The 461,373-nt window shown below is 43.1% G+C and carries 443 protein-coding genes, 27 tRNA genes, 6 rRNA genes, 2 other RNA genes, 1 pseudogene, 3 riboswitches and 4 other annotated features (2 of these 486 cut by a window edge); of the genes and pseudogenes, 413 read left to right on the top strand and 66 right to left on the bottom strand.

What is annotated here, in order from left to right; genetic code table 11:
- The 26 genes from mfd to NYR25_07645 all read left to right on the top strand — a co-directional run.
- On the top strand, window positions 1–2,509 hold the 3' portion of the coding sequence (mfd, locus tag NYR25_07770) for a transcription-repair coupling factor (GenBank protein ID UWF33472.1). 989 nt of this gene lie to the left of the window's left edge; only the last 2,509 of its 3,498 coding nucleotides appear in the window; its start codon lies off the left edge, out of view; it ends in the stop codon at window positions 2,507–2,509.
- Window positions 2,510–2,518: 9 nt separating this feature from the next.
- Complete coding sequence (locus tag NYR25_07765) at window positions 2,519–4,102, top strand: polysaccharide biosynthesis protein (protein ID UWF33471.1); 1,584 nt, start codon at window positions 2,519–2,521, stop codon at window positions 4,100–4,102.
- Window positions 4,099–4,368, top strand: a complete 270-nt coding sequence (locus NYR25_07760) for an RNA-binding S4 domain-containing protein (GenBank protein ID UWF33470.1) — start codon at window positions 4,099–4,101, stop codon at window positions 4,366–4,368. Before NYR25_07765 ends, NYR25_07760 begins: the two co-directional genes overlap by 4 nt.
- Window positions 4,369–4,444: 76 nt before the next feature.
- The gene (locus NYR25_07755) at window positions 4,445–4,813 is read left to right on the top strand and encodes a septum formation initiator family protein (protein UWF33469.1); all 369 of its coding nucleotides are present in this window, start codon (window positions 4,445–4,447) and stop codon (window positions 4,811–4,813) included.
- A 259-nt stretch (window positions 4,814–5,072) separates the two neighbouring features.
- On the top strand, window positions 5,073–5,528 hold the full coding sequence (locus NYR25_07750) for a S1 domain-containing RNA-binding protein (protein UWF33468.1): 456 nt from the start codon (window positions 5,073–5,075) through the stop codon (window positions 5,526–5,528).
- A complete protein-coding gene (gene tilS / locus NYR25_07745) occupies window positions 5,528–6,901 on the top strand; it encodes a tRNA lysidine(34) synthetase TilS (protein ID UWF33467.1) in 1,374 nt (457 codons plus the stop codon). The genes NYR25_07750 and tilS overlap by 1 nt, the downstream gene beginning before the upstream one ends.
- Window positions 6,891–7,427 (top strand): hypoxanthine phosphoribosyltransferase, encoded by a 537-nt coding sequence (gene hpt / locus NYR25_07740; GenBank protein ID UWF33466.1) that lies wholly within the window; start codon window positions 6,891–6,893, stop codon window positions 7,425–7,427. Before tilS ends, hpt begins: the two co-directional genes overlap by 11 nt.
- A 93-nt stretch (window positions 7,428–7,520) precedes the next feature.
- Window positions 7,521–9,611: an ATP-dependent zinc metalloprotease FtsH gene (gene ftsH / locus NYR25_07735; GenBank protein UWF33465.1), complete on the top strand. Its 2,091-nt coding sequence runs from the start codon at window positions 7,521–7,523 to the stop codon at window positions 9,609–9,611.
- Between the two features lie 62 nt (window positions 9,612–9,673).
- The gene (hslO, locus tag NYR25_07730) at window positions 9,674–10,552 is read left to right on the top strand and encodes an Hsp33 family molecular chaperone HslO (protein UWF33464.1); all 879 of its coding nucleotides are present in this window, start codon (window positions 9,674–9,676) and stop codon (window positions 10,550–10,552) included.
- Between the two features lie 103 nt (window positions 10,553–10,655).
- Entirely contained in the window at window positions 10,656–11,654 is a 999-nt protein-coding gene (gene dusB / locus NYR25_07725) for a tRNA dihydrouridine synthase DusB (GenBank protein UWF33463.1), read from the top strand.
- Between the two features lie 65 nt (window positions 11,655–11,719).
- Window positions 11,720–13,216 (top strand): lysine--tRNA ligase, encoded by a 1,497-nt coding sequence (gene lysS / locus NYR25_07720; protein ID UWF33462.1) that lies wholly within the window; start codon window positions 11,720–11,722, stop codon window positions 13,214–13,216.
- A gap of 537 nt (window positions 13,217–13,753) precedes the next feature.
- Window positions 13,754–15,330, top strand: a 16S ribosomal RNA gene (locus NYR25_07715).
- Window positions 15,331–15,410: 80 nt separating this feature from the next.
- Window positions 15,411–15,484 (top strand) — tRNA-Ile (locus NYR25_07710).
- Window positions 15,485–15,489: 5 nt separating this feature from the next.
- Window positions 15,490–15,562: transfer RNA gene (locus tag NYR25_07705), tRNA-Ala, on the top strand.
- Between the two features lie 178 nt (window positions 15,563–15,740).
- Window positions 15,741–18,663, top strand: a 23S ribosomal RNA gene (locus NYR25_07700).
- Window positions 18,664–18,759: 96 nt separating this feature from the next.
- A 5S ribosomal RNA gene (gene rrf / locus NYR25_07695) occupies window positions 18,760–18,876 on the top strand.
- Together the 16S, 23S and 5S rRNA genes with 4 tRNA genes alongside form the textbook arrangement of a ribosomal RNA operon.
- Before the next feature lie 6 nt (window positions 18,877–18,882).
- Window positions 18,883–18,955 (top strand) — tRNA-Asn (locus NYR25_07690).
- Window positions 18,956–19,016: 61 nt separating this feature from the next.
- Window positions 19,017–19,089, top strand: a tRNA-Thr gene (locus NYR25_07685).
- 111 nt (window positions 19,090–19,200) lie between these two features.
- Entirely contained in the window at window positions 19,201–20,667 is a 1,467-nt protein-coding gene (locus NYR25_07680) for a peptide MFS transporter (protein ID UWF33461.1), read from the top strand.
- Window positions 20,668–20,767: 100 nt separating this feature from the next.
- Window positions 20,768–21,568 carry a metallophosphoesterase gene (locus tag NYR25_07675; protein ID UWF34727.1) on the top strand — a complete coding sequence of 267 codons (801 nt, stop codon included), beginning with the start codon at window positions 20,768–20,770 and terminating at the stop codon, window positions 21,566–21,568.
- Window positions 21,569–21,656: 88 nt separating this feature from the next.
- Window positions 21,657–21,742: transfer RNA gene (locus tag NYR25_07670), tRNA-Tyr, on the top strand.
- A gap of 3 nt (window positions 21,743–21,745) precedes the next feature.
- Window positions 21,746–21,817, top strand: a tRNA-Gln gene (locus NYR25_07665).
- A gap of 231 nt (window positions 21,818–22,048) precedes the next feature.
- Window positions 22,049–23,065, top strand: coding sequence for an alcohol dehydrogenase AdhP (gene adhP / locus NYR25_07660; GenBank protein UWF33460.1), 1,017 nt, complete (start codon window positions 22,049–22,051; stop codon window positions 23,063–23,065).
- 168 nt (window positions 23,066–23,233) lie between these two features.
- Window positions 23,234–24,022 (top strand): pyrroline-5-carboxylate reductase, encoded by a 789-nt coding sequence (gene proC / locus NYR25_07655; protein UWF33459.1) that lies wholly within the window; start codon window positions 23,234–23,236, stop codon window positions 24,020–24,022.
- Window positions 24,023–24,089: 67 nt separating this feature from the next.
- Window positions 24,090–25,232 carry an N-acetylglucosamine-6-phosphate deacetylase gene (gene nagA, locus NYR25_07650; protein UWF33458.1) on the top strand — a complete coding sequence of 381 codons (1,143 nt, stop codon included), beginning with the start codon at window positions 24,090–24,092 and terminating at the stop codon, window positions 25,230–25,232.
- Window positions 25,233–25,259: 27 nt separating this feature from the next.
- Window positions 25,260–25,961, top strand: a complete 702-nt coding sequence (locus NYR25_07645; protein UWF33457.1) for a GntR family transcriptional regulator — start codon at window positions 25,260–25,262, stop codon at window positions 25,959–25,961.
- 101 nt (window positions 25,962–26,062) lie between these two features.
- On the opposite strand, the gene NYR25_07640 is transcribed toward NYR25_07645, so the two are convergent.
- Window positions 26,063–26,785 (bottom strand): WecB/TagA/CpsF family glycosyltransferase, encoded by a 723-nt coding sequence (locus NYR25_07640; GenBank protein ID UWF33456.1) that lies wholly within the window; start codon window positions 26,783–26,785, stop codon window positions 26,063–26,065.
- A gap of 125 nt (window positions 26,786–26,910) precedes the next feature.
- On the opposite strand from NYR25_07640, the gene NYR25_07635 reads away from it, so the two are divergent.
- The 13 genes from NYR25_07635 (at window position 26,911) to NYR25_07575 (ending at window position 43,364) form a co-directional block, all read left to right on the top strand.
- Window positions 26,911–28,374, top strand: coding sequence for a nicotinate phosphoribosyltransferase (locus NYR25_07635; GenBank protein UWF33455.1), 1,464 nt, complete (start codon window positions 26,911–26,913; stop codon window positions 28,372–28,374).
- A gap of 20 nt (window positions 28,375–28,394) precedes the next feature.
- On the top strand, window positions 28,395–29,213 hold the full coding sequence (gene nadE / locus NYR25_07630) for an ammonia-dependent NAD(+) synthetase (GenBank protein ID UWF33454.1): 819 nt from the start codon (window positions 28,395–28,397) through the stop codon (window positions 29,211–29,213).
- A gap of 224 nt (window positions 29,214–29,437) precedes the next feature.
- Window positions 29,438–32,107 (top strand): cation-translocating P-type ATPase, encoded by a 2,670-nt coding sequence (locus tag NYR25_07625; protein ID UWF33453.1) that lies wholly within the window; start codon window positions 29,438–29,440, stop codon window positions 32,105–32,107.
- A gap of 1 nt (window position 32,108) precedes the next feature.
- A complete protein-coding gene (locus NYR25_07620; GenBank protein UWF33452.1) occupies window positions 32,109–32,519 on the top strand; it encodes a hypothetical protein in 411 nt (136 codons plus the stop codon).
- Window positions 32,520–32,623: 104 nt separating this feature from the next.
- Window positions 32,624–34,798, top strand: coding sequence for an RNA-binding transcriptional accessory protein (locus NYR25_07615; protein UWF33451.1), 2,175 nt, complete (start codon window positions 32,624–32,626; stop codon window positions 34,796–34,798).
- Entirely contained in the window at window positions 34,795–35,247 is a 453-nt protein-coding gene (locus NYR25_07610; GenBank protein ID UWF33450.1) for a SprT family protein, read from the top strand. The genes NYR25_07615 and NYR25_07610 overlap by 4 nt, the downstream gene beginning before the upstream one ends.
- A gap of 71 nt (window positions 35,248–35,318) precedes the next feature.
- Window positions 35,319–35,404, top strand: a tRNA-Leu gene (locus NYR25_07605).
- A 468-nt stretch (window positions 35,405–35,872) separates the two neighbouring features.
- On the top strand, window positions 35,873–36,853 hold the full coding sequence (locus NYR25_07600) for a mannose/fructose/sorbose PTS transporter subunit IIA (GenBank protein ID UWF33449.1): 981 nt from the start codon (window positions 35,873–35,875) through the stop codon (window positions 36,851–36,853).
- A 21-nt stretch (window positions 36,854–36,874) separates the two neighbouring features.
- Entirely contained in the window at window positions 36,875–37,681 is an 807-nt protein-coding gene (locus tag NYR25_07595) for a PTS mannose/fructose/sorbose transporter subunit IIC (GenBank protein ID UWF33448.1), read from the top strand.
- Window positions 37,682–37,698: 17 nt separating this feature from the next.
- The gene (locus NYR25_07590) at window positions 37,699–38,610 is read left to right on the top strand and encodes a PTS system mannose/fructose/sorbose family transporter subunit IID (GenBank protein UWF33447.1); all 912 of its coding nucleotides are present in this window, start codon (window positions 37,699–37,701) and stop codon (window positions 38,608–38,610) included.
- Window positions 38,611–38,729: 119 nt separating this feature from the next.
- Complete coding sequence (locus NYR25_07585; GenBank protein UWF33446.1) at window positions 38,730–39,110, top strand: DUF956 family protein; 381 nt, start codon at window positions 38,730–38,732, stop codon at window positions 39,108–39,110.
- A gap of 802 nt (window positions 39,111–39,912) precedes the next feature.
- Window positions 39,913–42,843, top strand: coding sequence for a sigma 54-interacting transcriptional regulator (locus NYR25_07580; protein UWF33445.1), 2,931 nt, complete (start codon window positions 39,913–39,915; stop codon window positions 42,841–42,843).
- Between the two features lie 20 nt (window positions 42,844–42,863).
- Window positions 42,864–43,364: a PTS sugar transporter subunit IIB gene (locus tag NYR25_07575; protein ID UWF33444.1), complete on the top strand. Its 501-nt coding sequence runs from the start codon at window positions 42,864–42,866 to the stop codon at window positions 43,362–43,364.
- A gap of 231 nt (window positions 43,365–43,595) precedes the next feature.
- Here NYR25_07575 and NYR25_07570 read toward each other — a convergent pair whose 3' ends face one another.
- Window positions 43,596–44,057 carry a hypothetical protein gene (locus tag NYR25_07570; GenBank protein ID UWF33443.1) on the bottom strand — a complete coding sequence of 154 codons (462 nt, stop codon included), beginning with the start codon at window positions 44,055–44,057 and terminating at the stop codon, window positions 43,596–43,598.
- A 228-nt stretch (window positions 44,058–44,285) separates the two neighbouring features.
- Between NYR25_07570 and NYR25_07565 the strand changes: the two genes are divergently transcribed.
- Genes NYR25_07565 through NYR25_07540 form a run of 6 tightly spaced genes read left to right on the top strand, consistent with a single transcriptional unit; the run spans window position 44,286 to window position 49,187 of the window.
- Window positions 44,286–45,254 (top strand): ketoacyl-ACP synthase III, encoded by a 969-nt coding sequence (locus tag NYR25_07565; protein UWF33442.1) that lies wholly within the window; start codon window positions 44,286–44,288, stop codon window positions 45,252–45,254.
- A 9-nt stretch (window positions 45,255–45,263) separates the two neighbouring features.
- Complete coding sequence (locus tag NYR25_07560; GenBank protein ID UWF33441.1) at window positions 45,264–45,641, top strand: acetyl-CoA carboxylase biotin carboxyl carrier protein subunit; 378 nt, start codon at window positions 45,264–45,266, stop codon at window positions 45,639–45,641.
- Between the two features lies 1 nt (window position 45,642).
- Entirely contained in the window at window positions 45,643–46,938 is a 1,296-nt protein-coding gene (locus NYR25_07555; protein UWF33440.1) for an ATP-grasp domain-containing protein, read from the top strand.
- 2 nt (window positions 46,939–46,940) lie between these two features.
- Window positions 46,941–47,723, top strand: coding sequence for an acetyl-CoA carboxyl transferase (locus NYR25_07550; protein UWF33439.1), 783 nt, complete (start codon window positions 46,941–46,943; stop codon window positions 47,721–47,723).
- Between the two features lies 1 nt (window position 47,724).
- Window positions 47,725–48,492, top strand: coding sequence for a carboxyltransferase (locus NYR25_07545; GenBank protein UWF33438.1), 768 nt, complete (start codon window positions 47,725–47,727; stop codon window positions 48,490–48,492).
- Window positions 48,493–48,515: 23 nt separating this feature from the next.
- Window positions 48,516–49,187, top strand: coding sequence for a 2,3-diphosphoglycerate-dependent phosphoglycerate mutase (locus NYR25_07540; GenBank protein UWF33437.1), 672 nt, complete (start codon window positions 48,516–48,518; stop codon window positions 49,185–49,187).
- A 212-nt stretch (window positions 49,188–49,399) separates the two neighbouring features.
- Here NYR25_07540 and NYR25_07535 read toward each other — a convergent pair whose 3' ends face one another.
- Genes NYR25_07535 through NYR25_07525 form a run of 3 tightly spaced genes read right to left on the bottom strand, consistent with a single transcriptional unit; the run spans window position 49,400 to window position 51,812 of the window.
- The gene (locus NYR25_07535) at window positions 49,400–50,746 is read right to left on the bottom strand and encodes a C1 family peptidase (protein ID UWF33436.1); all 1,347 of its coding nucleotides are present in this window, start codon (window positions 50,744–50,746) and stop codon (window positions 49,400–49,402) included.
- Window positions 50,747–50,791: 45 nt separating this feature from the next.
- Entirely contained in the window at window positions 50,792–51,478 is a 687-nt protein-coding gene (gene rpiA, locus NYR25_07530; protein UWF33435.1) for a ribose-5-phosphate isomerase RpiA, read from the bottom strand.
- A 10-nt stretch (window positions 51,479–51,488) separates the two neighbouring features.
- The gene (locus NYR25_07525) at window positions 51,489–51,812 is read right to left on the bottom strand and encodes an N-acetyltransferase (GenBank protein ID UWF33434.1); all 324 of its coding nucleotides are present in this window, start codon (window positions 51,810–51,812) and stop codon (window positions 51,489–51,491) included.
- Between the two features lie 128 nt (window positions 51,813–51,940).
- Between NYR25_07525 and NYR25_07520 the strand changes: the two genes are divergently transcribed.
- The 17 genes from NYR25_07520 to NYR25_07440 all read left to right on the top strand — a co-directional run bounded on the left by NYR25_07520 (window position 51,941) and on the right by NYR25_07440 (window position 65,869).
- Complete coding sequence (locus NYR25_07520; GenBank protein UWF33433.1) at window positions 51,941–52,477, top strand: dUTP diphosphatase; 537 nt, start codon at window positions 51,941–51,943, stop codon at window positions 52,475–52,477.
- Between the two features lie 93 nt (window positions 52,478–52,570).
- Window positions 52,571–53,941, top strand: coding sequence for a DNA repair protein RadA (gene radA / locus NYR25_07515; protein UWF33432.1), 1,371 nt, complete (start codon window positions 52,571–52,573; stop codon window positions 53,939–53,941).
- 114 nt (window positions 53,942–54,055) lie between these two features.
- Window positions 54,056–55,204 (top strand): PIN/TRAM domain-containing protein, encoded by a 1,149-nt coding sequence (locus NYR25_07510; protein ID UWF33431.1) that lies wholly within the window; start codon window positions 54,056–54,058, stop codon window positions 55,202–55,204.
- A 125-nt stretch (window positions 55,205–55,329) separates the two neighbouring features.
- A complete protein-coding gene (gltX, locus tag NYR25_07505; GenBank protein UWF33430.1) occupies window positions 55,330–56,817 on the top strand; it encodes a glutamate--tRNA ligase in 1,488 nt (495 codons plus the stop codon).
- A gap of 147 nt (window positions 56,818–56,964) precedes the next feature.
- The gene (gene cysS / locus NYR25_07500) at window positions 56,965–58,383 is read left to right on the top strand and encodes a cysteine--tRNA ligase (protein ID UWF33429.1); all 1,419 of its coding nucleotides are present in this window, start codon (window positions 56,965–56,967) and stop codon (window positions 58,381–58,383) included.
- On the top strand, window positions 58,376–58,789 hold the full coding sequence (locus NYR25_07495; GenBank protein ID UWF33428.1) for a Mini-ribonuclease 3: 414 nt from the start codon (window positions 58,376–58,378) through the stop codon (window positions 58,787–58,789). Before cysS ends, NYR25_07495 begins: the two co-directional genes overlap by 8 nt.
- Entirely contained in the window at window positions 58,782–59,537 is a 756-nt protein-coding gene (gene rlmB, locus NYR25_07490; protein UWF33427.1) for a 23S rRNA (guanosine(2251)-2'-O)-methyltransferase RlmB, read from the top strand. Before NYR25_07495 ends, rlmB begins: the two co-directional genes overlap by 8 nt.
- A 136-nt stretch (window positions 59,538–59,673) precedes the next feature.
- Window positions 59,674–60,255 carry a sigma-70 family RNA polymerase sigma factor gene (locus NYR25_07485; protein ID UWF33426.1) on the top strand — a complete coding sequence of 194 codons (582 nt, stop codon included), beginning with the start codon at window positions 59,674–59,676 and terminating at the stop codon, window positions 60,253–60,255.
- 54 nt (window positions 60,256–60,309) lie between these two features.
- A complete protein-coding gene (rpmG, locus tag NYR25_07480; protein ID UWF33425.1) occupies window positions 60,310–60,459 on the top strand; it encodes a 50S ribosomal protein L33 in 150 nt (49 codons plus the stop codon).
- A gap of 12 nt (window positions 60,460–60,471) precedes the next feature.
- A complete protein-coding gene (secE, locus tag NYR25_07475) occupies window positions 60,472–60,642 on the top strand; it encodes a preprotein translocase subunit SecE (GenBank protein UWF33424.1) in 171 nt (56 codons plus the stop codon).
- Between the two features lie 91 nt (window positions 60,643–60,733).
- Window positions 60,734–61,282 carry a transcription termination/antitermination protein NusG gene (gene nusG, locus NYR25_07470; protein UWF34726.1) on the top strand — a complete coding sequence of 183 codons (549 nt, stop codon included), beginning with the start codon at window positions 60,734–60,736 and terminating at the stop codon, window positions 61,280–61,282.
- Between the two features lie 128 nt (window positions 61,283–61,410).
- Window positions 61,411–61,836: a 50S ribosomal protein L11 gene (gene rplK, locus NYR25_07465; protein UWF33423.1), complete on the top strand. Its 426-nt coding sequence runs from the start codon at window positions 61,411–61,413 to the stop codon at window positions 61,834–61,836.
- A gap of 91 nt (window positions 61,837–61,927) precedes the next feature.
- Entirely contained in the window at window positions 61,928–62,617 is a 690-nt protein-coding gene (rplA, locus tag NYR25_07460; GenBank protein UWF33422.1) for a 50S ribosomal protein L1, read from the top strand.
- 47 nt (window positions 62,618–62,664) lie between these two features.
- Window positions 62,665–62,790, top strand: a sequence feature (ribosomal protein L10 leader region).
- Between the two features lie 26 nt (window positions 62,791–62,816).
- Entirely contained in the window at window positions 62,817–63,323 is a 507-nt protein-coding gene (gene rplJ / locus NYR25_07455) for a 50S ribosomal protein L10 (protein ID UWF33421.1), read from the top strand.
- A gap of 45 nt (window positions 63,324–63,368) precedes the next feature.
- On the top strand, window positions 63,369–63,734 hold the full coding sequence (gene rplL / locus NYR25_07450; protein ID UWF33420.1) for a 50S ribosomal protein L7/L12: 366 nt from the start codon (window positions 63,369–63,371) through the stop codon (window positions 63,732–63,734).
- Window positions 63,735–64,220: 486 nt separating this feature from the next.
- Window positions 64,221–65,099, top strand: a complete 879-nt coding sequence (locus NYR25_07445; protein ID UWF33419.1) for an ABC transporter ATP-binding protein — start codon at window positions 64,221–64,223, stop codon at window positions 65,097–65,099.
- Window positions 65,100–65,113: 14 nt separating this feature from the next.
- Window positions 65,114–65,869 carry an ABC transporter permease gene (locus NYR25_07440; GenBank protein UWF33418.1) on the top strand — a complete coding sequence of 252 codons (756 nt, stop codon included), beginning with the start codon at window positions 65,114–65,116 and terminating at the stop codon, window positions 65,867–65,869.
- Between the two features lie 168 nt (window positions 65,870–66,037).
- Here the strand turns inward: NYR25_07440 and nrdF are convergent, their stop codons facing one another.
- The 3 genes from nrdF to nrdH form a co-directional block, all read right to left on the bottom strand.
- Entirely contained in the window at window positions 66,038–66,991 is a 954-nt protein-coding gene (gene nrdF, locus NYR25_07435; GenBank protein UWF33417.1) for a class 1b ribonucleoside-diphosphate reductase subunit beta, read from the bottom strand.
- Between the two features lie 18 nt (window positions 66,992–67,009).
- Window positions 67,010–69,175, bottom strand: a complete 2,166-nt coding sequence (gene nrdE / locus NYR25_07430; GenBank protein UWF33416.1) for a class 1b ribonucleoside-diphosphate reductase subunit alpha — start codon at window positions 69,173–69,175, stop codon at window positions 67,010–67,012.
- Between the two features lie 92 nt (window positions 69,176–69,267).
- Complete coding sequence (gene nrdH / locus NYR25_07425; protein ID UWF33415.1) at window positions 69,268–69,498, bottom strand: glutaredoxin-like protein NrdH; 231 nt, start codon at window positions 69,496–69,498, stop codon at window positions 69,268–69,270.
- 221 nt (window positions 69,499–69,719) lie between these two features.
- Between nrdH and NYR25_07420 the strand changes: the two genes are divergently transcribed.
- The 18 genes from NYR25_07420 (at window position 69,720) to NYR25_07335 (ending at window position 83,246) form a co-directional block, all read left to right on the top strand.
- The gene (locus NYR25_07420; GenBank protein ID UWF33414.1) at window positions 69,720–70,325 is read left to right on the top strand and encodes a class I SAM-dependent methyltransferase; all 606 of its coding nucleotides are present in this window, start codon (window positions 69,720–69,722) and stop codon (window positions 70,323–70,325) included.
- The gene (gene tadA, locus NYR25_07415; protein ID UWF33413.1) at window positions 70,318–70,803 is read left to right on the top strand and encodes a tRNA adenosine(34) deaminase TadA; all 486 of its coding nucleotides are present in this window, start codon (window positions 70,318–70,320) and stop codon (window positions 70,801–70,803) included. Before NYR25_07420 ends, tadA begins: the two co-directional genes overlap by 8 nt.
- Before the next feature lie 49 nt (window positions 70,804–70,852).
- Window positions 70,853–70,939, top strand: an RNA gene (gene ffs, locus NYR25_07410) — signal recognition particle sRNA small type.
- A 78-nt stretch (window positions 70,940–71,017) separates the two neighbouring features.
- Window positions 71,018–72,757 (top strand): DNA polymerase III subunit gamma/tau, encoded by a 1,740-nt coding sequence (gene dnaX, locus NYR25_07405; GenBank protein UWF33412.1) that lies wholly within the window; start codon window positions 71,018–71,020, stop codon window positions 72,755–72,757.
- A gap of 15 nt (window positions 72,758–72,772) precedes the next feature.
- Window positions 72,773–73,087, top strand: a complete 315-nt coding sequence (locus NYR25_07400) for a YbaB/EbfC family nucleoid-associated protein (GenBank protein ID UWF33411.1) — start codon at window positions 72,773–72,775, stop codon at window positions 73,085–73,087.
- A 23-nt stretch (window positions 73,088–73,110) separates the two neighbouring features.
- Window positions 73,111–73,710, top strand: coding sequence for a recombination mediator RecR (recR, locus tag NYR25_07395; GenBank protein UWF33410.1), 600 nt, complete (start codon window positions 73,111–73,113; stop codon window positions 73,708–73,710).
- Between the two features lie 361 nt (window positions 73,711–74,071).
- A complete protein-coding gene (gene tmk / locus NYR25_07390) occupies window positions 74,072–74,701 on the top strand; it encodes a dTMP kinase (protein ID UWF33409.1) in 630 nt (209 codons plus the stop codon).
- 15 nt (window positions 74,702–74,716) lie between these two features.
- Window positions 74,717–75,052: a cyclic-di-AMP receptor gene (locus tag NYR25_07385; GenBank protein UWF33408.1), complete on the top strand. Its 336-nt coding sequence runs from the start codon at window positions 74,717–74,719 to the stop codon at window positions 75,050–75,052.
- 6 nt (window positions 75,053–75,058) lie between these two features.
- A complete protein-coding gene (gene holB / locus NYR25_07380; protein UWF33407.1) occupies window positions 75,059–76,069 on the top strand; it encodes a DNA polymerase III subunit delta' in 1,011 nt (336 codons plus the stop codon).
- 4 nt (window positions 76,070–76,073) lie between these two features.
- Window positions 76,074–76,421, top strand: a complete 348-nt coding sequence (locus NYR25_07375; GenBank protein UWF33406.1) for a DNA replication initiation control protein YabA — start codon at window positions 76,074–76,076, stop codon at window positions 76,419–76,421.
- A 1-nt stretch (window position 76,422) separates the two neighbouring features.
- Entirely contained in the window at window positions 76,423–77,295 is an 873-nt protein-coding gene (rsmI, locus tag NYR25_07370; GenBank protein UWF33405.1) for a 16S rRNA (cytidine(1402)-2'-O)-methyltransferase, read from the top strand.
- 33 nt (window positions 77,296–77,328) lie between these two features.
- Window positions 77,329–78,066 carry a thioesterase gene (locus NYR25_07365; protein ID UWF33404.1) on the top strand — a complete coding sequence of 246 codons (738 nt, stop codon included), beginning with the start codon at window positions 77,329–77,331 and terminating at the stop codon, window positions 78,064–78,066.
- Between the two features lie 44 nt (window positions 78,067–78,110).
- Window positions 78,111–79,103, top strand: a complete 993-nt coding sequence (galE, locus tag NYR25_07360) for a UDP-glucose 4-epimerase GalE (protein UWF33403.1) — start codon at window positions 78,111–78,113, stop codon at window positions 79,101–79,103.
- 162 nt (window positions 79,104–79,265) lie between these two features.
- Complete coding sequence (gene tsaB / locus NYR25_07355; GenBank protein ID UWF33402.1) at window positions 79,266–79,994, top strand: tRNA (adenosine(37)-N6)-threonylcarbamoyltransferase complex dimerization subunit type 1 TsaB; 729 nt, start codon at window positions 79,266–79,268, stop codon at window positions 79,992–79,994.
- Complete coding sequence (gene rimI, locus NYR25_07350) at window positions 79,975–80,571, top strand: ribosomal protein S18-alanine N-acetyltransferase (protein ID UWF33401.1); 597 nt, start codon at window positions 79,975–79,977, stop codon at window positions 80,569–80,571. The genes tsaB and rimI overlap by 20 nt, the downstream gene beginning before the upstream one ends.
- On the top strand, window positions 80,558–81,595 hold the full coding sequence (tsaD, locus tag NYR25_07345; GenBank protein ID UWF33400.1) for a tRNA (adenosine(37)-N6)-threonylcarbamoyltransferase complex transferase subunit TsaD: 1,038 nt from the start codon (window positions 80,558–80,560) through the stop codon (window positions 81,593–81,595). Before rimI ends, tsaD begins: the two co-directional genes overlap by 14 nt.
- A gap of 15 nt (window positions 81,596–81,610) precedes the next feature.
- The gene (locus tag NYR25_07340; protein ID UWF33399.1) at window positions 81,611–82,588 is read left to right on the top strand and encodes a beta-lactamase family protein; all 978 of its coding nucleotides are present in this window, start codon (window positions 81,611–81,613) and stop codon (window positions 82,586–82,588) included.
- Between the two features lie 13 nt (window positions 82,589–82,601).
- Window positions 82,602–83,246, top strand: coding sequence for a redox-sensing transcriptional repressor Rex (locus NYR25_07335; GenBank protein UWF33398.1), 645 nt, complete (start codon window positions 82,602–82,604; stop codon window positions 83,244–83,246).
- A gap of 158 nt (window positions 83,247–83,404) precedes the next feature.
- Here the strand turns inward: NYR25_07335 and NYR25_07330 are convergent, their stop codons facing one another.
- Complete coding sequence (locus NYR25_07330; protein ID UWF33397.1) at window positions 83,405–84,601, bottom strand: hypothetical protein; 1,197 nt, start codon at window positions 84,599–84,601, stop codon at window positions 83,405–83,407.
- Between the two features lie 15 nt (window positions 84,602–84,616).
- On the bottom strand, window positions 84,617–85,069 hold the full coding sequence (locus NYR25_07325) for a hypothetical protein (GenBank protein ID UWF33396.1): 453 nt from the start codon (window positions 85,067–85,069) through the stop codon (window positions 84,617–84,619).
- Window positions 85,070–85,746: 677 nt separating this feature from the next.
- Here NYR25_07325 and NYR25_07320 point away from each other — a divergent pair.
- The 4 genes from NYR25_07320 (at window position 85,747) to NYR25_07305 (ending at window position 91,309) form a co-directional block, all read left to right on the top strand.
- Entirely contained in the window at window positions 85,747–87,759 is a 2,013-nt protein-coding gene (locus NYR25_07320; GenBank protein UWF33395.1) for a BspA family leucine-rich repeat surface protein, read from the top strand.
- Window positions 87,760–88,609: 850 nt separating this feature from the next.
- Window positions 88,610–88,960, top strand: a complete 351-nt coding sequence (locus NYR25_07315) for a helix-turn-helix domain-containing protein (protein UWF33394.1) — start codon at window positions 88,610–88,612, stop codon at window positions 88,958–88,960.
- Between the two features lie 223 nt (window positions 88,961–89,183).
- The gene (locus NYR25_07310; GenBank protein ID UWF33393.1) at window positions 89,184–90,080 is read left to right on the top strand and encodes an ABC transporter ATP-binding protein; all 897 of its coding nucleotides are present in this window, start codon (window positions 89,184–89,186) and stop codon (window positions 90,078–90,080) included.
- Entirely contained in the window at window positions 90,077–91,309 is a 1,233-nt protein-coding gene (locus NYR25_07305) for an ABC transporter permease (GenBank protein UWF33392.1), read from the top strand. The genes NYR25_07310 and NYR25_07305 overlap by 4 nt, the downstream gene beginning before the upstream one ends.
- A 173-nt stretch (window positions 91,310–91,482) precedes the next feature.
- On the opposite strand, the gene NYR25_07300 is transcribed toward NYR25_07305, so the two are convergent.
- Window positions 91,483–92,889 carry a C69 family dipeptidase gene (locus tag NYR25_07300; GenBank protein UWF33391.1) on the bottom strand — a complete coding sequence of 469 codons (1,407 nt, stop codon included), beginning with the start codon at window positions 92,887–92,889 and terminating at the stop codon, window positions 91,483–91,485.
- A gap of 199 nt (window positions 92,890–93,088) precedes the next feature.
- Between NYR25_07300 and NYR25_07295 the strand changes: the two genes are divergently transcribed.
- On the top strand, window positions 93,089–94,417 hold the full coding sequence (locus NYR25_07295; protein UWF33390.1) for a purine permease: 1,329 nt from the start codon (window positions 93,089–93,091) through the stop codon (window positions 94,415–94,417).
- Window positions 94,418–94,577: 160 nt separating this feature from the next.
- On the opposite strand, the gene NYR25_07290 is transcribed toward NYR25_07295, so the two are convergent.
- Complete coding sequence (locus NYR25_07290) at window positions 94,578–94,724, bottom strand: hypothetical protein (protein ID UWF33389.1); 147 nt, start codon at window positions 94,722–94,724, stop codon at window positions 94,578–94,580.
- Window positions 94,725–94,796: 72 nt separating this feature from the next.
- Window positions 94,797–95,351 carry a folate family ECF transporter S component gene (locus NYR25_07285; protein UWF33388.1) on the bottom strand — a complete coding sequence of 185 codons (555 nt, stop codon included), beginning with the start codon at window positions 95,349–95,351 and terminating at the stop codon, window positions 94,797–94,799.
- Window positions 95,352–95,417: 66 nt separating this feature from the next.
- A riboswitch (THF riboswitch) is annotated at window positions 95,418–95,513 on the bottom strand.
- Between the two features lie 127 nt (window positions 95,514–95,640).
- Between NYR25_07285 and NYR25_07280 the strand changes: the two genes are divergently transcribed.
- The 9 genes from NYR25_07280 (at window position 95,641) to NYR25_07240 (ending at window position 102,876) form a co-directional block, all read left to right on the top strand.
- Window positions 95,641–96,519: an RluA family pseudouridine synthase gene (locus NYR25_07280; protein ID UWF33387.1), complete on the top strand. Its 879-nt coding sequence runs from the start codon at window positions 95,641–95,643 to the stop codon at window positions 96,517–96,519.
- A 59-nt stretch (window positions 96,520–96,578) separates the two neighbouring features.
- The gene (locus NYR25_07275) at window positions 96,579–96,992 is read left to right on the top strand and encodes a hypothetical protein (GenBank protein ID UWF33386.1); all 414 of its coding nucleotides are present in this window, start codon (window positions 96,579–96,581) and stop codon (window positions 96,990–96,992) included.
- A gap of 143 nt (window positions 96,993–97,135) precedes the next feature.
- Window positions 97,136–98,698 carry a ribonuclease Y gene (gene rny / locus NYR25_07270; GenBank protein ID UWF33385.1) on the top strand — a complete coding sequence of 521 codons (1,563 nt, stop codon included), beginning with the start codon at window positions 97,136–97,138 and terminating at the stop codon, window positions 98,696–98,698.
- On the top strand, window positions 98,695–99,354 hold the full coding sequence (locus tag NYR25_07265) for an HD domain-containing protein (protein UWF33384.1): 660 nt from the start codon (window positions 98,695–98,697) through the stop codon (window positions 99,352–99,354). The genes rny (NYR25_07270) and NYR25_07265 overlap by 4 nt, the downstream gene beginning before the upstream one ends.
- A 12-nt stretch (window positions 99,355–99,366) precedes the next feature.
- Window positions 99,367–100,050: a phosphatase PAP2 family protein gene (locus NYR25_07260; GenBank protein ID UWF33383.1), complete on the top strand. Its 684-nt coding sequence runs from the start codon at window positions 99,367–99,369 to the stop codon at window positions 100,048–100,050.
- A gap of 149 nt (window positions 100,051–100,199) precedes the next feature.
- Window positions 100,200–101,102: a cation diffusion facilitator family transporter gene (locus tag NYR25_07255; GenBank protein UWF33382.1), complete on the top strand. Its 903-nt coding sequence runs from the start codon at window positions 100,200–100,202 to the stop codon at window positions 101,100–101,102.
- A 209-nt stretch (window positions 101,103–101,311) separates the two neighbouring features.
- On the top strand, window positions 101,312–101,512 hold the full coding sequence (locus tag NYR25_07250; GenBank protein ID UWF33381.1) for a cold-shock protein: 201 nt from the start codon (window positions 101,312–101,314) through the stop codon (window positions 101,510–101,512).
- Window positions 101,513–101,660: 148 nt separating this feature from the next.
- A complete protein-coding gene (locus tag NYR25_07245; GenBank protein ID UWF33380.1) occupies window positions 101,661–102,404 on the top strand; it encodes a threonine/serine exporter family protein in 744 nt (247 codons plus the stop codon).
- A gap of 13 nt (window positions 102,405–102,417) precedes the next feature.
- Window positions 102,418–102,876: a threonine/serine exporter family protein gene (locus NYR25_07240; GenBank protein UWF33379.1), complete on the top strand. Its 459-nt coding sequence runs from the start codon at window positions 102,418–102,420 to the stop codon at window positions 102,874–102,876.
- Window positions 102,877–102,961: 85 nt separating this feature from the next.
- On the opposite strand, the gene NYR25_07235 is transcribed toward NYR25_07240, so the two are convergent.
- Both NYR25_07235 and NYR25_07230 read right to left on the bottom strand, forming a co-directional pair.
- Window positions 102,962–104,209 (bottom strand): LCP family protein, encoded by a 1,248-nt coding sequence (locus tag NYR25_07235; protein UWF33378.1) that lies wholly within the window; start codon window positions 104,207–104,209, stop codon window positions 102,962–102,964.
- A gap of 165 nt (window positions 104,210–104,374) precedes the next feature.
- On the bottom strand, window positions 104,375–105,169 hold the full coding sequence (locus NYR25_07230; GenBank protein ID UWF33377.1) for an alpha/beta hydrolase: 795 nt from the start codon (window positions 105,167–105,169) through the stop codon (window positions 104,375–104,377).
- 99 nt (window positions 105,170–105,268) lie between these two features.
- On the opposite strand from NYR25_07230, the gene NYR25_07225 reads away from it, so the two are divergent.
- From NYR25_07225 to rpoC, 16 genes are all read left to right on the top strand, one after another.
- Window positions 105,269–105,775: a GNAT family N-acetyltransferase gene (locus NYR25_07225; protein ID UWF33376.1), complete on the top strand. Its 507-nt coding sequence runs from the start codon at window positions 105,269–105,271 to the stop codon at window positions 105,773–105,775.
- Between the two features lie 29 nt (window positions 105,776–105,804).
- A riboswitch (Lysine riboswitch) is annotated at window positions 105,805–105,982 on the top strand.
- Window positions 105,983–106,092: 110 nt separating this feature from the next.
- The gene (locus tag NYR25_07220) at window positions 106,093–107,556 is read left to right on the top strand and encodes an amino acid permease (GenBank protein UWF33375.1); all 1,464 of its coding nucleotides are present in this window, start codon (window positions 106,093–106,095) and stop codon (window positions 107,554–107,556) included.
- A gap of 76 nt (window positions 107,557–107,632) precedes the next feature.
- Window positions 107,633–108,265, top strand: coding sequence for a deoxynucleoside kinase (locus NYR25_07215; GenBank protein UWF33374.1), 633 nt, complete (start codon window positions 107,633–107,635; stop codon window positions 108,263–108,265).
- A gap of 282 nt (window positions 108,266–108,547) precedes the next feature.
- Window positions 108,548–109,828: a serine--tRNA ligase gene (gene serS, locus NYR25_07210; GenBank protein ID UWF33373.1), complete on the top strand. Its 1,281-nt coding sequence runs from the start codon at window positions 108,548–108,550 to the stop codon at window positions 109,826–109,828.
- 237 nt (window positions 109,829–110,065) lie between these two features.
- A tRNA-Val gene (locus tag NYR25_07205) sits at window positions 110,066–110,138 on the top strand.
- A gap of 35 nt (window positions 110,139–110,173) precedes the next feature.
- Window positions 110,174–110,255 (top strand) — tRNA-Leu (locus NYR25_07200).
- Window positions 110,256–110,266: 11 nt separating this feature from the next.
- Window positions 110,267–110,339, top strand: a tRNA-Thr gene (locus NYR25_07195).
- Between the two features lie 4 nt (window positions 110,340–110,343).
- Window positions 110,344–110,415, top strand: a tRNA-Gly gene (locus NYR25_07190).
- 15 nt (window positions 110,416–110,430) lie between these two features.
- Window positions 110,431–110,504: transfer RNA gene (locus NYR25_07185), tRNA-Arg, on the top strand.
- 184 nt (window positions 110,505–110,688) lie between these two features.
- Window positions 110,689–110,762 (top strand) — tRNA-Arg (locus NYR25_07180).
- 67 nt (window positions 110,763–110,829) lie between these two features.
- Window positions 110,830–110,903, top strand: a tRNA-Pro gene (locus NYR25_07175).
- Between the two features lie 281 nt (window positions 110,904–111,184).
- On the top strand, window positions 111,185–112,990 hold the full coding sequence (gene spxB, locus NYR25_07170) for a pyruvate oxidase (GenBank protein UWF33372.1): 1,806 nt from the start codon (window positions 111,185–111,187) through the stop codon (window positions 112,988–112,990).
- Between the two features lie 236 nt (window positions 112,991–113,226).
- Window positions 113,227–113,691 carry a CtsR family transcriptional regulator gene (locus tag NYR25_07165; GenBank protein ID UWF33371.1) on the top strand — a complete coding sequence of 155 codons (465 nt, stop codon included), beginning with the start codon at window positions 113,227–113,229 and terminating at the stop codon, window positions 113,689–113,691.
- 26 nt (window positions 113,692–113,717) lie between these two features.
- Complete coding sequence (locus NYR25_07160; protein ID UWF33370.1) at window positions 113,718–116,186, top strand: ATP-dependent Clp protease ATP-binding subunit; 2,469 nt, start codon at window positions 113,718–113,720, stop codon at window positions 116,184–116,186.
- 228 nt (window positions 116,187–116,414) lie between these two features.
- On the top strand, window positions 116,415–120,014 hold the full coding sequence (locus NYR25_07155) for a DNA-directed RNA polymerase subunit beta (GenBank protein ID UWF33369.1): 3,600 nt from the start codon (window positions 116,415–116,417) through the stop codon (window positions 120,012–120,014).
- Window positions 120,015–120,044: 30 nt separating this feature from the next.
- Window positions 120,045–123,686: a DNA-directed RNA polymerase subunit beta' gene (rpoC, locus tag NYR25_07150; protein ID UWF33368.1), complete on the top strand. Its 3,642-nt coding sequence runs from the start codon at window positions 120,045–120,047 to the stop codon at window positions 123,684–123,686.
- Window positions 123,687–123,761: 75 nt separating this feature from the next.
- On the opposite strand, the gene NYR25_07145 is transcribed toward rpoC, so the two are convergent.
- From NYR25_07145 to NYR25_07135, 3 genes and pseudogenes are all read right to left on the bottom strand, one after another.
- Window positions 123,762–124,709 carry a nucleoside hydrolase gene (locus tag NYR25_07145; GenBank protein ID UWF33367.1) on the bottom strand — a complete coding sequence of 316 codons (948 nt, stop codon included), beginning with the start codon at window positions 124,707–124,709 and terminating at the stop codon, window positions 123,762–123,764.
- 28 nt (window positions 124,710–124,737) lie between these two features.
- On the bottom strand, window positions 124,738–125,223 hold the full coding sequence (locus NYR25_07140; protein UWF34743.1) for a hypothetical protein: 486 nt from the start codon (window positions 125,221–125,223) through the stop codon (window positions 124,738–124,740).
- A gap of 12 nt (window positions 125,224–125,235) precedes the next feature.
- Window positions 125,236–125,388, bottom strand: a pseudogene (locus NYR25_07135) (prepilin peptidase).
- Between the two features lie 339 nt (window positions 125,389–125,727).
- Between NYR25_07135 and rpsL the strand changes: the two are divergent.
- From rpsL to NYR25_06930, 41 genes are all read left to right on the top strand, one after another.
- Window positions 125,728–126,141: a 30S ribosomal protein S12 gene (gene rpsL, locus NYR25_07130; protein ID UWF33366.1), complete on the top strand. Its 414-nt coding sequence runs from the start codon at window positions 125,728–125,730 to the stop codon at window positions 126,139–126,141.
- Window positions 126,142–126,156: 15 nt separating this feature from the next.
- Window positions 126,157–126,627 carry a 30S ribosomal protein S7 gene (gene rpsG, locus NYR25_07125; GenBank protein ID UWF33365.1) on the top strand — a complete coding sequence of 157 codons (471 nt, stop codon included), beginning with the start codon at window positions 126,157–126,159 and terminating at the stop codon, window positions 126,625–126,627.
- Between the two features lie 118 nt (window positions 126,628–126,745).
- On the top strand, window positions 126,746–128,839 hold the full coding sequence (gene fusA / locus NYR25_07120) for an elongation factor G (protein UWF33364.1): 2,094 nt from the start codon (window positions 126,746–126,748) through the stop codon (window positions 128,837–128,839).
- A gap of 283 nt (window positions 128,840–129,122) precedes the next feature.
- On the top strand, window positions 129,123–129,431 hold the full coding sequence (rpsJ, locus tag NYR25_07115) for a 30S ribosomal protein S10 (protein ID UWF33363.1): 309 nt from the start codon (window positions 129,123–129,125) through the stop codon (window positions 129,429–129,431).
- Window positions 129,432–129,458: 27 nt separating this feature from the next.
- Window positions 129,459–130,097, top strand: coding sequence for a 50S ribosomal protein L3 (rplC, locus tag NYR25_07110; GenBank protein ID UWF33362.1), 639 nt, complete (start codon window positions 129,459–129,461; stop codon window positions 130,095–130,097).
- A gap of 17 nt (window positions 130,098–130,114) precedes the next feature.
- Window positions 130,115–130,738, top strand: coding sequence for a 50S ribosomal protein L4 (gene rplD, locus NYR25_07105; GenBank protein UWF33361.1), 624 nt, complete (start codon window positions 130,115–130,117; stop codon window positions 130,736–130,738).
- A complete protein-coding gene (rplW, locus tag NYR25_07100) occupies window positions 130,738–131,025 on the top strand; it encodes a 50S ribosomal protein L23 (GenBank protein ID UWF33360.1) in 288 nt (95 codons plus the stop codon). The genes rplD and rplW overlap by 1 nt, the downstream gene beginning before the upstream one ends.
- 19 nt (window positions 131,026–131,044) lie before the next feature.
- Window positions 131,045–131,893: a 50S ribosomal protein L2 gene (rplB, locus tag NYR25_07095; protein UWF33359.1), complete on the top strand. Its 849-nt coding sequence runs from the start codon at window positions 131,045–131,047 to the stop codon at window positions 131,891–131,893.
- 26 nt (window positions 131,894–131,919) lie between these two features.
- Entirely contained in the window at window positions 131,920–132,201 is a 282-nt protein-coding gene (gene rpsS, locus NYR25_07090) for a 30S ribosomal protein S19 (protein ID UWF33358.1), read from the top strand.
- A 12-nt stretch (window positions 132,202–132,213) separates the two neighbouring features.
- Window positions 132,214–132,561, top strand: coding sequence for a 50S ribosomal protein L22 (gene rplV, locus NYR25_07085; GenBank protein ID UWF33357.1), 348 nt, complete (start codon window positions 132,214–132,216; stop codon window positions 132,559–132,561).
- Window positions 132,562–132,573: 12 nt separating this feature from the next.
- A complete protein-coding gene (rpsC, locus tag NYR25_07080) occupies window positions 132,574–133,245 on the top strand; it encodes a 30S ribosomal protein S3 (GenBank protein ID UWF33356.1) in 672 nt (223 codons plus the stop codon).
- Window positions 133,246–133,247: 2 nt separating this feature from the next.
- The gene (gene rplP / locus NYR25_07075; protein ID UWF33355.1) at window positions 133,248–133,682 is read left to right on the top strand and encodes a 50S ribosomal protein L16; all 435 of its coding nucleotides are present in this window, start codon (window positions 133,248–133,250) and stop codon (window positions 133,680–133,682) included.
- Complete coding sequence (rpmC, locus tag NYR25_07070) at window positions 133,672–133,866, top strand: 50S ribosomal protein L29 (GenBank protein UWF33354.1); 195 nt, start codon at window positions 133,672–133,674, stop codon at window positions 133,864–133,866. The genes rplP and rpmC overlap by 11 nt, the downstream gene beginning before the upstream one ends.
- A gap of 26 nt (window positions 133,867–133,892) precedes the next feature.
- Complete coding sequence (gene rpsQ, locus NYR25_07065) at window positions 133,893–134,159, top strand: 30S ribosomal protein S17 (GenBank protein UWF33353.1); 267 nt, start codon at window positions 133,893–133,895, stop codon at window positions 134,157–134,159.
- Window positions 134,160–134,205: 46 nt separating this feature from the next.
- Complete coding sequence (rplN, locus tag NYR25_07060) at window positions 134,206–134,574, top strand: 50S ribosomal protein L14 (GenBank protein UWF33352.1); 369 nt, start codon at window positions 134,206–134,208, stop codon at window positions 134,572–134,574.
- 33 nt (window positions 134,575–134,607) lie between these two features.
- Window positions 134,608–134,919 carry a 50S ribosomal protein L24 gene (rplX, locus tag NYR25_07055; protein ID UWF33351.1) on the top strand — a complete coding sequence of 104 codons (312 nt, stop codon included), beginning with the start codon at window positions 134,608–134,610 and terminating at the stop codon, window positions 134,917–134,919.
- Between the two features lie 27 nt (window positions 134,920–134,946).
- Complete coding sequence (gene rplE / locus NYR25_07050) at window positions 134,947–135,489, top strand: 50S ribosomal protein L5 (GenBank protein ID UWF33350.1); 543 nt, start codon at window positions 134,947–134,949, stop codon at window positions 135,487–135,489.
- 18 nt (window positions 135,490–135,507) lie between these two features.
- On the top strand, window positions 135,508–135,693 hold the full coding sequence (locus NYR25_07045; protein ID UWF33349.1) for a type Z 30S ribosomal protein S14: 186 nt from the start codon (window positions 135,508–135,510) through the stop codon (window positions 135,691–135,693).
- Between the two features lie 33 nt (window positions 135,694–135,726).
- Window positions 135,727–136,125, top strand: coding sequence for a 30S ribosomal protein S8 (gene rpsH / locus NYR25_07040; GenBank protein UWF33348.1), 399 nt, complete (start codon window positions 135,727–135,729; stop codon window positions 136,123–136,125).
- A gap of 26 nt (window positions 136,126–136,151) precedes the next feature.
- Window positions 136,152–136,688 carry a 50S ribosomal protein L6 gene (gene rplF / locus NYR25_07035; GenBank protein ID UWF33347.1) on the top strand — a complete coding sequence of 179 codons (537 nt, stop codon included), beginning with the start codon at window positions 136,152–136,154 and terminating at the stop codon, window positions 136,686–136,688.
- 52 nt (window positions 136,689–136,740) lie between these two features.
- Complete coding sequence (gene rplR, locus NYR25_07030; GenBank protein UWF33346.1) at window positions 136,741–137,097, top strand: 50S ribosomal protein L18; 357 nt, start codon at window positions 136,741–136,743, stop codon at window positions 137,095–137,097.
- A gap of 21 nt (window positions 137,098–137,118) precedes the next feature.
- Complete coding sequence (gene rpsE, locus NYR25_07025) at window positions 137,119–137,622, top strand: 30S ribosomal protein S5 (protein UWF33345.1); 504 nt, start codon at window positions 137,119–137,121, stop codon at window positions 137,620–137,622.
- Between the two features lie 13 nt (window positions 137,623–137,635).
- Window positions 137,636–137,818, top strand: a complete 183-nt coding sequence (rpmD, locus tag NYR25_07020) for a 50S ribosomal protein L30 (protein UWF33344.1) — start codon at window positions 137,636–137,638, stop codon at window positions 137,816–137,818.
- 26 nt (window positions 137,819–137,844) lie between these two features.
- A complete protein-coding gene (rplO, locus tag NYR25_07015; protein UWF33343.1) occupies window positions 137,845–138,279 on the top strand; it encodes a 50S ribosomal protein L15 in 435 nt (144 codons plus the stop codon).
- A complete protein-coding gene (secY, locus tag NYR25_07010; GenBank protein UWF33342.1) occupies window positions 138,279–139,577 on the top strand; it encodes a preprotein translocase subunit SecY in 1,299 nt (432 codons plus the stop codon). The genes rplO and secY overlap by 1 nt, the downstream gene beginning before the upstream one ends.
- Window positions 139,578–139,608: 31 nt before the next feature.
- Complete coding sequence (locus NYR25_07005) at window positions 139,609–140,268, top strand: adenylate kinase (protein ID UWF33341.1); 660 nt, start codon at window positions 139,609–139,611, stop codon at window positions 140,266–140,268.
- Between the two features lie 152 nt (window positions 140,269–140,420).
- Complete coding sequence (gene infA / locus NYR25_07000) at window positions 140,421–140,639, top strand: translation initiation factor IF-1 (protein UWF33340.1); 219 nt, start codon at window positions 140,421–140,423, stop codon at window positions 140,637–140,639.
- Window positions 140,640–140,666: 27 nt separating this feature from the next.
- Window positions 140,667–140,786, top strand: a complete 120-nt coding sequence (gene rpmJ, locus NYR25_06995) for a 50S ribosomal protein L36 (GenBank protein UWF33339.1) — start codon at window positions 140,667–140,669, stop codon at window positions 140,784–140,786.
- 25 nt (window positions 140,787–140,811) lie between these two features.
- Complete coding sequence (gene rpsM / locus NYR25_06990) at window positions 140,812–141,177, top strand: 30S ribosomal protein S13 (protein UWF33338.1); 366 nt, start codon at window positions 140,812–140,814, stop codon at window positions 141,175–141,177.
- Between the two features lie 20 nt (window positions 141,178–141,197).
- On the top strand, window positions 141,198–141,587 hold the full coding sequence (gene rpsK / locus NYR25_06985) for a 30S ribosomal protein S11 (GenBank protein ID UWF33337.1): 390 nt from the start codon (window positions 141,198–141,200) through the stop codon (window positions 141,585–141,587).
- Window positions 141,588–141,670: 83 nt separating this feature from the next.
- A complete protein-coding gene (locus NYR25_06980; protein ID UWF33336.1) occupies window positions 141,671–142,615 on the top strand; it encodes a DNA-directed RNA polymerase subunit alpha in 945 nt (314 codons plus the stop codon).
- A gap of 21 nt (window positions 142,616–142,636) precedes the next feature.
- Entirely contained in the window at window positions 142,637–143,020 is a 384-nt protein-coding gene (gene rplQ / locus NYR25_06975; protein UWF33335.1) for a 50S ribosomal protein L17, read from the top strand.
- 179 nt (window positions 143,021–143,199) lie between these two features.
- Complete coding sequence (locus NYR25_06970; GenBank protein UWF33334.1) at window positions 143,200–144,042, top strand: energy-coupling factor transporter ATPase; 843 nt, start codon at window positions 143,200–143,202, stop codon at window positions 144,040–144,042.
- Window positions 144,018–144,881, top strand: coding sequence for an energy-coupling factor ABC transporter ATP-binding protein (locus tag NYR25_06965; protein UWF33333.1), 864 nt, complete (start codon window positions 144,018–144,020; stop codon window positions 144,879–144,881). The genes NYR25_06970 and NYR25_06965 overlap by 25 nt, the downstream gene beginning before the upstream one ends.
- Window positions 144,874–145,668: an energy-coupling factor transporter transmembrane protein EcfT gene (locus NYR25_06960; GenBank protein ID UWF33332.1), complete on the top strand. Its 795-nt coding sequence runs from the start codon at window positions 144,874–144,876 to the stop codon at window positions 145,666–145,668. The genes NYR25_06965 and NYR25_06960 overlap by 8 nt, the downstream gene beginning before the upstream one ends.
- A gap of 7 nt (window positions 145,669–145,675) precedes the next feature.
- Complete coding sequence (gene truA / locus NYR25_06955) at window positions 145,676–146,422, top strand: tRNA pseudouridine(38-40) synthase TruA (GenBank protein ID UWF33331.1); 747 nt, start codon at window positions 145,676–145,678, stop codon at window positions 146,420–146,422.
- 125 nt (window positions 146,423–146,547) lie between these two features.
- Complete coding sequence (rplM, locus tag NYR25_06950) at window positions 146,548–146,991, top strand: 50S ribosomal protein L13 (protein UWF33330.1); 444 nt, start codon at window positions 146,548–146,550, stop codon at window positions 146,989–146,991.
- A gap of 14 nt (window positions 146,992–147,005) precedes the next feature.
- Window positions 147,006–147,398, top strand: a complete 393-nt coding sequence (rpsI, locus tag NYR25_06945) for a 30S ribosomal protein S9 (protein UWF33329.1) — start codon at window positions 147,006–147,008, stop codon at window positions 147,396–147,398.
- 290 nt (window positions 147,399–147,688) lie between these two features.
- Window positions 147,689–147,907, top strand: coding sequence for a PspC domain-containing protein (locus tag NYR25_06940; protein ID UWF33328.1), 219 nt, complete (start codon window positions 147,689–147,691; stop codon window positions 147,905–147,907).
- Between the two features lie 327 nt (window positions 147,908–148,234).
- Window positions 148,235–149,335 carry an alanine dehydrogenase gene (gene ald, locus NYR25_06935; protein ID UWF33327.1) on the top strand — a complete coding sequence of 367 codons (1,101 nt, stop codon included), beginning with the start codon at window positions 148,235–148,237 and terminating at the stop codon, window positions 149,333–149,335.
- Between the two features lie 12 nt (window positions 149,336–149,347).
- Window positions 149,348–150,724: an amino acid permease gene (locus tag NYR25_06930; protein UWF33326.1), complete on the top strand. Its 1,377-nt coding sequence runs from the start codon at window positions 149,348–149,350 to the stop codon at window positions 150,722–150,724.
- Window positions 150,725–150,911: 187 nt separating this feature from the next.
- Here NYR25_06930 and NYR25_06925 read toward each other — a convergent pair whose 3' ends face one another.
- Together NYR25_06925 and NYR25_06920 are read right to left on the bottom strand one after the other, a co-directional pair.
- The gene (locus NYR25_06925) at window positions 150,912–151,766 is read right to left on the bottom strand and encodes a hypothetical protein (GenBank protein ID UWF33325.1); all 855 of its coding nucleotides are present in this window, start codon (window positions 151,764–151,766) and stop codon (window positions 150,912–150,914) included.
- 85 nt (window positions 151,767–151,851) lie between these two features.
- On the bottom strand, window positions 151,852–152,403 hold the full coding sequence (locus NYR25_06920) for a hypothetical protein (GenBank protein UWF33324.1): 552 nt from the start codon (window positions 152,401–152,403) through the stop codon (window positions 151,852–151,854).
- Between the two features lie 409 nt (window positions 152,404–152,812).
- Here NYR25_06920 and NYR25_06915 point away from each other — a divergent pair, with 409 nt between their 5' ends.
- Together NYR25_06915 and NYR25_06910 are read left to right on the top strand one after the other, a co-directional pair.
- Window positions 152,813–154,114, top strand: coding sequence for a Y-family DNA polymerase (locus tag NYR25_06915; GenBank protein UWF33323.1), 1,302 nt, complete (start codon window positions 152,813–152,815; stop codon window positions 154,112–154,114).
- 25 nt (window positions 154,115–154,139) lie between these two features.
- Entirely contained in the window at window positions 154,140–154,337 is a 198-nt protein-coding gene (locus NYR25_06910) for a hypothetical protein (GenBank protein UWF33322.1), read from the top strand.
- Window positions 154,338–154,898: 561 nt separating this feature from the next.
- On the opposite strand, the gene NYR25_06905 is transcribed toward NYR25_06910, so the two are convergent.
- Window positions 154,899–155,117 (bottom strand): helix-turn-helix domain-containing protein, encoded by a 219-nt coding sequence (locus NYR25_06905; GenBank protein ID UWF34725.1) that lies wholly within the window; start codon window positions 155,115–155,117, stop codon window positions 154,899–154,901.
- A 146-nt stretch (window positions 155,118–155,263) separates the two neighbouring features.
- Between NYR25_06905 and NYR25_06900 the strand changes: the two genes are divergently transcribed.
- Entirely contained in the window at window positions 155,264–155,521 is a 258-nt protein-coding gene (locus NYR25_06900) for a helix-turn-helix domain-containing protein (protein ID UWF33321.1), read from the top strand.
- A 94-nt stretch (window positions 155,522–155,615) separates the two neighbouring features.
- Here the strand turns inward: NYR25_06900 and NYR25_06895 are convergent, their stop codons facing one another.
- The gene (locus NYR25_06895; protein ID UWF33320.1) at window positions 155,616–156,734 is read right to left on the bottom strand and encodes a DUF4767 domain-containing protein; all 1,119 of its coding nucleotides are present in this window, start codon (window positions 156,732–156,734) and stop codon (window positions 155,616–155,618) included.
- A 46-nt stretch (window positions 156,735–156,780) separates the two neighbouring features.
- A complete protein-coding gene (locus NYR25_06890; GenBank protein UWF33319.1) occupies window positions 156,781–159,627 on the bottom strand; it encodes a DEAD/DEAH box helicase in 2,847 nt (948 codons plus the stop codon).
- 408 nt (window positions 159,628–160,035) lie between these two features.
- Here NYR25_06890 and NYR25_06885 point away from each other — a divergent pair, with 408 nt between their 5' ends.
- The 12 genes from NYR25_06885 to NYR25_06830 all read left to right on the top strand — a co-directional run bounded on the left by NYR25_06885 (window position 160,036) and on the right by NYR25_06830 (window position 173,679).
- On the top strand, window positions 160,036–160,644 hold the full coding sequence (locus NYR25_06885) for an ECF transporter S component (GenBank protein UWF33318.1): 609 nt from the start codon (window positions 160,036–160,038) through the stop codon (window positions 160,642–160,644).
- 101 nt (window positions 160,645–160,745) lie between these two features.
- A complete protein-coding gene (locus NYR25_06880; protein ID UWF33317.1) occupies window positions 160,746–161,387 on the top strand; it encodes a glycoside hydrolase family 73 protein in 642 nt (213 codons plus the stop codon).
- Between the two features lie 20 nt (window positions 161,388–161,407).
- Window positions 161,408–161,980: a xanthine phosphoribosyltransferase gene (locus tag NYR25_06875; GenBank protein UWF33316.1), complete on the top strand. Its 573-nt coding sequence runs from the start codon at window positions 161,408–161,410 to the stop codon at window positions 161,978–161,980.
- A gap of 33 nt (window positions 161,981–162,013) precedes the next feature.
- Window positions 162,014–163,153 (top strand): ATP-grasp domain-containing protein, encoded by a 1,140-nt coding sequence (locus NYR25_06870; protein UWF33315.1) that lies wholly within the window; start codon window positions 162,014–162,016, stop codon window positions 163,151–163,153.
- Window positions 163,154–163,244: 91 nt separating this feature from the next.
- Window positions 163,245–165,518 carry a DNA helicase PcrA gene (pcrA, locus tag NYR25_06865; GenBank protein UWF33314.1) on the top strand — a complete coding sequence of 758 codons (2,274 nt, stop codon included), beginning with the start codon at window positions 163,245–163,247 and terminating at the stop codon, window positions 165,516–165,518.
- A gap of 69 nt (window positions 165,519–165,587) precedes the next feature.
- A complete protein-coding gene (locus NYR25_06860) occupies window positions 165,588–166,745 on the top strand; it encodes a CamS family sex pheromone protein (GenBank protein UWF33313.1) in 1,158 nt (385 codons plus the stop codon).
- Window positions 166,746–166,764: 19 nt separating this feature from the next.
- Window positions 166,765–167,079, top strand: a complete 315-nt coding sequence (gene gatC / locus NYR25_06855) for an Asp-tRNA(Asn)/Glu-tRNA(Gln) amidotransferase subunit GatC (protein UWF33312.1) — start codon at window positions 166,765–166,767, stop codon at window positions 167,077–167,079.
- Complete coding sequence (gene gatA, locus NYR25_06850; GenBank protein ID UWF33311.1) at window positions 167,079–168,539, top strand: Asp-tRNA(Asn)/Glu-tRNA(Gln) amidotransferase subunit GatA; 1,461 nt, start codon at window positions 167,079–167,081, stop codon at window positions 168,537–168,539. Before gatC ends, gatA begins: the two co-directional genes overlap by 1 nt.
- The gene (gatB, locus tag NYR25_06845) at window positions 168,539–169,966 is read left to right on the top strand and encodes an Asp-tRNA(Asn)/Glu-tRNA(Gln) amidotransferase subunit GatB (protein UWF33310.1); all 1,428 of its coding nucleotides are present in this window, start codon (window positions 168,539–168,541) and stop codon (window positions 169,964–169,966) included. The genes gatA and gatB overlap by 1 nt, the downstream gene beginning before the upstream one ends.
- A 27-nt stretch (window positions 169,967–169,993) precedes the next feature.
- Window positions 169,994–170,992, top strand: a complete 999-nt coding sequence (locus NYR25_06840) for a diacylglycerol kinase (protein ID UWF33309.1) — start codon at window positions 169,994–169,996, stop codon at window positions 170,990–170,992.
- A 256-nt stretch (window positions 170,993–171,248) separates the two neighbouring features.
- Window positions 171,249–172,616, top strand: coding sequence for a 23S rRNA (uracil(1939)-C(5))-methyltransferase RlmD (rlmD, locus tag NYR25_06835; GenBank protein ID UWF33308.1), 1,368 nt, complete (start codon window positions 171,249–171,251; stop codon window positions 172,614–172,616).
- Between the two features lie 568 nt (window positions 172,617–173,184).
- Window positions 173,185–173,679 (top strand): hypothetical protein, encoded by a 495-nt coding sequence (locus NYR25_06830; protein UWF33307.1) that lies wholly within the window; start codon window positions 173,185–173,187, stop codon window positions 173,677–173,679.
- 220 nt (window positions 173,680–173,899) lie between these two features.
- Here the strand turns inward: NYR25_06830 and NYR25_06825 are convergent, their stop codons facing one another.
- Entirely contained in the window at window positions 173,900–174,220 is a 321-nt protein-coding gene (locus NYR25_06825) for a multidrug efflux SMR transporter (protein ID UWF33306.1), read from the bottom strand.
- 220 nt (window positions 174,221–174,440) lie between these two features.
- Between NYR25_06825 and NYR25_06820 the strand changes: the two genes are divergently transcribed.
- The 3 genes from NYR25_06820 to NYR25_06810 all read left to right on the top strand — a co-directional run bounded on the left by NYR25_06820 (window position 174,441) and on the right by NYR25_06810 (window position 176,789).
- The gene (locus tag NYR25_06820; protein UWF33305.1) at window positions 174,441–175,328 is read left to right on the top strand and encodes an Mrr restriction system protein; all 888 of its coding nucleotides are present in this window, start codon (window positions 174,441–174,443) and stop codon (window positions 175,326–175,328) included.
- A 21-nt stretch (window positions 175,329–175,349) separates the two neighbouring features.
- Window positions 175,350–175,952, top strand: a complete 603-nt coding sequence (locus tag NYR25_06815; protein UWF33304.1) for a DUF3841 domain-containing protein — start codon at window positions 175,350–175,352, stop codon at window positions 175,950–175,952.
- Between the two features lie 210 nt (window positions 175,953–176,162).
- On the top strand, window positions 176,163–176,789 hold the full coding sequence (locus NYR25_06810; GenBank protein ID UWF33303.1) for an N-acetyltransferase: 627 nt from the start codon (window positions 176,163–176,165) through the stop codon (window positions 176,787–176,789).
- Window positions 176,790–176,989: 200 nt separating this feature from the next.
- Here NYR25_06810 and NYR25_06805 read toward each other — a convergent pair whose 3' ends face one another.
- A complete protein-coding gene (locus tag NYR25_06805) occupies window positions 176,990–177,448 on the bottom strand; it encodes a flavodoxin (GenBank protein UWF33302.1) in 459 nt (152 codons plus the stop codon).
- A 52-nt stretch (window positions 177,449–177,500) separates the two neighbouring features.
- Between NYR25_06805 and recX the strand changes: the two genes are divergently transcribed.
- From recX to NYR25_06715, 18 genes are all read left to right on the top strand, one after another.
- Entirely contained in the window at window positions 177,501–178,316 is an 816-nt protein-coding gene (recX, locus tag NYR25_06800; GenBank protein UWF33301.1) for a recombination regulator RecX, read from the top strand.
- 92 nt (window positions 178,317–178,408) lie between these two features.
- Window positions 178,409–178,963, top strand: coding sequence for a DUF402 domain-containing protein (locus NYR25_06795; GenBank protein UWF33300.1), 555 nt, complete (start codon window positions 178,409–178,411; stop codon window positions 178,961–178,963).
- A 79-nt stretch (window positions 178,964–179,042) separates the two neighbouring features.
- A complete protein-coding gene (locus tag NYR25_06790; protein ID UWF33299.1) occupies window positions 179,043–180,173 on the top strand; it encodes an AI-2E family transporter in 1,131 nt (376 codons plus the stop codon).
- Between the two features lie 75 nt (window positions 180,174–180,248).
- The gene (tagD, locus tag NYR25_06785; protein UWF33298.1) at window positions 180,249–180,653 is read left to right on the top strand and encodes a glycerol-3-phosphate cytidylyltransferase; all 405 of its coding nucleotides are present in this window, start codon (window positions 180,249–180,251) and stop codon (window positions 180,651–180,653) included.
- Window positions 180,654–180,719: 66 nt separating this feature from the next.
- Window positions 180,720–182,288 carry a peptide chain release factor 3 gene (locus NYR25_06780; protein UWF33297.1) on the top strand — a complete coding sequence of 523 codons (1,569 nt, stop codon included), beginning with the start codon at window positions 180,720–180,722 and terminating at the stop codon, window positions 182,286–182,288.
- 103 nt (window positions 182,289–182,391) lie between these two features.
- On the top strand, window positions 182,392–184,560 hold the full coding sequence (locus NYR25_06775) for an LTA synthase family protein (GenBank protein ID UWF33296.1): 2,169 nt from the start codon (window positions 182,392–182,394) through the stop codon (window positions 184,558–184,560).
- Between the two features lie 165 nt (window positions 184,561–184,725).
- Complete coding sequence (locus NYR25_06770; GenBank protein ID UWF33295.1) at window positions 184,726–185,571, top strand: sulfite exporter TauE/SafE family protein; 846 nt, start codon at window positions 184,726–184,728, stop codon at window positions 185,569–185,571.
- Entirely contained in the window at window positions 185,572–185,934 is a 363-nt protein-coding gene (locus NYR25_06765; GenBank protein UWF33294.1) for a DUF1634 domain-containing protein, read from the top strand.
- Window positions 185,935–186,098: 164 nt separating this feature from the next.
- Complete coding sequence (locus NYR25_06760; protein ID UWF33293.1) at window positions 186,099–186,746, top strand: zinc ribbon domain-containing protein; 648 nt, start codon at window positions 186,099–186,101, stop codon at window positions 186,744–186,746.
- A 249-nt stretch (window positions 186,747–186,995) separates the two neighbouring features.
- Window positions 186,996–187,730: a hypothetical protein gene (locus NYR25_06755; GenBank protein UWF33292.1), complete on the top strand. Its 735-nt coding sequence runs from the start codon at window positions 186,996–186,998 to the stop codon at window positions 187,728–187,730.
- 879 nt (window positions 187,731–188,609) lie between these two features.
- On the top strand, window positions 188,610–190,979 hold the full coding sequence (gene secA2, locus NYR25_06750; protein UWF33291.1) for an accessory Sec system translocase SecA2: 2,370 nt from the start codon (window positions 188,610–188,612) through the stop codon (window positions 190,977–190,979).
- The gene (locus NYR25_06745) at window positions 190,976–192,211 is read left to right on the top strand and encodes a preprotein translocase subunit SecY (protein ID UWF33290.1); all 1,236 of its coding nucleotides are present in this window, start codon (window positions 190,976–190,978) and stop codon (window positions 192,209–192,211) included. The genes secA2 and NYR25_06745 overlap by 4 nt, the downstream gene beginning before the upstream one ends.
- Before the next feature lie 18 nt (window positions 192,212–192,229).
- A complete protein-coding gene (asp1, locus tag NYR25_06740) occupies window positions 192,230–193,900 on the top strand; it encodes an accessory Sec system glycosyltransferase Asp1 (protein UWF33289.1) in 1,671 nt (556 codons plus the stop codon).
- Window positions 193,884–195,485 (top strand): accessory Sec system protein Asp2, encoded by a 1,602-nt coding sequence (asp2, locus tag NYR25_06735; protein ID UWF33288.1) that lies wholly within the window; start codon window positions 193,884–193,886, stop codon window positions 195,483–195,485. The genes asp1 and asp2 overlap by 17 nt, the downstream gene beginning before the upstream one ends.
- On the top strand, window positions 195,475–196,287 hold the full coding sequence (gene asp3 / locus NYR25_06730) for an accessory Sec system protein Asp3 (GenBank protein ID UWF33287.1): 813 nt from the start codon (window positions 195,475–195,477) through the stop codon (window positions 196,285–196,287). Before asp2 ends, asp3 begins: the two co-directional genes overlap by 11 nt.
- Before the next feature lie 42 nt (window positions 196,288–196,329).
- Window positions 196,330–197,775: a glycosyltransferase gene (locus NYR25_06725; protein UWF33286.1), complete on the top strand. Its 1,446-nt coding sequence runs from the start codon at window positions 196,330–196,332 to the stop codon at window positions 197,773–197,775.
- Window positions 197,765–198,613 carry a hypothetical protein gene (locus NYR25_06720; protein UWF33285.1) on the top strand — a complete coding sequence of 283 codons (849 nt, stop codon included), beginning with the start codon at window positions 197,765–197,767 and terminating at the stop codon, window positions 198,611–198,613. The genes NYR25_06725 and NYR25_06720 overlap by 11 nt, the downstream gene beginning before the upstream one ends.
- A gap of 124 nt (window positions 198,614–198,737) precedes the next feature.
- Window positions 198,738–198,974: a hypothetical protein gene (locus NYR25_06715; GenBank protein ID UWF33284.1), complete on the top strand. Its 237-nt coding sequence runs from the start codon at window positions 198,738–198,740 to the stop codon at window positions 198,972–198,974.
- A gap of 66 nt (window positions 198,975–199,040) precedes the next feature.
- Here NYR25_06715 and NYR25_06710 read toward each other — a convergent pair whose 3' ends face one another.
- Window positions 199,041–199,883, bottom strand: a complete 843-nt coding sequence (locus NYR25_06710) for a MurR/RpiR family transcriptional regulator (protein UWF33283.1) — start codon at window positions 199,881–199,883, stop codon at window positions 199,041–199,043.
- A 154-nt stretch (window positions 199,884–200,037) separates the two neighbouring features.
- Between NYR25_06710 and gnd the strand changes: the two genes are divergently transcribed.
- The 9 genes from gnd (at window position 200,038) to NYR25_06665 (ending at window position 209,852) form a co-directional block, all read left to right on the top strand.
- Window positions 200,038–200,940: a decarboxylating 6-phosphogluconate dehydrogenase gene (gnd, locus tag NYR25_06705; protein ID UWF33282.1), complete on the top strand. Its 903-nt coding sequence runs from the start codon at window positions 200,038–200,040 to the stop codon at window positions 200,938–200,940.
- Between the two features lie 3 nt (window positions 200,941–200,943).
- Window positions 200,944–202,515, top strand: a complete 1,572-nt coding sequence (gene gntK, locus NYR25_06700; protein UWF33281.1) for a gluconokinase — start codon at window positions 200,944–200,946, stop codon at window positions 202,513–202,515.
- Window positions 202,516–202,686: 171 nt separating this feature from the next.
- A complete protein-coding gene (locus tag NYR25_06695; GenBank protein UWF33280.1) occupies window positions 202,687–204,039 on the top strand; it encodes a gluconate:H+ symporter in 1,353 nt (450 codons plus the stop codon).
- A gap of 447 nt (window positions 204,040–204,486) precedes the next feature.
- Window positions 204,487–204,846, top strand: a complete 360-nt coding sequence (locus NYR25_06690; GenBank protein UWF33279.1) for a hypothetical protein — start codon at window positions 204,487–204,489, stop codon at window positions 204,844–204,846.
- A complete protein-coding gene (locus NYR25_06685; GenBank protein ID UWF33278.1) occupies window positions 204,822–205,475 on the top strand; it encodes an alpha/beta hydrolase in 654 nt (217 codons plus the stop codon). Before NYR25_06690 ends, NYR25_06685 begins: the two co-directional genes overlap by 25 nt.
- A 462-nt stretch (window positions 205,476–205,937) precedes the next feature.
- Complete coding sequence (locus NYR25_06680; protein ID UWF33277.1) at window positions 205,938–206,582, top strand: LysM peptidoglycan-binding domain-containing protein; 645 nt, start codon at window positions 205,938–205,940, stop codon at window positions 206,580–206,582.
- 238 nt (window positions 206,583–206,820) lie between these two features.
- Entirely contained in the window at window positions 206,821–207,495 is a 675-nt protein-coding gene (locus tag NYR25_06675; GenBank protein ID UWF33276.1) for a LysM peptidoglycan-binding domain-containing protein, read from the top strand.
- Between the two features lie 188 nt (window positions 207,496–207,683).
- Window positions 207,684–208,406, top strand: coding sequence for a response regulator transcription factor (locus NYR25_06670; protein ID UWF33275.1), 723 nt, complete (start codon window positions 207,684–207,686; stop codon window positions 208,404–208,406).
- Between the two features lie 3 nt (window positions 208,407–208,409).
- Entirely contained in the window at window positions 208,410–209,852 is a 1,443-nt protein-coding gene (locus tag NYR25_06665) for a HAMP domain-containing histidine kinase (GenBank protein ID UWF33274.1), read from the top strand.
- A 147-nt stretch (window positions 209,853–209,999) separates the two neighbouring features.
- On the opposite strand, the gene fba is transcribed toward NYR25_06665, so the two are convergent.
- Window positions 210,000–210,863 carry a class II fructose-1,6-bisphosphate aldolase gene (gene fba / locus NYR25_06660; GenBank protein ID UWF33273.1) on the bottom strand — a complete coding sequence of 288 codons (864 nt, stop codon included), beginning with the start codon at window positions 210,861–210,863 and terminating at the stop codon, window positions 210,000–210,002.
- A gap of 285 nt (window positions 210,864–211,148) precedes the next feature.
- Between fba and NYR25_06655 the strand changes: the two genes are divergently transcribed.
- On the top strand, window positions 211,149–212,018 hold the full coding sequence (locus tag NYR25_06655; protein UWF33272.1) for a GRP family sugar transporter: 870 nt from the start codon (window positions 211,149–211,151) through the stop codon (window positions 212,016–212,018).
- Between the two features lie 269 nt (window positions 212,019–212,287).
- Window positions 212,288–213,640, top strand: a complete 1,353-nt coding sequence (locus NYR25_06650; protein UWF33271.1) for a glucose-6-phosphate isomerase — start codon at window positions 212,288–212,290, stop codon at window positions 213,638–213,640.
- 392 nt (window positions 213,641–214,032) lie between these two features.
- Here NYR25_06650 and NYR25_06645 read toward each other — a convergent pair whose 3' ends face one another.
- Window positions 214,033–215,139, bottom strand: coding sequence for a hypothetical protein (locus tag NYR25_06645; GenBank protein UWF33270.1), 1,107 nt, complete (start codon window positions 215,137–215,139; stop codon window positions 214,033–214,035).
- A gap of 156 nt (window positions 215,140–215,295) precedes the next feature.
- On the opposite strand from NYR25_06645, the gene NYR25_06640 reads away from it, so the two are divergent.
- Complete coding sequence (locus NYR25_06640) at window positions 215,296–216,405, top strand: glycosyltransferase (protein ID UWF33269.1); 1,110 nt, start codon at window positions 215,296–215,298, stop codon at window positions 216,403–216,405.
- Between the two features lie 194 nt (window positions 216,406–216,599).
- Here NYR25_06640 and thiW read toward each other — a convergent pair whose 3' ends face one another.
- Complete coding sequence (thiW, locus tag NYR25_06635) at window positions 216,600–217,115, bottom strand: energy coupling factor transporter S component ThiW (GenBank protein UWF33268.1); 516 nt, start codon at window positions 217,113–217,115, stop codon at window positions 216,600–216,602.
- 126 nt (window positions 217,116–217,241) lie between these two features.
- Window positions 217,242–217,331: riboswitch (TPP riboswitch) on the bottom strand.
- Window positions 217,332–217,502: 171 nt separating this feature from the next.
- Here thiW and NYR25_06630 point away from each other — a divergent pair.
- The 3 genes from NYR25_06630 to NYR25_06620 are packed head-to-tail and all read left to right on the top strand — an operon-like array spanning window position 217,503 to window position 219,709.
- A complete protein-coding gene (locus NYR25_06630) occupies window positions 217,503–218,141 on the top strand; it encodes an NAD(P)H-dependent oxidoreductase (GenBank protein UWF33267.1) in 639 nt (212 codons plus the stop codon).
- Entirely contained in the window at window positions 218,138–218,689 is a 552-nt protein-coding gene (locus NYR25_06625) for an NAD(P)H-dependent oxidoreductase (GenBank protein ID UWF33266.1), read from the top strand. Before NYR25_06630 ends, NYR25_06625 begins: the two co-directional genes overlap by 4 nt.
- Before the next feature lie 54 nt (window positions 218,690–218,743).
- On the top strand, window positions 218,744–219,709 hold the full coding sequence (locus NYR25_06620) for a hypothetical protein (protein ID UWF33265.1): 966 nt from the start codon (window positions 218,744–218,746) through the stop codon (window positions 219,707–219,709).
- A gap of 117 nt (window positions 219,710–219,826) precedes the next feature.
- Here NYR25_06620 and NYR25_06615 read toward each other — a convergent pair.
- From NYR25_06615 to NYR25_06600, 4 genes are all read right to left on the bottom strand, one after another.
- Window positions 219,827–219,899 (bottom strand) — tRNA-Gln (locus tag NYR25_06615).
- 6 nt (window positions 219,900–219,905) lie between these two features.
- A tRNA-Glu gene (locus NYR25_06610) sits at window positions 219,906–219,978 on the bottom strand.
- Window positions 219,979–220,028: 50 nt separating this feature from the next.
- Entirely contained in the window at window positions 220,029–220,493 is a 465-nt protein-coding gene (gene greA, locus NYR25_06605) for a transcription elongation factor GreA (GenBank protein UWF33264.1), read from the bottom strand.
- Window positions 220,494–220,506: 13 nt separating this feature from the next.
- Window positions 220,507–220,848, bottom strand: coding sequence for a hypothetical protein (locus NYR25_06600; GenBank protein ID UWF33263.1), 342 nt, complete (start codon window positions 220,846–220,848; stop codon window positions 220,507–220,509).
- A gap of 110 nt (window positions 220,849–220,958) precedes the next feature.
- On the opposite strand from NYR25_06600, the gene NYR25_06595 reads away from it, so the two are divergent.
- From NYR25_06595 to manA, 5 genes are all read left to right on the top strand, one after another.
- Window positions 220,959–221,615 (top strand): TetR/AcrR family transcriptional regulator, encoded by a 657-nt coding sequence (locus tag NYR25_06595; GenBank protein UWF33262.1) that lies wholly within the window; start codon window positions 220,959–220,961, stop codon window positions 221,613–221,615.
- Window positions 221,616–221,618: 3 nt separating this feature from the next.
- Entirely contained in the window at window positions 221,619–223,358 is a 1,740-nt protein-coding gene (locus NYR25_06590) for an ABC transporter ATP-binding protein/permease (GenBank protein UWF33261.1), read from the top strand.
- Window positions 223,351–225,222, top strand: coding sequence for an ABC transporter ATP-binding protein/permease (locus NYR25_06585; protein ID UWF33260.1), 1,872 nt, complete (start codon window positions 223,351–223,353; stop codon window positions 225,220–225,222). Before NYR25_06590 ends, NYR25_06585 begins: the two co-directional genes overlap by 8 nt.
- Window positions 225,223–225,450: 228 nt before the next feature.
- On the top strand, window positions 225,451–226,455 hold the full coding sequence (locus NYR25_06580; protein UWF33259.1) for a beta-lactamase family protein: 1,005 nt from the start codon (window positions 225,451–225,453) through the stop codon (window positions 226,453–226,455).
- A 67-nt stretch (window positions 226,456–226,522) separates the two neighbouring features.
- Entirely contained in the window at window positions 226,523–227,491 is a 969-nt protein-coding gene (gene manA, locus NYR25_06575) for a mannose-6-phosphate isomerase, class I (protein UWF33258.1), read from the top strand.
- Window positions 227,492–227,575: 84 nt separating this feature from the next.
- On the opposite strand, the gene NYR25_06570 is transcribed toward manA, so the two are convergent.
- Both NYR25_06570 and NYR25_06565 read right to left on the bottom strand, forming a co-directional pair.
- Window positions 227,576–228,280: a glutamine amidotransferase gene (locus NYR25_06570; GenBank protein UWF33257.1), complete on the bottom strand. Its 705-nt coding sequence runs from the start codon at window positions 228,278–228,280 to the stop codon at window positions 227,576–227,578.
- Between the two features lie 2 nt (window positions 228,281–228,282).
- On the bottom strand, window positions 228,283–229,629 hold the full coding sequence (locus NYR25_06565; GenBank protein ID UWF33256.1) for a Mur ligase family protein: 1,347 nt from the start codon (window positions 229,627–229,629) through the stop codon (window positions 228,283–228,285).
- Between the two features lie 315 nt (window positions 229,630–229,944).
- Between NYR25_06565 and NYR25_06560 the strand changes: the two genes are divergently transcribed.
- The 27 genes from NYR25_06560 (at window position 229,945) to NYR25_06430 (ending at window position 253,828) form a co-directional block, all read left to right on the top strand.
- Window positions 229,945–230,529 carry a thymidine kinase gene (locus NYR25_06560; GenBank protein ID UWF33255.1) on the top strand — a complete coding sequence of 195 codons (585 nt, stop codon included), beginning with the start codon at window positions 229,945–229,947 and terminating at the stop codon, window positions 230,527–230,529.
- Between the two features lie 3 nt (window positions 230,530–230,532).
- Entirely contained in the window at window positions 230,533–231,612 is a 1,080-nt protein-coding gene (prfA, locus tag NYR25_06555) for a peptide chain release factor 1 (protein ID UWF33254.1), read from the top strand.
- Complete coding sequence (prmC, locus tag NYR25_06550; protein ID UWF33253.1) at window positions 231,605–232,462, top strand: peptide chain release factor N(5)-glutamine methyltransferase; 858 nt, start codon at window positions 231,605–231,607, stop codon at window positions 232,460–232,462. The genes prfA and prmC overlap by 8 nt, the downstream gene beginning before the upstream one ends.
- A complete protein-coding gene (locus NYR25_06545) occupies window positions 232,463–233,485 on the top strand; it encodes an L-threonylcarbamoyladenylate synthase (protein UWF33252.1) in 1,023 nt (340 codons plus the stop codon).
- 12 nt (window positions 233,486–233,497) lie between these two features.
- Window positions 233,498–234,730, top strand: a complete 1,233-nt coding sequence (locus NYR25_06540) for a serine hydroxymethyltransferase (GenBank protein ID UWF33251.1) — start codon at window positions 233,498–233,500, stop codon at window positions 234,728–234,730.
- A 69-nt stretch (window positions 234,731–234,799) separates the two neighbouring features.
- Window positions 234,800–235,429, top strand: coding sequence for a uracil phosphoribosyltransferase (gene upp / locus NYR25_06535; protein ID UWF33250.1), 630 nt, complete (start codon window positions 234,800–234,802; stop codon window positions 235,427–235,429).
- A 163-nt stretch (window positions 235,430–235,592) separates the two neighbouring features.
- Window positions 235,593–236,294: an ABC transporter ATP-binding protein gene (locus NYR25_06530; GenBank protein UWF33249.1), complete on the top strand. Its 702-nt coding sequence runs from the start codon at window positions 235,593–235,595 to the stop codon at window positions 236,292–236,294.
- A 9-nt stretch (window positions 236,295–236,303) separates the two neighbouring features.
- Window positions 236,304–238,907: an ABC transporter permease gene (locus tag NYR25_06525; GenBank protein ID UWF33248.1), complete on the top strand. Its 2,604-nt coding sequence runs from the start codon at window positions 236,304–236,306 to the stop codon at window positions 238,905–238,907.
- A 239-nt stretch (window positions 238,908–239,146) separates the two neighbouring features.
- Window positions 239,147–239,863 (top strand): F0F1 ATP synthase subunit A, encoded by a 717-nt coding sequence (gene atpB, locus NYR25_06520; GenBank protein ID UWF33247.1) that lies wholly within the window; start codon window positions 239,147–239,149, stop codon window positions 239,861–239,863.
- Window positions 239,864–239,895: 32 nt separating this feature from the next.
- Window positions 239,896–240,108, top strand: a complete 213-nt coding sequence (atpE, locus tag NYR25_06515; protein ID UWF33246.1) for a F0F1 ATP synthase subunit C — start codon at window positions 239,896–239,898, stop codon at window positions 240,106–240,108.
- Window positions 240,109–240,153: 45 nt separating this feature from the next.
- Window positions 240,154–240,675 carry a F0F1 ATP synthase subunit B gene (gene atpF / locus NYR25_06510; GenBank protein ID UWF33245.1) on the top strand — a complete coding sequence of 174 codons (522 nt, stop codon included), beginning with the start codon at window positions 240,154–240,156 and terminating at the stop codon, window positions 240,673–240,675.
- Window positions 240,672–241,214 carry an ATP synthase F1 subunit delta gene (gene atpH / locus NYR25_06505; GenBank protein UWF33244.1) on the top strand — a complete coding sequence of 181 codons (543 nt, stop codon included), beginning with the start codon at window positions 240,672–240,674 and terminating at the stop codon, window positions 241,212–241,214. Before atpF ends, atpH begins: the two co-directional genes overlap by 4 nt.
- Before the next feature lie 29 nt (window positions 241,215–241,243).
- Window positions 241,244–242,761, top strand: coding sequence for a F0F1 ATP synthase subunit alpha (gene atpA / locus NYR25_06500; GenBank protein ID UWF33243.1), 1,518 nt, complete (start codon window positions 241,244–241,246; stop codon window positions 242,759–242,761).
- Between the two features lie 37 nt (window positions 242,762–242,798).
- Window positions 242,799–243,722: a F0F1 ATP synthase subunit gamma gene (locus NYR25_06495; GenBank protein UWF33242.1), complete on the top strand. Its 924-nt coding sequence runs from the start codon at window positions 242,799–242,801 to the stop codon at window positions 243,720–243,722.
- A 23-nt stretch (window positions 243,723–243,745) separates the two neighbouring features.
- Window positions 243,746–245,155 carry a F0F1 ATP synthase subunit beta gene (gene atpD / locus NYR25_06490; GenBank protein ID UWF33241.1) on the top strand — a complete coding sequence of 470 codons (1,410 nt, stop codon included), beginning with the start codon at window positions 243,746–243,748 and terminating at the stop codon, window positions 245,153–245,155.
- 11 nt (window positions 245,156–245,166) lie between these two features.
- Window positions 245,167–245,586 carry a F0F1 ATP synthase subunit epsilon gene (locus NYR25_06485; protein ID UWF33240.1) on the top strand — a complete coding sequence of 140 codons (420 nt, stop codon included), beginning with the start codon at window positions 245,167–245,169 and terminating at the stop codon, window positions 245,584–245,586.
- Window positions 245,587–245,793: 207 nt separating this feature from the next.
- Complete coding sequence (locus tag NYR25_06480; protein ID UWF33239.1) at window positions 245,794–246,015, top strand: DUF1146 family protein; 222 nt, start codon at window positions 245,794–245,796, stop codon at window positions 246,013–246,015.
- A gap of 13 nt (window positions 246,016–246,028) precedes the next feature.
- Window positions 246,029–246,286, top strand: a complete 258-nt coding sequence (gene yidD / locus NYR25_06475) for a membrane protein insertion efficiency factor YidD (protein ID UWF33238.1) — start codon at window positions 246,029–246,031, stop codon at window positions 246,284–246,286.
- Between the two features lie 8 nt (window positions 246,287–246,294).
- Complete coding sequence (locus NYR25_06470) at window positions 246,295–246,516, top strand: DUF2969 domain-containing protein (protein UWF33237.1); 222 nt, start codon at window positions 246,295–246,297, stop codon at window positions 246,514–246,516.
- Between the two features lie 15 nt (window positions 246,517–246,531).
- Window positions 246,532–247,746, top strand: coding sequence for a rod shape-determining protein RodA (locus NYR25_06465; protein ID UWF33236.1), 1,215 nt, complete (start codon window positions 246,532–246,534; stop codon window positions 247,744–247,746).
- A gap of 422 nt (window positions 247,747–248,168) precedes the next feature.
- Complete coding sequence (locus NYR25_06460; protein UWF33235.1) at window positions 248,169–249,206, top strand: methionine ABC transporter ATP-binding protein; 1,038 nt, start codon at window positions 248,169–248,171, stop codon at window positions 249,204–249,206.
- Entirely contained in the window at window positions 249,196–249,876 is a 681-nt protein-coding gene (locus NYR25_06455; protein UWF33234.1) for an ABC transporter permease, read from the top strand. Before NYR25_06460 ends, NYR25_06455 begins: the two co-directional genes overlap by 11 nt.
- Window positions 249,877–249,887: 11 nt before the next feature.
- Entirely contained in the window at window positions 249,888–250,703 is an 816-nt protein-coding gene (locus tag NYR25_06450) for a MetQ/NlpA family ABC transporter substrate-binding protein (GenBank protein UWF33233.1), read from the top strand.
- Between the two features lie 337 nt (window positions 250,704–251,040).
- Window positions 251,041–251,412 carry a GntR family transcriptional regulator gene (locus NYR25_06445; protein ID UWF33232.1) on the top strand — a complete coding sequence of 124 codons (372 nt, stop codon included), beginning with the start codon at window positions 251,041–251,043 and terminating at the stop codon, window positions 251,410–251,412.
- Window positions 251,409–252,275 carry an ABC transporter ATP-binding protein gene (locus NYR25_06440; GenBank protein ID UWF33231.1) on the top strand — a complete coding sequence of 289 codons (867 nt, stop codon included), beginning with the start codon at window positions 251,409–251,411 and terminating at the stop codon, window positions 252,273–252,275. Before NYR25_06445 ends, NYR25_06440 begins: the two co-directional genes overlap by 4 nt.
- Window positions 252,268–253,056, top strand: coding sequence for an ABC transporter (locus tag NYR25_06435; protein UWF33230.1), 789 nt, complete (start codon window positions 252,268–252,270; stop codon window positions 253,054–253,056). Before NYR25_06440 ends, NYR25_06435 begins: the two co-directional genes overlap by 8 nt.
- Window positions 253,057–253,063: 7 nt before the next feature.
- On the top strand, window positions 253,064–253,828 hold the full coding sequence (locus tag NYR25_06430; protein ID UWF33229.1) for a DUF975 family protein: 765 nt from the start codon (window positions 253,064–253,066) through the stop codon (window positions 253,826–253,828).
- 214 nt (window positions 253,829–254,042) lie between these two features.
- Here the strand turns inward: NYR25_06430 and NYR25_06425 are convergent, their stop codons facing one another.
- A complete protein-coding gene (locus NYR25_06425) occupies window positions 254,043–255,467 on the bottom strand; it encodes an amino acid permease (protein ID UWF33228.1) in 1,425 nt (474 codons plus the stop codon).
- A gap of 178 nt (window positions 255,468–255,645) precedes the next feature.
- Here NYR25_06425 and NYR25_06420 point away from each other — a divergent pair, with 178 nt between their 5' ends.
- The 3 genes from NYR25_06420 (at window position 255,646) to NYR25_06410 (ending at window position 258,417) form a co-directional block, all read left to right on the top strand.
- Window positions 255,646–256,620: a DUF2785 domain-containing protein gene (locus NYR25_06420; protein ID UWF33227.1), complete on the top strand. Its 975-nt coding sequence runs from the start codon at window positions 255,646–255,648 to the stop codon at window positions 256,618–256,620.
- A 127-nt stretch (window positions 256,621–256,747) separates the two neighbouring features.
- Complete coding sequence (locus NYR25_06415; protein UWF33226.1) at window positions 256,748–257,803, top strand: D-alanine--D-alanine ligase; 1,056 nt, start codon at window positions 256,748–256,750, stop codon at window positions 257,801–257,803.
- A gap of 47 nt (window positions 257,804–257,850) precedes the next feature.
- Window positions 257,851–258,417 (top strand): DNA-3-methyladenine glycosylase I, encoded by a 567-nt coding sequence (locus NYR25_06410; GenBank protein ID UWF33225.1) that lies wholly within the window; start codon window positions 257,851–257,853, stop codon window positions 258,415–258,417.
- 54 nt (window positions 258,418–258,471) lie between these two features.
- Here the strand turns inward: NYR25_06410 and NYR25_06405 are convergent, their stop codons facing one another.
- From NYR25_06405 to NYR25_06380, 6 genes are all read right to left on the bottom strand, one after another.
- Complete coding sequence (locus NYR25_06405) at window positions 258,472–258,927, bottom strand: universal stress protein (GenBank protein ID UWF33224.1); 456 nt, start codon at window positions 258,925–258,927, stop codon at window positions 258,472–258,474.
- Between the two features lie 66 nt (window positions 258,928–258,993).
- Window positions 258,994–259,272, bottom strand: a complete 279-nt coding sequence (locus tag NYR25_06400; protein ID UWF33223.1) for a hypothetical protein — start codon at window positions 259,270–259,272, stop codon at window positions 258,994–258,996.
- 47 nt (window positions 259,273–259,319) lie between these two features.
- Window positions 259,320–259,499: non-coding RNA, 6S RNA (gene ssrS, locus NYR25_06395), on the bottom strand.
- Between the two features lie 39 nt (window positions 259,500–259,538).
- Complete coding sequence (locus NYR25_06390; protein ID UWF33222.1) at window positions 259,539–260,816, bottom strand: replication-associated recombination protein A; 1,278 nt, start codon at window positions 260,814–260,816, stop codon at window positions 259,539–259,541.
- A 57-nt stretch (window positions 260,817–260,873) separates the two neighbouring features.
- Window positions 260,874–261,482: a 30S ribosomal protein S4 gene (rpsD, locus tag NYR25_06385; protein ID UWF33221.1), complete on the bottom strand. Its 609-nt coding sequence runs from the start codon at window positions 261,480–261,482 to the stop codon at window positions 260,874–260,876.
- A gap of 181 nt (window positions 261,483–261,663) precedes the next feature.
- Window positions 261,664–262,149, bottom strand: coding sequence for a GAF domain-containing protein (locus NYR25_06380; protein ID UWF33220.1), 486 nt, complete (start codon window positions 262,147–262,149; stop codon window positions 261,664–261,666).
- A gap of 163 nt (window positions 262,150–262,312) precedes the next feature.
- On the opposite strand from NYR25_06380, the gene ezrA reads away from it, so the two are divergent.
- The 41 genes from ezrA (at window position 262,313) to NYR25_06175 (ending at window position 313,594) form a co-directional block, all read left to right on the top strand.
- A complete protein-coding gene (ezrA, locus tag NYR25_06375) occupies window positions 262,313–264,022 on the top strand; it encodes a septation ring formation regulator EzrA (protein UWF33219.1) in 1,710 nt (569 codons plus the stop codon).
- A gap of 240 nt (window positions 264,023–264,262) precedes the next feature.
- Window positions 264,263–265,417 carry a cysteine desulfurase gene (locus tag NYR25_06370; protein ID UWF33218.1) on the top strand — a complete coding sequence of 385 codons (1,155 nt, stop codon included), beginning with the start codon at window positions 264,263–264,265 and terminating at the stop codon, window positions 265,415–265,417.
- Window positions 265,418–265,429: 12 nt separating this feature from the next.
- Window positions 265,430–266,647 carry a tRNA 4-thiouridine(8) synthase ThiI gene (gene thiI, locus NYR25_06365; GenBank protein ID UWF33217.1) on the top strand — a complete coding sequence of 406 codons (1,218 nt, stop codon included), beginning with the start codon at window positions 265,430–265,432 and terminating at the stop codon, window positions 266,645–266,647.
- A 168-nt stretch (window positions 266,648–266,815) separates the two neighbouring features.
- The gene (tpx, locus tag NYR25_06360; GenBank protein ID UWF33216.1) at window positions 266,816–267,307 is read left to right on the top strand and encodes a thiol peroxidase; all 492 of its coding nucleotides are present in this window, start codon (window positions 266,816–266,818) and stop codon (window positions 267,305–267,307) included.
- Window positions 267,308–267,349: 42 nt separating this feature from the next.
- Window positions 267,350–267,559 (top strand) — a binding site (T-box leader).
- A 46-nt stretch (window positions 267,560–267,605) separates the two neighbouring features.
- Window positions 267,606–270,269: a valine--tRNA ligase gene (locus tag NYR25_06355; GenBank protein ID UWF33215.1), complete on the top strand. Its 2,664-nt coding sequence runs from the start codon at window positions 267,606–267,608 to the stop codon at window positions 270,267–270,269.
- A gap of 165 nt (window positions 270,270–270,434) precedes the next feature.
- Window positions 270,435–271,709: a bifunctional folylpolyglutamate synthase/dihydrofolate synthase gene (locus NYR25_06350; GenBank protein ID UWF33214.1), complete on the top strand. Its 1,275-nt coding sequence runs from the start codon at window positions 270,435–270,437 to the stop codon at window positions 271,707–271,709.
- Window positions 271,710–271,751: 42 nt separating this feature from the next.
- Window positions 271,752–272,420, top strand: coding sequence for a DNA repair protein RadC (gene radC / locus NYR25_06345; protein ID UWF33213.1), 669 nt, complete (start codon window positions 271,752–271,754; stop codon window positions 272,418–272,420).
- Window positions 272,421–272,508: 88 nt separating this feature from the next.
- A complete protein-coding gene (gene mreC / locus NYR25_06340; protein ID UWF33212.1) occupies window positions 272,509–273,354 on the top strand; it encodes a rod shape-determining protein MreC in 846 nt (281 codons plus the stop codon).
- 9 nt (window positions 273,355–273,363) lie between these two features.
- Window positions 273,364–273,909 carry a rod shape-determining protein MreD gene (gene mreD, locus NYR25_06335; protein UWF33211.1) on the top strand — a complete coding sequence of 182 codons (546 nt, stop codon included), beginning with the start codon at window positions 273,364–273,366 and terminating at the stop codon, window positions 273,907–273,909.
- 43 nt (window positions 273,910–273,952) lie between these two features.
- Window positions 273,953–274,181, top strand: a binding site (T-box leader).
- A gap of 223 nt (window positions 274,182–274,404) precedes the next feature.
- On the top strand, window positions 274,405–275,055 hold the full coding sequence (locus NYR25_06330; GenBank protein UWF33210.1) for an amino acid ABC transporter permease: 651 nt from the start codon (window positions 274,405–274,407) through the stop codon (window positions 275,053–275,055).
- A gap of 17 nt (window positions 275,056–275,072) precedes the next feature.
- Window positions 275,073–275,708, top strand: a complete 636-nt coding sequence (locus tag NYR25_06325; GenBank protein UWF33209.1) for an ATP-binding cassette domain-containing protein — start codon at window positions 275,073–275,075, stop codon at window positions 275,706–275,708.
- Complete coding sequence (locus NYR25_06320; GenBank protein ID UWF33208.1) at window positions 275,709–276,527, top strand: amino acid ABC transporter substrate-binding protein; 819 nt, start codon at window positions 275,709–275,711, stop codon at window positions 276,525–276,527.
- A gap of 82 nt (window positions 276,528–276,609) precedes the next feature.
- Window positions 276,610–278,037 (top strand): cardiolipin synthase, encoded by a 1,428-nt coding sequence (gene cls, locus NYR25_06315; protein ID UWF33207.1) that lies wholly within the window; start codon window positions 276,610–276,612, stop codon window positions 278,035–278,037.
- Between the two features lie 158 nt (window positions 278,038–278,195).
- Entirely contained in the window at window positions 278,196–279,455 is a 1,260-nt protein-coding gene (locus NYR25_06310) for an insulinase family protein (GenBank protein UWF33206.1), read from the top strand.
- Window positions 279,455–280,747 (top strand): insulinase family protein, encoded by a 1,293-nt coding sequence (locus tag NYR25_06305; protein ID UWF33205.1) that lies wholly within the window; start codon window positions 279,455–279,457, stop codon window positions 280,745–280,747. The genes NYR25_06310 and NYR25_06305 overlap by 1 nt, the downstream gene beginning before the upstream one ends.
- A gap of 16 nt (window positions 280,748–280,763) precedes the next feature.
- The gene (locus NYR25_06300; GenBank protein ID UWF33204.1) at window positions 280,764–281,489 is read left to right on the top strand and encodes an SDR family oxidoreductase; all 726 of its coding nucleotides are present in this window, start codon (window positions 280,764–280,766) and stop codon (window positions 281,487–281,489) included.
- 44 nt (window positions 281,490–281,533) lie between these two features.
- The gene (locus NYR25_06295) at window positions 281,534–282,415 is read left to right on the top strand and encodes a helix-turn-helix domain-containing protein (protein UWF33203.1); all 882 of its coding nucleotides are present in this window, start codon (window positions 281,534–281,536) and stop codon (window positions 282,413–282,415) included.
- A gap of 12 nt (window positions 282,416–282,427) precedes the next feature.
- A complete protein-coding gene (gene pgsA, locus NYR25_06290; GenBank protein ID UWF33202.1) occupies window positions 282,428–283,009 on the top strand; it encodes a CDP-diacylglycerol--glycerol-3-phosphate 3-phosphatidyltransferase in 582 nt (193 codons plus the stop codon).
- A gap of 137 nt (window positions 283,010–283,146) precedes the next feature.
- Entirely contained in the window at window positions 283,147–284,388 is a 1,242-nt protein-coding gene (locus NYR25_06285; protein UWF33201.1) for a competence/damage-inducible protein A, read from the top strand.
- Between the two features lie 171 nt (window positions 284,389–284,559).
- Window positions 284,560–285,615: a recombinase RecA gene (gene recA, locus NYR25_06280; GenBank protein ID UWF33200.1), complete on the top strand. Its 1,056-nt coding sequence runs from the start codon at window positions 284,560–284,562 to the stop codon at window positions 285,613–285,615.
- A 275-nt stretch (window positions 285,616–285,890) separates the two neighbouring features.
- Window positions 285,891–287,450 (top strand): ribonuclease Y, encoded by a 1,560-nt coding sequence (rny, locus tag NYR25_06275; GenBank protein UWF33199.1) that lies wholly within the window; start codon window positions 285,891–285,893, stop codon window positions 287,448–287,450.
- Window positions 287,451–287,574: 124 nt separating this feature from the next.
- The gene (gene mutS / locus NYR25_06270) at window positions 287,575–290,259 is read left to right on the top strand and encodes a DNA mismatch repair protein MutS (protein ID UWF33198.1); all 2,685 of its coding nucleotides are present in this window, start codon (window positions 287,575–287,577) and stop codon (window positions 290,257–290,259) included.
- Between the two features lie 11 nt (window positions 290,260–290,270).
- Complete coding sequence (mutL, locus tag NYR25_06265; GenBank protein ID UWF33197.1) at window positions 290,271–292,190, top strand: DNA mismatch repair endonuclease MutL; 1,920 nt, start codon at window positions 290,271–290,273, stop codon at window positions 292,188–292,190.
- A 45-nt stretch (window positions 292,191–292,235) separates the two neighbouring features.
- Window positions 292,236–292,823, top strand: coding sequence for a Holliday junction branch migration protein RuvA (gene ruvA / locus NYR25_06260; GenBank protein UWF33196.1), 588 nt, complete (start codon window positions 292,236–292,238; stop codon window positions 292,821–292,823).
- Window positions 292,824–292,831: 8 nt separating this feature from the next.
- Window positions 292,832–293,845, top strand: a complete 1,014-nt coding sequence (ruvB, locus tag NYR25_06255) for a Holliday junction branch migration DNA helicase RuvB (protein ID UWF33195.1) — start codon at window positions 292,832–292,834, stop codon at window positions 293,843–293,845.
- Window positions 293,846–293,857: 12 nt separating this feature from the next.
- Entirely contained in the window at window positions 293,858–294,892 is a 1,035-nt protein-coding gene (queA, locus tag NYR25_06250; GenBank protein UWF33194.1) for a tRNA preQ1(34) S-adenosylmethionine ribosyltransferase-isomerase QueA, read from the top strand.
- Window positions 294,893–294,911: 19 nt separating this feature from the next.
- Entirely contained in the window at window positions 294,912–296,054 is a 1,143-nt protein-coding gene (tgt, locus tag NYR25_06245; GenBank protein UWF33193.1) for a tRNA guanosine(34) transglycosylase Tgt, read from the top strand.
- Between the two features lie 64 nt (window positions 296,055–296,118).
- Window positions 296,119–296,511 (top strand): preprotein translocase subunit YajC, encoded by a 393-nt coding sequence (gene yajC / locus NYR25_06240; GenBank protein ID UWF33192.1) that lies wholly within the window; start codon window positions 296,119–296,121, stop codon window positions 296,509–296,511.
- A gap of 243 nt (window positions 296,512–296,754) precedes the next feature.
- Window positions 296,755–298,242 carry a glucose-6-phosphate dehydrogenase gene (gene zwf / locus NYR25_06235; protein UWF33191.1) on the top strand — a complete coding sequence of 496 codons (1,488 nt, stop codon included), beginning with the start codon at window positions 296,755–296,757 and terminating at the stop codon, window positions 298,240–298,242.
- 20 nt (window positions 298,243–298,262) lie between these two features.
- The gene (gene dinB, locus NYR25_06230; GenBank protein UWF33190.1) at window positions 298,263–299,387 is read left to right on the top strand and encodes a DNA polymerase IV; all 1,125 of its coding nucleotides are present in this window, start codon (window positions 298,263–298,265) and stop codon (window positions 299,385–299,387) included.
- Window positions 299,388–299,466: 79 nt separating this feature from the next.
- A complete protein-coding gene (locus tag NYR25_06225) occupies window positions 299,467–300,402 on the top strand; it encodes a bifunctional oligoribonuclease/PAP phosphatase NrnA (protein UWF33189.1) in 936 nt (311 codons plus the stop codon).
- A gap of 255 nt (window positions 300,403–300,657) precedes the next feature.
- Entirely contained in the window at window positions 300,658–302,019 is a 1,362-nt protein-coding gene (locus tag NYR25_06220) for a DEAD/DEAH box helicase (protein ID UWF33188.1), read from the top strand.
- Between the two features lie 271 nt (window positions 302,020–302,290).
- Complete coding sequence (gene alaS, locus NYR25_06215; GenBank protein UWF33187.1) at window positions 302,291–304,936, top strand: alanine--tRNA ligase; 2,646 nt, start codon at window positions 302,291–302,293, stop codon at window positions 304,934–304,936.
- A gap of 313 nt (window positions 304,937–305,249) precedes the next feature.
- A complete protein-coding gene (locus NYR25_06210; GenBank protein ID UWF33186.1) occupies window positions 305,250–305,531 on the top strand; it encodes an IreB family regulatory phosphoprotein in 282 nt (93 codons plus the stop codon).
- Complete coding sequence (ruvX, locus tag NYR25_06205; GenBank protein UWF33185.1) at window positions 305,531–305,971, top strand: Holliday junction resolvase RuvX; 441 nt, start codon at window positions 305,531–305,533, stop codon at window positions 305,969–305,971. Before NYR25_06210 ends, ruvX begins: the two co-directional genes overlap by 1 nt.
- A gap of 9 nt (window positions 305,972–305,980) precedes the next feature.
- On the top strand, window positions 305,981–306,262 hold the full coding sequence (locus NYR25_06200; protein UWF33184.1) for a DUF1292 domain-containing protein: 282 nt from the start codon (window positions 305,981–305,983) through the stop codon (window positions 306,260–306,262).
- Between the two features lie 96 nt (window positions 306,263–306,358).
- Window positions 306,359–308,716, top strand: coding sequence for an endonuclease MutS2 (locus NYR25_06195; GenBank protein ID UWF33183.1), 2,358 nt, complete (start codon window positions 306,359–306,361; stop codon window positions 308,714–308,716).
- 98 nt (window positions 308,717–308,814) lie between these two features.
- Entirely contained in the window at window positions 308,815–309,126 is a 312-nt protein-coding gene (gene trxA / locus NYR25_06190) for a thioredoxin (GenBank protein ID UWF33182.1), read from the top strand.
- 398 nt (window positions 309,127–309,524) lie between these two features.
- Entirely contained in the window at window positions 309,525–311,924 is a 2,400-nt protein-coding gene (ppsA, locus tag NYR25_06185) for a phosphoenolpyruvate synthase (protein ID UWF33181.1), read from the top strand.
- A 269-nt stretch (window positions 311,925–312,193) separates the two neighbouring features.
- Window positions 312,194–312,991, top strand: a complete 798-nt coding sequence (gene murI / locus NYR25_06180) for a glutamate racemase (GenBank protein ID UWF33180.1) — start codon at window positions 312,194–312,196, stop codon at window positions 312,989–312,991.
- 9 nt (window positions 312,992–313,000) lie between these two features.
- Window positions 313,001–313,594: an XTP/dITP diphosphatase gene (locus tag NYR25_06175; protein ID UWF33179.1), complete on the top strand. Its 594-nt coding sequence runs from the start codon at window positions 313,001–313,003 to the stop codon at window positions 313,592–313,594.
- A gap of 150 nt (window positions 313,595–313,744) precedes the next feature.
- On the opposite strand, the gene NYR25_06170 is transcribed toward NYR25_06175, so the two are convergent.
- Window positions 313,745–314,590, bottom strand: a complete 846-nt coding sequence (locus NYR25_06170; protein UWF33178.1) for a mechanosensitive ion channel family protein — start codon at window positions 314,588–314,590, stop codon at window positions 313,745–313,747.
- A 124-nt stretch (window positions 314,591–314,714) separates the two neighbouring features.
- Here NYR25_06170 and NYR25_06165 point away from each other — a divergent pair, with 124 nt between their 5' ends.
- Window positions 314,715–315,125 carry a DUF948 domain-containing protein gene (locus tag NYR25_06165; protein UWF33177.1) on the top strand — a complete coding sequence of 137 codons (411 nt, stop codon included), beginning with the start codon at window positions 314,715–314,717 and terminating at the stop codon, window positions 315,123–315,125.
- Between the two features lie 12 nt (window positions 315,126–315,137).
- Window positions 315,138–315,488: a hypothetical protein gene (locus tag NYR25_06160; GenBank protein ID UWF33176.1), complete on the top strand. Its 351-nt coding sequence runs from the start codon at window positions 315,138–315,140 to the stop codon at window positions 315,486–315,488.
- A gap of 97 nt (window positions 315,489–315,585) precedes the next feature.
- Here NYR25_06160 and NYR25_06155 read toward each other — a convergent pair whose 3' ends face one another.
- Window positions 315,586–316,680 (bottom strand): Xaa-Pro peptidase family protein, encoded by a 1,095-nt coding sequence (locus tag NYR25_06155; GenBank protein ID UWF33175.1) that lies wholly within the window; start codon window positions 316,678–316,680, stop codon window positions 315,586–315,588.
- Window positions 316,681–316,844: 164 nt separating this feature from the next.
- Here NYR25_06155 and ccpA point away from each other — a divergent pair, with 164 nt between their 5' ends.
- Window positions 316,845–317,846 (top strand): catabolite control protein A, encoded by a 1,002-nt coding sequence (gene ccpA, locus NYR25_06150; GenBank protein ID UWF33174.1) that lies wholly within the window; start codon window positions 316,845–316,847, stop codon window positions 317,844–317,846.
- Between the two features lie 162 nt (window positions 317,847–318,008).
- Here the strand turns inward: ccpA and NYR25_06145 are convergent, their stop codons facing one another.
- Complete coding sequence (locus NYR25_06145; GenBank protein UWF33173.1) at window positions 318,009–318,740, bottom strand: aquaporin family protein; 732 nt, start codon at window positions 318,738–318,740, stop codon at window positions 318,009–318,011.
- 285 nt (window positions 318,741–319,025) lie between these two features.
- Here NYR25_06145 and NYR25_06140 point away from each other — a divergent pair, with 285 nt between their 5' ends.
- Complete coding sequence (locus NYR25_06140; GenBank protein UWF33172.1) at window positions 319,026–319,865, top strand: hypothetical protein; 840 nt, start codon at window positions 319,026–319,028, stop codon at window positions 319,863–319,865.
- Between the two features lie 92 nt (window positions 319,866–319,957).
- On the opposite strand, the gene NYR25_06135 is transcribed toward NYR25_06140, so the two are convergent.
- Window positions 319,958–320,329 (bottom strand): helix-turn-helix transcriptional regulator, encoded by a 372-nt coding sequence (locus NYR25_06135; protein ID UWF33171.1) that lies wholly within the window; start codon window positions 320,327–320,329, stop codon window positions 319,958–319,960.
- Window positions 320,330–320,458: 129 nt separating this feature from the next.
- On the opposite strand from NYR25_06135, the gene NYR25_06130 reads away from it, so the two are divergent.
- Together NYR25_06130 and NYR25_06125 are read left to right on the top strand one after the other, a co-directional pair.
- Window positions 320,459–321,298 (top strand): aldo/keto reductase, encoded by an 840-nt coding sequence (locus NYR25_06130; protein UWF33170.1) that lies wholly within the window; start codon window positions 320,459–320,461, stop codon window positions 321,296–321,298.
- 24 nt (window positions 321,299–321,322) lie between these two features.
- Window positions 321,323–322,117: an SDR family oxidoreductase gene (locus tag NYR25_06125; GenBank protein UWF33169.1), complete on the top strand. Its 795-nt coding sequence runs from the start codon at window positions 321,323–321,325 to the stop codon at window positions 322,115–322,117.
- Between the two features lie 82 nt (window positions 322,118–322,199).
- On the opposite strand, the gene NYR25_06120 is transcribed toward NYR25_06125, so the two are convergent.
- The gene (locus NYR25_06120) at window positions 322,200–323,492 is read right to left on the bottom strand and encodes an adenylosuccinate synthase (GenBank protein UWF33168.1); all 1,293 of its coding nucleotides are present in this window, start codon (window positions 323,490–323,492) and stop codon (window positions 322,200–322,202) included.
- Window positions 323,493–323,675: 183 nt separating this feature from the next.
- Between NYR25_06120 and purB the strand changes: the two genes are divergently transcribed.
- From purB to NYR25_06030, 18 genes are all read left to right on the top strand, one after another.
- Complete coding sequence (purB, locus tag NYR25_06115; protein UWF33167.1) at window positions 323,676–324,977, top strand: adenylosuccinate lyase; 1,302 nt, start codon at window positions 323,676–323,678, stop codon at window positions 324,975–324,977.
- Between the two features lie 32 nt (window positions 324,978–325,009).
- Window positions 325,010–325,564 (top strand): cysteine hydrolase, encoded by a 555-nt coding sequence (locus NYR25_06110; GenBank protein UWF33166.1) that lies wholly within the window; start codon window positions 325,010–325,012, stop codon window positions 325,562–325,564.
- A gap of 285 nt (window positions 325,565–325,849) precedes the next feature.
- Window positions 325,850–326,407: an elongation factor P gene (gene efp / locus NYR25_06105; protein ID UWF33165.1), complete on the top strand. Its 558-nt coding sequence runs from the start codon at window positions 325,850–325,852 to the stop codon at window positions 326,405–326,407.
- Between the two features lie 413 nt (window positions 326,408–326,820).
- On the top strand, window positions 326,821–328,254 hold the full coding sequence (locus NYR25_06100; protein ID UWF33164.1) for a multicopper oxidase domain-containing protein: 1,434 nt from the start codon (window positions 326,821–326,823) through the stop codon (window positions 328,252–328,254).
- A 216-nt stretch (window positions 328,255–328,470) separates the two neighbouring features.
- The gene (locus NYR25_06095; GenBank protein ID UWF33163.1) at window positions 328,471–329,208 is read left to right on the top strand and encodes a YebC/PmpR family DNA-binding transcriptional regulator; all 738 of its coding nucleotides are present in this window, start codon (window positions 328,471–328,473) and stop codon (window positions 329,206–329,208) included.
- A 143-nt stretch (window positions 329,209–329,351) separates the two neighbouring features.
- Window positions 329,352–330,266 carry a ribokinase gene (gene rbsK / locus NYR25_06090; protein ID UWF33162.1) on the top strand — a complete coding sequence of 305 codons (915 nt, stop codon included), beginning with the start codon at window positions 329,352–329,354 and terminating at the stop codon, window positions 330,264–330,266.
- Window positions 330,267–330,578: 312 nt separating this feature from the next.
- Window positions 330,579–331,541, top strand: a complete 963-nt coding sequence (gene comGA, locus NYR25_06085) for a competence type IV pilus ATPase ComGA (GenBank protein UWF33161.1) — start codon at window positions 330,579–330,581, stop codon at window positions 331,539–331,541.
- The gene (gene comGB / locus NYR25_06080; GenBank protein ID UWF33160.1) at window positions 331,510–332,526 is read left to right on the top strand and encodes a competence type IV pilus assembly protein ComGB; all 1,017 of its coding nucleotides are present in this window, start codon (window positions 331,510–331,512) and stop codon (window positions 332,524–332,526) included. The genes comGA and comGB overlap by 32 nt, the downstream gene beginning before the upstream one ends.
- Window positions 332,526–332,834 carry a competence type IV pilus major pilin ComGC gene (comGC, locus tag NYR25_06075; GenBank protein UWF33159.1) on the top strand — a complete coding sequence of 103 codons (309 nt, stop codon included), beginning with the start codon at window positions 332,526–332,528 and terminating at the stop codon, window positions 332,832–332,834. The genes comGB and comGC overlap by 1 nt, the downstream gene beginning before the upstream one ends.
- Window positions 332,803–333,264 carry a type II secretion system GspH family protein gene (locus NYR25_06070; protein ID UWF33158.1) on the top strand — a complete coding sequence of 154 codons (462 nt, stop codon included), beginning with the start codon at window positions 332,803–332,805 and terminating at the stop codon, window positions 333,262–333,264. The genes comGC and NYR25_06070 overlap by 32 nt, the downstream gene beginning before the upstream one ends.
- Complete coding sequence (locus tag NYR25_06065) at window positions 333,245–333,433, top strand: hypothetical protein (protein ID UWF33157.1); 189 nt, start codon at window positions 333,245–333,247, stop codon at window positions 333,431–333,433. The genes NYR25_06070 and NYR25_06065 overlap by 20 nt, the downstream gene beginning before the upstream one ends.
- Entirely contained in the window at window positions 333,411–333,845 is a 435-nt protein-coding gene (locus NYR25_06060) for a ComGF family competence protein (protein ID UWF33156.1), read from the top strand. The genes NYR25_06065 and NYR25_06060 overlap by 23 nt, the downstream gene beginning before the upstream one ends.
- Window positions 333,805–334,128 carry a conjugative coupling factor TraD, SXT/TOL subfamily, traD gene (locus NYR25_06055; protein ID UWF33155.1) on the top strand — a complete coding sequence of 108 codons (324 nt, stop codon included), beginning with the start codon at window positions 333,805–333,807 and terminating at the stop codon, window positions 334,126–334,128. Before NYR25_06060 ends, NYR25_06055 begins: the two co-directional genes overlap by 41 nt.
- Before the next feature lie 16 nt (window positions 334,129–334,144).
- Window positions 334,145–335,149, top strand: a complete 1,005-nt coding sequence (locus tag NYR25_06050) for a class I SAM-dependent methyltransferase (protein UWF33154.1) — start codon at window positions 334,145–334,147, stop codon at window positions 335,147–335,149.
- A gap of 201 nt (window positions 335,150–335,350) precedes the next feature.
- Window positions 335,351–335,959, top strand: coding sequence for a metallophosphoesterase (locus tag NYR25_06045; GenBank protein ID UWF33153.1), 609 nt, complete (start codon window positions 335,351–335,353; stop codon window positions 335,957–335,959).
- A 98-nt stretch (window positions 335,960–336,057) separates the two neighbouring features.
- A complete protein-coding gene (locus tag NYR25_06040; GenBank protein ID UWF33152.1) occupies window positions 336,058–336,591 on the top strand; it encodes a YutD family protein in 534 nt (177 codons plus the stop codon).
- A complete protein-coding gene (locus NYR25_06035) occupies window positions 336,591–337,364 on the top strand; it encodes a TIGR01457 family HAD-type hydrolase (GenBank protein ID UWF33151.1) in 774 nt (257 codons plus the stop codon). Before NYR25_06040 ends, NYR25_06035 begins: the two co-directional genes overlap by 1 nt.
- A 14-nt stretch (window positions 337,365–337,378) precedes the next feature.
- Window positions 337,379–337,993, top strand: a complete 615-nt coding sequence (locus NYR25_06030; protein ID UWF33150.1) for a TIGR01906 family membrane protein — start codon at window positions 337,379–337,381, stop codon at window positions 337,991–337,993.
- A gap of 12 nt (window positions 337,994–338,005) precedes the next feature.
- On the opposite strand, the gene NYR25_06025 is transcribed toward NYR25_06030, so the two are convergent.
- Complete coding sequence (locus NYR25_06025; GenBank protein ID UWF33149.1) at window positions 338,006–338,653, bottom strand: VTT domain-containing protein; 648 nt, start codon at window positions 338,651–338,653, stop codon at window positions 338,006–338,008.
- Window positions 338,654–338,830: 177 nt separating this feature from the next.
- On the opposite strand from NYR25_06025, the gene NYR25_06020 reads away from it, so the two are divergent.
- From NYR25_06020 to NYR25_05955, 14 genes are all read left to right on the top strand, one after another.
- Window positions 338,831–339,205 carry a S1 RNA-binding domain-containing protein gene (locus tag NYR25_06020; protein ID UWF33148.1) on the top strand — a complete coding sequence of 125 codons (375 nt, stop codon included), beginning with the start codon at window positions 338,831–338,833 and terminating at the stop codon, window positions 339,203–339,205.
- A 324-nt stretch (window positions 339,206–339,529) separates the two neighbouring features.
- Window positions 339,530–341,106, top strand: a 16S ribosomal RNA gene (locus NYR25_06015).
- Between the two features lie 213 nt (window positions 341,107–341,319).
- Window positions 341,320–344,242: ribosomal RNA gene (locus NYR25_06010) — 23S ribosomal RNA — on the top strand.
- A 96-nt stretch (window positions 344,243–344,338) separates the two neighbouring features.
- A 5S ribosomal RNA gene (gene rrf, locus NYR25_06005) occupies window positions 344,339–344,455 on the top strand.
- Window positions 344,456–344,461: 6 nt separating this feature from the next.
- Window positions 344,462–344,534: transfer RNA gene (locus NYR25_06000), tRNA-Asn, on the top strand.
- A gap of 12 nt (window positions 344,535–344,546) precedes the next feature.
- Window positions 344,547–344,638 (top strand) — tRNA-Ser (locus NYR25_05995).
- A gap of 13 nt (window positions 344,639–344,651) precedes the next feature.
- Window positions 344,652–344,723 (top strand) — tRNA-Glu (locus NYR25_05990).
- 4 nt (window positions 344,724–344,727) lie between these two features.
- Window positions 344,728–344,800: transfer RNA gene (locus NYR25_05985), tRNA-Val, on the top strand.
- 15 nt (window positions 344,801–344,815) lie between these two features.
- Window positions 344,816–344,889, top strand: a tRNA-Asp gene (locus tag NYR25_05980).
- A gap of 26 nt (window positions 344,890–344,915) precedes the next feature.
- Window positions 344,916–344,988: transfer RNA gene (locus NYR25_05975), tRNA-Phe, on the top strand.
- Between the two features lie 50 nt (window positions 344,989–345,038).
- Window positions 345,039–345,112, top strand: a tRNA-Trp gene (locus NYR25_05970).
- A 5-nt stretch (window positions 345,113–345,117) separates the two neighbouring features.
- Window positions 345,118–345,190: transfer RNA gene (locus NYR25_05965), tRNA-His, on the top strand.
- Between the two features lie 44 nt (window positions 345,191–345,234).
- Window positions 345,235–345,318, top strand: a tRNA-Leu gene (locus tag NYR25_05960).
- Between the two features lie 76 nt (window positions 345,319–345,394).
- Window positions 345,395–345,465: transfer RNA gene (locus tag NYR25_05955), tRNA-Cys, on the top strand.
- A gap of 423 nt (window positions 345,466–345,888) precedes the next feature.
- Here NYR25_05955 and NYR25_05950 read toward each other — a convergent pair.
- Complete coding sequence (locus NYR25_05950) at window positions 345,889–346,344, bottom strand: monooxygenase (GenBank protein ID UWF33147.1); 456 nt, start codon at window positions 346,342–346,344, stop codon at window positions 345,889–345,891.
- A gap of 122 nt (window positions 346,345–346,466) precedes the next feature.
- Between NYR25_05950 and NYR25_05945 the strand changes: the two genes are divergently transcribed.
- The 4 genes from NYR25_05945 (at window position 346,467) to NYR25_05930 (ending at window position 350,047) form a co-directional block, all read left to right on the top strand.
- The gene (locus tag NYR25_05945; GenBank protein UWF33146.1) at window positions 346,467–347,204 is read left to right on the top strand and encodes an MBL fold metallo-hydrolase; all 738 of its coding nucleotides are present in this window, start codon (window positions 346,467–346,469) and stop codon (window positions 347,202–347,204) included.
- Between the two features lie 253 nt (window positions 347,205–347,457).
- Window positions 347,458–347,856, top strand: coding sequence for a transcriptional regulator SpxA (gene spxA, locus NYR25_05940; GenBank protein ID UWF33145.1), 399 nt, complete (start codon window positions 347,458–347,460; stop codon window positions 347,854–347,856).
- Between the two features lie 236 nt (window positions 347,857–348,092).
- Entirely contained in the window at window positions 348,093–348,815 is a 723-nt protein-coding gene (locus NYR25_05935; GenBank protein UWF33144.1) for an adaptor protein MecA, read from the top strand.
- Window positions 348,816–348,955: 140 nt separating this feature from the next.
- On the top strand, window positions 348,956–350,047 hold the full coding sequence (locus NYR25_05930; protein UWF33143.1) for a competence protein CoiA family protein: 1,092 nt from the start codon (window positions 348,956–348,958) through the stop codon (window positions 350,045–350,047).
- A 127-nt stretch (window positions 350,048–350,174) separates the two neighbouring features.
- Here NYR25_05930 and NYR25_05925 read toward each other — a convergent pair whose 3' ends face one another.
- Window positions 350,175–350,765: a DsbA family protein gene (locus NYR25_05925; GenBank protein ID UWF33142.1), complete on the bottom strand. Its 591-nt coding sequence runs from the start codon at window positions 350,763–350,765 to the stop codon at window positions 350,175–350,177.
- Between the two features lie 165 nt (window positions 350,766–350,930).
- Here NYR25_05925 and NYR25_05920 point away from each other — a divergent pair, with 165 nt between their 5' ends.
- From NYR25_05920 to mgtE, 4 genes are read left to right on the top strand one after another with little or no spacing between them, the layout of a single operon-like run.
- Entirely contained in the window at window positions 350,931–351,545 is a 615-nt protein-coding gene (locus NYR25_05920; protein ID UWF33141.1) for a GTP pyrophosphokinase family protein, read from the top strand.
- Window positions 351,538–352,356: an NAD kinase gene (locus tag NYR25_05915; protein ID UWF33140.1), complete on the top strand. Its 819-nt coding sequence runs from the start codon at window positions 351,538–351,540 to the stop codon at window positions 352,354–352,356. The genes NYR25_05920 and NYR25_05915 overlap by 8 nt, the downstream gene beginning before the upstream one ends.
- A complete protein-coding gene (locus NYR25_05910; protein UWF33139.1) occupies window positions 352,346–353,251 on the top strand; it encodes an RluA family pseudouridine synthase in 906 nt (301 codons plus the stop codon). The genes NYR25_05915 and NYR25_05910 overlap by 11 nt, the downstream gene beginning before the upstream one ends.
- A complete protein-coding gene (gene mgtE / locus NYR25_05905; protein ID UWF33138.1) occupies window positions 353,251–354,600 on the top strand; it encodes a magnesium transporter in 1,350 nt (449 codons plus the stop codon). Before NYR25_05910 ends, mgtE begins: the two co-directional genes overlap by 1 nt.
- 91 nt (window positions 354,601–354,691) lie before the next feature.
- Here mgtE and NYR25_05900 read toward each other — a convergent pair whose 3' ends face one another.
- Together NYR25_05900 and NYR25_05895 are read right to left on the bottom strand one after the other, a co-directional pair.
- Window positions 354,692–355,321, bottom strand: a complete 630-nt coding sequence (locus NYR25_05900) for a copper homeostasis protein CutC (GenBank protein ID UWF33137.1) — start codon at window positions 355,319–355,321, stop codon at window positions 354,692–354,694.
- Window positions 355,322–355,336: 15 nt separating this feature from the next.
- Window positions 355,337–356,350: a lactonase family protein gene (locus tag NYR25_05895; protein UWF33136.1), complete on the bottom strand. Its 1,014-nt coding sequence runs from the start codon at window positions 356,348–356,350 to the stop codon at window positions 355,337–355,339.
- Between the two features lie 131 nt (window positions 356,351–356,481).
- Between NYR25_05895 and NYR25_05890 the strand changes: the two genes are divergently transcribed.
- The 4 genes from NYR25_05890 (at window position 356,482) to NYR25_05875 (ending at window position 361,046) form a co-directional block, all read left to right on the top strand.
- On the top strand, window positions 356,482–356,838 hold the full coding sequence (locus NYR25_05890; GenBank protein ID UWF33135.1) for a PTS glucitol/sorbitol transporter subunit IIA: 357 nt from the start codon (window positions 356,482–356,484) through the stop codon (window positions 356,836–356,838).
- A 17-nt stretch (window positions 356,839–356,855) separates the two neighbouring features.
- Window positions 356,856–358,001: an AI-2E family transporter gene (locus NYR25_05885; protein UWF33134.1), complete on the top strand. Its 1,146-nt coding sequence runs from the start codon at window positions 356,856–356,858 to the stop codon at window positions 357,999–358,001.
- Between the two features lie 169 nt (window positions 358,002–358,170).
- On the top strand, window positions 358,171–358,689 hold the full coding sequence (locus tag NYR25_05880; GenBank protein UWF33133.1) for a tRNA (cytidine(34)-2'-O)-methyltransferase: 519 nt from the start codon (window positions 358,171–358,173) through the stop codon (window positions 358,687–358,689).
- Window positions 358,690–358,697: 8 nt separating this feature from the next.
- Complete coding sequence (locus NYR25_05875; GenBank protein UWF33132.1) at window positions 358,698–361,046, top strand: DNA translocase FtsK; 2,349 nt, start codon at window positions 358,698–358,700, stop codon at window positions 361,044–361,046.
- 85 nt (window positions 361,047–361,131) lie between these two features.
- Here the strand turns inward: NYR25_05875 and NYR25_05870 are convergent, their stop codons facing one another.
- The gene (locus NYR25_05870; GenBank protein ID UWF33131.1) at window positions 361,132–361,260 is read right to left on the bottom strand and encodes a DUF4044 domain-containing protein; all 129 of its coding nucleotides are present in this window, start codon (window positions 361,258–361,260) and stop codon (window positions 361,132–361,134) included.
- Between the two features lie 244 nt (window positions 361,261–361,504).
- Between NYR25_05870 and mraZ the strand changes: the two genes are divergently transcribed.
- From mraZ to NYR25_05720, 30 genes are all read left to right on the top strand, one after another.
- The gene (gene mraZ / locus NYR25_05865) at window positions 361,505–361,936 is read left to right on the top strand and encodes a division/cell wall cluster transcriptional repressor MraZ (GenBank protein UWF33130.1); all 432 of its coding nucleotides are present in this window, start codon (window positions 361,505–361,507) and stop codon (window positions 361,934–361,936) included.
- Window positions 361,937–361,941: 5 nt separating this feature from the next.
- Window positions 361,942–362,895, top strand: a complete 954-nt coding sequence (rsmH, locus tag NYR25_05860; protein ID UWF33129.1) for a 16S rRNA (cytosine(1402)-N(4))-methyltransferase RsmH — start codon at window positions 361,942–361,944, stop codon at window positions 362,893–362,895.
- A gap of 6 nt (window positions 362,896–362,901) precedes the next feature.
- Entirely contained in the window at window positions 362,902–363,291 is a 390-nt protein-coding gene (gene ftsL, locus NYR25_05855; GenBank protein ID UWF33128.1) for a cell division protein FtsL, read from the top strand.
- Window positions 363,288–365,453: a penicillin-binding protein gene (locus NYR25_05850; GenBank protein UWF33127.1), complete on the top strand. Its 2,166-nt coding sequence runs from the start codon at window positions 363,288–363,290 to the stop codon at window positions 365,451–365,453. Before ftsL ends, NYR25_05850 begins: the two co-directional genes overlap by 4 nt.
- A 15-nt stretch (window positions 365,454–365,468) precedes the next feature.
- Window positions 365,469–366,425: a phospho-N-acetylmuramoyl-pentapeptide-transferase gene (gene mraY / locus NYR25_05845; GenBank protein UWF33126.1), complete on the top strand. Its 957-nt coding sequence runs from the start codon at window positions 365,469–365,471 to the stop codon at window positions 366,423–366,425.
- 12 nt (window positions 366,426–366,437) lie between these two features.
- Window positions 366,438–367,832, top strand: a complete 1,395-nt coding sequence (murD, locus tag NYR25_05840) for a UDP-N-acetylmuramoyl-L-alanine--D-glutamate ligase (GenBank protein UWF33125.1) — start codon at window positions 366,438–366,440, stop codon at window positions 367,830–367,832.
- Window positions 367,829–368,920 (top strand): undecaprenyldiphospho-muramoylpentapeptide beta-N-acetylglucosaminyltransferase, encoded by a 1,092-nt coding sequence (murG, locus tag NYR25_05835; GenBank protein UWF33124.1) that lies wholly within the window; start codon window positions 367,829–367,831, stop codon window positions 368,918–368,920. The genes murD and murG overlap by 4 nt, the downstream gene beginning before the upstream one ends.
- A 12-nt stretch (window positions 368,921–368,932) precedes the next feature.
- Window positions 368,933–370,033, top strand: coding sequence for a cell division protein FtsQ/DivIB (locus tag NYR25_05830; GenBank protein ID UWF33123.1), 1,101 nt, complete (start codon window positions 368,933–368,935; stop codon window positions 370,031–370,033).
- 156 nt (window positions 370,034–370,189) lie between these two features.
- Complete coding sequence (gene ftsA, locus NYR25_05825; GenBank protein UWF33122.1) at window positions 370,190–371,545, top strand: cell division protein FtsA; 1,356 nt, start codon at window positions 370,190–370,192, stop codon at window positions 371,543–371,545.
- Between the two features lie 23 nt (window positions 371,546–371,568).
- Entirely contained in the window at window positions 371,569–372,891 is a 1,323-nt protein-coding gene (gene ftsZ, locus NYR25_05820; GenBank protein UWF33121.1) for a cell division protein FtsZ, read from the top strand.
- A 75-nt stretch (window positions 372,892–372,966) separates the two neighbouring features.
- On the top strand, window positions 372,967–373,248 hold the full coding sequence (locus NYR25_05815; GenBank protein UWF33120.1) for a YggT family protein: 282 nt from the start codon (window positions 372,967–372,969) through the stop codon (window positions 373,246–373,248).
- Complete coding sequence (locus tag NYR25_05810; GenBank protein UWF33119.1) at window positions 373,241–374,026, top strand: YlmH/Sll1252 family protein; 786 nt, start codon at window positions 373,241–373,243, stop codon at window positions 374,024–374,026. Before NYR25_05815 ends, NYR25_05810 begins: the two co-directional genes overlap by 8 nt.
- Before the next feature lie 23 nt (window positions 374,027–374,049).
- Window positions 374,050–374,778: a DivIVA domain-containing protein gene (locus NYR25_05805; GenBank protein ID UWF33118.1), complete on the top strand. Its 729-nt coding sequence runs from the start codon at window positions 374,050–374,052 to the stop codon at window positions 374,776–374,778.
- Window positions 374,774–374,989: a binding site (T-box leader), on the top strand. Its footprint overlaps the gene before it by 5 nt.
- A 65-nt stretch (window positions 374,990–375,054) precedes the next feature.
- Window positions 375,055–377,856, top strand: a complete 2,802-nt coding sequence (gene ileS, locus NYR25_05800) for an isoleucine--tRNA ligase (GenBank protein UWF33117.1) — start codon at window positions 375,055–375,057, stop codon at window positions 377,854–377,856.
- Window positions 377,857–378,003: 147 nt separating this feature from the next.
- Entirely contained in the window at window positions 378,004–378,225 is a 222-nt protein-coding gene (locus NYR25_05795; protein ID UWF33116.1) for a cold shock domain-containing protein, read from the top strand.
- Window positions 378,225–378,764: an NUDIX hydrolase gene (locus NYR25_05790; protein ID UWF33115.1), complete on the top strand. Its 540-nt coding sequence runs from the start codon at window positions 378,225–378,227 to the stop codon at window positions 378,762–378,764. Before NYR25_05795 ends, NYR25_05790 begins: the two co-directional genes overlap by 1 nt.
- An 8-nt stretch (window positions 378,765–378,772) precedes the next feature.
- Complete coding sequence (locus tag NYR25_05785) at window positions 378,773–379,024, top strand: hypothetical protein (protein UWF33114.1); 252 nt, start codon at window positions 378,773–378,775, stop codon at window positions 379,022–379,024.
- A 12-nt stretch (window positions 379,025–379,036) separates the two neighbouring features.
- A complete protein-coding gene (locus NYR25_05780; GenBank protein ID UWF33113.1) occupies window positions 379,037–379,741 on the top strand; it encodes a 5'-methylthioadenosine/adenosylhomocysteine nucleosidase in 705 nt (234 codons plus the stop codon).
- Window positions 379,738–380,898, top strand: coding sequence for a cysteine desulfurase (locus tag NYR25_05775; protein ID UWF33112.1), 1,161 nt, complete (start codon window positions 379,738–379,740; stop codon window positions 380,896–380,898). Before NYR25_05780 ends, NYR25_05775 begins: the two co-directional genes overlap by 4 nt.
- Window positions 380,899–380,910: 12 nt before the next feature.
- The gene (locus tag NYR25_05770) at window positions 380,911–381,252 is read left to right on the top strand and encodes a DUF1831 domain-containing protein (GenBank protein ID UWF33111.1); all 342 of its coding nucleotides are present in this window, start codon (window positions 380,911–380,913) and stop codon (window positions 381,250–381,252) included.
- A 126-nt stretch (window positions 381,253–381,378) separates the two neighbouring features.
- Complete coding sequence (gene mnmA / locus NYR25_05765) at window positions 381,379–382,512, top strand: tRNA 2-thiouridine(34) synthase MnmA (protein UWF33110.1); 1,134 nt, start codon at window positions 381,379–381,381, stop codon at window positions 382,510–382,512.
- A 222-nt stretch (window positions 382,513–382,734) separates the two neighbouring features.
- The gene (locus NYR25_05760) at window positions 382,735–383,409 is read left to right on the top strand and encodes a histidine phosphatase family protein (GenBank protein UWF33109.1); all 675 of its coding nucleotides are present in this window, start codon (window positions 382,735–382,737) and stop codon (window positions 383,407–383,409) included.
- 9 nt (window positions 383,410–383,418) lie between these two features.
- Window positions 383,419–384,069, top strand: a complete 651-nt coding sequence (locus NYR25_05755) for a tetratricopeptide repeat protein (protein ID UWF33108.1) — start codon at window positions 383,419–383,421, stop codon at window positions 384,067–384,069.
- A complete protein-coding gene (locus NYR25_05750; protein ID UWF33107.1) occupies window positions 384,069–386,576 on the top strand; it encodes an ATP-dependent RecD-like DNA helicase in 2,508 nt (835 codons plus the stop codon). The genes NYR25_05755 and NYR25_05750 overlap by 1 nt, the downstream gene beginning before the upstream one ends.
- A 90-nt stretch (window positions 386,577–386,666) precedes the next feature.
- Window positions 386,667–387,617, top strand: coding sequence for a ribose-phosphate diphosphokinase (locus NYR25_05745; GenBank protein ID UWF34724.1), 951 nt, complete (start codon window positions 386,667–386,669; stop codon window positions 387,615–387,617).
- Between the two features lie 97 nt (window positions 387,618–387,714).
- On the top strand, window positions 387,715–388,767 hold the full coding sequence (locus tag NYR25_05740; GenBank protein ID UWF33106.1) for an AI-2E family transporter: 1,053 nt from the start codon (window positions 387,715–387,717) through the stop codon (window positions 388,765–388,767).
- A 359-nt stretch (window positions 388,768–389,126) separates the two neighbouring features.
- Entirely contained in the window at window positions 389,127–389,876 is a 750-nt protein-coding gene (locus NYR25_05735) for a DeoR/GlpR family DNA-binding transcription regulator (protein UWF33105.1), read from the top strand.
- Entirely contained in the window at window positions 389,873–390,784 is a 912-nt protein-coding gene (gene pfkB / locus NYR25_05730; GenBank protein UWF33104.1) for a 1-phosphofructokinase, read from the top strand. The genes NYR25_05735 and pfkB overlap by 4 nt, the downstream gene beginning before the upstream one ends.
- Before the next feature lie 10 nt (window positions 390,785–390,794).
- Window positions 390,795–392,738 carry a fructose-specific PTS transporter subunit EIIC gene (locus NYR25_05725; protein ID UWF33103.1) on the top strand — a complete coding sequence of 648 codons (1,944 nt, stop codon included), beginning with the start codon at window positions 390,795–390,797 and terminating at the stop codon, window positions 392,736–392,738.
- Between the two features lie 362 nt (window positions 392,739–393,100).
- Window positions 393,101–394,471, top strand: a complete 1,371-nt coding sequence (locus NYR25_05720; protein ID UWF33102.1) for a LysM peptidoglycan-binding domain-containing protein — start codon at window positions 393,101–393,103, stop codon at window positions 394,469–394,471.
- A 225-nt stretch (window positions 394,472–394,696) separates the two neighbouring features.
- Here NYR25_05720 and NYR25_05715 read toward each other — a convergent pair whose 3' ends face one another.
- Both NYR25_05715 and NYR25_05710 read right to left on the bottom strand, forming a co-directional pair.
- Window positions 394,697–396,373 (bottom strand): ribonuclease J, encoded by a 1,677-nt coding sequence (locus NYR25_05715; protein ID UWF33101.1) that lies wholly within the window; start codon window positions 396,371–396,373, stop codon window positions 394,697–394,699.
- Window positions 396,374–396,376: 3 nt separating this feature from the next.
- Complete coding sequence (locus NYR25_05710; protein UWF33100.1) at window positions 396,377–396,592, bottom strand: DNA-directed RNA polymerase subunit epsilon; 216 nt, start codon at window positions 396,590–396,592, stop codon at window positions 396,377–396,379.
- 153 nt (window positions 396,593–396,745) lie between these two features.
- Between NYR25_05710 and NYR25_05705 the strand changes: the two genes are divergently transcribed.
- Window positions 396,746–397,204: a hypothetical protein gene (locus NYR25_05705; protein ID UWF33099.1), complete on the top strand. Its 459-nt coding sequence runs from the start codon at window positions 396,746–396,748 to the stop codon at window positions 397,202–397,204.
- An 85-nt stretch (window positions 397,205–397,289) separates the two neighbouring features.
- On the opposite strand, the gene def is transcribed toward NYR25_05705, so the two are convergent.
- A complete protein-coding gene (gene def / locus NYR25_05700; protein UWF33098.1) occupies window positions 397,290–397,844 on the bottom strand; it encodes a peptide deformylase in 555 nt (184 codons plus the stop codon).
- Window positions 397,845–397,926: 82 nt separating this feature from the next.
- Between def and NYR25_05695 the strand changes: the two genes are divergently transcribed.
- The 11 genes from NYR25_05695 (at window position 397,927) to holA (ending at window position 408,118) form a co-directional block, all read left to right on the top strand.
- Entirely contained in the window at window positions 397,927–398,223 is a 297-nt protein-coding gene (locus tag NYR25_05695; protein ID UWF33097.1) for a UPF0223 family protein, read from the top strand.
- Complete coding sequence (locus NYR25_05690; protein UWF33096.1) at window positions 398,210–398,992, top strand: inositol monophosphatase family protein; 783 nt, start codon at window positions 398,210–398,212, stop codon at window positions 398,990–398,992. The genes NYR25_05695 and NYR25_05690 overlap by 14 nt, the downstream gene beginning before the upstream one ends.
- Before the next feature lie 77 nt (window positions 398,993–399,069).
- On the top strand, window positions 399,070–400,914 hold the full coding sequence (typA, locus tag NYR25_05685) for a translational GTPase TypA (GenBank protein UWF33095.1): 1,845 nt from the start codon (window positions 399,070–399,072) through the stop codon (window positions 400,912–400,914).
- A gap of 154 nt (window positions 400,915–401,068) precedes the next feature.
- Entirely contained in the window at window positions 401,069–402,274 is a 1,206-nt protein-coding gene (locus NYR25_05680; GenBank protein UWF33094.1) for an FtsW/RodA/SpoVE family cell cycle protein, read from the top strand.
- Entirely contained in the window at window positions 402,275–402,535 is a 261-nt protein-coding gene (locus NYR25_05675; GenBank protein ID UWF33093.1) for a YlbG family protein, read from the top strand.
- Window positions 402,535–403,089, top strand: a complete 555-nt coding sequence (gene rsmD, locus NYR25_05670) for a 16S rRNA (guanine(966)-N(2))-methyltransferase RsmD (GenBank protein ID UWF33092.1) — start codon at window positions 402,535–402,537, stop codon at window positions 403,087–403,089. Before NYR25_05675 ends, rsmD begins: the two co-directional genes overlap by 1 nt.
- Window positions 403,090–403,120: 31 nt before the next feature.
- On the top strand, window positions 403,121–403,603 hold the full coding sequence (coaD, locus tag NYR25_05665; GenBank protein ID UWF33091.1) for a pantetheine-phosphate adenylyltransferase: 483 nt from the start codon (window positions 403,121–403,123) through the stop codon (window positions 403,601–403,603).
- A 59-nt stretch (window positions 403,604–403,662) separates the two neighbouring features.
- Window positions 403,663–404,355: a helix-hairpin-helix domain-containing protein gene (locus NYR25_05660; GenBank protein UWF33090.1), complete on the top strand. Its 693-nt coding sequence runs from the start codon at window positions 403,663–403,665 to the stop codon at window positions 404,353–404,355.
- Between the two features lie 16 nt (window positions 404,356–404,371).
- Window positions 404,372–404,854, top strand: a complete 483-nt coding sequence (locus NYR25_05655) for a ComE operon protein 2 (GenBank protein UWF33089.1) — start codon at window positions 404,372–404,374, stop codon at window positions 404,852–404,854.
- A gap of 112 nt (window positions 404,855–404,966) precedes the next feature.
- Complete coding sequence (locus NYR25_05650) at window positions 404,967–407,102, top strand: DNA internalization-related competence protein ComEC/Rec2 (protein UWF33088.1); 2,136 nt, start codon at window positions 404,967–404,969, stop codon at window positions 407,100–407,102.
- Window positions 407,099–408,118 carry a DNA polymerase III subunit delta gene (gene holA, locus NYR25_05645; protein ID UWF33087.1) on the top strand — a complete coding sequence of 340 codons (1,020 nt, stop codon included), beginning with the start codon at window positions 407,099–407,101 and terminating at the stop codon, window positions 408,116–408,118. Before NYR25_05650 ends, holA begins: the two co-directional genes overlap by 4 nt.
- Before the next feature lie 26 nt (window positions 408,119–408,144).
- On the opposite strand, the gene rpsT is transcribed toward holA, so the two are convergent.
- Window positions 408,145–408,399, bottom strand: coding sequence for a 30S ribosomal protein S20 (gene rpsT / locus NYR25_05640; GenBank protein UWF33086.1), 255 nt, complete (start codon window positions 408,397–408,399; stop codon window positions 408,145–408,147).
- 203 nt (window positions 408,400–408,602) lie between these two features.
- Between rpsT and rpsO the strand changes: the two genes are divergently transcribed.
- The 8 genes from rpsO (at window position 408,603) to NYR25_05600 (ending at window position 417,236) form a co-directional block, all read left to right on the top strand.
- Window positions 408,603–408,872: a 30S ribosomal protein S15 gene (rpsO, locus tag NYR25_05635; protein ID UWF33085.1), complete on the top strand. Its 270-nt coding sequence runs from the start codon at window positions 408,603–408,605 to the stop codon at window positions 408,870–408,872.
- 514 nt (window positions 408,873–409,386) lie between these two features.
- The gene (locus tag NYR25_05630) at window positions 409,387–411,090 is read left to right on the top strand and encodes a ribonuclease J (protein ID UWF33084.1); all 1,704 of its coding nucleotides are present in this window, start codon (window positions 409,387–409,389) and stop codon (window positions 411,088–411,090) included.
- Window positions 411,090–411,956 (top strand): hypothetical protein, encoded by an 867-nt coding sequence (locus NYR25_05625; protein UWF33083.1) that lies wholly within the window; start codon window positions 411,090–411,092, stop codon window positions 411,954–411,956. The genes NYR25_05630 and NYR25_05625 overlap by 1 nt, the downstream gene beginning before the upstream one ends.
- A 182-nt stretch (window positions 411,957–412,138) precedes the next feature.
- A complete protein-coding gene (gene tuf / locus NYR25_05620) occupies window positions 412,139–413,326 on the top strand; it encodes an elongation factor Tu (GenBank protein ID UWF33082.1) in 1,188 nt (395 codons plus the stop codon).
- Between the two features lie 145 nt (window positions 413,327–413,471).
- Complete coding sequence (gene tig, locus NYR25_05615) at window positions 413,472–414,788, top strand: trigger factor (protein ID UWF33081.1); 1,317 nt, start codon at window positions 413,472–413,474, stop codon at window positions 414,786–414,788.
- A 216-nt stretch (window positions 414,789–415,004) separates the two neighbouring features.
- Window positions 415,005–416,261 (top strand): ATP-dependent Clp protease ATP-binding subunit ClpX, encoded by a 1,257-nt coding sequence (gene clpX, locus NYR25_05610; protein ID UWF33080.1) that lies wholly within the window; start codon window positions 415,005–415,007, stop codon window positions 416,259–416,261.
- Window positions 416,262–416,355: 94 nt separating this feature from the next.
- Entirely contained in the window at window positions 416,356–416,943 is a 588-nt protein-coding gene (gene yihA / locus NYR25_05605) for a ribosome biogenesis GTP-binding protein YihA/YsxC (protein ID UWF33079.1), read from the top strand.
- Window positions 416,944–416,945: 2 nt separating this feature from the next.
- A complete protein-coding gene (locus tag NYR25_05600; GenBank protein UWF33078.1) occupies window positions 416,946–417,236 on the top strand; it encodes a nucleoside triphosphate pyrophosphohydrolase family protein in 291 nt (96 codons plus the stop codon).
- 58 nt (window positions 417,237–417,294) lie between these two features.
- Here NYR25_05600 and NYR25_05595 read toward each other — a convergent pair whose 3' ends face one another.
- On the bottom strand, window positions 417,295–417,441 hold the full coding sequence (locus NYR25_05595; protein UWF33077.1) for an SPJ_0845 family protein: 147 nt from the start codon (window positions 417,439–417,441) through the stop codon (window positions 417,295–417,297).
- Window positions 417,442–417,600: 159 nt separating this feature from the next.
- Between NYR25_05595 and NYR25_05590 the strand changes: the two genes are divergently transcribed.
- The 4 genes from NYR25_05590 (at window position 417,601) to obgE (ending at window position 423,127) form a co-directional block, all read left to right on the top strand.
- On the top strand, window positions 417,601–419,088 hold the full coding sequence (locus NYR25_05590; protein ID UWF34723.1) for an ABC transporter substrate-binding protein/permease: 1,488 nt from the start codon (window positions 417,601–417,603) through the stop codon (window positions 419,086–419,088).
- An 11-nt stretch (window positions 419,089–419,099) separates the two neighbouring features.
- On the top strand, window positions 419,100–419,831 hold the full coding sequence (locus NYR25_05585) for an amino acid ABC transporter ATP-binding protein (protein UWF34722.1): 732 nt from the start codon (window positions 419,100–419,102) through the stop codon (window positions 419,829–419,831).
- Window positions 419,832–420,007: 176 nt separating this feature from the next.
- A complete protein-coding gene (uvrC, locus tag NYR25_05580; protein ID UWF33076.1) occupies window positions 420,008–421,792 on the top strand; it encodes an excinuclease ABC subunit UvrC in 1,785 nt (594 codons plus the stop codon).
- Between the two features lie 39 nt (window positions 421,793–421,831).
- The gene (gene obgE, locus NYR25_05575) at window positions 421,832–423,127 is read left to right on the top strand and encodes a GTPase ObgE (protein ID UWF33075.1); all 1,296 of its coding nucleotides are present in this window, start codon (window positions 421,832–421,834) and stop codon (window positions 423,125–423,127) included.
- 68 nt (window positions 423,128–423,195) lie between these two features.
- Here obgE and NYR25_05570 read toward each other — a convergent pair whose 3' ends face one another.
- Complete coding sequence (locus NYR25_05570) at window positions 423,196–423,495, bottom strand: hypothetical protein (GenBank protein UWF33074.1); 300 nt, start codon at window positions 423,493–423,495, stop codon at window positions 423,196–423,198.
- Window positions 423,496–423,625: 130 nt separating this feature from the next.
- On the opposite strand from NYR25_05570, the gene rnz reads away from it, so the two are divergent.
- The 10 genes from rnz (at window position 423,626) to NYR25_05520 (ending at window position 435,165) form a co-directional block, all read left to right on the top strand.
- A complete protein-coding gene (gene rnz, locus NYR25_05565; protein ID UWF33073.1) occupies window positions 423,626–424,552 on the top strand; it encodes a ribonuclease Z in 927 nt (308 codons plus the stop codon).
- 57 nt (window positions 424,553–424,609) lie between these two features.
- Window positions 424,610–425,395 carry an SDR family NAD(P)-dependent oxidoreductase gene (locus NYR25_05560; GenBank protein UWF33072.1) on the top strand — a complete coding sequence of 262 codons (786 nt, stop codon included), beginning with the start codon at window positions 424,610–424,612 and terminating at the stop codon, window positions 425,393–425,395.
- A gap of 17 nt (window positions 425,396–425,412) precedes the next feature.
- Window positions 425,413–427,734: a single-stranded-DNA-specific exonuclease RecJ gene (recJ, locus tag NYR25_05555; protein UWF33071.1), complete on the top strand. Its 2,322-nt coding sequence runs from the start codon at window positions 425,413–425,415 to the stop codon at window positions 427,732–427,734.
- Window positions 427,735–428,253 (top strand): adenine phosphoribosyltransferase, encoded by a 519-nt coding sequence (locus NYR25_05550; GenBank protein ID UWF33070.1) that lies wholly within the window; start codon window positions 427,735–427,737, stop codon window positions 428,251–428,253.
- A gap of 207 nt (window positions 428,254–428,460) precedes the next feature.
- Window positions 428,461–428,655, top strand: coding sequence for a hypothetical protein (locus NYR25_05545; protein UWF33069.1), 195 nt, complete (start codon window positions 428,461–428,463; stop codon window positions 428,653–428,655).
- Window position 428,656: 1 nt separating this feature from the next.
- On the top strand, window positions 428,657–429,538 hold the full coding sequence (locus NYR25_05540; protein UWF33068.1) for an ABC transporter ATP-binding protein: 882 nt from the start codon (window positions 428,657–428,659) through the stop codon (window positions 429,536–429,538).
- Window positions 429,539–429,549: 11 nt separating this feature from the next.
- Window positions 429,550–430,326, top strand: a complete 777-nt coding sequence (locus NYR25_05535) for an ABC transporter (GenBank protein UWF33067.1) — start codon at window positions 429,550–429,552, stop codon at window positions 430,324–430,326.
- Window positions 430,327–430,650: 324 nt separating this feature from the next.
- Window positions 430,651–432,111, top strand: coding sequence for a catalase (locus NYR25_05530; GenBank protein ID UWF33066.1), 1,461 nt, complete (start codon window positions 430,651–430,653; stop codon window positions 432,109–432,111).
- A gap of 273 nt (window positions 432,112–432,384) precedes the next feature.
- Complete coding sequence (locus tag NYR25_05525) at window positions 432,385–433,563, top strand: ArgE/DapE family deacylase (protein UWF33065.1); 1,179 nt, start codon at window positions 432,385–432,387, stop codon at window positions 433,561–433,563.
- A 276-nt stretch (window positions 433,564–433,839) separates the two neighbouring features.
- A complete protein-coding gene (locus NYR25_05520; protein UWF33064.1) occupies window positions 433,840–435,165 on the top strand; it encodes a Na+/H+ antiporter NhaC family protein in 1,326 nt (441 codons plus the stop codon).
- A 149-nt stretch (window positions 435,166–435,314) separates the two neighbouring features.
- Here NYR25_05520 and NYR25_05515 read toward each other — a convergent pair whose 3' ends face one another.
- Window positions 435,315–435,911: a TMEM175 family protein gene (locus NYR25_05515; GenBank protein ID UWF33063.1), complete on the bottom strand. Its 597-nt coding sequence runs from the start codon at window positions 435,909–435,911 to the stop codon at window positions 435,315–435,317.
- A 222-nt stretch (window positions 435,912–436,133) separates the two neighbouring features.
- Between NYR25_05515 and NYR25_05510 the strand changes: the two genes are divergently transcribed.
- Window positions 436,134–436,382 carry a GlsB/YeaQ/YmgE family stress response membrane protein gene (locus tag NYR25_05510; protein ID UWF33062.1) on the top strand — a complete coding sequence of 83 codons (249 nt, stop codon included), beginning with the start codon at window positions 436,134–436,136 and terminating at the stop codon, window positions 436,380–436,382.
- Window positions 436,383–436,577: 195 nt separating this feature from the next.
- The gene (locus tag NYR25_05505) at window positions 436,578–436,961 is read left to right on the top strand and encodes a YxeA family protein (GenBank protein ID UWF33061.1); all 384 of its coding nucleotides are present in this window, start codon (window positions 436,578–436,580) and stop codon (window positions 436,959–436,961) included.
- A 110-nt stretch (window positions 436,962–437,071) separates the two neighbouring features.
- Here NYR25_05505 and NYR25_05500 read toward each other — a convergent pair whose 3' ends face one another.
- Entirely contained in the window at window positions 437,072–438,520 is a 1,449-nt protein-coding gene (locus NYR25_05500) for a hypothetical protein (protein ID UWF33060.1), read from the bottom strand.
- A gap of 384 nt (window positions 438,521–438,904) precedes the next feature.
- Here NYR25_05500 and NYR25_05495 point away from each other — a divergent pair.
- The 3 genes from NYR25_05495 to NYR25_05485 all read left to right on the top strand — a co-directional run bounded on the left by NYR25_05495 (window position 438,905) and on the right by NYR25_05485 (window position 441,496).
- Window positions 438,905–438,992 (top strand) — tRNA-Ser (locus NYR25_05495).
- Window positions 438,993–439,349: 357 nt separating this feature from the next.
- Complete coding sequence (locus tag NYR25_05490) at window positions 439,350–440,459, top strand: lactate oxidase (GenBank protein UWF33059.1); 1,110 nt, start codon at window positions 439,350–439,352, stop codon at window positions 440,457–440,459.
- Window positions 440,460–440,857: 398 nt separating this feature from the next.
- On the top strand, window positions 440,858–441,496 hold the full coding sequence (locus tag NYR25_05485; protein UWF33058.1) for a carbonic anhydrase family protein: 639 nt from the start codon (window positions 440,858–440,860) through the stop codon (window positions 441,494–441,496).
- A gap of 701 nt (window positions 441,497–442,197) precedes the next feature.
- On the opposite strand, the gene NYR25_05480 is transcribed toward NYR25_05485, so the two are convergent.
- From NYR25_05480 to NYR25_05470, 3 genes are all read right to left on the bottom strand, one after another.
- Entirely contained in the window at window positions 442,198–442,611 is a 414-nt protein-coding gene (locus tag NYR25_05480) for a hypothetical protein (GenBank protein UWF33057.1), read from the bottom strand.
- A 465-nt stretch (window positions 442,612–443,076) separates the two neighbouring features.
- On the bottom strand, window positions 443,077–443,343 hold the full coding sequence (locus tag NYR25_05475) for an SWEET family sugar transporter (GenBank protein UWF33056.1): 267 nt from the start codon (window positions 443,341–443,343) through the stop codon (window positions 443,077–443,079).
- 119 nt (window positions 443,344–443,462) lie between these two features.
- On the bottom strand, window positions 443,463–443,972 hold the full coding sequence (locus NYR25_05470) for a DUF308 domain-containing protein (GenBank protein UWF33055.1): 510 nt from the start codon (window positions 443,970–443,972) through the stop codon (window positions 443,463–443,465).
- A 589-nt stretch (window positions 443,973–444,561) separates the two neighbouring features.
- Here NYR25_05470 and NYR25_05465 point away from each other — a divergent pair.
- The 6 genes from NYR25_05465 (at window position 444,562) to rfbB (ending at window position 450,258) form a co-directional block, all read left to right on the top strand.
- Window positions 444,562–444,939: a general stress protein gene (locus tag NYR25_05465; GenBank protein UWF33054.1), complete on the top strand. Its 378-nt coding sequence runs from the start codon at window positions 444,562–444,564 to the stop codon at window positions 444,937–444,939.
- A gap of 204 nt (window positions 444,940–445,143) precedes the next feature.
- Window positions 445,144–445,881, top strand: coding sequence for an NADPH-dependent oxidoreductase (locus tag NYR25_05460; GenBank protein UWF33053.1), 738 nt, complete (start codon window positions 445,144–445,146; stop codon window positions 445,879–445,881).
- A gap of 193 nt (window positions 445,882–446,074) precedes the next feature.
- Window positions 446,075–447,712 carry an ABC transporter ATP-binding protein/permease gene (locus tag NYR25_05455; GenBank protein ID UWF33052.1) on the top strand — a complete coding sequence of 546 codons (1,638 nt, stop codon included), beginning with the start codon at window positions 446,075–446,077 and terminating at the stop codon, window positions 447,710–447,712.
- Window positions 447,713–447,813: 101 nt separating this feature from the next.
- The gene (locus NYR25_05450) at window positions 447,814–448,263 is read left to right on the top strand and encodes a GNAT family N-acetyltransferase (protein ID UWF33051.1); all 450 of its coding nucleotides are present in this window, start codon (window positions 447,814–447,816) and stop codon (window positions 448,261–448,263) included.
- 100 nt (window positions 448,264–448,363) lie between these two features.
- Window positions 448,364–448,822 (top strand): NAD(P)H-dependent oxidoreductase, encoded by a 459-nt coding sequence (locus NYR25_05445; protein ID UWF33050.1) that lies wholly within the window; start codon window positions 448,364–448,366, stop codon window positions 448,820–448,822.
- 443 nt (window positions 448,823–449,265) lie between these two features.
- The gene (rfbB, locus tag NYR25_05440; GenBank protein UWF33049.1) at window positions 449,266–450,258 is read left to right on the top strand and encodes a dTDP-glucose 4,6-dehydratase; all 993 of its coding nucleotides are present in this window, start codon (window positions 449,266–449,268) and stop codon (window positions 450,256–450,258) included.
- A gap of 61 nt (window positions 450,259–450,319) precedes the next feature.
- Here rfbB and NYR25_05435 read toward each other — a convergent pair whose 3' ends face one another.
- Complete coding sequence (locus NYR25_05435) at window positions 450,320–451,504, bottom strand: aminotransferase class I/II-fold pyridoxal phosphate-dependent enzyme (protein UWF33048.1); 1,185 nt, start codon at window positions 451,502–451,504, stop codon at window positions 450,320–450,322.
- 537 nt (window positions 451,505–452,041) lie between these two features.
- Here NYR25_05435 and NYR25_05430 point away from each other — a divergent pair.
- The 10 genes from NYR25_05430 to NYR25_05385 all read left to right on the top strand — a co-directional run bounded on the left by NYR25_05430 (window position 452,042) and on the right by NYR25_05385 (window position 460,637).
- Window positions 452,042–452,242: a helix-turn-helix transcriptional regulator gene (locus tag NYR25_05430; protein UWF33047.1), complete on the top strand. Its 201-nt coding sequence runs from the start codon at window positions 452,042–452,044 to the stop codon at window positions 452,240–452,242.
- A complete protein-coding gene (locus NYR25_05425; GenBank protein ID UWF33046.1) occupies window positions 452,239–452,703 on the top strand; it encodes a hypothetical protein in 465 nt (154 codons plus the stop codon). The genes NYR25_05430 and NYR25_05425 overlap by 4 nt, the downstream gene beginning before the upstream one ends.
- A 282-nt stretch (window positions 452,704–452,985) precedes the next feature.
- Complete coding sequence (locus NYR25_05420) at window positions 452,986–453,285, top strand: hypothetical protein (GenBank protein ID UWF34721.1); 300 nt, start codon at window positions 452,986–452,988, stop codon at window positions 453,283–453,285.
- 222 nt (window positions 453,286–453,507) lie between these two features.
- Entirely contained in the window at window positions 453,508–454,800 is a 1,293-nt protein-coding gene (locus NYR25_05415; GenBank protein ID UWF33045.1) for an NCS2 family nucleobase:cation symporter, read from the top strand.
- A gap of 289 nt (window positions 454,801–455,089) precedes the next feature.
- The gene (gene prmA, locus NYR25_05410; GenBank protein UWF33044.1) at window positions 455,090–456,037 is read left to right on the top strand and encodes a 50S ribosomal protein L11 methyltransferase; all 948 of its coding nucleotides are present in this window, start codon (window positions 455,090–455,092) and stop codon (window positions 456,035–456,037) included.
- 9 nt (window positions 456,038–456,046) lie between these two features.
- Window positions 456,047–456,784: a 16S rRNA (uracil(1498)-N(3))-methyltransferase gene (locus NYR25_05405; protein ID UWF33043.1), complete on the top strand. Its 738-nt coding sequence runs from the start codon at window positions 456,047–456,049 to the stop codon at window positions 456,782–456,784.
- A 14-nt stretch (window positions 456,785–456,798) separates the two neighbouring features.
- Entirely contained in the window at window positions 456,799–457,128 is a 330-nt protein-coding gene (locus NYR25_05400; protein UWF33042.1) for a hypothetical protein, read from the top strand.
- 107 nt (window positions 457,129–457,235) lie between these two features.
- Window positions 457,236–459,467, top strand: a complete 2,232-nt coding sequence (locus NYR25_05395) for a bifunctional (p)ppGpp synthetase/guanosine-3',5'-bis(diphosphate) 3'-pyrophosphohydrolase (protein ID UWF33041.1) — start codon at window positions 457,236–457,238, stop codon at window positions 459,465–459,467.
- Between the two features lie 9 nt (window positions 459,468–459,476).
- Window positions 459,477–459,926, top strand: a complete 450-nt coding sequence (dtd, locus tag NYR25_05390; protein UWF33040.1) for a D-aminoacyl-tRNA deacylase — start codon at window positions 459,477–459,479, stop codon at window positions 459,924–459,926.
- 87 nt (window positions 459,927–460,013) lie between these two features.
- A complete protein-coding gene (locus tag NYR25_05385; GenBank protein ID UWF33039.1) occupies window positions 460,014–460,637 on the top strand; it encodes an HAD-IA family hydrolase in 624 nt (207 codons plus the stop codon).
- Here the strand turns inward: NYR25_05385 and NYR25_05380 are convergent.
- On the bottom strand, window positions 460,622–461,373 hold the 3' portion of the coding sequence (locus tag NYR25_05380) for an N-acetylmuramoyl-L-alanine amidase (protein ID UWF33038.1). Its footprint extends 118 nt past the window's final position; the window shows 752 of its 870 coding nt (coding positions 119–870); the start codon falls outside the window, past its right edge; it ends in the stop codon at window positions 460,622–460,624. The genes NYR25_05385 and NYR25_05380 overlap by 16 nt on opposite strands.

The raw sequence follows: 461,373 nt of genomic DNA, 5'->3' as shown, positions 1-461,373 counted from the left end.
GAAAAATAACGTTTTGCTAGATAACGACCCGTTTGGCTTAGAAATTCGGCAATTGATTCGGCAAAAAAAGCAATCCCAAGTCTTTTTGTCAATGTTCCAAAAGGGAATGGGGCGGCTTAAGTTTGACCAACTCACGGAAATCACCACTAGGGCGGTGCAGGAGTTCTTTGGTCAAATGCCGGTCTTAAAAGGCGAAGTAGAACGGTGGATGAGTCGGCACGCCACCGTCTTGATTTTTGCAAATTCTAAGGAGCGCCAAAGTAAAATTGCCAGCACGTTGCACGACTTTGAAATTGCTTCACAAACTGTGCAAGCAGACCGGGTAATTATCGGGGCGGTCAACATCATTGGTCAATCTTTCTCGCAAGGGTTTGAAATGCCGGATGCCAAACTGGTGGTGCTTACGGAAAAAGAACTGTTTGCCAAGGTACGCAAAAAACGTCCACGGCAACAGCACATTGAAAACGCAGAACGGCTAAAAAGCTATACCGAGCTAAAGCCTGGGGATTTTGTGGTGCACGTTAATCACGGGATTGGTAAATATTTGGGAATGACCACCATGGAAGTTGACGGGGTACACCAAGATTACCTCACTATCCAATACCAAGGTAGTGGACAGCTTTTCATTCCGGTAACCCAACTTAATTTAGTTCAAAAATATGTCGCGGCAGAAGGCAAGCGGCCTAAAATTAATCGACTGGGCGGATCCGACTGGGCAAAAACTAAGCAGCACGTTGCTTCAAAAATTGAAGACATTGCGGACGACTTAATTGAGCTATATGCTAAGCGAGAAGCTGAAAAAGGATTTGCTTTTCCGCCGGATGACGACTTGCAATTGCAATTTGAAAATGATTTTCCTTATACCGAAACTCCCGACCAACTCCGGTCGATCAAGGAAGTTAAGGAGGATATGGAAAAGCCACGGCCGATGGATCGTTTGCTAGTGGGAGACGTGGGTTACGGGAAAACTGAGGTAGCCCTCCGAGCTGCTTTTAAAGCCATCGAAGGCGGCAAGCAGGTGGCAATTCTCGTTCCCACCACGATTTTGGCACAACAACACTTTGATACGATGAACGATCGTTTTGAAGATTATCCAGTCACAACCGCGATGCTATCCCGGTTTCAAACTAACGCACAGATCAAGGAAGCGTTGGAGGGGTTGGCTGACGGAACCATTGACATTGTGGTGGGAACCCACCGGTTATTGTCAAAGGACGTGCAGTTTAAGGATTTAGGATTGCTAGTAATCGACGAAGAGCAGCGTTTTGGGGTGAAGCACAAGGAACGGATTAAGGCATTGCGTTCCCAAGTGGATGTCTTGACCCTTACGGCTACCCCGATTCCGCGAACCCTAAACATGTCGATGATTGGGGTGCGGGATCTTTCGGTAATTGAAACACCGCCAACTAACCGGTACCCGATTCAAACCTACGTGGTCGAGGAGAACGCTGGCATTATTCGTGAAGGAATTATGCGAGAAATCCGTCGAGATGGCCAGGTGTTTTTCTTGCATAACCGGGTGCAAGATATTGAAAAAGTGGTCGCCCAAATCGAGGCGTTGGTACCCGAGGCCCGGGTTGCCTACATTCACGGGCAGATGACTGAAAAACAACTTGAAGACATTTTGTTTGACTTCATCGAAGGTGAATATGACGTACTAGTAACGACTACGATTATCGAAACCGGAATCGACATTCCTAACGCCAATACTTTATTTGTGGAAAACGCCGATCACATGGGGCTTTCCCAGCTGTACCAGCTGCGGGGGCGGATTGGACGTTCTTCCCGGGTGGCGTACGCGTACTTCCTATATCAAAGGGACCGGGTGTTAACTGAATTAGGTGAAAAACGGTTGGAAGCCATTAAAGACTTCACGGAGCTGGGGTCCGGCTTTAAAATCGCTATGCGAGACCTTTCCATCCGGGGCGCGGGCAATTTGCTTGGAAAGCAACAACACGGGTTTATTGATTCGGTTGGTTACGATTTATACACGCAAATGCTGGCTGACGCAGTTAAGCAAAAACAGGGTAAGCAAGTTCCAAAACGGTCCGATAGTGAGATCGACTTGGAAATTGAAGCTTTTCTACCAAGTACGTATATCGAAGACCCACAACAAAAAATCGAATTCTACAAACGTCTTCGTCAGGTAGACTCTACCGAAGGCTTGATGGACGTGGTGGATGACTTGATTGACCGGTTTGGCGAATATCCGACCGAAGTAGCAAACTTAATTAAAGTTACCGAGCTAAAATTACACGCGGATGCTGCTCAGGTAGAAAAAATTGAACGTAAAAACGGTAATTTATTTATTACTTTAACGCCGGCAGCAAGTCAAAGAATTAGTGGGGAAAACGTCTTTGCTGCGTTATCAGTTACCAAACTACGAGCGACAGTGGCGGAATCAAATGATAAAATGCATATAAAGTTAGTTATTCAACCGCAAATGCAACAATCGGATTGGTTTGAACAACTAATGAGTTACGTTAAAAAATTAGCTGAATATTTGTGAGGAAGCGATTTGAAAAAAATAACCGAGCAAAAAGTAATGCAAGGAGCATTTATCCTGTCGGTTGCCGCAATTATCGCTAAGATTTTAAGCGCCGTATACCGCATTCCACTGCAAAATTTGGTGGGCAACACTGGATTTTACGTATACCAGCAAATCTATCCGATTTACGGAATTGGGATGACCTTTGCGCTTAACGGCTACCCCAACTTTATTTCTAAAATCATTGCTGAGGAGCCTGATCAAAGAAAAAAGTTGGTGCTTAGCCAATATTCTTTGATGATCTTAGCAGTACTTTCCGTCACGATATTTTTGGTATTAGTCGGGGGCGCCCATCCCATTGCCCAGGCAATGGGGGATCCCCAATTAGCACCGATGCTGCGGGTGGTGGCGACCATGTTTTTACTAATGCCGCTTTTAGCGACTGGCCGAGGATATTACCAGGGCATCTACGACGTCCTTCCTACGGCTAAGTCGCAAGTGGTCGAGCAAGTCGTTCGAGTGAGCATTATCATTCTCGTGGCGATTTTGACGGTTCGTCAGGACTGGTCCGTTTATAAAATGGGAGCGTATGCGATGGCTAGTTCCACCGTGGCGGCCGTGGCGGCAAGTTGGTTTTTTATCCCGGTGATCGGCAAAATTGTGCGCGAAGGCAATCACCATTTTAAATGGTCCGTTTTTAGACAGCTGGGGAAACGTTTTATTGTGGAAGGTGGGTTGATTTGCCTGCTTTCGGCGATGATTATTTTATTGCAACTAGTAGATTCCTTTACGGTGAAAAATAGCTTAGTAGCATCAGGAATGTTACCAGACGCTGCAAAGGCTTTAAAAGGGGTCTATGATCGTGCGCAACCATTGGTCCAAGTTGGAACGGTAATTGCGACTGCGTTTGCAACCACGTTATTACCATCGTTAACCGAAGCGCTCCAAAAGCGTGATACTGGTGGATTTTACCGGTCGGCAACTTCTTTGATACGGGTGGCCGTGGCAATTTCATCGGCAGCTAGTGTGGGAATGATTGCTTTAATGCCGTTCATTAACCGGCTGTTGTTCGGTAGCTCAACTGGCTCGGGCGCCTTAGCAATCTACAATCTCAGCATAATATTGGCTGCAATGATATTTGTTAATAACAGCGTTCTTCAAAGTATGGGACGCTTAAAAATGACTTTTTGGGCAATTTTCGCGGGACTCTGCGTCAAGGTGCTTTGCAACGGCTGGGCAGTGCGGCATTGGTCAATTGATGGCGCAAGCTGGGTGACCGTACTTAGTTTGGCTATCATTGCTTTTGCGATGAGTTGGGCTTTACCGGCGCGATTATTAAAGCGGGTTTACCTAGAAAATCACTTTTTACTGAAACTGCTAGTGGGAAACGCGATAATGTTCGTCGTCGTTCAGCTGATGGCTGGTTTTCTACACTTGATGATTGCGGGAACCGGTCGGGGCGCTGCCTTGATAATTACGGCAGTGGCTACGCTAATGGGTGCGTTAACTTGGCTAAGCTTTGTGCTCATTAATCGCGTATTCACCCTGCGAGAATGGCTGACGATTCCTTTTGGTAAAAAAATAATAAGAACAATACAGAGGATGGTTAAATGAGACTAGATAAATTTTTAAAAGTTTCGCGGATTATTAAACGACGGGCGTTGGCAAAAGAAGTTGCCGATCAGGGACGGATTTTGATTAATGATAAAGTAGCTAAGTCCTCGTCAAACGTAATGCCAAACGACCAAGTCGAAATTCGTTTTGGAAATAAAACTTTGGTGATCCGGGTAGAACAGTTGCTAGATACGACTAAAAAAGACGATGCAGAACGCATGTATACGATTATTTCTGAAAATTATCAACAGGATTTTAGAAAATAATTTAAAACTTGGTAAATATGCGTGGACAGGCTAGGTAAGCGTTGTTATAATCAAAAGTGATTAAGGGGATATAACAATGACAAATAATCAACACCATCAAAAAAAAGACCACAGCAAAATGAATTACCGGACGGCAACCGGAGCACCTAATCCGTATGCACGAGCACGTAAAAAACGGGCTTTGTTTATTTTAGGCGTCTTTGCGGCCGTGGCAGCGGTCTTCCTTTTTCAAATCATCCACGCAAAAGTGTCTCAGAACAACGTGAACGCTAAGTTAGCGGTGGAATCTGCGCGTTATACAAAAATGAAGGATGAAAACACGCAGCTAAAAGACAAGGTTAAGCAAATGAATGATGAAGATTATTTGGAAAAATTGATCCGGGCAAAATACTTTTACACTAAAAAAGGCGAAACGGTTTATAATCTGCCTGATGATGCTAAGTAGTGTAAGCCGAGCGTGGATGGGTTAAGCGCAATTAAATAGTTAATATTATGAAAGTGAAAAGCAAGACTTCAAAAAGTTGCTTTTCACTTTTTTCTTTATTCGCTATTCAACACCAACTAATTTCATAAATTTTTTCAAACCCACGCAAGTCTTTTCACGGGTCATTGAAAATAAATTTTTCCGGGTCGACAACTCGCAAGCAGCTGGTAAGAAATGGTATAATTAGACATTAAATTTTTTAGGAGGAACATACGGATTTATGTCAATTGAAGTTGGAACTAAGGTAGATGGGAAAGTTTCTGGAATCACTAATTTTGGAGCTTTTGTAGATTTAGGGGAGCATCGGTCTGGCTTAGTTCATATCAGTGAAGTTTCTGATAGTTTTGTTAAGGATATTCACAGCGTACTTAAGGTGGGCGATTCGGTCACGGTGAAGGTGCTTTCGATTGCTGATGATGGCAAAATTGCTTTATCAATTCGTAAGGCGGTGGAACGTCCAGCTCAGACAGCACCGAAGAAATCTCATGAATACCACCATTCACGGGACGACCGGCAATTCAGTCATCAAGCTAATCACCAAGCAAAACAACACCATTCAAACGAATCGTTTGACCAAATGCTATCGGGCTTTTTAAAGGACAGTGAATCCCGACTTTCCATGCTTAAGAAAAATACGGATGGCAAGCGCGGTGGCCGCGGGGGACGGCGTAACTAATGATGAATTTAAAGGCGCTGGGTGAAAAAATTGTTAACCAATATCAATTGAATCAAGCGCCGGTGGTGGTGGCCGTTTCTACGGGAGTGGATTCTACGGTATTAGTGAACGCCCTTTTAGCGGCGCCCCACCTTGCCAAAGAGCAGCTAATTATCGCTCACGTCAACCATCAACTCCGTCCCCAAAGCATGCAAGAAGAGGAATTTTTGCGGCAATGGTGCGCAAATCGGCAGCTGAAATTGGAAACTACGAAGTGGCCCCAAGACCAGCATCCGGATACGGGAGTAGAAGCGGCGGCTCGGCGGTTTCGGTATGACTTTTTTGCAAAAGTAATGTACCAGTATCACGCCAGCACGCTTTTGACGGCGCACAATGCTACCGAACAGGCGGAAAGTTTTGTGATGCAGGTGATTCGGGGCGGCTGGTTAAGCCAGTTGCGTGGAATCCCTGAAGAACGAAATTTTGCGTCCGGGCGGTTAGTGCGGCCATTTTTAAAGATTAGTAAACCAACGCTAGTGGCGCTCGCCCAACAAAATCACCTGACTTGGTTTGAAGATGAAACTAATCAACAAAATGATTTTTTGCGAAATCGGGTGCGCAATCAAATTTTGCCGGCTTTACAAGCAGAAAATCCACGGGTGATCGAACACATTGGCCAGTATCAAAGCGAAATTGCGGAAGAAACCCAGTTAATTGCAGAAATTAGTCACCAAAAATTGGAACAACTTCGCCAAGGTAATCAGTATCGGCTGTCAGAATTCAAGGCGCAAACGCGGTCATGGCAAAAGCAGCTAATTAAGCAGTTGACCAATGAGGTTTGTCCGGAAGTTGCCATTGGGCAAAATAAGCTGGATGAAGTTTTAGAATTTATTAATCAAACCAATTTAGCACAGGGAGCGATTGATCTCGGCAACGGCTACATACTGGAAATCACGTACGATTTGTTACAAATAATCAAAAAAAAGACCGTAAAAAGTGAACAAGCTAAAAAGCGTATGGTAACATTGAACAAGTGGTTAACTTTGGATGAACGCACTCAATTTCGCCTTAGCGACCAGCCCGTCACTGAGCCGGCTGCTGGAGCAATGATATTGAGTAGCAATCAACTTAAGCAACCGCTTTTTGTTCGTCAAGCAACCCCGGAAGATCGGTTGCGCCTAAAAAACGGAAAGTACAAAAGCGTCCGGCGGGAGTTAATCGACCAAAAAATCCCCCGCGAGTTACGCGCAGACTTTTGGGCAGTTGTGGATGGCGATCAACGGGTTTTGTGGGTCCTAGGTCTAAGACAGGCGTGGTTAGCAGAACCCTATTTAGCAACGCAAACACAATATATTTTGGAATATAGAACTGGAGGACGTCCCCATGGACAATGATATCGCCAAAGTTTTGTACAGTGAGGCGGATATAAAAGAAGCTTGCCAACGTTTAGGTAAGCAGTTGACGAAGGATTATGCTGGTAAACGCCCGTTGATTTTAAGCGTATTGACGGGTGCAATGTTTTTTACAACGGACGTGGTCCGCGAATTTGATGGTTACGCACAAATCGATTTTATTGATGTTTCTAGTTATAACGGGGGCACTAAGTCAAGCGGGAAAGTTGAATTAATTACTGATATTTCCGAAGATGTTAGTGACCGTGACGTATTAATCATCGAAGATATTGTGGATACTGGCCGGACTTTACGATACGTAATGGATTTACTATATTCCCGTAACGCAAAGAGCGTGAAAATTTGTACCTTCTTGGATAAGCCTGCCGGTCGCGATGTGGAAGCTACGGCTGACTACGTGGGCTTTACGGTTCCAAACGAATTTGTGGTCGGATATGGGCTAGATTACCAAGGTTATTACCGCAATTTACCGTACGTAGGTGTTTTAAAGCCGGAAATTTATAAGTAAAAACATTGGTCAAAGTTAGTCAAATGTGATATTATATCGACAACAGTCAAGATTAAAATTAATGCGTCTTGATGCCTTACAAGGAGGAACTACATGAAAAATAACAGAAATGGGCTGTTTAAAAATAGTCTTTTCTATATCGTAGTTTTTTTGAGTATTATGGGAATTATCGCTGCGGTAGTGGGCAAGGGTGGCAATAACCAAACCTCCACCATTTCGTCAAGCGAGTTTATTTCACAGCTTAAAAAAGACAACGTGAAAAGTTTTGATATTCAGCCATCAAATGGTGTGTATAAAATCACTGGTAAATATCGTTCTGCGCAAGAGGATGATACTGCCACAGGGTTATTCCCCGGAACAGTTTCATCTAGTAAGGTAACCGGGTTCCAAACTTCGGTCTTACAGAACGACTCGACGGTCTCCCAAATTACCAAAACTGCATCAGCAGATGGAGTTAAGGTAAGCACTAAGGAGGAGGAATCGAGTAGCTTCTGGGTTCAACTCCTCGTAACGGGATTGCCATTAATCTTCTTTATTTTCATCTTCTACATGATGATGGGACAAGCCGGCCAAGGCGGTGCTGGCAAAGGAGTAATGAACTTTGGTAAATCGAAGGTTAAACCCGCAGATAAAAGTGCAAATAAAGTTCGTTTCTCTGATGTAGCTGGAGAAGAAGAAGAAAAGCAAGAATTAGTTGAAGTTGTTGAATTCTTAAAAGATCCCCGGAAGTTTGTACAACTGGGGGCGCGGATTCCAGCCGGAGTCCTGCTTGAGGGACCTCCCGGGACTGGTAAAACCTTATTGGCTAAGGCGGTAGCTGGTGAAGCTGGGGTTCCGTTCTACTCAATTTCTGGTTCAGACTTCGTAGAAATGTTCGTCGGGGTCGGTGCCAGCCGGGTTCGGGACTTATTTGACCAAGCGAAAAAGAACGCACCATCGATCATCTTTATTGATGAAATTGATGCGGTTGGTCGGCGCCGGGGCAACGGTACTGGCGGCGGTCACGATGAACGTGAACAAACCTTGAACCAATTGCTGGTTGAAATGGACGGATTTACCGGTAATGAAGGAGTAATCGTTATGGCGGCTACTAACCGTTCCGACGTATTGGACCCTGCGTTACTTCGTCCAGGCCGTTTTGACCGGAAGATTTTGGTTGGTCGTCCAGACGTTAACGGACGGGAAGCCATCCTGCACGTCCACGCGAAAAACAAGCCAATTGCTAGCGACGTGGATTTAGCTGAGATTGCCAAACAAACTCCTGGTTTTGTAGGGGCGGATTTGGAAAACTTGCTTAACGAAGCGGCATTGTTGGCTGCCCGGCGTAACAAGAAGGTTATCGACGCGGCGGACTTAGACGAAGCTGAAGACCGGGTAATTGCTGGACCAGCGAAGAAGAACGCGGTGGTCAGCAAGAAGGAACGTCAAACGGTGGCTTACCACGAAGCTGGGCATACCATTGTTGGGTTAGTCTTGAACGACGCCCGGGTTGTGCATAAAGTTACCATCGTTCCCCGGGGTCGCGCAGGCGGTTACGCGATTATGCTACCGCGTGAAGACCAGATGTTAATGTCTAAGAAGGACGCGATGGAACAAATTGCTGGTTTAATGGGTGGTCGTGCTGCTGAAGAAATTATCTTCAATCAACAATCTTCAGGGGCATCTAATGACTTTGAACAAGCTACCCAAATTGCCCGCTCAATGGTTATGCAGTACGGGATGAGTGATAAGATCGGTCAAGTAGAATTAGCTGCACCTGGCCAATCCTACTATGGCGAAAGTGGACCGGCATACTCTGAAAAGACTGCTGCAACCATCGACGAAGAAATTCGGCGCTTTACTACCGAAGGTTACGAACAAGCTCGCAAGATTATCCAAGAGCATCGTGAACAACATAAGATTATTGCGGAAGCGTTGCTTAAGTATGAAACTTTGGATGAAAAACAAATTCTCAGCTTATTCAAGACTGGTAAGATGCCGGAAAAGAAATCGGATACCGAATTTCCAAGTGAGAAAGCCGCAACTTTCGAAGAGGCTAAGCGTGAATTAGAACGCAAGGAAGCCGAACGTCATGAACAAGCAGCTAACTCGGTTAAGGATAAGGAATCCAACGATAAAGACAATCAAGACACAACCGTTTACTATCCAAATGACGAGGATCACGACGACGGTTCAACAAATTAATAGCTTAAGAATCGTGGGTTGCCCAATGCACTCACGATTTTTTTGCGGAAGGAGCATACTCAATGAGCGATTATTTAATAAAAAGTATTATCAATGACGGAATGTTTCGGGCGTACGCGGTCAACACTACTAACTTGGTTCGAGAGGCTCAACAACGCCACGATTCATGGAGCGCAGCCACGGCAGCGCTAGGTCGTTCGTTAACGGCGACCCTATTGCTATCTTCTTCAGTTTTAAAGGGTGAAGAAAAGCTTACGGTAAAAATTAACGGTGGCGGTCCGGTGGGCACCATCGTGGTGGACGGTAATGCCAAAGGAACCGTTAAAGGTTATCTTCAACACCCGCACGTATCCTTGCCGTTGAAAAAAGATCACCATATTGACGTGGGTCAAGCAGTTGGCAACCAAGGAGTCATGGCAGTTACTAAGGATATGGGTCTTGGCGATCCGTTTACCGGGCAAGTTGGATTAGTTTCTGGCGAAATTGGCGACGACTTTACTTACTACCTTGCACAATCTGAACAGATTCCTTCGGCGGTAGGAGTATCGGTTTTTGTGAACCCGGATGAAACGGTTGGCGTAGCGGGCGGTTTCTTGATTCAAGTTATGCCGGATGCTACGGATGATGCAATCGATCGGTTGCAACAACGGCTTAAAGAAATCCCGTTAATTTCGGAAATGTTGCGTGATGGGAAGACTCCGGAAGAAATTTTAAATGACATTTTTAAGGACGATCAGGTTAAAATCCTAGATAAAATGGATGTTAAATTTGAATGTGACTGTTCTAAAGAACGGTTTGCCCAATCATTAGCTTCACTTCCCACGGAGGAACTGCAAGAAATGATTGATAAAGACCAGGGAGCGCAAGCGGTTTGTCGGTTCTGTGGCAATCAATACCAATTTTCGGAAGCTGATCTGCAAAAAATCATTGATGAAAAATAATTAGCTACAATTTATGTAAGGAGTCCACTTAGTGCTCCTCCACAATCACAATTTTGTGTGCTATCATATTCTGCATGCATAAAAAGTTTGATGAGGTGAAAAAATGGAATGGAAAATTGGGGACATAACGATCCCAAATCAATTAGTTGTTGCACCGATGGCTGGAGTAACGAACACGGCCTTTCGAGTAATTTGCAAGCAGTTTGGTGCCGGACTGGTAGTTTGCGAAATGATTTCGGACCGGGGCATCATTTACGGTAATAAAAAAACGTTAAGTATGATGCAAGTCGACCCCAACGAACATCCAATGAGTATCCAGATTTTCGGTGGGACGAAGGAAACTTTGGTGGAAGCCGCTAAATTTGTGGACCAAAACACCGACGCAGACATTATTGACATCAACATGGGCTGCCCAGTTAATAAAGTTGTTAACACGGATGCGGGAGCACGTTGGCTATTAGATCCTAATAAGGTTTATGAGATGGTTTCTTACGTTACTGACGCCGTTAAAAAGCCTGTAACCGTAAAAATGCGGACTGGTTGGGATGATAAGCACATCTATGCGGTGGAAAATGCCCTAGCCGCGGAACGAGCTGGTGCGGCTGCCTTAGCGATGCACGGTCGGACCCGGAAACAAATGTACACTGGACATGCCGATTGGGATATCTTAAAGGAAGTTGCCAGCCAATTGCACATCCCGTTCATGGGTAACGGGGATGTTAAGACGCCGCAAGATGCTAAACGGATGTTAGATGAAGTTGGTGCTGATGCGGTAATGATTGGTCGGGCCGTTTTAGGCAATCCGTGGGAATTACAAAAAGTGGCAGCATACCTTAATGACGGGACCATCATTGATGAACCTACTCCAGCAGAAAAGATTAAGATTGCTAAGGAACATTTGCATGGTTTAGTCGAATTAAAGGGCGATAACGTCGGCCCACGTGAATTCCGGGGTCAAGCTGCCTACTACTTGAAGGGAGTACCACATTCTGCCCGGACGAAGGTAGCTTTAAACGCTGCAGAAACTGAGCAAGAAATGATTGATATTTTCGACCGGTTTATCGAAAAGTTAGAATCCCGGATGAGCCGAGTTGCGAAATAAGGTTGCAATTTACCGTTTTGGTAAGTAATAATTATATTTGAAAAACTAAAGAGGGGGATCACATAGTGGGCGAGAAGCAACAACCAAGCATGAATGACCAACTACGGGTGCGTCGTGAAAAGATGCAAGAATTACGCGACAAAGGAATCGATCCGTTTGGTCATCGTTTTGAAAGAACACATTTAGCCGCACAACTACACGAAAAGTACGGTGATATGTCAAAAGAAGAAATCGAAGAACAGGGCGTTGTCGCAACCGTTGCGGGGCGGATGGTTTCGAAGCGTGGTAAAGGAAAGGTCGGCTTTGCTGACTTAAAGGACCGTTCTGGAAAGATCCAACTTTACGTACGGAAAGATGAATTAGGCGAAGACGTCTACAAGATTTTTAAGCGTGCTGATTTAGGTGATTTCCTAGGAGTGACTGGGGACGTAATGAAGACGGATATGGGAGAATTAACCATTAAAGCTACTTCATTGACCTTCTTAAGCAAGGCTTTACGCCCATTGCCCGACAAGTTTCATGGTTTACAAAACGTTGAGCAAATTTACCGCCAACGTTATTTAGATTTGATTGCAAATGATGAAAGCATGGAACGGTTCCGCAAACGGACCAAGATTGTTTCCGCAATTCGGCGCTACTTGGACGACCACGGTTTTGCCGAAGTAGAAACACCAGTTCTCCACACTCAAGCTGGGGGAGCAAGTGCGCGACCATTCATTACCCATCACAATGCGTTGGATATTGATTTGTACTTACGAATTGCTTTGGAACTACATTTGAAGCGTTTGATCGTGGGTGGCATGGAACGCGTTTATGAAATTGGTCGAGTTTTCCGGAACGAAGGGATCGACACCCGGCATAATCCAGAATTCACCATGCTAGAAACTTACGTAGCTTACTACGACTTCCACGACGTAATGGACGAAACGGAAGGAATTTTAAAAGCGGCGGTTAACGCAGTTTCAGATGATGGTAAGATTACGTACCAAGGCACGGAACTTGACTTGAATCAAGACTTCGAACGGTTGCACATGGTAGATGCGATTAAGAAGTATGCGGGCGTAGATTTCTGGCCAAAGATGTCTGTAGAAGAAGCTCGTAAATTAGCTGACGAACACGGTGTTAAATATGAATCATGGTGGACGGTTGGTCACATTATCAACGAGTTCTTTGAAGATAAGGTGCAAGACCAATTGAAGCAACCCGTCTTCATCTACGGTCACCCGGTTGAAATTTCACCATTGGCTAAGAAAAACGCTGATGATCCGCGGTTTACCGATCGTTTTGAATTGTACATTTTGGGTAACGAATACGGAAATGCGTTTACCGAATTGAATGACCCAATTGACCAACGGCAACGTTTTGAAGCTCAAGTAGCAGAGCGGGAAGCTGGTAACGAAGAAGCAGAAGGAATCGATGAAGATTATATCGAAGCTTTGGAATACGGGATGCCACCAACTGGCGGTTTAGGAATTGGAATTGACCGTTTAGTAATGTTGCTAACCGATGCTCCTTCAATTCGTGACGTACTTCTATTCCCAACGATGCGTCCAATTGATTAATATATAAATATGCAAAAGCCACGCTTTTTAGCGTGGCTTTTTATTGTGTAAAACTAAAACCGGTACGTAAGCAAACTTAAACCAAAATATTATGTGAAATGTGATGGCAAAAGTGCGGAGTAGAAATGTCGTGCATGAATTTTTTTGAATGCAAGCGTTACCGAATCGCGCAGTGTGGCCTTTTGGTGTGAAAGAATTATTTTTTATAATGGTTTTCTTAAAATTGCTATTGACGAGGAGTGGTCAAACTTGGTAATATATTTGAGTGCCAATGATACGCTATTTCGAAACGAGAAATAATGAGATATTCATTAAAAAAAGTGTTGACAATCATTTTTCTCAATGATATAGTTAAATAGTTGTCAAAAGCGTTATAAACGTTGACCTGACAACGATGGTAGACCTTTGAAAACTGAACAAAATTTTGACAAACGATCGTGTGAGGACTCGCAAATCAATATGATTTAGTGAGAACAAACATGCGAAGTCAATTCGCAAAAACAAACAATTAATGAGCTTGAAAAAGACTCATCATTTTAATATGAGAGTTTGATCTTGGCTCAGGATGAACGCTGGCGGCGTGCCTAATACATGCAAGTCGAACGAACTTCCGTTAATTGATCAGGACGTGCTTGCACTGAATGAGATTTTAACACGAAGTGAGTGGCGGACGGGTGAGTAACACGTGGGTAACCTGCCCAGAAGCAGGGGATAACACCTGGAAACAGATGCTAATACCGTATAACAGAGAAAACCGCCTGGTTTTCTTTTAAAAGATGGCTCTGCTATCACTTCTGGATGGACCCGCGGCGCATTAGCTAGTTGGTGAGGTAACGGCTCACCAAGGCGATGATGCGTAGCCGACCTGAGAGGGTAATCGGCCACATTGGGACTGAGACACGGCCCAGACTCCTACGGGAGGCAGCAGTAGGGAATCTTCCACAATGGACGCAAGTCTGATGGAGCAACGCCGCGTGAGTGAAGAAGGGTTTCGGCTCGTAAAGCTCTGTTGTTAAAGAAGAACGTGGGTGAGAGTAACTGTTCACCCAGTGACGGTATTTAACCAGAAAGCCACGGCTAACTACGTGCCAGCAGCCGCGGTAATACGTAGGTGGCAAGCGTTATCCGGATTTATTGGGCGTAAAGCGAGCGCAGGCGGTCTTTTAAGTCTAATGTGAAAGCCTTCGGCTCAACCGAAGAAGTGCATTGGAAACTGGGAGACTTGAGTGCAGAAGAGGACAGTGGAACTCCATGTGTAGCGGTGAAATGCGTAGATATATGGAAGAACACCAGTGGCGAAGGCGGCTGTCTGGTCTGTAACTGACGCTGAGGCTCGAAAGCATGGGTAGCGAACAGGATTAGATACCCTGGTAGTCCATGCCGTAAACGATGATTACTAAGTGTTGGAGGGTTTCCGCCCTTCAGTGCTGCAGCTAACGCATTAAGTAATCCGCCTGGGGAGTACGACCGCAAGGTTGAAACTCAAAAGAATTGACGGGGGCCCGCACAAGCGGTGGAGCATGTGGTTTAATTCGAAGCTACGCGAAGAACCTTACCAGGTCTTGACATCTTCTGCCAACCTAAGAGATTAGGCGTTCCCTTCGGGGACAGAATGACAGGTGGTGCATGGTTGTCGTCAGCTCGTGTCGTGAGATGTTGGGTTAAGTCCCGCAACGAGCGCAACCCTTATTACTAGTTGCCAGCATTCAGTTGGGCACTCTAGTGAGACTGCCGGTGACAAACCGGAGGAAGGTGGGGACGACGTCAAATCATCATGCCCCTTATGACCTGGGCTACACACGTGCTACAATGGATGGTACAACGAGTCGCGAAACCGCGAGGTTTAGCTAATCTCTTAAAACCATTCTCAGTTCGGACTGTAGGCTGCAACTCGCCTACACGAAGTCGGAATCGCTAGTAATCGCGGATCAGCATGCCGCGGTGAATACGTTCCCGGGCCTTGTACACACCGCCCGTCACACCATGAGAGTTTGTAACACCCGAAGCCGGTGGGGTAACCTTTTAGGAGCTAGCCGTCTAAGGTGGGACAGATGATTAGGGTGAAGTCGTAACAAGGTAGCCGTAGGAGAACCTGCGGCTGGATCACCTCCTTTCTAAGGAATAATACGGAACCGCACACGAGTCAAAGTTTTGTTTAGTTTTGAGAGGTCTACTCTCAAAACACATGCGTATCGGGCCTATAGCTCAGCTGGTTAGAGCGCACGCCTGATAAGCGTGAGGTCGATGGTTCGAGTCCATTTAGGCCCATACATGGGGAATTAGCTCAGCTGGGAGAGCGCCTGCCTTGCACGCAGGAGGTCAGCGGTTCGATCCCGCTATTCTCCATTGAACAACGTTTGTTGTTCTGCTTTTGTTCTTTGAAAACTGAATAATATCTATAATTTTCTAATTTTAATTAATCATAATTAAACCGAGAGAAAACCGCGTAATTTTAAAGAGTTAAACAAGATTAGTTCAAAATAATCGCAATACTCAATTAATCGCTTTACCGTAGGTAAAGTTAGGTTAAGTTAGGAAGGGCGCATGGTGGATGCCTTGGTACTAGGAGCCGATGAAGGACGGGACTAACACCGATATGCCTCGGGGAGCTGTAAGTAAGCTTTGATCCGGGGATTTCCGAATGGGGCAACCCAATAGTTTTAATCGACTATTATCCGCATCTGAATTCATAGGATGTGTGAAGGTAAACGTGGGGAACTGAAACATCTCAGTACCCACAGGAACAGAAAGAAAATTCGATTCCCTGAGTAGCGGCGAGCGAAACGGGAACAGCCCAAACCAAGAAGCTTGCTTCTTGGGGTTGTAGGACTGAACATTTGAGTTACCAAAGAGCTTGATAGCTGAAGGGCCTGGGAAGGCCAGCCAGAGAGGGTGATAGCCCCGTAAGTTAAATCAAACTCCCTCAGTTCAGGATCCTGAGTACGGCGGAGCACGTGAAATTCCGTCGGAATCCGGGAGGACCATCTCCCAAGGCTAAATACTACCTAGTGACCGATAGTGAACCAGTACCGTGAGGGAAAGGTGAAAAGCACCCCGGAAGGGGAGTGAAATAGTTCTTGAAACCATGTGCCTACAAGAAGTCAGAGCCCGTTAATGGGTGATGGCGTGCCTTTTGTAGAATGAACCGGCGAGTTACGTTCGTATGCCAGGTTAAGTTGAAGAGACGGAGCCGAAGCGAAAGCGAGTCTGAAGAGGGCGAATTAGTATGCGGATGTAGACCCGAAACCAAGTGACCTACCCATGTCCAGGTTGAAGGTGCGGTAAAACGCACTGGAGGACCGAACTCGTGTACGTTGAAAAGTGCTGAGATGAGGTGTGGGTAGCGGTGAAATTCCAAACGAACTTGGAGATAGCTGGTTCTCTCCGAAATAGCTTTAGGGCTAGCCTCGGAATTAGGATCGTGGAGGTAGAGCCACTGTTTGGACTAGGGGCCCGTCATGGGTTACCGAATTCAGATAAACTCCGAATGCCATCGATTTATGTCCGGGAGTCAGACGGTGAGTGATAAGATCCATCGTCGAAAGGGGAACAGCCCAGACCACCAGTTAAGGTCCCTAAATATATGTTAAGTGGAAAAGGATGTGGAGTTGCATAGACAACTAGGATGTTGGCTCAGAAGCAGCCACCATTTAAAGAGTGCGTAATAGCTCACTAGTCGAGTGATCCTGCGCCGAAAATGTACCGGGGCTTAAACATATTACCGAGACTGTGGATGCCACCATTAGGTGGCGTGATAGGAGAGCGTTCTAAGGGCGACGAAGGCAGACCGTGAGGACTGTTGGAGCGCTTAGAAGTGAGAATGCCGGTATGAGTAGCGAAAGATAGGTGAGAATCCTATCCACCGTATGACTAAGGTTTCCTGGGGAAGGCTCGTCCTCCCAGGGTTAGTCGGGACCTAAGCCGAGGCCGAGAGGCGTAGGCGATGGATAACAGGTTGAGATTCCTGTACTAGTTAAACTTGTTTGAACAATGGAGGGACGCAGGAGGCTAAGGAATGCACCCGATTGGAAGTGGGTGTCCAAGCCGTGAGTCTGAAGTCGAGTCAAATGCTTGATTTCTTAAGGACAAGCGGTGATGGGGAGTGAAATTTAAGTAACGAAGTTCCTGACGTCACGCTGCCGAGAAAAGCTTCTAGTTAGAGTTTAACTACCCGTACCGCAAACCGACACAGGTAGTCGAGGAGAGTATCCTAAGGTGAGCGAGAGAACTCTCGTTAAGGAACTCGGCAAAATGACCCCGTAACTTCGGGAGAAGGGGTGCTGATCGCAAGATCAGCCGCAGTGAAAAGGCCCAGGCGACTGTTTATCAAAAACACAGGTTTCTGCAAAATCGTAAGATGACGTATAGGGGCTGACGCCTGCCCGGTGCTGGAAGGTTAAGGGGATAAGTTAGCGTAAGCGAAGCTTTGAACTGAAGCCCCAGTAAACGGCGGCCGTAACTATAACGGTCCTAAGGTAGCGAAATTCCTTGTCGGGTAAGTTCCGACCCGCACGAAAGGCGTAACGATCTGGGCACTGTCTCAACGAGAGACTCGGTGAAATTATAATACCCGTGAAGATGCGGGTTACCCGCGACAGGACGGAAAGACCCCATGGAGCTTTACTGTAACTTGATATTGAGTGTTTGTACAGCTTGTACAGGATAGGTAGGAGCCGTAGAATCCGGAACGCTAGTTTCGGAGGAGGCGCAAGTGGGATACTACCCTCGTTGTATGAACCCTCTAACCCGCGCCACTAATCGTGGCGGGAGACAGTGTCTGGTGGGCAGTTTGACTGGGGCGGTCGCCTCCTAAAAGGTAACGGAGGCGCCCAAAGGTTCCCTCAGAATGGTTGGAAATCATTCGCAGAGTGTAAAGGCAGAAGGGAGCTTGACTGCGAGACAGACAGGTCGAGCAGGGACGAAAGTCGGGCTTAGTGATCCGGTGGTTCCGTATGGAAGGGCCATCGCTCAACGGATAAAAGCTACCCTGGGGATAACAGGCTTATCTCCCCCAAGAGTTCACATCGACGGGGAGGTTTGGCACCTCGATGTCGGCTCATCGCATCCTGGGGCTGTAGTCGGTCCCAAGGGTTGGGCTGTTCGCCCATTAAAGCGGTACGCGAGCTGGGTTCAGAACGTCGTGAGACAGTTCGGTCCCTATCCGTCGCGGGCGTAGGAAATTTGAGAGGAGCTGTCCTTAGTACGAGAGGACCGGGATGGACACACCGCTGGTGTACCAGTTGTTCCGCCAGGAGCATCGCTGGGTAGCTATGTGTGGATGAGATAAACGCTGAAAGCATCTAAGTGTGAAACTCGCCTCAAGATGAGATTTCCCATTGCCTTCGGGCAAGTAAGACCCCTGAGAGATGATCAGGTAGATAGGCTAGAAGTGGAAGTGTAGCGATACATGGAGCGGACTAGTACTAATCGGTCGAGGACTTAACCAAGTAGAACGTGGCAAGTAACTCGAAAGAAAATGTAGATATTATTCAGTTTTGAGAGGACAAAAGTTTTCTCAAGTGATAACGCAAGTTAGCACAGAGTGTGGTGACGATAGTGAGAAGGATATACCTGTTCCCATGTCGAACACAGAAGTCAAGCTTCTTAACGCCAAGAGTAGTTGGGGGATCGCCCCCTGCGAGGGTAGGACGTTGCCATGCGATTATTCCGGCATAGCTCAGTTGGTAGAGCATCTGACTGTTAATCAGGGTGTCGACGGTTCGAGTCCGCCTGCCGGAGTTAGCTTTAAGGATGTTAACCGAGTTGTTAGCATCCTTTTATGCTATAAAGCCAAGCCAATGCCGGCTTAGCTCAGTTGGTAGAGCGGCGGTATCGTAAACCGTAGGTCAGGTGTTCGACTCACCTAGCCGGCATTATGGAATACGCCTTAATGTTAAAGATAAGGCGTTTTTTTCATATATAGTCCCAAGTTTATAGCCTTAAGTATTATTTTGATTGGGCAAGAATCATGGAGGAAATGAAAATTGAATACACAAGAAAAAGATAAAGCTTTTCTTGGTCAACCGCGTGGTTTGATGACGTTGTTCTTCACAGAAATGTGGGAACGGTTCAGTTACTACGGAATGCGTGCAATTTTAATTTATTACATGTATTACGCAGTCACGCAAGGTGGGCTAGGTTTTAGCCAAGCTACTGCTGCTTCAGTTATGGCCATTTATGGTTCATTAGTTTATTTAGCTAGTGTCGCTGGTGGATTTATCAGTGATCGGATTTTGGGTAGTCGGAAGACCGTTTTTTACGGTGGTGTTTTAATTATGTTCGGGCACATTGCCCTTTCATTGCCATTCGGTAGCGCGGCATTACTTGTGTCAATTGCGCTAATCGTTATCGGTACAGGAATGTTGAAGCCTAACGTTTCTGAGATGGTCGGCTCACTTTACTCTGTAGAAGATACCAGACGAGATGCCGGATTTAGTATTTTTGTCTTTGGTATTAATTTGGGCGCGTTGCTGGCTCCGTTAATTGTTTCGTGGGTTGGTTTTCAAATCAGTTTCCATGCTGGCTTCTCGTTAGCCGCAATTGGAATGTTCTTCGGACTGGTACAATATTATCTTGATGGTAAAAAATACTTAAATAAGGATAGTTTATATCCTTCAGATCCAATTCAACCAGAAGAAGTTAAGAAGTTTAGCCTACGCGTACTTGTGGGTGTAGTAGTACTTGCATTAATTTTATTGGTAATGTTCATTGCTAACGTACTTACGATTGATAACGTAGTCTTGTTAATCAGTATTGTAGCTATTATTACGCCAGTGGTTTACTTCATCTTAATGTTCACCAGCAACAAGGTTTCTAAAGGTGAACGTTCCCGTTTATGGGCATACGTACCACTTTTCATTGCCGCAACTTTATTCTGGGCAATCGAAGAACAAGGTTCAGTTGTGTTGGCATTGTTCGCTGCGGATCGGACCCAACTTCATTATGGTTGGATCAACATCACGCCAGCTAACTTCCAATCGTTGAACCCGTTGTTTATCATGTTATACACCCCGATTTTTGCTTGGTTGTGGACTAAGCTAGGTAAAAAACAACCTTCGTCTCCGAAGAAATTTACCTACGGGTTGGTATTTACCGGGATTTCATACCTCTTTATTGCACTACCAGGCTTGATGTTTGGTACTGATGGAAAGGTAAACGCCCTTTGGCTAGTTGGTAGCTGGGCAATCGTTGAAATTGGTGAAATGTTGATTTCCCCAATTGGATTATCCGTAACTACTAAATTAGCTCCCGCAGCGTTTGCATCACAGATGATGAGTATGTGGTTCTTAGCGGATGCGGCTGGACAAGCGATTAACGCGCAACTAGTTAAACTCTATCCTGGTCACGAAGTTGGCTACTTCATTTGGACCGGAATCATTACGATTATCTTTGCGCTCGTTCTATGGTTACTTTCACCATGGATCAGTAAAAAGATGCAAGGAATTCGTTAATAAAATTTGAATTTATAAGATGAACTAGGTTATGCTTAGTTCATCTTTTTTATTTGGGGATAAGTTAAGTAAAGTAGGGGCGAACGTTTTGAGAGTAGCAATGACTAGTGATAATCACTTTGACATTAATAAGGTGGATATTGAACAAACGCTGGTGGAGCAAGCACAGTACCTTAAGGAAAATCACGTGGCAATTTACTTAATTGCGGGGGACTTATTTAATAAGTTCGACCGGAGTAAGGCATACGTGGAAAAATTGCAGAAACAATTACCGGAGACTAAAGTATTTTTCATTGCTGGTAACCACGATATGCTAAATGATATTGATTACGCTGGCTTAGAAAATCTAAAACATCCCCAGTATTTACACAACCAATTCTATGACGTTCCGGGAACCGACTGGCGTATTATTGGCAACAACGGCTGGTATGACTACAGTTTTGCAGATAATGTGGACAAAACACCCGAACAATTTTGGCGGTGGAAAAAGACATTTTGGGTAGATACCGCCATTGATCAGCCGATCTCCGATCTGGAACGGATGGATCGTGTTTTACAGCAAACGGAACGGCAACTGCAAGCGGCTCAACCTAAGTCGGTACTTTTTATGACTCATTTTGCGGTGCGGCATGAATACATTCGGTATACGGATGACTATCGGTTTTGGAACATGGCTAACGGGATGATGGGCAGTCGCCGAATGGAACAATTACTGGCAAAATACCAACCAAAAATTATTTTATCTGGACACCTACATTTTCACTATAAACCTCTTGCAACAGCTGGCGGGATATATTATAATAATTCAGTCGGATATCATAAGAGACGAATCAACGAGTGGAATTCGGATAATTTTATTACTGAATGGGCTCAGCGATTACTTATAATTGATCTTGAATAAATTTAAAAAAAGTTTCAAAAAAAGCTTGCAAAATTCTTCGAGATTAGTTATTATAATTAAGTCGGATAGATAAGACGACAACTTATATGGAAGGGTAGCGAAGTCTGGCTAAACGCGGCGGACTGTAAATCCGCTCCTTCGGGTTCGGTGGTTCGAATCCACTCCCTTCCACCATATTGGGCTATAGCCAAGTGGTAAGGCAACGGGTTTTGATCCCGTGATGCGCTGGTTCGAACCCAGCTAGCCCAATCAGTTAAACTCCATGTCGATGACGTGGAGTTTTTTTGTGCGCTCTTTTATTGCAGTTTTGATCTCAAAAGTGGTTATTTGAACGATAAGCTTTGCATAATCAAACAATTAAGTAGTTATAGAAAAAGTTATTTCATGATCCTTTTTAGAAAACGCTTTCACAAAGTACGGTATCGTATTATAATAAAGGTAGTGAAAATAAATCTTTAGCTTGGTTGGGAGGTAGTTGAAATGCGTGCAGCAGTTGTTAGAGACCAAAGTGATGGGTACGTTGATATTGTTGAAAAGCAATTGCGTCCGATCAGAGACAATGAGGCTTTAGTTGACGTTGAATACTGTGGGGTTTGTCATACGGACCTGCACGTGGCGAACGGTGACTTTGGTGAACAACCTGGTCGGGTGATTGGTCACGAAGGAATTGGCATTGTGCGGGAAATCGGTGCGGACGTCCGTAGTTTAAAAGTGGGAGATCGGGTTTCCATTGCCTGGTTCTTTGAAGGCTGTGGGCATTGTGAATACTGTACCACCGGGCGAGAAACTTTCTGCCGGGAAGTTAAAAATGCTGGATACACAGTTGATGGTGCCATGGCGGATCAAGTGATCGTAACTGCGGATTACGCAGTAAAGGTGCCGGACAATTTGGATCCGGTGGCGGCCAGTTCGATTACATGTGCGGGCGTAACCACCTATAAAGCAATTAAGGAATCTAAAATCCGTCCTGGCGAATGGCTAGCAGTTTTTGGGGCTGGTGGATTAGGTAATCTGGCGATCCAATACGCAAAGAATGTATTTAACGCGAAGTTAGCGGTTGTTGATATCAACGATGAGAAGTTAGACCTAGCTAAAAAATTAGGTGCAGATTTAGTAATTAATTCTGCCAAGGACGATCCTGCCAAGGTCATCCAAGAGCGGTGCGGCGGCGCGCAAGCAGCGGTAGTAACGGCGGTAGCCAAGGTAGCCTTTAACGCCGCAGTAGATTGTCTGAAGGCTGGTGGAGTGCTGGTTGCCGTAGCTTTACCAGTAGACACAATGGACCTATCAATTCCCCGGGTCGTCCTAGATGGTATTGAAGTGGTAGGTTCCTTAGTAGGCACCCGTAATGACTTAAAAGAAGCCTTCCAGTTTGCGGCGGACGGACAAGTAAAGCCGATTGTTCAAACTCGTCGGTTAGACGAAGTTAACGATATTATTGATGAAATGCGTGCTGGACAAATTGAAGGACGGATGGTCGTTGACATGCATAAATAGTTGATACAAATCAATTGAATTTTAACGAGGTCGTAGAATGCGACCTCGTTTTTATATTTAAGGAAACCTCAGCAATTAGAGAAGTGTTAAACCTTCATAAATATTGCTTAACTAGCGCCGATTTAATGATAAAATTAAAATAATTAACGAAAAAGCGGGGGAATACAAATGAAACTTGGATTTATTGGCGTTGGAAACATGGCCAAAGCAATTATTGGTGGATTAGTAAAAAAAGATGTCGCTGGTAAGGATATTTTGGTCCACAGCGCGCACCCACAAAATTACGAAACTTTTGCAAAGCAACATGGATTAACCGCGTTGTCAGATAACACGGCGGTAGCCCAACAAGCAGACGTAATCGTTTTGGCGGTGAAGCCAACGGTGATTAAGCGCGTTGCTGAAGAAATTCAGCCGGCACTAACTGAAGACAAATTAGTAGTTTCAATTGCTTCTGGAGTTAGCTTAGCGGACTTACAAGCAGTTTTAGGTACTACCCAACCAATTTTACGGGTAATGCCGAACGTGAACGTTGAAATTGCGCAAGGAATGACAGCGGTCAAAGCCACGGGCGACCTTAACGCTGCTCCGTACCAAGCGGGGGTTGAGTTATTTGCTCGGATTGGAAAAACCATGGAAGTTGCCGAAAATGATTTTCCAATCTTTGCAGCACTTGCAGGAAGCGCACCAGCCTACGCCTACCTATTTATTGACGCACTTTCCCGGGCGGGAGTTAAATATGGGTTAACTAAGGCTGATGCTACTAAAATTGCTGCGCAAATGGTTCAAGGCAGCGCGCAAATGGTGCTTAATAGCGATGAGGTGCCATACGCATTGATCGATAAGGTTTCTTCGCCGGGCGGAACCACCGTGGCAGGTTTGCTGGCAATGGAAGAAGCTGGGTTTAGTCCCGCCGTAGTAAAGGGAATCGACGCAACCGTGGCAAAAGAAAACGGTTAAGGTAATCTTGTTTTTTGGTCTATACCGATATATAATGAAGCTAGATTAACTTAGAGGAGGAAAATTCATGAGTACAGTTTTACGACATGCGACAATTTATACGGGCCTCGAAAAGATTGATGACGGCTACATTCGATTTGGTAAGACCATCGAAGCAGTTGGCCCAATGAGCGAGTATAAGGCACAGGGTGACGATGAAGTTTATTACGCAGGGGGCAAAATTATTGTTCCAGGCTTCATTGACGTGCACACTCACGGTGGTTACGGATTTGATGCGATGGACGGCGATCCAGAACAAATCAACGAAATGGTAAACCAAGCGGTAGTCAACGAAGGGGTTACCAGTTTCTTCTGTACCACAATGACCCAATCCAACGAAAACATTGAGAAATCAATGCGGGGCGTGGCAAAGGCCGCGGAAGAGAATCCCGTTATCCAAGGAGTTCACTTGGAAGGTCCCTTCATTTCGGCGAAATACAAGGGTGCTCAACCAGAAGAATACATTAAGGATCCGGATGCAGCACTGCTTGGTAAATGGAACGAGCTTTCAGGCGGCCGGGTGAAATTAATTACGATTGCACCTGAACACGCGGGCTCCGACGCATTTGAAGCATACTGCTTGGATCATGGAATTGTTCCTTCAGTCGGACATTCCAACGCTACTCGCGCACAGTTGCTAAATAGTACGGTTACTCACGCCACCCACTTATACAATGCCCAACGTGAATTTAAGCATCGTGAACCAGGGGTTACGGGACACGTAATGTTGGAAGACAACATCTACGCGGAATTAATCTGTGATGGTTTCCACATCGTTCCCGACATGTTAAAACTGGCTTATGAAGTTAAGGGTCCGGAACGGATCGAATTGGTTACCGATTCAATGCGTGCTAAAGGGATTGCCGAAGGAGAAAGCGAACTTGGTGGACAAAAGGTTTACGTAAAGGACAAGCAAGCTCGCTTAGCCGATGGTACGTTGGCCGGATCAGTGCTATCCTTTGACGATGCCTTCCGGAACGCCATGAAGTTCTTTGGTTGTGGAATTGCCGAAGCTGTTCAAATGAGTTCGGTAAACCAAGCGCGTGAATTTGGCTTAGATTCTAAAGGAACCCTAGAAGTCGGTAAAGACGCCGATTTAAACGTCTTCGACGGCGACCTTAACAAGTTAGAAACTTACAGCTACGGTAAAAAGTTTGCTAAGGAAGATTAATAGTTAAAAACAAGTAGGAGTACAATCATGAATTCACCGGTATATATTCAGATTCATAATGAAATCAAGAAGGCAATTGAAGCAGGAAAATGGAAAGTTGGGGAGCGGATTCCCGCCGAACGGGAACTGTCAAACCATTTTAAAGTTAGCCGAATGACTTTACGCCAAGCGATTTCAACTTTGGTTGATGAAGGGATTTTAGAACGTAAGGTGGGTTCGGGAACGTACGTTGCCAGCCAGAAAGTTCAGGAAAAAGTTTCTGGAGTGACCAGCTTTACGGAACTAACGGAAGCCCAAGGTAAGAAGCCGTCAAGTAAGACGATTTCTTACCATACTAGTGAGCCATCGTTAAGTGAGATTGAAAAATTAAAGTTAGCGGATGGAGATTTAGTACTCCGAATGGAACGGATCCGGTATGCGGATGGGGTACCGATTTGTTACGAAACGGCGACCATTCCCGAAAAATTAGTTACTAATTTTAGTAAATCTGAAGTAACCAAGTCGTTGTACAATACTTTGGAAGAACGCGCAGGGTTGGTGATCGGCCGTGCTGAGCAAACCGTGTCGGCGATGTTAGCTTCTGAAAAGGTTGCAGAATACCTTGACGTTAAACGGGGAGCAGCAATTTTACGGCTCCATCAGGTGTCGTACGCCCAAGATGGGACGCCATTTGAATACGTGCGAACTCAGTACGTAGGTGAACGGTTCGAATTTTATTTAAATCGTTAAAGATGAGTGGTAAGGAATTGGGACAGTTGATTCCCAAGCCACAAAAAACGAGGGTTAGGTTCTTTTTAAGAACTCTAATCCTCGTTTTTTTGTGTGGATAGTTACTTCCGGTTGGCCCACCACGCCTTAATCATGAAGACGGGGAGCACGATTTGCCGTTTGATCCGTCGTGGATCGGTGATTAAACGGTACAACCACTCTAAGTTGTGGTTTTGCCAAAATTGCGGTGCCCGCTTGACCGCCCCGGCAAAGACGTCGAAGCTGCCCCCGATGCCCATCCAAATTGCCGGTGCCAGATGGCGGGATTTTTGAATGAACTCTTCTTGCTTCGGAAATCCGGTAGCCACGAATACCATTGCGGGTTGGGTGCGTTGAATTTCAGTTTGAATGGGGGCGAAATCAGCAAAATAACCATCGTGAAAACCAGCCACCTCAACATGAGGATACTGGCGGTTAACTTTGGCAATTACTTGGGTAATCACGTCCGGTTTGCTTCCTAGGAAGTAAATTCGCGAGTGGTGGGCGTTCCCCCAACGTAAAAGCTCTTCGAAAAGCTCGTATCCAGTCACACGTTCAGGTAAAGGAACGGCAGTGTGTTGGGTTGCTTTCACGACGCCAATGCCGTCGGCGACCAAGTAATCTGCTTGGTGAAGAATCTGGGCATAGGCGGGATGCTTTTTAGCGTACATAATAATTTCGGGGTTAGCGGTGACCACGAAACGGTTCTGGTGGGCCGCTAAATCAGTATGTAATTGTTCTAAAAATTGGGCTTGGGTTGTTTGTAAAAAATTAAACCCCAAGACGTTGGCGGTTGGAAATTTCATAATTAACGGTTCTCCTCACGATAAAATTGCGATTTGGCGCATAAATGATAAAATTAAAACAATGTATTTTATGTCCACCGGTAAATTTAATACTTTAAAAAATAAAGAGTAGGAGCATAATCATCATGGTACAAGAATTTCCAGATGACACATTAACTTTACACACAGACGCTTATCAAATCAATATGATTCAAACTTATTGGGAAAAGGGAATCCATAACCAAAAGGCAATTTTTGAAGTTTTCTTTCGAAAGATGCCCTTTGACAATGGATACGCAGTTTTTGCTGGGCTAGAACGGGTGATTGACTATATTGAAAATCTCCATTTCTCAGCAAGTGATATTGAATATCTTCGGGAAGTGGGTGGCTACCCGGATGACTTTCTAGAATTTTTAAAGAACTTTCATTTTCGAGGAACCATCCGCTCGGCAGTAGAAGGCGACCTAGTTTTTAATAACGAACCGATTTTACAAGTTGAAGGGCCGCTGGCCGACTGCCAACTGGTGGAAACGGCAATCTTAAACGTAGTTAATTACCAAACCTTGATTGCAACCAAGGCGGCACGGATTAAGTCCGTAGTTGGTTCAGATAAATTATTAGAATTTGGTACGCGCCGTGCCCAAGAATTTGACGCGGCAATTTGGGGAACCCGAGCTGCTTACATCGGGGGCTTCGATGCTACTAGCAACGTTCGGGCCGGAAAGAAATTTGGGATTCCAATTAGTGGAACCCACGCTCACGCAATGGTGCAATATTACATGAACGACTACGATGCGTTCAAGGCTTATGCAACGACCCACCATGATTGCGTCTTTTTGGTCGACACCTTCGACACCCTCAAAAGTGGGGTACCTAACGCCATTCGGGTGGCTAAAGAAATGGGCGACCGGATTAATTTCCTTGGAGTACGGATCGACAGTGGTGACATGGCTTACCTATCTAAACGAGTTCGCGAACAATTGGATGAAGCGGGTTATCCAAACGCTAAAATCTACGCTTCCAACGATTTGGATGAAAAGACCATTCAAAACTTAAAGATGCAGGGAGCCAAGATTGAAGTTTGGGGCGTGGGTACCAAATTAATTACCGCTTACGACCAACCCGCGTTAGGGGCCGTTTATAAGATGGTTTCCATCGAACGGGACGGAAAAATGGTCGACACCATCAAATTGTCTAACAATGCTGAAAAAGTTTCTACACCAGGCAAAAAGCAGGTTTGGCGAATTTCTCGGCGGGCGGATGGTAAATCAGAAGGGGATTACATTACGCTTTGGGATGAAGATCCTCGCGAAAAGGATTCGCTATACATGTTCCACCCGAACTATACGTACATTAATAAGACGGTGACTGACTTTGAAGCCCGTCCGTTACTACAAACCATCTTCAAGGACGGCGAGTTAGTCTATGACCGACCATCCTTAGCAGAAATCAAAGAATTCTCTCGGCAAAGTTTAGATTCCTTATGGGATGAATACAAACGTGATTTGAATCCACAAGATTATCCGGTGGATCTTTCACAAGAGTGTTACGACCACAAGGTTTCCATTATTAAACGCGTTCGAGATTACGTAAATCAACTTAAATTTTAAATATATGGGGGGCGTAAAAAATGCGCAAAATGCAACAAGAAATTATTGAAGCTTTACGGGTTCAACCAACAATTGACCCAGAAAAGGAGATCCGACGCAGCGTTGATTTTATGAAACGCTACCTAAAAAGCGTTCCTAGCCTACGTTCGCTAGTATTGGGAATTTCTGGCGGGCAGGATTCCACCTTGGCCGGAGCGTTAGCACAAATGGCAATTCGGGAGCTCCGGAAAGAAACCGGCAATGCCGATTACCAATTTATCGCGGTGCGCCTACCTTACGGAGTGCAAGCTGATGAATCGGACGCTATGAAAGCAATTGAATTCATGCAGGCGGACCGGGTGGTACGAATTGACATCAAACCGGCTGCAGACGCAATGGTAGCCGCTATTGAGGCAACTGGAGTTCAGGTATCTGATTTTAACAAGGGAAACATCAAGGCTCGGCAACGGATGATTGCCCAATACGGTATCGCCGGGGAAACCGCGGGAATCGTGGTGGGAACCGACCACGCGGCCGAATCGGTGACCGGATTTTATACCAAATTTGGGGATGGCGGTGCGGACATCGTTCCGCTATGGCGCTTGAATAAGCGACAGGGCAAGGCGATGCTTAAAGCGTTAAACGCGCCCGTTGAGCTTTACGAAAAGGTGCCCACGGCGGACTTAGAAGATGAACGTCCAGCATTACCGGATGAAGTCGCGTTAGGCGTAACTTACCAAGACATTGATGATTATCTAGAAGGTAAGGAAGTTAGCGACGCAGCGGCTGAAAAAATTGAAGGTTGGTACCAACGGACCGCCCATAAACGTGCTTTGCCGTATACCGTTTTTGATAAATAAATCGTTAAGTTCAAGGCCCGTCACTTGTAAAGGGAAAATAATTTCCGGTATAATGTGGATAACATGAGGGAGTAACTTGCAGCTTAGCTGTGGTAATGTCATCAGCAAGAAAAAATCTGGTATTACCTTAAATTAGTGAGACTCATGTGTGTCGAGAAGTGTTTTTCGACGCACATGGGTCTTTTTTTAAACTTTAATATCCCAAGTTAAATGGAGGAAAGAGAATGAAGGCAAGTAAGTTAAAGGATTGGCAACGGACCGTTGAGGATACCGTGGTTGAGCAAGACGCTCGGTTATCCGGACTCACGGCCGCCGAAGCGCAACGACGGTTGGAAAAATACGGTAGTAACGAATTAGCTACTAAGAGTAAAACGACTTTGCTACAAAAGTTTTTGGCCCAGTTTAAAGATTTAATGATCATTGTGTTACTCGTGGCCGCCTTAATCTCAGTATTTGTGGGCGAAGGAGTCGACGCTTTGATTATCTTGCTGGTAGTGGTGTTAAACGCAATCTTTGGCGTTTTTCAGGAATCTAAGGCAGAAGAGGCTATTGATGCGTTAAAAAGTTTGGCTGCTCCGCAAGCCAAGGTTGAACGGGATGGCCAAATCCAGCAAATTCAGAGTACCGATTTGGTTCCGGGAGACGTGGTCATTTTAGAAGCTGGGGACGTGGTGCCGGCCGACCTACGCCTAATAGAATCAGCTTCCATGCAGATTGAAGAATCGGCGCTAACGGGAGAATCGGTCCCGGTAAATAAGCAAACGGCGGCCCTAGATGACGAACAGCTTCCCCTAGGCGACCGCACCAACCTCGCCTTTATGAATAGTAACGTTACTTTCGGACGCGGAAAGGGAATTGTGATTCATACCGGCATGGCAACCGAAGTGGGTAAAATTGCCCGGTTAATTAACGATGCTGATGAAACCATTACTCCTTTACAACGCAACCTGACTAAGTTAAGCAAGACGTTAACGTGGTTGATCTTGGCCATTGCGGTGGTGGTGTTTGCGGTCGGTATGCTACGGGGCCAAGAAAGCTTAATTGACATGTTGCTAACCGCAATTTCGCTTGCGGTAGCGGCCATCCCTGAAGGCTTACCAGCAATCGTTACAATCACTTTAGCTTTGGGTACCCAACGGATGGTTAAACGGCATGCAATCATTCGAAAACTCCCGGCAGTGGAAACTTTAGGTAGTACGCAGATCATTGCTTCGGATAAAACGGGAACCCTCACCCAGAATAAAATGACGGTTGAAAAACTTTTTGTGGACAACCAGCTAATGGATGCCACAGCGGTGGCTCCTGATTTCCAATCCAAGTTGTTTGACCTAATGATTTTAAACAACGACACGAAAAAAATTGACGAGGATTTGGTGGGGGACCCTACTGAAACGGCCTTGATTGCGTTCAATGACCAGCGGGGGTACTCTAGTGCCGCGGTAATTGACCAGTACCAGCGGGTCGCTGAAGTACCGTTCGATTCAGAACGAAAGCTGATGTCCACAATCAATGCGTTGCCGGACGGTAAGTATCTGATTACCGTTAAGGGAGCGCCGGATGAACTTTTGAAACGGACCACCAAGTATGCAATGCCGGGTGCTGAATTGCCAATGGATGAAAATGAAGAGCGCCGAATTCAAGCCGTAAACCATGATTTAGCGTTGCAAGCAATCCGGGTACTGGGCTTTGCGTACCGGATTGTTGACGCGGTTCCCGAAGAATTAACCAGTGCGGTAGTGGAAAACGAGTTAGTTTTTGCGGGATTAGTGGGGATGATTGACCCAGAACGTCCCGAAGTGGCACAAGCTATTCAAGAAGCCCACGCCGCGGGAATCCAAACCCTAATGATTACTGGGGATCACCGTGATACCGCAGGTGCAATTGCTAAACGGTTAGGGATGATCACCGATGCTGAAGTGGACACGGCGGTGGTTACTGGCGCAGAACTCGATCAGCAAACCGACGAACAACTAGCAGATCACGTAGCAAATTACCGGGTTTACGCCCGGGTGGCTCCCGAACACAAGGTCCGGATTGTGGATGCTTGGCAAAAGAAGGGCAAAGTGGTGGCGATGACCGGGGACGGCGTAAACGACGCCCCATCCTTAAAACAAGCGGATATCGGGGTGGCAATGGGAATTACCGGAACCGAAGTTTCCAAAGGTGCTAGTGACATGGTGTTGGCCGACGACAACTTTGCTACCATCGTAGTGGCGGTTGAAGAAGGGCGTAAAGTATTTGCTAATATTCAAAAGGCGATTCAATACCTCTTATCAGCTAACCTTGGGGAAGTTTTGACCCTGTTCGTAATGACGATGATGGGTTGGCAAATTTTAGCACCAGTGCACATTCTGTGGATAAACTTGGTGACCGACACTTTGCCTGCCATTGCTCTAGGACTTGAGCCCGCAGAAAAAAACGTGATGCAGCAACCGCCACGCGATAAAAGATCTAGTTTCTTATCGGGTGGGGTGGCCGGAAACGTGATTTATCAAGGGATTCTGGAAGGAGCCATCACCCTATTTGTTTACGCAATGGCGTTGGCTTTCCCAGACCATTCTGGTAGTGCACAGATCCATGCCGATGCCTTGACCATGGCGTTTGCAACGTTAGGCTTGATCCAGCTTTTCCACGCCTTTAACTCGAAGTCGATTCACGGCTCAATTTTCCAAGCAACCACTTGGAAAAATAAATTCTTTAACTGGGCGATCCTCATCGCGTTTGCTTTGTTAGCAATTACGATTGTGGTACCAGGCTTCAACGACCTTTTCCACGTTAGTCACCTAAACTTACACCAGTGGTTGATTGTAATTGGGGCATCTTTATCAATGATTGTGATTGTGGAAGTGGTAAAATTAGTTCAACGAACTTTAAAGAAAACACGGGGAAATTAAGATGAAGGTAAGTATTCAAGCATACGCAAACACCATTTCAAAGTTAACGGAGAAGTTAGAAGAGGTCGGTTCCAACGTGGATCCGTTCTTTCAAGAACTAAAGAAAGCTGGTCAGCTAGGAACGGTGGAGGAAATTAAGCAACAATTTCAAGTGGCAACCGAGCAGTACCAAGCGTTAGAAAAAATGATTAGAAACGCTAAAGTGCCTGCAAAATTAATCGGCAAACATCAACTATTGAAACGCCACCTAAAAGAATATGTTGAACAATGTCAAAAAATGGTTGATGCGGTAGATGCTCAGGCTAAAAAGTTGGACGAAGAAGCATTTCAAGCGTCTGAGCGTGCTCAGGAAGCTGCAATGGAACAAATGACTAAAACATTAACCAAATTTATGAGTAGCTTAATGGGCTAGGACAAGCCTAGGTTAGTTAGTAAAAAATTAGTTTAAGGAGGAGGCTGGAAATTTTTCCAGCCTCTTAGCTTGTGTTAAAAGTATTAACGAAGTGGGGTTTAAATTTGGAAGCAGATATTTTAAGTTTGGTAGAAAAGCAGTTGCCTGCTTACCGTCCGCAACAAATTCGGGCAACGTTGGAGATGTTGGACGAAGGAAATACGGTGCCGTTCATCGCACGTTATCGTAAAGAGCGGACCCATAGTCTTGATGAAGTACAAATTCGCGAAATCCAGGCGGCTTACCACCAAACGGAAACGTTGGAAAAGCGGAAAGCCGAAGTTTTAAAGCAGATTGAAGAACAGGGAAAATTAACTGCAAGTTTAAAACAACAAATTAAGCAAGCCACAACCTTAACTACGGTAGAAGATTTGTATTTACCGTACAAGCAAAAGCGGCGGACTAAAGCGACAATTGCTAAGGAAGCTGGTCTGGAGCCTTTAGCAGCGTGGGTATTAACTTTTCCCCAACGGGGTTTACAAGAGCGGTTTGCGGCTGCGGTTAACTCGTCGACGGGATTAAGCTCCGTAGAAGATGTGGAAGCAGGAATTCACGAAATTTTAGCCGAAGCCTTTGGCGAACAGGCGGAAATGCGGGCGTGGATTCGTAAATATACCCAACATAACGGTACGTTAGTCAGCAAAGTTAAGCGTCAGGGAAAAGAAATGGATGAAAACGGCGTTTACGCGATTTACTACGATTTTCAAGCGGCGCTTACTCAATTAGCTCCCCACCAAGTGTTAGCAATTAACCGTGGGGAAAAGGAAAAGATTCTGCGGGTCAAAGTCGCGGTGGAAGAAGCGGCAATCGAACGCTACCTAAACTTTCGCTTAGTGCAAAAGCACCGGGGCCCGGCAGTGGCAGTGGTCCAAGCTGCTTATCGGGACGCTTACAAACGGTTCATTGGTCCGGCAATTGAACGAGAAATGCGTGCGGAACTGACGGCAATGGCCGAACAACGGGCGATTAAAGTTTTTGGGGAAAACTTGTACCACTTGCTAATGCAAGCGCCACTCAAGGGCAAGGTGGTGCTCGGGTTTGACCCTGCTTACCGTACTGGTTGTAAATTAGCGGTAATTGATGAAAACGGGAAGTTCTTAGATAAGTTAGTGATCTACCCACACCGCCCGGCTCCCCAGGCTAAACGGGCTGCTGCGGCTGATCAACTGAAGGACTTCATTGAAAAATACCATGTGGAAATGATTGCGATTGGAAACGGGACAGCTAGCCGGGAATCTGAAGAATTCGTGGCTCAAGTCATCAAAACGATTGCGCGTCCGGTTTATTACGTAATCGTCAACGAAGCCGGAGCTTCCGTATACTCAGCTAGTCCGGCTGCTCGTGCAGCGTTTCCTGATTTACAAGTGGAAGAACGTAGTGCAATTAGCATTGGCCGGCGTTTACAAGATCCGTTAGCAGAGTTGATTAAAATCGATCCCCAAGCGGTAGGAGTCGGCCAATACCAACACGACGTAGCCCAAAAAGATTTACGCGAACAACTAGACCACGTGGTAGAGACCGCGGTTAACCAGGTGGGGGTCAACTTAAATACCGCCAGTCCAGAGTTATTGACCCACATTTCGGGGTTAACTAAAACGACGGCGCAAAACATCGTTAAGTTTCGGGAAACCAACGGCAGTTACCGAACCCGACAAGAAATTAAATCAGTTCCACGATTGGGACCTAAAGCATACGAACAGTCAATTGGTTTTTTGCGGATTGTTGATGGGGACGATGAGCTCGATAATACGGGAATTCATCCAGAAAGTTACCCGGTGGTTAAGGCCCTGATGAAGGAACTGGGATTAAACCTGCATGATTTAGGGACTCCGGCTTTTAACCAAACGTTGCAACAGGTTAAGGTCGCACAATTGGCAGCCCAGCTGCAGGTGGGGGAAGAAACGCTTCACGACATCCTCGAAGAACTACAAAAACCGGGGCGGGATTTACGGGACGAAATGCCCGCACCGCTATTACGCTCCGACGTATTAACCTTAGAAGATCTTCAACCAGGGATGCAGCTGCAAGGCACCGTCCGCAACGTTATCGACTTTGGCGCGTTTGTGGATATTGGCGTTAAACAGGACGGATTGGTACACATTTCTAAGCTTAAAAAGGGCTTTGTTAAGCACCCTAGTGATGTGGTGGCGGTCGGAGACATCGTCACCGTTTGGGTAGAAAGCGTGGATACTAAACGAAACCGGATCCAACTCACCATGGTCCCGGATGAAGAACAATGACTGATCTAGAGTTAACTCAATTAACGCGCCAACTGGCTAAACAATTTTTTGATCAGGAGTTCCCTTATGAAGCGCGGTTTAACCGCCGTTTAAGGACGACGGGCGGTCGCTACTTTTTGCGTGATCACCACATTGAAATTAATCCCCTCATGTTAAGTGAGTTTGATGAAGCGACTTTGGTGGGCGTAATTAAGCACGAGTTGGTGCACTATTGGCTACACGTACACCATGAAAAGCCGGACCACCGCAACCCACATTTTAAGGAGTTGCTGCAACGGACCGGGGGATTACGCTACGCTCCAGTGACGTCTAAGCGCCGGACTGCTGCAACGGGGCGATTAGTATACCAGTGTGAAAATTGTGGTCAACTTTATCATCGCCAACGCCGAATCAACGTGCGACGCTACGTTTGTGGGCGTTGCGGGGGCCGGTTAAGGTTAAAACACTAATAAAAATATTTTTATAAAAAACACTTGCTAGCTAATGGTGGTTTTGCTATTATTATCTAGTAAGGTTTTTTGCGGCCATGGCGGAATTGGCAGACGCGCAGGATTAAGGATCCTGTCCGAATTTACTCGGGTGGAGGTTCGAACCCTCTTGGCCGCATTACTCTTCGGTTAAAGAGCTGTGATTCAACTTAACTTGGATCACAGCTCTTTTTTTGTCAAAAAATGACCAGATTTTCGGGGGAGTTAATAACACACTTGATACACTAAGTGATACAGAATAGTGTATTAAAATAGTGTATTATTAAAAAGGCTTGTATTCGCTTACGTTAAGCCTAGTGTATTTTGGCACGGTATTTGCTTATATAGTTAATGGAAGCTAAACATACTGTGTTAGCGGTATGTTGGTCCTACTGATTACCATTCGGTGGCGGTAGATCGACAGCTGGCCACAATTTTATTGCAAATTTAATTTTTTCTGGGACGTTGTGAAAACGTTTTTGGGATTGGTTAATTAATTTTAAAATTGGAAAGGCTGTCAAGAATTTATTCTAACTAGTTGCAGGTTTAGAACTTATTTTTTATTTTTTCAACTGTAACAAACAAAAAATGGGAGGTATACAGACAGATGGTAGGAATTATCATTGCTAGTCATGGTGAATTTGCCAAAGGCATTTTACAATCCGGTTCAATGATCTTCGGTGAACAAGAAGACGTTAAGGCCGTAACCTTAATGCCTAGCGAAGGCCCTGACGATCTCAGAGCAAAACTTCAAGAAGCAATTGCTTCTTTTAGTAACCAAGACCAAGTATTATTCTTAGTCGACCTATGGGGAGGCACTCCATTCAACCAAGTTAATAACTTGTTTGAAGAACACAAGGACAAATGGGCAATCGTTGCCGGTTTGAACTTGCCAATGTTAATTGAAGCATACGCTTCTCGTCTATCAATGGAATCAGCGCAAGAAATTGCTGCACACATCATTGATACAGCAAAAGAAGGGGTTAAGGTTCGTCCTGAAGAACTCCAACCTAAGGAAGCTCCAAAGGCTGCTAAGGCTGCTGCACCAGTTAACACTGGTAAGCCAGGCCACTTTGATTACGTGTTAGCACGGATCGATACTCGTTTACTTCATGGTCAAGTTGCTACTTCATGGACGAAGACTACTAACCCAGACCGGATCATTGTTGTTTCTGACAACGTTGCTAAAGACAAGTTGCGTTCATCAATGATCAAACAAGCTGCCCCAGCAGGCGTTAAGGCCCACGTTGTTCCAATCGAACAAATGATTAAGTTGGCTAAAGACGACAAACACTTTGGTGGCACCCGGGCAATGCTTTTGTTTGAAACCCCTCAAGATGCTTTGAAGGCTATCGAAGGCGGTGTTCCAATTAAGACTTTGAACGTTGGTTCGATGGCTCATTCAGCTGGAAAAGTTCAACCAAATACCGTATTGGCGTTTGACCAAAATGATATTGACACTTACAAGAAGCTGGAAGACATGGGCGTTGAAATGGACGTTCGGAAAGTTCCTTCCGATTCAAAGGATAATTTAGACGCAATTATGAAGAAGGCTCAAGATGAGCTTAATAAACAAAAAAATAACTAATAAAACGGAGGATTAATAATCATGGCATTGAATGCAATTCAAATGATTTTAGTCGTTATCGTGTCATTCTTAGCTGGTATGGAAGGTATTTTGGACCAATTCCATTTCCATCAACCAGTAATTGCATGTACGTTAATCGGCTTAGTAACTGGTAATTTAGTACCTTGCCTTATTTTAGGTGGTTCACTACAAATGATCGCTTTAGGTTGGTCTAACGTTGGGGCTGCGGTTGCTCCTGACGCTGCTTTAGCTTCTGTAGCTTCTGCTATTATTTTAGTTTTAGGTGGTCAAGGTAAAGCAGGTGTTTCATCAGCGATTGCCCTTGCAATTCCGCTAGCTGTAGCTGGTCTTTTGCTTACCATCATTGCTCGTACATTGGCAACCTTGATTGTTCACATCATGGACGCGGCTGCTAAAGAAGGTAGCTTTGCTAAATTGGAAATGTGGCACTACATTGCGATCATCATGCAAGGTTTGCGGATTGCGATCCCTGCAGCATTGATCTTGGCAATCGGTGCTGGTCCTGTACGTGGTTTACTTTCTGCTATGCCAGCTTGGTTGACCGATGGTCTATCAATCGGTGGTGGAATGGTTGTTGCCGTAGGTTACGCAATGGTTATCAACATGATGGCTACTAAAGAAGTTTGGCCATTCTTCGCACTTGGCTTTGTTTTAGCAACTGTTCAAGATTTAACATTGATCGCTTTAGGTACAATCGGTATCTCACTTGCGTTGATTTACTTAACCCTTTCTAAGATGGGTGGTTCAAGCAACGGTGGTAATTCAGGTACTGGTGATCCACTCGGCGACATTATCGACAAATACTAGAAGGAGGCCAACATAAAATGCAAGAAAAAGTTCAATTAACTAAAAAAGATCGTATTCACGTTTGGTTACGTTCCACATTCCTGCAAGGTTCATGGAACTACGAACGGATGCAAAATGGTGGTTGGGCATACACATTGATCCCAGCCCTCAAGAAGTTATACAAGACTAAAGAAGACCGTGCCGCAGCTTTGACTCGTCACTTGGAATTCTTTAACACTCACCCATATTTAGCTGCTCCAATCCTTGGGGTTACAATGTCACTTGAAGAAGAACGTGCTAATGGTGCACCAATTGATGACGTTGCTATCCAAGGTGTTAAAGTTGGTATGATGGGACCCCTCGCTGGGGTTGGTGACCCGGTATTCTGGTTCACCGTTAAGCCAATTTTAGGTGCTTTGGCTGCTTCACTAGCAATGGGTGGCAGTATCTTAGGACCAATCCTTTACTTCGTATTGTGGAACGCAATTCGGATGGGCTTCACTTGGTATACTCAAGAATTCGGCTACAAAGCTGGTTCAAAGATTACTGAAGATATGTCTGGTGGTTTACTCCAAGACGTTACTAAGGGTGCTTCCATCCTCGGTATGTTTATCTTAGGTTCATTGATTAACCGTTGGGTTGTGGTTAAGTTCACACCGGTTGTTTCAACTGTAAAGCAAAGTAAGGGTGCTTACATTGACTGGGCAAACTTGCCAAGTGGTGCAAAGGGTATCCAAAAAGCCCTTATCGAACAATCGAATGGTTTGTCACTCACTCGTGAAAAGGTTACTACTTTGCAAGACAACTTGGATCAATTAATTCCAGGTTTAGCAGGATTACTGCTTACATTACTTTGCATGTGGTTGCTTAAGAAGGGTGTTTCACCAATCATCGTTATCTTTGGTCTATTCATTCTTGGTGTTGTACTTCACTTACTACACGTTATGTAATGCAATGATTCCAATAAAGTCTGGGCAATGGCCTGGGCTTTTTTTGTTAAGAGTTTTTGCGGTTAACTCGACCGCGCATTATAATGGAAACAGCAAATATAAAGAATGGAGCAAATTGAATGGTACAATCGATTAACACCAAGGTGGACCAAGTTACGGACGCAACCTCATTTCTTGGAATGGGGGATTACGGCAAAATAATGATTGGCGACCGTGGTTTTGAATTTTTTGATAACCGCAACGTAAAAAACTACATTCAAATTCCGTGGAAGGAAGTCGACAAGGTAATTGCGTCGTTAATGTTTGGGGGAAGGTGGATTCCCCGGTTCGCAATTAAAACCAAGCATAGTGGAACTTTCAGCTTTGCGGCAAGGCAGCCCCACGAATTGTTGAGAGGAATTCGCAAATACGTGGATGAGGAAAGAATGGTCCGCTCACTAGGAGTAGTAGACGTAGTAAAGCGCGGATTAAAAGAAGTGTGGAGAAGGATACGAAAATAGAGAGCGGAAGCCCCTTGGGCAGCTTGTGAGGATTAACGGAATATAAGGACTAACCGCGGGCTGGGCGGTTGGTCCTTATATTTGGTTAACCGGAAGAAGCTAGGGGCTGGAGCTCATTTCGACATGGCGGCAGTAGGAGAGCAGAATATTAATTGAATCCCCCATTAATCGCGGTTTAGGCGATTGATGGGGGATTTGATTAACCGGAAAGAGCTGGGGTACGGAGCCCGTTTCGACACGGCAGCAGTAGGACGGCAGGATTAACGGAATATAAGGACTAACCGCGGGCTAGGCGGTTGGTCCTTATATTTGGTTAACCGGAAGAAGCTAGGGGCTGGAGCTCATTTCGACATGGCGGCAGTAGGAGAGCAGAATATTAATTGGATCCCCCATTAATCGCGATTTAGGCGATTGGTGGGGGATTTGATTAACCGGAAAGAGCTGGGTTTCGGAGCCCATTTTGACACGGCAGCAGTAGGACGGCAAGATTAACGGAATATAAGGACTAACCGCGGGCTAGGCGGTTGGTCCTTATATTTGGTTAACCGGAAGAAGCTAAGGGCTGGAGCTTGTTTCAGCATGACGATAGTAGAGTATCCTTTCCCCAGAACCACCGCACCAGAATAGAATGTCCAAGTTAAGGCCCCGACCGTAATAAACTGGTCAGGGCCTTAACTTGTCACCCGAGAAATCAAACCCGTTCCCTAGAAAATCCAACTTGAAAACGCTTTGGGAAAAGTGTGTTAAACTGTAGTGTATCAATAACAGACAGTGTTTAATACAGTTAACGTGGTGAGGCTAAATGAAACGACAAGAAAGAATATATCAATACGTTTTGGAACATACGGAGCCTGCTTCAACGGACGAAGCAAACCGGCAAAACGGCTTAACAACTTCGACGATTGCGGACGCGTTAAAGATTGCACGTAGCAACGTTAGTAAGGAATTAAATGATTTAGTTCGGCAACGAAAACTATTTAAAATTTCTGGACGTCCGGTCCGCTATTGTCAACTAGCACTAAATGAAAACGATCCGCTGGCGCAAGACCCTTCGGAATACCACATTGAAGATGGGATTAGCGGGATGGAGCTAGGGAAGAAAAAGTTGGCGGGAAAATTAGATGACCCTTCCCCTGCTAAACACCCTAATTCCCATAAAGACATTTTTGACCGAATGATTGGGAAAGATCAAAGTATGAAAAACCAAATCGAGCAGGCAAAGGCGGCCATGTTGTACCCACCGCGCGGGTTGAATACGTTAATCATCGGTCCCACGGGGTCAGGAAAGACATACTTTGCTAACGCGATGTTTGATTTCGCGCAAGCCCGCAATTTACTCAGTAAGGACCAACAACTGGTAACCTTTAACTGTGCGGATTACGCCCATAACCCAGAATTGCTGATGTCCCATTTGTTTGGTTACGTGAAGGGAGCCTTTACCGGAGCAGATGACGAACAAGACGGCTTGATCCAAGAAGCGGACGGCGGAATGCTGTTTCTCGATGAAGTACACCGCCTTCCGCCAGAAGGTCAAGAGATGATCTTTTATTTTATGGATCACGGGACCTACAGTCGGTTAGGGGAAACTGCTAAAACCCACCATGCCAACGTTCGGTTAGTGTGTGCGACAACTGAAGATCCGGAAAGCACGCTATTGCAAACTTTTGTACGACGGATTCCAATTACGATTCAGCTCCCACCATTCAATAAACGGAGTCCGGAAGAACGAATTGAACTGCTGCGTTCGTTAGTTACCATTGAAGCTAACCGGACGAACAAGGAAATCACGTTAACCGAAGACGTGGTGCAAGCTTTGCTTGGTAGCGTTACTTACGGAAACGTTGGTCAGTTGAAGTCCAACATCCAACTGGTGTGTGCGAAAGGGTTCCTTAACAACATTGGTAATGAAGGAAAAATCATGATTACTTCCGATGATTTACCTAGCAACATCAAGGACGGATTGTTAAATTTGGCGTCTAACCGACAGGAACTCGGGGCAATTTCCAAACTTTTGGAACCTTACATGGTGGTTAAGCCCGGAGCTAGTTACGCCACTCCGGTTACCCGCAAAGATAGTTACGAGCTCCCCTACAACTTGTACGAAATCATTGGGGATAAAGCGATGATGCTTCGCGAAGAGGGGCTCGACCAAGAAAATATTAATAACTTCATTACTACCGATATTAATCTCCATTTAAAATCGTTTTATAAAAACGACCTAGACACGGTGAACGCGGAAAGTAAGTTGGCTGAAATCGTGGACAAGGGGATCATTAATTTCACCAAGCAAATTCAGCCTAAGGTGGAAAACCGGCTTAACTATCACTTTAAGGACAACTTTATTTACGCGATGAGTTTGCACATTAGTTCCTTCATCAAACGAATCCAATCGGGAAAGCCGATGCGGTTAATGGGCAACGACTTAGTGGCAATGGTTAAGGATTATCCAGAAGAGCTCGAAGTCGCTAAATCAATCAAAGAGTCGCTAGAACAACATTACGGGTTGCCAATCCCAGAATCGGAAAGCTACTACCTGGCCGTACTCCTAATTTCACTTAAAACGGTGCCTACCAGTACCGGTAAGGTTGGTATTGTAGTGGCCGCACATGGCAGCAATACGGCTAGTTCAATGGCGCAAGTGGTTTCGCAACTATTATCGGATAATTCAATTCAAGCCTTTGACATGCCGTTGGATATGAATCCACAGGTGGCCTATAAGGGAATTGTTGACCGGGTTCGGGCCGCCAACCAAGGCGAAGGGGTGCTGCTCCTTGTAGACATGGGCTCCTTAAGTACTTTTGGACCAAAAATAACCGAAGAAACCCAGATTCCGGTCAAGGTGATCGACATGGTGACCACCGCGATGGTTTTGGAAGCTACCCGAAAGGCGTCCTTTATCGATAGTAATTTAGATGAGATTTATGCGGAACTTCGTGAATTTCACGGATACTCCCGAGTAGCAATTACCGACGAAAGCCAATCGGTGGAAGATAATCAGGCCGTGGCGATGCTTTCGGGTAAGCCCAAGGCGGTAATTGCAATTTGTTCTACAGGCGAAGGCACTGCCCAAAAGATTAAGGGGATTCTTGACCAACTCCTCTTGCAGAACTTAATTGAAGATATTAAAGTGTTCCCAATTTCAATTGTGGATATGCATCAAGCAATTGAAGAAATTGGACAGAAATATACCATTGTTGCCGCCACTGGGGTGGTGGATCCGGAAGTAGGGGTTCCCTTCATGCCGTTACAATCCTTATTGCAGGGCGGTGGCGAAAAGTTTGTCCGCCAGTTAGCGGAAAGAAGTGAACTTTCATGGGTTTTTGACGAAAAGGATGCTAAATTAACCCGCAGTGTTTGTCGGCAGTACTTGTCGAAGTACTTTGTGTTCTTGAATGCCGATAAATTTGCCGATATCTTATGGAATTATGTCGATTACCTTGCACAAAGCCAACGGGTAGAGTTTAGCGAGTCTTTTAGGATTAACCTAATTATGCACGTGGCGGGTGCGGTAGAGCGTCAATTGACCAACCACCCCATGCAAGTCAACGCAGCCGAGTTAGCAGAAGTTCAAGAACAGCCGTGGTTCAAAGCGGTTCAAGCGGCAGACGACCAGTTCCTTCAACGAATCCAAATCAAAATGACGTTAGGTGAAGAATTTTATATTTACAAATTGTTAGAAACCTGGCAAGAAAAAAATGATACAATCCTAAATGAGATGGAGAAGAATCAATAATTTTTGGAGGAAATTAGGATATGACAATGGAAATATTGCTCGCACGGGTAGACAGTCGGCTTTTGCATGGGCAAGTTGCCACCGCGTGGGCTAAGAAGGTAAAGCCCAACCGGATTTTGGTGGTTTCTGATAGCGTGGCCGAAGATACGTTACGAAAAACGCTGATTACCCAGGCTGCTCCTCCGGGAGTGTTTGTGAACGTGATTACGGTCGATAAAATGATTAAGATCTATCACGATCCGCAATTTGATTCGTTTAAGGTGTTGTTGCTAACGGAAACGATTCAAGATATGCTGAAACTAGTCGAAGGCGGCATCGACATCAGTAATTTAGGAGTTGACGTGGGGAGTCTGGCCTATGCGGTAGATATGACGATGTTAACGGATGCCATTGCGGTTGGTAAGGATGAAATTGCGGCAATTAGGGCTCTGGCTGCGCATGGTTTAACGGTATACGCTCAGAAAATCCCGAACGATAATCGCAAAGATTTAATTAAAATGCTTGATAAGAACGGATTATAAATTTTAGCTAAAATAGACCGGGGAAGACTAGAAAAATCCTTTTGGCGATTTGCCTTTAATGGGGTAAAAACGTGCGCCAAAAGGCAGTATGCCTTGTTTAACCCAAACAAAAATCGACTATTATGCCTGTATCTGGCATAATAGTCGATTTTCAGTTAATGACTATAAACTAACCAACCTTTGTTCCACGTTTTTTCAGTTAAAGGATACTTCATTGGTAAAACGAAGCGGTTATAGTTCTTCGAGAACTTGGTTGTCCTTAATTTGTGGTTCTGGCTTGGTTTGCCGATTTTTTATTTCTTGGGCAATCTGAACGAGAACGTCCTTGTGGAAAGCAACTGCGTCAAAATTGACGGTGCCCTGAGTGGTATTCAATACTAAGCGGGCTTTAAAACCTGCGCCTCCTAGGATGATCCCGATTACAATCGCCAAAATCCCTAAACCAACTCCGTCATTCATTGCGCTTAAAATCCCTAAAACAATTAAAACGATGCCCAACAAGAGGGGGAAGGCTTGGGTCTTCCCCTTAACCTCGGTAGCCTTAATATCGGCTAAGTTAACGTCCTTGGCAACCATCCCGTATGGGAAAATCCAAATTAATAACCGCGGGATCCGGCTGCGAACGGATTGATTGTCAACTTCTACCCGGCCCTTCATCCAAAAGATTAACCAACTAATTGAAAAATTAAACATTCAGCATACCTCCATTAAAATACGGTGCTTGTTAACTTTAAGGATAAATATTAATTCCCTAAAAGGCAAGTAGTCGATTTCTTAAGAGAAAAATAAGAATTAGCCTTTGAGAAGCTTTTGGCGGATAAATCAATTAAAGTGGTTAGATGGACTAGTGAGATAGTTTTCATAACCAATTATTTACTGATAAAATAAAATGATAAATTAAAGTAAGGAAGAGTTGGCGAAATGAGTTTAGAAATTTTAGCTACCGCCCATTACGTTCCCGAACGGGTGGTAGATAATGATGAATTAGCACAAATTATGGATACGAGCGACGAATGGATTCAATCTCATACAGGGATTAAAACTCGCCACTATGCGTTAGGTGCGGAAAACACCTCGGATCTAGCAGCAACGGTGGGCCAACAACTGTTGGAAAAGAGTGGCTTAACGGCTGACCAAATCGATTTAATTATTTTATCAACCATCACCCCTGACTCCCTGACTCCGGCAACTGCGGCCCTAGTGCAGGATAAAATTGGTGCCCGTAACGCTTTTGCTTTTGACATTTCGGCGGCTTGCGCAGGCTTTGTGTTTGGACTAAGTACTGCTGAAAAGTTTTTGCGCTCCGGGCGTTACCAAAATGCCATGGTGATTAGTGCGGAAACTAATTCCAAAATGATGGACTTTCAAGACCGCACCTCGGCCGTCTTTTTTGGTGATGGAGCAGGCGGAGTAATCTTAAGTCAATCGACGAAGACCGACGACTTTTTCGTTGATGAAGAGTTAGCTACCTTAGCTGAAAAAAATGGGTACATCCATAGTGGACGAATTCCAGCCATTAGCGAGGTAAAAGCAAGTAATTATCCGCAAATTGACGCATTTTACCAAAGTGGACGGGACGTGTTTAGCTTTGCGACAGGGGCGGTACCCCCACAAATGCAAACGATTTTGGACCGTAATGGGCTGCATGACGACATTGATTACGTAATTTGTCACCAAGCTAATTTGCGAATCATTGAAAAGATTGCGGAAGAAACGCAAATTCCGTTTGAAAAATTTGTTACCAACGTCCAAGATTACGGCAACACGTCTTCTGCCGGAATTCCGATGGCGTTGGATCAGTTGCAAAGTCGGGATCCCAGTGCTAAAACAGTCTTGTTGACTGGTTTTGGCGCCGGTTTAGATTATGGTAGTTTAATTATTAAATTGTAGGTATAAAAGATGAAAATTGACAAAGTCTATGATATTTTAAATCGCCTAAAAGATTACCCGTACCAAGAAATTGACGTCGAGGTGGATGGGTTAAAGCTACACGTGAAAAAGGCGGATGCTTCCCAAACAACGTCACAGACCACAACACCAGTTCCGGAGCCATCCGGGGTTATGGTGAAGAGCCCGATGGTGGGAATCGTACACTTTAATCAGGAACTCGCCGCGGGACAAGTGGTGGAAAAGGGACAGGTAATTGCGCAAATTGAAAGCATGAAGCTGTTTAATGACATTAAAGCTCCCCAAGCTGGTACGGTTCAGCGACTTTTGGTAGTCGACGGTGAAGGGGTCGCTTACGACCAACCGCTCGTGGAATTGGTGGGGAAATAAAATGTTTAAGAAGGTTTTGATTGCTAACCGCGGCGAAATTGCCGTGCGGATTATTACGGCTTGTCGCCAGTTAGCGATTCCAACGGTCGTGGTGTATTCAACCGGTGATGAGCAGGCCCAATTCGTTCAAATGGCCGACGAAGCAATTTGTGTGGGTCCAGCGAGCGCGCAGGAATCTTACCTGAATCGGGAAGCAATTTTAATGGCGGCCCAGATCACCGGTAGCGACGCGATCCATCCGGGATACGGATTTTTATCGGAGGACCCGTTGTTTGCGACCATGGTTGCCGAATGCGGGCTAACTTGGATCGGTCCGAGTCCGGAACAAATCCAGCGTTACGCAGACAAAGAACGCTCCCGGGAATTGGCTCAACAGCGCGGGGTTGCCACTATTCCGGGAAGTGGGTTAATTACTGACGACCGCCAAATTAAATCAGCAGCCGAAAAAATTGGCTATCCAGTTTTATTAAAGGCTAGTTTTGGGGGCGGAGGCAAGGGTATTCGGGTTGCCCGCGACGAACGAGAATTAGCCCAAATTATTGCGGTAGTTCGCCAAGAATCCGGAGCTTCCTTTGGAAGTTCACCGCTGTATCTGGAACGGGACCTCCAAAACGCCCGGCACATTGAAGTGCAAGTATTGGGGCTTAACGATCAAATTGTCATTTTAGGCGACCGGAACTGTAGTATTCAGTTGCACCGCCAAAAAGTGGTGGAAGAAAGTCCCGCTAACTTGACGATTGAACAACGTGAGCGGTTGTATCAAGCGGTTCACCGTTTGTTGGATCAAAGCGGCTATGAAAGTTTGGGAACCGTGGAATTTTTGCAAGTGGGGGAAGAATTTTATTTTTTAGAAATGAACACTCGCTTGCAAGTTGAACACGGGGTGACCGAAGAAACTACCGGGATTGACATTGTGCAGACCCAAATCGTAGTGGCAGCCGGACAACCGGAGCTGGTAAAGGTGGGGGATGCCCAAATTCACGCAATTGAGGCGCGAATCAACGCCACTGCGCCTGGAAAAATTATGAAATTAGAGTGGCCCGAGGCTCGTATTGAGACCGGATATGCTGCGGGCAACCAAATTGCACCGTATTACGATGCGTTGGTAGGAAAAATTATTGTTACGGCTTCTACGCGAGCACAAGCGGTACAAAAATTACGACAAGCTTTAAAACAAACTAAAATTACCGGAGTGCCAACAAACTTGGCCGCGGTAGAACAATTAGTCGCAAGTCCCGCATTTATTCAAGGAACTTATGACATTCGGACTTATCAAAATCTTTTGGATGGGTGTTAGTGATGCAAAAGCAAAATCGTTGGTCAAAGTGCCCAAAATGTGGCAAACACGTACATGAATTACAATGGGGAACGTTTCGGCGTTGCCCTTTTTGTCGTTGTCCGCAACGCTTAACGGTGGAAGAACGAATTGCAATTACTTTCGACGAAGGTACGTTTAATCAATTCGCCGTACCGGTAGCGACGCAAAATCGTTTAAAATTCCCTAATTACGATCAAAAATTAGCTAAAAGTAAGCAGCAAAGCGGACATACCGAGGCAATCACCATTGGGTGGGGAACCATCGCGGGCGTTCCGGTAGCTGCGGGAATTATGGATAACCGATTTATGATGGGGACCTTAAGTACGGTAACTGGGACGGCGTTGCGGCAAATTATGCGTTGGGCGCGGCACCAAGGTTACCCGCTGATTTTGTTTACGGCTTCCGGCGGGGCTCGGATGCAAGAAGGAATCTATGCGTTACTTCAAATGAATACGATTCTAGCTGAGCAACGCCGGTTGCGGGAAGCTGATGTTTTAAGCATTAACGTGTTGACCGACCCGACGATGGGTGGGGTGTCGGCCAGCTTTGCCTTTAAAAGTGATTACGTAATTGCGGAAGATCACGCCCAGATTGGCTTTTCAGGAAAACGGGTGATTCAGCAGGCAACTGGCGAAGCCTTGCCCACTGATTTCCAAACGGCAGAATACTTACTGCAGCATGGTCAATTAGATGCCGTGGTGCAACGTGAAGAGCTCCGTGATTATTTACGACAATTATTAAAATTACACGGGTATGGTGGTTAGTATGGATAAAGAATTAAGCGCACGACTAAACAAGGTTCGCGCCGCCCAGCGGATTACGGGCCAACAAATTATTCGACAACTGCTTACGGAAATTGTGGAAATTCACGGGGACCGGATGAATAGCGATGACCCGGCGGTTTGGACGGGAATTGGTCTTTTTGAAGAACAACCGGTGACTTTTTTAAGCGTGGATCGGGGGCAGGACCTTACCGAGCGGTTAGCGAAAAATGGTGGTGCAGTCCGGGCGGGCGGTTACCGCAAAGCGTTACGAAACGTGGAATTAGCTCAACGTTTTGGGCGCCCGGTGATTAGTTTACTGAACATGCCCGGAGCCGATGCCAGCGTAGACTCCGAAAATGAAGGTCAGAGTTTAATGATTGCCAACCTGATGGAAGCCATGGGCGCGCTCCGGGTGCCTAACTTGGCAATTATCGTTGGTGAAGGTCATAGTGGAGGCGCCCTAGCTTTTGCGAATGCTAACCAATTATGGATGTTAGAGAATGGTTTATTTTCCGTTGCGGCTCCAGAAGCCATGGCGGCAATTTTACGTGACGACCACGCATTAGCCCGGGTGCCGATGACTGCTAACCAATTACAGCAAATCGGAGTTGCGGACCAAGTTTTCAAAGAGGTTCCCCAATTAACTGAAAATTTACGGGAAGCTTTGCGGCAATGGCTTGCAACGAGCCGGAAAATGGATGAAAATGAATTAGTGATGCAACGTGAGCAAAAATTTCAGCAAATTTTACGGAATTGGTTTGCCGATTAACTGCTGAAATAGGGGAGAAAGTAATGGCTAAATTAGTTTTGATTCGACATGGTGAAAGTACTGCCAACCGGGATAACGTTTATACAGGCTGGTCCGACGTCCCACTGACGGAACGGGGGATTCAACAAGCCCACGAAGCGGGGAAGTTATTGGCAAACGCGGGGATTAATTTTACTGCGGTGCATACTTCGATGTTGCAACGGGCCATCGTGACCGCCAATATTGTGGTTGATGAGCTCGGTCAAAGTTGGTTACCAATTGCCAAAACGTGGCGGTTGAATGAACGACACTATGGAGCACTGCGGGGGCAGAATAAGGACGCGACCCGTCAAATTTATGGTAAACATCAGGTGGCGTTATGGCGCCGAAGTTTCGATGCGGTTCCGCCCTTATTAAAACACGCCGACCACGACCGACGTTACCGAATGTACGGAATTCTCCACGAACCGTTGGGAGAAAGCTTACACATGGCCTACGACCGGCTGCTGCCTTACTGGGTTGACCAGATCGCACCGCGATTAATTCAAGGAGAAAATCAACTAGTGGTCGCCCACGGCAGCTCGCTGCGAGCCTTGATTAAGTATCTCGAACAGATTTCGGATCGGGGAATTGATGGGGTCGAAGTGGAAAACGGCGAGCCGATCATTTATGAAATGGATCACCGGCTAAACATTGTGGAAAAAACTAAAATGTAAATTTTTAATACTAAAAAAGCTGAGACAAGGACGTTAATCCTAATCTCAGCTTTTTTTAGATGGTGGTAGAGCGGCTTTTCACTGCAATGTAATCGAAACGAGCTTCAGCCACCAAGCTTTTCCGGTTAACCAAATTTATGGTTTAATCGCCTAACCACAATTAAACCCTAAATTCTGTTAGTCCTCATAAGCTACCCAGGGACTTCTGCGCTCTAATCCTTGTACGCCAACGATCCCATCGGATCCCATGGCTTCAACACGGTTGGTTCTTCTGCTTGAGCCTTGCGTTGGGCTTCCGTCAAGTATTGTTTTTCCACAACAACTTGGTAGCAGTATTCGTCCATCCACGCGTCTGACATTACCAAGTAGCCCTTTTCGCCGACTTTCTTTCCCCAACTATTTTCGACTTTCCACTTCGTTGGTTGACCATCGACGAGGTCGACCCCGGTTAATACCATCGCATGGGTCATCAAGCTTTCCTTGTAGTCCAAACGTTCAGCCTTGGTCATGGAAAGGTCAATATCAAATAGTTCATCTTCCGCAAAGGCGTCAAGGTCAAGCAGTCCCTTTTCACGAGCTTCCGAATGTTGGTTAACGTCGCAGCCAAACCAAACCGATTTACCAGCTTTTAATTGGTTGATTGCTGCTTGCTTGAAGTCCTTCATGGTGAGGTTCAAGTGTTTAACAGGACGACCATTGACCACGTTACCTAACATTTCAATTGTGTACGTCTTGTTAAATGGCTTGTCCGCAGTTGGTGCGTTAATGATTGAAACGTAGTCATCAAGGTTCCAGCCCACGTACTTGTCATAAAATTCTTTAGGGGTGATTCCGGCTTCCCGATGGTAAACTTGATCGCTATCCCGGAATTCCCAATCAAATTTAACCGGTGGTTCACCAAAGCTATAAGCGGCCATCCGGTAAACTTCGCTAAGCATCTTTTCCTTCCGGCTTTGGATTTCATCGTCACTAGCTTGGTCCCGGACCATCTTACGGAGGGTGATCGCATCTTTACGAAGTTTTTCGTTTAATAGGGTGTCAAATTCGCGAGATTTAGAACTATTGTATGTTTCTGGGTAAACGGATTGTGGTACCACGCCGTATTTTTCAATTAGGGCGCACAACATGTCCCATTGACCACCGTCGCCTTGGGGTTCGTTAAGTAGAAAGGCCACTTTGCGGTCGTCTGGTTCAAGTTCTGCGGTTTTAATGATGTTTTCGTAGAACCAGTTTGATTTTTCGAATTTGTCCCAGAAGAAGGTGTAGTTTTGGGAGAGTTCGAAATTGCCGGGCACTTTAAACCGGTTTTTCATGTCGTGACGCATGGTGTTTAGAGCGGCAAACATCCAGCAACGCCCACTTTGTTTTTGGTTAGCTACGTCACCAGTGTCTAAATCAATGGAGAAAACCGGGGTGCTTTGCACGTCAGCAGCTAAGTTGCGGCTTGCGTTTAAAATTCCGTTTTTAGTGACCGTACGTTCCAAAACCTTGGCTTCTTTGCGGTCGTGATATTCTTGATTAAATTGGTTAATCAATTCGTTAGAAATTTCTTTACTCAAATAAATCAGCTCCAATTCTTTTAAAAAACTTTGCTTATTAAATAATTAAGGACGTGCTTGAAGAACTTCGGGACCGTCTTGCCGACCCACGATAACCGTGTTGACCATATCTAAGAAGAGACCTTGTTCGACAATTCCAACCTGTTTGATTAGGTAATCTGCCAATGCATGTGGATCGTCAATTTCGTGTAAATGCAAATCGATTACGTAATTTTTAGAGTCGGTTAAGACGTGGTTGCCATTTTCGTCCATGCGGAACTCAGGATTGAATCCCTTAGCTTCTAACTTCTTGAAGACTTGCTTGCTACCGTAAGGAATTACTTCAAGCGGAAGTGGGAAAGCGCCTAACTTGTCGACCATTTTGGATTCGTCAACAATCCACATGTTTTTAGTGGAATTGGTGGCCACAATTTTTTCGAAGAGGTGGGCTGCCCCGCCGCCCTTAATGCCTTGGAAATCGCTACTGATTTCGTCGGCACCGTCAATGGTCAAGTCAATGTGGTCAACTTCGTCAACGGACTTAACGGTAATCCCTAAATCGCGAGCTTGTTTAGCAGTGCGGTCGGAAGTCGGAACTCCCACAATGTTTAAATTTTCTTCCTTGACGCGCTTACCCAGGGCGTCAACCATAAATTTAACCGTCGAGCCGGTTCCTAAGCCAACGGTCATGCCGTCTTCAATAAATTTAACGGCTTCGTTACCTACCAGTTTTTTTAGTTCATTTTGATCCATAATTATCTACTCACTTTCGGTTGGTTAGATTTTTAACTTTTTCAGCAGTGATTTGCTCGTGCATATTCATGCCGGCAAGTTCGGGATGGTTTTGAAAGTACTTGAGGGCAAACGGGCAAAGCGGATAAATTTTTTGCTGCCGTTCTTTAGCAAATTCCACAAAATCAGTCATGATTTTGCCCCCAATTCCACGCCCGCGAAACTGAGGGTTTACTAGAACTTCTTCGCAGATCAAGGTCGCTTGATCCGGCATTGGAGAATACAAAATTTGTCCGACCTGGTCGTTAGCGTCGTTTGTCCAAAAAAGGCGATTTTCATCAAGGTTACGCTCCATTTTCCAAGCCTCCTTACCCTACTAATTGTCGTAAAGAAAGCGGATAAAGTCAATTGATTACCGAGATTTACGTTTACAAATTTTTGGATACAACGGATAATGAAATAAACATCATTGGGAGGAACGATATGAAACGAGGATTTGAGATTGTAAGCAGTTACGAAGGACAAGGATTGCATTTGCCACAACGGCAGACCAAGGCAGCCGCGGGGTATGATTTTGAAGCTGCCCGTGATTTTACGTTGCCAAGTATTTGGAAGATGGACTTCATTAAAGTGTTGTGGGCAGTTCGCCACCAAGAAGAAGTTTCTCCCGCGCAGCAACAATTGGCCCAAGCGGCTTTAAAACCTTACTTAGTGCCAACGGGAATTAAGGCTTACATGGCAGATGATGAATATTTAATGCTAGCCAACCGTTCCAGCAACCCGCTAAAACGAGGGTTGATTTTACCTAACGGGGTGGGGATTGTTGACGCTGATTACTACAATAATTCCGGAAATGAAGGAGAAATTTTCTTCCAATTAATTAACTACGGCATTACGGACATCACCATTAAAAAGGGTGAACGGATTGGTCAAGGAATTTTCATGAACTACCTGACTGCGGACGGTGAAACCGGCAATCTGCAAACGCGGACGGGTGGCTTTGGTTCAACCAAACGATAATTAAAAATCAATAAAGGTCAAACAAATCACTAATAAATCTAGGTGATCCATGCTATTCTATAAGGTGATCACACGGATTGAGAGGACGGGAGAATGGCAAAAGTTAAGACCCAGTTTGTATGTAATAATTGCGGATACGCCTCCCCTAAATTTTTAGGACGCTGTCCCAATTGTGGTAAGTGGAACACTTTAGTTGAAGAACGGATGAGCGATCCCAAGACCGAACGGAAGAGTCGGGTAAGCTTTGATGGTAAACACACGCGGCCGCAGTTGATTTCGGACGTCGCGATGCACGAAGAACCCCGGGTGAAAACCGGGATGGAAGAACTTAACCGCGTACTTGGCGGCGGGGTGGTTGATGGCTCCCTAGTCTTGATTGGTGGGGATCCTGGAATCGGAAAATCGACCTTGTTGTTACAGCTATCAGGACAGTTGGCAGAGACGCAACGCAAAGTGCTTTACGTATCGGGTGAAGAAAGTGCTTCCCAGATTAAGATGCGTGCCGAACGATTGAAAGTCAATAGTGAACGCTTCTACTTGTATCCGGAAACGGATATGTCTAGCGTACGTGCCGTAATTGAGGAGTTGCACCCCGAATACGTGATTATTGATTCGGTTCAAACCATGCAGGAGCCCGATATTGAATCGGCAGTTGGTAGTGTTTCCCAGATTCGTGAGATTACCGCGGAATTGATGCAAATCGCGAAAACTAATAACATCACCATCTTCATCGTTGGTCACGTGACCAAGGGCGGCGCAATTGCCGGGCCAAAGATTTTGGAACACATGGTGGATACGGTGCTTTACTTTGAAGGTGACCTGCACCACACTTACCGGATCTTGCGAGCGGTGAAGAACCGGTTTGGTTCCACGAACGAATTAGGAATTTTTGAAATGCGTGAAGAAGGGTTGCGCGAGGTAGCTAACCCGTCGGAGATTTTTCTAGAAGAGCGGCTAAAAGATGCGTCGGGTTCGGCAATTGTGGTCTCAATGGAAGGAACTCGACCGATTTTAGTTGAAATTCAAGCCTTGATTACGCCGACCATTTTTGGAAATGCGCAACGGACGGCTAGTGGCTTGGACCGCAACCGGGTTTCGCTGATCATGGCGGTACTTGAAAAGCGCGCGAAGCTTACCTTGCAAAACCAAGATGCCTATTTGAAGGCGGCGGGCGGCGTTAAGCTCGACGAACCCGCAATTGACTTAGCGTTGGCAATCAGTATCGTTTCAAGCTTTAAAAATCAGGGAACCCGGCCGACCGATAGTTTTGTTGGTGAAATTGGCTTAACTGGTGAAATCCGCCGAGTTAACCGGATTGAACAACGGGTCGCTGAAGCACAAAAGCTTGGTTTCAAGCGAATTTTAATTCCGAAGAATAATTTGAAGGGTTGGCAACCCCCCGAAGGAATTGAAGTTGTGGGCGTAGCAACGATTGCTGATGCAATTCGCCGGGCGTTTAATTAACAGCGTTGGCCATTAAGTAAGGGCATTAAAAAGATAATTGATTGTTTAATGTACGAGTGAAGTTGGAAGGGCAACTTTTCGACTTGAATTTATTTAACACGAGGGGGAAAGAGAATGAAAGACATCAAAAAACGAATCGTCCAAGCGGTTTTCGCTTTGGCCGGTGGGGCGCTTGGGATGGCGTACCTGCCGTTGATTTGGTTGGTCTTTAAGATCAACACGATTGTTTTACTAAATAACCGGGTGACTAACTTTTTGATTGGGGCGGTTATTTTTTGGATTCTTTCCATTTTCTTGACGAGTTACGTTTTGAAAATGATGAAACGAATCGAAAAGGCACTGATTGACACGTCGCCACTCTATTTAATTACCGGTAGCATTGGAACGGTTTTGGGGCTAGTAATTGCAATTTTAATTTCGACCTTATTCTATCGGTCCCACGTTTTCTTTGTAAATACGGTGATTCCACTAATTTTAATGTTAATGCTGGGATATTTAGGGTACCGGTTAGGAACGACTCGCTTTAACGAGTGGAAAAAGTTGTTCCAAACCCGGAAGCGCGACGTGAATAACCAGGTGCTTGACCGCCGGGCTGGTGAAAATTACCACCATTATAAAATTTTGGATACCAACATTTTGATTGATGGTCGGATTTACGACTTGGTGAAAACGGGATTGTTAGAAGGTACGCTGCTAGTTCCGAACTTCGTATTGTACGAACTACAATACATTGCGGATTCCGCGGATAGTATCAAACGGGTACGTGGTCGGCGTGGACTTGATTTCTTAAACAAGTTGCAAAACGAAAAAATCATGCCAATTGAGATGTACGAAGGCGATTACGAAGAGATCGAAGAAGTTGATAGTAAACTGATCCAGTTGGCCAAGGATAAGGACGCGGTAATCGTCACTAACGACTACAACTTAAACAAGGTGAGCCAGTTCCAAAACGTTCAGGTGCTCAACATTAACGAATTGGCTAACGCCTTGAAGCCCCGGGTAATTCCGGGTGAATCAATGAGCGTTCACGTAGTTAAGAATGGTACGGAACGGCAACAAGGGGTTGCTTACCTAGATGACGGAACGATGGTCGTGGTCGAAGATGGGAAGTTCTACATCGGAAAGACGATTGAAGTTATCGTTACGAGTGCAATCCAAACCGATGCGGGCCGGATGATTTTCGCTAAACCAATGCATTCCACGAAGGAAATCACTCACGATAAGCCGGACGAAAAGGAAGGCAAAAAGCCAGGATCTAAGTAACGAATTGCTCAAGCTTAAAGATTCAGAAGCACGGAAGAAAAGTTTTTCCATGGCTCACTTTATTTCTGTAGTAGATAAATGTAGAATAGAGACATTGTGACATAATTTTGGGAGAGGTGTTAATTTTGGCAAAGCAAGAAATTCGCGTGCGGTATGCGCCAAGTCCAACGGGACATTTGCATATCGGTAACGCCCGGACAGCTTTATTTAATTATTTATTTGCTCGTCACTACAAGGGAAAGTTTATCTTAAGAATTGAAGATACCGACCAGAGTCGGAACATCGCCGATGGTGAACAAAGCCAAATCGATAACTTGAAGTGGTTAGGTATGGATTGGGACGAAGGTCCTGATAAACCCGGCGATTACGGTCCTTACCGGCAATCTGAACGAAAAGAGATTTACCAACCCCTGATCGACCAGTTGGTAGCGGAAGGCAAAGCTTACGAGTCATACATGACGGAAGAAGAATTAGCTGCTCAACGCGAAGAACAACGGGCAAATGGTGAAATGCCGCATTACGTTGACGAATACGCTGGATTATCACCTGAAGAAAAGGCCCAAAAGATTGCTGACGCAAAGGCTGCGGGAATTCAACCCGTAATTCGGTTTAAGGTACCCGAACACAAGAAGTACGAATGGGATGACATCGTTAAGGGCCACGTTGCCTTTGATTCTGAAACCATCGGAGGCGACTTTGTTATCCAAAAACGGGACGGCATGCCGACCTATAACTTCGCGGTGGTAGTTGACGACCACATGATGAAGATCAGCCACGTTTTCCGTGGGGATGATCACGTTGCCAACACACCAAAACAATTGATGATTTACGAAGCTTTGGGCTGGGAAGCACCTAAATTCGGTCACATGAGCTTGATCATCAATAGTGAAACTGGTAAGAAGCTCAGTAAGCGGGACGAAACGATCCTTCAATTTATTGAACAATACCGGAGCCTAGGTTACTTACCAGAAGCAATGCTAAACTTCATCGTATTACTCGGTTGGTCTCCAGTGGGCGAAAGTGAAATCTTCACCCAACGTGAATTTATCAAGATGTACGATGAAAAACGTTTGAGTAAGTCACCCGCAGCGTTTGACGCGAAGAAGCTAGAATGGATCAACAACCAGTACGTGAAGGCTGCTGATGAAGATCGCATTATGCACTCCGCGTTACACCAATTGATCAAGGCGGGCAAGATTGAATCCGATCCTGCCCCAATGAAGATCGAATGGGCTCGTAAGTTGATTAACTTGTTTAAGCGGCAAATGAGTTATACCGCGCAAATTGTTGACTTTGCTGAACTATTCTTTAACGGTCCAGAAGACATTGACGAAGAAGCCAAGGCAGAAATGGCAAAAGACGATGCTTTACCAGTTTTGAAGGCTTTGGAAAAGAAGTTTGCTGACTTAGAAGTCTTTGATACGGTAAACATCTTGGCGGCTATTAAGGCGGTTCAAAAAGAAACCGGCGTTAAGGGACGTAAATTATGGATGCCAATTCGGATTGCGATTACTCACGAAATGCACGGACCAGAATTACCAGAAAGTTTGGAATTACTCGGTCACGAATTGTCAATGAAGCATTTGCGGGCAATGATTGAAGAATTAAGCTAAATTAAAAATATTTAATAAATGATTAAAAGGGGCTGGAAAAGTAATTTCCTGAGGGAGATTGCTTTTTGGGCCCCTTTTCTTCTTTGCGTTAGCTTTTGTTTTCAATTATGATTAGAAGAGATAAAAATCCCCCTAGGGAGTGAAAAAATGATTAAACTATACAACACGATGACTCGTTCAAAAGAAGTTTTTAAACCTTTAGTTGATCATCAGGTTTCTATGTACGTATGTGGCCCGACCGTGTACAACTATATCCATATTGGAAATGCTCGTAGCGTAATTGCGTTTGACACCATTCGTCGCTACTTGGAATACCGGGGATATCAAGTTCGGTTCGTGTCTAACTTTACTGACGTGGACGATAAAATGATTAAGGCTGCCCAAGCCGAAAATATAACGGTCCCGGAATTGGCAGATCGGTACATTGCCGCATTTAAGGAAGACGTTCAGGCATTGAACGTAGAGCCGGCAACCGTAAATCCACGGGCAACTGAAAACATTGCGGACATCATTGCCTTCGTGGCGGACCTTATTGAAAAAGACTACGCCTACGTTGTGGAAGGCAACGTGTATTACCGGGCCCGCCGCTTTAAAGACTACGGCGCACTTTCCCACCAAAATATCGATGAATTAGAACAGGGTGCTAGCCAACACATCAATGATGAAGAAACGGCGCAAAAAGAAGATCCGATTGACTTTGCGTTGTGGAAGGCCGCTAAACCTGGCGAGATCGCTTGGGAAGCTCCGTGGGGAAAAGGGCGTCCCGGTTGGCATATCGAATGCTCGGTCATGTCAACTAAGTATCTAGGTGATACTTTTGACATCCACGGGGGCGGCGAAGATTTACAATTCCCGCACCACGAAAATGAAATCGCCCAAAGTGAAGCCCGGACCGGTGTGCAATTTGCCCGGTACTGGATGCACAATGGGTTTGTGACCGTGGGCGACGATAACGAAAAGATGAGTAAGTCTCTCGGTAACTTTGTCACGGTGCACGACTTAATTAAGCAAGTTAACCCACAAGTTTTGCGGTTCTTGATGTCGACCACCCAGTACCGCAAGCCAATTCAATATACCGAAGCTAGCCTGCAAGACGCGAAAAACAACTTGGAAAAGTTGCAAAATGCGTACGTTAACTTAAACTATCGCCGGCAAACTGCGGACGGGGCTGCTGATCCAGCAGTTGATCAACAAGCCGCAGCGTTGCAAGCTGACTTTGTGGCGGCCATGGATGACGATTTCAACGCCCAAAACGGCATTACGGTAGTTTACGAATTTGCCCGCTTAATTAACGTTTATAGTGAACAAGCAACGGTAAACCACGAACAAATTGACCGGTTAGCGAAACAATTTGCTGATATGGCTGCAATTTTCGGTATTGAATTAGCAACCGCAACTGAAGCACCAGCTGACGAAAAAATTGAAGCGCTCGTTAAGCAACGTGACGCGGCCCGGGCTGCGCGCGATTTTGAAACTAGCGACCGGTTGCGGGATCAATTAAAAGAAATGGGGATTATTCTAGAAGATACCCCCCAAGGAACGCGTTGGAGAAAAAAAGATGAGTAAAGAGATTAATTATCAAGCAATTAACGGAATCGCCCTTGCTTATTTAGGGGATGCGGAATACGAAGTTTACATTAGAAGACATTTGATTGAAGAGGGCATGACTAAACCGAATCGGCTACACCACGTGGCGACCCGCTACGTGTCAGCAAAGGCTCAAGCAGCGTTAATTGACGCAATGCAAGAAAATGATTTTCTCACGGAAGCGGAGTGGGAAGCCTTTAAGAAGGGGCGTAACGCTAAAAGTCACACTTCGGCTAAAAACACTTCTGTTTTAACGTATCGAATTTCGACTGGATTTGAAGCAATCGTTGGTTATTTATCCTTGACCAACCAAACTGAACGCCTAGACGAATTTGCACAGTGGTGCATTGATAAAGTAGAGGAAGGAAAATTACGTATTGAATAACGAAAACAAACAACAACCGGACTTCGTAATCGGCCGGCATCCGGCGATGGCTAGCCTAAAAAGCGGCCATTCGATCAATAAGGTTTTCATCCAAGAAGGCTTAAAATCAGAAAGCATCGGCCAAATTATCTCGAAGGCTAAGAAGCAGGGGCTGGTGATTCAACGGGTTTCTAAATCTAAATTGGATACGCTAGCTAACGGGCAAAATCATCAAGGAGTAGTTTTGGCGGTAGCATCCTTTGAGTATGCTTCCTTAGAGCAAGTTTTTGAATTAGCGGAGTCTCGTAACGAAGCACCGTTTGTGGTGATTTTAGATGGAATCGAAGATCCGCATAACCTCGGTTCGATTTTACGGACGGCAGATGCTGCCGGGGTCCATGGAGTAATCATCCCGAAACGGCGGGCGGTAGGGTTGACCAGCACGGTTGCCAAAACCTCGGCCGGGGCCATCGAACGGGTACCCGTAGTGCAAGTTAATAACTTGGTGAACACTTTGAAAGAATTGAAGGACCGCGGTTTATGGATCTTTGGTACTGATATGGCAGGCACCGACTACCGGCGCTGGGATGCCACCGGCCCAGTTGGCCTAATCATCGGTAACGAAGGTAAGGGAATGGCGCGGCTTACCAAAGAAAATGTTGATGAGATGTTAACCATCCCGATGGTCGGCGACATCCAAAGCTTGAATGCCAGTGTGGCTGCAGGGTTACTGATTTATCAGGGATACAACTCGCGACACCCGCTATAAAACTAATTAACGAATAATTGACTAAAAAGTCGGTTATTCGTTTTTTTAATCCAAAAAACCGGGTTGGTAGTTCAAAAAAGGCTTGGTAGCATAACTTTCCGTAAAAAGTAAGCGATTACAAAAAGGAGAGGTTAAAATGCAACAAGTTGATTTGGATGAGGCCAAAATTATTGCGGAGGTCAAGGCAGATGACACGCACAATTTTGAACGATTGTTTAACAAGTACCACCCGATTATCAAAAAGATGCGCCAAAAGTACACCATTCGAAGTTTTGATTGGGATGATTGGATGCAAGAAGGCCGGATCGTCTTTTTTAACTCGGTGGTTAATTACGACGCGGATTTAAAAATTACGTTGGGAGCTTTTTTCAAAAATAACTTTCGCAACCGTATTTTTAGTATTTTACGCTTTGAAATGGCGTATAAACGAAAGGCGGGCTTTGCCGCACAGTCGTTAGAAGAGTTGGAAGAAGAAGCCGAGGTCTTAGGACAACAGGTTTCCCAGATTACTCCGCAAAATCAGCTGATGGTCAAGGAAACGTATGCGGAGTACGAAACGTTACTATCGCCATTTGAAAAGGAAGTTTCGGTGTTGCTTTTTCAGGGGCTACGGCCGGACCAAATTGCGGAACGGTTGGGATATGACGTTGCTAAAATTCAAAATGCGTTGCTTCGGTGTAAGCAAAAGTTAAGTCGCCAATTATACGGACAACGCTAATTGACATTCAGAAAAGACCATGCTAAAGTTGAGTGACGACAAGGAGGGGTTTTTATGTCCCAGAAAAAGATTGCTTTAGCATGTACAGTTTGTGGATCGCGAAATTACACGATTGTTGCAAACCCACAACGTACGGAACGTTTAGAAGTGAAAAAATATTGCAAACGTTGCAATAAGCACACCCTTCACAGTGAAACCAGATAGGAGGCGGGACATATGTTTCGGTTTTTAAAAAGCATTGGACAAGAAATGAAGGAAGTTGACTGGCCTAATTTTCGACAGTTAAGACATGATTCGGCAACGGTAGTTTCCACGTCATTGTTCTTTGTGGCCTTCTTGGCACTGGTAGACTGGTTGATTCAATTATTCTTAAAGTTGTTTATCTAAAATGGCTTTATAGAGATAATTTTGTTATAATTTGATTGTTGGTAAAAACTTCGTGTCTACGGAGTTTTTTTATTTTGGAAAAGGAGCGCTAATTTTGGAATCTGAAGAAAAGAAATGGTACGTTTTACATACTTACTCTGGTTACGAAAATAAAGTTAAAAATAACTTAGATTCTCGGGCAAAGTCCATGGGAATGGAAGACTACATTTTTCGGGTAGTCGTACCGGAAGAAGAAGAGATTGAAACCAAGAACGGTAAGGAAAAAACGGTTAAGAAAAACGAATTTCCGGGCTACGTATTGGTGGAAATGGTGATGACGGATGATTCCTGGTACGTGGTACGGAATACACCGGGCGTAACCGGGTTCATCGGTTCTCATGGTTCCGGAAGTAAGCCAACGCCGCTACTACCTGAAGAAGTTGACCGGGTGCTTCGCCGTTTAGGAATGACGGCTCGCCACGCGGACATCGACGTGGAAGTTGGCGAACTAGTTACGATCGTTGACGGAGCGTTTGAAGGCTTGACTGGTAAAATTACCGAAATCGACCACAATAACATGAAACTTAAAGTTAATATCGACATGTTTGGCCGGGAAACCAGCACTGAATTAGATATTGACCAAATCGATAAGATTGATTAAATTCTAGTTTGATAATTTTTTTGGTCTATGGTAATATATCGTAGTATGCCTTGCATACTTAATGTGGGAGAAGAAATATAAATCTTCATCGTGACCACACACGGACTTATTTTAAGGAGGTACGTCTCGTGGCAAAGAAAGTAGCAAATATTGTTAAATTGCAAATTCCTGCAGGAAAAGCAACTCCAGCTCCACCAGTTGGACCAGCTCTTGGACAAGCAGGTATTAACATCATGGGATTCACAAAGGACTTCAACGCACGTACAGCTGACCAAGCTGGTATGTTGATTCCAGTTGTGATTACCGTTTATGAAGATCGTTCATTTGACTTCATTACAAAGACACCACCTGCTTCAGTTCTATTAAAGAAGGCTGCTGGTGTAGAACATGGTTCCGGCGAACCTAACACAAAGAAAGTAGCTAAGGTTACTTCTGCACAAGTTAAGGAAATCGCTGAAACAAAAATGCAAGATCTAAACGCTGCAGATGTTGAAGCTGCTATGCGCATGATCGAAGGTACAGCTCGTAGCATGGGCTTCGAAGTCGAAGGCTAATACGAAACTGTCGGATACTCTACTAAAGTAGATGTATCAAAGTGGGAGGAAAATCCGCTATAACCACATTTGCTAGGAGGAAAACACACAGATGGCTAAAAAAGGTAAAAAGTTTCAAGAAGCTGCAAAGCAAGTAGATTCGCTTAAAGCATACGCACCAAAAGAAGCTCTTGAATTAGTTAAGAAAATTGATTTTGCAAAGTTCGACGCTACTGTTGAAGTAGTTTACAAGTTGAACGTTGACACAAAGCAAGCTGACCAACAATTACGTGGTGCCGTTGTTTTACCAAACGGTACTGGTAAAGAACAAACCGTAGTTGTATTTGCTAAGGGTGCTAAGGCTGAAGCAGCTAAAGCAGCTGGTGCAGATGTCGTTGGTGACGATGACTTAGTTCAACGCATCCAAGACGGTTGGTTAGACTTCGACGTTGCCATTGCAACTCCAGACATGATGGGCCAAGTAGGTCGCTTAGGACGGATCTTAGGACCTAAGAACTTAATGCCTAACCCTAAGACTGGTACAGTTACAATGGACGTTGAAAAAGCAGTTGCTGATTCTAAGTCTGGTAAGGTTACATACCGTACCGACCGTGACGGTAACGTTCACATGCCAATTGGTAAGGTTTCATTCGAAGCTGACCAATTACTTGGTAACTTACAAACAATCAACGATACAATTGTTCGTTTACGCCCAGCATCTGTTAAGGGTGCTTACATCCAAAACGTTTCAGTTGCATCAACGTTTGGACCAGGAGTTAAGGTTGACTTTACTCAATTCTAAATTCTCTTGATTAGTTCTTCGGTTTGTGATATACTATCAAGAGTGAATTATAACTGAATAATTTACCTAAGACTCAGGTGGCCTTGCTTTGGCCTTAATATATTGCCTGCCGAGGAACGTATGAATTAATTCGTGTCTCAGAGTCTTTGAGTCACGAATTTTTTTATAGTTCAAACAAATCTCCAGGAGGTGAAACACATTGAGTAAAGAAGCTATCGCAAAGAAAGCTGCAATCGTTGATGAAGTTGCAGAAGAAATGAAGAACGCTGTTTCCGCAATCGTTGTTGATTCACGTGGTTTAACAGTTGCTGAAGTAACTGACTTACGTAAACAACTTCGTGATTCTGGAATCAAGTTCCGCGTGATCAAGAACAAGATTTTGACTCGCGCTGCTGAACAAGCAGGTTTTGAAGGTATGGATGATATTTTCGTTGGTCCTTCAGCCGTTGCATTTTCTGCTGAAGATGCCGTTGCCCCTGCTAAAATTTTGAAGCAATTTGCTGACAGCAACGACAACCTTTCCATCAAGGGTGGGGTTATCGAAGGTAAAGTGGCTGATATTGATACAATCAATACCTTCGCTACAATGCCTAGTCGTGAAGACTTGCTTGCAATGCTTGCTAATGAATTTATGTCACCAGTACGTGACGTTGCATATGCTCTTAAGGCTGTTGCTGATAAGAAGTCTGAAGAAGACGCTGCATAATCATTACATTACATTTAATTACAATTAATATTGGAGGAAACAAAAATGGCATTAGATAAAGACCAATTTATTGAAGACTTAAAAGGTGCTTCAATTTCTGACTTAAACGATCTTGTTAAAGCAATCGAAGACGAATTCGGTGTTTCAGCTGCTGCTCCAGTTGCTGCTGCAGGTGCTGCTGGCGGTGCTGCAGAAGCTAAGACATCATTCAACGTTGAACTTACTGGCGCTGGCTCAGCTAAGATCAAGGTTATCAAGGCAGTTCGTGAAATCACAGGTGCTGGCTTGAAGGACGCTAAGGACATGGTTGATAACGCTCCTACAGTTATCAAGGAAGACCTTTCCGAAGACGAAGCAAACGACATGAAGGCTAAGCTTGAAGAAGCTGGTGCTACAGTAGAAGTTAAATAAGTTTAATTTCTACAAAAACCACCTTATCCCGGTTATACCGGAATATAGGTGGTTTTTTTGTGCTTTCAGAAGTGGGATAAACGGGATAAGTAGGATACTTAGGTGGTACAAATGTGGTACATTTTAAATTTTTGTACCACCAAGATAGTTTTAATAAAGTATTTTGTGGTAAGAAAATATCCAATTAAATGAAATTGTAGAGTTAGATATTTGTATAATCCCTAAAAATGAAAGCGTTTACTTAAATATTTGTGTATGGTATTATTTTTACACCGGGTAAAAAGTTGAACCTGATTTTTTGCTAGGTTAAAAATATATAGATGTATTTTTTATGTGAACAATGGGACTGCAGGATTATTATTGGCACTTAGTGACATTGAAAAGAAAAAATGGTGGTCATGGATGCCGTTAATTAATGACGAAATTTTTAGAGGATAGATTATGAAAGGTCAAAGCTAAGTTCTAGTAGCTAGGGGAGTAATAATAATGGAAATTGCAGAATTAACTAACGTGAAGAAAAAATTTGGTAAAAAATTGGCATTAGATAGTATCAATATTAAAATTCCACGAGGTAAAATTGTTGGATTAGTAGGTCCCAATGGTGCTGGTAAAACTACTTTAATGAAAATAATACTGGGCATTACCCCACCTGACCAAGGTGTGGTTGAAGTTCACGGTAAAACGGTGAAATCGCATGACCATTCTATGTTGGAGGATGTGGGGGCTTTAATTGAGTATCCAGATTTGTATCCTTTTTTAACCGGTTATGAACATTTAAAAATGTATAGTAAAAATAATAGATTTAATGATATTATTCAACAACTTGAGATGGAAAGTTATATCCATAAGACATCAAAAAACTATTCTTTAGGTATGAAACAAAAATTAGGTATTGCGATTGCGTTGGTTAAGCATCCGGATTTTTTAATTTTAGATGAACCTATGAATGGTTTGGATCCTATCGCTACAAGAGAGTTGAGGCAATTAATAAAAAAACTTAATCAGACGGGAGTAACTTTGCTGATTTCAAGCCATGTTTTGAGCGAATTAGAAAAAATTATTGACCGAATGATTCTACTTAAGAACGGGAGAGTTATGTTAGATGAATCGATGGATACTTTGCAAAGAAAACTAAAAAAAGGATATAAAGTGTGCGTAGATCAAGTGAGGGTTGCTACAACAATTTTGGCAAAATCGAACATAAATTTTGACGTAGAAAAAAATAATATTATTTTTTATCCCAAAGATGAGTTAGAGTTTAATTTAATATTGAAAAAAATTTTTTCTATGGATCTTATTGTTTATGATATAACAGCAATACAAAAAGATTTAGAAAATCTGGTGATTAGTGAAATTAGTGACTAAGGTGGTGAAGGTTTATGAGTGGAATTATATCAGAAGAACTTTTTAAGCTAAGGCATAGAAAAATTACGTGGATTCTACCATTAATTTTGATTGTCTTGATGATTATTTTATCTTTTAGAGAAAAAGAAAAATTTTTTTTCGTGGCAGGATATGGTGCATTTGAATGGATAATGATTAGCATGATATCAATTGTAGCTATTACAACGTCAATGGAGTTTCAGTATGGGACAATTAAGAGAATGATTGTAGACACAAATGGTAGAAATATTATTTATTTTGCAAAATATTTAGTAATGCTTATGTACAGTATTTTTTTACATATAATTGCGATATTTGTAACGTTAATAATTAATTACATGCCCTGGGGTTCTAATTTTGCATTAAATACTACATACCAGCATTCCCAAACTCTAATACAAGCATTTTTAATTGGAAATGCACTAGATATCTTTTCTTTTTTTATTATTATAAGTGCTGTCTTTTTAATAGCAATTTGTTCGACAACTAGCTCAATTGCTGTACTAGCGGGAGTAGCAATTTGTTTTATGGGACAAGGGTTTTCAAAATTATTAATATTTAATATCGGCAAAACAGTATCTTTTATTAAATGGAACCCATTTAATATGATGAATTTTATTGACGAACTGAATAATCATCATTATTTTGATGATACTGGTCTAACGGTTGTTCAATTATTTTGGGGAAATATTGTATATTCAATAATATTTATTTTGCTCGGTTTATATTTTTTTGACAGAAAAAAGATTTAGAAAAATATATGAATAATGGTACAGAAATTGTAATGCTGAGGATAACTCGTTAAATATTATATTTAAATTGGAACCGATTCCAATAACCAAACAAAAACAGCGCCCAGGATCTTCATCCTGAGCGCTGTTAATTTTTAGGGATTATTCGAATGTTAGTAAATTAGTTGACTAAATTTCGTAGTCTTCGTCACTCATTGGTTCTACGTTACCTAGACGGTAGCCATTACCAACTTGAGAGAAGAAGTCGTGGTTAGACGTTCCGGTAGAAATTCCGTTCATGACGATTGGGTTAACGTCCGCTTCCGTATCGGGGAAGAGCGGATCTTGACCCAAGTTCATCAACGCCTTGTTAGCATTGTAACGGGTGAAGGTTAACACTTCTTCCGTCCAACCAACTTGATCGTAAACTTTATGAACGTATTTTTCTTCGTTAGCGTAAAGGTCATATAAGAAGTTATACATCCAATCCTTAAGTTCTTGTTGTTCGTTTTCGCCAAGGTCTTTCATGCCTAATTGGAACTTGTAACCAATGTAAGTTCCGTGCACAGATTCGTCACGAAGGATTAATTTAATGATTTCGGCAACGTTGTTTAGCTTGTTATGACCCAGGTAATAGAGTGGGGTGAAGAAGCCAGAGTAGAACAAGAACGTTTCGAGGAACACGCTTGAAATCTTCTTTTTCAATGGGTGCCCATCATCATGATATAAGTCATAAATAAACTTAGTTTTGTTTTGGAGGAACTCTTCAGAGTCACTCCATTCAAAAATTTCATCAATTTCTGTAGGAGTGTTCAACGTTTCAAAGATTGATGAATAACTTTTAGCATGGACAGATTCCATAAACTGGATGTTATTCAAAACGGCCGTTTCATGTGGCGTCCGGACGTCCTTACGTAAGGCTGCCATCCCGTCTTGGGATTGAAGTGTATCGAGGAGAGTCAAGCCCCCAAAAACGTGTCCTACCACCCATTGATGGTCCTCATCAAGTTCACGCCAATCACTAAGATCGTTAGAAATTGGAATCCGCGTATCCAACCAAAATTGTTCGGTTAGCTTCTCCCAAGTTGCTTTATCAATCTGATCTGAAATTGCGTTCCAGTTGATTGCTTCATAATTTGCCATTATACAAATCCTCCATCGTTAAATTGAGCAGCTTTCACATTGGTTAACACCGACTTCGCCATCATTATCCGTGAAGGTCCGAATGTAGTAAATCGACTTGATTCCTTCATGGTGTGCGTAATTGCGTAGGATGTTTAAATCGCGAGTCGTCATTTTGTTTGTTCGACCATTCTTCCAGTCGTAAATTCCGTCTGGAATGGTTGAGCGCATGAAGAAGGTCATGCTCATTCCTTGATCCACGTGTTGTTGCGCAGCGGCGTAAATATCAACCACTTTGCGCATGTCAATATCATAGGCCGACTGATAATATTTTAACGTATCATTGGACAAATATGGGGCTGGATAGTAAATTTTTCCAATTTTCTTTTCTTGCCGTTCTTCGACCCGGTTAACGATCGGCTGTAAACTAGCCGTTGCGTCGTTAATGTAAGAAATTGAACCGGTTGGGGCAACTGCCATTCGGTTTTGATGATAAAGGCCGTCTTGCATAACGGCTTGCTTTAGGTCTGCCCAGTCTGCAGTAGTTGGAATGTCGATTCCTTGGAAGAGTTCCTTTACCCGTGCTGACTTAGGTCCAAAGTCTTGAGCTAGGTATTTATCGAAGTATGAACCATCCGCGTACTTGCTCTTTTCAAAGTTGTGGAAAACTTGTCCGCGTTCTTTAGCAATCTTGTTAGAAGCCCGGAGCGTCCAGTAGTTAAGCAACATGAAGTAAACACTGGTAAATTCAACGGAATCAGGTTCGCCATAGTAGAGGTGGTTCTTTGCTAAGTAACCGTGTAAGCCCATTGCGCCGAGCCCAATCGTGTGGGCAAGGGCGTTTCCGTGTTGGATGGATGGCACTACGTCAATGTCGGAGTGGTCGGTTACGAAGGTCAACGCCCGAACCATGGTTTCTACCGATTTACCAAAGTGCGGAGTTGCCATCATGTTAACGATGTTTGTGGAACCTAAGTTACAACTAATGTCGGTTCCTAACTCCGTGTAGTTTTGCTTGTTGTCAATTACGGAAGGAGTTTGAACCTGCATAATCTCTGAACAGAGGTTACTCATTACAATCTTGCCGTAAATTGGGTTTTCCCGGTTAGCAGTATCCACGTTGACTATGTAAGGATAGCCAGATTCTTGTTGCAATTTCGAAATTTCATTTTCGATATTGCGCGCCTTAACTTTGTACTTCTTGATTTCTGGGTTGTTAACTAAATTATCGTATTCCTTAGTGATGTCCACGTAGGCGTAAGGCTTACCGTAGACCTTTTCAACACTATACGGACTAAATAAGTACATATCTTCGTCATGTTTAATTAGTTCGTAGAATTTATCGGGAACCACCACACCTAGTGAAAGGGTCTTAACCCGGATCTTTTCGTCGGCGTTTTCCTTCTTAGCCGAAAGGAAGGAGACGATGTCTGGATGGAAGACGTTTAGGTAAACCACGCCAGCACCCTGCCGTTGACCAAGTTGGTTAGCGTAAGAAAAACTGTCTTCAAGCAATTTCATTACGGGAACCACACCACTTGCGGCACCTTCGATTCCCTTAATTGGTGCACCGGCTTCACGTAAGTTGGTGAGGTTAATGCCGACCCCGCCACCTAATTTAGAAAGTTGGAGGGCGGAATTAATCGTCCGACCAATCGAGTTCATGTCGTCGTTAGCCTGAATTAAAAAGCAGGAAACCAATTCACCACGGTGTTTCCGACCGGCGTTTAAAAAGCTAGGGGTTGCTGGTTGGTAACGCTGGTGGATAATTTCGTCAGCAATCTGCATTGCGAGTTCTTCATCGCCATCACCAAAGTAAAGGGCGTTCATGGCAACGCGGTCAATGAAGTTTTCTAAGTAGTATTTCTTGTCGTTAGTTTTTAAAGCGTATTGCGCATAGAATTTATAGGCCGCCATGAAAGAACGAAAATGAAAATTTTGCGCACGCAAATAATCGTAAAGTTTTTCAATGAAGTCAAAAGAATATTTTTCCATAAGTTCCGCTTCAATGTAGTCTTCCTTGAGGAGGTAGTCAAAGCGTTCTCGCAAACTTTCAAAACGCATGGTGTTAGCTTGCACGTTTTCTTTTAGGAAGGCTGCTAGCGCTTCTTGATCCTTATGTAGTGGAATTTGATTGTCAACAGGGATGTTGATTTCATTGTTTAAGTCGTAATAAGTGACGTCGGTTAGATTTTTTAGGCTCATGTTTGGGTGTACTCCTTAAATTTCGAAATAAAAAAACGCTCCATCTATAACAAAGGAACGTGAACATTGAATCAACAAATTAGCAACTCAAATTAGATTGCCAATTTTTTTAACAAGTCTGGACGAAAACCAGCGATTGCATCATCTTCAGAAAATTGAACTACTGGAACGGCTTGGAAACCGCGACCCTTGAGTTCTTCAATGTATTCTGGATGTAAGTTGATGTTGCGTTCTTCAAATTCAACGCCGTTTTCGCTTAGAAAACGCTTGGTCATTTTACATTGCATGCAATTATTTTTTGTGTAAACAACGACTTTTTTCATGGTGACTCCCCCTCTTATTTATTCTTTATGTCTGCATTTAAGTATACAACATTTCGGGCTGATTTCAACAAAAAAGCACAGCATCTTGTGGCGCTAACGGGTTAAAACCACCAGATGTTGTGCTACGACGGCATTCGCCGAACGATAAAAATTATTTTAATTAAATTGGTATCCAAATTTACAATACGTTATCATACTAATAGAGATTGGAGGACTTTTCAATGACAGATTATTATTTCACGGAGAATCCTAACGTGGAACACGATGAAAAGCATTGGCGTTATACGCTTTTGGGGCATGAATTAAATTTTGTGTCGGACAACGGAGTTTTTTCTAAAAATACCGTTGACTTTGGTACCCGGACATTATTGGAAGCTTTGCCACTGGACGTTCCCCAAGTTTCAATTTTAGACGTGGGTTGTGGATACGGCCCGATGGGGATTGCGTTAGCTAAACGACTTTCCGATGTACAAGTTGAAATGACCGATGTTAACGAGCGGGCGTTAGCACTCGCCAAACGAAACGCGGAAGCTAACGGGGTGGCCGCACGCACGCGTGTTTACCATTCGGATGCTTACGAAGCGGTAACGAAAAATGATTTTACAACGATCGTTTCTAACCCGCCGGTTCGGGCCGGAAAAACGGTGGTGAACACCATCATTACCGGTGCCAAGGAACATTTAACCAAGGGTGGTCAGTTGATCATCGTTCTGCAAAAAAAGCAGGGGGCGCCATCCGCAAAGAAGTTAATGGCGGAAACGTTTGGTAACGTAAGTGTACTAAAGAAAAATAAAGGATACTACATTTTGAGAAGTGAACATGAGTAAATTAAGTGAAGCAGAAGTACAATTCTACATGGGCGAAGCGTTAAAAGAGGCCCAGTTTGCCAAGATAATTGATGAGGTACCAATTGGCGCGGTGGTGGTTCACGACGGTAAAATTATCGGTCGGGGACATAACCTTCGCGAACACTCGCAAGATGCGACCACGCACGCCGAAGTACTCGCCATTACGGAAGCCTGCGCATATTTACGAAGCTGGCGGCTGTGGAATTGTCAGTTATTTGTGACGATTGAGCCGTGTTTGATGTGCAGCGGGACCATCATTAATTCTCAAATTCCGGAAGTTTATTTTGGCGCGCGCGATCCGAAGGCGGGGGCCGTCCGCAGTTTGTACACGGTTTTGGAAGATCAGCGCTTAAATCACCAGGTGGAAGTCCGTGAAGGGGTGGCTGCAGATGAAGCCGCCGGGTTAATGAAAAGTTTCTTCAAGGCAATTCGCGAACGGCGAAAAAAAAATCGGTAAAATAGTGGAAATTTTATTGAATTTCGAGTATCATAGTTATTGCCGTAAGGCCTTGAGGCAAGGTTGGACTTACGAATTGTGTCAGGTCCGGAAGGAAGCAGCACTAAGTATGCTCTGGCTTGTGCCTTAAGTTATTGAGCAAATCAACGGAACTCTTAGTCCATCGGGGCTAAGGGTTCTTTCTTTAAAAACAGAAATCGGGGAAGGAAATTTAATGAGTTATCAAGCATTGTACCGCGTTTGGCGGCCGCAAAAGTTTGCCGACATGGTTGGGCAAGAAGTGGTTACCAGAACTTTGAAAAATGCGTTAATAACTAAGCAAACTAGTCATGCGTACCTATTTACGGGTCCCCGGGGAACGGGGAAGACCTCGGCAGCTAAGATTTTTGCTAAGGCGGTTAACTGTCATTACTTGAAAGACGGGGAACCGTGCAATGAATGTGCGACTTGTCGGGCAATCACGGATGGTAATTTAAACGACGTGATTGAAATTGACGCCGCATCCAACAACGGGGTCGAAGAAATCCGTGATATCCGGGATAAGGCCAAGTATGCACCCACGGAAGCAGACTATAAGGTTTACATCATCGACGAAGTGCACATGCTATCCACGGGAGCCTTTAACGCCCTGTTGAAAACTCTCGAAGAGCCACCGACTAACGTGATCTTTATTCTAGCAACGACCGAGCCCCAAAAAATCCCGCTAACAATTATTTCGCGGACCCAGCGATTTGATTTTAAACGCATTACCCCCACCCAAAGTTACGACCGCATGGTTTATATTTTGGAACAAAAGGGAATCGAATACGATCCCAAGGCGTTGTCAATCATCGCGAAAGCCGCGGAAGGCGGGATGCGGGACGCCCTCAGCATTCTAGACCAGGTGATTTCGTTTGGTAACGAGACGGTGACGATGGATAACGCGTTGCTAGTAACCGGAAGCGTCAACCAACAGTTGTTAGATCAGTATTTAACCCAGGTTTTTGAAAAAAATACTCCCGCAGCGTTAGAAACGTTGCACCAGATTTTGGATGAGGGTAAGGACGGACAGCGGTTAATTGAAGACTTGATTGCGGTGGAACGTAACCTGCTTTTATATCAAGAAGACCCGCAACTAGTTAAGGAGCAAAGTTTAAACGACCTCAGTGATGACTTTGTCAAGGATGCGGACATGGTTAGCGGTAGCGAATTGTACGGGATGATCGATACGTTAAATCAGATTCAGCAACAGATGCGGTTTACGACCCACCCCGATGTCTACTTAGAAGTGTTAACGATTAAGTTGTCCCAACGGTCAACCGCCCCTGCTCCGACAGCTGCGGCGGCGGATAATGAAGCAGTGCAACAGCTTAAAAACGAAGTGGACCGGTTGCAAGGCGAAGTTAAGCGGCTTAAGGAACGAACTACCGCAACTCCTGCGGCTCCAAAACCAACTGCGGCTGCGCCGAAAAAACGAACTTCGGGAAGCCGTAATGCAAAAACTCCGGCTAACTTGACCAAGATCTACCCAATTTTGGAAAATGCCACTAAGGATAGTTTGGTGGAAATGCAAAACCTCTGGCGTGATCTAATGGATATGCTGTCGGTTACGAAACGAGCCTTAATGCACGTCTCTAAACCGGTGGCTGCTAGCGAAGAAGGGGTCGTGGTCGCGTTTGATTATGACTTCTTGTTTGAAAAGGCCGTGGATAACGAAAGTTTACGCGACGAATTGCAACAAAATTTGGCTAAGCTAACTGGTTCAGATTACCAAGTAGTCTATGTTACAGTGGAAGAGTGGCCAACGGTGCGGGCAGAATTTATTAAGACGCACCACTTAAATAAGGAATCCGATAATTCAGCTAAGGAAGCGGATCAATCCCAGGAAACGGCAGTCGCACCGGAAGACAGCGCCGTAGTGGAAAAGGCCGTAGAATTATTCGGTCCCGAAAATGTTAATGTAAAAAATGATTAAAGGATGGTAATGATTATGCGTGGCGGAATGGGAAATATGCAAAACATGATGCGTCAAGTTCAAAAGATGCAAAAACAAGTAACTGAGGAACAAGAACGGCTAAACGAAACCGAATTTACCGGTGTAGCCCCCGACGACATGGTGAAGGTAACCTTTACTGGAAACCACAAAATGAAGGACATTGTCATTAATCCGGAAGCCATCGACGAAGATGATCCCGACATGTTACAAGATCTAGTGGTTGCGGCGGTTAATGACGCAATGAGCAAGATTGATAGTGAAACTAACAAGACCATGGGAAAGTACACTAAGGGAATTCCTGGACTATAAAAGAATCGAAGGTGAGTGTCCGGATGCAATATCCAGAACCAATTGCTAAGTTAATTGATAGTTTTATGAAGTTACCGGGCATCGGTTATAAGACGGCGACTCGGTTAGCTTTCTTTACGCTTGATATGCAAAAAGATGATGTGACGGACTTTGCCAAGGCGTTGATTTCTGCGCAACGCGATTTACGTTTTTGCAGCATTTGTGGCAACATCACGGAAGATGATCCGTGTGAGATTTGCCAAGATGCGAGTCGCGATCAAAAGACGGTTTTGGTCGTTGAGGATTCTAAGGACGTAATGTCGATGGAACAAATGAAGGAATATCACGGGCTGTACCACGTCTTACATGGCGTATTATCGCCAATGGATGGGAAAGGCCCCGAAGATATTAACATTGCTAGCTTGTTGACCCGGTTGCAAAAAAACGAGGCCATCAAGGAAGTAATTATCGCGACCAACGCTACTCCAGAAGGGGAAGCGACCGCGATGTACATTTCTCGGTTAATTAAGCCATCGGGAATTAAGGTAACCAGACTAGCACACGGACTTTCCGTGGGAAGCGACATTGAGTATGCTGACCAAATGACTTTGTATAAAGCGGTGGAAGGCCGTACGGAAATGTAACGTTAAAAGAGCTTCATGACTGCGTAATCAGTCATGGTGCTCTTTTTGTTTTACCATGGCTACCTTGCACAAGGGTTGTTAAAATGAAGTAAAGGTGGTTTGAAACATTTTGCTTCAAGAAGGCGGTATCCGTTAACAGCAAAGTGTGGAAAACTTACCCGGTCGATGCGTGGTCCAATAAATGACGAGTTGTAAAAATAAAACACAATAAATGTTTTAAAAAATTTAAAATATCGTCGTCGACTAGCATCCCAAGGGCTAAACTGAGGCGAGTTTTTAGAGTAGTTAATAGACAGCCTCGAAAATCTAAAGTAGAATAAAAATAATCAATATAAAAAAATCATAAGGTAGGGAATAACTGGTGAATGGGCATTTTATTTCATTTGAAGGGCCTGACGGGGCTGGAAAAACAACGATCTTAGAGGCGATGGTGGAACATTATCGTACGCGACTCGAAGATCAGTTGACGGTAACCCGGGAACCCGGAGGCAATCCGATTTCAGAAGCGATCCGGGCGATTATTTTGGATAGAAATAACACGGAGATGGATGCCCGAACGGAAGCTTTACTATACGCGGCGGCCCGTCGTCAGCATTTGACGGAAACCATCTTACCAGCGTTGGCGCGCGGACAAGTTGTTTTCTGTGATCGTTACGTAGACAGTTCCATTGCTTATCAAGGAGCGGGACGGGAGATTGGTCCGGAGGCCGTTTACCAGATGAACTTGTTTGCTACGGAGGGGTGTTTACCGGAAAAAACCATTTATTTAGATGTGAACGCTGAAGTGGGGTTGAAACGGATTATGACCCACCGCACCGATGACGTTGACCGGCTTGATTTAGAACAGCTTGATTTTCACGAACGGGTTCGGGACGCCTACTTAGCGTTAGCTAAACGGTATCCAGAACGGATTGTGGTGATTGACGCAAGTCAGCCAATTGACGACGTAAAAAAAGCAGTTATCAATGTTTTAGACCAAATTTTAAAATAGTGGGGGAAACACATTATGGCAACCAAATTAGTTATTGCAATTGTTCAAGATAAGGACGCTAACCATCTTAGCGATCAGTTTATTGACCAAAATATTCGGGCAACTAAGCTATCAACTACCGGAGGTTTCTTACAATCCGGAAACACTACCTTTTTAATCGGGGTTGAAGAAGAACGGGTTCCCATGGTTTTAGATACCATTAAAAAGGCGAGCCATTCTCGAGAAGAATTCTTAACTCCTTCAGTAAACATGGATGTAAATATGGAAGGGGCAACTGGATACCCAATTAAGGTCCAAGTCGGTGGAGCTACGGTATTTGTCTTGCCAGTTGACCAATTTGAACGGTTCTAAGCGACCTTGACAGAAGCAGTAAAGAGCCCAGCCGTAACTAAACAACCCGCAGTCGTCAAACGTTTCCAGCAGATGATTGAAAACCACCACCTCGCCCACGCCTACTTGTTGACCGGCGCAAGCGGGACCGGGAAAAAAGAGGTGGCCCGGTGGGTTGCCGAACGGCTATTTTGTCAAAACTTACAAGACGGGATGCCCTGTGGAAAGTGTGAAGAATGTTATCGCATTAGCACAGGACAACATCCTGACGTGGTGGAAATCGAACCCGATGGCCAGTCGATTAAGGTCGATCAGGTTCGATTTTTAAAGGCCGAATTTTCCAAAAGCGGGGTCGAAGGGAATCGGAAGGTTTTCATCATCGACCAAGCGCACTTAATGACCACTAGCGCAGCAAACAGTTTGTTGAAGTTTATTGAGGAACCGGCGGGAAACGTGACCGCCTTTTTACTCACGGAAAGCAAAAATTTGATTTTGCCAACCATCATGTCGCGAACGGAAATCATCGAGCTAAAACCATTGCAAAAAGCGCAATTAGTTGCTGAACTAACTGCAGATGGGGAAGTTCCAGAGACTACCGCACATCTATTGGTTCGGTTGACTAGTGATCGCGAAGAAATGCAGAATTTATTGGAAAATAACTGGGTGGAAGACGCGCACAAAGCCCTCGAAAAGTGGTTTGGAGCCGTTACGAAGGGCGACATGAGTGCGTTTGTGGACGTGCAAACCCGAATTGTCGGACTTGCTAAGGATCGGGAGCACCAAGCAATTATCTTGGACATGATGATACTGTACGCAATGGATTTGTTAGCATTGAAATTTAAGCAAAGCGATCTCACGTACCTCGCTGATCAAGCGCCGTTACGGCAGGTTGCGGAACAAACTTCGGTTAACCAGCTCCTTAAGGTTAGTGATTTATTGTTGCCATTACGTGGAAAGCTAAAGCAGAATTTGAATTTTCAGGGAATTGTGGAAAAAGTGACAATTGAATTATGTGATATTTTTAAAATGAGAGGGTGATAGTGTGGAAAAGAAAGATTTATTTGATCAAATAACAGAAGTTACGCACAACGCTGAGGATTTGTTAAATAAACTACACGAAACCCAAAGTGCCATGGTGGAAATCATGGAAGAAAATGCCGAACTTAAGATTGAGAACCAACACTTGCGGGAGCGGCTTAAACAGGCTGCCGCTGCCGAACACGAAAGTGAAGGAACTAAAAATACCAAGCACGGTTTATCAAAGTCGTTACAAAACTTGGAGAAGCTGTACGCCAGTGGCTACCACATCTGTAATGAGTTTTTTGGTAAGCACCGTCAAGACGACGAAGAGTGTGCTTTTTGCTTAACCGTAATTTATGGAGACCGTTAATATGTTAACCCAAAAAAGTTTTGCCCCGTCATCGGCGGGGTCTTTATATTTAGTGCCCACGCCCATTGGGAACCTTGATGACATGACCTTTCGGGCTGTCCAAATCTTGAAGGACGTGGACCTGATCCTTGCGGAAGACACCCGCAACACCCAAAAGCTACTTAACCATTTTGCAATTGACACCAAGCAAATGAGCTTTCACGAGCATAACACGCAAGAACGCATTCCAGTGATTTTAGAGATGCTTACGGAAGGACGCACGATTGCCCAAGTTTCGGACGCGGGGATGCCCTCGATCAGCGATCCTGGAAAGGAACTAGTACAGGCCGCCGTGCAAGCAGGACTAAAGGTGATTCCGTTGCCGGGAGCTAACGCCGGAACTACGGCTTTGATTGCTTCAGGGTTGGTACCCCAGCCGTTTACTTTTTACGGCTTTTTAGCCCGCAAACCCAAAGAGCAACGGGCGGAATTAGAAAAGTTAAAGAACCATCCCGACACGCTGATTTTTTACGAAGCTCCCCACCGGCTGGCAAAAACAATGAAAAACATTGCGAGCGTGATGGGAGCCGAGCGACAAGTGGTTTTAGCACGGGAACTGACGAAACGATACGAGGAATTCATCCGGGGGAATGCTGCAGAAGTCCAAGAATGGATTGCAGCTACGGAAATCCGTGGTGAATTTGTGGTAATGGTGGCGGGAAACCCCCATCCCCAAACTGTGGAAAACCAGGATTGGGAATCGTTGACCATTAATGAACATGTGCAAAAGATTATTGACGAGGAAAAAGTTAAGCCAACTATTGCAATTAAGCAAGTTGCCAAGCTACGTGGGCTTGCTAAGCAAGAGGTTTATGACATCTATCACCAATTGTAATTCATAATCACAGGTAGTATTTAGGAGAGAAAAATGGCTGGAAAGATACATGAAGAAGAACACTTGGTAACCTATTATGAAGGGGATCAAACCGGGACAATGACGGTTTCCATGATGGTAAACGTAATGCTGTTGGTTTCGGATAACCAAAGCCAAGCTTTAGGCGTGGGACCGGAAGTGGTGGATCAGACCGGGCTCGGTTGGGTCATTACCCAGTACGTGATGAAGTTGCGCAGGTTGCCTAACGTGGGCGAACGGATCGTGGTGGGTACCCAAGCGGTTAACCACAATGATTACTTCTGCCAACGGGATTTTTGGATTAAAACCCTCGATGGGGAAAAGATTGTGGAAACCACCGCGATGTTTGTATTGATGGACCGGACTACGCGTCGGATGCGCAAACTGCTACCAGAGATTATCGACCCGTACGAATCGGATTACATAAAACGGATTGTTCGGTTGCCAAAGCTACAGGAAGTTACTGGGAAGACTAATCAGCAAGACTATGCCGTACGTTATTTTGACATCGATATGAACCACCACGTTAACAATGCGCGTTATTTTGAATGGATTTTTAACACTGTGGACGACGAAATTTTAGATAACTATTACCCTAAGATGATTAACATCCGCTACCACGTTGAAATTCAACCTCACCAAATGGTGCATAGCGTCGTTGAATTTGACCAAGATAGCTTACAAAGCAGTCACCAAATCTCCGTGGACGATACCTTATGTTGTGAAGCCAATGTTGAATGGGCACGGCGTTAAGGTTACAATTAACTTGTTTATAGTTTGGAATGGAGGAGAAGTTAATGAGTATACTTGTAGTGGGGGGTGCCGGCTACATCGGCTCCCACATGGTAAAGCGGCTGATTGAAAAGGGTCAGGAAGTGGTCGTGGTGGACAACTTATCGACCGGTCACCGAAAAGCGGTGGACGAAAAAGCCCGCTTTTACGAAGGCGACATTCGGAATCACGTGTTTTTAAAGGGAGTTTTTGACCGGGAAAATATTGATACTGTCGTTCATTTTGCGGCCTTTTCAATCGTTCCTGAATCCATGGAAAAGCCGTTGAAGTATTTTGATAACAATACTGCTGGAATGGTGGCGTTGCTTGAAGAAATGCGCGACCACGATGTTAAACGAATTATTTTCTCTTCCACGGCGGCAACGTACGGGGTTCCCGAAAAGTCACCAATTGAAGAAGACGACCGGCAAGCACCAATTAACCCGTACGGTGAAAGCAAGCTAATGATGGAAAAAATCATTCGCTGGGCTGACCAAGCTTACGGAATTAAATTTGTGGCTTTACGTTACTTCAACGTTGCGGGTGCTTACCCGGACGGTTCCATTGGGGAAGATCATGGTCCAGAAACCCACTTAACGCCCATCGTTTTACAAGTAGCGGCGGGACAACGAGATCAACTGAAGATTTTCGGGGACGACTACAATACGCCTGATGGAACTAACGTGCGGGATTACGTACACGTTTTGGACCTGGTAGACGCCCATATTTTAGCAATTGACTACCTTAAGGACGGCAACGATAGCGACGTTTTCAACCTGGGTTCGTCAACTGGCTTCTCGGTTAAACAAATGGTTGAAGCGGCTCGCGAAGTTACGGGAGAACCAATCCCAGCTGAAATTGCGCAACGGCGTCCGGGGGATCCCGATTCCCTAATTGCAGCCAGTCAAAAGGCCCGCGACGTATTAAAGTGGCAACCACAATACGATGACGTTAAGGAAATTATCCAAACGGCGTGGAATTGGAAACAAAGTCATCCGCATGGGTATGCAGATCGTTAAATTTTAAATACGTTTTTATGGTTATTATAGAAAGCAATTGATAAATCAATTTACAATAGAGGCTGAGAAAAATTTTTTCTCAGCCTCTATGCGTTCCTATAGTTGTCGGAAGCCGGTTTCTGTAGGATAATGTGAGAAGGGATTAAAAGAGGAGCGAACCAAATGAAAATTTTAGCATTGGACACGTCCAACGTTGCACTGAGTGTCGCGGTACTGGAAAATGACCAATTACTGGCGATCCAAACTACTAACATTAAAAGAAACCATAGTAAGCAACTTATGCCAATTATTTCACAGACGCTAAAAACGGCCGAAGTTGCGTTAACGGATTTAGATCGTATTGTGGTAGCTAAGGGACCGGGGTCATACACCGGACTACGCATCGCGGTTACCACGGCAAAGACCTTGGCGATGACGTTGGAAATTGAGTTGGTAGGCATTTCTAGTTTGGCGATGTTAGTGCCAAATGCACCAAACGATGGGTTGGTGGTACCGTTTTTCGACGCCCGCAATCAAAACGTCTTTGCGGGAATTTACGAGAAACGCGGCATGGAAGTTACCCCAGTGGTGGCTGACCAACATTTGAGTTTTGAATCCTTACTGACAAAAATTAACGAGTTAGGCCGGTCGGTTTACTTTGTTAATAACCATTTTGAAAAATTTCAGCCAATGGTGGAGGATACTTTGCGGGTGATCGCAGACCATTCTACCGCGCTGAATAGCCTACCAAATGCCTATGCGTTAGGCTTATTAGGTTTACAAAAACAAACCTTAGAAAATTACTATACTTTTGTACCAGCATATTTACGAGTAACTGAAGCGGAAAGAAATTGGAAGGAAAAACATCCAAACGATGAGAGTAAAGAATCATATGTTCGACAAATTAATTAATTGGGCACAAGGAACCTTATTTAATCGAACTCGCCGGCTAAGGGAAGAAGCCTTTGAAATCGCACATCATAACGTGGTGATTGAAGGACAAAGCTACTTTGTGGCTCAGGCAACCAATACGGACATCCCCGAAATTTTAATGGTGGAACGGGCCGTATATGACGGACAGACTCCCTGGGACCGGACGGCGTTTGCTAATGAGTTAAGGAGAAAGGGCGACCGACTCTACCTAGTAATTCGACATAATGACCAGTTGATGGGCTTTATCGGCGCTTCGTTTAACGACCGGACAAAGACTGCCCACATTACCAACGTGGCCATTCTTCCTGAATACCAAAATCAGGGGATCGGTTCGTTTCTGATTGAGGCAATTGTGCGGAAAGCACAGTTCATTGAATACAAAAAGGTTACCTTAGAGGTGCGAAAGAGCAACATTAATGCCCAGGCGTTATATTTGAAGATTGGTTTTGAAAACGTCGGTTTGAAAAAGGGCTACTACTTCGGTGACCATGAAGACGCCATCGATATGCAACTAGATTTATCGAAATGGCGGGGAGGATATCGTGGAACAAGATAGTTTAATATTAGCAATTGAATCCAGCTGCGATGAAACAAGCGTAGCGGTTATTAAAAATGGGGACACCATTTTATCAAACATCATTGCCACCCAAATTGACAGTCACCAGCGGTTTGGCGGGGTGGTTCCGGAAGTGGCTAGCAGACACCACATTGAACAAATCACCCTATGCATTGACCAGGCCTTAAAGCAGGCGCAGGTGCAAACTACAGATTTGACTGCCGTAGCAGTCACCTATGGACCCGGACTAGTGGGGGCCCTTTTAGTGGGAGTTTCCGCGGCGAAGGCCTTCGCGTTTGCAAATCATTTGCCATTAATCCCGGTTAACCATATGATGGGACATATCTACGCGGCGCGGTTTGTTAAACCAATTAAGTTCCCAGCGTTAGCCCTCCTGGTTTCTGGCGGGCACACCGAATTGGTGTACATGGCGGCGGAAAACGAATTTAAAATTATTGGCGAAACACGTGACGACGCGGCTGGAGAAGCTTATGATAAAGTAGGAAGGGTAATGGGCTTAAAGTACCCTGCTGGCAAAGCAATTGATGAGCTAGCACACCAAGGGCAAGACACCTTCCATTTTCCCCGTGCAATGGAGCACGATGACAACTTCGACTTTAGTTTTAGCGGGTTAAAGAGCGCGTTTATCAACACGGTGCACCATGCGGACCAAGTACACGAAGAACTAAGTAAAGCGGACTTGGCAGCTAGTTTTCAACAAAGCGTGGTGGACGTGATCGTGGCAAAGACGATTCGGGCCTGCAAGGCTTTGGAAATCAAACAATTGATCTTAGCGGGGGGCGTTGCCGCAAACCGGGGCTTACGGGATGCCTTAGATCAACAACTCAATGCCCAATTTACTGATTTAGACTTCGTCAAGGCGCCTTTGAAACTTTGCGGCGATAACGGCGCGATGATTGGGGCAGCCGGCGAAATGCTGATGCGTCACGGAGTGTTTGCCGATTTGACGCTTAACGCCGATCCGAGTCTGGAATTTGACTGGGAACCGGGCGCGATTAAATAAAAAGAGGTGGCAAAAATGACTGAGCAAATGCACCAGATTCATCAGGTGATTGAAAAAGGAATTCAACAACACTATATTAACGGGGCTTCGTATAGCTTCATTTTACCAAACGAAATTGAAAGCCGTTACGAAGGCGTGCAGGGTGGTAAAGAAGGTAATGTGTGTCTTGACCCTTCGATGATTTACGACGTGGGTTCAATGACCGAAGTAATTGCGACCACGACGCGGATTTTTCAACTGCTAGCCATTCAAGAAGTTCGTTTGAAGGATCCGATTAAAAAATACCTACCAGGCTTTTCTAACCCGGACATTCAAGTGTTGCACCTATTAACGCACACTAGTGGGATTCCGGTAGAAATTCCGGGAATGTACCGGTTGACCGGCATTGAATTTATCAACGCCCTTTACATGGTGGACACAGATTTTACACCTGGCGACCACGTGCAGGTTTCTCCGTTAAATTTTGCCCTTCTAGGAATTATCATCCGGACGGTGGACGGATCCATTGACCGGGCGGTGCAGGATAAAATCTTGTATCCGTTAGCGATGACCAACAGTGGGTTTAACCTCAACCGACCAAAGATGCGGTTTGTTCCTACCCGAAATGATCCTAAGCGGGGACAAATTCAAGGACAGGTTGAAGATCAGCTAGGATTGTTGTTAAATGGAGAAAGCGGGCACGCTGGATTATTCTCGACATTAAATGATCTAACGGTTTTCACCGAAATGATGATCAACCGGGGTAGTTACCAAGGAAAAGAAATTCTTGATCCGCAGTTGTTTGACGGAATCAAAAAGATTGACGTCGATGGTCAATCCCTCGGATGGTGCCGGTTCAAAGAAAATCGGGATGTCTTTTATGGCAGCAGCCCAACTGGCTTAATTGCCTTTAACAATCAAAATAAGCATGGCCTCGTGGTGTTACATGACTACGTCGAGGACGAAAAGGTTCACTTGGCGATGCGCGATGAAATATTAAAAGTTGTTCAGTAGAGGATGTGGAGAAATGGCTAATTTTAAACTTTCAATTCCGACCACCCGTCGGTTACCCTTGTATTACCGCTATTTGCGGCGATTATCAGACCAAAAAGTAGAAAAAGTTTCATCAGCAATGCTGGCGGAATATTTGCAAATTGACGCAGCGACCATTCGGCGGGACTTTTCTTACTTTGGACAAATGGGCCGACGCGGATACGGTTATGATGTCCAAAAACTTTTGGAACTGTTTGACGACGCGTTGAGACAGGATATTAACGCAAACGTTGCCTTAGTTGGGGTCGGAAATCTAGGACGCGCTTTATTAAACTTCAAGTTCCACCGGGTTGGTAATGCGCGGATTACCGCGGCGTTTGATATTAATCCTGAACTAGTGAACACGGTTCAAAACCAAGTTCCGGTTTACGATATTAAGGACTTGAAGGAACAGATTGAGGAACAACAAATTACGGTTGCAATCCTCGCGGTTCCCGCAGAAAAAGCACAAGAAATTACGGAACAGCTTTTAGAAGCTGGGGTTCAAGGAATTTTGAACTTTACCACGGTGCCGTTAAGCGTACCGGAAAAGGTAATTGTGCAAGACGTGGACCTTTCTGTAGAATTACAATCATTAATCTATGGAATCAACCGTCGGGAAATCGAAGAATTAGATTAACCACGCAAAAGAGCTTACTGTTAAAATATTGCGGTAAGTTTTTTTATTTGGTATGAATTGTAGATCGACTCAGTGCTCTAATAAGGGAAATAATTTCCCGGTACATAATAAAATGGACGTTTCAGATTTTTCTGAAACGCCCATTTTTTTACAATTGCTTATTTTAATTTAAGTCCGGAAACTTCTAGGTTACGTTCGTAAGTTTTAATTGAATCGCTAAGGGTCGAAATATTATCGCTAGACGTGATCTTCTTATCCTTGATGTTCAATTTGCCGTCCTTCAGTGAAAGATTGTCCACCTGAACAGCAACGTTTTCGGGATCGTCGTCATCGTCTGCATCTGGAGCGATGACGTTGTAAATGGCAACGATGGATAGTTTGTTGCTGGAAGAACTGCTGCTTTCAGAAGCATCCGCAACTTCTACTTTGCTTGAAACTTCGCTAGTGTCGTCGTCATCATAGTATTCATCTTCGTTTTCGTTATACGGGGTCACGTATAGGTTCACAAACTTAGATGTGTATTTATCATCAAGTATGCGCTTATCGTCCGTATAGTCATTCATAACGGTATCGGTAGCATCGGTGATATCGTCGATGTTAGTAATTGATTTGCTATCGATTAGACCGGAAATCTTATATTTAAACGTTCTAGAACCAGTGTACTGGTGCTTGCCGCTATCATCTTTGAAGGCAGCTTTTGGCAACGTGAGTGAAACAACGTCGCCGTTGCTGAGGTGTCCGTTATTTTTTACCTTGATGTTGCTATCGATTAGGTCGGAATTTTTGCTAGCAAGTGCAACTTGTCCCTTGCCATTAATTCCAAGCGCCTTTATTTTGAGTTGGTTAAAAACTTTGTTAGAGGAAACTTTGGTAGTTTTCTTCAAGCCCTTAACCATGAAAGTCTTTTTACCGTCGCGGAAAGGTAGCTCAGAGTTGCTGTTTTTAAAAGTTACGGTAACCTTATCGCCATTTTTAAGGTCGCTTGATTTTCCCTTGAATTCTAACCTAGTTGAGGAAAGGTCCTCCATTGAGGATTGAATTTTGTATTGGTCTTCCGAAGAAAGCATGTCGTAATCGAAGGCAGTAGGGTGGTCCACAATCTTATTAATTATGTCCTTTTTAATATGATTTTTTTCCAAAACACGCCGAGTCATATACTTGTTTACGGATTCGCTATTACTGATCTGTGCGTAACCATGTCCATTATAACCGGAGAATTTTACTTCAATTCGGGAAATAATGTTATTACTGTGGTAGTCGTATCCCATTTTTGCACCTACGGCAATGATAAGGATGGCGATTACGCCGTACACTAATTTTTTGTTTTGGGTAATGAATGCTTTAAATTTATCCATTTTAATCTCCTTTAATTATTTTAAGACAAAGTAGAGCGTCACACTGTAGTCATCGTCAACCAGGTCGCTAGCATCATCGTAACCAGCGCTTGATAGAACCTTCTTCAAATCAATATTTGCTCGGTATGCGGGATGACCTTTAAAAGTTACTTTATGAGCCGTGTCGATGGTTGCTAAACGAACTCCCCAGCTCTTTAAGAAAACTTCGCTTCCTTTAGCAGACCATTTAACTTTGCCAAATTCGTCCATTCCGTTTTTATTGCCTATAAACTTTACGCTATGGTCAGGCTTAAAAATGGCTTTGGCGGATTTGTCATAGGCCACTTCACCATCAGCTCGCATTCCAACCGTCATGACTTTATTTTGGATGGCGTATTGACCACGGTTAGCGTAGCGGTAACCACCAGCAACAACGATTATGATTGCGACAATGATGGCGATCCACTTATGTTGTTTAATAAAATTCATTCCTTAAACTCCTCCGTAGTATTTTTATTTAAATAAGTATTTTGACGACCGTCCCCGATACTTTAACTACTTAGCTCGGACCGTACGTTTTTAAGACCTCAACCGTGAATTAATATAAGGGCCTTTAAAAAAACATAAAAAAATTCATTTCCTAGTAGCCAATGAATTTAAACACTAAAAAATGGATTTGGATAAGATGATTGATTTCTTAAAAAGGTGGGGTCGACCAGTAGTTGATTTCTTAGCGCGTAAACACCTTGACGAAAATGGCAACTGCTTACGCTCTGGGTTAGCTTTTCCCTCCTTAATAAAATTTTTGGGGTATTAGTACCGCAGACACTATAAAATGTTATCACTAATGTTTTTATATTCATATAGGTAGAGTGAAAAAATATGTATTATTTTGGAACGAATTTTATTAATGCACTAAATTTTAATCTAGTGCATGGTTACCTAAATATCATCGTAAAATCATAGTTCATCGATCTGAATACTGAAAATTTTTAGATTTTTAGGGATGAATTTTGTTAGTTTTTTGTACTATTTTATACACTTTATTTATATGAATATAATATTGAAATGCTATTACACAAGAGTTACACTTTAGAGGTATGAGTAAGAGGATTAATTAATACATATTAAGGAGTAGGTTTATGTAAACTAAAAAGCGTTTTAAGATGTATAAGAGTGGTAAAAAATGGCTTGTTGCAGCAATCGTTGCCGGGGGAATGGCAACAGCTGGTAGCGTGGCAAGTGCGAACGCCGATGAAGTCGCAACGGCTAACGCTCCAGCACAAGCCCCACAAACTGAACAAGTTCAAGAAACCACACCGGCCGCAGCGAGCACGGCTGTTAAAGTGGATAGTAGTGCTGCAAAAGTGGCTAGTACGGCATCAAATGCAGCAGCTAACTCGTCAGCTCCAAGTAGTAGCACAGTCTCAACACCAGTAGTGGATAAGTCGACTGAAAAAGATAGCCAAACTACAAAAAATGCGGTTGTGGATGATAAGAAAGATATAAATGAATCTACAGCTCAAAGTTCTGAAAATAGCCAAAAGGATATAAAGAATAATGATGTAACTAAGGAATCCACAAAAAGTGTGCAAGACAGTAAAAAAGATTCCGGTACAGTAGGTACGGTAAATTGGACCCTTGATAACCAAGGAACTTTACATCTAAATAGTGGTCATCTAGACATGGTATACGGTGACAAAGAGTGGAACAAAAAAGATGTAAATGTTATTCAGTTTGATGGTGACGTTTATTGGGATACGATGCCATCGTATACGGAAAGATATTTTGGCGGTTACGATAACCTAACAAGAATTGTAAATGCAGACAAATTACACTTTGGAGAAGACTTAGATACTATTGACTTTTCAATAAACCCACAATTAAAAACAATTGAAGGAATTGAAAAATGGGATACAAGTCACTTGAAAAACTTGAACTCCATCTTCATGGGTGACACGAGTTTAAATGATTTGGATCTTTCGAATTGGAATACTAGTCAAGTCACTGATATGGTGTATACGTTTGCTGATTGTACCTCATTAAGCAAATTGAATGTTACGGGCTGGGACGTATCTAAAGTAGAAGATTTTGGTAATATGTTTCAAGACACTGCTAGCTTAACTAAGTTAGATTTAAGTAGTTGGAAAACTGCACAAATCAACGGCGTTCATGGTACTCATGAGTATATAGGCATGTTTGATGGTTCAAGTATTGAAGACTTAGATGTGAGTGGGCTTCGCATTGATAGAGTTATGGATTTATCTTATTGCGACTATTTAAAGAGTGTTAAGATTGGTCCGGTTAACCCAGGTGCAGATTTTTATATAGGGTATAAACAAGACCAAAAATGGAGGGTTGGAAGTACGGGAAAGGTTTATACTTATGATGAAATTGAAGACTTCCTCAATAAAAACGGTAGTGACAAAGCAGAGACGTATACGTTAGTTACAAACGACGATAATCAACCAAACAACGATAAAGACGACTCTCATAGCAATAATTCAGGTCAGAATGATGGCAAGAATGATACCAACAACAATAAGCCGGACCAAAATGATGGCAAAAACGATACTGACAACAATAAGCCGGACCAAAATGATGGCAAAAACGATGCTGACAACAATAAGCCGGACCAAAATGATGGCAAAAACGATGCTGACAGTAATAAGCCGGATCAAAATGATGGCAAAGACAATGCTGACAGTAATAAGGCAGACCAAAATGATGGCAAAAACGATGCTGACAGTAATAAGCCAGACCAAAATAACGGAAAAAACAATGCTGACAGCAATCAACCAAGCCAAAATGATGGTAAGGATAATGCCGGCAACAATTCATCAAATGCAAATGATGTAGATAATGGAAAGCACGCTAATGGCAACGGCGCTGCTGTAAACAATGGGCAAGCAACCGACACTAACAACCAACAAAACGGTGGAGCAATCGTTGATCCTAATGGTGGTATTAACAACGATAATGCTGGTGCCCAATCCAATGCTGTGTTTGCGCCACAAGATCGTGCGAACGGCCAAACTCGTTCTAACCAAGCATCTGCCAAGACTTTGCCACAAACAAATGAAAAGAAACAATCCACAACTTTGCTTAGCGTAATTGGCTTAGCAATGTTAAGTCTATTGGCGGTAGTTGGCTTGGTTAAGAAACAACGTAAAAACTAGATAATCGCTTTTTAAAGATTACAAACATATTAAAAGACGAATTCAGAATTTCTGGACTCGTCTTTTTTGTTTACTTTAGATTTACAAACTCTAAAGTTGTTTGATTTAAAGTTTTAGCCCATAACCAACCCTAAACACGATTAACCAACTTGGGTAACGGTTGAAGTACCAGGGCAGAATGGTAATAAATTCGAACTTGTTTTAACACTATAAAGTGCTTATCTTTGTGTTAATATATGCACGTATAATAAACTGTACAGTGATTTAAATTGGATTTATAAAGATCGGAAATTAGGACTATGATTGTTGAATTAGTGCTGAAAATAAAACTTTTGGTAATGAAAAATAAAGGTAGGTATGTAAAAAAAGTTGAATAACTGCCTATGCGGCTTGTGTGTGCAAATATTGTTATTTTAAAAGTTGGATAATGGTTTTGAAAACTTCTTAACCAAGCTTGGCGACAAATTTAAGTTACGTGCTCGAATTTAGGAACCGGCGCGAAATCCCATTAAATCAACGTTGAAGATAATTTGGGGGCTGCTTTTAAGAATGGGAAAAGGATAAATTAACTTGTTTTTTTAAAGGTTACGGGCTACTGGAAATTATTTTTTATCAGGAGTAAAATGGTAAAAAGTTTAATAAACGATACATTAATTTTGGTAGGCGTAAATCGTTCGGAATCGAATGGTAAAAGGTTAATATTTTGGTAAAGTTCGGGGTTTTGAGGCGGTAAAATCGCGAACTTTTTTCGTTTGTAATAATATATATACATCACCTAATTGACTATATTTTGTTATCAACGGGGTAAAAAACCTTTATTGTCGACTTATAACAAGACGCGAGGTGCAATATGAGTGCAAATATAAATATTGGAAAATTAATTAAACAAGTTCGTAAGGAGAGCGGCTTAACTCAAGAAGAATTAGCTGAAAAAAGTGATTTATCAGTCAACTTCATTTCGCGAATTGAAAGAACCGATAACCAAAACATTAGTTGGAAGAATATTGAAGCAATTGCGGCTGCATTGGGCTTAAACACCGTCGAACTTTTGCAGGTCAATGAAAACCGTCAGCAGCATCGGGGATTATATTTAACTAAGTTAATGCGTATTTTAGAAGATATGAATGAGTTAGAAGCAGAAGAGTTATCTAAGAATATTATCGACATTATTGAATTGTTACAACCTAAAAGCAACGGTTAGTAGTGCAAAGTCGGAGAAGCTACTCGTGCCTTAGTAATTAAATTGTAAATTACGTGTGAAATTAGATCGGAAAAGCGGACAATTGCTTTTTCCGGTCTTTTTTTGTTGGGAGGGCGGTTCCAAAAATCGTGGCTTATTTTAATAAAGCGCGTTCAAGATCCGGTTGCTTTGCTATAATACCCATAATCAATGCTTGGATTGGATTAGAAAGAAAGGAGCTACGATGTTATCAATTGACCACGTTAGTAAATACTTTGGAACACACTGTGCCGTCAACGACGAAACTTTTGAGGTTCGCCCTGGTGAAATTTTAGGGTTGATTGGGCAAAACGGAGCGGGGAAAACAACTACGTTTCGGATGATTTTAGATTTTTTAACGCCTGACGAAGGAGAAATTAGTTGGGATGGTCAGCCGATTAGCCAGCTAAAACGGGATTGGATCGGGTATCTTCCAGAAGAACGGGGATTATATCCTAAAATGACTATTGAACAGCAAGTCTTGTTTTTCGGTCAGTTGCACGGAATGAAAAAGCGGGCTATTTTAACTCAGTTGGACGAATGGATGGACCGGTTTCAGGTGAAGGGAAATCGTAAAGAGAAAATCAAGAATTTATCAAAAGGAAACCAACAAAAAGTTCAGTTAATTGCGGCGTTAATTTTCATGCCTAAACTAGCGATCCTTGATGAACCTTTTTCGGGGCTGGATCCGGTAAATGCGGGATTATTGAAGGAAGGGATTCGGTTTTTACGCCAAAATGGAACCGCGATTATCTTTTCAAGCCACGACATGACGAATATCGAAGATCTATCGGACCAGTTGGTAATGTTAAAAGATGGTCAGGTAGTTCTCAATGGGAAGGTTAACGAAATTCGCCAACGCTTTGGGGATACGCGAGTGTATCTGCGTACGGACCGATTTACGGCGACAGATTTGGCAGCTGTTCCGGGAGTTCAGCGAGTTACTACGCGGGCGGGCCGGTTAGTTTTAGAACTAACGGAACCCACAGTTGGCCATCAAATTTTTGAACTGGTAACGCGTGATGGTTATCTACAAGAATTTAGTCAACAACCGCCTACTTTAGACGAGATTTTTAAGATTAAGGCTGGTGACCCGGAATGAATAAATTAATGATTATCGCGAAGCAAGTTTTAAAAAAGAACGTCACCAGTTTTTCTTGGTGGTCGCTGGTTTTATTGCCGCTGATTATAGCTGGAATCATGGTAGGAATCGGTATTTATAGTGGCCATAAAGACTCTAAAGCTACCGTGGCAGTGGTGGCTCCGCCGGAAATCGTGAAGGAGCTTTCTGCTACGCAGCACGTGGATTTGCGCTACCGGGAGTACTCTACTAAAAAAGATGCTGAACGGGCATTAAAAAGTACTAAAGTTGATGGGATTCTGACCATCGATGCACACATGCAGCATTCAAAATTAACGATTAATAAAAAAGGTGCTGACGTTGAAGAAGACGATGTGCAACAAGACTTAGCGGTTTTGAATACGGCCAATACGGCTAAAGCGCTGGGGCTAAGTCAGCAACAGTTGGCTCAGCTGTTACGAACGCCGGAGCTAACTACGAAAACGGTTAGCCTTAAGAAGGGACGGGTGACCACGGTTAACTCCGGTAACCGACAGTTAAAGATGATCGTGGCCCAACTGATTGCGTTGCCGATGTACATTTTCTTAATTAGTTACGGAAACGTCATTGCCCAAGAAATTGGTACTGAAAAAGGTTCCCGAATTGAAGAATCAATTTTAACCGCAGTGAAGGCGAAGACCCAATTTTACGGTAAATTGCTTGGCGTGGGGCTGTTGACGTTAATTCACCTACTGGTTTATCTGTTAGTCGGGGTGGTGGTTTGGTTAACCAGCGGTCAATCCGGCAAGTTGCACAATTTAATTAGCCAAATTCCGTGGCACGAAATCGATCTGCTTTTCCTCAGTATTTCAATTGGCTTTTTCATCCTGGGAGTTTTTACGTACGCAATTTTAGCGGCCCTTTGCGGTTCGTTGGTTACCAACCAAGAACAAATTGCGCAAGCGGCGGTGCCGGCAACTTTGATTGCGATGTTTGGTTTCTTTGCGGCAATCCAAGCTCCGGATAGCCAAGGAATGGTAACGACGGTTTTAAGTTACCTACCGTTTACCAGCCCGATGGTGATGCCGGTGCGTTACGGCGTTGATCAAGCAAGTCTGACCGCGGCTGGCGTGGCTGGAGGCATTAACGTTATTTTTTTATTGGCCTTTTGCTGGTTGAGCGCTAAAGCTTACGAACGTAACGTGCTCGTTTATAATAACGAAGGAATCTTTAAGGCGTTTCGGCGTAGTTTACAAATGAAACGCAAATAGCATTAATTCCCCAATGTGGTTGATAAGCCTTGGAAATTTGTGAGTAGGTAACTAGGACCGAATTTTGAAATGCTTACCCTTGATTCACCACTGGGAAAGCTAACTAAATTAAAACGCTCCTTAAGAAATTAATCTTAAGAAGCGTTTTTAGTTTCGCTAGTTATTAACGAAGGCTAGTCGTTCAAGTTATATCTTAACTTCATGTGTGCTGAGCCCAAGGTGACCATTTCACCAAGTAACTTAGTTTGACGAGTGAAGGATTCGTGAGCTAATTTTTCGTTAGCTGCTTCCAGATACTTCACTGGATCGCTTTGCGTAGCGAAGTTTTGGTCAGTTTCGTTTTGGATGTGCCGGTACGCACCCATTGCTTCAAGTTCGAAGGTGTTGCGGAGGTCGACGTACAAATCGTAGTCGGTATCTCCAAGGAGGGCGGTCGTACAGCTTAACCAGTACATGTTGTTAAGGTCAAACGTGCCGGTGGCGTTTTTATAAACGTCCGGAGTGTCGTTGACGTTCGCGTAGAACGGAACCACCGTATTAAACGTGTTGGCGCCGTAAGCTAGCCAATGAATTCCAGCGATTTCAGCGGGCACATCGTTACGGATTTGTAAAATGTGCACGTTGTGGTTCCGGTTGATTCCGATTGGCCGGAAGAGTTTCTTTTGGTCTTCGGTACCGTTACCGTAAGGATCGTATTCCGTATTTTCAAAATGCGAACTCAAGACAAACTTAACGTCTTCAATTGAAATCTTCTTGTCCGCATGGCAAATGAATGGCAAGTCTTGGTCCATTGGGTCGTGTTCGATTTCGGGATTGAAGTATTTTTGTCCGTACCAAGTCCGCGGGTTGTTGTAAACCGTGTCTTTAATCGATGCACTACCGAAAATGTGGCGGAAGTTGTACCCGTCGTAATCAGGGTTAAGGTGGTATTTTTCAATCAAATCCTTCAAATCTGCCGAGCATAAGGTATCTTCCGAGTCAAAATCAAAGTGGTCGATGTTCATCCGGTTAGGTGCAACTACGTAGGCATCATCAGGGATGCGAACTGCAGCCCAGTGGTGTCCGCCGATGGTTTCAAGCCACCAAACTTCTTCGTTGTCTGAAAAGGCAATTCCGTTAGGTTCGTAGGTTCCATACTCTTCTAGGAGTTTGCCCATTCGTAAAACGCCTTCCCGGGCGCTGTGGATGTATGGTAAAACTAGCGTAACAATGTCTTCTTCACCAATCCCACCTTCTACGTAAGGGTCAATTCCGAGGATACGGGAATTAGTAGTAATGGTTTCGGTAGCAGACATTGCGACGTTTTCGCTGTTAATGCCGGCTGCGGGCCAAATTCCGTTCGTTAAAATGGAATTTGGCATGGAAGTGTAACGTAACGGGTTGTCGGGAAGCTTAATCTCAACTCCACTGATTACGGCACGATAATTTTGCGGTTGTTCATCGGGATTAACAGCGACAAAACGTTGGGGATCGAGGGCTTCGTGGCCGTCGTCGTTCCGCGAAATGATCGTTGAACCGTCGATGGAGGCTTTTTTACCAACTAAAATAGTGGTACAAGAACCGTGAATGCGTTTGTTCATTGATAAACACTCCTTTATTGTTTTATATAACCATTATATAACTTTTGCACAAAACTCACAGGAACAATAGACGAACAATATTTATTTGATGAACCTTTTTTGTAAAATAAAGTTCGTTATTCATCTTTTTAAACGCTGACTATTATGCTAAAATGTTCGTTATAAACCGAAAATAATTACTGATATAGTGGAGGATGAGATGAAGGAATTTGAGTCGCAAGTTTTACAAGAAGAACGACTGTCAACACCAAAGACAATTTTATTGGCTTTTCAGCATTTACTAGCAATGTACGCGGGGGATATTTTAATCCCGCTTTTAATTGGGGCAGCGTTGAAATTTAACGCCCAACAAATGACGTATTTAATTTCCGTGGACATCTTTATGTGCGGAGTGGCGACCTTCTTACAAATTAAGCGTACGCCGCTCACCGGGATTGCCTTACCTGTGGTGTTAGGATCGGCGGTGGAATACTTAGCGCCGATGGAACACATTGGGAACACCTTCGGTTGGGATTATATGTACGGAGGAGTAATTGCCGCTGGAATTTTCGTCTTCTTGATTAGCGGGCTCTTTGCACGGTTACGAAAATTTTTCCCGGTGGTGGTAACCGGTGCGTTGATTACCCTGATTGGGTTTACGTTAATCCCGGTCGCCTTTCAAAATATCGGGGGCGGGAACGTCGCGGATCCTCACTTTGGTAGTGCTAGCAACTTGATTTTAGGTTTTGTAACTGCATTAATTATTATTTTGATTCAGGTTTTCACGCACGGATTTATCAAACGAATCTCGGTTTTAATTGGGATCGTGGTAGGATCCTTAATCGCCGTATTAATGGGATTAATTGATCCAACACCGATTAGCCAAGCAAGTTGGTTAAAAATTCCGCTGCCGTTTTACTTTGCGACTCCGAAGTTTGAATGGTCTTCTATCTTAACGATGTTGTTGGCTGCGGTAACTTGTATGATTGAATCTACCGGTGTTTACTTTGCATTAGCCGACATTACCGAACGAAAACTAACGGCGGATGATTTAAAGCGCGGTTACCGCTCGGAAGGGATTGCTGCAATCCTAGGCGGAATCTTTAACACTTTCCCGTACTCGACCTTTTCCCAAAACGTGGGGATTGTGCAACTATCCGGAATTAAAAAATTGCGCCCAATTTATTTTTCAGCAGGGATGTTATTAATTTTAGGTTTGATTCCAAAGTTTAGTGCGATTGCAACGTTAATTCCAACATCGGTACTTGGCGGTGCAATGCTGGTAATGTTTGGCATGGTGGGGGCCCAAGGAATTAAGATGCTGGCAGCGGTTGATATGACGGTTAACAACTTGCTAGTAATTGCGGTCTCGATTGGAATTGGCTTGGGGGTAACCACTCAACCAACCTTATTCCACATTTTGCCAGCAACCGTGCAAACCATTTTAGATAACGGGATGGTGGTTGGATGTGTGACGGCGATCATCATGAATCTTCTATTGAACGGGACGAAAGGACTGGACGTAGATAGTGAGCAAAAAGCTGGATAGCTTTTGCGTCTTAACAAAATGGTCGTGGTGCTAAATTCGGTATTACTGCCGTTTTTCAAGCTAAACGGAGCTCCCTAATTTTCGTTTTCGGAAATTTATGGTTTAAAAATAAAATAGTACAGAAAAAGAGGTTGGAAATTTTCCAACCTCTTTTGAGTTCTTATTTAACTTTTGGTGTTTCAGCGATTGTATCAGTCTTGCCTTTAGCAAATTTTTGAATCGCTACGATCCGTGCTTGACGGCGACGACGTTCGCGTTTGCCAGAAACTTTACGTGCACGGGCGAATGAATTATATGGTGACTTCATGGTCTTCCTCCTCAGCAAAAAAATAATCAATTACTATTTTATGATGAATAATGGAGAAAAGCAAATAAATTATTAAACGGATTGCCGACTAGCATTCATGCGGGTTACGATTCGTAACGATAGTTGACCGAAGACCCGGATAAGGATTACTTGAATTGGCAATTGAATAAGGTTGCTGATAATCCGCGCGGAATTATAATACGCAGCCGCGGCCGCGCCAAAGTAAATCGATTGCCAAATAAAGTTTAGTCCCATGATAACCACCACCATGACCAACAGGCGGGCAATCAAAATTCGCCACCAGTCAAATTTGCCTTGGTATAAGAAAATCGACTGAATAACGTTACCGACCATGGCGCTAATGGCCCAGACGGGAAGGTATGGGCCAACCGGGTTAGAGAAGTAACCGACCGTGTCGCTAACTAACCCAAATACAATTCCGGCCCACGGGCCAAACAAACCGGCAACGATGGCCGATGGAATATATTCGAAACTAACCAAGGTGAACTGGGGCGTTAGATGAATAGTCGTGTAACGAGCCAACACAACATCTAAAGCCGCCAACAAAGCCATCATGGTTAGGTTTCGCACGGAAAAAACACCCTTAATACTAAAAAAATCCTTCATGCAAATCCCTCCATTTCTTTATTGGCCGCAAAACGAAAAGGAAATAGCATGAAAAATTCCCTCTTCAACGGCGAGATGCGGAACCGATATCGCTGCTAGGCATTCGTTCGTCGAACAACTCTCCGTCTCGACGACACTTAACGCACCGATTCCTACTCCATTGATAGAGCTAAATTCATTGTAGTCTCTTTTATTGGGATTTCAAGATAAAAAGTTTTCGGTAAGCGAATCGGAAATTAGCTATAATGGAAGGGAGCGAAGGAAGAAAGCACAAACGAATGGAGAAAATATGCGATACCGAATTGAAAATAATTTAGAAGAAATCATTAGCGCACAAAAGGTTTTACAACGGTTAGGAGCCAGCCAGCGGCTAATGCAAAAAATCCGGCAGGACGGTCGGTTAGTTGATGAAAACGAACGGACGGTGGCGTTGAAGGATAAAATTATGCCCTTTGAGCCCTTTTGGATTGAATTGCCAGACGAAAAATCCGACCCGGAAGTGCCGGCTAGCGACCAACCCTTGGATATTATTTATGAGGATGATAACTGGTTGGTGGTCAATAAACCAGCGGGATTAACCGCGGTTCCCGGGCCAAGCAACCGGACGGATACCCTGGTCAACCGAATTAAGGGCCATTGGCAGGCTAACGGGGCGGTGAATTTAGTGCCCCACTTAATTACCCGACTAGATCGTTTCACTAGTGGGGTTACCTTAGTTGCCCGTCACCAAGTGGCAAATAGTTTATTAAGCGAACAAGTTCGCCACCGAAAAATTAAGAAGGCTTACCTTGCCCTAGTAGACGGAGTCGTTAGTGCAGAAAAGGGAACTTTTAACCAACCATTAGGCTTAGCTGATGACGGAATCCACCGGGAAGTGCAAGAAGGAGGGCAAAACGCCACGACAAGCTTCAAAGTCGTGGAACGCTTTGCGAACCAGACCTTGGTACAGGTGCACTTGAAAACGGGACGGACTCATCAAATCCGGGTTCATTTTGCAAACGCGGGACACCCGTTAGTGGGCGACCAACTTTACGGTGGGCCGATGGATCGCGGGATTGAGCGGCAAGCGTTGCACGCCCAATCCATCCGCTTTTTTGATCCGTTTACGAACCAAAAACTATCATTTACGGCTCCATTGCCCGTTGATTTACAAGAAATCGGGATGTAGACAGTCGCAAATGAACAGCTCTAATATTGAGAAGAAATTAATTGATTGAAGAGGTAGTTATGACAACAGAAGGTAATTTTGAAAATGTAAACTTAACGTTGGGAGATCCAGCGTTTGATGCAATGCTGATGCAACTAAATCATGAGGTGAACGGCAGCAACGCATCCGAATATAATTTTATGGGTAACTTGACTCAGGAAGTCGGCGATCAAGTTTGGGCAGTCCCGGCTTACCTAAGCGAAGACTACGCCCTATTTTTCCTATACACCGCAATCGAAACTGGTGACTGGGTGGTGGCTTTTTCGGAAGGAACCCAGACGGACGGCCAGTTTAACCTGGGCACACCGTTAACTACCGGACAGGGATTAAACAAATTGTACGAAAAAAATCCGAACCGGGCCAAGATGGTCTTGAGCTTCGTGAACGATTTAGAGAAGGCCGGCGAAGGTACGTGGCGCATGGTAGAATTGTAAAATTAACGATTTGACTAAAGACGACTAAAACACCGCGCTTCTGGAATTTTAAACATCCGGTAAAACGGTGGAACGGCCGCAAAATGGCGTAATGGAATTATGCTATAATAAAATCCGATTATGAAGAAAAAGGGGGCAACGCGATGGTAACGATTTTAATCGTAATTTTACTGATGCTCGCATTAGGCGGCGGTTTTTGGCACCGGGCGCAAAAGCATCAGGAAATTTTACGAGAAGCTCGGCAAGCAGCTAGGAAGCTGACTGCTCAGCAACAGCAAGCGACCCGCCAAGCAGTTCAAGAATACCAACAAAAAAGTCACCAAGAAACCGAACAGTATCGGCTGACCATTAGTCAGGAACTTGATGATGATCAACGTGATAACCAGCGGAAAAGTACCTGGATTGAACAACGCATGAAAATGCTGGAGCAAAAGCGCAGTGCACTTGCGAACCGGGCAACCTTGCTATCCCAAAAGCGACATGACCTACAAGAACGAAAAAATACGATTAAGGAAACCCTAAATCAAGCCGACCAGTTGATTGAAGAACGTTGGCAAACGTTGCAAGACGTAGCGGATTTGCCCGAAGTTCGCGCCCAAGAAATGGTTTTAAAAGATACTAAGGAAGATGCGGAACAAACCCGGGACGAATTTGTTAATAACGCGGCAACCGAACTGGAAAGCTCGAAGGAGCGGGAAGCAGAAGACCTGATTGCCATTGCAATGGAGCATAGCAACGTGGTTAACGTGCAGTACGAAAATCACCGCGGGTTGGTTGCCGATAATCAGGAGTATTTAGGAAAGATTATTGGCAACTCCGGACAAAACGTGCGGGCCCTTGAGGCGCTAACCGGGGTTGACGTGATTATTGACGATCAGACTAAAGAAGTGATTATCAACGGTTACGACCCCATTCGGCGCGCGACGGCAATGGAAGTCATTAAAGCCATCAAGAGTGAAAAACGGGTACTTCCTGACACGATTGAACGGCTAGTTAACCAGGCAAACTGGGCGATCGATCAGCGGATTCGCCACTACGGGGAAAACGCGGTTCGGGAGTTGAAATTAAAGCACATGGCTCCCGACTTGATTAAGATCGTTGGCCGGATGCACTACCGAACCAGTTATGGGCAAAATATTCTAGAACATTCGATCGAAACGGCTAAGCTAGCGGGAATTTTTGCTGCTGAATTAGGTGAAAATGCTACCTTAGCGCGCCGTGCGGGTCTTTTACATGATATTGGTAAAGCCATTGACCGCGATATTGAAGCTACCCACGTAGAGTTGGGTGTTGAACTGACCACCAAGTTCCGGGAAAATCCGGTTGTGATTAACACGATTGCTTCACACCATGGGGACGTGGAGTCGAAGTACGTAATCGCCGATCTGGTTGAAGCAGCGGACGCAATTTCAGGTGCGCGGCAGGGTGCACGTAGCGAATCGGCTGCGGATTACTTACAACGAATTAAAAGCCTGGAAGGAATTGCAAATGATCAGCCTGAGGTACAGGAGAGCTATGCAATCCAAGCTGGACGAGAGTTACGGGTAATTGTTTTACCTAAGGAAACTAACGATCGTAGTATCAAAAACTTGGCAACCAACGTTAAGGACCGGATTGAAGACGAAGTTACTTATCCAGGACAGGTCAAGGTAACGGTGGTTAGAAAATTGGAAATTGTAGAATACGCGGAGAAAAAGCAAGCATGAGTCAAGATAATGTTGAACAGTTAAACCAAATTGACCATTTTGTAAGGGAAAAACTGCAGGATGATTTAACGGGACACGATTATGCGCATATTCAGCGGGTGGTCAAGATGGCCCAACGGTTGATGGACGATCGTAACGAAAAAATCAATCGATTTGTAGTTTTAGCGGCGGCTTCCTTGCATGACGTGATTGACGAAAAGGTGGTTGAACAAACCGAAGTTGCCGAAAATGAAGTAACCCATTTATTGCGGGGACTGGCGGTTAGCGATTACGATATCGCCCACATTTTCGATATCATCACCCACATGTCATTTTCAGACAATTTAGAGCATAAATATAAGCTTTCTTTAGAAGGTCAAATTGTGCAGGATGCCGATCGGCTGGACGCAATTGGGGCCATTGGGATTGCGCGGACTTTTTATTATGGGGGTGCTCACGGTCACGTGATGTACGATCCCCAAATTGCTCCGCGGGAAGCCATGACCCACGCCGAGTATCGGCAAAATCAATCGGTGATCAATCATTTCTATGAGAAGCTACTAAAGCTAAAAGATGAAATGAATACTCCGTTAGCCCAACAAATTGCTGCCCAACGCACCCAGCGGATGGAGTCGTTTCTAACGGAGTTTATTGCCGAATGGAATCAAGAAAATTAGGAGGAGTTAGGGATGTTACGAGATATGCCTAATGTGCCAAAACGGTTTGTGATACTAGCGGCATTAGTGGTAATCGTTTTGGTGGTAGGAGTCAAAATGCAAAGCATGTTTATGCTCTTTGCGGATCAATTATTTAGCAGCGCCGTACAAAGCGAGTTTATGATGTTTTTAGAACCCGTGATGCGGTTGATTACGACGATTGCTGATACGAAGTTAGGATTGCTTTACGCGCTAATCATCGCAGCCTACTTATGGTTCCGGCAAGGGCAACGAGTTGACGCACTTTGGGTAATTTGCACAATGTTTGGGGGCGCAGTGGTAGCCTACCTCTTAAAAGAGTTTGTTAAACGTCCACGGCCAACAATTGACCAAATCATTCCTGAAACGGGCTACAGCATGCCGAGTGGTCATACTTTTGAAGCTTTCTTGATTTTGGTGTTCATTTACCTATTCTTTGTACGGCCGATGGCAGAATCGACGTTAAAAAAAGCTTGCGTTGCGGGGCTGGTGATTTGGCAAATCTTAGTGATTTGGTCCCGAGTTTTCTTGGGGGCGCACTACCTTACCGACACGTTGGTTGCGGTTGGCCTAGGCACCGTTTGGTTATGGGTAGCCATCATGTTATATCATAGTTTATACGACGTAATTGCTAGTTACATAGAACCAGCTGTGGGACGCCATCATCGCCAACAATAAACTTAAGGAACTAGATCGGAATAAAACTTCCGGTCTTTTTTATTGGCTAAAAACGTTTGTCTAAGAAAGTAAATTGTTGTTTTAAGAAGTGTTGAAGGTGCTTTCCAAATGAAGGATAATAAAGATAGTTGCAGTGGGGGTGAGTATTTATGGAGTTTAAAAATAGTAAAACTCAACATGGTTTAAGATTTTTGGAAGTGACGGTGTTAAACCTATTAATTACGGCGGTTGAGTTTGGAGGGGGATTGCTTTCCGGCAGTTTAGCACTTCTGTCCGATGCGATCCATAACTTGGGGGATAGTGCCTCCATAGTGATGGCTTACGTGGCTAGTCGGATTAGTCAACGTAATTCTAACCAATCGAAGACCTACGGCTACCGCCGGGCAGAAATACTGTCGTCGTACTTCAACGCGATTTTTTTGCTAGTGATGTCAGCCCTGTTAATTTGGGAAGCGGTGCGGCGATTTGTACATCCGCACCCGGTCAATGGGGGATTAATGCTAATAGTCGCAATCGTTGGTCTGGTTGCTAACGGTTTTTCAGCGTGGTTGCTACATAGTGGGTCCCATAATAACTTGAACCTGAAGGCCACGTATTTACACATTTTAAGCGACGCGTTCGCGTCCGGCGGAGTAATTTTTGGTGCGTTAGTGATCAAAATTTTCCACGTGGTGTGGGCCGATCCGTTAATGACCATCGTGGTGTCCATCTACATTGCGTACAAGACAATCCCAATCATTATTGAAGCGACCAATATTTTAATGGAAGCCGGTCCCCGTTTAGATTATCGGGCAGTCAAGGCGACGGTTCTAAGCGTTCCCGGGGTGGTCAATATTCACCATGTGCATACTTGGATGATTGACGAGCACCGGATCATGCTAACCGCGCACATTGCTTTAGAGGATCAAGAACTTAGTGAAGTTGAACCAATCTACCAAAAAATTAGAAAATTGCTGAAAGAGAAGTACAACATTGAACACGCCACCTTGCAAGCCGAAGTCGACCGGGGCAAGGAATACCAGATTTTTACGACCAATAAAGATGACGTTTAGCGAGTAGTTTTTGATAGCGTTTTAATTTTTTTAAAAGAAATTGAGGATATTGCTGTTTTTTTTAAGAGGGGCATGCTATACTATAGATGTGCTTTTGGTTAGGTGCTTTTGGTCAGATTGTTTTATTGTGAACTATCCCCATTACTACCGGCTCAAGCTACAAATTTTAAAACAGCCATGCATCATGGTTTTACAGGAGGATGTTCATAATGGAACAAGGTACAGTTAAATGGTTTAACGCAGACAAAGGTTTTGGTTTTATTACTCGCGAAGATGGTAGTGACGTATTCGTTCACTTCTCAGCTATCCAAAGCGACGGCTTCAAGACTCTTGAAGAAGGTCAATCAGTTAACTTCGACGTTGAAGAAAGCGATCGCGGACCTCAAGCCGTAAACGTTGTTAAAAACTAATTTTAAAAATTACTAAAAAGCAGGGTGCTTCGGTACCTTGCTTTTTTTGTATGTTTTTAATGATGAAAATAAGCATTGCAAAATAAAATGATTAACGAACTGCCTGCTTATTCGGTATAATGAAGAAGTTAAAGCGGAGGTGCGGTGGATGCGTGATTTAAAAAAAGTGATCAAAACTTGTCTGCTTGCCGGACGAATCATGATTGAAAATGGCTCCGAAATGTCGCGAGCTGAAGATACGATGAAACGGATTGCGATTAATTCGGGAATTGAAGATTTACAATTATTTGGCACAATTACGGGGTTGATCGTATCGGTCCCGGACTCGTTAACTTCCCAAGTGGAACAAATTACGCGACGAGCCTTTGATTTAGAAAAGGTTTCTGCGGTTAATTCTTTTTCCCGAGAATACGCGGCGAAACAAATTACCCTAGACGAATTTTACGAAAAACTAAGTACTTTGGATGAAGCGACGCCATTTTTTCCGTTTTGGTTGCAAGTGTTGGGAGCCGCACTGGTAAGTGGGCCTTTCATGGTAGCTTTTTCGGGAAACTTGGTGGATCTGGGGGTCACCATGTTGGTGGGAGCCCTCGGGTACACCGTCTTTTACCTGAGTAACCGTCTTTTGAACGTTAAGTACATAAGTGAGTTTTTTGCCTCGATCGTCATTGGTATATTGGCGGTTCTAATCGTTCGAATGGGGTGGGGGCAGTCGTTAGATGAGATTATCATCGGCTCAGTCATGCCTCTCGTTCCCGGAGTGCCACTGACTAATGCAGTTCGGGATATTTTGAACGGACACTTAGTGAGTGGACCAGCGCGTGGAGTAGAAGCCCTGCTATCCGCATGTGCGATTGGCTTTGGAATTGCGTTCGTATTTCGGTTCATATAATGGAGGAAGATTGATGCAGTTATTATTGGAATTTGTAATGGCGGGAATTGCTACGGTGGGCTTCGGGATTATTATCAACATTCCACACCGGGCGCTGTTGACTGCCGGAATAATTGGCGGAATTTCATGGGGAATCTACTGGGAAATGCTGCAATTCCACCTAGGGCTGGCATTAAGTTCGCTGACGGCCACGACGGTGATTGCTTTACTAAGCTTATTTGCGGCCCGGCGGTTGAAAATGCCAATGATTGTCTTTAGCATTCCCGGCATTGTGCCCCTGGTTCCCGGTGGACAGGCTTACCAAATGATTCGCAACTTCGCACTATCAAATACGCGACTTGCTACGCACTTTATGTTGGAAGTAGGGGTGATTGCGGGCTCCATTGGGATCGGTTTTCTAATGGCGGAGTTCATTGACCGGCTGCAAAGAAAGTTAGCAATGCGGTTCAAAAAAATTCGAGAAAATAAATAAGGATTACGTGCTGATTGAAGTGCCTCCTCGTAACTGGAGGTTTGGCTTTTCAATCAAACGTAATCCTTTTTAATTGCGTATTTATTTAATAACCCGCGTAACTGTAGTTTTCACTTGGTGCGGCAGGGGTCGCAGGAGTAGTAGTGGTTGCTTGATTAGGATCGCTAGAAGTTGATGGAGTGCCGGCATCATCCGAGCCAGTAGTTGCATCACTTTCCTCAACTTCACCGGTATAAACGCTGCTGATTCCAGTCGTACCGGTAGTTTTATGTGGTAAATCAAGCGCCTTGCGAATGAAGTTAGTAACGCGTTGCCGCTCTTTTTGCGGAACGTATTCGTAAGAGCCCCCGTTAATGTTAATTCCTTCACCTTGCAAATGGGTTGATTTCAAATGATGAGTGGCAACCCGGTAGTTACTTGAAAGAGCTAGTAGTTCGTTAAAGGTCAAATCGGTTTTGGTTTGTTTTTGCAAAGAATTTAAGAAGTTTTGGTTGAGCAACGCGGTGATCGAATCACTCTTTCTTAAAATCGCCATCAAAACTTGCCGTTGCCGAGTTTGCCTTCCGTAATCTCCCTTAGGATCGTCGTAACGCATCCGAGAATAATCCAGGGCGGCTTTACCATCAAGGTGAGTCTTAACCCCCTTCTTAACGTCGGCATTACCATACTTAAAAGTTAGTTTAGGAGTGACGTCGATGCCGCCAACACCATCAACAATTTTTTCTAAGCCACCCATGTTAATCAATCCGTAGTAGTCAATCGGGATATTTAGTAGCTTTTGGACCGCTCGAATGGCTGTCCCAGCGCCCCCAAAGTCATAGGCAGAGTTGATTTTGGATGGTGAGTAACTGGAATATCCTGGAATCGACATCACCGTATCCCGTGGGATGCTGGTTAAGGTCATCTGCTTTTTCTTCGGGTTTAACGTAGCGACGATCATTGTATCGGTTCGCCCACGGTAATTCCGTCCTAACGCGCCGGTATCGGTACCCAATAACAAGATCGAAATCGGTTTGCCATGCTTTAGTTCGCTAGAAACGTCCCGAGCCTTTTGGATTCGTGCGCTGTCAAAAATTGAATCAACCGCATTTTTAGCGGTATACCATTTTTTGACCCCAAACACGATTAACAGGAGTGCAATCACGGCACAAACGACCCAACGCCAAGGATGCCACTTCTTAGGCGGACGGGGAGTGCGTTGGTGCTTTTGCCGCCGTCTGCCGCTCGTTGAGCTATTTTGCGCATCGGCGTTTGTATCGGTTTCCTCCGGCGCAGAATTAAACTGGTTGCCGCTAAATCGGCTTAAATTGGAATTACGTGAGTCTTCACTCATACAAGTTTCCTCCACAATGTTAAAAATCAATTACTAATATAATACCAAATTTATTTGGCGGTTTGATTGAATTAACTAAAGTTTAATATTTAGTGTATAAAAAAGTAGTTTTTGTGCTTTTAGGGAATAAAAGCCCATTTTCTGGGATGATGCAAACAAACTTCCCTATAGTTCGCGTAAGAAAGCTAGTGCATTAGCGATCCAGCCGGCGATACGAGAATCTTGGTGACGTTCGTCATAAGCCGTGGTTTCGTCAGCTAATGCCATTCCGTGAGGACCGTGATGATAAAGGTGCAATTCGGTAGGCACTTGATGAGCTTGTAATGCTAGGAAATAGTCCACGGCATTTTTGGAAGAAACCAACTGATCATCGGTAGTGGCCCAAATAAAGGTTGGAGCATTGTCGGCGGTTACGTGTTGATCAGCAGCGATCTCATCCGGATTGTCAGTCCACTGCGCCAAAGTAGGCTGGTCAGGAAAGCCATCAAACGGGGTAATTACTGGGTACCCTAAAATAGTAGCAGCGGGCTTTAGTTCTTCTGCAGATAAGTGTGTTTGTGCTTGCAGCCAATCCGAAGACCATAAATTATTGTAGTTAGCGACCACGTGTCCGCCAACGGAAAAGCCCATTAACACTACTTTTTCGGGATCAACGTGCCACGATTCAGCATTTTGTTTAGTAATCGCCACTGCTTGGCCAGTTTCTAAAAGGGGAGCTGGAAACAGCGGTTGAGCTTCGTCAACGAACGAGTAGCGCAAAATGGAAACTTGGAAGCCGAGGGATAAAAAGCGCAGTGCGACTTTTTCAGATTGCTTAAAATCAACATGAGTATAGGAACCCCCGGGAACGAAGATGAGGGCGGGATTAAGTGCGTCGGTGAGGCTTGGATCGACGTAAGAAATTAACTCTGCTTGAGATTGAGAATTAACTTGGTTAAGTGGTGTTTTAATTATTTGCATAAGATCGACTCCTTTAGTAGTAAAATATGTTCACATAGATTATCTATAGACTATCTTAAATCTTTTTACGACGTACGAGAAATAATTTGGGAGAAATAAATGAATTTTAAACTACGGTACTTTTCAACGAGTGACTTTGCGGATTATCAAGTACTGATGAATAATGAAAAGCTTGCTCAACTGGCGGGAATGCAGGTTTTAAAAACGGAATTAGAACAGTGGCTTGCCTTCAAAGGGATGGTGGGCAGTCCGAATTTTTTAGCAATCGCTAACGCAAAAGACCGACTATGCGGGGGGATTTTTATTTTTCAGCAGGCGGAAGAAAACGTCTTTGAATTAGGTTACCTATTAGCTGAAGAATATTGGAACCAAGGCATCATGTCGCGTGCAGTCCACTTTGCGTTAAAAAGTTTAAAGGAACGGCAGCCGGCAACGGCCCAATCTGTAAAAATTCGGGCCAACGTTTTAACGGATAATCGGGCTTCCCAACGGGTTTTAGAGAAGAACGGTTTTACCCGGCAACCGGGGGTCTTTGAAAATGTATCTGGGTATGATGGCCGCGTACGGAAAGAATATTTATACGAATTGAACCTTATGCTTGCATAATTAATCAAGTTTGCTATAATTTGAATCACATCGAAAGAAGAGGTCGCCTCAATGATGAGTAACCCTGGTAAGATGATTAAGCATCTAGGACCCGGGGAGAAAGGCAACGAGGCCGAAATGACTGCAGACTTAATTCTGCACGATTTGGGACTTGGTTGAATAAGCCAAGGACTGTCGCAATCACGGTTGCGGAGCGCTATCTACGATTTGACTAACGATTTTAAACGGTCTTTTTGTGTAAATGCGCGCAAAAGGGCTTTTTATTTTGTTCTGGGATAATCACAGCGCCTCTTTTAATTTTTAGGAGGTTCTCTATTATGGCACAGTTACAAAAGCAGGCGAGTGGTAATCACGTCCAGCGGGCGTTGAAGACTCGTCACATCTCAATGATTTCACTAGGCGGCAGTATCGGAACCGGTCTGTTCGTTGCTAGTGGTTTGGCAATTTCCCAAGCTGGCCCGGGCGGTGCCCTGTTAGCATACGTCGGGATGGGGATTATGGTTTACTTTTTGATGACTAGTTTGGGTGAAATGGCCACCTACATGCCAGTCTCGGGGTCGTTTGCCACCTATGCTACTAAGTACGTAGATCCCGCCTTTGGGTTTGCAATGGGGTGGAACTACTGGTTTAATTGGGCAATCACGGTTGCCGTGGACATTAGTACGATTGCGTTGATTATGAAGTTTTGGTTACCTAACGTTCCGGGATGGATTTGGAGTTTAATCGCGCTAGCACTGGTAGTCCTGATTAATGCGTTGACCGTTAAAGCGTTCGGGGAAACCGAATACTGGTTAGCCTTAATTAAGGTAATTACCGTCTTTGTTTTCTTGGCGGTCGGAACCCTTACCATTTTTGGGATTATGGGTGGCCACGCAACTTACTTAGAAAACTTTGTATACCGGAAGGCACCGTTTGTTGGGGGAATTCCAGCAATCTTGAGCGTTTTCGTAGTTGCCGGGTTCTCTTTCCAAGGAACCGAGTTGATCGGGATTACGGCTGGGGAATCTGAAACTCCGGAAAGCAGCGTTCCTAAGGCAATTAACCAGGTTTTCTGGCGGATTCTATTATTCTACATCTTGGCGATTTTCGTAATTGCCTGTCTCTTGCCATATACTAGTCCAGACTTATTAGGGACTTCGGCAAGCGACGTTTCGATTAGTCCGTTCACCCTTGTATTCCGGCGGGCTGGGTTAGCAAGTGCTGCGGGAGTAATGAATGCCATTATCCTTACGTCGGTACTTTCTTCAGCCAATTCGGGGATGTACGCATCTTCACGGATGTTATTCTCATTAGCAAAGCAAGGCTACGCGGCGAAGATCTTCGGCCGGACGACCAAGCGCGGAATCCCTTACGTGGCCTTAATCGGAACTACCGTAGTGGGGTTGTTGACCTTTATTACCAGCATTATGGGAACTAAGATTTACGCTTGGTTAGTTGCGGCAAGTGGATTGACCGGCTTCATCGCCTGGATGGGGATCGCCGTATCCCACTGGCGGTTCCGGCGCGCATTTATTAAGCAAAACCATGATTTAAGTGAACTAAAGTACCGAGCAAAGTGGTTCCCATTTGGACCATTGTTTGCCTTCGTGCTAAGTATTGTGGTTATCTTAGGGCAGGACATTAATTCCCTGATCCATCTCAACTGGCAAGCCATTGGAATTACCTATATGTCAGTTCCGTTATTTATAGTACTTTTTGCTTATTACAAAATTAAATACAAGACTAAGCTAATTCCGTTAGAGGAAATTGATTTAAGCCGACCAAATATCACGAAAAAATGATTTTTTCAAGATGTTGTTTTGCCTTCGTTTGGTGGTACAATATGTGGTGCTATTAAATGAAAAAGGGGTATCTTAAATGATTGCTTTATCAGGTCCAATCGGCGCCGGCAAGACGTCACTGACGGAATTATTAACTCAGCATTGGGGAAGCGATGCTTACTATGAATCGGTAGATGACAATAAAATTTTGCCGTTATTCTATAAGGATCCAAAACGCTACGCATTTTTATTACAAATTTACTTTTTAAACAAACGGCTAGACAGTATTAAGCAAGCTAACGAAGGTTTTAAAAGCGTAATGGATCGTTCAATTTATGAAGATTCATTACTCTTTCATTTAAACGCTGACCTTGGTCGAGCGACCGAAACCGAAGTCAAAATTTACGATTCGTTGCTAAATAATATGATGCAAGAATTGCCGCGGCTTTCATATAAGAAAAACCCGGACCTTTTGATTCACATTGATATTTCGTTTGATACCATGCTAAAGCGGATTAAAAAACGGGGTCGTTCATACGAGCAGATCGAAAATGATCCGTCATTATACGACTACTATAAAGAGTTGAACCGTCGTTACGTATCGTGGTTTGATAGCTACGATCAAAGCGCCAAGATCAGAATTGATGGCGATAAGTATGATTTTGTGGAAGACCCTAGCGCACGCAAACAAGTTATCCAACTAGTTGAAGAAAAGATTTCGCAAATTTAATTGCGGAAGTTGAATCTTTTTTGTATAATACGGTTAACAAATAAATAGTTCAATTGTTAACAAGGCGTTTAAAGTAGGTTTTTAGAGAGGTCCAGCTGGTGGAAAGGGCTAACCGAAACTCCGGCGCTGATTAAACAAATGGGTAATGCCATTCGGTGATTCCGTTACCATCATGAAAGTGCGCCAGTAATGGTGAACTTGGGTGGTACCGCGAAAAGAGCCTCTTCGTCCCAATTGGGAGGGGGGCTCTTTTTATTTTGATTTTAGTGAGGAGGAATTTGCATGTTAGATTTAAAGATGATCCGTAACCATACCGACGAAGTTAAGGAAAAGTTAGCTACTCGTGGGGTTCAACCGGAAACGATCGATGAACTGTTAGCTAAAGACAACCAACGTCGGGAGTTAATTGTAAAAAGCGAAAGCTTAAAAAAGGTGCGAAATGATGTTTCGGACCAAATTTCTCAAATGAAACGCAATCACGAAGACGCTAGCGAACCAATTCAAAAAATGCGGAAGGTTAGCCAAGAAATCAAGGAGCTTGACGAACAATTAGAAAAAGTTGCTGAGGAAGTTGAAGACCAAGCGGCCCACTTGCCTAATTTGCCGCACCCGGACGTGCCGGTAAGCTTGACTGAGGAAGGTAGTGTTGAATTACGGAAATTTGGCACTCCGCGAAAGTTTGATTTCAAGCCAAAAGCACATTGGGAAATTGGCGAAGACCTTGGCATCTTGGATTTTGAACGGGCGGCTAAGGTTGCTGGTAGCCGGTTTGTTTACTACATTGGCGACGGTGCGCGTCTCGAACGTGCGGTTTACAATTTCTTCTTGGATCAAAACGTGGCGGCTGGTTTCACCGAAGAAATCACCCCGTACATGGTTAACGACGCGTCGATGTTTGGTACCGGACAATTTCCAAAGTTTAAAGAAACTCACGCCGGCTACGAAATTAAGGACGAACAACTAACTCTGATTCCTACGGCAGAAGTACCGTTGGTTAACTACTACCGCGACGAAATCTTGGATGAAGACCAGTTGCCAATTAACGTCACCGCCCTTTCGCCAGCTTTTCGTTCAGAAGCTGGTAGTGCTGGGCGGGACACTCGTGGTTTAATTCGGATGCACCAATTTAATAAGGTAGAAATGGTTAAGATTACGAAGCCCGAAGATTCTTGGCAAGAATTAGAAAAGCTTACGCGTCATGCCGAAACGCTTCTACAAAAATTGGAATTGCCATACCACGTAATTACGTTGACCACCGGTGACATGAGTTTCACGGCTGCAATGACCCACGACTTAGAAGTGTGGATTCCTGCCCAAAATAAATACCGTGAAATTTCAAGCTGTTCCAACACCACCGATTTCCAAGCTCGACGGGCCCACATCCGGTATCGCGATGAAAACGGTAAGCTGCAGTACGTGCACACGCTGAACGGTTCCGGACTAGCGGTCGGCCGTACGGTAGCTGCAATTTTAGAAAACTACCAAAATGAAGATGGTACGGTTACCGTTCCAGATGTCTTGGTACCATATATGCAAGGAACCAAGGTAATCGGCAAAAAATAATAACTTAGAATAATGAAAAATTATGGTATCGTTTGGTGATTACCAAAGGGTGCTTGTAAATAAGGACTAGTCTTAACGTTAAGCCTAGTCCTTATTTTTTGGTCATTTTGAGGAACTAATGGTGAAGAAGTACTAGGAAAAACACCTTAATTTAACATTCTGAAAAAAAGTTTAAAAAAATGATTGACAACTAACGCTTTAATCCGTATTATATATAAATGTGTTCGCGAGGTTTATGGAGGATTAGCTCAGTTGGGAGAGCATCTGCCTTACAAGCAGGAGGTCACAGGTTCGAGCCCTGTATCCTCCATTGAGATTATTTCTCAGTGGTTTTAAATGTTACATGCGGGCGTGGCGGAATTGGCAGACGCGCAAGATTTAGGTTCTTGTATCGAAAGGTGTGGGGGTTCGAATCCCTTCGCCCGCATCGAGTTTTAAGCCGACTTAGCTCAGTTGGCAGAGCATCTGTCTTGTAAACAGAGGGTCGGAGGTTCGAATCCTCTAGTCGGCATTTTGCGGAAGTAGTTCAGTGGTAGAACATCACCTTGCCATGGTGGGGGTCGCGGGTTCGAATCCCGTCTTCCGCTTTTCTTAGTTATTATGCACCCATAGCGCAACTGGATAGAGTGTCTGACTACGAATCAGAAGGTTGCAGGTTCGACTCCTGCTGGGTGCATCGCTTAGACGTCAATCAAATGATTGGCGTTTTTTTGTGTCCTAAAAACAACTTGGCGGTACACCTGGAGGGAAGTGAGGAAAGGCAGGAGAAATCGTAAAATCAGTGATTGCGAAAATTAAATATTGTGATATACTTTTTAAGTGTTAAAGGGCTTTTAAGAAGATTCCTAACGATTGATTTTGCACCCATAGCGCAACTGGATAGAGTGTCTGACTACGAATCAGAAGGTTGTAGGTTCGAGTCCTACTGGGTGCATTGATTAAGCATTGGTCAGCCTGGCTGAGTGGTGCTTTTTCATTTTTAGGCTTTATATGGGTTTTTTCGGGAAATAGCTCAGCTTGGTAGAGCACCACGTTCGGGACGTGGGGGTCGCAGGTTCAAATCCTGTTTTCCCGATTTTTTAATTAAGGGACCGAGACGTTCGGTAAATAAGTAGTGGGGTTAGTCATTAAGTGGCTAATCCCTTTTTGTTTGTCTGCACATTCCGTAGTGCATTATGTATGGTAAGTAATCCCTTATACAACGGGGTTTGGGGGAATAAAAAATCCAGTATGAAAGGCAACAATCAGCAAATTAAGCGATGGCGCAGACAAAATTGTTGACATAAAGTAAGCATAATTGTAGATTTATATTTGTAATCGGTTACATCATTAAATATAAAATCGAGGTAAGTTTAGATGAGTGAGAAAACTGTACCAGCAAGTGTTGCAATGTTAAGAGTCCTTCAGGCTTGGGATATCAAACGAGTTTTTGGCTATCCAGGTGGGTCATTTAATTCGACAATGAACGCCTTAGACCTAGAAAAGGACCGGATTCAATATGTGCAAGTTCGTCACGAACAAGTTGGCGCCCTCGCTGCCGCTGCTGAAGCAAAGCTGACGGGAAAAATTGGAGTTGCGTTTGGCTCAGCGGGCCCCGGTGCGGTCAACATGTTGAATGGTTTATATGATGCTAAGGAAGATCATACACCCGTGTTGGCACTGGTTGGACAAGTACCTCACAGCAATATGAACTACGACTTCTTCCAAGAATTTCCTGAAGTACCAATGTTTCAAGACGTGGCGGTTTACGACCGTTGCGTAATGACCCCGGAAAGCCTCCCGTATGTTGTTGACAAGGCGATTCGGGCAGCGTACAAAAACCGTGGGCCAGCGGTAGTGGTAATCCCTAACGACTTTGGCTATGTTCAAATTCCCGACGTAGATTACGCTTCTACTGCATTATTAGAAAAGCCAACTCCTAAACAAACACCAACTGACGAAGAAGTGGACCAATTCTTGCAAATGGTCCGCGAGGCTAAGCGGCCAATTTTCCACGTAGGTTCTGGAATCAAGGACCATCAGGATCTTTTGAAGAAGGTGGCTGAAAAGTTACAAATCCCCGTTACGATTACCGGCTTGGCTAAGGGGAAAGTTGACGATGATTGGGAAGGCAACTTAGGAACTACTAACCGGGCGGCGTCCAAGGCGGCTGACGAAGCCTTCGCAACTGCTGACTTGGTCATTGCACTGGGTGCGGATTTCCCATTTGCTAACCTAGTTTACCGGACTCACGAATTCAAGTTTGTGCAAATCGATAACGATGAATCTCAATTTGGGCGGCACCACTTCCTAGACTTAGGGATTTGGGCAGATTCGGGCAAGTTCCTAGAAAAAGTCTTAGAACGTTCCGAAGCGGTTGCCAGCCGACCATTCTACCAAGCAACGGTCGCTGACATGCAAGACTGGAAAGCTTACTTGGATAAGCTAATGAAGAAGGCGGATGGTCCGTTATCTTACGAACAAATTTACCGGGAAATTAACCGGATTGCGGATAAGGATGCGGTCTTTGGCATCGATACTGGAGACAACATCATTAACGCCTTCCGCTTCCTTGACTTGAAGGGCGATAAGCAGTGGACGATTTCGGCACTATTTGCCACGATGGGATACGGGATTCCGGCCGCAATTGCAGCGAAACTTACGTACCCAGACCGGCAAGTATTTAGTATTTCCGGAGACGGAGCAGCTTCGATGGTAATTCACGACCTATTAACGGAAGTGAAGTACCACTTGCCAATCATTAACATTATTACTTCTAACCAAACCCTCAACTTTATTAAGTCAGAACAAGATGATATTCAAATGAACCATTCCGGAATTGACCTTGAAGATGCCGACTACGCTAAGATTGCGGAAGCGATGGGCGCAAAGGGAATCATGATTAGAACCTTGGATGAATTACCAGCAGCCTTTGATAAGGCGTTAGAATACCAAAAAGCTGGTGAACCAGTAGTGATTGATGCTAAAATCACCGACCAACGTGGTTTACCAGTTGAAGAACTGGAATTTGACAACCAAGCGGCAAACTTTACCGAAAAGATTTCGGATGCTTATCAAGCAACTCATGGTGAAAAATCAGTTAGTGACTTCTTTAGCGATTATGACGGCGCAGAACTGAAACCATTGACGGATTACTTCGCTAAGTTTGGGGTAGAAAAATAACTTACTAAACTTGCAATTTAAATTGATTTAAAATATGATAGGGACTTTCAGAAAAGAAGTGGCAGATGAATTTGACTAAAATTCCAGGTACCACTTCTTTTTGTGCTCTTAATAAAGGATGAAAAAGCCCGTGAAATCGGTTAATACCAATATTTTTGAACAATATCTTTTACAATTGGCGGCCAGTTTCGTATAATAATAGTCAATATTAGTCAAAGTAGGGAGAGGTGGTCGTTATGCAAGGACAGAATATTTCGGATATAATCGAGCGGTACTTAAAAGAAATTTTAGCTGATTCGGAGGAAGTTGAGATTCGGCGTTCTGAAATTGCGGATCAGTTTGACGTAGTACCATCCCAAATTAACTACGTAATCAAAACCCGGTTTACCATTCAAAACGGTTATTTAGTTGAAAGTAAACGTGGCGGCGGTGGTTACATTCGAATTGAAAAGGTTAAATTGCTAGATGATATTGACGTGTTGGACTCGTTGATCCGGGTGATTGGCGACTCAATTAACGAACGGGATGCAATTTCTATTTTAAGTAGTCTATATGAAGATGCGGTTTTAAGTAAGCGGGAGGCTAATCTGCTAGCTGCAACAATTGCCAAGAGTACTTTGAATATTGGTGATCGCAAACTAGAGGATCAGATTCGCGCAAAAATCATTATCGGAGTTTTAAATCACCTTCGATATGAGTAACGAGTTTAGAGAAAGACAGGTGGACAATGGAAAATTTATTTACTCCTAGCGCACGCAACGTGTTAATTATTGCTCAAGAGCAAGCCAAACGGTTTAAACATCCGGCGGTGGGCACGGAGCATTTATTATTAGCACTGACAATTGAAAATAATGGCGTTGCCCACAGTGTGCTAGAACAATTTAATGTCACCGAAATTGATGTAATTGAAGAAATTGAACAGTTTACGGGTTATGGCAACTTACGCCTAACCAGAAATGATTACCTGCCATATTCGCCAAAGGCTAAGGAAATTCTGGCAAATGCGGGGGATCAAGCACGGCAGTTAAAGGCTGCCAAAATTGGCACCGAACACATCCTATTAGCGTTGATCCAAGACGAGACGATTTTATCTTCCCGCGTATTGTTGGCGTTGGATACTGACGTGGCGGACGTACGTAAAGTTACGTTACGTAAGCTAGGGGTTAACCCGGCGACCCAAAGCCGGCGGGCTAAGCAACGCACGGCGGCCAAGGGCACCCCAACCCTAGATTCGGTTGCCCGGGATTTAACCGCCATGGCGGAAGCCGGTAAAATCGACCCGATGATTGGGCGTGAAAATGAACTACGGCGGGTTATCCAAATTTTAAGTCGGCGAACCAAGAACAACCCGGTCTTGATCGGGGAACCCGGCGTTGGAAAAACCGCAATTGCGGAAGGCCTTGCGCAGCGGATCATTGCGGATGACGTTCCCGAAGATATGAAAAACAAGCGGCTCATGATGCTAGAAATGGGCGCGTTGGTTGCGGGAACCAAATACCGCGGGGAATTTGAAGACCGTTTGAAAAAGGTCATTGAAGAAATTCGCCAAGATGGCAAGGTGATCTTGTTTATCGATGAATTGCATACCTTAATCGGGGCTGGTGGTGCAGAAGGTGCCATTGACGCTTCCAACATCTTGAAGCCGGCGCTAGCGCGTGGCGAACTACAAACCATCGGGGCGACAACCCTAAATGAATATCAAAAATATATTGAAGCGGATGCAGCTTTAGAACGACGTTTTGCCAAGGTAGAAGTTGATGAACCTACTCAAGCAGAAGCAATTCAAATTCTTCAAGGAATTCGGCCAAAGTATGAACAACACCATAAAGTCCGGATCACTGACGAGGCAATCCAACAGGCGGTAAACTTGTCGGCTCGTTACATTTCCGACCGGTTCCTTCCGGATAAGGCAATTGATTTAATTGACGAAGCGGCGGCTAAGATTCGCATTGACGCTGCTGAAAAGCAAAGTAAAAAGGAAACTGATGAAGATAAGTTGGCCCGGTTGAAGGCGGATAAAGAGGCGGCCATTGACCGCCAAGATTTTGAAACCGCCGCTGAAATTCGGAAAAAAGAAATGAAGTTGCGGAAAAAGGTTGAACGGGCGGCTGCCCGGCAAGCCGAAACGGAGCAACCGGCTGAATACAAGCTGCAGGAAACTGGGGAAGACGTTGCTCAAATCGTCTCCGATTGGACCGGAGTTCCGGTTACCCAGATGAAACAATCTGAATCCGAACGGTTAGTTAACTTAGAAAAAATCTTGCACGAACACGTAATTGGGCAAGATGAAGCCGTTTCTTCGGTAGCTCGGGCAATTCGGCGGGCCCGGTCGGGATTGAAAAATCCTAAACGACCGATTGGCTCATTTATGTTCCTTGGCCCAACTGGGGTAGGGAAGACTGAGTTAGCTAAGACCCTTGCTAACGTAATGTTTGGTTCAGAAGATAACATGATCCGAATTGACATGTCGGAATACATGGAACGCTTTAGCACCAGCCGACTAGTGGGCTCGGCTCCTGGCTACGTTGGCTATGACGAAGGTGGCCAGCTTACCGAACAAGTTCGGCGCAAGCCATACTCGGTAGTCTTGTTTGATGAAGTCGAAAAGGCCCATCCGGACGTGTTTAACTTGTTGCTCCAGGTCTTCGATGATGGATTTTTGACCGATTCGAAGGGTCGCCGAGTCGACTTTAGGAATACGATCATCATTATGACTTCTAATTTAGGGGCGACGGCGTTGCGGGATGAAAAATCAGTCGGTTTTGGAGCACAAAACATGGCTGATGATTACCAAGCAATGGCTGCAAAGGTTAAGGAAGTTTTGAAACAAAGCTTCCGGCCAGAATTCTTAAACCGAATCGACGAAACGATCGTCTTCCATTCCTTAACTAAGCCAGAGCTCCACCAGATTGTAAAACTCATGTCGAAGGATATTATTCGTCGAATGAGCGCCCAAGGAATTAACATGAAATTCACTCCGGCGGCAATCGACGTGGTAGCCGAAGCTGGGTTTGATCCTGAATACGGGGCTCGTCCAATCCGGCGGGCGTTACAAACGCAAGTCGAAGATCAGCTTAGTGAAATGTTGCTTGCCGGCCAAGTTAAAGTGGGCGACGACGTAACGATCGGGGCGCGCAACCACAAGATCACTTTTAAAGTGAAGGATGCCAAACCGGTAAGTAGTACAAGTAAATAAATGATTTGACAAAGCTTTTAAAAGAGCATAGAATATAGTCTGTATGTTAAAGCTGGGTTAAATGAAACAGTGCGATCTATTGTCCGCAGTGTTTTAGAAAAAAAGCAAAAATAGTTTCTTGATTCAGGAACTGTTTTTGGTTTTTTTTTGCTAAAAAACAGGGGTTGGATGAATTTGTAATCAAACTGTAACATTTAACTTGTCTTAGAAATTGGAGAGGTGAATAACTTGGCAGGACATTTAGTTAAGTATGGTAAACATCGTACGCGCCGGAGCTATGCACGAATTAAAGAAGTACTCGATTTACCAAACTTAATCGAGATTCAAACGGATTCGTACCAATGGTTCTTAGACGAAGGTCTTCGGGAAATGTTCAACGACATTATGCCGATTGAAGATTTTGCCGGTAAATTGTCACTTGAGTTCGTTGACTATCAGTTGTTAGAACCAAAGTATACCGTTGATGAAGCTCGCGAACATGAAGCAAACTACTCTGCGCCATTGCACGTTACGTTGCGGTTGACTAACCATGAAACGGGTGAAATCAAGTCCCAAGACGTCTTCTTTGGTGACTTCCCATTAATGACGGAACAAGGAACTTTCATTATTAATGGTGCTGAACGGGTTATTGTTTCACAATTGGTCCGTTCACCAGGGGTTTATTACAACTTAGATATTGATAAAAACAATCGTAAAATCTGGGGCGCAACGGTTATTCCTAACCGGGGCGCTTGGTTAGAATACGAAACTGACGCTAAGGAAGTTTCATACGTTCGAATCGACCGGACTCGGAAGATTCCAATGACGGAATTAGTTCGGGCACTTGGTTTTGGTTCTGACGAAGAAATTATCGACATTTTTGGTGGATCAGACAGTTTAGACTTTACCCTTGATAAGGATGTACACAAAAACCCTGAAGATTCACGGGTTGCGGAATCCTTAAAGGATATCTACGAACGTTTGCGTCCAGGCGAACCAAAGACTGCGGACAGTGCACGGAGTTTATTGACTGCGCGCTTCTTTGATCCAAAGCGTTACGACATGGCTCCAGTAGGTCGTTACAAGGTCAACAAGAAGTTAAGCTTGAAGACTCGTTTACTAGGTCAAACCCTCGCAGAAACCCTTGCTGACCCAGATACTGGGGAAGTATTGGCTCAAAAGGGTGACGTTGTCGACAAAGACGTAATGAAGAAGTTGGCACCTTACCTTGATCGTCAAGACTTCAAGATGGTAACTTACCAACCTTCTGATGAAGCGGTAGTTCCAGAACCAATGACGATTCAAGTAATTAAGATACAAGACCCTAACGATCCTGAACGCGAATTAAAGATGATTGGCAACGGGAACATCGACTTGAAGCTTAAGCACATTACTCCTGCCGATATTATTGCTTCGATTAACTACTTCTTCCTATTACAACAAGGAATCGGTAGCACTGATGATATCGATCACTTGGGTAACCGGCGGATTCGTTCAGTTGGTGAATTATTACAAAACCAATTCCGAATCGGTTTAGCTCGGATGGAACGGGTTGTTCGGGAACGGATGTCGATCCAAGATGCCGAAACCGTCACACCACAACAATTAATCAATATTCGTCCAGTAGTGGCAGCAACTAAAGAATTCTTTGGTTCTTCACAATTGTCACAGTTCATGGACCAAACCAACCCGCTTGGTGAATTGTCACATAAGCGTCGTCTTTCAGCCCTTGGACCAGGTGGTTTAACTCGTGACCGTGCTGGATACGAAGTCCGGGACGTTCACTATACTCACTATGGTCGGATGTGCCCAATTGAAACTCCCGAAGGTCCTAATATCGGGTTGATCAATAACTTGGCTTCTTACGGAAAGATTAACCGTTATGGCTTTATTGAAACACCATATCGTCGGGTTTCATGGAAAGATCACAAGGTAACCGACCGGATCGATTACTTGACTGCTGACGAAGAAGACCAATTCGTTATCGCACAAGCGAACTCGCCATTAAACGACGACGGTTCCTTCGTGGATGACGTAGTTATGGCTCGTCATGAAAGTGACAACATTGAAACTAGCATTGAAAACGTCGACTACATGGACGTTTCACCTAAGCAAGTAGTTGCGGTTGCGACGGCATGTATTCCTTTCTTGGAAAACGATGACTCTAACCGGGCTTTGATGGGTGCGAACATGCAGCGCCAGGCGGTTCCTTTGCTTGACCCTCACGCACCATTGATTGGTACTGGTATTGAATATAAAGCTGCTCATGACTCAGGGGTTGCTTTGCTATGTCAACATCCTGGGGTTGTTGAATACGTTGATGCTCGTGAAATTCGGGTTCGTCGTGATGATGGAGCACTAGACACTTACAAGTTGATGAAGTTCCGTCGTTCTAACGGTGGTAAGAACTACAACCAACGCCCAATCGTGCGGGTTAACGACAAGGTTGACGCTGACGATGTATTGGCAGATGGTCCATCAATGGAATTAGGTGAATTAGCGCTTGGTCAAAACCCATTGATTGCTTTCATGACATGGCAAGGTTACAACTTCGAAGATGCGATTGCGATTAACGAACGCTTGGTTCGTGACGACGTTTATACTTCTATTCATATTGAAGAATATGAATCAGAAGCGCGTGATACGAAGTTAGGACCGGAAGAAATGACCCGTGAAATTCCAAACGTTGGGGAAGACGCATTGCGCAACCTTGACCAAGACGGAATCGTGCGGATTGGTGCGGAAGTTCAAGATGGTGACATCCTAGTTGGTAAAGTTACTCCTAAAGGGGTGACAGAACTATCCGCCGAAGAACGGTTGTTACACGCTATCTTTGGTGAAAAAGCTCGTGAAGTTCGTGATACATCCCTCCGTGTGCCACATGGTGGCGGCGGTATCGTCCAAGACGTGAAGATCTTCACTCGGGAAAATGGTGATGAACTATCTCCTGGCGTTAACATGATGGTTCGAGTTTACATTGCCCAAAAACGTAAGCTTCAAGTTGGGGATAAGATGGCTGGTCGTCATGGTAACAAGGGTACGGTTTCAGTAGTTATCCCAGAAGAAGATATGCCATACATGCCAGATGGTACCCCAATCGACATTATGCTTAGTCCAATGGGTGTGCCTTCCCGTATGAATATCGGACAAGTTTTGGAATTGCACTTGGGAATGGCAGCACGCAACTTGGGTATTCACATGACTACACCTGTTTTTGATGGTGCTCGTGACGAAGATATCTGGGAAGCTGTTGCAGAAGCTGGTATGGATTCCGACGCGAAAACCGTGCTATACGATGGTCGGACAGGTGAACCGTTTGAACAACGGGTTGCGGTTGGTGTCATGCACTACATGAAGCTTGCTCACATGGTTGACGATAAGATTCATGCTCGTTCAATTGGACCTTACTCACTAGTTACGCAACAACCACTTGGTGGTAAAGCACAATTTGGTGGACAGCGTTTTGGTGAAATGGAAGTTTGGGCCCTTGAAGCTTATGGTGCAGCTTACACATTGCAAGAAATCTTGACTTACAAGTCTGATGATATTGTTGGACGGGTTAAGACTTACGAAGCAATCGTGAAGGGTGAATCAATTCCTCGTCCTGGCGTACCGGAATCATTCCGCGTGTTGGTTAAGGAATTACAAGCTTTAGGACTAGACATGAAGGTTCTTGGAGAAGATAAGCAAGAGGTTGAACTTCGTGATATGGACGAAGATGATGATGAAGTTGTCAACGTTGATGCTCTAAGCAAGTATGCCGAAAAGCAAAAGGCGGCTAATGCTAACGAAGCTGATGCGTCAACAACTGAATCTACTCCTGTGGAAACTGAAAACAACCAAAATTAATTTTTATAAAAGAAAGAGGAGGTCAGTCCGTTGATCGATGTTAATAAATTCGAAAGTATGCAAATCGGTTTAGCTTCGCCTGATAAGATCCGGATGTGGTCGTATGGGGAAGTTAAGAAACCAGAAACCATCAACTATCGAACTTTAAAACCAGAAAAAGATGGGTTATTCGACGAACGCATTTTTGGACCGACTAAGGATTACGAATGTGCTTGTGGAAAGTACAAACGGATTCGTTACAAGGGAATTGTTTGTGATCGTTGTGGTGTGGAAGTTACTAAGTCAAAAGTTCGTCGCGAACGGATGGGACATATTGAACTTGCAGCCCCAGTAACTCACATCTGGTACTTTAAAGGTATTCCAAGTCGGATGGGCTTAGTGCTTGACATGAGTCCTCGTTCGTTGGAAGAAATCATTTACTTTGCTTCTTACGTAGTTGTTGATCCTGGTGATACTCCACTTGAAAAGAAGCAATTGTTAACTGAACGTGAATACCGGGCTAAGTTAGACGAATACGGAAACCGTTTTGTAGCTAAGATTGGTGGGGAAGCTATCCAAGCCTTGCTACAAAGCGTGGACCTAGAAAAAGAAGCTAACTTACTAAAAGAAGAATTGAAGGAAGCTTCTGGCCAAAAACGGACTCGTGCCGTACGTCGTTTGGACATTATTGAAGCCTTCATCAAGTCTGGTAACCATCCGGATTGGATGGTAATGGATGCTATTCCAGTTATTCCGCCGGATCTACGTCCGATGGTTCAGTTGGATGGTGGTCGGTTTGCTACTTCCGACTTGAACGATTTGTATCGGCGGGTAATTAACCGGAATAACCGGTTGAAACGCTTATTAGATTTGAACGCACCTGGAATCATCGTGCAAAACGAAAAACGGATGCTACAAGAAGCGGTAGATGCGTTGATCGATAATGGTCGGCGTGGTCGTCCGGTTGCTGGTCCTGGTAACCGTCCATTGAAGTCACTATCCCACATGCTGAAAGGTAAGCAAGGACGTTTCCGTCAAAACTTACTTGGTAAGCGGGTTGACTACTCTGGACGTTCGGTTATTGATGTTGGTCCATCTTTGAAGATGAACCAAATGGGTCTTCCAGTTCCGATGGCAATGGAATTATTTAAGCCATTCATTATGAAGGAATTGGTTAGCCGGAATTTAGCTTCTAACATTAAGAATGCTAAGCGAAAAATTGATCGTAAAGACGAAGAAGTCTACGACGTATTAGAAGATGTTATTAAAGAACATCCCGTGCTATTGAACCGGGCCCCTACTTTGCACAGACTTGGTATTCAAGCCTTTGAACCAGTCCTCGTTAGTGGTAAGGCAATGCGGCTTCACCCATTAGCTTGTGAAGCTTACAACGCCGACTTTGATGGGGACCAAATGGCGATCCACGTTCCGTTATCTAACGAAGCTCAAGCAGAAGCACGACTCTTAATGCTTGCTGCTCACCACATTTTGGCACCTAAGGATGGTAAGCCAGTGGTTACGCCTTCTCAAGATATGGTTATCGGTAACTACTGGTTAACCATGGAACGCGCTGAAAGCGTTGGGGAAGGAATGATCTTCAACGACCTCGACGAAGTTAAGCTTGCTTTGCAAAATGGTTACGTATCAATCCACACTCGGATTGGGGTGCGGGCAAGTTCAATGCCTGAAAAGCCATTTACTGATCAACAACGGCAACAAATTTTGATCACCACGGCTGGTAAGATGTTGTTCAACGACATTTTGCCAAAGGATTTTGTTTATCTGAACGCGCCAACTAACGAAAACTTAGTTAACGGTACGCCGGATGAATATTTCCTTGAAGCTGGTGAAGATATTCATGAACAATTGAACCAACGTCCGCTACTTTCACCATTCAAGTCTGGGTTCTTGAGTGATGTAATTGCGGAAGTTTACAAGCAATACAAAGTTACCGAAACTTCCTTGCTCCTTGACCGGATGAAGGACCTTGGTTTCTACCGTTCCACACTTTCTGGATTAACCGTGGGGATTGCGGATATTACCAACTTGCCGGACAAGCCTGCAATCATTGCGGCAGCGCATAAGAAGGTCGCAACGGTTACTAAACAATTCCGTCGTGGTTTGATTACGGATGACGAACGTTATGAACGGGTTATTGGAATTTGGAACGATGCTAAGGATGAAATCCAACAACGGTTGATGGATACCTTCGATCAACAAAATCCAATCTTCATGATGTCGGATTCTGGTGCTCGTGGTAACATCTCTAACTTTACGCAGCTTGCCGGAATGCGTGGTTTGATGGCTGCGCCTAACGGTAAGATCATGGAATTGCCAATCTTGTCAAACTTCCGTGAAGGACTTAGTGTTTTGGAAATGTTTATTTCTACTCACGGTGCTCGTAAAGGAATGACCGATACGGCCTTGAAGACCGCTAACTCAGGTTACTTGACTCGTCGTTTGGTTGACGTTGCCCAAGACGTTATCGTTCGTGAAAAGGATTGTGGTACCGACCGCGGTCTATTGATCACTGCGATTGCAGAAGGTAACGAAATGATTGAACCACTTTACGACCGGATCCTTGGTCGTTACACCATGAAGTCAGTTATCAATCCAGAAACTGGCAAGGTAATCGTGGGTCAAAACGAAATGATTGACGAACGTAGTGCACAAGAAATCATCGATGCTGGTATCCAAGAAGTAACCATTCGTTCCGCATTTACATGTAACACGGCTCACGGGGTTTGTGAAAAGTGTTACGGTCGGAACATGGCTACTGGTGACCGGGTTGAAGTTGGTGAAGCAGTTGGTACAGTTGCTGCTCAATCAATCGGTGAACCAGGTACTCAGCTTACCATGCGTAACTTCCATACTGGTGGGGTTGCTGGTAACGCCGATATCACCCAAGGTCTCCCACGTATCCAAGAAATTGTGGAAGCTCGTAATCCTAAGGGACCTGCTGAAATTTCTGAAGTTACTGGGGTGGTTGAATCAATCGAAGAAGATCCTGCCGAAGGTACTAAGGAAGTTACCGTTAAGGGTGAAACGGATACCCGGACGTATAGCTTACCAATCACTGCCCGCATGAAGGTGGCTGAAGGTGACTACATCCACCGTGGTGCACCACTTAACGAAGGTTCTATCGATCCGAAGAAACTTATCAAGGTTCGTGACGTACTTTCTACTGAAAACTACTTGCTCAGTGAAATCCAAAAGGTTTACCGTATGCAAGGTATTGAAATCAGTGACAAGCACGTTGAAATCATGATTCGTCAAATGCTTCGGAAAGTACGGGTTATGGATCCAGGTGACACAGATATTCTTCCAGGAACGTTGATGGACATCGACGACTTTAAGAAGGATAACTACAAGACCTTGATCGCTGGTGGAATTCCGGCAACGTCTCGTCCAGTAATTCTTGGTATTACTAAGGCTGCTTTGGAAACTAATAGTTTCTTATCCGCGGCTTCCTTCCAAGAAACTACCCGAGTATTGACGGATGCAGCTATTCGCGGTAAGAACGATCCGTTGGTTGGTTTGAAGGAAAATGTTATTATCGGTAAGATTATTCCTGCCGGTACTGGAATGACAGACTACCGTCAAATTAAACCAGAAGTGGTTGGTGGCAACGCTGAACAACCACAAACGTTAAGTGACGTTGAAAAAGAAATGAACGAAACAATTGAAAACTAATTGTGGATTTTAAAAGGGTGTTCCAAGTTAAAATGACTTGGAACACCCTTTTTTGTTAGGTAATTAAGTTTAAATTTAGAAGTTGCTGCGCAGACTTTGGGCGAGTTGGTCAAAACGGTCGTAGAAGGCGTCTGCGTTAACTTGGGTCACGAAGGTGACGGGACGACCTGCCGGATCAGGATACGTTTTTCCAGCTGAAATCCCCTTAGAAACCACCTTTACATTCAGCGGTTTGCTAGAAACTAGTTCGGGATACTTGCTAATCAAGGTGGTCAGCACGTCCCAAAGGTAGTAAGTTGAATTAGCTTCGAAAGAATGGACTAATGAATAACCTTGACCAATCAAGTCGAGGGCGGGGTACTGCCGTTGTTTTGCCCAACGTTGACGTAGCGCAGTGGTGAGGGGGACTTGGTTAGTACTGTCTAAGCTGACGATAGTGATCGGCAAATCGCTAGCGAATACAGTTTGTACTGCCTCGGGGTCCCAAAAAGCGTTCCACTCGGCAGTGCCATCGTGCGCGGGCTCGGCTACGTTTCCGATGCCGTTCATTGAACCACCCATCCAGAATAGCCGGTCGATTTTGGCGGTGATGGTCGGGTCAACAGCTAAAGCGCGTGCTAAATCAGTCAATGGACCAGTCATTACGAGGGTGATTGGCACAGATGATTGCTGAAGTTTTTGGACCATGTCGAGGTGCGCCGGCTGTTTAGCTAACCGAGTTTGGGGATTACCCTCATGGAGGTGCTCATTTAAAATTGGAAAATCATCAAACGAAAATGCACTTAAACGCCATTCTTTAGGAAATTGGTTGACCGGTCGGGAATCGGATTGGGCCACTTCCAGTTGGTCAGGTGAGCCGAATAAATCGATAATTTTACGCGATGCCGAAACGGCGGGTTCGACGTAAGAGTCGGCACCCACGGCACTGACCCCAATGATTTCCGTATCCGGAAAGGCGAGTAATAAAATCAACGAAACTAAATCATCAACGTTGCCGTCGTGATTGAAATAAATTTTTTGCATGATGGTAACCCCCTAAATTTGATTATGGCTATCTTAGCATAATTAGTTGTAGAGCTGAATGGTTAATATACGTAAGGACTAACCAATTGGCGGCAAAAAGGCAGGGGACGAAGGCAACCATTCGTTGTTTGGTAACCATTATGCGCACTAACGCAATTAAGCAGGCTAAGCAAATAATTCCTGAAGTTATGGACGTCCCGAATAGGAGGGCGAGAAAAACCATTACTTCAAGGTCGCCTTGACCCATTTTTTGAAAAAAACGCTGGTTTTCAAAGTTATTTAATAGTAAAACGGTTAATACCACAAGTGCCGCAAATTTCACACCGCTAAAGAATTGGTAAGTTTCAAATAGCGCGGGAAATAGCAAAATTTGGGAGTGGATTTGTCTAGTGGCGTAATCTTCTACACTAAGAAAACTTAGAATCAACAGAGTTAGAAGTGTAAAGGGTTCGCCAGTAGTCAGTTGCACGGTCAGCCAAAAGCTGATCCCGCTAATAACTTCGAGACTCAGCATTTTAAGGGGAATCTGATTTCCGCAAAAAAGACAACGTCCTCTACTAACGCAGTAGCTAAAAATAGGAAACAGACAAAAGTAGGGGAGCGGGGTCCAACAATAATCACAATGGGAAGCGGGGAACGTAATTGACTCACCGGATACGCGTCGTTGGTAAGTGGCCATTAAAAAAGATCCCCACGCACTGCCAAAGTAAAAAATTAATAAATGATAGAGTAGTAGCATGAAAACTGCCTCCTTCGTATTCGTAACTAAATATAAAATTACGAAACTAACGGAATGTTTTTTTATTTGATAAACTTGCATTCAATAAAATTGCGTGATATTCTATTGAAGGTGCTTTTTGTGGACAGGTTCTCTGCGCAAATGCAGACATGCTGACTGGAAACGTTAGCCCTGGTACCCGTCCTGGCCATCTTTTTTTATAGCAAAAAAAGAACCGCCTGGATATGTGTACTTAAAATACTTAAATTATTTTTCAATTATTTGGAAGGAGAAACATCGATGCCTACAATTAACCAATTGGTTCGTAAGGGTCGTCGTTCTCAAAGCTCGAAGTCAAAGGCTCCAGCTTTGAACTACGGCTACAACAGCATGAAGAAGTCTCAAGTTAATAATCCAGCTCCTCAAAAACGTGGAGTTGCAACACGTGTCGGTACTATGACACCTAAGAAGCCTAACTCAGCTTTGCGTAAGTATGCTCGTGTTCGTTTATCTAACTTGATCGAAGTTACAGCATACATTCCTGGTATTGGTCACAACCTTCAAGAACATAGTGTTGTCTTGATCCGTGGTGGACGTGTAAAGGATTTACCTGGTGTTCGTTACCATGTTATCCGTGGTGCACTTGATACAGCAGGGGTTACTGATCGTAAACAAAGCCGTTCTAAATACGGTACAAAGAAGCCTAAGAAGTAAGGAGGTCGTGTATAAATGCCAAGAAAAGGTCCAGCACCAAAACGCGAAGTATTACCAGATCCAATTTATAACTCAAAGCTTGTTACACGCTTAATCAACCGTTTAATGTTAGATGGTAAGCGTGGAAAAGCTTCAAAGATTCTATACAAAGCTTTCGATATTATCGAAAAGGAAACGGGTTCTCAACCAACTGAAGTATTCGAAGAAGCAATGAACAACATCATGCCTGTCCTTGAAGTTAAGGCTCGTCGTGTTGGTGGTTCTAACTACCAAGTTCCGATCGAAGTACGTCCAGACCGTCGTACAACCCTTGGTTTACGTTGGTTAGTTAACTACGCTCGTCTCCGTGGTGAACACACAATGTCAGAACGTCTTGCACGTGAAATCATGGATGCTGCTAACAACACTGGTGCATCTGTTAAGAAACGTGAAGATACACATAAGATGGCTGAAGCTAACCGTGCCTTTGCACATTATCGTTGGTAAAATTCAGTCGTTGCAATTACTTGTTGCAACCATTGATGACTATTATATGGATGCATATAGTAGTCATTTTTTCTAACAGGCTATTAATTGATTTCATTGGAAGGAGAAACTTTAAATAATGGCTAACAAACGTGAGTTTCCTTTAGAAAAGACTCGTAACATCGGTATCATGGCTCACATTGATGCTGGTAAGACTACCACAACCGAACGAATCTTGTACTATACAGGTAAAATCCACAAAATTGGTGAAACCCATGATGGTGCTTCACAAATGGACTGGATGGAACAAGAACAAGAACGTGGGATCACAATCACATCCGCTGCTACAACTGCAGCATGGAAAGACCACCGGATTAACATCATCGATACCCCAGGACACGTGGACTTCACTATCGAAGTTGAACGCTCACTCCGGGTGCTTGATGGTGCGGTAGCCGTTCTTGATGCACAAGCAGGGGTTGAACCACAAACTGAAACAGTTTGGCGTCAAGCTTCTGATTACAACGTTCCCCGGATCGTTTTTGCTAACAAGATGGATAAGATCGGTGCTAACTTCGACTTCTCCGTACAATCATTACGTGACCGTCTTCAAGCAAATGCTTTACCAATTCAAATGCCAATCGGTGCCGAAGATGACTTTGAAGGGGTTATTGACTTAGTTGAAATGAAGGCCGACTTGTATGATGAAGACGAATTAGGTACTGAATGGGATACCGTTGAAATTCCTGACCAATACAAGGAAGAAGCTGAAAAACGTCGTGGCGAAATGCTTGAAATTTTAGCTGACGTTGACGAAAACATCATGGAAAAATACCTTGGCGGTGAAGAAATTTCTACTGATGAAATCAAAGCTGCTATCCGTAAGGGTACTTTGTCACTTGAATTGTTCCCAGTACTTGCTGGTTCAGCATTCAAGAACAAGGGTGTTCAAATGATGTTAGACGCTGTTGTGGATTACTTACCATCTCCATTGGATGTTAAGCCATACGGTGCTACAGATCCTGAAACTGGCGAAGAAGTTCAATTGATTGCCGGCGACGACAAGCCATTTGCTGCTTTGGCATTTAAGGTTGCTACTGACCCATTTGTTGGTCGTTTGACATTTATCCGTGTTTACCAAGGTACTTTGGAATCTGGTTCATACGTATTAAATGCTACAAAGAACAAGCGTGAACGGGTTGGTCGTTTGCTACAAATGCACTCTAACCAACGTCAAGAAATCCCAGAAGTATTCTCTGGTGATATCGCTGCCGCAATCGGTTTGAAGAACACTACTACTGGTGATTCTTTAACTGATCCAGATCATCCATTACACTTGGAATCAATGCAATTCCCAGAACCAGTTATCGAAGTTGCCGTTGAACCAAAATCAAAGGCTGACCAAGATAAGATGGACGTTGCTTTACAAAAACTTGCTGAAGAAGATCCTTCATTCCGTGCTGAAACTAACCCAGAAACTGGGGAAACAGTTATCGCCGGAATGGGTGAACTTCACTTGGATATCATCGTTGACCGGATGAAGCGTGAATTTAACGTCGAAGCTAAGATTGGTGCTCCACAAGTTTCTTACCGTGAAGCATTCACAAAACAAACTTCTGCTCAAGGTAAGTTTGTTCGTCAATCTGGTGGTAAAGGTCAATATGGTGACGTTTGGATTGAATTCACACCTAACGAAGAAGGTAAAGGATTCGAATTCGAAGACGCTATCGTTGGTGGTGTAGTTCCTCGTGAATACATCCCATCAGTTGAACAAGGTTTGAAGGAAGCTATGAATAACGGTGTTCTTGCTGGTTATCCATTAGTTGACTTGAAAGCTAAGTTATACGATGGTAGTTACCACGAAGTCGATTCTAGTGAAGCTGCCTTCAAGGTTGCCGCTTCAATCGCTTTACGTGAAGCTGCTAAGACGGCTGCACCAGTTATCTTAGAACCAGTTATGAAGGTTGAAATCCGTGTTCCTGAAGAATACATGGGTGATATCATGGGTCAAGTAACTGCTCGTCGTGGTCGTGTTGAAGGTATGGAAGCAATTGCTGGTGCTGAAGAAATCCACGCATTTGTTCCACTTTCAGAAATGTTTGGCTATGCAACTACGCTTCGTTCTGCATCACAAGGTCGTGGTACATTTACAATGACCTTTGATCACTACGAACCAGTTCCAAAGTCAATCCAAGAAGAAATTATCAAGAAAAATGGCGGAAAAGCTGAATAATTTCTAAAATTGAAGTTCTCTTTTTTAACGCTTAAAGCGTTAGGGAAGGGGACTTCTTTTTTTGCAAAAAAATCGTTAAATGCCCTTGCCACGGGGACGTTTTTCATGTATCATAATCAAGTACCGTGTAAAAACGAGGGGGCATACTGCCCTCCCCACGGTGGTGTATAAGCAGAGCGTTGATGTGAAAGGTTGCGACACACCCGGCCGCTTTGCCACAGGGTGTGGCGGTAATTTTCACGGAGCAAGTCTTATTTTTAAAATAGACGAGGGAGGTAACACAATGGCAAAACAAAAAATTCGTATTCGCCTTAAGGCTTACGAACATCGCATTTTAGATCAATCTGCTGACAAGATTGTTGAAACAGCAAAACGCACTGGTGCAACAATTTCGGGTCCAATCCCATTGCCAACAGAACGCACAGTTTACACTGTTTTGAGTTCTCCACACAAATTCAAGAAGGCTCGTGAACAGTTTGAAATGCGCACACATAAGCGTTTGATTGATATCGTTAACCCTACACCAAAGACAGTTGATTCTTTGATGAAGCTTGACTTGCCAAGCGGTGTAGATATCGAAATCAAATTATAATTTTAAAGCACAAACGGAGGTGTACTAATGACCACAAAAGGAATCTTAGGTAAGAAGGTCGGAATGACACAGGTTTTCACTGAAGCTGGTGAATTAATCCCAGTTACAGTAATCGATACTACTCCTAACGTTGTATTGCAACTTAAGACTGTTGAAAACGACGGTTATGCAGCAGCTCAATTAGGTTTTGACGACAAGCGTCAAGTATTGAGTAACAAACCTGAACAAGGCCACGTAGCAAAAGCAAATACAAATCCTAAGCGCTTCATTCACGAAATCAGAGATGTTGAGCTTGGGGAAGATGTTAAAGTCGGAGACAAGATCGCAGCAGACATCTTTGAAGCAGGTGACTTCGTCGATGTAACTGGTACAACTAAGGGACATGGTTTCCAAGGTGTTATCAAAAAAGACGGTCAACGTCGTGGTCCGATGGCGCACGGTTCTCGTTACCACCGTCGTCCTGGTTCATTGGGAGCAATTATTAACCGCGTGTTCCCAGGTAAGAAGTTGCCAGGTCGCATGGGTAACAAGACAGTTACAATTCAAAATCTAGAAATCGTTAAGGCAGATACAGAAAACAACGTACTTTTAGTTAAGGGTAACGTACCTGGTGCTAAGAAGTCATACGTAGTTGTTAAGAGTACTGTAAAAAACACATCTAAATAAGAGAGGAGGACCAATAAATGGCTAACGTATCATTATTCAAACAAGACGGAACTCAAAACGGAACCGTTGAATTAAATGCCGACATCTTCGGTATTGAACCCAACAACGATGTGGTCTTTGAAGCCGTAGTTATGCAACGTGCATCTATGCGCCAAGGAACACACGCAGTAAAGAATCGTAGTGCTGTACGTGGTGGTGGTAAGAAACCATGGCGTCAAAAGGGTACTGGACGTGCTCGTCAAGGTTCAATTCGTTCACCACAATGGCGTGGCGGAGGAATTGTCTTCGGACCTACTCCTCGTTCATACGCATACAGCATTCCAAAGAAAATGCGTCGCTTAGCATTGAAGTCAGTACTTTCACAAAAGGTATTGGATGAAAGCTTGGTTGTTGTTGATGAATTTAAGTTCGAAACTCCAAAGACAAAGGACTTTGCTCAATCATTAAGCAAACTTAATGTTGAAAAGAAAGCTCTATTAGTTCTTGAAGAAGATAACGAAAGTGCTGTATTGGCTGCTCGTAATTTATCTAACGTAAAAATTGTTGAACCAACTGGTATCAACGTTTTAGATATTATGAATAGCGACAAACTTGTCATTACACAAAAGGCTCTTTCTCAAGTAGAGGAGGCTCTAGCATAATGGAATCACGTGATATTATTTTACGCCCAGTTGTTACCGAAGCATCCATGGCGTTGATTGACGACAAGCGTTACACGTTTGACGTAGATCCTCGTGCTACAAAGACTCAAGTTAAGAAAGCTATCGAAGAGATCTTTGATGTTAAGGTAATCAAGGTTAACATTATGAATGTTAAAGGTAAGTTGAAGCGCCAAGGCCGTTACGCTGGTTACACAAAGAAGCGTCGTAAGGCAATCGTTCAACTTTCAGAAGATTCAAAAGAAATCCAATTATTTGGTGAAGAATAAAAAATAGGAGGGAAACAACGTGGGGATTAAGAAATTTAAGCCAACAACGAATGCTCGTCGTGGCATGACACAATTGGACTACGCTGAAATCACAAAGAAGCGTCCAGAAAAGTCATTGTTGGAATCTCAAAGCCATTCAGCTGGTCGTAACAACTACGGTCGGATGACGGTTCGCCATCGTGGTGGTGGTAACAAGCGTCAATACCGGATCATCGACTTTAAGCGGATTAAAGACGATGTGCCAGCAACAGTTAAGGCAATCGAATATGATCCAAACCGTTCAGCTAACATTGCATTGCTTGTTTACGCTGATGGTGTTAAATCATACATCATTGCTCCTAAAGGTTTAAAAGTTGGCGACCAAGTTCAATCTGGACCTGAAGCCGACATTAAAGTAGGTAACGCGCTACCACTTGCAAACATTCCTGTTGGTACAGTTATCCACAATATCGAATTAAAACCAGGTAAGGGTGGACAACTTGTTCGTTCTGCTGGTACATCAGCTCAATTACTTGGTAAAGAAGGCAAGTATGCACTTGTTCGTCTTGCTTCTTCAGAAGTTCGCATGATTCTTGCTACAAACCGTGCCACAATTGGTGCTGTAGGTAACGAAGAACACGAACTAATCAACGTTGGTAAAGCTGGTCGTAACCGTTACGCTGGTCAACGTCCACACGTTCGTGGTTCTGTAATGAACCCTAACGATCATCCACATGGTGGTGGTGAAGGTAAGGCACCTATCGGACGTCCATCTCCACTTTCTCCATGGGGTAAGAAAACAATTGGTAAGAAGACTCGTAACAAACATAACAAGTCAAACAAATTTATCGTTCGTGGTCGTAAACGCGGTCGCTTAGGTAATATCTAGAACAGTTTTCGAAGGAGGTCAAATTAATGGGTCGTAGTTTAAAAAAGGGACCATTCGCTGATGAACATCTTTTAAAGAAGATCGATGCACAAAAAGATCAAGAAAAGAAATCAGTTATCAAGACATGGTCACGTCGTTCAACAATTTTTCCAAGTTTCATCGGTTACACAATCGCTGTATACGATGGTAGAAAACATGTTCCAGTTTATATCCAAGATGATATGGTTGGTCATAAGCTTGGCGAATTTGTTCCAACTCGCACATTCCGTGGTCACGGTGGCGACGACAAAAAGACATCTGGAAAGTAAGGAGGATGAATCATGGCTGAACAAGTAACATCTGCACAGGCAACTGCAAAGACTGTTCGGATTGCCGCTCGTAAGGTTCGTCTCGTAGTCGATCTTATCAGAGGTAAAAGTGTCGCTGAAGCTTTTGCAATTCTTAAATTTACACCGCGCAGTGCTTCACCTATCGTAGAAAAGGTATTGAAGTCTGCAGTGGCGAATGCTGAAAATAACTTTGATTTGGATCGTGAAGATTTGGTAATTAGCAAAGTCTTTGTTAACGAAGGACCAACGTTGAAACGTTTCCGTCCACGTGCTAAGGGCTCGGCATCACCAATCAACAAACGGACAAGTCATATTACAGTTGTAGTATCAGAAAAATAGGAGGGATAACGCGTGGGTCAAAAAGTAAATCCTAATGGATTCCGTGTTGGTGTCATTCGTGATTGGCAAGCAAAATGGTATGCTGATAAAGACTTTGCTAAGTTCCTTGGCGAAGACATCAAGATTCGTGAATTTATCGCAAAGCAACTCACTGATGCTTCCGTATCTACTGTTGAAATTGAACGTGCTGCAAATCGTGTTAACATTTCAATTCACACTGCAAAACCAGGTATGGTTATCGGTAAAGGTGGATCAGAAGTTGAAAAGTTGCGTAAACAACTAAATGAATTAACTGGCAAACGTGTTCACATCAACATCGTTGAAATCAAGAAACCTGATCTTGAAGCAAAACTTGTTGGTGAAAACATTGCTGCTCAACTAGAAGGACGGGTTGCATTCCGTCGTGCTATGAAACAAGCTATGCAACGCTCAATGCGTGCCGGCGCTAAAGGTATCAAGACACAAGTTGCAGGTCGTCTAAACGGAGCCGACATGTCACGTGTAGAACACTATTCCGAAGGTAAGGTTCCTCTTCACACATTACGTGCTGATGTGGATTACGCTTGGGTTGAAGCTCGTACTACATACGGTCAACTTGGTGTTAAGACATGGGTTTACCGTGGTGAAATTTTACCTGAAGCAAAGGAAGCTAATAACAACTCTAAAGAACAAGGAGGGAAATAAGCATGTTAGTACCTAAGAGAGTAAAACATCGTCGCGAACATCGTGGACGGATGCGTGGTGCCGCTAAAGGCGGTAAGACAGTTACTTTTGGTGAATTCGGCTTACAAGCATTGACTTCATCATGGATTACTAACCGCCAAATTGAAGCTGCTCGTATCGCAATGACGCGTTACATGAAGCGTGGCGGTAAAGTTTGGATTAAGATTTTCCCTCATAAATCATACACATCTAAAGGTGTGGGTGTTCGTATGGGTAATGGTAAAGGTACTCCAGAAGGCTGGGTTGCACCAGTAAAACGCGAAAAGGTTATGTTTGAAGTTGCAGGTGTTCCTGAAGAAGTTGCCCGCGAAGCTCTTCGCTTGGCAGCTATGAAACTTCCTGTTAAGACAAAGATTATCGCACGCGAGGAAGTAGGTGGCGAATCAGATGAAGGCTAAAGAAATTAATGAATTAACCACTGACGAAATGATCAACAAGGAAAAAGAGTACAAGGACGAGTTATTCAACCTACGTTTCCAATTGGCAACTGGCCAACTTGAAAACACTGCTCGCCTTAAAGCTGTTCGCAAGAACATTGCGCGGATCAAAACTGCTCTACGTCAACAAGAATTAAACAAGTAAAAGAATACGAAGGGAGGACTTAGTCAATGAGTGAAGAACGTAACGCACGAAAGGTTTACCAAGGACGCGTAGTTTCTGACAAGATGGATAAGACTATCACAGTCCAAATCGATACTTACAAGACACATCCAGTTTACGGTAAACGTGTAAAGTACTCAAAGAAATATAAGGCACATGACGAAAATAACGCTGCAAAGAAGGGCGATATCGTAACAATCATGGAAACAAGACCTTTGTCTGCAACAAAGAGATTCCGTTTGCTTGATATCGTTGAAAAAGCAGTTATTATCTAGCTCATGTTTCGTATTCTGATACAAAATTGAAGGGAGGACACTAACTGTGATCCAACAAGAGAGTCGTTTGAAAGTTGCTGACAATTCTGGAGCACGTGAACTGTTGGTTATTAAGGTATTGGGTGGTTCCCGTGTTAAATTTGGTTACATTGGTGACGTTGTGGTTGCTACGGTTAAACAAGCAACACCAGGTGGCGTTGTCAAAAAAGGTGACGTTGTCAAAGCGGTTGTTGTTCGTACAAAACAAGGCGCACATCGTGCTGATGGTTCATACATCAAATTTGACGAAAATGCTGCAGTATTAATTAAAGATGATAAGAGTCCACAAGGAACACGTATCTTTGGCCCAGTTGCACGTGAATTACGTGATAAGGACTACATGAAGATTGTTTCTTTGGCTCCTGAAGTATTGTAATCGACCATCATAACGAAGGAGGTGCGCCATTAAATGTTCGTAAAAGTTGGCGACAAAGTTCGCGTAATCAGCGGAAAAGACAAGGGCAAGGAAGGTACTATCAAACAAACACTTGCTAAAAAGAACCGTGTTGTTGTTGAAGGCATTAACATGATTAAAAAGCATCAAAAGCCTAACAATGCAAATCCTCAAGGTGGAATTCTTGATATTGAAGCACCAATCGATGTTTCAAACGTAATGCTTATCGATCCATCAACTAATGAACCAACTCGGGTTGGCTTCAAGGTTGTTGATGGTAAAAAAGTTCGTGTTTCTAAAAAAACTGGCGAAAGTATCGACAAGTAATCTAAACGGAGGGAGGAAAATAAATTCATGGCAAATCGTTTAAAAGAAAAGTTCGTTAACGAAATTACACCTGATCTAGTTAAGAAATTTAACTACACATCAGTTATGCAAGTACCAAAGATTGAAAAAATCGTTTTGAATATGGGTGTTGGTGACGCAGTTGCTAACTCAAAGAACCTTGATGAAGCTGTTGCTGAATTAGCACTTATTTCAGGACAAAAGCCACTTGTTACAAAGGCTAAAAAGTCAATTGCTGGATTCCGTCTTCGTGAAGGTATGTCAATTGGTGCCAAAGTTACACTTCGTGGTGAAAGAATGTATGACTTCTTAGATAAGTTGATCAACGTTTCATTACCTCGAGTTCGTGACTTCCATGGTGTTAGCCGTACAGCCTTTGATGGCCGCGGTAACTACACATTAGGTGTTCGCGAACAATTGATTTTCCCAGAAATCGATTTTGATAATGTTAACCGTGTTCGTGGTTTGGATATCGTAATTGTTACGACAGCCAACACTGACGAAGAATCACGTGAATTATTGGCAGAATTTGGAATGCCATTTGAAAAGTAAGCGAAGGGAGCAAACAAATTGGCTAAAAAATCATTAGTTGTAAAGAGTGAACGTCCTGCTAAGTTCTCAACTCAAGCATATACTCGTTGCGAACGTTGTGGCCGTCCACACTCTGTATACCGTAAATTCCATTTATGCCGTATTTGCCTTCGTGAATTAGCTCATGAAGGACAAATTCCTGGTATGAAGAAAGCTAGTTGGTAAAAAGAAATCAGAGTTAAAGGAGGGTAATACTGAATGTCTATGACAGATCCGATTGCAGACTTTCTTACTCGTATTCGTAATGCGAACATGGTTCGTCACGAATCTTTAGAAGTACCTGCATCAAAAATTAAGAAGGATATTGCTGAAATTCTTAAGAACGAAGGCTTTATCAAAGATGTTGAATATATTGACGATGACAAACAAGGCATCATTCGTGTATTCCTAAAATATGGAAAGAACAACGAACGAGTTATCTCTGGTTTGAAGCGTATTTCAAAACCTGGATTACGTTCATACGTAAAAGCTGATGAAGTTCCGAAGGTGTTGAATGGTTTGGGTATCGCAATCATCTCAACTTCTGAAGGTGTAATCACAGATAAAGAAGCACGCGCTAAGAAAATCGGTGGAGAAGTATTAGCTTACATCTGGTAATTTTTTAGATAAGGAGGTGCCGTTCAATGAGCCGTATCGGTAGAAAACCAGTTGAAGTTCCAGCTGGTGTTGAAATTAAACAAGACGGAAACGTCGTTACTGTTAAAGGACCTAAGGGTGAATTAACACGCACAATGAGTGCGGACATTAAAATGAACGTTGAAGGAAATGTTGTTACATTTGATCGTCCAAGTGATGATAACAAGATGCGCGCATTACATGGTACTACACGCGCTAACTTTAACAACATGGTTGAAGGAGTAACCAACGGTTTCGAAAAGAAACTCGAATTAGTCGGTGTTGGTTACCGTGCTCAACTTAAAGGTAAGAAGCTTGTTTTGAACCTAGGTTACTCAAACCCAGTTGAAATGGAAGCTCCTGAAGACCTTAAGGTAGAAGTACCTGACAACACACACATTAATATCAGTGGAATTAGCAAGCAACGCGTTGGTGATTTTGCCGCTGAAATCCGTGCCGTACGTTCACCAGAACCTTACAAAGGTAAAGGGGTTCGCTACGTTGGTGAATACGTTCGCCGCAAGGAAGGTAAGACAGGTAAGTAATCTAGCAGCTTGATATAGTTAGCTGATAATTTAAAAATATGAGGTGAAAATTTTGATTTCAAAACCAGATAAGAATAAGAAACGTCAACGTCGTCACGCACGTATTCGTTCAAAAATCTCTGGTACTGCAGAGTGCCCACGCTTAAATGTATATCGTTCTAACAAAAACATCTACGCTCAAGTAATTGATGACGTAGCGGGTGTAACGCTAGTTAGTGCCTCAACATTAGATAGCGAAGTTTCAGGTGGCTCAAAGACTGAAGCTGCTGCACAAGTTGGTGCTTTGGTTGCCAAGAGAGCTGTTGAAAAGAAAATCGAAAATGTCGTTTTTGATCGTGGTGGCTACCTCTACCATGGTCGTGTGCAAGCTTTAGCTGAAGCTGCTCGCGAAAACGGACTTAAATTTTAAGGATAGGAGGGAAATACGTACATGTCTAAGTTTATCGATCCAGAAAAATTGGAATTGGAAGACCGCGTAGTTGCTATCAACCGGGTTACAAAGGTTGTTAAAGGTGGACGTCGTCTTCGTTTTGCTGCTTTAGTCGTTGTTGGTGACAAGAACGGTCATGTTGGTTTTGGTACTGGTAAAGCTCAAGAAGTTCCAGAAGCAATCCGTAAAGCAGTTGAAACTGCACGTAAGAGTTTGATCGAAGTTCCAATCGTTGGAACAACTCTCCCTCACGAAGCCATCGGTGTTTACGGTGGTGGACGGATTCTGATGAAACCAGCTGCCGAAGGTTCTGGGGTTACTGCTGGTGGTGCTGTTCGTGCCGTTATGGAATTAGCCGGTGTTGATGATGTTACAAGTAAGCGTTTGGGTTCAAACACTCCAGTTAACGTTATCCGTGCTACTTTCGAAGGTCTTAAGAGCATGCGTAATGCAGAAGAAGTTGCTGCCCTACGTGGGGTTTCAGTCGATCATTTAGCTGAATAAGGAGGATATTCTGATGTCACAATTAAAAGTTACATTAATTAAAAGTGCCGCACATCGCCTCCCTAAACAAAGAAAAATTGTTAAGGAATTAGGTCTTGGCCGGGTTAACAGTTCGGTTGTCCTACCTAACAATGAGGCAACTCGTGGAGCAATTTTCCACATTGCACACTTAATCGAAGTCGAAGAAGTAAAATAATATTGTAAGATTGGAGGTTTCCTTGCATGAAGTTGAATGAATTAAAGCCTAGCGAAGGCTCACGGACTAGCCGCAAGCGTATCGGCCGTGGTGATTCAAGCGGTAACGGTAAGACAGCTGGTCGTGGTCAAAAGGGACAAAAGGCACGTGGAAAAGTTCGTTTAGGTTTTGAAGGTGGCCAAATGCCTCTTTACCGTCGGATTCCAAAACGTGGTTTCACAAACATTAACCGCAAAGAATACGCAATTGTTAATCTTGATGCACTTAACGTATTTGACGAAGGTGCTGAAATTACACCAGAAGCATTGCTTAAGGCTGGTATCATCAAGAAACAACTTAGCGGTGTTAAGATTCTCGGTAATGGTGAAGTTTCAAAGAAATTCACTGTTAAAGCTCAAAAATTCTCTGCGAGTGCTGTAAAGGCAATCGAAGCTGCTGGTGGTAAGACCGAGGTGATTTAATGTTTTCAACCGTCATCAATGCTTTAAAAGTGAAAGATATCCGACATAAGATTTTTTTCACGCTTGGTATTTTGATTGTATTTCGGTTAGGATCATACATCACCGTTCCGGGAGTAAATGCGCATGCGTTGCAAAGCATTTCCTCTTCGGGGCTAGTTGGAATTCTTAATACCTTTAGTGGTGGCGGATTGACAAACTACTCCATTTTCGCAATGGGAGTTTCTCCATACATTACGGCACAAATTATTGTTCAATTGTTACAAATGGACATTGTTCCAAAATTTGTGGAGTGGAGTAAGCAAGGTGAGGTTGGTCGTCGGAAGCTTAATCAAGCAACCCGGTGGTTAACAATCGTCCTTGCTTTTGCGCAATCAATCGGAATCACTGCTGGTTTTAACTACTTAAGTCAAATGAATTTAGTTGAAACACCAAACGTACACACCTTCTTAACCATTGGGTTGATTTTAACAGCGGGAACGATGTTAACAACTTGGTTAGGAGATATGATTACGGAACGTGGTATCGGTCAGGGGGTTTCAATGATCATCTTCGCAGGGATCATTGCCCGGACACCGACTGGAATTCAACAAATTTATACTGAACAGTTTGTTAATACGCCGAAAAGTCAGTGGGGTCAAAGCTTCTTGTATGTAGGATTAATTTTACTTGCTGTTTTAGCCATTGTTATTTTTGTAACTTGGGTACAACAAGCAAGCCGTAAAATTCCGATTCAATATACACGACGGGCTTCGGGCGCATCTGACAGCAGTTACTTACCATTAAAAGTTAACGTTGCGGGAGTTATTCCGGTAATTTTTGCTAGTTCGTTTATTTCGACTCCACAGACCATCCTGATGGCGTTTGCCTCATCTCATTCCGAAGATGATTGGTACAATGTCTTGACCAACGTGTTTAATATGCAAACCACGGATGGCGCAATCTTATACACCGTGTTGATCGTCTTGTTCACGTTCTTCTACGCATTTGTTCAGGTTAATCCCGAGAAATTAGCGGAGAATTTACAAAAACAAGGCAGTTACATTCCAGGTGTTTGGCCTGGAAAGAAAACGCAAAGCTACGTTTCGAGTCTTTTGATTCGATTGAGCGTCGTCGGAGCACTTTTCTTAGGTTTAGTTGCGTTAATTCCGTTACTTGCATCGAACATCTTTGGTTTAGACGAATCAATCGGATTAGGTGGTACAAGCCTACTAATCGTGGTCGGAGTTGCAATTCAGTTGTTTGACCAACTTGAAGGTCTAATGATGAAACGAGAATACATCGGGTTTATTCGTAACTAATTCGTCGTTTAGCAATGAAGGAGAATTACTAATGACTAAATTAAACCTCGTTTTGATGGGTTTGCCTGGTGCTGGTAAAGGTACCCAAGCTCAAAAAATTATTGAGGATTTTAAAATTCCGCACATCTCCACTGGTGACATTTTCCGTGAAGCAATGAAAAATGAAACCGAAATGGGGATTGAAGCTAAAAAGTTCATCGATAAGGGTGAGCTAGTTCCCGATAGTGTAACTAACGGGATTGTCGAAGATCGTCTAGCAATGGACGATGTCAATGATGGTTTTATGCTTGATGGTTTCCCTCGGAATCTTGAACAAGCTAAGGCGTTAGACGAAATGACATCTCGCTTAAATAAACCATTGACGGCAGTGATCAACATTCATGTTGAACCTGAAGTCTTGGTTGAAAGACTATCTGGCAGATTTATTTGTAAGAATTGTGGAGCTACTTATCATAAGCTCTACAATCCACCAAAGGTTGAAGGAACTTGTGATGTTTGCGGACATCATGAATTCTATCAACGTGAGGACGACAAGCCAGAAACGGTAAAAAATCGAATTGCCGTTAACACAAAACTTAACGCGCCTTTGATTGATTACTATGAAGAAAAGCATCTCCTTTACAATATTAATGGCGATCAGGATATCAACGATGTTTATTCTGAAGTCAAAAAAGTATTAGAGGCTCTCTAATTTCGTGCTTGTTGGTACTATAGATAACGTTCATTGTTTGCAAATAGTTTTTTCGTATGGTAAGCTGATTCAGGTTTAGCTTCGAAATACATATTTTGAAGCTTTTTGTTGGTTTTTACTGTTAGAAAAGTTAATTAGGAGGCACAAATTTAGTGGCTAAAGATAATGTCATTGAAATTGAGGGCAAAGTCAAAGAAACTATGCCTAATGCGATGTTTAAAGTAGAACTTGAAAATGGTCATGAAATTCTTGCCCACGTTTCGGGTAAGATTCGGATGCATTACATCAAGATTCTACCTGGGGATCGGGTTACGGTTGAGATGTCGCCGTACGATCTTACCAAGGGTCGCATTACCTATCGTTTCAAATAAGTTTTATTCGTTTAGGAGGATTTATTCATGAAGGTACGTCCATCAGTTAAGCCAATGTGTGAACATTGCAAGATCATTAAACGTAAAGGACGCGTTATGGTAATTTGCTCAGCAAATCCTAAGCACAAACAGCGTCAAGGAAAATAATTATTATACTTGGAGGTGAAATTTAATGGCCCGTATTGCAGGTGTTGATTTACCACGTGACAAGCGTATTGTCATCGGTTTGACATATATTTACGGTATTGGTAACACTACCGCTCAAAAAATCTTAAAGGACGCAGATGTTTCTGAAGATGTTCGCGTTCGCGATTTAACAGCAGATCAAGAAGACAAGATTCGTGCAGAAGTAGACAAGTATCTTGTTGAAGGTGATCTTCGTCGTACAGTTAGTCTCAATATCAAACGTCTCCAAGAAATCGGTTCATACCGTGGTATGCGTCATCGTCGTGGTTTGCCAGTTCGTGGACAACACACGAAGAATAACGCTCGGACACGTAAAGGTAAGAAAGTTTCTATCGCAGGTAGAAAAAAATAATTAAAGGAGGCTAAACATTTATGGCAACGAAAAGAAATACTCGTAAGCGTCGAGTAAAAAAGAATATTGAATCTGGAGTAGCTCATATCCATTCAACATTCAACAATACTCTGGTTATGATTACAGACCCTCAAGGTAACGCAGTTGCTTGGTCATCTGCTGGTGCACTTGGCTTCAAGGGTAGTCGTAAGTCGACTCCATTTGCTGCTCAAATGGCTTCAGAAGCTGCTGCAAAGGCTGCTATGGAACATGGTATGAAGAATGTTGAAGTTGCTGTTAAGGGACCTGGTTCTGGTCGTGAAGCTGCAATTCGTGCTCTCCAAGCAACTGGGCTTGAAGTAAGCGCAATTCGTGATGTTACACCAGTTCCTCATAACGGATCTCGTCCTCCAAAGCGCCGTCGTGTATAGAGTTCGGTTCTGTTTGAGGGCAAACTTTATAATGCATTCAAAGTCGAAATGCAGACTGCGTTTTGAAAGGGGTAAAAATTAGAATGATCGAATTTGAGAAGCCAAAAATTCATAAAATTGACGAAAATGACAATTATGGCCGATTTGTTATTGAACCCTTAGAACGGGGATATGGTACAACGCTTGGTAATTCACTTCGTCGAATCCTATTATCGTCGCTTCCAGGAGCAGCGATTACTAGTGTTCAAATTGATAACGTGTTACACGAATTCTCCACTATTGAAGGTGTTGTAGAAGACGTTACGCAAATCATTTTGAACCTTAAGAAGGTTTCCTTAAAGATTGAATCTGACGACGAAAAGACGTTAGATATCAATGTGGTGGGACCTGCCAACGTTACTGCTGGTGATATTATGGGAGACGGTGATGTTACGGTTCTCAATCCAGATTCACCAATTTGTACTGTTGCAGAAGGGGCGACATTCCATGCCGTTTTAACTGCTGATACTGGCCGTGGATATACTTCTGCGGACGAAAACAAGGCTCGAAAGGCGGATATGCCAATTGGCGTATTGCCAATCGATTCTATTTATACCCCAATTGAACGTGTTAATTATCAAGTTGAAAAAACTCGTGTTGGTCAACGAGATGACTACGATAAACTTACGCTCGATATTTGGACTGATGGTTCGATCACTCCTAGTGAGGCAACAAGTTTATCTGCTAAAATTTTAACTGAACACCTTGCTATCTTTGTAAACCTTAATGACCAGGCTAAAGAGACTGAAATTATGGTGGAAAAAGAAGAAACTCACAAGGAAAAAATGCTTGAAATGACAATCGAAGAGTTAGATCTTTCGGTTCGCTCATACAATTGCTTAAAACGAGCAGGTATTAACAGTGTTCAAGAATTAACTGATCGCACTGAGGCTCAAATGATGAAAGTTCGTAACCTTGGACGTAAATCACTAGTTGAAATCCAAGAAAAACTGAATGCTTTGGGCTTGAGTTTCCGTTCAGAAGACTAATCATAAGGAGGGTTCCCATAGATGAGTTATCGTAAATTAGGTCGTACAAGCTCCCAACGTAAAGCGTTGCTTCGCGATCTTACAACAGAATTAATTGTTAATGAAAAGATCGTTACAACTGAAGCCCGTGCTAAGGAAGTACGTTCTACAACTGAAAAAATGATTACATTGGGTAAGCGTGGCGACTTACATGCCCGTCGTCAAGCTGCAGCATTTGTTCGTAACGTCGTTGCTGATGTTACAGAAGATGGTGAAGATGTTAAAGTTTCTTCAGCACTTCAAAAATTATTTGCTGAATTGGCTCCACGTTATGCTGATCGTAATGGTGGATATACTCGTATCTACAAAACGATGCCACGCCGCGGAGACGGTGCCCCAATGGTTGTCTTAGAATTAGTTGACTAATTCTAAGCAATTATAAGAATAACAAAATCTATCACTAAGATATTGGTAGGGTGTTACGATGCTGGAGAAATCCGAGTCTAGCCCACGGCGAGTTTACGGACTTGCTACCTTTATCTTCAGTGATTTTTTTTGTATACAATGGTAAAATTAGTTCCATATTGTATCGGGAGAGTAGGACTGTGGAAAACATTATTGAAGTAAAACATCTTACGTATAAATACGCTAATAACGGTGATAAAAAAGCACTGGATGATGTCTCGGTCGCTATTCAAAAAGGAACGTGGACGGCAATTGTTGGGCATAACGGGAGCGGTAAAAGTACCTTAGCCCGTACAATTGACGGCTTAATGTCGTTTCGGGAAGGCACGGTTACGGTAGCCGGAATTCCCCTTAATGAGGATACGGTATGGGACGTCAGAAAAAAGATTGGCATGATTTTTCAGAATCCAGACAACCAGTTTGTTGGCGCCACGGTGGAAGATGACGTGGCTTTTGGACTGGAAAACTTAGGGATTCCCACTGCAGAAATGCATCAGATTGTTGAGCGGGTGCTTACTCAGGTGCGGATGAGTGACTTTAAGTCCCGGCAGCCTGACCAGTTGTCTGGTGGGCAAAAGCAGCGGGTGGCGATTGCCGGAGTGTTGGCGACTAAACCGGAAATTATGATTTTGGACGAGGCCACCAGCATGCTTGATCCGCAGGGGCGCACGGAAATTATTCAACTAATCAATCAAGTGCACCAACAACAAGATTTAACCGTCCTTTCAATTACCCACGACGTTAGCGAAGCGATGCTAGCCGATCAGGTGATTGTGTTAAATGATGGTAAAGTAGTGACTACGGGGACCCCTCAAGCGGTTTTCGCGGATAATCAACTTTTAGAACAGACTGGATTAGAAAAGCCCTTTAGTGGTCAGCTTTATGACGAGCTTGTGGCCCACGGGTTTAAAGTGCCGCCAACATTAAAGATGGACGAAGCTAAATTGGAGGAATGGGTATGTCAATTAAGTTCAAATCAGTAAGTTACGTTTACCAAGCCCATACTCCTTTTGAAAATCTGTCGTTAAAGGACGTTAATTTAACGATTCCTACTGGTTCATATACCGCAATCATTGGCCACACCGGTAGTGGAAAGTCGACGTTGATTCAGCACGTTAATGGTTTATTAAAGCCAACGACGGGGACGGTTGAGGTTGATAATCAAGTAATTGATGCAACCACAAAAAATAAGGCGCTGGTGGCTCTAAGGCAGCACGTGGGAATTGTTTTTCAATTTCCCGAAAGTCAGTTATTTGCGGAAACCGTACTGGACGACGTTAAATTTGGTCCGTTAAACTTTGGACTAAGCGATGCGGAGGCGACCCAACGAGCTCAGCAGGCGCTAGCAAAGGTACACATGCCCGAAAGCACTTGGCAAAAATCACCTTTTGAATTATCGGGTGGACAAATGCGCCGGGTGGCAATTGCTGGAATTTTAGCAACTAATCCAGCAATCTTAATTTTGGACGAGCCCACGGCAGGTCTGGATCCGCAGGGGCGGACTGAAATGATGGAGCTTTTTGCGGAATTACATGATCAAGAACACTTAACAATCTTGTTAGTGACCCACCAGATGGATGACGTTGCCAACTATGCCGATCAGGTTGTGGTAATGGATGACGGACAAATTATTAAAGTGGGGAGTCCCCGGACCGTTTTCAGCGCTCCAGAGTGGTTATTAGAACACCAGTTAGGGTTGCCCCAGGTTACGGAGTTTGCCCAACGGTTAATGCAACGCGGATTCCACTTCGACCCAGTTCCTCTGCAAATGGGCGAACTAATTGAACAACTTAAGCAGAACGGGGGACGTGCACGTGAATAAGATTTTATTTGGGCGGTACATTCCCGGACATTCTTTTATCCACCGGATGGATCCGCGTGCTAAGTTAATTTTAAGTTTGGTATACATTGTCGCCGTATTTCTTGCCAATAGTTGGGCCGCTTACCTAGCAAGCTTTGTTTTAGCAATGGTGATTATCGCGGCCTCGGCAATTGGTCCACGTTTCTTTTGGGACGGGGTAAAGCCGTTAATTGGGGTCATTTTACTGACGATGATTATCCAGGTGTTCTTTGGTGTCGGGGGTCACGTCTACTGGCATTGGGGAATTCTGTCCATAACCAGCAACGGTCTTTTAAACGCCGTGTACATTGCAATTCGGTTTATTTTAATTATTTTAGTTTCTACCGTACTTACGCTGACGACCTCGCCCTTGGAAATTTCAGGGGCAATTGAAGCCATTTTTATGCCACTAAAGAAGATTCACTTCCCGGTTTACGAAATGGCACTAATGCTGTCGATTGCCTTGCGCTTTGTACCAACTCTAATTGATGAAACGGAAAAAATCTTAAATGCGCAGCGATCCCGGGGGGCTGATTTTAGCTCTGGGTCGATTTTGGTGCGTTTAAAGAAGCTCGTGGCCATCCTCATTCCACTATTTGAAAGTGCCTTTAGCCGGGCCGAGGAGCTCGCTACGGCGATGGAATCGCGCGGATACCAAGGTGGAGAAGGGCGCAGCAAGTATCGGGTTTTAAATTATACAAAAAATGATATTATCGGGACGATAACGATGCTGCTTGCGGCAGTAGTGATTATCGCCCTTAGAAGATGAGGTTGACATGCGTTATAAGATTACAATGGCTTACGATGGGACTAACTTTGCGGGCTTTCAAGCGCAGCCTAACCAACGAACGGTTGAGGGAGTGCTAAAACGTGCGGTGAATAAAATTGCGAAAAATCCCCAACCCGAAATCCCAATTTTTGGTTCTGGTCGAACAGACGCTGGAGTCCATGCTTTTGGGCAGGTAGTGCACTTTGACTTACCGATTGAAATGACGGCCAACAACATGCTACACGCGTTGAATAGCATTTTACCTTTAGATACGCAGGTAAAAAAGGTGGAAATCGTGGACGAAGATTTTCACGCACGGTTTACCACTCACGGCAAACGGTATCAATACCGGATGGCGTTAGGGGAATTTGTTGATCCATTTAAACGCAATTACACCGGACATTGGAAATTTCCGATTAGTATTAAATTGATTCAACAAGCAATCAAAGATTTAGAGGGCACCCACGACTTCTCGAGCTTTGTAGCATCGGGAAGCACAGCTAAAAATCACGTGCGGACCATCTACGAGGCCAAGGCGTGGAAGGATGAGGCCCAAAACGAAATTATTTTTGAATTTTACGGAAATGGCTTTTTATACAACATGGTGCGAATCATGGTGGCCGTTTTAGTTGAAATTGGTAGCAAACGGCGGCCGGTTGATGATATTCCGCGGCTTTTGGCGGTCAAAGACCGCAACCAAGCCCGGGGAACTGCTCCGGCAAGTGGGCTATATTTAAAAGAAGTCGATTATTAGATTTTTGATTGACTTTAACCGGGACTGTCAATATAATGGAAGTTGGTATTGTTTACCTCCACAAAATAAGCCCCGGAAACTTATTATAGTTGAGTTAAACAAAACAGAAATTGGAGGAAATTCAAGTGCGTACAACATATATGGCTAAACCAGGTGAAGTAGAACGTAAATGGTATGTCGTTGATGCGACCGATGTTCCTTTGGGACGTCTTTCAACAGTTGTTGCATCTATTTTACGTGGTAAGAACAAACCAACATACACTCCTAATGTGGATACTGGTGACTTCGTTATCGTTATTAATGCAAACAAGGTTAAGTTGACTGGTCACAAGGCGACAGACAAGATCTACTACCACCACACATTGCATCCAGGTGGTTTGAAGATGAAGACTGCAGGTGAAATGCGTGAAAAGACTCCTGAACGCTTGATCGAAACATCAGTTAAGGGAATGCTTCCACACAACTCACTAGGTCGTAAGCTTGGTTTGAAGTTGCATGTTTATGCTGGTACAGATCATAAGCATCAAGCTCAAAACCCTGAAAAGCTTGACATCACGAACTTAATTTAAGGAGGAAATGAATTTTGGCTGAAGCACAATATCGCGGCACTGGCCGTCGTAAAAACTCCGTTGCTCGTGTACGTCTTGTACCGGGAACCGGTAAAATCACTGTAAACGATCGTCCAATCGAAGAATACATTCCATTTGCAAACTTACGTCAAGTAGTTATCCAACCATTCGGCGTAACTGAAACAAACGGCAACTATGACGTTATTGCTAACGTTAATGGTGGTGGATTCTCCGGACAAGCTGGCGCAATCCGTCATGGTATTGCTCGTGCTCTTTTGGATGTTGATCCTGATTTCCGTGCACCTTTAAAGAAGGCTGGTTTACTTACACGTGACCCTCGTATGAAGGAACGTAAGAAGTACGGTCTTAAGAAAGCTCGTAAGGCTGCACAATTCTCAAAACGTTAATCGTTACTATATACAACGATTACAACACCTTCCAGAAATGGAGGGTGTTTTTTTGTGCAAAAAATGATTAAGCTATTGGTTGACAGAACGTTGTCTTCTGATGATAGCTTAACCTCTTGAAAGAAGTTATATTTTTAATGGTGGATGCTTCAACTTGGATGGTTATTTTATATTCCAAACTGGTCTTTGCTGGTCCTTCTTAATAACTTTTAAAAAGCCAGTTTTGAGGCATTAAAGTATCGGGTAGGTAAATTAAATGGTAGAATTGAAAAAAATTAGGAGGGAAGTATATGAAAGTTAACATTCACCGTTCAGCAGATAACCGGATATTTGCGGGGGTCTTGGGAGGATTAGCGGAACATTACGGGTGGAATGCGAGTCATGTACGGATAATTTATTTGCTCTTAAGCATTACACCCATTTTCCCTGGAATCCTGGTGTATTTAATTTTGTGGCTATTGATGGGAGAGCCCATTAATTATTCGAAAAAACGTAAAACAATCAATTAAATCTGGGTTGTTTTAAACGATAATTCAAAATTGGTCTGGTTGGTTTTAGAAAATAAAGCTAACCAGACTTTTTGTTTGAAATCTTACTGCAATTTACGCTTAAGTGTGTTATTCTGGAACCGAAAAAGGGTGGCTGGAGGTGACCAGAGATGTAAAAATAAAAAGCAATAAATGCCGAATTGTCAACGATTCAAAGCAATGTTGATAGAATATTCTGCCCTTGATTTAATATGATGACTTAGTGAATTAAAGTGCATTTAGATAAGTTATATGCACCGGTTTAATGGTAGTCGTTAAGTTGTTCACAAAAGAAGGGAATGGAATCTCATGAAAATTGGTATACCTAAAGAAATTAAAGCGCAGGAACAACGGATTGGGGCTGCTCCAATCACGGTGGCAAATTTAATTCAAGCTGGGCATGAAGTAATTATTGAATCAGGCGCGGGAGTAGGCTCAGGTTATCCTGACGAAGCTTACGAAGAGTTTGGAGCAAAAATCGGCTCGGTAGAAGACGTTTGGGACTGTGAGATGGTCATTAAAGTTAAAGAGCCATTACCAGAAGAATATAAATATTTCCGTCCCGGACTCATTATTTACACCTATTTCCACCTCGCAGCGGATCGGCGACTAACTGAGGAATTATTGAAGAGTAGGGTTACCAGTATTGCTTATGAAACGATGGTCGGACCTAATGGCGACTTACCACTGCTCTTCCCAATGAGCGAAATTGCGGGAAGGATGGCGGTTCAAGTCGGGGCACACTTCCTGGAACGGCCACAATCTGGCAAGGGATTATTATTATCCGGAGTTACTGGTGTTCCTCGAGGAAAGGTTACCATCATCGGCGCTGGAACGGTTGGATTTAACGCCACTAAAACAGCAGTCGGCCTAGGCGCACAAGTCACGGTTTTAGACATCAATGCTCAACGGTTAGCGGAAATCGACAACTTGTTTAGTGGCAAAGTTCAAACGTTGATTTCTAATTCTTACAACATTGCAAAAGCAGTTAAGGAAGCCGACCTCGTAATTGGAGCAGTGTTAATTCCGGGCGCCTTAGCACCGAAGCTTGTCACTACCGCAATGGTCGATAGCATGGAACCAGGATCCGTAGTGGTAGATATTCCGATTGACCAAGGCGGAATTTTTGAAACCAGTGTGAAAGCAACCACTTTGAAAGATCCAATTTACATTTCCCACGACGTGATTCACTACACGGTTGCTAACGTTCCCGGGGCAGTGCCAAAGACCTCTACAGATGCCTTGACGAGCGCGACGGTTCGTTATGCAATTATGATTGCTAACCAGGGTGTGGAAGAAGCGGCAAACAACCGGACTATTTTAACCGGGATAAACACTTTCAACGGACAGTTGACCTCCAAGGCAGTTGCGGATAGCCTCAACATCGAATACACACCATTCATGAGTTAGTTGATGATCCTGATGAAAAATAAGATTAATTTAGACCTTATTTTCAAAAACGCTGCCAAAAGCGAAGAGGAACGAACCTTAAGTTTGTTTGATTTATCAATTTTGGGGATTGGCGCGATTATTGGAACCGGAATTTTGGTTTTAACTGGAATTGTGGCGGCCACCACTGCGGGCCCAGCGGTAGTTTTTTCCTTTTTGATTGCTGCATTGGCGAGTGGATTAATCGGGTTATGCTACTCTGAATTGGCAACGGCAATTCCTAATTCTGGAAGCGCTTACGTATATGCCTGGGTTACCATTGGACAGTTAGTTGGTTTTTTAGCGGGCTGGACTCTATTAGGCGTGTACATGACTACGGCAGCGACGGTTGCTAACGGTTGGACCGGGTACGTACAATCGTTTTTACACGAACTAGGCGTTAACTTACCTCACCAACTGTTGGTAGCACCGTCCATGGGCGGTTGGATGAACTTGCCAGCCTTCCTGATGATCCTCTTAATTACCTTCGTGTTGACGAAGGGGACGGGAGAAAGTAAGTGGATCAATAATGCGTTGGTTTTAGTGAAGCTGACGATCATTTTACTGTTTATCGTTGTAAGTATCCCCAATGTCAAAGCGGGTAATTGGAGTTCCTTTAACCCGTATGGAATTAAGGGAATCGTCACGGGGGCTTCGACCGTATTCTTCACTTTCCTTGGATTTGACGCGCTAGCTACCTCGGCTGAAGACGCTAAAAATGTGCGTCATAACCTTCCGCGCGCGATTATCATCTCGTTGGTGGTAACCACCTCGCTTTACATTGTGGTGAGCGTTGTAATGACCGGAGTGGTGGCTTACCCACACCTAAACGTCTCGGAAGCAATGGCGTACGTTTTATTAAGCAAAGGCCATGATTTAGCGGCGCAAGTGGTCTCCGCAGGGGCAATTTTAGGAATTATGGCGGTAGTCTATGCGTTTATTTACGCTAACTCCAACGTTATGAAGGCGATGAGCCGGGGAGGATTTCTCCCCCAAAACTGGGCAAAGTTAAATCCTAAGACACAAAGTCCTAACATGGCATTGTGGATTAGCGGGTGCTTTGCGGCGTTGTTAGCGGGCTTTTTCGATCTACGAAATTTAGCTTTAATTGCTAACGTAGGCTCCCTGTCAGTATTTCTACTAATTTCGTTAATCGTAATTTTATTACGGCGACAGTATCCGGATTTGCCGCGACCATTTAAAATCCCATTTGGCAACTTAATTCCGGTAGCAGCAATGTTGATTTGCGCGCTTTTATTGGTCAACATTTCTTTTTCAGCGTGGGAATTTTATTTGGGATGGCTGGTAGTAGGCATTTTGCTATATGAACTATACTCTAAAAACCACATCATCGAACGAACCGATACTTGACTGGTCAAACAACGATGCGAACGGAAGCATGAATAACGGAGCTAGGAACTAACCAGGTTCCTAGCTTTTTTATTTCTAAGGATTAAAAAAGCGCGGGTACATGGTAGTTAAACTATTTACCCTCGCTTTTGATTGTTTAATTTTAATGATTGCTTTGAGTGCTGTTGGTTATAACGTGCAGTTTAAATCACCATTCTGCCGCATTGTAATTAAGAACGGGGGCTTTACTGTTGTATTCTGTAAAACTGCCCGATGAGCCGTTTTTTACTCCAATGTGGCTTTTAGAATAGTAATGTAAGTAAAAAGTATCGGTTTGATGCGACAAGGGTACTTCAACCTTTAAAGCGTAGTCGTTGTTACCAAGTGATTTACAAGATAAAACGGAGTACTTGGTTAAATCGGCATAGGTTGCCCCCAGAGTGATGGAATGGGCCTCACCGTGAAAAAGTTGGGCATACTCATAACGCTTACCGTCTGAATTAGTTACAAATTTGTCACTCTTTTTCCATTTGCCAATGAATTTAGCGGGGACTTGGTCAGTTTGGGAATTTGACGTTGCCGAAGCTGTGTTGGAAGAACGGGCCACCGTTTGGTATTCTGGCAAATTGACGTCGTAAAGGCGGGTAAACTTACCTCCATCTAGGGTACCAAATTCGGCGTGGATTCGAACTTGATTAGTTCCAGATAGCGTTAAGGTGAAATAATTAATTCCCTTAGCACCCGCGTAAGAAGAAATCACCAATTTTTGATCCTGGTTGCTAACCAGCTGAGGTGAATCTTTAATTACGTCTTTGTAGACACTTCGCCGTAAAATTTGCATTCCTTCATCAAAAGTCAGCGGGGCAGCGGTTGCAGAAGAGCTCGTGGAAGAGTGCTTATCGCTGCTACTGGTGGCAGTTGCGGTAGAGCGGTGGCTTTGGGACACTTTACTAGAATGATTTACGCTACCTGTGCTGGTTGACGAATGGGAAGGCGCCGTACAAGCGGTTAAAAAGAACGCGCTTAAACTAGCCATTAATAGGACGGACGTATTTTTTGACATAAAAACCACCTTTGGTATTAGAATTATAAAACTTTATAAGGGCTTTATGAGGCCCCATTTAAATAGCGTTAGGAACGTAACTTAATTATTTAATACGTTCTAGTTGAACAGTAGCATGAGCAGTTTCAGTGCTGATATCGTCATACGCTGCGAGATTATTTTCGTTATCCTCTACGGCACTGTCATCTTCATAACGATAGGTAATCTCGCCTTTAATGGTTTTTCCCCCGTTAGACACTTTCAAGTTTTTAAGCTTAGCGACTTCACCATTACTTGGGGTGTCGTCAGAATAACCGGAGTTCAAAGTGATGGAATCCTTACTTGCCGTAAAAGATGAGGAATCATTGTCTTGAGCACTAGAAATTAGAGCAGTTAAGTCAGAAAAATCTTCATCCAAATTGCTTCCTTTTTTGTAAGAATCCTTCGCAAAAATTAAAACTCCCGCTTGTTTGACGGTATCCCCGTATTTGTCGGGGCCTTCCACCATTATCTTGTAAGTGTGATTTTTGATGAGGTGATCAACTTGGTTATTTTGATAATGGACGAATAGACCAATTCCTAATAAGAGGACAATGATACCAATTCCTATTTTTTTGTTTTTGGAAACTAACGATAAAAAGCCTTTTTTTGAGTTCATAATGGGGTTACTCCTCCTGTAAATATGTATGAATATAGTTTTTATTAAGTCAGCCAAGCTAAATTTAGATAACTCATGTTAAGAAATTAAATTTGACGCTGCTTTTTATATTTAAACCTCCCAACTAACAAAATATGAATACCTGAAACGTAATGGTGCTTATGTAATCCTTAAGTGAACTATCCTTGTAACTTGCTGTATTGGGATTATCTCATTTAGGAAAGAACTTTTCAATATCGGGTGATGGTTATAATATATTAATTTTTATTAGATGAATACATAAACATAAAACGACTTAGTACGTTAGTTAAATAAAGCACCTAAACTGGGCGATTGCTCTAATAATTCTTGACCAACCCGAACGTTTGTTCGATAATGAGGGTAAGTTAGTTTAAAGGTGGCAATTCAGATGGATTATCGAAAGGAACCGCATGGCGTATTTTTTTTGATTGATAATAAATCCTTTTACGCCAGCGTAGAGGCAGTTCAACGGGGGCTCAACCCGTTAAAAGCGGTTATGGTGGTAATGTCAGAGCAGGCCAATACTAATGGTGGGCTGATACTAGCTACGTCCCCAATGGCTAAGAAAATGTTCCACTTGCACGCGAACGTTTCCCGCCAACGAGACTTACCCCATACGAATCAGCTTTTGGTGGTACCGCCCCGAATGAATTTGTACATCCAGAAGAACTTGCAAATAAATAATATTTTTCGTCAGTTTGTTGCTGATGAAGATTTATTGCCGTATTCGATTGATGAATCAATCCTAGACGTTACCCATTCGTGGCGCCTATTTGGTAGCACCCCGCGGGAAGTAGCCCGGCAAATTCAGCAGACCGTTCGTAACCAGCTGGGGTTATATACTACGATCGGAATTGGGGATAACCCGGTGCAAGCTAAGTTAGCCTTAGATCTTTACGCGAAAAAAAGTCCAACGTTGATTGGTGAAATCCACTACGAAAGCGTAGCCCAGAAAATTTGGCCGATTACCGACCTAACGGAAGTATGGGGAATCGGGAAGCGGACTGAGCGGCGGCTAAACCGGTTAGGAATTTATACGATGGATGATTTAGCTCACGCTAACCCATTTAAACTGAAGGAGGAGTTGGGGATTATCGGATGGCAACTTTACGCAACCGCGTGGGGAATTGATCGAAGTAAACTACAACAGCCAATTCAGCCTAAGGAAAGTAGCGTGGGGAATTCTCAAGTGTTACCACGTGATTATAGGCAACGGTTAGAAATTGAAACGGTCATTAAGGAAATTGGAGAACAAGTTGCAGCCCGGCTGCGCCATCGTCAAAAGCAGGCTCGGTGCATTTCCTTGGGAATTGGTTTTTCGTATGCCGCAAGTCTTGAAGATGGACGGGGTGGGTTTCACGTCGCGCAAAGAATTACGCCCACCAACGAAAATTTCGCACTCACCCAAACTTTAATTCAACTGTTTCGGGAGAATTGGCAGGGAGAAACGGTACGTAACGTTGCCGTTTACGCAAGTAAGCTATCCTCGGCGACGGGACAGCAACTGGAGCTATTTCATCCGGCCACCCAGCAGATCAAACATTACGAAATTGAAAAAACTGTGGATAAAATTCGACAGCAATACGGTTTTAAATCGCTAGTGTACGCACGAAGTAAAATGCCAGGGGCTACGGCAATTAACCGGGCCGGACTAGTAGGTGGGCATAACGGCGGAAACGCGTATGAATAAATTACTGATTTTTGGGGGACTTAAAATGCGGTACGATCGATTTACAGAAGCGGACGTCCAAAATTTTTTTGATTATTACTACTTAGATCGCGGGATTATTAAATGGCAGGGGTATTATTTATCCGACCATCTAAGTGCGTTAGAAAGGGATGCTGAACGTCGTGCTACGCAACTGCGTGAAGAGGAGCTTCTTAGGACTAGGTGGAACGAGGAGGATGAATAAGATAAAAAAGAACGCCCCGAGGAGGACGTTCTGCGGTTAGAAAGAAAAGATAACTCGATATATTTTTTGAGTGCGGAGAAGCATTAAAAAATACAAGCGAATTCGCAACTTATGTTGCAACATTATAATAAGATAAATTGGAAACAAAAACGTCTCAATTTTTTCGATTTTCGGCCTAAATACTGAGAATTTATGACAAAGGTATAAGGGATAACTTTTATTAACGGAATATCATTGCAGGGGACGAATATAAAATACGCAACGGTTTTATTAAAATTTTGACTTGGCGCGGAGATAAAATTTTGATGAATGTGTCACATTCTTATTAAGAATTAAAATTTTGGCTTATAAAATAAAAACCGTAATGAATCTGCACGCAGTCATTACGGGTGGAAATCATTGCAACAGTAGTAGAAGTAATTTCATGTTGGCTGACATGAACAATGGCATATGGGGAATACCTAACTTCGGACAAGACTGCTGCAATGGTAATTTTTTTTAGTTATTTATCAATAAGGGATAGTGCAACTAATTGATAGTGAACTGATATGTAATATTAACCTAGACATCTTTGAAAAAGATTTCTAAAGGTACGTTAAAATGTTCGTGAATGAGTTTGACTTCGGAAAGTTTAAATTCACTTGCGCCATTTAACTTACGATTCAGGGTTGTTCGGCCAATTCCCAAAAAATTTGCGACCGTTTCTTGCTTAATCTGATTTTCTTTTAGATAAGCTAAGACGCTACGTAGATCCTGACAGTTATCACACAAAAAAATCACCATCCAATTAGTTCGATTTTTTGTTCCTTTTAAAGATTCCTCTTGTGGGATTATAACCCTAAAAGGGTCTCCTTATCAATGCTTTGTACTCTATTTGGTATAAATGTACTAGAATTAATACATCTAGTAGTAAGGAGGATATACCTTTGATTTTTGGAACTATACTGAAAAATGCACGAAAGCAACGCAACTTGTCACAAATACAGTTGATTCGTAGTATTCATGATGAATACGGCATTGATATATCAACTAGTATGCTTTCTCGTTATGAAGATGAATTAACTCCAATACCGAAGCGGATGTCGATTGAAGCGCTATTTGCATTAGCGGTTTATTTAGACTTGGATTTAAATGAATTAGCACGTGAAGAAATTAAACAAATCAGCAGTAAAAAACACCATTAACAGAGCTAGGAAAACTTCCTGATTTGTTAATGGTGAATTAGTATAGAGGACTGGGAAGCCCCCAGTTCTTTTTTAATACGAAAATGAAGTGGTGCTAATTATCACGATCGGTATCGTAATGTTCACTTTGATGTTGCTTAGCAAGGTCGGCGCTCCGGTAATAATGGGCAGTTAACCACATGCCGGCGCCCCCTGCTTCGGTAAGCACGGTGAAAGGTTGTTCGTGATCTTTTTCAGTAGTGGTGTAGAAGTAAGTACCGTCGCCAGCTCCTTGGTACCAGCCGCGGACGTTGACAACTTGTGAAACCTTACTAGGGTCGTCAAACAAAGAGGGCGCAGGATCACTTAGCCCTCCAGCGCCCCAGTCAGTTTTTGCGGGATCGGGTTTTCCACCGTCGTTTAACACTTTCATATCGGCTGCGGTCCGGGACGCGCCGTCGTAAGTAGGGGTGACTTCGCCGTTGGTATTAAGAACGTTACCGGTAACGACTAATTTTTCTACCTTACCGTCATTGTCCGCAGTATACCAAGTCCCTTGCATCCAATGTGGGAAAACAAACTTAGTATAGTGAGGCGCATTGGAGGTTGATTTTTTAGACTTTGCGGCTTGACTTGGCAAAGTGGGTTGTTGCCCGGCAACAATTTTTGCGAAGTCTTGTGCAAGCGTCTGGTTTTTAGTGGTGGTGAAATGGGTAAGGTTGTCCGGCATACCTTGATTTTGGGAAGTATGGTACACAACGGGTTTACCATCTTTAATAGCAAATAGGTAAACGTGACCGCCCAAGGTGCCTTGCCCCGGGTCTTCGTATACCGCAACTACGTTAACTCGGTAACGCCCTTTTCCGGTGGACGACCAACCCGCAGAAAGCTGTTGGTCATCAAAGGCGGTTTTTTGGTCCTTAAGGTCGTCAGGATAGTGCATTCCGGCATAAGTAGTGTTATGACCAGGTGTGCAAGCAGTATAGCTTTGATCCATTGTTTGTCCAAAAGCATCCATCAGCTGATCAAGTTGGGTAGCTTTATGAGCGTCCCATACTTTGTCGACGACCGCTTTGGAACTGTGAGACCTGCCTTGAGTTTGTTTAGTGATGTCGGTCGCGGTGTTTTGGTGAGCATGCGACGACAGTGAATTAGAATTTCCACAAGCGGTTAGTAGCAGGGTTCCCACCCCAACACTAGCTAGCCAGCCTAAGGTACGGTTTAAGTTCTGCAAAATTACTCCTCCAAACTGAATAATTATTTACAGTTTATAGTGTACCTTAATTAATCAAGTTTAGATACAGTTGATAGTCTACTGGAGTCCGTAATTGTAAATTAGCTTTAACAATCGGTTTTTCGTGGCCGTTAATTAAGCGGGTTTGTTGCTCTAGAGATTGAAAATCAAAGTCCACTAAGCCTAGGTAATAGAAGTCGGCACCCTCGTCCGCGCTTTTCTTCACGAAGAGGGGAAAATCAATGGTTTGTTGCCGATTTCCTTTAAGGAGGTGAACTACTTCTTTGGAATCCAACTTGCGAGGCGTTTTGGTAAACCAACTCAACGTCTGGGTGTTATAAAAAACGTTTTGGTGCCGAGCAGCCGCTGGGGATTGGGGCCTTTTTTGATAAATAACAAAGAGCGGACAACTCCCTTGATTAGCTTTGTAGCCGTAAATTGCCGAAGACTGATCCTTTGGCCAGCCCAATAGCCGGTTGACGTGCCGGCGGGTGTAACGCTGGTTAAGGGTAAACTTGGAACGTTGATCGTATTGCTTGCTATTCCACATTCCAACTTGAAGAACGTCGTCAACTAAGGATTTAAAGTATGGGTTTTGTTGGTAGAGTGTACTAAGCTCCTGGTTAAGTTGGTAGTAACCATCTTGTAGGGTGACCCAGGCGATTTGCCCATACTTAACCTGGTCGCGGGGTTGAAAATAGCTTAAATCAAGGTGGTTGATCACCGACTGTAAGGTTGCTGGATCGGTGTAGGTTCCCAATTCTTGAAGTTGGTTGACCAACGCTTGCTTAGGGTACTGGGGCTGCTTAAGCAACTGTTGGAGTAAAACCAGTTCGTGAATCCGCATGCCGTTTAAGAATTCCCGTGAAATCAAGCGTAAAAAAGCGTCTGCTGATTTAGTAAGGGGCTGTTCGTCATGCATCTTAATTAAAAATTGGTGGTAGTTTTCGTACTTATCCACTAGTACTTGACCGTCTACCGAGCCAAACTTTTGGAAGTCGGCCAACCGGGGGATCCGGCCTAACTTATTTTTCAACGCTTGGTAAGCTTCGCGTAAAGTTGCTAGTAAGGTGAGGTTACTGTGGTTGATCGACTGGTAGATCCGTTCTTTGGCGATCCGACTAAAGTTAATAGAGGATAAGCCCACGGTTTGGCTAGTGGCGATTTGTTGCCGTAACCGGTTTTTGTTGAGCGACTGGTCGCCGGTCAACGCAATTGGGATTAGGTAGTTGTTCTTATAGTTCCCAATAAAATCAATAATTGTTACAAAAGATTTCCCGGGAGCCTTTCGCAAACCACGGCCAAGTTGTTGAATGAAGATAATGCTAGACTCGGTGTTGCGCAACATGATTACCTGATTAACCTTAGGGATGTCGACCCCTTCATTGAAGATGTCGACGGTTACCAAATATTCTAATTCACCCTTTTCAAAACGCCGAATGATTTTTTCCCGTTCACTTACCGTAGTATTTCCCGTGAGGGCGGTGGCGGGATGGCCCTTTGCCGTCATGATTTGAGCAACTTCTTCAGCTTCAGCCTGGCGACTACAAAAAATCAAGCCATAAACTTGTTCACCATCATGACCGTAGTAATCAATTTGTTCAGCCACGTAATCCATTCGTTCTTGGGCAAGCAGATGACGTAGCGGAGTCTTTTCGTCAATTAGTTCGCCCTGATATTCGTAATCAGTAATTCCCACGTAATGGAATTGGCTAAGCATGTCGGACTCGATAGCGGCTTGTAGCCGAATTTCATAGGCAATATGGTAATCGAAAAGCTCGTAAATGTTAAAGTCATCCGTCCGTTCTGGGGTGGCGGTCATGCCTAAAAGAAACTCAGGCTGGAAATGGTTGAGTACCCGTTGGTAAGTTGGGGCGCCGGCCTTATGGGCTTCGTCGATTAAAACGTAGTCAAACGTATCCGCAGGAAGCGATTGGAGTACTGCCTCACGCGATAAAGTCTGAATAGTAGCAAAGAGGTATTTACAATCAGTGTCGTGCTGGTTACCAGAGAGAATTCCGTAGTCGCTAGCCGGACCACCAAGTACTTTGCGAAAGCTACGCAAAGATTTTCGTAAAATTTGTTCGCGATGAACCACGAATAAAAATTTGTGGGGGTTAAAGTTCTGCACATCAAAGGCCCCTAGATAAGTTTTTCCGGTTCCGGTGGCGGAAACGATCAGGCCGCGTTGGGCCCCAGTTTGCCGCAATTCATTCAACGAAGCCAAGGCATCCTTTTGCATGGCATTGGGGGTAATCGAAGCGGTTGGCGGAGTTAGCTGGGACGCTGCTAACCGGGGGGCAGCTTGTTGGTAGGCTTCTTTATATTGGCTGATCCAAGTCTCATCAAGCGGGCGAGCTCGTTGCCAAAGCTGGTCCACTTCGTGATTAATTGTGCGGGCTAACTGTCCATGACGGTGCGCGGTGAGTTTAACGTTCCACTCGTAGTTTTGAACTAACGCTGCCTCGGTTAGGTTGGAACTACCTAGGATAAAGGTCTGGTAGTCCCCCGGCTTATTAAAAAGGTAGGCTTTTGCGTGAAAGTTTTGTTGTTGGTCAATAATCCGCACCTCTACGTTAGGAATCTTCAATAGCTCTTCGAACACGTGGGGGTGGTTAAAATATAAATAGGTAGAAGTTAAAATCCGACCAGAAACATTTTGGCTTGCTAAATCAGCAAATTGCACCTTTAAATCGGTAAGGACCCCGTTCGTGATGAAGGCAACTGCCAGGGTAAAACCAGTACAATTTTGCAGCTCCTGTTCTAAATGGAGCTTAAGGTTAACCGCCCTTTGGTTAGTAATTAGCTGGGGAAGGTACTCATTTTCAGCTGGTAATTGGTAATTACTAAGCGCGGCTAAAATGGAATTATTAAAGTTAGGTTCGAGATTCATAAGTGCTCCTTAAAAACGTAATTTGTCAATGTTACATGTATTTTACCGCGCTTTGGAAAAAAGTACCGTTAAATTTAATTTAAATGACCCCTCTTTCAGCTAGTTGCGACTGACGAACACGTTCTGTCACTTAAAGAGCATTTCGTGATGGAGATTGTTGGAGCGGTGATTTAAACGAACCAGACGCTGATGAAAACTGTTGGTTAACCAGTTCTAGATCCACAAAACCGCCCCAAAAAAGAATCCTGGTTGCTTGGCTTAAGCACATACTTTTAGCAGTTTTTGCTGTGTAACTAAAATTGGGGGATTAGCATGCGGTAATTTGGGTTGGTCAGCAAGAACGTCCCCAGTTTTTCCACCTCCGCGTGCTATAATATATCCAATCTTTTTCCAACGAGGGGTTTAATTATGCAAAAGCAAAATCATGCACGAAAAATTAGTATTTTAGCTTTATTTGCAGCAATCGTCATTATTCAGAATTACGTTCCTTTAGTTGGTTATATACCAGCAGGAATGTTAGAAATCACGACTATGCACATCACGGTCATCGTAGCGGCAATTCTTTTAGGACCCGTAGATGGTGGAATTGTTGGTGGAATCTGGGGACTAGTTGATTGGTTACGGGCCATTACCGTTACTTCTAGTGCACTAGGCAACGTCGTGATGGTTAATCCGTTGATTTCAATCGTTCCCCGGATCTTAATTGGGGTAATCACCGGATGGCTGGTTAACTGGTTAATTAAGACTAAACTGCCACAACAGGTTACTTTCTTAATCAGCGCCGTGATTGGTTCACTAGTTAACACGGTGTTGGTGTTGAGCTTGATTTATGTTTTCTACCATAACGGTTCGCAAGTCTACGCAGCACTTAATTTAAAAGAGTTAACGCCATATTTACTAACCATTGCTGGCGTGAATGGAATTCCTGAAGCCATTGCTGCCGGAATTATTGCTCCGTTGCTAGCCGTTCCGTTATTAAAGTACTCCAAAGTTGGGCAGCAACGTTTTAAGCAGTAAAAAGTTATTTTTTATTTAATCTCGGGGAACCAGGACTATTATTTTTAAGGTGCTTCGGTTAAACTAAGAATGTACACTAAAATGGAGGGTCTTGACCACCAGTGGCGAAGAAAAAACGCAGGCGAAAGAACAACTTTTTTTATCAACAAGGTCAGTTAAAAGTTTCGTCAATTATCGGGTTGCTTTTAGTGGTATGCTTGGTAGTTGAACTGGGAATGAAGCTCCGAACGGAAGCTACCCAGGTTACGGATAATTTGACCACTACCAGTGCCACCGCACAGCGTCACCAACAATTTATTAAAACCATTGCGCCGTATGCTCAACAGATGCAGCGGCAATATGGGATTTTGCCGAGCATTACGATGGCTCAGGCAATTTTAGAATCGGATTGGGGACAAAGTACGCTATCTAAAAAGTTTAATAATTACTACGGAATTAAGGGTGACTCGGACGAAAATAGTCGTTACTTTAAAACGCAGGAATTTGTGAACGGAAAGTGGGTAACGGTGGCGGCCCGGTTTAAAGTTTATTCTTCGTGGCAAGAGTCGATGCGCGATCATTCGTTACTACTGGTTAACGGGACTAATTGGAACCCGCGGCAATACCAAGCGGTAATTACGGCAAGTGACTACAAGCAGGCCGCTCAAGCGCTGTACGATGCACAGTATGCTACGGATCCAGATTATCCAGCCAAGTTAATTAACTTGATTCAAAAGTATAATTTAAATCAATATGATAAATAATAAATAGGGGGAGTTACGGGATGAAGTTACTTGAAGACAAGATTAGATCAGAAGGAATTGTTTTACCACATAACGTCTTAAAGGTTGATGGCTTCTTAAATCATCAGGTTGATCCACAACTAATGTATGAAATTGGAAAAGAATTTGCACGGTTGTTTAAGGACCAAAAGGTAACTAAAATCCTAACCGTAGAATCTTCAGGAATTGCTCCCGCAGTGATGACCGGATTGGCAATGGACGTTCCGGTGATTTTTGCGCGTAAACACAAGAGTTTAACGCTAAAGGATGATTTATATACTGCGTCAGTTTATTCATACACTAAACAAACTAGCAACCAAATTTCGATTTCTAAACGCTTCATTGATTCTAGCGATCGGGTACTAATTATTGACGACTTCTTAGCTAATGGACAAGCCGTGTCGGGGTTGTTTGATATTGCAGACGCCGCAAAAATCGACGTTGTGGGCGTGGGAATCGTAATTGAAAAGACCTTCCAAAAGGGAAGCCAAATCATCAAGGACCGCCACGTTCAATTAGAATCCTTAGCTAAAATCAAGGCACTAACTGACGATGGACAAGTTGAATTTGAATAATTAGAGATTGAGGAACAGGCAGGATGATCAAAAGTGGAAAATGAGGTAATTACTTCGAAGAAGATTATTTATCCAGGCGATATGATTGGAATTATCGGTGAGGGACGCTCTTGTGTTCAATTAGTGACAACCGCCAAGTCGATGGGCTTTAAGGTTTCCGTTTACGTTACCTCAGAGCAAAACGAGGTGGTACATTATGCCGATAAGAGTTTTGTGGGAAGTTTAAACGATGGGGAAAAACTACAGCGATTTGCGGAACGTTGCAAGATTGTGATGTACGAATCTGAAATGGTTGATATTAAGATTATTAAGTACTTGCAACAGTTTGTTTCCATTCCCCAAGGGACCCAACTATTAGAACTTAACCAAGATCGAATCATTGAAAAGGCCACGATGGAACAACTCGGGATTAAGACGGCCCCGTACGTGACGATCGTCGACTTAGATGATTTATACGAGTCGGTGAACGAAATTGGCTATCCGGGAATTCTACAACCAATCTTAAAGGATCCGTTAAACGAACAAAGTTTACTATTAGAAAGTGAAATTGACGTCCCTAAAGCGGCTCCGTTGCTAGAACGTGGAACCTATTTGCTCCAATCATGGCCGGACACTGGTCGCGAAGTTGCGCTAAGCGTAGTAAAGGGCCAAAATCACCGGCAAAAGATGTTCCCAATGGTGGAAAACATTTACCAAAACCACCACTTGAAAGAAACTCGGGTTCCGGTAGAGATTGATCCGCGGATTCAAAATAACCTACTAGAACAAGCAACCAAGATTGCCAATTCGATTGAATACGTGGGAGTCTTCTCCATTGTGTTCTACGTCCAAGATGGAGAAATTTACTTAAAACGGTTGATTCCTGGAATTCACCGTTCCCAAAATATCTTTAACCTGGCTTCGAATACGACGGTATACGAGGAAACTTTGCGGGCCCTTAGCGGCATGGTAATTAGTGATATTCGGCTCCAAGTGCCGACCATTATGTTAAACGTTGCTGAACCGCAAATGCAAAAAATTAAAACTCAGTGGTTAATCAAGGACAATTGGCACTTCCATTTTTATCCACAAGTTAGTGAACATAAGGACGAAAATCACGTGGGCTACGTGTTGGCGGATGGCGACAACGTCAAGCAAATTCAAGAACAAATTGATAATACAGATGTTTGGTAAAAGTCGCTTTAAAGTCGGTTAATGAACCGGCTTTTTTGCTATAATGGTCTGTGGTTGTTTTTTAGTTACAAAATAGAGAGGATTGAACGAATTGCCTGAAAATAATTTATTAAAAGGTCTAAATGATATGCAACAGCAAGCCGTCCAAACAACGGAAGGACCGTTGCTAATCATGGCGGGTGCTGGTAGTGGAAAGACGCGGGTGTTAACGCACCGGGTGGCCTATTTAATTGAAGAAAAGGACGTAAATCCTTGGAATATTTTGGCCATCACCTTTACCAACAAGGCGGCTCGCGAGATGCGTGAACGGGTTGCTAATTTGTTGGGCGACGTGGCATCTGAAATTTGGGTTTCCACTTTTCACGCGTTATGTGTCCGGATTTTACGGCGCGATATTGAGCAAATCGGGTATAACCGGGCTTTTTCAATCGCCGATCCTAGTGAACAACGGACGTTAATTAAGCACGTACTTGCGGATTTAAACTATGATCCGAAAGTATACGATCCGCGTTCGGTCTTGGGAAAGATTTCTAACGCTAAAAATGATTTAATGACTCCGGCGGATTACCAAGAAAATGCAAGTAACCCGCATGATGAAGCGATTGGAAAAATTTATGACGAATACCAACGGCGCTTAAAAGCTAACCAAGCGTTAGATTTTGACGACTTAATTATGCAAACGATTCGGTTGTTTGAGCAAAGCCCCGAAACGTTGCAATTTTACCAAAATAAATTCCATTATATTCACGTGGATGAATACCAGGATACCAACCAAGCGCAATATCAATTGGTTACCATGCTGGCTAAGGGCTTCCGAAACCTATGCGTAGTGGGGGATTCTGACCAAAGTATTTACGGTTGGCGGGGTGCCGACATGCAAAATATTTTGAATTTTGAATCCGATTATCCCGACGCCCACACGGTTATGTTGGAACAAAATTATCGTTCTACCCAAAACATTTTGAACGCGGCTAACGACGTGATCGCTAACAACGTGGAGCGCAAACCTAAGCAACTATGGACGGATAATGCCGAAGGGGCCAAAATTTCGTACTATCGGGGGCAAACCGGCAATGACGAAGTCCATTTCATTGTCCAACAGATTCGCAAGCAAATTGAAGAAAATAATTTTGATTATGGCGATTTTGCGATCCTATACCGGACGAATGCCCAATCTCGGTTAATTGAAGATACCTTCGTGAAGGCCAACATTCCTTATACCATGGTCGGCGGACATAAGTTCTACGATCGCAAGGAAATTCGGGACGTTTTAAGTTACCTCACGTTGATTGCTAACGAAGAGGATTCCATGAGTTTTGAACGGGTAATCAACGAGCCTAAACGGGGAATTGGCGCAACTTCAATGGCTAAGCTACAGGCGTTTGCGGACGAAAATAGTTGGTCGCTTTTACAGGCGGCGCGTAACGTCCAAATTGCGAACGGGATTGCCCGACGTACTCGGAACGCGATTGAGGATTTTGCCAAGACAATCGATGCTTTGCGGAAATCGGCTGAATTTCTTTCAATTACGGAATTGACGGAAACTTTACTAGATAAGACCGGCTACCGCGCGGCCTTGGAACAAACCCGGACCATGGAAGCGGAAGCACGCTTAGAAAATATCAATGAATTCCTGACGGTAACCAAGCAATTTGACGAACAAAACGATGCGGAAGGGGCCGAAGTTGCCGACGAAAACGGCGATAACGTACGGTTGGTGGACTTTTTAGCCGACCTTGCCTTAGTTTCTGACCAAGACGACGTTGAAGAAGAACCGTCGGCAGTAACGTTGATGACCTTGCACGCTGCGAAGGGACTCGAATTCCCCGTAGTCTTCTTAGTGGGAATGGAAGAAGGCGTTTTTCCATTATCAAGGGCGGCTACCGATCCTGACGAACTGGAAGAAGAACGCCGGTTGGCTTACGTGGGGATTACCCGCGCACAAAAGAAGTTATACTTAACGAACGCCTATTCCCGAATGTTATACGGGCGGACGCAGACTAACCCAGCCTCCCGCTTTATTGGAGAAATTAGTGCAGAGTACTTGCAAAACGAAAACGAACAGGTCCCAAGCTTCAGCTCTGGTAATAAAAGCAAGTATCCGTTTGATCGGGAACGAAATGCCCGCGCGACGGCCAGTGTTTATGGTAATCAGCGTGCTAAGGCAGTTACCAACCAAGGAACTGGCGCAGAAAAGGTTAGTTGGGCAGCTGGTGACAAAGTACAACATAAAGCTTGGGGCATTGGTACGGTAGTCAAAGTTTCTGGAACTGGCGAAGATGTAGAATTAGACATCGCCTTTAAGGATCAGGGAATTAAACGACTATTAGCGGCCTTTGCACCGATTAAGCGGGTCACTAAGTAGGCTTAGACAAGATGTGATTTATTTTAGCGGTATAATTAGGCATATAACGAAAGTTTGAGGAACTTTTCTATGAAAGTAACTAAAAAAATCAGTTTATTAGTTGCCACGTTATTACTCGGAGTCGGTTTGTCGGCTTGTGGGGGGTTGAATAACTCTTCCATGTCGTCGGCAACCAATAACGTGACCGGTGAAAAAAATAAAAAGACAACTTATCAAACCACGGGCTCTTCTTCCGGACAGTACGCCGGGGTGATTAAAAACGGGAAGTACGTGGTCAGCAAGTCCCGGGGATTAACTGCGGACCAAAATGGCAATATAAACAACACCAAGAGTTTTGAAACTGGACTGCAAGACGTTTCTAAAGAAGTTTTCGCGCCATCTAAATACGTCTTCCAAGAGGGGCAATACCTCAGCTCGGACACGGTACAAAGTTGGTTAGACCGGAAGTCCAAGAAAAACCCTGATGGCCTCAACCCGGAGGATAATGGTTCTAAGGACCCTGATAAGCGAAACCCGATTTATTTGCAAGCTCTTGAAGAACAGGACTACATGCAAAAATCAGGTAACTCCATGAAATTAAAGGGTGTAACAATTGGGTTGGCAATGAACACGGTCGATTATTACCAAAAGAAACAGTACGGTGCGGAATATGAAACCAAGATTTCGGATGCCGAAATTAAGGAACAAAGTACACGAATTGCTAAAGAAGTGTTACAACGATTGCGGAAGAAAGACGAATTCAAGGATATTCCAATCGTGATTGCCGTTTATAAACAAGCCTCTAATGATAGTTTGACCGGGGGAACCTTTATCCGGTATTCTAATAATCAGGGCAATCAGTTAGCTAGTTGGAAAAACTTAGACTACAAGAACGTGGTTTACCCAATTGGGGATAACGAAAGTACCCCTAATAATAACGATTCGACTGCTTTTGATAATTTCAAAACCCAAGTGGAAAGTTTCTTCCCTAACTTGAGTGGAATTACCGCGAAGGCTCGTTACAAAGGGGATTCGATGCAGGGAATGAGTGTGACGATTACCACTCAATTCTATAGTGAGACGGAAATCAACAGTTTCACGCAATTTGTTTCGACCCAGGCGGAGAAATATTTACCAAGTGGGGTAAATATCGACATTACGATTCGTTCGAGTGACGACGTCCAAAGTTTCTTATCCCGTTCATCGAAGGAAAAGACCTTTACCTCGCACGTCTTTACAAGCTATTAATTCTGAAAGGAAGCAAGCAATGACAGTTGAAAATAACATTACCAAAAACGACGTAGCACACGTAGCTACGTTGGCTAAATTAAAATTAGATGATGCCCAATTAGAAAAGTTTACAAACCAATTCGAAGACATCATCGACCTAGTTGAACAATTAGACGAAGTCGATACGACTAATGTGGAACCAACGTTCAACGTAACTGATCAATTGAACCGGATGCGCGAAGACCAAGCCGTTCGTTCAGGAGATAAGGATGCACTCTTAAATAACGCACCCGATACTGAAGACGGGTTCATTCGGGTTCCCGCAATTCTTGATGAAAGTGAGGAAGCATAATGAAGTTTTTTGATATTACGGTGACCGAACTCCATCAAAAATTGGTAGATCGTGAATTGACCGTTACGGAGTTGGTATCCCAAATGTTAGACCAAATCGAGGCTGACCAAGCGGTCTTAAACGACTTTGTTACCATTAACCGCGACGAAGCTTTAAAGCAAGCACAGGCAATTGACGAAAAGGGCGTTGACCCGGACAACTTGTGGGCAGGAATTCCAATTGCCGTTAAGGATAATATCGTTACTAAGGGCTTAAAAACGACCGCTTCTTCAAAAATGTTGAGCAATTTTACACCTATTTACGACGCGACGGTAATTGAACGTTTAAAGGCTAACGACGTGATCGTCATTGGAAAAACTAACCTAGACGAATTTGCGATGGGTGGTTCAACAGAAACGTCCTTCTACGGCACGACTCGGAACCCGTGGGATCACACCAAGGTTCCCGGTGGTTCTTCTGGTGGTTCAGCAACCACGGTTGCGGCTGGTAATTCGATTGCCGCGCTTGGTTCAGATACTGGGGGCTCCATTCGCCAACCAGCTTCCTATACCGGAATTGTTGGGGTAAAACCAACGTACGGTCGGATTTCGCGTTACGGATTGATTGCATTTGGTTCAAGTTTAGACCAAATCGGTCCGATGACGAGAACGGTTAAGGATAACGCAGCCTTATTGAACATCATTGCTGGAATGGACGAACGGGACCTTACCAGTTCGGACAAGGAAGTTCCCGATTTCACGGCTAAGATTGGACAAGACATTAAAGGGATGAAGATTGCCCTTCCTAAAGAGTACCTTGGCAAGGGAATTAATGAAGACGTTAAGGCAACCATCAAGCAAGCCGTTCAAACGTTAACTGATTTAGGGGCAACGGTCGAAGAAGTTTCCCTACCACGGAGCAACTATGGTGTGGCAGCTTACTACATCATTGGTTCGTCAGAAGCTTCTTCCAACTTGCAACGTTTTGATGGGATTCGCTATGGTTACCGGGCGGACGACGTAAAGAACCTAGAAGACGTTTACGTAAAATCTCGTTCCGAAGGATTTGGCGACGAAGTTAAGCGCCGAATCATGTTAGGAACTTACGCACTTTCAGCTGGATCATACGATGCATTCTTCAAGAAGGCTGCCCAAGTGCGGACTTTAATCATCGACGACTTCAATAAAGTTTTCGAAAATTACGACTTAATCATTGGACCAACTGCACCAACTCCAGCTTATAAAATTGGTGCGGAAGTTGATGACCCAACGACCATGTACATGAACGACGTGTTGACGATCCCAGTTAACTTAGCGGGATTGCCAGCAATGTCATTACCAGCAGGCTTCAGCGAAGGGATGCCGGTTGGTTTACAAATGATTGCTAAACCATTTGATGAACAAACTATGTATCAAGCAGGGGCTGCTTTTGAAGCGGCAACTAATTTTTACCAAAAACACCCTGAAACGGAGGACAAATAATGAATTTTAAAACCACTATCGGACTTGAAGTCCACATTGAATTAAAAACTAATTCCAAAATATTTAGTCCTTCACCCGTAGAATTTGGGGATCAGCCGAACGAAAATACTAACGTAATTGACTGGGGATATCCCGGCGTTTTGCCCCAAACTAACAAAGGGGTAGTGGAAGCTGGAATGATGGCTGCCAAGGCATTGCATGCTAACATTGCCCGGACCCAGCATTTTGACCGGAAGAATTACTTCTACCCGGATAATCCCAAGGCTTACCAAATTACCCAAGCGGATACGCCCATTGGAACGGACGGCTGGATTGAAATCGAAGTAGACGGCAAGAAGAAAAAAGTCGGAATTGCCGAAATGCATATCGAAGAAGATGCCGGTAAAAATACCCATAATCCTAACGGATACTCCTACGTTGATTTGAACCGGCAGGGAACCCCGCTAATTGAAATTGTTTCTAAACCAGATATCGAATCACCAGATGAAGCTTACGCATATTTGGAAGCACTCCGGCAACGGATTCAGTTTACTGGGATTTCAGACGTGAAGATGGAAGAAGGTTCCATGCGGGTGGACGTTAACATTTCCATCCGTCCGGAAGGCTCAAATACTTATGGTACCAAGGCCGAATTGAAGAATATCAACTCCTTTAACTTCGTCCGGAAGGGGTTGGCTTACGAAGAAAAGCGGCAACAAAAGATTTTGCTATCTGGTGGGGAAGTGCGTCCAGAAACACGGCGCTACGATGAAGCCACTGGGCAAACCATCTTAATGCGGGTTAAGGAAGGTGCGGACGATTACCGCTACTTCCCTGAACCAGATTTACCAAGTATTACCATCAGCGACGAATGGATCAAGAGCGTGGAAGACAAGATGCCTGAAATGCCTGGTAAGCGGCGGGCCCGTTACGTTAACGAACTGGGCTTGAGTGACTACGATGCCATGGTACTTACCCAAACAAAGGAAATGTCCGACTTCTTTGAAGCAGCGATTGCCTTTGATGCGGACCCTAAGTTGGTTGCTAACTACTTAATGGGTGACGTGAACGCCTACTTGAACGATCAAAAAGTTGACTTACAAGATACGAAGATTACTCCAGAACACCTTGCTAGCATGGTTAAGATGATCAGTGACGAAACCATTTCTTCGAAGATTGCTAAAAAAGTCTTCAAGGCGATTACTAAGGGTGAAGAACCAGTTAGCTGGGTAAAGGAAAAGGGCTTGGTACAACTTTCTGATCCAGCAGTTTTGAAGCCAATCATTACGCAAGTAGTTGATGATAACGAACAATCGGTAATTGACTTTAAGAACGGAAAAGACCGGGCCGTTGGTTTCTTAGTGGGCCAAATTATGAAACAAACTAAGGGACAGGCGAACCCGAAGGTGGTAAACAAAATCTTAATGCAAGAGCTCAACGCTCGTTAGTGGAATAGAAGCGGAGGAAAACGTGCGATGCGAAAACGTGCGCGAATTATATATAACCCGACGTCGGGTCGGGAAATGATCAAGCAGCATTTAGTTGAAATTCTGGCGGTATTTGAGAAGGCGGGATATGAGACCAGTGCATTTGCAACAACTCCGGAACCTAATTCTGCCAAAAACGAAGCGCACCGAGCTGCTAAAGATGGTTTTGACTTAGTCGTGGCCGCGGGCGGCGACGGGACCATTAACGAAGTGGTTAACGGAATTGCTCCGCTCCACCGGCGTCCTAAATTAGCAATCATCCCTGCTGGAACCACCAACGACTACGCTCGGGCTTTGCGGATTCCGCGTGAAGATCCGGTGGCGGCCGCAAAAGTAGTGCTCCAAAACCAACGGATGAAGATGGACATTGGTAAAGCCGGTGATAACTACTTTATTAATATCGCAGCGGGTGGTTTGCTGACCGAATTGACCTACGACGTGCCATCTAACTTGAAGAGTATTTTTGGATACTTAGCTTACATTGTGAAGGGTGCAGAAATGTTGCCCCGGGTGAAGCCGGTCGAGATGGATATTGAGTACGACGGAGAACATTTCCATGGACAAGCTTCCATGTTCTTCTTGGCGTTAACCAATTCAATTGGGGGCTTTGAACAAATTGTGCCCGATGCTTCATTAGATGACGGGAAATTCACCATGATCATCGTGAAATCTAGCAGTTTGCCTGACCTGTTACACTTGATGGTCAAGGCGCTTAACGGCAAGCACGTTGACGACCCGCGGATTATTTACCGGAAGGCGCGCAAAGTGGTCGTTAATCCGGTTAATGAACGGGTCATGGTCAACCTAGATGGCGAATATGGTGGCGACGCCCCGATGGTTTTTAAGAACCTGAAACGGCATATCGACATGTTTACTAATTTAGATAGCGTCCCGGTCAGCGAACCGGAAGACGATGAATATCGTCAAGTTGAAGAACAATTTGTTGCTGAAGTTCAAAACTTACCACAGGATGGCAATCAGGAGTGATTACTTCTAATTGTCATGCATTAACAGACCGAAAAAATCAAAAGTATTTTTCAAGGGTTTATAAAGTATTAAAAAGCGTTTTGGACTATTAACTTAAATGAAGCTAAAATGTGGGACAAAAGTCAGTTTGCTCTGCTTAACCCGAAATCAGTAATTCCGGCAACATTAGTCGGAACCGGCGATTTCCGGTTAATGCTCACAAGCTACTCGGCTTTTGTCCCACTCTGTTTATTAGATTATCAATAAGGGGAAATCAATGAAAATTAAAGCACCAGTAGAAAAGAACCAAACGTATACGGTCGACATTACCGACTTAACTTATCAAGGGATGGGCGTAGCTAAAATCGAGCATTTTCCAATTTTCATTGCCGACAGCATCCCAGGCGAACAAATTCAAGTCAAAATCACTAAAGTGCAGAAAAATTTTGCATTTGGCCGGGTGGAAAAGGTTCTAGTAGAAAGCCCCGACCGAGTCGCGGGAAACGATGCTACGTATACGCAAACGGGAATCGCGCCCTTGCAACACATTGCGTACCCCGCGCAATTAAAATTTAAGCAAACTCAAATTAAGAATCTGCTACAAAAGTCTCACTTGGAACAAATTGAAGTTGCGGAGACGGTCGGGATGGAAAATCCAACGGGATACCGAAATAAAGCGCAGGTTCCGGTTCGAAAGATTAAGGGACAGTTAGCGACCGGCTTTTTCAAGCGTGGCTCACATGATTTAGTGCCGATTGAAGATTTTTACATTCAAGACCCGGTAATTGACCAAGTAATCCTCCAAGTTCGGGACATTTTACGCGAGTACCAAATTGAACCCTACGACGAAATTAACCAACGCGGCGTAGTACGGAATATCATGGTCCGTCGGGGCCGGCGTTCGGGTGAAATTATGGTGGTGTTGATCACCCACACCAGCTCAGTTCCGCATTTAGACGAAATTGCTGCAGCTATTCATCAAATTGATGGGGTAGTTAGCGTAATTCAAAATATTAACCCTAAGCAGACTAACGTTATTATGGGGAAGGAAGATCGCCTGTTAGCTGGTGAATCAGTCATTCATGACGAACTGTTGGGGCAAAAATTCATCATTTCAGCACATTCCTTCTACCAGGTTAACCCGGTGCAAACCGAGAAGCTCTATCAGCTAGCAATTGAAAAAGCCGGCTTAACTGGTAAAGAAACGGTCTTGGACGTTTATAGTGGAATTGGAACGATTTCCCTAGCGATGGCACAAGCCGCCAAGAAAGTTTACGGAGTCGAAATTGTTAAGGAAGCCGTCCAGGACGCGAAGGTTAACGCCGTTCAAAACCAAGCTAAGAACGTTAAGTTTGTAGTCGGCAAGGCGGAAGACCAAATGGCGAAGTGGCAAGCTGAAGGGATGCAACCAGACGTTGTGGTAGTGGATCCGCCACGCAAAGGCCTTGACGAAAGTGTGATTGACGCAACCGTGGCAATGGCTCCTAAACGGGTGGTTTACGTCAGCTGTAATCCGGCAACGCTGGTCCGGGACATCGACCGGTTCCAAGCTCAAGGCTACAAGGTGGATCAACCAATCACGCCGGTGGACCAGTTCCCGCAGACGCCGCATGTTGAGAGCGTCACAGTAATGTCGAGGAGTTAGTCGACGAAGAGATTGCTAGAGACGTTCCATGCGATAGGACTCCAAGAAAGAGGAGCAAGGCGACGAGTGATTGGCAGGGTCCGAACCGTTGAGAGCGTCACAGTGCTATGTCGTTAAAAAACGTGAAAGCCCTTGTTTTTACAGTGTTTTCACCACATATGCATTTTGTGGTAGATAAGTAAAATAATCGAAAAAAGTGATTTCTGATGAAATTCATGTTTCGGTAGTAGTAGATGTGGTATGTAGAGACATAACAAAATAAGAGTTAATTTTATTATGAAACAATTAAAAAATCACAAATACCAATTTTATTTTTTAGATAAGAGGTACTTGGATATTCCTTATTTATAAGTGTAATGTATTTTTTACTTAACTTGATTGTTTTATCAGAATTTGATACCGTCAAAGCAAGAATAGAGTTGCCTCTTGGTCAAGTGACTAAGACGTCGCTTTCTAGAAGGAAATTGGTTGGTTTAAATCCAGAGCATAGCGTCCTCCCAAGATACTAAGAGTAGTTAACAGTTAGATAGAGGATAAAAAATAGATGCGATAAAGGATGGTGATTTTATTGGTAAAATATAATAAAAATTTAACTACAATATTAATTTTGATTTTTTCTTTACTGCAGACAACTATATTTTTCTCAATATATCATTATACTGATCCAAAAGAATTTTCTTCGATGATTAATCAGGTTATAACAAATGGGTCAATGAGAATAGCTATTTTAATTGTTGTAGCTCTAATCTTAATTGCGAGCATATTGTTATCTTACTTCTTCTCTAAGATTTTTGCTTTTATTACAACTAAAGTTTATCAGAGTGAAGGGAAATACAATGATTTTCAAAATTCTTTTTTAGTTTTTTTAATCATTCTAATTATTCAACCACTTATCAATATTCTTTTGAGCAATACTATTGATATTAATTTTCCTCTAATGCAAATTTTGGCAGTATGTTTTATTTTATGGAGACTTGTATCAATTTCTGGTAACTGGACTAAATCAATAGCATTTTCTGCAATAATAGCTATTTCTATATTTATAATTAATCGAATTAATTAGTGAGATTTTTAGAATATTTATAGATCAGATAATAAAGGGGACATATTATCATCTGCTTTCAATTGGGTTTTCGTCGACATGATTGTAGCATTAAGGGATGATGATATGTCCTTTTTCGTATGAAAAAAGTGTCGACAAACATTTTTTTACTGTTCATCCACACTTGTTATTCTAGAGCCTGAATACTAGGGGCACACTTTTTTTACATATGGCAGTTATTTTAATGATTACCCGCTAAGTTAGCCAAAATAACTCCAATGACAATTAAAACGATTCCGAAAAGCTGCGTTCCCGAAGTTTCTTCATGATAGACTAAATAGGACAATAAGGTGGCTAAAACAATTCCTGCACCGCCCCAAGTAGCATAAGCAACGTTTAATGTAATTCCTCTAAGAGATAGCGACAGAAAATAAAAGCAAAGTGCATAAGCACCCAGAGTGCCGGCAGAAAAGCTAATCTTGGTAAAACCCGCGGATAATTTCATTAAATTAGTTCCTACTAGTTCACAAGGGATTGCGAAAATTAATTCAATATAATGCATAATTAGTAACCTCCTTGGTATTACTACAGCATTATATCGGCGAAAATTTTTGATTTGTAGAGTTGTAATTGAACAAGTTCTCGCGAGGTGATGGTAGCGACGTTCTGTAAATTTATAATGAGTTAAGTACCTAAAAGTTATAATATTAGTGGTAGTGTTATAGGGTATCTGTATATGAATTAATCTAAAACATTTATAACAAAAGACGTAGGAGAGTTTTATGACAAAAAATAAGACGATTGAAGCCGAAAACTTAATTATGAAAGAATCGCTGATTGCCATGCGTAAACTTGGTGGTAAAGTAACTCGAAAAGATATTCGTCGGGAAATCAGAGACCATTCAGAAGTAATATCTGAAAAGCGGGTCGATGAGGTTCGTACGTCTAAAAAGACGGGGAATCAGTATCACCCTTTTGAATATGATTTTAATTTTGCAATAAAACATTTGATTTTAGCAGGATTTATTAACACTGATGACAACCGAACTTTAGAACTGGCTGAAAAAGGACGGAGCATTGACCTCGATCAATTTGATGCATTTCGGGATGTTAGACCCTTGTCGGAACCTAAATTTTCTGGACAAAAAAAGCCTACAAACATTGAAAAAGTAACAGAAACAGTTGATGATACGGATAATGATGTAGATGAGCCTTGGCGACAAGAATTGTTAAATGCACTTGCTAAAATGAATCCTCATAAGTTTGAATTGTTTTGTAGAGGGCTTTTAAAACAAATGGGGATCGATATAGACGATAAAATTGGGGTACAGTATATCGCTGATGGTGGATTGGATGGCTTTGGATACGTACAATCTGATGATTATCGAACTACTCGAGTAGCTCTACAAGCGAAACGCTGGAATGGAAAAGTATCTGCGCCAGAAATCGATAAATTTCGAGGGGCGATGGATAAGTATAATGCTGAGTTTGGAATATTTATTACCAATTCGGATTTTACACGAGAAGCAATTAACACAGCTAAGGAAGGAACTCGAATCATTACGTTGATTAACGGTGATGAAGTTTGCAATCTAGTGGCCAAGTATCAATACTATGTCGAAGAAGTAGTGACGTATCGGCTTAAGAGCTTTTATACCGACTTTAATTAGACAAAATTGGAAGTGTGCCCAATGATTATGTGGACAAATCAACCATATTCGGTGTACGTGCAACTAATGGAAAGGAAAGTTTTTAGTTGCGATGAAACACAACAATCCAATTTGAAAGACAACGATAATTTTCAAATTGCCTATTGTTGGATGGTTGAACAAATGAAAGATAAAGTTAATTTTCCGCCTAGTGGGGTAAAATACCCAATTTGGGCGTGGTATAAGCAAAATTATGCTCACCGGCCCCCAGATTTTAGAAGGAGACTAGATTATGAAGACCAAGTCTGCATAGAAATTGAGGTGCCTGAAAACTTAGTATTGCTAAGTGACTTTGAAAAATGGCATTTCGTGTTGAACGACTGGTACCTGCCCAATGCAAGCGGGGAAGCAGAATGGCTTCAGCAAGAACAGTGGTTTGATGGGTTATCAAAAGAAACGCAACGTTTATATAAACAAAAATCGTGGCAAAAAATTTTCGATGTTACCCCTCGAAAGGGTGAGTGGACAGCAAATGGCCGGGACATTCAAGGATGTTTTTGGGTTTTAAAAAGTGAGTACGTCCGTAAAGTTTGGCGCTTACAAAAAGGATGCAAAACTAAATTAATACAGGGAGCCCTTAAATAAACTGCTTGTTAAACATCTTCTTAAAAGTGAAAGTCTAAATGGCCAATGTTTGAATTTCCTAGTTCTCTTTGATAAGCTCAAAATAAATTCATTAAGGAGAAGGTTGAATGATTAATTACAGCACCTTAGCGATTGTAGGTTAGCCAGAAGGTTTGGCCTACAAATCTTCTGGAATTGCCATTGAAATCAATTCTTAAGGAGATCGTTAAAATGGAAAAAGATTATTTGATTCGGTTAGAAAAACCAGCTGACTATCGGAAAACGGAAGCGATGGTCCGGGAAGCCTTTTGGAACGTTTATCGGCCAGGTTGTTATGAACATTACGTATTACATGTTTTACGCAAAAGTTCCGAGTTTGTCCCTCAACTTAACTTGGTAATGGAAAAAGATCATCAAATTATCGGGCAAATTTGCTTTGTGAAGGCAAAATTGGTTGGTAAAAACGGCAATGAAGCGCCCGTTTTAACGTTTGGACCGTTATCAATTGCCCCGGCTTACCAACGGAAGGGGTACGGGAAAAAGCTGCTCAATTATGGCATTGCTCAAGCACGTAAATGGGGTGCCTCTGCACTATGCATTGAAGGCAACTTAGCCTTTTATAAACACGCTGGTTTTGAAATTGCGACCACCAAGGGAATTCGTTACGCAAGTGAACCTGAAAACGTGGAACTCCCATATTTTTTGGCAAAAGAATTACGGAAAGGCTTCTTTGAGCAAGTACAAGGAGCGCTATACTACACGCCCTCAGCGTATTACGTCAGTGAAAGCGACGTTAATAAATTTGACCAGCAATTTCCGCCAAAAGAAAAGCGCGTCCTTCCCGGGCAACTAGCTTAATCTGAAAAGTAAACCTGTCACAATTACGAGGCGTTCTGTCTTTAAGTGACGGGTTTAGCTTTTTTGACAAGTACCTTTGCTATAATAGAGCTGAAGGAAATCTTTAACCGTGGTGGTTAGGATTCAACAGTAAAAGTTTGTAAACCAAAAAGCGTAGAAACTGAACCAAATCAGCTTCTACGCTTTGCTACATACAAGAATTAATTTTGGGCGTTATAGGCGTCAACCAAGTCCTGGGCGAATTGATCTAGGTGATCAAGATCCTCTTGCGATTCGGGAGCTAAGTTAATCTTAAGATCGGCAGTTCCCTTAGTTGCGTTAGCCTTAGTGAGAGCTTCACTAAACTTATCAACGGCGACGCAGTAAAATTCTTCGTAGAATGTGTCTCCTGATCCAGCGACTCCGTAAATTTTGCCGCTCAAATCAAGGTCGGCGAGGTCGTCGTAAAAGTCGAGCCCCTCTTCAGGCAGTGCCCCTTCGTCATAGGTGTAGGGGACGATGACGTTAATGTCGTAGTCTTTAAGTTCGGCAGCGTCGGTTTGTGAAATTTCGGTTTCATCAACTTCCACGCCTAAATCTTCTAAAGCTTCGGTAATGATGTCAGCACAGTCCTCATTATTACCAGTGATGGTAGCAAAAACAACTTTTGCAGTTGGCATAGTTTGATCCTTCTTTCCAATATTTTCCTATCAAAGTATAGCAAAAAAGGAGTTGATTAACATTAATTCTGAAGAAACTAAAAAAATTACTAAAATTACCGCGCAAAAACGGGCGGGGCGTTACAACGTTTTTTTGGACGGTGAATACGCATTTCCAATTAGTGAAGAAACCTTCATTCACTTTCGGTTAGGTAAGGGAATGGCCATCACTAGCACGTTATTAAAAGAAATTGGCGAATACGAAACCAATGCCGAAGCATACAACATCGCGCTGACCTATATAACTGGCCAGTTACGCACGGAAAATGAAGTACGCCAAAAATTGCGTCAGCAGGATTACGAGGAGTCGGTAATTGAAGCGGTGATTGCTAAGTTAGCTGACTTGAATTTATTAGACGATCAGGAATACGCCAAAAGCTACGTTCGGACGATGATGCGGACGGGCGATAAGGGGCCCCGGTACCTAATTAATCATTTACGGCAAAAAGGGGTGCTGGAAAACGACTTGCAAGCGGGATTGCAGCTATTTACCGATGCTGAACAGGTGGCTTTAGCAGTCCGGGTCGGACAGAAGCTGCAAAAGCGGCACCAAAATCGCGCGGTACGGCAGCAACAATTGAAGGTGCGACAAAACTTAATGCAAAAGGGGTTCACCAGTGAAATTATCGACCGGGCCTTAGCTGAAATTGAATTTGCGGTGGATAGCGATGCGGAGTATGAAAAGCTACGTAAATTGGGGGAACGGCTGTTACACCGGTACCAGGGGCAACCGGAATACCAACGAACCACTAAAATTAAGCGGTCGCTGTATCAAAAGGGCTTTGAAATGGAATTAATTGAACGTTTTTTAAACGAAAATGATTCTTAAGTTTCTGGAATGGATAGTGCAAAATTAAAGTTCACTTTGGTATAATTGAAGAGAAATTGAAAGCTTTCAGCTGTAGGAAGTAGGCTTATGCTATGTCTCAATACTCAGATGGACCAAAGGAAGGCGAGTATATTGCGATAAAAAGCTATAAGCATGATGGTAGTTTGCATCGGACTTGGCGTGAAACAATGGTTCTGAAAAACAGTCAAGACGAGTTCATTGGCTGTAACGATCATACGGTGGTGATTGAAGATAACGATCGTCGCTGGGTGACCCGGGAACCGGCGCTGGTTTATTTTAATAAGCATACTTGGTTTAACGTGGTGGCCATGATTCGGGATAACGGGATTTCCTATTACTGTAACATTGCGTCACCATATGTTTTAGATCGCGAAGCCCTCAAGTACATTGATTACGATTTAGATGTTAAGGTGTTTCCCAATGGCGAACGGCGCCTCTTGGATACGGACGAATTCGAGCAGTTCAGCCGGCAGTGGCACTATTCCGCAGATACGATTCAGATTTTATTGGATAGTGTTCGGGAACTGACGGATTGGATAAATAAAAAGCGTGGACCGTTTTCGGTTGAGTTTATTAATATTTGGTACAAACGTTATCTGAATATAGCGGAGCGCAATACTCGGTAAAAAGGGAGGTGTGAAGAGCACTTCCCTTTTCTTTAAAAAAGAATACACTGAACATAGAGAAAAATGAGGAGTCTGGTAAATGTTTGAGAAATTTCGTAAAACGCCCTTAATGTACTGGTCGCTGGAATTATTAATCATTGCGACCCTACTGTGGGTTTGTACAAAGATTGATTTTTTGTTTAGCCCAATCGGGACGTTTATTAGTACGGTATTCATGCCGTTAATCTTAGCGACCTTCTTGTACTACATGCTGCATCCGCTGGTTAACTTATTAATGAAGGTCCACTATAAAAAATTTCGAATAACCCGAACTTGGGCGGTTGTGTTGGTGTTTGTAGGGTTCTTGCTGTTGATTGTTTGGGGAATTAGCTCCTTTTTACCAAGTTTAATTGACCAAATTTCCCAAATGCTGGGGAATTTACCAATGATCGCTAAGAAGCTACAGGTGGCCATTCCCCAAATGGTTGATCACTCCTGGCTGCGCAAAGTTGATTTCGACCCGTACCTCAAGAACCTGAATAGTGAAATCGGGCAGTACGCGGAGCAATTTTTGGCGAACATGACTAACAGTATCGGTAACATTATCGCCGCCCTTACCAACATCACGGTAATCGTGATTACGGTGCCCATTATTTTATTTTACATGTTGAAGGATGGCTATAAATTAATTCCGACGATTTCCCGGATTGTGCCGGAACATAACCGCAAAAATGTGTTAGATTTATTTTATTCAATGAGTGACACGCTATCCTCTTACATTTCCGGACAGGTAATTGAATGTATCTTCGTGGGAACCTTCACCGTGATTGGCTATATGATTATTCATCAGCCGTACGGGTTGGTGCTCGGCGTGATCGCGGGGATTTGCAATATTATCCCGTACGTCGGTCCGTATTTCGGGATTTTTCCTTCGCTGCTAGTGGCGATCGCCCAGTCGCCCGAACAGGTGATTTCAGTAATCATCGTGGTTTTAATTGTCCAACAAGTGGACGGAAATCTAATTTACCCGAACGTAATCGGTAAGTCCTTGCAAATTCATCCGTTAACCATCATTATTTTACTGTTGGTAGCGGGAAAACTTGCGGGAATTTTGGGGATGATTTTGGCGGTACCGACCTACGCGATTGTTAAAGTTTTAATTAATTTTATCCACCATATCTGGGTTTTAGACCGGGAAAAGATTGAAGAAAAAGTTAAGCCAGAAAAATAGGCTAAATTTGGTAGTTTGCTATTAATATGGTAATATCTACAGAGTTAGATAAATTATTTCAAGGAGAAAAAAATCTTGACAAAAGTAATTACTTACGGGACTTTCGACCTGTTGCATAAAGGGCACGTCCGGTTGTTAAAGCGGGCACGTGAATTAGGCGACCATTTGACAGTATGTTTATCAACGGATGAGTTTAATGCAGTTAAGGGGAAGAAAGCTTACACCCCGTACGAAGACCGAAAGTACATTTTAGAAGCGATTAAATATGTTGACGAAGTGATTCCAGAGCGCGGATGGGATCAAAAGATAAATGACGTTAAGGAAAATGATATTGATATTTTCGTAATGGGCGACGACTGGAAGGGTCAATTTGATTTTCTCAAGGATTACTGTAAAGTTATTTATTTACCACGGACCGAAGGAATCTCGACAACTAAAATCAAGCGTGATTTAGGTCTTGGTGATTATAAAAAAGATTAAGACAACAGTTAAGATTGGGATATCAAAATGATTCCAATCTTATTTTTTAGAGGGAAAGGAACGAATATGAACCAGGCAGAATTAAAAGCGGCGGTCGATAAACGACGCACTTTTGCAATTATTTCTCACCCGGATGCGGGGAAAACTACCATTACCGAACAACTACTATTGTTTGGGGGCGTAGTGCGGGAAGCCGGAACGGTTAAAGCTCGGAAAACCGGGAACTACGCTAAGTCAGACTGGATGGAAATTGAAAAGAAGCGGGGAATCTCCGTAACTAGTTCGGTGATGCAGTTTGACTATGCAGGAAAACGGATCAACATCTTGGACACTCCCGGACATGAGGATTTTTCGGAAGATACTTACCGAACCTTAATGGCCGTGGATTCCGCGGTGATGGTGATCGATTCCGCGAAGGGGATTGAGCCCCAAACTAAAAAGTTGTTCCAAATTTGTAAAATGCGCGGGATTCCGATCTTTACCTTTATGAACAAGTTGGATCGGGATGGACGCGAGCCTCTCGACCTAGTAAATGAACTAGAAGAAGTTCTGGAAATTGACGCTTACCCAATGAATTGGCCAATTGGGATGGGAAAAGGTTTGGCAGGCTTGTATGACATTTACAATAACCGAATCGAATTACATACTGACGAGCCCGAATATTTAGCGCTTGATAGTAACGGAGAATTAAAAGAACCTAATCCCATTGAAGAAGAAAGTGTCTTCCAAGACGCGATGATGGAAGTCGATTTGATGAAGGAAGCGGGGAACCAGTTCGACGAAGCTAAGATTGCCAAGGGTGAATTGACACCGGTTTTCTTCGGTTCAGCGCTAACTAACTTTGGGGTAAAGACTTTCTTAGATGCGTATTTACAATTTGCTCCGGCACCGTCCGCACATAAAGTCGCCGAAGGAGAACAAATTCAACCAACTGACGAAGAGTTTTCAGGATTTGTCTTTAAAATCCAGGCGAACATGAACCCTAACCACCGGGACCGGATCGCTTTCTTGCGAATCTGTTCCGGAGAATTTGACCGGGGAATGGACGTTACTTTAAAACGGACTGGTAAGACGTTGCGGCTTTCCAATTCAACTCAATTTATGGCGGACGCGCGGGAAAATGTTGAACGTGCGGTTGCTGGAGATATTATTGGTTTGTACGACACGGGTAACTTCCAGATTGGGGATACGATTTACGCCGGTAAACACCCGGTGCAATTTGAAAAGTTGCCACAATTTACCCCCGAATTGTTCATGGGCGTTTCTGCAAAGAACGTGATGAAGCAAAAGTCCTTCCATAAAGGAATTCAACAGTTAGTCCAAGAAGGTGCAGTACAGTTATACACTAACTACACTACGGGGGATTACATCCTCGGTGCCGTGGGACAATTGCAATTCGAAGTGTTCCAATTCCGGATGCAAAACGAATATAATTCGGAAGTGGTAATGCAGCCAATGGGCAAGAAAATTGCCCGTTGGATCAACCCGGAACAGTTGGACGAAAAAATGTCGTCTTCCCGGAATTTGTTGGTGAAGGACCGTGCTGGACAACCGCTCTTCCTATTCGAAAATCAATTCGCGGAACGTTGGTTCAAAGGTAAGTATCCTGACGTAGAACTCACCGCAAAACTTTAAAAAATAAAACTTTCTAAAGTAACCGATTCAAGCGGCCAATTAAGTAAATTATGGGCTATAATGGATAAGTTATTTAAGAAATATCATGTGGAGGAACGATAGCATGAATCGTTTATGGGGTAAGTTTCGCCAGGGATTGAACACTAAGTTTGGGTTCTTTATGTTGATTACCGGGCTGTTTTGGCTGAAATCATACATTGCGTACCAAACTAAATTTACGTTAGGTGTTCAAGGTGGGATGCAGGAATTAATTTTAGCCATCAGCCCCCTTGGCTTTGCCATTCTATTATTTGGAATTGGATTATATATCCGGGGCAAATGGGCCTACTGGTACATGATTGTAATGGATGCAATCTTGTCAACCTGGCTATTTGCTAACATTTTGTACTACCGAGAGTTTTCAGATTTTATCACCTTTAACTTAATTAAGGGGTCGGGTGCCGCATCAGATAACTTGGGAAAAAGTTTGATGGGAATCCTGCGGCCGACCGACTTTTTGGTATTTGTTGACGTAATCTTTGTGATTGCCATTTTAGCGTTTGGCTTTGCCAAAATTGATCAGCAACGCTTTAAGTTGGTTAACTCGTTAGCAGTCACCATCCTGTCAATTGGGGTGCTAGCTGCTAACTTGGCCCTTGCTTATTCAAACCGTTCCGGTCTCCTGACTCGGACGTTTGATAATAACTACATTGTTAAATATTTGGGACTACAAAGCTTTACGCTATATGACGGGGTTAAGACCGTTCAAAATAGCAATAAGAAAAAAGAAGCTAAAAGTTCCCAATTAAAACCAATTAATGAATTTTTAAAGAAAAATAACGTTCCAGCTAACATCGAATATAAGGGTGTGGCTAAGGGTAAGAACGTAATTATTATTCACTTGGAAAGTTTGCAACAGTTTGTCATTAACCAAAAGTGGAAGGGAAAGGAAATTACCCCTAACATCAATAAGTTTTACAATGACAAGAACACGCTAGCTTATGACAACTTCTTTAACCAAGTTGGACAAGGAAAGACGGCCGACGCCGAGATGATGTTAGAAAATTCGTTGTTTGGATTACCTGAAGGATCAGCGATGGTTACGGATGGTACTACCAACACCTTCCAGTCCATGCCTGCAATTATGGATCAGCACGGCTACACGACCGCTGCCTTTCATGGGGACGTAGCTAGTTTCTGGAACCGGGATAACGCTTATAAATCATTTGGTTACCAGTACTTCTTCAGTAAGCAATACTACTCGTTGAAGAAGGATTACGTAAGTGGATACGGAATGAAGGATAAGTTGTTCTTACAACAGTCCGCGAAATTCCTTGAAGAACTTCCACAGCCGTTCTACGCAAAATTAATCACGGTTTCTAACCACTATCCGTACGGAATCGAAAAGAAAAACGTTTCTATTGATCCGTGGGAAACCGGAGATTCAACCGTCGACCCGTATGTGCAAACAGCCCATTACCTTGACCAAGCGGTTGGAGAGCTAATCAGTTACTTGAAGAAGACCGGGCTCTACGATAAGAGTTTAATCATGATGTACGGGGACCATTACGGAATTTCGAACAACCATAAACCCGCAATTGCCAAGATTTTAGGGTTAAAAGGGGTCACTAACTATGATTTGGCGATGTTCCAAAAGGTACCGTTTATGATTCACGCTCCGGGTCTGAAAGGTGGCGTTAACCACAACTACAGTGGTGAAATTGACGTAATGCCGACCCTATTGAACCTCTTAGGAATTGATACGCCGGGGGCTTACCAATTTGGACACGACATTAATTCTAAGCAGTACAACCAAATCGTGGCCTTCCGTAATGGCGATTTTGTTTCTAAGAAATATACCAAGTACGGCGGGGACCTGTATTACACGGCCAGCGGTGAACAAATTACCGACGAAACGGCTAAGCAAAAACGTGAAGTTAAACAAATTCAACAGTACGTTAATGATGAGTTGAATTATTCCGATCGAATCATCAATGGCGATTTACTACGATTTGCGGACTTAGATTGGTTCAAGAAGGTCAATAAGTCGGACTATAGTTACACAAAGAAGAGCGCACTTAAGAATTTGAAAAAGGCTCAAAAGTCCAAAACTAGTCTGCTTGAACAAAATCATGGTCGGTCCACGGTTGACGATTACGTAACCGATGCACCAGAACTTCCAGAAAATGCCGATAAGGCGGCTAGTTCAAGTTCATCAAGCAGTAGTTCAGGGGAAGGCAGCGAATCGGAACATCACTCTGACGATGCTACTACCCAAGACAAAGATAAATAAGCTTTAACAATTTAGGGACATGCTTAGCCCAAACAGAATTAAGTATTAACATGTAGAGGTTGGGAAATTTTTTCCCAACCTTTCTTGTTTTTTAGACTAAAATACTAATTAAGAATGGTTAGTATTTTTAAGAATTTCAAACAAGCAGAAGGAGAGTTAGAGTTTATGGCAAGTCACTTAATCATTTTATTGCTGGTCGGTTTACTAGCCGGAGTGTTCGGTGCCATCCTCGGGATTGGCGGGGGAATGATCATCACGCCGGTCCTAACGATTGGGATGGGGTTAGATATAAAATACGCGATTGGGGCAAGTATTATCGCCGTTATTGCAACTAGTTCGGGGGCTACGATTGCCTACCTAAAGGACGAGATGCTTAACTTACGGGTGGCCATGTTTTTGGAAATTGCAACCACGGTTGGAGCGATTGTAGGGGCCATTATGACTGGGATTTTCAATTCTACGGTTCTTTACGTACTCTTTGGATCATTTTTAGTTTTTTCCAGTTGGAACATGTACCGAAAATTACGACAAGGTGGTAGCGAAGAGGGCAGCGCCAAAAATGATCGGTTAGCTAACCGACTTAACCTTAGTGGTAGTTATTATGATAAAGCTTTGCAAAAGCAAATTGACTACCAAGTGGAAAACGTTCCGGGAGGCTCAGCGGTGATGTTTGGTGCAGGCTTAGCCAGCGGACTTTTAGGAATTGGAAGCGGGGCTTTCAAGGTGATGGCAATGGATAACATTATGAAGATGCCGTTGAAACCTTCTAGTGCAACCAGCAACTTAATGATGGGGGTAACCGCGGCAGCCAGTGCAATGGTATACTTCTTTAATGGTTCGATTCATGCTGACATTGCGGGTCCCTTAGCAATCGGAATTTTATTTGGGGCCCAATTAGGGAGCCGAATCATGCAACACCTCCGTCCCCGTTGGATTCGCTTAATCTTCATCCCCGTGTTGCTGTACATGGGCTTACAAATGGTTTTAAAAGGATTTGGGGTGAACTTCTAGATGAATGCTAAACAAAAGGAAATGAATCACGTCGAATTATTGATTGGCCGAATTTTGCAAGTTGGGGTTTATATCTCTGCAGCAGTGATCATCCTTGGAATTGGCCTATGGTTGGTAAAAAATGGCTCAGGTTATACGGGAGCCCTACCCACCCGGTTAGGAATAATTTTTCATGGGGTAACGCAATTAAGACCTTATGCAGTGTTAATGTTAGGGATCTTTTTATTGATCCTGACGCCAGTTTTACGGGTAGTGGTGTCGATTTACGCCTTTGCTAAGGAAGGCGATCGACTATACGTAACCATCACGACAATTGTTTTGGTCATCTTAATTATCGGAATGACAATTGGATATCAAGGATAGTTAGTAACTAAAGAAGCTAGGAAGGTTAAGCAACTTTCCTAGCTTTTTTTGGTTAGCAATCGGGAAAAACTAGATTTTAAACCGCGCTTTTTTAGGAAAGAGGTTTACAAAGCGTCTTATATGAATATATAATTGTTATAACTGTTAATTTAGGAGGAATAATAATGGTACAATCTGCAGTTGTTGAAAACGATAGCGATGCGTTTTCTGTTAGTTTATTGGCGTTTTGGATAAAGGGGAGTATTACAATAGATGACGCCTTCCTACGGGTAAATATGCCAAATACGATTTTCTTTGGTTTGATTCCTGCTGGGAAGCAAAAGGACTCATCCCCACTTTCAGGAATTACTAACGTATACACATCAAAATCATATAAGTTGAGCTCAATCTTTTTAGGATTATTAATTGCGGCTGTTGAAGTAGCTTTCATGGGTTCATCATTCTTTACGGCTTTAATTGCAATTTTAGTTGGGGTACTTTTAATTGGTAGTGGGATTAGAACCACGTTTAACTACGAACGCTCCGGAATTAGTAAGACAATTGACTTACCTTTCTTCGAAGCACATCATAGCGAAGAATTAGAAGAAAAAATTACCCAAAAATTAGCTACATATCAAGCGGACCGCAACGTGAGAGCACAAACAGACCGCACAATCCAACAAGGAACCCAAAACACACAACAAATTGTTAACGCTGTAAGTGGGGATGCAAATAATGCTGCTCCCCAAGCAAGCGCATTTTGTGGTAGTTGTGGCGCACCACTTGCTGAAGGAGCTAAGTTCTGCAACAAGTGCGGAGCTCAAGCTAACTAAACGAGTTAACTTGTCAAAATAACAGAATAACTTTTATCATCTACAAAACGGGTTTGGTTACCATGGTAACTAAGCCCGTTTTATTTAACTACAAACCACCGTTGGAGAGAAAATTTGGGAATCGCATTTTGCAAAAGAGCTTCTTACTGGTACCGTAGACAAGCCACTATATAGAGGTTATAATTAACGCGATGGAATTTTAACGTCTAGTATAATTACCAAGACCAAGTATAAATAAGGGAGTTTTACATGAAAGTTGAACCAAACGTCGTGATAAGTGAATTTATCGTCAATATGGATGAGATCCTTTATCACAAAGATAATAGTAAAATTGATATTGCTGAAAAGGTAAAGAAACAGACGGACTCTTTAGCGCATTTTAAGGTTCCTTATTACGTATTAACAAATGGGCCAAGCCGAGACGACGTAGGTGACGGTGTAACAATTACTCACCTTGATTTATTTGAACACTATCCAAATCTAACTTTATATTTTTATCGGATTTTGATGGCATTCGATTTTTTAAAGGCCCATCCGGAGATTGAAAAAGCGGCGCTAACTGATGCCGGAGACGTTACCATGCTTAATTATCCATTTGACGATGTTCAAGATGGAATTTTATATATGGGTGATGAAACTACGTCACTTTTTAATACATCAATCATCATCGATAACGCGGCTCCAACTTATATGAAGGATTTTATTTGGGAAAATAATAACTTAACAATCTTAAATTTGGGGATAATGGTAGGAACGCGGGACATCTTAATTGAATATTTAGGAATTATGGTTAAATTAATTACCGACGCGGAATTAAGAGTCAAACAAGGGGATGACTCTTACAGTGTGGGAAATTTTGAAATGTTGATTTCTAACTATGTAGCATACCGGTATTTTAGCACGCGTCTAATCCATGGGCGTAAGGTAAGTACTATTTTTAACGGCTTTCAAGAGCATAGTAGTGCATGGTTTAAACATAAGTAGAATTGCTATATGCACAAATGTGTCCTAATTAATTGGTGCTACTGTTAAGACTACTGGCATTTCAATAAAAGAATGCTTTCATGTTGAGTGAATTTGTATGATTGCGTAGTGGTCTAAGCTGGTCCTATAAGTAATTGAGATTAGATAGTATCCTTACATTACCGATAAATCATATCGCGTAATTGGGATGTATAATGAATGGCTTTGAAATTAGGGGTGCAGTAGCCAATGATTTTAAGGCTTTTTTATTTGGAAAAAATTAGTCCCAGGATAATAAATTTAGTTAGCAGGAAAAACGAGTTTTTTATTTATGTCATTTTTTAAAAATGTTGAGACAGACAATCTTGGTTAAGGGTGTAACATTAAAGGGTAATATAAATCAAGTGTGTTAATTTATGAAAACATTTGCCAATTTATAAAACAATATTTATTAAAAAGGGACCACCAAACGGAAATGGTGGTCCACAAGCTAAAATATCGAAAGGGCATTTACTTACATAATTAATGTTTTATAAAAGCTATGGCCATATAAACCATATTACTCAAAACAACTAAGAAGAAAATGATAGAAATGAATTTTTCTGGTGCGCTACCGCGCTTTTTATGTTGTGAACGTGGAGGAGTCTGAATATCCTTCTCGTAAGACACCCGTTTTTCGATATCTTTTTCAAGCAGATGACTGTTTCGATCAGATGAATTATTAATGATGAAAACCTCCTTTAACTGTGAGTTACCTTGATGCTATTTAAACAATTTTTTTCGTAAAAGTAAATAGTTTTATGTAAAAATATAAAAAATTAACGCGGTGTAACATACCGACTGTAAAAAATTAACCTGGTGTGATACATTGTATGTACGATAAAGAATAGAGGTAGACAGATGAGATTCGATTTTAATGACTTTCGACTTAGAAAGTATTCGAAAATCACTAAAAAGATTTTAGCTTTGGACGAAGAATATCAAAAGCTAACAGATGAACAATTACAAGCAAAGACTACGATATTTAGGGAAAAACTAGCGCAAGGGGCAAGTTTAGATTCAATTTTGATAGATGCTTACGCAACCATCCGTGAAGCTGACTATCGAATTTTAGGGCTAAAGCCGTTTGAAAATCAGGTGTTAGGCGGAGTGATTTTACATTATGGTGCGGTAGCACAAATGAACACTGGAGAAGGGAAAACCTTAACTGCGACCATGCCGATGTACTTAAATGGGCTAACTGGACCGGGGAATTTTTTGGTTACGGTAAACGGTTACTTGGCAAACCGGGACGCCGAAGAGATTGGTAAAGTTTATCATTGGATGGGGTTAACTAGTGCAGCAGGGGTAAGTCCTGATGATGAAGAGTTAGATATGCACGAAGTTTATAGTAACGACATTGTTTATACAACCAATAGTGCCATTGGCTTTGATTATTTAACTGATAACCTAGTGGAAAATGCTAGTGACAAGAAACTTAATGATTTAAATTTTGCGTTGGTCGATGAAGTTGATTCTGTGTTGCTTGATGCTGCCCAAACTCCCTTAGTTATTTCAGGATCACCACGTGTCCAGTCTAATCTTTTTAATTCTACTGACCGAATTGTAAAGAGCTTACAGAAGGATAAGGATTATGAATTCAGTGATGATTTAAAAAATGTTTGGTTTACCAAGAAAGGGATTCAACATTTAGAAGAGTATCTAGGGATAGAAAATCTGATTTCAAAAAAATGGTCAGACTTGTACCGCCACCTCGTGTTAGCTTTGCAGGCTAATTACACTATAAAAAGAAATCAAGATTACGTAGTGGTTGATAATCAAGTTTTGTTATTAGATAGCGAGAATGGCCGCGCGCTTACCGGAATGAAACGAGAATCGGGGATTCACCAAGCAATGGAAGCTAAAGAAGAAGTTACACTCAGTGATCAAACACGAGCAATGGCTTCGATTACTTTACAAAACTTTTTTAAAATGTTTAAAAAGCTTTCTGGTATGACGGGAACGGCGATTACCTCTGCTAGAGAATTTATGGAAGTTTACAATTTACCTGTTTTGAAAGTACCTACTCATAAGCCGAATATTCGTATCGACCGACCAGATGTTGTTTACGCGACTATGGACGAAAAAATTCAAGCTACCGTAAAGATGGTTAAGGAAGCTTATGAAATTCAACGACCAGTTTTACTAAAGACCGGTTCTTTATCACTATCAAGGTTATACTCAAGGGTTCTCCTTAAGAACGGAATCGTGCATAACGTCTTAAACGCGCAAAGTGAATCTAAAGAAGCGTTAATTGTAGCTGATGCTGGACAAGCGGGTGCAATTACCGTTGCGACCTCAATGGCAGGTCGGGGAACCGATATCAAGCTTGGCCCAGGCGTGAAAGAAAAGGGCGGTTTGTTAGTAATTGGGACCGAACGAATGAATAGTCGCCGGGTAGATGATCAGTTACGTGGACGTGCGGGTCGACAAGGTGATCCGGGAGAAAGTATTTTTTTGGTCTCACTGGATGACAAAGTAGTTATTGAAAACGCTCCCGAATGGGTGGAAAAATATCGGATTAGACTGGAACAAGATCTTAAAAATGGTCGTCGAAAGTTTGGTGAACCACTGAGGGGACGAAGAGCAAAGAACATTGTTGAACGGGCACAACAAGCAGCGGATGCCAAAGCTGAGTCTGGGCGGAAAAGCTCGGTCAAAATGGATGATATTTTACGGATTCAGCGTGAAATGATTTATAGTTTTCGGGACTACGTAATGGCCGATGGCGAATTGGGGGAGATTACTCAAAGAATTTGGGAGGATTTCTTCAAACTATATGCACGCGAGAAGGATATTACTAGAGATAAATTAACAGATTTTATTGTTAATAACTTAAATTACAACTATAGTGATAATCATTTTGACCAAAATATTTTGAATGAGCCTAGCCAACTTGAACAATATGTTTCAGGAATTGCAAAACAAAAATGGGAACAACAAAAAACGATTTTAAGCACTAAATTCCAGCAAAATTATTTAAAACGCTTATCAGTCTTGAAGGCTCTTGACGTGGCGTGGATTGAACAGGTAGACAACTTGTCACAGTTAAAAAAGGTGGTAAGTAATCGTGCCTTGGGACAACATAATCCAGTTTTTGAATATGAAAAGGAAGCTATGAACTCGTTTAAACAAATGAAAAAATCGTTTTGGCAGAATACAATCAAGTACATGCTACTGTCAGAATTAGTTGTTGAAAAAGATGAATCAATTAGGGTGGAATTTCCATGAGAAAAAGAAGTGAAAGAAATGAGTTAATTGCTAGTATTGTTTTTACACTATTTATGATTGTATTAATGGAACTGGGGCGGCAGATTGCTCTCCCAGCAATAGACCCCGAATTGAGTAAAGAATCACTTAACGCCTCACCGTTACTGAGAAATATCTCGATGCTGACTGGTGGACAATATAGATTTCCATCATTATTTTCAATCGGTCTAGGTCCGTATATGACCAGCATGATTTTATTCCAAGCCATACAAATGGTTAATAGTAGTATGATGGAAAAAATTAGTGAGCAAAAAAAGGGATATATTCAACGTTGGATTACATTGGGGATCGCAATATTACAAACAATGCAGTTTATCTTTGCGAGCCGGAGTCAAATTAGCCCATCTGAATTTAAAATAATGGGCTTTGATTTTAATGTAGTGGTTTCATTTGTTGTTTTACTTGCTGGTGCGATGGTTGTTGCGTGGATGTCGGATATGACGGCTAAATATGGAATTGGTGGTGCCGGAGTTCTAATTATGCCAGGAATTATTACCAGTTTGCCAGCGATGGTGCTACATGGACCAGGATTAGGCACTTATCAAATCAAATCATTTTCGACTAACCTATGGATTGCCTTAGGCGTATCTGTTCTAGTTGTGTTCGTTGCTACAATATTCTTTAATAAAGCGGAACTTCGGATACCATTACAACGCCCGGCTGTGCAAAACGACTTTTCCGAATCATATTTACCAATTCGTTTTTTGACTTCGGGAAGTATGCCATTTATGTTCACCACTACGGTATTTATGATTCCCAGTTATATTGCTAGTCTCAATCCAGATAGTAATTTTGGTAAATTTACGCAGACGTACGTTAACTTTAATAACCCAATTGGAATTTTAATTTACTGTTGCGTGGTAGTTTTCTTGGGGTATGCATTTAGTTTTATGAACCTCCAAACGGAGCGGCAAGCCGAAAATCTGAAGAAATCAGGGGATTATATTTTTGGGATTACTCCCGGAAAAGATACTCAAAGATATTTAAATTCGCATGCGATTAAACTGAGTACGGCGGCTAACGTATATTTCTTAGTAATAGTTGCCACCCCTTTAATAATTGGACTATATGTACCTGGGGTAACCAATTTTACATTCGCGTACGCTAGTATATTGATTTTAGTCACAATTATGGATACCACTTTAGATCAGGTAAAGACGATGTACTTAAGGACCCAGTACGATCTTTTGTAATTATAAGGAGTAAGTAGAATGTTTTATATTGCCCCAGCATGGACAAATGAAATTAAAGAATTAAATCACGACCCGTTAAAAAATTTAGTTAGTTTATTAGACGACGGGGGCAAACCCGTCAAGCTGATGGTGCTAAATTTCATACCTAATTTAAGGTATATTTTACATGTGAACGGATTGACCAACCTGCCTTTTTGGAATCTCTGGGATGCTATTTTGGGTATTGAACGAATTGATGGGATGCCGCTTGGTCCAGAAAGTTTTGAATGGCCCGATGATATCCGGATGGTTCGGGGACTACACTCGATGGTAGGTTACCGGGGTAACGAGTTAGCCGCAGAAACCGTTAAGAATCCGCAAGGGTTTATTCAGACGGTTAAATTTTTGGGGTCAGAGAACAACCGTTTTGACATTTTTGACGACCGTGGATTCAAGGTCTCGACTAAGTATATGATCGATGACCGAGTAATAAAACAAGAATGGTTTAATGAAGTTGGCCAGCGAATTCTACGATATGAACCTGATAACGAAGCCCCTGTAAAAATTTTAAGCAATTTTAGTAATTTTAAGCATTCTGAATATGCTAGTTTAGATGATTTATTTTTGGAATTTGTTAATAAAAAGTTTGCGGATGAATTTGATGAAAAAAAAGATAATTTAATTGCTAGTAGCAGTGAAAGAATTCGCTCGTTAATGGTAAAAATTCAAAAACAAATGCCAGTAGCGTATTTACTAGACCATCAAGGAAAGGTAAGTTCAGAAGACATTCAAAAATTAGTTCCTCAGATTGAAGGATCCACGAATTTCGTGATTCCTAACTACGCACTTTTTGAGCAAATTCAGCTTAAAGTTAGCGAACCAAATCAGTCCCATTTGGATTTAGGGTATCCCTATGGTGCAGATATGCGCTTAGGAAATAGCAATGAGGAGCGGCAACTGATTATTTATTGGAACATTGGCGATGCGAATGATGACCAAAATGTGGTTGAAACGAGTAACGAGCTGATGGATTACTATTTAGAACATGAAAATATGGGCTTAATAGTTTCGACCTTAAAAGATAGTGACGCAGATATAGTATGTTCGGAAGTTTTAAAAAGAATATTTGCCCACTATGATTTCCTTGATGAAAATGAGGATCGAGGGAACTTAAACGAAATCCTATTTAATACGAATAACGAAAAAGAAATGCAAGAATTATTATTCAAAATTTGGGGTCGGATGCGAAAAGAATGGGAACTCAAGCATCCAGTTAAAGATGGAAAAATTACCGTAGAAAAGGGCGAGGAACCTGAAAGTGAAAAGATTGACTGGGATAGCTTTAAATTAGTGGTTTCTAGCATTCTTATTAGAAAAAATCCAAGAGATTACCAAATTTTTGATGATTTAGCACGGACAAGGATTATGGTTGATATGGGTGATCCGTACGACACACGTATGCAATTTAACGCTATCAGTACTGGAATCCCCCAAATTAATATGGTAGAAAGCCCATTTGTAATTAATCGAGAAAATGGCTGGATTGTTACAAAAGAACAAAGCTTATCCCAAGGGCTGGACTTTTATTTGAAAAAATTGGGGAATTGGAACGTTGCTTTAGTAAATACGGCTAAATACATGGAGCAACTAGAATTTAGACGCCAATCCGATTGGTGGGAGAGAAGGATGCGTTATGATAACCAAAGGTAGAATTATACATCTGGGACCCGAAATTAAAGGATTAGCAGAACTAATTAGTGAAAAATTTGAAATATATGACGTTCCGTTTGAGGACCGAAATCAACCAATTGGAAAAGGAAAAAACAAACTCCTAATTAAAGAAGAGTTTAACTTAGCTTTCCGTCACGATTTATTTTTAATTACTCAAACAGAGTATTTACAAGCGGAGCAAAGTTCTTTTTTGAAACAATTACCAGCTAATAACATCATAATTGATGACCGAACAGAGCTTTCCGCGGAAGCTATCCAGGCGCTTCATTTAAAGAACGCTCAATTTATTAGTTTTCAAAACGTAGAAGAGTTAGCAAAGCAACTCAACGAAGTGTTTTATAATGGTTCGCTCGGTTATAAATTTGACTTTGATAATATCCAGTTTGACCCGAATTTTAAAGGAACCATAAAACAATTGGGACATAATTATCTAGAAATTATAGATAATGATGTTGAGGACTATCAAAGGGTAGCTAGTTGGGGAAGTATCCTTGGGGTTGCTAAAAATACCATTTGGGAAATTCGTACGGAATTTAAGCGAAATACCCCAACTACTAACGTTCGTTTGCGGGTTTCGTTGATTAGTGCGATTAATAGTCAAATTTATTACAGTACAGAAGTGGATAATGATAGTTTGAAAGATTTAATCTCTTTAGATGTTGATCATAATGGGGCTTACATTCTCGTTGAGCTATTAGTAAAGGGAAAAAATATTGATCTGACGATGGAAGCTATCACTGTAAATCAAAGCCGTAGTGGACGAGGTACTTTACTAATTGGAGAAGATGTCGAAATTGACGACGAAGCGATGGGAGAACCTTTATACCATTACTTTGACCCAGGTGATTTTAAACCGCCTTTGATGGTTTACTTTTCTGGATTTCGTTTTAATCCAGGGGTTGAAGGAATGTTTATGATGCGTAATTTAAAGGCCCCTACCCTTTTAATTCAAGAGTCTCGAATTTTAGGAGGATCGTTTTACGTTGGGGGCGAAAAATTAGAAAGTCAAATTATTAATCTTATCCAGTCAACTTTGAAAAAACTAGGTTTCAAATCGAATGAGGTAATTTTATCTGGCCTTTCAATGGGGACTTATGCCGCGTTATATTATTCATCTTTTATCAATCCCGACTGGGTGATTGTTGGTAAACCATTGACAAGCTTAGGTGAAATTGCTGCTAATGAACGGATCAACCGTCCGAATAATTTTCCAACCTCATTAGACGTGGTGCTACGCTTAACCGGTGGTATTGCTGATGAAAATATTAAGCAGGCTAACGATCTTTTCTGGAATTCGTTTACTAAACATGATCACTCAAAGACTAATTTTGTAATTGTTTATATGAAAGAAGACGACTACGATGGGATGGCCTTTGATAAGTTGGATAGTTTTCTGCGCAAGCACTCACCAACGTCTCGGGTTATTCATAAAGGTTTTACGGGACGGCATAATGATCAGACTAATGCCTTAGTTGTTTGGTTTTTAAACCAATATCGGAATGTTTTAATAACTAACTATGGCCGTGACTTTAGCCCGCAGGAGGCTGATGAAGATGACGAGTAATTGTTTTGTAATTAGATGGCCAATCCATATGAACAACACGTATAGCTTTGGTTCGGTGATTAATTATCAAAATGGAAAGATATATTTCAATAATGAACGAATGAGTCCAGGGCAACGAATTTATAGTTGGATGTCCAAATATGCTCTTAATGTAGACGGTAGTCCTGAATTTTCCCAGTTACCGCTCTTAAGAAGAAAGGGTAAATACCAGGTTAATACTAAAGCAAAAGTAATTCCCGATGAATCCGTGCAAGTTCAGCTAGATTTTTTTGATATTAAGGGCGAAATTATTGACGGTCCCCTTACAATCGACCTAGATGGCGAATTCGAAGTACCTGAAGAGATGGATCATTACCGTATTAGTTTGGTTAATTTGAATAATAAATCCTTAGAATTCGAAGAATTGACGATTAAACCCGCTGATAGTGATTTTAAAGTTGCGACAATCAACGACAATATAAACACTGTTTGTGTGTGGAATCAACAGGACTCGTTCTTTGAAAAAGTTGAAGTTTACCTACGTAGCCGATTGGTATATTCAGAATCTTATTTAGGGAAAAAGAACGTTTTACGGATTTTTATTGAATTTGACAGTCGAGCCAATTGGCAAGACCAGCAACTTCGGGAAAAAATTTCTGAGATATTTAAGTCGTTTGGAGAGATAGTAAAGAATAATAAAATGAAGTTTGATGCTTTGTCGCCAGACACTATTTTGCTTTCTTCGCAAGAAGAACGGTTAACGGCGGTAGAAAAATATACAACCATTGAGCTGGCAAAAATATTGCATTTTTATCGGCGTTAAAAGTAAATCTAATTTAGAGCCTTATATTTTTGGAGGAAAAACATGAATTTTTTTATTAATGAAGCAATGGGAATTGGTAATTCTGGGGTGGAACATGCTCAGTTTTACCGTGCAAAACGTTTTGACCAAGCTAACTTAGATTATAAGTTTATCTTCATGGCATTGGTGGATAACTTACACGAAGCGATGGATAAGTGGGGAATCCGTGATGATCAAGTTATCAATATTTGGGAATACTTTGTTCATGGCGATAAGTACGCACTTGAGGGGTTAGCAAAACGTACTAAGGTAAGAAGTGAAAATGTAGTTGATAGTACCAATACCTTACGGTTAGAAAATAAAGTTACTTCAGCTGGAATCCGAGTTGTCCGTCATTACGTGAAGCACGCTAACCCTAAAAAGAACCCACCTTTGTTGGTTAGGATTGACCGTGTAGAGCTGTACGATGCAGAGACTAATTTGCGCAAGGTTTCGTTTGAATTTTTGCAAGATCCTCATGATGATCGGGGAAATCAAACTATAAACATTCATCTATATAATCAGCCTGGAGAGCTTTTTTTCCCTAATTCAATGCAATTTCGGAGATATTTCTTACATCAAATCGAACGGTTATATTCTGGAAAAAACGTCTTCATTTTAGACCGTGGAGAAACGAATGAAGTTGCTTTGATGGACGACACCTTACCAAACCCAAACCGGAAATTAGTGGAAATCATTCATGCGGATCACTTAGCTGACCGTGATGATCCTAAAGCACCGTTCTGGAATAATTACTATGAATACGTGCTTACTCATATGGATCGGATTGACCGGATGGTGGTCGCTACCGAACTCCAAAGAAAAGACTTACTGATTGATTTTCCAGATAAACAAGCGGAAATTGCTACCATTCCCGTAGGAGGAGTGGATGATGAAATTAAACAGGTCAAGGAAATTCCACATAAAGAGTTTAAATTAATTACAATTTCACGACTTGCTTCGGAAAAACATATTGATTTAATTGTTAAAGCAGTGGCTAACCTGCATAAACAAGGATGTAAAGTTAGTTTAGATATCTATGGTGCTGGCGAAGAAGAAAAGAAATTAAAAGAATTAATTGAAAAGGTTCAGGCTAAAAAATATATTAAGATGCGTGGGTTAACTCATCATGCTGACGAAGTTTATCCTAAATACGATGCCTTTGTTTCGGCTTCCTTCTCTGAAGGATTTGGCTTAACTTATATCGAAGCGTTAAATGCTGGATTGCCAGTAGTTACTTTTGCCGCAAGATTTGGTGCTTTAGAGCTAATTGAAGATGGTAAAAATGGTTACTTGATGACCTTTAAACGTCAAGATCTGGATTTTGACGTCAGCCAATTAGAAAAGGGAATTCAAAAATTAATGGACCGAGATATCAAAGAAATGAAAGACGACATCTTCAAGTCTGTTGAAAACTATCGTGATCACGTCATTGCTGATAAATGGAGGAATTTGATTAATGAACTATGAGTTGGTAAGTGCCTTACGCCCAGGAACGGATAATTGGGAATCTCAAAAAGAACGCGCGAAAAAGAACGACAGTACTTTAATAACCTTATTTCCAGAACCACTTTTTGTCCGTTTAAGAAAAGAAGAATATCCGAAAATAATAAATATCGTTGATTACGTTACTAAAAGAACGTACGATGAAAATAGTTCACTATTTTTTGATAAAGTAGATACCGTAGAAGGCGTCGAAATTATCATGAACCGGGATGGAGTTATTACCCTTGTTAAGGAGGGAGCGGTGATTGGAGAAATGCGGGTCTTTCCCCGTTCTCGCCGTTTAGTACAAGATATCAAATTCTTCAATGCAGATGGAACTCGTGATATGGTTGAAGAATACACTTTTGATGGCAAACTTTTTAGCAATATTTTCTACTTTAAAGATAATGTCCAGGAAATTGATTTCTTTGATGACAATCGAGACGTCCGGTTACGTTTTTTCTTCTACGAAGGAGCAATGAACCTGATTACGGTAGAAAATCCGAAAACTAGGAAAATTATTGAACAATACGATAATATGAGTCAATTTCAGGCAGCGCAAGTTGCTAAAATTGTAAAACCCGGAGATAAAGTGGGAATTACTTATCTAGGTATCGAATTAGATGCTCTAAAGGATACTCAATCTGAAAATACCCTTTACTTAGAAGAACCGGCCTTTGATGGGGATCAGTTAAAGGGAAATCTGAAGTTAATTATGGAAGATGAAATTGACTACGTTCAACACGTAGTGGTAAGTAGTGAAGACTACCAGAAAATGCTTGATTTAGGCTTAGACGTTTCCAAAGTTGAACCTAAACAATAAATTAACGAGTGGTGCAATCCTTGATTGGTCAGGATTGCCCACTTTTTTATATGGTGCTTGAAAAGTGCAAAGTTAAGGAATATAATACCGGAGGTCAAAAAATATACGTTAAGGAGAATGCGGGATGGCTGATAAAAAAATTAAGATTAACCCCAATGAATTTGCTTTGGCAGTAGTCAGCGGCTCTAAGTTAGACAACCCCGACGATGTCCGGGTAAGCAAAGATGCTTTAAAGCGCTATTTAACGGCGTACATGTTGATTGAAGAATTTAATGAATTAGAAGCAAGCCAATTTAAATTTTTCAAGAAGGCGGACCGCGAAATGTTGGTTAAGGCGCTTGAAGGATTACGGCTCGACTAAAAAAGCGCTAATTGTTTTCGTTTCAAAAGTACCGAAACGAAAATAATTAGTGCTTTTTATTTGCTTTCAAAACCAATGGTCGTTATTACGGGTCTTCTTAATTTCTTGGTGGATCTTCAAAGCAATTTTGTGGTTAGTTTTAATTGCTACCGACATAAAAAGGGCGTCAACAATGCTCATCTGAGCAATTAATGCGTGGAGGGCTTCGGACCGGTACAACGCTTCTTCGGCAACCGAAATTAAGGTGATGTCCGCCATCTTAGCAAGGGTAGAATTAGCAGAACTGGTGATTAGAATTAGGGGGACCTGGTGTTGTTGTGCTAACTTGGCCAGGGCGATGGCGTCACGATCTTCACCCGAGTGTGAAATTAATAGCATTACGTCCTTCGCGGTGAGTCGGGTTGCCGCCATGATTTGCATGTGGAAATCATTTGCGTAAACCACATCTAACGGAGTACGCAAGAATTTGTGGTAGCCGTCTAGGGCCACGATGTTACTTGCTCCAAGGCCAAAAATACCGACCTGCTGGGCGTTTAGTAAAAGTTGGACGCAAGCAGATAAGTCATTTTCACTAAGTGCCTTAACGGTTGCTTTTAAAGCATCTACGTTAGCAGCAAAGACTTTTTCGGTTACGGTAAGTGGCGAATCGTCTGGGCTGATTTCCGCAAAGAGGTTATCGGGATTTTCGGTCTGGGCCAAGCTGAGTTTTAGTTCCTGAAAGTTTTTAAAGCCTAGATTTTTGGCGAAACGCGAGATAGTTGCGGTAGAAACGTTGGTCATTTTGCTCAGCTCAGAAATGGTGGCGTGGCTGATTTTGCTTTGGTTTTTTAAGAGAAACGTTGCCAGCTGGCGTTCTTTATCACTAAAGTTAATTTGGCATGCTTGAATACGTAACGCAAAATTTGACATTATCTAAATACTCCCATCAAGTTTACTTATTATGTTCAGTATATCACTAAATCGACTCCAGAAAAATAATTTCATGAAAGCGCTTGATTTATGTAAAAAATTTTCATAGAATGGATATGGAATTAATTATAAGAAGATAAGCGAGGGGTTATTTATGGAAATTGGATTAATTGGGTTAGGCAAGATGGGACTTAACTTAGCTAAGAATATGCGTGACCACCAAATTGAGGTGGTTGCTTTTGATCTATTTGCTAAGGCACGGCAATCAGCCGCAGATGCCCAAGTCAAGACGGTTACCGATCTTCAATCACTAGTAAAGGGATTAAAGCAGCCCCGGGTCGTTTGGTCAATGCTACCGGCTGGAAAACCAACCGACGAAACGATTAAGGAACTAAGCGAGATGCTTGATGAAGATGACGTCGTAATTGATGGTGGAAATTCATTTTATCAAGATTCGATTCGCCATGCAGAAATTTTAAAGGAACAAGGAATTCACTTCTTTGATGTGGGAACCTCCGGTGGAAAAGCTGGCGCACGTCATGATGGTAACTTTATGATTGGGGGACCTAAAGAAATTTTTGGGCGAATTGAACCCCTATTCAAAGCAATTGCCGCTGAAGATGGCTACCTTTATACTGGCGAAGCTGGTTCAGGCCATTACTTAAAAATGGTGCATAATGGAATTGAGTATGGCATGATGCAGGCAATCGGCGAAGGTTTTGAAGTTTTAAGCGAAAGCCAATTTGATTATGACAACGAAGCGGTGGCAAAAGTTTGGAACCACGGTTCGGTGGTTCGAAGCTGGCTTATGGAATTAGCCCAAGACGCGTTTAGCAAAGACGCTGACCTAGACGAAATTAAAGGCGTCATGCACAGTTCTGGGGAAGGAGCTTGGACAGTGCAAGAAGCACTCCGTCTCCGAGTACCTACTCCGGTAATTTCCAGCGCCCTGATGATGCGTTACCGCTCTGAAAAAGACGATACAATGACTGGAAAAGTAGTTGCGGCATTACGAAATGAATTCGGTGGCCATGCAGTTGACCACCAGGAAAAGTAGGGGATGAAACAGATGAAGTACATGATTGGTGTTGATTTGGGGACCACCAGTACTAAGGTAGTTTTATTTGATTTAAAGGGCAAGTCGGTGGCATACGCCAATAATCCATACCCCTTGTATCAAGAAACACCTGACATGGCAGAAGAGGATCCAGAAGAAATTTTTGACGCGGTAATCAGTGGATTAACGGAAGTAATGCGTAAAAGCCACGTTGCAGCCGATGAAATTGCCGGAGTTTCGTTCTCCAGCGCCATGCACAGTTTGATTTTAATGGACCAAAACGACCAACCATTAACCCGGGTGATTACATGGGCGGACAACCGGGCGAGTCAAGAAGCTGAAGAACTAAAAGAAAATGGTTTAGGTGCTAAGTTATACGCCCGTACGGGAGTGCCAACCCACCCAATGTCACCGTTGGTTAAGTTGCTTTGGTTAAAAAACGACCAACCAGAATTATTTAAAAAAGCTAAACACTTTATTGGAATCAAGGATTATGTATTATTCCGCTTGTACGGTAAATACGTCCAAGACTATTCATTAGCAAACGCAACTGGTTTATTTAATATTTTTGAAAAGGATTGGGACAGTTTAGCCTTAGAAACCGTTGGAATCAGTCGGGAACAACTTCCCGAGTTAGTTACCCCGGAAGAACAGTTAGTGGGAATGGACCGTTCTTACGCGGAGGTGACCGGAATTAATCCCGATACTCCGTTTATCTTAGGAGCTAGTGACGGGACCTTAAGTAATCTAGGTGTGAACGCCATTGATCCAGGAGTATTGGCGGTCACGATCGGTACCTCGGGCGCGGTGCGGGTAGTTGTGGATCATCCGGTAGTTGATCCGCGTGGCCGGTTGTTTACCTATTATCTCGACGATAACAAATGGGTAGTCGGTGGACCAGTAAACAACGGTGGAATTGTTTTCCGGTGGGTTCGCGATCAACTATTCTCTCCGGAAAAAATTACTGCAGAACAGATGCAAGTCAATTCGTACGAAATTTTAACTGACATTGCGGCTAAGATTCCCGCTGGAGCTGATGGATTACTATTTCACCCGTATTTGGGTGGTGAGCGGGCTCCCATTTGGGATGCCAATGCGCGGGGAAGTTTCTTTGGACTTACACGGCAACATACTCGAGCACACATGGTCCGGGCTGCACTAGAGGGAATTGTCTACAACCTCTACATGGTCATGCTGATGATTGAAGGGGTTGCGGGCAAGCCAAAGTCAATTCAAGCCACCGGAGGATTCGCACGCAGTGAATTATGGCGGCAAATGTTAGCAGATATTTTTGAACAGGATGTTAACATTCCTGAAAGTTTTGAAAGCTCGGCCTTAGGAGCAGTGGTAATCGGGATGAAGAGTCTAGGAATTATTGATGATCTTAGCGCCGTTAAATCAATGGTAGGGGTAACTCACCAACACCACCCTAACCAAGAAAATTTTGCGGTTTATCGAGAATTACTGCCAATTTGGATTCGGTTAACGGATGAACTTGCTGGAGAATATGATAGCATTGCTGATTTCCAACGCAGGCATCCTAACCCACATGCGCGCATTGCTGAAGAAGACTGATTCAATCACGCTTAAGCCAGAAATTTTAAAGCAGTCTGTGTAAGTCACTTGTGTTGCAAGTTCTAAGGATTTAGAGGCTGAATGAGTATTATATATAGGAAGCTTTTGGGCCTCTTTTATTTTTAAAGTTACGTGCAAACGCTTACCTAACGCTGATAAGGAGTGAAAACAATGGAGTTTATAGTTCTAATTATTGGAATTATTTTATTACTCACCTTAATTATTAAGTTTAAATTTAACACCTACGTATCGTTAATCGTTACTTCGGTAGTTGTTGGTTTAGGTTTAGGGATGCCGGCAAGTAAAATTGCGGACACGATTCAAAACGGGATTGGAAGTCAACTAGGTGAGCTGGCTCTGGTCTTTGGTTTTGGTGCGATGCTTGGTCGGTTGGTTGCCAATGCCGGCGGAGCCTATCGGATTGCCCACACCTTAATTAATAAATTTGGCCGTCGCTTTTTGCAGATGGCGGTAGTTGTGGCGTCCTTTATTATCGGAATCGCACTATTCTTTGAAGTGGGAATTGTTCTTTTAGTTCCCATCGTGTTTGCGATTGCTACCGAAGCTGGTGTCTCGGTGCTCGCATTAGGGATTCCGATGGCGACCGCTTTATCGGTTACCCACGGATTTTTACCACCGCACCCGGCTCCAACTGCAATTGCGGCAGTTTTGAACGCCAATGCTGGTAAGGTTTTGCTTTATGGAATTATTGTCGCAATCCCTACGGTTTACGTTGCTGGAATTTTATTTACTAAAGTGGCCCGTAAGTTTGTTCCCAGTGCTTTTGAACGGACGGGAAACTTAAAGGCGTTAGGTCCCCAAAAAGAATTTAAGTTGGAAGAAACTCCTAGTTTTGGGATGGCGGTTTTAACGTCGCTATTTCCGGTAATCCTGATGGCAATTACTACAATTTATGATTTAGTGGTACACAATGGAATTACCCCTACGCATCCCAACTTTTTGGATAACGCAATCAGTTTTATTGGCTCACCAAGTATTGCAATGTTAATTTCCTTATTATTTGCGATTTGGTCAATGGGATACCACCGCAACATTCCTAGTGGCGAAATCATGAGTACTTTAGAAGACGCGGTAAAATCAATTGCAATGCTGCTTCTCGTAATTGGTGGGGGCGGAGCCTTCAAACAAGTTTTAATTGATGGAGGAGTTGGTGACGCAATTAAGACGGCGTTTGCTTCTTCAAGTATCTCACCATTAATTCTCGGGTGGTTGATTGCCGTGATCCTCCGGGTTGCGTTAGGATCTGCTACCGTTTCGGCACTTACCGCTGCTGGATTGGTACTTCCTTTAATGCAAGGAGCCGGGATTGATCCGGCCCTCATGGTGCTCTCCGTAGGTGCCGGAAGTTTGGCCGCTAGTCACGTTAATGACTCGGGATTTTGGATGTTTAAGGAATATTTCGATTTAACCGTAAAAGAGACCTTGTTAACTTGGACAATGCTAGAAACGGTCATCTCCGTAGTTGGTTTAGCGGGGGTACTGCTGCTTAGTCTGGTAGTCTAGGGGGCTTTATTAGCGATTGGTAAGTAGTAATAATAACGGTCGAGACGACTTTAAGAATGTTGTTGCTTCAATTCAAGCGTTTTAATAATAGTAGATATTCAAAAAAGGATTTGGTCATGGAGTGATCAAGTCCTTTTTATTTTTTTAAAAGACGTTGCTCATTTATAAATTCAAGGAGGTTTTGCCGGAATCTTTTTAAGACCGTCCCATCCGAAAGTCAGTTTTTGATAAGATTGAATTAGTAACCAGGATCCGCTAAGGCTTCAAAAGACTTGGCGGGAAGACGTTGGAATTGGGACCAACCGTTTTTGTTAAATGCAGTTTAACTGACGATGCACGAAGGCTCACGTTATATATAGGAAGTAAGTGATGAATCGTGTCAGAGAGGCTGCAATGATAAAACGAGGCTTGGTAATAAGTTGATTAACTAAAGTTAGGGGAGTAAAGATGCAGTTTTTAAAGAAGGTTATTAAGTACGCGATCTTTCTGGTGGTCGGAATCGGAGTAGCGATCGTAGTCGCGTTGAACATTTCGCCTAAACCGTTCGTGTTCTTTTTAAATCACGCGGCAGGTGACGAAGCCGCGATTAAACCGCGTGCTTACCAAAATTACCGGGAAAAGATTGCTATTAAGCAAAATGTAAAGTACTCTTCGCAGTACGCCCAAAATACCATGGACGTTTTTTATAAGTCTGGGAATCAGACTCGTCCAACCATTATTTGGGCGCACGGGGGGCTTTCATTGCTGGTGATAAGGAGGGGACCAAATACTGGGCAACCAAAATGGCCGCCAAGGGTTATAACGTAGTGTCAATTAACTACGCGTTGGCACCAGGTAATCATTATCCCAACCAAGTAAACCAAATGCGTGAGGCAATCCAATACGTACACAGTAATTTTGCAAAGCAGCTCAACGTTCATAACGTAGTGGTCGGTGGTGATTCAGCTGGTGCACACGTTGCTTCGCAGGTGATTGACGCGCAATTTAACCCTAAATTGGCCACCGCGATAAACTATCGTCCTTTAAAGAAAGTAAATATTGTCGGTGGAATATTATACTGTGGGCCATACGACATAAAGCAAATGTTGAATAAAAAACACGTGGACTTAATGACCAAACTCTTTGTTAACCAAGTTGGCTGGGCATACTTAGGGGACAAAGATTGGAAAAATTCCCCAAAAGGTGCGCTAGTTTCTACGGTTAATTACGTTAATAACCACTTCCCGCCAATCTTTATTACGGATGGCAATAATGGTTCGTTTGAGGAACAGGGCAAGGAATTATCTCGAAAGTTACGCAAAGAAGGCGTCGCTACCCGCACACTTTTCTTTGACCAGCAGCACAAAGTTAACCATGAGTATCAGTTTGATCTAGATAGTAAGGATGGACAAAAGTGCTTTAGCCAGACGATGAATTTTCTGCGGAGTGTGGATTAAGGTTAGGGAATTGATTTAATGCGAAAATTATAAGCAGGGGGATGACTTGGTCAAGAGAGTGTATTACGTCCTTAGTTACCAGAATTAATAAATTACAGATTGCCGGTTAAGAAATTAGTCGGCAATCTTTTTATTACTAGACTTCTTGGTGAAGAAAGATGCAGTCGTCAAAGTCGAATACAGAAAACGCTTTATTTAGGGATAAGGAAAAGAAAAAAGGCGAAAACAGGGCTTTTTGCAAAAAAAATATTTCATTTTGCAAATATCTCATAAACGACTAAATCCTATTTCTATGGGGAATAGCGGGGCTTTTATTACAAAATGTTACAGAATCTTACAAAATATCCCTAATTCCCAAATTATCCCAATATGTTTGTAATATAGGTTCGGTAAAGTAATATCCTGTTGAAACGAAAGAAACACGTACATGGTTTATAAACATAAAGGAGATATTTAATCTATATGTCAATCAAAAGTAAATTTTCAAAACTATCTATTGCTTTACTTGCGGGTGCAGCAATCGGTGCAACAGCAATTACAAGTGGTAGTGCAAATGCGGACGAAATTTACACTGTAAAATCTGGTGACACTCTTTCAGAAATCAGTTACGCGTTTAACCTCGACGGTAACTACGATGCAATCGCGCAAGCTAACCACATTAAAGACGTTAACTTCATCACGGTTGGTCAAAAATTAGTAATTAAAGATAACGGAAGCATTAAGAAGGCAACTAAGTCAGAAATTAAGTCACTTCCAGAAGTTGACAAGAATACTAATGCTGCAGCTGCTACTAAGCAAGCAACTCCTGCTAAAGCAGCTACACCAAAGGCCACTCCTGCTAAGACAGCAAGTTACAACGGGGGTAGCTCAGTATCGTCAGTTGCTAACGAAATGGCATCCCGGACAGGAGTTTCCGCTGCTAAATGGCAACAAATCATTATGCGTGAATCAGGCGGGAACGCTAACGTATCTAACGCTTCATCTGGAGCTTACGGATTATTCCAATTGTTAGGTCATGGCGAACATCCTGGAATGTCAGTTGCTGACCAAATCAACATGGCAACTAACGTATATAACGCACAAGGTTTGTCAGCTTGGGGAGAATAAGCTGATTAACGGCAAGCTTTAAAAATAATATTTCATTTTTGACAAATCAACAAAAGTGTAAAAAGCAATAATAGCAAGGCTGACTTGTTAGTTTGTTACAAAATGTTACTTAACTTTACAAAATTTCAGTGATTTACCAGAATTTAAAAATAGTTCTGTAATAATCATCGTGTAAAGTTACTGGTGTTGAAACAAAAGAAGATAAAAAGTGTTTTTAAAAATAAGGAGAAATAATTAAATGTCAATCAAAAGTAAAATTTCTAAAATGTCAATCGCATTACTTTCCGGTGCCGCAATTGGTGCTGCAATGATCACTACAAGTGGTAGTGCTAGCGCTGACGAAATCTACACTGTAAAATCTGGCGATACTCTTTCAGAAATTAGCTACACATTTGGTTTGAATGGTGATTACAACACCATCGCTAAGGCTAACAACATTGCTGACGTAAACGTAATCTACGTTGGTCAAAAATTAAAGATCACTAACGATGGTGACATTAAGCAAGCTACAAACAAGGACGTTCAACAACTTCCTGAAGTAAAGCAAAACACTAATGCTGCTGGTTCAACCCAAGCACAAACAACTCAAACTCAAGCACAAACTAGCCAAGCACCTGTTCAACAAAAGGCTGCTCCAGTACGTCAAGCAAATACATCGAACAACAACTCATACTCATCAAACGCAACTGGTAACGAAGCTGCTGCTAAAGCTTGGATCGCTGCACGCGAATCAGGTGGTTCATACACAGCTCGCAACGGCCAATACGTTGGTAAGTACCAATTATCTTCATCATACTTAAACGGTGATTACTCAGCAGCTAACCAAGAACGCGTTGCTGACAACTACGTTAAGTCACGTTACGGTAGCTGGAGTGCTGCTAAGAACGCTTGGTTATCACAAGGTTGGTACTAAGATAAAATAAATAATTTATATGTTTAAATAAAAAGACAACCACTTCTCTGGTTGTCTTTTTTTGTGTCTATAAGTTCGTTATCATGGAAGAGGGCGGATAAATCTAAGGGTCTTTTTCCGTATTTTTCATAAATTTTTCGATTAAAAAGACTATACTGAATGAGGTAAATGAAATTGGAGGAATTTCAATGCAAATATTAATGATTGAGGATAACAAATCAGTTTCCGATATGATGGGGATGTTTTTTAAAAAAGAAAAGTGGAAAGTTACTTTTGCTTATGATGGAATTAAGGCGTTGGAAATTTTTAAGGCGGACCCTCAACAGTGGGACATTGTTTTGCTGGACTTAAATTTGCCTGGAAAAGACGGGATGGAAGTGGCTGCAGAACTTCGGCGGACTTCCCACACGGTGCCCTTAATTATGTTGACTGCTCGCGATTCCGAAAGTGATCAAGTATTAGGGCTAGAAATGGGGGCGGATGAGTATATTACTAAGCCGTTCAGCCCCATCACTTTAATTGCGCGTATTAAGGCGTTGCACCGTCGGGTTTTGATGAATAAGCATAATAATACTCCTGAACAACAGACCGGCAAATTTGACGTTCGTACGGCACACCTAAAAATTAGTACGGCGACGCGGGAGGTTTACTTGGATGGTAAATTAATCTCGGATTTAACGCCTAAGGAATTTGACTTATTAAAAACCTTGGCACAAAAACCAATGCAGGTTTTCTCAAGAGAACAGTTGCTGCAAATGGTGTGGGATTACGAATACTATGGCGATGAACGTACCGTTGACGCCCACATTAAAAAACTACGACAAAAGCTAGAAGCAGTTGGACCCCAAGTGGTGCAAACGGTCTGGGGCGTTGGTTATAAGTTTGACGATAGTAAAATTGATGAGGGATAACTAATGAAGTTATTTTTTCAACAAATGATGGCCTTTTTGGCGGTAACCTTAGCAACCTTGCTGATTGTGGGCTTAGTATTTATTCAGTTTACGCGTGATTCAGTTTATCGCACCAAGTGGCATTCGCTACAGGAATATGCGGATAGCATCTTTCAACAGGCGGTGGTATTGGACCCCCATGATTCGTCAGTGACGACGGTGCGGGTGGACCAATTAATGGGAATGGAACGGTTGTTAAATAACCAGCATATCCATTTCACCATTTACGCGGAAGATGGGGAACGCGTTAGCTACCCCAACCGCAATACCGCTACCAAAATTAGTAAAAAGCAGTGGCAACAATTAAATAAGGGAAATATCTTACGTCAAGAATCTCGCATGGCAGTTGGCCAGGTTGAACACCGAATTACGATGACGGAACTTAAAAAGCCGTATTTTGACCGGCAGGGAAAATTGATTTGTGTAATTGCCGTAGGTTCACCGCTAGCTAACGTGCAGGCGGATATTCAGCAGGTACAAAAGAACCTATTAGTCACCTTTTCTTTGGCAATTCTCGTAGCGGTGGTGGCTTCCTACTTTCTGTCCCGGTACATGGTTCGCCGAATTCAAAAGATTCGGGAGGCGGCCCACCGGGTTACTGAAGGGGATTTTGAAGTGCAACTAGATCCCGGGCGGCAGGATGAAATTGGTGAATTAAGTGCCGACTTTAATTTAATGACTAAGTCACTTAAGGAATCTAATGACGAAATTAAACGACAAGAAGAGCGTCGCCGGGCGTTTATGGCAGATGCGGCTCATGAAATGCGGACGCCGTTAACGACCATTAACGGGCTTTTAGAGGGCTTAGAGTACGATGCAATTCCCGAAGATAGTAAGGAAGAAAGCATTCGTTTAATGCAAAGGGAAACCAAGCGCTTGATTCGGTTGGTTAACGATAACCTGGATTACGAACGAATTCGGACCAACAAAATTAAACTTAATTGTCAGATGGTTAATTTGAAACAAGCCGTCGTGCGCGTAGTTGAACAGCTTAATAAGAAAGCCGCAAAGGAAGACGACCAGCTAATTGTTGAGATGGACAGCGACGTGATGGTTTATGCAGATCCCGACCGGTTGATTCAAGTTTTGTTTAACATCGTGCAAAATGGGATTCAATTTACGCAAAATGGACAGATTACGATCCGGGCACAAAATGCTAGCGACGGAACCAACATCCAAATTAGTGATAATGGGATTGGTATGACCGACGACCAGATTAAAAATATCTGGGAACGGTATTACAAAGCAGACGCGTCCCGTATTCAGACGAAGGGTGAGTCAGGATTAGGGATGGCAATTGTGCACGAACTCGTCCAAATTCATGGCGGTAAAATTGAAGTTTCAAGCGCACCCGGACGGGGAACCACCTTTAAGTTACATTTTCCTAAAGCTCCCGACGATAAATAACTTAATCTAGTCGTAAGTAAATAAAAATGGTAGCAATTTCCTGAAAGGGGAGGGCTACCATTTTTTATTTGGGAGAGAGAAAGCTTAGGATAATAAAAAAGCTTAGCGGAGTAAACTCCACCAAGCTCTTTTATTAAAGAATTATTTTTACCACATTGAAGGTGTATTGAACCAGTCGATACGTTCCTTAACAGTGTTCTTGATAGCTTCTGTACCAGAAGCAAGAACCTTACGAGGGTCAAATCCTTTAGGCTTCTTGTCGTTGTCTTCTTCGTAGTACTTACGAACAGCTTCTGACCAAGCAATTTGTTGTTCAGTATTAACGTTAACTTTTGAAATACCCATTGAAATTGCCTTAACAATTTGTTCCTTAGGAATTCCTGAACCACCGTGCAATACAAGTGGTGTGTCGATAGCGTCAGCTAATTCTTGAAGACGATCGAAGTTCAAACCTTTCCAGTTTTCAGGGTAAACACCGTGGATGTTACCAATACCAACAGCAAGGTAGTCAACACCTGTAGCTGCAAGTGTCTTAGCTTCTTCAACGTCAGCTAATTCACCAGCACCGATGATTCCGTCTTCTTCACCACCGATTGAACCAACTTCAGCTTCAACAGAAATACCTTGAGCGTGTGCCAAAGCAACGATTTCTTTTGTCTTAACCAAGTTTTCTTCGAAGTCAAGGTCATGACCGTCAAACATAACTGAGCTGTATCCAGCAGCGATAGCTTCCTTAGCAGCTTCGTAGTTACCATGGTCTAAGTGCATGATAACTGGAACGGTGATGCCCATTGATTCTACTTCGCTTTCAACAAGACGCTTAACTGCTTTGTAACCACCCATGTACTTAGCAGCACCCATTGATGATTGGATCAAGATTGGTGTGTGTGTTTCTTGACCTGCTGCTAGAATAGCACGAGTCCATTCAAGGTTGTTTGTGTTGAAAGCACCTACAGCATAGTGGCCCTTACGAGCAGCTGCAAATGTTTCTGTACCATTAATAAATGACATAAAACTGGTTCCTCCCAATATTTTTATACAGACAAAGAGTTCTCCTCTTCGCAACACTTCTATTCTAGCACAAAACCTTAAAATTTTATACGAGTTTTCATAAAACTACTCGATTACTTTTAATGTATCTAATGGTTATTTTCACAACGAGTTTCAAAAAAATGGAAAATGAAGTATACCATTTTTATTTCAAAAAAAATGTTGGAATTCGTTTTCATAACTGGTACAATAATATTTTGTCTTATGAGAGAGACAGAGATTGATAAATATATAGGAGATATTGATATGAATATTTTACTCGCTTTAGTTCCCGCAATTATGTGGGGAAGTATTGGTTTAGTGAGTGGCCGCTTAGGCGGGAGTGCGTCGCAGCAAACGTTAGGAATGACGATGGGTGCGGTGATTTTCTCCTTAGTGACCCTCGTGATTTACCAGCCAACGTTAAACGGTAAGATTTGGATTGCTGGTTTGATTTCTGGCCTTTTTTGGGCAGTCGGGCAATTTAACCAGTTTAGTTCAATGAAGCACATTGGGGTTTCTAAGACAGTGCCAATTTCAACCGGCTTACAGTTGGCAGGAAACGCCCTTGCAGGGGTACTGATTTGGCACGAATGGACTTCCGGTAATATGATTATGGTTGGTACCATCGCGGTAATCGCTTTAATCGTTGGTGCGGCATTAACGTCGCTAAAAGATAAGAGCGATTCCACGACGGAAAACGATGACGAAAATATGCCAGCCGGAATTCAAGCGCTGACGATTTCGACGATTGGGTACATCGGTTATACGGTAATCGTGCGGTTTGCTAACGTTGATGCAAAGGCGATTATTTTCCCTCAAGCAGTGGGAATGTTGCTCGGAGCCTTCTTGTTTGTTTTCTTTGCTAAAGAAACGGATCAAATTGCAAAGAAGCCAACGTTCTTAAACATTACTACTGGTTTGATTTGGGGAATCGGGAACATCTTCATGTTCTTGGCAATTCCATCAGTTGGACTAGCAATTAGCTACTCCTTAGCACAAGCTGGAATTGTAATTTCTACTTTCGGATCAATTTGGTTACTAGGCGAACGTAAGACCCATCGCGAAATGCAGTTCGTGATTATCGGCTCGATTTTAATTATTATCGGTGAAACGTTACTAGCAACGTTAAAATAGAAATCTTAATATAAAGAAAACAGACTGGGATTATAAAATCCGCGGTCTTTTTTTATGTACTCATATAAAAATATGAGGAGTTTTTGCGAAGAAACCGATAAAAGATATAGACCAATTTTCTTTAGAAAAACTTAATTTTTAAAGTGACCTGATGACGGGCGCTAATTTGGTTAAGGAAAATTTAACCGCTTCAAGTTGTCCAAAGTTCTTCAAAGTCTGGCAAACTATTGTATAATAGTAGGGAATTCTAAATAAAAGGGGTATTTAAAATGGCACACATTTCATTTGATAGTTCCAACGTGGCTGATTTCGTTCATGAAAATGAACTTGCTGAAATCCAACCAATGGTTACCGCTGCCGATGAATTAGTTCGCAAGGGTACCGGTGCAGGAAGCGACTTCCGCGGCTGGTTAGATTTACCATCTAACTACGATAAGGAAGAATTCGCACGGATTAAGAAAGCTGCTGAAAAGATTCGCGAAGACTCCGAAGTCTTTGTTGCAATCGGAATTGGTGGTTCATATTTGGGAGCCCGTGCCGCAATTGATTTCTTGAACAACACGTTTTACAACATGTTGACTAAGGAACAACGCAATGGTGCACCACAAGTAATTTTTGCTGGTAACTCAATTAGTTCCACATACCTAGCAGACGTTTTGAACTTGATTGGTGACCGCGACTTCTCAATCAACGTTATTTCTAAGTCTGGTACAACTACCGAACCCGCAATTGCTTTCCGCGTTTTGAAGGAAAAATTGATTGCTAAGTACGGTGAAGAAGAAGCTAAGAAGCGGATCTACGCTACAACTGACCGTGCTAAAGGCGCTTTGAAGACTGAAGCAGACGCTGAAGGCTACGAAGAATTCGTTGTGCCTGATGATATCGGAGGTCGTTTCTCAGTACTTTCTGCAGTTGGTTTACTTCCAATTGCCGTAGCTGGTGGCGACATCGACCAATTAATGAAGGGTGCCGAAGACGCAAGCAAGGAATACACAGATGCTGACGTTAACAAGAACGATGCATACAAGTATGCTGCATTGCGGAACATCCTTTACCGGAAGGGTTACACTACTGAATTGCTAGAAAACTATGAACCAACGTTACAATACTTTGGCGAATGGTGGAAGCAATTGATGGGTGAATCCGAAGGTAAGGACCAAAAGGGTATTTACCCTTCATCAGCAAACTTCTCAACTGACTTGCACTCCCTTGGTCAATACATCCAAGAGGGTCGTCGTGATTTGATGGAAACCGTAATTAACGTTGAAAAGCCAAACCACGATATCGACATTCCTAAGGAAGAAGACAACCTTGATGGACTTCGTTACTTAGAAGGTCGGACAATGGACGAAGTTAATAAGAAGGCTTACCAAGGTGTTACCCTTGCGCACAACGATGGTGGCGTTCCAGTAATGACGCTTAACATCCCTGATCAAACTGCCTACACGTTAGGTTACATGATCTACTTCTTTGAAGCTGCCGTTGCCGTTTCTGGTTACTTGAACGGAATCAACCCATTCAACCAACCAGGTGTTGAAGCATACAAGTCCAACATGTTTGCTTTACTGGGTAAACCAGGTTACGAAGACAAGACTGAAGAATTAAACGCTCGTTTAAAGTAAATTTAAACTAGGTTAATATTTAAAAATCCTGATCGCAATTGAAAAATTGTGGTCAGGATTTTTTTGGTTAATGTGGTACGTGCCGTCAAATTATTTTTAGGTATCTACGGAAAAATTTATATTTGGTAGTGGTAATGAAACTAATCAAGGTAACTTAAACCTTTATTTCAACCGTTGGATGGCTAATTGTTAAATAGCTTCTACGGATAAATTGTTTTTTATATGGAACTAACCAAGGTTCAAAAAATTTTATTTGTCTATTTGTATTAGGATTCAAGGACGTTTAAAAACTAAGCTGATCCTTAATTCAAAATCAATAATTTTACAAAACTAAAGCTTGATCGATGAATACTTAATGAGGCATATACTAGCTCTTTTCAACTAACTAACAATTAAAAATCAGCTTGATAATCTTCTTGATTAACTGCACGGTAAGCTTTGATGGCTGCCTCTTTTTCAAAGATTCCTTCTCGAATTAAAGGACTGATTTTGCTCAAGCTTCTTTGATATTTTTGATATTGTTCTTCAGTTAAAGCTTCTAAGAGAGGTTGAATATCGGAAAGGTTAGCGACCGCGAACCCAAGGTCGTTTTTGACTACCCAATCAGCAGCCGCCGCCTTGTTCCAAATGATAATTGGTAAATTGGCAGCTAAGTAGAGACTTAATTTATGCGGGTATCGATACTTAAGGTAGTTACTTTCAGGACCATCAACGGTGTCATAACGTGATGACTCCCAAACTAGGCCAAACCCATCTTTTAATTTAGAAGCTATTTCGACAGGATCAACTTCACCGTAATAGTTAAAATTGGCTTCTTTTTCAAAACGTTCCTTTAAGGCACTGTTGAGTCCGGGACCATAAACGTCTAATTCCCAGCTTGCTGGAGCATCAATTAAATAATTTGTACTATCTAAATTATCAATAAGGTTGATACGCTTTGAAAATGTGCGATTTTTTAGATAAAAATCATTATATAATTTATATCCGTAAGGACCTTGCACAATGATAGGTTTATCGTAATTTAAACGACGTTGAAGACCGCGCTTAAAAGCCGCGCTTTGGACAATGAGCGCGTCAAAAATCTCGGGAATTACATCATAAGTACCTAAATTAAAAGAATTCCAAGAGTCTTGTTGGTTTTCTGGGGACGTTGCTAACTCACCAGTTTTTAGTCCTTCAAATTCATGGAAAATACCGATTACTTTTCCGTCTCGTTGGTTATGGACAAAATCAGCCATTAATTTAAAAATTTGGGGATTTACATATACTGGAAACTGAATTATTAAGGTATCCCCTTGATTAATATTAGCTAGCATGCCCTCTACGCGAATATTAGTCAGACTGTAGTCTTCTGGAAACGTGTTGAAAGCTTGTCCAGCGATGTGGGCATTTATTTCGGTTAGGAATCGTGTGTAATCAGATTGTTTTTTATAAAAAGATGTATTTAAAATACCTGGGTTGATATTTAGTCCATAATTAACGCTAATTCCCCATAACATAAGAAAGTCCTCTTTTCTAGAATATATTATCGATATAGTATATATGTAATTATAGACATTACCGTATAAACTAGCAAGGTTGCGCCGGTTAAAAATAAACATTATAATTAAAAAATAAGGTTAAACATTTAATATGTTTTTTTCAGGAGGATTAAGATGCTTTGGGTAACCGATATAAACTTTGATTCAGCACTTAATGGCGGGCGGATGAATACTGCCTTATATAAACCTAAACGGGATTATGCCGATCATTTAGAACAGATTGGGGCAAAACGCCTTGCCCTTGAAATTTATTTCATGCCGGAAGAATCGGATGAATCGCTGACGGTTCGGATGGATGGGGCGTTATCTCCTTTTCACAGTGGAGATACATTGATTGTTCAATTACCAAATTACGGGTCGACCGGACGAGTTATTAAGAAATTAGTTGAACGAGCACATCTGTTATATGATGCTAAGGTTATTGCTATGTGGCATGACTATGATTCCTTAATGACTGGTACATATGCAGACAAAGTGTCTCCAGAAGCGCAAATTGAAGGGCTTAACCAGCAATTTAATAATCTTACATTTGGAGCATTAGCACCATTGTTTGATGGAATGATCGTCCATAGCGAACGCATGAAAGAAACTTTATCTAAAGTTTGGCCCGTAGGAATTCCAATCATTACGCAAGGTCCTTTTGGCTATCAGATCCCTGAAGATACGACTATCCCAGAGCATCATTTTAGTCGGCACATTATTTATTCTGGCAATCTAGGTAAAGCGCAATTTTTAAAAAATGTCCCTGATGGCTGGGATATGGATGTCTTTGGTCCGTTTCCTAATGAAGAAATGTTTAAAAATCCGCACGTAGATTATTGTGGAAGTAAATTACCTACCGAACTACCACAGGCATTAACCGATGGATTTGCATTAGTTTGGGTTTCGGACAGCTTTGAAAAAGTAGAAGGTATCGGTGCTGAGTATACTAAGTATAATTACCCGCATAAACTAAGTTCCTATTTAGTGGCAAAACTACCAATTATCATTTGGAAACATGCGGCGGCGGCAAGCTGGATTGAATCCAATGGGTTAGGATTTGCTGTAGAAAATTTAGCTGATATTAAACCTATTTTAGATGGGATGACCGAAGAGAGATATCAAGAGTATCAAAAGCAATTAGCTCCGATGAGTAATCTGGTGCGTGAAGGTTTCTTTACTAAAAGAGCGGCCTTAGAGGCATATCAAGCGGTGAACCAACTTGATTACCAATCAAAATTCTAAACTGTATCATTCATTAGCGGCAATAATTGGCAACGGCTGATGAAGTATTTGATTTAATGATAATTTAAAGCATGAGTTTCTGTTGTTAAAGCCAAATGAATAGGCCTAGTTTACTTAAGTAAACTAGGCTTTTTTCTTACTTAGTTGCTTGGCTATATATTGCTGTTGTAGGTCCTTAGATAAGACTTTTTATCTTAAAATTTTAATTTATTAAAAAGTTGTTGATACCGTAGAAAACGAGGACTCTTAAGCAAAATTTTAGTTAAAATGGTGCCCACTAACCCCCCAAAAAGGGTTGCAGCAAGGAAGCGTGGAGTGTAAATGAACCAGTACAGACCGTTACTACTACCAGTGAATAAAATCATAACCGGGTAGCTTAGCAGGGAGCCAATAATTCCGGTACCAATAATTTCACCTAGCCAGGCAGCACCAACTTGGTTAGTCCACCGGTAGAAAAGGGCGGAAAGCACACCACCAAACACTGCACCCGTTAAAGCAAGCGGGGGTATTCCAAGGATCAACATCCGAATGGTGCCGGTCATCAGGGTGATTGCTAGCGCGTAAAGGGGATCGACCAGACAACCAATAATAACGTTTAAGACGCTTGACATGGGCGCCATTCCTTCAATTCGAAACAGCGGGGACGTAACTACGTCAGTGGCAATTAAAAGTGCGGCGATGGTTAAGCGCAAAGTAGATTTGTTTTGCATTACAAGTGGCCTCCAAAAAATTTTTGCTAGGGTACTGGAGGAACGGACCGTACTAATTAAAAAGCGGCATCCCGAAAACAGGACACCGCTGGTTACTTAAAAGCATTGTAAAAAAGTTTAGACGTAACGTAGCTATGCACTGCTCCCTGCGCTAATACTAATTAGATCAGGTTCAATGGGTTTAATCTCAGCCATCCGGCACCCCAGCAATGATAATGTTTATTTGCTAGTTAAGATACCACGTTATAAAAACTTTGTAAATAGGGTAAACTATTTTAAAAAACGGTTTTTAAAATTTGAGTTAAGCGTTTACATAAGGTAGCGTATAATGAAAGTGAAGAGTAAGACAGTTTGATAAAAAATGCTAATTTGGAGGAGGTTAGCGAAATGAAACGGCTCGTTGCAATAGTGGGGACTAATGCGCGGCATTCAACCAACCGAGCGTTATTGCAGTATCTAAAGAAGCGGTACGTACACCAAGCGGATATTGAACTGCTGGAGATTGCTGGGTTACCAATTTTTAAAAAGACGGCCACTAAGGAACTTCCCAAACAAGCACGGGACATGGCAGAAAAAATTGCCCAAGCAGACGGGGTGATTATTGGCACACCAGAATACGATCATGCAGTGCCAGCTATTTTATTAAGTGCGTTGGCGTGGCTTTCATACGGGATTCATCCCTTTTTGGATAAACCCGTAATGATCACGGCAGCTTCTTATGGTAATTTGGGTGCATCAAGAGCGCAAGCGCAACTACGGCAAATCTTAGATGCGCCAGAATTAAAGGCTCGGGTTTTACCAAGCTCTGAATTTCTATTGGCAAATTCATTGCAGGCGTTTGATGAACACGGTAATTTAATTGACCAGGCTAAGGTTAAACAGTTAGACGGTTTATTTGCCGATTTTTTGGAATTTTTAGAGATTGCTCAGCGATTAAATCACGCTCACCAAGCTAACGAAGCAGAATTGAAAAAATTTGTGGAACAAAATGACGATAATCCCAAAGGAAGGGGTGTGATAGAATGAAACTCGTGGCAATTGCCGGGTCAATCGGGGAACATTCGTATAACCGCATGTTAGTGGAATATATGCGGCGTCATTTTCAAGAAATGGTTGAAATTGAAGTGTTGGATATCCGGGGAGTTCCCATGTTTAATGAAGATCAAGACTTAAGTACGTCCCCGGTTTTACAGAAGCTAAACCAAAAAATTGAGGCGGCAGACGGCGTGATTTTAGCGACTCCGGAACATAATCACACCATTCCCGCGGCTATGAAAAACCTCATTGAGTGGTTCTCGTTTAAATTACACCCTTTGGATGGAAAACCGATTTGGGTGGTGGGGGCATCGTACTATAATCAAGGAACTTCTCGCGCCCAATTACACCTGAAACAGATTTTGGAGGCGCCGCACGTCAACGGAATCGTAATGCCGGGCAATGAGTTTTTGCTAAGTAATGCAAAGACAGCTTTCAATGATGGCGGTGACTTACGGGATGCAAAAACGGTGGCCTTTCTTGAACAGATCTTACCCAAGTTTCTTAAATTCGTACGGGTGGTTAAACAACTGGGGTAGTTTTTTGCACTTAGGATCTAGTATTAAAGTTTATTAAGTAGGAGTTTAGATTAAATGAATCAGAATTGGCAAAAGCCCTCGTCAAAACTAAATTGGGCACGATTTTATTCGATAGCAACCATCCTGGTCCTGATAACTAGTGTAGTGGGCTTAGAAATGCTACGGGTTAGCGCCCATCAAGAAGTTGCCCAATCCCAATCGCAACGCAGTTCGATAAATAAAAAAGAACCGGTTAGACGTCAACCCACAACTAAGCAACAAGTTCCAATGAAGAAGGCTGTTACTAGGGCGACTACTAAAGGCTTTGCCGACCAGTTGCGCCCCTTTTTGGCGAATACGAAGGCAAGGGTGGCGGTAGCGGTGTACTCAAAGCGAGACCACCAGCTTTATGAGGCAACCAATACTAAGCAGGCTACTTTTCCTTCGGCAAGTATTATTAAAACCGACCTTTTAGTAGAGCTGTTGCATCAGCGTCACCAAAAAGCCAGTGCTTTAACCACCGGAGAGCAAAGCGCGACGGTACAGATGATTGAAAATAGTGACAACAATGCGGCCACGAGTATCTACAATGATATCGGCAGTGCACGAGGCTTGGGACAATTGTTTAACAACTTAAAAATGACTAACTCGACTGCGTTGGCAAGTGGTTGGGCGTTGACTCCCACCACTCCCCGTGACCAAATTAAGGTGTTAAACAAGATTTTTTACGAGAACGGTTATATCTCAAATAAGTCAAAGGCCTATACTAAAAATTTGATGGCTAACGTTGCCGACGACCAAGACTGGGGAATTTCAGCAGGTTCTAAGTATGCTTGGTTGAAGAATGGTTGGAAACAGATGCCTAACGGGCACTGGATTGTTAACAGCATTGGTTACTTAGGCAAGGGCGAGAACAGTTGCACCATTGCAATCATGTCAGAAGATAACCCTTCTTTGGAAAGCGGAGAGGCGTTATTAGAAAAGTTAAGTCAACAAGTTGGCGTTCAGCTAAATATTGCGGGAGCTGAACGGAAAGTTTAAAAAGTGAAGATAAAACCCGTTGGTATTAAGGGTGTAAACCGAATGCCAACGGATTTTTTGTGGTTAAACAAAAAAGCTGTCATCCTCGCATCTTGAGGATGACAGCTTTTTAAATGATTGGCCATACTGGGTTCGAACCAGTAAATTACGGATTCAGAGTCCGCTGCCTTACCAATTTGGCGAATGGCCAATAAAATCACCCGCACGGGGATCGAACCCGTAACTCCGGCTTGAGAGGCCGACGTCTTAACCAATTTGACCAGCGGGCAAATTACTATATTAATTTACACTAAATTTTGCATTTCGTCAATAAACTGCGCTAATTAATTGCTAAAATTTCTACCTGATATTGTTCATCAGGAGCGTTGACCGTCACCACGTCATGAAGGCGGTGGTGTAATAGCGCTGCACCTAAGGGTGATTGGTAAGAAACTTTTTGCTGGGCCACGTCGGCTTCGTGTTTTCCCACGATTTCGTAAGTGACGGTGAAATCGTCGTCCAAAAATCGGAGGGTGACGTTGCTGCCGAGGTCGATTTTAGAGTGGTCCTCGTTTTCCACAATTTTAGAATAGTTGATCTGCCGTTCCAGATACCGCAGACGGCCTTCCATCCGGCGTAAATCCCGTTTGGCTGCACTATATTCCGCGTTTTCAGATAAATCACCCAGTGCGCGGGCATCCGCTAACGCCTTAATCAAGCCGGGGCGGGTCTTTTTTAGATCAGCGATCTCTTGTTGAATTTTTTGATAGCCAGTTTTAGTCATCGGTACGAATTGGGGTTGCATACGCTCATGTCCTTTACATTGGTGAAGATTCAAAAGTTAGTTCAATCATGTATTCGTGTTGGTCAACAATGTGCGAAGTGGTGACCCAAACGGAATCAAGTCCGTGGTCAACTGCTTCAGTTTTAGCAAGGAACCGCCCTAATAATGCTCCGTTTTTAGCCACAAAGTCGTCAGCAAAGCGGTCCACTAGCAAACTATTATCGGGGAAATAAACCTCGGGATTAGCGACGGGGGTGCTATCTGGAAAAGTCATGTTTAAAACGTTTCGGTAACCTAGCGGATTGATCCGCGCCATTTCAGGCTTGTTATCGATCCGGTATAAAACATTGTACAAAGAATCAGAATTGGTGGCCATAATAAGTTCCTTTCTGTAACGGTTATTTTTTGGCTTAAAGTTGTTGCAATTCGCGTATTCCAGTGTATAATAGCTGTTTATGACAAGTTGTCATTTTGGGGAGGTGCGACATGCCAAAACAAACTTTCTTTAATTTAAAGGATGAAAAGCAGCGCCGAATTATTGCGGCAGCGCGTCGTGAATTTAGTCACCATCCTTTATACGAAAGCTCCATCAACAATATTATTAAAGAGGCTAAAATTCCTCGGGGGAGTTTTTACCAATATTTTGAGGATATTGCTGATTTGTATGGCTATTATTTTAGTTTGATTTTGGAAGATATTCAAGCGAGACTCATTGATGAAGTCCGCCAGAATCATGGAGACATTTTTGCCGCGGTACGAAAATACGCGGGAGTTTTTTTGAAAGAAATTCTTGCGGGTGAGCACCGCGATTTTTACCGGAATTTCTTTTTAGGAGCTAACGCTTCAATTCGCGCCCGGGAAAATCACCATCCCGGAACCGGGTTTAACGTTTTCCACTCCAAGCGGATGCGGGAATTACGTTCCCAGTTACGTGAAGTGGTGGATTGGGACCAATTAAAGGTTACCAGCCAAAAGGACCAGGCCATGATCCAACAGTTGATCATGATGATTTTCTTTCACGCATTTGCTAGTTACTTTATCCATGCCGACGAAACGGGTGAAGAACCGGCTACGGTGCAAAAGGAAATTGAACACAACTTAGATTGGCTAGAATATGGCGTAAGAAGAACGGAGGAAAAGTAGTTTATGTGGAAAATATTGAAGAAACGGTTAAGTTGGGGGGCTGTCCTAATCGGCACCGTCTTTTTAGTCGTTCAAATTGTTGGCGATTTAATTTTACCAAACATCACCTCGGATATTATCAATAACGGGGTCGCAAAAAACAATATCGACTACATTTGGAACTCAGGATTTAAAATGTTGGGCGTTTCGTTAATCGGGCTAATTGGGGCCGCGGTAAACGTGTATTTTGCCGCTACCCAAGCCCAGAGAGTCGGCAATAAATTACGGAGTTCGTTATTTAAGAAGATTTCCTTCATGTCTAACTATGAGTTTGAACGGTTTGGGGAAGCTTCGTTAATTACCCGGACCACTAACGACGTTATTCAAATTCAAAACGTAGTGGTAATGATTTTACGGATGATGCTGATGTCGCCAATTATGTTGGTGGGCGCCGGCTTCATGGCTTACCAGAAACAATCGGAATTAACGGGCGTCTTCCTCGTTGCTTTGCCGGTGCTGGCAATTTTTGTTGGCTTGGTAATGTACTTCGCGGTTCCGCTCTTCAAAGGGTTACAGAAAAAGATCGACCGGATCAACTTGGTTTTCCGGGAAGGCTTAACCGGTGTACGGGTAATCCGGGCGTTCAACCAAGATCAGTTTGAACAAGACCGGTTTGCCGATGCAAACCACGATTACATGCGTACCGGAATTAAGGTATTTACCATCGTTTCGTTCATGTTCCCAATCATGACGTTAATCATGAGCGGAACAAACATTGGAATCGTTTGGTACGGGGCACACTTAATTGCTGATCGAACCATGGAAGTTGGTAACTTAGTGGCGTTCATGACTTACGCAACCCAGATTTTAATGAGTTTTATGATGCTTTCGATGGTTTTTGTAATGATTCCACGGGCTTCTGCTTCAGCAGCCCGAATCAACGAAGTTTTGGAAACCCAAAACAGCGTAAACGACCAAGCGAAGACAACGGATTTACCAGTCCAACCAGCAACTACGCTAGCTTATAAGAACGTAGAATTTCGTTATCCTGGCGCAGAACGTCTTTCGATCGACAACGCTAATTTTCAAGCTAAAGCAGGCGATACCGTGGCAATCATCGGAGGTACTGGTTCAGGAAAGACGACCTTGATCAGTTTATTACCGCGTTTGTTTGACGTAACGAATGGGGCGGTTGAATTAGATGGGGTTGATATTCGCCAACTCAGCCAGCATGATTTGCACGATCAAATTGCTTTCGCACAACAAAAGGCCGTACTTTTCAAAGGCACAATTCGTGAAAACATGCGTTACGGAAACCCTAAAGCAACCGACGAAGAAATTTGGCACGCTTTAGAAGTTGCTCAAGCAACCGAATTTATTAGTCGGGATGGTGATGGCTTAGACACCTTCGTAGAACAAAACGGGGATAATTTCTCTGGTGGGCAAAAACAACGGTTATCGATTGCCCGGACGTTGGTTAAAAAAGCCCAAGTTTACGTATTTGACGACTCGTTTTCGGCACTAGACTTTAAGACCGACGCCAACTTGCGCAAGGCGTTACGTGAAGACCCTGAAATTCAAAAGAGCATCGTTATTATCGTTGCCCAACGGATTGCCACGGTTGCGGATGCCGACTTAATCCTCGTCCTAGACGGTGGTAAAGTTGTTGGCCAAGGCACCCATGCGGAATTGAAGGCTACTAACGAAACTTATAAAGAAATTATCGATTCCCAAATTAAGAAAGGAGACCAAGCAAATGGCTAAACCAACGAAACCAGTAAACGCTCCCCGTCCTGGACGGCATGGCGGCCCCGGTGGGGTAATTGAAAAGCCGCAGAACTTTTGGAAATCAGCGGTTCGGTTAGCAAAGTATTTATCTCCTTGGATGTTCGGCTTCATCATCGTGTTGATCCTTGCAGCCCTATCCACCCTATTGCAAATTCGGGCACCAAAAGTTTTAGGGGAGGCCACTACCGAAATTTTTAAGGGCGTAATGAAGGGCGCCATGAAAATGAAGATGGGGATGCCCGTCCATCATTTTCCGGTCAACTTTGATAAGGTCTTCCAAATTTTGGTGACGGTAGGAATTCTTTACGGACTTTCCGCGGCCTTCAGTTTTATTCAACAAGTAGTGATGACCCGGGTTTCGCAGAAGGCAGTTGCCCAATTACGGAGCGATTTTAAAGATAAGATGCAAAAGTTGCCGATCTCATATTATGATACCCACTCAAATGGGGACATCATGAGTCGGATGACTAACGATATGGATAACATCAGTTCCACGTTGCAACAAAGTTTGACCCAGTTAGTTACAAGTGCGTTGCAATTCGTCGGGGTGCTATACATGATGCTCACGATTAGTTGGAAATTGACCCTAGTAGCCGTAGCAACCGTCCCACTGAGTTTGATCGTGGTAACGATTGTGGCGCCTAAGTCGCAGCGTTATTTCAAATCGCAACAAAAACATCTAGGATTGATGAACGACCAGGTTGAAGAAACTTATGCTGGACACACGGTAATTAAAACTTATAACCATGAGCAAAAAGCGATTGAAGATTTTGAAAAAGAAAACGTTAAGTATTATCGGTCAGCTTGGAAAGCCCAATTTATCAGTGGGCTGATCATGCCGTTAATGAACTTTGTTAAGAACTTGGGTTACTTGATGGTTGCCGTATTAGGTGGCGTTCAGGTTGCTCACGGAAGGTTATCATTAGGTAACGTTCAAGCGTTCCTCCAATACACACAACAATTTTCCCAACCAATTACCCAAGTTGCTAACATCGCCAATACTTTGCAAATGACCATGGCATCGGCAGAACGGGTCTTTGAAGTACTGGATCAACCTGAAATGGAAGACACCCGTACAAACGTTGCTAAGGTCGATACGGACGCTAAGGTGATTATTGATGACGTTGATTTCCGCTACGTGCCGGACAAACCGTTGATTCGTAACTTTAACTTACGGGTCGAACCGGGTGAAATGGTTGCGATTGTTGGACCAACCGGAGCTGGAAAAACCACCATCATTAACCTGTTAGAACGTTTTTACGACGTCAACTCCGGAACCATTTATCTGGACGGGGAAGATACTCGCAATATGGCTCGCAGTGAGTTACGGAAACACATTGCCATGGTATTGCAGGACACCTGGCTGTTTACCGGAACCATTCGGGAAAATATCAAGTATGGCCGGGAAGGGGCTACTGATGAAGAGATGTATGCGGCAGCTAAAGCAGCCCACGCGGACGGCTTCATCCGCCAATTACCAGACGGTTATGACACGATCTTAAACGAAGCCGCTTCAAACATTTCGCAAGGACAACGGCAATTATTAACGATTGCCCGCGCGTTCTTGGCGGATCCCGACATCTTAATTTTGGACGAAGCAACTAGTTCGGTAGATACCCGAACCGAAGTGCTGATTCAAAAAGCAATGAACCGGTTGTTGAAGAACCGGACTAGTTTCGTGGTTGCGCACCGCCTTTCAACTATCCGGAATGCTCAAAACATTGTGGTAATGAACCACGGTCAGATTGTAGAAACCGGTAACCATGACGATTTGATGGCGCAAAACGGCTTCTATGCTGATTTATATAACTCGCAGTTTGCCAGCGGTGAAGTAATTTAATTTGCCCAGATAAAATTAAACTAGGTCGCGGCCGACATAATCAAACGACATAATCAAAATGATTCGTGTTCGGATGTGTTTTGACTTCGTTAACTTAAAACGACTATAAAGGCATTTCAAGAATTTTTTAGATTCTTGAAGTGCCTTTTTATTTTCTCCGGCGTTTTTCTTGTAGAAAGTAGGATATAATTCAAGGGGAAATTTAGTTTGGAAAGGGACGGGGATAAAATGAGTTTTGAAAAAACACGGGCGTTGATTGCGGAAATGCTTGAGCGACAAGTTATTCCTGGCGTAGACTATACGTTAATTCGGCATGGAAAAATTGAACACGCGGTAACTCAAGGTGCCGAGGCCGGGATGCCAGACGCGCCCCGGCTGGTTGAAGGACGCTATTTTGATTTAGCTTCGTTGACCAAGGTGATGGGGACGGTGCCGTTGATTCTACGGTTAGCATCGGAAAAGCGACTGGAAATTGATGAATCGGTAAGCACCTACTTGCCAGAAATTACGGACCCTCGGGTTACCATCCGCCACTTATTGACCCACACATCAGGAGTTACTGCATGGATTGACCACCGTGACGATCTAACTGCCAGCCAACTGCGGGACGCCATTTACGCGCAGATTAGTTTTGGATCAAAGTTTAACCAGGAAATCGAATATAACGATTATAACTACCTGTTGCTGGGATTCATTGCGGAAAAGGTAACCCAGCTACCCGTCCAAAAGGCAATTCAACAGCTAGTCTTAGCGCCGTGGCAGTTAACCCAGAGTACGTTTGCCCCTGATCCACTTCAAACGGTGCCAACGGGAATTCGGGATGGTGTCTTATTACGTGGACGAGTTCATGATCCTAAAGCCGCCTCCCTAGGGGCTCATGCTGCCTCGGCAGGGTTGTTTGCGACCAAAGCTGACGTGGTTAAATTCACCAAAAAAATGCTTGCCCCCCAAAATGAACTATTCGGTCCTGACCAGCAGCAGGATTTTTTAAATAATCAAACTGCTAACCCGACGTTGCAACGCTCGTGGGGCTGGGCGTTTGTTTGCCGCAATGCTGACCAAGTGGTGTTGCGACATAGCGGGTTTACCGGGACGTTTATCTTATGGGACCGGATGACCCAAAATGCGTTAGTGTTGTTGTCCAACCGGCTTTACCCAGAACCTAACTTAGAGTTCCTGGATTATCGGCAACAAATTTACCAAACTTTTGCTGCAGAAGATAAATTAAAGTAAAGGCTTAAAGATAAAATGGGGTTATGGTATTCTTATTATTGAGTGAATGAAAGGGGTTTTATAAACTATGAGCGAACCATTATTTTTAAATCCGGTTTTCCACGAGAAAATTTGGGGTGGCGATCATCTAAAGACTAAGTTTGGGTACGATATTCCTAGTGACCACACTGGTGAATGCTGGGCAATTTCCGCTCATCCACACGGACCCGCCGCAATTGCGAACGGTGAATTTAAGGGGATGACCCTTGACCAATTGTGGGACCAACATCGCGAACAGTTTGGCAATGCCAAGGGCGATGTTTTTCCTTTATTGACTAAAATTTTAGATGCTAACCAAGACTTGTCCGTGCAGGTCCATCCTGACGATGCTTACGCTGCCGAACACGAACACGAGTTGGGCAAGACCGAATGCTGGTACATTATTTCAGCTGAACCAGGTGCTGAATTATACTACGGCCATAATGCGCAGACTCGCGAAGAACTCGCTGATTGGATAAACCATGGCAAATGGGACAAATTATTCCGCAAAGTTCCGGTTAAAGCGGGCGAATTTTACTACGTGCCTAGTGGTACCATTCACGCGTTGGGCAAGGGCATCATGGTATTAGAAACCCAACAAAGCAGCGACACCACTTACCGGTTGTACGACTTTGATCGGGTAGATAAGACGACTGGCAAGAAGCGGGAACTACACTTGCAACAGTCTATTGACGTTACAAACGTACCTCATCACGATCCCCAATTAAACATTACCAATGAACAAGTTGGGGATGCCCAAGTAACCACCTTTGTGCAACCGCCAGTATCGAAGTATTTCTCGGTTAAACGGGTCGAATTGCATGATGGTAGTGCAGAATTTAATCGGGAAGGTTTGTACACCTTAGTTTCGGTATTAGAAGGCGAAGGCACGCTTACGGTGGATGGCCAAGACTATCCAATCAAGAAGGGCCAACACTTCATTTTACCGAACCCAGTTAAACAGTGGCGTTATCAAGGTAGTCTAGAATTAATCGTTAGCGAGCCTGGCGAAGAATAGTAAAAATAGGTATTGAACTATAAATAAAAAGAGTAGGAAGAGTGACCGTGCGGTTACTCTTCCTACTCTTTTTAATATTTGATGTTAAAAGGTTGGTTCGATTTTTAATGCTTCCTGGGCGCTTAAATCTGCATCAGGGTAACGCCGGTGTAACGCCGTTAGTAAAATCCGTTTGGCGAGGTTCCCGTTTCTGGTGAGAATCGGGCCGTGGAAATACGAACCGTAAACATTTTTGTAGATAACGCCTTCCGACTCGTCTTCGCCGTTATTTCCGTTTCCGGTGACTACTTTTCCTAGAGGGCGTTCGTCCTTACCTAGGTAAGTTTTACCGTTGTGGTTTTCAAAACCGTGGTAAGTTTCGCCCGTTTCCTGGTTTTTAATTACGATGTCGCCAATAAACCGGTTATCGTCTTGGCTCAGCGTATAGTGGTCTAGGGCGCCAATTCCACTAATTTTTTCCCCATTTGCGCCCACGTAATAGTGGCCTAGGAGTTGGTAACCACCACAAATTGCTAAGAGGGGGCCGCCATCTTCAATATAGCTGGTCAGCTCCGCCTTTTTATTTTGTAAATCGCGTGACACGATCGTTTGCTCGTAATCTTGACCACCACCAAAGAAAACGATGTCCCAATCCTTAGCGATAAATTGGTCGTCAAGGCTGACGATTTGGATGTCCAACTTGGTGTCCATCATTTTAGCGTAGTAGTTAAGGGCTAATAAATTGCCGTTATCCCCGTAGGTGTTAAGCAGGTCACCGTATAAATGGGCGACTTTTAGTTCGTACTTCATAACTAAACCCCCTCCTTAATATATCCGTCGCTAATTAGTTGCTTACGAAGTTGTAACATGGCCGTGTAGGTTGCAAAAACGTAAACCCGGGTTGTAGGGAGACGTTTAATATTTGCAATTGCATCGGGCAGGTTATCGTAAGTCCAAAGCTGGTCATCAGTGACGCCGGCCACCTTCAAGCGGAAGGTGATGTCTTTGTACCGCTCGCCACCGGTGATGTATTGTTGAATGTTCATTTGTGCTAATTTTTCGAAATTACCATCCCAAATCCAACTAGTATCAATTCCGTCAGCATAGTTGGCGTTTAAAAGACCCACGAAGGAAAATGGTTCGGTTTCGGTACCCACCATGTCAATGACCTGGTTTAAACCTACCGGGTTCTTCACTAGCACAATGGTTAATTCTTTGCCATCCACGTTGATTTGCTCTTGACGACCGAAGACCCGTTCGTCAGGATCGTTAAGTGCCTTTTGAATTTGCGAGGTGGGCACGCCCATAAATTTCCCCACGGAGTATGCCGCAAGGGCGTTGTAGACGTTGTACAATCCGCCGATGTGCAGGGTAAAGTTGGATGCGTCGATGAAAAACTTAGAATAGTTAGGCGTCAACTTCGTAATTTGTGTTAGTTGGTAATTGAGCTCTGGACGGTGCCAACCGCAATTAGGGCAGTAGTACTTACCTTGATTGCTATAACTGATAAATTTGTAGTGAATAATATGTTCACACCGTGGGCAAACCACCCCGTCCGTGTTCGGATCAGCTTTCATTTCGCCGTCGGCTTGGTTATTAAAACCGTAATATAAAATCGGGTTAGGCAAGTCGACCGAATTAAAGATTGGCATGTCACCATTTGCGATGATGGTGGCTTCCGGAGCCAATTTAACTCCGTCTAAGATTTTTTGGTAAGTAGTGTAAATTTCGCCGTAGCGGTCCATTTGATCCCGGAAGATATTGGTAAACACAAAGGCGATTGGTTTAATATATTGGGTAACCTTAATCACGTTTGCTTCATCAACTTCTAAAACGGCAATATTTTTCCCATTCTTGGAGCGGTGGTCGGTTAAGAACGTGGTGACGATTCCTTGCTCCATATTTGAACCCGTGGGGTTGGTTAAAACGTGGTCGTATTTTTGACGCAAAACCTTTACCGTGAGTGCGGTCGTCAAGGTTTTTCCGTTAGTTCCCGTAATGACGATTACGTCGTAGTTACGACCCAGATCTTTCAAAATTGTCGGATCAATTTTGGTAGTGATTTTACCAGGGAGTGAACTACCTCCGGAACGAAATGTATGCAAAAACCAATATGATGATTTTCCCGCCATTTTGGCAATTGAACTTCTAAATGACATGCTACTCCTCCCGATTCTTCTCAAACATCTAAAACAATATTTTAAGCTGATTTTGGCAAAAAGAAAAGCAAAGAGTAGTGGGCTGCGTAAAATCTTAACTATTTCGCTTGGTAGCCGGGGCGTCAAGGACGGGTTTTGGTTTACAACGAGCGCTGCATAATAATAGGAAGCATTAGGAAGATTGTTGGTAGAACGGTCATTGACAGTTATTTTAGTTGTTGTAAGGAAAAAACACATTTTATTTTCGAGCAGATGAATTTTTGAGTTATATCAGCTATACTTATTTCTTGGAGAATAAAATTAGGAGTGGGGCAAATGGCACAGTTATTTTTCCATTATGGAGCCATGAATAGTGGCAAATCGATTGAGATTTTAAAAGTAGCTCACAATTACGAAGAGCAGGATAAGCAGGTTGTTTTAATGACTAGTGGCATTGACACCCGTTCTGGAGTTGGTGAAATTTCCAGCCGAATTGGTTTGCGTCGGGATGCATTCCCAATTTTTGACGATACCGACATTTTTGCGACAATTAAGCAGGTAGACAGCAATCCCGCGTGCGTGTTGATTGACGAAGCTCAATTTTTAAAGAAACACCACGTATTAGAGTTAGCCAAGGTGGTCGATGAGTTGGGCATTCCGGTAATGACCTTCGGCTTAAAAAACGACTTCCGTAACGAACTTTTCGAAGGCTCTAAGTACCTTTTACTGTATGCGGATAAGATTGTCGAAATGAAGACGATTTGTTGGTTCTGCAAACATAAGGCGCTAATGAATTTACGGGTGCATAATGGCAAACCCGTCTACGAGGGTGAGCAAGTCCAAATTGGGGGAAACGAATCTTACTATCCGGTTTGCCGACGTCACTACTTTAACCCACTAATTGAAGAAATGAGGAATTAATTAATGGATATTATGGATAAGGTGCAAGCAGTTGCGGATCGCTACGATGAGTTAAGCGAATTGTTGGCTGATCCAGAAGTGCTGGCTGATTCACAACGTTATCAAGAATTATCAAAAGAAGAAGGCGAAATTCGCGAAACGGTCGAAAAGTACCGTGAATACCGTAAAGTGGTTGATTCAATCGCGGAAAACGAAGAATTACAACGTGAAAAGCTTGATCCCGAAATGGATAGTTTGGTAAAGGCGGAGTTAGCCGACTTACGTGACCAAAAAGAAAAGCTTGAAGAAGAAATCAAAGTGCTAATGTTACCTAAGGACCCTAATGATGACAAAAACATCATCATGGAAATTCACGGGGCGGCCGGCGGAGACGAAGCTAGTCTATTTGCGGCTGACTTATACAACATGTATACCCGGTATGCTGAATCACAAGGCTGGAAAGTTCAAATCGTTGACGAAAACGCCACGGACGTGGGCGGCTTCAAGGAAATTGTTTTAATGATTTCGGGTGACAAAGTTTATTCTAAATTGAAGTATGAAAACGGAGCGCACCGGGTTCAACGGGTACCAGTAACGGAATCCGCTGGGCGGGTACACACTTCCACCGCCACGGTGGGGGTAATGCCCGAAGCCGAAGACGTGGATATTGAGATCGATCCAAAGGACATTCGTACCGATGTATACCGTTCTTCGGGTGCTGGTGGACAGCATATTAATAAAACTTCTTCTGCGGTCCGGATGACCCACTTGCCAACTGGAATTGTCGTTGCAATGCAAGATGAACGTTCACAACAACAAAACCGGGAAAAAGCCATGCGGATTTTGAAGGCGCGGGTTTACGACTACTACCAATCCCAAGAAGAGGACGCCTACAATGAAGAACGAAAGAATGCCGTTGGAACGGGGGACCGTTCGGAACGGATTCGGACTTATAACTTCCCACAAAACCGGGTTACCGACCACCGCATTGGTTTGACGTTGAATAAGTTGGACCGGGTGATGAACGGGGAGCTTAATGAAATTATTGAAGCATTAATCTTAGATGATCAAGCCAAGAAGATGGAAGCTTTACGAAATGAATAATCCAACATATTTTGAAGCCCTGAAATGGGCTTCTTTGCTTATCCAGGAACATCACGGCGACGAGAACGCTCCCGAATTGATCATGATGGACCGGATGGAATGGAACCGCACGGAACTACTCGTGCATTACCGCCAACGACTGCGTCCCGACCAGTGGCAACAGTTTCAAAAAGACGTCCAACGGGCGGTTAACGGGGAACCCGTCCAGTACATTACTAATAAGGCCAATTTCTACGGGCGGGAGTTTTACGTGGATCCCCGGGTGCTAATCCCGCGGGTGGAAACTGAAGAACTGGTGGAACACATTTTAAAGGCGCACCCGCAATTAAACCAACCGTTGCGGGTTTTAGATATTGGGACCGGAAGCGGCAATATTGCCATTACGCTAAAGCTTGAGCGCCCAGCTTGGCAAGTTACCGCCGTAGACATTGCTAATGAAGCGTTAACGGTTGCTCAACAAAATGCACACCAACAAGAAGCGGTAATCGATTTTCGGCAAGGTTCCCTATTTGATGCGGTTAAAGGAGAACGTTTTGACATCGTGGTCAGCAATCCGCCTTACATTGCTGAAAATGAACGGGACGTGATGGATCAATCTGTGATAGAATACGAACCAGATAAGGCACTTTTTGCACCAGACGACGGCTTATTTTGGTATAAGCAAATTGGAAGGCAGCTGCCCGACCATTTAACCGCAAACGGCCAGCTATGGTGCGAATTTGGTTATCATCAAGGAGCAAAGTTGAAACAATATTTTAGTGAATTACCCGGAGTTCAGGACGTGAACGTGCTCCAAGACTTAAGCGGACACGATCGGATACTTTGGGTAAGGGGAGGATCGGTGATTTAAATGAGTGAAATATTTCAGAGTGAAGATTTAGCTGACGCAGCCGCAGCAATTCAACGCGGGGAATTGGTGGCATTTCCAACCGAAACCGTATACGGCTTAGGGGCAGACGCGACCAATCCAAGCGCGGTAAAGAAAGTTTATCAAGCAAAGGGCCGCCCGTCAGACAACCCGTTGATTGTCCACGTGACGGGACCAGCACAGGTAGCACAATTTGCCGAAATTGATGCCCAAAGCAAACGATTGATGGATACTTTTTGGCCTGGTCCCTTGACCATTATTTTACCGATCAAACCAAATGCGTTGGACCCGGTCGTGACCGGTGGCTTAACTACCGCAGCATTCCGGAATCCTGACACTCCGTTAACCCTAGAATTGATCCGACAAGCGGGAGTACCGCTCGTGGGACCTTCTGCCAACACCTCTGGGAAACCAAGTCCCACTAAGCCCGCCCACGTGATGCACGACTTAGATGGTAAAATTGCCGGTGTTTTAGATGGTGGAGAAACTAAAATTGGGGTGGAATCCACGGTGCTAGATATGTCCGGGAAAGTGCCAAGCGTTTTACGGCCGGGGGCGATAACGCCAGAAGATTTGATTCCTATTTTAGGTGAAGTCCAAACTGACCACCATAAGGTTGGAAAGGATGAGGTACCAAAGGCTCCTGGAATGAAGTATAAGCATTACGCACCTAACGCCCAAGTATACATCGTTAAGGACGGACAATGGTCGGCCGTAACGGATTGGGTGGCGGGCCATTCGCAACAACCAGTGGGCGTGCTTGCTACTACGACAACTTTTGCGGCTACTAAGTTGGGAGAACTTGAAAATGCTGACTTTATTTCACTAGGCGAGGATGCCCGGACCGCAAGCCACCATTTGTTTGACGGGCTGCGAACCTTTGATAGCAACCCGCAGATAAAGGTGATTTTTGCCCAAGCGTTTAATCCTAGCGGAATTGGGGCAGCTTACATGAATCGGTTGCAAAAATCTGCGGGGAACACTTACTTCGACGAAATTGATTAGGAGGGATTGCCAATGAACTACCAAGAACAGGATCCACAATTGTGGGCGGCAATTAATCGGGAAGCCGATCGCCAACAACACAATATTGAATTGATTGCTTCAGAAAACATTGTTTCGGAAGCAGTTCGGGCTGCTCAAGGCAGCGTGTTGACTAATAAGTACGCGGAAGGATATCCGGGACGTCGTTACTATGGTGGTTGTGAATACATCGACCAAGTGGAACAGTTAGCCATCGACCGGGCTAAGGAATTGTTTGGGGCCGAATATGCTAACGTGCAGCCTCATTCGGGGTCCCAAGCTAACGCTGCCGCATACGCCGCATTCATTAAACCAGGCGACAAAATTCTTGGAATGGATTTGAACGCCGGTGGACACTTGACGCACGGTGCCAAGGTTAGCTTTAGCGGTACTTTTTACGAATCGGTGACCTATGGAATTGACCCCCGGACCGAACGGTTAGATTACGAACAAATTCGGCAAATTGCTTTGAAGGAACGCCCTCAAATGATTGTGGCGGGTGCTTCAGCATACAGCCGCATTATCGATTGGCAAAAGTTCCGAGAAATTGCTGACGAAGTGGGTGCCTACTTAATGGTGGATATGGCACACATTGCTGGTTTAGTAGCGGTGGGTCTACACCCATCTCCGGTAGGCATTGCCGATGTTGTCACCACCACCACCCATAAAACTCTGCGGGGTCCGCGGGGTGGAATGATTTTATCGCAGGCAAAGTACGCAAAACAAATTAACTTCGCGGTCTTTCCACAAAATCAAGGAGGCCCGCTAGAACACGTGATTGCAGCTAAAGCGGTCGCCCTAGGGGAAGCTCTGCAGCCTGAATTTAAGGATTACCAAGCCCAAGTTATTAAAAACGCCCAGGCGATGGCAGCGGTTTTTGAAAACGAACCTGACCTCCACGTCGTTACCGGCGGGACTGACAATCATTTAATGACGGTAGATTTAACTGAAACTGGACATAATGGTAAAGAAATCCAAGATTTATTAGATACCGTTTATATCACGCTAAACAAAGAGGCCATTCCTGACGAAAAATTAAGCCCGTTTAAGACATCGGGGATTCGAATCGGGACGCCGGCCATCACTACCAGAGGCTTTAACGAGGCGGACAGCCGGAAAGTGGCGGAATTGATCATTCGTGCAATTCACCACGTTGATGAACCCGAAGTACTCGCTCAAATTAAAAAGGAAGTTTTTGAATTAACGGACCAATATCCGCTATCTTAAATTAAACCTAGTTTTTTTGCGGTTTTTTAGCTACAATTGATAAAGAATTTGAAAGGAGCGAGTTTAGACATGGGGAAGTTTGAAGTTCTCGACCACCCGTTGATTCAACATAAGTTGACGTTGATTAGAGACAAAAATTGTAGTACAAAGGAATTTCGTGAAATAGTTAACGAAATTTCGACATTAATGGCTTATGAAGTTTCACGGGATATGCCGTTAGAAGATGTTGAAATTGAAACACCGATTGGGAAGTCCATTCAAAAACAAATCTCGGGTAAAAAAGTGGCCATCGTGCCGATTTTACGTGCGGGACTAGGAATGGTAGACGGGATGGCTGAATTGCTGCCCGTTGCCCGGATTGGTCATATCGGGATGTACCGCGACGAAGAGACCTTAAAGCCAACCGAATACTTTGTTAAGTTGCCAAGCGACATTAGTGATCGCCAAGTATTCGTAGTTGACCCAATGCTTGCCACCGGTGGTTCAGCAATTATGGCGGTTGATGCGTTGAAGAAGCGTGGCGCTAAGGACATTCGTTTTTGCAGTCTAGTAGCCGCTCCTGAAGGGGTAAAAGCTCTACAAGAAGCTCATCCAGACATCGACATCTATACAGCTGCATTGGATGAAAAACTAAACGAAGACGGATACATCGTCCCTGGATTAGGTGACGCAGGTGACCGTTTGTTTGGAACTAAGTAATATTATCGTTGGAGTTAATCGTCAACGACTAAGCAGGATGGAAAATTGCCATCCTGCTTTTTTATGCTTTCAAGTGGGAGAGGAAGCGAAAAGATTTGTCTTTTGCAAAAAAATAGTTTTATCATAGAGTTAATAGAATGCGCTTACAAACTAGGAGGAGCTTATGGCTTACATTGAGGTACAACATGAATTTAAAATTTACCAAATGGGTGACAATCAGATTGTAGCTAACCGGGACGTGAATTTTACGGTTGAACAAGGGCAGCTTGCCGTGATTTTAGGACCTAGTGGAGCGGGAAAATCCACGGTTTTAAACATGTTGGGAGGAATGGACAGTCCCACCAAGGGAAGTATCTGCGTAGCGGGGACCGACATTGCCAAATTTAACGACCGGCAGTTAACGCGGTATCGGCGTAACGACGTGGGGTTCATCTTTCAGTTCTATAATCTGATTCCTAATTTGACGGCTACTGAAAATGTAGAGTTAGCCACCGCATTAGTAAACGATGGTTTAGACCCGCTGACCGTATTAAAGGACGTCGGGCTAGCAGTTCGGTTGGACAACTTTCCAGCCCAATTGTCGGGTGGGGAGCAGCAACGTTTAGCGATTGCCCGTGCCTTAGCTAAAAATCCCAAATTATTACTCTGCGACGAACCCACTGGTGCGTTAGATTACCAAACGGGCAAACAAATCTTACAGCTGTTACACGATGCTAGCCGAAAGTTTAAAAAAACGGTCATCATTATCACACACAACTCAGCAATTGCGAAGATGGCGGACCGGGTGATTCAAATTAACGACGCACAGGTACGAAGCGTGGTTGATAACCCGCAACCAGTTCCCGTGGAAGCAATCGAATGGTAGGTGGCTAAAATGCTAAAACTATTATTACGGACGATCAAAAGTTCTTTAGGGCGCTTTATTGCAATTAGTCTGATCATTATGTTAGGCACGCTAATCTTCGTGGGGGTGAAGGCTACCGGGCCATCGCTTAACGATTCGCTACAGGCCACCGTGGTGCAACACCGCTTGAGCGACTTGCGAATCTTTTCTGATCAAGGATTTACCAATGCAGAACTGAAGGCCGTTCGCCGGGTGCCGGGCGTTAAGGTGGAAGGGATGCTATACCAAAACGTGCTCGGTGGTAAAAATCGGGATGCAATTGCACTTTACGGTTACCAAAAGGATGACCAACAAAATCAATTGATTTTAAAGCAAGGGCGGGTTCCCCGTACTGCTCACGAAATTGTGTTGGACCGCCAGGCACAGTTACGCGGCGGGTACCAAATTGGCGATTACTTTAGTTTTGCCAAGAATGACCATTTAAAATTCCAACGTTTTCGGATTGTGGGTTTTGCTGACTCTCCGCAATATGTCGACCATTCCACTAGGGGAGCCAGTAATTTAGGAACTGGAAAAATAGCTTACTTTGCGTACGTGCACCATTCGGCGTTTCAAATGCCTGCGTATACTGGAATGCAAATTTATCTTCCTAAACTGCAAAGCCAAAAAATGTATTCCAGCAATTATCGGCGGGCCGTTAAGCAAAAAAAGGACCAAATTCGACGGCGACTAACTCCGCAAGTAAAAAAGCGGCAGCGAGCGTTAACTAGTGCAGCTATGAAGCAAATTAATGACGGAAGGCAAAAATTAGCTCGGGGGCAACAAAAGCTAACCGTTGCCCAACGAGTGCTGGAGCGACAGCAACTGACGAACTCCCCGCAAATGCAAAATTTGAAGCAGCAAGAAAAGCAGTTGCAACATCAACGAGACCGGCTTGACCAACGGGCTCAACAAATTAAAGGGGCGGCACAGCCAACTTTAATTTACCAAACGCGTCAGGATTTACCAGGATTTACGGGGTATGGTGAAAGTTCAAAACGAATTGCAGCCATTGCGAACGTTTTTCCCCTGTTTTTCTTTCTTTTAGCGGGGTTAATCACCTTCACCACCGTAACCCGCATGGTGGAAGAGCAGCGTGGACAAATGGGTACGCTCAAGGCGCTTGGTTATGGAAAGTCCGCAATTGTTTTCCAATACGTGGCCTACGCGGGTTTGGCAGGGCTTGTCGGATCGGTAGTGGGCGCGGGATTAGGTAACCAGCTAATTCCCCGAATCGTATTAGCAATGTATCGAGAATACGTGGTGGATGCCATTAGAATTCCGCTGGATTGGCGCGCAATTGGACTGGCCGCTTTGCTTACACTGGTAGTGACCATCGGGGCGGCCGTCTTAGTTGCAATGCGCGAAGTGCGGACTACTCCAGCCGCGCTACTCCGGCCTCGGGCGCCACGAACTGCGCACAAAATTATTTTAGAACGGGTGCCTGGATTATGGCGTCGGCTCCGTTTTTTTCAAAAAATCAGTTATCGAAACCTATTCCGTGCCAAACTCCGGGGGTTAATGACAATTTTAGGAATTGCGGAGGGCACGGCATTAATCTTGACCGGGTTTGGGATCGCAAGTTCGATTAAGGAAGCCGGCAACCAGCAGTTTCACCACCTTACCCGGTACACTGCGGTAGTGCAGGCTCAACGTCCGAAGGATCTAGCAAGTGTACAAAAAACGGTTCAACGTACCGCCGCCACGCAAGCCACCTTGCCGGTTTACATGGCCGTGGTCCAAACAACTCAACGACAAAAGACCGTTCGGGACGTAACGTTGACCGTCCCGAAAAAGCCGCAGCAGTTTAACCAGTTTGTCCGTCTGCGCGATGAACAAAGTCACCGTACCGCCACTTTACCGAGCGATGGGGTGTTGATTTCACCAAAGATTGCCCGGATCTTGCGGGTAAAAGTTGGAGGCTCAATAAAGTTAAAAACCCCTAATCAAATGGGAGCACGAGTCCGGGTGGCAGGGGTAGTCGAAAATTACGCTGGCAACGTTATTTATGCATCACCACAGGTCTATCACCATGCTTTTAAACAAGCTCCACGCTTTGCGAGCGTTTTAGTTAAGACGGCTAAGCAGCCTGACAACCAGCTTACCAAGCGGTGGATGAAGGACAATGCGAAAATTTTAGGGATTAATTTGGTGGCAGACCAAGCCGAAATGATTCAAAAAATGACCAAGCAACTGGGTCCCATCGTAATAATTTTTATTGCCCTGTCGGCCATGCTTTCGTTTGTGATGCTTTACAATTTGAATAATATTAACATTGCCGAGCGATTGTACGAGCTTTCAACTATTAAAGTCTTGGGATTTTATAATTCAGAGGTTACGCTTTACGTAGCACGGGAGAGCATCATCTTAGCAGTGGTTGGGATCTTAGCGGGATTTGGCTTAGGAAATCTGTTAACGGGCTACGTAATTCAGCAAGCAGAAACTAATAACGTAATTTTTCCACTGACCATTAAACTATCCGCTTATATAATAGCGACTTTATTAATGGTCATGTTTAACCTAGTTGTGGTTTACATTACCCATCGCAAACTCCAAAAAATCGACATGGTAGCGGCTTTGAAGTCCAATGATTAAGGTGAGAATTTGACAAGAAAATCTTGCTTAAAAATGGCAACAAAAAATTGAAGCGGTACCATATAAAAAAAGTCGTAGATATCGGTAATCATTGCTTTGTCTTTTGTCAAAATTGGTGGTATCATTTCAATTGTATTTTCGGACGGAAAATACTGTCTTTTGTTCAAGTTTTTGACTTAATTTTTATCATTTTAGATGGTAAATTTAGGTACACTTAGGTAGAAAAGAGGTGATATTCTGTGGGTGGTGAATCAATTTCAACTTTTCAGTTTCTTGGTCTAACATTTAGTACGGCAAACGTTATTTCAGGATTAGTTGCGGCCATAATCGTTTTTGCGGTTGTGTTTGCCTTTTCCCGGAATTTAAAACTAAAGCCGACTGGTAAACAAAATGCCTTAGAGTGGGTAATTGATTTTACAAATGGAATTTTGCGGAGCTCAGTTGACGAAACGGAAACCCGTAACTTCGGCTTGTATGCATTTACATTGTTCTTATTCATTTTTGTTGCCAATCAGCTTGGGCTGTTTCTACAAATTGCGTGGAACGATGTTACGTATCTAAGAAGCCCGACAGCTGATCCGATTGTCACTTTAACATTATCGTTGATCACAATGATGATAGCGCACTATTCTGGTGTGGCAAAATTTGGCTTCAAATCGTACTTCGAAAGAACGTACTTGTCGCCATTTAAAGTTTGGTTACCGATTGGTGTTTTTACAGAATTCATTGATTTCTTGACCCTTGGGTTACGTATCTTCGGTGTTATTTTCGCTGGTGAAATGTTACTTAAGATGATCGGGGGAATTGCGTTCTCTGGTGGCATCTTAAATATGGTAATCGCCATTCCACTTGCCTTGATTTGGCAAGGATTTTCCGTATTCTTAGGTAGTATTCAAGCGTTCGTATTCGTTACGTTGACAACCGTTTATATTTCTCATAAGGTCGAAGACGAATAATATTATATTTTTAGGTAGGAGGAACAACTATTATGGGTGCTATTGCAGCTGGAATCGCTATGTTTGGAGCCGCTATTGGTGGTGGTATCGGTGACGGAATCGTTATCGCAAAAATGCTTGAAGGTATGGCTCGTCAACCTGAATTATCAGGTCAATTAAGAACAACCATGTTCATTGGTGTTGGTTTGGTTGAAGCTATGCCAATCTTAGCCTTCGTTATTTCACTTCTTGTAATGAACAAGTAAGGGTGATAAATTAAACAATTTATCGAAAGAAGGAGGTGTCAATAGATGTTTTCGCACATGATATTAGGAGCGGCACAAGGTAGTACTTTGTACGTTGGCGATATGTTGTTTTATGCGATCCTTTTTGTGGTCTTAATGGCATTAATTGCTAAGTTTGCTTGGGGTCCGGTCAATGCAATGTTAAAAGAACGTGCGGATCGGATTTCTAATGATATCGAATCAGCTGAACAAGCTAAAAAGGAAGCCCAAAAACTTGCTGAACAACGCAAGGAAGCCTTAGACAACTCTCACGCCGAAGCAACTACCATTATTAACAATGCTAAAAATAGTGGTGCTAAGGAACGTGAACTAATTGTCGGTAATGCTCAAGCAGAAGCGAAGTCATTGAAGGACAAAGCTAAACAAGATATTGAACAAGAACGTGCTGACGCACTCAAGAGTGCACAAGACGATATTGCGTCATTATCTATTGAGATTGCTTCCAAAGTTATCAAAAAAGAACTTGATGAAAATAGTCAAAAAGAATTGATTGATTCGTACATTGAAGGTTTAGGTGAGAGTAAATGAGTTTAGATAAAACTACAATTGCTAAGCGCTACTCCAAAGCTTTGTTTGACGTGGTCGCTGAACAAAACCAAATTGATCAAGTTCGAGATGAATTAAAGCAAATTCAACAGATCTTTGATGATAACGAAGGATTAGGCAAAATGTTGACCGATAAGGGTTTGAAGGATGATCAAAAGCGTTCGATTGTGGAGCTTTTGACCAAAGATGCTTCAAAGTACGTTGGCAACTTAATAAAAATGGCTTTTGATTACGGTCGGATGAATGATTTGACCGCAATCATCGCTGAGTTTAACCGCTTATGCGATGCTGATGCTTCAGTCGTTCGTGCCAAAGTTATTTCCGCCATTCCATTAAGTGATGAACAACTTCAAAAAATGGCTGAAAATTTTGCTAAACGTTTGAAAGTTAGCAAGGTTATTTTGGATAGTGAAGTCGATAATTCGATTATCGGCGGTGCAATCATTAAAACAGACGGTTTGATCTACGACGGTAGTATTCAAACCCAAATTAATCAAATTAGACAGCGCCTCGTTGGTTAGCTCGAAATTTGTAAAGAGGTGAAACTTTTATGAGCATTAAGGCTGAGGAAATCAGTGCTCTAATCAAACAGCAATTAGAAAACTACCAAGCCGAGCTTAACGTTGAAGAAACGGGTACGGTTACCTACGTTGGTGACGGGATTGCTCGCGCTCATGGCTTAGATAATGCTCTTTCTGGTGAACTTCTCGAATTCTCTAACGGTGTTTATGGAATGGTTCAAAACCTTGAATCAAACGACGTCGGAATTGTTATCATGGGTAACTATGATGGAATTCACGAAGGCGACACCGTTAAGAGAACTGGTCGGATCATGGAAGTTCCAGTAGGAGATGCCTTAATCGGTCGAGTTGTTAACCCATTAGGTGAACCACTTGATGGTAAAGGCGCCATTAAAACTGACAAAACTCGTCCAGTTGAACACAAGGCTCCAGGGGTTATGCAACGGAAATCCGTTGACCAACCTCTCCAAACTGGTATTAAGGCGATTGATTCGTTGGTACCAATTGGCCGTGGTCAACGTGAGTTGATTATCGGGGACCGGAAAACTGGTAAAACTGCTTTAGCAATCGATACAATTTTGAACCAAAAGAACGAAGATATGATTTGTATCTACGTTGCGATTGGACAAAAGGAATCAACTGTACGGACCCAAGTAGAAACGCTTCGGCGTTACGGTGCGATGGATTACACCATCGTGGTTAGTGCGGGTCCTTCTGAACCAGCTCCATTGCTATACCTTGCACCATACGCTGGGGCAGCAATGGGTGAAGAGTTCATGTATAACGGTAAGCACGTATTGATCGTTTATGATGATCTATCAAAACAAGCTGACGCTTACCGTGAGCTTTCTTTGATTCTTCGTCGGCCACCTGGGCGTGAAGCTTACCCTGGGGATATTTTCTATACCCACTCACGTTTGCTAGAACGGGCAGCTAAGTTAAGTGATGACTTGGGCGGTGGTTCAATGACCGCCTTGCCATTCGTTGAAACCAAGGCTGGAGACGTTTCGGCATATATTCCAACTAACGTAATTTCCATCACTGATGGACAAGTCTTCTTGGATAGCGACTACTTCCATTCCGGGGTTCGTCCAGCGATCGACGCTGGTACATCCGTTTCCCGGGTTGGTGGGGACGCGCAAATCAAGGCGATGAAGAAGGTTTCTGGAACGTTACGTCTAGACCTTGCTTCTTACCGCGAATTGGAATCATTTGCTCAATTTGGTTCTGATTTGGATAAGGCAACTCAAGCTAAGCTAGCTCGGGGTCGCCGGACGGTTGAAGTTTTGAAGCAGCCGCTTCACAAACCACTTCCTGTTGAAGACCAAGTGTTGATTCTTTACGCATTGACACACGGTTTCTTGGATAAGGTTCCAGTAGATGATATTCAACGGTTCCAAGATGAACTCTTTGACTACGTTGCAAGCAACAACAAAGAACTCACCGACGAAATCCGTGAAACAAAACAACTTCCAGATACGGAAAAAATGGATGCTGCCATCAAGGCATTTGCAGAACATTTTCAACCAACTAAGGAAGCTAAATAAGGATATCAGCTAACGAGAGGAAAAGTGGTGAGAATTAATGGCAATATCTGAACAAGATGTTAAGCGGCGAATTGATTCGACTAAGAAAACTAGTCAGATTACGACTGCTATGCAAATGGTTTCAACGGCTAAGTTAAGCCAGATTCAGAAACATACAGTTGGATATCAAGTGTACGCGCAGAAAGTTGAGAGTATTGTTGCTCACCTGGCTAAATCGCATTTAATGAATGCGGGAGTGGCTGGCAAAGCTAGCTCTGATCAGGCAATATCAGCAGCTGATTTATTAGTTCAACGGCCAGTGAAAAAGACCGGATACTTAGTTATTACGTCTGATCGCGGGCTAGTGGGCTCATATAACAGTAGTGTGATTAAGCAAACTAACGATTTCATGAAGGAACACGGTCACGATGGCAGTGATGATGCCATAATTCTTGCGGTCGGGAGCACCGGGGCTGATTTTTATAAAAATCGTCCCCAAAAGGTTGGCTACGAGTACCGCGGAGTAAGTGATGTGCCGACTTTCAATGAAGTTCGAGAAATCGTCACAACCGTCACTAAGATGTATAAAGATGGTGAATTTGATGAACTATACGTTTGCTACAACCACTTTGTAAATCGACTTTCTAACAGCTTCCACGTTACCAAGCTTTTGCCAATTGGCGGTGAAGAGTTGGTAAAGGACGGTAAGCATGAAACGATTACTGCTGAATACGAAACCGAACCATCTCCTGAAGTATTGTTGCAAGAAATCTTGCCACAATATGCCGAGAGTTTGGTTTATGGTGCCATTTTAGATGCAAAGACGGCGGAACACGCTGCTAGTTCATCAGCTATGCGCACCGCTTCTGATAATGCAAGTGATTTAATTGCAGATTTAGAGCTACAGTATAATCGCGCTAGACAAAGTGCTATTACGACTGAAATCACCGAAATTACCGGTGGTCAAGCCGCACTTGAATAAATTAACGAGAGGAATTAAACAATATGAGTACTGGTAAAGTTGTTCAAGTTATCGGACCAGTTATCGACGTTCAATTCCCCCTTGACGAAGAAATCCCAACAATCAATAATGCTTTGAAAATTAAAAAAGCAGACGGTACAATTTTAGTTTCTGAAGTAACGCTTGAGTTAGGTGATGGTGTCGTAAGAACCATCGCTATGGACGGAACGGAAGGGCTACAACGTGGCCTAGAAGTTGAAGATACTGGAGACTCAATTAAAGTACCAGTTGGTGAAGAAACACTTGGTCGTGTTTTTAACGTCTTGGGTGAAACAATTGACGGTGGTAAAGAACTAGGTCCAGATATAAAACGCGATCCAATTCATCGTGATCCACCAGAATATGACGAATTGAATCCAAGTACAGAAATTCTTGAAACAGGGATCAAAGTTATTGACTTGCTTGCTCCATATATTCGGGGTGGTAAGATTGGTCTCTTCGGTGGTGCCGGAGTTGGTAAAACCGTTTTGATTCAGGAATTAATTCATAATATTGCACAAGAACATAATGGTATCTCAGTATTTACTGGGGTTGGAGAACGGACTCGTGAAGGTAACGACTTGTACTTTGAAATGAAAGAGTCTGGAGTTCTTGATCGTACGGCCATGGTATATGGACAAATGAACGAGCCGCCTGGGGCTCGGATGCGGGTTGCCTTGACTGGTTTGACAATTGCGGAACACTTCCGTGATGTTGAAGGCCAAGACGTGTTGTTATTCATTGACAACATTTTCCGCTTTACCCAAGCTGGTTCAGAAGTTTCTGCCTTACTTGGTCGGATTCCTTCAGCCGTTGGTTACCAACCAACCTTGGCTACTGAAATGGGTCAATTACAAGAACGGATCACCTCAACGAAGAAAGGTTCAGTTACCTCGATTCAAGCGGTTTACGTTCCTGCCGATGACTATACTGACCCTGCGCCAGCAACTACTTTCGCGCACTTGGATGCTACAACCAACTTGGAACGTAGCTTAACCCAACAAGGGATTTATCCTGCGGTGGACCCATTAGCTTCAACATCGACAGCTTTGGATCCAGAAATTGTTGGTGAAGAACATTACGAAGTTGCCAGTGAAGTACAACATGTTCTCCAACGTTACAAGGAATTGCAAGACATTATCTCAATCCTTGGAATGGACGAATTGTCTGACGAAGAAAAGACCGTAGTTGCACGTGCACGGCGGATTCAACTCTTCTTGTCACAAGACTTTAGTGTTGCGGCACAATTTACTGGTTTACCAGGACATTACGTCAAATTGGAAGACACCATCGCCGGCTTCAAGGGCATCCTTGAAGGTAAATACGATGACCTTCCAGAAGAAGCATTCCGTTTGGTTGGTTCAATTGACGATGTGGTTGAAAAGGCTAAGAAATTAACTGCTACAGAAGATTAGGAGGGATCTAATTGGCTGAAAATTCAGTATTAACAGTTAGTATTGTTACTCCTGATGGTCAGATTTATAACGATGACCAAGTTACCATGCTGGTAGTCAATACCAGAGAAGGTGAATTGGGAATCTTACCTAATCACGTTCCCGTAATTGCAACTTTGGCAATTGACGAAGTGCGCATTAAGCATGACAAAGCTGAAGATGTAGTAGCGGTCAACGGTGGTTTCGTTGAGTTTTCGGACAACACGGCGACAATCGTTGCGGATACTGCTGAAAACCAAGCTGACATTGACGTAGCGCGAGCTGAAAGTGCTAAGAAACGTGCTGAGGCAACGATCCGTAAAGCCCAACAAGCTCACGATAATAGTGAACTTCGGCGGGCGCAAATTCATTTGCGGCGGGCGATTAACCGAATTAACGTTTCAAAACATTAAAGCTGGTTAATATTATTATTGATAACGTTCAGTTTATGAGGATATTTTCCTCACAACTGAACGTTTTTTTTGGGAATTGGCTGGTATATTCTTGCAAATTAGGTAAAATGAGGAAACAAATTACCTACTGTTTTTGTGAGTAAAAAGTTATTCTTAGCTTAATTTTCTGGTACAATACTATATGTATGAATTTTGGAGGGAAAGCGATTGGGAATTCAAGCCATAATTACGTTAATTAGTTATTTATTCTTTATTTTACTGGCTTTTTGGTGTATTCAAGCAATTCCGTTCCATAAATTTATGGGCCGGTTTGAGAGTCAAGCAAAGATGTTAATCGTTTTGCTTTCAATTGCGTTAGGTTACACCGTTGCCAGCTTCTTTTTAGGTTTGATTACGGCGATTCAAAATTTAACTTTTTTAGTTCGTTAGAAGGTTAGCAATAATGAAAAGCTTCTTATTAATGCTGGTCCGCGGCTACCAGAGGGCGATTTCGCCTTTATTTCCACCATCCTGCCGTTATTACCCTACTTGTTCTAACTACATGATGGGGGCGCTTAAGCGGTTTGGTGCGTTGCAGGGGACGCTAATGGGAATTGCCCGGATTCTGCGATGTAATCCATTCGTACGGGGTGGATACGATCCCGTACCCGATCGATTTTCTTTAAAAAGAAATTCAAAAAATAGTGCAGAAAGAAAATAGGAGTTAAAATGTCACGAAAAGAAAAAAAGTTTGCTATTGAAGTTAAAGAAACTAACAACAACGGTACCCTGGTCAACGAGGTTTACGTTAACCAGCGGATGATTGGACAAATATCTCAAGTAAATGATAAGAATTGGGTAGCTTCTAACCAAAGTGGCGAAATGCGAGTAAAATCAATTGATGAAGGGATTCAGTGGATTATTGCTGAATTTAATTTACATTCGCTATAGAAAGGAGCTACTTCGATGGAAAGAAATGATTCTCGGGTAGCACGCAAAGACGACAGCTCCCGCATTGACTATGGAATTATCTTTCCGGTACTTATGTTAGCCATCATTGGGCTGGCATCGATTTATGTAGCTGCTACGCACGATACTAGTGCCACGAGCGTGTTTCGACAGGTCTTTTCCCAACTGATTTGGTACCTGTTGGGAGTGGGAATCGTGGTTGTACTAATGCAGTTTGATGCTGACCAACTCTGGTGGTTAGCACCGATTGCGTACGGTGCAGGGATCGTTTTACTTATCCTGGTGCTCTTCTTGTACAGCCGCTCTTATGCCGCAAATACGGGGGCCAAGAGCTGGTTTGCCTTTGGGGGATTTACCTTCCAGCCGTCCGAGGTTATGAAACCCGCGTATATTTTAATGATGGCGCGGGTCATCACGGTTTATAATCACCGGGTGAAGAATCGCACGATTCAATCAGACTGGCGGTTAATTGGAATTATGGCATTGTGGACGTTGCCAATTCCGATCCTTTTACTACTCCAACACGACTTTGGGACCATGTTAGTCTTCATCGCGATTTTCATTGGGTTGGTAGTGGTTTCGGGAGTAACGTGGCGAATTTTAATTCCGTCCTTTGTGGGGATGGTGGTCTTAGGGAGTACAACCCTCATGCTCGTTGCGCTTCCGTGGGGCCAAGCGTTGCTTCAAAAGGTTGGGTTTGAAAGTTACCAATTTGCCCGGGTGGACAACTGGTTACATCCGTCTTCGGACACCACTAATTCAGGCTACCAGCTTTGGCAAAGTATGAAAGCAATTGGTTCTGGACAGCTATTTGGTAAGGGATTTAACGTATCTAACGTTAACGTACCGGTTCGTGAATCCGATATGATTTTTTCCGTAATTGGGGAAAACTTCGGCTTCATTGGAAGTATTGTTCTGATTGGATTATATTTCCTACTGATTTATAAAATTTTACAAGTAATCTTTGACACTAAAAATGAGTTTTACGCGTACGTAGCTACCGGAGTAATCATGATGATTCTCTTCCACGTTTTTGAAAACATTGGAATGAACATCGGACTCCTCCCGTTGACCGGAATTCCGCTCCCCTTCGTGAGTGCCGGTGGTTCCGCGTTAATTGGAAACATGATTGGAATTGGGCTAATAATGTCGATGCGTTATCATTACTACTCGTACAGTAAGACCAGCATCGAAGAAAATGCTGATTTTTAATAACTTAATTGAAGAACCCTTTCTGCAGGGACTCCTTTATAAGGGGCTCTTAGGTGAAAGGGTTCTTTTTTATAATTTAATTGTTGACAACCTTTGAGATGGGAAGGTATACTTTAGCGTATTAACAAATTATTAAAAAAAGATGAGTAGACAGCAATTCTACGCTTAGAGAGTCCTTGGGTGGTGGAAAAGGATCGAGAATGCTGTCGAAGATGGTCTTTGGTTATTTCAGTGATTGGTGAGCAGTATGCGAGCAAATCGTGGGAGCGCCCAATATAGCGCACGGGTTGATGGACCCGCAGAGTCTGCTTTCGTGAGATGGCAGAAAAACAAGGTGGTAACGCGATAAACTTTCGTCCTTGAGAATGGTGCTAAGCACTATTCTCGGGCGAAAGTTTTTTTGTTTAAAAGGGGGAATTGAAGTGATTGAATTTAAGAAGGTATCCAAAACTTTTACAACGAAGACTGGTCCGGTGAACGCAATCGAAGACGTAAATTTGGCGATTCCGGACGGCCAAATTTTTGGCATCATTGGGTATTCAGGAGCGGGAAAAACAACTTTGATTCGGATGCTAAATGGGTTGGAAAAGCCTACTACCGGAGAAGTTAAGATTAACGACGTAGTTATTAACCAACTCGCCGGGGCGGCACTTGCCCAACAACGTCATAAAATCGGGATGATTTTCCAACATTTTAACCTCTTATGGTCCCGGACGGTGAAGGACAATATCATGTTTCCTTTAGAAATTGCTGGCGTTAGCCGTGCCCAACGAGAGCAGAAGGCCCGGGAATTGATTGAGTTGGTAGGACTTACCGGAAAAGAAGACCGTTACCCTAGCGAACTTTCTGGCGGACAAAAACAACGGGTAGGGATTGCCCGGGCGTTAGCAAACGACCCAGAGATCCTTTTGTCTGATGAAGCAACGAGTGCGTTAGATCCCCAGACTACCGATGAGGTTTTAGATTTACTATTAGAAATTAAACGCAAGCGAAAAATTACGATTGTCTTGATTACTCACGAAATGCACGTGATTCGTAAAATTTGTGACCAAGTGGCCGTTTTAGACGGGGGAAAGATTATCGAAAGTGGCGCAGTTTTAGACGTCTTTAAGCATCCTCAACAGGCACTAACTAAACGCTTCATTACGGCAGAAACTGACCCCACACCACAAGACACGGAATTAATTTTAGATGAATTAGTGGATCAAAATCCAAATGGTCGGGTGGTTCGGTTAACTTTCCATGGCGATCAAGCTAAGTTGCCAATCGTTTCAGAGATGGTGCACGAGTTTCCCGAGGTGGCTTTAAACATCATTGCCGGAAACATTAAACAAACTCAAGAGGGGTCAATTGGAAGCTTGTACGTCCAATTAACCGGACCCCAAAACCAATTGGATGGCGCGGTAAGTTTTCTACGCAAATTAAGGGTGGAAACGGAGGTAGTTAGTGATGAACAGTAGTATCTTAGACTTTAGTACCGTGGATTGGAATGAAATGGGCCAAGCAACTTGGGAGACAATTTGGGTGACGCTAGTGGCGGTTGTTTTCACCGCTGTCTTAGGGTTATTGATCGGGTTACTGCTTTTTGAAACGCGGGATAGCAAAAATTGGGGAATCCGGCTAATTAATTGGCTAGTTTCCTTCTTAGTAAACGTATTTCGGTCGATTCCGTACATCATCTTAATTGTAATTTTAATCCCGGTGACCAACGTGTTGGTACACACCATTGTGGGGCCGACCGCGGCGTTACCTTCGTTAATTTTGGCCGCCGCTCCGTTTTTTGGTCGGTTAGTCGAAATGGCGTTTCGGGAGATTGATTCCGGAGTGTTAGAGGCGGCCGCCGCTATGGGAGCAAAAAAATCGACCATTATTTTCAAAGTTTTATTACCAGAAAGCATGCCGGCGTTAGTCTCAGGTCTCACGGTTACCGCGATTTCGTTGGTGGGTTACACTGCCATGGCTGGAGCAATCGGTGCCGGCGGGCTAGGGGCTTTAGCTTATAATAATGGCTTTCTGCAGTACAACGGAGCTATTATCCTAGTGGCCACGGTTTTAATCGTACTATTCGTCTTTGCCTTACAGTGGACTGGTGATTGGTTGGTTAAGAAAATTGATAAACGGTTAGTTTAGGGAGTGGTTAAATGAAAAGAAACAAATTATTTTACGGAGTCAGTATCTTGGTGGCACTCCTATTCTTAGCGAGTTGCGGGAAGAAATCTACGGATACGCAAAAAATTACGATTGGGGCGTCGGCAGTGCCCCATACGGAAATTTTAAAACATATCCAACCAGCCCTCAAAAAGGAGGGGGTTGAACTAGATATTAAAACCTTCCAAGATTACGTTTTGCCTAATAAAGCATTGGCAAGTGGGAATATCGATGCTAATTATTTCCAACACGGACCATTCTTGAAGGAATGGAACGAAAAAAACCATGGACACTTGGTTAGTGCGGGTGCGGTCCATTTAGAACCGATCGCAGTTTATTCTAAAAAATATGATTCATTAAAAAATTTACCCAAAAATGCGAAGATTTTAGTTAGCAATAACGTTTCCGATTATGGTCGGGTGCTCCAGATTTTTCGGGATGCCGGATTAATCACCTTGAAAAAGGGTACCGACCTCACTAAGGCGAAGTTTAGCGATATTGCTAAGAATCCTAAGCATCTACAATTTAAAACAGGCTACGAGCCTAAAATTATGCCCCAATTGCTTAAAAATAAGCAGGGGAGCGCGGAAGTGATTAATTCTAATTACGCGGTGCAAGCACATTTGAATCCGCAAAAAGACGCTATCGCAACGGAAACGTCAGCTTCCCCTTACAGCAACATTGTCGCTATCCGACCGGATGAAAAGAACCGCCCCGCTATTAAGAAATTGATGAAGGAACTGAAATCTAAGTCAACGCAAAAATGGATCAAGCAACACTTTAAGGGCGCCGTTGCTCCGGTTGATTAGGTAAGGTAACTGCTATTAAAAAATATTGTGAAAGTCAAAGAAAACGGTTGGAAAAAATATTTTGGCGTGCCGACTTTGGAGAGTCAAAACGTGGGTCAAACGTCAGTTTATGTCCCTAACCCTAAATTGGTCATTATGCCAGATTCAAGCATAATGGCCAATTTTAAGTTAGTGTTCGTAAACTACCCGATTTTTGACCACGCTTTTTTGCGAGAAGCGGAGCAAAATAATTAATTGCTTAGCAGGCGGGCAACGATTGACTTTTGCCCGCAGAACCCATATAGTTAGTTACGTGAGTAATTAGGTTGAAAAATAATAGAATTTGAAGGTGGATTTTATGCATTTTAACTTTAATAGCAGTGAGCCAATCTATCTCCAAGTCGCTCAACAAATTGAGGATGCAATTTTCACGGGCGGGTTTAAAGAAGGAGAACAAATCCCCTCCACAACGGAAATATCCAAAGAATTTCATATTAATCCGGCAACGGTTTTAAAGGGGATGAACCAGCTGGTGGCCCGGAACCTCTTAGAAAAACACCGGGGAGTCGGAATGTTTGTGGTTCATGGGGCGAGCAAACAGATTACCTTAGACCGCCAACAAAATTTTTACCAAAAGTACGTTGTGGGCGTTGTTAAGGAAGCAATTCGTTTAAACATTACCGAAACGGAATTAAAAAAATTAATTGAACAGGGGTATCAATCGTTATGAAGGGTATCGAAGTAAGGCAAGTAACGAAAACTTTTGACCATCATTTAGTTTTAAACGGCATTGGGCTAACTTTAGAGCCGAATAAAATTTACGGTTTGCTAGGTCGCAACGGAGCTGGTAAGAGTACCTTATTGAATTTGCTGGTGAACCGCATTCGACCTGATGAAGGCGAAATTAAGTTAGATAACGAACTGATTGGCGATAACGATCGGCAGCTTGGAAAATTATTTTTAATGAGTGAAGTTGATTTGTATCCCAAAAACGTCCGGGTTAAGGATATTTTTAAATGGACCGCTAGTTTTTACGGCAACTTTAATAGCGAGTTGGCCCATTCGTTAAGCAAACAATTTGGGCTAAAAGAGTCCATGCTTTTCCACCATCTTTCTACAGGATATCGCACAATCACTAAACTAATCGTCGCGTTATCCGTTCCAGCGGAATACGTTTTTTTAGATGAACCAGTTTTAGGGCTGGATGCTAACCACCGGGAAATTTTTTATAATGCGCTAGTAGAAAGTTACGCAGAAAAGCCCCGGACCTTTGTAATTGCAACCCACCTGATCGAAGAATTTGCCAACCTGATCGAACACGTCATGGTCATTGATCAAGGTCGGGTAGTGGTTGATGATGAAACCGAGGCGGTCTTAGCAAATGCTTATACCATCAGCGGACCTGCTCAGGCAGTTGATCAGTATACTGAGGGCTTGAACGTGATCGGCAGCGACCGCCTAGCTCGGATTAAGGCGAATTACGTATATGGACCGTTAAATGACCGACCAATTCCAGACGAAATTAATATTGACCCGATGGATTTGCAGACGCTTTTTATTAATTTGACAAACGGGGGAGAAACTCATGAATAAAATTGCGGCGGTAGTTAAGTACGATTTAAGCAATTATTTACGCCTGATTTTAATCGCGTACGCGTGGATTATTGGGTTAATCTTGGGAGTCCCAGCGCTTATTAACCTAATTGGTAAGGGATTTTCGGGAACCCTCAACGTGATCGAAGCCCAGTTAAACACAATATCGTTTGGGGCAATTTTTGTTAACGTAGTCTTAATATTTTACTGTGGTTTTCTAACGTACGAACGGTTTGCCTTTTTAATTCAAAACGGGGTTTCCCGACGTACGGGATGGATCGCTAAATTGATTTCACTACTAGCTTTGACGGTTGTGGCAATTATTTATGGATTAATAGTTAACGCACTTTCTCTAATGGGGGACCAAAACAAAAACACTTCTCTTTACTGGGCCTTTTACGGCCATTTCTATAAAAACGGCGTTCTTAACGTGCTTTCAATGATTTTAACTAACCTGGTGTTCTTATTACTGGTTGCTGCAGGAGGAATGATGTTAGGTGCCCTCTTTGCGTTGCTTAAACGCCGGCAGCAACGGGTGATCGTGGTCGGAATTCCGTTAGCGTTAATCTTGATTTTTACAATTATTGGGCGAATGATTAGTGAGAAGGTTATCACGTGGGAAAGAATCGATGATTTGATTAGATTTATCCTGGGGGATACCGGAACCATGGGCCATCTTAACCCGATAATTCCTACCGTAATTATGTTAATATTATTGGTAGCATGTTTAGCAATCTCAAGGTGGTTAAACGTGCGTTTAAGACTGAAGCGAGGAGAATAGCCTTTTAATGAATGATTCGATAAGTATTAAAGCACTAAAAAAACGGACCTTGGAAACGTATCGGGGAAATTGGATGGCGGCCATTAAAGCCAACATCTTGCCGATTTTGAGCGCGGCCTTCACTAGTTTTTTGGTGATGACGGTGGTTGGAATTGCGTTAGTGGTGTTTACCCAAACTGATCCAGCAACGTTGCACCAGGCTACTAATTACGATCAGGCCGCAAGCGTTAACTCCGCATATTCAGGATCGGGGATGGCCCGCGATTTTCTCTCGATAGCGATTGCGACATTCTTTACGGTAGGGATCCAGTACGGTACGCTAGATTGGCTACGTAATCGTATGCGAGTGCCTTCATGGGGCACACCATTCCAAACGTTTAGTCGGAAGTACTTTACGTCAACGTTAGCCATCTTTTTATTCGAGTTTATCTTCTTAACGTTGTGGTCGATTCTATTGGTAATTCCCGCAATCATTAAGTTTTACTCCTATTCACAATCGTATTTGTTGTATAAGGATGCTCAAGAACGACAGTTGACGGACCAATTTGAATTTGTCACCTTTATTACGTTTAGTCGGCGCTTAATGGATGGGTACAAAGCCCAATTTTTCCTTCTCCAATTATCACTAATTGGTTGGTACATTTTAAGCGTGATCACTTTCGGAATTGGCTTCCTATGGTACATCCCATACCGTAACGGGGTCTACGCGGCGTTTTACGACGACTTAGTTAAAAAGCGTGGTAAACAGGCGGTGCCAGAAATTTTTGCCTAATTTTAACAACGGACGGCGTTAGTTAAGTTAAAATGAATTAAATAAAAAATCCCTTCTAAGTTTCGAGCCGTGTAGGACTCATAAACTTAGAAGGGATTTTTGATTATATAGGTCTTTGAAAGGAGCTAACCCAACTTGAGCTTCGATCGTATAATCTGCGGTTAAACCACGAATTTTGTTGATCTTCAGAGATTGTCCAGTTGCTCCGGTTGCTTTACTTGATCCTTGAATTCCTTGCCCCATACGCTAGGTATACTACCAAGCCAATTGCAAACCAGATCAACGAGTATAACTTAGCTTGGTAATCCAGTCCCCAGAATACTGCTAACGTTCCTAAAAAGGCTAACGCTGGTAAAACTGGGTAGAAAGGCATTTTAAAGCTTGGTACCGCAATGTCTTTTCCCTCCCGGGGGCGTAAGGCGTAAATTCCTAACGTAACGAACATGAAGGCAATCAGCGTCCCCGCCGAAATTAGCTGCGCTAAAAAGGCGAACGGGAATAGGGAACCGATAATGATTCCGGTTACCGTCAAAAATAGTAAAGCTTGGTTAGGCAATTGATGGCGATTGAGTTTACCAAGCCACTTTGGTAGCATGCCATCTCGGCCAAATGAATACAGTAATCGCGAACCGGCCATCATCATTCCAATTAGGGCGGTGAACATCCCGATTACCGCGATGGCTTGCACTAAGCTAGCCACTGCGGGGTGTCCAGCCGTTCGCAGTGCCCAGCCGACTGGTTCCGCATTATTAGCGTAGTTAGAGTAATGGAACATTCCCACTAGTACAAGGGCGACCGCTACGAAGAGGGTCACCGCAATTGCTAGGGAGCCCAAAATTCCACGGGGCATCGTTTTTTGGGGATCCTTAGCTTCGCCAGCATTGGCAGCAATTGAATCAAAACCGATGTATGATAAGAAAATCATTGAAACCCCGGCGTAAATGCCACTCCAACCGCCAAAGTGGCTACCATCAGGCAATACTCGCGGATGGGGAATAAAGGGCACGTAGTTAGATAAGTGAACCGAAGTAATCCCCACGATAATAAACAAAATAATTGCCAGAACCTTTAAAACTACTAAGGCATTTTCAATCCGAGCGGCTTCCGAAGTTCCACAGGCCAATAGAATGGCGACGAGCAAAATCACAATTAAAGCGACAATGTCAATAATGCCCCCATCGGTACCAAACGGATTTGCCAAAGCAGCGGGCAATTTTAAGCCTACCGTAGAAATCAGTCCCCGAAAGTTGGCGGAAAGTCCAGAAGCCACGAAAGCGACCGCAATGAAATATTCGGCTAAAAGTGCCCAACCGGCAATCCAACCAAAACCTTCCCCAAAAATTACGTTGATCCAAGAATACGCAGATCCAGCAAAGGGCATTGCCGAAGCCATTTCTGCGTAGGCGAAGGCGACTAAACCGGCAACGACCGCCGCGGCAAGAAATGATAGGACCACCGCAGGGCCCGCATGCTCAGCGGCAACAACTCCTGGAAGTGTGAAAATAGTGGTTGAAACAATGGTTCCCACCCCTAACGAAAGGAAATCTTTGACGGTCAACGTGCGCACCAAGTTGGCGTCCTTATCCTCGTATTGGGAAGGATCTTCTTTATGAATAAATTTTTTTATGAATGAACTCATCAGCTTTCCCCCTCATAAAAAGTATCTGATTTAAACATCATAACATAAATTATCATCATTTTTTAATCATTTGTTAATTTAAAGAAAGTTTTTCCGGAAATGGTAGCGGCATGTTTCTTCGTGTAGGTTATGGAAAGTGTTAGAATCAAAGTAGTAATAAAGAAGAGGAGTACGAAAAATGGATGCAATCGAAACAACCCGCCAAAAGCTAAAACAGCTCCGTGTCAGACTGCAACAAGGAAAGCTTTTTGCTTCCTTAGGCCGGGCAGTGGGTACAATCATTGATTCTGCGGATGGCAACCAACCCGTTAAACCAGTTTCACTGCCTGATGATCACGATGGTATCGAAGAGTTGCTTCAAAGAGTCCGGACTGCTCTAGGCAAGGGTCAAATGGAGACGCTTAGCGATGCCGACCTTGATTTAATGCTGCAGCATTTAGGGTCGCCCAACCCAATTATTCGGGACAAGGGGGTCTTTTATCTTTTTAACGACCTCATTCAAAATCAAGTTTTAACTAAGTCGCAAATGGTGCGCACGTTTGACCGGTTAACAAGTGACCAGGTCCTCTTCGCACACATTAACGAAGGGGAAAATGACGCGGCCTTTTTACGGTCCTTCGCGGTAATGATGCTGGCATCGTTGATTTATATTGACCGCGCGGGAGCAGCATTTATCGACCACGCTCGTAAAACTAAGTTAGTTGAACAATTGGCACTGTACATCATGTTGGAAAATGATACCCGCGGATACGTAGCTGACCATGGGTGGGTGCACGCTTATACCCACATCGGGAACGTTTTAGACGAATTGGCTAGTGACGAAGAATTGCTTCGGGCAGATAAGATCCTACTGATGGCGACGGTCATCGAAAAGTTCCGGCGGCTTAAAACCCCGCTAATATATGGCGAACCAACCCGGTTAGCGGTCTACTTCGCGGATCAGCTGCTAGAAGACGATGTTTATCAGCAGTTCTTATTAATTGAACTCCGAGAATGGCGCCGGGCGCTAGCGTCAACGCAGGTTCGGGAAACCCAGGCAATGTGGAACGCTATTTTCAATCGACAGCGACTATTACAGGCAATGATGCTAAATTCTAATATGGCTAAAGCAGTGGTGGAATATTTGGAAGATTCGAACGATTTTACCATTTAAATAGATTAATTTTTATTTTCATTTCATTCTTGAAGCTGATTTGTGGTATACTTGAGTTTCAAAAAACGTTTGATAATTGGCGGAGCAAACTCAGGTTTGTAATTATCTTACACATGAGGTGAAAAAAATGAAAATTGCGGTGCTTGCTGGCGGAAAGAGTACGGAACGAAATGTTTCACTTTCCTCTGGTTCAAAAATCACCGATGCTTTGCGTGCTAAGGGCCACGAAGCAACGATGATCGATCTTTTCTTGGGGTATGAACTGCAAGAAGGTCAAACAGTTGAAGATGTTTTTAAGACTAGTAATACGGATTCGGATTACGAGATTCAGACGGACGTTTTAACGGATGCTGATATCGAAAAACTTCGAACGGATGGTACGGTTGGATTGTTTGGGAAGAATGTCTTAGAGATCCTCCGGGCCGCCGACTTTGTTTTCCTCGCTTTACATGGTGGTGATGGCGAAAATGGTAAGGTACAAGCTGTTTTAGACCTGAATGATATCAAGTATACGGGAAGCGGGACTTTGGCATCGGGAATTGCGATGGATAAGGCGATTTCAAAGGAAATTATGCTTTATAACGATATTAAGACGGCACGTTTTGTTGTTCTCCACGAAGAAGACGGGATTCATCCTCAGTTAGATTTTGGTTTTCCAGTAGTGGTTAAGCCAAATAGTGGGGGATCAAGTGTTGGAACGATGATTGTTCATGACGAAAAGGAACTAGCTGATTCGTTACGGGACGCTTATCGTTTTGATGATGAAATCATTGTTGAAGAATTTATTACCGGACGTGAATTTTCACTAGGCGTAGTTAACGAACAAGCCATGCCCGCGATTGAAATTGTGGTTAATGACGGTTGGTACGACTACGAACACAAGTTTAAGACCGGGACAACCACCCAATTCATTACGCCGCCGGACATCGATGAAGAAGTCCATGACGAAATGAAACGAGTTGCGGTGAAAACCATGAAGGTATTGGGAATGACCAACTATGGTCGGGTAGATTTCTTGGTTAACGACCAGGGTGTTTACGTAATTGAAGCAAACAACTTGCCGGGGATGACCCCGTTATCCCTTCTCCCACAAGAAGCTGAAGCAGCGGGAATCAGTTATGAAGACCTCTGCGAAAGCATTATTCTGGGTAAACAAAAGCTTTATCAAGAAGCAGAAAAATAAATAAAAAAACCTCCCTTAGAGTAACTACATCTAAAGGAGGTTTTTTTATGCGACAACGTTGCCAATGGGCTGCAACTAGCCCGGTTTTACAAAGATACCATGACGAGGTGTGGGGCAGACCGGTCTTTACTGACCAAGAGTTATTTGAGAGTTTAGCGCGGCAAATCTTTCAGTCGGGGTTGAAAATGCAGTTGGTATTAACTAAGCTCCCGGAAATGGCCTCCGTTATGGATCATTGGCAAATTGATGCAATCGGTAATTATTCGGAAGTTAAGGTCCAGCAGCTTTTGCGGGATCCGTTAATGATTAAAAATGAGCGTAAGTTACGAGCAGTGATCCATAACGCGCAGGTGATTCAACAAATGAATGACAGCCAGCAGTCCTTTAGTGATTGGCTATGGGCACAAGTTGGCTTTGTACCACTGGACTTGCATCAGCGTACTAATGCAAAAGTGTTGGTGCAACATCCAGTCGCTAAACGAGTGTGTCAGGAGATGAGAAAGCAGGGCTTTACGTTTATCGGCCCACGGAACGTCAGCTTCTTTCTGCAAGATGCGGGACTACTTAATGGGCACTGGATTAATTGTGCGCAACGACAAGCAGGGGGCTGGTAAGCTACACAAAAAAACGAGGGGATTTATTCCACCTCGTTTTTTTCTTGTCTTAATTTAGTTGTTTTCTAAGCTAGTACGAACGACCAACACGTCGCAAGTTGCTGTCCGGGTGACGTATTCGGTTACTGAACCGATTAATAAGCGTTCAACAGCATTTAGTCCGGTTGCACCAATCATAATTAAGTCCGTATGCAATTCCTTTGGTACGTCTTGAGAAATCACGGCCTTTGGTGTGCCGTATTCGATTGAATAGGCGATGTTTTCTAAACCATCGTTTTTAGCTTCTTCAACGTAACGATCTAACGTTTTTTTAGCAGTTTCCGTAACTTGTTCCACCATTGCGTTGTCGAAGTTAGAAATATTTTGGAAAGCGCGGGTATCAATTACGTGAAGAAGATGCAATTCTGCGCCATCATTACGTTTAGCTACCGCGACCGCCTTGCGAAAGGCTAATTCTGCTTCCTTAGAACCATCTACTGGTACGAGAATATGCTTATATTGTTGAGCCATAACATAACCACCCCTATCTATTTACACTAATTGTACGTTAAAAATTAGAAAATAAAAAGGAATTTGCTATAAAAATTTTAATAAAAATAGCAGCGTGCCCGTGGTTGACACAATTCCCAATACCAACCCGGTCACGATCAAGGGGGTGCTGCCACTAATTCCCGCAATCAAGGTTAGGAGACTGACGGTCATGAGTAAAATACCGATGATTCGGAGACTACTACTCAAAAGTGGGTTAGCGGAGGGTTTAAATAACATAAAATCGCGGTGTTGATGGCGGTAAAGGTAGTTACCGATATAAAAAATAATAAGTGAAAAAACAACCATTAAACCTGGAATTAACATAACATAACCTACTTTCGTGATATAAAAAAAGCCCCACCTAACGTGGGGGAAGAACTAACGACACCGTTCCGATTGGCCAGGATCTAACCCAAAAGGCAAGGTGGGTACCCATACACACGCTGCATGTTTCTCGCTTACGAGCCTACAATTCACGTGCGATCCGAGTTCCCGGTTAGATGTTTGTTGGAAGAATATGAAACCAATCTTCTCGCATGCCTCGGTTTCTTCACATTTATAGTACTATACTGTTTGCCTAAAAGACAATATTAAAGTCCTGATTTTTGTGAATTTTTCAAGTTTTGGTACTGTTCGTAAATCTTAGTTTCAAAGGGGCTATTGCCCTTCGCCTTGAAGTAACTGGCATTTTTTAACTCGTTAGGCAAATATTGCTGTGGGATCCAGTCGTTTTGGTAATTATGCGGGTAAAGGTAGTCGGTTCCCCGTCCTAAAGCCTTTGCGCCTTGGTAGTGGGCATCCCGCAAGTGGTCAGGGACTTCACCAATTTTGCCATCGCGAATGTCCCCGAGGGCATTGTCAATCGCCGTAATCGCAGCATTTGATTTGGGAGAAACGCATAACTCAATTACGGCATTGGCAAGCGGAATCCGGGCTTCGGGCAGCCCAATGTGTTCCGCAGCGGTGACTGCCGCGACCGTTCGTTGACATACGGGAGGATTAGCCAGTCCCACATCTTCGTAAGCAATCACCAGTAACCGCCGAATAACGCTCTTTAAATCGCCACTTTCTAAAAGCCGGGCCATGTAATGCAATGCCGCGTCCGTATCGCTTCCCCGGATCGATTTTTGAAACGCTGAGATCACGTCGTAATGGGCGTCCCCGTCTTTATCCTGGGTGAGAGCCCGCTTTTGGAGACATTCTTGAAGTATTTCCAAAGTGAGGTGAATTTTACCCTTGGCGTCTGGTGAAGTTGACCGGGCCGCCAATTCGACCGCGTTTAGCGCACTTCGCAAATCTCCTCCGGTTGCCTCGCTAACAAATTGCAACGCGTTTTCATCCATCTTGAGGGGAAGGTCACCCAATCCGCGTTCAGAGTCTTGGAGGGCCATTTGAATGGCTTCCTTAATGTCAGCTGGTAAAAGTGGCTTAACCTCAAAAATCTGGGTTCGACTGCGAATCGCCGGATTGATATTAATGTACGGGTTCTCGGTAGTCGCCCCAATTAAAATAATCTGGCCGCTTTCCAAGTGGGGAAGCAAAAAGTCTTGCTTAGTCTTGTCTAGTCGATGGATTTCATCGAGCAAGAGAACGACCGTCCCACTCATTTTTGCTTCTTCGGCAACAATCTGGAGTTGTTTTTTAGAATCCGTAGCTGCGTTTAACATGCGAAACGCGTACTTAGTTGAACCAGCAATCGCACTAGCGATACTAGTCTTTCCGGTTCCGGGGGGACCGTATAAAATCATGGAAGATAACCGCTTGGCCTTGACCATCCGGTTAATGATTTTTCCTGGGCAAACTAAGTGCTTTTGCCCAACAACTTCTTCAAGGGTCCGGGGACGCATCCGGTATGCTAATGGTTGCATTTTTCCTCCTCAAAATAAATGAAAGTAAATAAAAAAACGGCCGCAGCCGTTTTCCTATTATAGCTTGTTGTAGTATTCAACGATAAGTGAATCGTCGATTTCCGCTTCAAGCTCGTCACGTTCTGGAAGGCGAACAAGTGAACCTTCAAGCTTGTCAGCATCGAATTGAACGAATTGTGGACGTCCAACGACTGCTTCAACAGCTTCGTTAATGATCTTAAGATCTTTTGACTTTTCGCGAACGCCGATTACTTGACCAATTTCAACTTCGTATGATGGAATATCAACGCGCTTGCCATCAACGGTGATGTGACCGTGGTTTACTAATTGACGAGCTTGACGACGAGTAGTTGCCAAACCTAAACGGTAAACCATGTTGTCCAAACGACGTTCAAGTAAGATCATGAAGTTAGTACCTGGAACACCTTCGCGCATCTTGCTAGCACGATCAAAAAGGTTTGCGAATTGACGTTCAGTTAAACCGTACATCATACGTAACTTTTGCTTTTCGCGAAGTTGCATACCGTATTCAGAAATCTTACGACGGTTGTTTTGACCGTGGTCACCAGGTGCGTAAGGACGGCGAGCCAATTCCTTACCAGTACCTGACAATGAAATACCAAGACGACGAGAAACTTTCCAACTTGGACCTGTATATCTAGACATTAAAAAATCCTCCAATAAATTATTTTTGTTGGAGTAAAATAAACAAATGTGGGTTTAGTATTCGTGCAGATTGCTCTGTAATTTTCACCTTTGCAGCCGCTAAGGGTACTAATTAACCATTAAAAAGGCAACAATCTGTTGACGAGCTTACCGCCCACCGCTGCATTATTTTACACTCCTGCTAGTTTAACGCACGCAAAACGGACTTGTCAATGTGTTTCATTAAACTGTCAACAAAATCGTTAAGCACCCGTTCATCAGCAGCGCTAAAGCGTTTTAAGCTAGGTGAGTCAATATCTAAAACGCCAATTGGTTGCTTTTCTACCATTAAAGGAATTACAATTTCAGAGTTAGATGCACTATCACAGGCAATGTGGCCCGGAAACTCGTGAACGTTATCAACTCGTAAAGTACTTTGACGTTTTAAAGCTGTCCCACACACTCCGCTTCCATTTTGAATATGCATGCAGGCCACTTTACCTTGGAAGGGCCCAAGGATCAGTTCATCGGTAGCTGAGTGATATAGGTAGAAACCAGCCCAGTTAATGTCGCTAATTTCGCTATACAACAGCGCTGCTGCGTTAGCGAGGTTAGCAATCGGGTGTGGTTCGCCGGTTAAAAGGGCGTCGATTTGGTCAATGATGATTGGAGCAATTGTCTTGGACATAACGTTCACTTCCTGATTTTCGAGTAGTTTAATTAAAATCACTGCTTTAACAGTAGATAGGGTATGCTATAATTTATAATGGATTAAATTCTAAATTGAAGAATCTTAAAATGCAAGTTTTTCATAAGGAATTGAGTGAAGCAAGAAGGATGGGATTTTAGATATGATCATAGTATTGATTTCAGTCATCGTGGTAGCGATTTTAGTCTACCTCGGGATTGTCGCATATCAACGTTATTTACTAAAACAGGTCGATGAACTGTTAAACCGCAAGGCGGATATTAGCGAATCACCGATCCGCCAGAAGTTAATGGAAGTATCTTCAATGAACTTAACCGGATCATCTGCGGTCGGTTTGGATAACATCCGAAATGACTATCAAGAAATCATTGATCACCGCTTGCCCGAAGTTGAAGATATTGCTAACCATTCGCGTCAAAATATCAACGATATGAAGATTTTTGAGGCGCGGAAAGATATTTCAACGGTTAGTGAAACTTTAGATGCGATTGAAGAGGAGACCAAACGCTTGAACGACCAGTTGGATAATATTCAACGAATCGATCAAGAACAGCGTGACGCGGTCAAGGTCTTGCGCATGAAGTACCAAGAAATTGGCAAGCAATTGCTTGACCAAAACTTATCTTTGGGGCCAAGTATCGACTTGCTTGAAGAAAAGCTATCCCGGTTGAATGATGATTTTGATACGTTTAACCAAACTGTTGACGCTGGAGACCACGAAAAGGCGGAAGGTCAACTCAAAAAGCTGAAGGCAAGTACTACTGAGATTGAAGCGGAAATTAAGGCAATTCCGGCACTGTATGATGAATTGACCAATCTGTTCCCTTCACAAATCGAAGAAGTTCGTGACGGCTATGACCAATTGATTAACCATAATTACGCTTTTGAAAACGATACGGTTAAGGATGAAATCAAGGCGATTAAAGCGAAGATTAACGACAATCTGGAAACTCTCGGAAACCTCCGTTTGGATGCCGTGCGTGCTAATAATAAGGCGATTGAAATCCGGATTGACGAATTATACGACATTTTGCAGACCGAAATTGACGCTCGCAAATCAGTGGAGCACAACTTCAACGTAATTACTCGATTCCTTGATCACGCTGAAAAACAAAACAAGGTGTTGCTTTCCGAGATTGCTCGGCTGGACCAAAGCTACGTTTTAAGTGATGACCAGCTCAACTTAGGTCAAGTTCTGGAAGGGCAATTAAACGATATTCGAAACGAACACGACCGGGATACGGAACGAATCACTAACCAACCGGTGGTTTACTCTGAAATCGTGGAACGCTTAAAGGAAGAAAACGAACAATTAACTGAAATTGAAGACCGACAAGCGGCCTTAAACAGTGAACTACAAGAAATGGTTGACAGTGAAAAGGACGCGCGCACGCGTTTGCAACAATATGATAACGAGATTCATAACATTAAGCGGCACGTAGAGACCCTTAACTTACCAGGAATTCCAGAAGGGTACATGGATTACTTCTTTGTCGTTAGTGACGAGATTGAAAAAGTTGGTAGTGATATGAATCAAGTGCGGATTAACATGGGGATGATTAACCGTGAGTTAGACATGGTCAGCACGGATATTCAAACCTTAATTAAGAAGACTTCTGATTTAACGGATGATGCCGCAATTAGTGAAGCAGCTATTCAATACGCCAACCGTTACCGGCACACCGATGAAGAAGTGGCGGCAGCTAGTCAACAAGCCCAAAAGCTTTTTGATAAGGATCACCGTTACAACGAAAGTCTTTCAGTGATTTCTAAGGCACTAGATAAAGTTGAGCCAGGAGCAATTGAGAACATCACGGAAAATTACTACCAACAAAAGAAAACGGAATATTAATTTACTAACGCTAAGCTAACTACTAACGTAAGAATTAAGGTTCCACCATTTAAAATGCGGCAACGGAGGCTGGGAAATTTTTTTCTCGGCCTCTGTTTTACGTAATTAGGATGGATATTTTTTGAAAATTAGGTAGAATTTTAACTGGTTTGGAAAAAGGGGATTTTTTGACACGCTTCTCATTTGTAAGTAGAATAATGGAATGTGATTAAGCGGGATTTTAAGTTAGGGATGAGGAAAATGATTTACTTTGACAATAGTGCAACTACGCAAGTTGATAAAGCAGTCTTAGAAACTTACCAAAAGGTTAGCAACCAAATATGGGGCAATCCGTCTAGTTTACACAACATGGGGGAAACCGCATTTAATTTGCTGGAGCAGTCACGTAAACAAATTGCGGACTTGTTAAATGTTCAACCACACGAAATCTTCTTTACCAGTGGTGGTACGGAAGGTGACAATTGGATAATTAAGGGAACCGCAATCGAAAAGCGTGCCTACGGGAAGCATTTGATTACCACTGCGGTAGAACATCCGGCGGTGCAAAATACGATGGCTCAGTTGGAACAGCTCGGCTTTGACGTTACTTATTTACCGGTTGATGATGAAGGACGGATTAGCGTTCAAGATTTGAAGGATGCAATTCGACCAGATACGATTTTAGTTTCCATCATGGCGGTTAATAATGAAATCGGTACGGTGCAGCCACTCACTGAAGTTGCCGAAGTGTTAAAGGATTACCCTAAGATTCACTTCCATGTCGATGCGGTTCAGGGAATCGGTAAGGGAATCCAAGCGGCCATCATGAACGACCGGGTTGACTTTGTAACCTTTTCAGGACATAAATTCCACGCCCCTCGGGGTGTCGGCTTTATCTACGCCCGGCAAGGTCGGCGAATTGCGCCGTTGATGACCGGTGGGGGGCAGGAAAAGAACTTACGCAGCGGTACCGAAAATCTGCCAGCAATTGTAGCGATGGCGAAGGCCCTGCGCTTGTTACTGACTGATGAGAAGCAAAAAGTTGCGCACCAAGCGGCGGTGAAGAAGGCAATTTATGACCACGTAACTAGTTTTGATAAAGTGGTGGCTTTTTCGAAATGTGCTCCCGACTTTGCACCCCATATTTTATGCTTTGCGATTAAGGGGGTCCGGGGAGAAACCATCGTCCATGCATTTGAAAGTCACGACATTTACATTTCAACGACGAGCGCTTGCTCTTCTAAGAAACAACAAGCGTCTAGCACCTTGACGGCCATGAATGTTGACCAAAAAATTTCGACCAGCGCAGTCCGCGTTAGTTTAGACAGTGCCAACACTATGGAAGAAGCAGAGCGCTTCAACAAGGTGTTTGACCAGTTATACCAAAACTTTTCTAAAATTAATCAAAACGCTTAGATAGGAGTTTTTATGGAATATACGGAAATTATGGTTCGCTACGGCGAACTATCTACCAAGGGAAAAAACCGGAAAGATTTTATTGCCCGCTTGGGTGGTAATATCCGTAAAAGTTTGAAAGACTTTGAACAAGTAGTAGTCCATCCCAACCGGGACCGGACGCACGTAACCTTAAACGGAGCAAGCAGCGCTGCAGTAATTGCCCGGTTAAAACGGGTTTTTGGAATCCAAAACTTGTCCCCAATGTTGAAAGTCGAGAAGTCAATGGAAGCCGTCCAAGAGGGCGCTTTAGCAATGATGAAAGAACAACTAAAGCCCCAAATGACTTTCAAAATCAATACCCGTCGTTCGGATAAGGATTTTCCAATCAATACCGACACGATGAACCGGGAACTAGGGGGCTTCATTTTAGAACACTTCCCGGAAAGCCAGGTTAAAATGAAGAATCCGGACATTACTTTGCGGGTGGAAATCCGTTCAAACGGAATCTTTCTGACCAGTGAAGTAATTGATGGTGCTGGTGGGCTACCAGTTGGAACCGCTGGAAAGGGTATGATGATGCTTTCTGGAGGGATTGATTCGCCAGTTGCCGCATACCTTGGGATGAAACGCGGCGTTGAGATGGAAATGGTCCACTTCTTTAGCCCGCCATACACGAGTGAACAAGCTTTGGCAAAGGCCAAGGAACTAAGTGGTAAGTTGGCTGCTTACTCCGGAAACGTCCAGTTTTTGCAAGTACCGTTTGCTGAAATTCAAGAGACCATTAAGGAAAAGTGTCCGGAAGGCTACTTAATGACGATCCAACGGCGAATGATGCTGCGGTTAACCGTGGCACTGGCGCAAAAACGGGGTGGCTTAGCTATCTTTAACGGTGAGTCACTTGGCCAAGTAGCCTCACAAACTATGGAAAGCATGATGGCAATTAACGACGTTACCACCATGCCAATTATTCGGCCGGTAGTTTCGATGGATAAAAACGAAATCATTGAAATTGCTAAGGAAATTGACACCTACGATTTATCAATTATGCCATTTGAAGACTGTTGTACAATTTTCGCTCCGCCAGCACCGAAGACGCGTCCAGACTTAGAAAAGGCCCGTTATTACGAAAGCAAGATTGACGTAGAAGGTTTGATGAAGCGGGCTCTTGAGGGAGTTCAGGTCACCAATATTCACGCTGGCGAGGAATTTTTAAACCAAAATGAAGAAGTTTTTGCGGAACTTCTTTAAGCCTAAATTGATTAGTTGCTATTTGGGATGTTTTGGGATAAGGTTAACGTAAATATCGCTGGGTATTGAGAAATTTAGTCTGCGATTAGTTGGCTAATTAAGTTATTTAACAGGGTTAATGGAAAGCATCCATTTAAACTAGTTGTTAAAATAAAGGAGCGTAAGGCTATGGAAATATTACGTGGTGGACAAAAGGTTGAACTAGTTGGCAATCCGCCCGAAGTGGGCGACCAATTACCAAAGTTTAAAGTCTTTACGGCGAAGGGCGCGAAGGTTAAAACGCGCGATTTACTTGGTAAACCGTTGTTATTAAGCGTGGTGCCCGATTTAAACACGCGAATTTGCAGCATTCAAACGAAGGCCTTTAACCAACAGGCGGATAATTATCCGGGGGTCCGGTTTGTCACAATTTCTAACAATTTACCGCAAGACCAAGCAAACTGGTGCGCTGCTGAAGGGGTGAATAACCTGGAAGTACTCTCGGACCATGAGTTATCGTTTGGGTATGAAATGAAGCTGTATATTCCAAACGCAGGGTACTTAGCACGGAGTATTTTCATCGCTGACGCATCCGGTAAGATCATTTACCGAGAAATCGTTCCTGAATTACATTCCGAGCCAAACTATGAGGCTGCACTAGAAGTAATTAAACAATTGTAAAAACTTAATTGACGTACCAAGATTTATTCTTTATTATTATTTTTGACGGTGATGATTAAGAGGAGATTTTCCAAAGGTGTTTTTCAGAGAGGAGACGGAGCTGTGAGTCTCTAAACACGGAAAATCGGGTTGCTTATGAACCAATCTTTAGGCTAGAAGGCCTAAGGATCGAACAGCACGTTCGTTATCAAAGACAAAGCGGGGCAAGTATGCCCAATTTAGGTGGTACCGCGAAGCACTTTCGTCCTATTTCTTAGGAAGAAAGTGCTTTTTATTTTGGAAAGGGAAGTGAAGTTTGATGACCAAAGAAGTTGAGATGTCGACCAAGTACGAACCTCAAAAGGTCGAACAGGGCCGCTACCAAGAGTGGGTCGAAAAGGGGTTATTTAAACCTAATGGAGATAAGAAAGCAAAACCATATTCAATTGTAATTCCGCCTCCTAACGTTACTGGAAAATTGCATTTAGGCCATGCGTGGGACACTACGTTACAAGATATGTTGATCCGGCAAAAGCGGATGCAAGGCTACGATACGGTTTGGGTACCAGGAATGGACCATGCCGGGATCGCCACTCAAGCAAAGGTGGAAGCTAAGCTCCGTGAACAAGGGGTTTCTCGGTATGATTTAGGCCGGGAAAAGTTCATTGATAAGGTATGGGAGTGGAAAGACGAGTACGCCGACACCATCCACCAACAATGGGCTAAGATGGGACTCTCCCTCGATTACGATCGGGAACGGTTTACCCTTGATGAAGGTCTATCTAAGGCCGTCCGGAAAGTATTCGTTACTTTATACAACGAAGGCTTGATTTACCGGGGTGAATACATCATTAACTGGGATCCGCAGGCGCGGACTGCGCTTTCAGATATTGAAGTAGAGCACCAAGATGACCAAGGTGCCTTCTACCACGTGAAGTATTTCTTCGCAGATCCAGATTTTACTTTTAACGGGAAAAATTACATCGAAATTGCGACAACTCGGCCAGAAACGATGTTCGGCGACGTTGCCATTGCTGTTCACCCAAGCGACGAACGTTACCAAGACTTGGTAGGCAAGGAAGTTATTTTGCCGCTTCAAGGCCGTCATCTTCCAATCATTGCTGACCAGTACGTGGATCCGGAGTTTGGGACTGGAATGGTGAAGATTACGCCTGCGCACGACCCTAACGATTTCCAAGTGGGTAACCGGCATAATCTGGAACGAATCAACACGATGAATGACGATGCTTCCATGAACGAGAACGCGGGCAAGTACGAAGGCCTAGATCGTTTTGAAGCGCGTAAGGCAATGGTTAAGGACCTCGAAGACCAAGGCTACATGATTAAGATTGACCCAATTGTCCACAGCGTGGGTCATTCTGAACGAACCGGCGTACAAGTCGAATCCCGTTTGTCGACGCAATGGTTCGTTAAAATGGATAAGCTGGCTAAGATGGCGTTAGCAAACCAAGACACGGACGACAAGGTTAACTTCATCCCCGAACGCTTCGAGCACACTTTCAAACAGTGGATGGAAAACGCCCACGATTGGGTAATTTCCCGGCAACTATGGTGGGGACACCAAATCCCAGCTTGGTATCACAAGAAAACTGGCGAAGTTTACGTAGGCGAAGAAGCTCCTAAAGACGTTGAAAACTGGGAACAAGATCCCGACGTACTAGACACTTGGTTCTCAAGTGCATTGTGGCCATTTACCACGATGGGTTGGCCGGACGAAAACGCGGCGGACTTTAAGCGCTACTTCCCAACTAGCACGTTGGTAACCGGCTATGACATCATCTTCTTCTGGGTTGCCCGGATGATCTTCCAAAGCTTGAAGTTTACCGGCAAGCGGCCGTTTAAAGACGTATTGTTGCACGGATTGATCCGTGACGAACAGGGACGCAAGATGAGTAAGTCGCTAGGAAACGGAATCGACCCAATGGACGTAATTGATAAATACGGTGCGGATGCACTGCGTTGGTTCCTTTCTAATGGTTCTACGGCGGGTCAAGACTTGCGGTTTAGCTACACTAAGTTGGATGCTGCTTGGAACTTTATTAACAAGATTTGGAACGCGAGTCGTTACGTAATCATGAACTTAGACCAAGTTGATAAGCCACAGTTACCAGCATTGAACGAACTTAACCTTGCTGATCGCTGGATTTTAAGTCGCCTAAACCACACGGTGGAACAAGTTACCCACTTCTTTGACGTTTACGACTTCGGGGAAGCTGGACGTGCATTGTACACCTTCATTTGGGATGATTTCTGTGATTGGTACATCGAAATGAGTAAGGAAATTCTCAATGGTGATGATCAAACTGCTCAAGTAAATACCCAAAACGTATTGGCATACGTCCTAGACCAAACATTACGGCTCTTACACCCGGTAATGCCGTTTGTAACTGAAAAGATTTGGTTGTCGATGCCACACGAAGGTGAATCACTAGTAACGGCTGCTTACCCAGTTAGTCATCCAGAATTAACTGACGAGGCTGCTGAAGAAGGGATGAGCCACTTGATTGAATTGATTAAGGCGGTTCGAAACATTCGTTCTGAAGCGGGAGCTCCAATGTCTAGTCCTGTAGACCTCTTAATCAAGACGGATAACGAAGCACTGGTTAAACTGTTTAATGAAAACCGCGACTATATTGACCGCTTCTGTCATCCAGCAGAATTTGAACTAGGGGCAACGGTGGAAGCACCAAAGCTTTCCATGTCGGCAGTGATTACCGATGGCGAAATTTACATTCCGCTAGCAGAATTAGTTGACCTAGACGAAGAAATTGCTCGTTTGGAAAAGGAAGAGCAAAAATACGAACAAGAAGTTAGTCGGGTGGTCAAGAAGCTGCAAAACGAGAAGTTCGTTAACAACGCTCCGGCAGCCGTCGTTGAAGAACAACGGGCCAAGAAGACCGATTACGAAGGCAAATTGGCGGCTACCCGTCGGCGACTTGCGGACATTCGTTCTGGCAAATAGCAACGAGTAAATTTTAGTACTTTAAGGTGATGGGAAACGTTTTTTCCCGACCTCGTTAAGATTGACGATTAAAACCGTTAGTACTTACGAAAATCAGGGGCTGAGAAAAATTATGTAATTTTTCTCGGCCCTTTTTAAATAAAATTTTAGTGAGGGGGTAAACAGATGAACTATGATGAAGCGCTAGCCTTTATTCACGGGCGACCTCGGCTACGCAAGGCTCCGACTTTAAAAAGGATGGAACGGTTTTTAGCTGCGTTGGGCAATCCCCAAGCAGCCATTCCAGCAGTTCACGTTGCTGGAACTAACGGTAAAGGGTCTACGATTGCTTTTTTAGCTAGCTTATTAGCCCAAGATGGCCGGAAGGTTGGGACCTTTACGTCACCTTTTATCACTAGGTTTAACGAACGAATTGCGGTCAACGGCCAGCCAATTAGCGATGCGGATATTATTGACCTCGTTGATCAAATTCGTCCGGTCGTGGAAGAGATGGACCAAACTAAGTTAGGGGGCCCACTAGAATTTGAAATTGTCACCGCAATGATGTTTCTGTATTTTGCTCAACACCCGGTCGATATCGTTTTGGTAGAGGTGGGAATCGGCGGTTTGTATGATTCAACGAACGTATTCACCCCCTTAGTTTCGGTGATTACCAACGTGGGTTGGGATCACATGGCACTCTTGGGCAATACGCTGCCTGAAATCGCACGGCAAAAGGCGGGAATCATTAAACCGCACGTCCCGGTGGTCACGGGGGTCCGGGACCCGGAAGCACTCGCAGTAATTAAACGGGTCGCTCGCCAACGAGAAGCCCCCTTAACGGTGTTGGATCACGACTTTAAGTTGACGGGTGATCCAGGTACTTTTGAAAATCAAGCGACGCGATTCACCGGTCTAAGGAGCGGGTTGCTTGGTGTTTATCAACTTCAGAATTTGGCCGTAGCGCTGCAAGCTGCTTTAGTACTGAGTCACCGGCAAGGTTGGCAACTTAGCGTAACGCAAATTCGGCAAGCAAGTTTGCAAGCACGCTGGCCGGGCCGGATGGAATTAATGCAGCAGTCCCCCTTGGTAATTTTAGACGGCGCACATAATTTGCCAGGAATCCAAGCCTTAAAGCAGTCGCTACAAACCTACTGGTCGGACCGGACGATTTATATCTTGGCAGCAATTTTGGATGATAAGCTATTTCAACCGATGATTGACGAATTACTTTCGCTTCCAAACGCCAAACTAACGCTAACTAGTTTTCACAATCCACTTCGCCGTCAAGTTGTACGACCCACCGAACTTTTAGCTCGCGAGGCTCGGCAAGCTAATTACGAAGCAAATTGGCAAACGGCGTTACACCAAATTTTGGGGCAAGCTACCGCACAAGACGTTGTGATCGTTACCGGTTCGTTATACTTCGTATCCGAAGTCCGACCGTTGTTCAAGAAATAATTAGCTACTTTTTAGGTACTTTGTATCTAAGAGGTGGTAAAAATGTTGTTACAAGATGGTGCACGCAAAAAACTTACAAAAATTGGCGCAGAAAATTTGACCAACGCGGAATTATTGCGGGCATTTTTAAGTTGTTGTGGTCAAGAGCAGTCCATTAACCGTCTATCCGAGCAATTTTGGGATCAGGTTGGCGACGTGGTGGGCTACAGTATGTTGACTCAGCGGGAAAAGCAAAATATTTTTCCCGAGTTGCCTGCCGAGTCCTTAGCTTTAGAAGCCGCAATTGAGTTAGGTCGGCGCGTGCAACGCCAACCAGTCCACTTGTTGGGCAAGGTGTTGGGTAGCGCGCAAATTGGCAACTTGATGGTCGCTCGTTTTCAAAAGAATCCGCAGGAACACTTGGTGTTACTTTGTTTGGATACAAAAAATCAAATCAAACAAGAACGGGTCATTTTTAAGGGCGGGTTGAACTCTGCGGAAGTCCATCCCCGAGAAATCATGGCGGAGGTTTTACGTTTTAGTTCTAATGGGTTTATTTTGGTGCATAACCATCCCAGTGGTAATGTGGATCCGTCCATGAATGATGTGGCCTTCACCAAAAAAATGAAGAAAATCGGGGATTTAATGGGGATTCGGCTGATTGACCACTTAATTATTGGTGACCAAACATACTGGAGTGCCGCGGAAAACCGAGTTCTTAATGATTGTTAAACAATCTCAATTAGCGCTAGTTTGACCGTTTTGTGTGTTATAATTTATGAAGTCATTTTAATGAGATTAATTAAGGGGTTCAAAGCTCATGCATAAATTTTTTTCTAATCGAAAACTAGTGTTAACGGTAATTTGTGCAATTATTGCAGCAGGGTTAATTACGGGATCGTTAGCATTGGGGAAAAAGGACAAGACGCCGGCTGTCCAAAAATTAGGGAACGACCTTTTTGGGGCGGTTAGCCGGGTGATCGCGATTCCCGCTCACGGAATGCAGACGTTATCAACTAATTTGAATAACTTTGTCGCAACTTACGAAGAAAATGAACGTTTGCGCCAGGATATTGATAAATTAAGCGCGACTCATGCTGAAAATAAGAGCCTCAAGGAAGAAAATCGCGAATTAAAGAAGTTAGTCGGATTGAAAAACTCCATGACGGACTATTCGCTAACGCCAGCAATTGTATTGACCCGTTCACCAAGTTCGTGGCAAGATTTGGTAACCGTCAATAAAGGTACGGCTAACGGAGTTAAGAAAAACCAACCCGTCCTTGCTGGTGACGGCTTAGTTGGGCGGGTAGTGGAAGCCAACTACTCAACTAGTAAAGTGGAATTAATTAGCGATAACAATGAATCGGCAAACCGTTTTGCGATTCAGGTTCAGGCCAAGGACGGAAACTACGTTAACGGAATCATTACCGGCTATGATAAAAAGACCAATGAAATCATTATGGGACAGGTTACCGAAAACAAGGACGTAGCGGTTGGCAGTCAGGTAATTACTTCTGGCCTGGGTGGCGTTACTCCGAAAGGCTTGTACGTCGGAAAGGTAGCTAAAGTTTCAAAAGAAGACTACGGATTAGCAAATGAAATTCGCATTAAGCCGGCTGCTAAGCTGAGCAACGTTAACGACGTTTATATTGCTAAGCTAGATTAGGGTGAAAGTATGTTACAATCAGCAAAACTTAAATATCTTTTTCCAATTATTTTATTTGGGACCTTCTTTTTAGACGGCGCCTTAAACCAAATTTTTTCAGCAATTTTGTTTCAGTACCCGTATTCGATGATTTGTAACCTGACGTTAATGTGGTTCGTAATGGGAATCTTTTTTGAAGGGGAGTCCCAGATTAATTTTACGTTATGGGCGTTCGTAATCGGAATTGTCTTCGATTGGTACTATACGGGAGTCTTTGGGGTAAACACCTTTATCATTCCGCTAGTGGTCATGTTTGTGCGAGAAGTCCGGCTCTACGTTAACACGTCGTTTTTAATTGTGATGGTGCTTGATACCCTAGCAATGGCGTTATATAACGTGTTATTTTACGCCGTTTTCCAAGCGATCCATTTAGCAAACGTGTCGGCAAGCTTTTTTATTGGATACTCGTTTTTCCCAACCATTATTTTAAATTTGGCACTTTTTGTAATTTTGTACTACCCGGTCAAAACCTTTTTCCGGCGGACTCGGGGAACTAATTACCGCAGTTTTGGTTAAAGGGTGCTTGACATTTAAATAATAATTGCTATCATTTTACTTATGTTTGACAATGATCAGAAGAGTAGTTTGCGTACCTTCGAAAAGCGACCCGGGAGTTGGTGAAAGCCCAGGCGAAGCCGCAAATGAACCACATCTGTGAGTTGATAGCCTGAAAAATAATTAGGGTTATCCGGTAATTCCGTTATCATTTAAGTTAATGCAACTTTCTGAGGTTAACTGTGTGAGCAGTTAATAAATATGAGGTGGAACCGCGATAATTCGTCCTCTTAGGCTACGGCCTAAGGGGATTTTTTTATTTTCGCGGTAAGTTTGCTGTCGAATACAGGGCGGTTGGCTGATTTTAATCCAGCTTATTTTGTTAGAGAAGGGTGCTTAACTTAGTGAGGTTACCATGCGTGAGCAGGTAACAAAATGGGGTGGAACCGCGATTAACTCGTCCTCTTAGACTACTTAGTCTAAGGGGACTTTTTTAATATTAAGGGAGTTGAAAAAATGTTTAATATTCAATATATTAGTGAAATTTTGCCCTCGTTGTTTTCTGGAGCGGCAGTCACGCTGCAAGTATTTATTTGGACAATCATTGGTTCGTTAATTTTAGGAGTATTTTTAGCCTTAGGGTTAGTTTCCAAATTTAAGCCGTTACAGTACGTGATTAGCGCGTACGTTTGGCTAATGCGGGGTACGCCCCTGTTACTCCAACTAATCTTTGTATTTTACGGGCTCCCGACCGTGGGAATTGTCTTTCCACGTTACGAAGCAGCGTTATTTGCCTTTATTTTAAATTATGCAGCTTATTTTGCGGAAATTTTCCGTGGCGGGTTGCAGTCGATAGATAAGGGACAATACGAAGCTGGACGAGTTTTACAAATGACGTACTGGCAAACGACTAAAAAAGTGGTTTTACCGCAAGTCGCCAAGATCGTCCTCCCATCGATTGGTAACGAAGTAATTAACTTAGTGAAGGATTCTTCACTAGTCTACGTAATTGGAATTGGCGATTTGCTTCGCGCGGGAAACGTAGCGGCGGCTCGCGACGTTACCTTAGTACCGTTTATTCTGGTTGGAATTATGTACTTGATTTTGACTGGAATTTGCACCTTCTTTTTACACAAAGTTGAAAAACACTACTCGTATTTTCGTTAGGACAGGGGGAAATTAGCGTGCTTGAATTAAAAAACGTTTCTAAAAGTTATAACGGACGGACAATTATTGATAATTTAAATTTAAAAATCCAAGACGGACACATTTTAACGATCGTGGGCCCTTCCGGAGCGGGAAAAACCACCTTATTAAGGTGCATTAGCGGGCTGGAAAAGATTGATTCTGGTTCATTTTTGCTGGATGGCAAACCTTTCAATCCCTTTGAAACCCGGGATAGCGAAAGTGTGATTGGGGTAGTATTTCAAGATTTCCAGCTATTTCCGAATTTATCGGTAATTGAAAACATTACCTTAGCACCAATGAACGTCTTACACCTCAGTGAACGGGAAGCTTTGCAACGGGTAGAAGAGATCATTGACCGGTTGAGTTTATCTAAAATCATTAATCAATACCCCTACCAACTTTCCGGTGGACAAAAACAGCGGGTGGCGATTGCCCGGGCCTTGGCGATGAATCCCCAGATTCTTTGCTATGATGAACCAACTTCAGCGCTTGATCCAGAACTCCGGGATGAAGTTAGCCGGATGATTTTAGACCTGAAACAAAATCAAATTACTCAAGTTATCATTACCCACGATATTGAATTTGCTGAAAAAATTGCTGACGAAACTTTAACTGTAAAGCCGGTGAATTAAATGAAAAAGTTAATTAAATATAGCTTGCTCGTAATGGCATGCGGGCTGTTAATTCCGCTCCTTACGGGCTGTGGGAAAACTGCTAAAAGTACTTCACAACCAAGCAGTTGGCAAAGCATTCAGGCTAAACACCACGTGGTGATTGGTTTGGATGATAGTTTTGTGCCGATGGGCTTTCGGCAAAAAGATGGGAAATTAGCGGGTTACGATATTGACCTAGCAAAAGCTGTCTTTAAACAATATGGAATTAAAGTCGATTTCCAAACGATTGACTGGTCGATGAACGTTACTGAATTGCGGAATCAAACCGTGGATTTAATTTGGAACGGATTAACGATCACCGACGAGCGGCGACGTGCGATGACCTTTAGCGAACCGTACTTGGTTAATCAGCAGGTTTTAGTGGTCAAAAAAGACCAGCACATTCGCTCACCAAAGGACATGACCGGGAAAACGCTCGGGGTGCAAAGTGGTTCGTCGGGTGCCCAAGATATTGACCGTTACCCAAAACTTTTGAAGCAGCGCATCAAAAAACACACTCCGGTGCTTTACGATACGTTTAACAACGCCTTTATCGACTTAAAGGCCAACCGGATCCAGGGGCTATTGATTGATAGCGTCTACGCAAACTACTATCTGCAGCATTTACCTAACCCGGACGACTACCGGGTAATTAAAAGTGGATTGCCTAACGAATACTTTGCGGTAGGTATTAGGAAGGGTAACCAAGAGGTTAAACAAAAAATCGACCAAGGAATTGAGCATCTCCGTAAAACGGGTGAACTGCAACGAATTAACCAGAAATGGTTTGGTAAATAATATACCGTTCAGGCTGGAAATTTAGCGATTTCCAGCCTTTTTGATACACTAAAGAGCAAAGAGGGGTCAAGGAGGAAACGCCATGCTTTTAGCTAGTGTTGTGGGTTATTTATTAAATTTATTATTTGCTTTCGGAATTGCGTTACTGGAGAAGCGGGACATCTCCGCAGCGTGGGCCTGGTTGCTGGTGATCGTATTGTTACCAGGAATTGGGTTAATTATTTACTTATTTTTTGGTTGGAAATTGAGCCAACGCCAAATTTTTAACTTGAAGGCGCAAAAACATCTGGGAATCAGTGACATGGCGGATCACCAAAAGCAAAGCACCCAAAACCGGGTGCCGCTTGCGACGACCCTGGAAAATGATTTGGTGACCATGTTTTTAAATACGGATGACGCTATTTTAACTAGCCAAAATGAGTTGCAAATTTTGACGGATGGTCAAGAAAAGTTTGAACAACTTTTTGCGGATTTAAAACAAGCTCAGCACCACATTAATATCGAGTACTTCACCATTTATGATGATGACTTAGGGCACCAATTACGAGAAATACTCGTGAAGAAGGCGCAAGAGGGGGTGCATGTCCGGGTGTTATACGATTTGTTTGGTTCAAAAGGGGCTAAACAAAAGTTTTTCCGGCCCTTGATTGCAGCTGGTGGAGAAGTAACCCCGTTTATGCGTTCCAAATTTGGTTACTATAGTTTTCGAATTAATTTTCGTAATCACCGCAAAATTGTGGTGATTGATGGTTCAATTGGGTACATTGGGGGATTTAACGTAGGCGACCAGTATCTTGGAAAGAATCGCCGTTTTGGTAATTGGCGGGATACCCACTTGCGATTGGTCGGTTCGGTCGTGTTACAATTGCAGAGTCGGTTCTTTATGGATTGGAACGCATCCGTTAACGATCCCAAATTAACCTTTAGCTTAAATTATTTTCCGCAGACCGCGTTGGAAAAGAAGCTTCCCATGCAAATTGTGAGCAGTGGGCCGGAAAACGATATCCAAAAAATTAAGCAGGGCTATATCAAAATGATTATGGGAGCCAAGCACTCGATTTGGATTGAAACGCCGTACTTTATCCCGGACGATGCGCTTATGGAAGCACTCCTAATTGCGCTCCGTTCGGGTATTCAAGTCTGGATGGTGATTCCTAAAATGCCAGACCATCCCTTCGTGTACCGGGCAACGGAATACTACGCGAAGCAACTGTTGGCAGCGGGGGCCCGGGTCTTTGCTTATCAAAACGGTTTTATGCATGCTAAGACCATTGTGGTTGATCAATTAATAACCAGCGTGGGCTCTGCCAACTGGGACATTCGTTCTTTTAAGTTAAATTTTGAAGCAAATGCATTTATTTATGACGCCCAGGTTGCGCAAAAAATGATTGCCATCATGAAACAAGACGTTAAGGATGCCCGAGAACTCGATGAAAAGTATTTTGCGACCCAATCACGGTGGAAGAAGTTCCGGCAATTAGCTAGCCGAATGATTGCACCAATTTTGTAAGTGGGTCTTAACGCAAAGAAACGGGATTACTTAATAAAACGGGTAAATTAGGGAACGCTTTTTTAATTGAATTAGGCAGTAAAAGGGGGAGAAGCATTGATATTTCAATGCTTTTTCGCTATTATTAATCGCATGTGAAAAGGTAGGAGGCGTCATCTTTGGACGTACAAATGCGGCCTGGAGTGCAGGCTTTAATTGTTCCAAGCAAAAAATTTAAAACGGTACGAATTGATATACATTTTTTAAAAAATGCAACGGTTGCGGAATTAGCTCCCCGAACTTTGGTAGCTAATCTTTTAGAAACTAGTACCCAGCGGTATCCCAACCAGACTGAATTTACCCACGCCCTGTCAGCAATGTACGGAGCAAGTTTTGGGGTGGGCGCCGGGAAAAAGGGCAACCTTCACGACATTGGTTTTTCAATCACGGTGGCTAACGACCGCTATACGGACGGTCATTCGTTAGTGCGCATGGCAATTGAATTTTTAAACGAAGTGATTGGGCATCCCTTAGCTAGTGGAGGCCGGTTTGACGAAGCGACCTTTGCCCGGCAAAAAAATAACTTGATTAATTACGTAGATTCTGCGGCAGAAGACAAGCAGTTCTGGGCGAGTCAACAGCTTCGCAAATTAGCCTTTGGGGCGAACCGTATCCAAGGAGTGCCCAGTTACGGACGGCGAAAGGACTTGCAGAGTTTACAAAATGAGCAAGTTTACGCTACGTATTTGTCCATGCTTCGGCATGATTTAGTACATATTAGTGTATCGGGGGACGTTGATGAACAGCAGGTATTAAAAGATCTTGCAGTTTTAGAATTACCCGAACGGAAAGTCCAATTAGGGTCGGTAATCACTAAGTTCAATCCGTTGCCTAAACCTCGTCAGCGGGTCGCTAACCAAGAGGTTCAACAAGCGCGGCTAAACTTGGCTTATGATATTCCAGTTAGCGTTACCAGTGCTAATTTTCATGCTGCACTTGTCTTTAACGCGCTCTTTGGTGGCTCACCACAATCGAAGTTGTTCCTTAACGTGCGCGAAAAGGCTAGTTTAGCCTACTACGCAAGTTCTAGCTTAGATTTATATAACGGACTTTTAACCGTTCAAACGGGAATCAAAGCGCAAAACTACGCGCAAGCCAAACAAATTATCCAGCAGCAAATTACCGAACTTCGGGAGGGCAACTTTACCGAAAGGGACTTGGCAAGCATCAAGGCGGGGTTACGCTCAGATTACCTTGCGGGGTTAGATTTACAACGGACCATTCACCGTCGCGGACTTAACGAGTACTTACTCGGATTCCAACGTCCAACTGCACAGTGGCTGGAGGATTTAGCACAGGTGCAAGCTGGACAAATTGTGGAAATTGCCCGGCAAATTAAGCCACGGGCAGAATTTTTCTTAAATGGGGACAATGACTAATGCAAATGGATGAAAAAGCATATTCAGCTTTTGACGAACGTTTATTTTCGGCTAAGTTGTCAAACGGCTTACAACTTAATATTTTACCTAAGGCAGATTTTCAAAAAACGTACGCGGTGTTTACCACTAACTTTGGCTCAATGGACCGCTCTTTTCGGGTTGCCGACCAGACTTTAACGATTCCGGCCGGTACCGCCCACTTTTTGGAGCATAAGCTTTTTGAAAAAGCCGACTACGATGCGTTTCAAATTTTCACTCGTCACGGAGCAGATTCGAACGCCTTTACTAGTTATACCAAGACTAGTTACTTATTTTCAGCCACTAGCCGGTTAAAAGAAAACTTAACGACCTTGTTAGATTTTGTCCAAGATCCATATTTTTCCACCGCTTCCGTAGCCAAGGAGCAGGGAATTATTGGCCAAGAAATTCAAATGTATAATGATGACGTCGATTGGCAATTGTACATGGGAATTATGCGCAACTTATTTTCGGGGCAGTCGTTAAGTGAAGACATTGCCGGAACGATTGATTCGATTGCGCAAATTACGCCGGAACTGTTATATCAGGTTCACCAGGTGTTTTACCACCCGCAAAATATGCACTTATTTATTACCGGAAATTTGGATCCCCAAGCGGTCGCAGAATGGGTTGAAGAAAACCAACGCCAAAAGGAATTTCCCACTTTTGTTCGGCCAGTAGATTTAGGAAAAAATGGTGGGGCAAACGTACCGGTAATTGAACAAAGTTCGGCAGTTCGGTTGGCTAACCGGCCGAAAATAATGGTCGGAATCAAAAATAATCGCTATCTACCGGAGGCAGGTTTAGCACGGCTACGATATTTAGTGGCCCTAGATTTAGGGTTATATTTACTCTTAAGTTCTTCTTCTAAAAATTACTTAAAATTATACGATGAAGGACTTTTAGACGATACTTTCGGGTATGATTTAAATAACGAGCGCGACGAACTATTTTTGACAATGGGCGGCGACAGTGACCATCCGCAACGGTTAGCAGCGGCGGTGAAAGAAATTTTGCGTCAGGGGCTCACCGAAACTACGGAATTAGCAACGGACTTTGCGCTGGCTAAAAAAGAAATGTACGGGCGCTGCATTGCGCGGATGAATTCTCTTGAAGCAATTGCTAATTCTTTTGAGGGGGCACTTTACGGTAATGCCACGATTTTTGATGAAGCTCAAATGTTCAAAGAAATCACCCTTACAGAAGTGGTCGAAGCACTACGGCAATTTGTTAATGAACAGGTGATTAGTAGTTTTGAAATTAAACCAAAATAATTAAGTAGGCGAGAAAATGAAATTTGCTTTGGTATGTGGGGCAAGCGGTAATATCGGAACGGCCATTAGTCGGCAGTTAGCCCAGCAAGGCTGGTCCCTATATCTACATTATCATCAAAACTCTACAGCGGTAGCGGATCTAGCCCTGGAATTGCAGCACCAGTATCCTAAACAAGATTTTTTAACTGTGGCGGCAGATTTCCGGGACGAAGCAGCTGCAACAAAGCTAGCAACGCAAATCTTTAGTTTAGATGCAATCGTTTTTGCACAGGGAACTACGATTTACCAGCTGTTTGATGATTTTGACGCATCCCAGCTAGAAAATTTATGGTTAGAGCATCTTAAAGTTCCGCTATTGGTGATTAAAAAATTGGTTTCTAAATTAGCAGATAGTGGTCATGGGCGAATTGTTTTCATTGGTTCGGTTTACGGAGCGGTCGGTAGCGCTATGGAAGTGCCTTATAGTATGTTAAAGGGTGCAATGAGTAGTTTTGCCAATGCGTACGCTAAGGAAGTAGCCTCCTTAGGAATTACCGTCAACGTAATTGCACCGGGGGCCGTCCAGACGCAAATGAACGCTAATTTTGCAGAAACTGAAATTGAGGCAATCAGCGAGGAAATTCCGGTAGGTCGGTTTGCCAATCCAGCTGAAGTTGCTTACCTGGTGCAAATGGTGCTCGCTGAAGAAGCAGCGTATTTAACCGGTCAGACAATTTATGTGGACGGCGGATGGCAAAAATAATGGTATACTGATTGATGATTTAAAAATAAATTTGGGGTATTTTTATGGGGACGAAAAAATACAAAGTAATTGGGATGCGGCTACAAGACGCCCGTCTTAAAAAGGGATGGACGCTTGACGAGGTCCAATTAAAGCTACAAATTTCTAAAAGATATTTAATGGCTTTAGAGGCCGGCGAAGATGATGATTTACCAGGAGACTACTACACCCAGTCGTTAATTAAACAATACGCGAATTTATTGGGAGTGGAAGTAGGAAATCGTCATTTAGAAACTGAGCCCGAAAGTATTAAAGAATGGCGCCGCACCCATGGCGAAGTGACTAGTCGCGCGCAAAAAGAACTTCAACAAAAGCCTTCGGTGCTTAGTGGGTTAATACATCAGCACCCGTGGTTGATGGGGATTATCCTAGTGGGAGTAATTTGGCTGTTGGTTTGGGGAGCCTTTAGTGACATGGCGAACCGTTACCCATCCCAGCTGGTGGCACAAAAAAATCCCACGGTAATCGACAAAACGAAAAAAAGTCATCACGATAAAACGAAGACAAGTAAAACCAAGTCTTCGAAAGCCAGTTCAAAAAAACAAGCGAAGTCAACTAGTGCGCAACCAAAAATTGAAAAGGTTAACGATAGTGCGGATAATTTACGGGTGACCTTGCCGGATGATCAAAAACACGTAACGCTTAAATTGAAGACGGGTGAAAATCAATCCTGGAATTCATTAGTTACCACAACTCCGCAAGCCACCACGGTTGCTCAAGGAGTAATGGAAGCCCAGCAAACCCAACGCTTCAAGCTAAAGAAGGGCTATACATACGTTTTGAAGATTGGTAACACGATTGGCTTGAAGGGCACGATTGGGGACCGTAAAATGCCTAAGCCGGCTACGGAAGCCACGGTACGGAACGTAACGATTACCGTTAACTAGAAAGGAGAAAAAATGAACTTACCAAATAAATTAACCGTTTTTCGGATTATTTTAATCCCAATTTTTATTATTTTAACCGTGATGCCAGAAGTCGGGGGCACCGTATGGTGGTTAGGGACCCCGATTGCCATTACGAAAATTTGGGGCGCCGTCGTTTTTGCAGTAGCGTCCATTACCGATTTTCTCGACGGACAAATTGCGCGACGGGAACATTTGGTAACGAACTTTGGTAAATTTGCCGATCCGATTGCTGATAAAATGTTGGTAATGTCGGCATTTATCATTTTGGTATCCATGAAAATGGCTCCTGCGTGGGTAGTAGCGATCATTGTCTGCCGGGAGTTAGCAGTTAGTGGGTTGCGTTTAATCATTGTAGAAAATGAAGGAGAAGTTTTGGCAGCGGCAATGCCGGGTAAGATCAAAACATTTTCCCAGATGTTTGCAATCATTTTCTTATTGTTAAACAATCTCTTTGCTAATTACTTACATTTTGGGCCAGGGACACTTTTACTATACGTATGTTTATTCTTTACCATCTACTCTGGAATCGACTATTTTTACCAAAACCGCGGTATCTTTGCGGATTCTTTTTAAGCTAAAGGCTAGTGGAAAAACTGACGAAGGCAGAAATGTTAAACTTCGGAAGGTTTGGAAACAGCCTTTTTTTGCTGAAAAAGTTAAAATAAAGCAGTAGGATTAGCGTAGTTATATAATGAGGAGGAAGTTAAGAGATGAAGGCGGAAATAATTTCAGTTGGTACCGAGATTTTGTTAGGAGAAATTACCGATACTAACTCCGTTTACTTGAGTCAGCAATTGGCTCAATTAGGCATTGATGTTTATCATCAAGAAACGGTGGGGGACAACTCCAGCACCATGAAAGAAACGTTGTCAATCGCAAGCAAGCGTAGTGACTTAGTAATTACCATTGGCGGTCTAGGACCGACCGAAGACGATATTACAAAACAGACCCTAGCTGAATTTCTAGGTGATGATCTGGTAGTTGATTCCGATGCGTTGGCAAAAGTTCACGAGCATTTTACTAAACAGGGACGGCCAATCACCCCTAATAACGAACGGCAAGCGTTGTTATTAAAGGGTAGTCGGCCAGTTCAGAACCCTAACGGACTGGCTATCGGTTTGTTTGCTTCTACCGCAAATACCGATTATTTAGTTTTGCCAGGACCGCCTAGCGAATTTAAGCCGATGGTTAACCAAGAAGTTCTTCCATTGCTAAAGGAACGGTACACTTTAAACAAAACTATCCAATCAAAAACTTTGCATTTTGTGGGAGTTGGGGAAGCTGATTTAGCGACCCGGGTGGCTGACGTGATCAACCAACAGACCAACCCAACGATCGCACTATACTTCAAACCAACCGACGTTACCATTCGGTTAACTGCAAAGGCGGATTCTAAGGACGAAGCGGAACAAATGCTGGAAAAAACTAAGGCGGAAATACTTGCACGGGCTGGAGATTACTACTATGCAGAAGGTGATCAGGTCGCCTTTCCTGACTTTGTCGTGCAAGCCCTAATTAACCGAAAGCTGACCTTGACCGCTGCGGAAAGCTTAACCGGAGGGGCCTTCCAAAGCCAACTAGTAGAAACGGCGGGCACTTCGGCGGTATTTTCAGGTGGCTTTGTGACCTACTCTGACGAAGTAAAAACGAAGCTGTTAGGCGTTCGGCCAGAAACGATTGCGCAAGATTCGGTAGTTAGCCGCTCGGTTGCCGAAGAAATGGCTAGGGGTGCGCAGAAACAGATGGGGACTGATTTAGCAATTAGTTTCACGGGGGTGGCTGGCCCTGAAGGATTGGAAGGCCACGCCCCCGGCGACGTTTGGATCGGACTGGCGTTACCAGATGGAAGCACCGTGGCTAAGGGATTTCATTTTAGCGGGAACCGCAAAAAAATTCGCCATTTAGCAGTCATGAACGGTTTTCGGTTAATCTGGGAACAAGTTGTTAAATAATATCGAACTTTTGTTCGCTTTTTGATTGCTTTTTTAGCAATTACTAGGTATTATATTTAATATAGATGGTTAAGGGCGACTTCACGATAGATAAGAATAGTAAAAGACCGATGGCGCCATCCTTGACCGAGATACGTGCAATATAAGACCCATTAGGAGGTTATTAATTAAGTGGCAGACGAAAGAAAAGAAGCTTTGAATAAAGCTCTTAAAAAAATTGAAAAAAACTTTGGTAAAGGCTCAATTATGCGTATGGGAGATGCGGTAGATACGCAAATTTCCACCATTCCCAGTGGTTCATTAGCTTTAGATGATGCGTTGGGAGTAGGCGGTTACCCTAAGGGACGGATCGTTGAAATCTACGGTCCCGAAAGTTCTGGTAAAACTACGGTTGCGCTTCATGCGGTAGCGGAAGTCCAAAAACGGGGCGGAACGGCTGCGTATATTGATGCTGAAAATGCGATGGATCCCGCCTACGCAACTAATTTAGGGGTTAATATCGACGACCTCTTGCTTTCTCAACCAGATACGGGTGAAGAAGGATTAGCAATTGCGGATGCCCTAGTTTCAAGTGGAGCCATCGATTTGGTAGTTATTGACTCGGTAGCTGCTTTAGTTCCCCGGGCTGAAATTGACGGTGAAATGGGCGATGCCCACGTCGGTCTTCAAGCACGGATGATGTCTCAAGCATTGCGGAAACTTTCTGGGTCAATTAACAAGACTAAGACCATCGCCCTTTTCATTAACCAAATTCGTGAAAAGGTCGGTATTATGTTTGGAAATCCCGAAACCACCCCGGGTGGTCGGGCTTTGAAATTCTACGCTACCATTCGGTTGGAAGTTCGGCGTGCTGAACAAATCAAGGATGGGGCGGACGTAATCGGTAACCGAGTTAAGATTAAGGTAGTTAAGAACAAGGTAGCACCACCATTTAAGAAAGCAGAAGTCGATATTATGTATGGTCAAGGAATTTCGCAAACTGGTGAAATGATTGATATGGCCGTAGAAAAAGACATTGTTGGAAAGAGTGGTTCTTGGTACTCGTATGGTGAAGAACGAATTGGCCAAGGACGTGAAAATGCCAAGAAGTACATGGAAGATCATCCAGATGTCCGTGCCGAAGTATTGGCTAAGGTTCGAGAAGCATACGGGATGGTAGCTGATCCGGCTAGTGAGGTTAAAGAAGACCATCAACCAGAGGACCAAGCTGAATTGGATTTGAAATAAAGATAATATTTATGGGGAGAAAAGAAGTTGGGATAATTCCGACTTCTTTTTCTACGTTATCAGTGATCGGAACGGATCTTTGAAGTGACAAATGTTCCACTAACTGCGACTCTTAAAAGGGAATCGCAAAGTCGGCAAACCTAGCATTAATCGGTGCTGAGCGCTAAAGACTTATTGACACGCTTATGGCTAAATATTAAAATGATTATAAGTGTGAGAATCAAATAACATCATTCAAAGATTATAACTATGGTCTTGATGATTTGGAGGCAAAGATGGTAATTTATTATATTATCCTCGCAATCATCGCTATAGTTGTTGGCTATTGTGCAGGATACATCATGCACAAGCGGTTCATTGAAAAGCAAACTGCGGATGCTAGTAATTCAGCTGATTTAATTATTGAAAACGCACGGCAACAGGCAGAAACCGAACGCCGGGAAAAGCTTTTGGAAGCAAAAGATGAAAGCCACCGCTATCGTGCGCAGGTTGAAAAAGAGCTCAAGGAGCGTCGGGCCGAATTGCAAAAGCAAGAAGACCGGCTTCTTCAAAGAGAGGACGTCCTGGATCGTAAGGATAGTTCTTTTGAAAAGCGTGAGAACAGCCTGGAACGTAAAGAGCAAAAACTGGCTGCAGATCAAAAGCTAATTGATGAACAACAACAAAAAGCATCATCACTCGTTGAGGAACGACAACAAGAGCTTGAGCGAGTTTCTAATTTAACTCAAGAAGATGCCAAAAGTTTAATTATTTCGGAAGTAAAAGCCAAACTTGAAAAAGAACGGGCTTTGATTATCAAAGAAAGTTTAGAAGATGCTCAAAACCAAGCTGATGAAACAGCTCGGAAAGTAATTGCACAAGCAATTCAAAGAAGTGCTGCGGATATGGCGTCCGAAACGACGATTACCGTAGTTTCGCTTCCTAATGACGACATGAAGGGTCGGATTATTGGGCGCGAAGGCCGGAATATCCGGAACTTTGAAAACGTCACGGGAGTTGATTTAATTATTGATGATACTCCGGAAGCGGTCGTTTTGAGTAGTTTTGACCCGATTCGCCGTGAAATTGCGCACATTGCTTTGGAAAAGCTAATTCAAGATGGCCGAATCCATCCTGCTCGGATTGAAGAGATGGTGGAAAAGGCTAAGAAAGAATTGGATGACACCATTCGCAAGACCGGTGAGCAAGCAGTCTTTGAGCTTGGTATTCATTCGATGAATCCTGAATTGATTAAGTTAATTGGGCAATTAAGATATCGGACGAGTTATGGTCAAAATGTATTAAACCATTCTATTGAGGTTGCTAATTTGGCAGGAGTGCTAGCTGCTGAGTTGGGTGAAGATGTTACTGTAGCAAAACGCGCAGGATTATTACACGATATTGGTAAGGCGGTCCAACATGAGACCGATACTTCACACGTTGAGTTAGGTGTGGAATTGGCGAAGAAGTACAAAGAAAGTGCTACCGTCATTGACGCAATTGCGTCGCACCGAGACAACAACGAAGCAAATCATGTTATTTCTGTGTTAGTGGCAGCCGCGGATTCAATTTCAGCGGCTCGTCCAGGAGCACGGAGCGATACATTACAGAGTTATATTCATCGGTTGGAAAAGCTAGAAGAAATTGCTAACCAGTTCGATGGAGTTAAAAAGAGTTACGCAATTCAAGCCGGACGTGAGGTGCGGGTAATCGTTAAGCCAACTAAGATTAACGATTTGAAGGCAGTTATGCTAACGCATCAAATTCGTAAAGCAATTGAGAAACAATTAGAATACGCAGGCAAAATTAAAGTAACAATTGTTCGGGAAGTTCGGGCCGTTGATTTTGCAAAGTAAGGAGTTGGACCATTGCGGTTCCGCTCTTTTTTTATATGGTGCGTATGATAGAATAGCCATTGTTAAACTAATTTTTTACGTAATTACAATTAACTAAAAAATTAAGAGTCGGAAGGAATGTAAAATGCCACAAAAGACAAGTGATACGCCAATGATGCGTCAGTATATGGAAATTAAAAACCAGTATCCGGATGCCTTTTTGTTTTACCGGATCGGGGATTTTTACGAATTATTTTATGACGATGCCATTAAGGGATCGCAGCTTTTAGAATTGACGCTTACGGCAAGGTCAAAAAACGCGGACGATCCGATTCCCATGTGTGGGGTTCCGCATCACGCCGCCCAAAATTATATTGATATTTTAGTTGACCAAGGTTATAAAGTGGCAATTTGTGAGCAGATGGAAGACCCCAAAGCTGCCAAAGGAATGGTGAAGCGGGAAGTAATCCAACTCGTGACACCGGGAACCACCACGGATCAAAAAGCGGAAGACGCTAAGGAAAATAATTACCTCACGGCGGTCAGCTTTGATGCCGCAAGTAAAAAGTACGGGTTCGCCTATACGGACCTCTCGACTGGTGAATTAAAAGTCGCAATTTTAGACGATATTGAGAGCGTGGTCAACGAAGCCGTTGGGTTACGGACGCGGGAAATCGTTGCGGACCAATATTTCGTGGAGCACTTTGGGGAACGTTTTAAAGAATTAAATATTTTAGTTTCGCAGCAAAACGATATTGAAATATCGGCGGAATTAAGTTACTTAATTCAAGATTTAACTTCTCCGATTGCAGTACAAGTAGTAAAGCAATTATTGATGTATGTTCAAGTTACGCAAAAGCGTAATTTGGCCCACATGCAAAAGGCAATTGCGTACGAACCGTCGTTTTACTTACGAATGGACCATGCGTCAAAGTATAACCTCGAGTTAACTCGCTTAATTCGAACGGGGAAAAAACAAGGAACCTTGTTATGGTTGTTAGATGAAACGAAAACGGCGATGGGCGGACGTTTATTAAAACAATGGTTAGACCGTCCGTTGATTCGTAAGGAAGCCATAAACGCCCGGCAAAGTCGCGTGCAGGTTCTGCTCGAACACTTTTTTGAACGGAGCAACCTACAAGAAGAACTGACGAAAGTTTACGATTTGGAACGGTTGGCTGGTCGGGTAGCCTTTGGAAACGTAAATGGCCGGGATTTAATCCAACTAAAGACTTCGTTACTGCAAATTCCTAAAATCCGGCACGTACTGGCAGAATTGGACGACCCCGTTTTTGACGAGGCCCTGACTCGGTTAGATCCAGTTAGTGAAATTGCGGATTTGATTGAAGCGGCCATTGACGAAGACGCGCCCAATTCCGTGACGGAAGGAAACGTCATTAAAGATGGTTATAATCCGAAGTTAGACGAATACCGAGATGCAATGCGGAACGGTAAAAAGTGGATTGCCGATTTACAAGCTCAAGAACGGCAGGCAACTGGGATTAAAAACCTTAAAATTGGTTACAATAAAGTGTTTGGCTATTACATTGAAGTTACGCGTGCTAATTTAGCTAACGTGCCTGAGGGGCGTTATGAACGTAAGCAAACCTTAACGAACGCCGAACGGTTTATTACGCCAGAGCTAAAGGAAAAGGAACGAATTATTTTAGAAGCCGAACAAAAGTCAACGGACTTAGAATACGAGCTGTTCAAAAAGATTCGGGAAACGATTAAAGAACAGATCGAACGCCTTCAGAACTTGGCTAAGCAGGTTGCGGAGTTAGACGTTTTACAGAGTTTCGCGGTGGTTAGCGAAGAGTACCAATTTGTTAAACCAACCATGACGGAAGCCCACGAAATTGTTATCAAAGCGGGGCGCCACCCGGTTGTCGAAAAGGTAATGGGGCACCAAAGTTACGTACCAAACGATATTTTGATGAACCAAGACACGGATATTTTACTGATTACCGGGCCGAATATGTCCGGAAAGAGTACTTACATGCGGCAACTTGCGTTAACCGTCATCATGGCTCAAATGGGTTGTTTTGTTCCGGCTGAGGCGGCTACGTTGCCAATTTTTGACCAAATTTTCACTCGTATTGGCGCAGCTGACGATTTGATTTCTGGGCAAAGTACTTTCATGGTTGAAATGCAAGAGGCCAACCGGGCGTTAAAGGATGGAACTGCGAACAGTTTGATTCTCTTTGATGAAATTGGGCGTGGTACCGCAACCTACGACGGGATGGCGTTAGCGCAATCAATTATTGAATTTATCCACCAAAATGTACACGCCAAGACCCTGTTTTCGACCCACTACCACGAGTTGACCGCACTTGATCAGACTTTAGCGCGGTTGAAAAACGTGCACGTCGGTGCGGTGGAACAGGACGGCAATTTAGTTTTCCTACACAAAATGGAAGACGGACCTGCGGACAAATCGTACGGGATTCACGTTGCTAAGTTAGCGGGAATGCCAGATTCACTCTTGCAAAGGGCTTCCGTGATTTTAGAGCAGTTAGAAAATGAAAACCAAGATGACGCGGCGAAATTAACCGCTTCTGAGGAACAATCAGTAGTTTCCAATGCTTCGCAGCCTGACGAGCCTGACACACTTGCTCAACCTACGCAAGCAGCTTCGCTTGCCACAAGTACGTCACAGGAAGTTGTGGAAGAACAGATGGCACTCTTTGACGCTTCTCCAGCAGAGAAGAAGGCCGACCGCTTGCAAACACAGGTAGTAGAACAATTAACTAACTTAAATTTAATGGACATGACGCCGATGGAAGTTATGAATCAGTTGTATAAGTGGCAGAAGAAGCTACGAAAATGAGGTGCGGATAAATGGCAAAAATCCAAGAGTTAAGTGATATTTTAGCCGACCAAATTGCTGCCGGTGAAGTAGTGGAACGGCCAGCCTCGGTCGTAAAGGAACTAGTAGAAAATGCAATTGATGCGGGAAGCAGCCGCATTGATATTCTCTTAGCTGAATCGGGATTAAAAATGATTCGGGTGATCGACAATGGTAGTGGAATTGAAGGTAGTCAAGTAGAAACGGCCTTTAAGCGCCACGCAACCAGTAAAATAACCTCCCGTGCCGATCTTTTTCGGGTAGGGACCCTCGGGTTTCGCGGGGAGGCCTTGCCAAGTATTGCCTCCATTGCGGACGTTAAAATGACCTCCGCCACTGCTGAAGGACCCGGTCAATTTGTCCATTACCGGGGTGGTGAGTTAATCGAACACCGGGAGGCTCAGAGTCGTCAGGGGACCGATATTACGGTCAGTGATTTATTTTTTAACACGCCCGCACGGTTAAAGTACCTAAAGTCCTTAGCAACCGAACTATCAAAGATTACCGATATTATTAACCGGATTGCTTTGAGTTATCCCGAGATTGCGTTTTCCTTACAAAACGACGAACGACAATTGATGCGAACGTCCGGGCAGGGCAACGTCCAACAAGTATTAGCCAATATTTACGGCACCCATAATGCCCAAAAAATGTTGGATATTCATGGTGAAAACGTCGATTTCCGTATTGATGGGTACGTCAGCCTTCCGGAATTCACCAGGGCCAACCGCAGTTACATTACGATCCTTGTTAACGGGCGGTATATTAAGAACTTTCACATTAGTAAAGCAATTATTGAAGGATACGGGTCAAAACTAATGGTGGGCCGGTATCCGGTAGCGGTAATCAACATTCAAACCGACCCGCTTTTGGTGGATGTAAACGTCCATCCTTCAAAATTGGAAGTTCGGATTAGTGAAGAAAGTGCCTTAACAGAACTAATCAGTAAAACGATTTTTGACCGGTTGGCCGACCAAAATTTAATCCCTGATGCGGTAGATAACTTGAAGAAAAAACGGGTTACCAAACCAGTTGGTGAACAACTTGATTTAACTGAAACCGTGCTTTCGGGGTCGTTTGGTAATGCAACTCCGGATGAGTCAGCCGCCGTTGAAGAAGAGGATGCCAGTGCGCCGTTGCAACCATCCGTTGCCGCAACTAAGCCAATTATCATCAGCACCCGGCAGGATTTGCAATCGGATCGGATTGCTGAATTTAAAGAAAAGTATGCTGACACGGCAGAACAGGCCACCCCGGATGCGGGAGATGAAAGTGAAAAAGCTGCTAGCACTAGTCGTTTTCCGGCACTAACGTACATTGGACAAATGCACGGTACCTACTTGTTTGCGGAGGCGGACGATGGGTTGTACATCGTTGACCAGCACGCGGCCCAAGAACGGATTAACTACGAATATTACCGGGTGCAAATCGGGCAAGTGAGTGATGACCAGCAAGATTTGCTTGTGCCAATTTACCTAGACTATTCGACAACCGATACGTTGCGGATTAAGGAAAAGCAGTCGGTGTTAGAAGCTTGTGGGCTATTCTTAGAAGAATTTGGGAGAAATACATTTATTGTTCGCCACCATCCCACCTGGTTTAAAAAGGGACAAGAAGAAGACACCGTAAAAGAAATGGTGGATTACGTTTTAAATGACCGCAACATGACGGTGGCAAAGTTTCGCGAAGCTACCGCAATCATGATGAGCTGTAAACGGGCAATTAAAGCTAACCATCATTTAGATGACCTGCAAGCCAAGCAGTTGTTAAAGGATTTGGCGAAGGTGGAAAATCCGTTTAACTGTCCTCATGGACGGCCGGTATTGGTACATTTTTCCACCACCGATATGGAGAAAATGTTTAAACGAATTCAAGATCCCCACAATACGAACTTAATTGACGAAGACTTATGATACAATTATTAATACGAACAAACGTTTTGAAATGGGGATTAACAGATGTATGAATATTTAGATGGAGTGGTTGTGGACATTAACCCCGCCTACATTGTGATTGACGTGAATGGGGTTGGTTATTTAGTTAACGTGGCCAACCCGTACAGTTTTAAAGCAGATGAAAAACAAAAGGTCTACGTTCACCAGGCGGTTTCGGAAACTGAAAATACGTTGTATGGTTTCAAGAAATACGCGGACAAGGAACTTTTTTTGAACCTGCTCAAGGTTAAGGGAATTGGCCCAAAGAGTGCGTTAGCAATTTTGGCTAACGATGACCACCAAGGGTTTATTCGGGCAGTAAATAACGACGACGTTAACTACTTGAAGAAGTTTCCTAAAATCGGCCCTAAAGCAGCTAAGCAAATCATCTTAGATTTGAAGGGCAAAATTACGAGCAACGAACCGAGTGGTCCACTATTTGAAGTGCCAACCACTACTAATAGTACGCTAGATGAAGCGATTGAAGCTTTGGCAGCACTAGGATATTCGGAGCGGGAACTTAAAAAGATTACGCCTAAGCTAGATGAGCTTACCAATCAAACTACGGATCAATACATTAGTGCAGGATTAAAATTGTTAATGAAAGGATAGCGTGATTAATGGATGATGAACGAATTACGTCGTCGGCCGTTCAGGGGGCCCAAGAAGAGGCTAACGAACAATCATTACGCCCACAGAACTTAAAACAATACATTGGTCAAGCCCAAATTAAGCACGAGCTGTCCGTATACATTGAAGCAGCGAAGAAGCGTGAAGAAGCTTTGGACCACGTGCTGTTATACGGTCCCCCTGGACTAGGGAAGACGACTCTGGCAATGGTGATTGCTAACGAAATGGCGGTTCAAATTCGAACGACCAGTGGTCCCGCAATTGAAAAGCCTGGTGATTTAGTCGCCCTCTTGAACGAATTGCAACCGGGTGATATTTTATTTATTGATGAAATTCACCGGCTCCCCAAAGTGGTGGAGGAAATGCTTTATTCAGCAATGGAAGACTTCTTCGTTGATATCGTGGTCGGACAGGGACCTACGGCACATCCAATTCACTTTCCTTTACCACCGTTTACTTTAATCGGGGCGACCACCCGGGCGGGATTACTTTCAGCTCCACTACGGGATCGCTTTGGGATTGTCGAACATATGAATTACTATACGGAAGACGATTTAGCCAACATTGTTAAACGATCGGCCGAGATTTTTAAGACGAATATCGATGACCAAGGTGCCCACGAAATTGCTCGCCGGTCCCGGGGAACCCCCCGGATTTCCAACCGCCTCTTAAAGCGGGTGCGTGATTTTGCGGAAGTAGAAAATGATGCCCACATCGACCGTACGTTAGTCCAAACCTCCTTAAAATTGCTTCAGGTGGATGACCGGGGGTTGGATCAAACCGATAAAAAGGTTCTCACCACGATGATTGAACTATACGGTGGGGGTCCGGTGGGATTGACCACCATTGCCGCTAACATTGGTGAAGAGCCGGATACAATTTCGGAAATGTACGAGCCATATTTATTGCAAATTGGCTTTTTAAAACGGACGCCTCGCGGCCGCATGGTTACTGAGCGCGCATACGCTCATTTAGGATTGGAAAATTTATATATGAATAAATGAGGAATGGAAAAAATGACATTAACAACGGAAGATTTTAATTACGATTTACCACACGAATTAATTGCCCAAACGCCGATTAAAAAGCGGGACGCTTCCCGGATGCTAGTTTTGGACCATAAAACTGGTGAAATGGCGGATAAACATTTTTACGACATTGTTGACCAACTTAATCCCGGGGATGCCATCGTGATGAACGACTCCCGGGTTATGCCAGCGCGGATCTACGGACTTAAAGAAGAAACTGGTGGACACCTTGAAGTTTTGCTCTTGCACAATATCGAAGGCGACCGCTGGGAAACGCTAGTTAAGCCAGCACGGCGTGCTAAAGTGGGTACGAAGATTACGTTTGGGGATGGTAGTTTAACGGCGACCGTCAAAAAGGAACTTGATCACGGTGGACGTGAAATTGAATTTGAATACGACGGCATTTTTATGGAGATTTTAGAAAAACTTGGTGAAATGCCGCTCCCACCATATATTAAAGAAAAGCTAGATGATCCCGAACGGTACCAAACGGTTTATTCAAAAGAGCCGGGTTCGGCCGCAGCACCTACCGCAGGTTTGCATTGGACCAAGGAATTACTCCAAAAGGTTCAGGATAAGGGGGTTAAGTTAGTTTACTTAACTTTGCACGTGGGGTTAGGTACTTTCAGACCGGTTGACGAAGAAAATATCGAAGATCACAAGATGCACAGCGAATTTTACCGGTTGTCCGAAGAAGCGGCCGCTACTTTAAACGAAGTACGGAAAAACGGGGGCCGAATCATTGCTACCGGAACAACCTCCATCCGAACCTTGGAAACTATTGGGACTAAGTTTGACGGAGAAATTAAGCCAGATAGCGGTTGGACCGATATTTTCATTAAACCAGGTTACGAATGGAAGGTAGTCGACGCGTTTATCACAAACTTCCATTTACCAAAATCAACCTTGGTAATGCTGGTAGCAGCCTTCACTGGACGAGAAATGATTTTAAATGCGTATAAACACGCCGTAGAAGAAAAATATCGCTTCTTCAGTTTTGGTGACGCGATGTTTATTAAATAAATAACGAATGGAGAATATTGTGGAACCTGCAATCAAATACCGACTAATCAAAAAGGATAAGCATACCGGTGCTCGACTAGGGGAAATTATCACCCCACACGGCACCTTTCCTACACCAATCTTTATGCCGGTAGGAACGCAAGCAACCGTAAAAGCCATGTCGCCAGAGGAATTGGAAGACCTAGGTGCGGATATTATCTTGTCAAATACTTACCATTTATGGGTACGCCCCGGGGAAGATATTGTCAAAGAAGCTGGTGGTTTGCACCAATTTATGAATTGGCACAAGGGAATTTTGACGGATTCAGGTGGCTTCCAAGTATTTTCACTAGCGAAGCTCCGCGACATTACTGAAGAGGGGGTTCATTTTCGAAACGAAATTAACGGGGCGAAAATGTTCTTGTCACCCGAAAAGGCCATTCAAATCGAAAATGATCTCGGCCCTGATATCATGATGAGCTTGGATGAATGTCCACCATTCTTTGAAAGCTATGATTACGTCAAACATTCAGTAGCCCGGACTAGTCGTTGGGCTGAGCGGGGCTTAAAAGCCCACCGGAATCCTGACACCCAAGGACTATTTGGGATTATTCAGGGGGCCGGTTTTGAAGATTTACGCCGACAAAGTGCTCACGATTTAGTTAGCATGGATTTCCCGGGGTACTCAATTGGGGGACTTTCCGTAGGCGAATCTAAAGCGGAAATGAACCGGGTGCTGGAATTTACCACCCCGTTGATCCCCGAAAATAAACCGCGCTACTTGATGGGGGTCGGTTCGCCCGACGCGTTGATTGATGGAGTGATTCGGGGAGTGGACATGTTTGATTGTGTACTGCCTACCCGGATTGCTCGTAACGGTACTTGCATGACCAGCCACGGACGACTAGTGGTCAAAAATGCGAAGTACGCTCGTGATTTTACTCCGATTGACGATCGGTGCCAGTGCTATACTTGTCGCAACTTTACCCGTGCTTACGTGCGGCATTTGTTGAAAACGGACGAGACTTTTGGACTTCGGTTAACCAGCATCCATAACGTTTACTTCCTCGTGCACTTGATGAAGGACGTGCGGCAAGCGATTATGGATGATAACTTATTAGAATTCCGGCAAAACTTCTTTGAAGAGTATGGGTACGGCAAAGAAAATAGTAAGAATTTCTAACACCTCTGGTTTAGTAGGTATATTTTTGGTACAGTTAATATAAATGAATTAGCGAGGTGAAAAAATGTTATTAGCAGCCGCAAATGGTGGTTTTGGAATGAGTACGATTGTCTTCTTCATCTTAATCTTCGGGTTAATGTACTTTATGATGATTCGTCCACAACGTAAGCAACAACAAAAACGCCAGGAAATGATGAACCAGTTAAACGTTGGTGACGAAGTAGTTACGATTGGTCGTTTGCACGGTGTGGTTGACTCGATCGACAACGAAGCAAAGACGGTTACGCTAGATTGTGACGGGATTTACTTGGTATTTGACCGAATGGCAATCATGCGGGTTGAAAAGAAGCAAAGCGTTGCTCCAGCATCAACAACTGATGCAACTAATGCTGACACAACCGATACAACTGTCGCAACGGACGATGAAAAAACTGATTCAACTACAGAAGAAAAGTAATTTTTATAAAAAGCTAGGAACACCCGGTCTGAGTGGGTGAAATCCTAGCTTTTTATAATCCGTAGTGGGAAAACAAAACCTACCCGTGCGCGAAAAAATACTTCACAAAGCGCTGAAGGATGGCATTAATGGGTAGATCAAGTGGCCAGGATTTTTCCAGGAAGCAGAAATGTTTTTACTTGTTAGGTGAGGCAAACTGATTCATAATATAAAACATTGAATACTGAAAGTGAGGACTCAAAAATGGAGCAAAAGGCATTATTTATTATTTTTGGTGGTACGGGGGATTTAGCTTACCGTAAATTATATCCCGCGCTTTTTAATCTATATGAAAAAGGGTACTTAAAGGAAAACTTTGCCGTAATTGGTACTGCTCGCCGACCATGGTCGAATGACCATTACCATGAAGTTGTGATGAGCGCGATCGAAGATTCCGGTCGGGACGCTGGTCGGACGAATAGCGAGCTGCCTCGTAAATTTGCTAGCCATTTTTATTACCAATCCCACAATGTTGATGATGCGGAACATTACGTGGCCTTACGAGACCTCGCTGACCAATTAGACGAAAAATATCAGCTAGAGGGGAACCGGATTTTCTATTTAGCAATGGCGCCACGTTTCTTTGGCACAATTGCCGGTCATCTAAAGGACCAAAAGCTCCTGACTGAAGGCACTGGATTCAACCGGTTGATTATTGAAAAACCGTTTGGTCGGGACTACCAAAGTGCTAAGGAATTAAACGACTCAATTTCCGGATCGTTTGCCGAAGAACAAATCTTTCGGATTGACCATTACTTAGGTAAAGAACCAATCCAATCGATTGCGGGGCTTCGATTTGGTAACGCCTTGTTTAACTCGTTATGGAACAAAGAACACATTGATAATATCCAAATTACCCTGGCAGAGTCACTAGGGGTAGAAGAGCGGGCTGGTTATTACGAAACCGCCGGAGCCATGCGAGATATGCTCCAAAATCACATCATGCAAATCGTATCGTTGTTAACGATGGAACGACCAGAAGTATTTGACTCCCAGCATTTGCAAGATAAAAAGATTGAAGCTCTTGAAAATATTCAGACGTATACTAAGGAAGAGGCTGCCCAAAACTTTGTGCGGGGACAATACGGGGAAGATCCAGCGCATACGCAATTAGCTTACCGGGATGAAGAGGGCACCGCGGACGATTCCGCTATCGAAACTTTTGTGGCTGGAAAGCTAATCACCCACAACCCTTCCTTAGATGGAGTGCCAATTTACGTGCGCACCGGAAAACGGTTAGCAAAAAAATCGACCCAGATCAACGTAGTCTTTAAAAATGACGATCGAAATATCTTTAGTAGTGATCCAAACCAGAAGTTAGAAACTAACGTGTTAACCTTGCACATTGAACCTGACCAAGGGTTTACGCTGCAATTCAATACGAAAAAAGGGAACCAAGGCTACCAGCTTTCACCAGTCCACTTACGCTACCGGAAGTCAGCTTCGGAAAAGGCGAAGACTCCGGATGCTTACGAAAGCTTGATTCGGGATGCCTTAATGGGTAATAAGACTAACTTTGCCCACTGGCACGAAGTCCGGAAAGCTTGGCAAATTGTGGACGTGGTTCGTCAAGTTTGGGACGCTGAAACTCCTGATTTTCCTAATTATGCAAGTGGTAGCATGGGACCTCAAGCGGCGAACGATTTATTGGCTCGGGATGGTCGAGAATGGATTTTTAACCCACAGCAATAACGAAAGTGGAGGTGGCCGCTTTGACAAACCAGGTGTCAACACCGTTGATAATTGACGATTCTCGAAAGATTATTCATGTTGACATGGACGCTTTTTATGCTTCAATCGAAATGCGGGACCATCCGGAATTGCGCACCAAACCGCTAGTGGTGGCCCGGGATCCTCGTCAAACGGGTGGTCACGGGGTGGTAGCGACGGCTAATTACGTTGCCCGCCAATCGGGAGTCCACTCCGCAATGCCAGCCGCGAAGGCATTGGAACTCTGTCCCCAGGCGGTTTTTAAGACCCCTGATTTTGAAAAATACCGGGCAGTGTCGGACCAAATTCACCATATTTTTCATGAATTTACCGATAAAATTGAAACGGTGGCCCTTGATGAAGCTTATCTCGACGTAACGGATGATAAGAAGGGAATGCAAGATTCGGTACTGATCGCCCATGAAATTCAAAAGCGGATTTTTAACCACACCCAGCTGACCTGTTCCACCGGAATTTCTTACAATAAATTTTTGGCAAAAATGGCGTCGGAATATGCTAAACCAGTCGGGGTGGCTATTATCGAAAAGGATGACGTGGCGTCTTTTTTGAAGGAAATGCCAATCGAACAGTTTCGGGGAGTTGGGAAAAAGACGATTCCTAAAATGCATGAATTAGGCGTGTTTAAGGGAGCGGACTTATTAAAACTGAGCGAAAACGATTTGATTCACCACTTTGGTAAATTTGGCTACACGCTCTACCGGCGGGTCCGCGGACAAGATGACCGACCGGTAGCTTACCAACGTGAACGTAAGTCAATTGGTAAAGAAGAAACTTATGGCAAACCGTTGATGACGGAAAGCGAAGTTGATCAGCGGCTTCGCTTAATTGCCCAAAAATTAGCTCAAGCGGTTGCCAAACGTCAAAAGCATGGTAAAACTTTAGTTTTGAAATTGCGATATAGTGATTTCGAGACCCTTACTAAGCGAATTACCCGTCCCGAATTCCTACCGACCGATAGCGAAACTTATTATTTTTACGCGAAGCAAATTTTTGATGACATCGCTGATTTTTCTCGTGGAATCCGTTTGTTGGGGATTACCATCACCAACCTAACCGACCAAAGTTTCCAAGAAGTTTCTTTACCGCTGTTTAAGCATGAGGACTGATTTTATGGTATGCTTTAACACGTGAGTAGACAGATTAAGCCGGTTGCGGCTTAATTGACAATAGTGAATGAGGTTGAAAATGGATACACAGGAAGAAATTTTAGCACAAATTAAAAAGTATAACCGCATTGTGATTCATCGGCACCAACGTCCGGATCCGGACGCGATTGGGTCACAAGTCGGGTTAGCAAAGATTTTACAGGCATCCTTTCCCCACAAACAAATCAAAGTCGTGGGAAAGCAAATTGATGGATTAAGCTGGCTAGGTCAAATGGACGAAGTGGACAACGAGTTCTTCGACGACGCTTTGGTAATCGTTATTGATACGGCGAACGCTCCCCGAATTGATGACCGGCGGTTTGATCAAGGAGCCTACTTGATTAAAATTGACCACCATCCTAATGACGAACCCTTTGGCGACTTGATGTGGGTTAAAGAAGCTGCTTCCAGCAGCTCAGAGCTGGTTTATGATTTTTACAACCGGTTTAAGTCAGAGCTAGTATTGCCGCAAGACGCAGCTAGTGATCTGTATGCCGGAATTGTTGGTGATACGGGGCGGTTTATGTATTCAGCAACGAGTGCCCACACTCATGAAGTAGTGGCGGGGCTAATGACGACCGGTTTTGACATGGTTAAGGTTAACCAAATTCTGGATGAAATCCCGGTTGCGGTCGCTCATTTGTCGGCCTACCTTTACGACCACCTCACCATTAGTGAGCAAGGCGCGGCCCACCTAGTGTTAACCAAGGAAATCTTGGAAAAATTTGACTTGAAAGATGCTGGAACGGCTGGAATTGTGCCACTTCCAGGACACATTGCGCAAGTTAAATGCTGGGCAATCTTTGTTGAACAAGATGACCACTCCTTCCGGGTGCGGTTACGTTCGAAGGGGCCGGTTATTAATGAATTGGCTAAGCGACACCATGGGGGCGGACACCCGCTTGCCAGTGGCGCAAAGGCAGCAGACCGTGACGAGGTTGCTCAAATCGTTAAAGAATTAGAAGAATTAGTTTAAAAAATTTTAAAGTGGAAGAATACTCGGATATTTTTGACGAGTACAAGAAGAACGTTTTAGCTTGTGGTTTTAATAGAGCCCAAACGTGCGCTAAAAGTTAGTTGGGTTTGCTTAACCAAGTCCCCCATTAATCGCGGTTTAAACGATTGGTGGGGGATTAAGTTAATGGTTATAAAGCACACGGCTTTAGGTTCCTGTGCCATAAAGCTATCCGGATCCTTTTCCACTTTCTGCAATAAATAGTAAGGAGCTAGTATGAACGAATTTCAAAAGTTTAATCTAAAACCATTTCTCATGCAGGCTTTGGATCAAATTGGTTTTGTGAAACCGACTCCGGTCCAAGAGCGTGTGATTCCGCTAATTGCGGATGGTCAAAGCGTAGTGGGCCAATCCCAAACTGGAAGCGGGAAAACCCACGCGTTTTTGCTACCGATTTTTAACCAAATCGATCCGGACAAAAACGCGATTCAAGCGGTAATCACCACGCCTAGTCGGGAATTAGCTTACCAAATCTACGAAGCGGCTAAACAGTTAGCAGCCGCTTCAGAAACCCCAATTGAAATCGGTAATTACGTTGGGGGAACCGACAAAAAACGTCAAATTGCTAAATTAGAACACCACCAGCCGGCAATCGTCATCGGTACTCCGGGACGGGTGCTGGACTTATTACAAGCCCGGGCACTTAACTTTCGGCAAGTTCGGTATCTGGTAATTGACGAAGCGGACATGACTTTGGACATGGGCTTTTTAAGTGCCGTCGACCAAATTGCGGCAAGTATGCCCGAGGACTTACAGATGTTGGTCTTTTCCGCTACGATTCCGCAACAATTAAACGTCTTTTTACAAAAATACATGAAGCACCCGGCAATTGAAGAAATTCCGGTGGCGACTACGATTAGTCCGACAATTAAAAATATTTTGATTTCTACCAAGAGTCAGGATAAAAATAACTTGATTTACCAGTTGTTGACGATGGGGGAACCATACTTAGCCTTAGTATTTACTAATACAAAGGAACGGGCGGACGAATTAACTAACTACCTGAAGTCGCAAGGACTACCGGTGGCTAAAATTCACGGTGGAATTCCGCCTCGGGAACGGAAACGAATCATGAAAGACATCCACCGCTTACGTTACCAATACGTGGTGGCGACCGATTTAGCGGCACGGGGAATTGATATCGAAGGGGTCTCGCTAGTAATTAACGACGACATTCCAACTGATTTAGAATTCTTCATTCACCGGGTAGGGCGGACCGGCCGCAATGGTTTACCAGGGACGGCCATTACGTTGTACATGCCTAACGAAGAAGCCGAAGTAGCGGAAGTTGAAAAAATGGGGGTTAAGTTTATTCCCCAACAATTGCGTAATCACGAACTGATGGATACGTACGATCGTCAACGGCGGCAAACCCGGCGGCTAAGTCAGAAAAAACTGGACCCTACCCTGGTCGGGTTAGTTAAAAAGAAAAAGAAGAAGGTTAAACCAGGTTACAAACGGCGCATTAAAAAGGCAATTTCTGAAAAGGCAATTCGCGACCGCCGGATGGAACAACATCAGGCAGTTCGCGAAGCGAAGAAAGCCAAAATGCGGCAATCGCGTTCGAAACGAAGATAAATTGACAATCTTAATTTGGTTTTCTATAATTAGCTGTGATATTTAGAATCATTAGGGACATGTGGCCGCGCAACGCTTAGTGTAGAGACGTTCTGGTTGGTGAAAAGAGCGAAGCGTCGTGGTCGTGCTACCCGATTAATAATGAATCGTCTTCTCAGCGTTAATGAGACTCAAGAGGTATACGATCTAAACATCGTTGCAAGTAAAGTGGTACCGCGTTTCGGCGTCTTTATTTTACGAGCAACGGTGTTTTTTATTTTAGGAGGAAAAAATGGAAAGAAAATCAAGTAGTGAAATTCGGCGCATGTATTTAGATTTCTTCAAAAGCAAGGGCCACGTGGTGGAACCTAGTGCGTCGCTGATTCCAAAGGATGACCCCACTTTGTTATGGGTTAACTCCGGAGTTGCCACAATGAAAAAATACTTTGATGGTAGCGTAGTTCCCGAAGTTCCCCGGTTAACTAGTTCACAAAAGAGTATCCGGACTAACGACATTGAAAACGTTGGCCATACCGCGCGGCACCACACGCTCTTTGAAATGTTAGGAAACTTTTCGGTGGGCGATTACTTTAAAGAAGAAGCCATCCACTGGGCTTGGGAACTTTTAACTTCTAAAGAATGGTTTGACATGGATCCAGAAAAGCTTTACGTGACGGTTTACCCGAAGGACGAGGAAGCGAAGAAGATTTGGTTAGAAACTGGCGTAGATCCAAGTCACATTGTGGAAGCGGAAGATAACTTCTGGGATATTGGGGAAGGCCCTAGTGGTCCCGATTCTGAAATCTTCTATGATCGCGGCGAAGAGTTCAATAACCTTGCCGATGACGATCCAGAAAATTACCCTGGCGGAGAAAACGAACGCTGGCTGGAAATTTGGAACATCGTCTTTTCACAATTCAACCACAAGCCGGACGGAACCTATGAACCACTCCCACACAAAAACATTGATACGGGGATGGGCTTAGAACGGGTGGTTTCCGTATTCCAAGACGCACCAACTAACTTTGAAACGGACCTTTTCTTGCCAATTATTCACGAAGTAGAAAAACTTAGTGGTAAGAAATACGGCGTTGATAAAAATGACGACGTTTCCTTCAAGGTGATCGCTGACCACGCGCGGGCAATTACGTTTGCGATTGGGGACGGCGCCATTCCGTCTAACGAAGGCCGTGGATACGTAATTCGGCGCTTACTTCGGCGGGCAGTTATGCACGGTAAGAAGCTGAACATTAATAAGCCATTCTTGTATCAAATGGTACCAGTAGTCGGTAAGATTATGGAAGACTACTACCCTGAGGTACTTGCGGACAAGGATTACATTGAAAAAGTAATCAAGTCAGAAGAAGACCGCTTTAACGAAACCCTAACGGATGGTCTGGAATTATTAAATTCAATCATCGCCGACACCAAGGCGGACCATTCTAAGGTAATCTCTGGTAAGGATGCTTTCCGCTTATTCGACACCTACGGATTCCCGTTAGAACTAGCGAAGGAATACGCGGAAGACCAGGGAATGGAAATTGACGAAGCCGGCTTTGCGGACGAAATGCAAAAACAAAAGGAACGGGCTCGTTCAGCACGTTCTAATGCTAAGTCAATGGGCGTGCAATCTGATCTGCTAACGGACTTGAAGACCCCAAGTGAATACGTTGGCTACGACACCTTGAAAGTGGACGCTGCGGTGCTTAAAGATATTATCCAGGATGATCAGTTAACCGATACGGTAAATCCAGGAGAAGCTCGCGTACTATTTGACGTAACCCCATTCTATGCGGAAATGGGTGGCCAAGTAGCTGACCAAGGGGTGATCGAGGACGCCGACGGCAACGTGGTAGCCGAAGTTGTGGATGTACAACACGCCCCTAACGGACAAAACTTGCACACCATCAAGGCTAAACGAGAAATGCACGCCGGTGAATCGTTTACCCTCATTGTGGATCGGGCCTTCCATTTGAAGGTGGAAAAGAACCATACCGCGACCCACTTGCTTGACCAAGCGCTCCGGGATGTTTTAGGAGAACACACTCACCAAGCCGGTTCCTTAGTTGAACCAGGTTACTTACGGTTTGACTTTACCCATTTTGGACAGGTTACTGACGAAGATTTGCAAAAAGTTGAAGAGATTATTAACGATAAAATCTACGATGAAATTCCCGTAACCACCGTCGAAACGGACCTAGAAACCGGTAAGAAAATGGGTGCCATTGCCCTGTTTGATGATAAATATGGTAAAAAGGTTCGGGTAGTTAGCGTTGGTGATTACTCACGAGAACTCTGTGGTGGTACCCACGTAAAGAACACTAATGAAATTGGTCTATTCAAGATTGTTTCTGAATCTGGAGTAGGGGCTGGAGTTCGGCGGATCGAAGCCGTTACTTCCCAAGCGGCACTAGAATTCTTAAACGGTGAAGAAGCGCTCTTACAAAAGGCAGCGGGCTTGCTCAAGAGTGCTCAAATGAAGGATGTTCCTGCAAAAGTTGAACAGTTACAAGCACAAGTTAAGGACTTGAACCAAACGATTAACCAACTGGAAGCCAAGATTGCCCAAGCTGAAGTTGCCAATATCTACGATCAAGTACAAGAAATCAATGGAATTCGGTTAATTACTGCCGAAGTACAGGTTTCCGGCATGGATCAATTGCGGCAAATGGCGGACGATTGGAAGACTAAGGATCAATCTGATGTATTGGTCTTAGGCGCTAAGATTGGCGAAAAGGCTAATTTAATTGCTGCCGTAAAGGATCCGTTCGTAAAGAAAGGTTTGAAGGCTGGCGATTTGATCAAAGCAATCGCACCGAAGGTTAACGGTGGCGGTGGCGGCCGTCCAAACATGGCCCAAGCCGGTGGTTCTGCACCAGAAAAAATTAACGAAGCGTTGAAAGCTGCTAGCGAATGGCTAGAGACCCAAGATAAATAATTTTAAATCCTACTAGTAGTAAAATTTGCAACATAACTAAAAGGGTTTCTCAAGAAATGATAGTTCTTGGGAAATCTTTTTAATTTGGTTACTTTAAGGATTGGTAAGTCGTAAACCTGAAGTTAGTTTGTGCGGCTAATTTAAAAAGCATTTGCAACTACCGTTTATATGCGTCAAAAAAGACACATTTGCCAAAAAACGCCCCTAATTTGGTAGTTGAATATTACACTTCAGTTACGAGCGGCCCCTTTTATTGTGATTTTGCGGTTAATCAAGTAAAATTAATCATAGTATGTGAAGAGGGGTGCTAACAGTGGGAAAACTTGATGAAACCATGTTCTTCGATTTTGGCGATAACAAGCCAAATGACGTTCGGGGAACGTTAAAAACCGTATACGATGCTCTTGAAGAAAAGGGTTATAACCCAATTGATCAAATCGTGGGATATTTGATTTCTGGTGATCCAGCTTACATCCCGCGGTTGAACGATGCGCGGAACTTGATTCGTAAGCATCAAAGAGACGAAATTATTGAAGAATTAGTAAGATACTATTTAGCAGATCAAGTTGCTGGTGGCAAGAAGGATAAGAATTAATGCGGTTAATGGGAATGGACGTTGGTTCACGGACCGTGGGAATTGCGGTAAGTGACCAGTTAGGTTGGACAGCCCAGGGAGTAGAAATTATTCCAATTAACGAGGACGAGGGCGAATTCGGCATTAGTCGAGTTAAAGAGTTAGTCAGCCAGTACGAGGTGGCCGGTTTTGTAATTGGCTTACCAAAAAATATGAATAATACCGAGGGCCCCCGGGTGGAAGCTGCGCGTAATTATGGTAAACTACTAACGGAAACGTTTGGGTTACCAATTGATTTTCAAGACGAGCGTTTGACCACTGTGGAAGCAGAACGAATGTTGATTGAACAAGCGGATACTTCGCGCTCCAAGCGAAAGAAAGTAATTGATAAATTAGCAGCTAGTTTGATTTTAGAGAACTACCTCAATGGTCACGGTAAATTAATCGATAAATTAAAGTGAGGGCACGCAATGGATAACGAAGAACAAAAAATTACCCTAGTAGACGAACACGGCAACGAAGAACTATATAACGTACTATTTACGTTTGATTCAGAGGACTATGGTCGTTCGTACGTCCTACTTTATCCGGCTGAAGCAGAAAATGATGAAGAAGTGGATATTCAAGCTTACGCCTTTGAACCTGATGAAAATCATGATTTAGGCGAAGGTGAATTAATTCCGATTGAATCTGACGAAGAGTGGGATATGGTTGAAGAAGTCTTAAATACCTTCTTAGGTGACCAAGACTAAGTTTTATAATCCAAGTAACGGCCGCGGTTTGGTGTGCAGATGCGATGTCTGGCAACCAAACGGGCCGTTTTTGATTTGAAATGAAATGAGATTATGATGAACAGTAAAATTTTAGAAGTTTTAGAGTATGAAAAAGTGAAAAATGCGGTTAAACAGTTCATTGCGACCGAAAACGGAGCTAAGGAGCTTCGCCAATTAGTACCAATGACGGATTCCGCAAAAGTACAAAACGCCCTTAAGGAAACTCTGGACGCGGTCAACATTTACCGGGTAAAAAGTGGGATCCCCATTCCGCGTTTAGAAGATATTGACGAACCATTACAACGGTTAAAAATTGATGCGACCCTCAACGGCCGTGAAATTGCCCAAATTGGGCGAGTATTGCGAGCAACCCGGGAAGTAATTAACTTCTTTGCGGATTTGCCAGATACGGAAGTAACGGTGGAAACCTTGAACGGTGTAGTGGATCAGTTAGAAACAATTCCAGAAATTGAAGAACGGTTAAATAGTTCAATTGAAGGAAACGGTCACCTGTTAAATTCCGCGTCAAGCGAGTTACGGCGGATTCGGGCCGCAATTACGCGGGTGGAGGGTGAGATTCGGCAACGAATGGAAAAGTTTACCCGGGGAAGTCAGGCGAAGTACCTAAGTGAGCCCATCGTCACGATTCGAAGAGAACGGTACGTAATCCCGGTTCGGGCGGATTCCCGTTCCCGTTTTGGCGGAGTAGTTCACGACCAAAGTTCCTCGGGACAAACCCTCTACGTGGAACCCGAAGCGGTGGTTGATCTAAATAATCAACTCCGCCAAGAACAAGTTGCGGAAGTACACGAAGAGCAACGGATCTTGCAAGAACTTAGTGCGCTGATTGCTCCATACGCGGACACGTTAAAGGATAATAGCAAGGTGCTTGGTCACCTTGATTTGCTTAACGCCAAGGCGCAATACGCGCATAAGTTAAAGGCTACGGAACCGCAGATTTCGTCAAATAACCAAATTAATTTACGGCAAGCCCGCCACCCCTTGATTGATCCAAAAAAGGTGGTTCCTAACGACATTAGATTAGGCGGGGAGTACTCCACTTTGGTAATTACCGGACCGAATACCGGTGGGAAGACCATCACTTTAAAAACCGTGGGATTACTCCAACTAATGGCCCAGTCGGGAATGTTTATTCCGGCCAACGAGAATAGTACGGTACGAGTTTTTGAAGAAATCTTTGCTGACATTGGTGATGAACAATCCATTGAACAGAATTTGAGTACTTTTTCGTCGCACATGGATAATACCATTCATATTTTAGAGCACCTTAACGAACGTTCGTTAGCGCTCTTTGATGAATTAGGTGCGGGGACCGATCCTAAAGAAGGGGCGGCCTTAGCAATCGCAATTTTAGACCGGGTGCGGCAAAGGGGAGCGGTTTCGATTACCACCACCCATTATCCAGAATTGAAAACGTATGGATACGAACGCACAGGGACGATTAACGCCAGCATGGAATTTGATGTAGATACGTTGCAGCCCACTTATAAGCTATTACTGGGAATCCCTGGACAGAGTAACGCCTTTGAAATCTCACGGCGCTTAGGCTTAGACGAAGACATCATTACTCAAGCGCGAGGGTTGGTAGACCAAGATAGTCAAGATTTGAATAACATGATTAAGGATTTAACCACCCGGCAAAAGCGGGCCCAGAAGTTAAACGAACGGGTTCAAACCTTGTTAGCACAAACTGAAGAATATAACGATACCCTGGTTAAGGGAGTGGAACGGCTTAGTCAACAGCGGGACCGTTTGTTAGAAAGTGCCAAAGAATCAGCTAACCAAATCGTAAACGATAGCCGTAGTGAGGCTGACCAGATTATTAAACGGTTGCGGCGGTTAGAGAAATCGGCGGGAAGCTTCAAGGAAAACGATTTGATTGAGGCCAAAAGCAAGCTGAACGCTTTACACCAAGATACTAACTTGAAGCGCAACAAGGTGCTCCGTAAGGCTAAAGAAGCGCAGAAACTCCATGTTAACGACGAAGTAATTGTGTTAACTTACGGGCAACGTGGAGAATTGCTACGGCAAGTGGACGCGCACCATTGGGAAGTACAAATGGGAATTTTGAAAATGAAGGTGGCTACCGACGAGTTAGAAAAGGTTAAGCCAGAACGGACTACTAAACGAGCTAACCATAACGCGGTACACCGGACTAAATCTGCTGGAGTGAAAACTAGTTTGGATCTTCGCGGAAAACGCTACGAAGAGGCAATTACCGAAACGGATCGCTATATTGACGCGGCGTTATTAGCCGGCTATGATGAGGTCACGATTATCCATGGTAAAGGAACTGGGGCCCTCCGTAGTGGAATCACCAAGTATTTAAAACAAAATCGGCGAATTAAAAGCTTCGAGTATGCGCCAGCAAATGCGGGAGGTAACGGTGCCACAATCGTGCATTTGCGATAATTCTTATTATTCGTAAGCAAAATAATTCAAATCTTGATTAAAAACTGCTATAGTTACTATATCAAGATGGTTATTTTTTGTGAAAGAAGGTAAAAAACATGGTTGAAGCAATTACGGACGCAAATTTTGAAGAAAAAACTGGTAGTGGCGTAACGTTAACCGATTTTTGGGCAGTATGGTGTGGCCCTTGTCGGATGCAGTCTCCGGTAGTGGAACAATTAGCCGATGAAATGGGCGACCAAGTTAAATTTACAAAAATGGATGTCGACCAAAATCCGGAAACGGCGCGCAAATTTGGGATCATGAGCATCCCTACGCTAATGGTAAAGAAGGATGGCGCGGTAGTTGATACCATCGTGGGCTACCATTCTAAAGAACAATTAGCAAAGATTTTAAATCAATACCTGTAATTAGGGAAATATTAAGGACGAAAATTAGCATTACACTAATTTTCGTCCTTTTTGTTTACGGGGCTAACGGAGAACGACAGGCTAGCCGGCGAGTTAAATAATTTTATTTTCGGATAGGGTGGCGTAGTTTGATATTGTGTTGACGTTCACATATTTTCGGGCTGGTGAATTGTTAATCAGGTTAATTAGTTTGGTAGGCTGCAATAGCTGGATTAACGGTCTTTGACGAGCATTAGCAACCGCTGATATCCACCATACTTAATTTAAAAAATGGGAAGGAACTCTTTTACTTTGTGCAGAAATGAACTACAATATAGTCGTAGAATGTAAACGCTTCCATCAGTTGTTTAGGATTGTTTGATTAAAGTCAAGTTTCTGTTGATGAGGAGGTAATTTTTATGAGTAGCCGTGAAAATGCAAATGTATTGTGGTTTGACGAATTACACCGTGAAGACGTTAACCTAGTAGGTGGCAAATCGTCATCATTGGGTGAAATGACGTCGGCAATGGATGTGCCGGTGCCGTATGGTTTTGCAACTACTGCCCGGGCGTACCGGTATTTTATGGACCAGACGGGCTTGAATGATAAAGTTAACGAGTTGCTAGAAAGCATCCAAGATTATGAAAATTCCGAGGAATTACATTCGGCATGCGAACAAATTCGGAACTTAATCGTTAACGCCACCATGCCTGTTGATTTGGCAAAGGACATTGAGCAAGCGTACGCGGATTTGGCTGAAAAAGTTGGCCAAACCGCCCCCTTCGTTGCGATCCGTTCTTCCGCAACGGCTGAAGATTTACCTAATGCGTCGTTTGCTGGCCAACAAGAAACTTACTTAAATATTAAGGGGGCCGCTGACGTTGTTAACCGGGTCCAGCTTTGTTATTCTTCACTTTTCACCGACCGGGCGACTTATTACCGGCATAAACAACATTTTCCACATGAGAAGGTCGCTCTTTCAGCGGCAATCCAAATGATGGTCTTTTCTAAAGCCTCGGGGATTATGTTCTCGGTTAACGTTGCCGATGGGGACGATTCTAAAATCGTGATCGATGCCATCTATGGGCTTGGCGAATACGTTGTTTTAGGGAAGGTAACTCCAGACCATTTCGTGATTGATAAAGAATCCATGAAAATTGTTGAAAAGAACATTATTAAGCAACCAATTCGGTTAGTTCGACTACCTGATGGTGGTACGGTAGAAGAAAAAGTTCCTGAAGAGCTCCAAGGCCAGCCAGTTTTGACGGATAGTCAAGTAATTGAGTTGGCGGGCTATGCTAAGGCAATTGAAGAGCATTATGGCTGCTACATGGATATGGAGTTTGCTTTGGATGCCAATACCAACCGCTTATGGATTGTACAAGCACGTCCCGAGACGGTGTGGTCCCAACGGAAAGCAGCGGATAAGACGGAGGAAGCAGATGCCGACGTGGTTAAGGAAGCGGATGCGAAAGTGGCGGTCCGCGGTCTTCCAGCTAGCCCAGGATTAGCGAGCGGGATAGTGCACGTTATTGATAACCCAAAGGACATTGACCAATTTAAGCAAGGAGAGGTTCTGGTCACGGTGATGACTTCTCCAGACTGGGTCCCGGCGATGAAGAAAGCTACCGCGATTATTACTAACGATGGCGGGATGACTTGCCATGCTGCAATTGTTTCCCGGGAAATGCAAATCCCATGTATTGTGGGAACTAAGAGTAAGAACCTGGCTGCTACTGATGCTCTTAAGACGGGCGACGTGGTTACCGTTGATGCTAAAAATGGGGTGGTTTACCACGGTAAAGTCGCTAGCATGCTAAAGAAATCCGCTTCCGCACAGCAAGTGGGTAATCAAATGGTTGCTGCCGAAACTTTTGCGCCAACTGCTACCCGGGTAATGATGAACCTTGGCGATCCCGAATTGGTTGAAAAGTACTCCACTTTGCCAGCTGACGGGATTGGACTCATGCGTGAAGAATTTCTCTGGACCACTTACATTCACGAACACCCGCTTTACCTAATTGAACAAGGGCATCCCGAAAAAGTAGTCAACATGCTTGCGGATGGGATTGCTAAGGTTACTCGGACAATGGCACCTCGTCCGGTAGTGCTCCGGTTATCCGATTTCAAATCTAGTGAATATCGGAAACTAAAGGGTGGCGACAAGTATGAGCCTCACGAACCAGCGGACTTGCTTGGTTGGCGGGGAGCGTCGCGGTACTACGATCCAAAATACGTTGATGCCTTTAAATTAGAACTTGCGGCAATTAAGAAGGTCCGCAATGAATTTGGTTTGAAGAATTTAAACGTGATGATTCCGTTCGTCCGGACGGTCGATGAAGCCCAAAAAGTAACCGCGATTATGCAAGACGAAGGGTTAGTTCGGAGCGCGGACTTTAAGGTTTACATGATGGCGGAAATTCCATCGAACATCATCTTGGCAGATCAGTTTAACCAGTTTGTAGATGGATACTCGATTGGTTCGAACGACTTAGCAATGTTAATTTTAGGATGTGACCGGAACAACGATACGGTTGCCCGGCTCTTTGATGAACGGAATTTAGCTGTTAAACGGGCAATTCATCACCTTATTGAAGCTGCACACAAGGATGGCAAGACGGTTTCGATTTGTGGACAAGCGCCATCCGAATTCCCTGAATTCACTAACTTCTTAATTCAAAGTGGAATTGACTACGTTTCGGTTAACCCAGACATGGTTAAAGAAACTAAGCGGAACGTCGCTCACTTTGAACAACGGATTATGTTGGATAAAGCAACCGGCAGGGGGATTCAGGACCCTACCGATTACGACTGGTAATTAAAATTCAAGAATCCCGCATTCACGTTTTCTGAAAAGTGAGGTTGAAATAATAAATGGCTTCTCAAGAAACTAAAAATTCTTGAGAAGTTTTTTATTACTTTTAAAGGCGTTAAACGAGCGGGAGCGGTCGCCCAAATTCAAGTTACCTAAAGTGATGTTCCGGGCTGAATTTTAACCTCCTTACTTTTTTTGGACGACTTTTCCTTTTTTGTCCAAAATTTAGTATTATAGACAATGTGTAATTGATTTGTCTGGGGGTAAAGAATATGGATAATCGTCCAATTGGATTTATGGATTCCGGGGTCGGCGGATTAACCGTTGTAAAAGCGGCTAAGGAACTGATGCCTAACGAAGCGGTTGTTTTTATTGGAGATGAGGCCCGGGTACCGTACGGACCACGTCCCACGGCGGAAGTAATCAAGTTTTCGCAACAAATGGCGGATTTCTTGATTAAAAAGGATGTTAAGGCGTTAGTAATTGCTTGTAATACAGCAACGACCGCGGCTTTTCAGGTTTTAAGCACTACGTTACCAATTCCAGTAATTGGAGTTATCCAACCAGGTGCGCAGGCAGCGGTGGCAACCACGCAAAACAAGCGGATTGGGGTAATTGCGACTGAAGGAACCATTAAGTCACAAGCATACTCAACCGCGCTAGCAGAGTTAGCGCCCCAAGCAGCTGTTTTTCCGGTTGCTTGTCAATCGTTTGTGGAACTGGCGGAGCATAACCAGTTGACGACACCCAAAGCTTTGCAAGTAATCGATCAACAACTTGCTGGGTTAAAGGGGCAAGCCATTGATACATTAGTACTGGGATGCACCCATTTCCCACTCTTAGCAAAGGGAATTCAAACCGCAATGGGGAACGGGGTTAAGTTGGTTGATCCGGGAGCTGCGGCGGTTCGCCAATTGAAGGACGTTCTCGAACAACGACACCTTTTACGGGAAGCAACTACTACTCCGAGTGAAGAGTATTTCGCTACGGCTAATATTGAAAGCTTCCGTACCATTGCCCAGGGCCTCATTGCTCCGGATGTACAAGTAAACTTAGCAAAAATTGATTAGGAGATTAAGATGAGTAATCAAATTTTAATAGCAACCAAAAATGAAGGTAAACTAAAAGAATTTAAGCAGATTTTTACTGCGAAGGGGCTCGAAGTTTTGTCGTTAAAGGACATTGATGAGGACGTTGATGTTCAAGAAAATGGCTTAACCTTTGAAGAAAATGCTCGCCTTAAGGCAGATAGCTACGCCCAAGCTATTGGAATTCCGGTCCTTGCAGATGATTCTGGTTTACAAATCGACGCACTTAACGGACGCCCCGGGATTTTCTCGGCACGTTATGCGGGAGATCATAACGATGCTGCTAATAATGCCAAAGTGCTTACCGAATTAGGCGGGGTTCCTGATGAGAAGCGAACCGCAACTTTCCACACCACCGTAGTAGTTCGGAAACCGGATGGTACTGAATTAGTGGCCAACGGTAACCTCCGTGGGCGGATCCTTAGCGTTCCACGCGGAGAAAATGGTTTTGGTTACGATCCGCTTTTTTACGTGGAAGAAAAGCAAAAAACGTTGGCTCAAATGACCCGGGAAGAAAAAAATCAAATTAGTCACCGGGCGTTAGCCATCCAAGATTTATTAACTAAGTTTGATAAATTCTGGTAATTTAAAAAGCAATCTCTAAGGGCTTCCTTAAAGATTGCTTTTTTGGTAATAAAATTTAACGTACATCTTACTGTTGAAAAATGGTGATAAAGAAATGCTTAGTTTTCTGAGGGGGAAATTTCCGTTCACATAATCAATGAAAAAGTAACGTTAGTTTTCCACTTCAATTTGAGCTTCCCGTAGAATTTTCAAGGTACGGTCAAGAATCATAGTTTGCATCGCTGCTTGATAGCCGGGTGCCACCTTCGTGGAGATTTGGACTCCGAGGTAACCATGGCTTTTTTCGGCAACTGGAGCTTGGATAACGATTCCCGCCTTTAGTTTGGTGGTGTGGTGCTTAGCTTTTGGTAGTTGATCTTGTAGCAAATCCTTGGCTTCGTCAATTCTAAACGGGTCTTTAATACGAAGGAAAATGGTAATATTTTGGTTTTCCTGAGAGTGGTTAGAAATGGTTGTAATGCTCCGGTTGGGCAAATAATGCAAGGTGCCGTCTAAGGCGCGCAGTTCAATGGTCCGTAATCCAATGGAGACCACCGTTCCATCAATTCCTTGGATAGTTACGCTATCGCCCACCCGTAGTTGGCCTTCAATCAAGATGGTCAAGCCGTTAATTACGTCAGAAACCAATCCTTGGGTACCTAAACCAATGGCCACACTGAGGATTCCAGCTCCAGCAACTAGGGTACCGACCGGGACACCGAGGTTTGAAAGAATGGTGTAAACGTAAAAGAACATTACGGAATATTTGAAAATATTTCTTACTACTACGAAAATAGTCTGAGAACGGGCCGACTGTTTATCGGGAGACTGGTACGGCCCGAAGCTTTTATTAATCAAGTGTTTACCAATCCGGTTAATCACCCAAAAAATAATGCTAATGAGAATGATTTGTAAAAAATGCTTAAGAAAGTTGGCACCAATTTGACTCCAGTCAATTCGTGATAATTCTCTTTGGAGTGGCTGGAAAGTGGCGCCGATTACTAAGGTTTGGGGCATGTTGTAATTCCTTTCTAGTTAGGTTAAGTAAGTTTATTTTACCAGAGTTTAAGGGTGTTTTCATTGCACATCACGGGCCACAATGCTATTCTGGAGACATAAACTAACGGGAGGGGATTATTGCATGACTGGAGGCGGAATTGCAGCCATCATCGCGGCAGTAGCGTTGCTGGTTTTAGTATTATTTATCGGTCTAGTGCTGGTAAATGCTTCAAAGACTTTGGCAGAAATTAATCGCAGTTTAGCAATCATTACTAGAGACGTGGATTTAATTTCACATGAGGCAGAAGGCATTATGGCCAACGCAAACGAGTTATTGGAAGACGTTAATGGTAAGGTCGCAACGATCGACCCGCTTTTCCAAGCGGTTGCGGATTTAAGCGAAAGTACTTCGGATTTAAACCAAGCAACTCGGCGACTTGCTGGTAAGGTCAACCACACCGCAAAGACCAAAAAGACGGGAAAGGTTGCCACAGCCATGAACGTTGGCAAGGGCGCGGTTAATCTATACAAAAATCGGCAAAAAAATAAGTAGGAGGTTAAGTAAATGTCAAAAAGTAGTTTCTTATTAGGGGTAATTGTAGGTGGCGCAGCAGCTACGGCAGCAGCAATTAAATTAACGGATACCACTCCGGCAGAATTAAAGGAAGCAGCCATGAAAAAGGTTGACGATTTCATGGAAGCAAACGACTTTGACATGGCCGGCTTAAAAGAACAGGCAGCGGCCTCGGTCGATGAACTTAAGCAACGCGGAATGGACTTAGCTAACCGTGCAAACGAAAAGTTTAATGGTGACGACGAAGTTACCGAAGAAGAGGACGTGATCCTCGACAAAATGGCAACGGCACCTTATGAAAAGCCAACCGAAGTTTTCATGCCTCACAAATTAGAAGACTAATTACTCATGAAATTTAACGTTAAAAAAGTGGGAACGAGAAATTACTAAAAAGATTTCTGGTTCCCACTTTTAATTTGAATTTGATGAAGTTTAAATTTTATAGGTACTTAAGTTCTTTAGAAGTATGGGTGAAAGGTTCACAACCGTCTTTGGTGATGTGAACACAGTCTTCAATTCGAACTCCAGCAAAACCGGGAATGTAAATCCCTGGTTCGATGGAGAAACACATGCCTTCTTCAAGGACTAAATCGTTACCTTCCATAATTGAAGGGAATTCGTGTTCGCCCATGCCCATTCCGTGGCCGAGGCGGTGAATGAAGTATTCACCATAACCCGCCTTATCAATGATATCACGAGCAACTTTATCTAAGCTAGCGGCCGTAATCCCTGGTTTAGCATAATCCTGTGCAGTTAATTGTGCTTCCAAGCATACCTTGTAGATGTCAGCCTGTTTGTCGTTTAGCTGTCCTAAAGCGACCGTCCGGGAAGCGTCACTAATGTAACCATCGTGCACGGTACCTAAATCAAAGAGGATTAATTCATTATTTTCAATTTTGTTCATGGCCGTTGCCCCGTGAGGTTCAGCCGCGTGAGCACCCGCTTGAATGAGGGTGTCAAAGCTCATTTCCATTACGCCACGCTTTTTAAGTGCGTATTCCAATTCGGCAGCAACCTCTGCTTCGGTTTTACCTGCGGCAACTGCATCGAAGCCGACTTGGAATGCAAAGTCAGCTTCGGCACCGGCAGCCTTTAATTTTTCAATTTCATCGGCCGTTTTTACCATCCGTAATTTTTCAAAAACGGGGGTTAGGTTGGCTTCGAATTTAGCGTTAGGAAATTCAGCACGCAAAACTTCGTAACGGTCTACGGTAAGATTGTCTTCTTCGATGCCCCAGTGCACGGGATTGGCGTTCCGTTCCCGAATGTAGTTAGCAATTAAATGGAAGGGTTGTTCGTGATCAAGGTAACCATAAACAGGGTACTTCCAGCCGGTATCTTTAATCGCTTCAACTTCTAAAGCGGGAGCAAATAAGAAAGGATCTTGGTCAGGGAAAATAAATAACGCGAGCACCCGTTCAATTGGATCGCTTCCAAAACCTGTCAAATACTTAATACTTTCAAAATTACTGATGTAAGCAACGTCCAATTGATGGTCAGCAACCCATTTTTGGACTTTTTCTAATTGTGACATTTGATCGCTTCTTTCTTTACTTAAAGTAACTTGATTATATCACACAAAAAAATTCGCCTACAGAGCGAAAAAAAGCTTGCAAGAAGGTACAAAATTTGATAACGTATTCATGGCGTTGAAAACAGTATGAAAACAAATCAAATCAAGATGGAGAGGAATTTATCATGTCAAAACAAACTATTACAATTTACGATGTTGCTCGTGAAGCCGGCGTTTCCATGGCAACCGTCTCTCGGGTGGTTAACGGGAACCCTAACGTTAAGCCAGATACGCGCAAGAAGGTTAACGAAGTAATTGAACGCTTAGATTATCATCCTAATGCGGTTGCGCGGGGATTAGCAAGTAAAAAATCAACCACCATTGGGGTGATTTTGCCAGATATTACCGAAATGTTCTTTGCTGCCTTAGCACGGGGAATTGACGACATCGCTTCAATGTACAAATACAACATTATTTTGGAAAACTCTGATGAAGACGTCGACAAAAAAGTGGAAGTACTTGAAAACTTACTTGCAAAGCAAGTTGACGGGGTTATTTACATGGGAAATGCAATTGACGACCGTTTGCGGGAAGCTTTGAAATCAGCGCGGACTCCGGTAGTTTTTGCAGGATCTGTTGATGATAAGCATGCTTTACCATCGGTCAGCATTGATAACGAAGCTGCCGTTTACGAATCGGTACGTAAATTAATTGAAAACAAAAACAAGAAGGTGGCCTTTGTTTCCGGTCCACTTTCTCAACCAGTAAACGGGAAGTTCCGGATCGAAGGCTACAAACGTGCTTTGGCAGAATCAAAGATTGATTTTGATGAAAGCCTAGTATTTGAAACTACCAACACTTATGAAGACGGAATTAAATTAGCTTCGCAAATTGCTTCTAGCGACATCACGGCTGCTTTCGTTGCTAACGACCGTTTAGCAGTTGGTCTATTAAATGGTTTACAAGACCTTAACGTAAAAGTTCCAGAAGAATTTGAAATTATGACTAGCAACAACACTAACTTAACTAAGATGGTTCGGCCACAAATCAGTTCAATTGGTCATCCAATGTACGATACTGGGGCAGTTGCAATGCGGTTGTTGACTAAGTTAATGAATAAAGAAGAAGTTGAAGAACGTAACATTACCTTGCCATTTGACATGGTGTTCAGACAATCAACTAAATAAAACCAAGACGGGACGGCGAATTTGGCCGGGCCCGTTTTTTAATGCCGAATATTGCTAATAAAAATAGGTGGAAACGCGGATTTCCGTTGCCGGAAAACGCCGAGTTCCACCTATTTTTTAATATATATATTAGTTAGTTTGGACTATTTATGTATAAGTCTTTTATAAGAAGATCCCTTTGTACAACGCTACCGCACAGATTCCCGCTAAAATAGGAGCAACTACTGGAATTGGGGCGTAGTTCCATTGGGAAGAACCTTTATGTTTGATTGGTAAGATAGCGTGAACTAAACGAGGACCTAAGTCACGGGCAGGGTTGAGGGCTGGACCAGTTGCACCACCAAGTGAAGCGACCAAAGTTCCAACCAAGAATCCTAGAGCGATAAATACTGAGCTCATGTTTTCTTTAAAATATGGTGCGTGAGTGAAGGCCGTTGCTCCAAAGAAAAGAATGAACGAACCAACAAACTCGTTAACGAAACCGTTCCATAAGCTATCACTTGCGTCAATGGTTCCAAAAGTTCCAAAAATTGATTCTGGGTCAGTGGTTTGGTCGTAGTGGGGTAAGTAAGCCCAATAAACAACTAGTTGTCCAATAATTGCCCCAAGCATTTGCGCAACTACGAATGGGATGACCTGAGACCAGCTAAACATTCCAGAAACGGCTAGCCCAATTGTAAAGGCGGGGTTGATTTGGGCTCCTGATACGGTACCAAACATCAATGCCGGAACCATTACCCCGCAACCGTAACCAACGGCAATTACTAGCCAGTCGCTACCGTTTCCCTTGGTTCCCTTAAGTTCCACGTTGGCAACTGAACCATTTCCTAAAATAACTAAAATAGCGGTACCTAAAAATTCGGCAGCTAATTTAGCAAAAAAACTATATTCCATCATCTAACTCCCTTAAAATGTATTTTGATGAGACACACTGTTTAAAAGTATATCTTATCTAAAAGGGGATATGCAATACTAATTTTGCAAGCTTTCGGGAGAGTTTTCAAAGAAAAAAGTAAATTACATCTGCTTTCATTGAAGAAAAATTGCTTGAAATGATAAACTAAGAAGTGAATATGGCAGTTGACTAGGGGGTGACCTTAGCCAATGCGAATGGGGAATAATAAGGCAAGGATAAACTACAATTGAGAAGGGGAAGTGGTCAAAATTCAAGAAACTAGAATGAGTAGGCAAAGTCGTTTGGAAGCCAAGGATACCGAAAAAGCGGGGAAAACCGCGGAGCCGGTGCGGCCACCCCGACTAGTGATTGCAAGGGTACTAATGATTTTGTTAGGGTTATTTTTCTTTGGGGCGGTTTCAGCTAAACAAACCGTGTTTAACGCTAACTACGTTCAGCAACAGATTGAAAAATCCAACGCGGCCGAAGTGATTAACCAACAGTTAGATACCCAGTTGCAACAAGCGGGGATTAACCAAACCAACTTAATTCCGGATGATTTAGTTAATGAAGAATTAAAGACGATGGTTCAACAATTCTACGACGGTCAACAAGTCCACATCGATGAAAATATCATCACTAACGCGGTTAACCAAAATACGCAAGCGGCCGGAGCCTTTCAACAGACGGTTAACGGAATGGTGGTTAGTAAAGTAGTGGCCGTCTTTAACAGTCAGCTTGATACGCAAAAGCTTTCGCAATACGCAGGGCAAGTGCAAAAGCTTTCCAAGATTGACCAATCCGTAATCTGGATTAGTGGCGTAGGTTTAATTTTAACGTTAGGATATGCGCTGCTTCGCAAACGGTTAGTTAGTACAGTAGGATCCACACTGCTAGTGGTGGGAGGCTTCGTCGCCATTATTTGTGGAATCGGGTATGTAAGCAACGTGTTGAGTAATTTACCAATTCAATATCCGGTGGTCAAGCAAATTGTTCAAGCTGCAGGACAAGACTTATTGGTCCGAGAATTTACGATCGCGCTAGGGTTATTCTTATTGGGCATTATTTTAACGGTGTTTAGCACAGGACTTGCTAAAGTCCGGCAACAACTTACTCGGCGGTAAACTAAACAAGCTCTTAACTATGTAATTGAAGAAATTAAATTTATAAAAAACACGGAACTGGATCGCTCTGACGACGATTCAGCTCCGTGTTTTTAATTTGTAGTGGGCGTGCCGGCACAATTTAACTCAACATCTACGCCATTTTTTTGTAAAGTCTGTACGTGCATTTCACCCCATGAACACAACTGGTCTAATAGGGTAGACAAGGTCAATCCATATTCACTGAGGGAATATTCTACCTTAGGGGGAATTACGTTGTAAGATTTGCGGACTACAATGTGATCTCGTTCCAATTCGCGTAATTCTTGAGTGAGCATTTTTTGGCTGATGCCAGAAATTTGCCGACGCAATTCGCTTGGGCGTTGTTTCCCGTGGCGAAGGTTGCACAGGATAATTGGCTTCCATTTTCCGCCAATCACGTCCATCGTTGCTTCAACTCCGATATTGTATATTTTTTTCTCCATTAAAATGCACTCCCGTAAACACTAAAAGTAACTTTTTGGTAAGTATAGCACATTAAAGTCGGTACTAGATTAAAAGAAACTTTGTTCATATAATTGCTTTACTAAACTAATTAAGGAGCATTGGTTAACATGATTAAATCTTTAGACGATCGCGTAACTTTAAACAATGGCACGTCTATGCCAGGTTTGGGGATGGGAGTATTTCAGATTCCTAATGAGCAAACTGCACAAGTGGTTGCCGAAGGCATCAAAGCGGGGTACCGTTTGATTGATACCGCCCAAATATATGGCAACGAGGCGGGAACCGGCGCCGGAATTAAAGCTGGAATGGCCGCAACCGGGCTAAGGCGAGAAGACTTATTCATCACTTCTAAGGTGTGGAATGATCACCTTTCTTATGATGAAACGCTCCGAGCTTTTCAAGATAGCTTGGCTAAATTGGGTTTGGATTATCTTGATTTGTATTTAATTCACTGGCCGGGTCAAGACGCTTTCCGGGATTCTTGGAAGGCGTTAGAAAAACTTTATCACGACGGTAAAATCAAGGCGATTGGGGTAAGTAATTTCCAAATCAGCCATTTAAAAGAGCTGGCCGAATTCGCAGAAGTTATGCCGGTAATCGACCAAGTGGAAACCCACCCGAAGTTAAGCCAAACGGAATTGATCAAGTTTGCGTCCGCTCACAACTTGAAAATTCAAGCTTGGTCGCCGTTAATGCAGGGTAAAATTTTGGATAATCCTGTTCTGAAAGAAATTGCACAAAACCACCAGAAGAGCGTCGCTCAAATTATTTTACGGTGGGACATCCAACGGGACGTTTTGTTGGTAGTTAAATCAGTCAAGCCCGCCCGAATTAAGAGTAACGCGGAAGTCTTTGACTTTGAACTAACCGCCGCCGAGATGGCCCAAATTAATGAGCTAAATGAAAATTTACGGGTAGGTCCCGACCCAGACACGTTTGATTTTTAAATTGGAAAGTGAGGATAATTAAATATGGAATTACATTTAGATGGTAAATTAGCGTTAATAACTGGTTCAACTAAGGGCATCGGAAAAGCAATTGCGCTGGAAATGGCCCGGGAGGGGACTAACGTAATTATTAACGGTCGTCGTGCTGCGGACGTACAAAAGGTAGTCGATGAAATTAAAACGCAATTTCCGAGAACTCGTCCGCAGGGAGCTCCTTTTGATCTCACTGATGATGCAAGTCGGCAAGCGTTGTTTGAAAAATTTCCCCAAGTTGACATTTTAGTAAATAATATGGGAATTTTTGGCACCATGGAGTATTGGGAGATTGATGACGAAACTTGGGAACGTTATTTCCGGACCAACGTTTTATCAGGTAATGCGCTAGCTAAATTTTACATGCCCCACATGCTGGAACAAGATTTTGGGCGGGTGATTTTCATTGCTAGTGAAGAAGCCGTGATGCCTTCGGGAGAAATGCCCCAGTACAGCATGACGAAGACCATGAACTTATCTCTGGCAAAGAGCCTATCGAACCTGACCGTGGGCACTCATGTAACGGTAAATACGGTGATGCCGGGCTCAACGCTTACGGAAGGGGTCCAAAAGATGCTTACCGAGATGTATCAGGATAGCGGAATTCCTGAGGAACGGTGGGAGACGGACTTTATGAAGAATCACCGTTCAAGATCACAAATTCAGCGCCTTATTCGTCCTGCAGAAATTGGACGGTTCGTAACTTTTGTGGCTAGTCCGGATTCTTCATCATTTTCTGGAGAAGCTTTAAGAATTGACGGCGGACTAGTACCGACTATTTTTTAAATTGAAAAAGGCCTTGCAACATCCGGGATGGATGCTACAAGACCTTTTATTTTATATAGATTCATTTCTTGATTAATAAAGTTTAGCCCCACATATCGTTGATTACCACGGTTTGTTCACGGTCAGGACCGATTGAAAAGGCACTAACTTGAACGCCGGTAATCTCTTCGATTTTCTTAAGGTAGTTCTTCGCGTTGGTTGGTAATTCATCATAAGTTTGCATTTGGGTTAGATCTTCTTGCCAACCTGGCAAAGTTTCGTAAATTGGGGTTAGGTTTTCCAATTCCTTTTCGGAAGCGGGGTAGTAATTGATTACACCGTGGTCGGTTTGGTAACCAGTACAGATCTTCACTTCATCAAAGCCGGACAGAACATCGAGACAGTTGACAACTAGGTCAGTCAAGCCGTTAACGTCGGCAACGTACTTCATCAAAACTCCGTCAAACCAACCGATCCGCCGCGGACGGTGGGTAACGGTACCGTATTCGTGAGCAACTTCGCGAATACGATCACCAATTTCGTTAATTTGTTCGGTTGGGAAAGGACCTTCACCAACTCGGGAAACGTATGCCTTACATACGCCAATGACGTGCTTAATCTTAGTTACCCCAATTCCAGAACCGGTAGCAGCGCCACCCGCCGTTGGGTTTGATGAGGTAACAAATGGGTAGGTACCGTGGTCGATATCAAGCATGGTACCTTGTGCGCCTTCAAAGAGGACCCGTTTTTGTTCGTGCAATTTAGTGTTGATTAAGTAACTGGTATCGGTGATGTAATCCTTAAGGATTTGGCCGTACTCAGCGTATTGCTTAGTAAGTTCGTCCACACTTGGTAATTGTTCCCAAAGATCATCATCCAAAACCCGTTGTTTTTGTGCTAAGTTAAAAGAAATCTTTTCTTTTAATCCTTCAGCATCAAGCAAGTCGACGGCCCGGATTCCGATCCGTTGCATCTTATCCATGTATGCTGGACCAATTCCCTTATTGGTAGTACCAATCTTTTCACCATTTTTCGAACGGTCGCGTTCTTGTTGTTGATCTTGCAAGATGTGGTAAGGGAAAATGATGTGCGCCCGGTCAGAAATTCTCAAGTGGTCGGTGTTTACGCCAGCTCGATTTAATTCCTTAATTTCGTCCAACAGGGTGTGTGGGTTAACCACGGTTCCGTTGCCAATGATGCAAATTGAATTAGGCGCCAAAATTCCGGATGGGATTAGTCGCAAGGCTAGTTTTTGATCGTTAACGACCAAGGAATGACCTGCGTTATCTCCACCAGAGTAACGAACGGTAACATCAGCGTTTTGTCCTAAAAAATCAATGATCTTACCCTTTCCTTCGTCGCCCCACTGGCTGCCGATTACTACTGTAGCTGTCATCTTCATTCCTCCATATTTTATCAATACACAACTTCCTGATAATAACATAAAACGGGTTAAATTTAAATGAGTCGACCCGAATTATTGACAGAGTAAAGCTTTTGATAGTTCGCGTTTATTAATTAGGGAGAATTTGATAAAATAGGTTAGTAAATAATTTTTTTAGGACGAGGGGTAATCTAAATGATTGATCGTTATACACGACCTGAAATGCAAAAAATATGGAACCGGCAAGCGCAGTTTGACAGTTGGCTAGAAGTCGAAATTGCGGTAGTTAAAGCTTGGAATAAGGTTGGAAAAGTGCCTGATGAAGACTTGGCGTTAATCGAAAAAAACGCCCGGTTTGACATTTCCCGCATTGATGAAATTGAAAGTCAAACTCACCACGACGTAATTGCCTTCACGAGGGCGGTTTCCGAATCTTTGGGTGAAGAACGGAAATGGATTCACTACGGGTTAACCAGTACGGACGTGGTCGATACTGCACAATCGTTGCGAATTAAGGCTGCAAACAAAATTATTGCGGCTGATTTAGAAAAGCTACAAGCAACCTTGAAGGAAATGGCAATCAAGTATAAGGACTTGATTACGGTAGGGCGAACCCACGGGATTCATGCGGAACCGACTACGATTGGCTTGAAATTCTTACGCTGGTATTCCGAAATTAATCGTAATATTGAACGTTTCAAACAGGCTCGCCAACATATTGAAGTTGGTAAAATTAGTGGTGCGGTAGGAACGTTTGCTAATATTACTCCTCAAATTGAAGAATGGGTTTGCGAAATGTTGGGAATCCGACACCAAGAAATTTCCACCCAAATTTTACCGCGGGATTTACACGCCGAATACCTTAGCGTGCTAGCATTAATTGCTTCCCAAATTGAAGAAATGGCAACCGAGATTCGGCATTTACAACGTACCGAAGTTAACGAAATGCGCGAAGGCTTTGCTAAGGGGCAAAAGGGTTCTTCCGCAATGCCACATAAACGTAATCCGATCGGTTCAGAAAATGTTTCCGGATTAAGCCGGGTGGTGCGTGGCGAAATGGTTACGGCCTTTGAAAACATGAATTTATGGCACGAACGTGATATTTCGCATTCTTCGGCAGAACGGGTGATTCTACCAGACGCCACTTCCCTGGTGGACTACGTATTAAACCGGATGAACCGGATTTTAAACAACCTGGTCATCAACGAAGACGAAATTAAAAAAGATTTGGAAATGACCCACGGACTGATTTTCTCACAACAAGTAATGCTCAAGCTCATCGATAAGGGTTGGACTCGTGAAGAGGCTTACGATACTGTTCAACCAATTGCCATGGAAGTTTGGAACACTGGGCAGCATTTTATGGACTTACTGCTTAAAGATAGTAAAATAAAGACGACGTTAAGTGATGAAGAAGTTAAATCAATTTTTAACTATCGCTACCACTTGAAGAACGTTGACGCGATTTACCAACGTTGTGGAATTAACGTAGAATAAGCAGGTGCGAAACCAGGAAGCGAGGAATTAAAATGGGTGCAAACGAAGCTTTACTGATTATTGATTATACAAATGATTTTGTTGCTACAAATGGAGCGTTAACGACTGGCAAGGTGGGTCAAGCAATTGAACCAGCTTTGATTAAAGCGGCCAATCGCGAACTTCGCGAAGGTGGCTGGGTAATGCTCCCAACGGATTTACATGTTGAAAAGGATCCTTATCATCCCGAAACCAAATTATTTGATGCGCATAATTTAGAAGGTTCTTGGGGACGGGAATTGTATGGTCAACTAAAGGACTGGTACGAATTGAACCAAGACAATCCACGGGTCCGGCAGTTTGCTAAAACTCGTTATAGTTCTTTTGCGGGCACTGATTTAGATATTCGTTTACGTGAGCGACATGTGGATACTCTGCGATTAGCGGGGGTCTGCACGGACATCTGCGTGTTGCATACGGCGGTGGATGCTTATGATCTAGGTTACCAGTTAATTATTGACCCAACGATGGTCGCAACGTTCACCGAACACGGTCAAGACTGGGCCTTATCCCATTTCAAAAACGCGTTAGGGGCAACGATTGAATAGTCAATTTATACCTAATAAATAATATCGAAATAAGAAGTGTAACGTCACTTAGTGGTATAGTGAGCGTTGCACTTTTTTTATGGACCAAGCGCTTTTTAAGTCCGTCAAGAGAAGGCATCCATTTAAGCGCTTTTTTATGCTAGAATGGATATAAACAATAAATCGCGGAGGGCGCAGATGAGCTTTACTCTAAAAATCATGCGGAGCATTTTTTCAATCCCTCCTAACTAAGTTTTTAGGGAGGATACCATATTTATTGTAAATAACTTAAAGGAGATTGATTAAATGGTTGAAGCAATTAATTTAAAAGCAGGAATGACGTTTATTAAGGATGGTAAGTTAATTAAAGTTCTCGAAACGAACCATCACAAGCCTGGTAAGGGAAACACGGTAATGCAAATGAAGCTTTACGACGTGCGTTCGGGAGCTACCGTGCAAACTACGATGCGGCCAACCGAAAAAGTTGAGCAAGCAATTGTGGATACTAAGGAAGCCCAATACCTATATCGGCAAGACGATATGGCGATTTTCATGGATACGGAAACTTACGAACAATACGAACTACCGATTTCAAGTATCGAGCAAGAAATGAAATACTTACTAGAAAACACGGAAGTGAAAATTAACTTCTATGGTGACGAAGTGATCGGGATTACGCTCCCAACTACGGTAGAACTCAAGGTTGTGGAAACTTCACCTTCCATTAAGGGGGCAACGGTAACCGGCTCTGGTAAACCAGCAACTATGGAAACTGGCCTAGTGGTTAACGTTCCGGACTTTGTCCAAGAAGGCGAAACTTTAATCATCAATACTGAAAAGGGTACTTACACGAAACGGGCGTAATTGTATAAATCCGTAATTAAAATAGCTAATCTACTTTTCGCAGTTAGATAACGTTGCGAGGAATGCTTGAAGCTGGGAAATTTTCCCGGCTTTTTTTGTTTTAGTAAGTGGGAGCGGTTAACTTAGCATGGAAGCCAAACGCGATGAAGTTGAGCGCTGCTTTAGACTTTTAGGGAAACCTTTACATTTTTGGCAATTAGGTGTACTTTATAATTGTTCTAAAGTAAAAACGGGGGTTAGCTAATGATTAAGTCTAAAATTGGATCAATATTTTTTGTATTGCTCTACGTGTATTTGTTTTACTTGGTGGCCACTAACCAAATGATGCCTGCGATGTACGTCATGGCAGGCGGAATGCTGCTAGAGTCAGTGCTATGTTTGATACATAACTTTAAAATGGGAGGGAAATCAAAATGATTACAAAGTATCTATATGATGAGAATGCCTATGATTATCATGATGGAGGTTACCGACCGTTAAAAAAGGCGCCTGGGGAAGAGCATCCATTGAACGTTCCGGCTTTCTTGAAACCCGATCGGATAGAAGGAAACGAGGTTTATTATACGGTAACCGCGCAAGCCGGCGAAACGAGCATTTTGCCTGGTAAGCCAACGCATACATGGGGATACAACGGTAGCATTTTGGGACCGGCAATTCAATTTGAGACTGGTAAAACCTACCACGTTACCTTAAAAAATGAGTTAGACGAAGTTACTACTTTCCATTGGCATGGGTTAAACATTGTGGGACCTTACGAAGACGGGGGACCGCATGCGCCCGTTTATCCCCACGGAGAACGTAAAATTACGTTTACGGTCGACCAACCGGCGGCTAACATTTGGTTGCATCCGCATCCATGTCCAGAAACGGCTCGTCAAGTTTGGAACGGGTTAGCAGCTCCAGTAATCATTACCGATGCACACGAGCAGAGCCTTAAACTTCCACGGCGCTGGGGAGTTAATGATTTCCCAGTGGTATTGCAAGATCGCAGCTACCATGACAACCAGCTAGATTACAAAGCCGACTACGATGTGGATGGGACTTTGGGCGATTACGCGTTGGTTAATGGTACGGTCAACCCGGTGGTTAACGTTACAAAACCAATTGTCCGGCTGCGCTTCTTGAACGGTTCTAACCGGCGGGAATGGCGGCTGCACTTTGCGGATTATCATCCGTTCACCCAGATTGGTAGCGACGGGGGATTGTTGCCGGAAGCCGTCGAAATGGATCGCATTATGTTAACTTGTGCTGAACGAGCCGACGTGTTGGTTAACTTCTCCGATTACCAACCGGGGCAAGAGGTAATTTTGCAAACTGACGACTTCGACCTAATTAAGTTCAAAATTGGCGACATTAAGAAGGAAAATATGCTATTACCGTCACCGTTAGCAGAAATTCCAGCTTTGCCGGTTGACGAAAGTACACCGGTTTTCAAAACGGTAATGTCCGGGATGGATGACCAAGTACGGTTAGATGGCAAACTGTTTGATATGCAACGTATTGACACCCGCCAACAAGTTGACCAAACCCAAATTTGGGAGGTTTCCAACACTAACGATATGGAAGGTGGGATGATCCACCCGTTCCATATTCACGGTTGCCAATTCCAGTTGATTGACCGCAACGGCCACGAAGTTAACCCTAACGAACATGGTTGGAAAGACACCATCGGAGTGAACCCTAACGAAACGGTTCGAATTAAGGTTAAATTTACCAAACTAGGAATCTTTATGTACCATTGTCATATTCTGGAACATGAAGATACCGGAATGATGGCGCAAATTGAAATTTTTGATCCTGATCACCCAATTGAATATCATTTAATGCCAATGAACCACAAAATGTAGGAATTTAGGGGCGTTTTGCGGTTGAGCCCAACAAGTTAGCGCGCAATAACGGCCGGTAAACAATCTGAATAACTTCCGGGTGGAAACGTGGCGAATTATGGATGAGGAATCGATCTTGAATGAGTACGAACTTTCGTTGACAAGCATATTTCGGAAGCGTATCATATTAAGCGTCTATGAATACGATAAATATAATATGAAAGAAGGAGTTCGGAAATGTCAGGACATTCAAAGTGGCATAATATTCAAGGCCGTAAAAACGCCCAAGACGCAAAACGTGGTAAAATTTTCCAACGGATCTCCCGGGAGATCTACGTGGCAGTTAAAGCTGGGGGTCCGGACCCTTCTGCCAACCCTCAACTTCGCTTAATGATGGATAAAGCTCGTGCAGCTAACATGCCAAAAGATAACATCAAACGTGCTATTGATAAGGGTAGTGGTTCTGGTGGAGCTAACTACGAAGAAATTACTTACGAAGGTTATGGACCAGCGGGAACTGCAATTATCGTTTCTGCTTTGACTGATAACAAGAACCGGACGGCTGCTGCTGTTCGTTCCGCATTCACTCACCATGGTGGTTCATTAGGAGCGACTGGTTCAGTTTCGTACATGTTTGACCGGAAGGGTTACATCGTTATCAAACGCGAAGGTTTAGATAAAGACGAAGACCAAATGATGGAAGACGCTATTGAAGCGGGTGCTGATGACGTACAAACTTCTGATGAAGTTTTCGAAATCTACACGGATCCTAAAGAATTTGCTGCCGTTCGCGACGCACTTGAAGCTAAGGGTTACGATTTAGCAAATGCTGAATTGACCATGATTCCGGAAACGGAAACTCAAGTCCCTGCTGATAAGGTAAAGCAATACACGGGATTAATCGACGAATTGGAAAACAACGACGACGTTTCAGAAGTGTACGAAGCTGCTGTTTTACCAGATGACGCTGAATAATAATGAATTTCAGAACCAACCCCCCATTTTGGGTGGTTGGTTTTTTTGTGTCTTTTTAATAAAAGAAAGTTCCAATGGTGGTAGGCGTGTGTAAAACCGGTGTGGTAAAATCATTGCATACGTAATGATAATGAGGTGGCAAAATGACTAATAAAGTAGTTGTGCTAGGTAGTTTAAACGTGGATCGGATTTTACAAATGGATCGGGTTCCGGAACCTGGTGAAACGTTAGCATTGAATAATCAAGACATGGCTGGCGGCGGTAAGGGAGCTAACCAGGCGATTGCTGCTGCCCGCTCCGGCGCACAAACAAGCTTCATCGGCCGGGTTGGTGCAGACGAAAACGGGAAGTTTATGTTGCAACAGCTAGTAAATAGTGGGGTTACCACTGATTTAGTGGCGGTAGATGAAGAAGCTGGTACTGGGCAAGCATTTGTAATGGTAGAAAAAAGTGGCGAGAACCGGATTTTGATATACGGGGGCGCCAACGCGCAATTGTCCGAAGCGGACGTGAAAAAAGCGCAGGCACAAATTGCGTCAGCAGATTTAATGGTTGCACAATTAGAAACACCGGTGGCGACTACCCAGTACGCTTTTCGAATGGCCAAAGAATTAGGGGTAAAAACCATTTTAAACCCGGCTCCAGCAGTGGCTGAGTTACCAACCGAACTGTTAGAAAACACGGACGTGATCACCCCCAACGAAACGGAAGTTGAAATTCTGACGGGCGTTGCCGTGGTTGATGAGGCAGCCATGCTTAAAGCCGCCCAACGTTTACACGAATTAGGCGTAGCAACCGTAATCATCACGCTAGGAAGCAAGGGCGTATTTTATGACGATGGTAAGCAACACGGCATCGTTCCGGCCTTTAAGGTCCGGGCAGTAGACACAACTGCGGCTGGAGATACCTTCTTAGGTGCGCTTAGTTCGCAATTAAACCCGGACTTGAGCAACCTAAAGGACGCAATTGAATACGGAAATAAGGCCTCTTCATTGGCAGTACAGAAGATGGGGGCACAACCTTCAATCCCGACCCGTGAAGAAGTGCAAGAAAAATAGCGTTAAAATTATTTAAATTAAACAAACGCCAAGTTAAAGCCAAATGGTTTAATTTACAAGTAGGAAAAATACCAGTGTTGGTGGTGCTCGGATAAAAACTATCGCCGTCGAAAGTTGGCGAATTTGACTATTTAAAGGGACTTTCCAAGATTTTTTATTTCTTGGGAAGCCCCTTTTAATTTTGGCTTAGATGACAAAAAATTTACATAAGCTAATTACCATTCAATCTTAAAATTATCAAATACAAGTGCAAAATTTAAAAATAAATGCGCGCTCTTTTCGTATCTACATGATGAGGAGGCGAAATGAGTAGTGGATATAACAAACCAATTAAACCGAATAATGCAGGAAAGCATCGTTCACCGGGATAGTGATTTGTTTATTATGCCCCGAAACGATAAATATCAGGTGTTATATCGGAACGTGCATGGGTATCGGAAGTCTACGCACATTGAGCAGCGGGAAGCTGAGCAAATCATGTCCTACATTAAATATCGGGCGGATATGGCAATTAGCGAGCGACGCCGACCACAAAGTGGCGCGATGACTTGGCTGGCAGCCGATGGACAGGTAGTTAATTTACGGATTTCAACCGTTGGGGATTTTTTAGACCGTCCTTCAATGGTGGTGCGCTTTATATACGAATTAAAGCAGCAACGGGAGATTCTAGATCCGATCAGTTTGCAAGATATTGAAGCGACGGCTCGATTAAGGGGAATGGTGGTGTTTTCGGGGCCAACGGGTTCGGGAAAAACCACCTTGATTTACGAAATCGCGAAAAAATTAAGTGGCTCAAAGCTGGTGATGTCAATTGAAGATCCGGTAGAAATTCAGGAGAATAATTTTCTTCAGTTGCAAGTTAACGAAAAATCGGGGATGACCTACCAAGAGCTTTTAAAAAGCGGACTCCGTAACCGACCGGATATCTTCATTATTGGAGAGATTCGGGATGCTAAGACGGCTGAAATTGCAGTCCAAGCCGCGCTAAGCGGACATTTAGTCTTGAACACCCTTCATTGCAAAAGTACGGCAGGGGTGTGGGATCGGTTATTAGAACTAGGTGTCCAGGAAGAATACTTAAAGGAGGCTTTAACGGCAACCATTTATCAACGGATTATTCCGGTTAAAAACGGCACCATCCGAATTCTTTCGGAGATGAAATCGTTCCACCCGTTATTAAAGACCCGATCGCCAAAATGGCAGACTAAGTTAGAGGAGTGGAAAAATAGTGGGCAAATTACCGATGAAGTATTCCAGGACTACCAATACGGGTAAGATTTCACTGGCAGACCAGGCGTTTATTTTCTCCACGATGGTTGATTTGCTAAAGATGGGAATTTCACTAAGGAAAAGCGTAGATTTCGTCCGTATTATGCGGCCGTCAGTTGCGCAGCCGATGCAAAACGTAGTGGATCGTTTACAGCGGGGCCAATCCTTTTCGGCGGCTTTCCAACCGTACGTAAGTACAAATATTTACTATCAATTAGCAATCGCAGATCAGCACGGCGGACTTGTTAGAACGCTTAGCACGATTGCCCAGATTTTTAGTAGTCAAGAGCAGCAACGCAAAAAACTACGTTCGGTAATTCAATATCCGTTATTTTTACTGTTGTTTTTAGGTTTGATGATGGTTGGGATGCGGATCTATATTATGCCAGAATTGGCGGATTGGAACCGGGGAACTAAAAGTTGGGATAGCCAGTTAGTGAAAGTTGGATGGGCAATGGTGTTCCTAATTGGGATAACGGCGTTGGGCTATTATTGTTGGAAATTTCGGCGCTCTAGCATTACTAACCAAGTTAACTTACTCTGTCGACTACCAATTATTGGGCCGATTTACCAAAACTATTGTCATTACTACTTACTGGCAAACTTATCTTTTCTAATTGCAAACGGTATGTCGGTTGGGAGCATTTGTAAGTACCTCGGGCAATTAGATTCTAAATCTCTGCTGCATCAAATTGGTAAAAAGGTCGAACATAACATTGCTAGTGGTCGTCAAGTGGAACAAATCATCCAGAAAGCCGTTTACCTACCGACTGAACTAAGCCTACTGGTACAAAAAGGCAGTCAAAAAGACACCCTAGCCACGGAAATTTATGCGTTATCAATGATGAAATATAAAACCCTAATTAACCGGATTGAACGGTTGATTTTAGTTGTGCAACCAATCCTATTTGGCATTATTGGAGTAGTAATTGTGATAATGTACTGGAATTTATTAATGCCAATGTATAACTCAATAAAGGAAGTGTCGTAATGAAGAATAAAATTAAGAAAGCGTTTACATTAATTGAAATGACGGTGGTGCTATTTATCATTTCGTTATTGATTCTAATTATTTTGCCAAACGTAACTAGTCAAAAACATAACGCCCGCCATATTCAAGGGGACGCACTTACCGAAGTGGTCCAAACTCAGGTTGACTTATACGAAAATGAATATAACCATTTGCCGGAAAGCTTAGACGATTTAAAGGAGAAGGGCTACTTATCGGATAAACAAATGGATCAGGTTAACCGAGACGGCATTAAAGTTGACAGCAGCGGACATGTTAGCCGCAGTTGACGTTCGTAAAGCGGGCTTTACCCTCTTGGAAAGCGTTGTAGTACTCCTGATTACCTGTGCCACGGTCGGAATTGGCCTGGTCAGTTTTCGGGGAGCCCATAGTGAGCAGCAGGAAAAAATATTTTTCAAACGTTTTGATACGGGGTGGCAGGAAATGGAACGGTTAGCAATGTATGAGGGATGCCAGGGCTCGGTTATTTTTTTAAAAGACGATCACAGCGTCTTGTTTCATTGGCAGCATGGTCGGGAGCGACACTCTAAATACCTAGATTTACCCCCTAATTTAGAGCCGTATACTGACCGAACCATCCGAATCGGAAGGGATGGAATTGTTACCCCTACTACGGTGGTTTTACAGGAGCACGGACAAAATAAGTACCGCTTAGCAGCGCAGTTAGGATGGGGTGTTTATGAAATTACCCGTGTTTAGAAAATCGGGCACGTTACTTTATGAAGGAATCGTCGGTTTGTTTATTTTAGGAAGTTTTTTTGCGGTGATGATGAGTGCTTGGCATAACTGGCAAACTAGTATCAACGAAAATCGAACTGAACTTAATCGAGAGCGGGAAACGTTAAATGAACTTAGGCAAAAATTATAAACGGGGATTTACGCTGGCGGAAGCAATTTTAGCATTACTAATTATGGCGTTAATCGTAAATTTAACGGTAATGGCGGTCAAAACGACTAGGCAAAAGGCGGAAGTTGATTTTGAAGATAAGATTACCGAAGTGGTTCAAGACTTGGAAGCAAAACGACACGACTTTAGTTTAAAAGAAGTCCGTCCAAATCGATTAATCCTGTATTCGGAAACGCAAAAGAAGCGTTACGAATTGGAATGCTATTCCCGGAAAAATATGTTGCGTTACACTCCGGGACATATGCCGCTAATTACTGGGGTTCGATCGGTTTCTTTTAAACAGGTCGGAAACTTAATACAAATCAAAATAAGGGTTAATGGAGGCAGTCACAGTGCATACGCGTTTATTCCGCCAGCCGAAAAAGCAAGCTAGTGCCATGATTACCGCTTTGTTTGTGCTTACGTTTATGGCAGGAATCAATCTATTCTTAAATGACCAGGCGCGTCAAACAATTTTGCGATTAAAAAACGAACAAGCAACCACGCAAGTTAAAATTTTAGCCAACCAATTTTTATTGCATTACCGGGAAAAAGAAATTAAAAAGTGGACTGATCAACAACTGGGTACGGTAGAATTAAATGAGGATCAAAACTTGACGATAAAACTCAAGAAAGGTAATACTGTAAAGGTTAGATTTAACGAAAGTGGATATTAGTGAGGAAGGATCGTAAATGGATACAGAAAAGATTGAGAAGATATACCGTGTTTTTAAAGAATCAACCGAATTATTGCAAAAAAATCTAGACGTGGATTTTTTAGATGCGTTTATTGAAACGGGGGACAACTTGATTACGGGAGAAATTCAAGTTGAAGATGGCAAGCCCGACCAAGAAACGGTTCAAAAGTTAAAGCAAGTTTATGCAAATTTCAATTGGCAAGAATATGAGCCAGAAGAACTTCGCAAGGCAATTCAGCTGGTAATGATCCAAGCCAACCGCGTTGAACGCATCCAGGCTAATCACCAATTTACTCCGGAAGCAATTGGAATGCTCTTTAACTACATTATTGAAAACTTACCGTTGTCTCAAAAGCAAGTGTCAATTTTTGATCCGGCGGTGGGAACTGGTAATTTGTTATCCACCATTTTAAATTATTTCCAAGATCACCAAATCAAGTTTAACGGTGTCGGAATTGATAATGACGACACCATGTTGGCGATTGCAAGCATGTCATTTATTTTTGAACACTTAAAGGTGGATCTTTATCACCAAGACAGCATTGATAACTTGTTAGTTAAGAATGCTGATATAGTGGTCTCGGATTTACCAGTAGGCTATTACCCAATTGATGAGCGGACGGTCGGGTTTGCGACCCGTAGTTCAGAAGGTCATTCTTTTGTGCACCACCTCTTAATTGAACAGTCAATGAAGGCGGTTCGACCTGGAGGATTTGGGATTTACCTAGTACCAAGTAACCTTTTCCAGACCGAAGAGGCTAAGAAATTGCTCGCGTTTTTCCATGACAAGATTTACCTTCAAGCAATTTTAAACCTACCAAGCAAGATGTTTAAAGATGCGAAAGCCCAAAAATCAATTTTACTTCTCCAAAAAGTTGGCCAAGATGCGCAACAAGCTGAACAAGTTTTACTAGGGGAATTTCCGGATTTTAAGGAGCAAAAAGAGATGGTGGCGTTTCTTAAAGACTTCAAACAGTGGGCTGAAAAAAGTCTCAAATAGTGTATTTGCTTAATAAGATGTGGAACTTACTGTTAAAGGTAAACTATTCTGTAGAATAAATTGTAAAAAGAAAGCTGGAGATCTCCAACGGAGGCTCCAGCTTTTTTGTGCACGGACAAATTGTACAAAATTTGCGGAACCGCGGTACAATTAAAAATGATTCATAAATAAATGATGCAAAGCAATGAAGAGGATGATAATTTGAATTTTTTTACGGCGGACACCCATTTTTTTCATAAAGAACTGTTAAAGGATCATGATTTTGCGCCACGAGATTTTACCAACATCAACGCGATGCACGAAGCCATCATTAAGAATTGGAACGAACGGGTTACCGATCGGGACGTAGTTTATCATTTGGGCGACATTGCGTTAAATTTTGTACGACCGGAAAAGAAGGCTCACGAGCAAGTTTATGAACTTTTAAAGCAGCTTAACGGACGACTCGTCTTAATTAAGGGAAATCATGATTCTCGGAGCTTTTTTAAATATTTAGCTAAACACAATTATTTAGTAAATGGTAAGCCGAAATTTGAATTCCATTCGGTAGGAACAATTATTAAAATGAACCACCGGCAGTTAATTATGAGTCATTATCCAATTATGCTAGGAATTGTCCAACAGGTGGTTAACTTACATGGGCACATTCATCACTACAGCGTTAACGTCAAAGAGAACATTAACGTAGGCGTAGACACACCTGAAAAAGACTATTTAAATTATCAGATTCCGTTTGGAGCACCCTTTTCCGAAGGGGATCTTGAGCAAATGATTGAAGGCAAACGAGCGGATTTTAAAAAACGACGCTAATTTTAGGCTATGGAAAAGTTGGGGTAATTAAAGTAACATATTGACCTGTACGTTCCTTTTAATTTAGGATGGTGCTATACGATAAGTGGGGAATTACGATGAATAAAAAAACGAATGAAGAATTAGCCGAAATGCGGCGGCCGGTAGTTAATCGAGTTGTTCAGGTTAACGAGGACGAAATTTTAATTAATGATCACGAATACCGGTTGGAAAAAAATTACCGGGATGCCTTCAATGAAGAGATGATGGCAGAACGCTTTGTTGGCTTATTAAGTCGTTATGATTTTATCGTTGGGGACATCGGTTCAGGGCAACTACGGCTCAAGGGCTTTTTTGCCGACGAAGAAAAGGTGCCAAACGAATTAAAGATCAGTCGTTTTGAGGATTATCTTTTTGAAATTTGCAGTTTTGGTTGCCCGTATTTTATATTGCGTAATATGCAGGTCAACGAACGATCCAAGCGGCGTTGGATTAAAGAATGGCATCGGACGGAAAATAAGCATAAAGCTAAACGACCAGCCGCTAAGAAGGCAAAATCACGTAAGCCAGTAGCTAAACGGCGTAACGAAGTGGTTGGCACTAGCAAAAAGAAGCGACAAAAAACATTTAAAATAAGGGAGAAAAAGAAGTAATGATTGAAAACTATGGCGGATATATGATTGATTTAGACGGAACGATGTACCGGGGGAAGGAAAAAATTCCGGCAGCTAAACGGTTTGTAGAACGTTTGCAAGCAAAGCAAATTCCATTTTTATTCGTTACTAATAATACGACTAAAACGCCAGAAGCCGTGGCTAAAAATTTGATGGAAAATCACGACATTAAGGTTAAACCAGAAAATGTCTATACGGCAGCACTAGCTACGGCGGATTATTTAGATGGGGTTGCTGATAAAGATCATCGAAAAGTCTACATCATCGGAGAAATTGGTCTAAAACGGGCCATCTTAGCCAAGGGTTTTGAAATGGAAGAGGAACACCCGGATTACGTAGTTGCCGGGTTGGATTATGACGTTACCTACCATAAGTTTGAAGTAGCCACCTTAGCAATCAAAAAGGGTGCTAAGTTTATCGGAACCAACGCTGATACTAATCTGCCTAACGAACGGGGATTAGTTCCGGGTGCGGGTTCGGTAATTGCCTTGTTGGAACGTTCTACCCAACAAAAAGCCTTTTACATTGGAAAACCAGAAACCATCATTATGGAGAAAGCTTTGAAGGTAATGGGATTACCAAAGGATCAAGTAGTGATGGTAGGAGATAACTACATGACGGACATTTCAGCCGGAATCAACTTCGGTGTGGATACTTTATTAGTATACACGGGGGTTTCGACCCGCGAATTGGTTGCAAAACAGGCGGTTAAACCGACACATGAAATTAATAATTTTGATGAATGGCAATAACGATGCGTAAGTTCATGGCAGCACTCTTAACGATTTGGGTAGGTCTTAGTGGAGCGGTTTTTCTTACAATCAATTCCCCCTGGTTGCTGCGCTGGACGTTAACCCCGCACGTTTTGCATACGGCGGGGTTAAGTGCTGCACAAGTTATGGATAACTACTACCAACTACTAGCGTATTTAGAGCTACCTTGGGTAAACCGTCTTAGTTTACCTAATTTCCCATTTTCGCGGGGTGGCTTAATCCACATGGCAACGGTAAAAAATCTGTTTTTAGCAAACTCAGTTACGTTAATCTTAGCGCTTGGGGGACTGCTATTGATTTGGCGGCACATTTCTAGGGAAAAGCAGGAATGGCGGATGTTACGATTCTTTCAGACCAGTATTGTATTGACGCCATTAGTGATTTTTTTCTTGGGGGTGGACTTTGACCGCTACTTTATCATTTTTCACCAGATTATTTTTAGTGATAATTATTGGATTTTTGATCCGAAAACCGACCCAATTATTAACGTATTAACAGATCGATTTTTTACACTTAGTTTTATGGTAGTGGGGATTCTTTTTGAACTATACATGATAATTTTTTATCGAGTAATAAAAAAACAGGTCCTAACGCAGACCTCCGTTTAAACGGGGGTTACGTTAGTTAACCTGTTTTTTTGTTTTAGATTTAATTAGCGAGATGAGCGCAGGAATGAGGGAAACAACAATAATTCCGATAACTACTAACGAAAAATGGTCTTTTACAAATGGAATATTGCCGAAGAAGTAACCTGCACCACAACAAATACCCACCCAAGCAAAGTTTCCGACGATGTTGTATCGGATAAATGAACGATAAGGCATGTTAGCGCCCGCAGCAACAAATGGAGCAAAGGTTCTGATGATGGGCATGAACCGTGCTAAGGTAATGGAAATATTACCGTGTTTTTCAAAAAATTGCTGAGCCTCATCCATTTTTTCGTCACTGATAAATTTGCCGAAGAAGGGATGTCTGCGCAGAGCCATACCCACGTGTTTTCCTAGGAAGAAGTTTAAGGAGTCCCCCAGTAAAGCCGCAAGACTAAATAAAATTACAAACGCCCAAACGTTAAGACCGTATTCTGGCTTAGCTGAAAGGGCAGTAGCCGCAAATAACAGGGAATCTCCTGGTAAAAATGGCAAGATGACGGCGCCGGTTTCAATAAAAATGATGGCAAATAAAATTAAGTACGAGTAGTTACCAAAATTATTTACAATAGTTACCAAGTGCTCATCGATGTGTAAGACAAAGTCAATTAGAGTTTGCAAAGAATCATTCCTTATCTAGATTATGTATTGTGGTTGTAGATTTTTTACCGCTACTAAGCAAATCGTTGGTGCGGCTTCTTTTCTTAAATCCGCAGTCTATATTATCATACAGTAGGGAAAGGAACTTTGCTTTTTTGAAAGATTACCTTAAAATTAAACTTTTAGGAGGGGAGCAATATGTATAAACTTGGAGAAGTTCTTGAAGTAACAATAGTTGGTATTCGGGATTACGGGCTTTTTATTCAAGATGATCAGGGCCGTAAGGGATTGATTCACGTATCGGAATGCGATAACCAGTATATTAAAAATATGTACCATACCTTTAGTGTTGGTGAGAAGGTTCGTGCAATAGTAATGGAAGACGACGGTAAGCGCCGTTTTGCTCTATCGATGCGAGCTTTGAAAGAAACGAAGGGAGAGCTAAGGCAGTATCCCCGACCAGTTAACTTTTACGTAAATCATAAGCATTTTTGGACAAAAAGCCATTACAACACCGGATTTGAGCCTCTAGCAGAGCATTTAGAGGACTGGAAAGCAGAAAAGTTGAAATAATTTAAAAAAATGGGTTGACGTACCCGTACAAAACTTGGTACTATATTTGAGCGGCGTTAAGGAAGACGTCGTTCATGAGACTTTCAAATAAAACAATTTAAAAAAAGTTGTTGACAATTGATTCTCATGATGATATATTTAAATAGTTGTCAAAAACGTTATAAACGTTGACCTGACAACGATGGTAGACCTTTGAAAACTGAACAAAATTTTGACAAACGATCGTGTGAGGACTCGCAAATCAATATGATTTAGTGAGAACAAACATGCGAAGTCAATTCGCAAAAACAAACAATTAATGAGCTTGAAAAAGACTCATCATTTTAATATGAGAGTTTGATCTTGGCTCAGGATGAACGCTGGCGGCGTGCCTAATACATGCAAGTCGAACGAACTTCCGTTAATTGATCAGGACGTGCTTGCACTGAATGAGATTTTAACACGAAGTGAGTGGCGGACGGGTGAGTAACACGTGGGTAACCTGCCCAGAAGCAGGGGATAACACCTGGAAACAGATGCTAATACCGTATAACAGAGAAAACCGCCTGGTTTTCTTTTAAAAGATGGCTCTGCTATCACTTCTGGATGGACCCGCGGCGCATTAGCTAGTTGGTGAGGTAACGGCTCACCAAGGCGATGATGCGTAGCCGACCTGAGAGGGTAATCGGCCACATTGGGACTGAGACACGGCCCAGACTCCTACGGGAGGCAGCAGTAGGGAATCTTCCACAATGGACGCAAGTCTGATGGAGCAACGCCGCGTGAGTGAAGAAGGGTTTCGGCTCGTAAAGCTCTGTTGTTAAAGAAGAACGTGGGTGAGAGTAACTGTTCACCCAGTGACGGTATTTAACCAGAAAGCCACGGCTAACTACGTGCCAGCAGCCGCGGTAATACGTAGGTGGCAAGCGTTATCCGGATTTATTGGGCGTAAAGCGAGCGCAGGCGGTCTTTTAAGTCTAATGTGAAAGCCTTCGGCTCAACCGAAGAAGTGCATTGGAAACTGGGAGACTTGAGTGCAGAAGAGGACAGTGGAACTCCATGTGTAGCGGTGAAATGCGTAGATATATGGAAGAACACCAGTGGCGAAGGCGGCTGTCTGGTCTGTAACTGACGCTGAGGCTCGAAAGCATGGGTAGCGAACAGGATTAGATACCCTGGTAGTCCATGCCGTAAACGATGATTACTAAGTGTTGGAGGGTTTCCGCCCTTCAGTGCTGCAGCTAACGCATTAAGTAATCCGCCTGGGGAGTACGACCGCAAGGTTGAAACTCAAAAGAATTGACGGGGGCCCGCACAAGCGGTGGAGCATGTGGTTTAATTCGAAGCTACGCGAAGAACCTTACCAGGTCTTGACATCTTCTGCCAACCTAAGAGATTAGGCGTTCCCTTCGGGGACAGAATGACAGGTGGTGCATGGTTGTCGTCAGCTCGTGTCGTGAGATGTTGGGTTAAGTCCCGCAACGAGCGCAACCCTTATTACTAGTTGCCAGCATTCAGTTGGGCACTCTAGTGAGACTGCCGGTGACAAACCGGAGGAAGGTGGGGACGACGTCAAATCATCATGCCCCTTATGACCTGGGCTACACACGTGCTACAATGGATGGTACAACGAGTCGCGAAACCGCGAGGTTTAGCTAATCTCTTAAAACCATTCTCAGTTCGGACTGTAGGCTGCAACTCGCCTACACGAAGTCGGAATCGCTAGTAATCGCGGATCAGCATGCCGCGGTGAATACGTTCCCGGGCCTTGTACACACCGCCCGTCACACCATGAGAGTTTGTAACACCCAAAGCCGGTGGGGTAACCTTTTAGGAGCTAGCCGTCTAAGGTGGGACAGATGATTAGGGTGAAGTCGTAACAAGGTAGCCGTAGGAGAACCTGCGGCTGGATCACCTCCTTTCTAAGGAATAATACGGAACCGCACACGAGTCAAAGTTTTGTTTAGTTTTGAGAGGTCTACTCTCACTTTTGTTCTTTGAAAACTGAATAATATCTATAATTTTAATTAATCATAATTAAACCGAGAGAAAACCGCGTAATTTTAAAGAGTTAAACAAGATTAGTTCAAAATAATCGCAATACTCAATTAATCGCTTTACCGTAGGTAAAGTTAGGTTAAGTTAGGAAGGGCGCATGGTGGATGCCTTGGTACTAGGAGCCGATGAAGGACGGGACTAACACCGATATGCCTCGGGGAGCTGTAAGTAAGCTTTGATCCGGGGATTTCCGAATGGGGCAACCCAATAGTTTTAATCGACTATTATCCGCATCTGAATTCATAGGATGTGTGAAGGTAAACGTGGGGAACTGAAACATCTCAGTACCCACAGGAACAGAAAGAAAATTCGATTCCCTGAGTAGCGGCGAGCGAAACGGGAACAGCCCAAACCAAGAAGCTTGCTTCTTGGGGTTGTAGGACTGAACATTTGAGTTACCAAAGAGCTTGATAGCTGAAGGGCCTGGGAAGGCCAGCCAGAGAGGGTGACAGCCCCGTAAGTTAAATCAAACTCCCTCAGTTCAGGATCCTGAGTACGGCGGAGCACGTGAAATTCCGTCGGAATCCGGGAGGACCATCTCCCAAGGCTAAATACTACCTAGTGACCGATAGTGAACCAGTACCGTGAGGGAAAGGTGAAAAGCACCCCGGAAGGGGAGTGAAATAGTTCTTGAAACCATGTGCCTACAAGAAGTCAGAGCCCGTTAATGGGTGATGGCGTGCCTTTTGTAGAATGAACCGGCGAGTTACGTTCGTATGCCAGGTTAAGTTGAAGAGACGGAGCCGAAGCGAAAGCGAGTCTGAAGAGGGCGAATTAGTATGCGGATGTAGACCCGAAACCAAGTGACCTACCCATGTCCAGGTTGAAGGTGCGGTAAAACGCACTGGAGGACCGAACTCGTGTACGTTGAAAAGTGCTGAGATGAGGTGTGGGTAGCGGTGAAATTCCAAACGAACTTGGAGATAGCTGGTTCTCTCCGAAATAGCTTTAGGGCTAGCCTCGGAATTAGGATCGTGGAGGTAGAGCCACTGTTTGGACTAGGGGCCCGTCATGGGTTACCGAATTCAGATAAACTCCGAATGCCATCGATTTATGTCCGGGAGTCAGACGGTGAGTGATAAGATCCATCGTCGAAAGGGGAACAGCCCAGACCACCAGTTAAGGTCCCTAAATATATGTTAAGTGGAAAAGGATGTGGAGTTGCATAGACAACTAGGATGTTGGCTCAGAAGCAGCCACCATTTAAAGAGTGCGTAATAGCTCACTAGTCGAGTGATCCTGCGCCGAAAATGTACCGGGGCTTAAACATATTACCGAGACTGTGGATGCCACCATTAGGTGGCGTGATAGGAGAGCGTTCTAAGGGCGACGAAGGCAGACCGTGAGGACTGTTGGAGCGCTTAGAAGTGAGAATGCCGGTATGAGTAGCGAAAGATAGGTGAGAATCCTATCCACCGTATGACTAAGGTTTCCTGGGGAAGGCTCGTCCTCCCAGGGTTAGTCGGGACCTAAGCCGAGGCCGAGAGGCGTAGGCGATGGATAACAGGTTGAGATTCCTGTACTAGTTAAACTTGTTTGAACAATGGAGGGACGCAGGAGGCTAAGGAATGCACCCGATTGGAAGTGGGTGTCCAAGCCGTGAGTCTGAAGTCGAGTCAAATGCTTGATTTCTTAAGGACAAGCGGTGATGGGGAGTGAAATTTAAGTAACGAAGTTCCTGACGTCACGCTGCCGAGAAAAGCTTCTAGTTAGAGTTTAACTACCCGTACCGCAAACCGACACAGGTAGTCGAGGAGAGTATCCTAAGGTGAGCGAGAGAACTCTCGTTAAGGAACTCGGCAAAATGACCCCGTAACTTCGGGAGAAGGGGTGCTGATCGCAAGATCAGCCGCAGTGAAAAGGCCCAGGCGACTGTTTATCAAAAACACAGGTTTCTGCAAAATCGTAAGATGACGTATAGGGGCTGACGCCTGCCCGGTGCTGGAAGGTTAAGGGGATGAGTTAGCGTAAGCGAAGCTTTGAACTGAAGCCCCAGTAAACGGCGGCCGTAACTATAACGGTCCTAAGGTAGCGAAATTCCTTGTCGGGTAAGTTCCGACCCGCACGAAAGGCGTAACGATCTGGGCACTGTCTCAACGAGAGACTCGGTGAAATTATAATACCCGTGAAGATGCGGGTTACCCGCGACAGGACGGAAAGACCCCATGGAGCTTTACTGTAACTTGATATTGAGTGTTTGTACAGCTTGTACAGGATAGGTAGGAGCCGTAGAATCCGGAACGCTAGTTTCGGAGGAGGCGCAAGTGGGATACTACCCTCGTTGTATGAACCCTCTAACCCGCGCCACTAATCGTGGCGGGAGACAGTGTCTGGTGGGCAGTTTGACTGGGGCGGTCGCCTCCTAAAAGGTAACGGAGGCGCCCAAAGGTTCCCTCAGAATGGTTGGAAATCATTCGCAGAGTGTAAAGGCAGAAGGGAGCTTGACTGCGAGACAGACAGGTCGAGCAGGGACGAAAGTCGGGCTTAGTGATCCGGTGGTTCCGTATGGAAGGGCCATCGCTCAACGGATAAAAGCTACCCTGGGGATAACAGGCTTATCTCCCCCAAGAGTTCACATCGACGGGGAGGTTTGGCACCTCGATGTCGGCTCATCGCATCCTGGGGCTGTAGTCGGTCCCAAGGGTTGGGCTGTTCGCCCATTAAAGCGGTACGCGAGCTGGGTTCAGAACGTCGTGAGACAGTTCGGTCCCTATCCGTCGCGGGCGTAGGAAATTTGAGAGGAGCTGTCCTTAGTACGAGAGGACCGGGATGGACACACCGCTGGTGTACCAGTTGTTCCGCCAGGAGCATCGCTGGGTAGCTATGTGTGGATGAGATAAACGCTGAAAGCATCTAAGTGTGAAACTCGCCTCAAGATGAGATTTCCCATTGCCTTCGGGCAAGTAAGACCCCTGAGAGATGATCAGGTAGATAGGCTAGAAGTGGAAGTGTAGCGATACATGGAGCGGACTAGTACTAATCGGTCGAGGACTTAACCAAGTAGAACGTGGCAAGTAACTCGAAAGAAAATGTAGATATTATTCAGTTTTGAGAGGACAAAAGTTTTCTCAAGTGATAACGCAAGTTAGCACAGAGTGTGGTGACGATAGTGAGAAGGATATACCTGTTCCCATGTCGAACACAGAAGTCAAGCTTCTTAACGCCAAGAGTAGTTGGGGGATCGCCCCCTGCGAGGGTAGGACGTTGCCATGCGATTATTCCGGCATAGCTCAGTTGGTAGAGCATCTGACTGTTAATCAGGGTGTCGACGGTTCGAGTCCGCCTGCCGGAGTTTCATTTATTTGGAGAGTTGTCCGAGTTGGCCGAAGGAGCATCATTGGAAATGATGTAAACGGGTTAAAGCCTGTTTCAAGGGTTCGAATCCCTTACTCTCCGTATAATATGATCTGACCCGTTGGTCAAGTGGTTAAGACACTGCCCTTTCACGGCAGTAACATGGGTTCGAATCCCGTACGGGTCATTTTGGAGGATTAGCTCAGTTGGGAGAGCATCTGCCTTACAAGCAGGAGGTCACAGGTTCGAGCCCTGTATCCTCCATTCCAAAAGTGTTTTGGTCCTATGGTCTAGTTGGTTAGGACGCCTGCCTGTCACGCAGGAGATCACGAGTTCGAGTCTCGTTAGGACCGTTGCACCATTTATATATATTTTATTTGGCTCGGTAGCTCAGTCGGTAGAGCAATGGATTGAAGCTCCATGTGTCGGCAGTTCGATTCTGTCCCGCGCCATTGTGAACAGCTTTGTTCACTTAATTTAATAACAGTCACTTATCAATGATAGGGATATAGTTTAATGGTAGAACTACGGTCTCCAAAACCGTCAGTGTGGGTTCAACTCCTACTATCCCTGCCATGATGGCGGTAGTGGCGAAGTGGTTAACGCACCGGATTGTGGCTCCGGCACGCGTGGGTTCGATTCCCACCTACCGCCCTTTGAGTTTGAAAATAAAACTCAGTTTGTTAGATTTTTTAGTTGCCTCTGTGGCGGAATTGGCAGACGCGCTGGACTCAAAATCCAGTTCCTTCACGGGAGTGTGGGTTCGACCCCCACCGGAGGCATTAAAATAATTAAGAGTTGTTTCGTGTAATTATCGTGTATTTTTTACACGGGTGATTACACTTTTTTATTTGTCATGGCGGTATAGCCAAGTGGTAAGGCAGAGGTCTGCAAAACCTTTATCGTCGGTTCAAATCCGTCTACCGCCTTTTTATAGAGAACGATAAGTTTAGCTTAATAGCTAAGCTTTTTTATTTTGCAGCAAAACAGCAATTTATTGCTTAAAAATATCGGGCAACAAAAAGCCCCTTCCTTAATAACTTCGAGTTCTTAGGGAAGGGGTGAGTTTTTGAATACATTATTTATGCTTATTACGCCGACGCTGTTCGAGAAGCATTCTTATGCTGAAAAACATGTCGGTGAAATCGTAGGCGGCAAAAGCCATTAAAATCACGCGGAGAAATGTTGATAGATTTACCGCAACCTTTAAGTAATAAACGAAAAAGATGCCCACTATCAAGTCAAAAATAATGTTATAAATGAGAATTTGCGGTTTCTTGGTAGGAAAGATCAGTTTCAACTCCCTTCATACTTCAATATACCAGTATACTGGAAAAGTAATAAAATAACACCTACTCGACAATTTGATAAGTGGTTTTAAAATAATTTTGGTTACGATACTTATTAACGACCTTCTCTAAATATTCGGGAACCGTGCCACTTTGCGAAATTTCTAAAATTACCCGGTTATAGGGTTTTTGGTCAAGCGGCTTCAAATTAAAAAGGGCGGTCGAAGACGTACTTGCCCAGCCACCAATTTGGTTGTCAAAAGCGTCCAAAGAATCTTCACTTAGTTCAAAAAAGTGGTACGTAAACACCGGCCCTTTTTTAGTCACGTTAAAAGAATCTAAAACGGTATAGCGCTGGGGGGTTTTGAAAATAGTTGGTTCTCCAGAAAAATCCACCATTTGATAACTGTCATTATCATTTTGGTTAGCCAATATTAATAAATTGCGCAAAGAATATTTTTCCTGGATCAATTTCAAAACGGCATGGCTGCCGAACGAAGTAGTAATAATTTTACTCATGGAAACACCTCCATTTTTATAACCATTATAATGCTCATAGACTAAAACTAAAAATATTAAAGTTCGATAAGGTAGGTGATTTGCGTTAAAATGGGTTAATGATATTGCATGGAGGGGATTTTATGAAGATTACAATTTTAGGTTATTATGGTGGTTATCCAAGTAAAGACACTGGAACAACTGGGTATTTGGTCCAAACCCGAGACACAAATTTGTTGCTCGACGCTGGTTCAGCCACTCTTTTAGAATTGGAAAAGCATCTTGATCCACTAGATCTAGACGCCGTTTTGTTAACACATTATCACCACGACCATACGGCAGACTTAGGTGTTTTACAATACCGGTGGCAGTTAAACGAAAAGAAGAGGCTTACCACGTTGCCAATATACGGACACACAGAAGACCCGTTGAATTTTGGCGCATTAACCTGGCCCAATGCTTCCAAAGGGGTTGCTTACCAAGTAAATGACGTTATCAAAATTGGGGGAATGCAGATTACCTTTAAAAAGACGGAACATCCAGTAGCTGCATTTGCTACCAGAATTGAAGAAGTGGCAACGGGCAAAGTCTTCACCTTCACTTCGGACACGCGCTATTTTGCGGAATTAGCGGAATTTGCCAAAGACAGTGACCTGTTAATCACGGACACCAACTTTCTAAATGAGCATCAGGGAGCTAAGTGGCACTTAACTACAAAGGAAACCGCGGAATTGTTTGACAAAGCACATGCTAAACATTTGATTATTAGTCATTTATCGCCACAGATAGATCCTAAATTAATGTTAGAGGAAACCCAACGTTTTTCAATGAATCCGTCGGAAATCGAATTGCCAGCAACGGGAAAAGTTATCGAATTATAAGCAAATAGTTATAAGGTGATGCGTTTCATATATATAAGTAATCGTTTAAAAACGACTTAAGCGTGTATTTGACACTTTTTAATAAAAAGTATTATAGATAGATAAGTAAAAACTTTAATGCCGTTTTAAGGATTATTTTTAGTTATTTTTTATAAGTGATTTTAAAAATAATTGTAGACAAAGACACGATAAAACTGTATAATATTAACCATAAGACAGGTAATATTTAATGACGTTAAGGGGTACATACGTTATGGTTAATTTATATACTTCACCAAGTTGCACATCTTGCCGGAAAGCTAAGGCATGGCTCGAAGAACATGGTATTGAATATAAGGAAAGAAATATATTCTCAGAACCTTTGAGTGCTGCAGAAATCAAGCAAGTTCTTCAACTAACTGAAAACGGGACGGAAGAAATTGTTTCGCGTCGTTCAAAAGTTTTCCAAGAACTAGATGTTGATTTAGACGACCTTTCCTTAAAGCAATTAATTGATTTAATTGAAAAAAATCCGGGACTACTTCGGCGGCCAATTCTTGTTGACGACAAGCGTTTGCAAGTGGGGTACAACGAAGACGAAATTCGGCGCTTCTTACCACGTAAGGTAAGACAACTTGAATTAGCGCGGGCACAAAAGATTGCTAACCTATAATAGCTAATCGGGGAAAATTTTCCCAGCAAAATTAAAAAAGAATACGTAAAGTTCAAACTAGGGGCTAGGAAAAAATTTTTCCAGCCCCTGTTCCGTTTTATGATTAAATAAAGGACTGAATCGGCGGCGATAGTGGAATTTTTAATGAATTTATGGGATAATCGTGGGGAACCTGATATATACTAATATTAGTGTGTTCTTTTCATTCAGTTTCGTTAAACTGGAGGTGCTGCTTAATGGAAATGGAACGAATTAATGAAGATACCATTCGAGTCAAGATCAGCTCAGAAGATTTGAGCGAAAGGGGAGTCACGTTCCTCGACTTACTTGATAACCACAAAGAAATAGAAAACTTTTTTTATTCTGTATTAGAAGAAGTAGATACTGATCATCAATTTGCTAATAATGATGCAGTAACTTTCCAAGTTTTACCAAATCGTAATGGCTTAGAATTGTATATTAGTAAAAATCCCGCTAATGGAATGGAAGAAGCAATGAAATCAGTAGCCAAGAATGATTCACCAAGTAACGAAGAATTGGATGAGGTTTCTGACTTTTTAAAGAAAAAACTTGCTGAAACTGATGGTCAAGATACTAACATGAGTAATACCAGTCGTGATGCGGATGCAGCAGATTATAATAGCTACGGCGATGATAGTGCGGACACGCAAACCAAGGTAATCAAACTTAACGATTTTGAAGGATTACCAGGGATTGCAGCCGCAATTAGCGACGTAAGCGGTCTGGATTCGGTACTTTATCGTTACAAGGATAATTATTATCTAGAGTTAATCTTCTTCATGAGCGAAAACACTCCGGAGTTGGTTAAAGATAATCTAGCGTTGGCGTACGAATACGGTGATAAAACGTCAATTACGAGTGAAGTACTCCGTGAACACGGAAAAACAATCATTGATAGTGCGGCTCTAGAATTGGCGCAACACTATTTTAAAGCATAGAATTAGTTTTGAGGTTAGCGAAATCATTTAGATTTCCTGACCTCTTTTTTGTGGGGAAAAGCGGTTTGGCAGAATTGGGCGCACATTTTTTACGAATAATCTCCGTTAGTTTGCGTAATTGCTAACGGAGGTGAATTCAAATGAAGGTTGCATTAACAGAAGCGGGCAGGCTAGTCAACGCCACCACGGCCCTTACTGGACAAAAATACTATTGTCCGCAGTGTCATCGACCATTACGTTTATGTGGTGGCCGTTACCGGGGAAAATATTTTGCCCACTTAGCCCAGTCCAAAACGAAGGTGGGAAGTGAAGAAACAAACCGCCATCAAATTGGTAAAAAGCGACTTAGGGATTATTTTGTAAAACTGGGTCTGACTGTGGAAACCGAATATTATTTCCCGAAAATTAAGCGGCGGGGCGACGTGGTCGTGTGGGCACGTGGCGAAATCTATGTAATTGAATACCAATGCAGTCCCATTACAGTTACCGAGATTCGGCAAAGAACCTATGATTATCACCAAGTTGGCAACCACGTTTACTGGATCGCGGGCCCGCGTTATGTCACCGGGAAAGGGTGGCTAGCGACGGTGCAGAAATTTGGTCATTTTACCACTCGGTATGGGTGGTGGTTTTTAGCGTGGGATGCGCTACGGGAAGATTCGCCAGGGCTATTTTACCGAGTTCAACGGCGTTTATTTGGCGACGTTGCTTATTTAAAACAGCCCTTGTTAGCACTCAATAGCAAGGAGGAACTACTTAGTCAACCACAGATACAGACCGTTGATTCAAAAGAATTAATTCGGCAAGCTCGGCAGCTTGAACATTATGTACTCGGGACCCAAACCGACGCCCGGTACCTTAAAATGCAGCAGCTTTGTTATGAACGCGGATACTCTTTGCTGGGATGCCCTTGGATAGTTCACGTACCCGAAGCGTGCACAGATTTTGTGCACCTAAGTCCGCCAATTTTAAACCGGGTTCGTTTGTTGATTAAGTTGGAAAGTACGATTGAAGAAGATGCGTTAAAAATAGAAGAAGTGGACCAAGAGTTTTGGGAGTATTTAATTAATAACCAATGGGTAATAAAAAAAGGAAAACGCTGGCAGCTACAGACGAACACAATTACGTGGTTTCCGGATACGACAGCTAAAATACGTGCTTTGAAGAAGAGAAGAAAAGGTTTTGAGAAAAGAGTTGGGGGAGGAGATTTTACAAAAAAGGCTGGAACTTAATCCAGCCTTTAAGTTTGCTATGGTAAATTAATAAGCCTGGCTAACTAAATTTCAAGACAACTCCCTGACTAGAATTTGTCTTGAAATTCTATTAATCAGAAAAAGTAATTCCGTAGTGCTAACAAGCTCAAAGTGTCTTAGGGATAAACACGTTATCATCATCAGATGCTAATTTTAATTTACAAACTGAAGCAAGGGTTTGGTAATCGTAATGATCCATTAAGATACCATACTCTTCATCCTTGACGTTGAAGATTACCGCAGCAGGGATGCTTTCTGCTCCCATTTCATGGGCCAATTGTTGGTCGTGTTTAAATTCTTTTTGGACCATTTCAGAATGCCGGTCATCTTCAAACATGGTTAAGTCTAAACCAACTTGTTGAGCAAGTTGACTACCTAATTCGGTTGAATAGCTTTTGCCTTCGTCGATTACGGATTTTTGCATCGCAACCAAAAATTGGCGCCCCTTTGCGCGACCCTGGTAACAGGCAGCTTTGTAATCAAGGCAGGTTAAATACATGCGGTTAAAAAGGTCGTTATAATCTCCGTCTTTGACTTGGTTATGCTTCATGTAGTTGAGAACCACTTGCATATTTAAGACCGGGAAGATTTTTAAATCCACTTTTTCTTCGGCGCGGTTAAAATAGCGAATGGTCTCCTTTTCGCATTTGAAGCATTCATCACCCCACGGAGTGATGAAAAGGTAAGTTTCCAGCATTTAAATTCCTCCAAAGAATACGTAAGTCAAACTGATTATACTTTAACAAATTATGGCATAAAAGCAATTATTTTGCTTGAAAATCTCTGGAGAATGTTTAAAATAGTTGAGCGTGTTTCTATGATAAAATAAAAGAGGTTGTTAAATTGATTCGGGGGGATCCGTATGATTGAAGATTGGAATAGTTTTTTATTGCCGTACGCGCAAGCTGTTTCTGAATTGAAAGTTAAGCTAAGGGCGATGCGCACGCAATTTTTAAGAAGTGACGAAGAAAGCCCAATCGAATTCGTTACTGGACGTGTAAAGCCAGTCGATAGTATTAAGGAAAAAATGGTCCGGCGACAAATTTTAGAAGAACGCATTGAACAGGATATGCAAGACATCGCGGGGGTGCGGGTCATGTGTCAATTTGTGGAAGACATTTACCAAGTGGTCGACTTAATTCGCAAACGAACCGACATGACCGTAATTGAAGAGCGCGATTACGTGGAAAATGAGAAGCCAAGTGGTTACCGCTCGTACCATATCGTGATCGAGTATCCAGTTCAAATGTTGACGGGCCAAAAGAAAATTTTGGCGGAAATTCAAGTGCGGACTTTAGAGATGAACTTCTGGGCCACCATTGAACATTCGTTAAATTACAAGTTCAACGGTGATTTTCCGGCAGAGTTACGTACTCGCTTGCAAAAAGCGTCCGTTAAATCATACGAACTCGACAAAGAAATGTCCGAAATTCGTAAGCAAATTATGTTAGCACAAAGGGAACAGCGTGATGAATAAAATGAAAATAGCGATCTACCATTCGGGTGACGAACATTCTATTGAAGTTGGACAGGATTTGAGTCAAATACTGCGGGAAAACCACCTTACTTTAGATGACCAGGATCCTACCGTGGTGATTACAATTGGGGGAGACGGGACTTTGCTTTCGGCGGTCCAAAAGTACTTACCAATTATTGACCGGGTCCGTTTTGTCGGGGTGCATACTGGGCATCTAGGTTTTTATACCGATTGGCGCGACTATGAATTAGACGCGTTGGTTAAAGCTTTGAAGAGTGATGACTGTTCTGAAATCGGCTACCCGTTACTTAATATTGACGTTGTCCATACTGATGGCACAAAGGCAAACTATAAGGCGATTAACGAATCCACGTTACGAAAGTTGAATGGAACCTTAGTTGCGGACGTCCTTATTGGAGACCAGTTATTTGAACGTTTTCGGGGAGACGGGCTGTGCATTTCCACGCCAACTGGTTCAACCGCGTACAATCGGTCAGTTGGAGGGGCAATTGTCCACCCGCAGTTAGAAGCAATGCAAATGGCGGAGATTGCTTCGATTAACAACCGGGTTTTTCGAACGGTCGGGGCAGCGTTAATTCTAGCGCCTAACGAAACCGTCACGATTCGGCCCTTGCCAAGCTACCACCGGACCTATAATTTTACGGCAGATCGGTTGGGAATCTTGGATAAGAACGTCCAATCCGTACATTACGGAATTGCGGTTCCCCAGGTGAAATTTCTTAAGTATCGGCACACCGGTTTTTGGAATCGGGTGCGAAATTCGTTTATCGGGCAAATCGATGAAATTTAATTGGCAGGTTCGCGATGAATCCCCCCAGCATCTCCGAACCTTTTTAGTGCGAAAACGGATTTCTCGTGCGCTGTTAAAAAGTATTAAATTTAATGGCGGAGAAATTTTAGTTAACGGGCAACCTAAGCGAACTAACACGATGGTGTCCGCCGGTGACCAAGTGGTGGTGACTTTGCCGCCAGAACCGGGGAACCCCCACGTAGTTTTGTCAGAGCAACCAATTGACGTGATTTATGAAGATGAAGACTACCTAGTGGTAAACAAGCCGCCTTTTTTAGCAACGGTCCAATCGGCACGAAACCAGACGGATACCCTAGTAAACCGGGTTAAAAATTATTACGTTCAAAACGGTTATGAAAGCCAAGTGGTCCACGTGGTCACTCGACTTGATCAAGATACCTCGGGCTTAGTTTTATTTGCTAAACACCGCTTTGCCCATACGATTATGGATCAAGATTTGCGGCAACACCGGGTGCATAAGTTTTATTTGGCGATGGCGCAGGGGAAATTCACGCAAAGCCACGGGGTGATCGATGCCCCAATCGAACGGGATCCGAATTCGTTCATTAAGCGCCGGGTTGCTGCTGATGATGGAGGCAAACCTTCAAAAACGGAGTACTGGGTGATCGAACAATCTGAAAAAGACGCCCTTTTAAAGGTGCAGTTGCATACTGGACGAACCCACCAAATTCGGGTTCATTTCAGTGCCTTGCACCATCCGCTGGTTGGGGACCCGCTTTATAACGAAGCTTCTTTTGAAGAGTTGCAGCGGCAAGCATTACATTGCTATTCACTGAAGTTTGAGAATGTGTTTAGAGGAAAGACAGTTGACGTACAAGCGCCAATTCCAAATGACATGCTTGAATATTGGAAGAAAGAAAAGGATAAGGAATAATGGATAATACTCAAGCGATTTTTGATAAGTTAAAATTAGAACTGAATAAAGAAGACGCAAAAAGTTTCAAGGAAGATTTTCTTGATTTACATAATTATGACCAAGGACGATTTTTTGGGGAGTTGACCGGCCCGGAGCGACAGCTGGTGTACCAATATCTTAGTCCTGATGAACTAGCAGACGCTTTTGACGAAATTGACGACGAACCCGATTTGATTGCGGAATACCTAGATGAAATGACTCCGCGGTATGCGGCAGCATTGTTAAACGGGATGTATGATGATAATGAAGCGGATGTTTTAGGGGCCGTGCGAAACGATAAGTTGCATAAACTGCTTTCGTATATGCAGCCGGTAGATGCAGCCCGGGTTCGCCAACTATTAAAATACGAAGATAAAACGGCGGGAGCGTTGATGACCACCGAGTTTATTTCCGTAGCGGTGGACGCCACCGTGGGTTCGGCGATGAACCAAGTTAAACAAGAAGCGCAGTACGCGGAAACTATTTCATACATTTACGTAGTTAACGAGTCTAACCAGTTGATTGGGGTAATTTCGGTTAAGGATTTGATTGTTAACCCAGATGACGTGTTCATCAAGCGGATTATGAATACCAACGTGGTGTCGGTATTGGACAACGAAGACCAAGTTGAGATCGCAACTCAGATTCGGGATTATAACTTTATCGCGATTCCCGTTGTTGATAAGCAAAATAAGATGCTGGGAATCATCACCGTCGACGATATTATCGACGTAATTGATGAAGAATCAGCTCAAGACTATTCTCGTTTAGCCGGGGTTGATACGGAAGACCTTTCGGTAAACCCTTGGGCGGCGTTTAAAAGCCGGATGCCCTGGTTAGTGACCATGCTATTTTTAGGGCTGATTAGTGCCGTTGTGATTAGTCAATTTCAAGGGGTGCTCGACCGGTTTGGCGTACTTGCGGTTTTCATCACGTTAATTACCGGGACGGCTGGCAACGCGGGTACCCAAAGTTTGGCTGTGTCCATGCGGCGCCTGGCGAATAATGAAGATGAAAATAGCGGTTTTAAGTTGATTTTAAACGAGGTGTTGACCGGGCTTTTAACTAGCGTACTTACCGGGGTGGTAATCTTTGCCGTGGTCCTACTTTGGCAACGTAACTTGACGTTAGGAATTATTGTGGGAGCCGCTATGTGGGGAGCAATCTTTATTGCTAACTTAGTTGGTAGTTTAATTCCAATTATCCTAGAAAAGCTTGGGCAAGATCCCGGAGTGGCTAGCGGACCGTTGATTTCAACCGTTAGTGATATTATTTCAATTTTGATTTACTTTAACATTGCAACGGTTTGTTTAGCGCATTTTTATTAGAGAAGCGCCTTTCAAATTAATATAGCTAGTAGTAAAAACACCGTGACTCCTTACACATGAAGGAAATCGCGGTGTTTTTATTATTCTAAAATTAAACTAATTTTGAACCGTGTAATTCGGGTACGTTAAGCTGTTCGGCAATTTCAGCAGCGTTAGCAGCCGTAACTCCACCGCCCGGCATTACAATAATACGTCCCTTTGCGTAGTCGACCGTCTCTTTAACGTGACTAAGCGTATTTTCAATCGGTTCACTTAGGGGACCGCCGTGGGTGAGAATGCGTTCAACGTCGTGTTCGACTAGCCAGTCAATGCTGGCGGCTTGGTGTTCAACTGGAATGGCATCAAAGGCCATGTGGAAGGTGATTTGCATACCCCCGGCCGCACCGATTAGTTGCTCCATTGCTTCTTCATCAATGGTTCCCTCGGGGGTTAAAGCGCCAAATACCGCGCCGTCAACGCCGAGTTGCTGAGCTTGGAAAAGATCAGCTTCCATCATTTTTAGTTCAATATCGTTATAAACAAAGTTGCCACCCCGGGGGCGAATCATTGCCATAACGGGAATGTGGTGTTCACTAGCATATTTTTGGCTTTCCGCCATCACCCCGTGGCTAACGGTGGTGCCGCCCACCGCCAAATTGTCGCAAAGTTCAATTCGGTTAGCCCCGTTGGCAATCACCCGCGGGATATCAGTATAATTTTCTACAGGAACTTCTTTAAGCATAATCAACCTCGTCCTTTATTTAAAGTAGACACAAACCACTTCGGGAGCGGCAAAGTCTTTTTGAATAAGTTTAAGTTTACCATTCTCGGAATTTCTTTCAAATAAGCTCAAGTTATTAGTGGTTTGATTACCACAGACGAGAAAACGCTCGTCAGCATTTAAAGCAAAGTCACGAGGAAAACTGCCGGCAATGGCGCAATTTTGGATCAGTTCGAGAGTACCGTCGTCCTTAACCGCGAATACCGCAATCGAGTCGTGTCCCCGGTTGGAAACGTAGATAAACCGGTTATCTTTGGTAATCCTAATTGCGGCCGCGCCGTTATGTTGATCCCAGTCGGCAGGAATGGTTTTTAGGGTTTGCAAGTGTTGGAACTGGCCGTTTTGGTACTTAAGGACTTCTACTTCACTCGCTAATTCGCCGACTAGGTAAGCGCGATTTCCCGTACGGTTGAAAACAATATGCCGGGGCCCGAATCCGGGAGCGGTTTCGTACTTAGAAACGATTTTGAAGCCAGTGGCAGGTTCATAATCTAAGATAAACACTTCATCGCACCCTAGATCGCAGACTACCAAGTGCTTGTCTGGAGTACGGTCCACGTAGTGCGGGTGAGCTTCGGTTTGTTCGGGACGGGGGCCCGAGCCTTGATTAGTAAAGGTGTGGACTAAGTGAAGGGTGCCGTTAGCTTCAATTTGGTATGCGTGCACGGTACCTTCATGATAGTTAGCGTCAAACACTATTTGGTGTGCTTCATCCACGGTTACGTAAGCAGGAGGGGTCCCGGGTTGAACAAGGTGTTGTAAAACTTGGGGCTTATTGCCTAATTGGGTTGCGGAAACGCCTCCTTGGTCCCGATAACGATCAACAGCGTACAGCACGTTTTGTTGGCTTACCGCTAAGTAGGTTGGGTTGGCAACTTGTGCAACCAATTGAAGGTTTTGCAGCCGTTTTTTTGTGGAATCTAACTCGACTTGGTAAATCCCTTCGCTGGTTTGCTTAGTATAGGTGCCTAGTAAAATGGTTTCAATCATTGCGTTTGTGCTCCTCTCTAGGTAAAACTCAACGTTAAGTATAGCATATTTCACGGAATGAATACGTTTTCTAAAGGTGTCGGAACGCCACTATGGTACAATAAAATCATAATGAGTAAGGGGTGTTTTAAATGATTTCAGCCAAGGTGAAAAGTATTGGACCAGAAGCAATTGCTAAGCAAGATCAATTAGCAATTTTGTTCGATGAAACTGCAACGCCAGATTTAAAAAAGATTGCGGTCGTCCAAGAAATTGAAAAGAATAATGATCAACAATTTAATTTAAAAGCAGGTTCGCAAATTGTTATCGGTGAACAGACGTACGACGTTGAATTTGTCGGTAGTTTGGTTAACCAAAACTTACAAAGCATTGGTCACACGACGCTGGTTTTTAAAGACGTCCCTGAACAACTGCTGGCAAGTGCAATTTACCTTAGCCCGAAAGTTTTCCCCGATTTTAAGGTGGGGGAAGCCATCCAATACAAGTAATTAGGCGGTGAGAATTGATGGAACGAAAACCCAAAGTACCTAGATGGCGAACTTGGTTTAATCAGTTAGTGCTCAATAACCGGCCGGTAGTTAGCTTAATCATCGTGTTATTGGTGTTGCTAATTTTATTCATGTTTTCCAAAGTGACTTGGATTTTCAAGCCGCTGGAAGAATTCTTTAAAATTGTCGGATTCCCCATTATTTTAGCGGGAGTTCTTTACTACCTATTAAACCCGCTGGTGGACCGTTTAGAACATCGTTTTAAAATGAAACGGGTGGTTTCCATCAGTATTATTTTTGTTGGGGTAGCTGTTTTAATCGTTGCTGGCGTGGTCGCGGTAATTCCGGTGATTCGGGAACAAACTGCCGCTCTGTTACAAAACTGGCCGGATTACTGGAACGCCGCGGTAGACAAGATCAACGGAATTTTAAATGATCCGCGGTTAGGAGATTTTCAAAAGCAGCTTCACGGAGTCAGCGGAGAAACAATCCAATCGTGGACGAAGAAGGTGACTAACGTTGCTAACAATACGGTTACTTCGTTAGGTAGCGTCCTGAGTCTAATAACAAAGGTAGTTATTGGAATTATCACGATGCCGTTTATCTTGTTTTACTTATTACGTGACGGCCACGAATTGCCAGAATATTTAGCAAAGGCGTTTCCCGTACGGTACCGACCACAATTTCTCCAAATTTTAGGAGAAATTAATACGCAACTAAGCCAGTACATCCGGGGCCAATTGGTGGTAGCTTTTTTTGTAGCGCTAATGTTTTTCGTCGGTTACTTAGTTATTGGATTAAAATTTGCGCTCACCTTGGCAGTTGCCGCCGGCTTTCTCAATCTAATCCCTTACCTAGGGTCATTTTTAGCAATGGTTCCTTCCATTGTAATTGGGGCGTTTATTTCCCCAGTAATGCTAGTTAAGGTACTGATTGTTTTTGCGATCGAACAAACTTTAGAAGGCCGATTCATTTCGCCGCTGGTGTTGGGCAGCAACTTAGCTATTCATCCGGTAACTATTCTGGTAGTTTTACTTGCCTCTGGACAAATGTTTGGTTTGGTGGGCGTAATCTTTGGGATTCCCGCTTATGCCGTTTTAAAGGTCTTATTCATTCATGGATTTGAGCTTTTTAAGCGTAAGGTGGGCGGTTACGAGCAATAGCCAATTTGCAGAATGAAAAAAGTAGTGTTAGTATGCGGATGGAGCCCGTGTTACGCGGATATCGAAGGGATTTCGTTTGAAACGATTCAGGGACTTCACGAACGTAGATACTCGCCGCGCAATACCGAGTGTCTACGTTTTTAATTTTAAGACTAAATGGAGATTAAAGATGACAAATCATATTGTATTATTTGAGCCGCTAATGCCGGCAAATACTGGAAACATTGCCCGAACTTGTGCGGGAACGAATGCGGTATTACATTTAATTAAGCCACTGGGTTTTGAAATCAGCGATAAAACTTTGAAGCGCGCTGGCCTTGACTACTGGGATAGCGTTAAGGTAGTGTATCACGATAACTTGCCTGATTTTTTGGCTACCGTAAAAGATCGCAAACGACTTTTTGTGGTTTCTAAATTCGCTTCGAAAGCTTATACTCAAGCTGATTACACTGGAGCTGAAGACGACGTAGATAACTACTTTCTATTTGGAAAGGAAACAACGGGATTGCCAGAGGCCTTTATGCGGCAGTACGCAGATTGTGCAATTCGCATTCCGCAAAACGACCAGCATATTCGCGCATTGAACTTGTCCAACTCGGTAGCAATCGTAATATATGAAGTTTTGCGGCAACAGAAGTTTCCTAACTTAGAAATTAGTCATGAATACGAAAATGATAAATTGAAATAGGGTTAGATATGGCAAAAGCAAAGAAAAGGCGTAAAACAACGCGTAAACGTAAGAAGCAGCAAAGCCTCCCCACGCAAAACCTATTGGGGTTGGCGTACGTACTGGTTGCCCTTTTGGGTTATTTTGGCCGGGGATTCTTAGGGATGCTGGTTGCCAATATGTTTCGCATCTTTATCGGAAGTTTGAGCCCGGCTGGGTTTGTCTTGCTCTTTTTTTACGGGCTTTATCTCTTATTTATGGGGAAGGAGCTACGGTTTAAGGGAGCTAGTGACCGGGTGATCGGGTTGAGCTTGACCATGATTGGGTATTTGCTTTGGGTGGAGTACCGCTTTGCGAGTGGGTTAAATCTGGAAAGTGGGTTCGTTGCCCGGACTGTCGAAGGAATTGAACGGTCCTTTCTGGAGCAAATTACCACTAACGACATTGGCGGTGGGTTACTCGGAGCCATCCTTTATAGTGGAACCCATTTTTTGTTAAGTGAAATCGGGAGTGCAATTCTAGCCATTGTGTTAATGACGGTGGGGCTAGTAATCCTCTTTGGGATTCCGTTTGACGAAGTGTTATCAAGTACGGGGACGGCCGTCCTTTGGATTGGACAACGATTAATCCAAGGAATTCGGGCACTAACTCGTGGAGTACTGGACTGGTGGGAACAGTTGGACTTCACGATTACCAAACCAGAAACCAAACGTACGCAAGTGGAGCGAAAAACTCCGGAGAGCATTTCTACCAAAAAGCCAATTTCCTCTGAAAGTACGGAGATTGAACCATCGCCTAACGAGCCGGTGGTTGACGGAACTCGCGGAATTGAGCATGCCCCGGAACCGAAGATTGAAATTTCAACTAATAATCAGCGAAGCCCGCGAAAGCCCAAGAATCAAGAGGCTCAACCAGTTTCTAGTGCGGAAGTGGGCTTTGAAAGCGAGAATAAGTTGAACCCTAATTACCGGTTGCCATCCTCGGCCTTGTTAACCGAAATTCCGCAAGCTGATCAAAGTTCGGAGTATGATTCGATTAAAAAGAATACCCAAATTTTGCAAGATACCTTGAATAGTTTTGGGGTCGACGCTTCGGTAGAAAGCGTAAAAATGGGGCCGTCAGTTACCGAATATGAAATCCACCCTGCAATTGGGGTGAAAGTCAGCAAAATTGTGGGCTTGGCGGATGATTTAGCCTTGGCTCTAGCTGCTAAGGATATTCGAATTGAAGCGCCGATTCCGGGTAAGTCGCTAGTGGGGATTGAAGTGCCTAACCGCACAATTTCCACGGTTTCGTTCCGCGACATCATTGAATCACAACCAGCGCACCCAGAAGATCCGCTCAAGGTGCCGATTGGCCGCGACGTTTCGGGAAATCTCGTTGAAGCAAACCTAGTAAAAATGCAACACTTATTGATTGCTGGGGCAACTGGTTCAGGAAAGTCAGTGATGATTAACGTGATTATTACCGGCTTGCTAATGAACGCACGGCCCGATGAAGTCAAGTTGATTTTAATTGATCCTAAGAAGGTTGAATTGGGCATTTATAATGACATTCCTCACTTATTGACCCCGGTGGTTACCGATGCTCGTAAGGCTGCTAAGGCATTACATAAGGTGGTAGCAGAGATGCAGCACCGGTACGATTTGTTTGCTGAAATGAACCAACGCAATATTAAAAGCTATAACGAGTTCATTGAAGAACAAAATGCCGCTGACGGAGGAAAACGGCCGAAAATGCCGTACATTGTGGTAATTGTCGATGAGCTGGCGGACTTAATGATGGTTGCTTCTAACGAAGTGGAAGATGCAATTATTCGATTGGCACAATTAGCCCGAGCTGCCGGAATTCACATGATTATTGCTACCCAACGACCTTCGGTAGACGTAGTTACGGGATTAATTAAAGCCAACGTCCCTTCTCGGATTGCCTTTGCGGTAGCTTCAGGAACCGATTCTAGAACCATTATCGATGCTAATGGTGCTGAAAAACTCCTTGGACGGGGAGACATGTTATTCTTCCCAATGGGTAAGAATAAACCAGAACGGGTTCAAGGGGCCCTTATCTCCGATCATGACGTTAAGGAAATCGTGGATTTTGTTAAACAACAACAAACTGCCGAATACGACGATCAACTAAACGTCACTGACCAAGAAATTGCAGAAACCGAAGCAACCGATGAACTAGACGAGTACTATCCAGAAGCCGTTGAGTTAGTAACGGAAATGCAACGGGCAAGTACGTCAATGTTGCAGCGAAAATTTCGGATCGGTTATAACCGGGCCGCCCGAATTATTGATCAACTTGAGGAAAATGGCGTGATTGGACCTCAAGAAGGTAGTAAGCCACGGAAAGTTTACCGTGCTAAAGACGAATAAATGCTCCAATAGATGGAGAATAATAAAAAGACTGGTAACTAATTTATGGATTAGTTACCAGTCTTTTTTAGTATCTTGATGGTTATTAAGCACCCAAAAGTTGTGCCAAAGGTGCGTAAAGGACGCTTCCAAGAGTCAAGATGATCATGATCCAAACGAAGACCATGATGACCTTTTGTAGGCCACTTTTTTTCTTCTTTTTATTATTGTACATTCAAAAACACTACTTTCTCATGATTTACAGCAATTCTACAATAAGTAATTTTTTTAGGCAAATCTAAGAAAGGATCCCCCACTTTTCCTCTACCCGATAAAAAGGCCACAAACCCTATTAGTATCATGCTTTTGTGGAATGTTTAAAATTAATAAAAAATTGGGAAAAAACATTTGTAATTAAGTGGTGGAAAGTGGGGGGAAGTGGTAATATTGTTATAGATTTAGTTGACGGAGGCGGTTTCATGTTCATGGGTGAATTCGAACATTCACTGGACAACAAGGGACGTTTGATCATACCATCTAAATTCCGCGATCAACTAGGCGAGGATTTCGTAATCACGCGAGGACTGGATGGGTGTTTATTTGGTTATCCCTTAACCGAATGGAAACTCGTCGAAGAAAAACTCAGTCAACTACCATCTAACAAAAAAAACAATCGGGCGTTCGTTCGGTTCATGTTTGCTGATGCAGCCCAATGCAACTTTGATAAGCAAGGTAGAATTATCATTCCTAAAAAATTGCGGGTTCACGCAGATTTACAAAAAGAATGTGTTCTAGTAGGGGTTTCTAACCGAATTGAAATTTGGAATAAAGCACGTTGGGAAGCTGCAATCGAAGAAACTGAAGCGAACTTTGACGATATTGCCGAAAATTTAATTGATTTTGGATTGTGATATAAATGACAGAATTTAAACATACCACCGTGTTATTGGAAGAAACCGTTGCTGGATTAAATATCCGCGAAGACGGTATTTACGTGGACTGTACCCTTGGCGGGGGCGGTCATAGCGAGCTGATTTTATCAAAGCTAGGCTCTGCAGGTCATTTGTATTCGTTTGACCAAGATCAAACAGCGATTGATTACAATCAGGATCATTTGGCACCATACATAGCAAATCAGCAAATAACCTTTATTAAAGCTAATTTTAGAAATTTAAAAAAAGAATTAAACCAACGTGGGATTGACCACGTTGACGGAGTTTTGTACGACCTTGGCGTTTCTTCACCCCAGTTTGACGATGCTCAACGGGGGTTTAGTTACCGTTACGATGCACCTTTAGATATGCGCATGGACCAAAGCCAAGAACTAACGGCTCAAACGGTAGTTAACGAATGGTCGTACAACGATTTAGTGCGAATTTTCTTCCGTTACGGAGAAGAAAAGTACGCCAAACAAGTTGCGCGGCGAATTGAACGGGTACGTGAGCAAGGACCTATTGTAACGACCGGAGAATTAGTCGAAATTATCAAAGAGGCAATTCCTGCGGCGGCTCGGCGTACCGGTGGTCATCCGGCCAAAAAAGTCTTTCAAGCGATTCGAATTGCGGTTAATGACGAATTGGGTGCGTTAGAAGAATCCTTGGAACAAGCCCTTGATTTATTAAATGACGGGGGCCGAATTTCAGTGATTACTTTCCAATCACTGGAAGATCGGTTAGTGAAGCGCATGTTTAAGGAAAAAACCGAAATTGGGGACTTGCCAGCTGGACTTCCAGTAATTCCTGCGGATAAAAAACCCCATTTTAAATTAGTTAATCGAAAACCAATCGTTCCTTCTGAGGACGAATTAAAAGAAAATCGTCGAGCACACAGTGCAAAATTAAGAATTATCGAAAAGTTACAGGAAGGGTAGACGCCAATGGCTCAAAATAATGATTATGCTGGTCGTTCAAGAATGATTAACGAACCAACTTCAATTGCCGGAGTAGGAAGAAAAGAACTAAAAAAAGCCCGGGAGGTTGTAACTGCTCGACAACTGCCCTTGTCGAAGTTTGAAAAGTTTTTGATAACATTTTGCGGATTTATTTTGGTAGGCTTAATGCTGACCGTCGTTTCTGGTAAAATAAGTTTATCTAATGCACAGCATAAACTTGAAGCAACCCAAGAGAAAACGACGGCCTTGTCCAGCAAAAACACAACTATGAAGCAAGAGGTTAATCAATTATCCGACCAAAATCGGTTGAACAAAGTTGCTAAAAAGGCAGGCCTTTCTCTTAAATCAGAGAATATAAGGAATGTAAATAAATGATGAACCCAAAAAAGCGAACGACTAATACTACGGAAACTCAGCACAATCGGATGATGTTTGGAAAATGGTTTTTATTGATTGTAGCGGGAGTATTTATAGTGATTGTTGGGCGCTTTTCTTATATTGCCATTAATAAGACGATTGAAAGCGTCAATCTCAGCAGTCAAGCTAAACGGCTATACACTGATAATAAAACCATCAAGGCAAAACGGGGCTCGATTTTAGACACTAATGGAAACCCAATTGCTGAAGATACTAGTACATATTCAATTTACGCGGTCGTTAGTAAAAAGCAGGTGGGCCCTAACCACCAGCCTCTTTACGTAACGGACAAAAAGAAAACGGCACGGGTACTTAGTAAGTATCTTCCAATTAGTTACAAAAAGGCGTTAAAAACCTTGAGTCCTAGCGACCCTAAAACTTTTCAGGTTGAGTTTGGGAGTGCAGGGAATAACATCTCCGTGGCCACTAAGGAAAAAATTGAAAAGTATAAGTTGACCGGGATCAACTTCGTTTCTTCAGAAGCCCGGTTGTACCCTAACGGGGTCTTTGCTTCTAACTTAATTGGGTTTGCCCAACAAACCCAAGAAAAGGGGAGCGACACTACCCAACTTTCAGGGGTAATGGGGCTTGAAAAGATGTTGGATAAACAACTGACGGGAACTGACGGTGAAAAATCCTTACAAAAGGATAAATTTGGCTACCAGTTGCCAGGCTCTCAAGTTGAGCGTCCGGCCCGGGATGGTAGCACGGTGTACACTACCTTAGATCAGCGGTTGCAAACCATTATGGAAAGTACGGTTAGCAAGGTCCAATCCCAAGCCCACCCTGAATCAATCGGGGCAACCATCATGAATGCTAAGACGGGTGCAATCCTGGCAACTACCCAACGGCCCACGTTTAACGCTTCTACGAAGAAGGGGTTATCCAAAGCTTGGAATAATGGCTTGGTTCAGGATACTTACGAACCTGGCTCAACAATGAAAATTTTTACTACCGCTGCCGCAATCGATAGCGGGAATTTTGATCCAGACGAAGTGTATAAGTCCGGTACTTATGAAATTGATGGTCAAATAGTGCCTGATTGGAAACGGGAAGGCTGGGGGTTAATTTCTTACGAAAAGGGATTTGCCCTCTCCAGTAACGTGGCGATGGCTCATTTGGAACAAAAAATGGGTACCAAGACTTGGAAGAAGTACATTAAACGATTCCACTTGCTAGAATCAACCAATTCTGGCTTAGAAGGGGAATCCAAGGGAAATATGCAATTTGACTACCCCATTGAACAGGCTGATACTGCCTTTGGTCAGGCAATTAACGTGACGGCAATGCAAATGTTGCAAGGTTTCACTGCGATCGCAAATAATGGTCAAATGGTTAAACCGCAGTTTGTTAAGAAAGTAGTCAACCCGAACACCGGAAAAACGACCTATCGGATGAAAACCAAGAAGGTTGGGCGCCCGGTAAAGGCTAAAACGACCAAAGAAGTCCGTAAATTAATGCAGGACGTAGTCTACAAGCCTTACGGAATCGGGGGCGACTTTAAACTAAAAGGTTACCGGATTGCGGCGAAAACCGGGACGGCGCAGGTTGCAAGTAACGGTAACTACGCTTCTGGCGACGATAGCTACCTATATTCGGTAGCCGCAATGGCCCCGGCTAAAGATCCAAAGTACATCATGTATATTACGATGAAGAAGCCCAACTTGCCTGCGGACAAAACGGCCACGCAACTACTGGATGAAATTTTTGGCCCGGTAATGAAGCAGGCGTTAGAACAAGATAAGTCTACCGCTAATACGGATATTGATAGTTCAATTGAAGTACCAAACGAAGTTGGCAAAGATGCCGACGATGCGGTGAAAGAATTGGGTAAAAATAACGTAGCGGTAGTGCGGCTAGGTAATGGCGAACGGGTTGTAGAGCAGTCCGAAAGCGCCGGTAGCAAACTTCTAGTAGGACAACGGATCTTGTTGAACACCGGAGGAACGGTCACCATGCCGGACCTTACCGGATGGTCAAAAAATGACGTAATTAAACTTGCGAAAATGTTTAACATTGAAGTGAAATACCAAGGCAAGGGATTTGTATCCGGGCAATCGGTAGCAAAGGGAACGACCCTTCAATCAGGAATGACCATGACGGTCACACTCAAAAAATAGCATAGGAGAAGAAAAATGAGTAACTTGTTAGCGTGCGGCTTAAGCGCCGTAATTACTTTGATAGGGATGCCTAGTTTTATCCACTATTTCCGGGCGCGTAATGAAGGACAGATGATCCGGGAAGAAGGCCCAAAGTGGCACCAAAAGAAATCTGGAACGCCCACTATGGGCGGCCTAGTTTTTATCGTGGCGATTATTGTGGCCGCGGTAATTAGTGGCTTAGCATTCCATTTATTAACCACTAACTTAGTAATGCTTTTGTTCGTCCTTTTAGAATTTGGACTGATTGGATGTTGGGATGACAGTATTAAACTGTTAAAACGGCAAAATGAAGGTTTTAAAGCCTGGCAAAAACTGCTCGGTCAAATTATCGGGGGCTTGATTTTTTACTGGGTCATTAAAGAAACCGGCGTAGCATTACAGTTAACGATTCCTGGAATTGGGGTCTGGCATTTAGGTGCCTGGTACGCTCTTTTTGTAATTTTTTGGTTAGTTGGATTTTCAAATGCGGTCAACCTTTCTGATGGATTAGATGGGTTAGTTGCGGGATTATCAACCATCGCGTTCGGAACTTACGCAATTATTGCCGCTAAGCTTGACCAACCTGCAGTAATGCTATTTTGTTTGGCGGTAGTGGGCGCAATGCTTGCTTTCCTTGTGTTTAATCACAAACCAGCAAAGGTGTTCATGGGAGATATGGGCTCCTTGGCGTTAGGTGGCGCACTAGGGGCAGTTTCCATCATTTTGAATCAAGAATTGTCATTACTGTTGGTCGGAATTGTATTTGTATTAGAAACCCTTAGCGTAATTTTACAAGTATTGTCGTTTAAACTAACCGGACACCGAATTTTTAAAATGAGTCCTATTCACCATCATTTTGAGATGTTAGGTTGGAGTGAATGGAAAGTCGACACCGTCTTCTGGTTCGTAGGATTGCTTGGTGCGCTAATTACGTTAATTAGCATTTGGTAGGGAGATTTTAGGATGAAAGCATTAGCAGAGATAAAGGATTTAGCAAATAAGAATATTCTCGTTTTGGGAATGGCAAAGAGCGGAGTTAGTGCCGCTCTTTTGTTGCGTAAACTGAATGCGCACGTACTGGTAAATGATGCAAAAGCGGAACAACCTCAAGAATTGGTTGAGCAGCTTAAACAAGCCAACGTTCAGATGATTTTAGGCAGTCACCCAAAGGACATTTTGGTCCAGCACCACGTTGAATTAATCGTCAAAAACCCTGGAATACCGTATACGAACCCGGTTTTAGTAGCGGCTAAGGAGCAAGATATCCCGATTATTGCTGAACCGGAATTAGCATATCGGGTGATGGACAGCGAATTAATTGGGGTAACCGGCAGTAACGGAAAAACTACCGTAACCACGATGATTCAGTTGATGCTGGACCAACAAAACCACCACGCAGCATACGTGGCTGGAAATATTGGAGTTCCTGCAACCACGGTAGTGCAAAAGGCCACGGCTAACGACCGGGTCGTGATGGAGTTATCTAGTTTTATGCTTGCCGGGATTGACCAATTACACCCCCACATTGCGGTGGTTAATAATATTTTTTCTAACCACTTAGATTGGCATAAGACGCGGGAAAATTACGTTAATGACAAGATGAGGATCACGGAAAACCAAACCAAAGATGATTATTTTGTCATTAACTGGGATAATCCCGAGTGGCAGCAATTGGCGCAACGAACGCATGCCCAAGTTGTGCCATTTTCGCGTCAAGACTTAGTCGAAAATGGGGCCTACGCAAAGAACGGTAAACTATTCTTCAGAGATGAATACATCATGGATGCTAGCGAAATTGGGGTGCCCGGAGATCAAAACGTGGAAAATGCGCTTGCAGCGATTGCCGTAGCTAAGATTGAAGGGGTCGCAAATAAGCATATTAAACAAGTTCTCCAGACTTTTAGCGGAGTAAAGCACCGGATTCAGTACGTAAAAACTTTAGCGGGGCGTCAATTCTACAACGACTCGAAGGCTACCGATATCGAAGCTACACAAGTAGCCTTGAAAGCTTTCCAACGCCCAATTGTCTTGATTGCGGGAGGATTAGACCGGGGAGATGATTACACCCGGCTTGTAGAAGATTTGAAGCCGCACGTTAAGGAAGTAATTGTGAACGGTCAAACCGCTTCCCGGATGAAGGAAGCCGCACAGGCAGCGGGCGTTAAGGTCGTTAAGGATAGCCCGCGGGTTAAGGACTCGGTTGCAATCGCCTTTGAAGATAGCCAACCAGGTGACGTAATTTTACTTTCACCTGCAGCAGCAAGTTGGGATCAGTACAAAACGTTTGAAGAGCGGGGCGACGAATTTATTGCCGCCGTGGAAAATTTATCGAAGGAAAAAGGAGATGTCACTAAATGAGACTGATGGTTTCAGGAGGCGGAACTGGCGGCCACATTTATCCAGCACTTGCCTTAATTAAGCAAGTTCGGGAAGTGGAACCCGATTCAGCAGTGTTGTATGTCGGCACCCATAAGGGTCTGGAAAATAAGATCGTGCCAAATGCCGGAATCGATTTTAAAACGATTAAGATTCAAGGATTCAAACGTTCGCTATCGTTAGAGAATTTCAAAACCGTGGGCTTGTTTTTAAGCAGCGTGGTTAAGGCGCGTAAGATGATTAAAGAATTTAAACCGGACGTAGTGTTAGGAACCGGGGGATACGTCAGCGGGGCGGTGGTGTTTGCCGCCAGCATGATGGGAATTCCAACGGTGATTCACGAGCAAAATAGCGTAGTGGGGGTTACTAATAAATTTTTAAGCAAGTTTGTTAAGAAAATTGCGATTTCTTTTGAGGCTGCTGCGGATCAATTTCCAAAAGACAAGGTTGTCTTGACGGGGAACCCACGGGCGACCGAAGTGGTTAAAATTACGCCCCAATCATTAGATCAATTTGGACTAAAGGATGATGTGCCGACGGTGTTGATTTTCGGTGGCAGCCGGGGAGCAGAAAAAATCAATGAAGTTACCATGCAATCGTTAGGCGAGTTGGCTAAGCGAAACTACCAAACGATCTTTGTTACTGGACGAGTTCATTTTGAAAAGCTAACTAAGGACGTAGATTTGGCCCCTTATAAGGAAAAAGTAGCGGTATTGCCATACATTGCTGACATGCCAGCTATGCTTCCTCGAATGGCCGTGGTTGTAGGTCGCGCAGGCGCAACTAGCTTAGCAGAACTTACTTCATTAGGGATTCCATCAATTCTAATTCCAAGTCCGTACGTGACGAACGATCACCAAACTAAAAATGCCCGTAGTTTAGTTGACCAACACGCTGCGGAAATGATCACGGAAAACGAATTAACTTCTACAACGCTACTAGCTAAGCTAGATGAGTTGATGTTAGATGATCAAAAGCGGAGCCAGATGGCGGAAAATACTAAGAAGTTAGGTCAACCACAAGCGGCGGAAAAATTGTACGATGTTTTGAAGTCAGTGATTAAAGCCTAACGGGTGATGCCAATGAAAAAGAGAAAAGATGATGAAAATCTAACTCCGTGGGCCCGTTATCAAAAGGAACATCAGCAGCTTAACCGGGCAAAAAAACGGTCTAAAGGTGGAAAATTTAAGAACCCGCTTAAAAAGAACTCACCGGGCAATCAACGCAAGCAGCCACCAAAAAAGAAAGTCCACCATCCTTTCCGGATTAGTAAGCCAGTTAAAATTGTCCTAGCTAGTTTCATAGGGGGTCTAATTTTATTAACGGTTTACCTTTGTACCCCGGTTAGCCGAGTTCAATCCATTACCGTACAGGGAAACAAACGGGTTGACAGCAGCCAAGTTATAAAGAAAACTGCAATAAAGAAAAATGACGTAATTCCGGTAGCTTGGTTTACGGAACACAAAGATGAAGCCCAATTGGTTCATGAGTTTCCGGATCTAAAGGACGTCCAAATTTCGGTCTCGTTGTTGGGACACGTTAAAGTTAAGGTTCGAGAAAATGCCGTGATGGGGTATGTGGTACGTAATAAATATTATTACGCGGTTCGGCAAGACGGCACGGTTTCGAAAAAGAGTGCTACCCAACCGGATGGTGATTATCCCGTTTTCCGACAATTCAAAGACAATCAAATTTTAAAACGTTTCTTGAGTGAATATGCGAAACTACCTAACGAAGTCCAAAATGACGTTGCGGAGGTTGACTATACGGCAACTAAAAAAGAACGGCACCAGTTGCATTTTTTCATGAATGACGGTAACGAAGTGTACGCGGTGTTAAATACGTTCGCCAAAAAAATGAAGTATTACCCAGAAATTTCAGCAAGTATGAAAAAAAGGGGAATTGTAGACTTGCAAGTGGGAGCATACTCATACCCACGGAGTCAAGCGGATACTTCGACATCCAGTTCCGCTACGGCGGAAGTCGAGGATGATAAAAGTCAATCGACAACACATGAAAAAAGTTCATCAATTAAGGCGCAGTTGTCAAAGAGCTCATCGGCGAGTTCTTCAAGCAGTAATTCGGTAAGCGATGTTGACTATCAAACCCAGCAACGACGGGCTACGCAAAACAGTGTGACGGATATTTCGTCAACCGACGATGAGAACGCAGACGTCAACTAGGAACACGAAGAATCTTTTTAATCAGCAATAAGTTGAAATATGCTGTAATTTTAGTGGAATTCTGCGTTCTAAATAAAGAATGAATATGGTAAACTAATTAATATATGTGATAAGTATATAAATGAAACAGTTAAACGACTAGGAGGTTCCTTTATTATGGATAATTCAGGAATTTACGTTGGACTGGATATTGGAACCACCTCAATAAAAGTTATTGTTGCTGAATATGTCAAAGGACAAATGAACGTTATTGGTGTGGGAAGAGAGCCCTCGGATGGAGTCAATCGTGGTGTAATCGTTGATATTGACAAAGCAGCGATTGCCATTAAGCGGGCTATTGAAACTGCAGAGCGCAAAGCAAATATTCAAATCCAAGATGTAGTGGCTGGAATTCCAGCTAATTTATTAAGAATCGAACCCGTACGGGGAATGATTGCTATTTCAGATAGCTCACGTGAGATTAATAATCAAGATGTGATTGAAGTTTCTAATGCGGCGTCTGTACATAATTTACCTCCGGAACAAGAAGTAGTAGATGTACTTCCGGATGAGTTTATTGTGGACGGTTTCGACGGTATCAAGGATCCAAGAGGCATGGTAGGGGTTCGCCTAGAGATGAACGGCGGATTGATTACCGGGCCTAAAACAATCATCCATAATTTAAAGAGTGCGGTTCGTCAAGCAGGATTGAACTTAGTGGACATTGTGGTTAATCCGCTAGCACTAGGCAAGACAATCTTAAACGATGGTGAACAAGATTTTGGAACGATTACGTTAGATTTAGGTGCGGGCCAATCCACGGTTGCCGTAATTCATGACCATCACCTTAAATACACCTTTGTGGAACAAGAAGGTGGCCAATTTGTTACCAAAGATATCTCAGTGGTGTTAAATACCTCTTTGGATAACGCGGAACAAATTAAGCAACAGTACGGCTATGCGGTTGCTAGTGAAGCGGGGAAGGAATCGTTCCCGGTTAACGTGGTCGGTCAAAACGAACCGGTTGCGGTTGATGAAGAGTACTTGAGTGAAATTATTGAAGCACGCTTGGAACAAATTTTAACTAATATCAAAAAGCAGTTAGATAAGATTGGTGCACTGGATATGCCAGGCGGAATCGTGATTACTGGTGGAGGGGCAGCCCTTCCTGGAATCGAAAAGTTAGTTGAAAGAATTTTTGAAACTAACGCTAAATTATACGTTCCTGACCAAATGGGATTGCGGCATCCGGCCTTTGCGCAAGCACTAGCCATCCTGAACTATGAAGGACGAATGAGCGATGTCGATATCTTAGCGAAAAATGCGATGGTTTCGAGTGAACGGACGGTCTCGGATACGCCGCAAGAAGACGTAGTGGATGAGAAACCTAAATTCAAACGTGCTCAGGCAACTATAAAGCATCCTGAACCAACGCAAGAACGCTCTAAGCCGGCTGAACGTAATTCATCACCAAAGGCGACATCCAATCGCTTCGATGGAATCAAAAAATGGTTTAGTGATTTCTTTGACTAACATTAACGATGGAGGAATTAAACATGGAATTTTCAATGGATGATAACAAGAGTAAAGGCGCGAACATCAAGGTTATTGGTGTTGGTGGCGGTGGTGGTAACGCCGTAAACCGGATGATTTCTGAAGGAGTCAAAGGGGTACAATTTATCGTTGCTAACACTGACGTGCAAGCTTTACAAGCGTCAAACGCAGACGTAAAAATTCAATTAGGACCGAAACTAACTAAAGGATTAGGTGCTGGATCAACTCCTGAAGTTGGTGCTAAAGCAGCTGAAGAAAGCCAACAAACAATTGCTTCTGCTTTGGAAGGCGCAGATATGATCTTCGTTACTGCCGGCATGGGTGGTGGTACTGGTACCGGTGCTGCTCCAATGGTAGCTAAGATTGCTAAAGAACAAGGTGCCCTCACCGTTGGGGTAGTTACTCGTCCATTTACATTTGAAGGACCAAAGCGTGCGCGCTTTGCTGCTGAAGGGGTAAGTAACCTCAAGGAACACGTTGATACTTTGATTATCATTGCGAATAACCGTTTGCTTGACTTAGTTGACAAGAAGACGCCAATGATGGAAGCATTCAACGAAGCTGACAACGTTTTACGTCAAGGTGTGCAAGGTATTTCCGACCTGATTACTTCTCCAGGTTACGTTAACTTGGACTTTGCGGACGTTAAGACGGTTATGCAAAACCAAGGTTCTGCCTTGATGGGAATTGGTTCAGCGAACGGCGAAAACCGGACCGAAGAAGCTACTAAAAAGGCAATCTCTTCACCATTGCTTGAAACATCAATCGATGGTGCTGAACAAGTCTTGCTTAACATTACTGGTGGTCCAGACCTTTCCTTGTTTGAAGCTCAAGCAGCTTCACAAATCGTTACGGAAGCCGCTAACGATGACGTTAACATCATCTTCGGTACTTCGATTGACGAAGAATTAAAGGACGGTGTTCGGGTAACGGTAATCGCTACTGGAATTGATAAAAAAGCTGGTAGAGCGTCTTTACACCGTCAACCAGCACGCACCTCTTTCGAGAGTCCAAGTAGTGTAAATACTACGAACACAAACAACATTTCAGCCAATACTGAAATGCGCGGGGCTGGTTCGACCGATAACCTTAATAACAATGGAGCAGCTAACAACCAAAATACGCAAGCTGCAAACGATCCATTTGGGGATTGGCAATTACGGCAATCAAATAACTCTAGCAACGTTCGTCCTTCTTCACCAAGTGATGACGAGTTTAAGAACGTTGAAAAGAAAGAGTTTAACGCGTTTAACGATAATAACAATACAAGTTCTGACGACGAATCATTGGATACTCCTCCATTCTTCAAACGTCGTAGAAAATAATTTGTATTTAAATGGGTTTGAGCAGGGCTCAAGCCCATTTATTGCATAATGACAAGAAATGAGTGATTAAAAATAATGATTGCGTTAATTTTTCAATTACTACACTGGGCAATTCAAATTTATATGATGCTGATTTTTATTTGGGTATTAATGTCTTGGCTCCCTGGAGCCTACCAATCGGCCTTTGGACAATGGTTAACCAAAATTTGTCAGCCGTACATGAGTTGGTTTAGGTTTATCCCGCCAATTTTAGGGATCGATTTCTCACCAATTCTTGCATTATTAGTTCTGGAACTATGTTCGAACGGGTTAACCTACATTGAAGCACTGCTATTTGGTGTGACGGTTTATGGATAACGCAATTGGACAACATTTTCGTCCAGAAGAGCAGCCGTTAATTGAAGAGTTTAGCGCGTTAGTACAGGAAGCAAAAGACCAAAATCGGTCCATCTTGACTAATTTCTTGAACCCGCGCCAACAACACATTTTAAGGACCTTAGTTAACCGAGACGAAGAACTAAAATTAGCTTTTGCGGGAGGCTTTGCCAACGCAGAAAATCAACGGGGACTAATTTATCCCGAGTATTTTATTCCTGAAGAAGCAGATTTTTTAGTGAAAGTCCTGGAAATTGATTACCCAGTTAAGTTTGCGGAGCTAGAGCACCGTCAGATTTTAGGAACGCTTGCAAATTCGGGGATTCAGCGCGATACGTTTGGCGATATTGTCCACCAGCACGACCGGTGGCAAGTGGCGACGAATGGTGAGTTGGAAAAATTCTTTTTAAACGAAATTACGCGGATTGGACGTATTAAAGTGCGCTTAAAGCCCGTAGATCAAGCTAACATCTTAAGCCCAATCAATGATTGGGAAAGAATTCAGGTTACGCTAGCTTCGTTGCGTCTTGATTCGGTGGTGGCCACCGCCTTTTCAATCTCACGGCATCGGGCTAAAGAACTAATTGAACACCGGCAAGTGCAATTAAACTGGATGGTTGATGAAAAAGCAGATACAATAATTGCGAGAAATGATGTCATTTCAGTTCGAAAATATGGTAGGATTAAGCTTGTGGAAGTTTTAGGTAAAACAAAAAAAGATAAGCTAAAAACCCAACTAGATTTAATTAAAACTAGGTAGCGATTTACGGAGGTTTTATTCAGATGGCAATTGAACCACAAGATATACAACAAAAACACTTTTCCAATAAAATGCGCGGGTACAATCCCGACGAAGTTGATGAATTTTTAGACGACGTTGCTTTTGAACAACGGCGGCTACAAGATGAGATTGATTCATTACGGCGTCAATTAGCTGAGGCTAAAAGCCGGGTGGAATACTTCGATGAAATGAAGGAATCCCTGAACAAATCCATCATGGTGGCGCAAGACGCTGCTGATAAAGTTAAGATTAGTTCTAAACGAGAAGCGGAATTTACTGCTAAAGAAGCACAAAAAGAAGCCGAAGTAGTGGTTAAAAACGCGCATAAAAAGGCAGACGGCTACATTGGTGAAGCCGCTGGTAAAGCACAAAAGGTAATTGTGGCAACTGACGACCTGAAGAAACAAGCACGCAGTTTCCGGCAAAAACTGGAAGTCCTTCTTGAATCACAATTACAAATGATCAAGGGGCGTGACTGGGATAACTTGTTGAGCTCTGATGAGTTGCTAACGATTGGTGAAATCAAGGAAGCAATGCGGAATAGCGGAGCGCTTGACATCATTCAGGAAAACAGTGTACACTCAGAAGAAGTTGGAAAAATTGATCCGGACACCCCTGCCGTAGAGCCCAAAGAAGATGAGCTAAAAACGGTGGTGGTCTTCCCAGAAGATCAATCCAACGAACAGGGGAAACCCACTGATCAAGGGTTCCACGTAAATCCTAAAAAATAAAACGTAAAAAAAGAAGGACTTCTAACAATTAGCAGTTCAGCGAGCTAACGGTGGTGTGAGGTTAGTCTACTAGTTAGAAGGACAATCACTTTTGAGTGCAACGTTGAATTATTTAGTAGACGTTGTCGGTTTCCACCGTTATTGGAAAATGAGGAGGACGCTTTTAGCGTCCTTGAATTTGGGTGGTACCACGATTGACTTCGTCCCTGGTAGGGATGGAGTCTTTTTTATTGTCTAAAATATTAAAAATGATACTTAGGAAAGCGAGTGATTTTAGTGCGGGTTAAAGATACTTTAAATCTAGGAAAAACCAAGTTCAAAATGCGCGGAAATCTTCCGGTAAACGAAAAAAAGCGCGAAGACGTTTGGTTTGAAAACAAAGTTTATGAACAACGGCAAAAATTAAATGAGGGCAAGCCAAGCTTTGTTCTTCATGACGGACCGCCATACGCCAACGGAAACATTCACATGGGCCACGCGATGAACAAAATTTCGAAGGATATTATCGTACGGTATAAATCAATGAGTGGTTTCCGGAGTCCGTACGTTCCGGGGTGGGATACGCATGGTTTACCGATCGAACAACAATTAACCAAGGAAGGCCACGACCGTAAAAAAATGTCGACGGCTGAATTCCGTAAGTTATGTCGTGACTACGCTTTAAAACAAGTTGATAAGCAACGCGAAGACTTTAAGCGTTTAGGGGTAGCTGCCGAATGGGACAACCCATACTTAACTTTGCAACCATCTTTTGAAGCAGAAGAAATTCGGACTTTTGCTAAAATGGTTGAGTTAGGATTGATTTATCGCGGTAAAAAGCCCGTATTTTGGTCATGGTCTTCCGAATCGGCAATGGCAGAAGCAGAAGTTGAATATCACGACGTTACTTCACCATCTGCTTTTTATGCGGAACGAGTAAGCGACGGTAAGGGGGTCTTGGATCAAGACACTTACTTCGTAGTTTGGACAACGACTCCATGGACCATTCCGGCTTCAGAAGGAATTACCATTGATGCTGGTTTTGATTATTCCGTTGTAAAACCTGCGGGGGATGACCGCAAATTTGTGATTGCTACGGACCGGTTGAGTTACGCTGCCGAACAATTTGGTTGGCAAGACGTTGAAACCATCAAGACGGTTCGCGGGCAAGAGTTAGAAAACATCACGGCGCTCCACCCGTTTGATAGCGATCGCAAGCTAGTGGTTATGTTAGGAGACTTTGTAACCCTAGATTCCGGAACGGGATTAGTTCATACGGCACCTGGCTTTGGGGAAGACGATTTCCGGGTCGGTAAAGAATACGGCCTCGATATTTTTGTACCGGTCGACGATCGTGGTTACCTCACTGCCGAAGCGGGTCCTGATTTTGAAGGGGTCTTCTACGAAGATGCCAATGAAATTGCCTTAGACAAGTTAAAGGCAACTAATGCCTTGCTTAAGCAGATGGATTACACCCATAGTTATCCGTTTGATTGGCGGACTAAGAAGCCAATTATTTTCCGGGCTACGCCACAATGGTTTGCCTCGGTAGACAAAATTCGTGATCAAATTTTGGACGCGCTAAAAGACGTTAAGTTCCTCCCAGAATGGGGTCAAAAACGACTCCATAACATGATCCGGGACCGTGGTGACTGGGTAATTTCTCGTCAACGGGTTTGGGGTGTACCACTACCAATCTTCTATGCTGAAGACGGTACGCCAATCATGAACGGGGAAACGATTGAACACGTTGCGGAACTATTTGAAAAACATGGTTCCGACATCTGGTTTGAATGGGATGCTAAGGACTTGCTACCAGAAGGATACACTAGCGAACATTCACCAAACGGAACGTTTACCAAGGAAACCGATATTATGGACGTTTGGTTCGACTCCGGTTCTTCACATCAAGGAGTTTTGGCAAAACGCGATTACTTGAAGTATCCGGCTGACCTAACTTTGGAAGGTTCCGACCAGTACCGTGGTTGGTTCAACTCTAGTTTGATTACGAGTGTGGCAATGTCGGGTCACGCACCATACAAGCAGATAATTTCGCAAGGCTTTACCCTTGATGGACAGGGACATAAGATGAGTAAGTCCTTAGGCAACACCATCGTTCCCGCAGACATCATTAAGAAGATGGGTGCTGAAATCATTCGGTTATGGGTACTTTCCATCGATTCATCGTCTGACGTGCGGGTTTCACAAGATAACTTTGTAAAGATTTCAGATTCTTACAAGAAGATTCGGAACACAATTCGTTACCTATTAGCAAACACGGCGGACTTTGATCCCCAAGCTAACACCGTAGCTTACGCTGACTTGCAACCAGAAGATCGTTACATGTTAGTCCGGTTTAACGAATTAGTTAAGGAAATTCGGCAAGACTACGACCAATATAATTTCATTGAAATTTACAAGGCGTTGATGAACTACATCATTACGGATCTTTCCGCGTTCTACCTCGATTTTGCGAAGGACGTTGTTTATATTGAACCGGAGGATAGTTTGAAACGTCGGTCAATGCAAACCGTGTTCTACCAAATTTTAGTTGGTTTGACGAAGCTGATGACGCCGGTACTACCACATACGACGGAAGAAATTTGGCAATTCCTCTCCGAACCGGAAGAATTTGTCCAACTTGCTGAAATGCCAGAAGTGCAAGAATTAGCCGGAGCAGCAGACCTGTTGGCTAAGTGGCAAACCGTCAAGAAGTTGCGCGCCCACGTCTTAAAGGCTCTTGAAGAAGCACGGGACCAAAAGATGATCGGTAAATCAATGGAAGCAAAGGCAACCTTGTACCTTGATGAAGCTACTAAGCAAGTTGTTGACGAATTAAACGTCGACTTGCGGTTGATTTTAATCGTTTCGCAATTAGAAGTTCGGGATATCGCGGAAGCTCCTGAAGATGCGGCAAGTTTTGATGGTCAAGTTGCGGTACAAATTGCCCCTGCTGCTGGAGAAGTTTGCGAACGGTGCCGGATGACGAAGACGGACGTTGGTAGTGACGAACACTTCCCAACCTTATGTGCTAGCTGTGCGGCAATCGTTACAAAGTACTATCCTGAAGCAGTTACCGAAGGTTTTGAAGAAAAATAGAGCGTCGTTAGCGATAAAAAGCTGGGTATGATTGGAAAAAATTAACCAGTAACTAACGTGCTAAAATTAGAGGCTGAAAAATTCAGTCTCTTTTTTAATTTACAGAAGTAGTTCTCACGATTATGATGGTATTAAATAATAAAAGGAGTGGGCAATTTGGAAACTGGTACGGTAACGAGTTTTGATAAAACCAAGGGGTACGGCTTCATCAAACTTGACGATGGGGAGCAAGCCTTTGTACATTACAGTGCGGTGCAATCCGACGATTTTAAAACTTTAGATGAAAACGAAGTCGTCCAACTAATGGTGGCTGAGGGTCCCAAAGGGTTGGTGGCTGTAAAAGTATTTCGTAAGGGAGAACAGGAGTAATGGATTTAGAAGAAAAAGTAGTTAAGTCAGTTTCCCGTTATAAGGGAGAAATTGTTGACGTCTACCAACAAACGGTAGAGTTACCGGATGGCACGTTAGCTAATCGAGACGTAGTCAAACACCAAGACGCAATTGCAATCTTGGCGTTGACTACGGATGGCAAAGCCCTTTTTGAAAAGCAGTGGCGGGCGCCAGTAGCTAAACCAACGATTGAAATTCCCGCTGGCAAAGTGGAACCTGGAGAAGACTTTTTGGAAACTGCTAAGCGAGAATTAAACGAAGAAACGGGCTACGCTGCCGGAAAGATCGAAAAAATGGTCGGCTTTTATTCCGCGCCAGGCTTTACGGACGAATACATGACGGTTTATAAAGCGACGGATTTAAAACCGGTGGAAGATAAATTACCGCGGGACCAAGGTGAAAACTTAAAAGTTTTTGAACTTTCACTATCCGAAGCGCTAAAAGCAATCGAAGACGGTAAAATTGAAGATGCAAAAACGGTGCTTGCAATTTATCATTGGCAGGCGACCACAAAGTAGGTGATTTTTTGGACGAAAAGAATCAAACCCGTGCGGAATACCAGAAAAAAATTCACGCACAAAAGGCGTCGGAGGAAACTTCTACAAGTGAAGATTCTAAAAATGAATCACGGTTACGGACGAGTCGTGAACAGCGGTTTAGTACCGATGAAATCGCTGAAGAAAAAAGTCGCGCTTTAGCAAAGAAACTCAACATTGCGATTGCCCTTTTAGCGGTCGGAATTGTATTAGTATTTCTCGTTTTATTTTTTATAGGATAGGTGGAAAAGAAGATGAAGTATGGCGTAATTTGCGCAATGGAAGAAGAAATTAAAGCACTTAAGGAAAATCTTGAGTTAACTAAACAAACGGATATTAACGGGGTCATTTTTTACGAAGGGCGTATTGAAGATGTCGAAGTTGTGCTAGTCCGCTCCGGAATTGGCAAAGTTGAAGCCGGGATTACTGCCGCAATTTTGATTACTAATTTTAAGGTGGATGCGTTAATTCATTCCGGTTCCGCTGGTGGAATTGGGCAAGGACTTGCGGTCGGCGACGTGGTGCTTTCTTCGGAAGTTGCTTATCATGACGTTGACGCTACCGCATTTGGGTATGCTTATGGTCAATTGCCAGAACAGGACGTTGCGCGTTATGCGGCGGATCCAGCGCTAATAGAAAAGTTTAAACAAGCAGCTCAGGATACTAACCTCAACGTGAAAACTGGATTAATCGTCACCGGTGACCAATTTATTGCGAGCCAAGAAAAGGTTCAAGCAATTTTAGGTCATTTTCCCGATGCGTTATGTTGTGAAATGGAGGGGGCAGCCATTGGACAAGTTGCCCATCAGTTCCGTAAACCCTTTATCGTGGTTCGGACAATGTCTGACACCGGGGATGACGAAGCGGGAGTATCCTTTGACGAATTTATCATTGAAGCAGGGAAACGTTCTGCTAACATGTTAATTGATTTATTTAAGATGGAAGGGAAGCAAGCGTGAAACAAGTATATTTAGATAATGCGGCGACTACACCGACTGCTCCTGAAGTAGTGGATGTCATTGCTGACCAACTTAAAAATAACTGGGGGAATGCCTCTAGCTTACACGGCTTTGGTCGACAAGCACGGGCCCAATTGGATGAAGCACGGCACGTGATCGCCCAAAGCATTAATACCAACGACGATGAAATAATCTTTACCAGCGGGGGGACCGAAAGCAATAATACGGCCATTACGCAGGTGGCTTTACGCAACCGCAAGCTTGGTAAACGGGTCATCACTACTAAGATTGAACATCCGTCCGTACTAAAGCCAATGGCTCATTTAGAGGAAATGGGCTTTGACGTAGTTTATTTAGACGTTAACGAAGACGGGGTAATTAGCTTAGATCAGTTTAAAGAAGTCCTAGACGACCAAACCATCTTAGTTAGCATTATGATGGGGAACAACGAAGTGGGAAGCCGGATGCCGATCCATGAAATTGGCGAAATTTTAAAGGATCATCAAGCAGTTTTCCATACCGATGCGGTTCAAGCTTACGGTTTGTTAGATATTGACGTGAAGCGAGACCATATCGACCTCTTGTCCACGTCGGCACATAAGCTCAACGGTCCTAAAATGACTGGTTTTCTATACAAAAACGAAGCGGTTAACTTTGATAGTTTTGTCCGCGGCGGTGAACAAGAAGATAAACGCCGTGCTGGTACGGAAAACGTTGCTAACCTAGCCGGGTTTGCTAAGGCAGTAAGTTTGCTGGATGAGCAGACTAAAGCTGACTTGCAAAAACGCTATGCCGGTTTCAAGCAACAAATTATCCAGCAGCTCAAAGACCATGACGTTGATTTTGCAATTAATGGCTCACTTTCGCCAGACAATTTGCAACACGTCTTTAACATCTGGTTGAAGGGAATGTCGACCTACGTGATGCAAACTAATTTGGATTTAGCCGGGGTAGCTATATCCGGTGGTTCAGCTTGCACGGCGGGGAGTCTGGAACCTTCCCACGTACTCACGGCGATGTACGGGGCCGATTCGCCACGAATTGGGGAATCGATTCGAATTAGCTTTGGTAAAAACACCACTGCGGAAGACGTTGACTATTTGTGTGAGCAAATCATTGCTATCGAAGAGCGCTTAAAGCACTTAAAACAAAAGTAAGGAGATGCAGGCATGGCATTTACTAAAGAAGTTACCATTGCTGGGGACCCCCACGTCTACCGGCTTAGCGAAAACTTGAAACGTTATACGTTAACTGACTTAGGATTCACCACTAAAAACAACGGAACCTTTATTTTGGAACGGTCATTGGATGCCACTTCACCGTACAACCAGGGCATCAAGTTAAAAATAATGATCAAACCTGATTTTTCAGCATTTAAAATGAGCACGGTGACCGCTAACGGAATGCAAAAAGCAAACATCTTCAAGCGCGAACAGGACCAACCCTTAGTGGAACAATATCACTTCATTATTGACCAACTATTGGAACGGGAAGTCCTCGTGCAAGAATAATTTTTACTAACTTTTTGTTAACGGTGGAATTTCAGAATTGATTGTTATAGAATGTAATTTACTGGATTTATTGCGACCTTCAATCGTAAGATTCTCCAGAATCTCTAGAAATGATGGTGATATATAATGACAGACAACAGCAAGACGCGTGTTGTAGTCGGGATGAGCGGCGGTGTCGACTCATCTGTAGTAGCTTATTTGCTTAAAAAGCAGGGCTATGACGTCGTTGGGGTGTTCATGAAAAATTGGGACGACACTGACGAAAATGGGTACTGTACTGCTACCGAGGATTACAAGGATGTGGCTAAGGTAGCCGCTAAGATTGGGATTCCTTATTATTCCGTTAACTTTGAGAAGGAATATTGGGACCGGGTCTTTACCTACTTCCTAGACGAGTACAAGAAGGGCCGGACGCCTAATCCCGACGTAATTTGCAATAACGAGATTAAGTTTAAGGCTTTCCTAGACTACGCAATTAGTTTAGGGGCTGATTACGTAGCAACTGGCCACTACGCACAAGTAGAGCGTGATGAAAATGGTCACCAACACCTTTTACGGGCTACGGACAGCAATAAAGATCAAACTTACTTCTTAAGCCAACTTAGTGCTGAACAGCTTGACCGGGTGATGTTCCCATTGGGCGGCATGGTTAAGCCAGAAGTCCGCGCAATCGCTAAGGAAGCTGGTTTGGCGGTTTACGATAAGAAAGATTCGGTTGGAATCTGCTTTATTGGTGAGAAAAATTTCCGTGAGTTCTTAAGCAATTACCTTCCTGCAAAGCCAGGCAAGATGATGACTCTTGATGGCGAAGTTAAGGGCGAGCACGCTGGTTTGATGTACTACACCATTGGTCAGCGTCGCGGACTTGGAATTGGTGGCGGTTCTAAGAACAACGAGCCGTGGTTCGTGGTTGGTAAGGACCTTTCCAAGAATATCCTATACGTTGGTCAAGGATTTGATAATCCGCACCTTTACGCTGCTAGCTTGGACGCTTCCGATATGCATTTTGTAAACCGGTTGGGTGAAGAGCGTGGCCATGATTTCCGTTGCACAGCGAAGTTCCGTTATCGTGCTAAGGATGTCCCGGTAACGGTGCATTTCAACGACGATTTCTCTAAGGTTACCGTTGATTTTGACGAGCCTGCTCGGGCAATTACTCCAGGCCAAGCCCTTGTGCTTTACGATGGTGAGGAGTGCATTGGTGGCGGAATTATTGATGCTGCCTATAGTGAGAGCAAGCAACAGTTACAATACGTTTAAAAGTAAAATTACTAACTTTTACGTGTTGGGCAATCCTAATTTAGCTATAGTAACCGTCAGCGCGTTAAAACGCGTGGCGGTGTCAAAAAGAATACTAAACAAGGCTAGGAAAAATTTTTCCCTAGCCTTTTTCTTTGCGGCGAAAAGGCTCGCGTTACTATTACCAATCTAGCGTTTAATGTTAAAATAGTGGGTAAACACATTGATAAAGGGACGAGAGATTTGACAAAATTATATTTTGTAAGACATGGAAAGACCGAATGGAATTTAGAGGGCCGTTACCAAGGAGCAAAGGGCGACTCACCATTGTTAAAAGAAAGCTATGCGGAAATTAAACAATTGGCCGCTTTTTTAGCTCCCCAAAATTTTCAACATATCTACGCTAGCCCATTGCGAAGAGCGCGGGTAACGGCGACGACGTTGCAACACGAATTGGACGAATTACAAGGACATCCGATTCCATTAACGATCCTCAGCCGGTTACGAGAATTTGACTTGGGAATTATGGAAGGAAGGAAGTTCGTCGACGTAGAAAGGGAGTTTGCCGAAGAAGTAGATGCCTTCCGGAACCACCCCGATCGCTATTTTCCCGCACGAATTAAGGGAGAAACTTTTCAGCACCTGATTGAACGAATGCGCCCAGCAATTTTGCGAATCTGCGAAGCGAATCCTGGCGACGATGATCAGGTAATTATTGTAAGCCATGGGGCAGCGTTAAATGCGATTATTAACGCACTATTGGAAGTTCCGTTGGCCGACTTGCGAAAACGGGGTGGGCTTGCTAATACCAGTACCACCATTTTGGAAACCCGGGACCTGGGGAAGACTTACCAGCTCCTGGATTGGAACGATACCAGCTACTTAACTAAAAAAACTGATCCTACGGATGTAATTTAAGGTGAAAAGATGACGGAAAAAGACGAAAAGCAAAATTTAGTTCATGAATTGATTCAAAAAATTGACCAGGATCCCCACGAGGCCCAAAACTATTATGCTTTGGCCACGGTCTTGGTAAACCAGCAAAGCTTTGACCAGGCTGAAGAACTTCTGGTGAAGGCGCGGGGGCTTTTTGACGACCAAGCGAGCCGAGATTTACTAACTTACGGATTAGGTAACGTTTATTACGCGGCGGGACTTTATGAACGGGCTAATACCACTTTTCAAACCGTTAAAGACCCCCAGTATCGCCACGACGCTAATTTAATGATTGCACAAGGGTATTTTGCACAAAGTCAGTATAAGCTAGCCTTTGCGTTTGCACTGACCGCTTTAGAGCAGCATCAACAAGATCCAGAAACTAACGAGTTGCTAGGAGATATTAATTTAGCAATGGGGGAAGCCGAGGCGGCCCAAAAATATTATGACGTGGCGTTAAAAAATAAAGATACCGCGAAATTATTATTTAACCGGGGAGTGGTCGAGATGACCTTAACCAAGAAACCGGATAACGATTACTTTGTAAGGGCAAAGCAACGGGATCCCGAATTCTTTGCAAAAGCAAAGCAGCGATTAGTTGACATTGATAAGTTATTGCATTCGTCAAAGGAAGCGGATTAATGGCAGTTGAAAAATTAAACCTTTTTGATGATGAAGATTCGGCGACGGTGCCGCAAAAGAAGAACGTCCCGAAGAATAAAGTGGTGGAGTTAACTGGTACGGTTAACGCCGTCTTTTTTGAGAGTCCCACTAGCTTATTTAAGGTAGTTCTGATTGACGTGGTTGACCAAGATTTTGACTGGCATGAGCCCCAAATTGTGGTAACTGGCAACATGGCCGAAGTCCAAGAGGGTGCTAAGTACCAATTCAAAGGTAAATTAGTGGAACATCCTAAGTACGGAACGCAGATTCAACTAAGTCAGGCCAGCCGGTTGGGGCCGGATACCAAGGAAGGGCTGGTGGAATACTTTGCTAGCTCGCAATTCAAAGGGATTGGCAAAAAGACTGCGGAAAAGATCGTTAGACAACTAGGGATGGACGCCATCGAAGTAATCAAGGACAACGCCCAAGTTTTAAGGGATATTGGTTTATCCAGTGCGCAGGCAGACGTAATTGAAACGGTACTGGCAGAATCCAACGGGATGGAAAAAATCTTAATCAAATTAGCCGATTTGGGAATTTCGGGAAAGACTGCGGATAACGTAATTGCCAAATATCGCGAAGATACTTTGAAAATTATCGAAGAAAACCCCTACCAATTAGCGAACGATATTGAAAATATTGGCTTTAAACGGGTTGATGCGATTGGACGCCAACTCAACTTTCCTGCTGATTTTCCGGGGCGGTTACAAAGTGGGATTTTAGCGACAATTCAAGAATGGTGTAACAGCACCGGAGACACCTACGTGGTTGCGGAAACCATGCTACAAAGAACGCAGCAATTATTGGGAGGCGACATTAGCGCCGAACAGATTGCTGAGCAAGTGTTAGAGCTAGGCAAACAGGGACGGGTCGTTGGCGAAAATGGCCAGATTTACTTAAAATGGCTCTATCAGGCTGAAGAAGCAATTAGTTATCAACTCCAGCATCTACTTAAAAATCCGCCAAAAGTCAACGAAAAGGCGGTCGATAAGGCAATTAAGCGGGCAGAAAAGAACCTCGCTTTGGAGTATGATGAGACCCAAAATGCCGCAATTAAAATGGCTCTGTCACATGGAATTACCATCGTTACCGGGGGACCGGGAACTGGTAAAACCACCATTGTAAAGGGGTTAATCAATAGCTTTGCGGAATTACACGATTTAGACCTGGATCCTAACGCGAATACGGAACAGGATTACCCCATTCAATTAGCTGCGCCAACTGGCCGGGCTGCTAAGCGACTGAGTGAGGTTACGGGGATTCCCGCTAAAACCATTCACCGGTTGTTAGGATTAAACGGAAATGATGATTTACATGACGAACAAATTCAGGAACTGAGTGGTTCACTTCTCGTTGTTGACGAAATGTCCATGGTGGATACGGGATTGTTCAACACCTTGATTTCGGCCATTAACGCTGAAATGCAAGTTGTTTTAGTTGGTGATAAGGATCAGTTGCCTTCGGTGGGACCGGGACAAGTTTTCAGCGACTTAATCCGCAGTCAAAAGATACCCACGATTTCGTTAACGAAGATTTATCGGCAAGAACAAGATTCTTCTATTATTCAGCTGGCTCATAGTATTCAAAATGGAAAGCTGCCGGAACATTTTACCGAAAATCGACCTGATAAATCCTTCATTAAAGCAACCGCCTACCAGGTTGCGGATGCAATTGATCAAATTGCTCAACGGGCAGTTGCACGCGGATTATCCAAAAATGATCTGCAAGTTTTAGCACCGATGTACCGGGGTGCAGCGGGAATCGATGAAATTAACCGGCATTTACAAAAAGTACTTAATCCACCGCAAACCGACCATCCGAAGTATCTTGAAGCAAATCATCAGCAATTTCGGATTGGCGATAAAGTTTTACAATTAGTCAATGCTCCCGAAAACAACATTTTTAACGGGGACATGGGCGAAGTTACCGGAATTGTTACCGAAAAAGCTGGTAAGGGGCACGCACAATTAATCGTGGATTATGACGGTAATGAAGTCACGTACGGAAAAAATGATTTAAATCAACTAACGCTGGCGTATTGCGTTTCGATTCATAAATCCCAGGGTAGTGAATTTCCGGTCGTGATTTTGCCCATGGTACGACAGTATTACCGAATGTTACAACGCAACCTGTTGTACACGGGACTGACCCGCGCGGCAAGTTCGATTATCCTTTTAGGAGAAGTGGATGCTTACCAACGGGCGGTAGAAAATGAATCGGCTAACCGACAAACTGGGTTAGTTAAGCGACTTAACCCCCAAGTTTCGACAACGAACGTTCAGCCAACAACGCAAGACGTTAAAGAACCAAGCAAAGAAGTTGGGGAGGCTAAAAATGATGATGTTCAAGCAGCTTCGGTTCCGGCGACGGCGACGGAGAACAATGTCGATAATGAGCCAACAATTTTAACTAACCAGTTAATTGAAACTGGCCAAATTGACCCCATGATTGGGATGGCCGGGGTGACTCCCCGTGATTTTCTTTAAGTAGTTGTTGAAGTCGGTAGCTAAAGGTGGCTATAATAGCGGTAGATAAAAATTGGAGGTTTAGCCGTGGAAAGCAAAGCAAAAAGAAGAATGAAAATATTCTCTTTAAATTCGAATCGGGCGTTAGCGGAAAAAATTGCACACGAAGTAGGAATTCCATTAGGAAAGGCAACCATTAAGCAATTTAGCGATGGAGAAATCCAAGTTAATATTGAAGAAAGTATCCGGGGCGCGGAAGTTTACGTAATCCAATCAATTTCTGACCCCATTAACGACTCTTTAATGGAATTGTTAATCATGGTGGATGCATTGCGGCGGGCGAGTGCGCGTCAAATTAACGTAGTGATTCCTTATTACGGCTATTCCCGTCAAGACCGGAAGGCCCGCTCACGAGAACCGATTACGGCAAAGTTGATTGCTAATTTATTGGAAGATGATGATATTACACGGGTTTTAACCTTAGATTTACATGCTCCTCAAATCCAAGGATTCTTCGACGTTCCGGTAGATCATTTAGCAGCAGCTCCATTACTAGCGAGCTATTTCCAAGAACATAATTTTGATACCGAGAACCTAATTGTGGTTTCACCAGACCATGCGAGCGTTTCTCGTGCACGTAACATGGCGGAACTATTAGGAACTCCAATTGCGATTATTGATAACCGTAACGAAGAGTCGGCGGAAAACCTCAATGAAATCCCTACGGAAATTATTGGGGACGTCAAGGGTAAAGTGGCGTTGGTAATTGATGACATGATTGATACGGGAACCCGGTTAACCATTTCGGCGGAAGCACTGCACAATGCCGGGGCTACCGAAATTTACGGAGCGGCTACGCACGCAATCTTTTCACGAAACGCTCCCCAAATTTTGCAAAACTCCCAATTATCTAAGGTGATCGTTACCGATTCCATTAGAATTGGGGAAGAAAAGCAATTCGAAAAGCTGGTAGAATTGTCGGTGGGACCTTTATTAGGGAACGCGATTAAGATGATTTACAACAATGGACCCCTTGCTCCGTTATTTAAAAGCAAAAACTAATTAAATAACCATTAAATATTAATGAATATTTTCCAAAAGGGCCTGCAACAGACTATAATTTGTGCAGGCCCTTTAAGATATAATTTGGAGGAAAATAATGGACGTTTTAATCAGGATTTGGCAAAAAAAGTCGGTACAACTTTGGACAACGTTGGCGGCTTTGTTATTAATTGTGTATCTTTTACGCGGGTTTATGTCGCAAATTTTATTAATTGTCATTTTCTCGTTTGTTGCCCACGTGGGAATTAAAAATATTCGAAAGTACCTGCACGTCAACCAACCACTAGGTACTTTAATTTTCTACTCGGTATTGTTAGCGTTTGCGGCCGTAGTATTTTCTTTCACGGCTTCAATGCTTTATGACCAATTAAAAGGAATTCCTGCGCTGATCGGTCAGGCAATTAGCAGCGATGCTTTTAATAACAAATATTTTCAAGGAATCGTTAATGAAATTGCTAAAAACACTACGGCAGTTAGGGGCAGTCAACACTTAGCTATGTCAGGGCTGAATCAACTAGGCCGGATTGGAATTGCAGCGGAACACGTAATGATTGCGTTATTCCTCAGCTTAGTTTTCAACCTAACTTACAACCACCTGCGGGACTTTGGACACGCGATCTTGCATAGTCGTTACCAAGGGCTATTTAACCTCGTATACTATTTGCTGCGAAAGTATGTCTTGATTTTAGGGACCGTGATTGAAACTCAGTTAATCATTTGTAGCATAAACACCGGACTAATGGTGGTTGGTTTATGGCTAATTGGAATCCCTAAACTTTTGTTAATGGCGATTATCGTGTTTGTACTCGGACTGATTCCAGTCGCCGGAGTTCTGATCTCCTTAATCCCGTTGAGTATCGTCGCTTTTTCGGCAAACGGATTGGTTTCGGTCGCCGAAGTGCTCGCGTTAGTGGCGATAATTCACTTTTTCGAATCATACTTCTTACATCCTCGTTTAATGGCGGGTGCCACGGATTTACCAGTATTTGTCACCTTTATCACTTTAATTATTGGTGCCAAGATGATTGGAACGTGGGGCTTAATCGTCGGGATTCCTACAGTGGCTTTCTTTATTGATTTGTTAGGGATTAAGATTAAGCGGCGCCGGACCAAGGATCCAAAGGAAGTTATTGAAGAAGAGTTTGAATGATTTAAACTAATAGTTTATGGAAAATAAAAGCCGGCTAGCTTGTGAGTCTTAACTAGCAACGACTATTATGCCTAAATTGGGCGTAATAGTCGTTTTTTAGTTATGCAAAACAGGCTGGTTTTGGGCACTATTAAAGGCAACACGTTAAACGATTTTTTATAATCTTACCCTTAAAAAGAATTTTTAGTTTTTCTCGGCCGCTTTTTTGGGGCAATTTTGTAAAGGGCCCCATATCAGAAGGCGAAAATATAAAAATTCCCGCTCGTTTGAATCTTTTTGAACAAAAATGAATTATTTTGAACAATTTTGATTGATTTTGGCGAAGAATGGTGATATATTCTTCTAGGGAGTTGATGAAAATGCTTACAGAACTGCGTGAGAAAAACATTTTGCGAATGTTAAAAGAACGTCAATTCGTTAAGGTTAATGAAATTATGCAAGAAAACGACGCTTCTATCTCCACTGTTCGGCGAGATTTAAAACGCCTAGAAGCAGCCGGAAAGTTGAAGAGGATTTATGGAGGGGCGCGCTTAGAGACCAATTTACAAGATGAAACTGATTTTCGGGTTAAGTCTAAATTGAACTTACTAGAAAAAAATGAAATTGGTAAACGGGCCGCGGAACTTGTCCAAGACAATGAAGTGATTTTTCTAGATGCGGGTACTTCTACCGCTTCAATGATTGCTTATTTAGCGGAACTCCAGGGTTTGCTAGTGGTCACGAATGGCTTATCGATTGCTAGCTTATTGTCTGATTTTGATATAAAGACTTACTTAGTTGGGGGACAGCTAAAAAACAAGACCCGGGCGTTAATCGGCGCTGAAGTGGTCGATCGGTTACGGACTTTCCGTTTTGACCGTTGCTTTATGGGAACGAACGGCATCGACCGGGTTCAAGGGTTGACCACTCCAGATATCCAAGAAGCGCAAATTAAATCCACGGCAATTGAGCAGAGTCGGGACGCATATGTTTTGGCAGACTGTAGTAAATTTGATCAGACTTCTTTTGCAAGGTTCGCTGATTTACGGGACGTAACCATCATTGCTGATGAATGTCCAGAATGGTTAAAAGCCGATCAGCAACTAAATTACTTGGAGGTTCAAAAATGATTTATACAGTAACGCTTAATCCCTCAATTGATTACGTAATTAGCTTAGACGAAATGAAAGTGGGGCTAGTTAATCGGTTGAAGTCTGCAAGTAAGTTTCCTGGGGGAAAAGGGATCAACGTTTCCCGGATTCTTAACGAACTAGACGTAGAAAATACCGCCTTTGGATTTTTAGGTGGTTTTACCGGGCAATTTGTTGCCAACGCTTTAAGGGAATTAGAAGTACGTTCTGATTTTGTTGACATCAAGGAAGACACTCGGATTAACGTGAAAATACACGCGCAACAAGAAACGGAACTAAACGCTCTGGGTCCCAACATTGACGAAGAAGAACTCTTCCGTTTTATGGCTAAGTTCGACCAAGTTGGGTCAGACGACGTAGTGATTTTTTCTGGTAGCGTTCCGGCAAATTTACCACAAACTTTATATGACGACATTATCAAGAAAATTAGCCAAAACGGAGCAAGCTTTGCGGTAGATACAACGGGTCAAGGATTGTTAGACACCTTGGAAAGCCATCCGCTAGTCGTTAAGCCAAACAACCACGAACTTGGCGATTTGTTTGGGGTAAAGTTGACTACTGATGACCAAATTGAAGAATATGGCAAGCGTCTAATTGAAATGGGTGCGCAAAACGTAATGATTTCAATGGCCGGAGCGGGCGGAATGCTTGTTACTAAAGACCAGGTTTTCCGTAGTTTTGCTCCCAAGGGTACGGTTGTAAACTCGGTTGGTGCTGGTGATTCAATGCTTGCTGGTTTTGTTGGTGAATTGGTAAAATCCCACGACAAGCAACGAGCCTTTAAACAAGGGTTAGCTTGTGGTAGTGCAACGGCCTTTTCATTAGACATTGCTACGAAGGCTAAAATTGATGAAGTTGCTAACGCAATTGAAATTTTTGAAAAGTGAGGCATGAAGGATGAAAATTAAGGATCTACTCAAACCAAATTTGATGATTCTAGATTTAAAAGCTGATTCAAAAGAATCCGCAATTAATGAAATGATTGATAAGTACGTGGCTGAAGGGGTCGTTACCGATCGTGAAAAATACCTTAAGGGAATTTTAGACCGGGAAGCGGAATCCACTACCGGAATTGGTGATGGAATTGCTATGCCACATGCTAAAACTGATGCGGTTAACCAAGCGGCCGTGTTATTTGCTAAAAGCAGTCAAGGGGTGGACTTTAACGCCTTAGACGGACAACCAGTCCACCTTTTCTTTATGATTGCAGCTCCCGAAGGCGCAAACAACGCTCATTTACAAGCGTTGGCGAAGCTTTCCAGTTTGCTAATTGACCCAAACTTAGTCGCAAAGTTGAAAAAAGCGCAAAGCGCCGATGACGTGATTAAGTTGTTTGAAGACGCGGAAGCTAAAAAAGATGCCGAAGATGCTGCGGATGCTCAAGAAGAAGCTCCTGCGACGGATGCAGCTCCTGCAGCTGAAGAAACTTCAGCAAGTGAAAAACCATTTATCGTTGCAGTTTCAGCTTGTCCAAATGGAATTGCCCACACTTACATGGCAGAAGCCGCTTTGAAAAAAGCAGCCAAGGATAAGGGAATTGATATTAAGGTTGAAACTAATGGCTCTGAAGGGGTAAAACATCGCTTAACAAAAGAAGACATTGCGCGAGCAGACGGAGTAATTGTCACCGCCGATAAAAAAGTGGAAATGGCCCGTTTCAATGGTAAGCCATTACTAAACCGGCCGGTGATCGATGGAATCAATAAAGCTGATGAGTTAATTGATATGGTCGAAAATCATCAAGCAAGTACGTTCCATGCAAGCCGAGCCGATGGTGATGAGGGCGCTGACGAATCAAAGGGCGGCTTTTGGAACGAAATATATAAGGACTTAATGAACGGTATTTCCCACATGTTGCCATTCGTGGTTGGTGGGGGAATTATCATGGCGATTTCCTTCTTCATTGAGCGTTATACCTCGGCAACCAGCCTGTGGTTCACTTTCCCAAATGACATTGGTAATTACGCCTTCTCGTTCTTAATCCCAATCTTAGCTGGTTTTATCGCCCAATCGATTGGTGATTTACCTGCGTTAATGCCCGGGGTTGTCGGTGGTTACATGGCTACCCAATCAGCAGCAAGCATTATGCACACTAACAGTGTCTCAGGATTTATTGGTGGTTTAATTGCTGGTTTTGCGGCTGGATTAATTGTAAACGGCTTGAAGAAGTTCTTCCGGTTCGTGCCTAAATCGTTAGAAGGTTTGAAGCCGATGTTATTCTACCCAATCGTTAGTTTGCTGTTAGTAGGGGCGTTAATGTTCTTCATTATTAACCCGGTATTCGCAGCGGTAAATGCGTGGGTAACGGGCGTCTTGGAAGGCATGGGAACTGGTAATGCAGTTCTCTTAGGAGCAGTTCTAGCCGGAATGATGTCAATCGATATGGGTGGTCCGTTCAACAAAGCGGCTTACGCCTTTGCGATTGCGGCCTTTACTTCAACTAAAAATGGTGATTTAATGGCCGCCGTAATGGTTGGTGGGATGGTTCCCCCACTGGCAACGGCAATTGCGACAACTTTCTGGCCAAAGAAATTTACCGAACAAGAACGTGAAGCGGGAATTTCAAACTGGGTCTTAGGGATTTCCTTCATTACCGAAGGGGCAATCCCATTTGCAACGGCTGATCCGCTCCGGGTAATCGGCTCAAGTATCGTAGGTTCAGCAATCGGGGGTGGATTAAGTCAACTTTGGAAAGTTAGCGTTCCAGCTCCACACGGTGGCCTTTGGGTGATTGCACTAGCTGATCATAAGCTTTTCTACATCTTGTCAGTCCTAATTGGTGCAGTAGTTGCTGGAATTATTATGGGGATTTGGAAGCCTCGTCGCACCGAGAATAACTAATAAATATTCATTTTATGCATAAAAATAGTTAATGAGCTAAAGCACATTATTACAGGGTTTGTAATAATGTGCTTTTTTTGTAACAAAACTGTAACGCTAGCTAAATATGCTTGAAATTAAGCTTTTTATCAAAAAATCGGGACAAAAAAATTTGAAATTATTAAGTTTTGTTAAATAGCGTATTGAAGGGGTTTATAAGAATTCCTAAAGAAAAATTGAATATCTGATGTATAAATAGTGTTTTCAAAGTTAGCAAAAAATGCTAATATTATAGACGTGCAAAACCAATAATAATTTATTTTGAATAAAGTCGAATGAAATAATATATAAATCGTAAACTTTAAGGAGTGGACAAACTTATAATGGTATCTAAATCTAAATCAAATGCGTCCAAATTATTGCTTGCCGGAGTAGCCGGTGCGGGATTACTTGTTGCGGGCGGTTCGCAAGCAGTTGCGCATGCTGATTCTGTGAAGGTTCAAAAGAACGACACAGTTTGGGCACTTTCTCAAAAATATGGGGTTTCCATTAAGAGTATTGAATCATTGAATAACATTAATCAAAACAGTCATTTGATTTTTGTTGGCCAAGAAATCAATATTCCAGGAAAGAACAGTGTTGAACCAAAAACAAGCGTTAGTGACAAGGTAAAGGCTAACTCAGTTACTGTAAAAAGTGGCGACAGTCTTTCAGTAATTGCTGAACGTTATGGTGTTTCAGTTAACGCTTTAATGCAAGCAAATCACTTGACTAGCTCATTGATTCTTGTTGGACAACAACTTAACATTCCTAATGGCAACGTTGCTTCAACACACAGTACATATGTAGCACCTGCAGCACCAGCAAGTTCTGCTGCTAAGCCACAAGTACAAACTCAAGCTCCACAAGCTGCTCAATCAGCAGCTTCTAACAGTGCAGCAGTTTCTTCAGCGGTACAAAGCAGTTCTGCAGCTAGCCAAACTCCAAGTAGTGCAGTTACTTCGAGTGCAGCTAGCTCTGTAGCACCATCAAGTGCAGCTAATAGTGTGGCAACGGCTTCTTCTAACCAAGTAAGCAGTGCAGCTAGCCACAATTACAATAGTTCTGCTTCTGTTGCAAGTAGTGCTCCGGCTACAACACATGCTAACCAAGCAGCAAGCTCATCAGCTCCACAAAATCAACAACAAAGCGCTGCTTCGTCAGTAGCACCATCATCAAGTGCTCCAGCTGCTACTAACCACGTGGCTTCATCGGCAGCACCATCAAGCGTTGCTCCTGCAGCATCTAGTCATGCTGCTTCATCAGCAGCACCATCAAGTGCAGCTCCTGTAACGCCAAATCACGTGGCTTCATCAGCGGCACCATCAAGCGCTGCTCCAGCTGCTGTTCAAAACACTGGTTCAGTTACTGGTTTAGCTACTTCGTTGGCTAACAACACAATTCCTTACGTTTGGGGTGGTAAGACACCTGCCGGCTTCGATTGCTCAGGATTTGTATCGTACGTATTCCAACATGCAGCAGGAATTAGCTTACCAAGCTACACCGTAGCAATGGAATCATACGTTAACAAAGAATCAGTTTCAGCTGCTCAACCAGGGGACTTATTATTCTGGGGTGCTCCAGGAGCAACTTACCACGTTGGTATTTACCTTGGTAACAACCAATACGCAAGTGCACCAACTTTTGGACAAAACGTTAAAGTACAAACAGTTTCATCATACTTCTACCCAAGCTTTGCTGGGAGAGTTAAATAACATAGCTTGATGATTATTCATCAAGAAAGCTCCGCTTTATTAGCGGAGCTTTTTTTGTGCTTTGAGGGAAAAGGGGCTTGCTTAACGGTGATATAGAGGGGGGAGTTTTTCGCCCGCTAATTAGATTAGGTGGTTTAAAAACAACGGATCGGAAGGAATAAACAACGAATAATGAAAAATTAAGCTACAAAAAAACACCGCTATTGATTTAGCGGTGTTAAGGATCTAATCCATAATTAACATTGGAATGATCACTGGATGACGTTCGGTTTGGTCGTACAAGAATTTTTGTAAGTCATCAATGATTGCGCGGTTAATTGATGCTTCGTTAGCGTGAGGGTTACGCATTGCTTGCCGGATCGTGGCAAACATGCGCCGCCGTCCTTCATTAATGAGTTCGCCAGATTCACGCATGTAAACAAAACCGCGCGACAATAGATCTGGACCAGATTCAATCATCTTAGTCTTGAGGTTAATGGTGGCGACAACGACCACTAAGCCTTCTTCAGAAAGCAATTGGCGATCTCGTAACACGACGTTTCCGATGTCACCGATGCCATTACCATCAACGTAGACGTCTCCGGCATTAAAATGACCACATCGCCGTGCAGAATCTTTGGTCAATGCTAGTACGTCCCCGTTGGACATAATAAAGCTGTTTTCGAAGGGGATGTCGCAATCGTGGGCCAATTCAGTATGCAACTGGAGCATCCGATATTCACCATGAATGGGCATGAAGTACTTAGGCTTCATTAAACGGAGCATCAGCTTTTGCTCATCTTGACCACCATGACCGGAAGTGTGAATGTTGTTAACTTTTCCATGGATTACCCGTGCTCCGGCTTCTTCCAATTCGTTGATTACGTTATTCACACTGATGGTGTTTCCAGGAATCGGATTACTTGAAAAGACCACCGTATCGCCTGGTTCAATTGAGATTTGCCGGTGAGTCCCGTTAGCAATTCGACTAAGGGCAGCCATCGGTTCACCCTGCGAACCTGTACACATAATTAGTACCTTATCGGCAGGGAGGTGGCGAATTTCTTCAGCATTAACCAGCGCTTCGTCGGGGATGTCTAAATAGCCTAACTCACGTCCGTTAACTAGTGCAGCTTCCATAGAACGACCAAAGACCGCAATCTTTCGCCCGTGCTTTAGCGCAGCCTCAGCCGCCATTTGAATCCGGGAAATGTTGGAAGCAAAGGTCGCAAAAATGATTCGTCCTTCAACTTCTTCAAAAATTTTGCGGATCGATTTACCAACCCAACGTTCGGATTTGGTGAATTCGTCACGCTCAGCGTTCGTACTATCTGACATTAGTAATAATACGCCTTCATCGCCTAGTTTAGCCATTTTTTGTAAATTAGGTGGCTGATGGGTAGTGGGGGTGAGATCAAACTTAAAGTCCCCAGTTTCCACAATCACGCCAGAAGGAGTGTGCACCGCTACTCCAAGGGTATCCGGAATGGAATGGGTGGTCCGAAAAAAGCTTACGCTGGTTTTAGGAAATTTAATTACGGTGTCTTCATTAATTTCGTGAATTTCCGTAGTTTTTAGCAATCCGTGCTCTTCAAGCTTGCCACGAATTAAGGCGGCAGCTAACGGACTGGCATAGATTGGCACGTTAATTTGTTGCAGTAGAAACGGGATTCCACCGATATGGTCTTCATGACCGTGGGTGATAACTAAGGCTTTTATTTTTTGTTGGTTAGCGACTAAAAATTGATAGTCGGGGATAACGTAATCAATTCCCAGAAGTTCGTCTTCAGGAAATTTAATTCCGGCATCTACAACGATAATTTCGTCTTGAAATTGGATCCCGTAGGTGTTTTTTCCAATCTCATTTAGACCACCGATTGCGTAAACGGCCGTCTCGTTATTTTTTATATTAATCTTACCCATCGCTTAGTACTCCACAAGCTTATAGTTTACCCCTTGTTGTTCGTATTCAAGGGCTTTCCCCTCTAAAACTTCAATTTGTTCGAGGTTATAATCGGGATTGTGGTCTTCGACACGCTTGATTGCTTCTGGTTGAGAATCCGCTTCGATGTATAGTGAGCGTGTATTCTCCCGGCGTGGCATTTCTTTTTTTGATTCTTGATAATAAATTTTAAAGATCATGTTTTTTCCTTCCTTCTTCAATAAAAATGTGTTCCAATAAAAATAAAAGTTTTTCCCGTTCAATAAGTTGTATTACTACAACGCATCTTAGAACATTTTATCACAGCGGCACTTATAAGTATAGAATTAGGGTTTTGAAAGGACGGACGTTCAATGAAATTAATGATTTTAATATTATTACTTATACTTGCGGTGTTAGCGCTAATGGTTTATATAAAGCGGCGCCGGGTTTCGAAGGCGGCAACGATTGTCCGTAATTCGGGTGAAACGATTGTTGACGAAGCGATGGGCTTTGTGGCAACGCAAATGCGTTCCAAGGGTTTTGTCCTAATTACCAAGCGGGGCACGTCCGTAGCTGATGTTTGGGGCCAGGCGGTCGTGGGATTTAATTACAAGATAAAGCTTAGCGAACAGGGCAATTTTAAGGACGTGGGCAAACAAATTGATTATTGGCTAACACAGTATTGCCAAAAGAAAGATTTAATGGAAAATCAAGCCCCCATGTTACGGGTGTCAGATCTGTGGGCAAATAAAAATGTTTTAGAGGTTGATGTGGTTTACCTGATTAACGAACAAACCAAAAATTACTTAAAAGACTTGAGCAAACTGTAAACAAAAAGACGCGATCCACCTTCCTAAAAAATAGGAGGTCGGTTCGCGTCTTTTTACATTCTTTAATAAATTTTAAATTAACTGCCTAACCAATCAAAATGGCATTGTCGTCAATTGAAAACGGATCTTGTTTGTTGATGTGGTCGTAGAACAAGGTGCCTTTCAAATGGTCAATTTCATGTTGGCATACAATTGCTGGGTAATCGCGAAGTTTAATGGTTTTTTCTTCGCCATCCACCGTTTGGTACCGGATGGTAATCCGGTCGTAACGAGGTACGTATCCTGGAATTTCTTTATCTACTGAAAGACAGCCTTCACCTTCGTCAAGTGCAGCAACTTGAACAGATTGGCTAACAATGACTGGGTTTACAAGGGTTTCTTCAAAGATAATTTCATTATCTGGACCAGGAACTAAAACCGAAGCCATTTGAATTGATAAACCAATTTGTGGCGCAGCCAAGCCGACGCCCGCTCTCAAATGATATTTTTGAGCGATTTTTGGGTCTTGGCTATTCTTCAAATATTCCATCATTTCGTCAGCAACTTTAACGTATTTGGGATCGAGAGGAAAAGTCAGCTTTTCGGCCCGCTTGCGCAAAACTGGATTACCATCTCGCGTGATATCATTCATTTTAATCAAGATAAAAACCTCCAATTTGTCTGATATTAAGTATAATATAGATTAAAGAGAATACAAAATAAATCTTTAGTGAGGTAACGCTGTGGGAATCAAAGCAAATTTTAGCTATCCGTTAGATGAACGGTGGGACGTTCAAGAAATCACGGACGTGGTAAACTTTTTTTCTAAAATTGAGGAAAGTTATCAAAAAGGTGTTAAACGACAAGTTTTAAAGGATGCCTACGATAAATTTCGGCAAGTCGTTCCAAACAAAAGTGAAGAGAAGCGGATTTATCGGGAGTTTCAACAAAATTCGGGAATGCAACCGTTTCAAGCGGTTAAGCAGCTTCGTGATGAAGGTATCAAAACTATCAAGGTGACTGAGAATGGATATCACTAAAAAACAATTAGCACGGCTTGATCAAGAAATCTGTATTTTTTTGCGACAGGATCGACAGTTTATTTTAGAGCGGATGCAGCAACGTTATGCGGTTGATGAAAAGACCGGGCGTCGCGATTTGGTAACTACGCTGGATAAAGAAAATCAACGAAGAATCATTGCTTTTTTAAAGTCGCAATTGGGGTCGGCAAAAATCTTAGCGGAAGAAACCGAACACCAAATTACGGATTTTACCGGTTTAGTTTGGGTTATCGATCCAATTGACGGGACCATGAATTTTGTGAAGCAGGGCGAAGACTTTGCGGTGATGATTGCGCTATATGAAGATGGACAACCACTTTTGGGATATATTTACGACGTGATGCGTGACCGGCTATTGCACGGCGGCCCTGGAATTGACGCGGCTTTTTGTAACGAAGTTAAATTGGCAGCGCCAGCGGACCTCCCGTTAGCAAACGGGTTAGTGGGGCTGAGTGGCCCAATGTTGATTGCAAATAAATATAATTTTCAAACAATCGAAGCTCAAAGTCTGGGCTCGCGGGTTTTAGGCAGTGCGGGAATTGAATTTAGTCGGGTGATTTTAGGCAAGCAAGTTGGCTATGCTTCTACTCTAAAGCCGTGGGATTTTGCCGCTGGAAACGCTTTAGCGTCGGTGCTGGGGCTCATGGTTGACCGTGTTGACGGAAGGCCACTTAATATGCTAAAATCGGGCGTTGTACTAGTTGCTACGAAAAAGGCATTTGCTACTATAATGAACATAGTAAAATGAGCTTGTGCTGTGACCGAACAATGAGTCACAGGTTTTTTTATGTAAAGCCATTGCAAAATGAAAGGGAGAAACAAATTTTGAAATTAAGAGACGATATTAGAAATATTGCGATTATTGCTCACGTTGACCACGGTAAAACAACGTTAGTTAATGAATTGTTAAAACAATCGGACACGTTAGATGAACACGTTCAAATCGAAGATCGGGCGTTAGACTCCAACGCCATCGAAAAGGAACGTGGGATCACCATTCTTTCTAAGAATACAGCTGTTCGTTATGGCGACAAGCAAATTAATATCTTAGATACTCCAGGACATGCGGACTTCGGTGGTGAAGTAGAACGGATCATGCGCATGGTTGACGGTGTTTTGTTGGTTGTGGACGCGTTTGAAGGAACTATGCCACAAACCCGCTTCGTATTAAAGAAGGCTTTGGAACAACACTTGACCCCAATCGTGGTGGTTAACAAGATCGACCGTCCCGGCGCTCGTCCTGAAGAAGTAGTTGACGAAGTTTTGGACTTGTTCATTGAACTTGGCGCTGACGAAGATCAACTTGAATTCCCAGTGGTTTATGCTTCAGCTTTGAACGGAACTTCAAGCTTCTCTTCAGATCCTGCAGAACAAGAACACACGATGAAACCAATTTTTGACACGATTGTGAAGACCATTCCTGCTCCGGAAGATACTTCTGATCAACCACTTCAATTCCAAGTAGCAATGCTTGATTATAACGATTTCGTAGGTCGGATCGGAATTGGTCGTGTATTCCGCGGTACCATTAAGGTCGGCGATAACGTTACCGTAATGAAATTAGATGGTAGTAAGAAGAACTTCCGGGTTACTAAGTTGTTTGGTTACTTTGGCTTGAAGCGTTTGGAAATTAAGGAAGCTAAGGCCGGTGACTTAATTGCCGTTTCCGGGATGGAAGACATTTTCGTTGGGGAAACCGTAGCGGATGCCGAACATCCAGAAGCATTGCCGGTCTTACGAATTGACGAACCAACTTTACAAATGACTTTCAGAACTAACGATTCACCATTTGCAGGACGTGAAGGTAAATTTGTAACTTCTCGGCAATTGGAACAACGTTTGAAACAAGAATTGCACACGGACGTTTCCTTACGAGTTGACGATACGGATGATCCTGGTGCTTGGGTCGTTTCTGGTCGTGGGGAACTTCATCTTTCAATCTTGATTGAAATGCTTCGTCGCGAAGGCTACGAACTTCAAGTTTCTCGTCCAGAAGTTATCCTTAAAGAAGTTGACGGTAAGATGTGTGAACCGTTTGAATCAGTTCAAATTGATACTCCTGATGAATATACCGGTTCAGTTATCGATTCACTTTCACAACGTAAAGGTGAAATGAAGAACATGGAATCAACCGGAAACGGACAAACTCGGTTAACTTTCTTAGCTCCTTCACGGGGATTAATCGGTTACTCGACCGAATTCCTTTCAATGACTCGGGGATACGGAATTATGAACCATACTTTCCAAGAATATCTCCCAGTTATTAAGAACTGGAACCCAGGCCGTCGTAACGGTACTTTGGTATCCATCAACTCTGGTAAGGTAACGACTTACGCAATCATGGCTATTCAAGATCGGGGAATAATCTTTACCGATGCCGGAACTGAAGTATACGAAGGAATGATCGTTGGCCAAAACAGCCGGGAAAATGATATTTCAGTAAATATCACCCGGGGACGGAACCAAACTAACGTCCGGGCTGCTGGTTCTGAAGATATTGCTAAGGTTAAAGCACCATTGCACATGACGCTTGAAGAATCCCTTGAATTCTTAAATGAAGATGAATATTGTGAAGTTACGCCAGAAAATATTCGTCTCCGTAAGCAAATCTTGAACACTAACGAACGGGAAAAAGCTGCTAAGAAACGTAAAATGGCTGCTAAAAAATAATAAATACCAGGGGAACGTAAACGCGTTGCCAAATAACGCTGTTTAAGTTCTTCTTAAGAAGGGGTCGGGAAAAATTTTCTCGGCCCCTTTTTAATTTTCCGGGGAAAATATAGGATATAATAGAACAGTATTATTAGGATAAGGGTGGATAACAATGCAAAGCATTATAAATTGGCTGCCGCAAAAACTAAAGCGACGGCTTCCAGACCTAGATTTATGGGTCGTTTTTCCATACGTGTTACTTAGTATTTTTGGGATTATTATGGTGTATTCGGCCAGTGCAGACTACTATATACAAAATGGGATTAGTGCTAAAAGCTATTTATTGAAGCAAGCGGTGTGGGTGGCCGTTGGGTTTGTAATTACCCTGCTAGTCTTTTTAATGAACAAGAAGGTTTTTCGTAATAAGAGAATCCTGATGTTTGCGTTTGTGGCTCTGCTGTTAGCATCGGTATACTTAATTTTCTTTGGGTCTAATACCAACGGAGCCACCGGTTGGATTTACATTGGTTCATTTGGGATTCAGCCAGCGGAATACCTAAAACTGTTTATTATACTTTACTTAGCCAATATTTTGTCGTTACACCAGCATCGCATGGAATTAGGTGATGAAATCTCGGCGAAAACGACTTGGAGCCCAGCGGTTATTGTGTTTGGCCTCGTTGTGTTGAACTTTTTAGAGCACGACTTAGGAGGTTCTACAATTAACGCGGCAATTGCAATCGTGCTATTCTTGGCGGCTGGAAAGAATTATCGTCGGAGTGTTGCGATAATTTTTGCGGGCTTAGCAATCTTTTTTGGTCTGTTAACGACGGTGGCGTCTAAAATTGACGTTAATACCTCCAATTACATGCTCCAAAGATTGGTTGGCTTTGCACACCCATTTGAGCTTTCAAAGGGAGCCGGAAACCAGTTGGTTAACTCATATTACGCGCTTGGCAATGGGGGGATTTTTGGAGTTGGCTTAGGAAATAGTATCCAAAAAAAGGGTTACTTGCCAGAAGCCAATACTGATTTCATCATGTCCGTGGTGGCTGAAGAGCTAGGATTAATTATGGTGATTATTATCATTTCAGTCCTCTTCGTAATCATTTTTCGGGCAATCATCTTAGGAACCAAATCTAACCGGATGTACGATACGTTAATCTGCTACGGAATCGCGACGTATTTAGTGGTTCAGACCTTCTTTAACGTTGGTGGAATCACCGGTTTGATCCCCATTACCGGGGTAACCTTCCCCTTCATTAGTTATGGGGGGTCTAGTATGATTGTTTTATCTGCTACAATTGGGGTGCTACTAAACATCAGCGCTTCACAAAAGAGAAGCCAAAGAATACAACAAAGGGAAGAAGCAGAGTAAATGGAAATTACTGAACGACAAAGCATTGTAATTTTCTTCAGCCATTTAAAAAAAGTTACGGCTTTGAAGAAATTAGGGGATATCAATTACCTTTCTAAAGAGATGCATTACCTAATTTTGTACGTTAACCGGGCTGATGCTCCGGAAGCCTTAAAAAAAGTCCGTAGTTTTAACTTTGTACGCACGGCTTACATTTCACCACGTGCGGATTTACGGGTTAACTACGACGAGGACTATACGATAACAGAGGAAGATGAGTAATGAGAATTATATCTGGTGATTTTGGGGGCCGGCGTTTAAAGGCGGTTCCTGGTATGAAAACCCGCCCCACGACTGATAAAATTAAAGAAAATGTGTTTAACATTATTGGGCCGTATTTCGACGGAGGAGCGGTTTTAGATATGTATGCTGGAAGCGGGGGGCTTGCGATTGAGGCGGTTTCCCGGGGGATGGACCATGCTACCTTAATCGATAAGCAGATGGCGGCGATTAAGACCATTCGAGATAATGTGCAAGTCACTAAACATCCGGAACGTTTTCAGGTGGTTAAGGGAGATAGCAAGAAAGTGGTACATAAACTGGCAAAGCAATCGGCAACGTATAACATGGTGTTTTTTGATCCGCCTTACGCTTTGCAGACTATCGCACAAGATATTGTAAGCCTCATGGAACTGGACTTGCTTGCCAAAGACGTTACGATTGTCTGTGAAACTAGCGAAGAAGTGGAGTTGCCTGACCAAATTGGTTGGTTAGCAAAAGCCAGGGAGCAACGTTACGGAATCACTAAGATTGTCATTTATAAGGCAGGCAGTTAGATAAAATTTATTAATAAGGAAGCAAAATACAATGACAAAGGCGCTTTATGCGGGTAGTTTTGACCCGGTCACTAACGGACACGTGGATTTAATACGCCGTGCCGCCCAAATTTTCGACGAATTGGTGGTGGTGGTGGCTATTAACACAAATAAAAAGCCGCTGTTCTCACCCCAGGAACGGGTTAATTTACTAACCACGGCTGTGCAAGGGCTAGATAACGTGAGTTTTACCAGCGCACGAGGGCTAACGGTGGATACGTTTAAAGAGTTGCAAGCAGACGTTTTAGTACGGGGGGTTCGCAATGCTGCCGACCTAGATTTTGAAACCCAGGTGGCACAAATGAACCAATTCTTGGCCAATCAAGTAGAAACCGTCTTTTTGCCAGCTGATCCAAAATGGAATTTCACTTCTTCGAGCTTAATAAAAGAAGTGGTAAAAATGGGTGGTAGCATCCACGGGCTGGTGCCGGATGCGGTAGAACTGCAATTAATAAGTCGTTTAAAAAATAAATAAGTTAAAGACCGGAAAAAAATTCGGTCTTTTTTTGTATATATAGGTGAGGAGGGGAACAAATGTGGGAAGAAATTTGGGAAAAATACCAAAAACCAATTATAATAGGAAGCATCTTAATGGTACTTTGCCTGTTGGTTGGTAGTTTGTTCTGGCCTAAATCGGTTACGCAAGGATCTCAGGAGGATTCAAAAATGATGATGGCGGACTCTAGTGCTTCAGCTAGCTCCGTTCCTGCAACTCTGACGTCCAGTAATTCGCCTAAAGCGGGCGGTAACCAGAAATTAATGGTAGACGTGAAGGGTGCCGTCAAAAATCCGGGGGTTTACGAAGTAAAACCAGGTATGCGGGTGGTCGACGGAATTGAGTTGGCCGGTGGACTAACTAAATCTGCAGACCGGAAAAACATTAACATGGCGCTACAATTAAGTGACCAACAGGTGGTGTATATCCCCATTAAGGGAGAAATTAAGGATTTTGATCCTAAACAACTAATGGGTTCTGCGAACAATTCTGGGAGTGCTAGTTTGGCATCAGGCTCAACCAGCTCTTCATCAACCAGTGACTTAGTGAACATTAATACGGCTGATAAAGCGGCATTATTGACGTTGAACGGGATTGGCGATAAAAAAGCGGACCAAATCATTAGTTATCGTGAAGAACGGGGAGGTTTCAAGACCATTGACGATTTAAAGCAGGTCCAAGGAATTGGTGATAAAATTTTTGCAGGATTAAAGGATTCAATTACGGTTTAAAAAAGGGTGGTTAAAAATGGATAAAAGAATTGATTGGGACCAATATTTTATGACGCAAGCACTATTGTTATCTCTACGGAGTACGTGCAAACGACTTTCCGTGGGAGCAATTATTGTCCGCGATCGCCGGGTGATCGCTGGGGGATATAACGGCTCGGTCAGTGGGGACGTGCATTGTCTAGACGAAGGCTGCTATTTAGTTGACGGACACTGTGTACGGACGATTCATGCGGAAATGAACGCGGTACTGCAATGCTCTAAATTTGGTGTAGCGACTGACGGGGCGGAAATTTACGTCACCGATTTTCCGTGTTTACAATGTACCAAAATGCTTTTACAAACGGGGATCGTCAAGATCAATTATTTACGTAACTATAATAACGATCCCTATGCTTTAGCGCTTTTAAAACGAAAAAATGTTGCGGTTAAACAAATCAAATTTACGGATGAAGATCTAGCAAAAACGGACATTAAAACATTGCTAAGGGATGGAAAGTAATCGTTCTTTAATTTGGCCAACGGTGACGGTTTTTTGGCTATCCGGGTGGATTTTTACCCGATCAGTAGTTTTTTTAATATTAGGAGCAATTTGGCTGCTACGAGTTAGCTGTTTGAAGCAACTTTTACCAGTAATACAAGTAATGGTCCTGGGGACACTTTTCGGATGGCATTTCATCCAAGAGTCTCACTTTATCGTGCAACACCAAAAGGATCACGAAAATGTTCGAATAACGTTGAAAGTCCATCCTGACGAAGTTAAAATTCGGGATGATGGATTCAGCATCCACGCGTTTGACAACAGCTTTGACCATCAGGGAGTGCAAGCCTTTATCCCGCTTGACCAATTCGAAGCAATACAGAAACTACGAAATAATACTCGAGATTTAGAGCTTACGGTTAAGGGAAATTTGGGACCCTTAGCGCAACCAACTAACGTTAACCAATTTGATTTTCGGCGCATTATGTACGGAAAAAAAGTTTATTACAATTTGAGCAAAGCGCAGTTAGTTGCCGCGCAGCAGTTACCCTTACGCAACTTTTCAGCATGGGTTCACCACTGGCGAAAAAGGCTTCTCGATCGTTGCCAACGTTTTGCAGAACCATTACGGAGTTACTGTGCGGGAATTATTTTAGGCGAACAGACTGATTTTTTAAAAGAAAATAGTGAAAAATTACGTAACTTAGGGATTATCCACTTGTTTTGTATTTCTGGATTACACGTCTTTTACTTCGTCAGGCTAATCGAAAAAATCGGGGTTTGGCTACGAATTGATCGGGAAACTCTGGTGACCATTCAAATAGTGATTTTACCGATCTACTTTATTCTCGGAGGGGGAAGTACTAGCCTCTTTCGAGCCGTAACGCTTGTTTTAATTAAGCTGGTGACGCAACGCCTCGGGTTGAATTTTTTGAGTGGAATTGAAATTTGGTGCGTAGTTTTATTGATGAACCTTTGGGTAAACCCATTCGTTCTCCTTCAAATGGGCGGCCAATTAAGTTACATATTGTCTTTGGTGCTAATTAGTCAAAATACGACGAATAGCCTTGAAATTTCATTTAAATTATTTTTAGTTGAAGTGCCGATCATTCTTTTTTCGATGTACAAAATCCATCTTTTGACGGTACTCTTTAATTTACTATGTGTGCCGATCTTTTCAAGTTTGGTAATTCCAATTGTGGTAACTGCATTTTGCGTTCCCTTGACTGCCGGCTTAATTAACCAAGCAATCAAGGGAGTGGAATGGGGGCTGCAACAGTTAGATCGGTTACCAGGCCTTTTGTTGATTGGAAAACCCGGGCGATGGTTGGTGTGCTTTCTTTTGATAATCGCCTTAAAGTTGATATCAAGCAACGCGCAAAGTTTAAAGAAAAGACTGGGTAAAATTTATTGGCTAACTTGGTTGGTGACTGGGATTTACTTTCATATACTTCCTTTTGGTGAAATTACGTTTTTTGATGTGGGGCAGGGGGACAGTATCTTAATTCGAGAACCGTTTAACCGATCGGTTACCATGGTTGATACGGGCGGCAAGTTGCAATTTGGTTCCCGGTCAAAAACGGCTTCTTCAATTGCTAAAAATAGTTCAATTAATTATTTACAAAGTATGGGAATCGGTAAAATTGACACACTATGCTTAACTCACCAAGACGTTGATCACGTTGGAGAAGCAAAGGTGATTTTACAGAATTTAAAGGTGCGTCAGCTACTCTTTCCCGCGGGGGTAGAAAAAACGGATAATTTTCGTTACCAAATTTTACCGTATCTTCACCAAACCCGTATCGTGGCGGTATTAAAAGGTGCTCAAGTTGCCCGTCTACCGTTGCAGATTTTATATCCAGAACGGCCGGGAAAGGGTGCAAACGAAGATTCATTAGTGCTTGAAGGTAAATTTGGCGGAAAAAGAATTTTATTGACGGGTGATTTAGATACTAACGGGGAGCAAAAACTACTGCAAAATCCCGAATCGATTGGCAAGGTAGATATTTTTAAACTAGGGCACCATGGTAGCAAAACTGCCAATTCGTCTGAATTATTATCCGCGATCTCTCCTAAATTAGCGGTCGTTTCGGCGGGACGAAACAACCGGTACGGCCACCCAAATCCGGAAGTGGTTGAGCGCTTACGGCAATTACGCATTCCGACGGTGTCCACGCAAGATTACGGGATGATTTCTTATAGATATTTTTTCAATGGTATGGGAAGATGGAAAGTAGGAATTGATAAAAAAGGAAGCATTGTTCAATGAAACTTACTGATTTAAAAAAAGACGTTGCTCAGGGAAACCTGCAACCAATTTACTTGATTGAGGGCCCGGATAGCTACATCCAAAACGCAGCCAAAAAAATTCTAACCGCGTTAATTCCAGAAGACCAGCAAGTGATGAACGTGGGTACGTATGATTTAGAAAATACCGATTTAGGCTTGCTATTAGATGATGCGCAGTCTTCGCCATTTTTTGGGGACTACCGGCTAGTTATCGCTAATAATCCGGTATTTTTAACGGGAGAAAAAACCAAAGTTAAGTTTAATTTGGACGGCTTGATAAATTACCTGAAACAACCGGAACCAACGACGATTTTAGTGTTCGCGGCTAAATATGATAAACTTGACGGCCGAAAAAAAATTGTTAAAGATCTGAAAAAGCAGGCCACCGTCATTGACGCTAACCCGCCAAAAGAGGCTGATACTCGGCAGTTAATTCAACAGTTTGTTAACGAGCGACAAATTCAAATTGCGGGACCAGCAGTTGAAGAACTAATTTTGCGTACCGGAAATAACTTGGCACAAGTAATTAATGAACTGGAAAAATTAACGGTATACGCGGCCGATTCCAAAAGCATTGATTTAGAAGCGGTTCAAAAATTAGTGCCCAAAAGTCTAACCCAAAATGTTTTTGACCTAATTAAGGTGCTGATGAAAGGGGATGTTCGCCAATCAATTGCGGATTATTCCGTTTTATTACTTAATCAAGAACAACCACTCCGAATTAACGCGGCCTTAGTTAGCCAATTTCGGTTACTTTTGCAGGTTAAGGTCTTAACGGAGCGGGGATTTTCTCAGGGAAAACTTGCTCAAGAATTAAAGGCCCATCCGTACCGGATTAAACTAGCGATGCAGGCGGTGCGCCAATTTGATATGGTCAGCCTTAAGCGTGCGTTTTTAGGTTTGTTGGCTTTAGAAGAGCAATTAAAAACAACCCAAAGACCCCCACAAGAGCTCTTTGAGCTGTTTCTAGTTAAATTTAAAAACGGATGGCAATAAAAAAACACCGGATCACCGGTGTTTTTTTATTTAGCAAGCATTTTTGCTAAGCGAGACTTCTTACGTCCAGCGTTGTTAGCCTTGATAAGACCCTTTGTTTTAGCACGGTCGATACGGCTGTAAGCTGTGTTTAAAAGTTCATTAGCGTTTTCAGCGTTGTTCTTAGCAGCAATTTCAAATGCTTTAATGCTGGTACGCATTGCGCTCAATTGGGAACGGTTGCGAGCAGCAGCTTTTTCGTTTGTACGAACACGTTTCATTGCAGATTTGATAACTGGCATATTATTCACCTCCAGAGTATGCTTAATACAACAGTAGTATTATACAGAAACTACGTTATTAATGCAATGCTCGAATAAACTTGAAAAAAGTTTTGAGTTTCGGTAAACTAGGATGTGCTTATAAAAGCAAACCCATTACTTAGTCTATCGATCTGCCGACGATTCACTCAGTTATGGGCAATTTAAAGAATGAGGTGGATAAAATGGCAATTTCACAAGCAAAGAAGAACGAAATTATTGCAAAATATGCTCGTCACGAAGGCGATACAGGTTCTGCAGAAGTACAAATCGCAGTTTTGACAGCTGACATTAACGAAATCAACGAACACATCCGTGTTCACCGTAAGGATTTCCATTCACAACGTGGATTGATGAAGAAGATTGGTCACCGTCGTAACTTACTTGCTTACCTACGTAAGACAGACGTACAACGTTACCGTGACTTAATCAAGAGTCTTGGCCTTCGTCGTTAAAATTAGTCAAAAAAGCCCTCTGCATTTAGTTGCGGGGCTTTTTTGTTTGGAATAACGAAAAAATTTAAAGACGCCGTAATTTGCAGAAAACGTAATTTAATTGCCTAAAGCAATCAGGTAAAAAACTTAGATATAGGCGACTAAATTTTAATGATTTTCGCAAGGCTTGGTTGGATATCAAATTTTTACAAGCTAGAAAGCTGCTTAAAGTTTTATCTGATTTATTTGGGGCTTAATGCATGATTGCTTTTTAGGTTAGTACCGACAAATGGGGAACCTGGTTAACACAACAAATTACCAATGAAGGCCTCAATAATGGGGCTATTTCACCTACATAAGAATGGTTATGCGACCTTAAGCTGGACAAAATTTGTTAAATGAATTTTGTGGGAAAACTCGCTTGGGCAGGAAAGTCTTCCTGCGTGCTTTTTGTTTTTGACAATTAATCTATGCTAAAATTAAAGCAGTATATAAATTGTGCGGAAACTAAAGAATATTTAATGTAGGTGAAAAAATGAGTGATGTTATAAAAATTATTCCGTTTGGCGGCGTTCGCGAAAACGGAAAAAATATGTATGCAATTGAGATCCACAACGATATTTATATCTTGGATTGTGGGCTCAAATACCCAGAAAATGAGTTGTTGGGAATTGATATTGTAATTCCAGACTTCTCATATTTGATTGAAAATAAAGAACGGATTGTGGGGATTTTCTTAACCCACGGGCATGCAGATGCCATTGGAGCATTACCATATTTCTTAAAGGAAATTGAAGTGCCGGTTTTTGGTTCGGAAATGACGATTGCGTTAGCAAAAATTACGGTTAACGATGACCCAGAATTACGAAAGTTTAAAAACTTTCACGTAGTCGACGAGAAAAAAGAAATTGACTTTGGCGACGTAACGGTTTCGTTCTTCAAAACTACGCATACGATTCCTGATTCTTTAGGAATTGTGTTGAGCTGTGATGAAGGACAAATCGTGTACACCGGCGATTTCAAGTTTGATCAGACCGCTACGGATGGTTATGCAACTGATTTTGGTCGACTGGCTCAGATTGGTACCAAAAAAGTAATTGCGTTATTAAGTGATTCAGCCAATGCAGAAAACTTTGAACGGCCTTCAAACGAAACTGAGATTTCCGCAAGCATTGCCGAAATTATTAAGTATCATGAGGGTCGGGTAGTGGTTGCTTCCGTCGCATCTAATATTTTGCGGATCCAACAGGTGATTAACGCTGCCGTCCAATCCGGTCGTAAGGTGGTTTTGACCGGCCACGACTTAGAAAAAATTGTTAATACGGCAATTAAGTTAAACAAGATTAATATTCCGGATGATGACCTAATCGTTCCGTTAAATAAACTTGACAAGTTGGCTCCGGAAGAAACCATCATTTTAGAAACTGGTAAATTAGGCGAACCAATTAAAGCTTTGCAAAAGATGGCCTCACGGCGACGCGGCAAGTTGCGGATTGAGCAGGGCGACTTGGTGTTGATTGCGACCAACCCGTCCCACGCGATGGAAACGACCTTTGCGAAGACTAAGGATATGCTTTACCGCGCTGGAGCTGAAGTTAAGTCGATTTCTGACCGGGCAAATGCGAATGGTCACGCTAGCCGCAACGATTTACAGTTGATGTTGAATTTAATCAAACCCCAGTTTTTGATTCCAATTCAAGGTGAATACCGTTTGCTAGCTGCGCATCAAGAACTTGCTGAGCAAGTTGGGATGAACCCGGAACAAATTTTCATCGTTAATAAGGGTGACGTTTTAGAGTACCAAGATGGTGAAATGTTCCACGGAAAGGGTATTGAAGTTGGTAACACGATGATTGATGGAATCGGGGTTGGTGACATTGGAAATATCGTGTTGCGGGACCGGAAGATTCTTTCTGAAGACGGGGTGTTTGTTGCGGTAGTAACCATCGACCGGAAAAAGAAAATTATTATTAAGGAACCTAAAATAACTTCTAAGGGCTTTGTCTACGTTAAGGCAAGCGGTGATTTAATTGAAGAAAGTTCCAAACTAGTTAAAAAGACGGTGCAGGCAAACTTAGATAACAAGGAGTTTGATTGGGGACACTTAAAACAAGATGTTCGTGACAAACTAGGCAAGTACCTTTACGATCAAACTAAACGACGTCCGGTGATTTTGCCAGTGATTATGGAAGTTAACCAGCACCATAAAAAAGCTAAAAAGGTTAGTAAGAAAAAATAATGAAGGAAATTGATGAACAGCTCGCCCAGGCACAAGCGCTCTGGGATGATGGAAAACGTGATCAGGCAATTCAAATGTTGGAAAGGCTTGACGCAAAAGCGCCGGCAAACCGGATTGCGGAACTATTAAACCATTTTTACGTTGCTAATCAACAATATCCTGAAGCATTACAATTGGTCGCAAATCAGTCGGCCAATTTTTTGCATCAACCCGCGATTTTTGCGGATTATCTGCAGGCGTTGATTGCGACTAATAATTTTATCGTTGCGTGGAAAGCTTTGGGCACGGCCGACCAGCGGGTTGCGGCACCGCTTGCTGAACAATTGCAGCAGGCTGAAGCACGTTACCAAGCGGACTTTCCCGAAAGTGTGCGGGCTGATGAGCGCCATTTTTACCACTTAGGTGATCGTAAAATGACCGATCAGATAAAGGCCATCACGCAAGCCTACCACTTGCCACGAGAAAATTACGTACGGGCGGCGAGTTACAACCTGGTGGATCCTTATTTAAGTCAACTCACCCGCGTCTCAATTTTAAAAGATTTGGTAGCTTTGCAGGTTACGCGCGAATTAGATTTTATTTGGCTTGATGAGCAAAAATACCGGGTCGTCCCGAGCAAAATTAATGCTGAGCATTTACGAAATGAACTCATGCGTTTAATTGAACAAAGCAGCGATCCGGTACAAGCAGCGTTATTAACCCAGCAGGGGGGATTAATGTATGACTTAGCATTTCCTTTCCCAAAGCGGATTTTTACCTCTGCTGCGGGGTGGCTGGCAGCGCTGCAAGCCCAGTTTTTAGCTGGGAAAGAGGTGAAACAATTTCACAACTTAAACAAAATCATGAACAGTATTATGACTAGTTAATAAAAAAGCCAAATAATTATAATATTTTAGTTTACAAAATAAAGGCGATTATTATACAATACTAGAGGATTCTCTGAGGGTGCTTTGCCTTTCGTGGAGGATGTAGTATAATATTTTTTAAAGGATCCAGTTATTCATTTGAATGCTGAGTGATTCTTACGACATACAGGAGGTTCGTATTAATGGCAAAAGAACATTACGAAAGAACAAAACCCCATGTAAATATTGGTACAATTGGCCACGTTGACCATGGGAAGACTACTTTGACAGCTGCTATTACAAAAGTGTTGTCAGAAAAGGGATTAGCTCAAGCTTCAGATTACGCTGATATTGATGCTGCTCCTGAAGAAAAAGAACGTGGGATTACAATCAACACTGCTCACGTTGAATACGAAACAGAAAAGCGTCACTACGCTCATATTGACGCCCCAGGACATGCTGACTACGTTAAGAACATGATCACTGGTGCTGCTCAAATGGATGGTGCTATCTTGGTTGTTGCTGCAACTGATGGTCCTATGCCACAAACTCGTGAACACATTCTTCTTGCTCACCAAGTTGGTGTTGACTACATCGTTGTATTCTTGAACAAGACTGACCTTGTTGATGACGACGAATTGGTTGACCTTGTTGAAATGGAAGTTCGTGAACTTCTATCTGAATATGATTTCCCTGGTGACGATGTTCCTGTTCTCCGCGGTTCAGCTTTGAAGGCTCTTGAAGGCGACCCAGAACAAGAAAAAGTTATCATGGAACTTATGGACACAATTGATGAATACATTCCAACACCAGAACGTTCAACTGACAAGCCATTCTTGATGCCTGTTGAAGACGTATTTACGATCACTGGTCGTGGTACAGTTGCTTCAGGTCGTATCGACCGTGGTGAAGTTAAAGTTGGTGACGAAGTAGAAATCATCGGTCTTAAAGACGACGTTAAGAAGACTACAATTACTGGTCTTGAAATGTTCCGTAAGACTCTTGATGTTGGTGAAGCCGGCGATAACGTTGGTGCACTTCTACGTGGTATCAACCGTGATGAAGTCGTTCGTGGTCAAGTATTGGCTGCTCCTGGCTCAATCCAAACTCACAAGAAGTTCAAGGGTGAAGTTTATGTTCTATCAAAAGAAGAAGGTGGACGTCATACTCCATTCTTCTCAAACTACCGCCCACAATTCTACTTCCATACAACTGACGTAACAGGTGTTATCGAATTGCCTGACAACGTTGAAATGGTTATGCCTGGTGATAACGTTACATTTACTGTAGAACTTATCGAACCAGTTGCTATTGAAAAAGGTACTAAGTTCACTGTTCGTGAAGGTGGACACACTGTTGGTGCCGGTGTTGTATCAGAAATCGACGACTAATATTTACATTAGTCCCGCGAAAAACCCGCTATTTGCGGGTTTTTTTGTTATATTCATATTTACTTTTTGAATTATATACGTTAAGATTATAAGCGTATGCAATCCAGAATTGTAATGAAATAAATCATTTGTCGGAGGGAACACAATGACTGCAAAGTGGGAAAAAACAGGTACTAACGAAGGTAAATTAACTTTCGAAGTTGGTACTGATATGATTAAAGAAGGCGTTGATAAAGCATTTCAACGTACTAAGAAGAGTTTAAATGTTCCAGGTTTCCGTAAGGGACATGTACCACGCCAAATTTTTAACAAACTTTATGGTGAAGAAGCTTTATACCAAGATGCTTTAAACATCGTATTGCCTGATGCTTATTCAGCAGCAATTAAGGAAGCTGGTATTGAACCAGTTGATCAACCACAAGTTGATGTTGAAAAGCTTGAAAAGGGCGAACCTTGGGTATTGAGTGCCATTGTTACCGTTAAGCCAGAAGTTAAACTTGGCGAATACAAGGGTGTTAAAGTAATTAAGCAAAGCACTCGCGTAACTTCAAAAGAAGTTGACGAAGAAATTGAAAAGAAACGTGAACAACAAGCTGAATTAGTACTAAAAGAGGGCAAGCCAGCTGAAAAGGGCGACACAGTAACCATCGACTTCGACGGTTCCATTGATGGCGTACCTTTTGATGGCGGTAAAGCAACCAACTACGACTTAGTACTTGGCTCAAACTCATTTATCCCAGGCTTTGAAGATCAATTAATTGGTCACAACACGGATGATGACGTTGACGTTAAGGTAACCTTCCCAGAAGATTACCAAGCTGAAGAACTTCAAGGTAAGGAAGCCCTATTCAAGGTTAAGATTCACGAAATCAAGACTAAAGAACTTCCAGAACTTGACGACGAATTTGCTAAAGATGTTGACGAAGACGTTGATTCCCTTGAAGAATTAAAGGCTAAGACTAAGGACCAAATCAAGGAACGCAAGATTCAAGCAGCTGACGAAGCTAAGGAAAGCGAAGCAATCCAAGCAGCCGTTGACAATGCTGAAATCAAAGAAATTCCAGAAGCAATGCTTCGTGACGACGTTGATCGTCAAGTTAACCAATACCTTGCAAACATGCAACAACAAGGTATTAGCCCAGATATGTACTTCCAATTAACTGGTTCTTCAGAAGACCAACTTCGCCAACAACTTAGTGAAGGTGCTGAAAACCGTGTTAAGACAACCTTAGTTCTTGAAGCAATCGTGGAAGCAGAAAAGATCGATCCTTCTGACGAAGAAGTGGATGCTGAATACAAGAGCTTAGCTGAACAATACAACATGGAAGAAAAAGCAGTTCGTTCTGCATTAACAGCTGACATGGTTAAACATGACGTAGCAATTAAGCAAGCTGTTGACTTGATTAAGGACTCAGCAATTGAAGAACCTAAGTCAAAAGCAAAAAAGAGCGCTAAGAAATAATTGAATTTTTAAAGTAGGAAGTAACCAAGTTGGCTACGAAATGTCTGCCAGTAGTTTAAAGAATTAGTGGCGGCACTAGAGAGGTTGGAAAAGGTAATTTTCCAACCTCTTTCTACTTATTTAGGATAACCTACACCACCTAGCGAAACGTTTAAATTGGCTTATCCCTAGGGTTTCTGCTATGATGGTTGTATAAATATTTGAGAGGTGACAGGATTGTATGATGATCAACATACATCTGACCAAATTGCTTGTTCCTTTTGCGGTAAAACGCAAGACCAAGTAAAAAAGATTATCGCTGGTCCAGATGTATATATCTGTAATGAATGTGTTGACCTATGTAAAGAGATCATTGACGAAGAGCTTGCTTCAGAAAAGAAGCCTACTGAAATCACTAACATACCGACTCCTGCGGAAATTGTAGACTATCTTGACCAATACGTCATCGGCCAAGAAGAAGCTAAAAAGACCTTGTCCGTAGCGGTATATAACCACTACAAACGGATCAACAAAATGGCACAAACTGACGCCAAAGACGATGGGCCCGAATTACAGAAAAGTAATATTAGCTTAATCGGACCAACTGGTTCAGGTAAGACTTTCTTGGCTCAAAGTTTGGCAAAAATTTTGAACGTTCCGTTCGCGATTGCCGACGCTACGACGCTAACCGAAGCGGGTTACGTTGGGGAAGATGTTGAAAATATTTTGCTTAAGCTTTTGCAAAATGCCGATTACGACGTCGAAGCCGCGGAACACGGGATTATCTATATCGATGAAATTGATAAGATTGCTAAGAAGAGTGAAAATGTTTCAATTACCCGGGACGTTTCGGGGGAAGGTGTCCAACAAGCGTTACTGAAGATTTTAGAAGGCACAATTGCTAACGTTCCTCCTCAAGGGGGACGGAAACACCCGCAACAAGAGTTTATCCAAATTAACACTACGAACATCTTGTTCATTGTCGGTGGTGCTTTTGACGGAATCGAAACCATCGTGAAAAACCGGTTAGGGGATAAAACGATTGGGTTTGGTACGAATGCAAGCACTTCGTTAGATGAAAGCAAGAGCTTGATGCAACAAGTAATTCCGGAAGATTTACTGAAATTTGGTTTAATTCCCGAATTTATCGGTCGTTTACCAATTTTAACGGCTTTGGAAAAATTAACTGAAGAAGATTTGGTTCGGATTCTAACCGAGCCGAAAAATGCGCTAGTTAAGCAATACAAGGCGCTCCTTGCACTCGACGGGGTTGAATTGAAGTTTACTCCGCAAGCTCTCCACGCGATTGCTGAACAAGCAATTAGCCGGAACACAGGGGCACGGGGACTCCGGTCGATCATTGAAAACGTAATGCGGGACATTATGTTTGAAATTCCTTCCCGGAATAACGTTGCTAAAGTTACGGTTAACAAAAAGACGGTGGTTGACGGGGTAGAACCAGAAGTGGAACTAACCAACGAGCAGGCATCGTAATTTTAGAAATTAGAACTAGGCGAACTACTTAAGCCTGGTTCTTTTTTTTGAATCCATGTTATGATTAAAAGCGGAATTGGAAGGTGGGAATTTAATGGAAGTCCATAATGTAGAATTACAAATTAGTGCTGTAAAACCTGAACAGTACCCAGATCAAGGCTATCCCGAAATCGCTTTGGTGGGTCGTTCTAACGTGGGAAAATCCTCGTTGACCAACACGTTAATCAACCGGAAGTCGTACGCCCGGACGTCTTCGCAACCAGGGAAAACGCAGACACTAAATTTCTACCGGGTTGAAGATCAAGTGTTCTTTGTTGACGTCCCCGGATACGGATATGCAAAGGTATCACAAAAAGAACGCGAAAAATGGGGTCGGATGATTGAAAAATATTTAACTTCTCGTAAGGAGCTTAAGGGGGTAATTTCATTAGTGGATGCGCGCCATGATCCGACTGATGATGATATTTCCATGTACCAGTACTTACGTTATTATGAAATTCCGGTGCTAGTGGTCGCTACTAAAAGCGATAAGATTGCCCGTGGCAAATGGAATCAACACGAAAGCCGGATAAAAAAGGTCCTTAATTTTGATCAACAAGACGCATTTCAAATGTTCTCCGCGCAAACTAAGTTTGGTAAGGACGAAATTTGGCGGTGGATTGAAGATAGGATGGGTGATTAAAGATGGAATTTAACGAATACCAAAAGAAAGCTAACAAGACTCTTTTAGGCAACGAACAAGTTTTAACGAATTGTGCCCTTGGTTTAGCTGGAGAAAGCGGCCAGGTCGTTAATTTAGTTAAAAACTATACTTTCCGGGGAGCGGATTTAGACAAGGAACAGTTGACTAAGGAAATGGGAGACGTGCTCTGGTACCTATCTCAAGTCGCACAATGGGCGGACATTCCCTTTGAGGAAGTTGCCGAAAAAAACATTAAGAATTTGGCAAAAAGGTATCCGCACAGTTTTAAATAAAAAATAAAAAACCATCGTTGCCAACGGCTTTGCTGCAAAAGCTAATTGGTGGCGATGGTTATTTTTTTTGCCCTTTTTTATTTTGATTTTTATCTTTAGCTAAAAATTTATCCTTTTTCTTCTTTTCCTCAGCATCAGTTGCTGGATTAGTAAATTGACCCAGCATTTTCTCCAAATCGGTCGTTCTTTTTACGGTTAGTCCCATCTAATAATCACTCCCTTGCGCCTATCATACCAAAAAAATTAGTAATTGTCAGAATATGCATTTTAAGAGTGAATATTCAGTTTATTTAGAATAATAATTCATAATCACATAAAAATACTTCCGTAATAAGGGGTGTAGTTGTATATTAATAAACATTACATGAATAAGGAGATTGCGATGAGAAAAGAGAGAGAATTTTTTAATTGGGTAATCATTTTATTTTCACTGTGGCTGTTGGTTGGTGGAGTGGTTAGCGCACCTCCCGCACATGCGGCGACTGCCGACCCAACATACCAACGCATTATGAAGCGCGGATACATTGTTTTAGGAACCAGTCCGGATTATGCGCCCTATGAGTTTCAAACAACGAGTAACGGAAAAAGTAAAGACGTGGGGATGGATATTAGCGTTGCTAAAGATATCGCTCATGACTTAGGGGTACAGCTAAAGATTAAAAACATGGATTTTGATTCTTTATTAGTAGGATTGCAAACCGGAAAAGTAGACATGGTCCTTTCAGGAATGAACCCGAGTGCGGCCCGGCGTAAGTCCGTGGATTTTTCAAACGTTTATTACCAAGGTGGGCAGAGTATCATTATCAACCAGAAGGATCGTTACTTGTTTAAAGATAAAAATTCGTTTCATCACCGGAAAGTGGCTGCCCAAACAGGATCAATCCAGTATAATCTGGCAAAAAAACAGATTAAGGGCGCTTCCGTGAGGGGCATCGAAAAGGGGACCGATCTAATTCTAGCTTTACAAACTAATAAGGTTGACGGGATTGTGATGGAGAAGCCTACCGCGGAGGCCTACGCCGCGAATAATCATGGTTTAAAAATTATTAACGCCCATTTTAAGCTAAACAGCGACGAGACGAGCACCGCAGTTGCCTTACCTAAGGGTTCGCCAATCCTAAAGAAGAAAATTAATCAAACCGTGGCACGGATAAAGAAGCAAAATCGGCTTCCCCAATATTTAAAAACTGCGGGTACTTACTTAAAAGGGAATACCGTAGATACGTCAATGATTCATTATTGGAAATATTTTGCACTGGGAGTAGGTTACACAATTTTAATTTCGTTAGTCGGGGTTTGTTTTGGCTCGCTAATCGGAGCTTTGTTGGCTTTAATGCGGCTGAGTCGTCACGCTAGTTTACGTGCAGTGGCGGTTGCATACGTGGAATTTGTGCGGGGAACTCCGTTAATGGTGCAATTAATGCTGGTATATTTCGGGCTGGGGATGGTCGTCAATCTTCCGGCACTCACCGCCGGAATGATTGCAGTGTCCTTAAATAGTGCAGCCTACGTTGCTGAAGTTATCCGGGGTGGAATTAATTCGGTTGACAAGGGACAGGTTGAAGCGGCCCAGAGTTTGGGGTTGAATTACCAAGATCGGCTACGTTTCGTGGTGCTCCCCCAGGCACTGAAAAATATTTGGCCCGCTTTAGGTAACGAATTTATCTCCTTGATCAAGGAAAGCTCCATCGTCTCAATTATTGGAGTGACGGATTTAATTTACCAGCTCAAAATCGTTCAATCGGATACTTATCGGGGAGTGGCCCCAATTTTAGTGGCGATGGTGTTGTACTTTATTTTAACTTTCTCACTGTCCCGGTTACTGAAATTTTATGAAGGGAAGTTTAACTAATGACTGAAACCATTTTTAAGATTGAAAATTTAACTAAAGCCTTCGCACAAAACGTGATTCTAAAAGAAGTTACCGCAGAAGTACAGGAGGGCGAAGTGATTAGTATAATTGGCCCCTCTGGAGCGGGAAAGAGCACCTTCCTACGTTGTTTAACTATGTTGGAAAGCCCGACTGCGGGAGCGGTGGTTTTTGAAGGACAAAACTTGGTGTCCAAAAGTTTACGTGAAATTGAAGAAGTTCGTCAGAAAGTCGGGATGGTTTTTCAGAACTTTAATTTATTTCCAAACCTCACGGTGTTAGAGAACATTACTTTGGCCCCCCGGCGGGTGAAGGGAGTTTCGGAAGAAAAAGCCCAAGTTCAAGCTAAAAGGTTACTGGAAAAGGTGGGGTTGGCAGATAAGGCAGACGCATACCCGGAAAACTTATCTGGTGGTCAAAAGCAACGGGTAGCAATTGCCCGGGCGTTGGCAATGGAACCTGCGGTAATGTTGTTTGACGAACCAACTTCAGCTTTAGATCCTGAAATGGTGGGTGAAGTTTTAGCGGTAATGCAAGATTTAGCCCATTCGGGGATGACAATGGTGGTGGTAACCCACGAGATGCAGTTTGCCAAATCGGTTTCGGACCAGATTTGGTTTATGGACGCTGCGAATATTCAAGAAAAGGGAACACCCGAAAACTTCTTTAAGCACCCCCAAACTAGTCGGGCGCAGGATTTTCTTTCCAAAATCAATTTGCAATAAATTAAGGAACTGCCTGATTTTAAAAGGCCCTTACCGTGGTTTATAAACGCGGCGAGGGCTTTTTCGCTGGCGGAGTGGGTGAAAGTAGAGATGGTTCCTTTTGATTGATAATTATGGTTAAATCAGAGTATAATGTTATGAGTTACGAGTAATTATGTAAACTAGGAGGCAGTGATTTGGCGTCAGAGCATATTGAGCACAAGCTAGCTTTGTTACCGGACAAACCCGGTTGTTACCAGATGAAAAATTTAAATAGCCAAATTATCTACGTTGGTAAAGCAAAAAATTTAAAAAACCGGGTGCGCTCGTACTTCAAAAGCAGCCACGAAGGTAAAACAGCTAAATTAGTCAGCGAAATTGCCGATTTCGACTACATTGTCACCGCTAGTGATAAAGAAGCATTTTTACTAGAAATTACGTTAATCAAAAAGTATCAACCATACTACAACATTAAGTTGAAAAAGGGGACCGGGTACCCATATATCAAGATTACGAATGAACGGGACCCCCGGATGCAAATTGTGTCTAACGTTCGACGCGACGGGGGTTACTACTTTGGACCTTACCCTAACGTCTACGCGGCAGAAGAAACGTTACACTTTTTGGAAAAGGTTTATCCATTACGGCGTTGCAACGGTTATCAAGGACGCCCTTGTTTGTATTACCACATGGGCCAATGTCTTGGGGCTTGCTTTAAAGAGGTTCCTAAAGAAGAGTATGACCAACAAATTGCAAAAATTAAGTCTTTCTTGCGGGGTAACGTTGCTAAAGTTAAAAAAGCGTTACAGGCCAAAATGCAAAAAGCCTCTGAAGCAATGGAATTTGAACGGGCGGCCGAGATTCGGGATCAGATTCACTATATTGAAGTTACCGTAGAAAAACAGCGAATCATTTCCAATGACCGTACCCCCCGCGACCTCTTCAACTTTTACCTGGATAAGGGATGGTTATCCATTCAGATCTTCTTTATCCGTCAATCTCGGTTGATGAAGCGTGAGAAGCGACTTTTCCCGATTGCTTCGGATGTGGCGGACGAATTTTCTTCGTTTATTTTGCAATTTTATAACAACAAAAATAAGGTGCTCCCCAATGAAATTTTAGTACCTAAGGGCTTAGATAACCAAATTATTAGCGAAATCCTCGGGGTCCCGGTGCGTACTCCTCAGCGCGGTGAAAAACGGGATTTAATGGATTTAGCACGAGAAAATGCGCAAATCACCCTCGAAGAAAAGTTCCGCCTGTTAGAACTTGACGAAAGTAAGACGGTAGGAGCGATGAAGGAGATTACCGACGCCTTGGGAATTCCTGAAGGGCACCGTATTGAAGCTTTTGACCATTCTCACATTCAGGGTGCGGATTTAGTTTCGGCAATGGTAGTTTTCACCGACGGAAAGCCCGATAAGAAAATGTATCGCAAGTTTAAGTTAAATACCGTCGATCACGCGGACGAGGCTGCCAGTACTCGGGAGGTAATCCGGCGTCGGTATGTTAGACTATTAAAGGAACACCAATCGTTGCCCGACCTAATTTTAATGGACGGCGGCGACGTACAATTAAACGCTGCTCGCGACGTGTTAGTCAATGAGCTTAGCTTACACATTCCGGTGGCTGGGATGGTAAAAAATGACAAGCATAAGACAGCTGATTTAATTTTTGGTGATCAGGATCAGCGGGTCCAACTTGACCCAAAAAGTCAAGGATTTTACCTGGTCCAACGAATTCAAGACGAAGTGCACCGGTTTGCGATTACTTTCCACCGACAGATGCACGCTAAAAACTCGTTATCGTCCCAGTTGGATTCGATTAACGGAGTGGGTCCAAAGACGCGTAACAAGCTTCTGCGGGAGTTCGGCTCGTTGAATAAGATACGGGATGCCAAAATTGAAGAAATTGAGGCACTGGGAATTTCAGCGAAGGTTGCTAAAACGATTAAAATTTCGTTAAGTGCGGTGAAACGATAGCTAACGGTTAGCGAAGTTAAAAAAGATTAGGAGAAAAACATGTTTGTAGATCAAGTTAAAATAAATGTTAAAGCCGGGAACGGTGGGAACGGAATCGTAGCCTTTCGGCGCGAAAAATACGTTCCCAACGGGGGCCCAGCTGGTGGTGACGGTGGCCGAGGTGGCGACGTTATCTTGAAAGTGGATCCAGGTTTGCGTACCTTGATGGATTTTCGCTACCGACACAAGTTTAAGGCGGAATCTGGCAAGAACGGGATGAATAAGCAAATGACCGGACGTAGTGCCGAAGACCTGGTAATTATGGTTCCAGGAGGGACCATCGTCCGGGACCTAACAACTGACCGGGTAGTCGGGGATCTAACGGAAAATGGTCAAGAATTAGTCGTGGCTAAAGGTGGCCGGGGCGGACGTGGAAACATGCATTTTGCTAACCCACGGAACCCGGCACCAGAAATTGCCGAAAATGGTGAACCAGGCGAAGAATTAGAATTGCAATTAGAATTGAAGGTCTTGGCGGACGTGGGACTTCTTGGTTTCCCATCGGTTGGTAAATCAACCCTCTTGTCGGTTGTTACTAGTGCCAAGCCGAAGATTGCCGAATACCACTTTACTACCTTAGTGCCGAACCTCGGGATGGTGCAACTGGATGACGGTCGCGACTTTGTCATTGCTGATATTCCTGGTTTGATTGAAGGTGCTTCTCAAGGGGTGGGTCTCGGCTTCGAATTCTTACGCCACGTGGAGCGCACCCGGGTGTTACTTCATCTCGTAGACATGAGTGGGCTCACCGAAGAGGATCCCTTCACTAACTTTGAACAAATTAACGCCGAGTTAGAAAAATATAATCCCGATTTGATTAAACGCCGGCAAATTATTGTGCCGACGAAGATGGACTTGCCAGGGGCGGATGAACAATTAGCGGAATTCGAACAAAAAGTGCGTGATGACGAGCGTTATCATGATTTCGAAATCTTTCCAATCTCTTCAATTACGCACGAGGGACTTAGTAAGTTGATTTCTCGGACGGCGGACGTCTTAGAATCAACGCCACAACCAACGGTCGTTAAGGAAAACGCGGCGGAAACTACCGACAAGACCTACGAATTTAATGCGGACAAAGACTTTGAAATTGAAAATGAAGATGGTGTTTGGGTAATTAAGGGAGCAAAAATTGAAAAGCTCTTTAAGATGACCGATACCACCCACGACGAAAGCTTGCTGCGATTTGCCCGGCAAATGCGGGGAATGGGCATTGACGACGAATTACGCCGCTTAGGTGCCCGCAATGGCGATAGCGTACAAATTTTAGACTTTGTATTTGAATTTGTAGAATAGTAAAAATCAGTGATTGAATACCATCACAAATTATTAAAAACATTTGTGCGGGGTTAATCACTGATTTTTCACTTGAGAAATAAAAATTGATTGCGTAGGTAGTAACCGAAGAGGGGGCTGGTGGAACCATTGGTTGAATTTACCAACCAGAGCTTGGCTTGAGGGTCGGCTAATCGCGTTTGGGCGCGAAATTTCCCAAGGGTCAACCCTGCACTTTGTGGGGAACGGTCTCCGAGTAACAAAATGGTTCGTGCGTCATCTGAGAGGGTCAGTTTGGTAATTATAAAAATGGTCTGTTGACGTTCGCCCTTGAGAAGTAGGTTAGAATGAAGTTCCACGGTGGACTTGATAAAGTTACTTAAATTCATTAGTGAAACCCTCCTCAATATTCTTTAAGCCGTTCTGCTAAAATAAGAATAGCTTAAAAGAAAAACGGATGCTAGTGATACAATTAAATTAAGTAAAAAATGGATGTTAAGGCAGTGTATAGGTGAAAGTATGCAACTTGAATTTTTAGGAACCGGTGCGGGAAGTCCCGGTCGTTTTAGAAACGTCACGAGTGTGGCATTGAAATTATTAGATGAAAGCAACGAAGTTTGGTTATTTGATTGCGGGGAAGCAACCCAGCACCAAATTTTAAAAACCAATATTCGTCCGCGAAAGATTGACAAAATATTTATCAGTCATTTACATGGGGACCATATCTTTGGATTACCTGGTTTTCTAAGTAGCCGGTCCAATCAAGGCGGCGATTCAGAACTAACCATTTATGGGCCGGTGGGCATTAAAGACTTTGTAATGACGGCACTGCGGATTTCAGAAACAAAGTTGGCTTATCGCATCCGGTTTATCGAAATTACTAAGGGCGGTAAACTTTTTGAAGACGCTAATTACGTGGTCGAGGCTGCTGAACTGGATCACCGGATCAAGAGTTATGGTTTTCGGGTGCGTGAAAAGGATCACCCAGGAGAACTTTTAGTAGATAAGCTAAAGGCAATGGCGATTCCGGCCGGCCCGATTTACGGTGAAATTAAGCAAGGCAAACAAGTTACTTTACCTGATGGAAAAGTGATTGATGGAAAAGATTTTATTGGTGAACCGCAACCGGGCCGAGTGGTTGCCATTCTCGGCGATACCCGGCAAACCGCGAACATTGAAAAACTAGCCTACCACGCGGACGTACTGGTCCATGAAAGCACGTTTGGTAAACAAGAGGGTAGTTTAGCAAGAAAATATTACCATTCTACAAATATGCAAGCGGCCCGGATTGCACAAAAAAGTCAGGTCGGACGGCTATTATTAACGCACATTTCGGCACGGTATACTGGTAAATTGGCTAAACAATTAGAAAAGGATGCCTGCACGATTTTTCCAAACACTAAAGTAGTGCAAGACTTCGACGAAATTGACATACCGCTTCCATAAGAGCCTGGGGTGGCTCGTTTTTTGAGGAAGCTAGCAAATAAAGGAGGATGATCTTTGATGAAAACTGCGGTAATTACGGGTGCCGGAAGCGGTTTAGGCCGGCAAATTGCAATTTTAAACTGTCCTTACTACGACAACTTAGTGCTTTTAGGCCGTAATTCAGATAAGTTGCGCCAAACTGCACGGGATTGTTTTAAATGTGGGGCCCGCCAAGTATTTACGCTTTCTTGTGATTTAACGCAGGAAACCCAAATTAAGGCAACCGGGCGCTGGATTCGTAGTCATTTAGGTTCTGTAGACCTGCTGGTAAATAACGCTGGATTAGGGTATTTTAAAACGTTGTTAAATCAAGATCATGCCGAAATTGACCGGACGTTGAATACCGATTTAACGGGGGCCATTAAGCTCACGCGAACTTTACTGCCACTAATGGTGGATCACGTTGGGCAACCCGCTGACATCGTGAACGTCGCTTCGATTGCTGGAAAAGTAGCTACTGCCAAAACTACTACTTACGCCGCTGCAAAATTTGGTATGGTAGGTTTTTCGAATGCTTTGCGGCTGGAATTAAAGCAGCGAAACGTGCGGGTGCACACGATTAATCCGGGTCCGATGGACACTAACTTTTTTAACATTGCCGATCCAAGTGGTAAGTATTTAAAGGGTGTACAAAGTTTTGTGATTAGTTCTGACCGGGTGGCGTGGCTAACTAGAAAAGCGATTGAGCAAAATCTTCGCGAAGTAAACGTTCCTAAAGTAATGGCTTTGGGAGCGGCATTTTATCAAATTTTTCCGCGTTTAGGTGACTGGGTGGTTAACAGCCCGATCATCAACCGGAAATAACTGGAGTATGTTATTTAATGAAAGAAAGTCGATTTAATTGGCAGGTTCCGTCGCTGCCCGAAGTGGATATTACCGATTTGGCGAAGGTGACCCGGTTAGAGCCGATCATTGTAAAGATCCTGGTCGCTCGGGGATACCAGACGGCCGAAGAAATAAACCACTTTTTAGCAACGGACCAAAGCATAGTTCACGATCCCTTTTTGTTGCACGATATGCAAAAAGCTGTGGAGCGGATCATGACGGCAATTGAAGCCAACGAGAAAATTTTAATTTACGGGGATTATGACGCCGACGGGGTGACAAGTACGACCATTATGTACGAAACCCTTGCCCAACTTGGCGCGGACGTAAATTATTTTGTGCCCAACCGCTTTAAGGACGGTTACGGTCCCAATCTAGCAGAATATCAGCATTTTATTAATGATGAGCAAGTTCAATTAATCGTGACGGTTGATAACGGAGTTGCGGGCAACGAAGCCATTGCGTACGCCCAAGAGCATGGTGTGGACGTGGTGGTAACCGACCATCACGAAATGCCGGCCCAATTGCCGAACGCCTTTGCGATTGTGCATCCACGCCATCCTGATGGTAATTATCCCTTTGGAGATTTATCGGGGGTGGGCGTGGCTTTTAAGGTGGCTTGTGCGCTCTTAGAAGAAGTGCCCGAAGAATTCTTAGATTTGTACGCAATCGGGACGATTGCGGATTTAGTTTCGATGACCGATGAGAATCGTTTTTTGGTTAAGTTGGGGTTGCAATTAATGCCCGAAACTTCGCGGATTGGTTTGCAAAAATTAATCGCGGTTGCCGGCGTAGAACCTAACCAAATTGATGAAGAAACCATTGGGTTCACCGTTGCTCCCCGGATTAACGCCGTTGGTCGTTTAGGGGACGCCAGTCAAGCAGTGGAATTACTGACGACTTTTGATGAAGAGCAAGCTGCTGCGATTGCCAAGGAAATTAATGCCACCAACACCCAGCGACAAGGATTAGTAAATGAAATCTACGAAATGGCGGTTCAAATCGCTAAAGATGAACAACATCGTGACCAACAAACGTTGGTAATTAGCGGTCACGATTGGCATCAAGGAGTCCTCGGGATTGTCGCCAGTCGGTTGGTAGAATTAACTAATAAACCAACCATCGTCTTAAGTGACCAAAACCATGATGGTTTATATAAGGGGTCCGGCCGTAGCGTGGTTGCTTTAAATCTTTTTGAAGCCTTAAATCCGGCTCGTGAACAATTTGAAGGTTTTGGCGGACACCATATGGCAATTGGAATTACCGTTAAAGAGGATAAATTGCCCGTTTTAGCAGCTCAACTTGAAAAAGGTGCAGAACAGGCGCAGCTCGATTTTCGGCAACGGCCCCAGTTAAAATTAGATGCTACGGTGGCCATTAACGAACTTTCTACCGACCTAGTGGCAAAAATTAAGCAACTTGGCCCCTTTGGAATGGACAATCCGGTGCCTAAGTTGGCGATCACTAACGTGCGGGCTACCGAAGTTAAGGCCATCGGGCAAAACCAAGCCCACTTAAAGTTTACCGCGGACCAAGATGGCCAACAATTGGCGGTAATTGCGTTTCAACGTGGGGAGATTGCGGATAAGCTAAGTCACTTGTCCAATACAATTGACCTCGCGGGAACCCTGAGCATCAACGAATGGCGGGGGAACGTGACGCTACAATTGATGGCTGAAGATCTGAAAATTAACGGTCTGCAAGTGGTTGACCAACGAACCACGAACTTGGCTAAGGATCTATTTTGCGAGGACCAACAGTACGTCTTTTTTAACCCTAAGCTATTAGACTTAATCGAAAAACAAAACTTAGGTCGGCAACTATACCTGTACGATTCGCCGGCAATTCAGCCGCAACGGTCCGTAGTGCTGGTTGATTGTCCACCAAACTTGGAAACCTTGCGGCAGGTCCTGCAAAAATGGCAACCGACCCAAATTACGACTTACTTTTTCCACCAGACTGATTACTACGCGAGCGGCATGCCGAGTCGGGCCGATTTCAAGTCAGTCTTTGCGACAATAAAACGACAACCCCTGACAAAAGCAGCATTGTTGCAGCTAGGAAAACAGTTAAAAATTGACCAAGAGAAGGTTAATTTTATGGTAAAAGTATTCTTTGAACTAAATTTTGTTAAAATGGAACAAGGAAAGCTTTTGGTAAATGATGCGGTTCAGCCCCATCAATTATCCGAAGCCCCAATCTATCAAAAACGCTTGGATTTAATCCAAACGCAAGAAAAATTACTGTATAGTAACGGTGATCAATTGGCAACCATGCTAACCCAGTTACTAAACGTTGAGAATGAGGGAGTGTCCTAAATGGCATTGGATTTACATGATTACATCGCAAGTATTCCGGATTTTCCAGAAAAAGGGGTTATTTTCCGGGATATTTCACCTTTAATGGGGAACGGAGAAGCTTTCCAGGAAGCAACTAACCAAATTATTGATTTTGCTAAAGAAAAAAAGGTTGAAATGGTCGTTGGACCTGAAGCGCGCGGTTTTATCGTTGGCTGCCCAGTAGCATACGCACTGGGGGTGGGATTTGCACCCGCTCGGAAGAAGGGAAAGCTGCCAACTGAAACGGTTAAGGCTTCTTATGGTCTTGAATACGGAAAGTCAGCACTTTACTTAGAAAAGACCGCAATTAAACCAGGCCAACGGGTTTTAATTACTGACGACTTGTTAGCGACTGGTGGAACCATCGCCGCAACCATCAAGTTGGTTGAGCAACTTGGTGGCATTGTAGTCGGAACGGCCTTTTTGATTGAGCTAAAAGATCTCCATGGTCGCGAAAAGATAAAAGACTACGATATGCTTAGTTTAATGGAATACTAAAATTAATCATGACTTATCGTTAAAACGGGAACTAATTCGAAATGGATTGGTTCCCTTTTTATTTGGAAAAATTTCCTTATATAGCGGAAGAGAGTCGGCCACGCAGGTTTAAAAAATGATTTTTTGAAGAAAAAGCTCGCTAATGACCCAACGTCATCATTTATAAAGGAGGTAAGCAATTGATTTTTATTTAAAGGAGTGCCAACAATGGTTAATTTAAAAATTATTATCCCGTTAATTTTAGTGGCGGGAGCTTACCTATTTTGGATTATTGGCGATATTTTCCGAATTCCCCGTACCCGTTACTTACCGAAGTGGGGTTGGATAATAGTAGTGTTGGGGATAATCCCGGTAGGTGGGATTGCATACTACTTATTAGAGCGCCGAGAAGGGGGTTGGTAAAATGAGTAATTTGGTGGATATACGTAATCTAACGGTTCGATTCAAAGATTTTTATGCTTTAAAAGACGTAAGTGGAACAATTACCGACCAGCCGGGAGTGGTGGGGTTAATTGGACCTAACGGGGCAGGAAAAACAACCCTTATTCGCGCAATTTTTGGTCAGGAACCCGTTGAACGAGGGCAAATTTTAGTTAATCAACGAACTAAGTTAGCGTATTGCCCCGACACTCCCGAATTTGAAAATTATTTAACTGCTCGGGAAGTCTTACAACTGTCACTTCGTTTAGGAAACCAACCCGTAGATTTAAACCAACTTGATGAGGCCTTAGTCCAAGTAGGGTTAAGCGAACACCAAAACCGGTTGGTGGGAGGATTTTCCCGTGGAATGAAGCAAAGGCTAGGGATTGCGGCAGCAAATATTTTACAGCCACAATTATTATTTTTGGATGAACCAACTAGCGCACTGGATCCGTTTGGACGACAAGCAATGTTGCGATTAATTAGTAAATTGGCACACACTACGACGGTAGTAATTTCTAGTCACTTACTTAACGATATTCAACAAATTGCCGAACGGTTACTGGTGCTTGACCATGGAAAAATGATTTTTTCGGGCTCATTGACAGAGTTCATTGCACATTCGGACGACACAATTGAGGTGCTGGTTAAGTCGGCGACAGCTAAAGCGCGGGTAGTCACGGCCTTGAAGCAACGCCACATAACGGTAAAAGAAATTCAACAACACCAGATCGAATTTTCGAGCGAGAACTTTAAAACGGGATTGGCTGTTTTGGGTACGTTAACGGACGACGTGGTCGCGATTAAACGCAGTAATCAGGACCTTTACCATGCTTTTGAGCGGAAGGTTCACCAAAATGTCTAGGAGGTAGTGTAATGAAGTTGGAACTACGACAATGGAGGCGTAAACAACGCTTGGTTTTGATGCTCCTTATTGCAGCGTTGATGGGGCTAGTAGCTCCCTTAACGGCGTATTACAGTAACCAACTGGTTCAAAAATTTGGTGAAGGAAATGTGGCCAGCATTCAATTACCAGCACCTACTTGGGATAGTTTGCTGGCTTCTTATTTTCAAAGTACGGAGCAAGTCGTGTTATTTATTATGGCGTATTTAGTTGCGGATGCCTGCACATTAGGAAAAAATCCGGCGCGGCAATTTTTCTACCTCTCCCGAGCGAAAAAAGCGAGCACAATCTACTTTCCTAAAATCGCGGCAGGCTTACTCTGCGCTCTTCTAAGTTCAGTAATGGGAGCTGGCATGGCTCTTTATGTAGATTGGGTTTGCTTCAGTGGCACGATCCACTTTGAACTTGTGTTGCCAAGTTTAATGTTAGAAATAATGGGAATTTTGGGTAGCGTTATTTTAGCAAGCACGGTGGCAATATATTTATCCGCTCCTTTTTTAGCAGCGGGATTAATTGAAATTACGGTGTTGGTCAGCAGCTTGGTTAGTCAGCTTAGGGGATTTGCGAAATGGTCACCTACCATTTTTTTGAACCCTGTGAAATGGCTGTCCCAGCCGGTTTATTGGGCGGATTTGTGGCGCCCCCTTTTAATTTGGGGAATTTTAGTGGGCGGAGGCCTGTTTTTAATTGCGGTTAAACCACTCCAACACCGGCAAGCAATGCACTCAGTTGAGGAAGGGGAAGGATGATCGCAGATTAGATTAGGCACGCAAGGGAACTTCCTTAGCTAAAAAAATAACCAGCGCGTTAGAATAGCCATAATCTGCGGCTTGGTTAACTGAAAAGCGCGGGAGTTATTACTGTTCAATAAGCCTTAAAGTTGGATAGGTCAAATTTGTAGGTTAAGTATAAAATGCTTACGATGTTGGACAATTTGCCTTAATTAGTACTTTAAGTGGGAGACGGATTGCTTTTTTAGGACTCCGGGTGGTGTTATAATTCGTAGCAAATAACGTTATTAGTTTTATTAAATAGTAGATCTACTAAAATTTTTAGAGAAGGGTCGAATAGAAATGTCAGAAAAATTAACAACGGAGGCTGGACAACCGTGGGCTAATAACCAACATACGCAAACTGCTGGGAGTCGGGGTCCAGTATTGATGCAAGACTACGACTTACTAGAAAAATTAGCCCATTTTGATCGAGAACGGATCCCTGAACGGGTCGTGCATGCTAAAGGAGCGGGTGCAAAGGGATATTTTGAGTTAGAAAACGACATGAGCCCCTATACTAAGGCTGACCTCTTCAACGGGGTTGGCAAGCGAACTCCTCTGATTGTGCGTTTTTCCCAAGTTGCGGGAGAAAAAGGCTATCCAGACACGGTCCGCGATGTACGTGGGTTTGCGGTAAAATTTTATACTCAGGAAGGTAATTACGATATTGTCGGGAATAATACGCCCGTCTTCTTTGTAAACGACCCCCTCAAGTTTCCCGATTTTATTCATTCTCAAAAGCGGGATCCCCAAACTAACCGCCGCACTCAGGATATGCAGTGGGATTTTTGGGCTCACTCACCAGAGTCATTGCATCAAGTTACTTATTTAATGGGTGACCGAGGTTTACCGGCGTCTTATCGGACGATGAACGGATATGGCTCCCATACTTTTAAATGGGTTAACCAAAAAGGTGAAGTGTTCTGGGTAAAATACCACTTCATTTCCGACCAAGGCGTTAAAAACATGACGAACGAGGCTGCAGCCGAGGCCACTGTTAAAGACACTGACTATCTACAAGATGACTTATATGATGCCATTGCGCAGGGCGATAACCCTTCATGGACGCTCTACGTCCAAATTTTACCTTATGAAGCGGGACTCCATTACAAATGGGATATTTTTGACGTGACTAAGGTGGTTTCCCATAAGGATTATCCGTTAATTAAGGTTGGAAAGATGGTGCTAAATGAAAACCCAGCTAATAACTTTACGGACGTGGAAGAAGCGGCCATGTCCCCCGCTAACTTAGTTCCTGGCATTGAAGCTTCCCCAGATAAGTTGTTACAAGGCCGTCTATTCTCGTATAAGGACACGCAAAGATACCGCCTGGGCGTAAATTTTGAAGATTTACCAATCAACCGACCGGTGGTGCCCGTGCATAATTATGAACGGGATGGTGCAATGAGGGCTACACAAGGACCAGAAGTAAATTATGAACCTAACTCCTTTGATGGGCCTACTGAAGATCAGAAGGCTGCTATTGAACCTTTCAAAGTGGAAGGGGAGGCCAAAGCTCAGCCTTACGAATATCAGATTGACTATACGACTCAGGCTGGCGATTTATATCGTTTAATGTCCGCAGCTGAAAAAGACCGGTTGATCGATACGATTAAGGGCGCCTTAGGTCAGGTTAAATCAGATGAAATTAAACGGCTAGAAATCAAGCAGTTTTATGGTGCTGACCATGATTATGGGGAACGAGTTGCAAAAGCTTTAGGCATGGATATCAATAAAATTGTTGGTGAAAATGAACGTTGAGGGTTATTTGGCATTAATTAAAAATTAGCGTAACTAGTTAATAAATATTGAAGAGGCTTTGATCACTAAGGTGACGAAGCCTCTTTTTGCGGAATGATTTTTTTAGAAGATGAGTTCTCTTCCTTTAATGATACCGAAGAGGTAAATGAAAAGAGTCTGAAACTCTAGTTCTAGAAAGGGGGTTCCTTGTAAATTAACGGGCATTAGTGATAAAATGCACTCAATTAATGATGAAGACGCTTTCGTTAAATTGTGCACACAAGGAGGAACAAAATGGACATTGAATTAAAACGACCAGTGTTTACGGAGTCGGATTGTATAAAAATTTTAGGCGATTTAATTGCGATTAATTCCACCAATGACCATGAAATCACGGTGGCAAAGTACCTACAAAAACTACTGAAGCAAAACGGGATTGATGCAAAGGTCCTTCGCTATAATGATACCCGAGCAGATTTGTTGGCAGAAATTGGTTCGGGAAGTCCGGTTCTTGGAATTTCAGGACATATGGACGTGGTTGACCCGGGAGAAGTTTCCGAATGGACTAGCGACCCCTTTAAGTTAACGGAACGCGGTGGTCGCTTGTACGGTCGTGGTGCGGCAGATATGAAATCAGGTTTGGCAGCTTTAGTAATTGCTTTAATTGAAATTAAGCAAAATCACCTGTTAAAAAGGGGAACCATCCGGTTGATGGCCACCTTTGGCGAAGAGGTTGGTGAAGAAGGTTCCCAAAAAATTGCTGAAATGGGGCTAATGGACGACGTTGATGCGCTGGTAATTGGCGAACCGAGTGGCTATGATCCCGCGTTTTCACATAAGGGTTCTCTGGACATTAGGTTAACTTCTAAAGGAAAATCCGCACATAGCTCAATGCCAGAGGATGGTCAAAACGCAATTGACCCGCTGATTGAGATTTTGCATACGGCCAACCACCATTTTCGCGATACTGTGGTCGAAAATGAATTACTCGGACCGTTGACCTTTCACACCACCATCTTCAAGGGCGGGAACCAAGTTAATTCAATTCCAGCGGCGGCCGAAGCTGAAATTAACGCGCGGACAATTCCAGAATTTACTAACCAACGGGTGATCGACGACCTCCAGAAAATGGTCAACAAGCAAAATGAAGTGGGAGCACAAGTAAAATTGGAAGCTTACATGACCCAGGATGCAGTGAAAACAACCGGGAAGAATCGGTTAATGGAACTGATTCAACAAGTGGGTGGTGAATTCTGCGGCGCACCAATTAAGCCGGGAGCAATTCCGGCGGTAACCGACGCGTCTAACCTGCTTCGGGATAAAGACGAAAGTTTTCCCTTTGCGATTTGGGGACCGACCGGTGACGGAGTTCATCAAGTAGATGAGTATGTTGAAAAAGAAATGTACTTGAATTTCATTAAGATGTATATTGCGGTATTTTCACAGTATCTCACATCGGCAGACGAAAGTTAGATAAAGCAATGAGTAAAACGGGGCAAGCGGGCCTCGTTTTTTTATTGGAAAATTAGCTGGCAGAGCGGTGATTACCCGCTTTTTAAGGACTGATAACCAATGGTTTAGTTAAAATAGGGGTAAAAACCTGGGCCTACCTGTTACAGAGGGCTTTTATTTGAAAAATTTACTTATTAATGGTAACCTCTAACTTTAGTTTAGTAGTTATGTTAATTGAACGGGATTTTGGTATTATAGATAGGTGCTAAACCAATAAATGTTTAAGGGGATTTGAGAATGGAAAAGAAAACGCGCAAAGATTATGGCGCGGCTGGTTTGTTACCGTTACTGATTTTTTTGGTGCTGTACGTAGGCTGCTTAGCAGTCTTTACGATTAAAGGTGCCAAAGATCCGTCTTCGTACATGCCACGGCAGGTAGCAATTTTAGTGGCGTTATTGTTTGCTTTAATTTTCTTCGAACCGCGGGCAAAGTTTGCTAAGAAAATGAACATCTACCTAAACAATGCCGGAAATGCGGGAGTAATGAACCTTTCTTTAATTGTAATGATGGCCGGAGGGTTTTCTTCGGCCGTGGCAATTTCGGGAGGGCAATCTTCAATCGTTAACTTAGGAACTTCGTTGATTCCAAGCCAATTTTTGGTACCGGGGATCTTCCTGATTGCGGCAATCATTTCGCTATGTATTGGAACCTCTACGGGGACGATCGTAACCATGGCGCCAGTGACCTTTTCACTAGTGGCAGCGGCGCACTTAAACGCTGGAATGGCTGGTGCGGCAGTAATTACCGGATCATACTTTGGAGACGGGCTCTCAATGATCGGTGGGACTACCATTTCAGCGGCAGCGGGAGTCGGCGCTAGAATGCGTGATAAGTTTTTATGGCAAATTAAAATTGCCGTTCCAGCAGCGGTAATCACGATTATTATTTATACTTTAATGAGTTTGAATAATAGTAGTGCTAGTAATATCCATGCTGGTAGCTATAACGTAATCACCATTTTGCCTTACCTGATAGTTTTAGTTTTGGCAGTTATGGGGATGGACGTGGTGCTAGTGCTGGCTTTGGGTACCGTAATGGCCAGCGCAATTGGGATGGCATTGGGTAAAGCCTCCCTGTTTGCATGTGCAAAGGCGATTGGTAGTGGAATGGAAAGCATGTTCTGGCTAGCAATCTTTGCAATGATGGTCAACGGAATGGTTGCGTTAATGCGTCACTACGGTGGAATTGATTGGATGGTCCACGTGTTCACGCGGCATATCAGAAGCAAGGCGAGCTGTGAAGCTCTTATTGGAATTCTAAGTTTCTGTGTTACCGGAGCAATCGTTAATAACAACATTTCGGTTTTGATTACTTCACCAATTGCTAAGGAACTGGGCGACCAATACCAAGTTGATAAAAAGGTGCTTGCTGGGGTAATTTCTATTTTTGCGGTAACGGCCTCCATGGTTATTCCCCAAGACTCTGCAATGATGATGACCCTGCAACTTGCAGGCAAGAGTACGAACTACTTGGATTTGATTCGATACATGGTTTACCCGGTAGTCTTGATGGGCTTAACGTTTATTGTTAACTACTTCAACGCAAGACGTTCTGCAGCCTAGAAATATTTACTAAATAATTTTATAAAAGATACCTAAAAAAACCACCTGATTAATTTCAAGTGGTTTTTGTGTGTCTAGGATTAATTTGCTGCGGTAAACCGCTTCGCGTTTTAGGAATAGTTTTACCTAAAAATTCAGGGTCGAACTTTTTAAAATAATTTATCACTATCGTCATTATTCCAGATTGCAAAGGCCAGTATTTGCCACAAGACTACTGCTAGTAAGAATTCAGGTTTGAAAACTAAAATAATGATCAACAAGACGGTCTGAATTAGCATATATTTTACGTTGGTGAGGTATTGGTAAATTTTCATTTTCCTAATATCGTGCGCTTTTTTATATTGTTTCCTTTTCAGGTCGTCATTAGAAATCACGTAGCTTAATATGAGGTAAGCGGCGGTCCAGATGTAAAAGACGATGGCGTAAAAGATTTCGGGACCCTGGGCTTTTAAGTCTCGCCCAATCCAGGCGGTTGCCATGGGGATAAAGGAGGTCGTGAACATCCAGAAATTATTTGCCCAATAGACTCTTTTAGAAATTCCCGAAGTTTTACTAAACATGTAGTGGTGGCTGTACCACGCAACTCCAATAAGTAGATAACCAACGGTATATGAAAAGAGATATGGCAGTTCGCTTAAAATAGCACTCAGTTGGTTAGAATTGGGCACTTTAAGTTCTAAAATCATAATTGTTAAAATTATTGCTAAGACTGCGTCAGTAAATGCTTCAACTCTTGCTTTATTCATCGTAATTTCCTTTCTTGCCTAATAAAAATTATACAGCACAAAGGAATTTTTGCTAATGATTCCATCTTTATGTGAAATTATTGGTCGTGCAACACTATTGCAGCGGCAAACTATTGTGGTTACTTTGACGGGTGATTTTTTACAAAAGTTGGGTACAGTGCATATTATTTGTATATAAAATGAACATTTGTTACTATTAGTGCAATGAAGGGGGGCGTAATAATGGGAATTATTTGGACATTAATTGTAGGAGCTATTATTGGTGCAATTGCTGGTGCGCTTACTAGCCGTGATTTACCAGCTGGTTGGATTGGTAACATCGTTGCTGGTTTAGTAGGTGCTTGGTTAGGCCAAAGTTTACTAGGAACTTGGGGACCATCCTTAGCTGGAATGGCACTGATTCCTTCGATCATCGGAGCTGTAGTACTAGTAGCCGTTGTATCTTGGTTCCTTCAAAGCCGTAAGAATTAGCAATTTTTAGTTATTTATATTTTAAATAGGGACGATCCGCAGGGGTCGTCTTTTTTTATGCTAGAAAAAGATTTTATTCGCCGGAACACTTTGGACAACGTAGGTCATTATTTTTGTAATGATAAATCGAAAAATGGTATCATTTCTTACAAATATTAGACGTTTGATAACGGCTTACTAGATAGGAGAATATAAATGAGAGATGCAGGGCGAGTTTTAGCGATTTTAGTTGCGGCAGTGGTGATTATTTTTGGGTGGAAGTACTATCAGGACAATTATCAAGCGGAAACAGCGTACGCAGTGGTGCCGAGTGAGGTTCCAGCTAAAAAACAAGCTACCGACGACAGCGGCAAGAAAATATCTGGTGTGCATGCTTACGACTATAAATTTGAGTTTGTTTTAAAAAATGGCGAAAAGCGTACGTTAGATTATGAATTAACGGGAGAAAAGGTTAAACCGTTTACACCTAACGCAACCGTAAAGGCAGATATTTCGAAAAAACGGGTGGTCAAGGGACCTAACGAAGTCAGCAAAGATAAAGTGCCTAGCAACGTGCAAGAAATCTTGAAAATTGACTAGGAATGCCTGAAAATGTTGGTTAATAAGCAGTTAACAAAGACATAAAACATGTAAAATTCTTTTATTTATCATAAAAAGGTCGTCAGATTTTCTGGCGACCTTTTTGCTGGTTATTTAAAAAATTGATTAGCTTTGGTTGAACGGATTTCTTTGATAATGGTAATTAGGTTGGTCCAATCGGATACCGTCGGAAAGGACTTCCAAATCAGTTGGGGGATTTTAATCTTATAAGAGTACGTGTCGGATAAGAAAAGATCCGACTTTGGCTCTAGATGGTTGGTTAAAATTACGTTTTTTCCATACAGGGATTTTAATGTATTATCCACGTACTGAGAATATAAACTTCCCCTCGAAAAATCAATTACCACGCGCACGCGGTCACGACTGTACTTGGGAGGGATGTTATTGACCAAAGCTAGCATGTACCCATAATACAGGTTATATTTGTTAAGGTGGTACGCCTGGACTTCCGGTTGCTTAGCAAGATTTTGCCAAAATCGGCGGATTAAAATATCGAACGTGGGATAATTTTCTTGTAAAGTATGCACCGATTTTTTATAAGTGGCATCTAGTAACTCCGCGTAATAAGAGAATAGTTTCAAGTTAACGTTGGTAAGGTCCCTTCTTAAGGCTTGTTCGACTTCTGCAGGAAATTCTACTAATACATTAAAAGTCTTTAGCCAGGTCAAAAAATCGTCCGTGATTTGGTTAATTAGTTGGTAATTGAATGCCGCTTTTGGCACGCCAACGTAGTCTAAGTACTCTTGATTTAATAAAAAACCGTACAAAAAAAGCATTTCCGAATTGGTTAACTTAAAATGCCAACCTAGGGTTTGCTTTAAAACTCGGTAGATTTGGTCGTAGCGCTGATCCTTAAAAAGATTGGGTGCCGTAAGACGGACGTACTTATGATTATTGTGGCGCAATATCCAAATCCGTAAAAATATTGATAATTTGAACTTTTCTCCGTGTTGCAATTGGTGGTTAAAAAAGGGTTTTAAAGCATCAAAAATTCCATTAATTAAAGGATCTAATTCTGGAAAAGGCTCTTTTAAACCCTTATAGATTTGTTCGTATAACTCAATTATCTCTAGTCGAATTTGAAACTCACGATCTTTGTCAGTTTGGATATCTAAACTATCAAACTCGTCCGTGAGTAATTGCTTAACTAAGGTTAGCTGACGATAAAATACGGCGCGGCTCGAGAATGCTTTGGGGATGTACTTTTTAGGCGTAATTAAATCGTTATAAAACAATAAGTACTCCATAGCTCGAAAAGAAGTGGAACGTTCAATATAATAAAGCTTGATTTTGTCGACCACAATTTGGAAAAGGTTATGACTATCCCACATTCCCTTATAATTTTTTTCACTGATAAAAACACTTTGGTCATTTGCAGTAATAGCTTGTAAATCAGCGTTTAATGTTGCAATGGAAGCCTCAATTTTATACGGTGTCGTATTAAAAATTTCAGCTAACGAGGAGGTGCTGATTGGTTTTACATTGTTTTGACTAAAAAATTGTAGCAGTTGGTAAGCAAGCAAATCGCGCTTGTTCATTAATTTGGTAGAATCTATGGTTAGCTCCTCCTTAAGACTTACTATTACATATAATTATACACGATAAATACGGTATCAACGAAAAATGTTTTCGATATCGGAGATTTTGGCGAAGTTGTTTTACGCTAGTTAACGAAGTGTTTGAAAAATGATACTAAATAAACTTAATAAAGGAATAAAGTTTGGTGGTTTTTACTTAGGGAATGGGAAGGATATGTTAAATGATGAAAAACCGCTAAGGAGTCCGGTTAATTGAAATTAGGTTTTTCACAAAATAGTTAATAGGGTGGCTGTTTTTACCAAGAAAGGTCCCGATAAAATTTAAAAAAATATTTGATTGGTGTTGCGGGTTAATAATTCATCTGATATAATAACTTCTGTTATGGAGAGTTGGCAGAGTGGTAATGCACCGGACTCGAAATCCGGCGAACCGGCTAATACCGGCGCGCAGGTTCAAATCCTGTACTCTCCTTTATAGGTACCATTAGAGCAATATACGAAAAATAGAAATGTCGATATATCGGCATTTCTATTTTTTTATGTCTAAAAAGGAAATTGTTTTGCATAGTAATGATATTTAATGCCATCGCTGTAACGCAATTACCGGTGTGCTCGTGTTACACATGTTTAAGTGCTACGTTTAGGGTTATCTCTCCGATTTTTCTCTAGAAAGTATGGTTAGTAGTTCAAAAACAAATTAACACTTGCATTTAACTGCCAATCTACTTACAATAAGTAAGTGAAATGATGAGTGGCAATGAATTATCAGCGTATTCTTTGTCATGAAGGCATTTTAGAACAGTTAGATTTTTAATCGGGGGGATATATCATGACAATGATTAATGGATATGAACAAAGTGATCGGGAAGAAAAAATAGATATTTTGAATTTGGAATCCTTAGAAGAAAGGGCTGAGGAAATAATTCCAGCAGGCGGGTTTGGTTACATTGCTGGTGGTTCTGAGGATGAATGGACCTTAAAGCAAAATAGAATGGCGTTTCATCACCGACAAATTGCCCCAAAGGCCTTAAGTGGGATTGAAAAGCCAGAACTGAACACTGAAATTTTCGGAATCCCTTTAAGTACTCCGATAATGATGGCACCGGCTGCCGCACAAGGGTTGGCACACTCTCAAGGAGAAAAAGACACTGCGCGCGGGCTTGCGGCCGTTGGTGGACTAATGGCCCAAAGTACCTATTCATCAGTTTCTATTGCTGAAACTGCTACTGCTGGAGGAGATGCTCCCCAATTTTTCCAGCTGTACATGAGTAAGGATTGGAACTTTAATGAAAGTCTATTAGACGAGGCTAAAAAGGCCAACGTTAAGGCAATTATTTTGACGGTCGACGCCACCGTCGACGGTTACCGAGAGGCTGATATAAAAAATAAATTTACGTTCCCGTTACCAATGGCGAACTTAATTAAGTTTTCCGAAGGAAACGGTCAAGGAAAGGGAATTGAAGAAATATATGCATCTGCCGCACAAAATATCCGGCCGGAGGATGTTAAGCGAATCGCTGATTATACGAATTTACCGGTAATCGTTAAGGGAATTCAAACCCCTGAAGATGCTATCAGAGCAATCGATGCGGGAGCCGCTGGAATTTACGTATCCAACCATGGGGGCCGACAATTAAACGGAGGTCCTGCTTCCTTTGACGTCTTGGAGGATATTGCTACCGCAGTTAACAAACAGGTGCCAATTATCTTTGATAGCGGCGTGCGTCGCGGTTCGGATGTATTTAAAGCTTTGGCCAGCGGAGCGGATTTAGTTGCCTTGGGCCGTCCAGCAATTTATGGACTGGCCTTGGGTGGAGCTAAGGGAGTACAGTCGGTATTCGAACATCTAAACCATGAACTGGAGATTGTTATGCAATTGGCCGGTACTAAGACAATTGAAGATGTTAAAAATACTAGTTTGCTAAACATCAAATATTAGACGATTAAATTTTCAATTTCGGGTTTAATTATGAAAAATATGTAATTGATCAACCAGTTTACGCCATTTGTATTTAAGGACTTTATGGCCGTTGCCTACCCCGATGAGCGGTTAATTATCTCAACTGGGATTGTTGGTGGCCTTTAAGAGAGGAAAACCTGTCTTAGTGACTAAGGAAACCATAATGCAACACGGCATTAACAGAGTCTAGTAATTTTTGAATAGCTTAATATCAAGAAATACCTAGCCTATCTGATAAATTTGGTCAGATAGGCTTTTTGGTTGTTTGTATTCGATTATTACAATTGATAGCATTAATCTAATTAAAAACGGGAAGAATTTTCCTTTTGATTTTTAAAAATTAGCTTCAGGCGATTGATTTGAAGAAGGGGTTAACAATGCGAAAACTAAACTATGATCATCAAGACCAGTGGGAAAAGGAAGCACGGATGACACAATCACCAATCCTAATTGAAACGGCTAAGCTAGTGGGCCAGCAAAATAAGGTGCTTAGGAAGACCCAAACGTACGTTGCCACGAAGGTAAGGAATAATTATAATAACTTGTCTATCACAGCTGATGGGGAAATTAAATCTGAGCAACGGCGCTTTCAGTTAGCGGAAGTCCATTTCCATCATCCAGCCGAGCACTGTTTTGCAGGCGAAGCTGAGCCACGAGTTTTAGAAGCGCACTTTGTCCATTATGGTAGTCTAAAGCAACCGCTGGTGCTTAGCGTTACCTTTAAAATGGGTCCTAAAAATGAGGTGTTCGAAAAAATATTAAAGTCTATGGAAACTGAAAAAGTGACCCAACCGATAATTTTGGATGGCCTGATCCCCAAAGATGGTAATTTTTATCGGTATATCGGTTCCCTAACAACTCCTCCATTGACTGAGGGTGTGGAGTGGTTAGTATTTGAAAAGGCCCAAACGATTGATTTACAGCAGTTTAACCGATATACAGCCGTATTTAGCACGCCCAATAACCGAGCGTTGCAAAAATTGAACAACCGTGCTGTCGAAAAGTATAAACTCTAAAAGTTAGTTTATCAATTACTAATTACTTGGTTATTTTTGTCTACTCTTAGTCCAAATATTTTTAATTGGAGTATCTAGTAAATTAAGTGCAAAAAAATATAGATTCTCGTGGATACAAAACTAGATAAATTGTGAAGAACAAATTTCAGAAATTTCGAATGCAATATGTGGCTTCGTTTCTCTAAAATATGTACATAACTTAAATAACCTAATTAATTAAGCTTGATTTCAAGATGGTTATCTACGATTACTATTAGTAACAACTATACATTGAATTTTACTTTTGTAATAGTAACGCCAATAACGTTTGTAGCGCTACCCTTTTAAATTTAGTATTGAGGTGATAATTATATGGGTGTATTCATTTTCTAAGCGTAATCTTTAAGAACAGCGCTCTCAATATAACTAAACTCCATGTACTATCTGCTCAGTTTAATACACAAAATATTTATCTTACTGGTATAAGTTGTTCCGATTTTAACTAGACTATATAAAAAGAGTAATCAAAATGTATTTTTGATTACTCTTGCTTTAGGATGTTTTATAGAGACCAAATAAAAAAACTTTTTAGAAATCGCTTTTTATTTGATTGTTTGAAAGTGCTATATACTGGTATGGGCTACTTTTTATACTTTAATAAACAATATCTAAAGCAACATATGAATTTTTGCAATACAATTAACAAGCAAAATAGCACGATATTACCTTGTGGGTCGTTGTAAAGAAGAGAACACTGCTGCAACAATTAAAGTTACAATAGAAGTAGCTCGCAAGGTTCCACCAAGGAAACAGTCAATATTTCCAATAATTCCTAAAATAGGACCAACAATAGATATACCAGATTCTTTATTTTCAAACATAGCCTTTGTGTTCAAAATTAAGCCTATTATTACAAGCAAAAAAAGGCAGAAGGAAATAATTTTAGCTATACTGATGGAAGGTATATTGAAAATAAATGAAACAAATTCCAAGAAATCATTAGCAGAACCATAATTTTGATCCAAAATATTACTTTTATTTAAAAGTGTATTAATTAAAATTGATTCAGAAATAAATAAAAAATGTATATTTACAATATCAGATATGGCAGACCAAATATTAGTTTTAATTTTCATTTTGCGAAAAGACTCCTTGTTAAATTTTTATCTTATGAAGATACCCTTTTTAAGGCACAACATGCAATATTATATCATTTGTCGTATAGTGTTTGTAGTTGGTTTGATAATCTACAACGTAGATGTTAAAAGCTTTTACTTTAAAAAATTAAGATGAGCCAAGATTCGTAATAACTAGCCAGTGTTCCAAGATGCAGTTGATTTTTTATTGAATAATAGAGTAAAGAATTGACGAAAGTACCATAAATTTTATCTGGGTATAATTAACTAAGATGGAATATGTAGGTGGTAACATCGTGAAAATTTATTTTCTATATTTAAGTGTGAACAGAAGTGTTAGAAAAATTGCAGGAATTTTAATTCATAAAAAATGACTGTTCTAACCTAAAACTCAAAAAAGTGACTAAATCCCGTCAACTACAAGGGATTAGTCACTTTTTAGTTAAGGTCAAAAATATTTAAAAATTAATGTAGTGCCGTGTAGAACGTGAAGAATCCCAGGAAAATGCCGGGAACGTTAGCCACAATAATTGGCCAGTCGCGTTCGGCCTTAAAATAGCCATAAATTGTCCAAACGGTGCAGTTGATTCCAGCAACTAACGGCTGAATGGGATTGCCATAATCGCCATTCATGTTGGAGATTATTTGGGGGATGTACGAAACGTACATCAATACGGAAAGCACGGAAGCCATCCGACCGATAACTCGAATAACCTTAGTTTCTTCTTGCAAAAAACTCATCTCCTAAAACGACTTAGCTTTTAAAGTCATCAATGTTTGGACTTATTCCCGTACACAGAATCGAACTGCGTCTAGTCACCAGAACGGGAATCGGCATTTAATTTAGCAAATTAAATTGAGTGAATAATCGCACCAATCCCAGTAATCATAAAGAATAATCCTACTAGGTAATAGATTGATAAGATTGAAAAGGCGGGATAAATCAATAAAAGAACACCTAAAATAATGCCAATTACGGATAAAATCACGTCAACCATAAAATACTTTTCGTTAACTAACTTGATAATGTTCGAAAGCCATAACGATATTATTGAATCCATCAAGAACATAATTGCAAACGAAATTGCGACAAATAGAATGCCAAACTTTCCGTTGAACAACATTAAAATTCCGATAATAATGTCAACGACCGCGTTAAAAACGACCCATCCAGAATTTTCTAAAGCACCTCTAAGAACGGTTAACTTGTAAATCCCGGACAAAATTGCGGTAATTGCTGCAATAACGACTACCGCACTGAAGGTTGCTAGGGGATTTCTTAAAGAAATGACTGCAACGAAAATACTTAAGATCCCGACGACAAACATAAATGGATCAAATCTGTCCAATAACTTATTCATATAAAATTCCTCCCAATAATGTACAGCTTTTATAGACATCAGATTGTTGGTCGTAAATCAAATAATGCTATAAAAATTGATTTCGGTGTAATTTTACACTTGTGGGTTAACCTTATGAAAAATAATTTGATTTTAACCCGTATTATACAAGCAAATAATAAATAAAAAAAGAAAAGTTAACTGGTTTTGATTAATTATCTCTTATGCTAAACATACAAAAAAACCCGCAATTGCGGGCTGATTTAGTAAACTTAAAATGATGTAGGCGCGGAGGACATTATGCCCCAAAATACCTTAATTAAGTTATTAAGGTAATTCTGGTAGTTAATTAATTAAAATTTTAAATCATACTTGCTGAAATCTTTTTAGGAAGGTGATCATTGGGCTTAAGCTAATTAAAATTACCCCAGCATTAACACAACCGAATATCGCTAAGAATGCCTGTGCTTGGCTGTTTTAGCAGAATATAAAGGGGGCCGATACTTTCCCAATTTTTTCTGAGCATCTACAAGCGTTAAATTTGTAATCGCTTTAAAAACCATTTAACATAACACTCGTAGAAAAAAACTAATTCAAGGAGGAATGAAACATGGCTAAAGAAGAAGAAAAGATGACTCGGGAAGAAGCAGGCAAGAAGGGCGGAGAAGCAACCGCAAAATCGCACGACAAGGATTTCTACCAAGACATTGGTAAAAAGGGTGGCGAAGCGACTGCAGATTCACATGACAAGGATTTCTACCAAGACATTGGTGAAAAAGGCGGGGAAGCAACTTCAGAAACTCACGACAAAGATTTCTACCAAGACATCGGTGAAAAGGGCGGAGAAGCAACTTCTGAAGCTCATGATGAAGAATTCTACCAAAAAAATGGAAAAAAAGGCGGAGAAGCAACTTCCAAATCCCATGGCAAGGACTTTTACCAAGAAATTGGTAAAAAAGGTGGAAGAGCTAACTCCGACGACGATTAATTATAATCTTGCATTTAGTATAAAACATTTTTAAAAAAATACAAGTTTTTTTCTACAATCCAGTCCTTATGGTTAGGAGCGCAGTACGGCTTTTAGTCATAAGGACTTTTTACGTCCATATTTAATGTGCTTTTCCAGAATGTGCAGTGCTATAATGGATTGTCAATTATTGACAATAAGTAAGCATGAATTGAGGGAAAGCTATTGGATAACGTGATTGAATTGATGAACAAGCATACTTCTGTAAGAAATTTTAAGGATACTCCACTTACGGATAGGGTTAAGGAACAATTGATAGTTGCTGCACACGCGGGTGCTTCGTCAAATTTTGTGCAAGCTACCTCGATTATTGACGTGACGGATCGGACCATTCGTGGTCAGCTTGCTGAAATTTCAAAAAGTGCGTCCTACGTAAACCAAAGTGGAGCATTCTTTATTTTCGTTGCTGACCTATATCGCCAAGCCGAAATTTTACGGCAACAAAATCTTCCTCTAGATGGGATTAAGAACATGGAGGCGTTGACGGTAGCCATTGTTGACACCGCGATTGCCGGAGAAAACTTGGCCGTTGCTGCAGAATCTTTAGGTTTAGGGATTTGCTACATTGGCGGTATCCGTAACGATTTAGCAACCGTACGGGATTTGTTAAACTTACCCAAATTTACAGTGCCTTTGTTTGGTATAACGGTGGGGGAACCTACGCGAAAAAATGCGATTAAGCCCCGAATGCCACTACGTAATAACACCTTCAAAAATGGTTATGATCGCCAGGCTGCCCAAGATTTAAGTCAATATCAAGCAATTACACAGACTTACTACGCTAAACGCGCGACTCACGCCCAAGATACTGATTGGGTCCGGAAGATGACGGATTTTTTTTCTGAACCCCGGCGCAAAGAGATGGCTCCGTTTTTATTAGAACAAGGATTTACATTAAATTAAAAAAACCGCTCTAACTAAGTAAATTTAGGTAGGTACCTAAATCTACTTCTGGTTAGAGCTTTTTTATTAGCCCAAGGCTTGCTAGTTACCTTACGTTATCAAATATAATCAAGGTTGGCTTAACCACGTTTGGCAATATTTTAATAAAGTGTATACTGTTAACTAAATTCGTAGGTACTAAAGGAGGGGCACAATGGAAAATGAAAGTCATCGAATTTTAAAACTTTTAGCCACCGTTATGACGGCGCTTTCTTCAATAATGGTAGTTTTGGTCGCTTTTTTAATGAAATTGATTTTAGACTGCGCCATGAATAAGGATTTTGCTGCCTTAAAGCGGTCGGTTGGTATTTCAATACTTTACATAGCAACGTACTTTTTAATTAACTATTTAAAGGAAGTTTTAGTGGCGCGATATATTAAAAGTAAGATGGAGGACTTACGACGGGACGTTTATCACGCCATTATGGAACGGGATTACCAAAGTTACTTTAGTAAAAGCAACGGCGAATACATCTCCATCCTAACCAATGACATGACCACGATTGAAGATAACTACTACAAATCATACTTTTTAATTGTCCAAGCGGCGGTTACCTTTGTGATTGCAATTCTTTCATTAGTGGTAATTAACTGGCAGTTTTCGATTGGAGTGTTAGCCATCTCCGCCTTTTTTCTAGCAGCTTCGTCGTTTACTGGAATGGGGTTGAGCGGGTTACGGACCAATATTCAGAAAAAAATGGTGGACTTTACTAGCAAAGCTAAAGATCTAGTCGCCGGGTACGAAGTGGTTCGTTCCTTTAACGCACAAGATAAAATGCAGGAGCAGTTTGACCATTACAACTACAATTTGGAAGAGATTAAGCTGAAGTTTAACGTTCGTCAGGGAATTACTAAGGTGGTTAACGAAAATTTAGTGATTTTGATCATCTTTTCCATCATGATCCTCGGAAGTTGGTTTGTAATCAGTGGCGCGTTAGTTATGGGATCGCTGATTGCGATTGTTCAGTTATTAAATAGCGTGATGAACCCAATCAATATGATGCTAGTGGCGGTCAATAACAGTAAATCTACGAATACCATGCGTAAACAACTAGCAAAAATACTTGACGGCGGAGGAGCGAATAACGATCCAAATGCGCAACCACAGAGTTCTTTTGACCAAGCAATTTCGTTAGCGACGGTCAATTTTAGTTATGACGGTGAGAAGCCAGCAATCCAAGATTTTAACTTTGTGTTTCAAAAGGGTAAGAAGTATGCAATAACCGGCAAAAGTGGGGGTGGTAAATCGACTCTACTGCGGTTGATTCAAAATTGTTACGCAAGTTATAGTGGCGAAATGTATGTAGATGACCGTAATTATCGCGAAATTACTGATGAAAGCTTTTTGGGTTTGTTTTCCATGATTCACCAAAACGTATTTATTTTCTCAGGAACGGTCCGGGAAAACGTTACCTTGTTTAAAAACTTTACGGATCACGAAATTAACGCTGCGATAACGAGCGCGGGACTTCAACCGTTAATTCAAAAGCTCCCACAAGGGTTGGACACCCCCATTAAAGAGGCTGGAATTTCTTTGTCAGGGGGAGAACGGCAACGGATTTCGATTGCCCGCGCGTTAATCCGTAAGGCGCCAATTCTATTACTTGATGAATTTACAAGTGCGTTGGATAAACCTACCGCACAAACTATTGAAAAAGAACTTATGACCCTTAAAAACCAGACTTGTATCCATGTGACCCATAAACTAAGTGAAGCTGATGAACGATTATACGATGCAATTTTAGAAATTGAAGACGGTCACTTAATTAAGGTCACTCAACCAGGGATTTAACCGACCAAGACTTGCGCAAACCTAAGTTAAATTTCCAGTTGTTAATCCAGAAAGAGTATACTGTACCTGAATTAGTAAAAGTTTTGGAAGAGGGGATCTTAATGACAGCAGATTTGACGGTAATAATTAAAAAAACGGCGGATATGACACCTACCGAGTTATGGGAAGTTTTTCAAGAACGGGTTAAAGTTTTCGTGGTGGAGCAAAATTGTCCATATCAAGAAGTCGACGAAAAGGACCAAAATGCTCGGCACGTAATGTTGAAGAATAATGGTCAATTAGTCGCTTACGCACGGATTGTCCCGCATGACGATCCGACTTACGTTAGTTTCGGCCGGGTATTGGTAGTCAAAGAATTCCGGGGCCGGCACCTAGCACAACGTTTAATACAAACAACCCTCGCCGAAATTAAACGGGCGGAAGGCAATCGTCCGGTTAAAATTGCCGCTCAAAGTTATTTGCAAGATTTTTACGCGCAGTTTGGCTTTAAACCAGTTTCAGAAGTGTATTTAGAAGATAACATTCCACATTTAGATATGGTTTTAGAATAACCGAAAGTTTGTAAAATGTTTTACAAAAGTACTCCGCAAAGTACCTAAAAAGCGTTATAGTATAAGTGTGAAATGCTAAACAAAGAAAGGATGGTTTTAAATGGCTAAAAAAGTTTTGATTGCGACGTATTCACGGACGGGAACGACTGCCAAAGTGGCGGAAGCACTTGCCGAATTACTTCCGGCTGCATACCAGTTTACCATTGAAGTTGCCCCCGGAACCTTTAGTGACGAAATGACGGAAGTTTCAGAGCAGGCGACTAAACAAACGGAAACTGGCAATTTTCCACCACTTTCGAAAGCGGTTCCAGATGTAAGCTCGTATGATCTAATCTTGGTAGGTAGTCCGGTTTGGAATGGGGCACCGGCAACTCCAATCCATTCCTTCCTAGCAAATTTACAAGGCTATCAAGGAATAGTGGCGCCATTTTATACATTCGGTGGCGATCCCGGAATTTTTGAAAAGACTTTCAAAGAATGGGCTGGAAATTTGCAAGTTAAGGCTGGACACGGTGGAGATGCAGACTTAGCTGCGTGGGTTGATGAATTAGTAAAATAATTAATTTAAGTAAATTAGGTATGAACGAAGCTAAAAAATTAACCTAGTGTTTTGACTTTTCCAGAACCAAAACGTGCGCCAAAGTTAGTTTATGCCGCTTAACCCAAATCGATCATTATGCCTAAATTCAGCATAATGGTCGATTTTTAGTCAGCGCTCACCAAACCTCCGACCGTTGTCCAACGCTCATTTATTCCATAATTGAGAAATATTTTGGTACCTTGCTTGGGAAGCTTCGGGCGGTTAAAAGAGTGAAAGCTAAAAATAATGCTTTACATTGAGAAGGTTTGGGGGAGGTTGACGCTTGATAATTCGACGGGTATGCTTTAGTCAACCACTTTAAAGCTAACAAAGCTCGAACCCGTGATTTGACTCAAATTTAGCAGGGTTCTTAGTGGGAAACTTAAAAACAATTAATTTAATCAAAGGGTAGGAACCATAAAATGAGGGTTTTAGTTACTGGAGGCGCGGGCTTTATTGGTGCCAATTTTATGAATATGTGGGTGCCCCGCTTTCCTGAGTTTGACTTTTTAAATCTAGATAAGCTAACCTACGCCGCTGATTTAACCAACCTGACCGTGGCAGAGGAAAAGAATTACCAATTTTGCCAAGGAGACATTGCTGACCGGGCGCAAGTTCATCAAGTCTTTCAGGATTTCCGTCCGGAGGTGGTAATCAATTTTGCTGCCGAATCGCACGTGGATCAAAGCATTGCTGATCCCGCAAAATTCGTTACGACTAACGTGAACGGTACGTTTAACCTCATTGAAGAATTCAGGGAGTTATGGACGGGAAAGTTCACTCATAAACGGTTTCACCAAGTTAGTACTGACGAAGTTTATGGATTCTTGGGGGCGAAGGGAAGTTTTACCGAAACGAGTCCGTACCAACCGAGCAGTCCGTATTCGGCTTCCAAGGCGAGTGCGGATCTGTTAGTTCAGTCCTATGGAAGAACTTTTGGGGTGCCAATTTCAATTACGAACGCCAGTAATAATTTTGGGCCTTACCAACACCCCGAAAAATTAATTCCCAAAGTTATTTTTAACGCGCTTCGGGGGAAAACCATCCCACTATATGGCACCGGAGACAACGTGCGGGATTGGATATACGTTAGGGACCACTGCGAAGCAATTTGGCAAGTGGTTTTCCGAGCAAAGCCGGGCGTACGTTTTAATGTAGGAGCAAACCATCCGCTAAGTAACCGACAACTGGTGGGGGAGCTATTGACTGTTTTGGCTGAATTGACTGGTAAACCGGTCGAAGAGTATACGCAGTTAGTTCAGCACGTTACGGATCGTCCCGGCCATGATTTTCGGTACGCGATTGACGCTAGCCAACTTAAACGGCAGTTGGGATGGCAACCGCAGACCGATTTTCAAATGGGCCTGCGTACCACGGTTAAATTCTACTTACGACAATTTCAAGGTGAAAACTAATCAAAAAAAGCCCAAAATAAGAACCTGCCTACGAATATTGTAGGCAGGTTCTTATTTTTAACTATGCTCGTTTATTTTTAAGAAATTCTGCAATTCGCGCAACCGCGTTAGTTAAGTCGTCCATACTTGCCGCATAACTGAAGCGTACGTATCCTTCACCGCCGGGGCCAAAACTAGAACCCGGGATGACGGCAACCTTAGCTTCCTTAGCAAGCTGCATACTAAATTTGAAGTCGTCTTGTTCTAAGTCACTCGGAATTTTAGCCATTAAGTAAAAGGTACCTTGTGGTTTACTGCATTCGATGCCTAATTTAACGAGGGCGTCGTGGAGGTAGTCCCGACGCTTTTGGTATTCAACGCGCATCGGTTTGCTATCGTTAAGTCCATTTTGGAAAGCTTCCAAGGCGGCGTATTGGGCAACCGTTGTGATGCTAGTAACCGATAATTCATGGATTTTTTCAATCTGCTGGACTAACGGGGCTGGTCCGGCAATAATTCCGACCCGCCAACCAGTCATTGCGTGAGACTTAGAAAGTCCGTTAAGAACGATGGTTTGGTCGGGTAAAAGGTGGGAAATCGAGTAGTGCTCTTGGTCGAAAATTAGGTCACTATAGATTTCGTCGCTAATTACAAAAATATCGTACTTACGTAAAATATCTGCTAGTGCGGTCAACTGTTCCTTAGTATAAGTCATCCCCGTTGGGTTTGAAGGAAAATTAAGGATAATTGCCTTTGCTTGCGGGTGAGCTTGCAAAGTGGTTTCCAATTGTTCCGGGCTAAGTAAGAAGTTGTTTTCTGCCGTATTCATGTAGACGATTTTTCCTTGGTTAGTCTTCACAATCGGGAAGTAAAGCGGAAAAATTGGTGTCGGAATTAAAACTTCGTCGCCTTCGCTAATGATGGAGGTTAGGGTAGCGTACATTCCCCCAGTCACCCCAGCCGTAATAACGAGTTCGTTTTCTGGATCGTAATCTTGACCATATTTTTGTTTTAAGTATTGGGCCGCCGCTTGACGTACTTTAGGATCCCCAGCAGTGGCGGTGTAGTGGCTCTTGTTGTCCCGAATGGCTTGAATGCCAGCTTCTTTGACGTGATCGGGCGTGTTGAAGTCGGGTTCTCCGAGGGTTAACTTAATCACTCCCGGAATTTTTGAAATTTCTTCATTATATTTAAAAACTTGTGCCATTTGCGTATTTTTAACGGATGGCTTAATGCGTTCTAATAGTGCGTTAACTTTATCACTCATGTACAGTCCTCCTCGTGTTAAAAGGGTTAGTTACGTGTTTTACCAGTTGGATTGTCGTTTAGTCATTATCCAATCCGCAAATCAACGTTAATCTTGAATAGGACGCCCCCCTTTGGTAGTTAGAGATCCCAAAACGGTTAAGCAGGGTAACCTTAAGATTCAGGCCAGTTAGCTCACCATTTCGCAATCTCCTTCTAATAAATTATAATAACACTAAATGGAAACTGTCGAATAGGTAATCAATAAATTACCGCGTAAGCCTTAGAAAAATTGAAAACGTTTAATGTGACTTTTTTAGCACAAATTATTAAAAATCACTAGTCTTTTAAGCTTTTTGGCGCTATACTAGCACCTTGGAAGGCTTGAGCCTCCATGTATTAACTCTGATTATCCCATCCAAAACTTGGACATTTATTGATGTCCAACCGGCCGCTATCCAAATGATAGTGGTTTTTTGTTTTTAGCAATTGAAAACGGTTTCTTTGTAAGGTATACTTTACGATAAGTAATATATATATTGCAAAAAGGTGGTGGGGTATGAAAAATCAGCGTTTGAAAATGGCTCGTTTGGAAAACGATCTTAGCCAAGCTGAGCTAGCTAACTTGATTGGGGTGACCCGACAAACCATTGGCTTAATTGAAGCGGGAAACTATAATCCCACGCTTAAATTGTGCCTGGCAATTTGCCATGCTTTAGGTAAAACACTAGATGAACTATTTTGGGAGGACCCATTATGAAAAAACAGTCTATTGATGAACGGGTGCGACAGGTGCGTAATCAAATTGCGTACGAAACCTTAAATATCTTGTTAGCTTTTTTGGTCAGTGCCATCGCCGTTCAAATGACATTTTTTGATCTGCCATGGAGCAGTTACGTTGTAGAAGCGGTCGGATTAGGATTGGTTGGGCTATATGCTACGGTACGTACATTGTTTAGTGGCATAAGTCTTTTTGGTGGACGTTACGAAAAAAGTTTCCTACTATTATTTACTGTTGGATTAACTTGTTTGAATGCTTACCGAAACTACCACCAGTACCGGCAGTTCTACCAGGGCAATCACGTGGGGGTTTTTATTGCAATGATTGGTATTCTCTTTCTTAGTAGTCTATGTTGCGTGTTTTTAGTGATGGGAGTGCTAAAAAAGTTTGACGCGTGGAACCTACAACGGATTGAACGCCGCTTTGATAAAGATAAGTAGACCAGGAACGTTCATGCTAGAAAATGACTTATGATAACCAAAACTTTCGATTTATGGTTATGCTTAATAAAGCTTTCAATCGATAATAAGGAGAAGCACTTGGCTGGCTAAATATTGTTTAGAGATTGGCGCCTAAAATTAAATTGAGTGCCCTATTTTAACGGGATTAAATCAATAATTTAGCTGAAAATGGCGTATTTTACTTTTAAGCTGGAATAGGATAGAATTAGTAATCATAATAAGCGGAAACTACAAATTCAAAAAAAGGTGAGGTGGTCAACAATTTTAAAGAAAATCAAACAATTTTTGCGGAGTAACCAATTACAATATAGTAAAAAATATATTCGCCCGATGATGACACCGGAAAGCGTGTATGTTTTTAAGTTTGGTAAGGAAGAACTCAATAACCGGGTGATTATTAAGTATACCCATACATGGACGGGGCGCATCAAAATTAACGAAATTGATTTACGATTGCACGGACAGCAAAATCCCCGGATTTTTCATCGCGAAAACGAGCTCTTAGCTTACTTGAAGAAGCATTTGACGGAGCAAGATGGCGTTAAGGACATTAAACGCTGACCGGATAGTGTTTAAAATGAGAAATTTTAAATAAACTATTGACGGGGTTATCGAATGTGCGTATGATTATCCCTTAAAGAAACCTTAATTTGGTCCCGTGAGGCCAAAAGGCTAATTGCTCGTTGCAGACCCTTAGTAATTGGGGAAAACCATCAAAAAGCCTCTTGGATCACAGTTGGATCCAAGAGGCTTTTTGCATTAAGAAAGGGAGTAGTGCAAGTTATGTCAAAACAAGGACAGTACCGCAATCCGGAAGCAATTTTGGATATTAATGAATGCCCTACGTTTCCGCATTTAGTAGGGTTATCGATTCAACACATGTTTGCGATGTTTGGTTCTACAGTTTTAGTTCCGATCCTGGTGGGGATGAACCCTGGAATTGCGCTTTTTAGTTCTGGAGTCGGTACGTTACTGTACATTCTGATTACTAAGGCTAAGATTCCAGCCTACATGGGCTCAAGTTTTACTTTTATTGTACCGATGATGGCATTGATGAAGAGTACCGGCTATGAAGGAATTGCTCAGGGAACGATTTCGGTCGGGGTTGTGTATCTGATTGTGGCGCTGATCATCAGTCAGTTAGGATCTGACTGGTTAGATCGAATCTTACCTCCGGTAGTGGTGGGGCCAATCATTATGGTGATTGGGTTGTCATTAGCGGGAACGGCCGCAAAAGACGCCACCATGCGTACGGTTGGCAGCCAAAGCGTCTACGATCTTAAGTATTTTGCGATTGCGTTAGTAACCCTACTGATCACGATTGTTTTCAATATGTATCTAAAGGGATTCGTTAGTTTAATTCCCATTTTGCTAGGTTTAATCTCCGGCTACATTGTGGCGTTGGTTCTCGGAGTAGTTGATTTATCGGGAGTGGCCCACGCACATTGGCTAATCGCTCCAAGTTTTGAAATTCCTTTTGTTAGCTATCATTTACACCTGAGCTGGGGAGCAATTCTGAGCATGATGCCACTAGCCTTCGTTACGATGACCGAACATACGGGGCACATCATGGTTTTAAATACCTTGACGCACCGGAACTTCTTCAAGGATCCTGGGTTACACCGGACCTTGTCAGGGGACGGGGTTGCTTCCATTGTGGCGGGGTTCATCGGTGGGCCTCCCGTAACCAGCTACGGAGAAAACATCGGGGTGCTGGCGGTTACTAAAGTACATAGTGTTTACGTGTTAATGGGCGCGGCAGTCAGCGCAATCATTTTTAGTTTTATTGGCAAATTGAGTGCGCTGATCGAAAGTATTCCTAGTCCAGTTATTGGAGGAATTAGCTTCCTATTGTTTGGAACAATTGCGGCTAACGGATTACGTATTTTAATTGATGAACACGTTGATTTTAATCAGAAACGTAATTTGATGATTGCGGCTTCGATTTTAGTAATTGGGATTGGTAACGCTAGTTTGAATTTGGGTGACCTAAGCTTTTCCGGACTGGCGGTCGCGACGGTTCTCGGCATAATTTTAAATTTAGTGCTACCTGAAAAAGCCCTCAGTGAACGATAACCGTTAATTTAGCCAATTACGGGATAATTTGGGAGAAATGCTTTTCAAGAATTTTTTAATTCTTGGAAAGCATTTTGTTTTCTTCAATGAATATCGGGTTAAATAACGGCTAAGTATGAGTTGATTGTCATTTTTACGTTGACATTCATGTTTGATCGTTTTTTTAGTGTAGCAAAACTTTTTAATTCAAATTTGGTTGATGGGCAAAATTGGCTTTACGTTTCGAAAATTTTGGTCAAATGCGGTATTATAGTATCTAACATGAGATAACTATAGGAGCTGATTAGGTTTGAAATGGACCGAGGTAAACGTAAAAACTACTAACGAGGCCGTTGAAGCAATAAGTAGTATTTTTGATGGTCTTGACGCTGTAGGAGTAAAAATTGAAGATGCCTTAGATTTTAAGAACTACCAGGCTTCTTATCCAAGTGAACTATACGAATTAAAGGACGTTCCCCACGTTACGGAAGGCGCAATTGTATCAGCGTACTATCCGGAATCTACGGACGTCGCCAAGGTTGTTAGCCAGTTAAAGGATAAAATTAATGAATTGCCTGGCTTTGGGTTGGATATTGGACCAGCTAGCGTAACCACCGTGGAGGTTCAAGACGATGATTGGGCTACCGCTTGGAAAAAGTATTACCATCCGGTGCGGATTACCCGCTATCTAACGGTCAAACCAAGCTGGAGCGATTACCAAGCAACTCAACCGGATGAAAAGGTAATTAGTTTAGATCCGGGACGGGCCTTTGGGACGGGGACGCACCCGACGACCCGGTTGTGTCTCCAAGCGATGGAAGTCGTGATGCGCGGAAACGAAACGGTATATGACGTGGGAACTGGTTCCGGTGTTTTGAGTATCGCGGCCAAGCTGCTAGGTGCAGGAAAGGTTGCGGCTTTTGATGTGGATGATGAAGCAATTGCCGCTGCGCAAGAAAACTTTGATTTAAATCCCATTGCTAAAACAATTAGTGCCCAGCCCAACGACCTTTTAAAGGGAATTAGCGAGCCGGTAGACCTTATCGTGGCCAATATTTTAACCGATGTATTGGTGCCGATGATTCCGCAAGCTAAGTCATTGCTAAACAAAAATGGCTGGTTAGTTATGTCCGGAATTATTGACGACAAGCTTCCGGTGATCGAAGAAACGTTAGCCGCAAACGACTTCCAAATCAACCAAGTGTTAACTTATGGGGAATGGCGCGGAATAATTGCGTCCCATCAGCTTGATGAGTAGGAGGTTGCCATGCAAAGGTATTTTATCGGGGAAACTTTAAAGCTCCATGATGAATTCTCGCTTTCCAAGGCGGACTCCCACCATCTCTTAAAGGTGATGCGCGCACAAACTGGTGAAAAAGTTGAAGTGGTGGGGGACGACCAAAAAGTTTGGCTGAGCCAGTTGCTCAACGATGCAGCACCGGCGCAGCTACGGGCGTTGCAAGAAATTACTAAACCTGTTGAATTACCTGTAGAAGTTACAATTGCGTGTGGTATTTCTAAGGGTGATAAAAATGAGCAAATTATTAAGCGGGGCACGGAAATGGGCGCAAGCCATTTTCAATTTTTTTCGGCACGCTATTCGGTGGCGCGCTGGGACGGTAAGAAGGTCGAGCGTAAGTTGCAACGCTTAGTTGAAATTGCTAAAGCCGCCGCAGAGCAGTCCCATCGTCAAATAATACCGACGGTCGAAATTGTTTCGTTTGCGGACGTGGTTAATTCACCAGTTCAACATCGAATGGTGGCTTACGAAGAATCCGCTAAAGAAGGGGAATTTGCCAATTTTAAACGGATTTTATCAAATACAGCTAGTGGGGATGCGCTCCTAGCGGTATTTGGTCCGGAAGGTGGATTAGCTCCTGAGGAAATTAAGGCGTTTACTGACGCTCAATTTACACTTGCCGGCCTTGGCCCCCGGATTTTACGGGCCGAGAGCGCACCAATGTACGTGTTGTCGGCAATTTCATATCAATTTGAATTGCAATAGTGAGGGGAAGAATTATGAAAAAAATTGGTAATTTGGAAATTTCAGCCCACTGGCGCTACATTTTATTTGCGTTCTTAATTGGAATTGTTTTGCCAATTGTGCTGAAACTGTGCCACACACCATCGGTAATGATTGTTTTGTGGTTATTAATCGTGTTTAATTCCTTAGCGAGTTACACGTTTGGCAACCTAATTAAGTCAAATGGTTTGCACTTTATGTTTTTATTTTTATTTCCGGTATTGTACTTAATCGGGGCGATAATTATTTTGCCACACTACGCAAATTACTTTGCCATCGTCTATTTTGCTATTGAAATATTGTCCTATAACTTATCGAATAGCTAAGCATTGCAATTTGTTTATAATAAACGTATACTTTATTCAATAAGACCGAAGCACGTTGTCACTCGATACCGTGCTTTTATTGTATTTTGAGGTTGGTGGTGATGTTAATGTCCAAAGAACCAGTATTATCGGCCAATGACGTGATGAACATGTGCCGAGAATATATGAATGAAGAGCACACGGCATTTGTGCAAAAAGCCTGTGACTTTGCCTCTTACGTTCATAAAGAACAGTATCGGCAATCGGGCGAACCGTATATTATGCACCCAATTCAAGTTGCCGGCATTTTGGCAAATTTAAAGATGGATCCGGAAACGGTTGCGTCTGGTTTCCTACATGATACGGTAGAGGATACGTTAATCACGTTGGGTGACATTGAAGAACTATTTGGTCATGACGTGGCGGTTATTGTCGACGGCGTTTCCAAGATTAGTAAGATTAAGTATAAATCTAACCAAGAGCAGCTGGCCGAGAACCATCGGAAGCTTCTTTTAGCAATGTCGCAAGATATTCGGGTAATCATCGTTAAACTGGCCGATCGTTTGCATAACATGCGGACGTTGCGTCATTTACGTCCCGATAAGCAACGACGGATTTCAAACGAAACGTTGGAGATTTACGCGCCACTTGCCGAACGGTTAGGGATTAGCACCATTAAATGGGAGCTCGAAGACATTGCTTTACGTTATTTGAATCCCCAGCAATATTACCGGATTGTTCACCTGATGAATTCCCGGCGGGCCCAGCGTGAAGAATATATTAATTCAGCGATTAGCGAATTGAAGGACGCAATTGCTGACCTGCACTTGAAACACGCGGATATTTACGGGCGACCGAAACACATTTATTCAATTTACCGAAAGATGGTTGACCAACACAAACAGTTCAGCCAAATTTACGACTTGTTAGCGGTCCGGGTGATTACGGACACGGTCCGGGACTGCTACGCAGTTTTAGGAGCCATTCATGCTAAGTGGAAGCCAATTCCAGGCCGTTTTAAGGATTACATTGCCATGCCGAAGGCCAACATGTACCAATCTTTGCACACAACTGTAGTTGGTCCCGAAGGCCGGCCGTTGGAATTTCAGATTCGAACGGAAGCCATGCACCGGGTAGCCGAATACGGGGTTGCTGCTCATTGGGCATATAAGGAAGGTATCACGGACGAAGTTAACCAAAATACGACCGATGCCAAGTTAAATTGGTTTAAAGAAATTGTCGAATTACAAGATGAAAGTAACGATGCGGCAGATTTCATGGAAGGCGTTAAGGGCGATTTGTTTGGGGACCGGGTGTATGTTTTCACCCCGAAAGGTGACGTTTTTGAACTACCTAAGGGGGCGGGTCCGCTTGATTTAGCCTATACCATCCATACCGAAGTGGGGAATCATGCTACCGGTGCGAAAGTTAACGGCAAAATTGTTCCGTTAGATTACACAATTAAAAATGGTGACATCGTTGAAATCTTGACTTCGAAGAATTCAGCGGGCCCAAGTCGTGATTGGCTAACGATGGTCTCAACCCGACGGAGCCGTAATAAAATTAAACAATTCTTCCGTCAAGCCAACCACGATGAAAATGTTGAAAAGGGCCGCGAAATTTTAACTAAGCAGCTAGAACAGACCGGATACGATGCTAGTGAACTTTTAGAAGACGAAAAACTAGCTCAAGTTGCTAAACAATTGAACTTTAGCCAGGTAGACGATTTGTTAGCTGCCGTTGGTTTTGGGGATTTAGCACCCGTCGGGATTGCTAACCGATTGACCAAGGACATCCGTGAACAGGCCGAAGCCGATCATCAAAAAGAAATTCAGCGTCAAATGCTTGAGAACCACCAGGCAATTTCCACTGACGACCACCGTCCAAAGAGTAAAACCAAATCGTCTTCAGAAGGCGTGGTAATCGAGGGTGCGGATAACCTCTTGGTGCGTTTGAGTCACTGTTGTACACCAGTACCTGGTGATCCAATCGTGGGTTACATTACCAAAGGACGGGGCGTTTCAGTTCATCGAAAAGATTGCCCTAACGTTAAGAGTGCTGAAGAGCAGGGTGAACGGATTATCGAAGTTAGTTGGGAAGATCCGGATGATACTTCAGGAAATTACTCAGCAGACTTAGAAGTTCAAGGATACAATCGCAACGGGTTGTTAAACGACGTCTTGAAGTCGGTCAATAACGCAACCCGCAATCTATCGTCAATCAATGGTAAAATCAACCACAATCGAATTGTAGTAATTAGTTTGTCGATGGGTGTGCATAATTTAGCCCATTTAGAACGGGTAATGGAAAGCTTGAAAAACGTTAAGGATGTTTACGTGGTTAAACGTCCAACCCATTAGGAGTGCAAAATGAGAGTAGTAGTTCAAAGAGTAAAGCGGGCTCAAGTCACGATTGCAGAACGCTCGGTCGGTAAAATTGACCAAGGCTTGATGCTGCTGGTCGCTTTCAATGACCAAGATACCACGGCAGATTTGGATTATGCCGTACGTAAAATTGCTAATTTACGAATTTTTGAGAACGACGAAGGTAAGATGGACTGGTCAATCACTGACGTTGGGGGAGCGATTCTATCGGTTTCCCAATTCACCCTATTTGCTTCTACTAAAAAGGGTAATCGACCTAGCTTTACCAAGTCGGGTAATCCCGAAACTGCCAGTCGGCTTTATGACGAGTTTAACCAACGCCTTACGCAAACCGGAATTCCAGTTCAAACTGGTGAATTTGGTGCAGACATGCAGGTTGAACTAGTTAACGACGGCCCGGTGACCATTATTTTAGATACGCAAAACAAGGAATAAAAAACAAAAGAGGCTGTGAAAATGGGGTGCGCTTGGCAAGTAAACCCGATTTTTGCAACCTCTTTTTGAATATAAAGGAGTAGTAAAATGGATGTCTTTTATGATTTTGACGGAACTTTATTTGATACCTATCCCGTGATGGTGGCGGCGTTTGCGGAGGCCGCTCAACAAGCCGGTTTAGCAGTCAACCAACGGGAAGTATATGAACAAATGCGCCAACATTCCTTAGGATTTGCAATCAACGCGATTGCCGAACCAAATCGGCTAGATGCTGGTGAATTTAAGCGGACTTTTCGTCAAATAGAAACCCCCCGACTAAGTGAATGTCGCCCGTTTTCTAACGTCAAAGAATTGTTAGCCCAAATCGCTACGCAAGGGGGGCGGAACTTTTTATTAACCCATCGCAACCAGGCCGCACTTGATTTACTTCAAAAGTATGGGTTGCAAGAGTACTTTACTGATTTCGTAACCGGAGACCAAGATTTTCCCCGGAAGCCAGATCCGGCTTCTTTAAACTACTTGATTAACAAACATCAGGTTAACCAAAAAGCAGCGTACATGATTGGTGATCGAAATTTAGATATCGATGCCGCACATCACGCTGCTATTAAGGGGATTTTATTTGATCCGGACCAACTGATAAACGTAACTAGTGCCCCAGAATTTACGAGCACTAGTTTTGCTGCCATTAGGGACTACTTAGCCAAGTAGTTTTCTAGTCCTTTGCGGACGGCGGTAGCGACCTTTTGTGGGTAACTGGCACTTGAAATTAGCTTGAAATCGTCTTTAGTGTTAATGTATCCACCCTCAATCAAAATTGCTGGGCGGCGGTTATCACGTAGCACTTGATAATTAGCAAATTTAACGCCCCGGTTATATAAAGGAACTGACTTAATCAGCTGATGGTTAATTGCTTCGGCTAACTGGATTGAACCATTGTCATGATAATAGTAGGTGGTATCTCCAGTTCCCGAGTTATCTACGTCAGCTGAATCGTAATGAATACTGATAAAGGCGTCCGCCTTAACTTGGTTAGCGATCTGAGGACGCTTAGCTAATTCCACGAAGGCATCATCATCGCGAGTCATAATAACCTTTGCACCAGCATTTTTAAGGGTTTGTTGGATGGTTTGCGAGGTCCGCAACGTATATTTTTTCTCTTGATGCTTTTGGTTAATGGCTAAGGCACCCGAATCGACACCACCATGCCCAGGGTCGAGAACGATTTTAGATTCGGCCAACGGAGTTTCCTTTTGTCCCTTTTTAAAGGTGCGATTAGTGATCCAAGTAGGAATCCAACCGGTTTTCGTATCGTCAAAGCGCACCCGGTACCAATCGTTATTTTTGCTAACCACGGTCACCTTCTGGTACTGGTCCAAAGTGCCCACTTGTTTAGCTGTACGAGTGGGTGAACTACGAATGGCAACTTGATCAAGTCCCACGTAGA

The sequence above is a fragment of the Pediococcus acidilactici genome (genome assembly GCA_024970065.1).
GTDB classification, from domain to species: Bacteria; Bacillota; Bacilli; order Lactobacillales; family Lactobacillaceae; genus Pediococcus; species Pediococcus acidilactici_A.
Note: the sequence above shows the minus strand (reverse complement) of the source record. Positions and strands in the feature narration are given on the sequence as shown.

What these genes read in the sequence shown, in the direction of transcription:
- comGC (UWF33159.1), top strand. Translation starts at nt 332,526, where the DNA reads ATGAAGAATAAAATTAAGAAAGCGTTTACATTAATTGAAATGACGGTG.
- NYR25_06100 (UWF33164.1), top strand. Translation starts at nt 326,821, where the DNA reads ATGATTACAAAGTATCTATATGATGAGAATGCCTATGATTATCATGAT.
- coaD (UWF33091.1), top strand. Translation starts at nt 403,121, where the DNA reads ATGACAAAGGCGCTTTATGCGGGTAGTTTTGACCCGGTCACTAACGGA.
- NYR25_07625 (UWF33453.1), top strand. Translation starts at nt 29,438, where the DNA reads ATGAAGGCAAGTAAGTTAAAGGATTGGCAACGGACCGTTGAGGATACC.
- NYR25_06125 (UWF33169.1), top strand. Translation starts at nt 321,323, where the DNA reads ATGGAATTACATTTAGATGGTAAATTAGCGTTAATAACTGGTTCAACT.
- NYR25_05655 (UWF33089.1), top strand. Translation starts at nt 404,372, where the DNA reads ATGGATAAAAGAATTGATTGGGACCAATATTTTATGACGCAAGCACTA.
- NYR25_06380 (UWF33220.1), bottom strand. Translation starts at nt 262,149, where the DNA reads ATGTCCAAGACAATTGCTCCAATCATCATTGACCAAATCGACGCCCTT.
- NYR25_06815 (UWF33304.1), top strand. Translation starts at nt 175,350, where the DNA reads ATGATTATGTGGACAAATCAACCATATTCGGTGTACGTGCAACTAATG.
- NYR25_06195 (UWF33183.1), top strand. Translation starts at nt 306,359, where the DNA reads ATGAACAGTAAAATTTTAGAAGTTTTAGAGTATGAAAAAGTGAAAAAT.
- NYR25_05890 (UWF33135.1), top strand. Translation starts at nt 356,482, where the DNA reads ATGATTTCAGCCAAGGTGAAAAGTATTGGACCAGAAGCAATTGCTAAG.
- NYR25_06710 (UWF33283.1), bottom strand. Translation starts at nt 199,883, where the DNA reads ATGTCAAATTTTGCGTTACGTATTCAAGCATGCCAAATTAACTTTAGT.
- NYR25_07540 (UWF33437.1), top strand. Translation starts at nt 48,516, where the DNA reads ATGGCTAAATTAGTTTTGATTCGACATGGTGAAAGTACTGCCAACCGG.
- NYR25_06465 (UWF33236.1), top strand. Translation starts at nt 246,532, where the DNA reads ATGGAAAGAAATGATTCTCGGGTAGCACGCAAAGACGACAGCTCCCGC.
- NYR25_06140 (UWF33172.1), top strand. Translation starts at nt 319,026, where the DNA reads ATGAGTAGGCAAAGTCGTTTGGAAGCCAAGGATACCGAAAAAGCGGGG.
- NYR25_06980 (UWF33336.1), top strand. Translation starts at nt 141,671, where the DNA reads ATGATCGAATTTGAGAAGCCAAAAATTCATAAAATTGACGAAAATGAC.
- mutL (UWF33197.1), top strand. Translation starts at nt 290,271, where the DNA reads ATGGCAAAAATCCAAGAGTTAAGTGATATTTTAGCCGACCAAATTGCT.
- murD (UWF33125.1), top strand. Translation starts at nt 366,438, where the DNA reads ATGAAAGCATTAGCAGAGATAAAGGATTTAGCAAATAAGAATATTCTC.
- atpF (UWF33245.1), top strand. Translation starts at nt 240,154, where the DNA reads ATGTTTTCGCACATGATATTAGGAGCGGCACAAGGTAGTACTTTGTAC.
- NYR25_05630 (UWF33084.1), top strand. Translation starts at nt 409,387, where the DNA reads ATGAGTGATGTTATAAAAATTATTCCGTTTGGCGGCGTTCGCGAAAAC.
- rplX (UWF33351.1), top strand. Translation starts at nt 134,608, where the DNA reads ATGTTCGTAAAAGTTGGCGACAAAGTTCGCGTAATCAGCGGAAAAGAC.
- NYR25_06330 (UWF33210.1), top strand. Translation starts at nt 274,405, where the DNA reads ATGTTTAATATTCAATATATTAGTGAAATTTTGCCCTCGTTGTTTTCT.
- proC (UWF33459.1), top strand. Translation starts at nt 23,234, where the DNA reads ATGAAACTTGGATTTATTGGCGTTGGAAACATGGCCAAAGCAATTATT.
- asp1 (UWF33289.1), top strand. Translation starts at nt 192,230, where the DNA reads ATGTTTTATATTGCCCCAGCATGGACAAATGAAATTAAAGAATTAAAT.
- NYR25_06690 (UWF33279.1), top strand. Translation starts at nt 204,487, where the DNA reads ATGCAGTTTTTAAAGAAGGTTATTAAGTACGCGATCTTTCTGGTGGTC.
- NYR25_05850 (UWF33127.1), top strand. Translation starts at nt 363,288, where the DNA reads ATGATGAACCCAAAAAAGCGAACGACTAATACTACGGAAACTCAGCAC.
- rsmD (UWF33092.1), top strand. Translation starts at nt 402,535, where the DNA reads ATGAGAATTATATCTGGTGATTTTGGGGGCCGGCGTTTAAAGGCGGTT.
- NYR25_06065 (UWF33157.1), top strand. Translation starts at nt 333,245, where the DNA reads ATGAAATTACCCGTGTTTAGAAAATCGGGCACGTTACTTTATGAAGGA.
- pgsA (UWF33202.1), top strand. Translation starts at nt 282,428, where the DNA reads ATGAACTTACCAAATAAATTAACCGTTTTTCGGATTATTTTAATCCCA.
- nrdH (UWF33415.1), bottom strand. Translation starts at nt 69,498, where the DNA reads ATGAAAAAAGTCGTTGTTTACACAAAAAATAATTGCATGCAATGTAAA.
- NYR25_06035 (UWF33151.1), top strand. Translation starts at nt 336,591, where the DNA reads ATGATTGAAAACTATGGCGGATATATGATTGATTTAGACGGAACGATG.
- rpsK (UWF33337.1), top strand. Translation starts at nt 141,198, where the DNA reads ATGGCAACGAAAAGAAATACTCGTAAGCGTCGAGTAAAAAAGAATATT.
- cysS (UWF33429.1), top strand. Translation starts at nt 56,965, where the DNA reads ATGATTAAACTATACAACACGATGACTCGTTCAAAAGAAGTTTTTAAA.
- NYR25_06630 (UWF33267.1), top strand. Translation starts at nt 217,503, where the DNA reads ATGAAACGGCTCGTTGCAATAGTGGGGACTAATGCGCGGCATTCAACC.
- NYR25_05920 (UWF33141.1), top strand. Translation starts at nt 350,931, where the DNA reads ATGATTGAAGATTGGAATAGTTTTTTATTGCCGTACGCGCAAGCTGTT.
- NYR25_05900 (UWF33137.1), bottom strand. Translation starts at nt 355,321, where the DNA reads ATGCTTAAAGAAGTTCCTGTAGAAAATTATACTGATATCCCGCGGGTG.
- NYR25_05895 (UWF33136.1), bottom strand. Translation starts at nt 356,350, where the DNA reads ATGATTGAAACCATTTTACTAGGCACCTATACTAAGCAAACCAGCGAA.
- NYR25_06885 (UWF33318.1), top strand. Translation starts at nt 160,036, where the DNA reads ATGCAAAAGCAAAATCATGCACGAAAAATTAGTATTTTAGCTTTATTT.
- NYR25_07275 (UWF33386.1), top strand. Translation starts at nt 96,579, where the DNA reads ATGACAACAGAAGGTAATTTTGAAAATGTAAACTTAACGTTGGGAGAT.
- NYR25_07600 (UWF33449.1), top strand. Translation starts at nt 35,873, where the DNA reads ATGGTAGGAATTATCATTGCTAGTCATGGTGAATTTGCCAAAGGCATT.
- NYR25_05660 (UWF33090.1), top strand. Translation starts at nt 403,663, where the DNA reads ATGTGGGAAGAAATTTGGGAAAAATACCAAAAACCAATTATAATAGGA.
- fusA (UWF33364.1), top strand. Translation starts at nt 126,746, where the DNA reads ATGGCTAACAAACGTGAGTTTCCTTTAGAAAAGACTCGTAACATCGGT.
- rsmH (UWF33129.1), top strand. Translation starts at nt 361,942, where the DNA reads ATGACAGAATTTAAACATACCACCGTGTTATTGGAAGAAACCGTTGCT.
- NYR25_06720 (UWF33285.1), top strand. Translation starts at nt 197,765, where the DNA reads ATGAACTATGAGTTGGTAAGTGCCTTACGCCCAGGAACGGATAATTGG.
- dusB (UWF33463.1), top strand. Translation starts at nt 10,656, where the DNA reads ATGGAATGGAAAATTGGGGACATAACGATCCCAAATCAATTAGTTGTT.
- NYR25_06585 (UWF33260.1), top strand. Translation starts at nt 223,351, where the DNA reads ATGGCTAAACCAACGAAACCAGTAAACGCTCCCCGTCCTGGACGGCAT.
- secY (UWF33342.1), top strand. Translation starts at nt 138,279, where the DNA reads ATGTTTTCAACCGTCATCAATGCTTTAAAAGTGAAAGATATCCGACAT.
- NYR25_05455 (UWF33052.1), top strand. Translation starts at nt 446,075, where the DNA reads ATGGAAAATGAAAGTCATCGAATTTTAAAACTTTTAGCCACCGTTATG.
- rplO (UWF33343.1), top strand. Translation starts at nt 137,845, where the DNA reads ATGAAGTTGAATGAATTAAAGCCTAGCGAAGGCTCACGGACTAGCCGC.
- gatA (UWF33311.1), top strand. Translation starts at nt 167,079, where the DNA reads ATGAAGTTTTTTGATATTACGGTGACCGAACTCCATCAAAAATTGGTA.
- NYR25_06600 (UWF33263.1), bottom strand. Translation starts at nt 220,848, where the DNA reads ATGGCCACCAATTCTGATTCTTTGTACAATGTTTTATACCGGATCGAT.
- rpsH (UWF33348.1), top strand. Translation starts at nt 135,727, where the DNA reads ATGTCTATGACAGATCCGATTGCAGACTTTCTTACTCGTATTCGTAAT.
- NYR25_06655 (UWF33272.1), top strand. Translation starts at nt 211,149, where the DNA reads ATGAATATTTTACTCGCTTTAGTTCCCGCAATTATGTGGGGAAGTATT.
- NYR25_07330 (UWF33397.1), bottom strand. Translation starts at nt 84,601, where the DNA reads ATGGATAAATTTAAAGCATTCATTACCCAAAACAAAAAATTAGTGTAC.
- NYR25_05745 (UWF34724.1), top strand. Translation starts at nt 386,667, where the DNA reads ATGAAAATATTCTCTTTAAATTCGAATCGGGCGTTAGCGGAAAAAATT.
- NYR25_06425 (UWF33228.1), bottom strand. Translation starts at nt 255,467, where the DNA reads ATGAGTTCATTCATAAAAAAATTTATTCATAAAGAAGATCCTTCCCAA.
- mgtE (UWF33138.1), top strand. Translation starts at nt 353,251, where the DNA reads ATGGATAATACTCAAGCGATTTTTGATAAGTTAAAATTAGAACTGAAT.
- NYR25_07250 (UWF33381.1), top strand. Translation starts at nt 101,312, where the DNA reads ATGGAACAAGGTACAGTTAAATGGTTTAACGCAGACAAAGGTTTTGGT.
- NYR25_05720 (UWF33102.1), top strand. Translation starts at nt 393,101, where the DNA reads ATGGTATCTAAATCTAAATCAAATGCGTCCAAATTATTGCTTGCCGGA.
- adhP (UWF33460.1), top strand. Translation starts at nt 22,049, where the DNA reads ATGCGTGCAGCAGTTGTTAGAGACCAAAGTGATGGGTACGTTGATATT.
- ruvX (UWF33185.1), top strand. Translation starts at nt 305,531, where the DNA reads ATGCGGTTAATGGGAATGGACGTTGGTTCACGGACCGTGGGAATTGCG.
- obgE (UWF33075.1), top strand. Translation starts at nt 421,832, where the DNA reads ATGTTTGTAGATCAAGTTAAAATAAATGTTAAAGCCGGGAACGGTGGG.
- greA (UWF33264.1), bottom strand. Translation starts at nt 220,493, where the DNA reads ATGCAACCCCAATTCGTACCGATGACTAAAACTGGCTATCAAAAAATT.
- NYR25_06645 (UWF33270.1), bottom strand. Translation starts at nt 215,139, where the DNA reads ATGTTATGGGGAATTAGCGTTAATTATGGACTAAATATCAACCCAGGT.
- NYR25_05780 (UWF33113.1), top strand. Translation starts at nt 379,037, where the DNA reads ATGAAGTATGGCGTAATTTGCGCAATGGAAGAAGAAATTAAAGCACTT.
- atpA (UWF33243.1), top strand. Translation starts at nt 241,244, where the DNA reads ATGAGCATTAAGGCTGAGGAAATCAGTGCTCTAATCAAACAGCAATTA.
- NYR25_06400 (UWF33223.1), bottom strand. Translation starts at nt 259,272, where the DNA reads ATGTTAATTCCAGGTTTAATGGTTGTTTTTTCACTTATTATTTTTTAT.
- NYR25_06560 (UWF33255.1), top strand. Translation starts at nt 229,945, where the DNA reads ATGGCACAGTTATTTTTCCATTATGGAGCCATGAATAGTGGCAAATCG.
- NYR25_06805 (UWF33302.1), bottom strand. Translation starts at nt 177,448, where the DNA reads ATGCCAACTGCAAAAGTTGTTTTTGCTACCATCACTGGTAATAATGAG.
- NYR25_06145 (UWF33173.1), bottom strand. Translation starts at nt 318,740, where the DNA reads ATGGAATATAGTTTTTTTGCTAAATTAGCTGCCGAATTTTTAGGTACC.
- NYR25_07160 (UWF33370.1), top strand. Translation starts at nt 113,718, where the DNA reads ATGGAAAATTTATTTACTCCTAGCGCACGCAACGTGTTAATTATTGCT.
- pfkB (UWF33104.1), top strand. Translation starts at nt 389,873, where the DNA reads ATGATTTATACAGTAACGCTTAATCCCTCAATTGATTACGTAATTAGC.
- NYR25_06650 (UWF33271.1), top strand. Translation starts at nt 212,288, where the DNA reads ATGGCACACATTTCATTTGATAGTTCCAACGTGGCTGATTTCGTTCAT.
- NYR25_07335 (UWF33398.1), top strand. Translation starts at nt 82,602, where the DNA reads ATGGCTAATTTTAAACTTTCAATTCCGACCACCCGTCGGTTACCCTTG.
- NYR25_07445 (UWF33419.1), top strand. Translation starts at nt 64,221, where the DNA reads ATGGAAATTGCAGAATTAACTAACGTGAAGAAAAAATTTGGTAAAAAA.
- holA (UWF33087.1), top strand. Translation starts at nt 407,099, where the DNA reads ATGAAACTTACTGATTTAAAAAAAGACGTTGCTCAGGGAAACCTGCAA.
- NYR25_07240 (UWF33379.1), top strand. Translation starts at nt 102,418, where the DNA reads ATGCAGTTATTATTGGAATTTGTAATGGCGGGAATTGCTACGGTGGGC.
- NYR25_05810 (UWF33119.1), top strand. Translation starts at nt 373,241, where the DNA reads ATGGATAACGCAATTGGACAACATTTTCGTCCAGAAGAGCAGCCGTTA.
- NYR25_06670 (UWF33275.1), top strand. Translation starts at nt 207,684, where the DNA reads ATGCAAATATTAATGATTGAGGATAACAAATCAGTTTCCGATATGATG.
- rpsQ (UWF33353.1), top strand. Translation starts at nt 133,893, where the DNA reads ATGAGTGAAGAACGTAACGCACGAAAGGTTTACCAAGGACGCGTAGTT.
- NYR25_06920 (UWF33324.1), bottom strand. Translation starts at nt 152,403, where the DNA reads ATGAACTCAAAAAAAGGCTTTTTATCGTTAGTTTCCAAAAACAAAAAA.
- NYR25_05395 (UWF33041.1), top strand. Translation starts at nt 457,236, where the DNA reads ATGTCCAAAGAACCAGTATTATCGGCCAATGACGTGATGAACATGTGC.
- rpsJ (UWF33363.1), top strand. Translation starts at nt 129,123, where the DNA reads ATGGCAAAACAAAAAATTCGTATTCGCCTTAAGGCTTACGAACATCGC.
- NYR25_05510 (UWF33062.1), top strand. Translation starts at nt 436,134, where the DNA reads ATGGGAATTATTTGGACATTAATTGTAGGAGCTATTATTGGTGCAATT.
- NYR25_07235 (UWF33378.1), bottom strand. Translation starts at nt 104,209, where the DNA reads ATGAGTGAAGACTCACGTAATTCCAATTTAAGCCGATTTAGCGGCAAC.
- NYR25_07315 (UWF33394.1), top strand. Translation starts at nt 88,610, where the DNA reads ATGAGTGCAAATATAAATATTGGAAAATTAATTAAACAAGTTCGTAAG.
- NYR25_06545 (UWF33252.1), top strand. Translation starts at nt 232,463, where the DNA reads ATGAGTGAAATATTTCAGAGTGAAGATTTAGCTGACGCAGCCGCAGCA.
- NYR25_07220 (UWF33375.1), top strand. Translation starts at nt 106,093, where the DNA reads ATGGCACAGTTACAAAAGCAGGCGAGTGGTAATCACGTCCAGCGGGCG.
- spxA (UWF33145.1), top strand. Translation starts at nt 347,458, where the DNA reads ATGGTTAATTTATATACTTCACCAAGTTGCACATCTTGCCGGAAAGCT.
- rpmC (UWF33354.1), top strand. Translation starts at nt 133,672, where the DNA reads ATGAAGGCTAAAGAAATTAATGAATTAACCACTGACGAAATGATCAAC.
- NYR25_07365 (UWF33404.1), top strand. Translation starts at nt 77,329, where the DNA reads ATGGCTGGAAAGATACATGAAGAAGAACACTTGGTAACCTATTATGAA.
- NYR25_06040 (UWF33152.1), top strand. Translation starts at nt 336,058, where the DNA reads ATGAATAAAAAAACGAATGAAGAATTAGCCGAAATGCGGCGGCCGGTA.
- nrdF (UWF33417.1), bottom strand. Translation starts at nt 66,991, where the DNA reads ATGGCAAATTATGAAGCAATCAACTGGAACGCAATTTCAGATCAGATT.
- secE (UWF33424.1), top strand. Translation starts at nt 60,472, where the DNA reads ATGTTTCGGTTTTTAAAAAGCATTGGACAAGAAATGAAGGAAGTTGAC.
- NYR25_06370 (UWF33218.1), top strand. Translation starts at nt 264,263, where the DNA reads ATGATTTACTTTGACAATAGTGCAACTACGCAAGTTGATAAAGCAGTC.
- NYR25_07230 (UWF33377.1), bottom strand. Translation starts at nt 105,169, where the DNA reads ATGCAAATAATTAAAACACCACTTAACCAAGTTAATTCTCAATCTCAA.
- rpsL (UWF33366.1), top strand. Translation starts at nt 125,728, where the DNA reads ATGCCTACAATTAACCAATTGGTTCGTAAGGGTCGTCGTTCTCAAAGC.
- NYR25_07340 (UWF33399.1), top strand. Translation starts at nt 81,611, where the DNA reads ATGACTGAGCAAATGCACCAGATTCATCAGGTGATTGAAAAAGGAATT.
- NYR25_06675 (UWF33276.1), top strand. Translation starts at nt 206,821, where the DNA reads ATGTCAATCAAAAGTAAAATTTCTAAAATGTCAATCGCATTACTTTCC.
- NYR25_05500 (UWF33060.1), bottom strand. Translation starts at nt 438,520, where the DNA reads ATGAACAAGCGCGATTTGCTTGCTTACCAACTGCTACAATTTTTTAGT.
- NYR25_06030 (UWF33150.1), top strand. Translation starts at nt 337,379, where the DNA reads ATGGCAGCACTCTTAACGATTTGGGTAGGTCTTAGTGGAGCGGTTTTT.
- NYR25_06810 (UWF33303.1), top strand. Translation starts at nt 176,163, where the DNA reads ATGGAAAAAGATTATTTGATTCGGTTAGAAAAACCAGCTGACTATCGG.
- gntK (UWF33281.1), top strand. Translation starts at nt 200,944, where the DNA reads ATGAAACAGATGAAGTACATGATTGGTGTTGATTTGGGGACCACCAGT.
- NYR25_05490 (UWF33059.1), top strand. Translation starts at nt 439,350, where the DNA reads ATGACAATGATTAATGGATATGAACAAAGTGATCGGGAAGAAAAAATA.
- NYR25_06780 (UWF33297.1), top strand. Translation starts at nt 180,720, where the DNA reads ATGAACCAGGCAGAATTAAAAGCGGCGGTCGATAAACGACGCACTTTT.
- radC (UWF33213.1), top strand. Translation starts at nt 271,752, where the DNA reads ATGTTGTTACAAGATGGTGCACGCAAAAAACTTACAAAAATTGGCGCA.
- NYR25_05815 (UWF33120.1), top strand. Translation starts at nt 372,967, where the DNA reads ATGATTGCGTTAATTTTTCAATTACTACACTGGGCAATTCAAATTTAT.
- rpsT (UWF33086.1), bottom strand. Translation starts at nt 408,399, where the DNA reads ATGCCAGTTATCAAATCTGCAATGAAACGTGTTCGTACAAACGAAAAA.
- rpsD (UWF33221.1), bottom strand. Translation starts at nt 261,482, where the DNA reads ATGTCTAGATATACAGGTCCAAGTTGGAAAGTTTCTCGTCGTCTTGGT.
- NYR25_06565 (UWF33256.1), bottom strand. Translation starts at nt 229,629, where the DNA reads ATGTCATTTAGAAGTTCAATTGCCAAAATGGCGGGAAAATCATCATAT.
- rny (UWF33385.1), top strand. Translation starts at nt 97,136, where the DNA reads ATGGTAACGATTTTAATCGTAATTTTACTGATGCTCGCATTAGGCGGC.
- NYR25_07400 (UWF33411.1), top strand. Translation starts at nt 72,773, where the DNA reads ATGCGTGGCGGAATGGGAAATATGCAAAACATGATGCGTCAAGTTCAA.
- NYR25_05450 (UWF33051.1), top strand. Translation starts at nt 447,814, where the DNA reads ATGACAGCAGATTTGACGGTAATAATTAAAAAAACGGCGGATATGACA.
- dnaX (UWF33412.1), top strand. Translation starts at nt 71,018, where the DNA reads ATGAGTTATCAAGCATTGTACCGCGTTTGGCGGCCGCAAAAGTTTGCC.
- NYR25_06305 (UWF33205.1), top strand. Translation starts at nt 279,455, where the DNA reads ATGCAAATGGATGAAAAAGCATATTCAGCTTTTGACGAACGTTTATTT.
- NYR25_06640 (UWF33269.1), top strand. Translation starts at nt 215,296, where the DNA reads ATGCTTTGGGTAACCGATATAAACTTTGATTCAGCACTTAATGGCGGG.
- ftsL (UWF33128.1), top strand. Translation starts at nt 362,902, where the DNA reads ATGGCTCAAAATAATGATTATGCTGGTCGTTCAAGAATGATTAACGAA.
- ccpA (UWF33174.1), top strand. Translation starts at nt 316,845, where the DNA reads ATGTCAAAACAAACTATTACAATTTACGATGTTGCTCGTGAAGCCGGC.
- NYR25_06160 (UWF33176.1), top strand. Translation starts at nt 315,138, where the DNA reads ATGTCAAAAAGTAGTTTCTTATTAGGGGTAATTGTAGGTGGCGCAGCA.
- NYR25_06530 (UWF33249.1), top strand. Translation starts at nt 235,593, where the DNA reads ATGGCTTACATTGAGGTACAACATGAATTTAAAATTTACCAAATGGGT.
- NYR25_06320 (UWF33208.1), top strand. Translation starts at nt 275,709, where the DNA reads ATGAAAAAGTTAATTAAATATAGCTTGCTCGTAATGGCATGCGGGCTG.
- NYR25_05520 (UWF33064.1), top strand. Translation starts at nt 433,840, where the DNA reads ATGGAAAAGAAAACGCGCAAAGATTATGGCGCGGCTGGTTTGTTACCG.
- NYR25_07640 (UWF33456.1), bottom strand. Translation starts at nt 26,785, where the DNA reads ATGAAATTTCCAACCGCCAACGTCTTGGGGTTTAATTTTTTACAAACA.
- NYR25_07610 (UWF33450.1), top strand. Translation starts at nt 34,795, where the DNA reads ATGACTGATCTAGAGTTAACTCAATTAACGCGCCAACTGGCTAAACAA.
- NYR25_06620 (UWF33265.1), top strand. Translation starts at nt 218,744, where the DNA reads ATGAATCAGAATTGGCAAAAGCCCTCGTCAAAACTAAATTGGGCACGA.
- purB (UWF33167.1), top strand. Translation starts at nt 323,676, where the DNA reads ATGATTGATCGTTATACACGACCTGAAATGCAAAAAATATGGAACCGG.
- rplV (UWF33357.1), top strand. Translation starts at nt 132,214, where the DNA reads ATGGCTGAACAAGTAACATCTGCACAGGCAACTGCAAAGACTGTTCGG.
- rplD (UWF33361.1), top strand. Translation starts at nt 130,115, where the DNA reads ATGGCTAACGTATCATTATTCAAACAAGACGGAACTCAAAACGGAACC.
- NYR25_07645 (UWF33457.1), top strand. Translation starts at nt 25,260, where the DNA reads ATGAATTCACCGGTATATATTCAGATTCATAATGAAATCAAGAAGGCA.
- NYR25_07485 (UWF33426.1), top strand. Translation starts at nt 59,674, where the DNA reads ATGCAACAAGTTGATTTGGATGAGGCCAAAATTATTGCGGAGGTCAAG.
- NYR25_06840 (UWF33309.1), top strand. Translation starts at nt 169,994, where the DNA reads ATGCGAAAACGTGCGCGAATTATATATAACCCGACGTCGGGTCGGGAA.
- NYR25_06445 (UWF33232.1), top strand. Translation starts at nt 251,041, where the DNA reads ATGCATTTTAACTTTAATAGCAGTGAGCCAATCTATCTCCAAGTCGCT.
- NYR25_05715 (UWF33101.1), bottom strand. Translation starts at nt 396,373, where the DNA reads ATGGGTAAGATTAATATAAAAAATAACGAGACGGCCGTTTACGCAATC.
- NYR25_06170 (UWF33178.1), bottom strand. Translation starts at nt 314,590, where the DNA reads ATGCCCCAAACCTTAGTAATCGGCGCCACTTTCCAGCCACTCCAAAGA.
- NYR25_05770 (UWF33111.1), top strand. Translation starts at nt 380,911, where the DNA reads ATGGCATTTACTAAAGAAGTTACCATTGCTGGGGACCCCCACGTCTAC.
- NYR25_06910 (UWF33322.1), top strand. Translation starts at nt 154,140, where the DNA reads ATGCGGTACGATCGATTTACAGAAGCGGACGTCCAAAATTTTTTTGAT.
- NYR25_07255 (UWF33382.1), top strand. Translation starts at nt 100,200, where the DNA reads ATGGAGTTTAAAAATAGTAAAACTCAACATGGTTTAAGATTTTTGGAA.
- NYR25_06110 (UWF33166.1), top strand. Translation starts at nt 325,010, where the DNA reads ATGGGTGCAAACGAAGCTTTACTGATTATTGATTATACAAATGATTTT.
- NYR25_05875 (UWF33132.1), top strand. Translation starts at nt 358,698, where the DNA reads ATGGCAAAAGCAAAGAAAAGGCGTAAAACAACGCGTAAACGTAAGAAG.
- yidD (UWF33238.1), top strand. Translation starts at nt 246,029, where the DNA reads ATGAAAAGCTTCTTATTAATGCTGGTCCGCGGCTACCAGAGGGCGATT.
- NYR25_05600 (UWF33078.1), top strand. Translation starts at nt 416,946, where the DNA reads ATGGAATTTAACGAATACCAAAAGAAAGCTAACAAGACTCTTTTAGGC.
- rpsM (UWF33338.1), top strand. Translation starts at nt 140,812, where the DNA reads ATGGCCCGTATTGCAGGTGTTGATTTACCACGTGACAAGCGTATTGTC.
- NYR25_07510 (UWF33431.1), top strand. Translation starts at nt 54,056, where the DNA reads ATGAAAGACATCAAAAAACGAATCGTCCAAGCGGTTTTCGCTTTGGCC.
- NYR25_06580 (UWF33259.1), top strand. Translation starts at nt 225,451, where the DNA reads ATGAGTTTTGAAAAAACACGGGCGTTGATTGCGGAAATGCTTGAGCGA.
- asp2 (UWF33288.1), top strand. Translation starts at nt 193,884, where the DNA reads ATGATAACCAAAGGTAGAATTATACATCTGGGACCCGAAATTAAAGGA.
- NYR25_05925 (UWF33142.1), bottom strand. Translation starts at nt 350,765, where the DNA reads ATGCTGGAAACTTACCTTTTCATCACTCCGTGGGGTGATGAATGCTTC.
- rsmI (UWF33405.1), top strand. Translation starts at nt 76,423, where the DNA reads ATGTTAACCCAAAAAAGTTTTGCCCCGTCATCGGCGGGGTCTTTATAT.
- NYR25_05470 (UWF33055.1), bottom strand. Translation starts at nt 443,972, where the DNA reads ATGAATAAGTTATTGGACAGATTTGATCCATTTATGTTTGTCGTCGGG.
- NYR25_07595 (UWF33448.1), top strand. Translation starts at nt 36,875, where the DNA reads ATGGCATTGAATGCAATTCAAATGATTTTAGTCGTTATCGTGTCATTC.
- NYR25_05430 (UWF33047.1), top strand. Translation starts at nt 452,042, where the DNA reads ATGAAAAATCAGCGTTTGAAAATGGCTCGTTTGGAAAACGATCTTAGC.
- NYR25_06225 (UWF33189.1), top strand. Translation starts at nt 299,467, where the DNA reads ATGGATACACAGGAAGAAATTTTAGCACAAATTAAAAAGTATAACCGC.
- NYR25_05690 (UWF33096.1), top strand. Translation starts at nt 398,210, where the DNA reads ATGGATATCACTAAAAAACAATTAGCACGGCTTGATCAAGAAATCTGT.
- rfbB (UWF33049.1), top strand. Translation starts at nt 449,266, where the DNA reads ATGAGGGTTTTAGTTACTGGAGGCGCGGGCTTTATTGGTGCCAATTTT.
- gatC (UWF33312.1), top strand. Translation starts at nt 166,765, where the DNA reads ATGACAGTTGAAAATAACATTACCAAAAACGACGTAGCACACGTAGCT.
- NYR25_07145 (UWF33367.1), bottom strand. Translation starts at nt 124,709, where the DNA reads ATGCAAAAAATTTATTTCAATCACGACGGCAACGTTGATGATTTAGTT.
- thiW (UWF33268.1), bottom strand. Translation starts at nt 217,115, where the DNA reads ATGCAAAACAAATCTACTTTGCGCTTAACCATCGCCGCACTTTTAATT.
- NYR25_06525 (UWF33248.1), top strand. Translation starts at nt 236,304, where the DNA reads ATGCTAAAACTATTATTACGGACGATCAAAAGTTCTTTAGGGCGCTTT.
- NYR25_05880 (UWF33133.1), top strand. Translation starts at nt 358,171, where the DNA reads ATGACAAATCATATTGTATTATTTGAGCCGCTAATGCCGGCAAATACT.
- rny (UWF33199.1), top strand. Translation starts at nt 285,891, where the DNA reads ATGGTAATTTATTATATTATCCTCGCAATCATCGCTATAGTTGTTGGC.
- NYR25_05675 (UWF33093.1), top strand. Translation starts at nt 402,275, where the DNA reads ATGGAAATTACTGAACGACAAAGCATTGTAATTTTCTTCAGCCATTTA.
- NYR25_07225 (UWF33376.1), top strand. Translation starts at nt 105,269, where the DNA reads ATGAATTTTAAACTACGGTACTTTTCAACGAGTGACTTTGCGGATTAT.
- NYR25_06130 (UWF33170.1), top strand. Translation starts at nt 320,459, where the DNA reads ATGATTAAATCTTTAGACGATCGCGTAACTTTAAACAATGGCACGTCT.
- NYR25_06220 (UWF33188.1), top strand. Translation starts at nt 300,658, where the DNA reads ATGAACGAATTTCAAAAGTTTAATCTAAAACCATTTCTCATGCAGGCT.
- NYR25_05930 (UWF33143.1), top strand. Translation starts at nt 348,956, where the DNA reads ATGAAGGTTGCATTAACAGAAGCGGGCAGGCTAGTCAACGCCACCACG.
- NYR25_07165 (UWF33371.1), top strand. Translation starts at nt 113,227, where the DNA reads ATGCAAGGACAGAATATTTCGGATATAATCGAGCGGTACTTAAAAGAA.
- NYR25_07585 (UWF33446.1), top strand. Translation starts at nt 38,730, where the DNA reads ATGGTACAATCGATTAACACCAAGGTGGACCAAGTTACGGACGCAACC.
- NYR25_05805 (UWF33118.1), top strand. Translation starts at nt 374,050, where the DNA reads ATGGCAATTGAACCACAAGATATACAACAAAAACACTTTTCCAATAAA.
- hpt (UWF33466.1), top strand. Translation starts at nt 6,891, where the DNA reads ATGGACAATGATATCGCCAAAGTTTTGTACAGTGAGGCGGATATAAAA.
- rplW (UWF33360.1), top strand. Translation starts at nt 130,738, where the DNA reads ATGGAATCACGTGATATTATTTTACGCCCAGTTGTTACCGAAGCATCC.
- rplE (UWF33350.1), top strand. Translation starts at nt 134,947, where the DNA reads ATGGCAAATCGTTTAAAAGAAAAGTTCGTTAACGAAATTACACCTGAT.
- NYR25_05910 (UWF33139.1), top strand. Translation starts at nt 352,346, where the DNA reads ATGAAATTTAATTGGCAGGTTCGCGATGAATCCCCCCAGCATCTCCGA.
- NYR25_06915 (UWF33323.1), top strand. Translation starts at nt 152,813, where the DNA reads ATGGATTATCGAAAGGAACCGCATGGCGTATTTTTTTTGATTGATAAT.
- atpD (UWF33241.1), top strand. Translation starts at nt 243,746, where the DNA reads ATGAGTACTGGTAAAGTTGTTCAAGTTATCGGACCAGTTATCGACGTT.
- NYR25_06410 (UWF33225.1), top strand. Translation starts at nt 257,851, where the DNA reads ATGCGACAACGTTGCCAATGGGCTGCAACTAGCCCGGTTTTACAAAGA.
- NYR25_06930 (UWF33326.1), top strand. Translation starts at nt 149,348, where the DNA reads ATGAAAAATAAGATTAATTTAGACCTTATTTTCAAAAACGCTGCCAAA.
- NYR25_06760 (UWF33293.1), top strand. Translation starts at nt 186,099, where the DNA reads ATGGTACAATCTGCAGTTGTTGAAAACGATAGCGATGCGTTTTCTGTT.
- mraY (UWF33126.1), top strand. Translation starts at nt 365,469, where the DNA reads ATGAGTAACTTGTTAGCGTGCGGCTTAAGCGCCGTAATTACTTTGATA.
- NYR25_06725 (UWF33286.1), top strand. Translation starts at nt 196,330, where the DNA reads ATGAATTTTTTTATTAATGAAGCAATGGGAATTGGTAATTCTGGGGTG.
- mreD (UWF33211.1), top strand. Translation starts at nt 273,364, where the DNA reads ATGTTACAATCAGCAAAACTTAAATATCTTTTTCCAATTATTTTATTT.
- NYR25_05400 (UWF33042.1), top strand. Translation starts at nt 456,799, where the DNA reads ATGAAAAAAATTGGTAATTTGGAAATTTCAGCCCACTGGCGCTACATT.
- NYR25_05725 (UWF33103.1), top strand. Translation starts at nt 390,795, where the DNA reads ATGAAAATTAAGGATCTACTCAAACCAAATTTGATGATTCTAGATTTA.
- NYR25_06765 (UWF33294.1), top strand. Translation starts at nt 185,572, where the DNA reads ATGAATGCTAAACAAAAGGAAATGAATCACGTCGAATTATTGATTGGC.
- NYR25_06925 (UWF33325.1), bottom strand. Translation starts at nt 151,766, where the DNA reads ATGTCAAAAAATACGTCCGTCCTATTAATGGCTAGTTTAAGCGCGTTC.
- truA (UWF33331.1), top strand. Translation starts at nt 145,676, where the DNA reads ATGCGTTATAAGATTACAATGGCTTACGATGGGACTAACTTTGCGGGC.
- nrdE (UWF33416.1), bottom strand. Translation starts at nt 69,175, where the DNA reads ATGAGCCTAAAAAATCTAACCGACGTCACTTATTACGACTTAAACAAT.
- manA (UWF33258.1), top strand. Translation starts at nt 226,523, where the DNA reads ATGAGCGAACCATTATTTTTAAATCCGGTTTTCCACGAGAAAATTTGG.
- rlmD (UWF33308.1), top strand. Translation starts at nt 171,249, where the DNA reads ATGAAAATTAAAGCACCAGTAGAAAAGAACCAAACGTATACGGTCGAC.
- NYR25_07305 (UWF33392.1), top strand. Translation starts at nt 90,077, where the DNA reads ATGAATAAATTAATGATTATCGCGAAGCAAGTTTTAAAAAAGAACGTC.
- yihA (UWF33079.1), top strand. Translation starts at nt 416,356, where the DNA reads ATGGAAGTCCATAATGTAGAATTACAAATTAGTGCTGTAAAACCTGAA.
- NYR25_06665 (UWF33274.1), top strand. Translation starts at nt 208,410, where the DNA reads ATGAAGTTATTTTTTCAACAAATGATGGCCTTTTTGGCGGTAACCTTA.
- NYR25_07325 (UWF33396.1), bottom strand. Translation starts at nt 85,069, where the DNA reads ATGAATTTTATTAAACAACATAAGTGGATCGCCATCATTGTCGCAATC.
- rpsG (UWF33365.1), top strand. Translation starts at nt 126,157, where the DNA reads ATGCCAAGAAAAGGTCCAGCACCAAAACGCGAAGTATTACCAGATCCA.
- ftsZ (UWF33121.1), top strand. Translation starts at nt 371,569, where the DNA reads ATGGAATTTTCAATGGATGATAACAAGAGTAAAGGCGCGAACATCAAG.
- NYR25_05405 (UWF33043.1), top strand. Translation starts at nt 456,047, where the DNA reads ATGCAAAGGTATTTTATCGGGGAAACTTTAAAGCTCCATGATGAATTC.
- gnd (UWF33282.1), top strand. Translation starts at nt 200,038, where the DNA reads ATGGAAATTGGATTAATTGGGTTAGGCAAGATGGGACTTAACTTAGCT.
- ftsH (UWF33465.1), top strand. Translation starts at nt 7,521, where the DNA reads ATGAAAAATAACAGAAATGGGCTGTTTAAAAATAGTCTTTTCTATATC.
- NYR25_07570 (UWF33443.1), bottom strand. Translation starts at nt 44,057, where the DNA reads ATGTTTAATTTTTCAATTAGTTGGTTAATCTTTTGGATGAAGGGCCGG.
- NYR25_06285 (UWF33201.1), top strand. Translation starts at nt 283,147, where the DNA reads ATGAAGGCGGAAATAATTTCAGTTGGTACCGAGATTTTGTTAGGAGAA.
- NYR25_05710 (UWF33100.1), bottom strand. Translation starts at nt 396,592, where the DNA reads ATGATCTTTAAAATTTATTATCAAGAATCAAAAAAAGAAATGCCACGC.
- ruvA (UWF33196.1), top strand. Translation starts at nt 292,236, where the DNA reads ATGTATGAATATTTAGATGGAGTGGTTGTGGACATTAACCCCGCCTAC.
- NYR25_05480 (UWF33057.1), bottom strand. Translation starts at nt 442,611, where the DNA reads ATGAAAATTAAAACTAATATTTGGTCTGCCATATCTGATATTGTAAAT.
- NYR25_06355 (UWF33215.1), top strand. Translation starts at nt 267,606, where the DNA reads ATGACCAAAGAAGTTGAGATGTCGACCAAGTACGAACCTCAAAAGGTC.
- NYR25_06680 (UWF33277.1), top strand. Translation starts at nt 205,938, where the DNA reads ATGTCAATCAAAAGTAAATTTTCAAAACTATCTATTGCTTTACTTGCG.
- NYR25_07750 (UWF33468.1), top strand. Translation starts at nt 5,073, where the DNA reads ATGTCAATTGAAGTTGGAACTAAGGTAGATGGGAAAGTTTCTGGAATC.
- NYR25_06390 (UWF33222.1), bottom strand. Translation starts at nt 260,816, where the DNA reads ATGCAACCATTAGCATACCGGATGCGTCCCCGGACCCTTGAAGAAGTT.
- NYR25_06540 (UWF33251.1), top strand. Translation starts at nt 233,498, where the DNA reads ATGAACTACCAAGAACAGGATCCACAATTGTGGGCGGCAATTAATCGG.
- cls (UWF33207.1), top strand. Translation starts at nt 276,610, where the DNA reads ATGCTTTTAGCTAGTGTTGTGGGTTATTTATTAAATTTATTATTTGCT.
- radA (UWF33432.1), top strand. Translation starts at nt 52,571, where the DNA reads ATGGCAAAAGTTAAGACCCAGTTTGTATGTAATAATTGCGGATACGCC.
- NYR25_06595 (UWF33262.1), top strand. Translation starts at nt 220,959, where the DNA reads ATGCCAAAACAAACTTTCTTTAATTTAAAGGATGAAAAGCAGCGCCGA.
- NYR25_06455 (UWF33234.1), top strand. Translation starts at nt 249,196, where the DNA reads ATGAACAGTAGTATCTTAGACTTTAGTACCGTGGATTGGAATGAAATG.
- rpsE (UWF33345.1), top strand. Translation starts at nt 137,119, where the DNA reads ATGTCTAAGTTTATCGATCCAGAAAAATTGGAATTGGAAGACCGCGTA.
- NYR25_06020 (UWF33148.1), top strand. Translation starts at nt 338,831, where the DNA reads ATGTATAAACTTGGAGAAGTTCTTGAAGTAACAATAGTTGGTATTCGG.
- comGB (UWF33160.1), top strand. Translation starts at nt 331,510, where the DNA reads ATGAAGTATTCCAGGACTACCAATACGGGTAAGATTTCACTGGCAGAC.
- thiI (UWF33217.1), top strand. Translation starts at nt 265,430, where the DNA reads ATGGAATATACGGAAATTATGGTTCGCTACGGCGAACTATCTACCAAG.
- NYR25_05435 (UWF33048.1), bottom strand. Translation starts at nt 451,504, where the DNA reads ATGAGTGATAAAGTTAACGCACTATTAGAACGCATTAAGCCATCCGTT.
- NYR25_05935 (UWF33144.1), top strand. Translation starts at nt 348,093, where the DNA reads ATGGAAATGGAACGAATTAATGAAGATACCATTCGAGTCAAGATCAGC.
- zwf (UWF33191.1), top strand. Translation starts at nt 296,755, where the DNA reads ATGGAGCAAAAGGCATTATTTATTATTTTTGGTGGTACGGGGGATTTA.
- mnmA (UWF33110.1), top strand. Translation starts at nt 381,379, where the DNA reads ATGACAGACAACAGCAAGACGCGTGTTGTAGTCGGGATGAGCGGCGGT.
- NYR25_07215 (UWF33374.1), top strand. Translation starts at nt 107,633, where the DNA reads ATGATTGCTTTATCAGGTCCAATCGGCGCCGGCAAGACGTCACTGACG.
- NYR25_06060 (UWF33156.1), top strand. Translation starts at nt 333,411, where the DNA reads ATGAACTTAGGCAAAAATTATAAACGGGGATTTACGCTGGCGGAAGCA.
- fba (UWF33273.1), bottom strand. Translation starts at nt 210,863, where the DNA reads ATGTCATTTATTAATGGTACAGAAACATTTGCAGCTGCTCGTAAGGGC.
- murI (UWF33180.1), top strand. Translation starts at nt 312,194, where the DNA reads ATGGATAATCGTCCAATTGGATTTATGGATTCCGGGGTCGGCGGATTA.
- NYR25_06890 (UWF33319.1), bottom strand. Translation starts at nt 159,627, where the DNA reads ATGAATCTCGAACCTAACTTTAATAATTCCATTTTAGCCGCGCTTAGT.
- yajC (UWF33192.1), top strand. Translation starts at nt 296,119, where the DNA reads ATGTTATTAGCAGCCGCAAATGGTGGTTTTGGAATGAGTACGATTGTC.
- rpmG (UWF33425.1), top strand. Translation starts at nt 60,310, where the DNA reads ATGTCCCAGAAAAAGATTGCTTTAGCATGTACAGTTTGTGGATCGCGA.
- ruvB (UWF33195.1), top strand. Translation starts at nt 292,832, where the DNA reads ATGGATGATGAACGAATTACGTCGTCGGCCGTTCAGGGGGCCCAAGAA.
- queA (UWF33194.1), top strand. Translation starts at nt 293,858, where the DNA reads ATGACATTAACAACGGAAGATTTTAATTACGATTTACCACACGAATTA.
- NYR25_05790 (UWF33115.1), top strand. Translation starts at nt 378,225, where the DNA reads ATGGATTTAGAAGAAAAAGTAGTTAAGTCAGTTTCCCGTTATAAGGGA.
- NYR25_06570 (UWF33257.1), bottom strand. Translation starts at nt 228,280, where the DNA reads ATGAAGTACGAACTAAAAGTCGCCCATTTATACGGTGACCTGCTTAAC.
- NYR25_06825 (UWF33306.1), bottom strand. Translation starts at nt 174,220, where the DNA reads ATGCATTATATTGAATTAATTTTCGCAATCCCTTGTGAACTAGTAGGA.
- NYR25_07005 (UWF33341.1), top strand. Translation starts at nt 139,609, where the DNA reads ATGACTAAATTAAACCTCGTTTTGATGGGTTTGCCTGGTGCTGGTAAA.
- NYR25_07635 (UWF33455.1), top strand. Translation starts at nt 26,911, where the DNA reads ATGGTACAAGAATTTCCAGATGACACATTAACTTTACACACAGACGCT.
- NYR25_07310 (UWF33393.1), top strand. Translation starts at nt 89,184, where the DNA reads ATGTTATCAATTGACCACGTTAGTAAATACTTTGGAACACACTGTGCC.
- nagA (UWF33458.1), top strand. Translation starts at nt 24,090, where the DNA reads ATGAGTACAGTTTTACGACATGCGACAATTTATACGGGCCTCGAAAAG.
- NYR25_06625 (UWF33266.1), top strand. Translation starts at nt 218,138, where the DNA reads ATGAAACTCGTGGCAATTGCCGGGTCAATCGGGGAACATTCGTATAAC.
- NYR25_06860 (UWF33313.1), top strand. Translation starts at nt 165,588, where the DNA reads ATGAAAGTAACTAAAAAAATCAGTTTATTAGTTGCCACGTTATTACTC.
- NYR25_05680 (UWF33094.1), top strand. Translation starts at nt 401,069, where the DNA reads ATGCAAAGCATTATAAATTGGCTGCCGCAAAAACTAAAGCGACGGCTT.
- NYR25_05530 (UWF33066.1), top strand. Translation starts at nt 430,651, where the DNA reads ATGTCAGAAAAATTAACAACGGAGGCTGGACAACCGTGGGCTAATAAC.
- atpE (UWF33246.1), top strand. Translation starts at nt 239,896, where the DNA reads ATGGGTGCTATTGCAGCTGGAATCGCTATGTTTGGAGCCGCTATTGGT.
- murG (UWF33124.1), top strand. Translation starts at nt 367,829, where the DNA reads ATGAGACTGATGGTTTCAGGAGGCGGAACTGGCGGCCACATTTATCCA.
- rplP (UWF33355.1), top strand. Translation starts at nt 133,248, where the DNA reads ATGTTAGTACCTAAGAGAGTAAAACATCGTCGCGAACATCGTGGACGG.
- NYR25_06820 (UWF33305.1), top strand. Translation starts at nt 174,441, where the DNA reads ATGACAAAAAATAAGACGATTGAAGCCGAAAACTTAATTATGAAAGAA.
- ezrA (UWF33219.1), top strand. Translation starts at nt 262,313, where the DNA reads ATGATCATAGTATTGATTTCAGTCATCGTGGTAGCGATTTTAGTCTAC.
- hslO (UWF33464.1), top strand. Translation starts at nt 9,674, where the DNA reads ATGAGCGATTATTTAATAAAAAGTATTATCAATGACGGAATGTTTCGG.
- NYR25_07550 (UWF33439.1), top strand. Translation starts at nt 46,941, where the DNA reads ATGCAAAAGCAAAATCGTTGGTCAAAGTGCCCAAAATGTGGCAAACAC.
- ppsA (UWF33181.1), top strand. Translation starts at nt 309,525, where the DNA reads ATGAGTAGCCGTGAAAATGCAAATGTATTGTGGTTTGACGAATTACAC.
- spxB (UWF33372.1), top strand. Translation starts at nt 111,185, where the DNA reads ATGAGTGAGAAAACTGTACCAGCAAGTGTTGCAATGTTAAGAGTCCTT.
- dtd (UWF33040.1), top strand. Translation starts at nt 459,477, where the DNA reads ATGAGAGTAGTAGTTCAAAGAGTAAAGCGGGCTCAAGTCACGATTGCA.
- nadE (UWF33454.1), top strand. Translation starts at nt 28,395, where the DNA reads ATGCGCAAAATGCAACAAGAAATTATTGAAGCTTTACGGGTTCAACCA.
- NYR25_05485 (UWF33058.1), top strand. Translation starts at nt 440,858, where the DNA reads ATGCGAAAACTAAACTATGATCATCAAGACCAGTGGGAAAAGGAAGCA.
- alaS (UWF33187.1), top strand. Translation starts at nt 302,291, where the DNA reads ATGGAAAGAAAATCAAGTAGTGAAATTCGGCGCATGTATTTAGATTTC.
- NYR25_07590 (UWF33447.1), top strand. Translation starts at nt 37,699, where the DNA reads ATGCAAGAAAAAGTTCAATTAACTAAAAAAGATCGTATTCACGTTTGG.
- NYR25_06745 (UWF33290.1), top strand. Translation starts at nt 190,976, where the DNA reads ATGAGAAAAAGAAGTGAAAGAAATGAGTTAATTGCTAGTATTGTTTTT.
- serS (UWF33373.1), top strand. Translation starts at nt 108,548, where the DNA reads ATGTTAGATTTAAAGATGATCCGTAACCATACCGACGAAGTTAAGGAA.
- secA2 (UWF33291.1), top strand. Translation starts at nt 188,610, where the DNA reads ATGAGATTCGATTTTAATGACTTTCGACTTAGAAAGTATTCGAAAATC.
- NYR25_05560 (UWF33072.1), top strand. Translation starts at nt 424,610, where the DNA reads ATGAAAACTGCGGTAATTACGGGTGCCGGAAGCGGTTTAGGCCGGCAA.
- NYR25_05540 (UWF33068.1), top strand. Translation starts at nt 428,657, where the DNA reads ATGAGTAATTTGGTGGATATACGTAATCTAACGGTTCGATTCAAAGAT.
- NYR25_07575 (UWF33444.1), top strand. Translation starts at nt 42,864, where the DNA reads ATGACAATGGAAATATTGCTCGCACGGGTAGACAGTCGGCTTTTGCAT.
- NYR25_05755 (UWF33108.1), top strand. Translation starts at nt 383,419, where the DNA reads ATGACGGAAAAAGACGAAAAGCAAAATTTAGTTCATGAATTGATTCAA.
- prfA (UWF33254.1), top strand. Translation starts at nt 230,533, where the DNA reads ATGGATATTATGGATAAGGTGCAAGCAGTTGCGGATCGCTACGATGAG.
- NYR25_06770 (UWF33295.1), top strand. Translation starts at nt 184,726, where the DNA reads ATGGCAAGTCACTTAATCATTTTATTGCTGGTCGGTTTACTAGCCGGA.
- NYR25_06430 (UWF33229.1), top strand. Translation starts at nt 253,064, where the DNA reads ATGAATGATTCGATAAGTATTAAAGCACTAAAAAAACGGACCTTGGAA.
- tpx (UWF33216.1), top strand. Translation starts at nt 266,816, where the DNA reads ATGGAAATATTACGTGGTGGACAAAAGGTTGAACTAGTTGGCAATCCG.
- mreC (UWF33212.1), top strand. Translation starts at nt 272,509, where the DNA reads ATGCATAAATTTTTTTCTAATCGAAAACTAGTGTTAACGGTAATTTGT.
- trxA (UWF33182.1), top strand. Translation starts at nt 308,815, where the DNA reads ATGGTTGAAGCAATTACGGACGCAAATTTTGAAGAAAAAACTGGTAGT.
- NYR25_07555 (UWF33440.1), top strand. Translation starts at nt 45,643, where the DNA reads ATGTTTAAGAAGGTTTTGATTGCTAACCGCGGCGAAATTGCCGTGCGG.
- NYR25_07285 (UWF33388.1), bottom strand. Translation starts at nt 95,351, where the DNA reads ATGAAGGATTTTTTTAGTATTAAGGGTGTTTTTTCCGTGCGAAACCTA.
- tig (UWF33081.1), top strand. Translation starts at nt 413,472, where the DNA reads ATGACTGCAAAGTGGGAAAAAACAGGTACTAACGAAGGTAAATTAACT.
- NYR25_07320 (UWF33395.1), top strand. Translation starts at nt 85,747, where the DNA reads ATGTATAAGAGTGGTAAAAAATGGCTTGTTGCAGCAATCGTTGCCGGG.
- tsaB (UWF33402.1), top strand. Translation starts at nt 79,266, where the DNA reads ATGAAAATTTTAGCATTGGACACGTCCAACGTTGCACTGAGTGTCGCG.
- NYR25_06175 (UWF33179.1), top strand. Translation starts at nt 313,001, where the DNA reads ATGAGTAATCAAATTTTAATAGCAACCAAAAATGAAGGTAAACTAAAA.
- NYR25_06940 (UWF33328.1), top strand. Translation starts at nt 147,689, where the DNA reads ATGAAAGTTAACATTCACCGTTCAGCAGATAACCGGATATTTGCGGGG.
- NYR25_06120 (UWF33168.1), bottom strand. Translation starts at nt 323,492, where the DNA reads ATGACAGCTACAGTAGTAATCGGCAGCCAGTGGGGCGACGAAGGAAAG.
- NYR25_05465 (UWF33054.1), top strand. Translation starts at nt 444,562, where the DNA reads ATGGCTAAAGAAGAAGAAAAGATGACTCGGGAAGAAGCAGGCAAGAAG.
- NYR25_07295 (UWF33390.1), top strand. Translation starts at nt 93,089, where the DNA reads ATGAAGGAATTTGAGTCGCAAGTTTTACAAGAAGAACGACTGTCAACA.
- NYR25_05570 (UWF33074.1), bottom strand. Translation starts at nt 423,495, where the DNA reads ATGAATTTAAGTAACTTTATCAAGTCCACCGTGGAACTTCATTCTAAC.
- NYR25_06875 (UWF33316.1), top strand. Translation starts at nt 161,408, where the DNA reads ATGAAGTTACTTGAAGACAAGATTAGATCAGAAGGAATTGTTTTACCA.
- NYR25_06775 (UWF33296.1), top strand. Translation starts at nt 182,392, where the DNA reads ATGAATCGTTTATGGGGTAAGTTTCGCCAGGGATTGAACACTAAGTTT.
- NYR25_06755 (UWF33292.1), top strand. Translation starts at nt 186,996, where the DNA reads ATGAAAGTTGAACCAAACGTCGTGATAAGTGAATTTATCGTCAATATG.
- rbsK (UWF33162.1), top strand. Translation starts at nt 329,352, where the DNA reads ATGACTAATAAAGTAGTTGTGCTAGGTAGTTTAAACGTGGATCGGATT.
- NYR25_06435 (UWF33230.1), top strand. Translation starts at nt 252,268, where the DNA reads ATGAATAAAATTGCGGCGGTAGTTAAGTACGATTTAAGCAATTATTTA.
- NYR25_06715 (UWF33284.1), top strand. Translation starts at nt 198,738, where the DNA reads ATGGCTGATAAAAAAATTAAGATTAACCCCAATGAATTTGCTTTGGCA.
- NYR25_06420 (UWF33227.1), top strand. Translation starts at nt 255,646, where the DNA reads ATGGATGCAATCGAAACAACCCGCCAAAAGCTAAAACAGCTCCGTGTC.
- NYR25_05590 (UWF34723.1), top strand. Translation starts at nt 417,601, where the DNA reads ATGAATAAGGAGATTGCGATGAGAAAAGAGAGAGAATTTTTTAATTGG.
- NYR25_06155 (UWF33175.1), bottom strand. Translation starts at nt 316,680, where the DNA reads ATGTCACAATTAGAAAAAGTCCAAAAATGGGTTGCTGACCATCAATTG.
- NYR25_05945 (UWF33146.1), top strand. Translation starts at nt 346,467, where the DNA reads ATGAAGATTACAATTTTAGGTTATTATGGTGGTTATCCAAGTAAAGAC.
- NYR25_07440 (UWF33418.1), top strand. Translation starts at nt 65,114, where the DNA reads ATGAGTGGAATTATATCAGAAGAACTTTTTAAGCTAAGGCATAGAAAA.
- NYR25_07565 (UWF33442.1), top strand. Translation starts at nt 44,286, where the DNA reads ATGAGTTTAGAAATTTTAGCTACCGCCCATTACGTTCCCGAACGGGTG.
- asp3 (UWF33287.1), top strand. Translation starts at nt 195,475, where the DNA reads ATGACGAGTAATTGTTTTGTAATTAGATGGCCAATCCATATGAACAAC.
- NYR25_07300 (UWF33391.1), bottom strand. Translation starts at nt 92,889, where the DNA reads ATGAACAAACGCATTCACGGTTCTTGTACCACTATTTTAGTTGGTAAA.
- atpH (UWF33244.1), top strand. Translation starts at nt 240,672, where the DNA reads ATGAGTTTAGATAAAACTACAATTGCTAAGCGCTACTCCAAAGCTTTG.
- rpmD (UWF33344.1), top strand. Translation starts at nt 137,636, where the DNA reads ATGTCACAATTAAAAGTTACATTAATTAAAAGTGCCGCACATCGCCTC.
- rpmJ (UWF33339.1), top strand. Translation starts at nt 140,667, where the DNA reads ATGAAGGTACGTCCATCAGTTAAGCCAATGTGTGAACATTGCAAGATC.
- NYR25_06165 (UWF33177.1), top strand. Translation starts at nt 314,715, where the DNA reads ATGACTGGAGGCGGAATTGCAGCCATCATCGCGGCAGTAGCGTTGCTG.
- NYR25_05870 (UWF33131.1), bottom strand. Translation starts at nt 361,260, where the DNA reads ATGTACAATAATAAAAAGAAGAAAAAAAGTGGCCTACAAAAGGTCATC.
- NYR25_07620 (UWF33452.1), top strand. Translation starts at nt 32,109, where the DNA reads ATGAAGGTAAGTATTCAAGCATACGCAAACACCATTTCAAAGTTAACG.
- ftsA (UWF33122.1), top strand. Translation starts at nt 370,190, where the DNA reads ATGGATAATTCAGGAATTTACGTTGGACTGGATATTGGAACCACCTCA.
- NYR25_06495 (UWF33242.1), top strand. Translation starts at nt 242,799, where the DNA reads ATGGCAATATCTGAACAAGATGTTAAGCGGCGAATTGATTCGACTAAG.
- NYR25_06695 (UWF33280.1), top strand. Translation starts at nt 202,687, where the DNA reads ATGGAGTTTATAGTTCTAATTATTGGAATTATTTTATTACTCACCTTA.
- NYR25_07580 (UWF33445.1), top strand. Translation starts at nt 39,913, where the DNA reads ATGAAACGACAAGAAAGAATATATCAATACGTTTTGGAACATACGGAG.
- NYR25_05445 (UWF33050.1), top strand. Translation starts at nt 448,364, where the DNA reads ATGGCTAAAAAAGTTTTGATTGCGACGTATTCACGGACGGGAACGACT.
- tuf (UWF33082.1), top strand. Translation starts at nt 412,139, where the DNA reads ATGGCAAAAGAACATTACGAAAGAACAAAACCCCATGTAAATATTGGT.
- NYR25_06200 (UWF33184.1), top strand. Translation starts at nt 305,981, where the DNA reads ATGGATAACGAAGAACAAAAAATTACCCTAGTAGACGAACACGGCAAC.
- NYR25_07245 (UWF33380.1), top strand. Translation starts at nt 101,661, where the DNA reads ATGCGTGATTTAAAAAAAGTGATCAAAACTTGTCTGCTTGCCGGACGA.
- NYR25_05740 (UWF33106.1), top strand. Translation starts at nt 387,715, where the DNA reads ATGGACGTTTTAATCAGGATTTGGCAAAAAAAGTCGGTACAACTTTGG.
- NYR25_07560 (UWF33441.1), top strand. Translation starts at nt 45,264, where the DNA reads ATGAAAATTGACAAAGTCTATGATATTTTAAATCGCCTAAAAGATTAC.
- galE (UWF33403.1), top strand. Translation starts at nt 78,111, where the DNA reads ATGAGTATACTTGTAGTGGGGGGTGCCGGCTACATCGGCTCCCACATG.
- NYR25_05595 (UWF33077.1), bottom strand. Translation starts at nt 417,441, where the DNA reads ATGGGACTAACCGTAAAAAGAACGACCGATTTGGAGAAAATGCTGGGT.
- NYR25_06135 (UWF33171.1), bottom strand. Translation starts at nt 320,329, where the DNA reads ATGGAGAAAAAAATATACAATATCGGAGTTGAAGCAACGATGGACGTG.
- rplQ (UWF33335.1), top strand. Translation starts at nt 142,637, where the DNA reads ATGAGTTATCGTAAATTAGGTCGTACAAGCTCCCAACGTAAAGCGTTG.
- NYR25_07520 (UWF33433.1), top strand. Translation starts at nt 51,941, where the DNA reads ATGAAACGAGGATTTGAGATTGTAAGCAGTTACGAAGGACAAGGATTG.
- NYR25_05515 (UWF33063.1), bottom strand. Translation starts at nt 435,911, where the DNA reads ATGAATAAAGCAAGAGTTGAAGCATTTACTGACGCAGTCTTAGCAATA.
- NYR25_07755 (UWF33469.1), top strand. Translation starts at nt 4,445, where the DNA reads ATGACAAATAATCAACACCATCAAAAAAAAGACCACAGCAAAATGAAT.
- NYR25_06790 (UWF33299.1), top strand. Translation starts at nt 179,043, where the DNA reads ATGTTTGAGAAATTTCGTAAAACGCCCTTAATGTACTGGTCGCTGGAA.
- NYR25_06350 (UWF33214.1), top strand. Translation starts at nt 270,435, where the DNA reads ATGAACTATGATGAAGCGCTAGCCTTTATTCACGGGCGACCTCGGCTA.
- rimI (UWF33401.1), top strand. Translation starts at nt 79,975, where the DNA reads ATGTTCGACAAATTAATTAATTGGGCACAAGGAACCTTATTTAATCGA.
- NYR25_05415 (UWF33045.1), top strand. Translation starts at nt 453,508, where the DNA reads ATGTCAAAACAAGGACAGTACCGCAATCCGGAAGCAATTTTGGATATT.
- NYR25_05525 (UWF33065.1), top strand. Translation starts at nt 432,385, where the DNA reads ATGGACATTGAATTAAAACGACCAGTGTTTACGGAGTCGGATTGTATA.
- tilS (UWF33467.1), top strand. Translation starts at nt 5,528, where the DNA reads ATGATGAATTTAAAGGCGCTGGGTGAAAAAATTGTTAACCAATATCAA.
- NYR25_06685 (UWF33278.1), top strand. Translation starts at nt 204,822, where the DNA reads ATGGCCGCCAAGGGTTATAACGTAGTGTCAATTAACTACGCGTTGGCA.
- NYR25_07140 (UWF34743.1), bottom strand. Translation starts at nt 125,223, where the DNA reads ATGCTGAGTCTCGAAGTTATTAGCGGGATCAGCTTTTGGCTGACCGTG.
- ald (UWF33327.1), top strand. Translation starts at nt 148,235, where the DNA reads ATGAAAATTGGTATACCTAAAGAAATTAAAGCGCAGGAACAACGGATT.
- NYR25_05750 (UWF33107.1), top strand. Translation starts at nt 384,069, where the DNA reads ATGGCAGTTGAAAAATTAAACCTTTTTGATGATGAAGATTCGGCGACG.
- rpsS (UWF33358.1), top strand. Translation starts at nt 131,920, where the DNA reads ATGGGTCGTAGTTTAAAAAAGGGACCATTCGCTGATGAACATCTTTTA.
- NYR25_07525 (UWF33434.1), bottom strand. Translation starts at nt 51,812, where the DNA reads ATGGAGCGTAACCTTGATGAAAATCGCCTTTTTTGGACAAACGACGCT.
- rplA (UWF33422.1), top strand. Translation starts at nt 61,928, where the DNA reads ATGGCTAAAAAAGGTAAAAAGTTTCAAGAAGCTGCAAAGCAAGTAGAT.
- rnz (UWF33073.1), top strand. Translation starts at nt 423,626, where the DNA reads ATGCAACTTGAATTTTTAGGAACCGGTGCGGGAAGTCCCGGTCGTTTT.
- NYR25_06405 (UWF33224.1), bottom strand. Translation starts at nt 258,927, where the DNA reads ATGGCTCAACAATATAAGCATATTCTCGTACCAGTAGATGGTTCTAAG.
- mraZ (UWF33130.1), top strand. Translation starts at nt 361,505, where the DNA reads ATGTTCATGGGTGAATTCGAACATTCACTGGACAACAAGGGACGTTTG.
- NYR25_07420 (UWF33414.1), top strand. Translation starts at nt 69,720, where the DNA reads ATGACAGATTATTATTTCACGGAGAATCCTAACGTGGAACACGATGAA.
- NYR25_07545 (UWF33438.1), top strand. Translation starts at nt 47,725, where the DNA reads ATGGATAAAGAATTAAGCGCACGACTAAACAAGGTTCGCGCCGCCCAG.
- NYR25_05950 (UWF33147.1), bottom strand. Translation starts at nt 346,344, where the DNA reads ATGAGTAAAATTATTACTACTTCGTTCGGCAGCCATGCCGTTTTGAAA.
- rpsO (UWF33085.1), top strand. Translation starts at nt 408,603, where the DNA reads ATGGCAATTTCACAAGCAAAGAAGAACGAAATTATTGCAAAATATGCT.
- recJ (UWF33071.1), top strand. Translation starts at nt 425,413, where the DNA reads ATGAAAGAAAGTCGATTTAATTGGCAGGTTCCGTCGCTGCCCGAAGTG.
- NYR25_07290 (UWF33389.1), bottom strand. Translation starts at nt 94,724, where the DNA reads ATGAAGTCACCATATAATTCATTCGCCCGTGCACGTAAAGTTTCTGGC.
- NYR25_06095 (UWF33163.1), top strand. Translation starts at nt 328,471, where the DNA reads ATGTCAGGACATTCAAAGTGGCATAATATTCAAGGCCGTAAAAACGCC.
- prmC (UWF33253.1), top strand. Translation starts at nt 231,605, where the DNA reads ATGAATAATCCAACATATTTTGAAGCCCTGAAATGGGCTTCTTTGCTT.
- mutS (UWF33198.1), top strand. Translation starts at nt 287,575, where the DNA reads ATGCCACAAAAGACAAGTGATACGCCAATGATGCGTCAGTATATGGAA.
- NYR25_05735 (UWF33105.1), top strand. Translation starts at nt 389,127, where the DNA reads ATGCTTACAGAACTGCGTGAGAAAAACATTTTGCGAATGTTAAAAGAA.
- NYR25_06295 (UWF33203.1), top strand. Translation starts at nt 281,534, where the DNA reads ATGGGGACGAAAAAATACAAAGTAATTGGGATGCGGCTACAAGACGCC.
- rplC (UWF33362.1), top strand. Translation starts at nt 129,459, where the DNA reads ATGACCACAAAAGGAATCTTAGGTAAGAAGGTCGGAATGACACAGGTT.
- NYR25_05535 (UWF33067.1), top strand. Translation starts at nt 429,550, where the DNA reads ATGAAGTTGGAACTACGACAATGGAGGCGTAAACAACGCTTGGTTTTG.
- NYR25_06050 (UWF33154.1), top strand. Translation starts at nt 334,145, where the DNA reads ATGGATACAGAAAAGATTGAGAAGATATACCGTGTTTTTAAAGAATCA.
- NYR25_07265 (UWF33384.1), top strand. Translation starts at nt 98,695, where the DNA reads ATGAGTCAAGATAATGTTGAACAGTTAAACCAAATTGACCATTTTGTA.
- NYR25_07260 (UWF33383.1), top strand. Translation starts at nt 99,367, where the DNA reads ATGTTACGAGATATGCCTAATGTGCCAAAACGGTTTGTGATACTAGCG.
- upp (UWF33250.1), top strand. Translation starts at nt 234,800, where the DNA reads ATGGGGAAGTTTGAAGTTCTCGACCACCCGTTGATTCAACATAAGTTG.
- NYR25_06590 (UWF33261.1), top strand. Translation starts at nt 221,619, where the DNA reads ATGTGGAAAATATTGAAGAAACGGTTAAGTTGGGGGGCTGTCCTAATC.
- NYR25_05915 (UWF33140.1), top strand. Translation starts at nt 351,538, where the DNA reads ATGAATAAAATGAAAATAGCGATCTACCATTCGGGTGACGAACATTCT.
- NYR25_07495 (UWF33428.1), top strand. Translation starts at nt 58,376, where the DNA reads ATGAGTAAAGAGATTAATTATCAAGCAATTAACGGAATCGCCCTTGCT.
- NYR25_06440 (UWF33231.1), top strand. Translation starts at nt 251,409, where the DNA reads ATGAAGGGTATCGAAGTAAGGCAAGTAACGAAAACTTTTGACCATCAT.
- efp (UWF33165.1), top strand. Translation starts at nt 325,850, where the DNA reads ATGGTTGAAGCAATTAATTTAAAAGCAGGAATGACGTTTATTAAGGAT.
- NYR25_07675 (UWF34727.1), top strand. Translation starts at nt 20,768, where the DNA reads ATGACTAGTGATAATCACTTTGACATTAATAAGGTGGATATTGAACAA.
- rplF (UWF33347.1), top strand. Translation starts at nt 136,152, where the DNA reads ATGAGCCGTATCGGTAGAAAACCAGTTGAAGTTCCAGCTGGTGTTGAA.
- rpiA (UWF33435.1), bottom strand. Translation starts at nt 51,478, where the DNA reads ATGGATCAAAATGAACTAAAAAAACTGGTAGGTAACGAAGCCGTTAAA.
- NYR25_05385 (UWF33039.1), top strand. Translation starts at nt 460,014, where the DNA reads ATGGATGTCTTTTATGATTTTGACGGAACTTTATTTGATACCTATCCC.
- NYR25_06795 (UWF33300.1), top strand. Translation starts at nt 178,409, where the DNA reads ATGTCTCAATACTCAGATGGACCAAAGGAAGGCGAGTATATTGCGATA.
- NYR25_06965 (UWF33333.1), top strand. Translation starts at nt 144,018, where the DNA reads ATGTCAATTAAGTTCAAATCAGTAAGTTACGTTTACCAAGCCCATACT.
- NYR25_06415 (UWF33226.1), top strand. Translation starts at nt 256,748, where the DNA reads ATGAAAATTGCGGTGCTTGCTGGCGGAAAGAGTACGGAACGAAATGTT.
- tadA (UWF33413.1), top strand. Translation starts at nt 70,318, where the DNA reads ATGAGTAAATTAAGTGAAGCAGAAGTACAATTCTACATGGGCGAAGCG.
- rplL (UWF33420.1), top strand. Translation starts at nt 63,369, where the DNA reads ATGGCATTAGATAAAGACCAATTTATTGAAGACTTAAAAGGTGCTTCA.
- NYR25_05545 (UWF33069.1), top strand. Translation starts at nt 428,461, where the DNA reads ATGGTTAATTTAAAAATTATTATCCCGTTAATTTTAGTGGCGGGAGCT.
- recR (UWF33410.1), top strand. Translation starts at nt 73,111, where the DNA reads ATGCAATATCCAGAACCAATTGCTAAGTTAATTGATAGTTTTATGAAG.
- NYR25_06470 (UWF33237.1), top strand. Translation starts at nt 246,295, where the DNA reads ATGTCACGAAAAGAAAAAAAGTTTGCTATTGAAGTTAAAGAAACTAAC.
- NYR25_07760 (UWF33470.1), top strand. Translation starts at nt 4,099, where the DNA reads ATGAGACTAGATAAATTTTTAAAAGTTTCGCGGATTATTAAACGACGG.
- NYR25_05550 (UWF33070.1), top strand. Translation starts at nt 427,735, where the DNA reads ATGGCATTGGATTTACATGATTACATCGCAAGTATTCCGGATTTTCCA.
- NYR25_05830 (UWF33123.1), top strand. Translation starts at nt 368,933, where the DNA reads ATGAAAAAGAGAAAAGATGATGAAAATCTAACTCCGTGGGCCCGTTAT.
- NYR25_05705 (UWF33099.1), top strand. Translation starts at nt 396,746, where the DNA reads ATGAAATTAATGATTTTAATATTATTACTTATACTTGCGGTGTTAGCG.
- gatB (UWF33310.1), top strand. Translation starts at nt 168,539, where the DNA reads ATGAATTTTAAAACCACTATCGGACTTGAAGTCCACATTGAATTAAAA.
- NYR25_05505 (UWF33061.1), top strand. Translation starts at nt 436,578, where the DNA reads ATGAGAGATGCAGGGCGAGTTTTAGCGATTTTAGTTGCGGCAGTGGTG.
- NYR25_05625 (UWF33083.1), top strand. Translation starts at nt 411,090, where the DNA reads ATGAAGGAAATTGATGAACAGCTCGCCCAGGCACAAGCGCTCTGGGAT.
- NYR25_07280 (UWF33387.1), top strand. Translation starts at nt 95,641, where the DNA reads ATGCGATACCGAATTGAAAATAATTTAGAAGAAATCATTAGCGCACAA.
- NYR25_07385 (UWF33408.1), top strand. Translation starts at nt 74,717, where the DNA reads ATGGCAACCAAATTAGTTATTGCAATTGTTCAAGATAAGGACGCTAAC.
- NYR25_06300 (UWF33204.1), top strand. Translation starts at nt 280,764, where the DNA reads ATGAAATTTGCTTTGGTATGTGGGGCAAGCGGTAATATCGGAACGGCC.
- NYR25_06450 (UWF33233.1), top strand. Translation starts at nt 249,888, where the DNA reads ATGAAAAGAAACAAATTATTTTACGGAGTCAGTATCTTGGTGGCACTC.
- NYR25_05425 (UWF33046.1), top strand. Translation starts at nt 452,239, where the DNA reads ATGAAAAAACAGTCTATTGATGAACGGGTGCGACAGGTGCGTAATCAA.
- NYR25_05885 (UWF33134.1), top strand. Translation starts at nt 356,856, where the DNA reads ATGGAACGAAAACCCAAAGTACCTAGATGGCGAACTTGGTTTAATCAG.